At 57.0% G+C, this 459,874-nt stretch carries 414 protein-coding genes, 9 tRNA genes, 1 other RNA gene, 3 pseudogenes and 1 riboswitch (2 of these 428 cut by a window edge); of the genes and pseudogenes, 182 read left to right on the top strand and 245 right to left on the bottom strand.

The features are described 5' to 3' along the window. The 3 genes from V6L79_RS08755 to V6L79_RS08745 all read left to right on the top strand — a co-directional run. Positions 1-535, top strand: the 3' end of a protein-coding gene (locus tag V6L79_RS08755; RefSeq protein ID WP_261741208.1) for an AmpG family muropeptide MFS transporter. It extends 1,010 nt beyond the left edge of the window; the window shows 535 of its 1,545 coding nt (coding positions 1,011-1,545); its start codon lies beyond the left edge, outside the window; its stop codon occupies positions 533-535. Positions 536-638: 103 nt separating this feature from the next. Next, the gene (locus V6L79_RS08750) at positions 639-2,354 is read left to right on the top strand and encodes a proline--tRNA ligase (protein ID WP_321835928.1); all 1,716 of its coding nucleotides are present in this window, start codon (positions 639-641) and stop codon (positions 2,352-2,354) included. Positions 2,355-2,371: 17 nt separating this feature from the next. Continuing rightward, positions 2,372-3,325, top strand: a complete 954-nt coding sequence (locus tag V6L79_RS08745; RefSeq protein ID WP_261741206.1) for a hypothetical protein — start codon at positions 2,372-2,374, stop codon at positions 3,323-3,325. 67 nt (positions 3,326-3,392) lie between these two features. Here the strand turns inward: V6L79_RS08745 and dinB are convergent, their stop codons facing one another. Then, positions 3,393-4,454, bottom strand: a complete 1,062-nt coding sequence (gene dinB, locus V6L79_RS08740) for a DNA polymerase IV (RefSeq protein ID WP_261741205.1) — start codon at positions 4,452-4,454, stop codon at positions 3,393-3,395. A 289-nt stretch (positions 4,455-4,743) separates the two neighbouring features. Here dinB and V6L79_RS08735 point away from each other — a divergent pair. The 5 genes from V6L79_RS08735 to V6L79_RS08715 all read left to right on the top strand — a co-directional run bounded on the left by V6L79_RS08735 (position 4,744) and on the right by V6L79_RS08715 (position 9,667). Next, positions 4,744-4,820 (top strand) — tRNA-Met (locus V6L79_RS08735). 361 nt (positions 4,821-5,181) lie between these two features. After that, positions 5,182-5,258: transfer RNA gene (locus tag V6L79_RS08730), tRNA-Met, on the top strand. Positions 5,259-5,419: 161 nt separating this feature from the next. Then, positions 5,420-5,496: transfer RNA gene (locus V6L79_RS08725), tRNA-Met, on the top strand. A 248-nt stretch (positions 5,497-5,744) separates the two neighbouring features. Next, positions 5,745-8,387 (top strand): bifunctional lysylphosphatidylglycerol flippase/synthetase MprF, encoded by a 2,643-nt coding sequence (gene mprF, locus V6L79_RS08720; protein ID WP_261741204.1) that lies wholly within the window; start codon positions 5,745-5,747, stop codon positions 8,385-8,387. Further along, on the top strand, positions 8,387-9,667 hold the full coding sequence (locus V6L79_RS08715; RefSeq protein WP_261741203.1) for a virulence factor family protein: 1,281 nt from the start codon (positions 8,387-8,389) through the stop codon (positions 9,665-9,667). The genes mprF and V6L79_RS08715 overlap by 1 nt, the downstream gene beginning before the upstream one ends. A gap of 152 nt (positions 9,668-9,819) precedes the next feature. Here V6L79_RS08715 and V6L79_RS08710 read toward each other — a convergent pair whose 3' ends face one another. Then, the gene (locus V6L79_RS08710) at positions 9,820-11,721 is read right to left on the bottom strand and encodes a potassium transporter Kup (RefSeq protein WP_261741202.1); all 1,902 of its coding nucleotides are present in this window, start codon (positions 11,719-11,721) and stop codon (positions 9,820-9,822) included. A gap of 342 nt (positions 11,722-12,063) precedes the next feature. Here V6L79_RS08710 and rimO point away from each other — a divergent pair, with 342 nt between their 5' ends. From rimO to tsaA, 5 genes are all read left to right on the top strand, one after another. Further along, positions 12,064-13,401, top strand: a complete 1,338-nt coding sequence (gene rimO / locus V6L79_RS08705) for a 30S ribosomal protein S12 methylthiotransferase RimO (protein ID WP_261741201.1) — start codon at positions 12,064-12,066, stop codon at positions 13,399-13,401. Positions 13,402-13,506: 105 nt separating this feature from the next. Continuing rightward, on the top strand, positions 13,507-13,971 hold the full coding sequence (locus tag V6L79_RS08700; protein ID WP_261741200.1) for a GNAT family N-acetyltransferase: 465 nt from the start codon (positions 13,507-13,509) through the stop codon (positions 13,969-13,971). A 71-nt stretch (positions 13,972-14,042) separates the two neighbouring features. After that, entirely contained in the window at positions 14,043-14,753 is a 711-nt protein-coding gene (locus V6L79_RS08695; RefSeq protein WP_261741199.1) for an rRNA pseudouridine synthase, read from the top strand. Between the two features lie 76 nt (positions 14,754-14,829). Beyond that, the gene (locus tag V6L79_RS08690) at positions 14,830-15,291 is read left to right on the top strand and encodes a DUF1456 family protein (RefSeq protein WP_261741198.1); all 462 of its coding nucleotides are present in this window, start codon (positions 14,830-14,832) and stop codon (positions 15,289-15,291) included. 138 nt (positions 15,292-15,429) lie between these two features. After that, complete coding sequence (gene tsaA, locus V6L79_RS08685) at positions 15,430-16,125, top strand: tRNA (N6-threonylcarbamoyladenosine(37)-N6)-methyltransferase TrmO (RefSeq protein ID WP_261741197.1); 696 nt, start codon at positions 15,430-15,432, stop codon at positions 16,123-16,125. Positions 16,126-16,244: 119 nt separating this feature from the next. On the opposite strand, the gene fpr is transcribed toward tsaA, so the two are convergent. Continuing rightward, on the bottom strand, positions 16,245-17,024 hold the full coding sequence (fpr, locus tag V6L79_RS08680; RefSeq protein ID WP_003443014.1) for a ferredoxin-NADP reductase: 780 nt from the start codon (positions 17,022-17,024) through the stop codon (positions 16,245-16,247). Positions 17,025-17,141: 117 nt separating this feature from the next. Here fpr and V6L79_RS08675 point away from each other — a divergent pair, with 117 nt between their 5' ends. After that, positions 17,142-18,068, top strand: coding sequence for a LysR family transcriptional regulator (locus tag V6L79_RS08675; protein WP_095029105.1), 927 nt, complete (start codon positions 17,142-17,144; stop codon positions 18,066-18,068). On the opposite strand, the gene V6L79_RS08670 is transcribed toward V6L79_RS08675, so the two are convergent. From V6L79_RS08670 to V6L79_RS08660, 3 genes are all read right to left on the bottom strand, one after another. Next, positions 18,065-18,427 carry a diacylglycerol kinase gene (locus tag V6L79_RS08670; protein WP_261741196.1) on the bottom strand — a complete coding sequence of 121 codons (363 nt, stop codon included), beginning with the start codon at positions 18,425-18,427 and terminating at the stop codon, positions 18,065-18,067. The genes V6L79_RS08675 and V6L79_RS08670 overlap by 4 nt on opposite strands. A 75-nt stretch (positions 18,428-18,502) precedes the next feature. Further along, positions 18,503-19,153: a response regulator transcription factor ErdR gene (erdR, locus tag V6L79_RS08665; protein WP_261741195.1), complete on the bottom strand. Its 651-nt coding sequence runs from the start codon at positions 19,151-19,153 to the stop codon at positions 18,503-18,505. 303 nt (positions 19,154-19,456) lie between these two features. Further along, positions 19,457-20,212, bottom strand: a complete 756-nt coding sequence (locus V6L79_RS08660; RefSeq protein ID WP_321836605.1) for a tRNA-uridine aminocarboxypropyltransferase — start codon at positions 20,210-20,212, stop codon at positions 19,457-19,459. A 245-nt stretch (positions 20,213-20,457) separates the two neighbouring features. Here V6L79_RS08660 and V6L79_RS08655 point away from each other — a divergent pair, with 245 nt between their 5' ends. Together V6L79_RS08655 and V6L79_RS08650 are read left to right on the top strand one after the other, a co-directional pair. Beyond that, on the top strand, positions 20,458-20,868 hold the full coding sequence (locus V6L79_RS08655; protein ID WP_261741193.1) for a quorum-sensing-regulated virulence factor family protein: 411 nt from the start codon (positions 20,458-20,460) through the stop codon (positions 20,866-20,868). A gap of 231 nt (positions 20,869-21,099) precedes the next feature. Beyond that, a complete protein-coding gene (locus V6L79_RS08650) occupies positions 21,100-22,212 on the top strand; it encodes a TIGR00730 family Rossman fold protein (RefSeq protein ID WP_338580090.1) in 1,113 nt (370 codons plus the stop codon). Positions 22,213-22,350: 138 nt separating this feature from the next. Here the strand turns inward: V6L79_RS08650 and recX are convergent, their stop codons facing one another. From recX to V6L79_RS08625, 5 genes are all read right to left on the bottom strand, one after another. Beyond that, complete coding sequence (recX, locus tag V6L79_RS08645) at positions 22,351-22,818, bottom strand: recombination regulator RecX (RefSeq protein ID WP_261741191.1); 468 nt, start codon at positions 22,816-22,818, stop codon at positions 22,351-22,353. 8 nt (positions 22,819-22,826) lie between these two features. Further along, on the bottom strand, positions 22,827-23,933 hold the full coding sequence (recA, locus tag V6L79_RS08640; RefSeq protein ID WP_261741190.1) for a recombinase RecA: 1,107 nt from the start codon (positions 23,931-23,933) through the stop codon (positions 22,827-22,829). A gap of 83 nt (positions 23,934-24,016) precedes the next feature. Further along, positions 24,017-24,517, bottom strand: a complete 501-nt coding sequence (locus V6L79_RS08635; RefSeq protein WP_321835923.1) for a CinA family protein — start codon at positions 24,515-24,517, stop codon at positions 24,017-24,019. Positions 24,518-24,571: 54 nt separating this feature from the next. Continuing rightward, a complete protein-coding gene (locus V6L79_RS08630) occupies positions 24,572-24,916 on the bottom strand; it encodes a phage holin family protein (protein ID WP_261741188.1) in 345 nt (114 codons plus the stop codon). Positions 24,917-25,213: 297 nt separating this feature from the next. Next, positions 25,214-25,948, bottom strand: a complete 735-nt coding sequence (locus V6L79_RS08625; RefSeq protein WP_261741187.1) for an XRE family transcriptional regulator — start codon at positions 25,946-25,948, stop codon at positions 25,214-25,216. Between the two features lie 187 nt (positions 25,949-26,135). Between V6L79_RS08625 and mutS the strand changes: the two genes are divergently transcribed. Then, positions 26,136-28,715 (top strand): DNA mismatch repair protein MutS, encoded by a 2,580-nt coding sequence (gene mutS / locus V6L79_RS08620; protein WP_338580089.1) that lies wholly within the window; start codon positions 26,136-26,138, stop codon positions 28,713-28,715. Positions 28,716-28,844: 129 nt separating this feature from the next. After that, the gene (fdxA, locus tag V6L79_RS08615) at positions 28,845-29,168 is read left to right on the top strand and encodes a ferredoxin FdxA (RefSeq protein ID WP_003443045.1); all 324 of its coding nucleotides are present in this window, start codon (positions 28,845-28,847) and stop codon (positions 29,166-29,168) included. A gap of 219 nt (positions 29,169-29,387) precedes the next feature. On the opposite strand, the gene V6L79_RS08610 is transcribed toward fdxA, so the two are convergent. From V6L79_RS08610 to V6L79_RS08600, 3 genes are all read right to left on the bottom strand, one after another. Then, positions 29,388-30,017 carry a CoA transferase subunit B gene (locus tag V6L79_RS08610; RefSeq protein WP_338580088.1) on the bottom strand — a complete coding sequence of 210 codons (630 nt, stop codon included), beginning with the start codon at positions 30,015-30,017 and terminating at the stop codon, positions 29,388-29,390. Positions 30,018-30,019: 2 nt separating this feature from the next. Beyond that, positions 30,020-30,718 carry a CoA transferase subunit A gene (locus V6L79_RS08605; protein WP_261741184.1) on the bottom strand — a complete coding sequence of 233 codons (699 nt, stop codon included), beginning with the start codon at positions 30,716-30,718 and terminating at the stop codon, positions 30,020-30,022. A 392-nt stretch (positions 30,719-31,110) separates the two neighbouring features. After that, complete coding sequence (locus V6L79_RS08600) at positions 31,111-31,767, bottom strand: TetR family transcriptional regulator (RefSeq protein ID WP_338580087.1); 657 nt, start codon at positions 31,765-31,767, stop codon at positions 31,111-31,113. Positions 31,768-32,032: 265 nt separating this feature from the next. Between V6L79_RS08600 and V6L79_RS08595 the strand changes: the two genes are divergently transcribed. From V6L79_RS08595 to V6L79_RS08585, 3 genes are read left to right on the top strand one after another with little or no spacing between them, the layout of a single operon-like run. Further along, complete coding sequence (locus V6L79_RS08595; RefSeq protein ID WP_338580086.1) at positions 32,033-33,184, top strand: efflux RND transporter periplasmic adaptor subunit; 1,152 nt, start codon at positions 32,033-32,035, stop codon at positions 33,182-33,184. A 3-nt stretch (positions 33,185-33,187) separates the two neighbouring features. Continuing rightward, positions 33,188-36,343, top strand: coding sequence for an efflux RND transporter permease subunit (locus tag V6L79_RS08590; protein WP_261741181.1), 3,156 nt, complete (start codon positions 33,188-33,190; stop codon positions 36,341-36,343). Beyond that, positions 36,340-37,791 carry an AdeC/AdeK/OprM family multidrug efflux complex outer membrane factor gene (locus tag V6L79_RS08585; protein ID WP_261741180.1) on the top strand — a complete coding sequence of 484 codons (1,452 nt, stop codon included), beginning with the start codon at positions 36,340-36,342 and terminating at the stop codon, positions 37,789-37,791. Before V6L79_RS08590 ends, V6L79_RS08585 begins: the two co-directional genes overlap by 4 nt. Positions 37,792-37,972: 181 nt before the next feature. Here V6L79_RS08585 and pcaC read toward each other — a convergent pair whose 3' ends face one another. The 9 genes from pcaC to pcaR all read right to left on the bottom strand — a co-directional run bounded on the left by pcaC (position 37,973) and on the right by pcaR (position 47,477). Next, positions 37,973-38,365: a 4-carboxymuconolactone decarboxylase gene (gene pcaC, locus V6L79_RS08580; RefSeq protein WP_048358970.1), complete on the bottom strand. Its 393-nt coding sequence runs from the start codon at positions 38,363-38,365 to the stop codon at positions 37,973-37,975. A gap of 10 nt (positions 38,366-38,375) precedes the next feature. Beyond that, positions 38,376-39,176: a 3-oxoadipate enol-lactonase gene (gene pcaD / locus V6L79_RS08575; RefSeq protein ID WP_261741178.1), complete on the bottom strand. Its 801-nt coding sequence runs from the start codon at positions 39,174-39,176 to the stop codon at positions 38,376-38,378. Between the two features lie 11 nt (positions 39,177-39,187). Then, on the bottom strand, positions 39,188-40,540 hold the full coding sequence (locus V6L79_RS08570) for a 3-carboxy-cis,cis-muconate cycloisomerase (protein WP_321836601.1): 1,353 nt from the start codon (positions 40,538-40,540) through the stop codon (positions 39,188-39,190). Positions 40,541-40,588: 48 nt separating this feature from the next. Next, entirely contained in the window at positions 40,589-41,881 is a 1,293-nt protein-coding gene (locus tag V6L79_RS08565) for an MFS family transporter (RefSeq protein ID WP_261741176.1), read from the bottom strand. Between the two features lie 118 nt (positions 41,882-41,999). Next, a complete protein-coding gene (gene pcaF, locus V6L79_RS08560; protein WP_261741175.1) occupies positions 42,000-43,205 on the bottom strand; it encodes a 3-oxoadipyl-CoA thiolase in 1,206 nt (401 codons plus the stop codon). Continuing rightward, positions 43,202-43,984 (bottom strand): CoA-transferase subunit beta, encoded by a 783-nt coding sequence (locus V6L79_RS08555; protein WP_261742385.1) that lies wholly within the window; start codon positions 43,982-43,984, stop codon positions 43,202-43,204. The genes pcaF and V6L79_RS08555 overlap by 4 nt, the downstream gene beginning before the upstream one ends. Then, positions 43,981-44,838, bottom strand: coding sequence for a CoA transferase subunit A (locus V6L79_RS08550; protein WP_088379144.1), 858 nt, complete (start codon positions 44,836-44,838; stop codon positions 43,981-43,983). Before V6L79_RS08550 ends, V6L79_RS08555 begins: the two co-directional genes overlap by 4 nt. A gap of 152 nt (positions 44,839-44,990) precedes the next feature. Continuing rightward, positions 44,991-46,337: an MFS transporter gene (locus V6L79_RS08545; protein WP_321835916.1), complete on the bottom strand. Its 1,347-nt coding sequence runs from the start codon at positions 46,335-46,337 to the stop codon at positions 44,991-44,993. Between the two features lie 297 nt (positions 46,338-46,634). After that, on the bottom strand, positions 46,635-47,477 hold the full coding sequence (gene pcaR / locus V6L79_RS08540; RefSeq protein WP_261741173.1) for a pca regulon transcriptional regulator PcaR: 843 nt from the start codon (positions 47,475-47,477) through the stop codon (positions 46,635-46,637). A 689-nt stretch (positions 47,478-48,166) separates the two neighbouring features. On the opposite strand from pcaR, the gene V6L79_RS08535 reads away from it, so the two are divergent. Further along, on the top strand, positions 48,167-48,367 hold the full coding sequence (locus V6L79_RS08535) for a hypothetical protein (protein WP_261742384.1): 201 nt from the start codon (positions 48,167-48,169) through the stop codon (positions 48,365-48,367). Positions 48,368-48,711: 344 nt separating this feature from the next. After that, positions 48,712-50,184 (top strand): inorganic phosphate transporter, encoded by a 1,473-nt coding sequence (locus tag V6L79_RS08530; protein ID WP_261741172.1) that lies wholly within the window; start codon positions 48,712-48,714, stop codon positions 50,182-50,184. A gap of 263 nt (positions 50,185-50,447) precedes the next feature. Here V6L79_RS08530 and ccoM read toward each other — a convergent pair whose 3' ends face one another. The 3 genes from ccoM to V6L79_RS08515 all read right to left on the bottom strand — a co-directional run bounded on the left by ccoM (position 50,448) and on the right by V6L79_RS08515 (position 51,258). After that, positions 50,448-50,558 (bottom strand): cytochrome c oxidase subunit CcoM, encoded by a 111-nt coding sequence (gene ccoM / locus V6L79_RS08525; RefSeq protein WP_016779744.1) that lies wholly within the window; start codon positions 50,556-50,558, stop codon positions 50,448-50,450. Positions 50,559-50,706: 148 nt separating this feature from the next. After that, positions 50,707-50,868, bottom strand: coding sequence for a hypothetical protein (locus tag V6L79_RS08520; protein WP_261741171.1), 162 nt, complete (start codon positions 50,866-50,868; stop codon positions 50,707-50,709). A 78-nt stretch (positions 50,869-50,946) separates the two neighbouring features. Further along, positions 50,947-51,258: an aspartate-semialdehyde dehydrogenase gene (locus V6L79_RS08515; RefSeq protein ID WP_261741170.1), complete on the bottom strand. Its 312-nt coding sequence runs from the start codon at positions 51,256-51,258 to the stop codon at positions 50,947-50,949. A 171-nt stretch (positions 51,259-51,429) separates the two neighbouring features. Here V6L79_RS08515 and rapA point away from each other — a divergent pair, with 171 nt between their 5' ends. Then, positions 51,430-54,276: an RNA polymerase-associated protein RapA gene (rapA, locus tag V6L79_RS08510; RefSeq protein ID WP_338580085.1), complete on the top strand. Its 2,847-nt coding sequence runs from the start codon at positions 51,430-51,432 to the stop codon at positions 54,274-54,276. A 431-nt stretch (positions 54,277-54,707) separates the two neighbouring features. On the opposite strand, the gene V6L79_RS08505 is transcribed toward rapA, so the two are convergent. Next, the gene (locus tag V6L79_RS08505) at positions 54,708-55,013 is read right to left on the bottom strand and encodes a DUF2288 domain-containing protein (protein WP_261741168.1); all 306 of its coding nucleotides are present in this window, start codon (positions 55,011-55,013) and stop codon (positions 54,708-54,710) included. 359 nt (positions 55,014-55,372) lie between these two features. On the opposite strand from V6L79_RS08505, the gene V6L79_RS08500 reads away from it, so the two are divergent. The 5 genes from V6L79_RS08500 to V6L79_RS08480 all read left to right on the top strand — a co-directional run bounded on the left by V6L79_RS08500 (position 55,373) and on the right by V6L79_RS08480 (position 60,391). Continuing rightward, on the top strand, positions 55,373-56,500 hold the full coding sequence (locus V6L79_RS08500) for a branched-chain amino acid ABC transporter substrate-binding protein (protein WP_261742383.1): 1,128 nt from the start codon (positions 55,373-55,375) through the stop codon (positions 56,498-56,500). 248 nt (positions 56,501-56,748) lie between these two features. Continuing rightward, positions 56,749-57,672 (top strand): high-affinity branched-chain amino acid ABC transporter permease LivH, encoded by a 924-nt coding sequence (livH, locus tag V6L79_RS08495; RefSeq protein WP_261741167.1) that lies wholly within the window; start codon positions 56,749-56,751, stop codon positions 57,670-57,672. After that, positions 57,669-58,925, top strand: coding sequence for a high-affinity branched-chain amino acid ABC transporter permease LivM (locus V6L79_RS08490; protein ID WP_261741166.1), 1,257 nt, complete (start codon positions 57,669-57,671; stop codon positions 58,923-58,925). Before livH ends, V6L79_RS08490 begins: the two co-directional genes overlap by 4 nt. After that, a complete protein-coding gene (gene livG, locus V6L79_RS08485) occupies positions 58,922-59,689 on the top strand; it encodes a high-affinity branched-chain amino acid ABC transporter ATP-binding protein LivG (protein WP_261741165.1) in 768 nt (255 codons plus the stop codon). The genes V6L79_RS08490 and livG overlap by 4 nt, the downstream gene beginning before the upstream one ends. Next, positions 59,690-60,391, top strand: coding sequence for an ABC transporter ATP-binding protein (locus V6L79_RS08480; protein ID WP_261741164.1), 702 nt, complete (start codon positions 59,690-59,692; stop codon positions 60,389-60,391). Between the two features lie 65 nt (positions 60,392-60,456). On the opposite strand, the gene V6L79_RS08475 is transcribed toward V6L79_RS08480, so the two are convergent. Further along, complete coding sequence (locus tag V6L79_RS08475) at positions 60,457-61,365, bottom strand: LysR family transcriptional regulator (protein ID WP_261741163.1); 909 nt, start codon at positions 61,363-61,365, stop codon at positions 60,457-60,459. Between the two features lie 104 nt (positions 61,366-61,469). Here V6L79_RS08475 and V6L79_RS08470 point away from each other — a divergent pair, with 104 nt between their 5' ends. From V6L79_RS08470 to V6L79_RS08460, 3 genes are all read left to right on the top strand, one after another. Then, positions 61,470-62,069 (top strand): short chain dehydrogenase, encoded by a 600-nt coding sequence (locus tag V6L79_RS08470; RefSeq protein ID WP_261741162.1) that lies wholly within the window; start codon positions 61,470-61,472, stop codon positions 62,067-62,069. A gap of 152 nt (positions 62,070-62,221) precedes the next feature. Next, entirely contained in the window at positions 62,222-62,893 is a 672-nt protein-coding gene (locus tag V6L79_RS08465) for a hypothetical protein (protein ID WP_338580308.1), read from the top strand. Between the two features lie 90 nt (positions 62,894-62,983). Next, positions 62,984-64,594, top strand: coding sequence for an NAD(P)/FAD-dependent oxidoreductase (locus tag V6L79_RS08460; protein WP_261741161.1), 1,611 nt, complete (start codon positions 62,984-62,986; stop codon positions 64,592-64,594). 168 nt (positions 64,595-64,762) lie between these two features. On the opposite strand, the gene V6L79_RS08455 is transcribed toward V6L79_RS08460, so the two are convergent. Beyond that, positions 64,763-65,857 (bottom strand): PLP-dependent cysteine synthase family protein, encoded by a 1,095-nt coding sequence (locus V6L79_RS08455; protein WP_338580084.1) that lies wholly within the window; start codon positions 65,855-65,857, stop codon positions 64,763-64,765. A gap of 250 nt (positions 65,858-66,107) precedes the next feature. Between V6L79_RS08455 and nhaA the strand changes: the two genes are divergently transcribed. Both nhaA and V6L79_RS08445 read left to right on the top strand, forming a co-directional pair. Further along, positions 66,108-67,289, top strand: a complete 1,182-nt coding sequence (nhaA, locus tag V6L79_RS08450) for a Na+/H+ antiporter NhaA (RefSeq protein WP_261741159.1) — start codon at positions 66,108-66,110, stop codon at positions 67,287-67,289. Positions 67,290-67,385: 96 nt separating this feature from the next. Then, positions 67,386-67,985: a hypothetical protein gene (locus V6L79_RS08445; RefSeq protein WP_261741158.1), complete on the top strand. Its 600-nt coding sequence runs from the start codon at positions 67,386-67,388 to the stop codon at positions 67,983-67,985. A gap of 74 nt (positions 67,986-68,059) precedes the next feature. Here the strand turns inward: V6L79_RS08445 and V6L79_RS08440 are convergent, their stop codons facing one another. From V6L79_RS08440 to dinG, 6 genes are all read right to left on the bottom strand, one after another. After that, positions 68,060-68,524, bottom strand: a complete 465-nt coding sequence (locus V6L79_RS08440; RefSeq protein WP_095002981.1) for a glycine zipper 2TM domain-containing protein — start codon at positions 68,522-68,524, stop codon at positions 68,060-68,062. A gap of 192 nt (positions 68,525-68,716) precedes the next feature. Continuing rightward, a complete protein-coding gene (gene pdxH, locus V6L79_RS08435) occupies positions 68,717-69,364 on the bottom strand; it encodes a pyridoxamine 5'-phosphate oxidase (protein ID WP_338580083.1) in 648 nt (215 codons plus the stop codon). 23 nt (positions 69,365-69,387) lie between these two features. After that, positions 69,388-70,560, bottom strand: a complete 1,173-nt coding sequence (locus tag V6L79_RS08430; RefSeq protein ID WP_338580082.1) for an OmpA family protein — start codon at positions 70,558-70,560, stop codon at positions 69,388-69,390. A 109-nt stretch (positions 70,561-70,669) separates the two neighbouring features. Continuing rightward, positions 70,670-71,815, bottom strand: coding sequence for a serine hydrolase domain-containing protein (locus tag V6L79_RS08425; RefSeq protein ID WP_338580307.1), 1,146 nt, complete (start codon positions 71,813-71,815; stop codon positions 70,670-70,672). Positions 71,816-72,068: 253 nt separating this feature from the next. Beyond that, positions 72,069-74,420 (bottom strand): beta-galactosidase, encoded by a 2,352-nt coding sequence (locus tag V6L79_RS08420; protein ID WP_338580081.1) that lies wholly within the window; start codon positions 74,418-74,420, stop codon positions 72,069-72,071. 95 nt (positions 74,421-74,515) lie between these two features. Continuing rightward, positions 74,516-76,660: an ATP-dependent DNA helicase DinG gene (gene dinG / locus V6L79_RS08415; RefSeq protein ID WP_261741153.1), complete on the bottom strand. Its 2,145-nt coding sequence runs from the start codon at positions 76,658-76,660 to the stop codon at positions 74,516-74,518. 98 nt (positions 76,661-76,758) lie between these two features. Between dinG and V6L79_RS08410 the strand changes: the two genes are divergently transcribed. Further along, on the top strand, positions 76,759-77,223 hold the full coding sequence (locus V6L79_RS08410) for a CopD family protein (RefSeq protein WP_338580080.1): 465 nt from the start codon (positions 76,759-76,761) through the stop codon (positions 77,221-77,223). A 180-nt stretch (positions 77,224-77,403) separates the two neighbouring features. Here the strand turns inward: V6L79_RS08410 and V6L79_RS08405 are convergent, their stop codons facing one another. The 3 genes from V6L79_RS08405 to V6L79_RS08395 all read right to left on the bottom strand — a co-directional run bounded on the left by V6L79_RS08405 (position 77,404) and on the right by V6L79_RS08395 (position 79,262). Beyond that, complete coding sequence (locus V6L79_RS08405) at positions 77,404-78,162, bottom strand: collagen-like protein (protein ID WP_261741151.1); 759 nt, start codon at positions 78,160-78,162, stop codon at positions 77,404-77,406. After that, positions 78,155-78,433, bottom strand: a complete 279-nt coding sequence (locus tag V6L79_RS08400; RefSeq protein WP_261741150.1) for a DUF1145 domain-containing protein — start codon at positions 78,431-78,433, stop codon at positions 78,155-78,157. The genes V6L79_RS08405 and V6L79_RS08400 overlap by 8 nt, the downstream gene beginning before the upstream one ends. A gap of 139 nt (positions 78,434-78,572) precedes the next feature. Continuing rightward, positions 78,573-79,262, bottom strand: coding sequence for an OmpA family protein (locus V6L79_RS08395; protein ID WP_261741149.1), 690 nt, complete (start codon positions 79,260-79,262; stop codon positions 78,573-78,575). A gap of 148 nt (positions 79,263-79,410) precedes the next feature. Here V6L79_RS08395 and V6L79_RS08390 point away from each other — a divergent pair, with 148 nt between their 5' ends. The 7 genes from V6L79_RS08390 to V6L79_RS08360 all read left to right on the top strand — a co-directional run bounded on the left by V6L79_RS08390 (position 79,411) and on the right by V6L79_RS08360 (position 85,807). Continuing rightward, positions 79,411-79,908, top strand: a complete 498-nt coding sequence (locus V6L79_RS08390) for a DUF6231 family protein (RefSeq protein WP_338580079.1) — start codon at positions 79,411-79,413, stop codon at positions 79,906-79,908. 4 nt (positions 79,909-79,912) lie between these two features. Next, entirely contained in the window at positions 79,913-80,389 is a 477-nt protein-coding gene (locus tag V6L79_RS08385; protein ID WP_261741147.1) for a YchJ family protein, read from the top strand. A 34-nt stretch (positions 80,390-80,423) separates the two neighbouring features. Next, positions 80,424-80,909 (top strand): LEA type 2 family protein, encoded by a 486-nt coding sequence (locus V6L79_RS08380; RefSeq protein WP_261741146.1) that lies wholly within the window; start codon positions 80,424-80,426, stop codon positions 80,907-80,909. A gap of 7 nt (positions 80,910-80,916) precedes the next feature. Then, positions 80,917-81,126, top strand: a complete 210-nt coding sequence (locus tag V6L79_RS08375) for an SEC-C metal-binding domain-containing protein (RefSeq protein WP_019823514.1) — start codon at positions 80,917-80,919, stop codon at positions 81,124-81,126. 173 nt (positions 81,127-81,299) lie between these two features. Further along, positions 81,300-81,941, top strand: coding sequence for a glutathione S-transferase N-terminal domain-containing protein (locus V6L79_RS08370; RefSeq protein ID WP_261741145.1), 642 nt, complete (start codon positions 81,300-81,302; stop codon positions 81,939-81,941). A gap of 219 nt (positions 81,942-82,160) precedes the next feature. After that, positions 82,161-84,623, top strand: a complete 2,463-nt coding sequence (locus V6L79_RS08365; protein ID WP_338580078.1) for a penicillin acylase family protein — start codon at positions 82,161-82,163, stop codon at positions 84,621-84,623. 62 nt (positions 84,624-84,685) lie between these two features. Next, positions 84,686-85,807, top strand: coding sequence for a succinylglutamate desuccinylase/aspartoacylase family protein (locus tag V6L79_RS08360; protein WP_321836594.1), 1,122 nt, complete (start codon positions 84,686-84,688; stop codon positions 85,805-85,807). A gap of 12 nt (positions 85,808-85,819) precedes the next feature. On the opposite strand, the gene V6L79_RS08355 is transcribed toward V6L79_RS08360, so the two are convergent. Together V6L79_RS08355 and dcd are read right to left on the bottom strand one after the other, a co-directional pair. Beyond that, a complete protein-coding gene (locus V6L79_RS08355; protein ID WP_261741142.1) occupies positions 85,820-86,026 on the bottom strand; it encodes a hypothetical protein in 207 nt (68 codons plus the stop codon). A 93-nt stretch (positions 86,027-86,119) separates the two neighbouring features. Continuing rightward, positions 86,120-86,686: a dCTP deaminase gene (gene dcd, locus V6L79_RS08350; RefSeq protein ID WP_048359020.1), complete on the bottom strand. Its 567-nt coding sequence runs from the start codon at positions 86,684-86,686 to the stop codon at positions 86,120-86,122. Between the two features lie 352 nt (positions 86,687-87,038). Between dcd and V6L79_RS08345 the strand changes: the two genes are divergently transcribed. Further along, on the top strand, positions 87,039-87,248 hold the full coding sequence (locus tag V6L79_RS08345; RefSeq protein ID WP_002554837.1) for a cold-shock protein: 210 nt from the start codon (positions 87,039-87,041) through the stop codon (positions 87,246-87,248). A gap of 172 nt (positions 87,249-87,420) precedes the next feature. On the opposite strand, the gene apbC is transcribed toward V6L79_RS08345, so the two are convergent. Continuing rightward, positions 87,421-88,515 (bottom strand): iron-sulfur cluster carrier protein ApbC, encoded by a 1,095-nt coding sequence (gene apbC / locus V6L79_RS08340; protein ID WP_321836593.1) that lies wholly within the window; start codon positions 88,513-88,515, stop codon positions 87,421-87,423. A 181-nt stretch (positions 88,516-88,696) separates the two neighbouring features. Between apbC and metG the strand changes: the two genes are divergently transcribed. The 4 genes from metG (at position 88,697) to V6L79_RS08320 (ending at position 92,933) form a co-directional block, all read left to right on the top strand. Then, positions 88,697-90,748 carry a methionine--tRNA ligase gene (gene metG, locus V6L79_RS08335; protein WP_261741140.1) on the top strand — a complete coding sequence of 684 codons (2,052 nt, stop codon included), beginning with the start codon at positions 88,697-88,699 and terminating at the stop codon, positions 90,746-90,748. A 196-nt stretch (positions 90,749-90,944) separates the two neighbouring features. Next, complete coding sequence (rsxB, locus tag V6L79_RS08330; protein WP_338580077.1) at positions 90,945-91,937, top strand: electron transport complex subunit RsxB; 993 nt, start codon at positions 90,945-90,947, stop codon at positions 91,935-91,937. A gap of 68 nt (positions 91,938-92,005) precedes the next feature. Continuing rightward, positions 92,006-92,644 (top strand): endonuclease III, encoded by a 639-nt coding sequence (gene nth / locus V6L79_RS08325; RefSeq protein ID WP_261741138.1) that lies wholly within the window; start codon positions 92,006-92,008, stop codon positions 92,642-92,644. Between the two features lie 106 nt (positions 92,645-92,750). Further along, the gene (locus V6L79_RS08320) at positions 92,751-92,933 is read left to right on the top strand and encodes a PA3496 family putative envelope integrity protein (RefSeq protein WP_321835904.1); all 183 of its coding nucleotides are present in this window, start codon (positions 92,751-92,753) and stop codon (positions 92,931-92,933) included. Positions 92,934-93,021: 88 nt separating this feature from the next. Here the strand turns inward: V6L79_RS08320 and V6L79_RS08315 are convergent, their stop codons facing one another. Further along, positions 93,022-93,648 (bottom strand): response regulator transcription factor, encoded by a 627-nt coding sequence (locus V6L79_RS08315; protein WP_029611271.1) that lies wholly within the window; start codon positions 93,646-93,648, stop codon positions 93,022-93,024. A 979-nt stretch (positions 93,649-94,627) separates the two neighbouring features. Here V6L79_RS08315 and V6L79_RS08310 point away from each other — a divergent pair. Beyond that, the gene (locus V6L79_RS08310) at positions 94,628-95,428 is read left to right on the top strand and encodes a hypothetical protein (protein WP_321836592.1); all 801 of its coding nucleotides are present in this window, start codon (positions 94,628-94,630) and stop codon (positions 95,426-95,428) included. Positions 95,429-95,486: 58 nt separating this feature from the next. Here the strand turns inward: V6L79_RS08310 and V6L79_RS08305 are convergent, their stop codons facing one another. Both V6L79_RS08305 and V6L79_RS08300 read right to left on the bottom strand, forming a co-directional pair. After that, entirely contained in the window at positions 95,487-96,704 is a 1,218-nt protein-coding gene (locus tag V6L79_RS08305; RefSeq protein ID WP_133075884.1) for an argininosuccinate synthase, read from the bottom strand. Between the two features lie 127 nt (positions 96,705-96,831). After that, positions 96,832-97,737, bottom strand: coding sequence for an OmpA family protein (locus V6L79_RS08300; protein WP_338580076.1), 906 nt, complete (start codon positions 97,735-97,737; stop codon positions 96,832-96,834). Positions 97,738-97,892: 155 nt separating this feature from the next. Here V6L79_RS08300 and pyrC point away from each other — a divergent pair, with 155 nt between their 5' ends. After that, the gene (pyrC, locus tag V6L79_RS08295; protein WP_261741134.1) at positions 97,893-98,939 is read left to right on the top strand and encodes a dihydroorotase; all 1,047 of its coding nucleotides are present in this window, start codon (positions 97,893-97,895) and stop codon (positions 98,937-98,939) included. Beyond that, a complete protein-coding gene (gene rnt, locus V6L79_RS08290) occupies positions 98,936-99,610 on the top strand; it encodes a ribonuclease T (protein ID WP_019823542.1) in 675 nt (224 codons plus the stop codon). Before pyrC ends, rnt begins: the two co-directional genes overlap by 4 nt. A gap of 77 nt (positions 99,611-99,687) precedes the next feature. On the opposite strand, the gene V6L79_RS08285 is transcribed toward rnt, so the two are convergent. Beyond that, positions 99,688-100,290, bottom strand: a complete 603-nt coding sequence (locus V6L79_RS08285) for a peroxiredoxin (protein ID WP_003443181.1) — start codon at positions 100,288-100,290, stop codon at positions 99,688-99,690. Between the two features lie 280 nt (positions 100,291-100,570). Between V6L79_RS08285 and V6L79_RS08280 the strand changes: the two genes are divergently transcribed. Continuing rightward, positions 100,571-100,789 carry a bacterioferritin-associated ferredoxin gene (locus tag V6L79_RS08280; protein ID WP_019823547.1) on the top strand — a complete coding sequence of 73 codons (219 nt, stop codon included), beginning with the start codon at positions 100,571-100,573 and terminating at the stop codon, positions 100,787-100,789. 198 nt (positions 100,790-100,987) lie between these two features. Next, positions 100,988-101,458, top strand: a complete 471-nt coding sequence (bfr, locus tag V6L79_RS08275; RefSeq protein WP_016779692.1) for a bacterioferritin — start codon at positions 100,988-100,990, stop codon at positions 101,456-101,458. A 91-nt stretch (positions 101,459-101,549) separates the two neighbouring features. On the opposite strand, the gene grxD is transcribed toward bfr, so the two are convergent. Further along, complete coding sequence (gene grxD / locus V6L79_RS08270; protein ID WP_016779691.1) at positions 101,550-101,891, bottom strand: Grx4 family monothiol glutaredoxin; 342 nt, start codon at positions 101,889-101,891, stop codon at positions 101,550-101,552. 433 nt (positions 101,892-102,324) lie between these two features. On the opposite strand from grxD, the gene argF reads away from it, so the two are divergent. Next, on the top strand, positions 102,325-103,245 hold the full coding sequence (gene argF / locus V6L79_RS08265) for an ornithine carbamoyltransferase (protein WP_321835901.1): 921 nt from the start codon (positions 102,325-102,327) through the stop codon (positions 103,243-103,245). Beyond that, positions 103,242-104,351 carry an ABC transporter ATP-binding protein gene (locus V6L79_RS08260; RefSeq protein WP_338580075.1) on the top strand — a complete coding sequence of 370 codons (1,110 nt, stop codon included), beginning with the start codon at positions 103,242-103,244 and terminating at the stop codon, positions 104,349-104,351. The genes argF and V6L79_RS08260 overlap by 4 nt, the downstream gene beginning before the upstream one ends. A gap of 27 nt (positions 104,352-104,378) precedes the next feature. On the opposite strand, the gene ybaK is transcribed toward V6L79_RS08260, so the two are convergent. After that, positions 104,379-104,849 (bottom strand): Cys-tRNA(Pro) deacylase, encoded by a 471-nt coding sequence (ybaK, locus tag V6L79_RS08255; protein ID WP_261741131.1) that lies wholly within the window; start codon positions 104,847-104,849, stop codon positions 104,379-104,381. 369 nt (positions 104,850-105,218) lie between these two features. Here ybaK and V6L79_RS08250 point away from each other — a divergent pair, with 369 nt between their 5' ends. From V6L79_RS08250 to V6L79_RS08185, 14 genes are all read left to right on the top strand, one after another. Further along, positions 105,219-106,070, top strand: coding sequence for an MIP/aquaporin family protein (locus V6L79_RS08250; protein WP_261741130.1), 852 nt, complete (start codon positions 105,219-105,221; stop codon positions 106,068-106,070). Positions 106,071-106,159: 89 nt separating this feature from the next. Then, the gene (gene glpK, locus V6L79_RS08245) at positions 106,160-107,665 is read left to right on the top strand and encodes a glycerol kinase GlpK (RefSeq protein WP_261741129.1); all 1,506 of its coding nucleotides are present in this window, start codon (positions 106,160-106,162) and stop codon (positions 107,663-107,665) included. 136 nt (positions 107,666-107,801) lie between these two features. Next, positions 107,802-108,557 carry a DeoR family transcriptional regulator gene (locus V6L79_RS08240; RefSeq protein WP_261741128.1) on the top strand — a complete coding sequence of 252 codons (756 nt, stop codon included), beginning with the start codon at positions 107,802-107,804 and terminating at the stop codon, positions 108,555-108,557. Positions 108,558-108,833: 276 nt separating this feature from the next. Next, entirely contained in the window at positions 108,834-110,372 is a 1,539-nt protein-coding gene (gene glpD, locus V6L79_RS08235) for a glycerol-3-phosphate dehydrogenase (protein WP_338580074.1), read from the top strand. A 384-nt stretch (positions 110,373-110,756) separates the two neighbouring features. Beyond that, positions 110,757-111,686: a glutamate/aspartate ABC transporter substrate-binding protein gene (locus V6L79_RS08230; protein ID WP_261741126.1), complete on the top strand. Its 930-nt coding sequence runs from the start codon at positions 110,757-110,759 to the stop codon at positions 111,684-111,686. Positions 111,687-111,888: 202 nt separating this feature from the next. Beyond that, positions 111,889-112,635, top strand: coding sequence for an amino acid ABC transporter permease (locus V6L79_RS08225; protein WP_261741125.1), 747 nt, complete (start codon positions 111,889-111,891; stop codon positions 112,633-112,635). Continuing rightward, positions 112,635-113,309, top strand: a complete 675-nt coding sequence (locus V6L79_RS08220; protein WP_261741124.1) for an amino acid ABC transporter permease — start codon at positions 112,635-112,637, stop codon at positions 113,307-113,309. The genes V6L79_RS08225 and V6L79_RS08220 overlap by 1 nt, the downstream gene beginning before the upstream one ends. After that, a complete protein-coding gene (locus V6L79_RS08215) occupies positions 113,306-114,040 on the top strand; it encodes an amino acid ABC transporter ATP-binding protein (protein ID WP_016779681.1) in 735 nt (244 codons plus the stop codon). The genes V6L79_RS08220 and V6L79_RS08215 overlap by 4 nt, the downstream gene beginning before the upstream one ends. Before the next feature lie 160 nt (positions 114,041-114,200). After that, positions 114,201-116,105, top strand: a complete 1,905-nt coding sequence (locus V6L79_RS08210; RefSeq protein ID WP_261741123.1) for an ATP-binding protein — start codon at positions 114,201-114,203, stop codon at positions 116,103-116,105. Then, the gene (locus tag V6L79_RS08205) at positions 116,102-117,427 is read left to right on the top strand and encodes a sigma-54 dependent transcriptional regulator (RefSeq protein WP_321835898.1); all 1,326 of its coding nucleotides are present in this window, start codon (positions 116,102-116,104) and stop codon (positions 117,425-117,427) included. The genes V6L79_RS08210 and V6L79_RS08205 overlap by 4 nt, the downstream gene beginning before the upstream one ends. A gap of 8 nt (positions 117,428-117,435) precedes the next feature. Next, positions 117,436-117,762 carry a GlpM family protein gene (locus V6L79_RS08200; protein WP_261742380.1) on the top strand — a complete coding sequence of 109 codons (327 nt, stop codon included), beginning with the start codon at positions 117,436-117,438 and terminating at the stop codon, positions 117,760-117,762. 173 nt (positions 117,763-117,935) lie between these two features. After that, positions 117,936-118,856: an arginase gene (locus V6L79_RS08195; RefSeq protein ID WP_338580073.1), complete on the top strand. Its 921-nt coding sequence runs from the start codon at positions 117,936-117,938 to the stop codon at positions 118,854-118,856. Next, positions 118,853-119,227, top strand: coding sequence for an EamA family transporter (locus V6L79_RS08190; protein WP_338580072.1), 375 nt, complete (start codon positions 118,853-118,855; stop codon positions 119,225-119,227). The genes V6L79_RS08195 and V6L79_RS08190 overlap by 4 nt, the downstream gene beginning before the upstream one ends. Positions 119,228-119,238: 11 nt before the next feature. Beyond that, positions 119,239-119,658: a transporter gene (locus V6L79_RS08185; RefSeq protein WP_338580071.1), complete on the top strand. Its 420-nt coding sequence runs from the start codon at positions 119,239-119,241 to the stop codon at positions 119,656-119,658. 35 nt (positions 119,659-119,693) lie between these two features. Here the strand turns inward: V6L79_RS08185 and V6L79_RS08180 are convergent, their stop codons facing one another. Beyond that, positions 119,694-120,458, bottom strand: a complete 765-nt coding sequence (locus V6L79_RS08180) for a MipA/OmpV family protein (protein WP_338580070.1) — start codon at positions 120,456-120,458, stop codon at positions 119,694-119,696. 227 nt (positions 120,459-120,685) lie between these two features. Here V6L79_RS08180 and V6L79_RS08175 point away from each other — a divergent pair, with 227 nt between their 5' ends. Genes V6L79_RS08175 through V6L79_RS08150 form a run of 6 tightly spaced genes read left to right on the top strand, consistent with a single transcriptional unit; the run spans position 120,686 to position 127,919 of the window. Next, on the top strand, positions 120,686-121,381 hold the full coding sequence (locus V6L79_RS08175; protein WP_321836582.1) for an MtnX-like HAD-IB family phosphatase: 696 nt from the start codon (positions 120,686-120,688) through the stop codon (positions 121,379-121,381). Then, positions 121,374-122,768 (top strand): aminotransferase class III-fold pyridoxal phosphate-dependent enzyme, encoded by a 1,395-nt coding sequence (locus V6L79_RS08170; protein WP_321835896.1) that lies wholly within the window; start codon positions 121,374-121,376, stop codon positions 122,766-122,768. The genes V6L79_RS08175 and V6L79_RS08170 overlap by 8 nt, the downstream gene beginning before the upstream one ends. After that, positions 122,765-123,631 (top strand): carboxylesterase, encoded by an 867-nt coding sequence (locus V6L79_RS08165; protein ID WP_261741116.1) that lies wholly within the window; start codon positions 122,765-122,767, stop codon positions 123,629-123,631. The genes V6L79_RS08170 and V6L79_RS08165 overlap by 4 nt, the downstream gene beginning before the upstream one ends. Positions 123,632-123,646: 15 nt before the next feature. Next, positions 123,647-124,771 carry a GNAT family N-acetyltransferase gene (locus tag V6L79_RS08160; RefSeq protein WP_338580069.1) on the top strand — a complete coding sequence of 375 codons (1,125 nt, stop codon included), beginning with the start codon at positions 123,647-123,649 and terminating at the stop codon, positions 124,769-124,771. After that, complete coding sequence (locus V6L79_RS08155) at positions 124,771-126,531, top strand: ATP-binding protein (protein WP_338580068.1); 1,761 nt, start codon at positions 124,771-124,773, stop codon at positions 126,529-126,531. Before V6L79_RS08160 ends, V6L79_RS08155 begins: the two co-directional genes overlap by 1 nt. Further along, positions 126,528-127,919, top strand: coding sequence for a sigma-54 dependent transcriptional regulator (locus tag V6L79_RS08150; protein WP_261741113.1), 1,392 nt, complete (start codon positions 126,528-126,530; stop codon positions 127,917-127,919). The genes V6L79_RS08155 and V6L79_RS08150 overlap by 4 nt, the downstream gene beginning before the upstream one ends. A gap of 70 nt (positions 127,920-127,989) precedes the next feature. Here V6L79_RS08150 and V6L79_RS08145 read toward each other — a convergent pair whose 3' ends face one another. The 3 genes from V6L79_RS08145 to metE form a co-directional block, all read right to left on the bottom strand. Further along, positions 127,990-132,036 (bottom strand): neuraminidase-like domain-containing protein, encoded by a 4,047-nt coding sequence (locus V6L79_RS08145; RefSeq protein WP_338580067.1) that lies wholly within the window; start codon positions 132,034-132,036, stop codon positions 127,990-127,992. 16 nt (positions 132,037-132,052) lie between these two features. Further along, positions 132,053-134,908, bottom strand: a complete 2,856-nt coding sequence (locus V6L79_RS08140; RefSeq protein WP_338580066.1) for a Tc toxin subunit A — start codon at positions 134,906-134,908, stop codon at positions 132,053-132,055. A 330-nt stretch (positions 134,909-135,238) separates the two neighbouring features. Beyond that, positions 135,239-137,551: a 5-methyltetrahydropteroyltriglutamate--homocysteine S-methyltransferase gene (gene metE / locus V6L79_RS08135; RefSeq protein WP_338580065.1), complete on the bottom strand. Its 2,313-nt coding sequence runs from the start codon at positions 137,549-137,551 to the stop codon at positions 135,239-135,241. Positions 137,552-137,658: 107 nt separating this feature from the next. Here metE and metR point away from each other — a divergent pair, with 107 nt between their 5' ends. Continuing rightward, positions 137,659-138,576 (top strand): transcriptional regulator MetR, encoded by a 918-nt coding sequence (gene metR, locus V6L79_RS08130; RefSeq protein ID WP_016779668.1) that lies wholly within the window; start codon positions 137,659-137,661, stop codon positions 138,574-138,576. Positions 138,577-138,763: 187 nt separating this feature from the next. Here metR and V6L79_RS08125 read toward each other — a convergent pair whose 3' ends face one another. From V6L79_RS08125 to V6L79_RS08115, 3 genes are read right to left on the bottom strand one after another with little or no spacing between them, the layout of a single operon-like run. Next, the gene (locus V6L79_RS08125; RefSeq protein WP_338580064.1) at positions 138,764-139,276 is read right to left on the bottom strand and encodes a GNAT family protein; all 513 of its coding nucleotides are present in this window, start codon (positions 139,274-139,276) and stop codon (positions 138,764-138,766) included. A 12-nt stretch (positions 139,277-139,288) separates the two neighbouring features. Continuing rightward, entirely contained in the window at positions 139,289-139,927 is a 639-nt protein-coding gene (locus tag V6L79_RS08120) for a LysE family translocator (RefSeq protein WP_261741108.1), read from the bottom strand. Beyond that, the gene (locus V6L79_RS08115; protein ID WP_261741107.1) at positions 139,924-140,373 is read right to left on the bottom strand and encodes an NUDIX domain-containing protein; all 450 of its coding nucleotides are present in this window, start codon (positions 140,371-140,373) and stop codon (positions 139,924-139,926) included. The genes V6L79_RS08120 and V6L79_RS08115 overlap by 4 nt, the downstream gene beginning before the upstream one ends. A gap of 306 nt (positions 140,374-140,679) precedes the next feature. Here V6L79_RS08115 and V6L79_RS08110 point away from each other — a divergent pair, with 306 nt between their 5' ends. The 3 genes from V6L79_RS08110 (at position 140,680) to V6L79_RS08100 (ending at position 145,894) form a co-directional block, all read left to right on the top strand. Continuing rightward, positions 140,680-142,299, top strand: coding sequence for an FMN-binding glutamate synthase family protein (locus V6L79_RS08110; RefSeq protein ID WP_261741106.1), 1,620 nt, complete (start codon positions 140,680-140,682; stop codon positions 142,297-142,299). Between the two features lie 195 nt (positions 142,300-142,494). Further along, entirely contained in the window at positions 142,495-144,534 is a 2,040-nt protein-coding gene (locus V6L79_RS08105) for a dermonecrotic toxin domain-containing protein (protein ID WP_338580063.1), read from the top strand. A 259-nt stretch (positions 144,535-144,793) separates the two neighbouring features. Further along, positions 144,794-145,894: an OpgC domain-containing protein gene (locus V6L79_RS08100; protein ID WP_338580306.1), complete on the top strand. Its 1,101-nt coding sequence runs from the start codon at positions 144,794-144,796 to the stop codon at positions 145,892-145,894. A 139-nt stretch (positions 145,895-146,033) separates the two neighbouring features. Here V6L79_RS08100 and V6L79_RS08095 read toward each other — a convergent pair whose 3' ends face one another. Continuing rightward, positions 146,034-147,446 carry an amino acid permease gene (locus tag V6L79_RS08095; RefSeq protein ID WP_261741104.1) on the bottom strand — a complete coding sequence of 471 codons (1,413 nt, stop codon included), beginning with the start codon at positions 147,444-147,446 and terminating at the stop codon, positions 146,034-146,036. A 394-nt stretch (positions 147,447-147,840) separates the two neighbouring features. Between V6L79_RS08095 and V6L79_RS08090 the strand changes: the two genes are divergently transcribed. From V6L79_RS08090 to V6L79_RS08080, 3 genes are all read left to right on the top strand, one after another. Beyond that, positions 147,841-150,948 (top strand): transglycosylase domain-containing protein, encoded by a 3,108-nt coding sequence (locus tag V6L79_RS08090; RefSeq protein WP_405046616.1) that lies wholly within the window; start codon positions 147,841-147,843, stop codon positions 150,946-150,948. A gap of 219 nt (positions 150,949-151,167) precedes the next feature. Continuing rightward, positions 151,168-151,746: a PadR family transcriptional regulator gene (locus V6L79_RS08085; RefSeq protein WP_261741102.1), complete on the top strand. Its 579-nt coding sequence runs from the start codon at positions 151,168-151,170 to the stop codon at positions 151,744-151,746. Next, the gene (locus V6L79_RS08080; RefSeq protein ID WP_338580061.1) at positions 151,743-152,528 is read left to right on the top strand and encodes a siderophore-interacting protein; all 786 of its coding nucleotides are present in this window, start codon (positions 151,743-151,745) and stop codon (positions 152,526-152,528) included. The genes V6L79_RS08085 and V6L79_RS08080 overlap by 4 nt, the downstream gene beginning before the upstream one ends. Before the next feature lie 46 nt (positions 152,529-152,574). On the opposite strand, the gene V6L79_RS08075 is transcribed toward V6L79_RS08080, so the two are convergent. Both V6L79_RS08075 and V6L79_RS08070 read right to left on the bottom strand, forming a co-directional pair. Continuing rightward, a complete protein-coding gene (locus V6L79_RS08075) occupies positions 152,575-153,213 on the bottom strand; it encodes a Pr6Pr family membrane protein (protein ID WP_261741100.1) in 639 nt (212 codons plus the stop codon). Between the two features lie 7 nt (positions 153,214-153,220). Then, a complete protein-coding gene (locus tag V6L79_RS08070; protein ID WP_003443274.1) occupies positions 153,221-153,451 on the bottom strand; it encodes a VF530 family DNA-binding protein in 231 nt (76 codons plus the stop codon). A gap of 219 nt (positions 153,452-153,670) precedes the next feature. Between V6L79_RS08070 and V6L79_RS08065 the strand changes: the two genes are divergently transcribed. From V6L79_RS08065 to V6L79_RS08045, 5 genes are all read left to right on the top strand, one after another. After that, the gene (locus tag V6L79_RS08065; protein WP_338580060.1) at positions 153,671-155,707 is read left to right on the top strand and encodes a TonB-dependent receptor; all 2,037 of its coding nucleotides are present in this window, start codon (positions 153,671-153,673) and stop codon (positions 155,705-155,707) included. Positions 155,708-155,976: 269 nt separating this feature from the next. Next, complete coding sequence (locus V6L79_RS08060) at positions 155,977-157,359, top strand: carbohydrate porin (RefSeq protein ID WP_261742378.1); 1,383 nt, start codon at positions 155,977-155,979, stop codon at positions 157,357-157,359. Positions 157,360-157,488: 129 nt separating this feature from the next. After that, a complete protein-coding gene (locus V6L79_RS08055; RefSeq protein WP_338580059.1) occupies positions 157,489-159,906 on the top strand; it encodes a glucose/quinate/shikimate family membrane-bound PQQ-dependent dehydrogenase in 2,418 nt (805 codons plus the stop codon). A 312-nt stretch (positions 159,907-160,218) separates the two neighbouring features. Further along, positions 160,219-161,454, top strand: a complete 1,236-nt coding sequence (locus V6L79_RS08050) for an aminotransferase class I/II-fold pyridoxal phosphate-dependent enzyme (RefSeq protein ID WP_321835885.1) — start codon at positions 160,219-160,221, stop codon at positions 161,452-161,454. A 65-nt stretch (positions 161,455-161,519) separates the two neighbouring features. Next, positions 161,520-162,683: an MFS transporter gene (locus tag V6L79_RS08045; RefSeq protein ID WP_261741096.1), complete on the top strand. Its 1,164-nt coding sequence runs from the start codon at positions 161,520-161,522 to the stop codon at positions 162,681-162,683. A gap of 132 nt (positions 162,684-162,815) precedes the next feature. Here the strand turns inward: V6L79_RS08045 and V6L79_RS08040 are convergent, their stop codons facing one another. Beyond that, a complete protein-coding gene (locus V6L79_RS08040) occupies positions 162,816-165,158 on the bottom strand; it encodes an EAL domain-containing protein (RefSeq protein WP_338580058.1) in 2,343 nt (780 codons plus the stop codon). A gap of 499 nt (positions 165,159-165,657) precedes the next feature. Here V6L79_RS08040 and lon point away from each other — a divergent pair, with 499 nt between their 5' ends. The 6 genes from lon to cmoB all read left to right on the top strand — a co-directional run bounded on the left by lon (position 165,658) and on the right by cmoB (position 171,676). Beyond that, positions 165,658-168,081 (top strand): endopeptidase La, encoded by a 2,424-nt coding sequence (gene lon, locus V6L79_RS08035; RefSeq protein ID WP_261741094.1) that lies wholly within the window; start codon positions 165,658-165,660, stop codon positions 168,079-168,081. Between the two features lie 215 nt (positions 168,082-168,296). Then, positions 168,297-168,791, top strand: a complete 495-nt coding sequence (locus tag V6L79_RS08030; protein WP_338580057.1) for a hypothetical protein — start codon at positions 168,297-168,299, stop codon at positions 168,789-168,791. Between the two features lie 75 nt (positions 168,792-168,866). Beyond that, complete coding sequence (locus tag V6L79_RS08025; protein ID WP_321835881.1) at positions 168,867-169,259, top strand: protease inhibitor I42 family protein; 393 nt, start codon at positions 168,867-168,869, stop codon at positions 169,257-169,259. A 1-nt stretch (position 169,260) separates the two neighbouring features. Continuing rightward, positions 169,261-169,896, top strand: coding sequence for a lysoplasmalogenase (locus V6L79_RS08020; RefSeq protein WP_261741091.1), 636 nt, complete (start codon positions 169,261-169,263; stop codon positions 169,894-169,896). An 83-nt stretch (positions 169,897-169,979) separates the two neighbouring features. Beyond that, entirely contained in the window at positions 169,980-170,723 is a 744-nt protein-coding gene (gene cmoA / locus V6L79_RS08015) for a carboxy-S-adenosyl-L-methionine synthase CmoA (RefSeq protein ID WP_261741090.1), read from the top strand. Next, the gene (gene cmoB, locus V6L79_RS08010; RefSeq protein ID WP_261741089.1) at positions 170,720-171,676 is read left to right on the top strand and encodes a tRNA 5-methoxyuridine(34)/uridine 5-oxyacetic acid(34) synthase CmoB; all 957 of its coding nucleotides are present in this window, start codon (positions 170,720-170,722) and stop codon (positions 171,674-171,676) included. Before cmoA ends, cmoB begins: the two co-directional genes overlap by 4 nt. 114 nt (positions 171,677-171,790) lie before the next feature. Here the strand turns inward: cmoB and tadA are convergent, their stop codons facing one another. The 7 genes from tadA to treP form a co-directional block, all read right to left on the bottom strand. After that, entirely contained in the window at positions 171,791-172,282 is a 492-nt protein-coding gene (tadA, locus tag V6L79_RS08005) for a tRNA adenosine(34) deaminase TadA (RefSeq protein WP_261741088.1), read from the bottom strand. After that, positions 172,282-173,658, bottom strand: a complete 1,377-nt coding sequence (locus tag V6L79_RS08000; protein WP_321835880.1) for a multicopper oxidase family protein — start codon at positions 173,656-173,658, stop codon at positions 172,282-172,284. Before V6L79_RS08000 ends, tadA begins: the two co-directional genes overlap by 1 nt. A gap of 122 nt (positions 173,659-173,780) precedes the next feature. Then, positions 173,781-174,056, bottom strand: coding sequence for a PTS transporter subunit EIIB (locus V6L79_RS07995; protein ID WP_321836570.1), 276 nt, complete (start codon positions 174,054-174,056; stop codon positions 173,781-173,783). Positions 174,057-174,058: 2 nt separating this feature from the next. Then, positions 174,059-176,584 carry a phosphoenolpyruvate--protein phosphotransferase gene (gene ptsP / locus V6L79_RS07990; protein WP_321836569.1) on the bottom strand — a complete coding sequence of 842 codons (2,526 nt, stop codon included), beginning with the start codon at positions 176,582-176,584 and terminating at the stop codon, positions 174,059-174,061. Positions 176,585-176,643: 59 nt separating this feature from the next. After that, positions 176,644-177,867, bottom strand: a complete 1,224-nt coding sequence (locus tag V6L79_RS07985; protein WP_321835877.1) for a carbohydrate porin — start codon at positions 177,865-177,867, stop codon at positions 176,644-176,646. Positions 177,868-177,945: 78 nt separating this feature from the next. Beyond that, positions 177,946-179,589: an alpha,alpha-phosphotrehalase gene (treC, locus tag V6L79_RS07980; protein WP_338580056.1), complete on the bottom strand. Its 1,644-nt coding sequence runs from the start codon at positions 179,587-179,589 to the stop codon at positions 177,946-177,948. A 31-nt stretch (positions 179,590-179,620) separates the two neighbouring features. Further along, positions 179,621-181,063, bottom strand: a complete 1,443-nt coding sequence (gene treP / locus V6L79_RS07975) for a PTS system trehalose-specific EIIBC component (RefSeq protein WP_261741082.1) — start codon at positions 181,061-181,063, stop codon at positions 179,621-179,623. A 207-nt stretch (positions 181,064-181,270) separates the two neighbouring features. On the opposite strand from treP, the gene treR reads away from it, so the two are divergent. Next, a complete protein-coding gene (gene treR, locus V6L79_RS07970; protein WP_261741081.1) occupies positions 181,271-181,975 on the top strand; it encodes a trehalose operon repressor in 705 nt (234 codons plus the stop codon). Between the two features lie 68 nt (positions 181,976-182,043). Here treR and V6L79_RS07965 read toward each other — a convergent pair whose 3' ends face one another. The 5 genes from V6L79_RS07965 to V6L79_RS07945 form a co-directional block, all read right to left on the bottom strand. Further along, positions 182,044-182,700, bottom strand: coding sequence for a serine protease (locus tag V6L79_RS07965; protein ID WP_321835875.1), 657 nt, complete (start codon positions 182,698-182,700; stop codon positions 182,044-182,046). Positions 182,701-183,158: 458 nt separating this feature from the next. Beyond that, the gene (gene guaA, locus V6L79_RS07960) at positions 183,159-184,736 is read right to left on the bottom strand and encodes a glutamine-hydrolyzing GMP synthase (RefSeq protein WP_048359089.1); all 1,578 of its coding nucleotides are present in this window, start codon (positions 184,734-184,736) and stop codon (positions 183,159-183,161) included. A gap of 103 nt (positions 184,737-184,839) precedes the next feature. Beyond that, the gene (gene guaB, locus V6L79_RS07955) at positions 184,840-186,309 is read right to left on the bottom strand and encodes an IMP dehydrogenase (RefSeq protein WP_261741079.1); all 1,470 of its coding nucleotides are present in this window, start codon (positions 186,307-186,309) and stop codon (positions 184,840-184,842) included. Between the two features lie 216 nt (positions 186,310-186,525). Further along, a complete protein-coding gene (locus V6L79_RS07950) occupies positions 186,526-187,074 on the bottom strand; it encodes a sugar ABC transporter ATPase (RefSeq protein WP_261741078.1) in 549 nt (182 codons plus the stop codon). A 67-nt stretch (positions 187,075-187,141) separates the two neighbouring features. Continuing rightward, complete coding sequence (locus V6L79_RS07945) at positions 187,142-187,888, bottom strand: sulfite exporter TauE/SafE family protein (protein WP_261741077.1); 747 nt, start codon at positions 187,886-187,888, stop codon at positions 187,142-187,144. Between the two features lie 80 nt (positions 187,889-187,968). Here V6L79_RS07945 and xseA point away from each other — a divergent pair, with 80 nt between their 5' ends. Both xseA and V6L79_RS07935 read left to right on the top strand, forming a co-directional pair. After that, positions 187,969-189,348, top strand: a complete 1,380-nt coding sequence (gene xseA, locus V6L79_RS07940; protein ID WP_321835874.1) for an exodeoxyribonuclease VII large subunit — start codon at positions 187,969-187,971, stop codon at positions 189,346-189,348. A 3-nt stretch (positions 189,349-189,351) separates the two neighbouring features. Beyond that, the gene (locus tag V6L79_RS07935) at positions 189,352-190,176 is read left to right on the top strand and encodes a M23 family metallopeptidase (RefSeq protein WP_261741075.1); all 825 of its coding nucleotides are present in this window, start codon (positions 189,352-189,354) and stop codon (positions 190,174-190,176) included. On the opposite strand, the gene V6L79_RS07930 is transcribed toward V6L79_RS07935, so the two are convergent. From V6L79_RS07930 to V6L79_RS07905, 6 genes are all read right to left on the bottom strand, one after another. Continuing rightward, on the bottom strand, positions 190,173-190,694 hold the full coding sequence (locus V6L79_RS07930) for a hypothetical protein (protein ID WP_261741074.1): 522 nt from the start codon (positions 190,692-190,694) through the stop codon (positions 190,173-190,175). The genes V6L79_RS07935 and V6L79_RS07930 overlap by 4 nt on opposite strands. Continuing rightward, positions 190,694-191,512 carry a transcriptional regulator gene (locus tag V6L79_RS07925; protein WP_261741073.1) on the bottom strand — a complete coding sequence of 273 codons (819 nt, stop codon included), beginning with the start codon at positions 191,510-191,512 and terminating at the stop codon, positions 190,694-190,696. The genes V6L79_RS07930 and V6L79_RS07925 overlap by 1 nt, the downstream gene beginning before the upstream one ends. A 528-nt stretch (positions 191,513-192,040) precedes the next feature. Beyond that, positions 192,041-193,315, bottom strand: coding sequence for a hypothetical protein (locus V6L79_RS07920; RefSeq protein ID WP_338580055.1), 1,275 nt, complete (start codon positions 193,313-193,315; stop codon positions 192,041-192,043). Positions 193,316-193,394: 79 nt separating this feature from the next. Beyond that, complete coding sequence (locus tag V6L79_RS07915) at positions 193,395-195,902, bottom strand: TcfC E-set like domain-containing protein (RefSeq protein WP_405046614.1); 2,508 nt, start codon at positions 195,900-195,902, stop codon at positions 193,395-193,397. A gap of 147 nt (positions 195,903-196,049) precedes the next feature. After that, entirely contained in the window at positions 196,050-196,574 is a 525-nt protein-coding gene (locus tag V6L79_RS07910) for a fimbrial protein (protein WP_261741070.1), read from the bottom strand. 62 nt (positions 196,575-196,636) lie between these two features. Further along, positions 196,637-197,398 carry a hypothetical protein gene (locus V6L79_RS07905; protein WP_338580053.1) on the bottom strand — a complete coding sequence of 254 codons (762 nt, stop codon included), beginning with the start codon at positions 197,396-197,398 and terminating at the stop codon, positions 196,637-196,639. Positions 197,399-197,977: 579 nt separating this feature from the next. Between V6L79_RS07905 and leuA the strand changes: the two genes are divergently transcribed. Continuing rightward, positions 197,978-199,657 (top strand): 2-isopropylmalate synthase, encoded by a 1,680-nt coding sequence (gene leuA / locus V6L79_RS07900; RefSeq protein WP_261741068.1) that lies wholly within the window; start codon positions 197,978-197,980, stop codon positions 199,655-199,657. 234 nt (positions 199,658-199,891) lie between these two features. Here the strand turns inward: leuA and V6L79_RS07895 are convergent, their stop codons facing one another. The 21 genes from V6L79_RS07895 to trmJ form a co-directional block, all read right to left on the bottom strand. After that, entirely contained in the window at positions 199,892-200,683 is a 792-nt protein-coding gene (locus V6L79_RS07895) for an amidohydrolase (RefSeq protein ID WP_261741067.1), read from the bottom strand. Then, positions 200,671-201,819 (bottom strand): pyridoxal phosphate-dependent aminotransferase, encoded by a 1,149-nt coding sequence (locus tag V6L79_RS07890; RefSeq protein ID WP_338580052.1) that lies wholly within the window; start codon positions 201,817-201,819, stop codon positions 200,671-200,673. The genes V6L79_RS07895 and V6L79_RS07890 overlap by 13 nt, the downstream gene beginning before the upstream one ends. Positions 201,820-201,942: 123 nt before the next feature. Beyond that, positions 201,943-203,412 carry a ribosome biogenesis GTPase Der gene (gene der, locus V6L79_RS07885; RefSeq protein ID WP_261741065.1) on the bottom strand — a complete coding sequence of 490 codons (1,470 nt, stop codon included), beginning with the start codon at positions 203,410-203,412 and terminating at the stop codon, positions 201,943-201,945. Positions 203,413-203,548: 136 nt separating this feature from the next. Beyond that, positions 203,549-204,700 carry an outer membrane protein assembly factor BamB gene (gene bamB, locus V6L79_RS07880; protein ID WP_261741064.1) on the bottom strand — a complete coding sequence of 384 codons (1,152 nt, stop codon included), beginning with the start codon at positions 204,698-204,700 and terminating at the stop codon, positions 203,549-203,551. Continuing rightward, positions 204,693-205,334: a tetratricopeptide repeat protein gene (locus tag V6L79_RS07875; RefSeq protein WP_261741063.1), complete on the bottom strand. Its 642-nt coding sequence runs from the start codon at positions 205,332-205,334 to the stop codon at positions 204,693-204,695. Before V6L79_RS07875 ends, bamB begins: the two co-directional genes overlap by 8 nt. 40 nt (positions 205,335-205,374) lie before the next feature. Further along, positions 205,375-206,664 carry a histidine--tRNA ligase gene (hisS, locus tag V6L79_RS07870; protein WP_338580051.1) on the bottom strand — a complete coding sequence of 430 codons (1,290 nt, stop codon included), beginning with the start codon at positions 206,662-206,664 and terminating at the stop codon, positions 205,375-205,377. A 22-nt stretch (positions 206,665-206,686) separates the two neighbouring features. After that, complete coding sequence (gene ispG, locus V6L79_RS07865; protein ID WP_048359105.1) at positions 206,687-207,796, bottom strand: flavodoxin-dependent (E)-4-hydroxy-3-methylbut-2-enyl-diphosphate synthase; 1,110 nt, start codon at positions 207,794-207,796, stop codon at positions 206,687-206,689. A 3-nt stretch (positions 207,797-207,799) separates the two neighbouring features. Then, positions 207,800-208,777, bottom strand: coding sequence for a RodZ family helix-turn-helix domain-containing protein (locus tag V6L79_RS07860; RefSeq protein WP_338580050.1), 978 nt, complete (start codon positions 208,775-208,777; stop codon positions 207,800-207,802). Beyond that, on the bottom strand, positions 208,777-209,535 hold the full coding sequence (pilW, locus tag V6L79_RS07855) for a type IV pilus biogenesis/stability protein PilW (RefSeq protein ID WP_321835869.1): 759 nt from the start codon (positions 209,533-209,535) through the stop codon (positions 208,777-208,779). Before pilW ends, V6L79_RS07860 begins: the two co-directional genes overlap by 1 nt. A 12-nt stretch (positions 209,536-209,547) precedes the next feature. Next, the gene (rlmN, locus tag V6L79_RS07850) at positions 209,548-210,696 is read right to left on the bottom strand and encodes a 23S rRNA (adenine(2503)-C(2))-methyltransferase RlmN (protein ID WP_261741059.1); all 1,149 of its coding nucleotides are present in this window, start codon (positions 210,694-210,696) and stop codon (positions 209,548-209,550) included. Between the two features lie 28 nt (positions 210,697-210,724). Then, positions 210,725-211,150 (bottom strand): nucleoside-diphosphate kinase, encoded by a 426-nt coding sequence (ndk, locus tag V6L79_RS07845; RefSeq protein ID WP_003443361.1) that lies wholly within the window; start codon positions 211,148-211,150, stop codon positions 210,725-210,727. A gap of 94 nt (positions 211,151-211,244) precedes the next feature. Continuing rightward, complete coding sequence (gene iscX, locus V6L79_RS07840; protein WP_016779607.1) at positions 211,245-211,445, bottom strand: Fe-S cluster assembly protein IscX; 201 nt, start codon at positions 211,443-211,445, stop codon at positions 211,245-211,247. A gap of 59 nt (positions 211,446-211,504) precedes the next feature. Further along, positions 211,505-211,846 carry an ISC system 2Fe-2S type ferredoxin gene (gene fdx, locus V6L79_RS07835; RefSeq protein ID WP_003443365.1) on the bottom strand — a complete coding sequence of 114 codons (342 nt, stop codon included), beginning with the start codon at positions 211,844-211,846 and terminating at the stop codon, positions 211,505-211,507. A gap of 3 nt (positions 211,847-211,849) precedes the next feature. After that, positions 211,850-213,712, bottom strand: coding sequence for a Fe-S protein assembly chaperone HscA (gene hscA, locus V6L79_RS07830; RefSeq protein ID WP_261741058.1), 1,863 nt, complete (start codon positions 213,710-213,712; stop codon positions 211,850-211,852). Positions 213,713-213,762: 50 nt separating this feature from the next. After that, complete coding sequence (gene hscB / locus V6L79_RS07825; protein ID WP_261742377.1) at positions 213,763-214,284, bottom strand: co-chaperone HscB; 522 nt, start codon at positions 214,282-214,284, stop codon at positions 213,763-213,765. An 8-nt stretch (positions 214,285-214,292) separates the two neighbouring features. Continuing rightward, entirely contained in the window at positions 214,293-214,616 is a 324-nt protein-coding gene (gene iscA, locus V6L79_RS07820; protein ID WP_048359112.1) for an iron-sulfur cluster assembly protein IscA, read from the bottom strand. A 66-nt stretch (positions 214,617-214,682) separates the two neighbouring features. Next, entirely contained in the window at positions 214,683-215,069 is a 387-nt protein-coding gene (gene iscU, locus V6L79_RS07815; protein WP_261741057.1) for a Fe-S cluster assembly scaffold IscU, read from the bottom strand. A 95-nt stretch (positions 215,070-215,164) separates the two neighbouring features. After that, on the bottom strand, positions 215,165-216,379 hold the full coding sequence (locus tag V6L79_RS07810; RefSeq protein WP_261741056.1) for an IscS subfamily cysteine desulfurase: 1,215 nt from the start codon (positions 216,377-216,379) through the stop codon (positions 215,165-215,167). Between the two features lie 49 nt (positions 216,380-216,428). Then, entirely contained in the window at positions 216,429-216,920 is a 492-nt protein-coding gene (gene iscR / locus V6L79_RS07805; protein ID WP_261741055.1) for a Fe-S cluster assembly transcriptional regulator IscR, read from the bottom strand. A gap of 278 nt (positions 216,921-217,198) precedes the next feature. Next, a complete protein-coding gene (gene cysE, locus V6L79_RS07800; protein ID WP_261741054.1) occupies positions 217,199-217,975 on the bottom strand; it encodes a serine O-acetyltransferase in 777 nt (258 codons plus the stop codon). Positions 217,976-217,977: 2 nt separating this feature from the next. After that, entirely contained in the window at positions 217,978-218,748 is a 771-nt protein-coding gene (gene trmJ / locus V6L79_RS07795; protein WP_261741053.1) for a tRNA (cytosine(32)/uridine(32)-2'-O)-methyltransferase TrmJ, read from the bottom strand. A 144-nt stretch (positions 218,749-218,892) separates the two neighbouring features. Here trmJ and suhB point away from each other — a divergent pair, with 144 nt between their 5' ends. Then, positions 218,893-219,708 carry an inositol-phosphate phosphatase gene (suhB, locus tag V6L79_RS07790; protein WP_026013996.1) on the top strand — a complete coding sequence of 272 codons (816 nt, stop codon included), beginning with the start codon at positions 218,893-218,895 and terminating at the stop codon, positions 219,706-219,708. Between the two features lie 108 nt (positions 219,709-219,816). Here the strand turns inward: suhB and V6L79_RS07785 are convergent, their stop codons facing one another. The 6 genes from V6L79_RS07785 to queA form a co-directional block, all read right to left on the bottom strand. Then, positions 219,817-220,344, bottom strand: coding sequence for a glycine zipper 2TM domain-containing protein (locus V6L79_RS07785; RefSeq protein WP_261741052.1), 528 nt, complete (start codon positions 220,342-220,344; stop codon positions 219,817-219,819). Positions 220,345-220,465: 121 nt separating this feature from the next. Then, positions 220,466-221,380, bottom strand: a complete 915-nt coding sequence (gene secF / locus V6L79_RS07780; RefSeq protein WP_261741051.1) for a protein translocase subunit SecF — start codon at positions 221,378-221,380, stop codon at positions 220,466-220,468. Between the two features lie 9 nt (positions 221,381-221,389). Continuing rightward, a complete protein-coding gene (secD, locus tag V6L79_RS07775) occupies positions 221,390-223,258 on the bottom strand; it encodes a protein translocase subunit SecD (protein WP_261741050.1) in 1,869 nt (622 codons plus the stop codon). Positions 223,259-223,324: 66 nt separating this feature from the next. Next, positions 223,325-223,663 (bottom strand): preprotein translocase subunit YajC, encoded by a 339-nt coding sequence (yajC, locus tag V6L79_RS07770; protein ID WP_003443398.1) that lies wholly within the window; start codon positions 223,661-223,663, stop codon positions 223,325-223,327. A 42-nt stretch (positions 223,664-223,705) separates the two neighbouring features. Then, positions 223,706-224,821: a tRNA guanosine(34) transglycosylase Tgt gene (gene tgt / locus V6L79_RS07765; protein WP_261742376.1), complete on the bottom strand. Its 1,116-nt coding sequence runs from the start codon at positions 224,819-224,821 to the stop codon at positions 223,706-223,708. An 11-nt stretch (positions 224,822-224,832) separates the two neighbouring features. Next, positions 224,833-225,894: a tRNA preQ1(34) S-adenosylmethionine ribosyltransferase-isomerase QueA gene (gene queA / locus V6L79_RS07760; protein ID WP_261741049.1), complete on the bottom strand. Its 1,062-nt coding sequence runs from the start codon at positions 225,892-225,894 to the stop codon at positions 224,833-224,835. Positions 225,895-226,000: 106 nt separating this feature from the next. Between queA and V6L79_RS07755 the strand changes: the two genes are divergently transcribed. The 5 genes from V6L79_RS07755 (at position 226,001) to V6L79_RS07735 (ending at position 229,669) form a co-directional block, all read left to right on the top strand. Next, positions 226,001-226,085: transfer RNA gene (locus tag V6L79_RS07755), tRNA-Leu, on the top strand. A gap of 126 nt (positions 226,086-226,211) precedes the next feature. Continuing rightward, entirely contained in the window at positions 226,212-227,027 is an 816-nt protein-coding gene (locus V6L79_RS07750; RefSeq protein WP_338580049.1) for a TIR domain-containing protein, read from the top strand. Between the two features lie 1,124 nt (positions 227,028-228,151). Beyond that, positions 228,152-228,400 (top strand): hypothetical protein, encoded by a 249-nt coding sequence (locus V6L79_RS07745; protein WP_338580048.1) that lies wholly within the window; start codon positions 228,152-228,154, stop codon positions 228,398-228,400. Positions 228,401-228,413: 13 nt separating this feature from the next. After that, a complete protein-coding gene (locus V6L79_RS07740; protein WP_338580047.1) occupies positions 228,414-228,707 on the top strand; it encodes a hypothetical protein in 294 nt (97 codons plus the stop codon). A gap of 77 nt (positions 228,708-228,784) precedes the next feature. Next, positions 228,785-229,669 (top strand): DUF6236 family protein, encoded by an 885-nt coding sequence (locus V6L79_RS07735; RefSeq protein WP_338580046.1) that lies wholly within the window; start codon positions 228,785-228,787, stop codon positions 229,667-229,669. Between the two features lie 40 nt (positions 229,670-229,709). Here V6L79_RS07735 and V6L79_RS07730 read toward each other — a convergent pair whose 3' ends face one another. Genes V6L79_RS07730 through V6L79_RS07625 form a run of 22 tightly spaced genes read right to left on the bottom strand, consistent with a single transcriptional unit; the run spans position 229,710 to position 246,220 of the window. After that, positions 229,710-231,689 (bottom strand): hypothetical protein, encoded by a 1,980-nt coding sequence (locus V6L79_RS07730; protein WP_338580045.1) that lies wholly within the window; start codon positions 231,687-231,689, stop codon positions 229,710-229,712. Position 231,690: 1 nt separating this feature from the next. Continuing rightward, entirely contained in the window at positions 231,691-232,641 is a 951-nt protein-coding gene (locus V6L79_RS07725) for a hypothetical protein (RefSeq protein ID WP_338580044.1), read from the bottom strand. After that, positions 232,614-233,324, bottom strand: a complete 711-nt coding sequence (locus tag V6L79_RS07720; RefSeq protein WP_338580043.1) for a hypothetical protein — start codon at positions 233,322-233,324, stop codon at positions 232,614-232,616. The genes V6L79_RS07725 and V6L79_RS07720 overlap by 28 nt, the downstream gene beginning before the upstream one ends. Then, positions 233,321-233,863, bottom strand: coding sequence for a DNA-binding protein (locus V6L79_RS07715; protein WP_338580042.1), 543 nt, complete (start codon positions 233,861-233,863; stop codon positions 233,321-233,323). Before V6L79_RS07715 ends, V6L79_RS07720 begins: the two co-directional genes overlap by 4 nt. Further along, positions 233,860-234,780, bottom strand: coding sequence for a hypothetical protein (locus tag V6L79_RS07710; protein ID WP_338580041.1), 921 nt, complete (start codon positions 234,778-234,780; stop codon positions 233,860-233,862). The genes V6L79_RS07715 and V6L79_RS07710 overlap by 4 nt, the downstream gene beginning before the upstream one ends. Then, a complete protein-coding gene (locus V6L79_RS07705; RefSeq protein ID WP_338580040.1) occupies positions 234,777-235,487 on the bottom strand; it encodes a phage tail protein in 711 nt (236 codons plus the stop codon). Before V6L79_RS07705 ends, V6L79_RS07710 begins: the two co-directional genes overlap by 4 nt. Positions 235,488-235,494: 7 nt before the next feature. Further along, positions 235,495-237,105 (bottom strand): phage tail protein, encoded by a 1,611-nt coding sequence (locus tag V6L79_RS07700; RefSeq protein ID WP_338580039.1) that lies wholly within the window; start codon positions 237,103-237,105, stop codon positions 235,495-235,497. An 8-nt stretch (positions 237,106-237,113) separates the two neighbouring features. After that, entirely contained in the window at positions 237,114-237,704 is a 591-nt protein-coding gene (locus tag V6L79_RS07695; protein WP_338580038.1) for a phage tail protein, read from the bottom strand. Beyond that, positions 237,697-238,872 carry a baseplate J/gp47 family protein gene (locus tag V6L79_RS07690; RefSeq protein WP_338580037.1) on the bottom strand — a complete coding sequence of 392 codons (1,176 nt, stop codon included), beginning with the start codon at positions 238,870-238,872 and terminating at the stop codon, positions 237,697-237,699. The genes V6L79_RS07695 and V6L79_RS07690 overlap by 8 nt, the downstream gene beginning before the upstream one ends. Next, a complete protein-coding gene (locus V6L79_RS07685) occupies positions 238,869-239,186 on the bottom strand; it encodes a DUF2590 family protein (protein WP_338580036.1) in 318 nt (105 codons plus the stop codon). Before V6L79_RS07685 ends, V6L79_RS07690 begins: the two co-directional genes overlap by 4 nt. Further along, positions 239,183-241,165: a phage tail tape measure protein gene (locus V6L79_RS07680; RefSeq protein ID WP_338580035.1), complete on the bottom strand. Its 1,983-nt coding sequence runs from the start codon at positions 241,163-241,165 to the stop codon at positions 239,183-239,185. The genes V6L79_RS07685 and V6L79_RS07680 overlap by 4 nt, the downstream gene beginning before the upstream one ends. A 6-nt stretch (positions 241,166-241,171) precedes the next feature. Then, positions 241,172-241,315: a DUF6890 family protein gene (locus V6L79_RS07675; protein ID WP_405046644.1), complete on the bottom strand. Its 144-nt coding sequence runs from the start codon at positions 241,313-241,315 to the stop codon at positions 241,172-241,174. A gap of 20 nt (positions 241,316-241,335) precedes the next feature. Continuing rightward, positions 241,336-241,623 carry a putative phage tail assembly chaperone gene (locus V6L79_RS07670; RefSeq protein ID WP_338580034.1) on the bottom strand — a complete coding sequence of 96 codons (288 nt, stop codon included), beginning with the start codon at positions 241,621-241,623 and terminating at the stop codon, positions 241,336-241,338. Between the two features lie 32 nt (positions 241,624-241,655). Next, positions 241,656-242,123 carry a lysis protein gene (locus V6L79_RS07665; RefSeq protein WP_338580033.1) on the bottom strand — a complete coding sequence of 156 codons (468 nt, stop codon included), beginning with the start codon at positions 242,121-242,123 and terminating at the stop codon, positions 241,656-241,658. Continuing rightward, positions 242,120-242,647, bottom strand: coding sequence for a glycoside hydrolase family protein (locus V6L79_RS07660; RefSeq protein WP_338580032.1), 528 nt, complete (start codon positions 242,645-242,647; stop codon positions 242,120-242,122). The genes V6L79_RS07665 and V6L79_RS07660 overlap by 4 nt, the downstream gene beginning before the upstream one ends. Further along, positions 242,644-242,850 (bottom strand): hypothetical protein, encoded by a 207-nt coding sequence (locus tag V6L79_RS07655; protein WP_338580031.1) that lies wholly within the window; start codon positions 242,848-242,850, stop codon positions 242,644-242,646. The genes V6L79_RS07660 and V6L79_RS07655 overlap by 4 nt, the downstream gene beginning before the upstream one ends. After that, positions 242,847-243,059: a TraR/DksA family transcriptional regulator gene (locus V6L79_RS07650; RefSeq protein ID WP_338580030.1), complete on the bottom strand. Its 213-nt coding sequence runs from the start codon at positions 243,057-243,059 to the stop codon at positions 242,847-242,849. Before V6L79_RS07650 ends, V6L79_RS07655 begins: the two co-directional genes overlap by 4 nt. Further along, the gene (locus V6L79_RS07645) at positions 243,059-243,508 is read right to left on the bottom strand and encodes a phage protein (protein WP_086797596.1); all 450 of its coding nucleotides are present in this window, start codon (positions 243,506-243,508) and stop codon (positions 243,059-243,061) included. Before V6L79_RS07645 ends, V6L79_RS07650 begins: the two co-directional genes overlap by 1 nt. Before the next feature lie 7 nt (positions 243,509-243,515). Then, on the bottom strand, positions 243,516-244,631 hold the full coding sequence (locus V6L79_RS07640) for a DUF2586 domain-containing protein (protein ID WP_338580029.1): 1,116 nt from the start codon (positions 244,629-244,631) through the stop codon (positions 243,516-243,518). Between the two features lie 11 nt (positions 244,632-244,642). After that, complete coding sequence (locus tag V6L79_RS07635) at positions 244,643-245,323, bottom strand: virion morphogenesis protein (protein WP_338580028.1); 681 nt, start codon at positions 245,321-245,323, stop codon at positions 244,643-244,645. Continuing rightward, entirely contained in the window at positions 245,313-245,762 is a 450-nt protein-coding gene (locus V6L79_RS07630) for a phage tail protein (protein ID WP_338580027.1), read from the bottom strand. Before V6L79_RS07630 ends, V6L79_RS07635 begins: the two co-directional genes overlap by 11 nt. Continuing rightward, a complete protein-coding gene (locus V6L79_RS07625) occupies positions 245,759-246,220 on the bottom strand; it encodes a head completion/stabilization protein (protein ID WP_338580026.1) in 462 nt (153 codons plus the stop codon). The genes V6L79_RS07630 and V6L79_RS07625 overlap by 4 nt, the downstream gene beginning before the upstream one ends. Before the next feature lie 216 nt (positions 246,221-246,436). On the opposite strand from V6L79_RS07625, the gene V6L79_RS07620 reads away from it, so the two are divergent. Both V6L79_RS07620 and V6L79_RS07615 read left to right on the top strand, forming a co-directional pair. Then, on the top strand, positions 246,437-246,871 hold the full coding sequence (locus V6L79_RS07620) for a hypothetical protein (protein WP_338580025.1): 435 nt from the start codon (positions 246,437-246,439) through the stop codon (positions 246,869-246,871). Between the two features lie 28 nt (positions 246,872-246,899). After that, positions 246,900-247,079: a hypothetical protein gene (locus V6L79_RS07615; RefSeq protein ID WP_338580303.1), complete on the top strand. Its 180-nt coding sequence runs from the start codon at positions 246,900-246,902 to the stop codon at positions 247,077-247,079. Positions 247,080-247,414: 335 nt separating this feature from the next. Here the strand turns inward: V6L79_RS07615 and V6L79_RS07610 are convergent, their stop codons facing one another. After that, on the bottom strand, positions 247,415-248,413 hold the full coding sequence (locus V6L79_RS07610) for a site-specific integrase (RefSeq protein WP_338580024.1): 999 nt from the start codon (positions 248,411-248,413) through the stop codon (positions 247,415-247,417). Between the two features lie 327 nt (positions 248,414-248,740). On the opposite strand from V6L79_RS07610, the pseudogene V6L79_RS24735 reads away from it, so the two are divergent. The 6 genes and pseudogenes from V6L79_RS24735 to V6L79_RS07580 form a co-directional block, all read left to right on the top strand. After that, positions 248,741-249,199 (top strand): annotated as a pseudogene (locus V6L79_RS24735) (tyrosine-type recombinase/integrase); the annotation flags it as partial. Positions 249,200-249,202: 3 nt separating this feature from the next. Next, positions 249,203-251,155: pseudogene (locus V6L79_RS07600) on the top strand (DUF927 domain-containing protein); the annotation flags it as partial. A gap of 95 nt (positions 251,156-251,250) precedes the next feature. Next, complete coding sequence (locus V6L79_RS07595; RefSeq protein WP_338580023.1) at positions 251,251-252,093, top strand: chromosome segregation protein SMC; 843 nt, start codon at positions 251,251-251,253, stop codon at positions 252,091-252,093. Positions 252,094-252,157: 64 nt separating this feature from the next. Further along, on the top strand, positions 252,158-252,346 hold the full coding sequence (locus V6L79_RS07590; protein WP_338580022.1) for a hypothetical protein: 189 nt from the start codon (positions 252,158-252,160) through the stop codon (positions 252,344-252,346). Positions 252,347-252,765: 419 nt separating this feature from the next. Beyond that, positions 252,766-254,202 (top strand): AAA family ATPase, encoded by a 1,437-nt coding sequence (locus tag V6L79_RS07585; protein WP_338580021.1) that lies wholly within the window; start codon positions 252,766-252,768, stop codon positions 254,200-254,202. Then, entirely contained in the window at positions 254,202-255,125 is a 924-nt protein-coding gene (locus tag V6L79_RS07580; RefSeq protein WP_338580020.1) for a hypothetical protein, read from the top strand. The genes V6L79_RS07585 and V6L79_RS07580 overlap by 1 nt, the downstream gene beginning before the upstream one ends. A gap of 506 nt (positions 255,126-255,631) precedes the next feature. Here V6L79_RS07580 and V6L79_RS07575 read toward each other — a convergent pair. Together V6L79_RS07575 and V6L79_RS07570 are read right to left on the bottom strand one after the other, a co-directional pair. Then, positions 255,632-259,618, bottom strand: coding sequence for an ATP-binding protein (locus tag V6L79_RS07575; protein ID WP_338580019.1), 3,987 nt, complete (start codon positions 259,616-259,618; stop codon positions 255,632-255,634). 1,261 nt (positions 259,619-260,879) lie between these two features. Beyond that, positions 260,880-261,773 (bottom strand): hypothetical protein, encoded by an 894-nt coding sequence (locus V6L79_RS07570; protein ID WP_338580018.1) that lies wholly within the window; start codon positions 261,771-261,773, stop codon positions 260,880-260,882. A gap of 432 nt (positions 261,774-262,205) precedes the next feature. Between V6L79_RS07570 and V6L79_RS07565 the strand changes: the two genes are divergently transcribed. The 4 genes from V6L79_RS07565 (at position 262,206) to V6L79_RS07550 (ending at position 266,341) form a co-directional block, all read left to right on the top strand. Continuing rightward, positions 262,206-262,412: a hypothetical protein gene (locus tag V6L79_RS07565; RefSeq protein WP_405046613.1), complete on the top strand. Its 207-nt coding sequence runs from the start codon at positions 262,206-262,208 to the stop codon at positions 262,410-262,412. 149 nt (positions 262,413-262,561) lie between these two features. Beyond that, positions 262,562-263,101 carry an RNA polymerase sigma factor gene (locus V6L79_RS07560; protein ID WP_261741048.1) on the top strand — a complete coding sequence of 180 codons (540 nt, stop codon included), beginning with the start codon at positions 262,562-262,564 and terminating at the stop codon, positions 263,099-263,101. After that, positions 263,098-263,937: a FecR domain-containing protein gene (locus tag V6L79_RS07555; protein WP_338580017.1), complete on the top strand. Its 840-nt coding sequence runs from the start codon at positions 263,098-263,100 to the stop codon at positions 263,935-263,937. Before V6L79_RS07560 ends, V6L79_RS07555 begins: the two co-directional genes overlap by 4 nt. A 76-nt stretch (positions 263,938-264,013) precedes the next feature. Further along, entirely contained in the window at positions 264,014-266,341 is a 2,328-nt protein-coding gene (locus tag V6L79_RS07550) for a TonB-dependent siderophore receptor (protein ID WP_338580016.1), read from the top strand. Positions 266,342-266,684: 343 nt separating this feature from the next. Here V6L79_RS07550 and V6L79_RS07545 read toward each other — a convergent pair whose 3' ends face one another. Continuing rightward, positions 266,685-267,128, bottom strand: coding sequence for an SRPBCC family protein (locus tag V6L79_RS07545; protein ID WP_338580015.1), 444 nt, complete (start codon positions 267,126-267,128; stop codon positions 266,685-266,687). A gap of 183 nt (positions 267,129-267,311) precedes the next feature. Here V6L79_RS07545 and V6L79_RS07540 point away from each other — a divergent pair, with 183 nt between their 5' ends. Then, positions 267,312-267,641 carry a hypothetical protein gene (locus tag V6L79_RS07540; RefSeq protein ID WP_338580014.1) on the top strand — a complete coding sequence of 110 codons (330 nt, stop codon included), beginning with the start codon at positions 267,312-267,314 and terminating at the stop codon, positions 267,639-267,641. On the opposite strand, the gene V6L79_RS07535 is transcribed toward V6L79_RS07540, so the two are convergent. From V6L79_RS07535 to V6L79_RS07525, 3 genes are all read right to left on the bottom strand, one after another. Then, positions 267,642-268,031, bottom strand: coding sequence for a cytochrome c family protein (locus V6L79_RS07535; protein WP_321835864.1), 390 nt, complete (start codon positions 268,029-268,031; stop codon positions 267,642-267,644). It lies immediately after the preceding gene. An 87-nt stretch (positions 268,032-268,118) separates the two neighbouring features. Beyond that, positions 268,119-268,679, bottom strand: a complete 561-nt coding sequence (locus V6L79_RS07530; protein ID WP_321837373.1) for a DUF924 family protein — start codon at positions 268,677-268,679, stop codon at positions 268,119-268,121. 29 nt (positions 268,680-268,708) lie between these two features. Next, entirely contained in the window at positions 268,709-269,326 is a 618-nt protein-coding gene (locus tag V6L79_RS07525) for a LysE family translocator (RefSeq protein ID WP_321835863.1), read from the bottom strand. Positions 269,327-269,493: 167 nt separating this feature from the next. Between V6L79_RS07525 and V6L79_RS07520 the strand changes: the two genes are divergently transcribed. Then, the gene (locus V6L79_RS07520; RefSeq protein WP_261741040.1) at positions 269,494-269,946 is read left to right on the top strand and encodes an Lrp/AsnC family transcriptional regulator; all 453 of its coding nucleotides are present in this window, start codon (positions 269,494-269,496) and stop codon (positions 269,944-269,946) included. 213 nt (positions 269,947-270,159) lie between these two features. Here V6L79_RS07520 and uxuA read toward each other — a convergent pair whose 3' ends face one another. From uxuA to V6L79_RS07490, 6 genes are all read right to left on the bottom strand, one after another. Next, a complete protein-coding gene (gene uxuA / locus V6L79_RS07515) occupies positions 270,160-271,335 on the bottom strand; it encodes a mannonate dehydratase (RefSeq protein WP_338580013.1) in 1,176 nt (391 codons plus the stop codon). Positions 271,336-271,352: 17 nt separating this feature from the next. After that, positions 271,353-272,804, bottom strand: a complete 1,452-nt coding sequence (locus V6L79_RS07510) for a mannitol dehydrogenase family protein (RefSeq protein WP_338580012.1) — start codon at positions 272,802-272,804, stop codon at positions 271,353-271,355. A gap of 11 nt (positions 272,805-272,815) precedes the next feature. Then, on the bottom strand, positions 272,816-274,102 hold the full coding sequence (locus V6L79_RS07505) for an MFS transporter (RefSeq protein ID WP_261741037.1): 1,287 nt from the start codon (positions 274,100-274,102) through the stop codon (positions 272,816-272,818). Positions 274,103-274,307: 205 nt separating this feature from the next. After that, on the bottom strand, positions 274,308-275,342 hold the full coding sequence (locus tag V6L79_RS07500) for a Zn-dependent oxidoreductase (protein WP_338580011.1): 1,035 nt from the start codon (positions 275,340-275,342) through the stop codon (positions 274,308-274,310). A gap of 78 nt (positions 275,343-275,420) precedes the next feature. Next, on the bottom strand, positions 275,421-276,632 hold the full coding sequence (manD, locus tag V6L79_RS07495) for a D-mannonate dehydratase ManD (protein ID WP_321835860.1): 1,212 nt from the start codon (positions 276,630-276,632) through the stop codon (positions 275,421-275,423). A gap of 4 nt (positions 276,633-276,636) precedes the next feature. Continuing rightward, complete coding sequence (locus V6L79_RS07490) at positions 276,637-277,638, bottom strand: sugar kinase (RefSeq protein ID WP_261741034.1); 1,002 nt, start codon at positions 277,636-277,638, stop codon at positions 276,637-276,639. Positions 277,639-277,851: 213 nt separating this feature from the next. Here V6L79_RS07490 and kdgR point away from each other — a divergent pair, with 213 nt between their 5' ends. Then, complete coding sequence (kdgR, locus tag V6L79_RS07485) at positions 277,852-278,634, top strand: DNA-binding transcriptional regulator KdgR (protein WP_321835859.1); 783 nt, start codon at positions 277,852-277,854, stop codon at positions 278,632-278,634. Positions 278,635-279,276: 642 nt separating this feature from the next. On the opposite strand, the gene V6L79_RS07480 is transcribed toward kdgR, so the two are convergent. The 10 genes from V6L79_RS07480 to hmpA form a co-directional block, all read right to left on the bottom strand. Further along, entirely contained in the window at positions 279,277-280,482 is a 1,206-nt protein-coding gene (locus V6L79_RS07480) for an ABC transporter permease (RefSeq protein ID WP_338580010.1), read from the bottom strand. Continuing rightward, positions 280,479-281,168, bottom strand: coding sequence for an ABC transporter ATP-binding protein (locus V6L79_RS07475; RefSeq protein WP_321835854.1), 690 nt, complete (start codon positions 281,166-281,168; stop codon positions 280,479-280,481). The genes V6L79_RS07480 and V6L79_RS07475 overlap by 4 nt, the downstream gene beginning before the upstream one ends. Positions 281,169-281,363: 195 nt before the next feature. After that, positions 281,364-281,834, bottom strand: a complete 471-nt coding sequence (locus V6L79_RS07470; RefSeq protein ID WP_338580009.1) for a hypothetical protein — start codon at positions 281,832-281,834, stop codon at positions 281,364-281,366. 261 nt (positions 281,835-282,095) lie between these two features. Further along, positions 282,096-282,983, bottom strand: coding sequence for a heme o synthase (gene cyoE / locus V6L79_RS07465; protein WP_261741025.1), 888 nt, complete (start codon positions 282,981-282,983; stop codon positions 282,096-282,098). Positions 282,984-282,994: 11 nt separating this feature from the next. After that, entirely contained in the window at positions 282,995-283,321 is a 327-nt protein-coding gene (gene cyoD / locus V6L79_RS07460) for a cytochrome o ubiquinol oxidase subunit IV (RefSeq protein ID WP_261741024.1), read from the bottom strand. Further along, positions 283,321-283,944, bottom strand: a complete 624-nt coding sequence (locus tag V6L79_RS07455; RefSeq protein ID WP_037031938.1) for a cytochrome o ubiquinol oxidase subunit III — start codon at positions 283,942-283,944, stop codon at positions 283,321-283,323. The genes cyoD and V6L79_RS07455 overlap by 1 nt, the downstream gene beginning before the upstream one ends. A gap of 3 nt (positions 283,945-283,947) precedes the next feature. Continuing rightward, entirely contained in the window at positions 283,948-285,972 is a 2,025-nt protein-coding gene (gene cyoB / locus V6L79_RS07450) for a cytochrome o ubiquinol oxidase subunit I (RefSeq protein ID WP_261741023.1), read from the bottom strand. Between the two features lie 3 nt (positions 285,973-285,975). Further along, positions 285,976-286,914 (bottom strand): ubiquinol oxidase subunit II, encoded by a 939-nt coding sequence (cyoA, locus tag V6L79_RS07445; protein ID WP_261742375.1) that lies wholly within the window; start codon positions 286,912-286,914, stop codon positions 285,976-285,978. Between the two features lie 809 nt (positions 286,915-287,723). Next, positions 287,724-288,233 carry a disulfide bond formation protein B gene (locus V6L79_RS07440; protein ID WP_261741022.1) on the bottom strand — a complete coding sequence of 170 codons (510 nt, stop codon included), beginning with the start codon at positions 288,231-288,233 and terminating at the stop codon, positions 287,724-287,726. Between the two features lie 238 nt (positions 288,234-288,471). Continuing rightward, complete coding sequence (gene hmpA, locus V6L79_RS07435) at positions 288,472-289,644, bottom strand: NO-inducible flavohemoprotein (protein WP_261741021.1); 1,173 nt, start codon at positions 289,642-289,644, stop codon at positions 288,472-288,474. A gap of 154 nt (positions 289,645-289,798) precedes the next feature. On the opposite strand from hmpA, the gene norR reads away from it, so the two are divergent. The 3 genes from norR to V6L79_RS07420 all read left to right on the top strand — a co-directional run bounded on the left by norR (position 289,799) and on the right by V6L79_RS07420 (position 292,887). After that, positions 289,799-291,343: a nitric oxide reductase transcriptional regulator NorR gene (norR, locus tag V6L79_RS07430; protein ID WP_261741020.1), complete on the top strand. Its 1,545-nt coding sequence runs from the start codon at positions 289,799-289,801 to the stop codon at positions 291,341-291,343. Positions 291,344-291,508: 165 nt separating this feature from the next. Further along, complete coding sequence (locus V6L79_RS07425; RefSeq protein ID WP_261741019.1) at positions 291,509-292,408, top strand: chemotaxis protein; 900 nt, start codon at positions 291,509-291,511, stop codon at positions 292,406-292,408. Between the two features lie 5 nt (positions 292,409-292,413). After that, positions 292,414-292,887, top strand: a complete 474-nt coding sequence (locus tag V6L79_RS07420; RefSeq protein WP_261741018.1) for an N-acetyltransferase — start codon at positions 292,414-292,416, stop codon at positions 292,885-292,887. A 1-nt stretch (position 292,888) separates the two neighbouring features. On the opposite strand, the gene V6L79_RS07415 is transcribed toward V6L79_RS07420, so the two are convergent. Beyond that, complete coding sequence (locus V6L79_RS07415) at positions 292,889-293,134, bottom strand: hypothetical protein (RefSeq protein WP_261741017.1); 246 nt, start codon at positions 293,132-293,134, stop codon at positions 292,889-292,891. Between the two features lie 374 nt (positions 293,135-293,508). On the opposite strand from V6L79_RS07415, the gene V6L79_RS07410 reads away from it, so the two are divergent. The 7 genes from V6L79_RS07410 to V6L79_RS07380 all read left to right on the top strand — a co-directional run bounded on the left by V6L79_RS07410 (position 293,509) and on the right by V6L79_RS07380 (position 303,442). Next, positions 293,509-294,654: an efflux RND transporter periplasmic adaptor subunit gene (locus tag V6L79_RS07410; RefSeq protein WP_261741016.1), complete on the top strand. Its 1,146-nt coding sequence runs from the start codon at positions 293,509-293,511 to the stop codon at positions 294,652-294,654. Beyond that, positions 294,651-297,746: a multidrug efflux RND transporter permease subunit gene (locus tag V6L79_RS07405; protein ID WP_261741015.1), complete on the top strand. Its 3,096-nt coding sequence runs from the start codon at positions 294,651-294,653 to the stop codon at positions 297,744-297,746. The genes V6L79_RS07410 and V6L79_RS07405 overlap by 4 nt, the downstream gene beginning before the upstream one ends. 8 nt (positions 297,747-297,754) lie before the next feature. Further along, positions 297,755-298,432: a heavy metal response regulator transcription factor gene (locus V6L79_RS07400; RefSeq protein ID WP_261741014.1), complete on the top strand. Its 678-nt coding sequence runs from the start codon at positions 297,755-297,757 to the stop codon at positions 298,430-298,432. Positions 298,433-298,460: 28 nt separating this feature from the next. After that, complete coding sequence (locus V6L79_RS07395) at positions 298,461-299,804, top strand: heavy metal sensor histidine kinase (RefSeq protein ID WP_338580302.1); 1,344 nt, start codon at positions 298,461-298,463, stop codon at positions 299,802-299,804. A gap of 294 nt (positions 299,805-300,098) precedes the next feature. Continuing rightward, positions 300,099-300,323 carry a hypothetical protein gene (locus V6L79_RS07390; protein ID WP_338580008.1) on the top strand — a complete coding sequence of 75 codons (225 nt, stop codon included), beginning with the start codon at positions 300,099-300,101 and terminating at the stop codon, positions 300,321-300,323. A gap of 191 nt (positions 300,324-300,514) precedes the next feature. Continuing rightward, positions 300,515-301,834: an OprD family porin gene (locus V6L79_RS07385; protein WP_261741012.1), complete on the top strand. Its 1,320-nt coding sequence runs from the start codon at positions 300,515-300,517 to the stop codon at positions 301,832-301,834. Between the two features lie 132 nt (positions 301,835-301,966). Beyond that, positions 301,967-303,442: a GGDEF domain-containing protein gene (locus V6L79_RS07380; RefSeq protein ID WP_261741011.1), complete on the top strand. Its 1,476-nt coding sequence runs from the start codon at positions 301,967-301,969 to the stop codon at positions 303,440-303,442. Between the two features lie 50 nt (positions 303,443-303,492). On the opposite strand, the gene lpxC is transcribed toward V6L79_RS07380, so the two are convergent. The 18 genes from lpxC to rsmI all read right to left on the bottom strand — a co-directional run bounded on the left by lpxC (position 303,493) and on the right by rsmI (position 323,019). Further along, positions 303,493-304,404, bottom strand: coding sequence for a UDP-3-O-acyl-N-acetylglucosamine deacetylase (gene lpxC, locus V6L79_RS07375; RefSeq protein WP_019823785.1), 912 nt, complete (start codon positions 304,402-304,404; stop codon positions 303,493-303,495). Between the two features lie 112 nt (positions 304,405-304,516). Continuing rightward, positions 304,517-305,731 carry a cell division protein FtsZ gene (ftsZ, locus tag V6L79_RS07370; protein ID WP_261741010.1) on the bottom strand — a complete coding sequence of 405 codons (1,215 nt, stop codon included), beginning with the start codon at positions 305,729-305,731 and terminating at the stop codon, positions 304,517-304,519. 72 nt (positions 305,732-305,803) lie between these two features. Then, positions 305,804-307,063, bottom strand: a complete 1,260-nt coding sequence (gene ftsA, locus V6L79_RS07365) for a cell division protein FtsA (RefSeq protein ID WP_261741009.1) — start codon at positions 307,061-307,063, stop codon at positions 305,804-305,806. 15 nt (positions 307,064-307,078) lie between these two features. Further along, positions 307,079-307,945 (bottom strand): cell division protein FtsQ/DivIB, encoded by an 867-nt coding sequence (locus V6L79_RS07360; RefSeq protein WP_261741008.1) that lies wholly within the window; start codon positions 307,943-307,945, stop codon positions 307,079-307,081. 4 nt (positions 307,946-307,949) lie between these two features. Then, on the bottom strand, positions 307,950-308,906 hold the full coding sequence (locus V6L79_RS07355; protein ID WP_261741007.1) for a D-alanine--D-alanine ligase: 957 nt from the start codon (positions 308,904-308,906) through the stop codon (positions 307,950-307,952). Then, positions 308,903-310,366 carry a UDP-N-acetylmuramate--L-alanine ligase gene (gene murC / locus V6L79_RS07350; RefSeq protein WP_261741006.1) on the bottom strand — a complete coding sequence of 488 codons (1,464 nt, stop codon included), beginning with the start codon at positions 310,364-310,366 and terminating at the stop codon, positions 308,903-308,905. Before murC ends, V6L79_RS07355 begins: the two co-directional genes overlap by 4 nt. Then, positions 310,359-311,429, bottom strand: a complete 1,071-nt coding sequence (murG, locus tag V6L79_RS07345) for an undecaprenyldiphospho-muramoylpentapeptide beta-N-acetylglucosaminyltransferase (RefSeq protein WP_338580007.1) — start codon at positions 311,427-311,429, stop codon at positions 310,359-310,361. The genes murC and murG overlap by 8 nt, the downstream gene beginning before the upstream one ends. Beyond that, the gene (gene ftsW, locus V6L79_RS07340; RefSeq protein ID WP_016779528.1) at positions 311,419-312,633 is read right to left on the bottom strand and encodes a putative lipid II flippase FtsW; all 1,215 of its coding nucleotides are present in this window, start codon (positions 312,631-312,633) and stop codon (positions 311,419-311,421) included. Before ftsW ends, murG begins: the two co-directional genes overlap by 11 nt. Further along, positions 312,630-313,976, bottom strand: a complete 1,347-nt coding sequence (murD, locus tag V6L79_RS07335) for a UDP-N-acetylmuramoyl-L-alanine--D-glutamate ligase (RefSeq protein ID WP_338580006.1) — start codon at positions 313,974-313,976, stop codon at positions 312,630-312,632. Before murD ends, ftsW begins: the two co-directional genes overlap by 4 nt. 5 nt (positions 313,977-313,981) lie before the next feature. After that, positions 313,982-315,064, bottom strand: coding sequence for a phospho-N-acetylmuramoyl-pentapeptide-transferase (gene mraY, locus V6L79_RS07330; RefSeq protein ID WP_321835845.1), 1,083 nt, complete (start codon positions 315,062-315,064; stop codon positions 313,982-313,984). Then, positions 315,064-316,431 (bottom strand): UDP-N-acetylmuramoyl-tripeptide--D-alanyl-D-alanine ligase, encoded by a 1,368-nt coding sequence (gene murF, locus V6L79_RS07325; RefSeq protein ID WP_261741002.1) that lies wholly within the window; start codon positions 316,429-316,431, stop codon positions 315,064-315,066. The genes mraY and murF overlap by 1 nt, the downstream gene beginning before the upstream one ends. Next, positions 316,424-317,887: a UDP-N-acetylmuramoyl-L-alanyl-D-glutamate--2,6-diaminopimelate ligase gene (locus V6L79_RS07320; RefSeq protein ID WP_338580005.1), complete on the bottom strand. Its 1,464-nt coding sequence runs from the start codon at positions 317,885-317,887 to the stop codon at positions 316,424-316,426. Before V6L79_RS07320 ends, murF begins: the two co-directional genes overlap by 8 nt. Next, positions 317,887-319,629, bottom strand: a complete 1,743-nt coding sequence (locus tag V6L79_RS07315; RefSeq protein ID WP_395246656.1) for a peptidoglycan D,D-transpeptidase FtsI family protein — start codon at positions 319,627-319,629, stop codon at positions 317,887-317,889. The genes V6L79_RS07320 and V6L79_RS07315 overlap by 1 nt, the downstream gene beginning before the upstream one ends. After that, positions 319,626-319,919, bottom strand: a complete 294-nt coding sequence (ftsL, locus tag V6L79_RS07310; RefSeq protein WP_019823808.1) for a cell division protein FtsL — start codon at positions 319,917-319,919, stop codon at positions 319,626-319,628. The genes V6L79_RS07315 and ftsL overlap by 4 nt, the downstream gene beginning before the upstream one ends. Beyond that, positions 319,916-320,863: a 16S rRNA (cytosine(1402)-N(4))-methyltransferase RsmH gene (gene rsmH, locus V6L79_RS07305; protein WP_395246655.1), complete on the bottom strand. Its 948-nt coding sequence runs from the start codon at positions 320,861-320,863 to the stop codon at positions 319,916-319,918. The genes ftsL and rsmH overlap by 4 nt, the downstream gene beginning before the upstream one ends. After that, on the bottom strand, positions 320,860-321,315 hold the full coding sequence (gene mraZ, locus V6L79_RS07300) for a division/cell wall cluster transcriptional repressor MraZ (RefSeq protein WP_338580004.1): 456 nt from the start codon (positions 321,313-321,315) through the stop codon (positions 320,860-320,862). Before mraZ ends, rsmH begins: the two co-directional genes overlap by 4 nt. Before the next feature lie 355 nt (positions 321,316-321,670). Beyond that, an RNA gene (gene rnpB / locus V6L79_RS07295) (RNase P RNA component class A) lies at positions 321,671-322,024 on the bottom strand. Positions 322,025-322,164: 140 nt separating this feature from the next. Further along, positions 322,165-323,019 (bottom strand): 16S rRNA (cytidine(1402)-2'-O)-methyltransferase, encoded by an 855-nt coding sequence (gene rsmI, locus V6L79_RS07290; protein WP_338580300.1) that lies wholly within the window; start codon positions 323,017-323,019, stop codon positions 322,165-322,167. 235 nt (positions 323,020-323,254) lie between these two features. Here rsmI and V6L79_RS07285 point away from each other — a divergent pair, with 235 nt between their 5' ends. The 4 genes from V6L79_RS07285 to V6L79_RS07270 all read left to right on the top strand — a co-directional run bounded on the left by V6L79_RS07285 (position 323,255) and on the right by V6L79_RS07270 (position 326,702). Continuing rightward, positions 323,255-325,030, top strand: a complete 1,776-nt coding sequence (locus V6L79_RS07285) for a penicillin-binding protein activator (RefSeq protein ID WP_321835843.1) — start codon at positions 323,255-323,257, stop codon at positions 325,028-325,030. Continuing rightward, positions 325,030-325,395, top strand: coding sequence for a YraN family protein (locus tag V6L79_RS07280; RefSeq protein WP_338580003.1), 366 nt, complete (start codon positions 325,030-325,032; stop codon positions 325,393-325,395). Before V6L79_RS07285 ends, V6L79_RS07280 begins: the two co-directional genes overlap by 1 nt. Positions 325,396-325,530: 135 nt before the next feature. Then, positions 325,531-326,124 carry a phosphoheptose isomerase gene (locus tag V6L79_RS07275; RefSeq protein ID WP_016779517.1) on the top strand — a complete coding sequence of 198 codons (594 nt, stop codon included), beginning with the start codon at positions 325,531-325,533 and terminating at the stop codon, positions 326,122-326,124. Beyond that, positions 326,121-326,702, top strand: coding sequence for a BON domain-containing protein (locus V6L79_RS07270; protein WP_261740998.1), 582 nt, complete (start codon positions 326,121-326,123; stop codon positions 326,700-326,702). Before V6L79_RS07275 ends, V6L79_RS07270 begins: the two co-directional genes overlap by 4 nt. 54 nt (positions 326,703-326,756) lie before the next feature. On the opposite strand, the gene V6L79_RS07265 is transcribed toward V6L79_RS07270, so the two are convergent. The 7 genes from V6L79_RS07265 to rplM form a co-directional block, all read right to left on the bottom strand. After that, complete coding sequence (locus V6L79_RS07265; protein WP_261740997.1) at positions 326,757-327,164, bottom strand: ClpXP protease specificity-enhancing factor; 408 nt, start codon at positions 327,162-327,164, stop codon at positions 326,757-326,759. A 17-nt stretch (positions 327,165-327,181) separates the two neighbouring features. Next, the gene (locus V6L79_RS07260; RefSeq protein ID WP_261740996.1) at positions 327,182-327,799 is read right to left on the bottom strand and encodes a glutathione S-transferase N-terminal domain-containing protein; all 618 of its coding nucleotides are present in this window, start codon (positions 327,797-327,799) and stop codon (positions 327,182-327,184) included. A gap of 186 nt (positions 327,800-327,985) precedes the next feature. Further along, positions 327,986-328,765 carry a cytochrome c1 gene (locus V6L79_RS07255; RefSeq protein WP_261740995.1) on the bottom strand — a complete coding sequence of 260 codons (780 nt, stop codon included), beginning with the start codon at positions 328,763-328,765 and terminating at the stop codon, positions 327,986-327,988. Continuing rightward, a complete protein-coding gene (locus tag V6L79_RS07250) occupies positions 328,765-329,976 on the bottom strand; it encodes a cytochrome bc complex cytochrome b subunit (RefSeq protein ID WP_261740994.1) in 1,212 nt (403 codons plus the stop codon). Before V6L79_RS07250 ends, V6L79_RS07255 begins: the two co-directional genes overlap by 1 nt. Further along, positions 329,976-330,575: a ubiquinol-cytochrome c reductase iron-sulfur subunit gene (gene petA, locus V6L79_RS07245; protein WP_261740993.1), complete on the bottom strand. Its 600-nt coding sequence runs from the start codon at positions 330,573-330,575 to the stop codon at positions 329,976-329,978. The genes V6L79_RS07250 and petA overlap by 1 nt, the downstream gene beginning before the upstream one ends. Positions 330,576-330,828: 253 nt before the next feature. Then, a complete protein-coding gene (gene rpsI, locus V6L79_RS07240) occupies positions 330,829-331,221 on the bottom strand; it encodes a 30S ribosomal protein S9 (RefSeq protein ID WP_003216038.1) in 393 nt (130 codons plus the stop codon). Between the two features lie 14 nt (positions 331,222-331,235). Continuing rightward, positions 331,236-331,664 (bottom strand): 50S ribosomal protein L13, encoded by a 429-nt coding sequence (gene rplM / locus V6L79_RS07235; protein ID WP_048359182.1) that lies wholly within the window; start codon positions 331,662-331,664, stop codon positions 331,236-331,238. 246 nt (positions 331,665-331,910) lie between these two features. Between rplM and V6L79_RS07230 the strand changes: the two genes are divergently transcribed. The 3 genes from V6L79_RS07230 (at position 331,911) to V6L79_RS07220 (ending at position 335,274) form a co-directional block, all read left to right on the top strand. Then, the gene (locus V6L79_RS07230) at positions 331,911-332,951 is read left to right on the top strand and encodes an NADP(H)-dependent aldo-keto reductase (protein ID WP_261740992.1); all 1,041 of its coding nucleotides are present in this window, start codon (positions 331,911-331,913) and stop codon (positions 332,949-332,951) included. Between the two features lie 244 nt (positions 332,952-333,195). Further along, a complete protein-coding gene (locus V6L79_RS07225; protein WP_261742370.1) occupies positions 333,196-334,116 on the top strand; it encodes a GlxA family transcriptional regulator in 921 nt (306 codons plus the stop codon). A gap of 150 nt (positions 334,117-334,266) precedes the next feature. Next, positions 334,267-335,274, top strand: a complete 1,008-nt coding sequence (locus tag V6L79_RS07220; protein ID WP_338580002.1) for an asparaginase — start codon at positions 334,267-334,269, stop codon at positions 335,272-335,274. A 70-nt stretch (positions 335,275-335,344) separates the two neighbouring features. On the opposite strand, the gene zapE is transcribed toward V6L79_RS07220, so the two are convergent. The 3 genes from zapE to V6L79_RS07205 form a co-directional block, all read right to left on the bottom strand. Further along, on the bottom strand, positions 335,345-336,439 hold the full coding sequence (gene zapE / locus V6L79_RS07215) for a cell division protein ZapE (RefSeq protein WP_261740990.1): 1,095 nt from the start codon (positions 336,437-336,439) through the stop codon (positions 335,345-335,347). A 91-nt stretch (positions 336,440-336,530) separates the two neighbouring features. Then, positions 336,531-337,886 (bottom strand): tryptophan--tRNA ligase, encoded by a 1,356-nt coding sequence (locus V6L79_RS07210; protein WP_321835841.1) that lies wholly within the window; start codon positions 337,884-337,886, stop codon positions 336,531-336,533. Between the two features lie 24 nt (positions 337,887-337,910). Further along, complete coding sequence (locus V6L79_RS07205) at positions 337,911-338,546, bottom strand: alpha/beta hydrolase (protein WP_261740988.1); 636 nt, start codon at positions 338,544-338,546, stop codon at positions 337,911-337,913. A gap of 139 nt (positions 338,547-338,685) precedes the next feature. Between V6L79_RS07205 and V6L79_RS07200 the strand changes: the two genes are divergently transcribed. Next, positions 338,686-339,120: a YhcB family protein gene (locus tag V6L79_RS07200; RefSeq protein ID WP_261740987.1), complete on the top strand. Its 435-nt coding sequence runs from the start codon at positions 338,686-338,688 to the stop codon at positions 339,118-339,120. Positions 339,121-339,287: 167 nt separating this feature from the next. Here V6L79_RS07200 and V6L79_RS07195 read toward each other — a convergent pair whose 3' ends face one another. The 8 genes from V6L79_RS07195 to V6L79_RS07160 form a co-directional block, all read right to left on the bottom strand. Next, positions 339,288-340,010: an OmpA family protein gene (locus V6L79_RS07195; protein WP_338580001.1), complete on the bottom strand. Its 723-nt coding sequence runs from the start codon at positions 340,008-340,010 to the stop codon at positions 339,288-339,290. 189 nt (positions 340,011-340,199) lie between these two features. Continuing rightward, positions 340,200-341,108, bottom strand: coding sequence for a MurR/RpiR family transcriptional regulator (locus tag V6L79_RS07190; protein WP_261740985.1), 909 nt, complete (start codon positions 341,106-341,108; stop codon positions 340,200-340,202). Positions 341,109-341,268: 160 nt separating this feature from the next. Further along, positions 341,269-342,381 (bottom strand): succinylglutamate desuccinylase/aspartoacylase family protein, encoded by a 1,113-nt coding sequence (locus V6L79_RS07185; protein ID WP_321835840.1) that lies wholly within the window; start codon positions 342,379-342,381, stop codon positions 341,269-341,271. Between the two features lie 9 nt (positions 342,382-342,390). Beyond that, entirely contained in the window at positions 342,391-343,089 is a 699-nt protein-coding gene (locus V6L79_RS07180; protein WP_261740983.1) for an ABC transporter permease, read from the bottom strand. A gap of 13 nt (positions 343,090-343,102) precedes the next feature. Further along, entirely contained in the window at positions 343,103-343,792 is a 690-nt protein-coding gene (locus tag V6L79_RS07175) for an ABC transporter permease (protein WP_338580000.1), read from the bottom strand. Positions 343,793-343,882: 90 nt separating this feature from the next. Then, a complete protein-coding gene (locus tag V6L79_RS07170) occupies positions 343,883-344,662 on the bottom strand; it encodes an ABC transporter substrate-binding protein (RefSeq protein WP_261740981.1) in 780 nt (259 codons plus the stop codon). 261 nt (positions 344,663-344,923) lie between these two features. Beyond that, positions 344,924-346,681: a DUF1302 domain-containing protein gene (locus tag V6L79_RS07165; RefSeq protein WP_338579999.1), complete on the bottom strand. Its 1,758-nt coding sequence runs from the start codon at positions 346,679-346,681 to the stop codon at positions 344,924-344,926. Positions 346,682-346,870: 189 nt separating this feature from the next. After that, positions 346,871-347,500 (bottom strand): LysE family translocator, encoded by a 630-nt coding sequence (locus tag V6L79_RS07160; RefSeq protein WP_261740979.1) that lies wholly within the window; start codon positions 347,498-347,500, stop codon positions 346,871-346,873. Positions 347,501-347,580: 80 nt separating this feature from the next. Here V6L79_RS07160 and V6L79_RS07155 point away from each other — a divergent pair, with 80 nt between their 5' ends. From V6L79_RS07155 to V6L79_RS07145, 3 genes are all read left to right on the top strand, one after another. Then, positions 347,581-348,546 (top strand): 2-hydroxyacid dehydrogenase, encoded by a 966-nt coding sequence (locus V6L79_RS07155; RefSeq protein ID WP_338579998.1) that lies wholly within the window; start codon positions 347,581-347,583, stop codon positions 348,544-348,546. Positions 348,547-348,576: 30 nt separating this feature from the next. Then, positions 348,577-349,575: a class I SAM-dependent methyltransferase gene (locus tag V6L79_RS07150; RefSeq protein ID WP_261740977.1), complete on the top strand. Its 999-nt coding sequence runs from the start codon at positions 348,577-348,579 to the stop codon at positions 349,573-349,575. Positions 349,576-349,625: 50 nt separating this feature from the next. After that, a riboswitch (yybP-ykoY riboswitch) is annotated at positions 349,626-349,745 on the top strand. A 91-nt stretch (positions 349,746-349,836) separates the two neighbouring features. Beyond that, positions 349,837-350,421: a TMEM165/GDT1 family protein gene (locus tag V6L79_RS07145; protein ID WP_261742369.1), complete on the top strand. Its 585-nt coding sequence runs from the start codon at positions 349,837-349,839 to the stop codon at positions 350,419-350,421. A gap of 52 nt (positions 350,422-350,473) precedes the next feature. On the opposite strand, the gene V6L79_RS07140 is transcribed toward V6L79_RS07145, so the two are convergent. From V6L79_RS07140 to V6L79_RS07125, 4 genes are read right to left on the bottom strand one after another with little or no spacing between them, the layout of a single operon-like run. Further along, the gene (locus tag V6L79_RS07140; RefSeq protein WP_261740976.1) at positions 350,474-351,295 is read right to left on the bottom strand and encodes a M48 family metallopeptidase; all 822 of its coding nucleotides are present in this window, start codon (positions 351,293-351,295) and stop codon (positions 350,474-350,476) included. 34 nt (positions 351,296-351,329) lie between these two features. After that, the gene (locus tag V6L79_RS07135; RefSeq protein ID WP_261740975.1) at positions 351,330-351,956 is read right to left on the bottom strand and encodes an SOS response-associated peptidase; all 627 of its coding nucleotides are present in this window, start codon (positions 351,954-351,956) and stop codon (positions 351,330-351,332) included. Positions 351,957-352,006: 50 nt separating this feature from the next. Then, on the bottom strand, positions 352,007-352,267 hold the full coding sequence (locus V6L79_RS07130) for a putative signal transducing protein (RefSeq protein WP_261740974.1): 261 nt from the start codon (positions 352,265-352,267) through the stop codon (positions 352,007-352,009). 12 nt (positions 352,268-352,279) lie between these two features. Then, complete coding sequence (locus V6L79_RS07125; RefSeq protein WP_261740973.1) at positions 352,280-352,462, bottom strand: CPXCG motif-containing cysteine-rich protein; 183 nt, start codon at positions 352,460-352,462, stop codon at positions 352,280-352,282. A 103-nt stretch (positions 352,463-352,565) separates the two neighbouring features. On the opposite strand from V6L79_RS07125, the gene V6L79_RS07120 reads away from it, so the two are divergent. Together V6L79_RS07120 and V6L79_RS07115 are read left to right on the top strand one after the other, a co-directional pair. Beyond that, positions 352,566-353,732: a 1-acyl-sn-glycerol-3-phosphate acyltransferase gene (locus V6L79_RS07120; protein WP_261740972.1), complete on the top strand. Its 1,167-nt coding sequence runs from the start codon at positions 352,566-352,568 to the stop codon at positions 353,730-353,732. A gap of 229 nt (positions 353,733-353,961) precedes the next feature. Next, the gene (locus V6L79_RS07115; protein ID WP_048359204.1) at positions 353,962-354,168 is read left to right on the top strand and encodes a hypothetical protein; all 207 of its coding nucleotides are present in this window, start codon (positions 353,962-353,964) and stop codon (positions 354,166-354,168) included. Positions 354,169-354,228: 60 nt separating this feature from the next. Here V6L79_RS07115 and V6L79_RS07110 read toward each other — a convergent pair whose 3' ends face one another. Further along, positions 354,229-354,813, bottom strand: coding sequence for a YajG family lipoprotein (locus tag V6L79_RS07110; protein WP_261740971.1), 585 nt, complete (start codon positions 354,811-354,813; stop codon positions 354,229-354,231). Positions 354,814-354,968: 155 nt separating this feature from the next. Here V6L79_RS07110 and V6L79_RS07105 point away from each other — a divergent pair, with 155 nt between their 5' ends. Further along, positions 354,969-355,202, top strand: a complete 234-nt coding sequence (locus V6L79_RS07105; RefSeq protein ID WP_321835837.1) for a hypothetical protein — start codon at positions 354,969-354,971, stop codon at positions 355,200-355,202. Positions 355,203-355,895: 693 nt separating this feature from the next. Next, positions 355,896-357,404 carry a malate dehydrogenase (quinone) gene (gene mqo / locus V6L79_RS07100; RefSeq protein WP_261740969.1) on the top strand — a complete coding sequence of 503 codons (1,509 nt, stop codon included), beginning with the start codon at positions 355,896-355,898 and terminating at the stop codon, positions 357,402-357,404. 84 nt (positions 357,405-357,488) lie between these two features. On the opposite strand, the gene V6L79_RS07095 is transcribed toward mqo, so the two are convergent. From V6L79_RS07095 to V6L79_RS07070, 6 genes are all read right to left on the bottom strand, one after another. Continuing rightward, the gene (locus V6L79_RS07095; RefSeq protein ID WP_321837397.1) at positions 357,489-357,929 is read right to left on the bottom strand and encodes a hypothetical protein; all 441 of its coding nucleotides are present in this window, start codon (positions 357,927-357,929) and stop codon (positions 357,489-357,491) included. A 307-nt stretch (positions 357,930-358,236) separates the two neighbouring features. Further along, positions 358,237-358,524, bottom strand: a complete 288-nt coding sequence (locus V6L79_RS07090; RefSeq protein ID WP_321835835.1) for a PA4642 family protein — start codon at positions 358,522-358,524, stop codon at positions 358,237-358,239. Between the two features lie 51 nt (positions 358,525-358,575). Further along, complete coding sequence (locus tag V6L79_RS07085; RefSeq protein ID WP_338579997.1) at positions 358,576-359,070, bottom strand: hypothetical protein; 495 nt, start codon at positions 359,068-359,070, stop codon at positions 358,576-358,578. Positions 359,071-359,125: 55 nt separating this feature from the next. Further along, the gene (locus tag V6L79_RS07080; RefSeq protein ID WP_338579996.1) at positions 359,126-360,841 is read right to left on the bottom strand and encodes an ABC transporter ATP-binding protein/permease; all 1,716 of its coding nucleotides are present in this window, start codon (positions 360,839-360,841) and stop codon (positions 359,126-359,128) included. Positions 360,842-360,981: 140 nt separating this feature from the next. Continuing rightward, complete coding sequence (locus tag V6L79_RS07075) at positions 360,982-361,542, bottom strand: response regulator transcription factor (RefSeq protein WP_019823883.1); 561 nt, start codon at positions 361,540-361,542, stop codon at positions 360,982-360,984. Beyond that, the gene (locus tag V6L79_RS07070; protein ID WP_261740964.1) at positions 361,535-362,797 is read right to left on the bottom strand and encodes an ATP-binding protein; all 1,263 of its coding nucleotides are present in this window, start codon (positions 362,795-362,797) and stop codon (positions 361,535-361,537) included. Before V6L79_RS07070 ends, V6L79_RS07075 begins: the two co-directional genes overlap by 8 nt. A 247-nt stretch (positions 362,798-363,044) precedes the next feature. On the opposite strand from V6L79_RS07070, the gene V6L79_RS07065 reads away from it, so the two are divergent. From V6L79_RS07065 to V6L79_RS07025, 9 genes are all read left to right on the top strand, one after another. Beyond that, entirely contained in the window at positions 363,045-363,761 is a 717-nt protein-coding gene (locus V6L79_RS07065; protein WP_261740963.1) for an SIMPL domain-containing protein, read from the top strand. Positions 363,762-364,178: 417 nt separating this feature from the next. Beyond that, on the top strand, positions 364,179-365,804 hold the full coding sequence (locus tag V6L79_RS07060; protein WP_261740962.1) for an ABC transporter substrate-binding protein: 1,626 nt from the start codon (positions 364,179-364,181) through the stop codon (positions 365,802-365,804). Between the two features lie 300 nt (positions 365,805-366,104). Continuing rightward, the gene (locus tag V6L79_RS07055) at positions 366,105-367,703 is read left to right on the top strand and encodes an ABC transporter substrate-binding protein (RefSeq protein WP_321835834.1); all 1,599 of its coding nucleotides are present in this window, start codon (positions 366,105-366,107) and stop codon (positions 367,701-367,703) included. 279 nt (positions 367,704-367,982) lie between these two features. Then, positions 367,983-369,347 carry an OprD family porin gene (locus V6L79_RS07050; RefSeq protein WP_261740960.1) on the top strand — a complete coding sequence of 455 codons (1,365 nt, stop codon included), beginning with the start codon at positions 367,983-367,985 and terminating at the stop codon, positions 369,345-369,347. A gap of 87 nt (positions 369,348-369,434) precedes the next feature. Next, entirely contained in the window at positions 369,435-371,030 is a 1,596-nt protein-coding gene (locus tag V6L79_RS07045; RefSeq protein WP_338579995.1) for an ABC transporter substrate-binding protein, read from the top strand. A gap of 75 nt (positions 371,031-371,105) precedes the next feature. Continuing rightward, positions 371,106-372,116 carry an ABC transporter permease subunit gene (locus V6L79_RS07040; RefSeq protein WP_261740958.1) on the top strand — a complete coding sequence of 337 codons (1,011 nt, stop codon included), beginning with the start codon at positions 371,106-371,108 and terminating at the stop codon, positions 372,114-372,116. Between the two features lie 10 nt (positions 372,117-372,126). Beyond that, a complete protein-coding gene (locus V6L79_RS07035) occupies positions 372,127-373,038 on the top strand; it encodes an ABC transporter permease subunit (protein ID WP_261740957.1) in 912 nt (303 codons plus the stop codon). Positions 373,039-373,048: 10 nt separating this feature from the next. Then, a complete protein-coding gene (locus V6L79_RS07030; protein ID WP_261740956.1) occupies positions 373,049-374,017 on the top strand; it encodes an ABC transporter ATP-binding protein in 969 nt (322 codons plus the stop codon). Then, entirely contained in the window at positions 374,017-374,991 is a 975-nt protein-coding gene (locus V6L79_RS07025; RefSeq protein WP_338579994.1) for a peptide ABC transporter ATP-binding protein, read from the top strand. Before V6L79_RS07030 ends, V6L79_RS07025 begins: the two co-directional genes overlap by 1 nt. 203 nt (positions 374,992-375,194) lie before the next feature. Here the strand turns inward: V6L79_RS07025 and V6L79_RS07020 are convergent, their stop codons facing one another. From V6L79_RS07020 to V6L79_RS07005, 4 genes are all read right to left on the bottom strand, one after another. Beyond that, positions 375,195-375,488, bottom strand: coding sequence for a hypothetical protein (locus tag V6L79_RS07020; protein ID WP_261740954.1), 294 nt, complete (start codon positions 375,486-375,488; stop codon positions 375,195-375,197). Between the two features lie 379 nt (positions 375,489-375,867). Further along, a complete protein-coding gene (locus V6L79_RS07015; protein ID WP_261740953.1) occupies positions 375,868-376,131 on the bottom strand; it encodes a bacteriocin immunity protein in 264 nt (87 codons plus the stop codon). Further along, positions 376,121-378,370 (bottom strand): S-type pyocin domain-containing protein, encoded by a 2,250-nt coding sequence (locus tag V6L79_RS07010; protein WP_338579993.1) that lies wholly within the window; start codon positions 378,368-378,370, stop codon positions 376,121-376,123. Before V6L79_RS07010 ends, V6L79_RS07015 begins: the two co-directional genes overlap by 11 nt. A 318-nt stretch (positions 378,371-378,688) precedes the next feature. Next, on the bottom strand, positions 378,689-380,272 hold the full coding sequence (locus V6L79_RS07005; protein ID WP_261740951.1) for a peptide chain release factor 3: 1,584 nt from the start codon (positions 380,270-380,272) through the stop codon (positions 378,689-378,691). A 337-nt stretch (positions 380,273-380,609) separates the two neighbouring features. Here V6L79_RS07005 and V6L79_RS07000 point away from each other — a divergent pair, with 337 nt between their 5' ends. The 5 genes from V6L79_RS07000 (at position 380,610) to V6L79_RS06980 (ending at position 385,710) form a co-directional block, all read left to right on the top strand. Next, positions 380,610-381,326, top strand: a complete 717-nt coding sequence (locus V6L79_RS07000; RefSeq protein ID WP_048359225.1) for an ABC transporter permease — start codon at positions 380,610-380,612, stop codon at positions 381,324-381,326. Between the two features lie 25 nt (positions 381,327-381,351). Continuing rightward, positions 381,352-382,245: a glycine betaine ABC transporter substrate-binding protein gene (locus V6L79_RS06995; protein WP_261740950.1), complete on the top strand. Its 894-nt coding sequence runs from the start codon at positions 381,352-381,354 to the stop codon at positions 382,243-382,245. Between the two features lie 14 nt (positions 382,246-382,259). Continuing rightward, complete coding sequence (locus tag V6L79_RS06990) at positions 382,260-382,913, top strand: ABC transporter permease (protein WP_261740949.1); 654 nt, start codon at positions 382,260-382,262, stop codon at positions 382,911-382,913. Then, on the top strand, positions 382,910-384,067 hold the full coding sequence (locus tag V6L79_RS06985; RefSeq protein WP_261740948.1) for a betaine/proline/choline family ABC transporter ATP-binding protein: 1,158 nt from the start codon (positions 382,910-382,912) through the stop codon (positions 384,065-384,067). Before V6L79_RS06990 ends, V6L79_RS06985 begins: the two co-directional genes overlap by 4 nt. Before the next feature lie 479 nt (positions 384,068-384,546). Further along, positions 384,547-385,710 carry a type III PLP-dependent enzyme gene (locus tag V6L79_RS06980; protein ID WP_261740947.1) on the top strand — a complete coding sequence of 388 codons (1,164 nt, stop codon included), beginning with the start codon at positions 384,547-384,549 and terminating at the stop codon, positions 385,708-385,710. 46 nt (positions 385,711-385,756) lie between these two features. Here the strand turns inward: V6L79_RS06980 and V6L79_RS06975 are convergent, their stop codons facing one another. From V6L79_RS06975 to V6L79_RS06960, 4 genes are all read right to left on the bottom strand, one after another. After that, positions 385,757-386,770 carry an alpha-xenorhabdolysin family binary toxin subunit B gene (locus V6L79_RS06975; protein WP_321835828.1) on the bottom strand — a complete coding sequence of 338 codons (1,014 nt, stop codon included), beginning with the start codon at positions 386,768-386,770 and terminating at the stop codon, positions 385,757-385,759. Between the two features lie 17 nt (positions 386,771-386,787). After that, positions 386,788-388,017 (bottom strand): alpha-xenorhabdolysin family binary toxin subunit A, encoded by a 1,230-nt coding sequence (locus tag V6L79_RS06970; protein WP_321837404.1) that lies wholly within the window; start codon positions 388,015-388,017, stop codon positions 386,788-386,790. 193 nt (positions 388,018-388,210) lie between these two features. Then, on the bottom strand, positions 388,211-388,972 hold the full coding sequence (locus V6L79_RS06965; RefSeq protein ID WP_338579992.1) for a tetratricopeptide repeat protein: 762 nt from the start codon (positions 388,970-388,972) through the stop codon (positions 388,211-388,213). A gap of 2 nt (positions 388,973-388,974) precedes the next feature. Next, entirely contained in the window at positions 388,975-389,655 is a 681-nt protein-coding gene (locus tag V6L79_RS06960; protein WP_261740943.1) for a Fe2+-dependent dioxygenase, read from the bottom strand. Between the two features lie 217 nt (positions 389,656-389,872). On the opposite strand from V6L79_RS06960, the gene V6L79_RS06955 reads away from it, so the two are divergent. Together V6L79_RS06955 and V6L79_RS06950 are read left to right on the top strand one after the other, a co-directional pair. Continuing rightward, on the top strand, positions 389,873-392,176 hold the full coding sequence (locus V6L79_RS06955) for a TonB-dependent siderophore receptor (RefSeq protein ID WP_321835824.1): 2,304 nt from the start codon (positions 389,873-389,875) through the stop codon (positions 392,174-392,176). A gap of 241 nt (positions 392,177-392,417) precedes the next feature. Then, positions 392,418-394,952 carry a sulfite reductase flavoprotein subunit alpha gene (locus tag V6L79_RS06950; protein WP_338579991.1) on the top strand — a complete coding sequence of 845 codons (2,535 nt, stop codon included), beginning with the start codon at positions 392,418-392,420 and terminating at the stop codon, positions 394,950-394,952. A 145-nt stretch (positions 394,953-395,097) separates the two neighbouring features. Here the strand turns inward: V6L79_RS06950 and V6L79_RS06945 are convergent, their stop codons facing one another. The 3 genes from V6L79_RS06945 to ptsP (V6L79_RS06935) are packed head-to-tail and all read right to left on the bottom strand — an operon-like array spanning position 395,098 to position 400,648. Further along, entirely contained in the window at positions 395,098-396,834 is a 1,737-nt protein-coding gene (locus tag V6L79_RS06945) for a PTS fructose-like transporter subunit IIB (protein ID WP_338579990.1), read from the bottom strand. A gap of 11 nt (positions 396,835-396,845) precedes the next feature. Further along, on the bottom strand, positions 396,846-397,787 hold the full coding sequence (gene pfkB, locus V6L79_RS06940) for a 1-phosphofructokinase (protein WP_261740939.1): 942 nt from the start codon (positions 397,785-397,787) through the stop codon (positions 396,846-396,848). Continuing rightward, positions 397,787-400,648, bottom strand: a complete 2,862-nt coding sequence (ptsP, locus tag V6L79_RS06935; RefSeq protein ID WP_321837409.1) for a phosphoenolpyruvate--protein phosphotransferase — start codon at positions 400,646-400,648, stop codon at positions 397,787-397,789. The genes pfkB and ptsP (V6L79_RS06935) overlap by 1 nt, the downstream gene beginning before the upstream one ends. Positions 400,649-400,988: 340 nt before the next feature. On the opposite strand from ptsP (V6L79_RS06935), the gene cra reads away from it, so the two are divergent. Together cra and V6L79_RS06925 are read left to right on the top strand one after the other, a co-directional pair. Continuing rightward, the gene (cra, locus tag V6L79_RS06930; RefSeq protein ID WP_261740937.1) at positions 400,989-401,984 is read left to right on the top strand and encodes a catabolite repressor/activator; all 996 of its coding nucleotides are present in this window, start codon (positions 400,989-400,991) and stop codon (positions 401,982-401,984) included. A gap of 2 nt (positions 401,985-401,986) precedes the next feature. Then, positions 401,987-402,763, top strand: coding sequence for a TatD family hydrolase (locus V6L79_RS06925; protein ID WP_261740936.1), 777 nt, complete (start codon positions 401,987-401,989; stop codon positions 402,761-402,763). Positions 402,764-402,933: 170 nt separating this feature from the next. On the opposite strand, the gene ampE is transcribed toward V6L79_RS06925, so the two are convergent. From ampE to V6L79_RS06910, 3 genes are all read right to left on the bottom strand, one after another. Beyond that, the gene (gene ampE / locus V6L79_RS06920) at positions 402,934-403,770 is read right to left on the bottom strand and encodes a regulatory signaling modulator protein AmpE (protein ID WP_338579989.1); all 837 of its coding nucleotides are present in this window, start codon (positions 403,768-403,770) and stop codon (positions 402,934-402,936) included. Then, a complete protein-coding gene (gene ampD / locus V6L79_RS06915) occupies positions 403,767-404,330 on the bottom strand; it encodes a 1,6-anhydro-N-acetylmuramyl-L-alanine amidase AmpD (RefSeq protein ID WP_338579988.1) in 564 nt (187 codons plus the stop codon). Before ampD ends, ampE begins: the two co-directional genes overlap by 4 nt. Positions 404,331-404,413: 83 nt before the next feature. Beyond that, a complete protein-coding gene (locus V6L79_RS06910; protein WP_405046612.1) occupies positions 404,414-405,856 on the bottom strand; it encodes a DUF1631 family protein in 1,443 nt (480 codons plus the stop codon). Positions 405,857-406,257: 401 nt separating this feature from the next. On the opposite strand from V6L79_RS06910, the gene nadC reads away from it, so the two are divergent. After that, complete coding sequence (gene nadC, locus V6L79_RS06905) at positions 406,258-407,106, top strand: carboxylating nicotinate-nucleotide diphosphorylase (RefSeq protein ID WP_261740932.1); 849 nt, start codon at positions 406,258-406,260, stop codon at positions 407,104-407,106. Between the two features lie 117 nt (positions 407,107-407,223). Here nadC and V6L79_RS06900 read toward each other — a convergent pair whose 3' ends face one another. The 4 genes from V6L79_RS06900 to V6L79_RS06885 all read right to left on the bottom strand — a co-directional run bounded on the left by V6L79_RS06900 (position 407,224) and on the right by V6L79_RS06885 (position 409,859). Next, complete coding sequence (locus V6L79_RS06900; protein WP_261740931.1) at positions 407,224-407,721, bottom strand: methylated-DNA--[protein]-cysteine S-methyltransferase; 498 nt, start codon at positions 407,719-407,721, stop codon at positions 407,224-407,226. Between the two features lie 2 nt (positions 407,722-407,723). Beyond that, positions 407,724-409,214, bottom strand: a complete 1,491-nt coding sequence (locus V6L79_RS06895; protein ID WP_338579987.1) for an AlkA N-terminal domain-containing protein — start codon at positions 409,212-409,214, stop codon at positions 407,724-407,726. A gap of 115 nt (positions 409,215-409,329) precedes the next feature. Further along, a tRNA-Thr gene (locus V6L79_RS06890) sits at positions 409,330-409,405 on the bottom strand. Between the two features lie 46 nt (positions 409,406-409,451). Next, the gene (locus tag V6L79_RS06885; RefSeq protein ID WP_321837413.1) at positions 409,452-409,859 is read right to left on the bottom strand and encodes a prepilin-type N-terminal cleavage/methylation domain-containing protein; all 408 of its coding nucleotides are present in this window, start codon (positions 409,857-409,859) and stop codon (positions 409,452-409,454) included. Between the two features lie 213 nt (positions 409,860-410,072). Between V6L79_RS06885 and V6L79_RS06880 the strand changes: the two genes are divergently transcribed. From V6L79_RS06880 to yacG, 4 genes are read left to right on the top strand one after another with little or no spacing between them, the layout of a single operon-like run. Beyond that, positions 410,073-411,290, top strand: a complete 1,218-nt coding sequence (locus V6L79_RS06880) for a type II secretion system F family protein (RefSeq protein WP_261740928.1) — start codon at positions 410,073-410,075, stop codon at positions 411,288-411,290. Positions 411,291-411,292: 2 nt separating this feature from the next. Continuing rightward, positions 411,293-412,153, top strand: a complete 861-nt coding sequence (locus V6L79_RS06875; protein ID WP_315968150.1) for an A24 family peptidase — start codon at positions 411,293-411,295, stop codon at positions 412,151-412,153. A 1-nt stretch (position 412,154) separates the two neighbouring features. Continuing rightward, positions 412,155-412,778, top strand: a complete 624-nt coding sequence (gene coaE / locus V6L79_RS06870) for a dephospho-CoA kinase (RefSeq protein WP_261740927.1) — start codon at positions 412,155-412,157, stop codon at positions 412,776-412,778. Continuing rightward, positions 412,775-412,978, top strand: a complete 204-nt coding sequence (yacG, locus tag V6L79_RS06865; RefSeq protein ID WP_261740926.1) for a DNA gyrase inhibitor YacG — start codon at positions 412,775-412,777, stop codon at positions 412,976-412,978. The genes coaE and yacG overlap by 4 nt, the downstream gene beginning before the upstream one ends. Positions 412,979-413,076: 98 nt before the next feature. On the opposite strand, the gene V6L79_RS06860 is transcribed toward yacG, so the two are convergent. Further along, entirely contained in the window at positions 413,077-413,766 is a 690-nt protein-coding gene (locus tag V6L79_RS06860) for an energy-coupling factor ABC transporter permease (protein WP_261740925.1), read from the bottom strand. A gap of 109 nt (positions 413,767-413,875) precedes the next feature. On the opposite strand from V6L79_RS06860, the gene V6L79_RS06855 reads away from it, so the two are divergent. The 3 genes from V6L79_RS06855 (at position 413,876) to V6L79_RS06845 (ending at position 416,136) form a co-directional block, all read left to right on the top strand. Further along, complete coding sequence (locus V6L79_RS06855) at positions 413,876-414,505, top strand: DUF1780 domain-containing protein (RefSeq protein WP_261740924.1); 630 nt, start codon at positions 413,876-413,878, stop codon at positions 414,503-414,505. A 90-nt stretch (positions 414,506-414,595) separates the two neighbouring features. Further along, positions 414,596-414,769, top strand: a complete 174-nt coding sequence (locus tag V6L79_RS06850; RefSeq protein ID WP_338579986.1) for a DUF3094 family protein — start codon at positions 414,596-414,598, stop codon at positions 414,767-414,769. Between the two features lie 65 nt (positions 414,770-414,834). After that, positions 414,835-416,136 carry an NAD(P)/FAD-dependent oxidoreductase gene (locus V6L79_RS06845; protein ID WP_338579985.1) on the top strand — a complete coding sequence of 434 codons (1,302 nt, stop codon included), beginning with the start codon at positions 414,835-414,837 and terminating at the stop codon, positions 416,134-416,136. A gap of 113 nt (positions 416,137-416,249) precedes the next feature. Here V6L79_RS06845 and V6L79_RS06840 read toward each other — a convergent pair whose 3' ends face one another. Further along, on the bottom strand, positions 416,250-417,647 hold the full coding sequence (locus tag V6L79_RS06840) for a glutamate decarboxylase (protein ID WP_338579984.1): 1,398 nt from the start codon (positions 417,645-417,647) through the stop codon (positions 416,250-416,252). A 171-nt stretch (positions 417,648-417,818) separates the two neighbouring features. Between V6L79_RS06840 and glsA the strand changes: the two genes are divergently transcribed. Then, positions 417,819-418,763: a glutaminase A gene (gene glsA, locus V6L79_RS06835; RefSeq protein ID WP_261740920.1), complete on the top strand. Its 945-nt coding sequence runs from the start codon at positions 417,819-417,821 to the stop codon at positions 418,761-418,763. Positions 418,764-418,788: 25 nt separating this feature from the next. Continuing rightward, a complete protein-coding gene (locus V6L79_RS06830; RefSeq protein ID WP_261740919.1) occupies positions 418,789-420,363 on the top strand; it encodes an APC family permease in 1,575 nt (524 codons plus the stop codon). A 210-nt stretch (positions 420,364-420,573) separates the two neighbouring features. Here the strand turns inward: V6L79_RS06830 and V6L79_RS06825 are convergent. The 7 genes from V6L79_RS06825 to rluD form a co-directional block, all read right to left on the bottom strand. Beyond that, positions 420,574-420,650: transfer RNA gene (locus V6L79_RS06825), tRNA-Pro, on the bottom strand. Between the two features lie 95 nt (positions 420,651-420,745). After that, positions 420,746-420,821: transfer RNA gene (locus V6L79_RS06820), tRNA-Lys, on the bottom strand. 5 nt (positions 420,822-420,826) lie between these two features. After that, positions 420,827-420,903 (bottom strand) — tRNA-Pro (locus tag V6L79_RS06815). Between the two features lie 9 nt (positions 420,904-420,912). Beyond that, positions 420,913-420,988, bottom strand: a tRNA-Asn gene (locus V6L79_RS06810). Between the two features lie 308 nt (positions 420,989-421,296). Continuing rightward, positions 421,297-423,864: an ATP-dependent chaperone ClpB gene (clpB, locus tag V6L79_RS06805; RefSeq protein ID WP_261740918.1), complete on the bottom strand. Its 2,568-nt coding sequence runs from the start codon at positions 423,862-423,864 to the stop codon at positions 421,297-421,299. Positions 423,865-423,984: 120 nt separating this feature from the next. Continuing rightward, on the bottom strand, positions 423,985-424,719 hold the full coding sequence (gene pgeF / locus V6L79_RS06800) for a peptidoglycan editing factor PgeF (protein WP_261740917.1): 735 nt from the start codon (positions 424,717-424,719) through the stop codon (positions 423,985-423,987). After that, positions 424,716-425,678, bottom strand: coding sequence for a 23S rRNA pseudouridine(1911/1915/1917) synthase RluD (gene rluD, locus V6L79_RS06795; RefSeq protein ID WP_261740916.1), 963 nt, complete (start codon positions 425,676-425,678; stop codon positions 424,716-424,718). The genes pgeF and rluD overlap by 4 nt, the downstream gene beginning before the upstream one ends. Before the next feature lie 148 nt (positions 425,679-425,826). Between rluD and V6L79_RS06790 the strand changes: the two genes are divergently transcribed. Both V6L79_RS06790 and V6L79_RS06785 read left to right on the top strand, forming a co-directional pair. Continuing rightward, positions 425,827-426,840, top strand: coding sequence for an outer membrane protein assembly factor BamD (locus V6L79_RS06790; RefSeq protein ID WP_261740915.1), 1,014 nt, complete (start codon positions 425,827-425,829; stop codon positions 426,838-426,840). Positions 426,841-426,958: 118 nt separating this feature from the next. Next, positions 426,959-427,189, top strand: coding sequence for a PP0621 family protein (locus V6L79_RS06785; protein ID WP_261740914.1), 231 nt, complete (start codon positions 426,959-426,961; stop codon positions 427,187-427,189). A gap of 109 nt (positions 427,190-427,298) precedes the next feature. On the opposite strand, the gene thiO is transcribed toward V6L79_RS06785, so the two are convergent. The 5 genes and pseudogenes from thiO to pilV form a co-directional block, all read right to left on the bottom strand. After that, entirely contained in the window at positions 427,299-428,399 is a 1,101-nt protein-coding gene (gene thiO, locus V6L79_RS06780) for a glycine oxidase ThiO (RefSeq protein ID WP_338579983.1), read from the bottom strand. Positions 428,400-428,432: 33 nt separating this feature from the next. Then, positions 428,433-428,834, bottom strand: a complete 402-nt coding sequence (locus tag V6L79_RS06775) for a type IV pilin protein (protein WP_261740912.1) — start codon at positions 428,832-428,834, stop codon at positions 428,433-428,435. A 10-nt stretch (positions 428,835-428,844) separates the two neighbouring features. Beyond that, the gene (locus tag V6L79_RS06770; protein WP_338579982.1) at positions 428,845-429,387 is read right to left on the bottom strand and encodes a PilX N-terminal domain-containing pilus assembly protein; all 543 of its coding nucleotides are present in this window, start codon (positions 429,385-429,387) and stop codon (positions 428,845-428,847) included. 8 nt (positions 429,388-429,395) lie between these two features. Beyond that, positions 429,396-430,070 (bottom strand): prepilin-type N-terminal cleavage/methylation domain-containing protein, encoded by a 675-nt coding sequence (locus tag V6L79_RS06765; protein WP_338579981.1) that lies wholly within the window; start codon positions 430,068-430,070, stop codon positions 429,396-429,398. 35 nt (positions 430,071-430,105) lie between these two features. Then, positions 430,106-430,306 (bottom strand): annotated as a pseudogene (pilV, locus tag V6L79_RS06760) (type IV pilus modification protein PilV); the annotation flags it as partial. A gap of 243 nt (positions 430,307-430,549) precedes the next feature. Here pilV and V6L79_RS06755 point away from each other — a divergent pair. Then, positions 430,550-431,071 carry a GspH/FimT family pseudopilin gene (locus V6L79_RS06755; protein ID WP_338579980.1) on the top strand — a complete coding sequence of 174 codons (522 nt, stop codon included), beginning with the start codon at positions 430,550-430,552 and terminating at the stop codon, positions 431,069-431,071. On the opposite strand, the gene ispH is transcribed toward V6L79_RS06755, so the two are convergent. The 6 genes from ispH to murJ all read right to left on the bottom strand — a co-directional run bounded on the left by ispH (position 431,068) and on the right by murJ (position 438,457). Further along, positions 431,068-432,015 carry a 4-hydroxy-3-methylbut-2-enyl diphosphate reductase gene (ispH, locus tag V6L79_RS06750; protein WP_338579979.1) on the bottom strand — a complete coding sequence of 316 codons (948 nt, stop codon included), beginning with the start codon at positions 432,013-432,015 and terminating at the stop codon, positions 431,068-431,070. The two genes, V6L79_RS06755 and ispH, sit on opposite strands and share 4 nt — an antisense overlap. Positions 432,016-432,080: 65 nt before the next feature. Continuing rightward, positions 432,081-432,518 (bottom strand): FKBP-type peptidyl-prolyl cis-trans isomerase, encoded by a 438-nt coding sequence (gene fkpB, locus V6L79_RS06745; protein WP_261740907.1) that lies wholly within the window; start codon positions 432,516-432,518, stop codon positions 432,081-432,083. After that, positions 432,511-433,029 carry a signal peptidase II gene (gene lspA, locus V6L79_RS06740; RefSeq protein WP_261740906.1) on the bottom strand — a complete coding sequence of 173 codons (519 nt, stop codon included), beginning with the start codon at positions 433,027-433,029 and terminating at the stop codon, positions 432,511-432,513. The genes fkpB and lspA overlap by 8 nt, the downstream gene beginning before the upstream one ends. After that, the gene (gene ileS, locus V6L79_RS06735; protein ID WP_261740905.1) at positions 433,022-435,853 is read right to left on the bottom strand and encodes an isoleucine--tRNA ligase; all 2,832 of its coding nucleotides are present in this window, start codon (positions 435,851-435,853) and stop codon (positions 433,022-433,024) included. Before ileS ends, lspA begins: the two co-directional genes overlap by 8 nt. Continuing rightward, entirely contained in the window at positions 435,850-436,800 is a 951-nt protein-coding gene (ribF, locus tag V6L79_RS06730) for a bifunctional riboflavin kinase/FAD synthetase (protein ID WP_261740904.1), read from the bottom strand. Before ribF ends, ileS begins: the two co-directional genes overlap by 4 nt. Before the next feature lie 118 nt (positions 436,801-436,918). Next, on the bottom strand, positions 436,919-438,457 hold the full coding sequence (gene murJ, locus V6L79_RS06725) for a murein biosynthesis integral membrane protein MurJ (protein WP_261740903.1): 1,539 nt from the start codon (positions 438,455-438,457) through the stop codon (positions 436,919-436,921). 250 nt (positions 438,458-438,707) lie between these two features. On the opposite strand from murJ, the gene rpsT reads away from it, so the two are divergent. Continuing rightward, positions 438,708-438,986 carry a 30S ribosomal protein S20 gene (gene rpsT, locus V6L79_RS06720; protein WP_003443902.1) on the top strand — a complete coding sequence of 93 codons (279 nt, stop codon included), beginning with the start codon at positions 438,708-438,710 and terminating at the stop codon, positions 438,984-438,986. Positions 438,987-439,282: 296 nt separating this feature from the next. Here rpsT and V6L79_RS06715 read toward each other — a convergent pair whose 3' ends face one another. The 5 genes from V6L79_RS06715 to rplU form a co-directional block, all read right to left on the bottom strand. Next, on the bottom strand, positions 439,283-439,744 hold the full coding sequence (locus tag V6L79_RS06715; protein ID WP_261740902.1) for a CreA family protein: 462 nt from the start codon (positions 439,742-439,744) through the stop codon (positions 439,283-439,285). A gap of 14 nt (positions 439,745-439,758) precedes the next feature. Next, positions 439,759-440,877 carry a glutamate 5-kinase gene (gene proB / locus V6L79_RS06710; RefSeq protein WP_338580299.1) on the bottom strand — a complete coding sequence of 373 codons (1,119 nt, stop codon included), beginning with the start codon at positions 440,875-440,877 and terminating at the stop codon, positions 439,759-439,761. Positions 440,878-441,000: 123 nt separating this feature from the next. Further along, positions 441,001-442,227, bottom strand: coding sequence for an Obg family GTPase CgtA (gene cgtA, locus V6L79_RS06705; RefSeq protein WP_338579978.1), 1,227 nt, complete (start codon positions 442,225-442,227; stop codon positions 441,001-441,003). A gap of 197 nt (positions 442,228-442,424) precedes the next feature. Continuing rightward, the gene (gene rpmA / locus V6L79_RS06700) at positions 442,425-442,700 is read right to left on the bottom strand and encodes a 50S ribosomal protein L27 (RefSeq protein ID WP_003443913.1); all 276 of its coding nucleotides are present in this window, start codon (positions 442,698-442,700) and stop codon (positions 442,425-442,427) included. 34 nt (positions 442,701-442,734) lie between these two features. Continuing rightward, the gene (rplU, locus tag V6L79_RS06695; protein WP_003443915.1) at positions 442,735-443,049 is read right to left on the bottom strand and encodes a 50S ribosomal protein L21; all 315 of its coding nucleotides are present in this window, start codon (positions 443,047-443,049) and stop codon (positions 442,735-442,737) included. Positions 443,050-443,290: 241 nt separating this feature from the next. Between rplU and V6L79_RS06690 the strand changes: the two genes are divergently transcribed. The 3 genes from V6L79_RS06690 to V6L79_RS06680 all read left to right on the top strand — a co-directional run bounded on the left by V6L79_RS06690 (position 443,291) and on the right by V6L79_RS06680 (position 445,261). Next, positions 443,291-444,259, top strand: a complete 969-nt coding sequence (locus V6L79_RS06690) for a polyprenyl synthetase family protein (protein WP_338579977.1) — start codon at positions 443,291-443,293, stop codon at positions 444,257-444,259. A 192-nt stretch (positions 444,260-444,451) separates the two neighbouring features. Beyond that, positions 444,452-444,793 (top strand): zinc ribbon domain-containing protein YjdM, encoded by a 342-nt coding sequence (locus tag V6L79_RS06685; RefSeq protein WP_261740899.1) that lies wholly within the window; start codon positions 444,452-444,454, stop codon positions 444,791-444,793. Between the two features lie 195 nt (positions 444,794-444,988). Next, positions 444,989-445,261, top strand: coding sequence for a hypothetical protein (locus tag V6L79_RS06680; protein ID WP_338579976.1), 273 nt, complete (start codon positions 444,989-444,991; stop codon positions 445,259-445,261). 98 nt (positions 445,262-445,359) lie between these two features. Here the strand turns inward: V6L79_RS06680 and V6L79_RS06675 are convergent, their stop codons facing one another. Together V6L79_RS06675 and V6L79_RS06670 are read right to left on the bottom strand one after the other, a co-directional pair. Continuing rightward, entirely contained in the window at positions 445,360-445,977 is a 618-nt protein-coding gene (locus V6L79_RS06675) for an FKBP-type peptidyl-prolyl cis-trans isomerase (RefSeq protein WP_016779413.1), read from the bottom strand. Between the two features lie 143 nt (positions 445,978-446,120). After that, a complete protein-coding gene (locus V6L79_RS06670; RefSeq protein ID WP_048362450.1) occupies positions 446,121-446,609 on the bottom strand; it encodes a TIGR00645 family protein in 489 nt (162 codons plus the stop codon). Positions 446,610-446,751: 142 nt separating this feature from the next. Between V6L79_RS06670 and V6L79_RS06665 the strand changes: the two genes are divergently transcribed. After that, positions 446,752-448,584, top strand: coding sequence for a hypothetical protein (locus V6L79_RS06665; protein ID WP_321835807.1), 1,833 nt, complete (start codon positions 446,752-446,754; stop codon positions 448,582-448,584). A gap of 9 nt (positions 448,585-448,593) precedes the next feature. On the opposite strand, the gene V6L79_RS06660 is transcribed toward V6L79_RS06665, so the two are convergent. Together V6L79_RS06660 and V6L79_RS06655 are read right to left on the bottom strand one after the other, a co-directional pair. After that, complete coding sequence (locus V6L79_RS06660; protein WP_261740896.1) at positions 448,594-448,911, bottom strand: hypothetical protein; 318 nt, start codon at positions 448,909-448,911, stop codon at positions 448,594-448,596. Between the two features lie 313 nt (positions 448,912-449,224). Next, positions 449,225-451,663, bottom strand: coding sequence for a Lon protease family protein (locus V6L79_RS06655; protein ID WP_261740895.1), 2,439 nt, complete (start codon positions 451,661-451,663; stop codon positions 449,225-449,227). A gap of 273 nt (positions 451,664-451,936) precedes the next feature. On the opposite strand from V6L79_RS06655, the gene V6L79_RS06650 reads away from it, so the two are divergent. From V6L79_RS06650 to V6L79_RS06640, 3 genes are all read left to right on the top strand, one after another. Next, complete coding sequence (locus tag V6L79_RS06650) at positions 451,937-452,425, top strand: DUF3015 domain-containing protein (protein ID WP_029611228.1); 489 nt, start codon at positions 451,937-451,939, stop codon at positions 452,423-452,425. A 78-nt stretch (positions 452,426-452,503) separates the two neighbouring features. After that, complete coding sequence (locus tag V6L79_RS06645; RefSeq protein WP_338579975.1) at positions 452,504-454,357, top strand: DUF4105 domain-containing protein; 1,854 nt, start codon at positions 452,504-452,506, stop codon at positions 454,355-454,357. 15 nt (positions 454,358-454,372) lie between these two features. After that, on the top strand, positions 454,373-454,663 hold the full coding sequence (locus V6L79_RS06640) for a chorismate mutase (protein ID WP_338579974.1): 291 nt from the start codon (positions 454,373-454,375) through the stop codon (positions 454,661-454,663). 109 nt (positions 454,664-454,772) lie between these two features. Here V6L79_RS06640 and gdhA read toward each other — a convergent pair whose 3' ends face one another. Next, the gene (gene gdhA / locus V6L79_RS06635) at positions 454,773-456,110 is read right to left on the bottom strand and encodes an NADP-specific glutamate dehydrogenase (protein ID WP_261740892.1); all 1,338 of its coding nucleotides are present in this window, start codon (positions 456,108-456,110) and stop codon (positions 454,773-454,775) included. A 310-nt stretch (positions 456,111-456,420) separates the two neighbouring features. Then, positions 456,421-458,088, bottom strand: coding sequence for an energy-dependent translational throttle protein EttA (gene ettA, locus V6L79_RS06630; protein ID WP_133078604.1), 1,668 nt, complete (start codon positions 458,086-458,088; stop codon positions 456,421-456,423). A 268-nt stretch (positions 458,089-458,356) separates the two neighbouring features. On the opposite strand from ettA, the gene V6L79_RS06625 reads away from it, so the two are divergent. Then, positions 458,357-459,874, top strand: the start of a protein-coding gene (locus V6L79_RS06625; RefSeq protein WP_338579973.1) for an EAL domain-containing protein. It continues 2,328 nt past the right edge of the window; 1,518 of the gene's 3,846 nt are visible here — the first part of the coding sequence; it begins with the start codon at positions 458,357-458,359; its stop codon lies beyond the right edge, outside the window.

The raw sequence follows: 459,874 nt of genomic DNA, 5'->3' as shown, positions 1-459,874 counted from the left end.
GGCCAACGTGTTTTATATCGACCAAGGCTTCACCAAGGATCAGATTGCCGGTGTCAGCAAGATATTCGGTTTGATCATGACCCTCGTCGGCGCTGGCATGGGCGGCTTGCTGATCGTGCGCTTCGGCATTTTGCCGATCCTGCTGATTGGTGGCGCGACCTCGGCAGGCACCAACCTGCTCTTTATGCTGCTGGCCGACATGGGCCCTAACCTGGAAATGCTGGTTGTCACGATTTCACTCGACAACTTCAGCTCCGGCCTCGCCACCTCTGCGTTCGTGGCCTACCTGTCCAGCCTGACCAACCTCAAATTTTCCGCGACCCAATACGCCCTGCTCAGCTCAATCATGCTGCTGTTGCCACGTTTGATGGGCGGCTACTCGGGCGTCATGGTCGAGAAATTTGGCTATCACAAGTTCTTTATCATCACCGCGTTGATGGGCATCCCGACGTTGCTTCTGATCAGCCTGCACTGGTATCAGGAAAGTCGCCGGGCCCGCCAAAAACCCGTGGTCGACCTCGAAAAACACCCGTAAATACTAGGGGGAGCCCCACTCCCCCGCCTGCCCTGTACGCAAGCACATCTCGCCCGTACAATGGCCCGTTATTACTCGTCTTCAGCAACGGCAACGGCTAACCATGCGCACCAGTCAATATTTGCTCGCCACACAGAAAGAAACGCCTTCCGATGCGGTCGTTATCAGCCATCAGCTGATGCTGCGCGCCGGCATGATTCGCAAACTCGCTTCCGGCCTGTACACCTGGCTGCCCATGGGCCTGCGTATCATGCGCAAGGCTGAAGCCATTGTTCGCGAAGAAATGAACGCTGCAGGCGCTCTGGAAGTGCTGATGCCGAGCATCCAGCCGGCTGAGCTGTGGCAAGAGTCCGGTCGCTGGGAAGAATACGGCGCCGAACTGCTGCGCCTGAAAGATCGCCACGGTCGCGAGTTCTGCGTGGGTCCGACCCACGAAGAAGTCATCACCGACCTGTGCCGCAACGAGCTGAACAGCTACAAGCAGTTGCCGATCAATCTGTACCAGATCCAGACCAAATTCCGTGACGAAACACGCCCGCGCTTCGGTTTGATGCGCGGCCGCGAATTCATCATGAAGGACGCCTACTCGTTCCACGTTGACAACGCTTCGCTGCAGGTCACGTATGACCGCATGCACGAGGCCTACTGCAAGGTGTTCACCCGTCTGGGCCTGAACTTCCGTCCGGTTGAAGCGGACAACGGCTCCATCGGCGGCGCGGGCTCCCACGAGTTCCACGTTCTGGCAGAGTCCGGCGAAGACGACATCGTATTCAGCAATGGCTCCGACTACGCGGCCAACATCGAAAAAGCCGAAGCAGTTCCAGTCGAAACCTCGCGCCCTGCTGCTACCCAAGAGCTGCGCCTGGTCGACACGCCTGACGCCAAGACCATTGCTCAATTGGTAGAAGGCTACGACCTGCCAATCGAAAAAACCGTCAAGACCCTGATCGTTCACGCTGCCGAAGAAGGCAAGCTGATCGCGTTGGTGATCCGCGGCGATCACGAACTGAACGAAATCAAGGCTGGTAACCATCCGCTGGTAGCAAGCCCGCTGACCATGGCTTCTGACACAGAACTGCGTGACGCCATCGGCGCTGGCGCTGGTTCCTTGGGCCCGCTGAACCTGCCATTGCCGTGCATCATCGATCGTTCGGTCGAGCTGATGAGCGACTTTGGCGTGGGCGCCAACATCGATGACAAGCACTACTTCGGTGTGAACTGGGAACGGGACTTGCCAGTACCAACCGTTGCCGACCTGCGTAACGTGGTCGCCGGCGACCCGAGCCCGGACGGCAAGGGCACGCTGGAAATCAAACGCGGCATCGAAGTCGGTCACATCTTCCAGCTGGGCACAAAGTACAGCGAAGCGATGAAGTGCCAAGTGCTGGGCGAAAACGGCAAGCCGGTGACGCTGGCAATGGGTTGCTACGGTATCGGGGTTTCTCGCGTTGTTGCCGCAGCCATCGAGCAGAACAACGACGAGCGCGGCATTATCTGGAGCGATGCTCTGGCTCCGTTCCAGGTGGCACTGGTGCCACTGCGTTACGAAACCGAAGCTGTTCGCGAAGCCACTGACAACCTGTACGCCCAACTGACGGCCGCAGGCTTTGAAGTACTGCTGGACGATCGCGACAAGAAAACCAGCCCGGGCATCAAGTTCGCTGACATGGAACTGATCGGCATCCCGCATCGGATCGTCGTCAGTGATCGCGGTCTCGCCGAAGGCAACCTGGAATACAAGAGCCGCACCGAAGCAGAGCCACAAGCCCTGCCAGTTGCTGATGTACTTGCATTCCTTCAGGCGCGTATCCGTCGCTGAATCCAGATAGAGACGCCATGTTCAATCGAAACACCTTAACCCTCGGGGGCGCCGCCATGTGCGGCGCCCTGCTGTTGAGCGGCTGTGCCAATCACATGTCGCAACGCAGCGAACACGAGGAGCGCATCGAGCGCAAACTGCTCGCCCACAGCCTCCAGATAGATGTCGGCTCACCTTCAGTGCTTGAGCTGCCGCAACGCCGTGTGCGGATCAACGAACAAAAGACCTTTGAGGTCACAGAGTTCGATGTCACCCGGCATTACGACCGCTATACGCCTTACCAGCCGTGGCGCGAGATCTATGAAGTGCCGCTGGGCGCAGTGGCAATTGTCGCGGGGGTGGGTGCCAATGTGCTCAACGTCTTCATGTTCGGCCAACTGCCCGACAGCGTGACCAAAGACTGGATCAACTACGGCTTCGCAGGCATAAACCCGGCCATGAACGTTCAGTCCCATGGCCGCGCCGAGCAGAATCTGGCTGGCATTGACGATATTCAGCGCGATAAGCGTCTGGAGTATTCAAGCTTGCCGTGGGCCGAACGACCGGTTGTGGTCAAGGCCGGCAAACAGAGTCATGAGCTGACCACGGATCGCAACGGTGTGCTGCGCCTCAACCTGCTGGACAGCCCTTTTGCCGAGCAGGACCTCAATCACATCGGCAAACTGACGATCATGGTTGAAGACGCCCAGGACGAAACCCATTCGGACTCGACCCTGTCGATCAGCAGCAGTTTGCGTGGCAAGTTGCTCGAAGCGCACAACCTGATCTACGACGACCTGGAGGGTGACGACGTCAACCAATGGGTACATCGGGTCAAGCGCTTGTCGGAACTGGGGCTGGAAGAGGAAGCCAGTGAACTGGAACAGAGCCTGATCGAACTCACGCGTAACGACCCTGAGCTACAACGTGAATTCCTTCAGTCCCTGACCAAAAATGCCGGGCGACTGGTGGCGGATCCGGGCGTCAGTTGAAGAGCACCGAGGCAGCTGCCGCAGGAACAAGGCTGCTGCTACGAAATTCAGTGTTTACACTCATCTACTAGCGCTTGAACAACTCCAGTTGCTCATGCCCGCTGTTCAAATCCTGCAAGCGCACGCCAAGCCCGAGCAATCGAACGGGCTTGGCGCCGCGCGCAAATGCCTGACTCAACAGCCCCTGATAACTTTCAAGATCACGCCCGGCACCAGACTGCTCCAGGGTGGTTTGGGTGAAGTCGTGGAATTTCACTTTGACGAACGGTTTGCCTGGCCGGTAACTGCTGTCGATACGCGCAATGCGTCGGCTCAGTGTTTCAAGCAACTCCGGGAGCTTTTCCAGGCAGCTCGCCAAGTCTGGCAAGTCGGTATCGTAGGTGTTTTCCACGCTAACCGACTGACGCCGACTATCACTCTGCACCAGACGCTCATCTATTCCTCGGGCCAAACTCCACAACCGCTCACCAAAACTGCCGAATTCACGCACCAAGGCCAGTTTGTTCCAGTCACGCAGCTGTAAGCAGGTCTCGATTCCCAATCGCCCAAGCTTGTCAGCGGTCACCTTGCCCACACCGTGCAGTTTATTAACCGCCAATGCAGATACGAAATCTTCAACTTGATCCGGCGTAATGACGAATAGCCCGTTGGGCTTTCTCCAGTCACTGGCGATCTTGGCCAGAAACTTGTTTGGCGCCACACCGGCCGACACAGTTATATGCAACTGATTGGAGACCCGCCGCCGGATATCCTGAGCAATACGTGTGGCACTGCCGGCAAAGTGCGGGCTGTCAGATACATCAAGGTAGGCCTCGTCCAAGGACAGCGGCTCAATCAACTCGGTGTAATCGCGCAAGATGCCGTGAATTTCTTTGGACGCTTCTTTATAGGCGTCCATTCTGCCGTTGACGATGATCAGGTCCGGACACAGCTTGAGCGCATGCCGCGATGCCATCGCCGAGCGCACACCATAGGCCCGCGCCTCATAGTTACAGGTTGAGATCACACCGCGCCGATCAGCCGAGCCCCCGACGGCCATGGGCTTGTTCGCCAGGCTCGGGTCATCACGCATCTCAATAGCGGCATAGAAACAGTCACAGTCGACGTGGATGATTTTGCGCTGCGTCATGTAAGGCGGTGTTCTTCAAGGGAGTAGGCAATGCTCAGCGCAAGTATGTCACTGCGAACTGTATATAGCACCAGTAGTCTCGATTCTGAGCGACAGACGTGGGAATTTTCGATGATGAATTTGTTTTTTCAATCGAATTGGAAGCATCAATAGAGCTACAGCCCATACAGAACATGGCCTGCAGCCATTTTTATAGCTTAACTTTATAGCTAAGCAGTTGAAGCAGAACGACTTTTTCTAAATTAACGTTTGACAGCCCAGCGTATCGCTGTAGAATCCACCACACAGACGCGGGATGGAGCAGTCTGGTAGCTCGTCGGGCTCATAACCCGAAGGTCGTCGGTTCAAATCCGGCTCCCGCAACCAAACATCGAAAAAGGCTACTCGAAAGAGTGGCCTTTTTTGTGCGCGTGTGTTTTGTAGCCCAGTCCTACTTGTTGTAGCAGCTGCCGAAGGAACGAGGCTGCGTTCGGCGGCGTAGTCGTCGTAAAACCTGAGCACTCAATAAGCCTGACACCCCAGGGCGCCTGATTCACGACGGCTTCGCCGCCGAACGCAGCCTCGTTCCTTCGGCAGCTGCTACAGGCCCGACTAAGGCCTTGTCAGGGCTCCGCCCACAAAAGATTCTGCCCACATCCAAAATTCATGCCTGTTTTGATCTTATTTACGGTATTTGTAGATTAAAGGTTGACTCCCCCACCCAGCACTGTAGAGTGCGCTCCACAGACGCGGGATGGAGCAGTCTGGTAGCTCGTCGGGCTCATAACCCGAAGGTCGTCGGTTCAAATCCGGCTCCCGCAACCAAACATAAAAAGGCTGCTCGAAAGAGTGGCCTTTTTTGTGCCTGAGTGTTTTTGCCCTCTGCTGCACATTCAGGGGAAAAGGATTAAAGCCGGGTATTTCAACCGCTTACGACATTTAAGGTTGACACCCCGGCGATCCTCTGTAGAATGCGCCCACACAGACGCGGGATGGAGCAGTCTGGTAGCTCGTCGGGCTCATAACCCGAAGGTCGTCGGTTCAAATCCGGCTCCCGCAACCAAACATCGAAAAAGGCTACTCGAAAGAGTGGCCTTTTTTGTGCGTGCTCGAAAAGTACCCCCAAGTCATGCCTGTCATGCACGGGACATCTCCACCCGCTAAGCTGAACGACCACAATTACCTTTTTTTCACACCCCGAACCTGAACATCAGGCAAACAGCTGAAAATATTTAGAAATATTTTGACCAAAAGGATTGGTAACTTGAGCCTATGCCTCCATCCTATCGCGCACGATCCACGAGGTGATTGATGCCCGATAACTCGCCAGAACTTAAAGAAGCCGTTACAGCAGCCCACCCGATTGCCGCGACCCGTTTGCGCTGGCTGGATTTGCTGAGCAAGTATCGCCAACCCATTGGCCTCGCACTCACTCTTCTGCTGTTTGCGATAGCGCTGATTGCTTGTCGCCACCTGCTCAGCGAACTTGACCTGTACGCTCTGCACGACTCGATTCTGGAAGTCCCCAAGCCCGCCCTCCTCGGCGCCGTGGCTGCAACTGCAGTGGGCTTCCTGATTCTGCTCGGCTATGAGTGGTCCGCCAGCCGTTATGCAGGGGTCAAGCTGCCACCTAAAACCTTGGCCCTGGGTGGTTTCACGGCCTTTGCCATTGGCAATGCCATCGGTTTGTCGCTGCTCTCCGGCGGCTCAGTGCGCTATCGCCTGTATGCACGTCATGGCGTCGGCGCATCCGAAGTCGCCCATATGTCGCTGTTCGCCAGCCTGTCGCTGGGCTGTGCCCTACCGCCCCTGGCCGCACTGGCGACGCTGAGCAATTTGCCCGCTGCTTCTGCCGCCCTGCATATCCCTGCCTATATATTGGGGGCGATAGCTTTTGCGGTTCTGGCACTGTTTGCCTTGTTGGCGCTGGGTATTTATCGCCGACGCCTGCCCGAGCAACCTATCCCGGACAACCTGCTGGTCAAGGCCGGACGTCGTACATTGCGCCTGCCAAGCCCGCGCCTGACGTTCCTGCAACTGGTAATTACTGCGCTGGACGTTGCCGCCGCGGCCACCGTGCTGTACTTACTATTGCCCGAAGCACCGCCTTTCGGCGCATTTATGCTGGTGTACCTGCTGGCACTGGCTGCCGGCGTGCTCAGCCATGTGCCTGGCGGGGTCGGGGTTTTTGAAGCGATCTTGCTGGCAGCCTTTGCCGACAAGCTCGGCGCGGCCCCCCTGGCTGCCGCGCTGCTGCTGTATCGCATGATCTATGTGATCCTGCCGCTCCTGATCGCCTGCCTGATGTTGCTGATGAACGAAGCTCAGCGCCTGATTCACACCCGGCAAAGCCTGCGGGTTGCCTCAGGCCTGGCGGCTCCGGTGCTGGCGATTCTGGTGTTTATGTCCGGCGTGGTGTTGCTGTTTTCCGGCGCCACACCCGAGATCGACACACGCCTTGAACACATCGGCTTTCTGATCCCTCATCGCCTGATTGATGCCTCGCACTTTGGCGCCAGCCTGGTCGGCGTGCTTTGCTTGCTATTGGCACAAGGCCTGCGTCGACGCCTGTCAGCCGCCTGGATGCTGACCACGATCTTGCTGCTGGTCGGCGCAGTGCTTTCCCTGCTGAAAGGCTTTGACTGGGAGGAAGCCACGGTCCTGGTGCTGACCGCCAGCCTGCTGGGCTTGTTCCGCCGCTCGTTCTACCGCCCGAGCCGCCTGACCGAGCTGCCGTTTTCGCCGCTGTATCTGGTGGCCAGCGTTTGCGTACTAGGCGCTTCGATCTGGCTGCTGCTGTTCGCTTATCAGGACGTTCCTTACAGCCATCAACTGTGGTGGCAGTTTACCCTCGACTCTGATGCCCCACGGGGTCTGCGCTCGTTGCTGGGTGCAGCAGTGCTGCTGGTAGTCGTCTCGCTGACCTGGCTGTTGCGCACCGCACGTCCGGTGATCCACCTGCCCGATGCCGCCGAGCTGGAAAAAGCCGGAAAAATCATCCTCGCCTCCGACCAACCCGATGGCGGCCTGGCGCTGACCGGCGACAAGGCCCTGCTGTTCCACCCGGATGACAATGCCTTCCTGATGTACGCCCGTAGAGGGCGCAGCCTGGTGGCGCTATACGATCCGATCGGGCCGGCGCAACAGCGTGCCGAGTTGATCTGGCAGTTTCGCGACCTGTGCGACACCGTCCATGCCCGCCCCGTGTTCTATCAGGTACGCGCCGAGAACCTGCCGTTCTATATGGACATCGGCCTGACCGCGATCAAGCTCGGCGAAGAAGCCAGGGTCGACTTGCACCGCTTTGATCTCGAAGCCAAAGGCAAAGAGATGAAAGACCTGCGTTACACCTGGAACCGTGGCACCCGTGACGGCCTGTCACTGGAGATCCACGAGCCGGGTGAAGCTCCGATGGATGAGCTGAAGGTCATTTCGGATGCCTGGCTTACCGGCAAGAATGTGCGTGAAAAAGGCTTCTCGCTGGGACGCTTCAGCGAGGAATACATCAAGCACTTTCGCGTGGCGATTATTCGCTTTGAAGGCAAACCGGTGGCCTTCGCCAACCTGCTTGAGACTCACAGCCACGAGCTGTCGAGCCTCGACCTGATGCGCGCCCACCCCGATGCCCCAAAGCTGACCATGGAGTTCATGATGGTCGGCCTGATTCAGCATTATAAAAAGCATGGATACGCACGTTTCAGCCTGGGGATGGTACCTCTGTCCGGCTTGCAACCGCGTCGTGGCGCACCCTTGACCCAGCGTTTGGGGTCGATGTTGTTCCAGCGCGGCGAGCACCTGTACAACTTCCAGGGTTTGCGTCGCTTTAAAGACAAATTCCAGCCCGACTGGGAACCTCGTTATATGGCCGTGCCCGCCGGACTTGATCCGCTGGTCGCGCTGGCTGATACCGCCGCCCTGATTGCAGGCGGCTTGACTGGATTGGTGAAACGTTAATGAAACATCGTTCCTGGCGGTTTTTGTTGCTTGCCTTGATAGTTCTGGTCGCGCTTGCAGCAGGCGGCTATTGGTTCTGGAATCGCCCTGCGCCAGAACCTGTGATCGAACACCTGAACCAGGCTGATGGTTCGACACTGACCAAAGTCACTCCCGGTCAAAAGGCCCAGGCTCAGGTAGTGATCGCCACTCCCGCCGAAGAAGCGCTAAACGACAAGCAATTATTGGCCTTGAGCCGTGGTGGCAAAGCGCAATTGGTGCAAGTGATCCTGCCCAAGGACGATTGCACGCTGCAGCAGCAAGCGCTGCAAACCGCGCTGCAACAACTCAAGGGCCCGGCGACATTGGTCAGCGGTATCGGCCCTGGAGCTACCTTGGCCTGGCGCTGGCTGGCTGAGCAAACCAACGACAAGGCCAAGGCTGTGTCGGTAGGTTTCAAGCTTGAAGAACCCGGCTGCGCCCTGCCCGTCCCAAAAGCGGCTGCCCACGGTAGCTGGCTGGTCGCTTGGAACGATAACCCTGACGATCCTAGTGCTGCTTTCGTACGTGATCAGCCTAACGCTCAGACCAGCATCAGCGACTACGACATTCACTACCCGCAGGTACTGAGCAACGAGTTGCGCAAAATCCTGGTGGGCGATGAAAACGGCGGCCTGAGCATGCCGGTGGTTGAAGTCCCTGCTGGCCAGCAGAACAGCACCGTGACCCTGTTCCTGTCCGGTGACGGCGGCTGGCGTGACCTGGATCGCGACGTGGCCGGTGAAATGGCCAAGATCGGCTATCCGGTCGTCGGCATCGACATGCTGCGTTACTACTGGCAGCACAAGACCCCCGAACAAAGCGCCACCGACCTGACCGAGCTGATGCAGCACTACCGTCAGAAATGGGGCACCCAGCGTTTTGTACTGGTCGGCTACTCGTTTGGTGCAGACGTACTGCCTGCCACCTACAACCGCTTGCCGGAAGCCGAGCAAAAGCGGGTCGACGCGATCATGTTGCTGGCTTTTGCCCGCAGTGGCAGCTTTGAGATCCACGTCGATGGCTGGCTCGGCAAAGCTGGCGCAGAGGCTGATACCGGTGAAGAAATGTCCAAGCTGCCCGCCAGCAAAGTGGTGTGCATCTATGGCGCAGAAGAGGTCGATGAAAGTGGCTGTACCGCCAAGACAGCCGTCGGCGAAAGCCTGAAGCTGCCCGGCGGGCACCACTTCGATGAAAACTATCCGGCCCTGGCCCAGCGCCTGGTGGACCTGATCAAGAAGCATCAGGCCACTGCCGAGTAAGCAGTACCCTCACCCCACCCCTCTCCCGGAAGGCGAGGGGTGGGGGGATATTTCAGAATCCCTGCAGCCTGATGGTACTGAGTTGAATCCTGCATCAACTCGGTCAGTCCCCTCTCCCTCCGGGAGAGGGTTAGGGGCCTTTGCCAGCGACCCTACATTTCGACCTGAGTACCCAGCTCAATCACCCGATTGACCGGCAGCTTGAAGAACCGCAGGTTGCCGTTGGCGTTCTTGAGCATGAAGGCGAACAACCCTTCGCGCCAGCGCGCCATACCTACCAGCTTGGAGGCGATCACCGTTTCCCGACTGAGGAAATAAGTGGTGCGCATCGGACTGAAATCCAGATCATCCAGATGGCACAACTTCAACGCCTCAGGAACATCCGGCTCATCCATAAAGCCGAAGTGCAGGATCACCCGGAAGAACCCGTCACCATAGGCATCCACCTCAAAACGCCGCGAGGTGGGCACCCGGGGTGAGTCTTCGTTGACCACAGTGAGCAACACCACCTGCTCGTGCAACACCTGGTTATGCAGCAGGTTGTGCAACAGGGCATGGGGCACGGCGTCCGGACGAGCTGTCAGGAACACCGCAGTACCCTGTACGCGATGCGGCGGCTGTACTCGAATGCTGCTGATAAACAGCGGCAGCGGCAACGCGTTTTCATCAAGTCGGTCCACCAGCAGCTGCTTGCCGCGCCGCCAGGTGGTCATCAGGATAAACAGCACGATCCCCGCCAATACCGGGAATGCCCCGCCCTGAAAGATTTTCGGGACGTTGGCAATAAAGAACAGCCCGTCTACCAGCAGAAAGCCGATCAATACCGGCACAGCCAGAACAGGCGGCCATTTCCACAGCAGTAACATGACCGCCGACACCAGAATGCTGGTAATCAGCATGGTCCCGGTTACTGCTACCCCGTAGGCAGAAGCCAGGGCACCCGAGGACTCAAAGCCCAGCACCAGCAAAATAACCCCGACCATCAGCGACCAGTTCACCGCACCAATGTAAATCTGCCCCTGCTCGGCGCTGGAGGTGTGCTGGATATGCATACGCGGGATGTAACCGAGCTGGATCGCCTGATGGGTCAGGGAGAAAGCCCCTGAAATCACCGCTTGGGAAGCAATCACCGTCGCCAGCGTGGCCAGTCCCACCAAAGGAATCAGCGCCCAGGCGGGGGCCAGCAGGTAGAACGGGTTACGGGCCGCGTCCGGGTTTTCCAACAGCAAGGCGCCCTGACCGAAGTAGTTAAGCACCAGCGCTGGCAAGACCAAGATGAACCAGGCCCGGGCAATCGGCTTGCGCCCAAAGTGCCCCATGTCGGCATACAGCGCCTCAGCACCCGTCAACGCCAGCACTACGGCGCCCAAAATGGCCACGCCCATACCCGGATGAGAAACAAAGAAACGCACGCCCCACACCGGGTTCAACGCATTGAGCACTTCCGGGTGCTGCATGATGCCGTTGACTCCCAGCCCCCCCAGCACCACAAACCACACCACCATGACCGGCCCGAACAGCTTGCCGATACTGGCCGTACCATGGCGTTGAATCAAAAACAGCAGGACCAGCACAATCAAGGCCAACGGCACGACCCAACGTTCCAGCCCATCAAATGCCAGCTCAAGCCCTTCCACGGCCGACAGCACCGAGATCGCCGGGGTGATCATGCTGTCGCCATAAAACAGCGCAGCCCCGATCAATCCCAGAATCACCAGTACCGAACGCAGCCTGGGATAGGGCGAAGCGGCCCGGCGCGCCAACGCAGTCAGGGCCATGATTCCGCCCTCGCCTTCGTTGTCGGCGCGCAGAATAAACAGCACGTACTTGATCGAGACCACCCAGATCAACGACCACAGGATCAGTGCCAAAATACCGAACACACCATCATGGTTGACTTGCACCCCATACCCACCGGAAAACACCTCTTTAAGGGTGTACAGGGGGCTAGTACCGATATCGCCATACACCACACCGACCGCTGCAACCAGCATCCCTATCGGCTTGGCCTTTGAGTGACCGTCTTCTGCCGCCTGACTACTTGCCTGCCCCATCAACCACCCCTACGACCATGGACCGCGTTTCTTAATGGTTTGCGCTACATTTGATCAGCAGCATGCGCTGATTTTCTGACTCTGGCCCTCGAAATATGGGTGATTAAAAACCCTATTTTCGCGACGGCGCGCAGCATAGCGCAGCACTCGTCGTAAATCCCCGTATAACGCTGGTCAAGTGCGTTGACCATAGCTAAAATTGCGCACTTTTTTTGATCAGAGGCGCACAAGAGTCTGTTACCGCTTGGTTGATAACCTCAACAAAGCGCCAACAGACCCAAAGCGCCCGCTCGTCGTGCAGCCTTTACGGGCATGTAACGTCACTACATACCGAGGTTCGCCATGTCCACCGTTACCACGCCAGCCGCCCCAAAGGTCGGCTTCGTCTCCTTGGGTTGCCCAAAAGCTCTGGTCGACTCCGAGCGCATCCTTACGCAGCTGCGTATGGAAGGCTACGACGTCGTCTCCACCTACCAGGACGCTGACGTCGTGGTAGTCAACACCTGCGGCTTCATCGACAGCGCCAAAGCGGAATCGCTGGAAGTGATTGGTGAAGCTATCAAGGAAAACGGCAAGGTCATCGTGACTGGCTGCATGGGCGTGGAAGAAAGCGCCATCCGCAAGGTTCACCCGAGCGTGCTCGCCGTCACCGGCCCGCAGCAGTATGAGCAAGTGGTCAACGCCGTTCACGATGCCGTACCGCCTAACTTGAACCACAACCCGCTGATCGATCTGGTGCCACCACAAGGCGTCAAGCTGACACCGCGTCACTATGCGTACCTGAAGATATCCGAAGGCTGTAACCATAGCTGCAGCTTCTGCATCATCCCGTCGATGCGCGGCAAGCTGGTCAGCCGTCCGGTTGGCGACGTCCTCGACGAGGCTCAGCGCCTGGTCAAGGCTGGCGTGAAAGAGCTGCTGGTTATCTCTCAGGACACCAGCGCCTACGGCGTTGACGTGAAGTACCGCACCGGCTTCTGGAACGGCGCGCCGGTCAAGACCCGCATGACTGAACTGTGCGAAGCCCTGAGTTCGCTGGGCGTATGGGTGCGTCTGCATTACGTCTACCCGTACCCACACGTTGACGAGCTGATCCCGTTGATGGCGGCCGGCAAGATCCTGCCGTACCTGGACATCCCGTTCCAGCACGCCAGCCCGAAAGTGCTCAAGGCCATGAAACGCCCGGCGTTTGAAGACAAGACCCTGGCCCGAATCAAGAACTGGCGCGTTATCTGCCCGGACCTGATCATCCGTTCGACCTTTATCGTCGGCTTCCCGGGCGAAACTGAAGAAGACTTCCAGTACCTGCTCGACTGGCTGACCGAAGCACAGCTCGATCGCGTGGGTTGCTTCCAGTACTCACCAGTCGAAGGCGCACCCGCCAACCTGCTGGACGCGGCCATCGTGCCGGACGACGTCAAGCAGGATCGCTGGGACCGCTTCATGGCCCATCAACAGGCCATCAGCGCCGCACGCCTGCAGATGAAAATCGGCAAGGAAATCGAAGTCCTGATCGACGAAGTCGACGAGCAAGGCGCTGTTGGCCGCTGCTTCTTCGACGCTCCGGAAATCGACGGCAACGTGTTTATCGCCACCGAGCAAGACATCAAGCCGGGTGACAAGATCATGTGCCGCGTCACCGACGCCGACGAGTATGACTTGTGGGCTGAAGTGATCTAAACCGCGACAGCCTCGCAAAAAAGCCCTGCCGCCTTCGCGTCAGGGCTTTTTTTACGACTATTGTTAGCCCATCGCTTCCATCATCAGTGTCAGGAGACACACACGATGCAACAACACTGGGTCGTCCATACGCCACGCCTTGCGGACTTCGAAGAACTCACCAACGTTTGGGAAGCATCGGTACGCGCCACCCATGATTTTTTGCCCGACAGCTATATCCATCTGCTGCGCGCCCTGGTCAAAGACCAATACCTGGACGCCGTGATGCTGATTTGCTGCAAGGACCCGACCAGCAAACGCATCTGCGGCTTTGCCGGCATAGCGGCAGGCAAGGTTGAAATGCTGTTTATCCACCCTGATTACCGAGGACAAGGCATTGGCAAGGTCCTGCTCAGGTTCGCTATCGACGAACTGAACGCCGAACGGCTCGACGTCAATGAGCAGAACCCGCAAGCCATTGGTTTTTACCTCAAACAGGGTTTTGAGGTGATTGGACGCGGCGAAAAAGACGGCCTGGGGCAGCCTTATCCACTGCTGCACCTGCGGTATAAACGCCCAGCACGCGCATAAGGCAAATGTTGCCGGGCTTAACCGGCGCCAGGCGGGTACAATAGCCGCCCAATTCCTTTACGGCCCCTGTCATGTCTGAACCGATACGTCTCTCCAAACGCCTCATCGAACTCGTCGGCTGCTCCCGCCGTGAGGCCGAACTGTTCATTGAAGGTGGCTGGGTCACGGTAGATGGCGAAGTCATCGACGAGCCGCAATTCAAGGTCGACAACCAAAAAGTCGAGCTGGACCCTGAAGCCAAGGCCACCGCGCCCGAACCTGTGACCATTTTGCTGAACGCCCCGGCGGGCCTTGATGCCGATAGCGCCATGGCGTTGATCGGCCCGGATTCTCTGAGCGATGAGCACCGTTTCGGCAAACGCCCGCTCAAAGGGCACTTCCTGCGCCTGAGCATGGGCAACGAACTGCAGGCCAACGCCAGCGGTCTGCTGGTGTTCACCCAGGACTGGAAAATCGTGCGCAAGCTGACTGCCGATGCTAACAAGATCGAGCAGGAATACGTGGTTGAAGTCTCTGGCGAGATGGCACCCCACGGCTTGAACCGTCTCAATCACGGTATGACCTACAAGGGTCGCGAGCTGCCTGCGGTCAAAGCCAGCTGGCAGAGTGAAAACCGCCTACGCTTTGCGATGAAGAATCCGCAGCCGGGCGTTATTGCACTGTTCTGTCAGGCCGTCGGCCTTACCGTTATCTCGATCCGCCGTATTCGTATTGGCGGTGTGTCGATGGGCAAGCTGCCCGTTGGCCAATGGCGCTACATGAGCGCCAAAGAAAAGTTCTAAAAACAGAACTACCCCGCACATTTAGACACCGCAGCAATGCCTGCGGTGCTCACTGCTGAATATCAGGATTGCCCACATGATTCATAACGACGTACTGCGCAGCGTGCGCTACATGCTCGACATCAGCGACAACAAGGTTGTCGAAATCATCAAGCTTGGTGGCCTGGACGTGACCAAGGAAGACGTTCTGACCTACCTGAAAAAAGATGAAGAAGAAGGTTTTGTCCGTTGCCCGGACGAAGTGATGGCGCACTTCCTTGATGGCCTGGTGGTCTTCAAGCGTGGCAAGGACGAAAGCCGTGCGCCGATGCCTGTTGAACTGCCGGTGACCAACAACATCATCCTGAAAAAACTGCGTGTAGCCTTCGAACTCAAGGAAGACGACATGCACGCCATCCTCAAGGCAGCCGGTTTTCCGGTGTCCAAGCCTGAGCTAAGCGCCTTGTTCCGCAAATTCGGCCACACCAACTACCGCACCTGTGGCGACCAGTTGCTGCGCAACTTCCTGAAGGGTCTGACCCTGCGCGTTCGCGACTGAGTTACCGTTGCACTGACAAAGCCTTTGTAGCCGCTGCCGCAGGCTGCGACAAGATCTGAAAGATCTTCAAGGCCTTATAGACAGGTGCCGCTGCGCTGCCCATCGCAGCTTGCGGCAGCGGCTACAAGGTTTCCGTAAATGTCCTACACCGTCTCTCCCATCGGCTTTGTGCGCTCCTGTTTCAAGGAGAAATTCGCCATCCCGCGCCAGCCACAACTGGCCCCGGCTGCCCGTGGCGTGCTGGAACTGGTCGCGCCATTCGATCAGGGCGATGCGGTGCAAGGTCTGGAGCAGGTTAGCCATGTCTGGTTGCTGTTTGTGTTCCACCAGGCGCTGGAAGACAAACCCCGCCTCAAGGTGCGTCCACCGCGCCTGGGTGGCAACAAGTCCATGGGGGTGTTTGCCACCCGTGCGACCCATCGCCCGAATGGCATCGGCCAGTCCGTGGTCAAGCTGGACAAGGTTGAAGCCAATCGCCTGTGGATTTCCGGAATCGACCTACTCGACGGCACGCCGATTCTCGATATCAAGCCGTATGTGCCTTACGCAGACATCATCACCGAAGCCAGCAATGGCATGGCCAGTGCTGCACCGGTATTGATTCCTGTGCACTGGGCTGACACCGCCCTACAACAGGCACATACACAAGCCATGCGCCTCCAGGAGCCGCTGGTGGAGCTGATCGAGCAGTGCCTGGCGCAAGACCCGCGCCCAGCCTACCAAACGCCTACAGCCGAACGAGAGTACGGCGCACAGTTCTGGGATCTGGACGTGCGCTGGCATTACCCCGAGCCTGGCGTGATCCGTGTGCTGGAAGTGATTCCCAAGAAGTAACCTGAAACGCAATGTGGGAGCGAGCCTGCTCGCGATTGTGAAGTGCCAGTCACTGTAAAGGTGACTGACAGACCGTAATCGCGAGCAGGCTTGCTCCCACATTTTTTGATCCGCGTTTGTTACTTCTCGACGAAGGCACGCTCGATCAGGTAATCACCCGGCTCACGCATCCGCGGCGAAACTTTCAGACCGAAGCTGTTAAGCACTTCGCTGGTTTCGTCGAGCATGCTCGGGCTGCCGCACAACATGGCGCGGTCGTCCTGCGGGTTGATCGGTGGCAGACCGATGTCGCTGAACAGCTTGCCGCTGCGCATCAGGTCGGTCAGACGGCCTTCGTTTTCGAATGGCTCGCGGGTAACAGTTGGGTAGTAGATCAGCTTGTCACGCAGCGCTTCGCCGAAAAACTCGTTCTGCGGCAGGTGTTCGGTAATGAATTCACGGTAAGCGACTTCATTGACGTAACGCACGCCGTGGCACAGGATCACTTTTTCGAAACGCTCGTAGGTTTCCGGATCCTGGATCACGCTCATAAATGGCGCCAAGCCAGTACCGGTGCTGAGCAGGTACAGATGTTTGCCCGGCTTCAAGTCGTCCAGCACCAGCGTACCCGTAGGCTTTTTGCTGATGATGATCTCGTCGCCTTCTTTCAAGTGCTGCAACTGGGAGGTCAGCGGGCCGTCCGGCACCTTGATGCTGAAGAACTCCAGATGCTCTTCCCAGTTAGGGCTGGCGATCGAGTAGGCACGCATAAGCGGACGGCCATTGGGCTGTTGCAGGCCGATCATCACGAACTGACCGTTCTCGAAGCGCAAGCCCGGGTCACGGGTGCACTTGAAGCTGAACAGGGTGTCGTTCCAGTGATGAACACTGAGGACACGTTCGTGGTTCATGTTGCTCATGTACGGGGCTCCTAAATTCGCCTGCGCTGACTATGGGCGCGATTGCACAGCATTCTAATGGCGGCGACAATATCTGTTAACTGAATTATCAAGATAAGGGTTATCGGTTATATAGATATGCGATTTACTCTCAGACAACTCCAGGTGTTCGTTGCCGTCGCCCAACAAGAGAGCGTGTCTCGCGCTGCTGGCTTGTTGGCCCTTTCACAATCTGCTGCCAGTACTTCGATTACCGAACTGGAGCGCCAAACCAGCTGCCAACTGTTCGACCGTGCGGGCAAGCGTTTGAGCCTCAATGCACTGGGTCGCCAACTGCTGCCACAGGCCGTCGCCCTGCTCGATCAGGCCAAGGAAATCGAAGACCTGCTCAACGGCAAGTCCGGCTTTGGCTCATTGACCGTGGGTGCGACTCTGACCATCGGCAATTATCTGGCGACCCTTCTGATCGGCAGTTTTATGCAGGCGCACCCTGAAAGCCAGGTCAAGCTGGTGGTGCAAAATACAGCGCATATCGTGCAACAAGTCGCCCACTACGAAATTGATCTAGGTCTAATCGAAGGCGATTGCGCTCACCCGGACATCGAAGTGCAGAGCTGGGTCGAGGATGAACTGGTAGTGTTTTGCGCCCCGCAGCATCCGTTGGCCGCTCGGGGCCACGCGACACTGGAGGAGTTGACCCGCGAAGCGTGGATCTTGCGCGAGCAAGGCTCGGGCACCCGCCTGACGTTCGACCAGGCCATGCGCCATCACCAAACGGCACTCAATATTCGTCTGGAGCTGGAACACACCGAAGCGATCAAACGCGCCGTGGAGTCGGGCCTTGGTATTGGCTGCATCTCACGCCTGGCGTTGCGCGACGCCTTTCGACGCGGCAGCTTGGTAGCCGTGGAAACCCCCGAGCTGGATCTGGCCCGGCAGTTTTACTTTATCTGGCATAAAAAGAAGTATCAGACATCCGCCATGCGCGAATTTCTGGAACTGTGCCGCGCCTTCACCGCAGGGGTTCAGCGCAGCGACGAGATCGTATTGCCGACGATCGCTTAAAGCAGAATGACCGCCCACACCACGGCAATCATGGTCAGCACCACAAACTGGGCGGCGCTGCCCATGTCCTTGGCGTTTTTCGACAATGGGTGCAGGTCGAGGGAGATGCGGTCAACCACCGCCTCAATCGCCGAGTTCAACAATTCGACAATCAATGCCAACAGGCATACTGCAATCAGTAATGCGCGCTCTACTCGGCTGACATTCAGAAAAAAGCTCAGCGGGATCAAGATCACGTTTAGCAGCACCAACTGCCGAAAAGCGGCCTCGCCAGTAAAGGCTGCACGCAAACCGTCCAGCGAGTAACCGCCAGCATTCAAAATCCGTTTAAATCCGGTTTTACCCTTGAAAGGCGACATAGATAGGCAACTGCATAAAAAAAGAGAGGGGAACGCTAGTTCACGCTTCGTCAAAAAAGCGTGAAGACTGGCAGGTTAATGGCTCGAAATTGATTCAAGTTGCTGCAAGAGTAACGCGGCCTGGGTTCGTGTGCGAACCCCCAGTTTGCGGAAGATGGCCGTAACGTGAGCCTTGATGGTCGCCTCGGAAACACTCAGTTCGTACGCGATCTGCTTGTTCAACAGACCTTCGCAGACCATGGTCAACACCCGGAACTGCTGAGGCGTGAGGCTGGCCAGGCCTTCGCTTGCCGCCTTGGCCTCAGCCGAAACCTGAACCTCTTCAAAGGCCTGAGGCGGCCAGCTGACATCGCCATCGAGCACCGCACGAACGGCCTTTTGAATCTCGTCCAGCGAGCTGGATTTAGGGATAAACCCACTGGCGCCGAACTCGCGCGAACGCACCATGATCGACGCTTCTTCCTGGGCCGACACCATCACCACCGGAATTTGCGGGTACTGACCACGCAGCAACACCAGCCCGGAAAAACCGTAAGCACCCGGCATGTTCAAGTCGAGCAGTACCAGATCCCAATCAGCCTTGATCGCCAGCTGTTTTTCAAGCTCGGCGATACTGGCGACCTCAACCAGGCGAACATCAGAACCCAGCCCAAGGCTGACAGCCTGGTGCAGCGCACTGCGAAACAGCGGATGGTCGTCGGCAATCAGGATTTCGTATGTGGCCATTTTTTAAATGATCCTGTTTTTCAGGCGAGCCCTGATGAATTCCAGCACTCGCTAAGGCAACTCGAGCAATAGCTCAAAGACTGTGGGTCAAAGGGCGCGATTTACGCTAAACGTCGGCAAATATAAGTGTTTTAACAGCAGCAGCTGCCGAATCGGCGCCAAGCATGCCCAGCGAAACGGGGAGGGTCAAGTTGAAAACCTGACACCTGGGTCCACGCAGAAGCCATCACAACGCCATCGTCCAAAAACGAACAATGACGCTCGCTTACATCTGTCCGAAAATTGTAGCGCTACTTCTTTAGTCTATTGAGCCCGATTCCGGGGAAGGTCTTTTACAAAAACACCCAGTTCCTGATGTGCCACGCTGGCTTCATTCATCGGCAACTGATTTTTCGCGTCCAAATAATGCTGACTGAACACGTCGAAATAGGCATCCAGCGCACTTGAGGCCTCGGTATCGCCCGCAAGTTCGAGGCATAAACTCGCCACTTCCGCGGTACACAGGTGCTCACTGCGTGTGGAACGGCGCAAGCGGTAGCGCGAAAGTCTCTCCGGCAGCAGGCTCAAAATCGGCAAGGCATCGAAGTACGGACTTTTGCGGAAGATCTTGCGCGCTTCAGTCCAGGTTGCGTCGAGCAGGATAAACAGCGGCCGCTTGCTGCTGTCGATCTCCACGGTGTGGGTTACCCGTTCAGGCTCAACGTACTCGCCGGGAAATACCAGGTATGGCTGCCACTGCGGGTCGGACAACAACGCCAGCAGAGCATCGTCGGTTTCAGTTCTCGACCAGATAAAGGCAAAGTTGTCGCTTATTACGTCAGCAATCAACCAGCCTGTATTGCTGGGCTTGAATACTTCCTTTTTAGTCATGACCAAGCATACACCCGAGCGCGCACTGACCTTGGGTCGCCAGTTGCACAGGCAGTGGCTTTCAATCACACGGCAGGTATGACAACGCGGAGCTCGTGAGCCGCGCGCCAAATAGGGCTTGGTGCTCTCCTCTTCACGCTCGTCTCGCAAACGGGCTACAGCATTCGGGGAAAAGGTCGTCAGGGTCATGGATTTTTACTTAAAGGCGCCAACCGTCTATTCGCCAAGGTTGGCGCACGCACGGATTCACAAGAGAAAGGCGCCAAGTTTAACAGAGGTGCGAATCCATGACCTTTGGCATTTCCTGCCAGGTCATGCTGACCTATACTCCCGCGCCACTGAACGCACAGATATGTGGTCGGTCTAAACCTGCGTCACTGAACGCATAGATACGTGGCCGGTCCAACCTGCGTCACTGAAATCAGGAGAGTTTCATGCTGCGCCATATCATTCCGACCGTCGCTCTTATGCTTGCACTGCCTCTGGCCGCACAAGCCGCTTCTCTCAAGGATTTTGAGCTGAACAAAAACCTGCTCAAGGTTGCCGAGAAAAGCAACGAAGGCAAACCGCGGGCAATCAATGCGGACCTTTTGGATAAAGGCTTTACGGTAGACGGCACTGTTCTGATCAACAACCTGGAAGCCAGCCCGACATTGGCCGCCCAGATGCGCTCCAACCCCGAAGAAACTGTGCCGCAACTTGGTCGCAGCGTGTGCAGCAACGCAGGTTTCCGCACCCTGATGGCTCAAGGGGCGACGTTGCGCTACAGCTTCAAGGAATACAAGACCAACAACCCGGTCCTGATCCAGGATTTCCGAGCCGAGAACTGCCAGCGCAAAAAGTAACATCCCTTGCCACGCCGTACCCCGTACGGCGTATAAGCCCCACCATCGGGCTCAGCCCGCACGCCTCCCTACCCTGCTCCCTTTCGCTAAACTTCATGTATGTCAGGCAATTAGCTATTGCCAGCCAAGACATCGCAGGACCATCATCAAACCATCATGGTTGACACTCTGTGTCTCAGCGCCCGCCTGTAGTGCGGCGCTTTCAAGGATGTTGTGCAGAAGGAGAAGTACATGCCTGATCAATCCAATGACACCCTGACGCTGCACTTTCAGGAACAGGGCCTGGATCTTGCTCATGAAGTGGACGAGCAGTTGCAACGAGTCGCACCCAATAGCCCGAACCGGGCGCTTTACCGCGAGATGTTACTGACCGTATTGCGCATGGCCCACGACGACTTTGATCGCTGGAATGCCAAAATCACCCTGCAAGCCATCCGTGAACTCGAGAAAACCTTTCGGACACTGGAGCAGTTCAAGGGGCGACGCAAAGTTACGGTATTCGGCTCGGCAAGAACCCCGGTCGAACACCCACTGTATGCACTGGCCCGCGAAATGGGTGCCGTCCTGGCAAAATCAGACATGATGGTTATCACCGGCGGAGGTGCCGGCATCATGGCCGCAGCCCACGAGGGTGCAGGCCTGGATCACAGCCTGGGGTTCAACATCACCCTGCCATTTGAACAACGGGCCAACCCGACCATCAACGGCACTGCCAATGTGCTGGCATTCCATTTCTTCTTTACCCGCAAACTGTTTTTTACCAAAGAAGCAGATGCCCTGGTGATGTGCCCGGGAGGCTTTGGCACGCTGGATGAAGTGCTGGAGGTGCTGACCCTGATGCAAACAGGCAAAACGCCGTTGGTACCGGTGGTTTTACTGGACGTGCCTGGCGGGTCATTTTGGCAGGGTGCGCTGGACTTCATACATAACCAGCTGGAAGCCAACCAGTACATTCTTCCCAACGATTTGAAGCTGATGCGCCTGGTGTACAGCGCCGAAGAGGCCCTTGCTGAAATCAATCAGTTCTACAACAACTTCCACTCAAGCCGCTGGCTGAACAAAACCTTCGTGATCCGCATGAAACGGCCTGTCAGTGTTTTAGCCCTTAAGGAGATACAGCAGAATTTTGCCGATATCTGCCTCAGCAATGGTTTCCAGCAACAGGGGTACTGCGGTTTTGAGCATGATGACCCCAAGCTTAACCACCTTACCTGCCTGAGTTTTGCATTCAGCGGCCGCAATCAGGGACGGTTACGTGAGTTGGTCAACTTTATCAACCAGCCACAGAACTGGGCTGCAATAGATAATGTGACTACGCCAGTACAGCGTATATCGGTTGAATGAGAACCAATGTAGCCGCTGCCGCAGGCTGCGATAAGACCCGCAGGGCCTTTAAAGGAAGGGGCCGCTACGCAGCCCATCGCAGCCTCGTACCTCGACAGCGGCTACAGAAGGTTGCGTAAGAGCCGCCAGTTTGCGCTTTCAGTCATCAAACTCTCGGCCGCTCAACAAGCGGCCGATCATTTCAAGCGGATACCCCCGATAACTCAAGAAGCGCCCTTGGCGAGCACGTTCCTTTGCATCTGCAGGTAACTGACCGGAAAACTTGCGACGCCAGGTGTCTTCCAACTGCTCTTGCCAGTTGAAACCACATTCGCGCAATGCTTCTTCTATATCCCCACGCGCCAAGCCACGCTGGCCAAGCTCTTCGCGAATACGCAAAGGGCCATAACCGGAACCGGCACGGTAGTTGATATAGCTTTCGAGATAGCGCGACTCCGACAACAATCCCTCTTCCGTTAGACGGTCAAGGGCTGCGTCGATCATGTCGGGGCAAGCCCCACGCTGACGCAATTTGCGCGTCAGCTCGACTCGACCGTGCTCGCGTCGCGCGAGCAGGTCCATTGCAGTCCGTCGCACCGCGACGGGGGTATCCAGGACGGCGATCATGATGTCTATCAGTTATCGCTGTCGGTAGCGTTTTCCATTTCTTCGGCTTCAGCCAGTGCAGCAGCTTCCTTGGCAGCCTTGCTCAGTTTTGGCATAACTTTGATTTCTGCCATCTCAGCGTCGGTCTTTGGCCCCAGCAACTTCTCACGCAACTGCTTTTCCAGCGCGTCCTTGATGTCCGGATTGTCGTCCAGAAACTTGGCGGAGTTGGCCTTGCCCTGACCGATTTTGCTGCCGTTGTAGCTATACCAGGCGCCGGCTTTTTCGACGAAGCCATGCAACACGCCCAAGTCGATCATCTCACCATTCAGGTAGATGCCCTTGCCGTACAAGATCTGGAACTCAGCCTGACGGAACGGCGGTGCCACCTTGTTCTTGACCACTTTAACGCGGGTTTCGCTACCCACTACCACGTCGCCTTCTTTCACCGCGCCGGTGCGGCGAATATCCAGACGTACCGAGGCGTAGAACTTCAGTGCGTTACCACCGGTTGTAGTTTCCGGGCTACCAAACATCACGCCGATCTTCATACGGATCTGGTTGATAAAGATAACCAGGCAGTTGGCGTTCTTGATGTTACCGGTGATTTTACGCAGCGCTTGCGACATCAGACGGGCTTGCAAGCCAACGTGGGTGTCACCCATGTCGCCTTCGATTTCAGCTTTTGGGGTCAGTGCAGCTACGGAGTCGATGATGATCACGTCAACCGCGTTGGAACGCACCAGCATGTCGGTGATTTCCAGTGCCTGCTCGCCGGTGTCCGGCTGGGAAACCAGCAGGTCGTCGACGTTTACACCCAGTTTGGCTGCATATTCAGGGTCCAGGGCGTGCTCGGCATCGACGAAGGCGCAGGTTGCACCGACCTTTTGCGCTTGTGCAATCACGGACAGGGTAAGTGTGGTTTTACCCGAAGACTCTGGACCGTAGATTTCAACAATACGGCCTTTTGGCAGACCGCCAATGCCCAGTGCGATATCCAGACCCAGCGAACCGGTAGAGATCGCCGGAACAGCCTGACGCTCCTGGTCGCCCATCAGCATCACGGCACCCTTGCCGAATTGACGTTCGATCTGACCCAGGGCCGCAGCCAAGGCTTTCTTCTTGTTGTCGTCCATTAAAGTCCTCTCGTAATCAATAAGGCCCGACGGCCGATAACTGTATAAGTAGCCAGTATTATTCCACAGGGTTAGAGGATCGCCTACCCCTGATTTTTTATTTCTCGTACCGTTCGGCGTATTAAGCCTTCCAGGGCAGCAATCACCGTTTGCTGGCGGACCTCATCGCGGTTGCCCGGAAAGTGTCTGCGCTCGGTCGATACTTCGTCACCAGCCCCCCACGCCAGCCAGACGGTGCCAACCGGCTTCTCTGGTGAGCCGCCGCCCGGCCCGGCCACGCCACTCACCGCAACGGCAAATCGCGCCCCACTCTGCGCTTGAGCACCGTGCACCATGGCTTCAACCACCTCGCGGCTGACGGCCCCCACTTGAGTGAACAAAGACTCAGGAACATCCAGCTGCCTGGTTTTTTGCTGGTTGGAGTAGGTCACAAAGCCCGCCTCAAACCAGGCGGAGCTGCCGGCAATGCGGGTGATGGCCTCTGCAATGCCGCCTCCGGTGCAAGACTCGGCGGTCGTCACCTGGGCATTAAGAGCCTGTAACAGCAGCCCAAGTTCAGCCGCAAGTTGAGATATTTGATCCACGATCCTCTCCTGATGGGCGGTTCTGCGCCATAACCTACACCAAAAAAGCGCCTGCTACGGCTCGATCCGCGAGTCGCCAGGCGAACCGTCGACTCCAAGCCGCTTCGCAGCCCAACGCTGATACAGGCTGATGGCCGCATCTGCACCGGCCAACGCGGTCAGGCAACCCAATGCACCGGCCGACAGGATGGACATCCCGGCTGAGTAAAGCAGCATGAAGGTCGATACGCCGCACACCATGCAGGCTCCCGAACGCAGTGCAAGGCGCCGCATCAGTGGCCATCCGCTAGCGCCATCTTTGTCCGCCCGCCACATCTCACCAAAAATGCCGCCCACCAGGGCAAGAAGGATGACCAGTAAAACCGGCATTTCCAGCAAAGCCTGCGGTTCATTCATCATGTCATCACTCCTATGTCCTTATTGATAAGCGCCAATTTCCGGCCCGACTGTAACGTCACACCCCTGCCCGAGATCCATCGTTGGTCGTCATGCAACAAAGACTATGCATGTATGGATATACAGTCAATGCACCAGTGCATATATTTATTCAGGCGATTGCAGCAAGTCGGCCAAGGCCAGCAAATACAGTGAGAATTGTCTTCTTAATGGCTAAAAAAACTGCCATGGGAACGAGCCTGCTCGCGAAGACTTGTTCGCGAGCAGGTTCGCTCCCACAGTATTTTCAGAAACTAACGGCTAGCGGGCGTACATGCCCCACCAGAACACATGACCAAGGATGACCAACTGTTCATCCTCAAGATCGTTGTAGGCGTAGTCCTCATCCGGGAACTCATCACGATTGAAGCTGCGCAAGCGAATGCCGCCTGCCAGGCGATACAACTGTTTCACCCGCAACTGGCCATTGTGATTGACCGCATACAGATCACCATCGATGACCTCATCAAGCGTGCGCTTGCCGGCATTGACCCCAACCGTTGCACCATCGCGCAACACCGGCAGCATGCTGTCACCACGAACCGTCACGCACTTGGCCTGATCGAACTCCACGCCGTTGTGGCGCAAGCTGCGCTTGCCGAAACGCAGCTTGGCGCGCTCGCTCTCTTCAATGGCAAAGCGCCCGGAACCGGCCGCCAGTTCAACCTGACGCAAGAATGGAATGGATACTTCATCATCCGCCACCGGAGTGTCGTCATCCCACAGGCAAATGTCACGCAGCTCAGGGTGACGCAGCTCGGGTTCAGACACTGCAGGCGTGTGGATATCGCCCCGGCCACGCAAGCGATCCGTACTGATGTTGAAATACTCGGCGATCCTGGAGATTTGTCTGTCGGAAGGGTCGACAATTTTACCGCTCAAAATGCGCGAGAGTGTGGACTGCGGCACCCCTGTGCTCCGGTGCAGCGCCATGGCGCTGATCTGGTGGTGGGCAAGCAGTTCCTTGAGGACGGTTGAAACAGTTCGTTTGGACATGAGAGCAATAGTGCTGAGCGTGTTTATCGAAGGCAAATCCTATTTCTTCTATTTATAGCTGCGTGTCAGCGCACCCCGAGCACACCTGTAGGTGCAGGGGGCTGACATGTTAACCTTGCGTCCATTGCGAAAACCTCAGGCTACGGCCTGTCTTTCCCCACTTCTGAACGAATCCGCCTAAGTCCTGATGAGTAAAAATACCTCCGACCTGTCCAGCCACACGCCGATGATGCAGCAGTACTGGCGCTTGAAGAACCAGCACCCTGATCAGCTGATGTTTTATCGCATGGGCGATTTCTACGAAATCTTCTACGAAGACGCGAAGAAAGCCGCCAAGTTGCTGGATATCACACTCACGGCCCGTGGGCAGTCTGCAGGCCAGGCGATCCCGATGTGCGGGATTCCTTACCATGCCGCCGAGGGCTATCTGGCCAAGCTGGTAAAGCTCGGTGAGTCGGTGGTGATTTGCGAACAGGTCGGAGACCCGGCCACCAGCAAAGGCCCGGTGGATCGTCAGGTAGTACGCATTATCACTCCGGGTACGGTCAGTGACGAGGCGCTGATGGATGAGCGCCGCGACAACCTGATTGCTGCCGTGCTCGGCGATGAGCGCCTGTTTGGCCTCGCCGTGCTGGACATTACCAGCGGTAACTTCTCGGTACTGGAGATCAAGGGCTGGGAAAACCTGCTGGCTGAACTGGAGCGCATTAACCCGGTTGAATTGATGATCCCGGACGACTGGCCACAAGGTCTGCCCGCCGAAAAACGCCGTGGCGTACGTCGCCGCGCACCGTGGGATTTTGAGCGCGACTCGGCCCTGAAAAGCCTGTGCCAACAGTTCTCAACCCAAGACCTTAAAGGTTTTGGCTGCGAAAACCTGACCTTGGCCATTGGCGCCGCCGGTTGCCTGCTCAGTTACGCCAAGGAAACCCAGCGTACCGCCCTGCCCCATTTGCGCAGCCTGCGCCATGAGCGTCTGGATGACACCGTGGTCCTGGACGGCGCCAGCCGTCGCAACCTGGAGCTGGACACCAACCTGGCCGGTGGGCGCGACAACACGCTGCAGTCCGTGGTCGATCGTTGCCAGACTTCGATGGGCAGCCGCCTGCTGACCCGCTGGCTGAACCGCCCGTTGCGCGACTTGAGCGTACTGCTGGCACGCCAGTCGTCGATCACCTGCCTGCTGGACGGCTATCGCTTTGAAAAGCTGCAGCCACAGCTCAAGGAAATCGGCGATCTGGAGCGCATTCTGGCCCGTATCGGCCTGCGCAATGCCCGCCCCCGCGACCTGGCACGGCTGCGCGATGCCTTGAACGCATTACCGCAACTGCAAGACGCGATGATCGGCCTCGAAGCGCCGCACCTGCAGCAGTTGGCTACAACCACCAGCACTTATCCCGAGCTGGGAGCCCTGCTGGAAAAAGCGATCAACGATAATCCGCCTGCCGTGATCCGCGACGGTGGCGTGTTAAAGACCGGGTATGACGCCGAACTGGACGAGTTGCAGTCGCTGAGCGAAAACGCCGGTCAGTTCCTGATTGACCTGGAAGCCCGCGAAAAAGCCCGTACCGGCCTGGCCAACCTGAAGGTCGGTTACAACCGGGTACACGGCTACTTTATCGAGCTGCCAAGCAAGCAGGCCGAGCAGGCACCGGCCGATTACATCCGCCGCCAAACGCTCAAAGGCGCCGAGCGCTTTATCACCCCGGAGCTCAAAGCCTTCGAAGACAAGGCCCTGTCGGCCAAAAGCCGCGCCCTGGCCCGCGAGAAGATGCTCTACGAAGCATTGCTCGAAGAAATGATCAGCCATCTGGCGCCGCTGCAAGACACTGCCGCCGCACTGGCCGAGCTGGATGTACTGAGCAACCTGGCAGAGCGCGCACTGAACCTGGACCTGAACTGCCCGCGCTTTGTCGACGAGCCGTGCATGCGTATCAGCCAAGGCCGCCACCCGGTGGTCGAGCAAGTACTGACCACGCCATTTGTGGCCAACGATCTGGCGCTGGATGACGATACCCGCATGCTGGTGATTACCGGTCCTAACATGGGCGGTAAATCGACCTACATGCGCCAGACCGCATTGATCGTGCTGCTGGCCCATATCGGCAGTTTTGTTCCGGCAGCGAGCTGTGAGCTGTCGCTGGTTGACCGCATCTTTACCCGGATCGGCTCCAGCGATGACCTGGCGGGCGGCCGTTCGACCTTTATGGTCGAGATGAGTGAAACCGCGAACATTTTGCACAACGCCACCGAACGCAGCCTGGTCCTGATGGATGAAGTGGGCCGCGGCACCAGCACGTTCGACGGTTTGTCGCTGGCCTGGGCTGCGGCAGAACGTCTCGCCCAATTACGCGCCTATACTTTGTTTGCCACCCACTACTTCGAACTGACGGTACTGCCCGAAAACGAACCGCTGGTGGCCAACGTGCACTTGAGTGCGACCGAGCACAACGAACGCATCGTGTTCCTGCACCATGTATTACCGGGCCCGGCCAGTCAGAGTTATGGCTTGGCCGTGGCGCAATTGGCGGGCGTGCCGACCGAAGTCATCACCCGTGCCGGCGAGCACTTGAGCCGCCTGGAGACCACCAGCCTGCCCCATGAAGTGCCGCGTCCGACCACCGGTAAAAAGTCGGTACCACAGCAAAGTGACATGTTTGCCAGCCTGCCTCACCCGGTGCTGGATGATATTTCCAAGCTGGATCTGGACAACATGACGCCACGTAAAGCGCTTGATTTGCTCTACACATTAAAGACACGCCTTTAAAAGCTGCTAGAATCGCGCGCGGTTCGGGATGCTAGTGACCTTTTAGCCTGGTCATTAGATATCACTCCCGAACCCGGTGAACCCGACCTGGAAGGGTTTCGCTGCCGCCGCCTGAGGAGAGAATTAGAAATGACCTTCGTCGTCACCGACAACTGCATCAAGTGCAAGTACACCGACTGCGTAGAAGTCTGTCCGGTGGACTGCTTTTACGAAGGCCCGAACTTCCTGGTGATTCACCCGGATGAGTGCATTGACTGCGCGCTTTGTGAGCCTGAATGCCCTGCACAGGCGATCTTCTCTGAAGATGAAGTGCCTGCGGACATGCAAGAGTTTATTCAGTTGAATGTTGAGCTGGCTGAAATCTGGCCAAACATCACTGAGAAGAAAGACGCTCTGCCGGACGCGGAAGAGTTTGATGGTGTGAAAGGCAAGATCAAAGATCTGGAACGCTGATTCACGCTGCAGCAAAAAGCCCCTTTTGGGGCTTTTTGTGTTTCTGAGCCTGATAAAAAACCTGTAGCCGCTGTCGAGCTACGCGAGGCTGCGATCGGGGGCGCAGCGCCCGCAAATCCTGAGCCCCCAATATATCCGCCAAATCGAGGCTTCTGGTTTGCGACTGCTACGCACCCGATCGCAGCCTCGCGTAGCTCGGCAGCGGCTACAGGCGTGTATTCAGCCGTTAATTGCGCAGCCGGTTGCTTCTTGCAGTTGCTCGCGGCTAACCCCCGCGGCCAGCTCAACCAGTTGGAGCCCTTGCTCCGTCACATCGAGCACCGCCAGGTCGGTAATAATCCGGTCAACCACGCCCACGCCGGTCAGCGGCAGGTCACACTGTTTGAGCAGTTTATGGGTGCCACCCTTGGCCGTGTGCTCCATCAGCACTACCACGCGCTTGACCCCGGCCACCAGGTCCATCGCCCCGCCCATGCCCTTGACCATCTTGCCCGGAATCATCCAGTTGGCCAGATCGCCCTTCTCGGAGACTTGCATCGCGCCAAGAATCGACAGGTTGATATGCCCACCGCGAATCATCGCAAACGAGTCGGCGCTGTTGAAAAAACTGCTGCCCGGCAGGGTCGTAATAGTTTGTTTACCCGCGTTGATCAGATCGGCATCGACCTCATCTTCGGTCGGAAACGGGCCAATCCCGAGCAGGCCATTTTCACTTTGCAGCCACACATCCATGCCCTTGGGAATGTAGTTGGCCACCAGGGTCGGCAAACCGATGCCCAAATTGACGTAAAAACCGTCCTGCAGTTCTTGGGAGGCGCGCTGCGCCATTTCTTCACGAGTCCAGGCCATGGTCAGGCGCTCCGTACAGTGCGATGTTCGATACGTTTTTCCGGGCAGGCATTGAGCACCAGCCGCTGCACGTAAATCCCGGGCAAATGAACCTGATCGGGCTCGATCTCGCCAATCTCGACAATTTCTTCCACTTCCACCACGCACACCTTGGCCGCCATTGCGGCCAATGGATTGAAATTGCGTGCGGTTTTGTTGAACAGCAGGTTGCCGGACTTGTCGGCTTTCCAGGCCTTGACCAAGGCCACATCGGCCCGCAGTGAACGCTCCATGACGTACCACTCGCCATCAAACTCACGAGTTTCCTTGCCTTCAGCCACCAAAGTGCCGTAACCGGTCTTGGTGAAAAATGCCGGTATACCCGCCCCGCCCGCCCGCAGTTTTTCCGCGAGGGTGCCTTGAGGGGTGAACTCCAGTTCAAGTTCGCCAGCCAGGTACTGACGTTCGAACTCTTTGTTCTCGCCCACGTAGGAAGAAATCATTTTGCGGATCTGACGCGTCGTCAGCAGTTGCCCCAGGCCGAAACCATCAACCCCGGCGTTGTTACTGATGACCGTCAGCTCGCGCTTGCCAGTGTCACGCAGGGCAGCAATCAGCGCTTCCGGAATCCCGCACAATCCAAAGCCGCCGACAGCCAGGGTCATGCCGTCTTCGACCAGCCCCTGCAAAGCGGATTCAGCACTCGAGTAAATCTTGTTCACTTGTTATTCCTCGAATTGCCCACGACACACAACACCATCGTGGTCTGTTTGCTTTAGTCGAGAGAGGGCCAACACTTTGGCCGTCGCCCGCTCCCCGATTTTGGCTGCTCTGGCCTGCGGCCAAAGCGTTGCTCAAGTGTAGGGGAAGCCGACGTGAGAAGGGTTAAATGAGAGAAATAACCAAGAAAGATGCCGAAGTCATGTAGTACTTAAAACCCGTTGCCTATAGCTTGTTTATCGATGACTGTGGGGCATTTCACTGAGCCATCACAATTTAGCTACAAAATACTTAGCTCGCTAACTTTAAACCTGCAGGCTAGACGTATATAAATGCCGTTAGCCAGCAAATGCTCCAGAGGGCAAATCTTCACTCGCCTTATTGCCCGAGCCTACTAGACTCCCTCTCGGATATTGGCGCTAATTCGTAATGTTGGGCTTAAACGCAGCATATCCAGACCCGTTTCGACCCAGGACTCAGCGTTCTTGAAAAGCTCGAAGCTGTCAGGAACCAGCAGCCATTGCCCGAGAATTCCGTCGATATAGGCATGCAAGCAAATAGCAGCACGGCGAACATCCAGCGTTACAGGGAGTTGTTGACGGTGAATGGCATTGGTAAGGGCCAGTTCGATTCTGCTGTTGCAATCAACCATCGCAACCTGGCGCTGAGCCCGAAAATCACACATTTCGTCTGTGAATTCGCACTTATGAAACAAAATTTCATTGATACGCCGGGTTTTTGGATCAATGGCAACTTGGCGAAACAAATGAATCAGCAATTGGCGCATGCAGCCGAGCGGATCAATTTCGTTCTGGTTTTCACTGGCCTTGGCCATTTCATCCAGCGGTTCATGCAGGCTATCGAGCATGGCCTGCACCAGATCGGCCTTGTTGCTGAAGTGCCAGTAAATTGCACCGCGGGTGACACCCGCCAACGCGGCAATATCAGCCAACGTCGTGCGTGCAACACCCCGCTCGTAAAAGGCCTGCTCGGCCGCCTCGAGGATTTTGCTCCGGGTTTCAAGCGCTTCTTCTTTGGTACGACGCACCATGGCAATAAAAACCTCAATCAGGAGGGTCCGGGCAGTTGCGATCACTCGCCAGGACCAACATCGGGTGGCGCTTGTTATGCCTTATCCCGGTCTACTTCATACTTTAAAAATGGCTCTGCAGGACGTAGCGAGACACGTTCCCGCTATTTACAAACAGACACGAATGTAAGTATATTCCTTAGCAAGCTACTTATCCACCCGGAACAGCTTTCTTTACCCTTCCACTATTCTTGTGCGCTTTCGCGTGCCTGACCCGAGGATTTTCATGCAATTCAAGCCAGCTGTTACCGCTCTGGTTGCTGCCATCGCCCTAGCTTCGCTGCTCAGCGGATGCAAAAAGGAAGAGGCAGCACCTGCCCCGCAAATCCCTCAGGTCGGCGTCGTGACGCTAAAAACCCAGCCCTTTACCTTGACCACCGACCTGCCGGGTCGTACTGCGTCCTATCGTTCGGCTGAAGTTCGTCCTCAGGTAAACGGCATCATCCTCAAGCGCCTCTTTAAAGAAGGCAGCGACGTAAAAATCGGCCAGCAGCTGTATCAAATCGATCCAGCGATCTATGAAAGCGCCGTGCTCAGCGCTCGTGCCACTCTGCAATCGGCAAAATCCCTGGCTGATCGCTACAAGCAATTGGTTGCAGAGCAAGCCGTAAGCCGTCAGGAATACGACAACGCCGAAGCCGCACGCCTCGAAGCCGAAGCTGCCCTGAACACTGCCCAGGTCAACCTGCGCTACACCAAGGTGCTGGCGCCGCTGACCGGTCGTATCGGTCGCTCGCTGTTCACCGAAGGTGCACTGGTCACCAGTGGTCAGGTGAACGCATTGGCCGTGATCACCCAACTGGACCCGATCTACGTTGACGTGACCCAATCCTCGGTGGAAATGCTCGAACTGCGCCGCGATCTGGCCAGTGGCCGCTTGAAGAAGGCCGGTGATAACTCCGCCAAGGTCAAGTTGACCCTGCCGGACGGCAGTGAATACCCGCAAGAAGGTCGTCTTGAGTTCTCCGAAGTCTCAGTGGATGAAGCCACCGGCTCCGTCACCCTGCGCGCCGTGTTCCCGAACCCTGACGAAGTACTGCTCCCAGGCATGTTTGTCCACGCACAACTGGAAGCAGGTATCGACAGCAATGCGATCCTGGCACCTCAGATTGGCGTGACCCACAACCTCAAGGGCCAACCCACTGCCTTGATCGTTGGGCCGGACAACAAGGTTGAAATGCGTGTGCTGCAAGCTTCGCGCACAGTCGGTAGCGACTGGCTGGTCGAGAAAGGCCTGAACCCTGGCGACCGCCTGATTACTGACGGCCTGCAGTTCATCAAGCCTGGCATTGAAGTCAAGATCATGGACAAGCCACAAGGCGAAACCCCGGCACCTGCCCCGGCAACTGAAAAAGCTGCAGGCAGTAAAGGGGAGTAAACCATGTCGAAATTTTTTATCGACCGTCCGATTTTCGCCTGGGTAATTGCCCTTGTGATCATGCTGGTCGGGGCTCTATCGATCCTCAAATTGCCGATCAACCAGTACCCGAGCATCGCGCCACCGGCAATCTCGATCTCCGTGACCTACCCGGGCGCTTCGGCGCAAACCGTGCAGGACACCGTGGTCCAGGTAATCGAGCAACAGCTCAACGGTATTGACCACCTGCGTTATGTGTCGTCTGAAAGCAACTCTGACGGCAGCATGGCCATCACCGCTACGTTCGAGCAAGGTACTGACCCCGACACCGCTCAGGTGCAGGTACAGAACAAGCTAAACCTGGCGACCCCACTGCTGCCTCAAGAAGTTCAGCAGCAAGGTATCCGTGTTACCAAGGCAGTGAAAAACTTCCTGATGGTAATCGGCGTGGTGTCTGAAGACGGCAGCATGAACAAGGACGACTTGTCGAACTACATCGTCTCCAACATGCAGGACCCGATCTCCCGTACCGAAGGTGTAGGCGACTTCCAGGTGTTCGGTGCCCAGTACGCCATGCGTATCTGGCTCGATCCGGCCAAGCTGAACAAATACAACCTGACCCCGGTGGACGTGAAAGCGGCCATCAGCGCACAGAACGTACAGGTGTCCTCCGGACAACTGGGTGGCCTGCCTGCGGTCAAAGGTCAGGAGCTGAACGCTACCATCATCGGTAAAACCCGCCTGCAAACCGCCGAGCAGTTCAAAAAGATCCTGCTCAAGGTCAACAGCGACGGTTCTCAGGTTCGCCTGAGCGATGTGTCCGAGGTTGCTCTGGGTGGTGAGAACTACAGCATCAGCGCCCAGTTCAACGGCAAGCCGTCTTCGGGTCTGGCGATCAAGCTGGCTCCGGGCTCCAACGCCCTGGACACCGCAAAAGCACTGCACAAGACCATCGGTGACCTGGAACCTTTCTTCCCGCAAGGCATGAAAGTCGTTTACCCGTACGACACCACTCCTGTGGTCTCGGCCTCGATCAAGGGCGTAGTTGAAACCCTGGTTGAAGCCGTTGTACTGGTGTTCCTGGTGATGTTCCTGTTCCTGCAGAACTTCCGCGCCACCATCATCACCACGATGACTGTGCCGGTAGTATTGCTCGGCACATTCGGCATCCTGGCCGCGGCCGGTTTCAGCATTAACACCCTGACCATGTTCGGTATGGTATTGGCCATCGGCTTGCTGGTGGACGATGCGATTGTGGTGGTTGAAAACGTCGAGCGGGTGATGTCCGAAGAAGGCCTGCCGCCCAAGGAGGCGACCAAGAAATCCATGGAGCAGATCCAGGGTGCTCTGGTCGGTATCGCCTTGGTGCTGTCGGCGGTACTGCTGCCAATGGCCTTCTTCAGCGGCTCCACCGGTGTGATTTACAAACAGTTCTCGATCACCATTGTTTCGGCCATGGCGCTCTCGGTACTGGTTGCTCTGATCTTCACCCCGGCCTTGTGCGCCACCATGCTCAAGCCAATCCAGAAGGGTGATCACGGCGAGAACAAGCGCGGCTTCTTCGGCTGGTTCAACCGCACGTTCGACAGTGGCGTCAAGCGCTACGAGAAAGGTGTGGGCAGCATCCTGCGTCACAAGGCGCCGTACCTGCTGGCCTACGTACTGATCGTGGTCGGCATGGTGTTCCTGTTTACCCGTATCCCTACCTCCTTCCTTCCCGAAGAAGACCAGGGCGTACTGTTTGCACAGGTTCAGACCCCAGCAGGCACCACTGCAGAACGCACCCAGGATGTGATCGACAGGATGCGTGAGTACCTGTTGAAAGAAGAGTCGGGCGCGGTGTCTTCGGTGTTTACCGTAAACGGCTTTAACTTCGCCGGTCGCGGTCAAAGCTCCGGCCTTGCGTTCATCATGCTCAAGCCTTGGGGTGAGCGAGATGCGGACAACAGCGTGTTTGCACTGGCTGCCCGCGCTCAGGCGCACTTCTCCACCTTCCGCGATGCAATGGTGTTCGCCTTTGCCCCGCCGGCAGTAATGGAATTGGGTAACGCCACCGGTTTTGACGTTTACCTGCAAGACCGTTCCGGTATTGGTCACGAGAAGCTGATGGCGGCCCGTAACCAGTTCCTGGGCATGGCTGCGCAAAGCAAGATCCTGGCAGGCGTACGTCCAAACGGCTTGAACGATGAGCCGCAGTACCAGCTGGAAATTGACGACGAAGCAGCTCGCGCCCTGGGCGTTGACCTGAGCGACATCAACAACACGCTGTCGATCGGCCTAGGCGCCAGCTACGTCAACGACTTCATCGACCATGGCCGAGTGAAGAAGGTGTTCCTGCAAGGTACAGCCGACTCCCGGATGAACCCGGAAGATCTGAAGAAGTGGTTCGTGCGTAACAGTGAAGGAACCATGGTGCCGTTCTCGGCATTCGCCAAAGGCAAGTGGATCTACGGTCCGCCCAAGTTGTCACGCTATAACGGCGTAGAGGCCATGGAAATCCTGGGTGCTCCAGCTCCGGGTTACAGCAGTGGTCAGGCCATGGCTGAAGTAGAAGCCTTGGCCAAGAAGCTGCCAGCGGGCGTGGGTATTTCCTGGACCGGGCTGTCATTCGAAGAGCGTCTGTCTGGTTCGCAAGCACCTGCCCTGTACGCTATATCCTTGCTGATGGTATTCCTGTGCCTTGCAGCACTGTACGAAAGCTGGTCAATCCCGATTGCAGTCATGCTCGTGGTGCCGCTGGGGATTATCGGTGCACTGATGGCGACCAGCCTGCGAGGGTTGTCCAACGACGTGTACTTCCAGGTGGGCTTGCTCACGACCATCGGTCTGGCATCGAAAAACGCCATTCTGATCGTCGAGTTTGCCAAAGAGTTGCATGAACAAGGACGAACACTGAGCGAGGCCGCGATCGAGGCGTGCCGCATGCGTCTGCGTCCAATCATCATGACCTCGCTGGCGTTTGTACTGGGTGTGATCCCGCTGGCCATCTCCTCGGGCGCAGGCTCGGGCAGCCAGCACGCTATTGGTACGGGTGTTATCGGTGGCATGATCACCGCCACCGTACTGGCCGTGTTCTGGGTACCGCTGTTCTTTGTGGCCGTATCGTCCTTCGGCAGCAAAAAAGATTCCGAAAAGAAAGTGGACCTGACTAAAACTCCAAACCAAGAGGCTGGCCAATGAGCAAGTCGCTTCTCGCAGTAGCCATCGCAGCGTTTACGCTGGGCGGCTGCTCGCTGATCCCCGACTACCAGCGCCCTGAAGCGCCGGTAGCGGCGCAGTACCCGCAAGGCCCGGCCTACTCCCCTACCGAGGCGGCCAATCAGGCCGCTGCAGAACAAGGCTGGCGTCAGTTTTTCCATGACCCGGCGCTGCAGCAGCTGATTCAGACCGCTCTGGTCAACAACCGCGACCTGCGTGTCGCGGCGCTGAACATCGACGCCTATGCCGCGCAGTACCGCATCCAGAGGGCCGATCTGTTCCCGGCGGTTTCGGCCACTGGCAGCGGCAGCCGTCAACGCACCCCGGCAAGCATGTCGCAAACCGGCGAGTCGGGCATTACCAGTTCTTATTCGGCGACCCTTGGGGTCAGCGCGTACGAATTGGACCTGTTCGGCCGGGTTCGCAGCCTGAGCGATCAAGCGTTGCAGAACTACTTTGCAACCGAAGAAGCCCGACGCACGACTCAGATCAGTCTGGTGGCCAGCGTCGCCAATGCTTACCTGACCTGGCAGGCTGACAAAGAGCTGCTGAAACTGACTGAAGACACCCTCAAAGCATTCGACGAGAGCTACAAGCTCACCTTGCGCAGCAATGAAGTGGGTGTCGCCTCGGCACTGGACGTAAGCCAGTCGCGTACCTCGGTGGAAAACGCCAAGGTACAACTGGCCAGGTACACCCGTCAGGTAGCTCAGGACCAGAACAGTTTGGCGCTGCTGCTTGGTACCACCATCCCGGACAACCTGCCTGCAGCCAAACCACTGGCAGCTGACCTGTTGAACGAAGTACCGGCTGGCTTGCCATCAGACTTGCTGCAACGTCGTCCGGACATTCTCGAAGCCGAACACAAGTTGCTGGCCGCTAACGCCAACATCGGCGCGGCGCGGGCAGCGTTCTTCCCAAGCATCAGCCTTACGGCCAATGCCGGGACCTTGAGCCCTGACCTGTCGGGGCTGTTCAAGGGCGGTTCGGGCACCTGGCTGTTCTCGCCGCAAATCAACCTGCCGATCTTTAACGCAGGTGCCCTGCGCGCCAGCCTGGACTACTCGAAAATCCAGAAGGAAATCACCGTTTCTCAGTACGAGAAAACGATCCAGACCGCCTTCCAGGAAGTCTCTGATGGCCTGGCGGCGCGTCAGACCTACAACCAGCAGTTGCAGGCACAAACCGACTTCGTTAACGCCAACCAGGATTACTACCGGTTAGCCGAGCGTCGTTATCGGATTGGCATCGACAGTAACCTGACCTTCCTCGATGCCCAGCGCTCGTTGTTCAGCGCGCAGCAATCGTTGATCACCGATCGTCTTTCGCAGCTGACCAGCGAAGTCACGCTGTACAAGGCGTTGGGTGGCGGTTGGTACGAACAGACCGGGCAGAACCGCCCGGTTTCGGATCAGCCACCAAAGGCGTGATACGTACCGCATAAACAACAAACCCGCCTTTTGGCGGGTTTGTTGTTTGTGTGATGCCCGTTTTGTAGCCGCCGAGGAGCGCAGCGAGGCTGCGATGGGGTGCGTAGCAGCCCCGGCAACTGAAGGCCCTTCGGTCCTTATCGCAGCCTCGTTCCTCGGCAGCGGCTACAAGGAAGAGCGGTTACACCCGCGACTCAACCCCCAACTCATCCCACACCGACTCAGCCAAGTGGAAGGTCGCGTTAGCCGCCGGGATGCCGCAGTAGATGGCGCTCTGCATGATCACTTCTTTGATCTCGGCACGAGTCACGCCGTTGTTGGCCGCCGCACGCAGATGCAGTTTCAGCTCCTCATTGCGATTCATGCCGATCAGCATCGCAATAGTAATCAGGCTACGGGTATGCCGCGCCAGTCCAGGGCGGGTCCAGATATCACCCCAGGCGTGGCGGGTAATCATTTCCTGAAATTCGCTATTGAACTCGGTCAAGGCATTGAGGCTGCGATCGACATGGGCGTCGCCGAGCACCGCACGGCGTACTTGCATACCTTCGTCGTAACGTTGTTTCTCGTCCACAAACAGCTCCTTAAACCGCTTTACCGGCTAACAAAAAGTCCAACACGCGCTGGCTGAAGGCATCCCCGGCCTGCACGTTGGACAGGTGCGCGGCATAAAACTCGGCGTACTGCGCACCGCGTACATGTTCCTGGATGAAATGGCTGCCCGCAGGCGGAGTTACAGCGTCTTCCGTGCCTGCGATTACCAGCAGGGGCACGTCAATTGCGCCCAGTTGATCGCGAAAATCCGCATCGCGCACTGCCGCGCAGTTGGCGGCGTAGCCTTGGGGGGAAGTGGCGGCGAGCATGTCGGTAATGCGTTTGGCCTGCTCAGGGTTAGCTTGGGCAAAATCTGCGGTAAACCAGCGCGCAATCGATGCGTCACGCAGCCCGGCCATCGCCGCCGCACCGTCACGCAACACCATTTCGATTCGCGGGTTCCACATCAAAGGCTCGCCAATTTTGGCAGAGGTGTTGCACACAATCAGCTTGTGCAAACGCGAACCGGCATTGATGCCCAACCACTGGCCAATCAGCCCGCCCATCGACAGCCCGCAAAAATGTGCCTGTTCGATATGCAATGCATCCAGCAGCGCCAGCACATCGCCGCCCAGTTGCTCAATGCTGTACGGCCCTTCGGTTACCAGCGACTGGCCGTGGCCACGAGTATCGTAGCGCAACACCTGGAAATGCTCGGCGAACGCCGGAATCTGTGTGTCCCACATCCCCAGGTCAGTGCCCAACGAATTGGACAGCACCAGCACCGGCGCGCCTTGCGGGCCGTCCAAGCGGTAATTGAGTTCACCTTCAGCGAGTTGTACACGTCCCACGAGCTTCTCCTTTAGAGGACCAACGCAAAATGTTCAGCCCGCGCACGCTCGACCCACGTCGTCGCTTGGCCAAGGTAATAAGCCGGATCGAGCAAGCGATCCAGTTCGTCTGCACTCAGGTGCGCGGTGATTTGCAGTTCATCGCCCAGCACCGCACGTAAATGGCGCTGCTCGGCCACCGCACGTTTGCAACATTGCTCCAGCAGATGGTGCGCGGTTTCGCGCCCTACCCTCTGGGCCAGCACAATGCTCACGGCTTCGGCCAGTACTAGCCCGTGCGTCAGGTCGAGATTGCGCGCCATACGCTCGGGGTCCACTTCCAGCCCTTGGGCAATATTCAGCGCCTGCACCAGCGCCCCGGAGACCACACAGCAAATCTCGGGCAGGGTCTCCCATTCGGCGTGCCACAGGCCCAGGCTGCGCTCATGCTCCTGAGGCATGGCGCTGAACAGAATGCTCAGCAAGCCCGGAACCCGCGTCGCAGCGCTGATCAATACCGCCGAACCCACAGGGTTGCGCTTGTGCGGCATGGTCGACGAACCGCCCTTGCCCGGCGCCGACGGTTCAAATACTTCAGCGGCCTCGGTCTGCATCAGCAGGCTTATGTCCCGGCCAATCTTGCCCAGCCCACCGGCGATCAAGCCCAACACCGCGCCGAACTCCACCAGTCGGTCACGCTGGGTGTGCCACGGTTGCTCAGGCAGGTTCAGGCCCAGTTCGTCGGCCAGCGCCTGCGCCACCGGCATCGCCTGTTCACCCAGTGCCGCCAGGGTGCCCGAGGCTCCGCCGAATTGCAGGCACAGCAGACGCGGTTTCAGCTCATTGAGACGCTGGCGGCTACGGGTCACGGCGCCCAGCCAACTGGCGATTTTCATCCCCAACGTGACCGGGGTCGCCTGTTGCAGCCAGGTCCGTCCGGCCAAAGGGGTAGTGGCATAACGCTGAGCCTGGGCGGCGAGCACATCGGCCAACTGCGTCAGATCACGCTCGATCAATCCCAGGGCTGCGCGTAATTGCAGCACCAGCCCGCTGTCCATTACGTCCTGACTGGTAGCCCCCAAATGTACATAACGCTCGGCCTCGGGCGCGCTGCTGGCAATCTGTTTACCCAAGGCTTTCACCAGAGGAATTGCCGAATTGCCGGCACTGGCTATCGCCTGGCCCAAGGCTGAAAAATCGTAGAGTTCAGCTCGACATGCCGCTGTAATCGGCCCGAGTGCCGAGTGAGGAATCACCCCAACCCCAGCTTGCGCCCGGGCCAGAGCCGCTTCGACGTCGAGCATGGCCTGCACCCGGCCATGATCGCTGAACACCTCACCCATAGCCTTGGCCGTAAAGTACGCATCGAACAGCTGATTACTCATAAACCTTCCTTAGAAGGCGCGCGCCATAAAGGGGCGCGCGCAGGTACATCACAAATCGTGGTGCAGGTACTTGGGTTGTTTGGGCAACCGGAAGCTGAACAGGAAGGCGACTGCCATCATGGCAGTCACGTACCAGTAGAAGGTGTTTTCCATGCCCATCGACTTCAGGCCCAGTGCCACGTATTCCGCCGAACCACCAAAGATCGCGTTGGCTACCGCATACGCCAGGCCTACGCCCAACGCCCGAACCTGGGGTGGGAACATCTCGGCTTTAACCAACCCGCTGATCGAGGTGTAAAAGCTGACAATCGCCAGCGCCAAGGTAATCAGCACAAAGGCCAGAAACGGGCTGGTGATGGTTTTCAGGCTCAGCAGGATCGGCACGGTACACAGCGTACCCAGCGCGCCAAACCAGAGCATGTTGTTACGTCGACCGATCTTGTCCGCCAGCATGCCGAACAACGGCTGCATGCACATATAAAGAAACAGGGCGCCGGTCATGATGTAACTGGCGGTTTTGGCATGCATTCCGGCGGTGTTCACCAGATACTTCTGCATGTAGGTGGTAAAGGTGTAGAAAATCAGCGAGCCGCCGGCGGTGTAACCCAGCACGGTAATAAACGCCGCTTTATGGTCACGGAACAACGCCGCCACGCTACCTGCATCCTTGTCCTGGCGGGTTTCGGCGCTGGTGGTTTCTTTCAGGGTACGACGCAGCAGCAACGAGATCAGCGCCGCAATGGCACCGATCACAAACGGCACGCGCCAGCCCCAAGCCCGCAGTTCATCTTCTGACAGGAACTGCTGAAGAATAACCACTACCAATACCGCCAGCAGTTGCCCGCCGATCAGCGTCACATACTGGAACGAGGCAAAAAAACCGCGCTGCCCCTTGAGCGCAACTTCGCTCATGTAGGTTGCCGTGGTGCCGTACTCGCCCCCCACCGACAGGCCCTGAAACAGCCGCGCCATCAACAGCAAGGCCGGAGCCCAGGCGCCAATCGAGGCGTAGGTCGGCAGAAAGGCGATGACCAGCGAGCCGGCGCACATCATCAGCACCGAAATCATCATTGAATTCTTGCGCCCGTGTTTATCAGCGACCCGGCCAAACAGCCAGCCACCAATGGGGCGCATCAAAAAACCAGCCGCAAACACGCCGGCAGTGTTGAGCAACTGCACCGTGGGGTCATCGGAGGGGAAGAAAGCAGGCGCGAAATAGATCGCGCAGAAGGCGTAAACGTAAAAGTCGAACCATTCGACGAGGTTGCCGGAGGACGCACCGACAATCGCAAAGATCCTTTTTTTACGCTCCTCTCCTGTGTAGTGAGTTTCTGTTGTCATGTTTATTTACTCATCAGGTTTTTAGTTGCAATCGGACACACCTTGCAACACATAGCGCCGTAACCGCAATAAGCCGAACGACTGAGGTCACAGTCGCTCGGCTTTAACTGTAGCGCTATCAGACCCGTTCGATAGCCAATGCCAAACCTTGGCCGACACCGACACACATAGTTGCCAAGCCTTTCTTGCCGCCGGTTTTCTCCAACTGGTGCAAGGCGGTCATCACGATACGTGCACCACTCATGCCCAGCGGATGGCCCAGGGCAATCGCTCCGCCATTGGGGTTAACCTGCGGTGCGTCGTCAGCCAGGCCCAACTCGCGCAATACAGCCAAGCCTTGGCTGGCGAAAGCCTCGTTGAGTTCAATCACATCAAAATCGCTGACCGCCAAACCCAGGCGCTCCACCAGCTTGCGTACCGCAGGTACCGGGCCGATGCCCATCACCCGCGGCGCAACACCGGCGCTGGCCATTCCCAGCACCCGAGCTCGGGCGGTCAGACCATGGCGTTTAACCGCCTCGGCCGATGCCAAAATCAAGGCTGCCGCGCCATCGTTCACCCCCGAGGCATTGCCCGCGGTCACAGTCTTGTCCGGGCCGTTGACCGGTTTGAGTTTGCCCAGGGTTTCCAGGCTGGTGTCGGCACGCGGGTGCTCATCGTGTTCAACGATGGTCTCGCCTTTTTTGTGGGCAATACGTACCGGTACGATTTCTTCGGCAAAGTAACCAGCAGCCTGAGCGGCGGCGGTACGTTGCTGGCTACGCAGGGCGAAAGCGTCCTGATCGGCGCGGGAAATTTGGTAATCGTCGGCCACGTTATCCGCGGTTTGCGGCATCGGATCGATCCCGTACTGGGCCTTCATCAGCGGGTTGATGAAGCGCCAGCCGATGGTGGTGTCTTCCAGCTTCATGTTGCGCGAAAACGCCGCATCGGCCTTGCCCATCACAAACGGCGCTCGCGACATGGACTCGACGCCACCGGCAATCGCCAGCTCCATCTCGCCACTGGCAATTGCCCGGAAGGCGGTGCCGATTGCATCCATACCCGAGGCACACAGGCGGTTGAGGGTTACCCCAGGAATGGTTTCCGGCAGACCGGCCAACAGCGCCGCCATGCGGGCCACGTTGCGGTTGTCTTCACCGGCCTGGTTGGCGCAGCCGAAGAACACTTCGTCGACTTCGCTCCAGTTCACGTTTGGGTTGCGCTCGATCAGCGCCTTTATCGGCGCAGCAGCCAGATCGTCAGCACGAACGCTGGCCAGACCACCGCCAAAACGGCCAATGGGTGTACGAATCGCGTCACAGATAAAGACCTCACGCATCACGCTTCTCCCGGTGCCTGGCCGTGAGCCAGTGCAGTTCGAGCCTCAAGGTCACGCAAGGCGGTGAGCTCAACCTCGGTCGGTGCGGCCGTCTGTTGCACGTTATCGGCAAAGCGAATCGCCCAGCCGGTAGCGGCGACCACTTGCTCGCGAGTCACACCAGGGTGCAAGGCCGTTACCACGAATTCGTTGGTTTGCTCCTCGGGTTCCATGGTGCACAGATCAGTGATGATCCCGACCGGACCGGCACCTGGCAGGCCCAGGCGTTTACGCGAGTCGCCGCCTTCGCCGTGGCCGACAGAGGTGATGAAGTCCAGTTTGTCGACAAATGAACGGGCCGACTGCTTGAGAATGATCAGCACGCTTTTCGCCGACCCGGCGATCTCCGGTGCCCCACCGGCACCCGGCAGGCGCACTTTTGGCTGATGGTAGTCACCGACCACGGTGGTGTTGATATTGCCGAAGCGGTCAACCTGGGCCGCACCTAAAAAGCCCACATCGACCCGGCCGCCTTGCAGCCAGTAACGGAAGATTTCGCTGGTGGACACTACTGTGTCGGCAGTTTCGGCCAGCTCGCCGTCCCCAATCGACAGCGGCAAGACGTAGGGCTTGGCACCAATCGGACCGGATTCGTAAATCAGTACCACATCGGGTGAAGAGGTCAGACGCGCCAAATTGGCCGCTTTGGAAGGCAGGCCGATGCCGACAAAACACACCGAGCCGTTTTTCAAACGGCGAGCGGCGGCGACAGTCATCATTTCATTGGTGGAGTAAGCCATTATTTTGCCTCCGAAGCGCGGGCCAGCTTGGCCTGGAACTCGCTGAAATTCGCAGTGCCGTGGATGTATTCATTGATCCAGGCAGTAAAGGTCTCACGGTCGCGGGCAATTGGGTCCCACGCCTGATAGAAACGGTTATCACGCTCGGTGTATCCATGAGCGTAGGACGGATGCGCACCGCCCGGCACATGGCACACCGCGCTCAGGGCCCAGGTCGGCAGCACACAGGCGTTCATCGGCGCTTGCAGGTCATCGACGATTTCCTCAACCGTGACGATGCAACGCTTGGCCGCCAGTGCCGCCTCCTTCTGCACCCCCAGAATGCCCCACAGCAGCACGTTGCCTTTGCGGTCAGCCTTTTGTGCATGAATCACCGTCACGTCCGGGCGCACTGCTGGCACGGCGGCCAATACTTCGCCGGTGAATGGGCAAGTCACGGTCTTGATCAGCGGATTGACCTTGGGCAGGTCTGAACCGGCGTAGGCACGCAGTACCGCAAACGGCAGGCCCGAGGCGCCTGCGACGTAGGCATTGGCCAGGTCGGCGTGGCTGTGCTCTTCGATTTCCAGCGGCTGTGGCCACTGTTTCTCGACGGCATCGCGTAAACGGTGCAAGGAACCGACACCCGGATTACCGCCCCAGGAAAAGATCAACTTTCGCGCACAACCGGCACCGATCAACTGGTCATAGACCAAGTCAGGCGTCATCCGCACCAGGGTCAGGTCTTTCTTGCCCTGGCGGATGATTTCATGACCCGCAGCAGTCGGAATCAAGTGAGTGAAACCTTCGAGAGCAACGGTGTCACCGTCGCTAACAAATTGTTTCACCGCGTCGTGTAACGAAATGATGTCTGCCATCTGGGTAGCTCCCGTTTTTTTTGTAGGCCGCTGCAGTTGAAGAAGGTGCGCTAGCACCGGATGTTCAGCAGATTAAGCCGCGGCTTTCGGCCAAACAATCCGATAATCGACTATGTGTTCGTTAATCGAACACATAGTTAGCGTGATAACGATCAGGTTGCATCCGCATGGCTGACCATGCCCTTGATCAATACCGCAGCGGTTGCCAGGGCAGCCGGGATCACCAACGCGGTCAGTACTTGCTCGAAGTTCCAGCCCAGCCCCAGCAGAGTTGCCCCCATCCAGGCGCCTAGAATGGCGCCGAAGCGGCCAATACCGAGCATCCACGACACACCTGTGGCCCGACCCTGGGTCGGATAAAAACGCGCAGCCAGAGACGGCATCGCCGATTGCGCACCGTTGACACACATACCGGCCACCAGCACCAGCGTGGCGAGAAGGGTGATATTGCCCAGGCTCTGCCCTACCGCGTAGGCAAATACCCCAGCTAGCAGGTAGAAAATGCCGATAACTTTATGAGGGTTGAACCGGTCCATCGCCCAGCCCACCCCTACCGCACTCAGTACCCCGCCGAACTGGAACAGAGCGCCAATAAACGCTGCCTGCTCCATGCTCGCACCACTGTCGCGCATCAGCGTCGGCAGCCAGCTGGTCAACAGGTAAACAATCACCAGGCCCATAAAGTAGGTGAGCCAGAGCAACAGGGTGCCGGTGCTGTAGGTACCGGAGAAAATCACCGCGAATACGTTGCGGGCCTTGACGGTCTTTTGCTCCGGTACGCTGAAGCTTGCAGCTTGAGCCACAATTGCCGGGTTTATTGGGGCCAGTGCTTTTCGAATAAGCTCAATGCTGCGATTGCGCACCACTAGAAAACGCGCAGACTCAGGCAACCACGCCACCAAGACCAGGGTCAGAATCAGCGGCAAAATCCCGCCAATCAGCAGCAGGCTATGCCAGCCATACATCGGGATCAGCTTGGCCGAGATAAACCCGCCGCCTGCCATGCCGAGGTTGAAGCCGCAGAACATACTGGTCACCAGCAAGGACTTGTGCCGCTCAGGGGTGTACTCCGATAGCAAGGTGGTGGCATTGGGCATCCCGGCGCCCAGCCCCAGGCCGGTCAAAAATCGCAGAACCAGCAACTGGTCAACGTTACTGCTGTAGGCCGACGCCAGGCTGAACCCGCCAAACACCAACACCGCCACCACCAGCACCACTTTGCGACCAAAGCGGTCCGCCAAGGGCCCCGAACCCAGGGCACCAAACACCATGCCGATCAGCGCGGCGCTCATGACCGGGCCCAGGCTGGCGCGGTCAATACCCCAGTCCTGCGACAGAGCTGGGGCGATAAAGCCCATTGCCGCAGTGTCCAGGCCATCGAGAAAAACAATCAGAAAACACAGGATCACCACGCGCCATTGGTAACGCGACAGCGGTTGAGCGTTGATGAAGGACTGCACATCGAGGCAGCTGCCGACAGAAGACTGAGGTGAATTCATTATTTTTATACCGAGTAAAAACCAGGGCGAACGAAAACCGGCTAACGGCCAGGGTCACACTAAAAGCTATCGGGGATCAGCGGATCTTCGGGCGACTGCGCAGTGACTCGGTCAGTGACGGGCAGTTGGGGATGTTCATGGCGTATAGCCTCTTCATTATTATTTTGGCCAAGTCCTGAGCAACGCTTGAGCGGGCTTCGAACCGGGGCGCTGAAGCGACATTAATCAGCGCACTGCCAGCGCGCAATTCGATAAACGCTTAACTGTGCGTTTATCGAACGCTTAGTTCCCTCTGATTCAGCTAAACAACTGGGTGCTCAGCTCACGGCTGGCGTTGAGCATGATCGGTAAAAAGCGCTGTTCCAGCTCCGTACGTGTCACCCGCCCGGCGTGGGTGCTGACGTTCAGAGCCGCCAGCACTTGGCCCGACGCGTCATACACTGGTACGGCAATCGAGCGCAGCCCTTGCTCCAGTTCTTGATCAACGACACACCAGCCTTGTGCGCGTACCTGCTGCAAACACTCAAGCAACGCCTCTGGGGTATGCAAGGTGCGACTGGTTTTGGCCTGGAACTCGCCATGGGCCAGGTACTCGTTCAGCGTCACATCGTCCAGCGCCGCCAGCAGGATGCGGCCCATTGACGTGCAGTACGCAGGCAAGCGGCCACCTACCGACAAGTCCACCGAGATCAGGCGCTGGGTGGTGGCCGAGCGGGCGATATAGAGGATATCGTCGCCTTCGAGGGTGGCCATGTTGCACGCTTCGTGCAATTGCTCACTCATACGGTCCAGATACGGCTGGGCCGACACCGCCAGCGGCGACGAAGACAGATAGGCGTGGCCCAGGGTCAGCACTTTGGGCAACAAGGAGTAGGTCCGACCATCAGTGGTCGCGTAGCCAAGCTTGATCAGGGTGTACAAACACCGGCGCACCGCTGCCCGTGGAATTTCAGTGCGATGGCTGATCTGAGCGATGGTCAGATGCCGCTTGCGCTCCTGAAACGCCTGCACCACTGCCAAACCTCGGGCCAGTGACGACATAAAGTCAGGGTCACCGGTAAACGCCTGAATCCGCTTGGCCGGCGACGCCACAATCGGCGGTGCGATACTGGCAACGGCATTACGCAGTTGATCACTCATTCCCAACCCCCAGCTTCAGCTGCTTATAGTTATTACATGCCGGGCGATTATCGAACCGTCAGCCGATAATCGCAATCCACCCATCAACCTGGACGCAAGCTAAAGATTCACAGGCTGCCCCTTGGCGTGAGGTTTATTAAAATCAAGCGCCCCACACAATCAATCCGTTCAGTGATAGAAAACGTCTGCTTTATATGTAATCCGGTTAAGTCCAGCCCGGCGGTTAAATAACTTGATTCGGCAATTAGCCGGCGACCGTATTAATAGAGTGCGCCGAGCATCCTGCGCTGTAATTCATGACTATTCATAACTCGTCACGCACTTGGAAGTTGACGCGCCCGAAGTTATTCGGCGATAGTAGTGATTCTCCTCCGCCTTGGAGGAGTGCAAGTGATCGAGAGCACAAGGTCAAGCCTGTGCGACAGATTGGATCCAGCCAATTCGTTGAGTTCAATCGGCCCTCGCGGCTTAACCCAAGTGCATTGTGTGTTGTGGCCCAGTGGGGGTGAACACTTACAAACGGCGACGTTCATGTGTTAGTTGATGACGTGGCGGTGTGCATCGCGTGGCGTATTTAAATGTGACGTTGTAAATAGGCAATTGCCTTATCGCCTATCATTCGTCAAATGAATCAACCGCCCCTGCACGGTGATTCACCAGATTTAAACTTAACTCAATTAGGTAACACAGTGACGAAAGACGAACTGCGCGCAGAACTTGAGCGTCAGGAACAACGATTCAAGGATGTTTACGGCGGTGAAGTGACGACCTACGCCGCTCGCCCAGAGCCAGAGCGTAAACCTTGGCGCAAACGTGCCAGCCTGCTCGATCAGGCTTTCTCTCAAGAAATTCAGAAAATTGAAAAAGAGCTCAATGCCGAAGAGCCCTGACCTGAGAGCCTGAAAATAGCCTGCTGCCACCCTTGCTTGCTTGCCATTTGCACGAGCGGGTATGGCTATTTGCTGTGTCAGAGCTGAAACCAGTCCGGCTCAACCTCCGATTCGAGATATTTCATGTGCTCGAATCAGGGCCTCGACAAGGGGTAAAGTTTGCCCCCTGAAAACCCTCATAGCCTTTGCTATCAGTGGCTTGAGGGAATGTGCCTACGCGTTCTTTCAGAATACTCTGACGAGTTTTTTCATTTATAGATGTTACCAACGGGCAGCTAGTGCATTGATTAGCAGGGTTTTCTGGCATAATCCGCCCCCCTTTATGACCGTGTCAGAAAACCTTCATGATCGATCTATTAAGCGGATTGGACGCCTGGGTTCTTATCAGCCTCTTCTTCGCCCTAGCCTTTGTTCTCGCGTTTGAGTTCATCAACGGCTTTCATGACACCGCAAACGCGGTAGCGACTGTCATCTACACCAAAGCCATGCCGCCTCACCTGGCGGTGTTCTTTTCCGGTGTGTTCAACTTCCTCGGCGTTCTGCTGGGCGGGGTCGGCGTGGCTTATGCCATCGTCCACCTGCTGCCGGTAGAGCTTCTGGTGAATGTAAACACCGGACATGGCCTGGCCATGGTGTTTTCACTGCTTGCAGCAGCCATCACCTGGAACCTGGGAACCTGGTATTTCGGGATTCCGGCCTCAAGCTCGCACACTTTGATCGGTTCGATCCTGGGTGTCGGCCTGGCCAATGCCCTGATCAGCGGAATCCCGGTGAGCGAAGGGGTTAACTGGCAGAAGGCAATCGACATTGGTGCCTCGCTGGTGTTCTCGCCAATTGCGGGCTTCCTGATTGCCGGCCTGGTGTTGATCGCCCTGAAGTGGTGGCGTCCGGCGTCCAAGATGCACAAGACGCCAGAGCAGCGCCGCAAGCTGGACGACAAGAAGCATCCGCCGTTCTGGAACCGCCTGGTTCTGGTGATCTCGGCCATGGCAGTGAGCTTTGTTCACGGCTCCAACGATGGCCAGAAAGGCATCGGCCTGATCATGCTGGTCCTGATCGGCATCGTGCCAAGTGCCTTCGTACTGGATCTGAACAGCACCACGTATCAGATCGAGCGTACTCGTGACGCCACCCTGCACCTGAACCAGTTCTACCAGCGCAACAACGCTTCGCTGAGCGAGTTTCTGGCCTTGGGCAAAAGCATCAAAGGCGACTTGCCTGATCAGTTCAGCTGCAACCCGCAGCAAACCGAACCGACCATTGAAGCGCTGCTTGGCTCATTGAAAGGCGTGGCAGACTACCATTCGATCCCGGCTGAAAAGCGTATCGAGATCCGTCGCTACCTGCTCTGCCTGGATGACACTGCAAAGAAAGTCAGTAAACTGCCAGTACTTGATTCGCGCGAAAAAGCCGACCTCGACAAACTGCGCAAAGACCTGACCGCAACCACAGAGTACGCCCCGTTCTGGGTGATTCTGGCAGTAGCACTGGCCTTGGGCCTGGGCACCATGGTTGGCTGGAAGCGGGTGGTTAAAACCATCGGTGAGAAGATCGGCAAGCAAGGCATGACCTATGCCCAGGGCATGGCGGCACAGATCACCACTGCCTTCGCAATCGGTATGGCCAACATCTTCTCCCTGCCGGTATCGACTACGCACATCCTGTCGTCAGGCGTTGCTGGCACCATGGTCGCCAACAAGAGCGGCCTGCAAGGCGGCACGATCAAGACCATCCTGATGGCGTGGGTGCTGACCTTACCGGCCACCATCGCGCTGTCTGCGACGCTGTTCTGGCTGGCGTCCAAAGCGCTGGCCTGATTCTGCGCCGAACAAAAAAGGTACGTCCCTCACGGGACGTACCTTTTTTTTGTGCAGTAATAAGTTGTGGGAGCGAGCCTGCTCGCGAAGCCCCCAAGAACATCGCGATTTTCCAGTCAATACACGCTGATACTTACACCCTTCGCGAGCAGGCTCGCTCCCACAGAGGGGTTCAAGCTGTAGACAAAACACACAGGCAAAAAAATAGGCGACCGAAGTCGCCCAAAATGCCTTGCGTGCTCATTCCCTGAAAAGACTCGGCGCTATTTGCGCTTCTGGGAGTCTTTCCAGATAAAAATGCCCAGACCGGCGAAGAACAAAACCATGAGGCCGACAGTAAGTACTCCGGCGATAACCACATTATCGAGAAACATGACGGCCTCCTGCGTTTGTCTGATTGTGTCTGTTGAAGCTAGATTAACCAGACGCGCAGGCGCACAACTTGACCGGGATCAATAGAGATCCACGGCCAGCTCGAAGTTGATGGGAATAATTGACTCAGGTCAGCGGAATCGCAGCAGCTCAGCGCTTTTTCGGTTTTTTCTTTGGTTTCTTCGCTGCTTTTACCAAAGGCATTGCCTGCTCGAATGCCAGGCGAACTTCATTCAAGCGTTTTTCATTGAGGTCGTGTACCCGTTTGGCGCGCTCGGCGCCCAGATCAACCAGCTTGGTGTCTTGGCTCATAAAAAATCAGACCACTGTCAGTGTGTTTCAGTGCGCCAATAATGCGACGCGTATTCAGCGCTGACCAGAAAAAACCATCTAGACTTTTATATCGACCCACAACCCCTGACGCTGCATGCCATCAATCAGGGGCGCATCCGGCGCACCGTCATCAGTGCCCGCCTCTGCCACTGGGTTCTGCTCCAGGGATTCGCGACGGCGCTTGTCGTGTTGGCGCTGCTGTTCTTCGCGTAACAGCAGCGTGGCCTGATCGTCATCGCTGTGTTTCAGATCGATCGCACACTCACTGGAGCTGGCTTGCGTTGGCACCACGGGCGGGATCTCGGGTCGAGGACGGACAGGGCCGCAGGTAACGGTTACTGCGCCAAGCGGCAAAATTGACGGCAACATGGTTAATGTTCTCCTGTCGTCAGTCTGTCAGCGGCAGCCCGTCGAGGTCAGCCGTTCGTCGATTACTGCCCCGGCTGATTTTAAGCCCGGCAGCTTTTTATGAGAGTCCTTTGGACTGAGGCCTTTGATCCGTTAATATACTCGGCTTTTTCAAAGCGGGAGTCAGGCAGCATGGCGCAGCAGTATCAACCGGGGCAACGCTGGATTAGTGACAGCGAAGCAGAGCTAGGTTTGGGCACCGTTCTGGCACAGGACGGTCGCTTGTTGACCGTGCTCTATCCGGCCACTGGCGAAACCCGCCAATATTCGCTGCGCAACGCACCGCTTACGCGTGTACGGTTCTCACCGGGTGACACCATCATCCACTTCGAAGGCTGGAAGATGACCGTGCGCGAAGTCGATGACGCCGATGGCCTGCTGGTCTATCACGGCCTCAACGAACAAAACGAAACCGTCACCCTGCCAGAAACCCAGCTGTCGAACTTTATCCAGTTCCGTCTGGCCAGTGACCGTCTGTTCGCCGGGCAAATCGACCCGCTGTCCTGGTTCTCGCTGCGCTACCACACCCTGGAACACACCAGCCTCCAGCTGCAATCGCCGCTGTGGGGCCTGGGCGGCGTGCGTGCGCAACCGATTGCACACCAACTGCACATTGCCCGCGAAGTGGCAGACCGAATCGCACCGCGGGTTTTGCTGGCCGACGAAGTAGGCCTGGGTAAAACCATTGAAGCGGGTCTGGTGATTCATCGCCAACTGCTCAGCGGCCGCGCCAACCGTGTACTGATCGTAGTCCCGGAAAACCTGCAGCACCAATGGCTGGTCGAAATGCGTCGGCGCTTCAACCTCGAAGTGGCGCTGTTCGATGAAGAGCGCTTTATCGAGAGCGATGCCAGCAACCCCTTCGAAGACAGCCAACTGGCCTTGGTTGCCCTGGAATGGCTGGTTGACGACCCCAAGGCCCAGGCCGCGCTGTTCGACGCCGACTGGGACTTGCTGGTCGTCGACGAAGCACACCACCTGGTGTGGCATGAAGACAACGTCAGCCCTGAATACGGCCTGGTCGAGCAACTCGCTGGCGTGATCCCGGCCGTGTTGCTGCTCACCGCGACCCCGGAACAACTGGGTCAAGACAGCCACTTTGCACGCTTGCGCCTGCTCGACCCGAACCGCTTCCACGACCTGGCCGCTTTCCGCGCCGAGAGCGAAAACTATCGCCCGGTCGCTCAAGCCGTACAGGAGCTGCTGGATAAAGGCAGCCTGTCACCTGAAGCGCATAAAACCATCCACGGTTTCCTCGGTGCCGAAGGCGATGCCCTACTGGCTGCCGTCAATGATGGCGATGCCGAAGCCAGCGCCCGCTTGGTGCGCGAGTTGCTTGACCGCCACGGCACCGGCCGCGTGCTGTTCCGTAACACCCGTGCCGCAATCCAGGGCTTCCCGGAACGCAAACTGCACGCCTACCCGCTGCCGTGCCCGGCCGAATACCTTGAGTTACCGCTGGGTGAACATGCCGAGCTGTATCCAGAAGTCAGCTTCCAGTCACAGCCAGACGCCAGTGATGAAGAACGCTGGTGGCGCTTCGACCCTCGGGTTGAATGGCTGACCGACACCCTGAAAATGCTCAAGCGCACCAAGGTGCTGGTGATCTGTGCCCACGCCGAAACCGCGATGGATCTGGAAGACGCCCTGCGCGTGCGTTCCGGCATTCCTGCAACGGTCTTCCACGAAGGCATGAACATTCTTGAGCGCGACCGTGCTGCGGCCTACTTCGCAGATGAAGAATTCGGCGCCCAAGTGCTGATCTGTTCCGAAATCGGCAGTGAAGGCCGCAACTTCCAGTTTGCTCACCACCTGGTGCTGTTCGACCTGCCAGCCCACCCGGACTTGCTGGAGCAGCGTATTGGCCGTCTGGACCGGATCGGCCAGAAGCACATCATCGAAGTTCACGTGCCATACCTTGAGACCAGCCCGCAACAGCGCCTGTTCCAGTGGTATCACGAAGCGCTGAATGCCTTCCTCAACACCTGCCCGACCGGCAACGCCCTGCAACACCAGTTCGGCCCGCGCCTGCTGCCGTTGCTGGAAGCCGCAGACGATGAAGAATGGCAAGCGCTGATCGACGAAGCACGGGTTGAGCGCGAGCGTCTCGAACAGGAATTGCACACTGGCCGCGACCGCTTGCTGGAGCTTAACTCCGGTGGTTCGGGCGAAGGCGAAGCACTGGTTGAGGCGATCCTTGAGCAGGACGACCAGTTCACCCTGCCGATTTACATGGAAACCCTGTTCAACGCCTTTGGCATTGACAGCGAAGACCATTCCGAAAACGCGCTGATCCTCAAGCCCAGCGAAAAAATGCTCGACGCCAGTTTCCCGCTGGGCGACGACGAAGGTGTCACCATCACCTACGATCGCAACCAGGCCCTGTCACGCGAAGACATGCAGTTCATCACCTGGGAACACCCGATGGTGCAAGGCGGCATGGACCTAGTGTTGTCTGGCTCGATGGGCAACACCGCCGTCGCACTGATCAAGAACAAGGCCCTGAAGCCCGGCACTGTGCTGCTCGAGCTGATTTACGTCAGTGAAGTGGTTGCCCCGCGCTCACTGCAACTGGGTCGCTACCTGCCCCCGGCGGCCCTGCGCTGCCTGCTCGATGCCAACGGTAACGACCTGTCGTCGCGAGTAGCCTTCGACACATTGAACGAACAACTGGAAAGCGTACCCCGCGCCAGCGCCAACAAGTTCGTTCAGGCCCAGCGCGACCAGCTGACGCCGAAGATCAACGCCGGTGAAGCCAAGATCGCGCCACGTCACGCAGAACGCGTGGCCGAAGCGCAACGCCGCCTGGCTGCCGATACCGAAGAAGAGCTGGCACGCCTGACCGCCTTGCAGGCAGTCAACCCGAGCGTACGCGACAGCGAACTGGTGGCCTTGCGCAAACAACGCGAACAAAGCCTGGCCATGCTTGAAAAAGCCGCCCTGCGCCTTGAAGCCATTCGCGTGCTGGTCGCCGGTTAAAACAACACTTGTAGCCGCTGGCTCAGGCTGCGATAGCTGGCCCAATGCCTGGAAGGCTGGTGAAGATCCTGCAGATCTTTGCGCAGCCTTTACCAGCGGCAGAGATACTTCAAGCGTGGGAGCGAGCCTGCTCGCGAAGATCATTCGCGAGCAGGCTCGCTCCCACTGGGCTTGACCTGGAACAGAGTATCTACAAGCCCCCCCTCAATACCCGCAACTATCAACTCCCTTCCTTGACTCCCTATTGCGCCACTTTTGCACTCAGAGTGCCCATAGCGGGGCATCTGTATTGCAGGCACAAAAAAACGCCACCGTACCAACTGTGGCGTTTCTCCACGGCAAATTGCCACTACTCAGAGCCGGGTTACTGAGCTACACACTCCCGGCACTTCAATTCAGTGCAAAAAAATGCTCCCGTTTGGTGCGCGAGGTTATTTTTGCGCCCTTTCCTGGACCATAACCCAAGGCGAAACCACCACCGCCCATAGCTGCGGGTCACGTTCAAGAACGTCTAGCGCCTGCTCCTCAGTCATCTTGCCAAGCACCCCGGACGCCATCCAGGCCGAGACTTTCTCTGCATCATCCTGAGTCACTGCCTGCGCCGCTTCGATCAAGTCCAGCTCGGGTTTAACCCACAACAAATCACCTTTGGCGAAGAAGGGTTGCAGGGCTTTCCATTCAATAGTTGAGGTCTCGCCAAGCAGCTTGGCATAGAGGGTGCTAGGTTCTTGATTCATGGGATTCACCGGGAAAAATATCGGCGCAATGATAACGCCGCACACCCGGTAGAAAAACCCGGCTTTTCAGGTAAAAAAGCGAGAAAAGAGTAGAAGGCCAAGGACTGGTGCGTTGATTTAGCAACATTCTGATAACTATCAACAGCCTAATCCGCCGCCATTCTGTCTTTTTCTTACGTTTAAGCGACATTTCCTGTTTTTTCCCCCGCCAGTACGCTATTCAAGCGCTGAACCGGCGCTCTACACTGTACCGGTACAGTTGCAGGGGGGATTGACCGGGAATTTCGTTACAAGAAAACCCGGTCCGGCTGCCTTGGCTTCCAGGACTATAAAAATTACAACATAAGAGTGGAGCACCAATAAAGATGGCTACAAAGCAGATTACTAAACTGTTTGCCGCTATGGTTTTGGCCGGGTTCGCCAGCCATTCATTTGCCGCAGACACCATCAAGATCGGTATCGCGGGTCCGAAAACCGGGCCTCTGACTCAGTACGGCGACATGCAGTTTGCTGGCGCAAAAATGGCTATCGAACAAATCAACGCCAAGGGCGGCGTTGATGGCAAAAAGCTTGAAGCGGTTGACTACGATGACGCCTGCGACCCGAAACAAGCGGTTGCCGTTGCCAACAAAGTGGTCAATGACGGTATTAAATTTGTAGTCGGTCACCTGTGCTCCAGCTCCACTCAGCCTGCTTCGGACATTTACGAAGACGAAGGCATCATCATGATTACCCCGGCCGCTACCGGCCCGGAAATCACCGCTCGCGGTTACAAGATGATTTTCCGTACTATCGGTCTGGACAGCGCCCAAGGCCCTGCAGCCGGTAACTACATCGCGGATCACGTGAAGCCGAAAATCGTTGCGGTATTGCACGACAAACAGCAATACGGTGAAGGCATCGCTACCGCCGTTAAAAAGACCCTGGAAGACAAAGGCGTGAAAGTCGCAGTCTTTGAAGGCGTCAACGCTGGCGAAAAAGACTATTCCTCTGTTATTGCCAAGCTCAAGCAAGCCAACGTCGACTTCGTCTACTACGGCGGCTACCACCCAGAGCTGGGTCTGATCCTGCGCCAAGCCAAAGAAAAAGGCCTGAACGCCAAGTTCATGGGCCCTGAGGGCGTGGGCAACGAGTCCATCTCGCAAATCGCTCAAGGTGCTTCCGAAGGCCTGCTGGTGACTCTGCCAAAAGCATTTGATGCAGACCCGGCCAACAAGGCGCTGGTTGAGTCCTTTGCTGCCAAGAAACAAGACCCTACCGGTCCATTCGTGTTCCCGGCATACGCAGCAGTTGAAGTAATTGCTGGCGGTATCGAGCAAGCGAAAAGCGAAGACCCGGCCAAAGTTGCTGAAGCCATCCATAAAGGTACTTTCAAGACGCCTACCGGCAACCTGAAGTTTGACGCCAAAGGCGACGTGGAAGATTTCAAATTCGTAGTTTACGAATGGCACTTCGGTAAGCCTAAAACTGAAGTAAGCCCTCAGTAAGGGTTGATCCTGGCCTAACAACGAAGCCCACTGCGCCCGCGGTGGGTTTTGTTTTAAAGGCCGGCGGTTCATGGAAATGGGGCCGCGCTTTCGTGATCCGAAAGCCTGCCCACCTGAAAATCTTTAAAACCGTCACCAGCGGTTCGCTGGCAGAAGACCTGTGTTCAAAGTGGGTGAAAACCCATACAGCCCAGGCCGGAAAATGACTCCACCAGTGAAATGCGTCTCAGGTTTTTAGGAGCTTTGTAATGCCTGACATCTATCACTTCTTCCAAATGCTGGTTAACGGCCTCAACGTTGGCAGCACTTATGCCCTGATCGCCATCGGCTATACGATGGTTTACGGCATTATTGGAATGATCAACTTCGCCCACGGCGAGGTGTACATGATTGGTTCCTATATTGCGTTTATCGCCATCGCCGGCTTGACCATGATGGGTCTGGACAGCGTGCCACTTCTGCTGACTGCCGCGTTTCTCGCCAGCATTGTGGTTACCAGCGCCTACGGCTACAGCATCGAACGGGTTGCCTACCGTCCCTTGCGTGGCAGTAATCGGCTTATTCCGCTGATTTCTGCCATCGGCATGTCGATCTTCCTGCAAAACACCGTACTACTGGCACAAGACTCAAAAGACAAATCAATCCCCAACCTGATCCCTGGCGGCTTCACCTTTGGCCCTGGAGGCGCTAGCGAAGTTATCGTCTCCTACATGCAAATTGTGGTCTTCGTCGTCACCTTCCTCGCAATGCTCGGCCTGACCATCTTCATTTCTCGTTCACGTATGGGCCGCGCCTGCCGCGCCTGTGCCGAAGACATGAAAATGGCCAACTTGCTGGGTATCAACACCAACAACGTGATTGCGCTGACCTTCGTGATCGGTGCTGCCCTGGCAGCCGTTGCTGCGGTGCTGATCAGCGTGCAGTACGGCGTGATCAACCCCAACGCAGGTTTCCTGGTAGGCCTTAAAGCCTTTACCGCTGCGGTATTGGGTGGGATCGGCAGTATTCCTGGCGCGATGCTCGGTGGCCTGGTACTCGGTGTGGCTGAAGCCTTTGGTGCCGATATCTTCGGCGACCAATACAAAGACGTTGTGGCTTTTGGCTTGCTGGTGCTGGTGCTTCTGTTCCGTCCGACCGGCATTCTGGGGCGTCCGGAGATTGAAAAAGTATGACTAGGAATCTTAAGTCGGCGCTTTTCAGCGCCCTGTTGGTCTGGGCCGTCGCCTACCCGGTACTCGGTCTGAAACTGACTATCGTCGGGATCAACATTGAAGTTCACAACACCAGCACCTTCACCCTGAGCGTGATTGCGATCTGCTCCTTGCTGATGTTTGTGCGCGTGTTGTTCAACCAGCAACTGACCACAGCCTGGAAGAACTCACCCAGCCTGCCGAAAGTGCCTACCAAGGCCAGCTACTTCCTGACCCTGCCCAGCACTCAACGCTGGATCATCCTGGGCCTGGTGGTCATTGCATTGATCTGGCCGTTCTACGGTTCGCGCGGTGCAGTGGACATTGCCACGCTGATCCTGATCTACGTCATGCTCGGCCTGGGCCTGAACATCGTGGTCGGCCTGGCGGGTCTGCTCGACCTGGGTTATGTCGGGTTCTATGCCGTGGGTGCCTATACCTACGCGCTGCTCGCGCATTACTTCGGGCTGAGCTTCTGGATCTGCCTGCCATTGGCTGGATTGATGGCGGCAACCTTTGGCTTCCTGCTTGGCTTCCCGGTGCTGCGTTTACGCGGTGACTATCTGGCTATCGTGACCCTGGGGTTCGGTGAAATCATCCGTTTGTTCCTGCGTAACCTGACGGATATCACCGGTGGGCCAAACGGTATCAGCAACATCCCGAAACCAACGCTGTTCGGTCTGAGTTTCGACAGAACCGCCGCCGAAGGCATGCAAACGTTTCACGAGTACTTTGGCATCGCCTACAACTCGATCAACAAGGTCATTTTCCTGTACCTGATCGCGCTGGTGCTGGTGCTGTTGGTGTTGTTCGTGATCAACCGCCTGCTGCGCATGCCAATCGGTCGCGCCTGGGAAGCACTGCGTGAAGACGAAATCGCCTGTCGCGCCTTGGGTTTGAATCCGACAGTTATCAAGCTTTCAGCCTTCACCTTGGGTGCTACTTTTGCAGGTTTTGCTGGCAGCTTCTTTGCCGCACGCCAAGGCCTGGTAACACCGGAATCGTTCACCTTCCTTGAGTCGGCGATCATTCTGGCCATCGTGGTACTCGGCGGTATGGGCTCGCAACTGGGTGTCATCCTGGCAGCTGTGGTGATGATCCTGTTGCCGGAAATGATGCGTGAATTCAGCGAATACCGGATGCTGCTGTTCGGAGCCCTGATGGTGCTGATGATGATCTGGCGTCCGCAAGGTCTGCTGCCAATGCAACGTCCTCACCTGGAGCTGCGAAAATGAGCCGCGAGATACTGAAAGTCAGCGGCCTGAGCATGCGCTTTGGCGGCTTGTTGGCGGTGAACGGCGTGGCCCTGACCGTCAAGGAAAAACAGGTAGTGTCGATGATCGGCCCTAACGGCGCCGGCAAGACCACCGTGTTCAACTGCCTGACCGGTTTTTACAAACCGTCGGCGGGCACGATCCTGCTCGATGGCCAACCTATTCAAGGGTTGGCTGGCCATGAAATTGCGCGCAAAGGGGTCGTTCGTACCTTCCAGAACGTGCGATTGTTCAAGGACATGACGGCCGTTGAGAACCTGCTGATTGCCCAGCATCGTCACCTCAACACCAACTTCCTGTCAGGCCTGTTCAAAACCCCGTCGTTCCGTAAAAGCGAACGCGATGCCATGGATTACGCTGCGTATTGGCTGGACAAGGTCAACCTGACCGAGTTCGCCAACCGCCCGGCGGGCACCTTGGCCTATGGCCAACAACGACGCCTGGAAATCGCCCGTTGCATGATGACGCGTCCGCGCATCCTCATGCTCGACGAACCGGCAGCGGGCCTGAACCCCAAGGAAACCGAAGACCTCAAAGCGCTGATCAGCATTTTGCGCAATGAGCATAACGCCACCGTGCTGTTGATTGAGCACGACATGAAACTGGTCATGAGCATTTCCGACCATATCGTGGTGATCAACCAGGGCACACCTTTGGCTGACGGGACGCCGGAACAGATCCGTGACAACCCTGAAGTGATCAAAGCCTATTTGGGGGAAGCGTAAATGCTGCAATTTGAAAACGTTTCGACCTTTTACGGCAAGATCCAGGCCCTGCACAGTGTCAATGTCGAGGTACGCCAGGGCGAAATCGTCACCCTGATCGGCGCCAACGGCGCTGGCAAATCAACCCTGATGATGACGTTGTGCGGTTCGCCGCAAGCTCACAGCGGCAGCATTCGTTATATGGGCGAAGAGCTGGTGGGGTTGACCTCGGCGCAGATCATGCGCAAAAGCATCGCCGTTGTACCTGAAGGACGTAGGGTATTTGCTCGCTTGACCGTGGAAGAGAATCTCGCCATGGGCGGTTTCTTTACCGAGAAGCATGAGTACGAAGAGCAAATGGACAAGGTTCTGCACTTGTTCCCACGCTTGAAGGAACGCTTCATTCAACGCGGCGGCACTATGTCCGGGGGCGAACAGCAAATGCTCGCGATTGGCCGGGCGCTGATGAGCAAACCCAAGCTGCTGTTGCTTGATGAACCGTCACTGGGGTTGGCGCCAATCATTATCCAGCAGATTTTCGACATCATCGAACAACTGCGAGATGAAGGCGTAACCGTGTTTCTGGTGGAGCAAAACGCCAACCAGGCACTGAAAATTGCTGACCGAGCCTACGTGCTGGAAAACGGCCGTGTGGTCATGCAAGGCACTGGCGAGCAATTGCTCAACGATCCGAAAGTGCGCGACGCGTATCTGGGCGGCTAAACCTGCCTGCGATACAGGACGGCCCTTCGGGGCCGTTTTTTTTTGCCCTGAAGGCAGCGTTTTGGTTAAAGCTGGTTAATGGCCTCACCACTGCGCTGAAACCAACCCACGAGGTAATCCGCCAATACCTGGGTGCGTTTGGGTAAGCCGCCCTGATAAGGGTGAACCAGATACATGGGATTACTACGCGTTTGATAGTCACGCAACAACCCGCATAAACGCCCATCCGCCAATTCGGTACTGAGCATGTACGAGGGTAGCCGGGCGATGCCAGCACCGATCACGGCAGCCTTTTTCAGCAAGCTGTAGTGATTGCTGGCAAACGGTCCCGAAACCCGCACCCGGTGCAGTTCATGCTGACGGTGGTACTGCCATTCTTCGCGACCGCTGTAGTGACTGTTAAGCAGGCAACGGTGCTCGGCCAGTTGCTGAGGCGTGGTCGGTTCGCCGTATTGCTCAAGATACGCGGGGCTGGCGCAGGTAATTTCGTGCCAGTTAAGTACCAGCTTGGCCACCAGTCGCTCGTTGCTGGCAACCTGCGAGCGGATCGCCAGATCAAACCCCTCCCGCGCCATGTCGCGGTAACTGTTATTGAGTTCAAGCTCAATTTGCACCTGTGGGTACTCGCGGGAGAACTCCAGCAGCAGCGAATCAAAAAAGGTTTCGCCCAAAGACACAGGCACGGTCATACGCACCGGGCCAGCCATATCGTCCTTGAGTCGGGCCAATGCCTGACGCGCACGTTCCACTTGTACGACCAGTGCCTGGGCCTGAGGCAATAACGCTGCACCCGCAGCCGTCAGGCTCAAACGCCTTGTGGTGCGGTGCAGCAACACCACTGAGAACTGTGCCTCCAACTGACTGATGCGCTTGGACAGTTGTCCCTTGCTGCAACCCAATTGCTGAGCGGCCAAAGTAAAACTGCCCGCGTCGATCAATACCGCAAACGCCGCCAAGTCATCCATTTCGCTCATGGATTGTTTCCATATGAAAACCAAAGGTTGCCTATTAGTGCGCTTATCGCGCTAAAAAACCACCCCTAGACTGAGCGCTCACCTCATCCATAAAGGTACACACCATGAAAATCCTGTTGATTGGCGCTCACGGTACGATTGGTTCAGCTATTGATCGCGAACTGTCACCGCGCCACGAGATCGTGCGCATAGGCCGCAAAAGCGGCGATTTTCAGGTTGATATCAGCGACAGCGCATCGATTCGCCAACTGTTCGAACAAACCGGACGCTTCGATGCACTGATCTGCGCGGCTGGCAATGTCAGCTTTGTGCCACTCATGGAGATGAGCGAGAAAGATTTCGCCCTGGGCTTGCAGGACAAACTGATGGGCCAGGTCAACTTGCTGTTGATCGGTCGCGAGTTTGCCAACGATGGTGCATCGTTCACTTTCACCAGTGGCGTCATCAGCCGTGAGCCGATCCGCACAGGCAGTTCGGCGGCACTGGTCAACGCGGCACTCGACGGTTTCGTAAAAGCTGCCGCCATTGAGTTGCCACGCGGGCTGCGGGTTAACTCCGTAAGCCCTACAGTGCTGGAAGAAGCCATGGAACACTACGCGCCGTACTTTCGCGGCTTCAAGCCCGTAGCGGGCGCCGATGTGGCCCTGGCCTACGCCAAAAGCGTAGAAGGCCTGCACACCGGGCAAACCTATCCAGTCGGCTGACCCAAAACCCAACGTTTGGACTCCATGAACCCGTGTGGGAGTCATCGCACCGCCGCTCCCACATGGTCGAGAAACCCTCCCCATCCACCCTCCCCCCTTGTGATGCACGGCGAGCCTGAGTAACGTGGCGGCTCCAGTCAGGAGTCCCAATGATGCGTGCTGTTCGTCCCTTGGTTTTGTTTGCCCTGCTGCCCGTGTTTGCGGGCTGCCAACTGCTTAACAGCAAACCTGCTGAAACCAACGCTGGTCTGACCCGCTTGCAAGGTGAGCTGGTTTCTTCCAATGACCAGCTCGTGTTTCAACCGTGCGTCGGCCAACAGCGCTACGTCGTACGCGACAGCGCCAATACCACCCTGGTGCAAGACGCGTCTTACATGCCCAATTCTCCGGGCAAGTTGTTCGCCGATATTCGCGGCCGCTTTGTCGCCAGCCAGACACCCGGCACTGACGGTGAGGTCGAGCTGCAGCAGCTCTATCGCATGGAGCGCAGCAACAGCGCCTGCCAGGACCCGAACTTCAAGCAACTGACCGTTCACGCCAACGGCAATGGCCCAGCGTGGGAAATACAGGCCGGGGGCAAGGGTATGGTGCTTAAACGCGAAGGCCAGCCAGACTTGGCTCTGCCGTACGTTGAAGAACAGGTCGGTGATGGCCGTTTCTCCCTGTCCACTGAAGCCAACAACCAGCACATCGAGCTGTGGGTTGCCCCACAACGCTGCACCGACAGTAGCAACGGCAGCGTGCAGCATCTGGGTGCCGAGCTGCGGATCAACGGTCAGATCCAGCGCGGTTGCGGTTATTTCGGTGGCGCGCGTAACGACTAGCCGACAACTGTTGCCGCATATTGCCTCGAAGCAGCTTACAATTGGCGGTTCTGCCAGGGTTTACCTGGCCCCCCGATACTGGACACTGTCATGTTACGAATTACCGAACTCAAGCTGCCGATCGACCATCCCGAAGAAGACCTGCGCCCTGCCATCCTGCAGCGCCTGGGTATTGAAAGTGATGACCTGCTCGATTTCACCTTGTTCAAGCGCAGCTACGATGCGCGTAAAAAATCGTCCGAATTGTGCTTTATCTACACCATCGATCTGAGCGTGCGCGATGAAGCACCGCTGCTGATCAAGTTCGCGGACGACCGTAACGTCAATCCAGCGCCAGACGTCAGCTACAAAGTTGTCGGCCAGGCCCCCCAGGATTTGAGCGAACGCCCGATTGTGGTGGGCTTTGGCCCCTGCGGTATTTTCGCCGGGCTGCTGCTGGCACAAATGGGCTTCAAGCCGATCATTCTTGAACGCGGCACCGAAGTTCGCCAACGTACCAAGGACACTTGGGGCCTGTGGCGCAAAAACGTGCTCAACCCCGAGTCCAACGTGCAGTTTGGCGAAGGCGGCGCAGGCACGTTCTCGGACGGCAAGCTCTATAGCCAGATCAAAGACCCGAAACACCACGGCCGCAAAGTGCTGCACGAGTTTGTCAAAGCCGGCGCACCGGACGAGATTCTCTACGTCAGCAAACCGCATATCGGTACATTCCGTCTGACCGGTGTGGTCGAGAACATGCGCCAGCAAATCATTGCGCTGGGCGGCGAAGTACGCTTTCAACAGCGTGTGACTGACGTACTGATCGACGACGGTCAACTGACCGGTGTCGTCTTGGCTGACGGTGAGCAACTGAACTCGCGTCATGTCGTCCTGGCCCTGGGCCACAGCGCCCGTGACACATTCCGCATGCTCCACGGTCGTGGCGTGTACATGGAAGCCAAACCGTTCTCGGTGGGTTTCCGCATTGAACACCCGCAGTCGCTGATCGACAGCGCCCGTCTGGGCAAGTACGCCGGTCACCCGAAGCTGGGCGCTGCCGATTACAAACTGGTACACCACGCCAAAAACGGCCGCTCGGTTTACAGCTTCTGCATGTGCCCTGGTGGCACCGTGGTTGCCGCCACCAGCGAACCGGGTCGCGTTGTGACCAACGGCATGAGCCAGTACTCGCGTAACGAACGCAATGCCAACTCGGGCATCGTGGTCGGCATCACGCCAGAAGACTACCCGGGCGGGCCATTGGCCGGGATCGAACTGCAGGAACGCCTGGAGGCCCACGCCTACGTCCTGGGCGGCAGCAACTACGAGGCTCCGGCGCAACTGGTCGGCGACTTTATTGCCGGCAAGCCGTCCACGGCCCTGGGCACTGTCGAGCCGTCCTACAAGCCGGGTGTATCCCTGGGTGATTTGGCTCTGGCTCTGCCGGACTTCGCCATTGAAGCCATCCGCGAAGCCTTGCCGGCGTTCGAGAAGCAGATCAAAGGCTTCTCGATGCATGACGCGATCCTGACCGGAATCGAAACCCGCACCTCGTCGCCGCTGCGCATGACCCGTGACGCGTCAATGCAAAGCCTTAACGTCAAGGGCTTGTTCCCGGCAGGCGAAGGCGCAGGCTACGCAGGCGGGATTCTGTCGGCAGGTGTCGACGGGATCCGGATTGCCGAAGCTGTGGCTCGCGACATTCTGGGCATCGAAGCGTAAGGCCCAGTCGAGGCTTGCTCAATACTTGTAGCAGTTGCCTAAGGCTGCGTTCGATTGCGAAGCAATCGTAAAACCTGAACCCGGCGTATAACTGATAAGTCGGGGTCGCTGATTTTACGACGGCTTCGCCGCAGAACGCAGCCTGCGGCAGCTGCTACAAGAGCATCTTCAAATCCCCGCCCGCAACACTCCAGCAGGCAATGCCGCGCCCTGCTCCACACAGGCTTTGACCGCGCCGATCAAGCCATCCAGCTCATAACCCTGGGCCTTGAGCCACTGCGCATCGTAGTAGGTGGTGGCATAACGTTCGCCGCCATCACACAAAATCGCCACGATCGATCCGCTCTCGCCGCTCGCAACCATATGTTGCGCCGCGATCAGTGCGCCGATCAGATTGGTTCCGCTCGACCCTCCGACCCGCCGCCCCATGCGCTGCGCCAGATAATGCATGGCCGCCAGCGACAAGGCATCTGGCACCTTGACCATCGCATCGATCACTTTCGGCAAAAACGAAGCCTCAACCCTGGGCCGACCAATACCTTCGATACGTGAACCGCAGTCCAGACGCAAATTGGCATCACCGCTCAGGTAGTAGTCGAAGAACACCGAACGCTCGGCATCTGCGCACAGTACGCGAGTGTGGTGCTGGCGATAACGCACATAGCGCCCCAACGTCGCGGTAGTACCGCCCGTGCCCGGACTGGAAATCAACCAGCTCGGCTTTGGGTGACGCTCAAAGCGCAGTTGCTGAAAGATTGACTCGGCGATGTTGTTATTCGCCCGCCAGTCCGTGGCCCGTTCGGCATAGGTGAACTGGTCCATAAAATGGCCGCCGGTCTCCAGTGCGAGACGCTCGGACTCGGCGTGAATTTGCGTCGGATCTTCTACCAGATGGCTTTGGCCGCCATAAAAGGCAATTTGCTCAATCTTCGCGGGCGAGGTACTGGCAGGCATCACGGCAATAAAGGGCAAACCCAGCAGCCTGGCAAAATAGGCTTCAGACACTGCCGTTGAACCGCTGGAAGCTTCAATGACCGGGGAGCCGGCTTTTAGCCAGCCATTACACAGCGCATACAAAAACAGCGAGCGCGCCAGACGATGCTTGAGGCTGCCCGTGGGGTGACTCGATTCGTCCTTGAAGTACAACTCGATACCCGGCAACCCCGGCAGCGACACAGGAATCAGATGGGTGTCAGCGCAACGCTGAAAATCCGCTTCAATCGTACGAATGGCTTCGCGGGCCCACTGGCGATCTTGGTTCATTGAGGGTGGCTCGGTGGTAACAAGAAGGGAAAGCACAGCAGCGCGTGCAGTAAAGAACAACTAATCCTAAGGCATTTCCTACGGCCGCTACAGACACAAAACAGACTCAATTTGACACACAACTGCTAGGCTCTTTAGCGATGTGAGATCAAGCTCCCGCTTATAACAAAAAAGAATATAGTTTTTGTTTTAACAACTATCCCCACAGGTTAGGGTGTCGCACCCTTTACTTAATCGATGGAGAGCGACCTTGCCTCTGCGTAGCACTTTCACTCGTTTCTTTCAGTTGGAAGCTGCCAGCGGTCTGCTGTTGATTGCCGCGGCCGCTCTGGCTCTGATCATCAATAACTCACCGCTTTCCCACTACTACACGGCCTTTCTGGACGTACCGGTAGCGGTACAGATCGGCGCCCTGCAAATCGCCAAGCCTTCGCTGCTGTGGATCAACGATGGCCTGATGGCCTTGTTCTTTCTGCTGATCGGCCTGGAGGTCAAACGCGAGCTGCTCGATGGCCAGCTGTCCAAGCCCTCGCAAGTCGTGCTGCCCGGTGCAGCCGCGATTGGCGGGATGGTCGTACCGGCACTGATCTACTGGTACATCAACAAGGACTACCCGGACGCACTCGGTGGCTGGGCGATCCCCATGGCCACCGACATCGCCTTCGCCCTCGGCGTGCTGGCCTTGCTCGGCAAACGTGTGCCGGTATCGCTCAAGCTGTTTCTGATGACCCTGGCGATCATCGATGACCTGGGCGCAATCATCGTGATTGCGGTGTTCTATTCCAGCGAACTGTCCGGTGTGTCGTTGATGCTGGCAGCCGCGTGCCTGGTAGCTCTGATTGCGATGAATCGCATGGGGGTGATCAAGGTCGCGCCTTATATGATCATCGGTCTGATCCTCTGGGTTTGCGTACTCAAAAGCGGTGTGCATGCCACGCTGGCGGGTGTGACCCTGGCGTTCTGTATCCCGCTGCGGACCAAAAATTCCGAACCCTCTCCGTTACTGACCATCGAGCATGCGCTGCACCCGTGGGTGGCTTATGCGATCCTGCCGTTGTTTGCATTCGCCAATGCCGGGGTATCCTTGACGGGCGTCAGCATGCACAGCTTCGTCAGCCATGTGCCGATGGGCATTGCTGCGGGCTTGCTGATCGGTAAGACCGTAGGTGTCTTCGGCTTGACCTGGATCGCCATCAAGATCGGCATGGCAACACTGCCAGCAGGGGCCAACTGGGGCCAGGTACTTGGCGTGGCCATTCTGTGCGGCATCGGCTTTACCATGAGCCTGTTCGTTGGCTCGCTGGCGTTCGTAGCGGGCAGCAGCGACTATGTGGGCATGGACCGCATGGGTATCCTGACCGGCTCGATCCTGGCAGCGTTGATCGGCTATTCCGTGACGCTGTTCTTCAGCCGTAAACAACCGGTAGCGTGACCCTGCTTTAATGTGGGAGCGGGCTGGACCGCAATAAGGGCAACGCACATTACCTGCGTTGCCCTTGTTGCTTGTAAACCGCCAAAAGAGAAAATCGTGGCCGAAAAATTTCAGATCGTGCAATACGCGGGCATTACCGTGATGTTTCCGGCAGCGTTGGTCATTGCTGCCTGGCTATGGTCTGCCGCGTCGAAAAAAATCGCTCTTTTGTGGTTGGGCGTGCTGGTGTCTGCGTACCTGATCGTGGGCGTGAGCAAGATCCTGTTCAAGGGCTGGGGCATCGGCCTGCATGATCTGGGCATTGCAGTCTTCAGCGGCCACGCGATGAACGCCTGCCTGGTCTTCACCGTGATGCTCAACCTGTTGTGCCAACAGCTCGATCAACGCTTGCGCTGGCCTGTGCTCGGGGCGGGGTTGCTGGCGACCTGGTGGTTCGCCATCAATTACGTGGCCCATACCATCCACCCACTGCCAGAAGCCATAGCAGGTGCCCTGATCGGCTCGGTTGCCGCGTGTGTATTTTTGTTCAGCCTGAAAAAACACGACATCAGTAACATCCCGCGGCCCGCTTTGGTGATGGGGCTGGCAGTGGTGCTGGCGTTCAACTGCCTGCCTAAATACACGGCTGAACGTTTGCTGGACCGCATAGCCATATCGCTATCCGGGGCAGATCAGGCGTTCAAACATTCGTCCTGAGCCGTTTTAGAGACGTAAAAAAACCCCGGCCAGTTCGCACTGGCCGGGGTTTTGTTTTAGCGCTGTAACCCGATTTACTGGGTAACGCGGCTAGTACCGTCAACGGTCATGATGCGCACGCGCTCGCCGGTACGGAATACCTGGTTCGGCTCAACCTGTTGTACATAAGCGCGGGTGCTGCCGTCGTCTTCACGTACGGTGATTTCTACACCCTGGGTCTTGGTCAGACCCGATTCGGCTGCCGAACCCAACAGGCCACCGGCTACTGCGCCGATAACAGCTGTCACGATGCTGCCACGACCACCGCCGATGGCGCTGCCGCCAACACCACCCACGATGGCACCAGTCGCGGCGCCGATTGGGGTTTTGGTGCCTTCGATTTGTACAGGACGCAAGGCAACGATAGTACCCATACGAACGGTCTGTACACGTCGAGCTTCGTCACGCGAGTAGGTGTCGCCGGTCAAGCTGGAGGTGCAGCCGCCCAACAAGACAGTCATGGTTGAGAAGGCTGCAACTAACAGAACGGATTTACGCATAGGATCAACTCCAAAAGATCAGGGATTCATTAAACTCCGCAGCCAGTGACCTGTCACGTTTCAGCGCGGATAAAAAAGCTCTATTCAGGCCCTGTACAGTAAAAACAGAGCCTTCTTCCATTTCAAAACTTGCGCAAAGCGTAGCTTGTAACAGCCATTTTGCACTGCGCGCGTGCTGCGCAGCTTACGCTTTCAGGGCGCCAGCCGCTCACGCGTCCAGATACTGCCGTCACTTCGATAGTTAAGACGGTCGTGCAAACGGCTTGGACGGCCCTGCCAAAACTCGATCCGTTGCGGCAGTAGCCGGTAGCCACCCCAGTGTTCCGGGCAATGCGGTTGGGTGTCGCTGAAGCGCGCTTGCGTGGCCTCAAGCAACTCGACCAGCTCGTCCCGATCCGCTATCACCTGGCTTTGCGGCGAGGCCCAGGCCCCGATCCGGCTACCCAAGGGGCGCACTTGATAATATGCATCGGACTCTTGCGGCGTCACCTTGACCACTTGCCCCTCGATACGCACCTGGCGCTCCAGGGTTGGCCAGAAAAAGGTCATTGCCGCGAACGGACGCTCAGCCAACTGCTGGCCTTTGGCGCTGGTGTAATTGGTGAAAAAGGTAAAACCCTGTTCATCCAGACCTTTGAGCAAGAGCACCCGGCAATGCGGGCGCCCCTCACCATCTACTGTTGCCAGGGTCATGGCATTCGCTTCGACCGGCGGCTGCTCGGTGTTGACCGCGTCGTTGAACCACTGATGAAACAGCGCAAAAGGCTCTTCCGGGGCCTGAGCCTCGGTCAGCCCGTCGCGAGTGTAATCACGCCGCATATCGGCCAGTGCTTGAGTCATGACGCAATCCTTTCCTGAATCAATCAGTTCTTGGCCTGATCGTTGGCTGCCACTTTCTTGTCTGCAGCGGGTTTGGCCTTAGCGACTACTGACTTTTTGGCTGGAGCCGGCTTTGCCGCCTTTTTCGCCGGTGCAGATTTTTTCGCTACGACGCCTTTTTTAGCCGGTGCCGCTGCCTTCTTCTTGGCAACCGAAGGTGCCACTGCAGGCTGTACCGCGACCAGATCGGCTGGCGACAGGGCTGGTTGGCTGTACTTGCTGACCAGCGCGACCATGGTGGCTTGCGGGGTCATAAGGATTTCAACCCGGCGATTCAACGCACGGCCTTCATTGCTGTCGTTGGCTGCACGCGGCATCACGGAACCCATGCCGCGCAAGGTCAGACGGTTACTTTGCAAACCGCTCATGCGGAAGATCGCCGCGACCGACTTGGCACGATCCAGGCTCAGACGGGTATTGGAAGCCATGGCGCCTGCGGAGTCCGCATGGCCAAGTACCAGTACGGCAGTCTTGGGATCGCCTTCAACTACTTTAGCCACACGGGTGAACGGGCCAAGCATCGACGGCATCAGCAAATCCGGACGGGTAGCCTTGAACGAGCTGTCAGCCGCGGCCACGATCACCAGCAGGTTCTCGCGACGCTCCAATTGCAGGTTGGTGTCTTTGATGGCGATACGCAGGCGTGGCTCGTATTCATCCAACCAGGCTTGAGTGATTTTCGGATCCGGCATCGGGATCACGCCAACCGTTGCGCCTTTGGAGTCCTTGGCATCGCTACCAAACGGCCACCACCAGTTCTTGGTAGAGGTTGCAGCAACTGGGGCGACGTCCGCTACTTTGGCCTTTTCAACCGGGGCGTCTTTTTTCGAGGAGTCAGAACCAAAAGGCCACCAGCTAGAACCGCTGTCTTTGGCAATGGTTGCCGGTGCAGCCGCATTTTTTGCAACTGGCACTGGGGCAGCAGCGGTTTTGGCGACTGGCGCTGGAGCCGCGGCAGTCTTGGCAACTGGCGGGGTCACTTTAGTATCTGCTGGCTTGGCTGCAGCACTGACGCCTTTATCTGCTGGAGTCGACGCCTGGTCGGACGAACCCAACTGCCACCATTTGTGGCCGCCTTCGGCGTCATTCTGTGGAGTTTGTGCGCAACCGGTAATAGCCAGGCAAAGAGCCAGAGCGAGGGTCTTATTAGATGACATTGAATATCCACACAATGAATTAGGAATAAAGAGGCGCTAAGCCCACATAAAAAACGTATTGAAAACAGAAAAGCTACAGAGTTCCGACCTACGGCCTACAAATCTCCTGTTATAGGCACTGAGCCAAGACACTCACCAGCTTTTGCGCCCGTGGGTCCATCAAGACATAAGGCCCCAGAGTATTAGTCACAAAACCAAAGGCTACCTCTCGGTCCGGGTCGGCAAAGCCGATCGACCCACCCGCACCAGGATGGCCAAAAGCCTTTGGACCAAGGCCGAAGGTCGCGTTAGGCACGGTCGGCTGATCCAGCATGCAACCCAGTCCAAGACGGGTCTGGGTGCGCAGGGTTTTATCCTCGCCGAGGCTATGCTCACGGGTCAGTTGCTCAAGCATCTCGGCTTCGAGCAGGCTGCCATCGAGCAAACCACTATAGAAACCAGCCAGGCTACGGGCATTGCCATGCCCATTGGCGGCAGGCTGTTCCATCCGGCGCCACTCCGGCTTATTGGTGCTGGTCATGATCGAGGGCGGATTAGTGAACGCCCGAGTGCTCATGGATGTCGGCTCGTTCATCATCGCCTTCAACAGACGCTGCGCTGCCGCATCCCCCATAGTGCCCTTGCTCCGAGCAATATGGGCCACCCGGTAAAACTCCTCGTCCGCCAGCCCGACATGAAAGTCCAGCCCCAGCGGCCGGGCTGTGCGCGCTATGATCGACTGACCGGCACTGCGACCGTCGGCACGACGAATCAACTCGCCCACCAGCCAGCCATAAGTGATCGCGGCATAACCGTGACCTTCGCCAGGCGTCCACCAAGGAGCTTCAGCGGCCAGCGCATCAACCATGGTCTGCCATTCATATAACGCCGCAGGCGGCATTAACTCACGCAACGCCGGCAAGCCGGCCCGATGGCTCAGCAACTGGCGCAGCGTGATGGATTCTTTGCCCGCAGCCGCAAACTCAGGCCAGTAGCGAGCCACGGGAACATCGAGTTCCAGCTTGCCCTCTTCCACCAATTGCAGCGCGGTGACAGCGGTAAAGGTTTTGGTACAGGAAAACAGATTCGCAATAGTGTCTGTATGCCACGGTTGCTCACCGTCCTTGTCAGCCGTACCGGCCCACAAGTCGAGTACTGTTTCGCCACCGATCTGGATGCACAGTGCTGCGCCGCGCTCTTGCGGATCATTAAAAAGATCGGCAAACGCTTCGCGTACTGTTTCGAACTTAAGGTCGTGAAAACCCTGAATCTGCACCCGCACCTCCTGGATCAAGCATGGCTCTACAAGGCGTGCATTGTTCCAGCACCAGTAAGATTTTGAAACAGAGCAAACAGCTCAGAGCGCACAATTTTTGTGCGCTGATGAGTCGGCGCGCAAAGTATCAGCACCGGAGTGGATTTTTTGTGAAAAAGGTAAACCCTGCCGGGCACAAATCCCGCTTAAAGCGAGGCGTAGACCCCGCGCTGCAGATTTTTTGGTGCCCAAGCCATAACGCATGGTTGCAGGCTTAGTGACCTTTACCCGAGTGCCCCCCAGCATGTCCCGCGCCAGAGCTCCCGCCACTGCCATCGTCAGAGGCATGCACCGGGGCTTTTACTGTTTTTTCAGCTTGGGTCTGAGCTTTTGCTGCTTCCTGGCTCAACTGGTCAAGAGCTTGCAGGTTAGCCTTGCGCACGCTGTCAACAAAGCCGGTAAACGGCAAGTCGGTAATGCCGATCATGCCGAAGTGACCGTTCTCGCCATCCAGCAAGCGGCCGGTTACAGGCTGGTCCAGATACTGGAACCAGTGCACGCCGACAATAGATGGCTCAGCCACGGCCTGTTTGAGAAATTTACTGTAAGCCGGGCCACGGGCATCTTCGTTGGCCACCTCGGTCACCCCCCCCCAGAACGGGCCACGGTCGCGGGAACCGAAGTTGAACTCGGTAATCATCACCGGTTTGTCCAATTCGCGCAGTTTGGCGAAGTCGTAGCCGTCCTGCGGTTGCAGGGTATAGAAGTTGAAACTCAGGACATCGCAGTACTTGGCACAGGATTCCACGGCTTCTGGGGTGCTGACGGCGAAGCGCCCGCCCAGCAGCAAGTGATTCGGGGCATGCCATTTCAGAGAATCGGAAATGGTCTTGAAGTAGGTGTCGGCGAAAACTTTTTGGAAGTACTTATAGTCAGCTTCGATTTCCGGGTGCTCGGCATTAGGCAAAGGCGCCTCGAAGCCCGGATCTTCCATCAGTTCCCACGCCGGAATATCGACACCCCAGGCCTTGGACAGACCTTGCTGGTTGCGGTACTTGTCGCGTAACTGCTTGAGAAATGCACGCTTGGCCGGTGCGTCGGTGGTCATGCGCAGAGTGCCAAAGGCCAGCGCATAACGCGACTTAGGGTCATCTCCCGGGCCAGCCCAGGCCAGTTCGTTGTCGGCAAAGTAGCCAATCAACCAGGGATCATCCCGATGGTCACGCGCGGCAATGGCCACGGCACGCTCGGTGGCCATGGCAAAGCGCGGGTCAAACGGATCAGGCATGCCGCCCCACCAGTCAGTACCGGTGCTGATGCTGGTGTAGTCGCCAACAATCGACAACGGCAAGGTGTAAGGCACACGATCATTGAGACCCAGTTGCGGGTCGCTCCAGTTACCAATCGTGTTGAACCCCCAGGCTTGCAGGCGATCCAGGGTATGGGTTTGCCAGCGTTTGGCATCAAAGACTTGCGGCGCACACGGAATGGCAGGGTCACTGCCTGGTTCTGTCTTGGCTGTTACGCAAGGCTCGCCATAGATCCGTTGCAGGTTGGCGCCATAGAAGTTGTACCAGCGCCCAGCGTTAAAACCACGTCCCTGCGAGGCACCATTACCGTTGTTATTGTTCCCGGCACCGTAATAGCCGGCCAGTGCAGTACCGTCCTTTGGCAAGTCGGTGAACATCCATTCACGCCCTGCAACGTAGGTCTGGCTATCGCTGGCCGTTACTGAGTTCAGGCCCAACGAGTAAAACGGGTGGCCTTCAGGAGTGATCAGGTTCCAGCGGCCATTGCGTTTTTCGGTACGAAAGAAACCGGTCGCGTCAAATGCCGGGCCCTTGAGCCAGCCGCCAAACTTGTCCTGGTCAGCACGGCTGGCCAGCCAACCCTTGATTTGCTGCTGTTCCTTGGCTGCCGCGGCCTTGAGCTGGTCGTCATTGGCAATACGCTCAGGCCATTTGGCCCGGGTCGACTGGCCATAGCCGTCGACAATCGAGCCATACACGGCCTTGATCACGCCATCGCCGTCCTGCACCCCAAAGCGCTCCAGCAGAATACTTTGCGCGGCGGTCGGTTGCGGTATCGACAAGCTCACCGAGACCACTTGGCTCAGATCAATTTCACCCTGGCTGCTGGCCAGCAAAATGCGCTGACCATCAACTGTCATCGGCATCGGCGGACCAGCGCGCATGCCCTGGCTATGCGGCGTATTGGCCTTCAATGGCAACAACAGCGTCTGCGCCGGGCCTGCAGGCAGTTCGACGCGGCTGATCAGGGTTTTGCCGTTACTGCTTTGTACGGTCACGTCCAGAGTGAGCGCCCAGTTCATGGCGTTCTGGATGCGCAGGGTCATCATCCCCGACTGAGACCAGTCCCATACCCCGGTTTGCGGCGTTAAACGCAGGCTTGGCGCTGCAGCCGGGTTAAAGATCACACGACGCAGCACTTCGCCTTCGGCCGTTTGCTCCGCATTGTATTGCGGCAAACTCGCATCCACGGTTGCCACTTGCACTACATCGGCCGGGCGAACGAAATTGAACAGGGTTTGTTGACCAGCAGGCGCCGCCAGTAACGGGGTCGTAACCAGCAACGCAAAAACAGCAGACAGCGAACGGCGAATCATATGGATCTGGTTCTCCCAAACGGCCGAAAACGGACCTGTGAGGTGGTGAAAGTCAAAGCATAGACAGCAAAGTCGACGATAACGCCGACTCGCGCTTAAGAAATTTCGCGCCTGAATGGCGGCAGTGCATTAAGAATCGCTTTGCCGTAGCGCTGAGTGACCAGTCGCCGATCCAGCAAAGTGATGGTGCCGCGGTCCTGTTCGGTTCGCAGCAGACGCCCGCAAGCCTGTACCAGCTTGAGCGAAGCGTCGGGCACCGAAATCTCCATGAAGGGATTACCGCCCCGCGCTTCGATCCACTCGGCCAAGGCCGCTTCGACCGGATCATCCGGCACCGAAAACGGAATTTTGGCAATCACTACGTGTTCGCAGTAGGCGCCGGGCAAGTCCACACCCTCGGCGAAACTGGCCAGCCCGAACAGCACGCTGGAGTCTCCGCCATCGACCCGCGCCTTGTGTTTGTTGAGGGTCTCCTGCTTGGACAGGTTGCCCTGGATAAACACCTGTTTACGCCAGTCACGCTCCAGGCCGTCGAATACGTCCTGCATTTGCTTGCGCGATGAAAACAGCACCAGCGTGCCCCGCGAGCCTTCGACCAGACCAGGCAGCTCGCGAATGATCGCCGCCGTGTGGGCTGTGGCGTCGCGCGGGTCAGCCTTGAGGTCCGGCACTCGCAACACCCCTGCATCGGCGTGATGGAAAGGGCTTGGCACCACCGCCGTTACAGCGGTTTTTGGCAGACCCGCACGCATGCGGAATCGATCGAAAGTGCCCAGCGCAGTCAGGGTTGCCGATGTAACGAGCACCCCATAGGCCACGTTCCACAGGTTACGGCGCAGCATTTCAGCAGCCAGGATGGGGCTCGCGTTGACTTCGATATCAAACAGCGAACCGCTTTCAGCCAAGGTCAGCCACCGAGCCATTGGCGGGTTGTCTTCAGGGTCTTCGACGGTAAACGCGGTCCATAACTCCCAGTTGCCCTGGGCACGGGACAGCAGGCTGCCAAACAGCGGATACCACTCTTCGGCCTGGTTGCTGGTGATGCCGATGTTGACCTCACCGTCCATGCCGTCCTTGAGAATCTCGGTCAGCCGGGTGAACAGATCGGTCAGGCGCGAAAAGCCCTTTTTCAGTTCGATGCCCATTTCACGCATGTGATCGGGAATCAAGCCGCCGATAAAGCGATGGCGCGGGCGCTCACGGCCCTCAGGCTCTTCGCCTACTTTAAAGTCGGCAATTTGCTCACAGGCTGTGAACATGAACTGTTGCTGGGCCTTGATCTCTTTGGCCAGCTCCGGCACTTGCTCCAACAAACGCCCCAGATCGCCCGGCAACGGATGCTGGGCAAGCAGTTTGGTGAGGTTTTTGGCGGTTTGCTCAAGCCAGTCGGCCGTAGAGCGCAAACGGGTGTAATGGGCGAAATGGCCAATGGCCTTGTCAGGCAGGTGATGGCCTTCGTCGAACACGTAGACCGTGTCACGCGGGTCAGGCAACACCGCGCCGCCGCCCAGGGCGAGGTCCGCCAGCACCATGTCGTGGTTGGTGACGATCACGTCCACCTTGCTCATGCCTTCACGGGCCTTGTAGAAGGCACACTGGCCGAAGTTGGGGCAGTGACGGTTGGTGCATTGACTGTGATCGGTGGTCAGACGCGCCCAGTCCTGATCTTCAAGTGCCTGGGGCCAGCTGTCGCGGTCGCCGTCCCATTTGTTGCCGGCCAGTTTCTCGATCATGCTGGTAAACAGCTTCTGGCTGGCCTCATCGACTTCAATCTTGAAGCCTTCCTCTTCAAACAGCTGCGCCGTCGCGGTTTGCGCGTGGCCCTCTTGCAGCAGCATGTCGAGTTTGGACAGGCACATATAGCGCCCACGACCTTTGGCCAGCGCAAAGCTGAAATTCAGCCCGCTGTTACGCATCAGGTCGGGAAGGTCCTTGTAGACTATCTGTTCTTGCAGCGCGACGGTCGCCGTGGCAACTACCAGCCGCTTGCCTGCAGCCTTGGCCACAGGAATCGCTGCCAGGCAGTAAGCCACGGTTTTACCGGTACCGGTGCCCGCCTCAACGGCGACCACAGCCGGGTCGCCACTGCGGTGGTTTTCTTCGTCGGTGTCGATATCGCCCAGCACTTTCGCCACTTCAGCGATCATCAACCGCTGACCGTAACGTGGCTTGAGGCTCTTGGATTCGAGAAAACGCGAGTAAGCGCCCTGGATCTGGGTTTTGAGTTCGGTACTAATCATGATTCTTCGGGCGCAAGAAACGCTGGATAAATTTTCAGTGGTTCGAATGGCCGCTATCATACCCCGCTAATTCATCCCGCGCCGAACGGAGTACCCCCATGACTGCCTTTGCTCTCACCTACAGCCTGCATGTATTGGCCGCCTTGATCTGGGTGGGCGGCATGTTTTTCGCCTGGATGATCCTGCGCCCAGCGGCTATCACGGCCCTTGAAGGCCCTGCGCGGTTAAAGCTGTGGGTTGAAGTGTTTCAACGTTTTTTTGTCTGGGTATGGATCGCGGTGGTGATTTTGCCGATAAGCGGTGTGGGCCTGTTGCAGATGCGCTTTAACGGTTTTGAAACGGCCCCGCGCTATGTGCAAATCATGATGGGGTTGTACATCGTGATGGTGGCCTTGTTTATCCGCATTCAGTCACTGCAACTGCCTGAATTGCGCAAAGCCGTCGTAGCTCAGGCGTGGGCTGAAGGAGCTGCGGTGATGGGCCGGATTCGGCGCCTGGTGGGGTGCAACCTGATTGTGGGGCTGGTGTTGGTGACGATTGCCGCGGCACGGCCGGGGTTTTAAGAATAACAACTTGTAGCAGCTGCCGAAGGAACGAGGCTGCGTCCGGCTGCGAAGCAGTCGCAAAATCAGAAATTGCGCTATATCAGTTAAACCCGACTCTCAGGGTTTACGACCGCTTCGCGCTCGAACGCAGCCTCGTTCCTTCGGCAGCTGCTACACATTTTTTGCGTACGGCACGGGTTACAACCGCTGAATAGTCACCGCGCCGGCTGTACCGACGTCACCCGGTTGCCCGACCAGGCCTGCGCGACCCGATTTACCGCCATCGGTGCTGTAGACAATACAGCCTTTGGATTTTCCGCCTGCGCCCGGGCGCCCTGCCTCACCGGGTTTACCGCCCGCACCACCGTCTACCCGCACGCTAACCTGCTCGGCCGGGTAGTCGCGAGGCAGTTCGACTCGCACCTGTCCCCCAGCCGCACCCGGATGACCATTGCCACCGTTGTCGCCATCGGCTCCGGAACCCGCCGAACCCCAAGTACAACCCGGCTCATCACCGTTACCACCATCAAGTCCGACAAAACCCGGCGCCCCCGTACCGCCACGGGCATCGATGGACAGTTGCGGTGCTTGCAGCGACTCAATGCGCAAGCTCAGATCACGCGCTGGCCGAGCAGGTTTTTCGAAGGTCCCGGGAGCGCCACGGGCATTGATTTGGCTGCCTTCGCCCAATTGCGCGTGAGCCACGCGCAACTCGATTGCGCGCTCGGACGGCACCAGGGTGATACGTGCTTCACGGCCCAACTGCAGCTGGTCGATATTGACCTGGGTAACTCCGGCCGGAATCAGCAACGTGCCGTAGTCAGCTACATCCAGTTTTTCCAGGTGCAACACACTGGCATTAGCGGGCAGGCGCATCAGCGAGTTGGCTGCAACCAGTACTACATCAGCGTGGGCAAAAGGGCTGCACAAGGCGGCCAACAAACACAACTTACGCATGGCTGGCGTCTCGTTCGCAGGAGGTTGGAAGGATATGAGCATGGAAAAAACCAAACACAAGCATCAGCAGGCGATCACGCCAGGGATGCGGGCGACCCTGCAGGCGGCTTTTGAACAGCAGTACCTCAAGCACATGAACCAGCAGCAACAGGCTACCGACGAGGTTAATCAATAAATCGAACGGGTTGATCAAGGGCTTGAACAGATTGATCAGTACCAGCCCCCAAAACATCAGCGTCAATGCCTTCCCCAGCCCCCAAAGCACCTTCATATATCCGCCTTCGCATTTTTCTTTGGACGCACATTAACGGCTTGCAGGAGCACGACGCCAGATACCTTTACAAAAAGATTCGCCGCGGGTTTGACCTTACCGATCAAGCTTGCGGCGAACCTTGTCACCCAGTGCCTTTTTAACGAATGATCTGAATCTCGGTCCGTCTATTTTGGGCACGACCCTCCGGGGTGTGATTGCTGGCAACCGGGTTCGACTCGCCCGCACCGGCCACGGAGACAAACTGGCTGCGCGGGATGCCACTGTCGATCAAGTACTCGACCACCGAGTGGGCGCGCTCTTTGGACAGTTTCAGGTTATAGCTGTCGCTACCGACGCTGTCGGTATAACCCGTGACTTTAAGCTGAGCATTGGCAGCGTCTTTTTTCAGACGTGCGGCAATGACATTCAGTTTGTCCTTGTCGGCAGCGGTCAGTTTGGCGGAGTTAAATTCGAAATGAACGTCACGCACCACGATGGTTTCCTCCTTAACCACCACGGTTTCAACCACAACCACTGCCACTATCGGGCAGCCCGCGGCATCGACTGTCACCCCTTTAGGCGTGTCTGGGCACTTGTCGCGGCTGTCAGGGACGCCATCACCGTCCGCATCGCCGTCGCCGTGTACCCAGCAATACGCTGCGGCCATACCCGCACCAAACACGGCGCCACCCCCGGCCCAGGCGGAGCTTTTTATTGCGCCCAACGCCGCTCCTCCTACACCACCGACTGCGGCACAGGTAGGCCAGTCGGTTTTTTGTAAACCGGCACAGCCCGTCAACACACTGGTGAGAACAATCAAAGGTACTGCTGTCCTGATGATGCTCATATTAGGGTCTCTCCTGAGGGGTCGGCGTTTGGCCGATGCTTCGAAAGTAAAGACCCGGGTTGAAGGAAGCGCCAGCATCGTGACAGTACGGGTCTAGGCCGCGAGGCCCGCACAGGCTAGTCTTGAGCACTCTGATTGAGGATTTTCAATGACGCTCGATATTTCCACGCGTACGCCCCAACAAGCGCTGGCAGCACTGCTTGATCGCTATGCGCCACAGCGCCTGCTGGTCGTCGGCGCCAGCAACTTCCCGGCACTGGCCGCCTTTCAGGCCGCGCACCCCGAGGCACTGGTCGCCCAAGCAGCCCCCGGCGCCTTGCCACAGGACCTGGCGGCACAACGCTTTGACCTGGCACTGGTGATCGATTGCCTGGAACACCTGCCAAAGCGCGCAGGGCTGGAACTGCTGGGCGGAATTCGCAACCTGAATGCCAGTCGCATCGCCGTACTGGCAGACCTGGCAGCCTGCGATTGGAAAGAAACCGACTTTTTCTCTCTTGCCCTACAAAGCAATGAGCGTTTTCAGCGTGACGAACAAGTACTGACCCTATTTACTTACGACCTACGCGAGTACAAACAAGTACCAGACTGGCTCAATGCCAGGTTTTGGGCCAACCCGGAAAACTTCGGCAAGTATTGGTGGTAACCCAATGAGTACATCCATTTGCCCCTGTGGCAGCGGCAATTTGCTGGACGCCTGCTGTGGGCATTATCACGACGGGCACCCGGCCCCGAGCGCAGAAACGCTGATGCGCTCGCGTTACAGCGCCTATGTGTTGGGGCTGATTGATTATCTGGTCAGCACCACATTGCCTGTGCAGCAAGCCGGGCTGGATCTCCAGGCTATTGCCGACTGGAGCGCGCAGAGCACCTGGTTGGGGTTGACCGTTGAAAACAGCGAAGTGTTCGGCGGCCAGCCTGAACATGGGTTTGTGACCTTCACTGCGCGCTGGCACGACGCCAACGGCGAACACAGCCACCGCGAACGCTCGTCATTTGTGCAAAGTTCAGGGCGCTGGTTCTTCATCGACCCCACCGTACCGCTCAAAGTCGGGCGCAACGATGCCTGCCCATGCTCCAGTGGTCTTAAATTCAAAAAATGCTGTGCTGGCTTTTTCGGTCAATAGACTGATCAGGGGCACGCTCTCTCAGGAGTAAGGAATGGAATCTCGGGCTCGAATAACAAAAACAATTGCCCTGGCTATGATCCTGATGCTGTCGGGATGCAGTTCCTGGTTCGATTCAGGCAACAAAGACCCTGACGTGCACCTGGTGAAGGTTGAACTGGTTCAGGCCAAGCTACTGGAGCAACGCTTCAAGCTGCATTTCCGGGTAGACAACCCGAATGACTCGACCCTTACGGTGCGCGGCTTGAGCTACACCGTGTACTTGGGCACGATAAAACTGACTGAAGGTGAGCATGAAAAGTGGTTCAGCGTGGAGCCCAACAGCCACGCAGATTTCGTGATCCCTGTGCGTACCAATCTTTGGCCACATGTGCGCCCGCTGGTCAAATTGCTGGAATCACCTGACCGGCCCATCCCCTATCGATTCGAGGGCACGCTGGAAACCGGCCTGTTCTACGGTTACGACGTGCACCTGACGCGTAAAGGCGAGATAATCCCCGGCGATTTTATTCCAGAGTGATTGAGCAATGACCCAACAACCCCACGTTCATGGCCCCGACTGCAACCACGATCATGATCATGGTCACACCCATGACCACGACAACGGTCATGTACATGGCCCGCATTGCGGCCATGCACCTCAAGAGCCTGTGCGCAACGAGCTGAAAGACGTTGGCCGCAACGATCCATGCCCATGCGGCAGCAGCAAAAAATTCAAGAAGTGCCACGGCGCCTGATCCTTCCGGAAGCCCTGCACACGCCGCACCTGCCTTGAGCACGTGCGGCGTTTGTGTTTTTGCTTTATGAAAAATCCGCTTCAGAAGCCAGCACTTGCTTTCATCCAACGCGCTTTTGGGAGTAAAACTGACAGCCCATGTAGCTGCGTGAAAATCCCCTTCTGGAGCCCTTCATGATCGATCTTTATTACTGGACCACGCCCAACGGCCACAAAGTCTCATTGTTTCTTGAAGAAGCTGGCCTGCCCTACAAGGTTCACCCGATCAATATCGGCAAAAACGAACAGTTTGCTGCGGATTTTCTCAAGATTGCCCCGAACAATCGTATTCCGGCCATTGTCGATCAGGCACCGGCAGATGGCGGCGAACCGCTGTCGCTGTTTGAATCCGGCGCCATCCTGTTATACCTCGCGGAAAAAACCGGGCAGTTTTTGCCCCAGGATCTGCGCGGTCGGCAAATGGCACTGCAGTGGCTGTTCTGGCAGATGGGCGGCCTGGGGCCAATGGCCGGGCAAAATCATCACTTCAATCGCTTCGCGCCTGAAAAAATCCCTTATGCGATCAAACGCTACACCGATGAAACCGCCCGCCTGTATCGCGTTTTGAACAAACAGCTGGAAGGCCGGGAATTTGTCGCTGGAGCCGAGTACAGCATCGCTGATATGGCGATTTACCCGTGGATCGTGCCCCATGAATTCCAGGGCCAGAACCTGGATGACTTCCCGGCATTGAAGGTGTGGTTCCACCGCGTCAAGGCGCGCCCAGCAACAGAACGTGCCTACGCGCTGGTAGATAAAATCAACCCGCCCAAGTAACCAAATCAGGCTGTGTGTAGCCGCTGCCGCAGGCTGCGATGGGCCGCGGAGCGGCTCTGTGATGTGAAGGCCCTTAGGACCTTATCGCAGCATTGGGCAGCGGCTACAGTTTTCGCGCACGGCAAGGCACTTCAACACCCCAAGATAGCGCTTGCACGGTGTCATCGGCCTCACTAACGTAGCGGCTTTCGATGACACCACCCCCGCAGGAGCTTTGCCATGGCCTCGCCAGCCCTTACTCATTTTCTACCCCGGTTCGGCGTTGCCGCGGCAGTGGCCAGCCTGTTGGGCTTGACCGGTTGCCAGATAAACACTCATTCCGTTGAAAGCCTGGTGCCAACCTCTGGCATGCAACCGCTCAAAGGGCTGGCGCAAAATGTCTCGGTACGCCGCAACAGCCAGGGTATGCCGCTGATCGAAAGCAGCAGTTTTCATGACGCCCTGTTCACCTTGGGTTACGTACACGCCGGCGACCGTATCAGCCAGATGGTGCGCTTGCGCTTGCTGGCACAAGGCAGGCTGGCCGAGTTGAACGGTGCCGATGCATTGGAAAGCGACCGGTTGATGCGCAGCATCAATCTGAAAAAGAACGCTGACGAACTGTATAAAAGTTCGTCCCCGCGCCTTAAAAAGTTTTTCGAGGTCTACGCCCGTGGGGTCAACGCCTACCTGTTTCGCTACCGCGACAAGCTCCCGGCTGATCTCGCGCAAGCCAGCTATACAGTCGAATACTGGAAACCTGAAGACTCGGCGCTGATTTTCAGCCTGCTGAACTTCGGGATGTCGGTCAATCTGCAAGAAGAACTCAACTCGCTGGTACTGGCACAAAAAGCCGGTACTGAAAAACTGGCGTGGCTGACACCGACCTATCCCAACGAAGCCCTGCCCACCGGCGAAGCCGACAAGCTCAAAGGCCTGGCCCTGGGTAGCCAGCTGCAAGGTTTGAATGCAGTGGCCCAAGCCCTTGAACAGGTGACACAACTGAGCCTGCCCGGGGTTACAGCAGCGAGTGACTGGGCAATTGGCCCGCAGCGCAGCCGCAGTGGCAAAAGCCTGCTGGCCAACGATATCCACCAGCCCATCGGCGTACCTTCGGCATGGACTTACGTGCAAATTCGCGCGCCTAAATATCAGGCTGCGGGGGCAACCATCGCAGGCTTGCCGACCCTGTTTGCCGGTTTCAACGGCAAGGTGGCATGGGGCATGAGCATGGCCATGGGCGACAACCAGGACGTGTTCCTGGAAAAACTCAAACGCCAAGGCAACAGTCTGTACTACTTGGCTGACGGAAAATGGCTACCGGCAACGGTGCGCAACGAAACCTTCTTCGTCAAAGGCCAGCGCCCGATTCGCGAGGCCATTTACGAAACCCGCCACGGGCCGCTGCTCAATAGCGCCGTAGGCAGCCCCAATGCGCTGAACAGCAGCCTTGGCCTTGCCCTGCAAACACCGGACTTGAAGGGCGACAAGTCGCTTGATGCATTTTTCGACCTGTCCCGCGCCCAGGACAGCGAAAAAGCCTCGGACGCCAGTCGCGAAATCCGCGCTGTAGCGCTGAATTTAATGTACGCCGACGCCAATCACATTGGCTGGCAAGTGACCGGGCTCTACCCCAATCGCCGCGAAGGCCTTGGCCTGTTCCCGTCCCCGGGCTGGGACAGCCGCTACGACTGGGAGGGTTACGCCGACCCGATGCTGCACCCCTACGATCAGGACCCGGCCCAAGGCTGGCTGGGCACGGCCAACCAGCGCACGGCCGCCTATGGCTACGGCATGCAACTGTCCAACTCGTGGCTAGCGCCTGAACGCGGCGAGCGCCTTGCGCAGTTGGCAGGCAGCGGCAAGCAGGATGCACGCAGCATGATCGCGATGCAGTACGACCAAACCACCCTGTTTGCGGCCAAGCTGAAAACCATGCTGGCCGCACCCGGAATGGCGCAACCACTCAAACAGGCGATCGCGGCAATGCCCGCAGCCGAGCAGGCGAAAGCCCGCGAAGCTCTTGGCCGATTGATGGCTTTCGACGGAAAACTCAGCCCTACCTCGGCCGATGCAGCCTTGTACGAACTGTTTTTGCAGGAAAGTACCCGGCAAATCTTCCTTGATGAACTGGGCCCCGAGAGCAGCGCCAGCTGGAAGGCATTTGTCGCCAACAGCAATCTGTCGTACTCGGCTCTGGCAGACCACTTGCTCGGCCGCGAGGACAGCCCCTTCTGGGACGACATCCGCACCCCGCAAAAAGAAGACAAACCAGCCATTCTGGCCCGCAGCCTGGCTGGCGCCATCAGCACCGGCGACACGTTGCTGGGCAGCGACCACAGGGCGTGGCAGTGGGGCAAGTTACATCGCTACGTGTGGAGTAATGCCAATGGCCAGACGGTTTACGGCCCGGTCATGGCAGGCGGCGATCACACCACGCTGAACACCGCGGCTTACAACATCGCGGGCTCAAGCTTCGACGCTACGCTGATTCCGGCAATGCGCATGATCGTCGACTTCGGGCAAATCGAACCGATGATGGGGCAAAACAGCACCGGGCAATCCAGCAACCCGGCCAGCCCGCACTACACCGACGGCATAGACCCGTGGCTCAAAGGGCAGTACATCAGCTTCCCGATGCAGCCGCAGAACTTCGACAAAGCCTACGGCAAGACCCGCCTGACCCTGGTGCCCGGAAAGTAACTGACCTTTACTGCACAAATGGCTGGCAAGCGCTGTCCCACCCGGCTCACAAGGACGTCACCATGCAGCGACATCAAATTCACCCCTTGCTGGCGCCTGTCCCGGGTACTGAACGGCATATTCACAGCTTTCACTACGGACCTTCCCTGCCGCAGGGCAAGGTCTATATTCAGGCCTCGCTGCATGCTGATGAGCTGCCGGGCATGCTGGTGGCCTGGCACCTCAAGCAGCGCCTGGCCGAACTGGAAGCGGCGGGGCGACTGCGGAGTGAAATAGTGCTGGTACCGGTGGCCAATCCGGCGGGCCTGGACCAGGTGCTGATGGATATCCCGCTGGGCCGTTATGAGCTGCAAAGCGGGCAAAATTTCAATCGAAACTTCCTGGATCTCAGTGAGCAAATCGGTGATGAGCTTGAAGGAAAGTTAAACAACGATCCCGCGCACAATCTGCAGTTGATTCGTCGCCACTTACGCGAGGTGTTGGCCGCGCAAGTGCCAACAACACAGCTGCATTCGCAACGCCTGATATTGCAAACGCTGGCCTGCGACGCTGATGTGGTGCTCGATCTGCATTGCGACTATGAGGCTGTGGCTCATCTGTACACCACCCCCGAGGCCTGGCAGCAGGTCGAACCGCTGGCGCGCTACCTCGGAGCCCAAGCCAGCCTGCTGGCGACGGACTCCGGCGGTCTGTCGTTCGATGAGTGTTTCACCCTGCTGTGGTGGAAATTACAACAACGTTTCGAGCATTGTTTCGCCATTCCGCAAGGTGGTTTTTCCGTCACGTTGGAATTGCGTGGTCTGGGCGACGTCAGCCACAAGCATGCCGAGCACGACTGTCAGGCGCTGATTGACTACCTGATCGATTTTGGCGCGATTGACGGTGAGTCCAGCCCTTTGCCTGCCCTGCTCTACCCCGCGACGCCCCTGGCTGGCGTAGAGCCAGTAGCGACCCCTGTTGGCGGGTTACTGGTGTTCAGTGCCAAACCTGGGGACTACCTCAACGCTGGCCAACTGATTGCAGAGGTCATTGACCCGATCAGCGACCGACTGACCCCGGTGTACTGTACCAACGCTGGATTGCTCTACGCCCGCACGCTTCAGCGAATGGCCACCGCAGGCATGGTGATTGCCCACGTGGCGGGCCAAGAAGCTTATCGCAGTGGTTATCTGCTCTCTCCTTGAGGCAATACAGGTTCAGGCAATCGGGGCAGGTGGTGGCTCGTCAGGCAGTGTGGGCACGCCTGGCTCCGGTTCGATCGGTTGCGGGGTATCAGGGTCAGGCTGGCCGGGGATGCCACCTGCATGTAACTCGGGAAAGGCGAGCAGAGACCACGCCAGTAACCCTACCTGATTAGGCTCAAGGCTTGCCATTTGGGCGCGGATACTCGGATCAATCTTCATGAGGCACTCCTGAGCGATGATCCGGCTCGCTGGATGCGTAACCGGAAATACACTCAATAGAGTGCTTTATCGCTCAAGAATTCCTTCTGTTCGTCAGGTGCGTGGCAAAGTCACGCCGCGCTGGCCCTGATACTTGCCGCCACGGTCCTTGTACGACACTTCACACTCTTCATCCGATTCGAAGAACAGCATCTGCGCCACGCCTTCGTTGGCGTAAATCTTGGCTGGCAATGTCGTGGTGTTGGAGAACTCCAGCGTTACATGGCCTTCCCACTCGGGCTCAAGCGGCGTCACGTTAACGATGATGCCGCAACGTGCGTAGGTGCTTTTACCCAGGCAGATGGTCAGAACGTTACGTGGAATACGGAAGTACTCAACGGTGCGCGCCAGCGCGAAGGAGTTGGGCGGAATGATGCACACGTCGCTGATGACATCAACAAAGCTGCCCGCGTCGAAGTTCTTCGGATCAACGGTCGCCGAATTGATATTGGTGAACACTTTGAATTCATTTGCGCAACGAACGTCGTAGCCGTAACTCGATACGCCGTAGGAAATCAGGCGGTTTTCGCCTTCTTCACGCACCTGACGCTCGACGAAAGGTTCGATCATGCCGTGCTCTTGCGCCATGCGGCGAATCCACTTGTCCGGTTTGATGCTCATGGCGGGTGTCCTGAATAGCGAGGTAGAAAATTCTGTCGGGCATCTTACCGCCCCCTAGGGTCCGGTTCAAAAGTATGGGACAAAAATATCAAAAATAGCTGTAGATGCCGTGAATACAGGGCGCAGAGGCAACCGTCAGTCACGTTTTTAAACAATCCTTCGCAAAGACCCTTTGCACGTTCGTAAAAAAGCGTTAAGGTGGCGCCACTGTGTTGCTTGTGTCACTGAGAATCTCTACACGATATGTTGAATTTCGATCCAACCATCTCCAAGAATTTTTCCTGCTCTTTGCACTCAGTCTCGGCCAGGGCTTTTCCTGCGTCGCAGTTATCTTTGTTCAAGGAGTTACACCATGTCTAATCGCCAAACTGGTACCGTTAAGTGGTTCAACGATGAAAAAGGCTTCGGCTTCATCACTCCACAATCCGGTGACGACCTGTTTGTTCACTTCAAAGCAATCCAATCCGACGGCTTCAAAAGCCTGAAAGAAGGCCAACAGGTTTCTTTCATCGCTACCCGCGGTCAGAAAGGCATGCAAGCTGAGGAAGTTCAAGTTATCTAACTTGTTCTGATCCAGTAAAAAACCCCGCCCTTAAAAGCGGGGTTTTTTTATGCCCGTAATAACCTGCCCCCACCAATACCCGCTGTCATGGGTATGGCAATTCCAGTGGGAGCCGGGCTTGCCCGCGATAGCATCACCTCGATGCATCAGGCAAACCCGTATCAAGCAAGAATCAGTCGTCGCTGGTGGTAATGGTCGGCATGGCCTGCGAAGCAGCTTCATGCAAAACAATACGTGCGCCCACCTGACGGGCCAATTCCTGATAGATCAGTGCAATCGGGCTATTTGGGTCGGCAATCGCCGTTGGCTTGCCGTTATCGGCCTGCTCGCGGATTTCCATCGACAACGGCAGCGAGGCCAGTACCTCAACGCCATATTGAGTCGCCAGCTTCTCGCCACCGCCCTCGCCAAACAGATGCTCTGCATGACCACAGTTCGAGCAAATGTGTACCGCCATATTCTCCACTACGCCCAGCACCGGAATGTTCACCTTGCGGAACATCTCGACACCCTTGCGCGCGTCCAGCAAGGCCAAATCCTGCGGAGTGGTCACAATCACCGATCCCGTTACCGGGACTTTCTGCGCCAGGGTCAACTGGATATCACCGGTACCCGGCGGCATATCAATAACCAGGTAATCAAGGTCGTTCCAGGCCGTTTGCGTCACTAGCTGCAGCAGCGCACCCGACACCATCGGACCGCGCCAGACCATCGGCGTATTGTCGTCGGTCAGAAACGCCATCGACATGACTTCAACGCCATGGGCTTCAATGGGCACAAACCACTTTTGATCGCGAATCTTCGGCCGGGTGCCTTCAGCGATGCCAAACATCACGCCCTGGCTCGGACCATAGATATCTGCATCCAGAATCCCGACCCGCGCACCTTCACGAGCCAGCGCCAGTGCCAGGTTGGCTGCAGTAGTGGATTTACCCACCCCACCCTTGCCAGAAGCTACGGCAACGATGTTCTTCACATTGGCCAGACCCGGGATTTGCGCCTGGGCCTTGTGCGCAGCAATCACGCAATTGACTTCAACCTTGGCCGAGGTCACGCCATCCATATTCTCGATGGCCATTTGCAGAATTTGCGCCCACCCGCTTTTGAACAAGCCGGCGGCATAGCCCAACTCGAGCTGAACACTGACGCGTTCGCCCTGAATTTCAATATTGCGGATGCATCCGGCACTCACCGGATCCTGATTCAAATAAGGGTCGGTGTACTGGCGGAGGACGGCCTCCACCGCTGCGCGATTGACTGCGCTCATGGGCAACTCCCGTAAAGACTGAGTAAAACAGGCCGCTATCCTACCTGTAATAAACCGCAGGCAGCAGGCTTTTGAAATGATCAAAAACAGCACAAACGATCAGATACGCGACCACAGGGTGAAATATATTGCTCGGCGCTTTATAGTGGCCGACCACCGTCTCATCAAGTAGCCGAGCCCCATGTCCGAGCCACGCAAGATCCTCGTCACCAGCGCCCTGCCCTATGCCAATGGTTCAATTCACCTTGGCCATATGCTTGAGTACATCCAGACCGATATGTGGGTGCGCTTCCAGAAGCTGCGCGGCAATCAATGCACCTATGTCTGCGCAGACGACGCCCACGGCTCGGCCATCATGTTGCGCGCCGAGAAAGAAGGCATCACCCCCGAGCAACTGATCGCCAATGTCCAGGCTGAACACAGCGCCGACTTTGCCGAGTTCCTCGTCGATTTTGATAACTTTCATTCGACCCACGCCGAAGAAAACCGTGAGCTGTCGAGTGCGATTTACATAAAGCTGCGCGAAGCTGGGCATATCGCCACCCGTTCGATCACCCAGTACTTCGACCCGGAAAAGAAAATGTTCCTGGCCGATCGCTTCATCAAGGGCACCTGCCCTAAATGCGGCACTGAAGATCAGTACGGCGACAACTGCGAAAAATGCGGTGCCACCTACGCACCTACCGACCTGAAGAACCCGAAGTCGGCAATCTCAGGCGCCACTCCGGTGCTCAAGGATTCCGAACATTTCTTCTTCAAGTTGCCCGACTTCGACGCCATGCTCAAAAGCTGGACCCGCAGCGGCGCCCTGCAAGATGCAGTAGCCAACAAGATCGCCGAATGGCTGGATGCCGGCCTGCAACAGTGGGATATCTCCCGTGATGCGCCGTACTTCGGCTTCGAGATCCCGGACGCACCAGGCAAGTACTTCTACGTTTGGCTGGATGCACCTATCGGCTACATGGCCAGCTTCAAGAACCTCTGCGCACGCCGTCCTGAACTGGACTTCGACGCGTACTGGGCCAAGGACTCCACCGCCGAGCTGTACCACTTTATCGGCAAGGACATCGTCAACTTCCACGCCCTGTTCTGGCCAGCCATGCTCGAAGGTGCAGGCTATCGCAAGCCTACCGCCATCAACGTTCACGGCTACTTGACCGTCAACGGCCAGAAAATGTCCAAATCGCGCGGCACCTTTATCAAGGCCCGCACATATCTGGATCACCTGGCACCGGAATACCTGCGCTACTACTACGCCTCCAAGCTCGGTCGCGGCGTGGATGACCTGGACCTGAACCTGGAAGACTTCGTACAGAAGGTCAACTCGGATCTGGTCGGTAAAGTGGTCAACATCGCCAGCCGTTGCGCGGGCTTTATCCACAAGGGTAACGCCGGAGTAATGGTCGAGGGCAATGCCGCTCCCGAGCTGACCGAGGCATTCCTGGCCGCCGCGCCAAGCATTGCCGAGGCCTATGAGGCCCGCGACTTTGCGCGTGCCATGCGTGAAATCATGGGGCTGGCCGACCGCGCCAACGCCTGGATCGCTGACAAGGCGCCTTGGGCAATGGCCAAGGTCGAAGGCAAGCAAGCTGAAGTTCAGGCCGTCTGCGCTTTGGGCATCAACCTGTTCCGCCAACTGGTGATCTTCCTCAAACCGGTGCTGCCAGTACTCGCAACCGACGCTGAGGCATTCCTGAATGTCGAACCCTTGACCTGGAACGATCACAACGTGTTGTTGGTCAATCATCAGCTGAACGCCTTCAAGCCACTGATGACCCGTATCGACCCGGTCAAGGTTCAAGCCATGACCGACGCCTCGAAAGAAGACCTGGCTGCCAGCCAGACCGACACCGGCAGCGCCGCACCGCAAGGTAACGGCGAGCTGGTCAAGGAACCGCTGGCTGCAGAGATCGAGTTCGACACCTTCGCCGCAGTCGACTTGCGTGTTGCGCTGATCCTCAAGGCAGAAGCTGTTGAAGGTGCCGATAAGCTGCTGCGCTTGACGCTGGATATCGGCGACGAGCAACGCAACGTGTTTTCCGGGATCAAAAGCGCTTACCCGAACCCGGCTGAACTTGAAGGCCGCCTGACCATGATGATTGCCAACCTGAAGCCACGTAAAATGCGCTTCGGCATGTCTGAAGGCATGGTGATGGCTGCTGGCCCTGGTGGTGAAGAAATTTACCTGCTGAGCCCGGACAGCGGCGCCAAGCCAGGTCAACGCATCAAGTAACACCGTCCCTTTGCAACGTCTGGTGGCCAGCAGGTCGCCAGACGCTGGCCGCCCTTCCCGACATGCCGGATAATCAGCAGCATTTGCTGGACCCGACCGATCTTGCATGTGCGCTTGACCGCCACGCCTTTATTTATCTTTGCGCATGTTGAGCGTCGCCCCAGATGCGACCCGCCGTACCTGGACTGATCACACCATGAGCCTGATTCAACGAATTGACGCTTTATTACCGCAAACTCAATGCGGAAAATGCGGCCATCCAGGCTGCAAACCCTATGCGCAAGGCATCGCCCAAGGCGAAGCAATCAACAAGTGCCCGCCCGGTGGCGCTGAAACCATTGCAGCACTTGCCACCTTACTCAATATTCCCGTACTGGCACTGGATACCGAGCGCGGAACGGCCCCGCCACAAGTGGCCTATATCCGTGAAGCCGAATGCATCGGCTGCACCAAATGCATACAGGCTTGCCCGGTCGATGCCATTCTCGGCGCAGCCAAGCTCATGCACACTGTCATCGTCGATGAGTGCACCGGCTGCGACCTCTGCGTCGCCCCCTGCCCTGTCGACTGCATTGAGATGCGACCTCTACCTGCCAATGTAATCCCGATTGTCGGTGGGCTCGCTCACGAAGCAGAGCAGTACAACGCGCGCAACCACAAGCGTGACCATGCCCGGCGTCGCTACGAGCTGCGTGACGAGCGGCTGCGACGAGAAGAGCAGCATCGACTGGCTGAACGCCTCGCGCGCGCCCAACGAGCTCCGGCAGCCACTGACAGCGGCACTCGTCTTGAGAGCCAGACAGCAGAACAGCCCAACCTCAACGACGCTGCGCTTAAAAAGGCCAAAGTCACACTCGCCATGGCGCGTGCGCAATTAAACAAATCGCTCAAAGCGTTTGGCCATCCTCCAACCGCACAGCAACAATCTCAACTGGTGATCCTGCAAAAGCAGTTTGAATCAGCAGAGCAGGTTTTGGCTCAACTGGAATCTGGCCCTGAGGTTTCTATCGCTGCACCCGCGCCAAATAACACAGAGCTCAAACGCGCAAAAATTCAACTTGCCATGCGTCGCGCCGAGCTTAAAAAAGCCATTAACCAAGAGCAGCCCAACGCTCAATTAACGCTTTTGACTGAGGCTGTCACACAGGCAGAATTAATACTTAACGCGCTGGACCCCGCCAATATTTGAAGGGTCTTTGATCATCAGGCAAGCCAACCTTCGTTTAACGGACAGCTACTCAGGAAACGTTTTTACCCATGAATGCCGCAAAGCGCCTTGAAATATTTCGCCGGTTTCACGAAGACAACCCTGAGCCCAAAACAGAGCTGGCCTACTCATCTCCGTTTGAGCTGTTGATTGCGGTAATTTTGTCCGCTCAAGCCACTGACGTAAGCGTCAACAAGGCAATGGCCAAATTGTTTCCAGTCGCCAATACACCAGAAGCCATCTACGCTCTGGGAGTAGATGGGCTGTCGCAGTACATCAAGACCATTGGCTTGTATAACAGCAAGGCCAAAAACGTGATTGAAACCTGCCGTTTATTGATTGAACGTCATGGCAGTCAGGTTCCGCAGACGCGAGAAGAGCTTGAGGCGCTTCCTGGTGTAGGCCGCAAAACTGCAAATGTCGTTCTCAACACAGCCTTCAGACAGCTGACAATGGCTGTAGACACCCATATTTTCAGGGTCAGCAACCGAACCGCAATTGCGCCAGGCAAGAATGTGGTGGAAGTAGAAAAGAACCTGATGAAGCACGTACCCAAACCGTATCTGCTGGACGCCCATCACTGGCTCATCCTGCATGGGCGCTACGTCTGCCAGGCGCGCAAGCCTCGTTGTGGAAGCTGTCGCATAGAAGACCTGTGCGAATTCAAGGAAAAAACCTCTGATGATTGACCGATAGAGATTTTATGGACTGATCGATTGAGAAAATCTTTTTTACCCGCGCAGTGATTATCGCTATAAGGGGCGCCATTGACTGTCTTAGCCTGGAGTGAACTGAATGAGCACTGGCAAAGAAGAACTGGAAGTAGAAGAAGATTTTGCAATCGCCGATCCGGAAGAGATCGTGGAGCCTGTTGTCGAGGTGGCTAAAACCAATTTGGCTAAACGTCGTACTATTGACGCGCTTCTGGAAGAAAAACGGCTCAGAAAAGAGCTCGAAGATTATGGGTACGATCTCTAATCCCTTGCACAAAACCCTCAAAAGCCTCCTTTAGCGGAGGCTTTTATTCAGAGGCTGGTGGGGGGATCACACCCTCACCCCCCCTCCCTCATACCAGACCATTGCGCTGTGCAAGCTCGATCAAATCAACGAGTGAGCGAGCATTGAGCTTCAATAAAAGGCGCGTTTTGTAGGTACTTACCGTTTTATTACTCAGAAACATCCCATCTGCGATTTCCTTGTTACTTTTCCCCCTTGCTAACTGCTGTAGAACCATCATCTCGCGCCCTGAAAGCCGATTGACCATATCAGCCTCACTGGCATTCCCCAGACTTGATCGCACAGAGTGCAGCGCCTGATTAGGGAAGTAGCTATAGCCTGACAGCACAGCCTTGATTGCACTCAACAGTTCGGTTAAATCCTGCTGTTTGCACACATAACCTGCTGCACCGGCCTGCATGCAGCGCATGGAGAAGTGACCTGGCGCCTGTGAGGTTAGCACCAACACCTTAATAGGCACTGCAGGCGTAGACAACCGAGCTATAACTTCAAGCCCGTCAAGTTTAGGTATTCCTATATCCAAAATCACAATGTCAGGCGCGTACTCACGCGCAAGCTGTAAAGCATCCACTCCATTGTCCGTCTCTGCGATGACTTCATAGCCATGTCGTTCCATGAGCATACGCACAGCCAGACGAATTACAGGATGATCATCCACGATCAGCACTTTATTCATGGGCAATTCCAATTTATCGCTGTTCGAATTTTTAGAACCAGCACAATAGCCTAGTCATAACAACCTGGGCATAGTGTCCCCCCCAAGCATCAACAACCAAAGACACTTCCTACAGATATTGAAGAATCACCCTACAGAAATAGCCCATTAAAACTAAGCCTATATTTCACGCTAACGCAAATAGCCTCACATGCAAAAAACACTACCGCAAGACCACTTTAATATTTAAAACACAAGCCCCATGATCACTGGCGCACCTTCTCACAATTAGCAGAAAACCCTTAAAACAAACAAAAACCCAAAATAAATACTGACTCCCTACAAAACCCTCCTTGATATATAAATACCTCAGCACAACAATAACTTAATTACAGAGCATCCCCTCTGTTCGGAAATCACCACACAGGCCAATCAAAAATCAACAAAACCTCAGCCCCAAACCTCTCAACATCCAGCGAGACTTAAATCTACTATTTTTCCAGAGAAAAATATTACAATTTTGTACTTACAGAATAGGACTACAGATCAATCAGAAAACACCCCAAATTAAAACATATCAAAAAAAAGACTCACACCAAGTCAATTCAAAAAACAAGCGACCGAACAAGAACATAAAAAAATGATAAAAAAACCCACCAACAAACAACTTAAAACACCGCACCTCCAGCCACACTCGAGCCACTCATAAAAAACTTACAGCGCCCTACTCCCCAGCCTTAACCACTCCTATAGAACTCACCACAGATAACACCAAAACGCCTACACAATATTCAAGCAACCAACAAAACCAAAAGCCCCACCCATTAACATGACGAGTAACACTTACATCCCATTTGCGATTTCAAAAAAATGCGTCTAACTTCAAAGCAACCCTGCCATAAAAATCAAGATTCTTCGCCCTTCAGTCCACCGCGCAATCGCGCACTAGCTATCCTTCACTAGCCCAACACTTTTAAACTACATAACTATGGCCTTCCTCATGATTAAAAATAATTTAAAAATCAACAACCCACTCACAGTGATCGCCATTTTCTCGATGTTGACCGAGGCTTCCGCTGCCGTTTCATTGCCCTATATAGATATTGAGCATCAGAATATATACATCTGGTTCCTTGTTGTATTCCCAACGCTTCTAGTTACGCTATTTTTCCTGACCTTGAACTTCAACAACAAAACACTTTACACGCCTTCCGACTTATCCAAGGCTGACAGCCACCCCAAAACGACAACGTATACCCCTGCCGCCTATGCAGGACAAACGCTAACATTCAAGAGCACGAAAGTTCCGGCGCTGGCCTGTTCACGACATCATCACCCCGGCACGAGCTTTCACTCTTTCAGCCCACCTGCTTTTACTTTTCTTCCACAAGGCCACAGAACCTACGATTCCACACCAACAGCGTCCAACTGGACAAACAACACATCTGCAAATCGACCGCTACCTAAGTACGTGCTCATAGAGAGCTCCGCATTTAAAAATATTCATTTGTTAAACCTTAGCCATCCACCCCTGCAACGACTAAACAACACATCGAACATCCTGGAGGCACTCCATACGCATTGCAAAACGCCACACAAGCACAAAAACAACACGTCTAAAAATGACCTGCTTTTTTTATTAACAAACAGGCAGTCCGACATTCCGCCAGAGACGCTAAAGCGCTCTATTGCCCTCTCTAAAAACCTACTATTTACGTCTCAATCTACCGTCATCACCTACAACACTGACACGCATATACTCAACATCGTAAACCCGCCCTCTCTTTCGATAAACTACTGAATTCCAAGCAAAAAAAAGCCCCGACCAAATGGCCGGGGCTTTTTTAATTCGGGTCGTATCAGAACAACTTACGGCCTTTGTTTGCCGCAATTCGCATGCGCAAGGCATTCAACTTGATGAAGCCGGCTGCGTCGGCCTGATTGTAGGCTCCGCCATCTTCTTCAAACGTTGCAATGTTTGCATCAAACAACGACTCGTCAGACTTGCGACCTGTCACGATCACATTGCCTTTGTACAGTTTTAGGCGAACGACACCGTTAACGTGGGCCTGAGAAGCATCAATCATTTGCTGCAGCATGATGCGCTCTGGGCTCCACCAGTACCCGGTGTAGATCAGGCTGGCGTACTTAGGCATCAACTCATCTTTGAGGTGAGCCACTTCACGATCCAGAGTAATCGACTCAATGGCACGGTGAGCACGCAACATAATGGTGCCACCCGGGGTTTCGTAGCAACCACGGGACTTCATGCCGACGTAACGGTTCTCAACGATGTCGAGACGACCGATACCATTCTCTCCGCCGATACGGTTAAGCGTTGCCAATACGGTGGCGGGTGTCATTTCAACACCGTCAAGAGCAACGATATCGCCGTTGCGGTAAGTCAGTTCCAGATAAGTCGGCGTGTTAGGCGCGTCTTCTGGCGACTTGGTCCAACGCCACATGTCTTCTTCATGCTCGGTCCAGGTATCTTCCAGCACGCCGCCCTCGTAAGAGATATGCAGCAAGTTGGCGTCCATCGAGTAAGGAGACTTCTTCTTGCCATGACGCTCGATCGGGATATTGTGCTTTTCAGCGTAATCCATCAGCTTTTCACGGGAGAGCAAATCCCACTCACGCCAAGGAGCAATAACCTTCACCCCTGGCTTCAAGGCATAGGCGCCCAGTTCAAAACGAACCTGGTCATTCCCTTTACCCGTTGCGCCGTGCGAAATGGCATCTGCACCAGTTTCGTTGGCGATTTCAATCAGGCGTTTAGCAATCAGCGGACGAGCGATTGAGGTACCCAGCAGGTACTCGCCTTCGTAAACGGTGTTGGCACGGAACATCGGGAAAACGAAGTCTCGAACAAACTCTTCACGCAGGTCATCAATGTAGATTTCCTTAACGCCCATGGCTTGCGCCTTGGCACGTGCAGGTTCGACCTCTTCGCCCTGACCCAGGTCAGCGGTAAAGGTTACGACTTCACAGTTATAAGTATCCTGCAGCCACTTCAGGATCACCGAAGTGTCCAGGCCGCCCGAATAAGCCAAAACGACCTTGTTTACGTCCGCCATGCCATCACTCCACGGGTTGTTCGAAAAGCCGAACAGTCTACCGCCCATATCCATTAATTTACAGAGGCGCGACAGCTTAAGACGACAAAGCGACAGTTTATGTCAAAGGGGCGACGAGACCGCTACCTCAGGAAATCGCTGCAGGGTTGGTAACACCCTGTGCCGGAGCAGCTTTTTCTGGCATGGGAAGTCGCTCCAGACGGACACTGACCCGGCGGTTTTTGGCACGATTTACTCGGTTGCTATTAGGGACCAGCGGGTATTGCTCGCCATGGAAGCGAACCGTGATCTGCGACTCCTGCAGACCATGTTCCTTGAAGTAATCCATAACAGCCAGTGCCCGGCGTCGTGACAGCTCACGATTGGTCAGGCGATTACCCAAATTGTCCGAATAGCCGTCCAATGAGACGTGATTGACCGTTGGGTCTGCTCTCAAGTATTCCACCATGACTTGCAAGCTGATCCGGGCAGTGGCGTCCAGCTCGGTACCACCACCAGGAAACCCAATCCGGCTTTGCCTGACCTGTTCGAAATTTTTGGGTAAAAGCTTTGCGGTACAGGCCTCGTAATCCCCGTAAGCCTGGCGAAACCTTGCCGGCAACAGGCGCACTTCCGAGACGCTACCCTCTCGGGAGTAGTGCCTGAGCAACGGGCTACGCCCTTCAAGCAGCCCGCGAAACAAACTTGCAGCCTGAGCCTGGGAACTGTTGAACAGTATCTGCCCACGCCCTATGCGCACCGACCCCAGGTCAATATCCCCTCTGCCCGGTTGCCACGGTGCAGCGGCTGCCAACAGTTTTGCAGAACCCTCGCCGAGCATCGAGTTAGAGGCATTGAGGCGGAAAACGGCCTGTTCTCCTGCGCGACGTACAAACGCTCCTGAACCGAAATCGGTAATGGGCTGGATCAGGCGGCATTCGAATTTGTCACCTTCCACTTTCCACTCGATATTCTCCAGCCGCGTCTGGAAAGTCAGAGCCATGGCCGGCAGGCTGGCAAACATACTGAGCAGGATGAAATAACGCTGGCGCACGGGTGGCTCCAAAGGCTTGCACTGCAAAAAAACCGAGAACCGATATACGGCTTACGCATGAGATATCGGTTAGCAATCACAAAACTTGATAGCGAGTGCCTGATAGAGTCTTTTCCGGTAGCATTCACATCAGTTTGACCCGCCTGGAATCCCCAATGTCTGACCGCCTGACCCTGCTGCGTCCCGACGACTGGCATATACATCTTCGCGATGGTGCTGTGTTGCCTCACACTGTCGCGGATGTTGCGCGCACTTTTGGCCGCGCCATCATCATGCCCAACCTGGTACCTCCGGTGCGTAACGCTGCCGAAGCCGATGCCTACCGCCAGCGCATTTTGGCTGCTCGCCCGGCCGGTAGCCGTTTCGAGCCGCTGATGGTGCTGTACCTCACCGATCGAACACAGCCGGAAGATATTCGTACGGCCAAGGCCAGTGGATTCGTCCATGCCGCCAAGCTGTATCCGGCTGGGGCAACGACCAACTCCGACTCTGGCGTGACCAGCATCGACGCGATCTTCCCGGTTCTTGAAGTCATGGCTGAAGTTGGCATGCCTTTACTGATCCACGGTGAAGTCACGCGCGCTGGCGTGGACGTCTTTGACCGCGAAAAAATCTTCATCGACGAGCATATGCGCCGCGTTGTAGATCGCTTCCCGACGCTTAAAGTCGTGTTTGAGCACATCACCACTGCAGAAGCAGTGCAGTTCGTCAACGAGGCTTCAGCCAACGTTGGCGCAACCATTACTGCTCATCACCTGCTCTACAACCGCAATCACATGCTGGTTGGCGGTATTCGCCCGCACTTCTATTGCTTGCCGATCCTCAAGCGCAACACCCACCAGGAAGCCCTGCTGGATGCGGCCACCAGCGGCAGCGAGAAGTTCTTCCTGGGCACCGACTCGGCGCCACATGCCCAGCACGCCAAAGAAGCTGCGTGCGGTTGCGCCGGTTGCTACACCGCCTATGCGGCCATTGAGATGTACGCAGAAGCCTTTGAACAGCGTAATGCGCTGGACAAACTGGAAGCCTTTGCCAGCCTGAATGGCCCGCGCTTCTACGGATTGCCTGCCAGCACCGAACAAATCACCCTGGTTCGCCAGGAGTGGACCGCCCCTACCAGCCTGCCTTTCGGCGCGCTGACCGTAATCCCGCTGCGCGCCGGTGAAAAACTGCGCTGGCGCCTGCTGGAGGAACAGCTGTGAGTGACGACCATTATGATGACGAACACGAAGGCGGCCATGGCGGCGGATCACGCCACCCGATGGCCGAGCGTTTTCGCGGCTATCTACCGGTCGTAATCGATGTTGAAACCGGTGGTTTCAACAGCGCCACCGATGCCTTGCTGGAAATCGCCGCTGTAACGATCGGCATGGACGAAAGAGGCTTTGTGTTCCCGGAACACACCTATTTCCACCGTGTAGAGCCGTTTGAAGGCGCCAACATCGAAGCCGCTGCTCTGGAATTTACCGGGATCAAGCTCGATCATCCGCTGCGCATGGCCGTTAGTGAAGAAACAGCCCTGACCGATATCTTCCGTGGCGTACGCAAGGCTCTGAAAGCCAATGGCTGCAAACGCGCCATCCTGGTGGGCCATAACAGCAGCTTCGACCTGGGCTTCCTCAACGCCGCTGTCGCGCGTCTGGACATGAAACGCAATCCGTTTCACCCATTCTCGAGTTTTGACACCGCGACCCTCGCGGGTCTGGCCTATGGCCAAACGGTACTGGCCAAAGCCTGTCAGACCGCCGACATCGATTTTGATGGACGCGAAGCGCACTCGGCTCGTTATGACACCGAGAAAACCGCTGAACTGTTCTGTGGCATCGTCAACCGCTGGAAACAAATGGGCGGCTGGAAAGACTTCAACGACTGATCCTGTCGCTGAGGCTTACCACGCCCCATAAAAAAACCGGACACTGGGTCCGGTTTTTTTATGCCTCAAACTGACCCTTACAACTGGTCAGCATTCTCGGTCAGGTACGCTGCAACACCAGCAGTCGATGCGGTCATGCCTTTGTCGCCTTTCTTCCAGTTGGCAGGGCAAACTTCGCCGTGCTCTTCGTGGAATTGCAGAGCGTCAACCAGACGCAGCAGCTCGTCCATGTTACGACCCAGTGGCAGGTCGTTAACGATCTGGGAGCGTACAACGCCCTTGTCGTCGATCAGGAACGCGCCGCGCAGTGCAACGCCGCCTTCGGTTTCAACGTCATAGGCCTTGCAGATAGCGTGATTGATGTCGGCAGCCATGGTGTATTTCACCTGGCCGATGCCGCCATTGTTCACTGGGGTGTTGCGCCATGCGTTGTGAGTGAAATGGGAGTCGATGGACACAGCAACCACTTCAACGTTACGCGCCTGGAACTCAGGAATGCGGTGATCCAGAGCAATCAGCTCGGACGGGCAAACGAAAGTGAAGTCCAGCGGGTAGAAGAACACCAGGCCATATTTGCCTTTGATGGCAGTGGACAGCGAGAAGCTGTCAACGATTTCGCCATTGCCAAGTACGGCGGCGACGGTGAAGTCAGGGGCTTGTTTGCCTACGAGTACGCTCATTGGATATCTCCTGGTGTGCTGCGTGAAGAACAGAATCTGGTCATGACGGCCCTGTAACAGCAGTCTTTTGACCAGTTCCTGCGTAAAAATGACCGTCCATCATACACCGCCGCGTCTGGACGGGCCTCAACCCTTTTTCAACATCGAGCAGCAGCCCCTTCAAGACCGTTCGTCAGCACGACGCTGGCGGGCATCAATTGAGGCCCAAGGTACTTTGACAATCATTCTCGTTAACATTAAGATCCTGTCATTGAATCCCAACCAGTGATGGTTCTTATTTATGTACGTTTGCCTTTGCACTGGCGTGACCGATGGAAAAATTCGCGACGCAATCTACGACGGTTGCTGCAGCTACCGTGAAGTGCGCGAAGCAACAGGTGTCGCCAGCCAATGCGGTAAATGTGCCTGCCTGGCCAAGCAAGTGGTTCGAGAAACCCTGGCTTCGCTGCAAACCAGCCAGGCCGTAATGAGTTTCCCGGCAGAATTTTCAGCCGCTTAATTAATAGATTCCAAAGAACCGGACTTAGCGTTCGGTTTTTTTATGCCCGAAATTCAAGTGGTTAGCCTCAAGACGCGGAACACAAACATTCTTATTCCGATTAATTTTCATTTATTATTCAAATACTTAGGTTTGACAGTCAGCAACCTGCGGATCAAACTCTGCCTTATATACAGTTAAATAAGGCAGGCCCCAGCCATGAAAGGCGACATTTCAGTTATTCAGCACCTCAATAAAATTCTCGGCAACGAACTGGTCGCAATCAATCAATACTTCCTGCATGCACGCATGTATCAGGATTGGGGCCTGGAGAAGTTGGGTGCGCACGAGTACCACGAATCCATCGACGAGATGAAACATGCGGACAAGCTGATCAAGCGCATTCTGTTCCTTGAAGGCCTGCCAAACGTTCAGGACCTGGGCAAGCTGCACATCGGCGAGCACACCAAGGAAATGCTGGAGTGCGACCTGCGCATTGAGAAGACCGGCCACGCCGACCTCAAAGCAGCTATCGCCCATTGCGAAGTTGTCGGAGACTTTGGCAGCCGCGAAATGCTCGAAGATATTCTCGAGTCTGAAGAAGAACATATCGACTGGCTGGAAACTCAGTTGGGCCTGATCGATAAAGTTGGCATTGAGAATTACCTGCAATCGCAAATGGGTGAGTAACTAACACCCACTAAAAAGCCCCGCCCTGTTTATCACAGAGGCGGGGCTTTTTTATGCGCACTACATAACAACTGTAACGACGCGACTGAGATCAGGCTTCAGTCTTGTTTGCAGCCGCTTTCTCTACAGCTTCTTTAATCAAAGCTTGCAAGGAACCATCGGCGGCCATTTCAGCCATGATGTCGCTACCGCCAACCAACTCACCACCGACCCACAGCTGTGGGAAGGTTGGCCAGTTTGCGTATTTCGGCAGATTGGCGCGAATTTCCGGGTTCTGGAGAATGTCCACGTAAGCGAACTTCTCGCCACAGCCCATGACTGCTTGAGCAGCTTTAGCCGAAAAGCCGCACTGCGGGGCATTCGGGGAGCCTTTCATGTAGAGCAGAATGGTGTTGTTGGCAATCTGGTCTTTAATAGTTTCGATGATATCCATGGAGCACCTCGGCTGAACTTTCCGACTCAGTTGTCGGCACGGTGGCGCATTGTAACGGAAAGCCAAGCATCACGCTCGGCCTCCCCGACAGACAATCGTCGGCCCTGCCTATGCAAAAACCTGTAGTCGCTGCCGATAACGTAACGGTAACAAAACCCGCACAATTGCCAAGCAACGTCAGGGCAGTGTACAAATGAGCAGCTGAGGTGAGGCAAACCACTTGATCGTGGTTCCGGCCGCGTGCTCATGCAGCGCAAGACTCGCTCAAACCTCTATAAACGTGACCCTTATTGGCAAGACGCGACATTTCCTTATAAGATCGCGCCTTCCCCTATTTCGTCGCCCCGTGCGGCTTTCGCCGCAGGTCTCGCCCGTTTTTCCGAAAACCCCGGCTTTGAGCATCTGCGGTCGTTGCAAAAAAAGGTAGTTAATGATGAGCGCAAGGCACTTTCTCTCCCTGATGGATTGCACGCCCGAAGAGCTAGTCAGCGTGATTCGTCGCGGTATCGAGCTGAAGGACCTGCGTCAACGCGGCGTTCTCTTCGAACCCCTGAAAGGTCGCGTACTGGGCATGATTTTCGAGAAATCATCGACCCGCACCCGCCTGTCATTCGAAGCCGGCATGATCCAGCTGGGTGGCCAGGCAATTTTTCTGTCGCCACGCGACACCCAACTTGGCCGTGGCGAGCCGATTGGCGACTGCGCCATCGTAATGTCGCGCATGCTCGACGCCGTCATGATCCGTACCTTTGCCCACAGCACCCTGACCGAGTTCGCGGCCAATTCCCGCGTACCGGTAATCAACGGTCTGTCAGACGACTTGCACCCGTGCCAGTTGCTGGCCGACATGCAGACGTTCCAGGAACATCGTGGATCGATCAAGGGTAAAACCGTGGCCTGGATCGGCGACGGCAACAACATGTGCAACAGCTATATAGAAGCGGCCATCCAGTTCGACTTCCAGTTGCGGGTTGCCTGCCCGGAAGGCTATGAGCCCAACCCCGAATTCGTAGCGCAAGCCGGTGATCGCGTGACCATCGTACGCGACCCGCGTGATGCAGTAATGGGTGCCCACCTGGTAAGCACCGATGTGTGGACCTCAATGGGCCAGGAGGAAGAAACCGCCAAACGTCTGGAGCTGTTCGCCCCGTATCAGGTCAACTGCGCCCTGCTCGACCTTGCTGCCGACGACGTGCTTTTCATGCACTGCCTGCCGGCTCACCGCGGCGAAGAAATCAGCCTCGACCTGCTGGACGACCCGCGCTCCGTGGCATGGGATCAAGCCGAAAACCGTCTGCACGCGCAAAAAGCGCTGCTCGAATTCCTTGTCCAACCGGCGTACCAACCCGCATGAGTCAACCGTTATTGCTCAACCTAAGCGATCTGGCCTGTGGTTATCAGGGCCAGAGCGTTGTAAAAAATCTCAACCTGCACCTCAACGCCGGAGATATTGGCTGCTTGCTGGGCTCTTCGGGCTGCGGAAAAACCACCACTCTGCGGGCGATCGCCGGTTTTGAGCCGGTGCATCAGGGTGAGATCCGTTTGGCAGGTGAAGTTATCTCCAGTGCCGGCTTTACCCTGGCACCCGAGAAACGTCGTATCGGCATGGTGTTTCAGGACTACGCCCTCTTTCCGCACCTGAGCGTGGCCGACAACATTGCGTTCGGGATTCGCAAACACCCGAACAAAGACCGAGTGACCGAAGAGCTGCTTGAACTGGTCAATCTCAAAAACCTCGGTAAACGTTTCCCCCACGAACTTTCCGGTGGTCAGCAACAGCGTGTTGCCCTTGCCCGCGCATTGGCACCCGAGCCGCAATTACTGTTGCTGGATGAACCCTTTTCCAACCTTGATGGCGAGTTGCGACGCAAACTGAGCCATGAAGTGCGCGACATCCTGAAAGCTCGCGGTACCAGTGCGATTTTGGTGACACACGACCAGGAAGAAGCCTTCGCTGTCAGCGACCACGTAGGCGTCTTCAAGGAAGGTCGTCTTGAGCAGTGGGATACGCCCTACAACCTCTACCACGAGCCGCAGACACCGTTTGTAGCGAGCTTTATCGGTCAGGGATACTTCATTCGAGGGCAGTTGCTGAGCCCTGAGTCGGTACAGACCGAGCTGGGGGTTTTACGCGGTAATCGGGCTTATACCTGGCCAACCGGTGCCGCGGTTGATGTATTGCTGCGCCCGGACGATATCGTTTACGCGCCCGACAGCGATTTAAAAGCCCGGATTATCGGCAAGACATTCCTGGGTGCTTCCACCTTGTATCGCCTGCAACTGCCGACAGGCTGCCAGCTCGAGTCGATCTTTCCGAGCCACGCCGACCATTTACCCGGCGCCGAAGTGGGTATTCGCGTTGCGGCTGAACATCTGGTGATGTTTCAAACCAGCGGCAGCATTGCAGCACAAATCCCTCACTCTGAAACCGGCGTCAGGCGCTTCAGTACAGCTCACTAAAAACGCTCACATTACCTGTGGGAATGCTTAAGCCCGCCCTACCCCTGCAAACTTCGCCTGCGTGTGCTCTGCCAGCACCGCAGGCGCCAGTTCAACTTCCAGCCCGCGTCGTCCGGCGCTGACAAAAATAGTCGAAAACCCTTCAGCGCTTTTATCAATAAAGGTACGCAGGCGTTTCTTCTGCCCCAACGGACTGATCCCGCCCAACAAATACCCTGTGGAACGCTGAGCCGCCGCCGGGTCCGCCATCTCGACTTTCTTTACTCCCGCAGCATGTGCCAGTGCTTTTAAATCAAGACTTCCGACGACCGGTACAACGGCGACTAACAACTCACCCTTTTCACTGCTGGCCAACAACGTCTTGAACACTTGGGCAGGCTCCAGGCCAAGCTTCTCTGCGGCTTCCAACCCATAGGACGCAGCCTTTGGGTCGTGCTCGTAGCTGTGTACCCGATGTTCGGCGCGAACTTTTTTCAGCAGATCCAATGCAGGCGTCATAGCAGCTCCAGTCTTGAATAAGGAAGAGATAACCGATCGCCAATTTTAGGCTATTGGCCTGCAAAAAGGCGCTAGGCCGAGGGTTAGCGCTGTGTTTTTAGCTGAAACGCTACATCAAGGCCTACCAATTTGTAGTGTTTGATTACACAAAAACCAATACCAAAGAACTGGTCCCGAGTCAGAATGTGAATACCCGTTCACTTTCGACCTTTGACAGCAGCGTTTCTTGTCTATATTTTTTCGAATCTGAATATACTCGAACGACTTTGCCTGGCCGTGAAAATCAGACATGCGCAACTCCCGGCCCGGACCAAGACGCACTACCACCCTGATTGACGACGTCAAAAAACAACAATAACGAGGTTTCACATGTCGACTGCATCGCAGCACCCTACGCTTTCAGGCCAATGCATGGCCGAGTTTCTCGGTACCGCACTTTTAATTTTCTTTGGCACCGGTTGTGTCGCAGCCCTCAAGGTCGCGGGCGCCAGTTTTGGCTTATGGGAAATCAGCATCATCTGGGGCATTGGCGTCAGCATGGCGATTTACCTGACAGCAGGCGTTTCCGGCGCACACCTGAACCCGGCGGTCAGCATTGCGCTGTGCCTGTTCACCGACTTTGAAAAGCGCAAACTACCCTTCTACATCCTTGCGCAAGTCGCGGGGGCCTTCTGCGCCGCTGCGTTGGTTTACACGCTCTATAGCAACCTTTTCTTCGATTACGAACAAACCCATCAAATGGTCCGCGGTAGCCAGGCAAGCCTGGAGCTGGCCTCGGTATTCTCGACCTACCCGCATCCCGCGCTTACCACCCTGCAAGCCTTCCTCGTCGAAATGGTGATCACCGCTATCCTTATGGGCGTGATCATGGCCCTGACCGACGACAAGAACGGCTTGCCGCGTGGCGCATTGGCACCGCTGCTGATCGGCTTGCTGATTGCCGTCATTGGCAGTTCGATGGGACCGCTAACCGGCTTTGCGATGAACCCTGCTCGTGATTTCGGGCCTAAGCTGATGACTTTCTTTGCCGGCTGGGGTGAAATTTCGTTCACTGGCGGACGCGATATTCCTTATTTCCTGATTCCAATCTTTGCGCCGATTGTGGGTGCTTGCCTGGGTGCAGCCATTTATCGCGGGCTGATAGCCCGCCATTTGCCTGAGGCAACACCGGTGGCCGCAGACACCCAAGCCGCAACTCAAGTGAAAACCCAGGCTTCCTGATACCGACTTATGAAACGGGGCGCACGAGACCTACTGCCCATTACCTGTCTCGCGCCCGCAACCTCCCTCATTCTGCAAGGCAACTTCACATGACCGACATTCAGAATAAGAACTACATCATCGCGCTTGACCAAGGCACCACCAGTTCGCGAGCGATCATCTTTGATCGTGACGCCAACGTGGTGTGTACGGCGCAACGCGAGTTTCAACAGCACTACCCGCAACCGGGCTGGGTTGAACACGACCCGATGGAGATTTTCGCAACCCAAAGCGCCGTGATGGTCGAAGCCTTGGCTCAAGCCGGTCTGCACCATGACCAGGTTGCCGCTATCGGCATCACCAACCAGCGCGAAACCACCGTGGTATGGGACAAGGTCAGCGGTCGCCCGATCTACAACGCCATCGTCTGGCAGTGCCGCCGCAGCACCGAAATTTGCGAACAACTCAAACGCGACGGGCACGAGCAGTACATCAGCGACACCACAGGCCTGGTCACCGACCCGTACTTCTCCGGCACCAAGCTCAAGTGGATCCTCGACAACGTCGAAGGCAGCCGCGAACGTGCGCGCAATGGCGAGTTGCTGTTCGGCACCGTCGACAGCTGGCTGATCTGGAAATTTACCGGCGGCAAAACCCACGTTACCGATTACACCAACGCATCGCGCACCATGCTCTTCAACATCCACACCCTGGAGTGGGATACCAAGATGCTGGAGGTGCTGGATATCCCCCGCGAAATGTTGCCTGAAGTGAAGTCGTCTTCAGAGATCTACGGCCGCACCAAAAGCGGTATCGCTATTGCCGGTATTGCAGGCGACCAGCAAGCTGCGTTGTTTGGCCAAATGTGTGTCGAGCCGGGCCAGGCCAAAAACACCTACGGCACCGGCTGCTTCCTGCTGATGAACACCGGTTCCAAAGCCGTCAAATCGAGCCACGGCATGCTGACCACCATCGCCTGCGGCCCACGCGGCGAAGTTGCCTACGCCCTGGAAGGCGCCGTATTCAACGGCGGTTCCACCGTGCAATGGCTGCGCGACGAACTGAAGATCATCAACGACGCTCACGACACCGAATATTTCGCGGGCAAGGTCAAAGACAGTAACGGCGTGTATCTGGTACCCGCATTCACCGGCCTCGGCGCCCCTTACTGGGACCCGTATGCCCGTGGCGCATTGTTCGGCCTGACTCGAGGCGTACGCGTAGATCACATCATTCGTGCAGCACTGGAGTCGATTGCCTACCAGACACGCGACGTACTGGACGCCATGCAGCAGGATTCGGGCGAACGCCTCAAAGCCCTGCGCGTAGACGGTGGAGCCGTAGCCAACAACTTCCTGATGCAATTTCAGGCCGATATTCTCGGCACCCGGGTTGAGCGCCCGCAAATGCGCGAAACCACGGCGCTGGGTGCTGCGTACCTGGCCGGTTTGGCCTGCGGTTTCTGGGGCAGTTTGGACGAATTGCGCGGCAAGGCCGTGATCGAGCGCGAATTCGAACCCGCACTGGACGAAGCCAGCAAAGAGAAGCTTTATGCAGGCTGGAAAAAAGCCGTGAGCCGCACCCGCGACTGGGAACCCCACGAAGAAAGCAACTAAGGCCCAGGGTAATGACAGCTGCGGGCGCCACTGGCGCGCGCAGCTGCTTATGGGCTTGATGGCACCTGCAAGTAGCAGACGGCGCTTTCCTGCGGCATCATGGGCGAATTTTGCTTCGCCGCCCAAAGGAAACTCCATGAATCTGCCTCCACGCCAGCAGCAGATCCTCGAACTCGTTCGCGAGCGCGGCTATGTCAGCATCGAGGAAATGGCTCAGTTGTTCGTCGTTACACCGCAGACCATTCGCCGTGACATCAATCAGTTGGCGGAAGCCGATCTGTTGCGCCGCTACCACGGTGGGGCTGCCTATGATTCCAGTGTCGAAAACACGGCCTACGCCATGCGCGCCGACCAAATGCGCGATGAAAAACGCCGTATTGGCGAGGCCATCGCCGCCCAAATCCCTGATCACGCCTCGATTTTCATCAACATCGGTACCACCACCGAGTCGATTGCCCGGGCGCTGCTCAACCACAACCATCTGAAAATCATCACCAACAACCTGCACGTGGCCTCGATCCTGAGTGCCAAGGATGACTTTGAAGTGCTGATTGCCGGCGGCAACGTACGCCGCGATGGCGGTATCGTGGGTCAGGCCAGCGTCGACTTTATCAACCAGTTCAAGTTCGACTTCGCACTGGTGGGTATCAGCGGTATCGACTCAGACGGCAGCCTGCTGGACTTCGACTATCAGGAAGTCCGCGTATCCCAGGCTATTATCGCCAATGCTCGACAAGTGATTCTCGCAGCCGACTCCAGCAAATTCGGCCGCAATGCGATGGTGCGCCTCGGCCCGATCACCCTGATTGATTGCCTGGTCACTGACCAGCCGCCGGTGCCCGAGCTTGCGCAGTTGTTGGCCCAGAACAAGATTCGCCTGGAAGTGGTTTAAACCAGGGCTGGTCAGGTTTTTTGTGGGAGCGGACTTGCTCGCGATACAGGCAACGCGGTGCGCCTGTCACTACGAGGTGACTCCATCGCGAGCAAGCCCGCTCCCATAGAATCAACACTTCCACTCCGAAATGTTCGAAATTATTCCTTTTAGCCCCACCCGATGAGTTTTTTCAATCGAATGGTGCTGGATGTGCTCGCCCTTATCCGCTAATATTTTCGCAAATGAACATTAATGTTCGAATTCAAATATGCGTAAAGAACGCGAGGCCAACACATGCCCCTGACCACCTTGCCTGCCACTCCCCTCGCTGAGGTTTACGACGTTGCCGTTATTGGCGGCGGAATCAATGGCGTCGGGATTGCGGCAGACGCAGCCGGTCGCGGCCTGTCGGTGTTCCTTTGCGAAAAGGACGATCTGGCCAGCCATACCTCGTCCGCCAGCAGCAAGCTGATCCACGGCGGCCTGCGCTACCTTGAACACTATGAGTTCCGCTTGGTGCGCGAAGCCCTGGCTGAACGTGAAGTGCTGCTGGCGAAAGCCCCGCACATCGTCAAACCCATGCGTTTTGTATTGCCGCATCGCCCGCACCTGCGCCCGGCGTGGATGATCCGCGCCGGGCTGTTCCTGTATGACCACCTGGGCAAACGCGAAAAACTCGCTGGCTCAACCAGTCTCAAGTTCGGTGCTGACAGCCCATTAAAGGCAGAAATCACCAAGGGCTTTGAATATTCTGACTGCTGGGTAGATGACGCACGCTTGGTAGTACTCAACGCCATGGCCGCACGGGAAAAAGGCGCCCATGTTCACACCCAGACTCGTTGTGTAGGTGCGCGCCGTAACAAAGGGCTGTGGGAACTAAACCTGGAGCGCGCAGACGGCAGCCTGTTTTCGATTCGCAGCAAAGCACTGGTCAATGCCGCCGGCCCTTGGGTAGCCAAATTCATCAAGGACGACCTCAAGCTGGATTCGCCTTACGGCATCCGCCTGATTCAAGGCAGTCACCTGATCGTGCCGAAGCTGTATGACGCCCCTAACGCGTTCATTCTGCAAAACGAAGATCAGCGAATTGTGTTCACCATTCCGTACATGGACCAGTTCACCATCATCGGCACAACCGACCGTGAATACACCGGTGATCCGGCCAAGGTTAGCATCACCGAAGAAGAGACCGATTACTTGCTCAATGTGGTCAACGCCCACTTCAAGCAGCAAGTAAGCCGCGCCGATATCCTGCGCACGTACTCCGGTGTGCGTCCGTTGTGTAATGACGAGTCCGACAACCCTTCCGCAGTGACACGCGATTACACTCTTGCCCTGTCTGGCGCGCCAGGCGAGGCACCGCTGCTGTCGGTGTTTGGTGGCAAACTCACCACATACCGCAAGCTGGCCGAATCGGCCATGGCCCAGTTGACCCCGTACTTCCCCCGGATCAAGCCAAGCTGGACAGCCAGCGCGACGCTGCCCGGCGGCGAAGACATGACTACGCCAAAAGCCTTGAGCGCAGCCCTGGTCAGCCAGCACAGCTGGCTGGATGCCGCGATTGCCAAACGCTGGGCAATCACCTACGGCAGCCGCTCATGGCGCTTGCTGGACGGCGTGCAAGGCCTGAGTGACATGGGCGAGCACATTGGCAGCGGCCTCTATAGCCGTGAAGTTGACTACCTGTGCAGTCAGGAATGGGCACTGGAAACACAGGATATTCTGTGGCGCCGGACCAAACTGGGGCTGTTCACCACCGCTGAAGAGCAGGCCCATCTGGCGCAATACATGACCAACCTGGGCCTGAGGCACCGCAAAATAGAAGCAGCTTAAGCACCTTACCCGCCCCACAGGTTTCACATCACTTGTGGGGGCGGCGGGGCGAAGACTCGACTTGCTCGCGCCTACAACCTCGACTGTAAAAAACTTGAGCGCCCGAATCGCCAGCAGTTCGCCCCGCCTTTCATTCGGTTTTCCGAACACCCTAAGCCTGCCGGATTCGGCTTTCCGGGCACCGCTGTGTTTATGCCCCTTCGAAAACAAACTAAAAACCCTTATAAATCAGCATGTTAGACATAAACACAATGTCTGGCACGACTCATGCTCTACACTCTAGACCGAATGCTGAAACAGTGCGTCTCGCCTGTTAAGACATTTGAAGTACAAAAGAGCCCACGAACGGGTTTAATAAAAAAAACAATGTCGAGGAAAACAACGATGCGCATCGTTCCGCAACTTTTGGGCGCAGCAATTGCTGCAGCTCTGATTAGCACTCCAGTTTTTGCAGCCGAATTGACCGGCACACTGAAGAAAATCAAAGAATCCGGCACTATCACCCTCGGGCATCGTGACTCCTCCATTCCGTTTTCCTACATCGCGGACGCTACCGGCAAGCCGGTTGGCTACTCCCACGATGTTCAACTGGCCATTGTCGAAGGGCTGAAAAAGCAGCTCGACATGCCCGATCTCAAGGTCAAGTACAACCTGGTCACTTCCCAGACCCGTATCCCGCTGGTGCAAAACGGCACCGTTGACGTTGAGTGTGGTTCCACCACCAACAACGTTGAACGCCAGCAACAGGTCGACTTCTCGGTTGGCATCTTCGAAATCGGTACACGTCTGCTGTCCAAAAAGGACTCGCCTTACAAGGACTTTGCTGACCTGAAAGGCAAAAACGTCGTAACTACCGCGGGTACTACCTCCGAGCGCATCCTCAAGGCGATGAACGCCGACAAGCAGATGGGCATGAACGTGATCTCGGCAAAAGACCACGGCGAAGCTTTCAACATGCTTGAGTCGGGCCGCGCCGTAGCCTTCATGATGGACGACGCCCTGCTGGCCGGTGAAATGGCCAAGGCCAAGAAGCCAACTGACTGGGCCGTTACAGGTACGCCTCAGTCATACGAAATCTACGGTTGCATGGTGCGCAAAGGCGACCCGGATTTCAAAAAGGCCGTGGATGACGCAATCGTTGCCTACTACAAGTCTGGCAAGATCAACGACACCTACACCAAATGGTTCCAGTCGCCTATTCCACCTAAAGGCCTGAACCTGATGTTCCCTATGAGCAACGAGCTCAAGGCGCTGATTGCCAACCCGACCGACAAGGCTGCAGACGACAAGCCGGCAGAAGAAAAGAAATCCTGATTTCTGGCTGCTGACACTTCCGGGCGTGAGCCATCACGCCCGGAGTTGTCGACCACCTTTGTACTGAGCTTCTTATTGCATTAGAGAACACTCGGACCGCTGGTTATCGAGCGGGTTCTGCGTGCCCGACGACCCTGTCGGACAGGAACGGATTCCCTGAAGCAAGTGCTTGTTTATAGACCCATCTGAGGGGAGACCCTGCATGAATTACAACTGGGACTGGAGCGTGTTCTTCAAGTCCACCGGCGTAGGCAGCGAGACGTATCTCGACTGGTTTATTTCTGGTTTGGGCTGGACCATCGCTATCGCTGTTGTCGCCTGGATAGTCGCGTTGATCCTGGGTTCGCTGCTGGGCGTCATGCGCACGCTGCCCAACCGTTTTATCGCGGGTATCGCCACGGTTTACGTGGAAATCTTCCGTAACGTTCCGCTGCTGGTGCAGCTGTTTATCTGGTACTTCCTGGTACCCGATTTGCTGCCTCCGGATTTGCAGGAGTGGTACAAGCAAGACCTCAACCCGACCACCTCGGCTTACCTGAGCGTTGTCGTGTGTCTGGGCCTCTTTACCGCAGCACGGGTTTGCGAACAGGTACGCACCGGTATTGAAGCACTGCCGCGAGGCCAGGAAGCTGCCGCCCGCGCTATGGGTTTCAGCATGATGCAAATCTACTGGAACGTACTGCTGCCACAAGCCTATCGCATCATCATTCCACCGCTCACCTCCGAATTCCTCAACGTGTTCAAGAACTCGTCCGTGGCTTCGTTGATCGGTTTGATGGAGCTGCTGGCACAAACCAAACAGACCGCCGAGTTTTCCGCCAACCTGTTTGAAGCCTTCACCCTGGCCACTCTGATCTACTTCACCCTGAACATGAGCCTGATGTTGCTGATGCGTCTGATCGAGAAGAAAGTAGCGGTGCCCGGTCTGATGTCTTTGGGGGGTAAATAATGGACTTCTTCGATTTCAGCGGGATTGTTCCCGCCCTGCCAGGCCTGTGGAACGGCATGGTCATGACCTTGAAACTCATGATCCTGGGTGTTATCGGTGGTGTCGCGCTGGGCACTGTGCTGGCATTGATGCGTTTGTCGTCAAGCAAGTGGATGGCCAATCTGGCAGGCGCTTACGTCAACTACTTCCGTTCGATCCCGTTGCTGCTGGTGATTACCTGGTTCTACCTGGCCGTACCCTTCGTATTGCGCTGGATCACCGGTAAAGACACTCCGATCGGCGCTTTCGAGTCGTGCATGGTGGCCTTCGTCATGTTCGAAGCCGCCTATTTTTGCGAGATCGTCCGAGCGGGCGTGCAGGCCATCCCGAAAGGCCAGATGGGCGCAGCCAAAGCGCTGGGTATGAGTTATGGCCAGGCCATGCGCCTGATCATCCTGCCCCAGGCATTTCGTAAAATGACCCCATTGCTGCTGCAACAGAGCATCATCCTGTTCCAGGACACCTCATTGGTGTACACAGTTGGCCTGGTGGATTTCCTCAATGCCTCGCGTTCCAGTGGCGACATCATCGGCCGCTCCAATGAGTTCCTGATCTTCGCCGGTCTGGTGTATTTCATCATCAGCTTTTCCGCCTCGCTGCTGGTCAAGCGTCTGCAAAAAAGGTTTGCCGTATGATCTCGATCAAGAACATCAACAAGTGGTACGGGGACTTCCAGGTACTGACCGATTGCAGTACTGAAGTCAAAAAGGGTGAAGTGGTCGTAGTCTGTGGCCCGTCCGGCTCGGGCAAGTCGACCCTGATCAAGTGCGTCAACGCCCTTGAACCGTTCCAGAAAGGCGACATCGTGGTCGATGGCACGTCCATTGCCGACCCAAAGACCAACCTGCCGAAACTGCGTTCGCGCGTTGGCATGGTGTTCCAGCATTTCGAACTGTTCCCGCACATGACCATCACCGAAAACCTGACCATTGCACAGGTCAAGGTACTGGGTCGCAGCAAGGCCGAGGCCACCAAAAAAGGCCTTGAACTGCTGGAACGCGTCGGCCTGTCGGCACACGCCCACAAGCACCCCGGCCAACTTTCTGGTGGTCAGCAACAGCGAGTGGCAATTGCCCGCGCATTGGCCATGGACCCGATCGTCATGCTGTTTGACGAACCGACCTCGGCGCTTGACCCGGAAATGGTCAACGAAGTACTCGACGTCATGGTGCAACTGGCCAACGAAGGCATGACCATGATGTGCGTAACCCACGAAATGGGTTTTGCGCGCAAGGTGGCCAACCGAGTGATCTTTATGGACCAGGGCAAAATCGTCGAAGACTGTGAAAAAGAAGAGTTCTTCGGCGACGTTAGTGCCCGCTCCGAGCGTGCACAGCACTTCCTCGCCAAGATCCTGCAGCACTAAGTCCGGCGTAAGTAAAATACCTGTAGCCGCTGCCGCAGGCTGCGACAAGCTCCGAAGGGGCTTCGCTTTTTAAACAAAGCAGGGCTGCATCGCAGCCCATCGCAGCCTGCGGCAGCGGCTACAGTTTTCGCGTGCCTCTTATCGCGACAAGGCATCTGTGATGAAATGCGACCCCATTCTTTATCGCGGTGCTCCGCCCTCACTTGCCGTGAAACCTCGTCTGCTCCGTCACTTTCTGTTGCCGCTGCTGATCATCCTGCTGACGATTGGCCTGGGTTACGCCGGCTATCGCATCAGCGAACATTTCGGCATCCGCACCCTCAGCGAAACCGGCGAACGCCAGCTTGAACTCCACGCCCGCACCGTCGAAAGTGAGCTGGGCAAATACACTTACCTGCCCAGCCTGCTGGAACTGGAGTCCAGCGTTTCTCAATTGTTGGCCGACCCGAGCGCGCAAAACCGGGTCACCGTCAATCAGTACCTCGAAGGCCTGAACCGCCGCAGCCGCAGCCGGGCTATCTATGTACTCGATACCACCGGCCGTGTGATGGCCACCAGCAACTGGCGTGATACCGACAGCTACCTTGGGGAAGACCTGTCTTTTCGTGCTTACTTCCAGGACGCCGTGCGCGGTCAGCCGGGGCGCTTTTATGGCATCGGCAGCACCTCTGGCGAGCCGGGTTACTACCTGGCTCACGGCCTTGAAGAGCAAGGCAAAATCATTGGCGTAGCCGTGATCAAGGTCCGTCTCGAAGCCCTTGAAGAGCGCTGGCAACGCGCCCGCCTCGAAGCCTATGTAAGCGACGAGAATGGCATCATCATTCTGTCCAGCGATCCGAGCAGACGGCTCAAGTCAATTCGCCCACTCAGCGCCGACACCAAGGAGCGGCTGGCGCGCAGCCTTCAATACTACTGGTGGCCGCTCAACGAGCTGCAACCACTGGAGCGCGAGAGCCTGGCCGAAGGGGTCGAGAAAGTCACCTTTGCCAACAACAGCGAAGTCGTCACCGATCATCAGGAAGTCAGCTACCTGGCGCAAACCCGCAGGCTCAACGACACGCCTTGGGACATTACTCTGCTTACACCACTGCAAGACCTGCGCCGTGAAGCGGCGAATCAGGGAATGCTGGTAGCAGTGGCGTTTGCCCTGCTGGCCTTTTTGCTGATTGCCTGGAATGAGCGGCGCAAAGTAATCGCCACACGCCTGGCCGCACGTGAAGCCCTGCAAGAAGCCAACAACCAGCTGGAACGCAAGATCACTGAACGCACCACCCACCTGCGGGCCAGCAACGAACGGCTCAAAGGTCAGATTCGCGAGCGCCGTCAGGCCGAAGACACCTTGCGCCGAGCCCAGGATGAACTGGTACAGGCAGGTAAATTGGCGGCCATCGGACAGATGTCGACCAGCATTGCCCACGAGCTGAATCAGCCGTTAGCGGCCCTGCGCACACTGTCGGGCAACACCGTGCGCTTTCTTGAGCGCGGAGATCTCAAGGTCGCCGCAGACAACCTCGGCACTATCAACAATCTGGTCGACCGCATGGGGCGCATTACCGCCAACCTGCGCTCGTTCGCCCGCCGTGGCGATGATCATGGCCAGGCCAGCCTGGGCAAGGCCGTCGACGCAGCTCTGCAATTGCTCGCCAACCGTATGGAAGAGTCGGGGGTGCAACTGCATCGTGACCTCAATGATGAACTGCTGAAGATCGATCAAACCCGACTGGAACAAATTCTGGTTAACCTGATCGGCAACGCGCTGGACGCCATGCAGGGGCAGCCAACGCCGCCCCAGCTGTGGCTGACGGGCGAATTCAGTGACGACAAATACCGCTTGCGCGTACGTGATAACGGTCCCGGGATTGACCCCGAAGCCCGCAAACATCTCTTCGAACCGTTCTTCACCACCAAACCCGGCGAGCAGGGCCTGGGCCTGGGCCTGACCCTGTCAGCCAGTCTGGCCGCAGCCGCTGGCGGCAACCTCAGCGTTGAGTTCCCGGCCATTGGTGGTGTCGCATTTGTCCTTCTTTTACCGCTGGTGCAACCCGCTAAGGCCGAGCCGATATGAATAACGACCTGACCGTCCTGATTGTTGAAGACGACCCCCATGTCCTGCTCGGATGCCAACAGGCGCTGGCACTCGAAGACATTCGCAGCGAAGGCGTGAGTACTGCCGAACAGGCGCTGGCACTGGTGGGCGATAACTTCCCCGGCATAGTCATCAGCGACATTCGTCTGCCTGGGATTGATGGTCTCGAGCTGCTCAAGCGCCTCAAGGCCCGCGACCGCAGCCTGCCGGTGGTACTGATTACCGGTCATGGTGATATTTCCATGGCGGTGGGTGCCATGCGTGACGGCGCCTATGACTTTATGGAGAAACCCTTTTCCCCCGAACGCTTGGTGGACGTGGCCCGCCGTGCGCTGGAGCAACGCAGCCTGGCGCGAGAAGTGTGGTCGCTGCGGCGCCAATTGGCCGAACGCGACTCGCTCGAGGGCCGCATCATCGGGCGCTCACCAGCCATGCAGCAATTACGCGAACTGATCGCCAACGTCGCCGATACATCTGCCAACGTGTTGATTGAAGGCGAAACCGGTACTGGCAAGGAACTGGTCGCCCGCTGCCTGCACGACTTCAGCCGACGCCAGCCCCAACAGTTTGTCGCCCTCAACTGCGGCGGCTTGCCGGAAAACCTGTTTGAAAGCGAGATTTTCGGCCACGAAGCCAACGCCTTCACCGGCGCAGGCAAACGCCGCATCGGCAAAATCGAACACGCTCATGGCGGCACACTGTTTCTCGATGAAGTTGAAAGCATGCCGCTTAACCTGCAGATAAAACTGCTGCGGGTGTTGCAGGAGCGCACGCTGGAGCGCCTGGGTTCCAACCAGAGCATTGATGTCGATTGCCGAGTGATCGCGGCCACCAAATCCGACCTCGACCAACTGAGCAAAGCCAGCCAGTTTCGCAGTGACCTGTATTACCGGCTGAACGTAGTGACCCTCGAACTGCCGCCATTGCGCGAACGTCGCGAAGATATCCTGCAATTGTTCGAATACTTCCTGCAGCAATCGTCCCTGCGTTTCGACCGCACGGCCCCCGAGCTGGACAACCAGACCCTGTCGAGCCTGATGAGCCATGACTGGCCGGGCAACGTACGTGAGCTGCGCAACGTGGCCGAGCGTTTCGCCCTGGGCCTGCCTGCGTTTAAAAAGCCGGGGAGCAACGCGGCACAGGGGCTGGGGTTCTCCGAGGCGGTGGAAGCGTTCGAACGCAACCTGCTCAATGACGCTTTGCAACGCAGTGGCGGTAACCTGACCCAGGCCAGCCTGGAACTGGGGATGGCCAAGACCACCCTGTTCGACAAAGTCAAAAAATACGGGCTCGCGCACTGATGGATCTGATTCTGAAAGCAGCTTTGGGCGCCGCCGTAGTAATCGTTCTGGCGATGCTGGCCAAGACCAAAAACTACTACATTGCGGGTTTGGTTCCCTTGTTCCCGACCTTTGCCCTGATTGCGCATTACATCGTCGGCAAAGGCCGTTCAGTGGACGACCTGAAAACCACCATTGTCTTCGGCATGTGGTCGATCATTCCCTACTTCGTCTACCTTGCAACGCTGTATGTGCTGGTCGACCGCATGCGGCTTGAAGCGTCACTGGCGCTGGCAGCCGTGGCCTGGTTGATGGCCGCGACCGTACTGGTCAGCGTATGGGTGCGCTTGCACTGACGCGCTTTTATATGTGTGGGAGCGAGCCTGCTCGAGGTGTTCTTGAGATCTTCGCGAGCAGGCTCGCTCCCACAGGCAACCTGATTAAACGCCCCCTTGGCCCGCCCCTTGCATTTACCCCCTGAAGCCCGCCCTGCCTCAATCGGCGGCGATTTAATGGGGTAAATGACACGTTGAATATTCTCGATCTTGATCACAGCCTGACCGCCCAAGAGCCCATTGTGCAGCGCCTGGCCGATGGTCGCGCGACACGTTTTGACTTGCTGGAACTGGGCCCGCAATTGCGTCTGTGGTCCACCGAACGCAATTACCAACGCTTCACCCAGCGCCTGCAGCAGCGCCCAAAGCGCTCTACACAGCGGCCTGAAGTGTTCTTCGTCGGCTCCGGTGACTATCACCACCTGACACCAGCCTTGCTCAGCAACTTGCTCGAACCCATCACCCTGATCCACTTCGACAACCACCCCGACTGGGTACGCTTTGCCCCCCGCCGTCACTGCGGTTCGTGGATCAATCGCGCGTTGAAACTGCCGAACATCAAGCGCATCGTCACCCTCGGCCCATGCAGTGACGACCTGCAAAACCCGCAATTGAAGGGCGGCAACCTGGGAGCTCTGCGCCGTGGCGATTTGCAGTTATTTCCCTGGCAACACGCCCCCACCAAAGTCTGGGGCAGGATCGGCGATGGCGCCGGACACGAACAGCGCGAGAACCACCTGCACTGGCGCAATCTTGCCGATCAGGACTGGCCGAGCTTCCTCGACAATCTGATCCAGAGCCTGCCCACGGAAGCAATCTGGATCACCGTGGACAAAGACGTGCTTGCCAGTGAAGACGCCGCCACCAACTGGGACCAGGGCGGGATGCGCCTGACCCACTTGCTCCAGGCCATCCGCGCCCTCGCCACCAGCAAACGTGTGCTGGGCATCGACATCTGCGGCGAATTCGCCAAGGCGCCCCACCACAATCTACTTAAACGTTGGGAGGCCAAGTCCGACCAGCCTGCACCTGAGCGATGGAGCGAGAGTGATTTGCTGCGTAACTCGATCACCAATGCAGCGCTGCTCGAATTGTTTGAGGAGCTGTTTCCGTGACCTTGATCGTGATTGCCTTGGTGGCGTTCTCCATCGTGCTCGATGTGATTGGCCAACTGTGTTTCAAAATCGGCCTGGACCGGTTGCCTGAACTGGAGGGTGGCTTTCGCCTCAATGCGTTCTGGGGCCAGGTATTCAATGCACCGCTGCTGTGGGTCGGGATCGGCGCCTACGTGATCGAGTTTTTCGTCTGGCTCCAGGCCCTCTCGCGGGCACCGCTAAGCCTGCTGTTCCCGGCCGCGGCGCTGGCGTATTGCGGAGCGGTGTTCGCCGGTAAGGTGTTCCTTGGCGAACACGTCAGCCGTCGGCGCTGGATGGGCACCTTGGTGATTACCCTTGGCGTGATGCTCGTCTGCATCGCCGGGGCTTGAGGAGTTGAGCAATGGAAAATACTGACACGCTGAAACTGGCAGACCACGGCTGGCTGCATGGCCGCCTGGGTACGATTGTGCTGTGGGCATTGTTGATCGCCCTCGAAAGCTCAGGGCAAATAGCCACCAAAGTCGGCGGTGATCAATTGGGACAGATGGACTTCACTCTGCAATGGCTCCACGCAGTGATGCTCAACCCCGGGGTATGGATCGCGATTGCCTGTTATATCGGCGCGTTTTTCGTCTGGATGCTGATCCTGCGCCGCAGCAGCCTGTCGCTGGCATTTCCCTTGAGTTCACTGGTATTTGTCGGCGTTTTGCTGGGCTCATGGCTAGGCTTGGGCGAACACATCAGCACGCTGCACTGGATCGGCGTCGCGGTGATTATTGGTGGAATCGCCCTGCTGGCGGACGGCGAACCGGAGCACTGACAGTCGCATCGATACAGGTCGGGAGTTGGCAGGTTTCAGAACTTATAGCTGATAGCCGTCTGCACCGACCCCTGATTCATATCGCCCTGTTCCCTGACGATAGTGCTGTCCGCCGCCGAGCCCAGCAGACGAATCCAACTGGCGCTGGTCACCAGCGACCAGTGCTCAGCCAGTGGGAACTCAAAATTCTGGGTCAGGGTCACGTTCTGAAATCCGCCACTGGCCTTGTAGGCCGAGATACCTGACGCTTGCGCTTCGCTGTCACTCACACCAAAGAACGTCGACATCTGCCGACCATCCGCAAAATGTGCTGCCAACTGGCTGCTACCGATAATTCCCAGCCCCAGCGGATACCCCAGCTCACCGCCGACCTGCCCCAGCACGCCGCCCTGACCGCCCCCGCCACCCACTGCCTGCCCCAGCTGCGCATACACTCGCCAGAACTCGGCCGGGCTGTACTGCACAAAGCTGCCAAGCTGGGCCATATCGGACACATCGCGCAAGCCGCGCAACGAACCATTGGCGTTGCGCCCCGACAGATAATTGATAAACGGCCCCGCGCTCCAGCCATCGGCCTTGAATGCGCTCCAGGTCAGGCCGTCATCGGTATTGAGGCTGACATCCCCCCAGTCCAGATCAAAGTACGGCAAGGGCACCGTCTCATAGCGGCTGGCACTTGGATCGTACGGCTGATAGCCAATCCCCACGCCCACCTCTCCACTCGGGCCGTCTGCGGCGTTCACACCAGCAGCGCCCCCCAGAAAAGTGAAGAGTAAAAAAGCACAAGCGCAGGTTTTCATGGCAAGAGTTCCATTGAAGTTCATGCGCGCATCAATCTCTTTTTCAAGCAGCAGACGCAAGCACTGATGTTGTTTGTAGCAAGCTACAAAAATTGTAGCTACAAACCCTGAACACACCGCCAGATCGCCCATAAGCCCCGGCCCGCTGGGCTCACGCGAATTGGCATAGTCAATGCAATGTCCTGCAGCAAGCGCAAAAAGCGCGTCTCCTCAACAGGACAATGCAGATGATGCAATGGCATATCGTGTGTGATTTCGACGGGACCATTACCCGCACCGACGTCATCGACAACATTCTTCAACGCTTCGCCGACCCCAGCTGGGAAGCGATCGAAGATCAATGGTTGCAAGGTGAGATTGGTTCGCGTGAATGCCTGAGCCGCCAGCTGTCGCTGGTCAAAGCCTCGCCAGCCGAACTGCTGGCCTATTTCGACACGGTTGAGATTGACCCGGACTTTCCCGATTTCGTGGACCACGTCATCGGCCTCGGCGCCACTCTTGAAGTGGTCAGCGACGGCATCGAACAAGGCATCGCCCGTATCCTGGCCCGCAACTACGTGAGCCTGTTGCCAATTCTTGCCAACCGCCTGCGCCAGGTCGACCAGAACAGCTGGCGCATCGACTTCCCGTACTCCAGCGACGCCTGCCGTGCGGCCTCGGGCAACTGCAAATGTAAATCCACTCCCAGCGGCAAGCGCGTGCTGGTGATCGGTGATGGCCGCTCCGACATGTGCGTGGCCTCCAGCGCCGATTTTGTGTTCGCCAAAGACAGCCTGGCCGAACATTGCGAACGCAACGGCATCCCCTACGCCCGCTTCGACTCTTTCGCCGAACTGCCGGCCCTGCTCGCCAAATTGCCGAGCAACGCCGCTAACGCTCCCCACTACTCTCGTGAACAGCAGGAACTCTTCAATCATGTCTGATATCCGAATCGCTACGCCTGAAGACCAGATTCTTCTGGATAAAGAAGCCAAGTACTGCTCGTACGGCGACACCGTTCACTACATCGAACCACCGCGTATTTTCAGCCGTTGTGAGGGCTCCTACGTCTGGGACACTGAAGACCAGGCCTACCTCGACCTGCAAATGTGGTACTCGGCCGTCAACTTCGGTTACTCCAACCCACGCCTGAACAACGCGCTCAAGCAACAGATCGACACCCTGCCGCAGATCGCCAGCCAATACCTGCACAAAGGCAAGATCGAACTGTCGGAACGCATCGCGGTGGATGCCAAAAACAAGTTCGGCCTCGACGGTCGCGTGCACTTCAACGTAGGCGGTTCACAGTCCATCGAAGACTCGTTGAAAGTGGTGCGTAACGCCAGCAACGGCAAAAGCCTGATGTTTGCGTTCGAAGGTGGCTACCACGGCCGCACCCTTGGCGCCTCGTCGATCACCTCCAGCTTCCGCTACCGCCGCCGCTATGGCCACTTTGGCGAGCGCGCCAACTTCATTCCGTTTCCGTATCACTTCCGCGGCCCTAAAGGCATGACCAAGGAAGAGTACGGCAGCCACTGCGTGCAGCAATTTGCTCGTTTGTTCGAGACCGAATACAACGGCGTTTGGGACCCAAAAACCAATCAGTGCGAATACGCAGCGTTTTACGTCGAGCCGATCCAGGGCACCGGTGGTTATGTAATTCCACCGATGAACTTCTACAGCGAGCTCAAGCAAGTACTGGATCAACACGGCATCCTGATGGTGGTCGACGAAATCCAGATGGGCTTCTGGCGCACCGGCAAGCTGTGGTCGATTGAACACTTCGACGTCAAACCCGATGTAATCGTGTTCGGCAAGGCACTGACCAACGGCCTCAACCCGCTGGGTGGCATCTGGGCCCGTGAAGAGCTGATCAACCCGAAAGTCTTCCCACCGGGCTCGACTCACTCCACCTTCGCCTCCAACCCGCTGGGCACGGCGGTAGGTCTGGAGATGTTCAAGATGACCAGCGAAGTCGACTATGGCGCGATGGTCATGGCCAAGGGCAAGTACTTCCTGGACGGCCTGCAGGACCTGCAAAAACGTTACCCGATCATCGGCGACGTCGACGGCCTGGGCCTGGCACTGCGCTGCGAAATCTGCGGCCCGGACGGTTTCACTCCGGACAAGGCAACCCTGGACTTCATGGTTGAAGAAGGCATGAAGGGCGACATCGAAATCGACGGCAAGCGTCTGGGTCTGATTCTGGACGTGGGCGGCTACTACAAGAACGTGATCACCCTGGCCCCGTCGCTGGAAATCAGCTACGCCGAAATCGACCTGGGTATCGCCCTGCTCGACCGCCTGCTGGCCCGAGCCATGAAACGGTGAACGCGCCAGAGATCGATCTGGGCGAAGGCGACGCCGGTTTCGTTCTCGGCACAGGTGAGGTCGCGGTGTTGTTGATCCACGGCCTCACCGGCACCCCGACGGAGTTGCGTCGGGTGGCCCAGGGCCTGGCCAAGGATGGGACGTGCACGGTGTACGTGCCCACCCTGGCCGGGCACTGCGGTGACAACAGCGACCTGCAAGCCACTGGCTGGCTGGACTGGTACGAAGGTGTACGCAAAACCTTCGTCGGCATCCGCCAGCGCCACCAACAGATTTTCGTCGGCGGTTTATCGATGGGGGCGGTGATGTCGATGTACCTCGCCTCCGAACACCCGGACCAAATCGCCGGTTTGTTGATGTACTCCACCACCCTGCGTTACGACGGCTGGAGTATTAACAAGCTGGCCTTTTTGACCCCATTGCTGATGAAAATCCCCTTTGGCGTGCGCCTGTGCAGCTTTGAAGAAAAACCGCCTTACGGGATCAAAAACGAGCGTTTGCGCGCCATCGTCGAGCGTCAGATGAAAGCCGGCGAAAGCAGTAATGCCGGACTGTTGACGATGGAAGGCGTCACCGTGCGCGAATTGCACCGGATGAATGCCGTGGTGAAACAACGCATGCCGTCGATCACCACCAAGGCGCTGGTAGTGCATTCCATCGAAGACGACATCACCAGCCGCTGGAACGCCGATTATGTCGAGCGCCATCTGGGCGGGCAGGTGACCAAAGTGCTGCTCGACAACTGCTATCACATGATCACTGTCGACCTGCAATACCGCCGGGTGATCGAACTGAGTGACGCGTTCATCAAGAAAAACAGCATCGCTGCGCTGGCTCCTGTAGAGCATTTACAGCGGGCCTGAGCCAAAGGATGTCTCATGATTACTGCCCAAGCCTTTTCATCCATCCAAGCGATCGACCGCGCGGCCTGGAATGACTGTTTTCCGGGTGCCCTTGAGGATTGGGACTACATTGTGGCGGTTGAAGAGGCCAGCATAGAGGGCTTCGAATGGCGTTACCTGACGCTATTCCAAGACCAGACCCTGATCGCCGTGGCGACTGCATTTACGACCTGCTATCGCCTAGACACCACGGTTCAAGGGCTCAGTAAACGTTTCACCGAAACACTCAACCGGGTGCTGCCGGGGCTGGTGCCACTGCAGCTGTACGCCATCGGCTCGCCGGTGACCGAACAGTGCAGCGCGGGTATGGCCAGCCATATTCCGGGGGCGCTGCGCCCTGCCTTGCTCGCCCGACTGCTGGCACTGGCCCAGAAGGACGCCGCTCGGCTGGGCATCGGTCTGATCGCCGTCAAGGACGTACCTCGCCATGACGAAGACTGGGCACACAGTTGCAAGACTGCAGGTTTTCAGTCGATGCCCGGCCTGCCCAGCGCGATGCTGGCGGTGCCCTTTGGCTCGGTAGAGGGTTATCTGGGCTCACTGGGCAAGTCCACCCGTAAAGACATGCGCCGCAAGCTGCGCGCTCCAGGGCCACGGGTGGAATGGCGCAGCGCCATCGATGACGTTTTGCCCGAAGTCATGCGTTTGTACGAGGCCAGCCTGGAACGCAGTGATCTGCAACTGGAGCGCTTACCACCGACATATTTCACGGGTATTCTCCAACAGCTCGGCGATCGGGCATTGTGCGTACTGTATTGGGTCGACGAGCAACTGGTGGCGTTCAATCTGGTACTGATTGACGAAAACAGGCTGATCGACAAGTTTTTCGGCCACGACCTTGAGCTGACCCGCGACTACAATCTGTACTTCAGAAGCTGGCTGGTAAACGTCGACTACTGCATTCGACACAAGATCGCATTGTACGAATGCGGCCAGGCTGGCTACGCCAGCAAGATACGTCTGGGCTGTACCTTTCAGAGCAATATGCTGTTTTTCCGCCACCGTAACTGGCTGCTGAACAACGTACTCAAGATGGTCAAACTGTTCATCCGCCCTGACCGCCATGACCCTGCCCTGGCGGCTGCGATAAGCGAGTATTAATGCCCAGTACACCTGCCAAATCGAACCAGCCTCAACCCTTCAAAGTGTCGCGCTGGACAGTGCAGCGCAAGCTGGTGCTGGCCTTTTGGCTGGTCAGCGTGATTCCGACCATGATTGCCGCCGAACTGGCCGCGACTACCCTGTCGCAAATTTTCGATAGCAACGTGCGGGTCTGGTTGCAGGAGTCGACCAAGATCGTCAAGGACGAGATCAGCGAAATCCTTGCGGACAACGCCAGGGTCGCCAAGCTGTTTTTGCAATACACCCATCCGCCAACGTCCAATAAAGCAATCCGCCATGACCGACTGACTGCCGACATCGCCGATGCGATGGGCATCGATGTGGTGGCGTTGATTCGCGACAGCGACCATAAAGTGGTGTTCAGCACCGCCAGCGATAGCATCGTCAGCCAGATCAGCCTGGAGCCGAATGCGGTTTTGCAAACCATCAACGTAGGCGAAGTTCCCACCGGCACCGTAGTTTCGACTTTTCCTACCAGCCAGGACGGCGTCGACTACCAATTGCTGGTGGCCACCTACTTGGACAGCAGCTTTCTGACCAGCGTCGCTGAGGTGCACTCCCTCGATCTGCGCCTGTACTTGCACAACAACAGCGGGTTCGCCGAAATATTCTCCAGCCAGCGTTTTGAAGACCGCCAGCCCACTGTTTCCCGCGCCATTGAACAGACCTTGCGCGAAACAAAATTACCCAGCGAGCAATTCACCAGCCGTTACAGCGGCCTGTACTGGCCGATCCTCAACGACACCGGTGAGCTGCAAGGCGTGATCTACAGTGGCCTGCTGCGTCATACCAGCCTGGTGGGGTTGGTCAACCAGACCAACCTGTTCGCGCTGATTTTTCTGCTGGGTTCGCTGCTGTCGCTGACCGTAGGCTGGCTGGTGTCCGAGCGCCTTACCCGCCCGCTGCGCGGCCTGTCGGCGGGTGTACGGGCCGTGACCGCCGGGGATTACAACCAGCGCGTGGCCGTATCAGGTAACGATGAACTGGCCGAGCTCAGCAGCACCTTCAACCACATGGCGGCCCGCCTGGGCCAACTGCACCATCTCGAAGCCCAGCTGCGCCGTCGCGACCGACTGCATGCCCTGGGCGAAGTGGCGATGGGCCTGGCGCACGAAATTCGCAATCCGCTGGGCATTATCAAGACCGCGACCCAACTGCTGCACCGCCGCGCCGACCTGGGCGATACCGACAAGCGCCATCTGGAATACGTGGTCAGCGAAGTCACCCGGATCAACGACCTGATCACCGAGTTTCTCGACTTCGCCAAACCCAGCGCCCCCGTCCGCGCACAACAGGCTGCGCGGCCTTTGGTTGAAGAGATTCTGGGTTTCTGCAAACCGGAACTGGAAAGCCACAACATTGATGCCCGCATCGATGATCAGGCGCCAGGCGCAACCCTGTATGCCGATGCCGGGCAATTGAAACAGGCGTGCTTGAACCTGATCATCAACGCCATAGATGCCATGCCCACAGGGGGCTGCCTGACCGTGCGCATTGCCCGCGAAAACGAGTACACCGTGATTGGTATTGCCGACACTGGCGAAGGGATAGCATCCGACATGCTCGAACGTATTTTCACGCCCTTTGTGACGACCAAAGCCTCAGGCACCGGTTTGGGTCTGGCCAAGGTCTTTTCGATCATGGACAGCCACGATGGACGCATCGAATGCATCAGCGAAAAAGACGCCGGTGCCACTTTCAATCTGTACATTCCGGCCCACGGAGGGGATGAGACATGAGTCATAACGTGCTGGTGGTCGATGACGAACCCAAACTCTGCGACCTGCTCAGCTCGGCACTGAGTCAAAACCAAATACAGGTCTTCACTGCAGGCAACGGCCTGCAGGCGCTGGCGATTCTGGAACAGGAAGACATCGACCTGGTGATCAGCGACTGGCGCATGCCCGGTATGGACGGGCCGCAGTTACTGGCCGAGGTCAAACTGCACTACCCGCATCTGCCAGTAATCGTAATGACCGCCTACAGCACGGTGAAAAACGCCGTACAGTCCATGCGTAACGGCGCCTACGACTACATCGCCAAACCCTTTGATATCGACGAACTGGATATTACGGTCAGCAAGGCCCTGCAATTTCGCGACATCCTGCGCGACAACGCCCGCATGCGCGCCGAACTGGACGAGCACCAGCACATCGACAGCCTGATTGGCGACAGCCCCAGTTTTCGTCGGGTGCTGCAGGCCATCGACTCGGTTCGGGACAGCAACGCCACCATCCTGCTGACCGGCGAAAGCGGCACTGGCAAAGAGATGGTCGCCCGCGCCATTCATAAACACGGTAGCCGCGCAGACAAACCTTTTGTCGCGGTCAACTGTGCGGCCATTCCTGAAGGGCTGCTTGAAAGCGAGATGTTCGGCCACCGCAAAGGTGCGTTTACCGGTGCCGTGGCTGATCGCGTCGGACGCTTTATGCAGGCAGACAAAGGCACGTTGTTTCTCGATGAAGTGGGCGATATGCCCTTGGCGTTGCAAGCCAAGATCTTGCGGGCCTTGCAAGAGCGGGTGATTGAACCGGTAGGTGATCCGCGAGAGCGCAAGGTCGATGTGCGGGTGATTGCGGCCACCAACAAGAACTTGCTGGAGGCCGTGGCCAACAAAGAGTTTCGCGAAGACTTGTACTACCGCCTGAATGTGTTTCCGATCCCGCTGCCCGCCTTGCGCGAACGCGTGGAAGACATCACCCCGCTGGCACGGCACTTTGCCCATATTCTGGGTGCCACGGCAGGTAAACGGATAACCGGCTTCAGCCCCAGCGCCTTGCAGGCAATGGCCGAGTACGGCTGGCCGGGCAACATTCGCGAGCTGCAGAACTGCGTCGAACGAGCCACCATCGTGGCCAGCAGCAACACCATCCAGGACAGCGACCTGCCGCCCTACCTGTTCAGTGCCCAACCCGGCCAAAGCAACGCGCTGCTCACGCCAGGGCCGAGCGTACCGCCCGATCTGGAAGCAGCCCTCGCTGAAGTCGAAAAAACCTACATCCTTGCCGCACTACAACAAGCCCAAGGCGTGCAGGCTGCTGCTGCGCAGTTGATCGGTATTTCAGAGCGCAGCTTCTGGTATCGCCTGAAAAAACTCGATATCCATGTCGATAAAATCGTCAGGTAACGTCCAAAAAAGTAGCCGCTGGCACCGACTGCGCCAGCGGCTACAGATTTGTATCTTCACTGCTATGCGATTACCGGATCGTGTAACCGACATGCAAAATGATGTCGCTCAAACTCAGCAACATCGCCTGCTGGCCGCGTTGAGCATTTGGAAACACCAATGAGAATGAGCCTGTCTCGACCGATAAGCCTTCAAACGGCAGGTACTTGCCATCATTGAAGTCCAGCTGAAACTGCCCGCTGTCATCCAGCCCATGGGACAACGCCACGGCCTTGCAGCCATTGGCCAACGGCTGGCTACTGTCATAGCGCAACAAGGCCTGCACGTTCTCATACGGGCCCAACAAAGCCGGTAGCGTCACGCTAAAGGTCTTGATCAGGCGACTGCTGCCCAGGTTAAGGCTTGATGGGTAATCACCCAAAATGTTCAAGTCATCAAGCTTGAAGCTCAGGCTCAGGTTACTGTTGCTGTCGAGCGCCACCTGTACTTTCGATTGGGTAGTGTCGAGGTCCACGTTGACCAGACTGTCAGGCGCAAGCAGTTGCTTGATCCGGTTGATCAGCGTGGCGTCCAGAGTGCGCAGCGAAGCGGTTTTACGTACCTGCAGCGTACGCTGGTCCCAGCTCAGGTAAGCCGCTTCCATCTGTTGCAGGCTCAGCAACTGGCTCTCGCCGGCCAGCAGGCCCTGATACAGATCGCTCCAGTTACCGGGGCGCAGGTAATTGCGCTTGTCGCGGGTTTCCCAGTGCAGGCTGGCTTGGGTCTGCGCGCACAGCGAAGACACTGAGTCGTATAGTTGGTAATACAGCGTCGATAGTCGAGCAGCCTGCCAGTTGAACAGGGCCTTGCCGGTAAAACGGGTGCCCAGCATTTCCAGCACCACGTCGTTATTGGCCTGCTCCATTTCGGTCTGCTGGCGTTGTTTTTCGGCCATCGTGATCTGTTCCTTGAGGGCATCGATCTGGCTCGTGATCACTTCACCCTCACGCCGCGCCTGGTCACGCTGCAAGTCCCAGTCTTGACGCCGACGACGGTATTGCTCGGAAACATCCACCTTGGCGGCTTCGCCCTGCATGATCCCGGACGCCAGGCGCAGTACATCACTGCTGGCGTCAACAACGCTGCCCAGTTTGCCCCAGCCGGCGCCCCCCATCCCAAAGGCAAAAGCGACTCCGGCTCCCGCACCCGCCATTGCCATGGTCGGCAGGGCATTAAGGCCCCCGGCAACCAAGCGTAAGGCTCCTGCCGTGTAATCCAGGTAGTTAGCGTCGCTGCGCAAGTCCATCGCATGCTGCTCACGTTCGGAAATATTTTCCTCGAACAGCGCATCATAATGTTGCTGACGCGCCAGGATCGCTGCCTGACTACCTTCCAGCCCGCTCAAGGTATGTTGCAACGAAGCCTGATTGGCCATATGGGCTTCGCGCATCAGGGCCAGCAAGCCGCCCTGCTGGGTTTGTTGCAAGACGCTCAAGGCATCGGCGTCCCGCCGTTCCAGTACACCTTGCAGGTTGGCGCCAAACTGAACCACCTGCTGCACAGCATTGCGCGCCCGATCCAGCAGCACCATAAAGCGTTGCGGCCACAGTGCCGGGGCCGATCCGGCCTGGAGGCCACCGGCACCGTCACCGGCCTGACGAGCAAGCTGTAGCGAACGCGGGTCCGCCGCAGGTTCGAACAATGCCAACGACAGCGGCTGACCATCGATGGACAGGTGCCGACGCAGGTTATACAGACGCCCCTCGAAGCGATCCCAGTAAGCCAGCACCGCGGTATCGACCGGTGGCCGAAACGGCCCATTGGCTACCACGACCTGTCGCAGCGAAGCAGGTGCCAGCAGCGCCTGTCGCTCCTCGACCAGGGTTTCCAGCTCCAGCAGGCGCAGATTGTTGCTACTGCTGGCGGCCTCCAGCGTCGGCGCATCCCAGGCCAGGGCCAGCGGCAATACCGGGCGTGTACCGAGCAATTGCAAGGCCTGCATGTACCACATCTTGGCCTCGCTCAAGCTATCGCGAGTTTGCTGGCGATACAGCTGGTCACCCCGGGCAGCCAACAGCTCCAGCCCACGCAAAAAAACCGCCAGTTTGTAGTTCATCGGATCGGCCGTGGCGATCACGTCCGGATCGTCGGTATCGATCGGCGCCGCAGAGCCCCAAGTGACATCCTCTTGCAGCGGTCGTACATTCCAGTAGCGCGGCTGGGAGTTCTCTGTTTGCAATACACCTTTTGAGTCTCGATAACCCGCCGGATCAAAAATGCGCTTGAACCAGAGATCGGCCTCATCAAAACGCTGCTCGGCCAGCAGACGATTGGCAATCAGAAATGGGGCATGAAAGAACAACTCCCACGTATAGAGCCCAACTCCCCCTTCGAAACTGGTAATTCGAGAAATATTGCTACCGTTATATCCACTGGGATCGACCTTGGTCTGTTGCACATCCCACGACAGCAGTGCCTGCACGTCCTCCAGCATTTTTTGTTCCAGCAGCGGCCCAGCCAACGTGGTGAGCACGTACTCGCTGGCATTGCCAGGTTTGGTGTACAGCATTTGTGTACGGCCAGCGCTGTCGCGGGCGGTAGGTATCCACAGAGAGGAAGAAGAGCTGAAATTTTTTAATGTTAAGGGTTCTCCTGGACTACTCCTTTGCAGGGGGATTGGTCTCGTCACCGCCCCCTTTATAAAATCTACACGTGTTGAAGCGTCTTTTACAAAGTCATCAAATGAAAAAGGTGTATTAATCACATATATCTTTTTCGTCGTCCCAGACATATTAAAGCCAAATCGCTCCAATATCACTCCAGCCTGATACAACATAATGGATATAGCTCCACCGTGTCCGAATTTATCTTCTGCCTCGATGGAAATACTTAGTGAACTGCCATTCTTGATAAACCTTACATTTGTAAATCTGCAATATAAGTTACCGTCCACCTGTTCATAACTAAAAGTACTCGTCATCGAGTAGTCGAAAGGGGACGTTGGCGCTTGTGAAAGTAGCGGTTGTCGCACAGGTATATCGTGATAGTCGGGAAAAGTCTTATCCGCGTAAATAAACAAACAGCTCACCGCCGTTCCTGGTGCATCAATCAACTGTAGAATTTTACTGAAGCGATATAGACTAAGCCCCTCAGAAGTATAAAAAAACACCCCCAATACCGGCTCAATTTCTCCCTCGGCATCACGCAGTTCAGCCGCGAAAACGTCTCTAGGACTGTTACTGAGAGGCCAACTACGCAAGCTCCACTGCCCACTGGGCCTCAGTGTGGCAATCTGCAATTCCTGCAGCATATTCAATTCGGTGTCGCCTTGGGTACCGACTGCAGTAACACCACCGTTATATTGATGCACACACAACACATGCAAGCGATTGGCAAAGAACACAATCGACGGTGTGGTGCCTGGCATCGGCTGCAACGGCGCATCAATCTTCAGCCATTCACTCCAGGAGGCTGCATTGCGTACTTTAGCGTTTGTGCCAAAGTCGGTGTAATCCGTTCGGCGCCAGTAATACTCACCCGTTGTTCCGGGTATGCTGCCGCAGAAATACGCCGCTCCCTTCTCGCTGGCCGGTTCGACCTGATAACCACTGTCATAACGGATATCGAGCATGGTGCGCAGGCCGCTCACATATTGGGTAAAGGCCTGCTCGACACGCTCTTCGGTAATACGCCCTTGGTTGATGGCTGACTCCAGTTCCTTGAACAACTGAGTCTTGCTGTAACGCAGTTCGGGATCAATATAACTGGCAGGGTAGTACAACAGCCGCTGCAGACCGGCCCAGGTAGCATAGCGTTTGTTGTAAGCGTTCCAGCGACTGAAATAGCCGTTGTCGCGCGAAGCGTCTTGCATCGCGACCATGTTGGTATTTGGCTCCAACTGTTCACGACAGCGGTGCAGATACAGCTGGGTACTGGCCACGGCTTCAGCAATACGGCTGGTCTTGATCTGCCCGGACACCTTCGGATCAAGCAGCAGGTATTCGTACAGATCTTCCGCGGTGGTGATCTTCTCAGCCAACGTGCCAAGATTACGCGCGGGGATCACATACTTGAGGTAATACGGCACCATTGCATCACGCCGGGATTCGTTCAGACCGGCCATTAATTTCTCGTTCATCACATTTTCTCCCGGGTTAGCCGCGTGCGGCTGCGATAACTTTGGCGGCGATCAAAGTGAGCGTGGCCTGATCAACTGTGGCGGTTTCAGTCAGTTTGCCGACCCACTGCAAATCCGTAGGCGACAACCCAAGCCGTTGGCAGAACTGCGTTTTTTGCAGTAGCGGCAGCAATGCCACAAAGTTGCGTGGCACGGCGTCATTCATCAACACCAGGGTTTGCGTCAGGTCCCAGCCATGCAGGTCGCTGAGCTGTTGCGCGGCGACCTGCAACGTCAGTGCCGGATCCTGTGCAGCAGCCCGCTGGATAAAGCTTCGGGCCTCGGCCACTGTGCCCTTCAGCCGCCGCTGCCAACTGCGATAGCGTGACAACAGCAGCAGCACATCCAATGTCAATTGAGGGGCCGTCAGTGCGCCGGTCAGCGCTGAGGGCTTGCCCCCACCCGCAGGCATCAACACCTGCAGATCCTGCTCGCCAAGCTGGGCCCAATGGCAGACCTGGACGAACTGGCGTAACAAGTAGGCGTACTGGACGGCACGGGATACGTCGTCCAACGTGGTAATGCCCTGACAGACGCGTTCGATATCGGCCCAGAAGTTCAGCAGGCCATAACCCTCCAGTGTGGGAGCCATGTCCTTGGCCGCAGCGTCGGCCCAAGCCATTACGGCAGTGGCGATATTGGGTTTCAGGTTGAATTCGGCGCCGATATGGCGCGCCAATTGCGCCCGTAATACCTCGCCATCTGCCGCCTCTGCAGCGGTACGACCAGCCAGTGTGCTGTAGATGTTTTCAATAAAGGTTTGCAGTTCGGGTGTGCTCTGGGCCGGATAGCGGCGACTGGTCAGCGCGATAAGCTGCTCCGGATCCAGCTGTGCGGCGTGCATCCAGTCGACCAGATAACCAGTGCGTATCAGCACCCCCTGCGCGACCTGGTTGGGTTTGGGTTGAGCCAGGGCGCGGACAACTGCCTCGGGCGCGGCCAGCAAGTCCCATAAGTGCAAGGCCTGGGCCACGCTCAGGCCAAACAGCCGAGGTATCGCTACGAGCCGGTACAACGCAGAAATCTGCTCCAGCCCCAACTCCGGTAACACGCCATTGGCGCTTATGCCTGGCAGGTACTGCGCCAGCAAAGTGAGGGTTGCATTGTCTACCTTCAGGCCCTGACACAGGCTGGCCCTGGCACGCAGTGAAGTTTGACTGAGGGTTGTTTGCTGGAAGTCGATATTGCTTGAACCGATCAGTTCAGCCTCGCCAAACAAGGCGCTGTAGAACGAGGGCTTGCCACCAGCATGGAAGGTATTGAGCAGGTGCAGACAGGCGCCAAAACTGTCGACCGTCATGCCATAGCGCTGGCGTAACGGCATATAGACCGCCAGCGCCTGCAAGGCCTGGGTCAGGGGGTGAGCGCTGAGATCATCGCTGGCCTGGCAGATCAGCCAGTCCAGTTCCTCGAAAGACAGTTGTTTCACATGCTGTTGCAAGCGAAAGATGCGGTTCAGGCGCTCGAAGGCGCGGCCATTACGGTTATACAGACCACTGTTGGACGGACTGTTGGCTGGCTGAGGCACGGGCTGACCGAGGGCGGCACCGACATACCAATAGAGTGGTTTGGCCGGGTTTTGCGTACCGTCTGACCAGCCATTGAGATAGCGGGCGCCGTAGGTCTGGGTCGGAACGATATCCCGCGACGACAGGTTGTAAAAAGGCCCGCCTCCCAGCGCCAGGACGATGGTTTCCTCTGGCAATTGGAGTGCAGTTTGCAGGCTCGATGAATACTGCATTTGACCGAACGAGCTGTAACCAAAATATCGGGCGACCGAGGCATCGGTGGTGTTTCTGGCCTCAGTCATGATGCCTGCCAACTCCGGAGACATACCCAACGCATCGCGCGCATAGGCCGCTGGCATCTTGTTCGCCCAACTGCGCAGATCGGTTTCGCGCGTCAGTGCCTGACCTTCGTAATCCTTCAACACCGACCAGAGTTCGGCCGGGCTGCTTTTGCTGGCTGCCATGCCTTGCAGTATCTGTTCGCTGGCATGGTTGTAAGGCAGGTTCATCGGGTACAGGGCAGTACGCAGTACCTCGTCCACATCGCCTGTAATACCCGCCTCCAACACTTCCAGGGTCAGCGCCAGGGTGCTGACTTCTTCATTGAGGTTGGCATCGCTAAGCGTCAACTGGCCCAGGTCAGGCCGCCGCTGGTTCAGTTGCAGGCCGTTGCTGACCGGATGGAGCGGCTTGGCAGCCCGATACAGGTCAGTCAGATAGCTGGCCGGGGAAAACAATGAGCCTGCCGAGTCAGGATGGGAGAACCCACCGCTATTGGTTTGCACAAACCAACTGGCGTAATTGCCGCCACTACTGAGCGATCGCAACATCCAGGAGCGATCTTCGGGCGCCTCAAGCTTGAGTACCGCATGCAAGGCCGGCTCACCGCGTGCACAGAGCTGTGCATAACGCCGGGTCAGGCTGGCGGCACGGGCTTGGGCTTGTTCATAAAACGCCTCAGTCGGGCCGTTATCTACAAGCTTCGACAACTGTTTTACTTTCGTCAGGACCTCTGTACGGCCATCACGTACCACGTCGAACACGGAGCTAAAACCAAGACTCGTGAGCTGCTCGTGCAACACCACCAAGGATTCGCGGGCCGCGATATCGCTTTCAGACTCGAGGTCTGGCGCAGGTTCGTCGCCTTGCGCGGGCTTATCATCCAGCGGTGGTTCATCCCCAATGACAATGACCTCTGGTGCAGGCTCTTCATCCTGCGGTGGATCGGTAAACGATTGCCCGGTGATGGCGACCTGTTCTTTATTGGCCGCCTTGCCGACGCCTTTCCCGGTTTCAGATTTCCCTGAAGATTTTTTGCTCGCCATGACCATAACCTCAAGCGGATTGCGTATCCGCACTGGCAGGAACCATCCCCGGCTGTCGGCCAACGCATGGCCGGAAAACCGGTGTTTATGAGCCTGATAACTGACTCTATTGGGATTAATTACGCGCTTTGAGACGTGGCCTGCCTACTGTCAGAAGTAACAGAGCAAGCAGCCATTCATCAGAATGGTTGGCACGTGGTATTTGGTTTTCTGACGCCAGGCTATGGGGATCCTGGAGGGGGGGAAGTGTTGCCATTGAAGCGGTTAACGAAAGCGAAACCGGGGGCCGGACATCATTGCGATGCTCCGCCCCCCATGCTTTAAACGGGCTTAAGCCACCTCGGCGCGCAACTGCCGTGCGGCCGCAACCATGTTGATCAATGCGGCTTCAGTCTCGGCCCAGGCGCGGGTTTTAAGACCGCAATCGGGGTTGACCCACAAACGCTCGGCAGGAATACGTTTGGCGGCCTTGCTCAGCAACTTGACCATCTCGGCCGTGTCCGGCACCCGTGGCGAGTGGATGTCATACACACCTGGACCGATGTCGTTCGGATAGTCGAACGCTTCAAATGCATCCAGCAGCTCCATGTCCGAGCGCGAGGTTTCGATGGTGATCACGTCGGCGTCCATCTCGGCAATCGACTTGATCACATCGTTGAACTCGCTGTAGCACATGTGGGTGTGGATCTGGGTTTCATCACCCACGCCAGATGCACACAGACGGAACGCTTCTACTGCCCAGTCCAGATACTCCTGCCACTGTGCACGACGCAACGGCAAGCCTTCGCGGAAAGCCGCTTCGTCGATCTGCACGATCTTGATCCCGGCTTGTTCCAGGTCCACCACTTCATCGCGGATCGCCAGTGCCAATTGCTGCGCCTGAACCTTGCGCGATACATCTTCGCGCGGGAACGACCACATCAGCATCGTCACCGGGCCGGTCAGCATGCCCTTCATCACCTTGTCGGTCAGGCCCTGAGCGTATTTTATCCACTCCACGGTCATGGCTTGCGGACGGCTCAGGTCGCCGAAAATGATCGCCGGTTTCACACAACGCGAACCGTAACTCTGTACCCAGCCATATTGGGTGAATACATAGCCATCCAACTGCTCGGCGAAGTATTCCACCATGTCATTGCGCTCGGCTTCGCCGTGTACCAGTACGTCCAGGCCCAAACGTTCCTGGACTTGTACGGCATTACGGATCTCGCTGTGCATGGCGTCTGTGTATTCGCTGGCCGACAGTTTTCCTTGTTTGTACGACTGGCGTGCCAGGCGAATTGAAGTTGTCTGTGGGAACGAGCCAATAGTAGTTGTCGGAAACGCTGGCAGATTCAGTCGGGCGCGCTGCAACTCAATACGGGTGGCAAACGGTGACTGGCGCTGGCTGTCAGCCTCGGTAATCGCTTCGATACGAGCCTGCACTGCTGGCTTGTGAATTCGCGGCGAATTGGCCCGACTTTGTTGTACGGCGCGGCTTTGAGCCAGTGCTGCTTGTACCTTGGGGTCTTGCGCAATATTCAGCGCATCACGCAGCACGGCAATTTCGCCACACTTTTGCTTGGCAAAGGCCAGCCAGCTTTTGAGTTCGGCATCCAGTTTGGTTTCGCGGTCCAGATCCACCGGGCTATGCAGCAGCGAGCAAGAACCGGCAACCCACAGGTTGTCGCCAAAGCGTTCTTCGGCTTCCTGCAATTGCGCCAGGGCGTTTTCCAGATCGCAGCGCCATACGTTGCGCCCATTGACCAGGCCCAGCGACAGCACTTTGTAGGTCGGCAGACGATCCAGAATGGCATGCAACTGGTCGGGAGCACGCACCAGGTCGACGTGCAAACCATCTACCGGCAGCCCGACAGCCAGGCCGAGGTTGTCTTCCAGGCCGCTGAAGTAGGTGGCAACCAGCTTCTTCAGTGGCGAGTACTGAAGAATGTGATAAGCGCGCTCAAAGGCGTTTTTCCACTCCTGCGGCAAGTCGAGCGACAGGATCGGCTCGTCGATCTGAACCCATTCCACTCCCTGCTCAGCCAAGCGGGAAAGAATTTCAGCGTAAACCGGCAACAGGTTTTCCAGCAGCTCGAGCTTGTTGAATTCGTCGCCCTTGGCCTTGCCCAGCCACAGGTAGGTTAGCGGGCCGATGATGACAGGCTTGACCTTATGGCCCAGCGCCAGTGCTTCACCAGTTTCTTCAAATAACTGGTTCCAGCTCAGTTCAAAGCGCTGGTCCAGGCTGAATTCCGGCACCAGATAGTGATAGTTGGTATCGAACCATTTGGTCAGCTCCTGAGCGTACTGACCTTTACTGTGTTCGCCGCCGCAGCAGCTCTGGCTGGCGCCGCGCGCCATGCCGAACAAAGTGTCCAGGGTTGGACGGCGCTGCTCGTCCAGGGTGCTGGCAAAACGCTCAGGGATGACGCCGAAAGTCAGCGAGTGGGTCAGGACCTGGTCGTACCAGGCGAAGTCACCGACGGGCAGCAAATCGATGCCTGCATCTTTTTGCAGCTGCCAGTGTTTGGCTCGCAATTGGCGGCCAACGTTTTCCAGCGCGGCCTGATCGATATCGCCCTTCCAGTAGGCTTCAAGGGCTTTTTTCAGCTCGCGGTCTGCACCGATGCGGGGGAAACCAAGATTGTGGGCCAAGGCCATGACGACATTCCTTCGTGTAAGTAATGGCACAATTATCGACACTCACTGCAACATGAGACAAACTCAACGTTTTCGTGTTGATCATCAAATTTACTCATGGAGCCACTGTGCTGGAAATTCGTCACCTCAAAACCCTGCACGCGTTGCGCGAGTCAGACAGTCTGGTCGAAGCGGCTGAACGCCTGCACCTGACGCAGTCCGCTTTATCCCACCAGTTCAAAGAGCTCGAAGAGCGCATGGGCATGCCGCTGTTTGTGCGTAAAACCAAACCGGTACGTTTCACCAGCGGCGGCTTGCGCCTGCTGCAACTGGCCGACGCTATGCTGCCGCTGCTGCGCGGTGCTGAGCGTGATATCGCCCGTTTGGTCGGCGGTACGGCCGGGCGTTTGCACATGGCTATCGAATGCCACAGCTGCTTCCAGTGGCTGATGCCGACCATCGATCAGTTCCGTGATGCCTGGCCCGAAGTCGAGTTGGACCTGGCGTCCGGTTTTGCCTTCGCACCGTTACCGGCACTGGCCCGGGGTGATCTGGATTTGGTGGTAACGTCCGATCCGCAAGAAATTGCCGGCCTGACCTATGTGCCGCTATTTACCTACGAAGCCATGTTGGCTGTGGCCAATCAGCATCCATTGGCCAGCAAGCCGTTTATCGTGCCTGAGGATCTGAGTACCGAGATTCTGATCACCTACCCGGTGGAACGCGATCGACTCGATATCTTCACCCGTTTCCTGGAACCTGCCGACGTCGAACCGGCGCAGGTACGCACGTCAGAACTGACAGTAATGATGATGCAGCTCGTAGCCAGTGGCCGCGGTGTATGCGGGATGCCGCACTGGGCGTTGCATGAATACAGCTCACGCGGATATGTAAAAGCCAAGCGTCTGGGCGAGAAAGGATTGTTTGCGACGCTCTACGCCGCGATCCGGGCTGACATGCTGGATGCGCCGTATATGCGCGACTTTTTGCTGACCGCCAAAGACACATCGTTTTCGACGCTGGATGGGGTGAGTGCGGTTCGGTAGTAGAACCGTGCATATCTGCAAGAAAATCGTGTAGCAGTTGCCGAAGGCTACGTCCGATTGCAAAGCGATCGTAAACCCTGAATATGCGGTTTTTCTGTAAAAACGCATGACCTGATTTTACGACTGCTGCGCAGCCGAACGCAGCCTCGTTCCTTCGACAGCTGCTACGGGCCGTTCACCCTCTACTTCAGCTGTCCTCAATATTTACCAACCGGCGCATATGCACCCGGTCGTAATATTCCTCCCCCACCCGGATCGCGCAGTCTTCCAACCCCGATTGCTCAAACCCGCAGCGCTGGTACAACGCCAGCGCGGCCGGGCTGTTGGCACTGACGGTGAGTTGGATCAGTTTGATTTCAGGCTCTTGCCCGGCCAGTGACAGCACCGCTTGCACAAGGTGTTCGCACAACCCTTGCCCGCGAAAGGCTTGGGTGACGTACAAGCCAAACAGCGTGGCCTTGTGCCGGGCATCTTCCCAGGGTTCAAAAGCCAGGCCGACGATCCCCGCCAGTCGGCAATCGACAAAGGCGCCGAACAGAGCACTGAGTTCATCATCCAGCTGCGCCTCCCACCAGCTCAACGGCAATTTCTCACGCTGAGCTATGGTGGACACAAATGCCTCCGGGTGCAGCGCATAAGCCTCAAGCATCAACTGGCGATAGGCCTTGGCATGTGAGGGGTCAAGCAGTTCTATAGCCATTACAGGTCCAGGTCATACGGTTTTACGTTGCTCCAGCATCAACCTCACTGCCAGTGCAGCCAACACACAGCCCATCACATAACGCTGCACGGCCAACCACAACGGGTTGCGTACAAACCAGACGGCGATGCCGGAAGCAAACAGCGCGATCAGCAGGTTAACAGTGAAGCTGACGCTGATTTGGGTCAGGCCCAGCACAATACTCTGGGTAAACATCGAACCGTGTTCAGGGCTGATAAATTGCGGGAAAACCGACAGGTAGAACACTGCCACCTTGGGGTTCAGCACGCTGGTCATAAACCCCATCATTACCAGTTTTGATGATGAGTCGGGGGCCAGTTCCTGAGCTTCAAACGGTGACCGGGCACCCGGCCTGACCGCTTGCCAGGCCATCCATAACAAGTACAGAGCACCGGCCCACTTCAGCGCCTCATAGGCCATCGGCACCGCCAAAAACACCGCAGTCAGGCCCACGGCAGCGGCAAACATATGAACAAAAAAACCCGCCACCACCCCGAGCAAAGACGTGACCCCGGCTTTACGGCCCTGACAGATCGAACGGGAAATCAAATAAATCATGTTAGGTCCCGGCGTCAAGACCATCAGCAAGCAGGCAGCAGCGAAAATCAGCAAATCATGCGTTGGTATCATGGGGCATTCCTTGTCAGAAAAGCATTGCGATAAAACGGCAAAATCTGGTCCCGGGTCAAAGGCGCCAGCACCAGGCCGCCATCACCGTTGGGATCGATCCACTGTATTTCTTCAATTTCGGCTGCCGCTGATACGGTCTCGCTGATATGCAGCAGAAACAACTCGGCCTGCACTTCAAACCCCGGCTCGTTGGCCGCCACAGCTGAAAAGTTGCCCAGATAGGTCGCACTTGCCGGATCGATCACCAGCGCCAGTTCTTCTTCGAGCTCACGGGCCAATGCACTGATCGGCGGCTCCCCGGCTTCGATCTTGCCGCCGGGCTGCATAAAAGCCTGGGTGTCACGCTTGCGCACCAGCAGGGTGCGGCCATCGGGGCCAATCAGTACTGCGGCAGCAATACGAATGGTTTTAGGTGTTACGTCAGAGAAGTGTTCTGCAGAAGTCACTAAATTCAGCCAACCGGAAAGAAAGTTCGCACAGGATCACATGGCCCAACATGCCTGCAAATACACAGATGGCGCTTTTGCTCGCGCCGTCTGTATGAAGTGCCCGACTTTGGTCGGGATGGCACAACATTCAAAATCCCGTTCAATGAATAATCTGACGGGAAGATGGCATTTGCGTGATACATGACCAACACTCCCCCTGCAAACCTCCGACTCAAAGAGAGGGTTCTATTGTTCTTTTTCTGTTCTCGACCTCTTCAGGCACAACCGCCTGACGGAACAGACCAGCCTGAAACAGGAAACCGTATGAGCCTGTCACTGTTAAGCCGTTATGCGTTTTTTGCATTTTGCGTCATCTTCACCCTCGCAAGCCTGCCGTTTATGCACCATGAGTGGTTATGGCCCTTTACTGCAGTGACCCTGGGCTTGAGCCTGCTGGGGATTTTCGATCTGCTGCAAAGCCCCCACGCCGTACGCCGCAACTACCCGATCCTGGGCAATATTCGCTATCTGGTGGAAGCTATCCGCCCGGAAATTCGCCAATACCTGCTGGAGTCTGACAGCGACGCGCTGCCCTTCTCACGCGCTCAACGTTCGCTTGTGTACTCTCGAGCCAAGAATGAAAGCGCCGACAAACCCTTCGGCACCCTGGTTGACGTGTACCAGCCCGGCTTTGAATTTATCGGCCACTCCATGCGCCCTGCCCCACTGACTGACCCCAGCAGCTTTCGGGTCGTGGTGGGCGGCCCGCAATGCAGTCAGCCGTACTCGGCGTCGCTCTTCAATATTTCAGCCATGAGTTTTGGCTCACTAAGCGCCAACGCGATTCGCGCCCTGAACCAGGGGGCCAAACTCGGTAACTTTGCCCACGATACGGGCGAAGGCAGTATCAGCAGCTATCACCGTGAGAACGGTGGTGACTTGACGTGGGAACTGGGTAGCGGCTACTTCGGCTGCCGCACCACAGACGGGCGTTTCGACCCACAGCGTTTTGCTGCCCAAGCCCAAACGCCGCAAGTGCGAATGATCGAAATCAAGATGAGCCAGGGTGCCAAACCGGGCCATGGCGGTATCTTGCCCAAGCACAAGGTGACCGCGGAAATTGCCGAAACCCGTGGTGTACCAATGGGTGAGGACTGCATTTCCCCGTCGCGTCACAGCGCGTTTTCGACCCCGATAGAGCTGATGCAATTTATTGCGCAATTGCGTGAGTTGTCCGGCGGCAAGCCCGTAGGCTTCAAGTTTTGCCTGGGTCATCCGTGGGAGTTCATGGGGATCGCCAAGGCCATGCTCGAAACCGGCATCCTGCCGGACTTTATCGTCATCGACGGCAAGGAAGGCGGTACAGGTGCCGCCCCCGTGGAGTTCACCGACCACATTGGCGCTCCGTTGCGCGAAGGCTTGCTGTTTGTGCACAACACGCTGGTGGGTCTGAACCTGCGGGACAAGATCAAGCTGGGCGCCAGCGGCAAAATTGTCAGCGCCTTCGACATCGCCAGCGTGCTGGCCATTGGCGCCGATTGGGCAAACTCAGCCCGGGGCTTTATGTTCGCCATCGGCTGCATTCAGTCGCAGTCCTGCCATACCAATAAATGCCCTACCGGCGTGGCCACCCAGGACACTCTGCGCCAACGTGCTCTGGTGGTGCCGGACAAGGCTCAGCGGGTATTTCAGTTCCACCGTAATACCCTTAAAGCCCTGGCCGAGATGCTGGCGGCGGCAGGCCTGGAACACCCGGCGCAACTCAAGGCCAAGCACCTGGTGCGACGCATGTCCGCCACCGAAATCAAACTGTTCTCGCAGCTGCATGTGTTCCTCAAACCCGGTGAACTGCTGACTGGCGAAGTCAACGGCGAGTTCTATTCGCGCATGTGGCAAATGGCTCGGGCGGACAGTTTTGAAGCCAACGAAATAGCTGCGGCCTAAACCGCCTGCTGCACGCACGCCGGATGGGAGAACACCGTCCGGCTACTGTTTTATTAAACTAAAGGTATTACATGGTTATTTATCAGTATTGAATACTTGATTGTCCGACCCACCAGAACAACCACTATTTAGACTTTTTAGCGACCTTCTTACTTCATAGACTCAGAGGACACTTAACGATACGGATATTGACCCATGCCTGACGCAAACCCGCCGCTTGACGACGCTGACCTGCGCAAAGTCGGCATCCACCATGACTTTATAAAAACATCCGTTAAATACTTACCCCCTTACTTGATAGAACACTTAAACAACTCCCCCTTCAGCCTTCCTCAATGGTTTACCCACGCGACACCCCAGCAACGTCATGATTTAAAGCACACACAACAACTCAATGATCAGTCATTCAGCGCGGTCAGCACCTATCTGGAGCAGATCAGTACGGTCGAATCTTTTGCCGCGCCCTTACTGGAACACGCCTTAAAGGCTACTTTCGGGATTACCTGCGACGTCAAAAAAAATGTGATCACCATCACCACACTCAACCGGTTTACCCAAGAGGTTGAAAGCTCGACGACCCAGACCCTCCTGCAAGCAGCACTGCATAATTTCAACGCCGCACAGGCAGAGCCCGGCGGTATCCCACGCAGGTCAAACCTGTGGGACTACCAATCGCTGCGCCCCAGCGACCCTCCGGCCAAACGGCTAGAGATAGAACCGGTTGCCTTTGCCCGCCTGTGCCGGGACCTGGATATCGGCGGCCAATATCAGACCCACCTGAATACGCTTTTTAACCCGTCAGATGTGGCTATAAAAACAACCCTGGGCCAGGCCTTTGTCCAGCATGAGCGTCATGTATTGATGCTGCAGGCACAGAGTGCCCTGATGAAAGGGGATATTACTGAACGTACCCATGCAACGCTGATAAGTTACTGTCGCGGCCAACACAATCCGTTATTTAACGACCTGCCAATGACGTGTAACTCATTGGCCCTTGACGATATCCCGTTCACCTCAATGATTCTGGCGCATGGCTCGCCACTTGAGCAGGGGCAGCGCTGCATCGTGTATATACCTGGCGACCCTGTAAGTTGTCTCAAGGAATACCCTAGTGTCCGCGATGCGGCTGCCGATCTGGAAGAAAAACTGCAAGACAAAAACTACCGGAACTTCTTTATTCATCTGGCGCCTCAATATCAAAAACTGAAACTGACAAAACGCTTGAACAGACGCTTTGTCGATGCCAGCCGGGACCCTCTGGAAATGCAGTTCAACCCCGTTGCGAGCAACCTCTTTGAGTATTTATACGCGCAGAAAAAACAACAACTCCTGCGCGACGCTTACTTCCTTGCGGTACCCACCGCCGCTATCAACCGCGTGTCGCTGATTGACCGCATCGAGCACTACTTTGATACCGCACTGAATGTTCTGAATGTAGCGGCCCTGTTTGTGCCCGGCGTGGGGGAGCTGATGGCGGTGGTCTTTGCGGCTCAGGTCATGACCGATATTTATCACGGCATTGAAGCCTGGGAACAGGATGAAAAAGCCCTTGCCTGGGCCTATACCCGAAGCGTGTTGATCAACGCAGCCCTGGTAGCAGCGGCGGGCAAGCTGGCCAGCGAAGTGGTCAAACCGGTGCCCATTGAGATATCGCCCTTTGTTGAAGAGCTGGATGTCATCACCTTGGCCCAGGGCAAGACTCAACTGTGGAAGCCCGACCTGAAACCCTATGAGCACGAAATCAGTTTTGATTCATCGATAAAAGCCGACAAGCACGGATTGTATCGCCACGAGGAAAAGAACTACCTGAAACTCGAGGGTAAGCACTATCAAGTCGAAACCGCAGCCGATGGCAGCTACCGCTTGCAACACCCTACAACCCCGCAGGCCTATACACCGGTAATCCGTACTAACGGCCAAGGCGCCTGGGTGCATGAAGTTGAAGAGCTTGAACAGTGGAACGACCCCACATTTGTGCGCCGTCTTGATCCTTCAGTCCACGACTTGAGCGACCAGCAGGCACTCGACATGTTCCATGCCTCGAACACGGATGCAGGCCAACTGCGCCAGAGCTTTATCGACCAGCAGCCGCCTCCTGCGTTGCTGGAAGATTGCATCAAGCGCTTTGATGCCAATCAAACCCTGGACCGTTTTATCGCGCAGATGCGCACTGGCAATGTAGCGGCCGATCCACTTCTGCAACTACACGTACTGGTTGAGGCAGATACCCCTTGATCACAAAGCAATGCTTCTGTGGGAGCGAGCCTGTTCGCGAAGGTCGTTAACAATACCGCGTGGTTGCTGAATAACCGTGATGTTGTTGAAACCGTCGCGAGCAGGCTCACTCCCACAGCCGGGTTCACTCGAAACTTAAGTGAACAGCACGACCTTTGCATTTAAGTTTTATTAACGTCACCCTGCGCGCCGCCATCAGGTGGCGCGCAATCACCACTGCGCCATTTTTTATTCAATCTTGACCTGAGTACTTGCAGTGATACTTAACGGACGCGACCACCGCATCGACTTTTTTCGCGGGCTGGCGCTGATTTTTATCTTCTGGGATCACATCCCGCACAACCCGCTGGCCGAACTGACCGTACGCAATTTCGGGTTTAGTGACGCGGCGGAGATCTTTGTGTTTCTGGCCGGTTATGCCGCCGTACTGGCCTACGGCAAAATTGCTCAACGCGATGGATTTCTGGTCGCCAGCGTGAAAATCCTGCGCCGCGCCTGGGTGCTGTACGTGGTGCATATCTTTCTGCTGGCGGTGCTCATGGGCATCGTCTTTTATGCCAACAGCCACGTCGAAACCCGTGATCTGGTGCAGGAAATGGGCTTGCAGTACTTCCTGAGCAACCCACAACAGGCGCTGACCGACGAGTTGCTGCTGCGCTTCAAGCCCAACCTGATGGACCCGCTGCCGCTGTATATCGTGCTGCTGCTCGGTTTGCCGCTGGTGCTGCCGATGCTGCTGCGCAAGGCCGTGTACGTGGTTGGCGCATCACTGGCCCTGTACCTGCTGGCGCCGGTATGGAACTTCTCGGCACAGGAAGGTGGCGTGTGGTTTTTCAATCCCATGGCCTGGCAGTTCCTGTTTATTCTGGGCGGTGCGGCGGCGATCCAAGGGCAACGGGCCAAGGCTCCTGAAACCCGGCCATTATCGCGCCAGCCTTTGTTTCTGGCGGCAGCGGTGTACTTGTTGCTCACTGGTTTGCTGGCTTTGTCATGGAAATGGCCGCAGCTTCACGATGCTCTTATGCCGCTGTGGCTGGGCGAGCATTTGTATCCGATCAGCAAGACCAACCTGTCACCAGTCCGCCTGCTGCACTTTTTGGCCCTGGCTTACGTGGTAGCCAAAGTGGTGCCCCACAGTGACTGGCTTAACAACTGGTTTGCTCGCCAAACCTGTCGTATGGGTCGCTATTCACTGGAGGTGTTCTGCTTGGGCGTGATCCTGGCGCCGCTGGCTGACATGCTCAATGCGCTGGGCGGTGACACAATGGTGATGCAGCTATTCAGCGCGTTGATGGGCGTAGGCATCATGGCAGTCCTGGCAGCATGGCTGGACTGGAACAAGCGTCTGGGCAAAGCCTGACGCAAGAATGGAGGGTAGTTTTTAGCTTTTGTGGGAGCTGGTTTGCCTGCGATGCAGGCGCTGCGGTCTGTGAGGTAGACCGCAGTGATGCGATCGCGAGCAGGCTCGCTCCCACAAAGGCTGTGGGAGCGAGTATCCGTTAACGCGCTTCGGAAGCTGTCGCTTGAGTCGGCTGCAACTTGAACACATAAAACAGCACGGTCAGCAGGATCAGGAATGCCGGGCCTACAAACAAAGCGATTCGCGTCTCTTCGAAGTAGGCCATTAGCCCTACCACCATCAACAAGAATGCCAATGCCGCGTACGAGCTATACGGGAACAGCCACATGCGGTACTTCAGGGCGGCGGCTTCTTGCGGGCTCAGATTTTTGCGGAAGCGCAATTGCGCCAGCAAGATCATCAGCCAGGTCCAGATCGCGCCAAAGGTCGCAATGGCCGTCACCCAGACAAACACCTTTTCAGGTGCCATGTAGTTAAGCACGACACCCAACAGCAACACGGCAATCGACAGCAGCAACGCTTGACGCGGAACACCGTTCTTTGAGGTGGTGCCGAAGTTGGCCGGAGCCTGGCCGTTTTGCGCTAGGCTATAAAGCATGCGACCGGTGCTGAAAATCCCGCCATTGCACGACGACAAAGCTGCGGTAATCACCACGAAGTTGATGATCCCGGCCGCCGTCTTGATCCCCAAACGCTCGAAGGTCATTACAAACGGACTGCCCGAAGTACCTATTTCGTTCCACGGGTAGATCGACAGGATGACAAACAGGGCGCCTACGTAGAACAACAGAATGCGCCAGAACACCGAGCCAATCGCGCTAGGGATAGTCTTTTGCGGGTTCTTGGCTTCACCGGCGGTCAGGCCGATCATCTCGACACCGAGGTAGGCGAACATCACCATTTGCAGCGACATCAGCACGCCCTGGATGCCGTTGGGCATAAAGCCGCCGTGGGTCCAGAGGTTGGAAATACCCAGCGCAACACCATCATTGCCGAAGCCAAACGCGATGATGCCAATGCCACCGAGTACCATCGCAATGATGGTGACGATCTTGATCAACGCAAACCAGAACTCGAACTCACCAAACGCCTTGACCGCGATCAGGTTGATCGAACCCATGCTGATCAGCGCCGCCAGGGCCCAGATCCAGCGCGGTACATCGGGGAACCAGACACCCATGTACACCGCCACGGCGGTGATTTCGGCGACACAGGTCACCAGCCACAGGAACCAATAGTTCCAGCCGGTCAAAAAACCGGCCAACGGGCCAAGGTAGTCTTGGGCATAGCGGCTGAACGAGCCGGCAACCGGGTTGTGCACGGCCATTTCGCCGAGTGCGCGCATGATCACCAGAATGGCCAGGCCACCGATGATGTAGGACAGCATGATGGCCGGACCGGCCATTTCGATTGCTTTGGCCGAACCCAGAAACAGGCCGACACCAATGCAGGCGCCAAGCGCCATCAGACGAATATGGCGTTCGCCAAGTTCGCGTTTGAGTGGACCGCCTTGCACGGTTTCACCGTGGGGCTGGTGGTTGCCGACTGGCATAAAAGTACAACCTCGTATTGTTATTGGATATACATCAGCAGAGCGCTCGAGAAAGACGGGAGGATCACCTGTCTTGCCTCTTGATCAGCCACGACCTTGTAGGCCGACAGATCAAAAAGGAGATGCCCTACTAAGATCGGCGGCGAGTATTGCACAGCATTGGTGCACAGTCATGCCCCTACCCAAGACGTATTTACCTAGTTTGAAGGCTCTATTCCCACACTCAGGATTCAGGGGGATCTGTTGCTGTCGCCGGATGCGGCGTAGATCAAAGTCCTTCAATAATCCTTGCCCACAATATTGTCAGATATGACTCACAAATTTTTCGCCTGTATCTGTCAGCGTCTACGCTTCAATCAAGCGCAACCAATATGCGTACATGGACCTGTCGACTATGGGCGTACTGAGGCATCCAAACTCCAGTAACACGACGGCGCCATCAGGGGTAATGGACGATATTGCGCCCCCGCCGCCACCTCGGCGCAAGCGCTATGGATGGCTTCTGTTCGGGCTATTAGTACTGATCGGACTGGTCGTATTGGGGTTTGCAATTGCCCAAGAGGTGCGCAGCTCCAGGCTGCAGGCCCGCGAGTTCAGCCGCTTTGCCGCGTCGCTGAGCTATTCGATGCACCCGGGGCCTACCGACTCGATGCTGTATCCCGGCGAAGGGCCTTTCGACAAGCGTTTAGGCTATAGCTCACTGGGTTACTTTCTGCCGCGCCTGCAAAAACGTGACTACGTGATAACCCAGCAAACTCGCTTTTCGCCAGCGTTACTGAGTTATAGCGAGAAAGGATTTTTCGTACCCTACCCAGAGAAGATTCAGGCGGGACTCTCGATCACCGATTGCGCGGGCAGCGCGTTGTATCAGTACAACTACCCGCAGCAGCTGTATTCGAGCTTTGCCAGTATTCCGCCGCTGGTGGTACACAGCTTGCTGTTTATCGAGAACCGCGACCTGCTTGACCCTAAAGAACCGCTGGCGAACCCCGCTGTGGACTGGCCGCGTTTTGGCATGGCGGTTTACTCCCAGGCAGCCAAGTTACTGCATCTGCCGGGGCAATCCGCGGGTGGCAGTACTCTGGCCACTCAGCTGGAAAAGTATCGGCACTCACCGGATGGGCTGACGTTGTCGGGCAGCGAAAAATTGCGCCAGATGATCTCGGCCAGCGTGCGCGCCTACCAGGACGGCCCCCAAACACTCCCCGCACGACAACAGGTGGTGCGTGATTACCTCAACAGCGTACCGCTGTCGGCCGTGCCCGGTCACGGTGAAGTCCACGGCATGGCTGAAGGGTTACGGGTGTGGTACGGCGCAGACTTCAATCAGGTCAACCAGCAATTGAGCAGTACCGCCACTGACCCCAAAAGCCTGGCGCAACGCGGGCTGGCCTTGCGCGAAGTACTGTCGTTGATGATTGCCCAGCGCAGGCCCTCGCACTATCTGGCCAGAGGCCGCGACGAACTGGCGCAACTGACCGACAGCCATATTCGCCTGCTGGCACTAAACAACGTGATCACCCCCGCGCTGACTGACGCCGCACTGGCCAGTCACGTTACCTATCGCGATTGGACGCTGGCGCCAACGATGCAACCCAACGAAACCAACAAGGGCATCAGCGTTGCCCGCAGTCGGCTTTCAGTCCTGCTCAAGCGCCCGCTGTATGACCTTGATCGCCTTGACCTGTCGGCCACCAGTACCTTGCAGGGCGATTTGCAGCGCCAGGTCAGTGACTACCTGCGCCAACTGGCTGACCCTGCTTTCGCTGGAAAAATGGGCCTGCTGGGCCCCTACCTGTTGACCGCCACCAGTACCGCCCAAGTACGTTACAGCTTCACCCTGTTCGAGCTCACCCCGGACGGTGCACGCGCACGCGTACAAACCGACAGTACCGACCAGCCCTTCGACATCAATGAAGGCAGCAAGCTGGAACTGGGCTCCACCGCAAAATTGCGGGTACTGACCACCTATTTGCAAATCATTTCAGAGTTGCACGAGCGCTACGCCAGCCAGCCCAGTGTCACGTTGAAAAAAATCCAGATCACTGACCAGGATCCCCTGACCCGCTGGGCACTGAGTTACATGATCCAGAATCCTGGCTCAAACCTGGCGCCAATGCTCGATGCCGCGCTTGATCGCCAATACTCAGCCAACCCCGGCGAGGGTTTCTTCACCGGTGGCGGCATGCATCACTTCCATAACTTCCGCAATCAGGACAACAACCGCAGCCCGACGCTGCGCGACGCGATACGCGAATCGATCAACCTGCCATTTGTACGTCTGATGCGTGATGTGGTGCGTTACACCAGCTATCAATCGCCGACCAACAACGCCGAGCTGCTCAGGGACGATCTCAACCCGCTTCGCCAGGAATATCTGAGCCGGTTCGCCGATCGCGAAGGCACGACCTTCATGCTCAAGTTCTGGAAAAAATACAAAGGCAAAGAATCCAAGGCTCGCCTCGACACCTTTTTGGACAGCATGCACCCCACCGCCATCCGCATGTCTGCAGTACACCGCTACCTGTTCCCCAATGCTGACCAGGCCACGTTTGACCGCTTTGTGCGCTCACACCTGAGCAGCGACAAAATCCCTGACGAGCGCCTGGCCAAGCTGTATCAAAGTTACGGCCCAGGAGCCTATAACCTGCCCGACCAAGGCTATATCGCCAAAGTCCATCCGCTGGATCTGTGGTTACTGGGATATTTGCTCGATAACCCGCAGGCCACCTTCCAGCAAGCCGTGGCCGCGAGCGAGCATGAACGGCAGGAAGTTTACAGCTGGCTGTTTAAAAGCCGACACAAGAGCGCTCGCGACAGTCGTATCCGCACCATGCTGGAAATTGAAGCGTTCCTCGATATCCATCAGCGCTGGCAAAAAGTCGGCTACCCGTTTGACCATCTGGTGCCCTCCCTTGCCACCGCGTTGGGCAGCTCCGGGGATCGTCCGGCGGCACTCTCCGAGCTGATGGGAATCATACTGAACGATGGCGTACGTTTGCCGGTATTACGTATTGATACCCTGCATTTCGCCGCAAATACGCCCTACGAAACCCGCCTGACCAACGACCCTGACAAAGGTGAACGGGTAATGCCCAGCGAAGTCGCCACAGCCGTACGTGACGCCCTCTCGCAGGTGGTGGATGCCGGTACTGCACGCCGGGTCTCAGGCAGTTTCAAACTTGACGATGGTTCACCGCTGGCCATGGGCGGCAAAACCGGCACCGGCGACAACCGCATAGAGAGCATGGGCGCTGGCGGACGAATACTCAGTTCCAAGTCAATCAATCGCACAGCCACCTTCGTGTTTTATATTGGCGAGCATCACTTCGGCACCTTGACCGCCTTTGTCCCTGGGCGCTCGGCCGAGGCCTTCAAATTCACCTCAGCGTTACCGGTACAAGTGCTCAAGGGCATGGCCCCGATCCTTACGCCTTATCTGCAACCTGGCACCAATACCTTGTGTCATGCACCTGTGGCGGTACAAACCGCAAGCAATTAAAACCCTACCTGTAGCCGCTGCCGAAGGCTGCGATAAGGGCCGCAGGACCTTCGCTTCAGATTCAAAAGCAGAGGTCGCTGCGCAACCTTTCGCAGCCTGCGGCAGCGGCTACAGGGTTTCGCAACACAGTTGAGAATAATTACCGTTCGTCGTCCGAGTTTTTACATTTCTTAAGATATATCTTAAGTTGTATCTAACTTAAAAAGAGGACGAAGAGAAATGAGCGAACATCATCCCCATCATCGCGAACATGGCACGGGCCAGGACGGTTTTGAGAAGCGTACCGGTCGCGAACGTGGCGGCCGCGGCCCCCGAGTATTTGCCCCTGGTGATTTGAAATTATTGCTGCTGGCACTGATCGCCGAGCAGCCTTGCCACGGCTACGACCTGATCCGCCAGATCGAAGGTTTATTCGACGGCGCCTACAGCCCGAGCCCCGGCGTGATTTACCCCACCCTGACCTTTCTTGAAGAAAGCGAAATGATTCAAGGCGACGCGCAAGGCGGGAAAAAACGCTATTGCGTGACCGACCTTGGCCGCCAGTCCCTGGCCGACCAAGCTATTGCCCTGGACGGCGTGCGCATGCGCATCGATGTCAGCAAACGCTCCTTGCGCGGCCATGATCGCCCCGCAGAAATCCACGAGGCGGTGCACAACCTGCGCCATGCCCTGCAAATGCACCACGGTCGCTGGAGCCCCGAAGAGATCCTGCGGGTGCGCGATCTGCTCAACAACACCGCCAAAGCCATCGTCGATGGCCCTGTTACTGCCCAGCCTACGCAGGAGAACGCTGAATGAATGCCGCAAACCCACAGACCATTCACCGGGTCATGCATGAAATCAAACGTCGCAAACTTGAAGTGCTGCGAGTCGTCGACCTGACCCCGCGCATGCGCCGCATTACCCTAGGCGGGCCTGAGTTGGCAGGTTTTATCAGCTTGGGCAGCGATGACCACGTAAAACTGTTTTTCCCGCAAAACGCTGAAGAACAGACAGCCCTGGAAAATCTGCAATTGAGCGCAGGTCAAAAAGGCAACGCCATGCCGCCGATGCGCGACTACACCCCGCGTCGTTATGACTTGAACAGCTTTGAGCTGGATATCGACTTTGTACTGCACGGGGACGGCCCAGCCGCTACCTGGGCCGCTCAGGCCGCACCCGGTCAACTCCTGCATATCGGCGGGCCACGCGGTTCGATGGTGGTGCCGGACATCTTCGACAGTTACCTGCTGATCGGTGACGAAACCGCATTGCCAGCCATCGCCCGACGCCTGGAAGAACTGCCAGCCAATCGCCGTGCTTTAGTGGTGGTCGAGGTGGAGAACGCCCTTGAGGAACAACCACTGAACGGCGCTGCATCGGTTGAGGTGATCTGGGTACATCGCGACGCCCCTGAGCAGGACCTGCTCAACACGGTTGAGGGCCTGAGCATCCCGACTGGCGAGTTGTACGCTTGGGTCGCCACGGAAAGCGGCCTGTCGCGCAAAGTGCGCAGAGTCCTACTGGACACCCACGGTTTGAACGAAGAGTTCGTCAAAGCTGTTGGCTACTGGCGGTTGGATGGTAGTACAGAAGAGTAATTGCTCTCGACATCTTGTAGCCGCAGCCTCGTTCCTTCGGCAGCGGCTACGCGCGTGTTCCAGACCGACGATCCACCGCCATCACTACCAGCGCCACCGCAACAAACCCCGCCAAGATCCCGCTGGCATTGATAAACGTCTGCGCATAGCCAATCTTTTCGACATCTACAAACGGATATGGGTACACACCCAGCAGGTGCCCTCGCAGCAGGATGTAGGCGAAATACATCAGCGGATACACAACCCAAAGCCCGATATGACAGGCCCGCAATGAACCCTTGGGCACACAAAACCACCAGTACAACGCAAACAGCAGCGGCATCACATCGTGCAGTATTTCGTTCGCCAGCCACTGCAAACCTTCAGGCTGCCAGAGCTGGCGCAGCAGTAAGCTATACGCCGCACCCACCACAATAATGCTGACGGCAATACCGCTACCGACCCACGGCTGCAAGAAAAACGTTCTGCCCCTGGAGACCCTGGTGTCTGCCGCATAAGTCAGTACGGTGGCCGCCAGGGTGTTAGTCAGGATGGTAAAAAAGCTGAAGTAACTCACCAGCCCGCCCACCACACTTGCGCCGCTCGCCCAGCGAGCGAACAGCACCAGTTCAAGCTGAATCGCCAAACCGCTCCAGCCCAAGATCGCCATCGCGACGCAAAGCCTGTGCTTTGTCACTGCACTCATACGCAGATCAAAGCTCGCGTTTGGTGCGAGCGTATTTCACATACAGTTTTTCAACTTTTTCCCGCGCCCACGGCGTTTTACGCAGGAACGTCAGGCTCGACTTGATGCTCGGGTCGCTCTTGAAGCAGCGAATATCAATACGCTCGGCCAGACCTTCCCACTCGTAATGCGCCACCAGCGCAGTGAGGATCTGTTCCAGCGTCACGCCGTGCAATGGGTTGTTGTTGGGTTCAGTCATGCCGGGCCTTTAAAGCAAAAGAGAGAAAGCCGCGCACCTTAGCCGAGCACCTGCTCAGGGGGAAGTGCATTCGGTACGGAGCAAGTCTAGCCCTGACTCGAGGCACGAATGAAAGTTCCGCTAGGAGAGCATGAAAGTAATGTTATATTGTAACCATAGCTTTCGATTCAAAGAGCGCTCAGCGCCGCTTTCTTCTCCACCCTTGCCAAGGAACTTGCAATGTCCTCCCCTGCCTTCCCGCGTCACCTGCGACGTCTTCGTCTAACACCACTCACCACTGCACTGCTCCTCGCCTCCCCGGCCTACGCCCTTGAACTGCAACCGCAAGTGATTACCGGCAACCCACTGGGCAACAGCCAACTGGCCTCGCCAACCACCGTGCTGGAAGGCGACGACCTTACCCTGCTGCAGCAAGGCAGCTTGGGCGAAACCCTCAACAAGCAGCCGGGCGTGTCTTCTTCCTACTTCGGCCCAGGCGCCAGCCGACCGATCATTCGCGGACTGGATGGCGACCGTATCCGCATCCTGCGCAACGGTGTCGGAGCACTGGATGCCTCGTCGCTGTCATATGATCACGCCGTACCGCTGGACCCGGTCAACGTTGAACGCATCGAAATAGTGCGCGGCCCGGCAGCCCTGCTGTACGGCGGCAATGCCATTGGTGGCGTGGTCAACACCTTCGACAACCGCATCCCCACCGCCGCTATCGACGGCATTCACGGCGCGGGCGAACTGCGCTACGGCGGCGCTGACACAACCCGCAGCAGTGCCGGCAAACTGGAAGCCGGTGATGGCACCTTCGCCCTGCATCTGGATGCCAACGCCCGCGAGTTCAATGACCTGAAAATCCCTGGCTATGCCCGCAGCCGTCATGCCCCTGAAAGCGACGATGGCGACGAAAAGAAAGGCCGTTTGGGCAACAGTAATGGCCGTCAGGACGGGGGTGCCGTGGGCGGCTCCTACACTTGGGAGGATGGTTACGCAGGTCTGTCCTACAGCACTTACGACGCCAACTACGGATCACCGGCCGAGCAGGACGTACGCATCCGCATGAAGCAGGATCACTACGCCTTCGCCTCGGAAATCCGCAATCTGCAAGGCCCCTTCAGCTCACTGAAAATGGACGCCGGTTACACCGATTACGAACACCGTGAAATCGAGGGCGGCGAAGTCGGTACTACCTTCAAAAACAAAGGCTACGAAGCCCGCGTTGAAGCGCGCCATATACCCATTGGCCCGCTCGAAGGCATCGTCGGAGCACAGGTCAATCGCAATGAGTTTTCGGCCCTGGGCGAAGAGGCTTTCGTGCCGCAGACCGACACCAACAGCGGCGCGCTGTTTATTCTCGAAGAACTGCAAGCCACCGACCGACTCAAGCTCAGCCTCGGCGGGCGCCTGGAACACACCGTGGTCGACCCCGATGCCAAGGGCAACGAGCGCTTTGCGGCGGCCGACAGTTCCAAAAGCTTCACCTCGGGCAGCCTGTCTTCAGGCGCCGTGTTCACCCTCACCCCGATCTGGTCGCTGGCCGCTACCTTGGGCTACACCGAACGCGCACCAACGTTCTACGAGCTGTACGCCAATGGCGCCCACGTCGCCACCGGCACCTATGAAGTGGGCAACGCCAATCTGGCGAAAGAAAAAGCCGTCTCCAGCGATCTGGCACTGCGCTTTGACAATGGCACCCACAAAGGCAGTGTCGGCGTGTTCTACAGCCACTTCTCCAATTACATCGGCTTGCTGGGCACAGGTCGCACCCTGAATGACGAAGGTGAACCTGACGCAGATGGCATTCCCGAATACACCTATTCCGGGGTACGGGCACGCTTCACTGGCTTTGAAGCCAAGGATCACTGGAAGTTGGGTGAAAGCGCTTACGGTAAGTTCGCCCTTGAGCTGTCGGGGGACTACACCCGCGCCACCAACCTCGATACCGGCGAAGCATTGCCACGTATTGCCCCCTTGCGCCTGAGCAGTGGCCTGCTGTGGGAGCTGGACCGCTGGCAGGCAAGGGTCGATGTCGAACACGCCAGCAATCAGGGCCGCGTGCCGGCCAATGAATCCGGCACCGACGGCTACACCACCCTGGGCGCCAGCGCCGGTTATCACTTTGATGTCGGTAGCAGCCAATGGCTGGCATTCGTCAAAGGCGACAATTTGACCAACCAGACTGTGCGTTATGCCAGTTCTATTTTGCGTGACATAGCACCCGCGCCAGGACGCGGTATCGAAGTCGGCCTACGCACCACATTTTAAGCTGCACATCAGTAAATACGCGGCCTCCAATCAAGGGAGGCCGCGACAAAAACGCCCTGGGGCGAACGGTCGCAGCACACTGTTACCGAATCCGAAATGATGCATGTCACTTAAAGTGCTGTTTCTAAACGATTCATCCCTTTATCATTTCATCACCAAGGGCTAAAACGATTCACCCGGCCCTTGAATCTCTATGTGTGAGTCCTGCCTCCAAAGACAGCGCTACCCACAGCCACAGCCATACCTATAAAGACTCACTATTTCGACCTATGTCCACATTCCTGAACTTGCGCAAGCACAGCGCGCTATTGCCTATGGCCGGGCAAAAAGCCCTGACTCTGATCGGCGGCATTACCGCTTTTGGCCTGGCCACCTGCGTACAGGCAGCTCCTGCCTTCGACAGCGACTCCAAGTGGATGCTCGGTGATTGGGGCGGCACCCGTAGTGAACTGGAAAAAAAGGGTTACTCCTTTTCCCTCGACTACGTAGGCGAAGTAGGTTCGAACCTGCACGGCGGCTACGACCATGACCGTACAGCGCGCTATAGCGACCAGTTCGGTTTGGGCACGCACCTGGACTTGCAGAAGATCCTGGGCTGGGATGACGCCGAGTTTCAACTGACGATTACCCAGCGCAGCGGCAACAACATCAGTAATGACCGCATCAACGACCCACGCGTCGGCGGCTTCACCTCGGCCCAGGAAGTCTGGGGGCGCGGTCAAACCACGCGCCTGACCCAGATGTGGTACCAGCAGAAGTTCCTCGATCAGAAGCTCGACATCAAGGTCGGTCGTTTCGGCCAGGGCGAAGACTTCAACAGCTTCCCGTGTGACTTCCAGAACCTGGCATTCTGCGGCTCGCAGGTCGGCAACTGGGCCGGCAGCATTTGGTACAACTGGCCTGTCAGCCAATGGGCCCTGCGGGTCAAATATCATCTGACGCCCGAGTTGTACGCACAGGTCGGCGCCTATGAGCAGAACCCGTCGAACCTGGATCGCGGCAACGGTTTCAAACTCAGCGGTAGCGGCACCCAAGGCGCGGTGCTGCCGATTGAACTGGTGTGGACGCCAAAAATTAATGGCCTGCCAGGGGAATATCGTGCGGGGTACTACTACAGTAATGCCAAGGCAACAGATGTTTACAAAGATGCCAACGGCCAGCCCGCGGCCTTGACCGGCGAGGCGTATCGCAGCAGTTCGAGCAAACATGGGATGTGGCTGGGCGTGCAACAACAGCTCACTACCCGCGCCAGCGATCAGTCGAGGGGCTTGAGTGTGTTCGCCAATGCCACTATGCACGACAAGAAGACCAACGCCGTGGACAACTATGTTCAGGCGGGCGTCGTCTACAAAGGCGTGTTCGATGCCCGTCCCAAGGACGATATCGGCTTTGCCATGGCGCGGGTTCATGTCAACCCGGCTTATCGCAAGAACGCCCAGGCCAGCAACCAGGCCCGCACCCTCTACGACTTCGACAACCCTGACTACCTGCCACCCCAGGACACGGAATACAGCGCCGAACTGTACTACGGCGTGCACGTGACCAATTGGCTGACCGTTCGACCGAACTTGCAATACATCCGCCACCCCGGTGGCGTCAGCCAACTGGATGACGCGTTGATTGGCGGTCTGAAAATTCAAAGTTCGTTCTGACCAACGGGCTGCAACAGCAACCTTTAAGGTTGCGACCAAACACTTATTTAACTGATCCACTCCCGCGATGGTTCGTCCCTCAAGACCCACCCCCGCGGGAATACCTCAAACGCAACGGAGAACCACACTATGAGCACTGAAGGTGCTTTCAGTCGAAGCCGCCTGCTACCGAGCCTTCTCGGTATCCTGCTGCTGCTAATGGGCCTGGCCATGTTGGCCGGGGGTATCAAACTGGTCACGCTTGGCGGGTCGTGGTACTACCTGCTGGCCGGTATCGGTTTTGGCTTGTCGGGTGCACTGCTGATTGCAGGGCGCCGTGCGGCACTGGCTCTGTACGCTCTGGTGCTGTTCGCCAGCACCGTATGGGCACTGATGGAAGTGGGTCTGGACTGGTGGCAATTGGTGCCACGTCTGGCCGTATGGTTCGCTATCGGTATCGTTCTGCTGCTGCCATGGTTCCGTCGTCCGGTTCTGCGCGGTCAGTCGGCACCTATGGCTACCGGCGCGCTGAGCATTGCCGTGGTATTGGCCGGCCTAGCTGCTCTGGCCAGCCAGTTCACCAGCCCTGGAGAAATCAAGGGGCAACTGGACCGTGATGCCGTACCTGGCATGACCAATGCCGCACCGGCCATGCCGGATGGCGACTGGCAGTCCTACGGTCGTACCGCCTTTGGTGACCGCTACTCACCGCTCAAGGAAATCACTCCGCAAAATGCCCACAAGCTGGTTCCAGCCTGGACATTCCGCACCGGTGACATTCCTGGCGAAGGCGATCCCGGCGAAACAACGGCCGAGAACACCCCGCTGAAAGTCAACGGCATGCTGTACGTGTGTACTCCACACAGCCAGGTGATTGCTCTTGACACCGACACCGGCAAGGAAATCTGGCGCTACGACCCGAAGATCAGCACTCAGAACGCTGCCAACTTCAAAGGCTGGGCGCACATGACCTGCCGTGGTGTGACTTACCACGACGAAAACGCCTACGCCAAAGTCAGCACCGAACAAAGCGCTGCCGAGCCTGCTGCTGCCACATCCAGCAACTCGTGCCCGCGTCGCCTGTTCCTGCCGACTGCTGACACCCGTCTGATCGCCCTGAACGCCGACACCGGTAAAGTGTGTGAAGAGTTTGGTGACAATGGCGCAGTTGACCTGCGTCACAACATCGGCACCTTCGCACCAGGTGGCTACTACTCCACCTCGCCACCTGCCGTGACCAAAGATCTGGTGGTGATTGGCGGCCACGTGACCGACAACATCTCCACTGACGAGCCATCGGGCGTGATCCGTGCGTACGACGTACGTACCGGCAAGCTGGTTTGGAACTGGGATAGCGGCAACCCGGAAAAAACCACACCGATTGCTGAAGGCGAAACCTACACCCGTAACTCGCCAAACATGTGGTCGATGTTCGCCGTCGACGAAAACCTCGGCATGCTGTACCTGCCGATGGGCAACCAAACGCCTGACCAATATGGTGGCGACCGTACCGAAGACTCCGAGCGTTATGCCGCTGGCATCACTGCCCTGGACATCAACACCGGTAAAGTCCGCTGGTATCGTCCGCTGACTCACCATGACCTGTGGGACATGGACGTAGGTGGTCAACCAACACTGATGGACCTGAAAACCGCTGATGGCGTGAAACCGGCTCTGCTGGCTTCCACCAAGCAAGGCAGCATCTACGTGATGGACCGTCGCACCGGCGAAGCCATCGTGCCGATCAACGAGATCCCGGCTCCTGGCGGCGCAGTAGAAGGCGACCACACGGCGCCGACCCAGCCTCGTTCGGACCTGAACATGATCCCGCCGGTTCTGACCGAACGTGACATGTGGGGCGTGACCCCGTTTGACCAGATGCTGTGCCGGATTCACTTCAAATCCCTGCGTTACGATGGCATGTACACCCCGCCTTCGCTGCAAGGTTCGATCGTGTATCCAGGCAACTTCGGCGTATTTGACTGGGGCGGCATCTCGGTTGACCCGGTTCGCCAGATCGCATTCCTGAACCCGAGCTACATGGCTTTCACCTCCAAAATGGTTCCCCAGGCGGACGTAGCTGCCATGGGCCCACGCAAAGGCGAAACCTCCGGCGTTCAACCGAACAAAGGCGCACCTTACGGTGTGATTCTGGAGCCTCTGCTGTCACCACTGGGCCTGCCGTGCCAAGCACCGGCGTGGGGTTATGTTGCAGCAGTCGACCTGACCAACAACCAGGTGATCTGGAAGCACAAAAACGGCACCGTGCGTGACAGCTCGCCGGTTCCGATTCCATTGTCGATGGGCGTTCCAAGCCTGGGCGGGACCTTCACCACCGCAGGTGGCGTTGCCTTCCTCAGCGGTACCCTTGACCAGTACCTGCGTGCTTACGATGTAAACAACGGCAAAGTACTGTGGGAAGGTCGTCTGCCAGCTGGCGGCCAGACCACCCCAATGACCTACACCGGCAAGGACGGCACCCAATATGTGCTGGTCATGGCGGGTGGTCATGGCGGTTTGGGCACCAAAAAAGGTGACTATGTAATGGCGTTTAAACTGGCTGAGTAAGTTTTACAGCGAGTTATGAAAAAGGCGGCTATCGAGAGATAGTTGCCTTTTTTGTGGGTGTTGTCACGATTAAACAAGCTCACCAAAACGAGCATCATTCAATGGGCGCATAAAATGCATTACTAGAACGGCCATAAAAACAGCACCCCCAAGAAAAACCTCACTTAGCGCCTCTACTTATAGTAGTGCTGCACAATATAACCAGCAAATTCTTACAAAAAAAACTCTACCCTCCCACATACACATCGAACACTGAAAGCTAAGAATACGCCCTTGGAAAAGCCTTCGAACTCTTCAAGGAGCAAAACAAAGATGGCCGACAGCAAGGATCAAAAAAACAAATTCAGCAACTACAAAAAAATGATATCCACGGCAGATACCCACTGGAAAAATGCCGATCTAAATAAAATATCCAACCTTAACGTCATAATCGAGGGCACCAACCATTTCAGAGATCAGCACAACCGAACATTTCATCATTTCTGTACTACTTCTTACCTTGGACTCGATTACCATCCTGCACTGCTGAATGGTGCTATTGAAGCGCTAAAAAACACCGGATCATTACGCATCCCAAACTCTAAAAATCGCTGCAAACTTAATATCCTTGAACTCTACGAACAAGAACTATCAACTCTTTTTTCCGCTCACTGCCTCACAACACTTTCATGCAGCGCAGCAAGTGCAAGCATCCTCCCCTTGCTGGCCTCCGGGACGTTCACCCACAACTCAGCTCCTCTTATGTGTTTTGACAAAAACGCTCACTACTCAATGAATCATTTAAAAGCTGCTTGCGCCGATGAAACCGAGGTTATAACTTGCCCGCATAACGACATGAATTACCTAGAGGACCTGTGCAAAAAACACCAACGTGTCGCCTATATTGCCGATGGTGTATACAGCATGGGAGGCGTCGCAAACATTGAGGCCATTCAGTATTTGAAAGACCGATACAACATGTTTATTTACATAGATGACTCACACTCACTATCTGCAACAGGCAAGCAGGGCACCGGACACATCAGATCAAACCTTAAAGAGCTGGACAACAACTCAATAATTGTTGCATCTCTCGCAAAATCGTTTGGTGCTAGTGGAGGCGTCGTCATGTTCGGAAACTCCGAACACAAACAAAAAACGTTGCGCTACGGTGGTCCCAGCAACTGGTCACAAAGTCTTAACAGTGCAGCCATTGGTGCTGGTCGAGCGTCTATTTTGCTACATTACACTGATGAGTTAGACCAACTACAACATAAATTAAGAGCGAACACTGCACTCTTCGACAGCCTAGTAAAAACAAAGCAGCAGGGAAATTTTACAGCCATTCGACTTATCCATTGCGGACAGCCTGAAACAGCAACTCATGCAGTCTCCTACCTTGCTAATAATGGTTTTTTTACGGCCTCTGTATTTTTTCCAGTCGTGGCCAAAGACCAAGCTGCAATAAGAGTAACTCTACGCGCGGACATGACCCAAGAGCTGATAAAAAATTTTTGTCATCTCGTCCATAGGTACTGGCAGGACAATAACTTACCAACACTCACTTAACGACCTCCCTCTGCCCACTCACACTGTACAAATATTGCCCCCTCCCCCTTTCAAGAGTGATATGGATGCTGTGCTTACAGACGTCATTGTTAATCAGCTTATCTTCCCTGACCGTCTTCCTGGCGCAACTGGGCATGATGATGTACTTGCCAGCGCTGCCGTCTATAGCCCTCTCACTGAACACTACGCAAAACCTGGCTTCTTTATCACTGCCGACTTATCTGGTGGGCATGGCTATGCCTATGTTGCTATGGGGTAAATGGGGAGCTGCATGGGGGATAAAACCGGTCTTGATAGCGTCGTTATTAATATTCAGTTTGACTAACGCGCTGCTGGCCGCTTGTGTACAGATTGAGACCTTTCTCTCCCTTCGATTTTTGCAGGGACTTGCTGCAAGCGGCATGTCAGTTATGGCCAGATCGCTTGTGGCACAACACTTTAAGGGTAATCAAGTCGCCAAAGCACTTTCGTGGCTATCCATCGCGTTTGTTATCTCATTAGGGGTTGGGCAATACGCGGGGGCAATTTTAATGAGCACTTTTGGCTGGCCCGCTACCTTCTGGTGCTTGGCCATTGGTGCCACCCTTCAGGCCGGATGTGTTTATCGCTGGCTTTCAGGTGCTCGCCAGGCAAGTAGCACACCCGTTTGCTGGAGGCATTACCTGACAATATTTCGTCATGCGCCGTTCCTGCGCCCTACGCTGATTGGTGGACTGGGTTACGGAATCATTATTGGCTTCAACACGGCCGCCCCTTCGGTTTTCCAGACAACTTATGAGTGGTCGGTCAGTGAGTATGGCGCATTGGGATGGGCAATGAGTCTGGCTTATGTGTTGGGATCGCTTATCGTCAATCGCTACGTTTTGATCCGTGGGCAATCGCAACTGAGCGCCATCGCCACAAGTATCATGGTAGCTGGCAGTGTCGTGATGGTGCTTGGTGTCATTGCTAATACCACATTTGCCGCGCTGCTATGGGTGCCTTACTGTTTAATTGTGCTCGGCCAAGCCATCAGTTACCCCATCAGTTTGTCCACCGCCAGTGCTCACTCTCCAGTCAAGGGGCCTTATTCAATGGCGTTGTGCGGATTAATTCATCAACTGGTAGCTGCTTTCGTTGGAGTTACCGTCAGCCTGCTCAGTGTTCAAAATCCACTTTATCTGGCCACTCTCTGCCTACTAATGACGGTTTTGGTGCGCGTGTTGAACATCACCCAACCAAACTCATGAGCGCAATGCTGTTCAGTTAAGTCGGCGGTGCATCTGTGGACCTTCGCGAGCAGGCTCTCTCCCACAGTTGTGGGCACACGGATTTGAGTGAACGGGCTTTATCGTCGGGTAGCACTGAGCTTGCCCAACAGCTCAAACTATCGCACTTGAGTTCGATAACCAGACCTCAAACGCCGCTGCATCCAGCGGGCGGCTGATCAGGTAGCCCTGCGCCGTGTCGCAGTGCCAGCGCTGCAGCAGGTCAAGGGTATGTTGATACTCAACGCCCTCAGCCACTACCTTAAGCCCCAGGTTGTGGCTCATTTCGATGGTTGAACGTACGATCACCGCGTCTTCGCTGGTTTCGTCGAGGTCACGGATAAACGATTGATCGATCTTCAGCTCTTGCACTGGCAGTCGCTTGAGGTGAGCCAGCGACGAATAACCCGTGCCAAAGTCATCCACCGACAAACTGATACCGGCATCGCGCAGTTTCTCAAGCACGCTGAGCGAATGTTCCGGGTCGTGCATGGCCGTACTTTCGGTGATTTCGAAAATCAGCTGTTCGGCAGACAGCGCATAGCGCTTGAGCAGGCCTTCAACGGCTACCAACAGATCTTCGCCCTGCAAATCCGCCGCAGAGATGTTCAATGACAGTTGCAGATGCAAGCCCCTGTGATTCCACTCAGCCAACTGACGAATACCTTCCTCAATCACCCACCCTGTCAGTAACAACATGCTACCCGTACGCTCGGCCAGCGGGATAAATTCAGCCGGTGAGACCAGACCCAGTTCCGGGTGCTGCCAGCGCAGCAGCGCTTCAGCCTGGCGTACAAGGCCACTGCGAATATCCAGTTTGGGCTGGTAATGCAAAAACAACTGGCCTTCATCAGCGGCATTGCGCAAGTCCCTGATCAGCTGGATTTGCCGCTGATAAACCAGGTCGCGATCCTGCTGATATACCTGCAAGTAACCCGGCAAGGCTGCGGCATCGCGGCACGCAATTGCAGCACGACTGGTCAGCTCATCAACGCTTTGCCCGTTAAGCGGGTATGCGGCAATACCCATGCAGATTTCCAGCACCACCTCATGCCCATCAATACTCAGCGGACAGCTCAATAACGCATATAGCCGGTCAGCCATCGCAACACCTGCATCAACCTGGGTGCTTTCGAGCAATAGCAAAAACTCGTTGCCCGTGATGCATGCCGCCGTATCGTGTTCGCGCAGCGTTTCGCGCATCACGCGAGCGGATTCACGCATGATCAGCTCTACCCCCTCCGGGCCAGTGCTGTCCTTGATCACACGATAGTTTTCGATACTCAAATGGATCAACACCACACTGCGTCGTGCACTGATGGCGCTGCCCAGACGTTCCATGACCAAGGTACGATTGGGTAAGCCTGTGACTGAGTCGTGTAGGGTGTTATGCACCAGTTGCTGTTCCCGTGCAGCAATCCCGCTTTGCATGGCATTGATTGCGCTGGCCAGAAACCCAAGCTCATCCTTGCGTTTGAGCTCCACCGGAGTTTCGTAATGACCCCGCCCAATGCGCTGCGCAGCCTCGGCCAGCAGGCTGACTGGCCGTGAAACTGCACGCGCCAGCCATAATGCGCCGAGCAATGAAGCGAGCAGCGCCGCCCCCAGGATCAAGAGAAACTTGCGATCCAGCGAATTGAACGCCTGTATGGACTCATCCAGAGGGCTTTGTAAAACCGCCAGCACCTGCCCATTGCCCGGGTCTGCGGTATTGGCCAGTTGCAACAGTTGCCCAAGAAAGCGTTTACCGTGAATCTCGCTGAAATGGATCATTGAACTCGGCGTATGCTCGTCTACAAATTTGATGATACTGGCACTCATAAAGTCCGGCAGAGTCCCCTTCAGTGCTCCGCTCTCGCCTTGTTTAACCGTCAGGAACGACACCTGCAGGTTACTGAGTGAGCTCAACTCATGGGCGAACGCTTCACCCATCGGCATTCCCGACACCACTCGCACTACGGGCAACGGCGCCAGCACCGCACTTTGCACCATCATGTATGGCCTGCCAGCAAGTATGCCGATCACCATGGTTTGAGAAGTACGACGCGCCCGCTTCAAGGCCTCGGCATAAGGAAACACTTGCCCTGCCGGCAGGGCTTTGAGCGTGCTGGTGATAAGCCTGCCGTCGAGATCCAGCACAAACAGCTCGCTGCCCTTCAGGCTCGATTCGAACTCCACCAAGACACGCTCTATCAACGAAGGGCTGCCATTGATGGTCGCTTCACGAAACCCCGAGTCGTTGGTCAACCAATCAAGGCCGTACTGAATGCGGTTCCAGCGCAAATCCATAAACCGTTCAAACACCCGCGTGCCGGTTTTAAGCTGTTCTTGCGCCTGATCGCGGGACACCGAAATGGTCACGGCTTTAACGGCGAAGTACACCGCACCGATGACCAATAACAGGAGCAGCGCAAGAAACACGCTGATACGCGCCTGGAAACTGTTACGCAACTTCATGCTGCGCCCTCAATCCATTGAGTGAATGCCAATACCCACATAAGCGTTCCCTCGACTTCCTTGAAAAAGCCAGACCAGTGACCTTTCAGTCCATCTTTATTGTTATGGATCCAACTGCCGCATAAAGAAGATCACCCAATAAATACAGGCCGTCTACTGTCAAGTTGTTGGCGACAAAGGCCTAGCGCAGGGGGGTTGCTTATTTATTTCTTCAATCGGGAAATATGCAAAACCTTGTAGTCGCTGACGAGCCCCGCGAGGCTGCGTCCGGCTGCGCAGCAGTCGTCAACCATTCAATCCGTTAATTCAGAAACACTGCGTTTACCGGGTGTACGAGGACTGCGCCTCGGAAGCAGCCTCGCTACGCTCCTCAGCGACTACAGAATTTCTTCACCCAGCTACCGCTTGTGCCGCCAATTGATCATGAAACTCTGTTCACCATTGAAACCACTGGCACCGCGCCCCATCTAATACCCATACCCAATTGCGCAGGTGCCCTATGAGCGACCAGCAAGAATTTCCGGACGACACCGCTGAATACACCGAGGTAGAACACTCCGAACACCAACCGCACGCTGGAGGCACTGAACTGGCGTTGCCTGAGCAGAACCTGCCGGACAAGGTGTACATCATCCCGATCCACAATCGGCCATTCTTCCCGGCACAAGTCCTGCCGGTCATCGTCAATGAAGAGCCCTGGGCCGAAACCCTGGAATTGGTCAGCAAGTCGCCTCATCACTCGTTGGCGCTGTTTTTTGTCGACACACCTCCCGATGATCCTCGCCATTTCGACACCAAAAGCCTGCCGGAATACGGCACGTTGGTGAAGGTTCATCACGCCAGCCGCGAAAACGGCAAATTGCAATTCGTGGCCCAGGGCCTGACCCGCGTGCGCATCAGCACCTGGCTCAAACATCACCGCCCACCCTATCTGGTAGAGGTCGAATACCCGCAGCAACACAAGGATCCTTCCGACGAGGTGAAGGCGTACGGCATGGCGCTGATCAATGCGATCAAAGAGCTGCTGCCGCTCAATCCGCTGTACAGCGAAGAACTGAAAAACTACCTCAATCGCTTTAGCCCCAACGATCCATCGCCCCTGACTGACTTCGCAGCTGCGCTGACGTCAGCCACCGGCAACGAGCTGCAACAGGTGCTCGATTGCGTCCCGATCCTCAAGCGCATGGAAAAAGTGCTGCCCATGCTGCGCAAGGAAGTCGAAGTTGCGCGGCTGCAAAAAGAGATTTCGGCCGAGGTTAACCTCAAGATCGGCGAACATCAGCGCGAGTTTTTCCTCAAGGAACAACTCAAGGTGATCCAGCAGGAACTGGGCCTGACCAAGGACGATCGCAGCGCCGATATCGAGCAGTTCAAGCAACGCCTTGAAGGCAAAACGCTACCGCCCCAGGCGCAAAAGCGTATCGATGACGAGATCAACAAGTTGTCGATCCTGGAAACCGGATCGCCAGAGTACGCCGTCACCCGCAACTACCTGGACTGGGCGTCGTCAGTACCATGGGGCGTATTCGGTCAGGACAAGCTCGACCTCAAGCACGCGCGCAAAGTGCTTGATGCTCACCATGCCGGGCTGGACGACATCAAAAACCGAATCCTCGAATTCCTCGCCGTGGGCGCTTACAAAGGTTCGGTGAGCGGTTCGATTGTGCTGCTGGTAGGCCCGCCAGGTGTGGGTAAAACCAGTGTCGGCAAGTCGATTGCCGAGTCCCTGGGCCGTCCGTTTTACCGCTTCAGCGTCGGTGGCATGCGCGATGAGGCCGAGATCAAAGGCCATCGCCGTACCTACATTGGCGCTCAGCCGGGCAAGCTGGTGCAGGCGCTCAAGGATGTCGAAGTGATGAACCCGGTGATCATGCTCGACGAGATCGACAAGATGGGCCAAAGCTTCCAGGGTGATCCGGCATCTGCCTTGCTCGAGACCCTGGACCCGGAACAGAACGTCGACTTCCTCGATCACTACCTGGACCTGCGCCTGGACCTGTCCAAAGTGCTGTTTGTCTGTACTGCCAACACTCTGGACTCGATCCCGGGTCCCTTGCTCGACCGCATGGAGGTGATTCGCCTCTCGGGTTACATCACGGAAGAAAAGGTCGCGATCGCCAAGCGTCACCTGTGGCCAAAACAGCTGGAAAAAGCCGGGGTATCCAAAAATAGCCTGAGCATCAGCGACAGCGCCCTACGTGCGGTGATCGACGGTTATGCCCGCGAGGCCGGGGTGCGCCAGCTTGAGAAGCAGTTGGGCAAACTGGTGCGCAAGGCGGTGGTCAAGTTGCTCGACGATCCGCAAGCGGTGATCAAGATCGCGCCCAAGGATCTCGAAGCATCACTGGGCATGCCGGTGTTCCGTAACGAGCAGGTGATCAGCGGCACCGGGGTGATTACCGGCCTGGCCTGGACCAGCATGGGCGGCGCGACGTTGCCGATTGAGGCAACGCGCATTCATACCCTTAATCGCGGCTTCAAGCTGACCGGGCAACTGGGCGAGGTCATGAAAGAGTCTGCCGAAATCGCCTATAGCTATATCAGCTCCAACCTCAAGCAGTTTGGCGGGGATCCCAAGTTCTTCGATGAGGCCTTCGTACACTTGCACGTGCCTGAAGGCGCAACACCCAAGGACGGCCCGAGCGCAGGCGTGACCATGGCGAGTGCGCTGCTGTCACTGGCACGTAATCAACCGCCGAAAAAAGGCATTGCAATGACTGGCGAGCTGACTCTGACCGGGCATGTTTTGCCGATTGGTGGCGTGCGTGAAAAAGTAATTGCGGCGCGCAGGCAGAAAATTCACGAACTGATCCTGCCCGAGCCTAACCGGGGCCACTTCGAAGAACTGCCCGATTACTTGAAAGAAGGCATCACCGTGCACTTCGCCAAACGCTTTACCGATGTAGCCAAAGTGTTGTTTTAAAACAACCCTGTAGCCGCTGCTGCAGGCTGCGACAAGACCAAAGGGCCTTCGCCGTTGCGCGGCCCATCACAGCCAATGGCAGCGGCTACAGCCTTTATGTGTCATACCTGTTGTGCTTTAAACAGCTCTACTGTCATTTCTGACAGTAGACGCCTGAGTGTTTCCCGCCGCTAATAGAGTCTAATCCCACAAAAATAACGCAGGAGCCGACGACCATGCCACTTCATCATCCTGCGTTTGAAAACCCGGATGTCCTCAGGCAAAAAGAGTCAGGCCAGAAGGTGTTCAACCCCAGAACCCGGGGAGAACTCAAAGCCGAGCTGCTCGACCGCCCTGCGTTTGCCGCTCAGGAAATGACCTTTGCCAGCAGCCAGAAAAAAATTGTCATTACCGGCGAGTTCGATGACTTCGGTTCAACCGTTTATCGTGCTGTTTCCCTGACCCTAGACATCAACATCCAGTCCGGCACTTACCTGTTCAAAAAAGGCGAACACGGCCCCGTTCACTCGATGTCGTACATCGAATGCGTTGAAGTGGCCGGGCGTGAGTTCTATCACTTGAACCAGGCCGACATTGGCACCCTGCACCTGAGTGTGGTCGAGAGCTGCTACAGCGCCCGACTGTTCACAATGGAATGCCTGGACCACAACGGCAATAGCCTGGAGATGTGTGGCGATTTCACGATCAGCCCGCCGCATGCCTCTTTCTGATCCGCAGCCGACAAATGGCGCCGCGCCCATCATGGGTTATGCTGCGTCATTGTGTTTGTCTGACCGGAGCCTTCAATGCCCCTTGCACGTTTTATCCCTCTGCTCGGCCTCAGCCTGCTGACGGCCTGTGCGCAACAGCCTGCACACAACGTTACCGTCGAAGAACAAAGCGACTGCCCCAAGCTACTGCACGTTGGCCAGCACCTGATTGTGTCGCTGCCAAGCAACCCCACCACCGGTTACCGTTGGGCCATTCAGGACTCCGCTGGCGGCGTGCTGCGCAGCCTCGGCCCGGAGGTTTACAGCAGCAGCGACGATGGTCAGTTACTGGGCAGCGGCGGGCTCTCGACCTGGCGTTTCCAGGTGTTTGCCGCTGGCAGCGGGCGCCTGCGCTTGACCTCTCAACAACCCTGGGAACCCGAGGCAGAACCGGCCCAGGTATTCGACTGCCCAATCACGGTGAACTGATATGGCTTGGCTGATCCTCGCGGTAATGGGCGCTGGCACTTACCTGTACGGGCTCAGCCTGCATGCCACGTTGCTGTGTTTGCTGAGCAAACCGGTGCCGGTACTGGCATTGCTCGGCTGGCTGCAAGATGCTCGCCCCAGCCCCTATCGACGCTGGATCAGCCTCGGCCTGTTGTTTTCCCTGCTGGGCGACATTCTGCTGGCCTGGCCACAGGACCTGTTTGTTTGGGGGCTTGGCGCATTTTTGTTCGCCCACCTGGCTTACCTCAAGGCCTACCTCGTGGACTGCCGTCGCCCGGCCTTGCTTGCCTTGGCATTGGCGCTGCTGGCAGGTGTTAGCCTGTTCAGTGTGATGGCGGCCAAGGGCCTGGGCGATTTACTGATTCCGGTGGCGGTCTACGCTCTGGCCATCAGCGCCATGCTGTGGCGCGCCCTCGCCCGCCTGGGCACCCGCATCTCCAAGGGTTCAGCCTGGCTGGCAGCCGCCGGCGCGCTGGCATTCGTGGTCTCGGACAGCCTGATTGGCATTGATCGTTTTGTACTGCCCTTCGGCGCTGCACCCTATCTGATCATTCTCAGTTACTGGCTTGGCCAATGGGGCATTACTGCCTCGGTGTTTTCTCAGGGCAAGCGCTGAACGGTTTATCAGACAGACCGCGCATCCCGGCGCTAACTTGGCTAAAATGCCGCCCCTTTAAAATTTCCATCGCCGGAACCGCCGTGAGCAAAGAACCCGACCGTATTTTCGCCCAGCCCCTGGCCCAGGTGCCGGACTTCGCCTTCAACGAAGACGTGGTGCGGGTGTTCCCGGACATGATCAAGCGCTCGGTGCCCGGCTACCCCACCATTGTCGAAAACCTTGGTGTGCTCGCAGCCCAGTTTGCCCAGCCCGACAGCGTTCTGTACGACCTGGGCAGCTCGTTGGGTGCAGTCACCCAGGCACTGCGTAGACATGTGCGTACCGACGGCTGCAAGGTGATCGCGGTAGACAACTCGGCGGCGATGGTCGAGCGCTGCCGCGAATACCTCAATGGGCAAAACTCGATGTTCCAGGAGTTGTTGCCGGTTGAAGTGATCGAAGGCGATATCCTGGCACTGGCGTTTGAGCCCGCGTCGGTGGTGGCGTTGAACTTTACCCTGCAGTTTATTGCTCCAGAGGAGCGTCTGGCACTGCTGAGTCGTATCCGCCAATCGCTGCTGCCGGGCGGTGCTCTGATTCTCTCGGAGAAACTGCGCTTCAGTGATCCCGAAGAACACGCGCTGCTGACCGATCTGCACGTTGCCTTCAAGCGCGCCAACGGCTACAGCGATCTGGAAATCGCGCAAAAGCGCAGCGCCATCGAAAACGTCATGAAGCCCGACAGCCTCGAAGAACACCGCGAACGCCTGCTGGCGGCCGGGTTCTCGAAAGTCGTGCCGTGGTTCCAGTGTCTTAACTTTGCCTCGTTGATTGCCTTGCCATGATTGATTTGTCCCCTCTTGCCCGGCGTCTGGCCGGCACTCCACTGGCTGAATGGGCCAACACCCTGCAAGCCCAGCTCGACGTCAAAATGGACAAAGGCCACGGCGATCTGGAGCGCTGGCAAAGTGCGCTGGATGCGCTGCCTGACGTTATGCCGACCGAGATCGATCTGCTCAACGGCCTGACTCTGGACACCGACTGCGACGACGAAACCCGCGCGCAGATGCGTCAGGCGCTGATGGGCCTGTCACCCTGGCGCAAGGGCCCGTTCGACCTGTTTGGTGTACACGTCGATACCGAATGGCACTCGGACTGGAAATGGTCGCGGGTTGCGCCGCACATCAACCTCAAGCACAAGCGCATCCTCGATGTGGGTTGCGGCAATGGCTACTACATGTGGCGCATGCTCGGTGCCGGTGCCCACAGCGTGATCGGGGTTGACCCCAACTGGCTGTTCTTCTGTCAGTTCCAGGCGGTGCAGCGCTTTTTGCAGCAAGAGGCCGCGTGGCACCTGCCCTTCCCGTTTGAAGACCTGCCGCCAAACCTTGAAGGCTTTGACACGGTGTTTTCCATGGGCGTGTTCTACCATCGCCGTTCGCCCATCGAGCATTTGCTGGCATTGAAAGACTGCCTGGTCAAAGGCGGTGAACTGGTGCTGGAAACGCTGGTGATTGAAGGCGACGTGAATCAAGTGCTGGTGCCTGAAGACCGCTACGCGCAGATGCGCAACGTGTGGTTCCTGCCCTCGATCCCGGCGCTTGAGCGCTGGTTGCGCCGCGCTGGTTTCAGCGATGTGCGCTGTGTTGACGTGAGCGTCACGACGGTCGAAGAACAGCGCGCCACCGAATGGATGAAATTCCAGTCACTGAGCGACTACCTCGACCCCAATGATCACAGCAAAACCATTGAAGGCCTGCCCGCGCCGATGCGCGCAGTGATCATCGCCAGGAAATAACCACGACCTGTGGGAGCGGGCTTGCTCGCGATAGCATCACCGCGCGAATCCAGATTGACCGCGCCGTCTGCATCGCGAGCAAGCCCGCTCCCACAGGTTGGGTGGTTGATGCACCTAGGATTTGGCTCTTCGGGCCTTGAAAAACTCGCTGAGGATCGCCCCGCATTCTTCGGCCAGCACCCCACCTTCGAACAACACCCGGTGGTTGAGAAAACCCTGGGTGAAGAACTGCCCCTGGCTTTGCACTATCCCGGCCTTGGGCTCCAGCGCGCCGTAGACCACACGCGCCACACGCGAGTGCACGATCAGCCCCGCACACATGCTGCACGGCTCCAGCGTCACGTACAACGTGCTGCCGGGCAGCCGATAGTTGCTGGCCGCTGCGGCTGCCGCGCGGATGGCAACCATCTCGGCATGGGCGCTGGGGTCGCTGCCGCTGATCGGGCAATTGAAGCCACGACCGATAATTTCACCGCCCTGCACCAGCACCGCGCCCACCGGCACTTCACCCAGTGCCGCACCTTGAGCGGCCAGGGTCAGTGCTTCGCGCATAAAGTCTTGATCGCGGCTGCGGTCGATGATCTGGGGTTGACGCCCTTGTCGCATCAGGAAACCTCAATAGCGGCCATCAGGCCGGTTTCCATGTGGTCAATCACATGGCAGTGGAACATCCACACGCCGGGATTATCCGCCACCAGCGCCACGCGGGCACGCTCGTTTTTGCCCAACAGATAAGTGTCGGTGAAGTACGGAATGATCTTTTTGCGATTGGACGCCAACACCTTGAAGCTCATGCCGTGCAAGTGGATCGGGTGCTGGTACTGGGTCATGTTCTTCAACTCGAAGATATAACTCTGGCCCAGTTTGAGTTTGGCAATGGGCCGGTCGGCGCAGGTCTTGTCCTTGATGTCCCAGGCCACACCGTTGATCTGCCACAAGCTCGGCGGCTGGTCAGGGCCCAGGTCCTCGGAGACCGAGCCGACCCATTCAAAATTGAAGTTGAGCTTCTCGGCATTCGCCACGTCGGGCTCGGCAACCGGGTTGGCGGGTAACGCCGGCGGCCATTCGCCCGGTGCGTCGGTACTGGCAACCGAGAGTAAGGTGCCCAAACGTACCGGGCCGTCGCGCAACGACAACTCTTCGCCCGCAGCCGGAGCCTTGATTGCCAGGCAAATGCGCATGCCCGGGCCCAGCCAGTAATCCTTGCCCAAAGGCCTTGGCTCAATGGGGTTGCCGTCCAGCGCGTAGATTTTGGCCTCCACGCCAGGAATATTCAGGCGATAGGTCAGGGTGTTATCGAGGTTGAGAATGCGCACTCGGGTGATCTGCCCAGCAGGCAGCTCTATGGTCGGCACATGAGCCCCATTGATCGTCGACAGGCGCCCGGCCGTACCGCCACGGGCGGCTTCGCGAGTGATGCTGAACGGCACAAAACCGCCCTCTTCGTCCACGTGCCAGTTTTTGATACTCAGGGTGCGTTCGTGCTTGAACCCGGTGGGCTCGCGCTCTTCGACAATCAACGGCCCGACCAGACCACGGCCCAGCTCTTCGCTGCTGTTGACGTGCGGGTGATACCAATAGCTGCCAGCATCCGGCACGCGGAATTTGTAGTCAAAATACTCACCGGGCAGCACCGGCAGTTGCGAGACGTAGGGCACACCGTCCATTTCCAGCGGCAGACGAATACCGTGCCAATGAATGGTGGTCGCGACCGGCAGATGGTTGATAAAACGCACCCGCAGCCACTCGCCCTGACGCACACGCAGTTCGGTGCCGGGCGCTGAAGGGCCAAAGGCCCAGGCTTCGGTTGTGTGACCGGGCACCAGCTCGACGTCCAAAGGCGCTGCAATCAGCTCGTAATCGTGGCCAGCGTTCTCGGCGGCCACCTTGCCCAGCCAGTAACGCGAAGCGCCTCCTGCGCCAACACCCACCACTACCAGGCCGGCCAGACCACCGAGTATTTGTCGACGGGTAAAGGACATGGGTTCAACTACCTCTCGTATCCGGCGCGGGCGTTGAACCCGCAAAAGGCGAATACGATACACCTGCAATTGGGAAACAGTAAGGGCAATAGCTGCACGGTAGCCGCTACGGAGCCTGGGGGTTACAAGCCCACCACCAAATGCACCAACCCGCCCGGCAGGCTCAATACCCCCGGCACCCCTGCCAAGCGCAGGGCGTGCGGGTCCAGGCGGGTGATATCGTCAAGCTCTACACGAATACGGGTCAGGGCCACCCGCTGTTCGGATTTGACATTGCTGGCACCGCCCAGAGCCGCCAATATCGCTTCATCCAGGGTCGAAGCAGGCTTGGCGGGCGCATCCGCCACCAGATCCGGAGTCAGGGCTTTCCAAAACGCCTTGCGCACTTTATCGAACATATTCAGTACTCCAACACGGTCATGGGTTGCTGCAATGGCAACAAGGCGGCTCGCACCTGCTCAGCACTTTCCAGCCCCAGCACTTGCTGCGCCAGGGTCTGGCACGCTGCAAAATCCAGCTCCCGCACCCGGGCCTTGATCGCAGGAATCAGCGGCACGCTCACCGACAGTTCATCGACACCCAGCCCCAGCAACAGTGGCACCGCCAGCGTCTCGGAGGCCAGCGCACCACATACGCCGACCCATTTGCCGTGAGCATGGGCGGCCTTGACCGTGGTAGCGATCAAGCGCAGCACCGCCGGGTGAAAGCTGTCGGCCTGACTGGCCAAACGCGGATGGTCACGGTCCATCGCCAGGGTGTACTGGGTCAGGTCGTTGGTACCAATCGAGAAAAAATCGACTTCGGGGGCAAACAGATCCGCCATCAACGCTGCTGCCGGGACTTCGATCATGATCCCCAGTTTTGGCAGGGCCTTGATCCCCAGCGCCAGCGCCTGCTCTTCGAGCAACTGGCGGGCCATGCGCAACTCGGACAGCTGGGTGACCATCGGCAACATGATGTGCAGGCGGGTCAGGTCGGCGCTGGCGAGGATCGCACTGAATTGTTCGCGCAGCAGTTGCGGACGCTCCAGACACAGGCGAATCCCGCGCATGCCCAAAAATGGGTTGGCCTCGTGATCCATCGGCACGTAGGCCAGCGGTTTGTCGCCGCCCACATCCAGGGTGCGCACCACCAGATTGTGCTCAGTACCCACGGCACGGGCGATGGCGCTGTAAGTGGCCACCTGCTCGTCGTGGCTCGGAGCGCTGCTGCGGTCCAGATACAAGAACTCCGAACGCAACAAGCCCACCCCTTCTGCCCCCAGGGTCACGGCTTGCTCAGCCTCGGCCAGGGACGCGATATTGGCGCTGACTTCAATACGCTGGCCGTCACGGGTGCAGGCCGCCAGAGCCGCCTGCTGCAAGTCTTGCTGCTTACGCTGGTGCTGGCGCTCGCGCAGATTATCCAGCTGTTTGATGCGCTCGGGGGCCGGTTGCAGGTGTAACGTGCCCAGATCAGCATCGAGCACGACCGGCGTGCCATTAGCTAGCGCCAGCACCTGCGCGGATATCCCGCAAATCGCCGGCAAGCCCAACGCCCGGGCCAGAATCGCGACATGGCTGGTGGCGCCACCGCCAACGGTGGCAAAGCCCGCAACCTTACGGGTATCCAGCCCGGCGGTCTGTGACGGGGTCAATTGCTCGGCAATCAGGATCGCCTGGTCAGGCAACACCAGCGCACTGTCCTGCACGCCAAGCATCAATTTGAGCACCCGCTGGCCGACGTCCTCCAGATCCAGTGCGCGCTCGGCCAGCAAGCGGTTGCCCAGGCTTTTAAACAGCGCCGAGGTCGCCTGCGTTGCACTTTGCCAGGCAAAGGCTGCGCTCTTGCCCTGCTCGATCAGCGCAAAGGCGTGCTCCAGCAAGTCCGGGTCTTGCAGCAGTTCCTGATGCGCCTTGAAAATTTCAGCCTGGGCCTTGCCAGGGGCGTTATCGCACAGAACTTGCAGCGCCCCGGTGGCCTCTGCCAGGCCCTGATTTAAACGCTCGCACTCGCTGTGTGAGTCCGCCGCAAACTCGGCGAGTTGCAGCGCGCTTTCGCTCAGCTGAACCACATGACCGAAGGCCGAGCCTGGCGATGCACACACCCCGCGCAGCACGTCGGTTGCTGCCTGCTCAGGGGCTGCAATCGCCTGCGGCTCGACCGCCACGGCCGTGACCGTTTCGCCGCAGCCCGACGCCAACAGTTCGGACAGCACCGTAAGCGCCTGCTCGGCATCAACCCCCGCCGCGCTGAGATGAACACTGTCACCGTGTACCGTCTGCAAGGCCATGATCGCGACCAGCGACTTGGCATTGGCGCTGCCTTGCTGTTTGTGCAGGCGAATGGTCGCAGCAAAGCCTTTCGCTGCCTGGGCGAACACCGCCGCCGGGCGGGCGTGCAGGCCGTTGGCGTTGGGCAGGATTTGAGGCTCCGAGAACTGCGCGGCGCCAGTTTGATCCTCAGCTACAGCCTCAGTGGCGGCCAGTTGCAAACGCAGCAACGGCTGGCCACATTCAACCAGACCGCTACCCGGCTCCAGTGGCACAAGCGGTTCGCCGCTGACCACCAGCATCAACGTCAACAGGCTGCGGGCATGCAGGGCGATGTAGTCCGCGTCGAACTCGATCAGCGCCTGCCCGGCAGCCACCTGTTGGCCCTCCATGACCAGCGGCGTGAAACCTTTACCGCCCAGGTTCACCGTATCCAGGCCGATGTGCAGCAACACCTGCACGCCATTCTCGCCAGTGATGCTGATGGCGTGACCAGTGTGCTGCAGGTTGCTGATCACCCCGGCCAGCGGCGCGCACAGCACTTGCGAGGTCGGGTCGATGCACAGACCGTCGCCAATCAGGCGGCTGGCAAACACCGGGTCCGGTACGTTATCCAGCGCCATCAGCACACCGGACAGCGGCGCCAGCAATTGCAGTTGTTGGGATGTGACCATGACTTCACCTGCGGTTGATTCGGTTAAATGCCGATGGAGCGCGAGCCCCGACAGCTCGCTTACTTCCACCAGTACTCGACTTGCAAACCTGCGTTTGAACCATGCCGGGCCGAACCAAATGCGCCGCTATCGGATAGCGCAGACCCTGCATCGAATTCATTGGCCGCACGCTGTGCCGCAGCGTTCCAACTGGCATAGGTGTAATACAAACGCACTTCGGGGCGCGTCCAGAAACCCGGCCCCTTGGGCGACCAGGTGGGCGCAAAGGTAAACTTGCTCAGCTTGCGCGTACCGTCCGCAGCCTTGACCTGATCGTGCCCCAGTTCGGTGACCAACTTGAACTGCTCGCTGATCGCATAGGTCGGGCGCACGCCCAGGGACAGCCATTCCTGATTGCCGCCGTCAGGGCGAAAATCCTTCTGGTACACCGCCTCGATCTGCCCGCCGAAACGCGGCGTCATCTGCCAGTCAAAGAACTCGACGATCCGATAGCGCTTGCTGCTGTTATCCAGTCGGGTATCGCCGGTGTAACCCAAACCAGTGCCCGAGCCTTCGCCATACTGCACGGCAAACTTGTTTTTACCGCCCAAAAATTCGCTTTGCACGTGCTGCGCAGTGATCGCCCAGCCGCTGTGGGCATCGGTGCGTTCAGGCTTGTCGAGGTAACTCAGACCAAACTCCAGCTGACCACCGGGGTTGGTATCGAAACCGGCTACGTTGAAGTCATGACGGGTTACGTAATCTTCCTGATAGAGGCTGTCCTTGCGCGACAGGGCGTAGCTGTATTTCAACCCGCCGATCAGTACGTCTTCGATACCGGCACCGGTGGCGCTCTGGTTCCAGTAGTAGAAGTCGGAAATATGGATGTCGTTACGCTTGTAATAGCGCCGTCCGGCCCACAGCGAGCCGCCGTTGAGGCTGGGCAGGTTGGACCACTGCGCATACAACTGCGGCAGGCGGGCTGAGCCGTTATCGCCCTGAAAGGTCAGCGCGCGATCATATTGGTTGTACAACGAGGCCATGCCGTCGACGCTCAGCACCGAGCCATCGTCGAAGCTGTAAACGTCCTGGCGCAGCTCCAGCTCGGCGTATTGCTCGCACTCGTTGCCCAGCCGGTATTTGGACTCGGCACCGGGCAGTTTGAAACAGGATTGCTTGCCGCCATTGAGCGAGTTGCCCACGCCACTGCGCAAGTAACCGGCGAACTCCAGAGCGCTGGCTGAAAGCGGTGCCAGCAGGCACAGGCTGGCGATGCAGATGCTGTGGTTGAGTGAAGATTTCATTGAGCGACCTTTTTTATTTTTATGGGTAGAACCGGTGGTTGCTTCTGCGGGAGCGAGCCTGCTCGCTCCCGCAGAGGGTTATTTCAGATTCAGGACAAAAGACTCATACGGACGTAGCGAAATACGGTTGCTGCGCACCGGGCAATCGTCGTAATTACTGATCAGCAACCGTTGCTCCATGCCTTCGCCAATCACACCTTCGGGCAATTCGATGTCGCACGCCGAGCCATAGAAGTTGCTGAGCACCAGCAACGCTTCGCCCTCGCCCTGACGCAGATAGGCCCACACCTGCGAATGTTCAGGCAGCAACTGGCGATACTCGCCGTGTTGCAGCAGCGGCTCTTCGCGGCGCAAGGCAATCAGGTGACGGTAGTGATGCAGCACCGAAGTCGGGTCATTGCGTTGGTCTTCAACGTTGATAAAGGCCGCGTTCTCAGGGATCCCGATCCACGGCTCGGCGCTGCTGAAACCGGCATTTGCCTGGTGATCCCATTGCATCGGCGTACGGCTGTTGTCCCGCGATTTTTGCTTGATCGCAGCCATGCACTCGTCGTGCGACATGCCCGCTTCACGCTTGAGACGATAGATATTCAGGGTTTCAACATCGCGGTACTGCTCGATGTTTTCGAACCCCGGATTGGTCATGCCGATCTCTTCGCCCTGATACACATACGGCGTGCCTTGCAGAAAGTGCAAGGCAGTGGCGAGCATCTTGGCCGAGACCACACGATGCTCGCCGTCATCACCAAAGCGCGAGACCACCCGCGGCTGGTCGTGGTTACACCAGAACAAAGCGTTCCAGCCCCCGCCCGCCTGCATACCGACTTGCCAATCCGACAAAATTCGCTTGAGCTGCAAAAAGTCGAAATCAGCCCGCACCCACTTCTGCATGTTCGGATAATCGACTTTCAAGTGATGGAAGTTGAAGGTCATCGACAGCTCTTCACTGGCAGGTCGCGAGTAGCGAATGCAGTGTTCAAGACTGGTGGACGACATCTCACCGACACTGACCAGATCATGGCCGGCGAACACTTCGCGATGCATCTCTTGCAGGTACTCATGCACGTTGGGGCCATCGGTGTAAAAACGGCGCCCGTCGCTGCTGTCTTCCGGGAAATTGGCCGGCTTGGAGATCAGGTTGATCACATCCAGGCGAAAACCGCCCACGCCCTTGTCGCGCCAGAAGCACATCAGTTTGTAGACTTCGGCCCGCACCTTGGGGTTATCCCAGTTGAGGTCGGCCTGGGTGTGGTCAAACAGGTGCAAAAAGTACTGGCCGGTTTGCGCCTCGTATTCCCACGCCGAGCCACCGAACTTGGACTCCCAGTTATTCGGTTGATCGCGCCAGATGTAAAAGTCGCGGTACGGGTTGTCGAGACTGCTGCGCGCCTGCTGGAACCACTCGTGTTCAACGGACGTGTGGTTGACCACAATATCGAGCATCAGCTTGATGCCGCGAGCGTTGGCTTCGCGGATCAGCAATTCGCAGTCGGCCATGCTGCCGTAGCTTGGATCGATGGCGTAGTAGTCGCTGATGTCATAGCCGTTGTCGCGCTGGGGCGAGCGCAAAAACGGTGTCAGCCACAGGTAGTCGACACCCAGCCATTGCAGGTAATCAAGTTTGTCGACCACACCCAGCAAGTCACCGGTCGCGTTGCCCGCGTGGCTGTAAAAGCTTTTTGGGTAGATCTGATAGATCACCGAGCGCTGCCAGTCTTGCATGTGGGGGTTCCTTAAAACGGAGGATCGTCGATCAGGCGACGCGATAACCGGGGCGAATGATTTTCAGGCTCAGGGCGCAGGTCAGGACAAACGGCACGACAATGGCCACCAGCATCCCGATCACAAACATCGGGATGTATTGCGGAATGATCGAGATAAAGCCCGGCAAGCCACCGACCCCGATGGCCGAGGCCTGAACCTTGTTCAACGACAGGAAGATGCTGCCCAGCGCCGAGCCGATCAGCGCCGCATAGAACGGGAATTTGTAGCGCAGGTTGATCCCGAACATGGCCGGTTCAGTGATGCCGAAATACGCGGAGACGGCAGAGGTCGAAGCCATGCTGCGTTCGCGTACATTGCGGCTCATGTAGAACACGCCGAGGGCAGCACTGCCCTGGGCCAGGTTGGACATGACGATCATCGGCCAGATAAACGTGCCGCCATGGTTGGCGATCAGTTGCAGGTCAACGGCCAGGAACATGTGGTGCATCCCGGTGATCACCAGCGGTGCATACAGCAGGCCGAAAATCATCCCGCCGAGCACGGGCGCCAGGTCGAACAGCATGACGACGCCTTCAGTGATCAGAATCCCCAAGTGGCGGGTCACTGGACCAATGATTGCCAGCGCCAGCACGCCGGTGATGACGATGGTGGTAATCGGCACTACCAACAGTTGAATCGCATTAGGCACCCGTGCGCGCAGCCATTTTTCGATCACGCTCATGACATAGGCCGCCATCAGAATCGGCAGGATTTGCCCTTGGTAGCCCACCTTCTCGATCTGGAACAGGCCCAGAATATCGAAGTACGGCAGGCTCTGACCGTCCAGACCAGCCACGGCCTTGCCGTAGTTCCAGGCATTGAGCAAGTCGGGGTGAACCAGCATCAGGCCCAACACAATGCCGAGAATTTCACTGCCGCCAAAACGCTTGGCCGCCGACCAGCCCACCAGTGCGGGCAGGAATACGAAGGAGGTGTTGGCCATCAAGTTGATCAGGCTCCATATCCCGTCCAGTTGCGGATAGGCATCGAGCAAGGTTTTGTCGGCAATGAACATGCCTTTGGCGCCGAGCAGGTTGTTAACCCCCATCAGCAGGCCGGCAATGATCAGCGCGGGCAGGATGGGCATAAACACATCCGAGAACACCCGCACCAGACGCTGCATAGGGTTGGCCTTATCGGCGCCCTGTTGCTTGACGTCGGCGATGGTGGCAGCAGCCAGACCGGTCTGCTCGCGCAAGGCAGCGTAGACCTTTTCGACTTCGCCGGGGCCAATCACCACTTGATACAGGCCGCCGGTGAAGAAGGAGCCTTTGACCAGATCGATCTGGTTAAGGGTGGCACTGTCGACCCGGCTTGGGTCCTTGAGCGCCAGACGCAAACGCGTGACGCAATGGGCGGCCTGCTCAACGTTATCGGCGCCACCGAGGCTGTGCAGCAACTCGCTGGCGATCTTGGAATAGTCGTGGCTCATGCGTTGTCTTCCGCTTGGATTTTTATTATGGAGCGTCGTTTTGGCAGCACGCCGAAACGAAAAATACTCGTCTGTACCAGTTAAAGCAACAACTGGTACAGACGAGTTTATATATTTTTCCTTGCCGCCTTGGTCCCGGGGCTTGCGCTGCCTACCCCCTGCCCTTAAGGTTCGGGCCCTGAGCCCCAACGGCATAGAGCCCTCGCCATGACTAAATACAATCAGATCTATACCGATCTGCTTGCCAGCATCACCACCGAACGCCTGGCACGCGGCGCGCGCTTGCCCTCCGAAGCCGAGTTAATGGCCAGTTATCAGGCCAGCCGCGGCACCGTACGCAAGGCGATTGAACAATTGCAGGAACGCGGTTTTGCGCAAAAAATTCATGGCAAAGGCACCTTTGTCCTGTCATCGAGCCCGATCGAGTTTCAGTTGGGCGGTATCGTCAGCTTTCAGGAAACTTACCCACGTCTGGGCGATAACGTCAGCACTGACGTGGTCGAATTCAGCCAATTCCCGCTTGAAGGTGCGCTGTGCGAGAAGTTCGACGTCGAAGCAGGCAGCCTGATCACCCGGATCAAACGGGTGCGCCGCATTGATGGCAAACGAGTGATTCTGGACATTAACCATTTCGTCAGCGATCTGATCCCAGGGCTGGATCAGGACATTGCCCAGCACTCGATTTATGCCTACATCGAGAAAACCCTGAACCTGCAGATCAGCTACGCCCAACGCACCATCGAAGCGGTGCCGCGCAGCAAGGACGACCAACAGCACCTGGACCTCGACGGCCAGAGCCATGTGATCGTGGTGAGTAACCAGACGTTTTTGCAGGATGGGCGCCAGTTTGAATACACCGAGTCGCGGCATACATTGGACAAGTTTTACTTTTCGGATGTGGCGCGGCGCTGATATCAAAAACCCCCTGAGTCCAACACTCTGCCGAAGAGCGGGTGCAAGGGGTTTAACATGGCCGCGCGTTACTTCGTGGTGCACTTCGTGTCGGGCGGAAAGTCCAGATGTGCCACATGAATATCCCACTCGCGTTTAATGATCGTGTAAGGGATAAATATGCTGACCCTCAACGCCCCCTTCAAGCCCGGCTGAGTGATCTTTTCATTCATTGAAGTCGAGTAGAAACCGGTATTGATACCGATAACCTTACCGTCACTGCCAATGACCGGCCCACCCGACATGCCCACGACCAGCGGGGCATCATGAATGGCATAATGATCACCGCTCTCCTCTGCAGTATCTAGGAAGGGAGTTTCATAGACTTTGCCAACCCCGGTAGTGGTCACCAGGTAAGGGCTGGTTCCCACAGCCGTTATATTTTCTCCCGTACGTCGTGGGCGCCATGATGGGCAACGACCCTTGGCCTTTTTATGAATAAAGACGAGATCGCAGTTTGTGCTGCAAACGTGTTTCACGTCGGTAATGAAAGGGGTGTGGCGGACAGTGACGGCGTAGTCATCATTCCATTGCACGGCCGATGCCATATATAGAAGCGGCGCAGGGAAGCCCGAAAAAACTGTAAAGTATGAATCACTATGGGGGCCCGCCAAGTCGGGCTGTACGATTCCGTTGCATCCTGCAATGACAACTCCTATAAAAAAGTAGACCATGATCTTGATCATGATTTTTCACCAATTTAATAGGGCGAGCATGACTGTTTTGTTGTTGTCAGCTTTTTGTATTTGTCAAAGTGCAGTGCTCCAAAACAATTACGCTGATTGACCGTTAAATAACTTATGGCTCAGTTTTTAATCACCCGTATGAATCAATCGAACTAGGTTCAATTGCCTTTTTAGCAATTTGTATACATCAAATAATTGGCGCCGTAAAAACACCGAAATTAATTAAAGACGTGGGCATTTCCACGACTGCTGTGCAGCCTGACTGCGCGCTTCAGCGATAATACTTCAAGCGTGGGAGCGAGCCTGCTCGCGAAGAACATTCACGAGCAGGCTCGCTCCCACAAGGGGCTTGACCGGGAACAGAGTATCTACGGGATTTTCGGGCGACTTAAACAAAAAAGGCGGTCAACACAGGGTGTTGACCGCCTTTTTAAATCAAGCCGGTTGCCCGGCCAGACTTATTCCCACTCAATCGTTGCCGGCGGCTTGCTCGACACGTCATACGTTACGCGGGAGATGCCTTCGATTTCGTTGATGATCCGGCCGCTCACGGTTTCAAGCAGCTCGTAAGGCAGGTGCGCCCAACGTGCGGTCATGAAGTCGATGGTTTCTACGGCACGCAGGGCAACAACCCAAGCGTAACGACGGCCATCGCCTACAACGCCAACCGATTTGACCGGCTGGAACACCACGAATGCCTGGCTGACTTTGTGATACCAGTCGGCCTTACGCAGCTCTTCAATGAAGATGTGGTCAGCACGACGCAGGATGTCGGCGTATTCCTTCTTCACTTCACCCAGGATGCGCACACCCAGGCCCGGGCCCGGGAACGGGTGACGGTAGACCATGTCGTACGGCAGGCCCAGTTCCAGACCCAGACGACGGACTTCGTCCTTGAACAGCTCACGCAGTGGCTCAACCAGCTTGAGGTTCATCTCGTCCGGCAGGCCGCCCACGTTGTGGTGCGACTTGATGACGTGAGCCTTGCCGCTTTTGGCGCCAGCCGACTCGATAACGTCCGGGTAGATGGTGCCCTGGGCCAGGTACTTGATGTTGTCCAGCTTGCAGGATTCGGCATCGAACACGTCGATGAAGGTGCGACCGATAATCTTGCGCTTCTTCTCCGGATCGCTTTCGCCAGCCAGGTTGCCCAGGAACTGTTCGGCAGCGTTGGCGCGGATCACTTTGACACCCATGTTCTCGGCGAACATGGCCATCACTTGCTCACCTTCGTGCAGGCGCAGCAGGCCGTTGTCCACGAATACGCAGGTCAACTGATCGCCGATAGCCTTGTGCAGCAAAGCCGCAACTACCGAGGAGTCAACGCCGCCGGACAGACCCAGCAATACGTTGTCGGTGCCGACCTGAGCGCGGATGTTGGCAATTGCGTCTTCAGCGATTTTCGACGGCGTCCACAAGGCTTCACAGCCGCAGATATCGAGGATAAAGCGCGACAGAATGCGACCGCCCTGCTTGGTATGGGTCACTTCCGGGTGGAACTGCACGCCGTAGTAGCCGCGCTCGTCGCTGAACATGCCAGCGATCGGGCAGCTTGGAGTGCTGGCCAGAACGTGGAAGTCGGATGGCATTTTGGTGACTTTGTCACCGTGGCTCATCCACACGTCGAGACCAAACAGGCCGTCCGCGTCGATATGGTCTTCGATGCCGTCCAGCAGGCGGCTTTTGCCGACTACGTCTACACGGGCGTAACCGAACTCACGCAGCTCGGAACCTTCAACCTTGCCACCCAGCTGTTCAGCCATGGTCTGCATGCCGTAGCAGATACCGAAAACCGGTACGCCCAGGTCAAATACAGCTTGTGGCGCGCGCGGGCTGCCAGCTTCGTGCACGGATTCCGGGCCACCGGCGAGGATGATGCCTTTAGGGGCGAATTCGCGGATCGCTGCGTCATCCATATCGAACGGGTGCAGTTCGCAGTAAACGCCGATTTCGCGCACGCGGCGGGCGATCAGTTGGGTGTACTGGGAACCGAAGTCCAGAATCAGGATGCGGTGAGCGTGAATGTCGAGGGCCATGACAAAATCTCGATTAATTTCAGAAACGACACGGGGCTGAATCAAACAGCCCCGGTGATTAAATTCGTATCGCACCCGGGTTTTGGCCTGGGTGCGATCACTATCAACTTACGCGATAGTTTGGAGCTTCCTTGGTGATCTGCACGTCGTGGACGTGGGATTCAGCCATACCGGCGCCAGTGATACGCACGAACTCAGGCTTGGTACGCATTTGCTCGATGTCGGCACAGCCGGTGTAACCCATCGAAGAGCGCAGACCGCCCATCAGTTGGTGCACGATGGCGGTCAACGAGCCTTTGTACGCCACGCGACCTTCGATGCCTTCCGGCACCAGCTTCTCGGCACCCGCGGAGGAGTCCTGGAAGTAACGGTCGGAGGAACCCTGGGATTGCGACATCGCACCCAGCGAACCCATGCCGCGGTAGGCCTTGTACGAACGGCCCTGGTACAGCTCGATCTCGCCCGGTGCTTCTTCAGTACCGGCGAACATCGAACCCATCATCACGCAGGATGCACCGGCAACGATGGCCTTGGACAGGTCACCCGAAAAACGGATGCCGCCATCAGCGATCAACGGTACGCCAGTGCCTTCGAGGGCAGCGGCAACATTGGCAATCGCGCTGATTTGCGGAACGCCAACACCGGCAACGATACGGGTGGTGCAGATCGAGCCTGGGCCGATACCGACCTTGACTGCGTCAGCGCCGGCTTCAGCCAGGGCCAGGGCAGCAGCGCCAGTGGCGATGTTGCCGCCGATCACCTGAACTTCAGGGAAGTTCTGCTTGACCCAACGAACGCGGTCGATCACACCTTTGGAGTGACCGTGAGCGGTGTCGACAACCACCACGTCAACGCCTGCGGCCACGAGGGCAGCAACGCGATCAGCAGTATCTTTGCCAGTACCGACCGCAGCGCCTACGCGCAGACGACCCTGGTCGTCCTTACTGGCCAGCGGGTAAGCCTTGGCTTTTTCGATGTCGTTGACGGTCATCATGCCTTTGAGGACAAATTTGTCGTCGACGATCAGCACGCGCTCGATGCGGTGCTTGTGCAACAACTCGCGGGCTTCGTCCTTGTCGGCGCCTTCCTTGACCGTGACCAGACGCTCTTTAGGCGTCATCACATCACGGACGGTAGCTTCCAGACGGTTTTCAAAGCGCACGTCACGGGACGTCACGATGCCGACCAGGTCGCCATTGTGCAGTACAGGAACGCCGGAGATGTTGTGCTGGCGGGTCAGTTCAAGCAGTTCACGTACCGTGGCATCAGCCTCGATGGTGATCGGCTCTTTAACCACGCCTGCTTCGAAACGCTTGACCTTGCGAACTTCATGAGCTTGCTGCTCGATGGTCATGTTCTTGTGGATGATGCCGATACCGCCTTCCTGAGCCATGGCAATTGCCAGACGGGCTTCAGTTACGGTGTCCATTGCGGCGGAAACCAGAGGAATATTCAGTTCAATGCCACGGGTCAAACGAGTCTTTAGACTGACTTCGTTCGGGAGAACCTCGGAATAACCGGGGACGAGAAGGATGTCATCGAATGTGAGTGCTTCTTGGCTGATACGCAGCATCGCTGGGGCTCCCGAGCGGGAAAATGGAAGCGCGCCATTGTACTCAAAACACCTGCGTCTCTCAACGTAAACCTTTAGAGAGTTTTGCGCTAAGGGCCATGATTTATTGACCCGCAGGGCAGGAACCGCCCAGATACTTCAACCGTGGGAGCGAGCCTGCTCGCGAAGATCATTCGCGAGCAGGCTCGCTCCCACAGGAACAGAGCATCTACAGGTTTACAGCTCCACCTTCACCCACGCCACCGGCTGATCGAGCCAATCGGCGAACTCGTCAAGGAAGCTTTGCTTGAAACCCGCCTCGGCCCAGTTATTGAAAATAAAGCCCAGATTGGAAAACGCACAAGGCTGCAAAAACAGGAAACCATTGATGTCGTCTTCATGAGCGCACAGCGGGCAGATGAAGTTGTCGGTGCGGCCCGGCATCCAGTCTTCAAGGCTGTCGAACAGCGCCTCGCCCACTTCCTTGCGGCACTCGGCACAGCCAGCCTCTTCAAGAAAGCCCTTGGACGGGGTGTAGATACAGCGTTTGGTGATGATCTCGAGACCATTGACCGGCTGACCAAATGGCAACGCCTCGGGGTGCAATACCACCTCTCGGGCGCCCGCTGCGATGGCGTAAGCCATGCCGTTGCCAGTGCGCCCGCAAGTAGTCAGTTCTTGTTCAATGATGTTCTTGCGTACCAGCCAGCGCACGATGGCTCGGGCACGCGGCTCATGAACCGGCAAGGTGGAAATTTTAGGGACGATGATGCTCTGCGAATTCATGGGTACGGCACATGTTGGGAGATGAAAACCTGCTGTCTGTGGGAGCTTAAAGCCTCAACTTCTGAGGTCAAGCGCTCAGGTATCGCGCAATCAGCGCAATTCCACTGGCCAGTACCAACCACGTTACCAGCCGCACAAAAGCCTCACGGGACAATTTGCGGGTCAACCGTCGGCCAATCCACAACCCCAAAGCCATCGCCGGCAACAGACAGGCAGCGAGTAACAGCAACGCGCCATCGGCATACACCCCGGCAATCACAAACAAGCTCAAGCGCACCACAGTGCTGCAACTGATCAGAGCACTTTGCGTGGCGCGAGCCGCATCCTTCGGTAAGCGTGCATTCAAATACAGCGCATACAGAAACCCACCACTGCCGAACAGGGCGCCAAACAACCCGCCCGTGATGCCGGTGGGGATGGCCCAGCCGGCAGCGACCTGCGTCGGCTTGACCTTCACCGCCAGGCTGTACAAGGCATAAGCGGTGATAAAAATCCCCATCAACAGCAACAACAGGTCGGACTTGAGGTTAAGTAAAAACACCACACCGATGACACAACCTATGGCCATGCACGGTAATAAACGCAGCAACTCAGGCCGTGCAACATCGCGGCGCGAAGGCAACCAGTTGCCAAATGCTGCGACAAAATCCAGCAGCACCAGCAAAGGGATGATTTTCGACAAGGGCAGACACAGGATCAGCAGCGGACCTGCGACCAGTGCCGTACCAAACCCGGCCACGCCAAACACGATATACGCCAGCGCAATGGCCAGCTCCAGCAACACCCATTCACTACCGCTAAAAGGCAAATCCATTGCTCAGCTTCCCTGTTTTTAGTGCGCAGACTTCTATCAGACAGGTGCAGTGATAACAATCCGCCCTTATGATGAGGCCCATGATTAAAGACCCCTTTGCAAGACTCAACCTCGACCGAGAAGTCCTGACCGTCAGCCAGCTCAATGGCCGGGCGCGGGTGTTGCTCGAAGACGTGTTCAGCAACATCTGGGTTGAAGGCGAAATATCCAACCTCGCCCGCCCGGCCTCTGGCCATGTGTATTTCACCCTCAAGGACAGTGGCGCCCAGGTGCGTTGCGCACTGTTCCGCAATAGCGCTGCGCGGGTGCGCCAGGCCTTGAAAGACGGCCTGGCGGTCAAGGTTCGCGGCAAGGTGTCGTTGTTTGAAGGGCGTGGCGACTACCAACTGATCCTCGACACTGTAGAGCCCGCAGGCGATGGTGCGCTGCGCCTGGCGTTCGATGCGCTGAAAGAAAAACTCAGCGCCGAAGGCCTGTTCAGCCCCGAACGCAAAGTCGCCCTGCCCGCTCACCCGCAACGCATCGGAATTATCAGTTCGCCAACGGGCGCGGTGATTCGCGACATCATCAGCGTGTTTCGCCGCAGGGCCCCGCAAGTCGAACTGACCCTGATCCCCACCGCCGTACAAGGCCGAGAAGCGACGGCGCAGATTGTCCGCGCCTTGAAGCTGGCCGATGCACGCGGCTTCGACGCACTGATTCTGGCCCGCGGTGGCGGCTCGCTGGAAGACCTGTGGTGCTTTAACGAAGAAGCCGTGGCCCGCGCCATTGATGCCTGTGTGACGCCAATCGTCAGTGCTGTAGGTCACGAAACCGATGTCTCCATTGCCGACTTCGTGGCTGACGTACGGGCGCCAACGCCGTCTGCGGCCGCAGAGTTGCTGGCACCGGACTCCAGCGATCTGCAACGGCGTATCGACAGCCTGCACCGACGTCTGGTGATGCGCATTCGCGACCGCTTGATGCGCGACCGCCTGCGCCTCGACGGCCTGGCCCGTCGCTTGCGTCACCCCGGCGAACGCCTGCGCCAGCAAGCCCAACGCCTGGATGATCTGGACATGCGCATGCGCCGCGCTTTCGAACGCAGCCTCAATACCCGCCGCGAACGTCTGATCCGCCTCGAAACCCGCCTCGCGGCGCAGCATCCGGGCCGCCAGCTGAGCATGCTGCGCCAGCGCCTGGACAGCCTCGCCGAGCGCTTGCCCCGGGCCATGCGCGAAGGGCTGAAAGCACGGCGCCTACAACTGCAAAGTCAGATGCAAACCCTGCATGTGGTCAGCCCGCTGGCGACTCTTGGCCGCGGTTACAGCATCTTGTTGGATGAACGCGGCAACGCCATTCGCAGCGCCGGGCAGACCCATAACGGTCAGCGTTTGAAGGCCAAACTGGGCGAAGGCGAGCTGCAAGTCCGCGTTGAGGACAATCACCTCACGCCCGTCACCCTCTCTTTACTGGATTAACTGATGCCGCGTTTTCTCTCTGCCGTCTTGTTACTGTGCCTGACCCTCAATGCGCACGCTGCTGACAGCTACATCACTCGTTTATTGAACAAACCGGTACCTGGCGGCGTTGCCGTAATTGAGCTGGGCACCGGCGCGCAAGCGCCCAAGGCCACGTACGACGGCAAGCCTGTGCTGGTGATCAAAGAACAGGATACCTGGCGGGCGATTGTCGGCATTCCACTGACAGTCAAACCCGGGGCCCAGCAGATCAGCAGCGGCGGCCGTGAACTGGGCTTTACGGTGGGCAACAAGAAATACCCCGAACAACGCATCACGCTAAAAAACCAGCGCCAGGTCAATCCCAACCCGGCGGATATCAAACGCATCGACAACGAGCTGGCGATTCAGATCAAGGCTTACCGCACCTTCAGCCCCAACAACCCGAGCAACCTGCTGCTGGACAAACCGGTCAACGGACCGCTGTCGAGCAAATTCGGCGTACGCCGCTTCTTTAACGGCGAAGAGCGCAACCCCCATGCGGGCCTCGACTTTGCGGTGCCAGCGGGCACGCCGATCAAAACCCCGGCGGCGGGCAAAGTGATTCTGATCGGCAACTATTTTTTCAACGGCAACACCGTGTTTGTCGACCACGGCCAGGGCTTTATCAGCATGTTCTGCCATATGTCGAAAATCGACACCAAGGTCGGCCAGCAACTGGCCCGTGGTGATGTGGTGGGCAAGGTCGGTTCCACTGGCCGCGCCACCGGCCCGCACATGCACTGGAACGTCAGCCTGAACGACGCACGGGTTGATCCGGCGATCTTTATCGGTGCCTTCCAGCCTTAACGCAAACGCGGCATCAGCCACCCTTGTCTGCCCTGGCAGATTTGGCGTGGCATGCCGAGGCGGCCAAACGAATAAGTGCTGGGGCCCAGTTTCAACACTTGAACATAGACGTCCTCACCTGGCGGGCTCATAAATGCCAGATGCTGATCATCATCAAGCGTGTCACCCTGCTTGCGCGTTACTTTAGTGACCTTGTTTTTCAAATAAGGACCCGCTTGCACATACTTGAAATCAATAAAACGATTAAAGTTGTGCACTCGGGTTTGACCGTTTTTCAAGGTGCGTACTTTACGGCCACTGATCCTTGAAAAACCCAGGTTATTACCATAAAAAAACTGACTGTATGACCCCAGGGTTCGCTCCGCGGTTTGATCGGATGAGCTCACCAGCATTTCAAAGTCCAGATGGCACTCCCATACCACTCGCCCCGCAGAGTAGAACCACGTAGAGACCAGCCAAGGCAAAGCGATGAGTGCGATAAACATCATCCCCGGCACACTCGACTTTACGATGGCCATTATTCGGCCCCCTCCACAATAAAATAGGAAATACACCCTGAAACACTGACTTCTATCGGATCCCGGCATAGAAAGTACCCATAAACGTCATCCCTAAGCGCTCCATTCAAATACACATACCCATAACTCGCCAAGGTCGTGAATGCAGGCGGTTTTTCCTTCAACTTGAGCATATGGGCATTGATTCGTTCAGGGCTTACGTTTAAACCCGGTGCCGAAAACAAATGCAGGTTGTACGCCCCCGGCACCGGTAAGTAGGTTAATTCGATTGCCGGAGACAGCGGCGAACTCAACGTCAACGTATGCCAGCCAAACGCCACAAACGCGTTACACAACAGCAACCCGGCAAGAGATAGATACTTGCGTCTGCTGCTGAAATTTTTCTGTGCCGGCACACCAGGCTGATCACCCGGCATCACCGACAATGGCGTGATATTGCGCCCGCAGCCATGGGCATCACTCGACAGAGGTTGCGTACCGTCACCCAGTTTCTCAATCGATAAAGCATCGCTGACTTTGTAACCAATGCGCGGCACCGTGACCACGTAATCGCAATGCCCCACGGTGGATAAACAGCGGCGGATCTGGGCAATGGATTGGTTGACGCTGTTGGCAGACACCTGCTGCCCGTAACGCTCCCACCCCGCATGCAGCAACTCCTTTTTAGTAACTATGGCGCCCTGGGCCTCAAGTAATGTCGAGAAACAACGACTGGCTGCGGCTCCCAGCACCACGGCCTGAACAACGCCACCGACACCGGATACTTCATACAACTCATCATCAAATAACATTACGCCAGCTATCAAATAACGGGCCATAGTATTACAGCCTTATAAAATGAGTAGACGGACTGCCTGCGTCCGCCCGTTCAACTCCCGAGTTAAACAACACTCTACATCAATCATTTAGCGCTGCGATATCTCACTCACCCGTCTGATCCTTGATTAAGCATCAACTCCCGTTTGATCCCTACACACAATAAACCAACGCTTGCGACATCTCCGTCAATCGAGTGATTGGAATCAGGGTATAAGTAGGAAATTTCAATGATTCGACATTAAAACAAACAGGCCGCACCCTCAACAAACTGACCTGCTGTGCACAGGGCGTCGACCTGATTGTTATCCAGACACGTCACATAGGGGAAATGTGCGCAGAGTGAAGCGGCACGCTGACCGGGTCAAGTCGGGCAACAACCCGACACCGGTACTGTATTAACATAATTATTATGTGAAGGGTTCGCGGGGACCCGCGCACATGCTGCCGTCATCAGTAGTCTTATTAAATACAACGCTCAAGCACTGACTATCACTGTAATCAAACAATCACAATGTTTCTATCGTATGTCAGGTATTGACATCAAATATGATCGTCACCACCCCCGTGTAAGTACTGCCGGGGTTATCGACCATGAGCTCCGTCACCTCAGGCTTTATTTCATAATTCATGGTGGCTCCACGCGACACTTGGACCCCCTCAATATCGAAGCTCACCGCATGGTGTATACCCTGTGCCAGGGGCACTTTAATAGCCGTACGCTTACCGGGCGCTAATGTAATACCGGCTGGAAAACTCACCATAGTATCTACCACCGCCACCTGGGCATTTTTCGTGGCCGACTCTGCGTAAATAGCGCAGTCGGTGCCGACCGAGTATTGACAGTCCAGGTACATTTTAAAATTGCTGGAGGTGGACAGTTTAAAGTTCTGAAACGCACTCAACCCTGGTGCTTTGCGCCCCGAATTAAGCCAGCCCTGCCAGCCTTCCCTAGGTTGCAACACGGCCCGCTGAGAACCGGGCGGGAAGTCCACGCTTAATGCACTGTTCACGACAAATTTGAAATCAAGCACCAGTTGGCTATCGGAGGGCAGCATCAATTCACCGAGGTCATAATCCTGACCCGGCCCCACGCTATAGAGTGTGTTGGCAGCATAATCACCCGGCTCCATATCCAGCGGGTTAGGCATTACAAATTCAAACGCGGTTTGAACCCGCTCATAAATAAAAGGGCCGGGGATGTCGTACAGCGCTTTCTTGGTGCACGTGTCCTTGCTGCGATACTCCCAAAAAAACTCATGGATGGTACTGACCAAATACCACAGCCTCGACGAATAACACGGCGACACCTCATGCCACGTGCCTCCTTGCCAGAGCAACCCGTGTCCCAGGTAGGGCGCCGTCGGGCCTCCCGGGGACAGTTCTGCCGCAGGCCTGGTTAAAACGTAGCGCCCGCCTATCGCAGTTGCCCGAACTTTCAGCTCTGCCTGCGAGCCTGTTTTAGTGTTGACCAACATCACGCTGCGCCAACCTAGGGGGATCTTCATATAGGCCCCTTGCCGTTGATCGTTCGCGTTCGCTGCAGGATCAATACCCGTCGGCGATTCAAATATAACCGGCCAGAGCATGCCCCATGCCCCGCTACACGTTGAAGGCATCCCGCAATGACCTTCGGCGGGCGTTTGCAGGATAAATGTATTCTTCATTGGGTTGTTCGGATCCGGTGTATAGACCGCCTCAATGGTTTTTTCATAGGCTGACGTCGGTAACACGCAGCACATCAATATCAGTGCCACCCCGTAACGGGTGAAGACTTGAGCATTAACAAGTAACGAGAGCCGCATAATAATTACTCAGTTCAAAATGATAAATCACACGCTCCTTGTGCACCCTGTAGCACCTGCATGGCCGCGACATGGCCTCTCACGGCCCTTTCGCAACGCCCACCGAAGAGGGATGGCAGACAATATCGGCCACCAGCAGCACATTGTTTTCGCGCTTATGTTTGCCCGGCTCCAGGAGGACACTGCATGCTGGCTGCCCCCGGTGATTAATTTGCAGGCTGGGAGACGATTCGCTCATTTCCAGTACAAAGAACCCGTCGGCCTCAGTCACACCGCTGCTGGCATGATTAACAATATGTGCGCCCGCCATGGGACGGCCCTGTGGATCAACAAGGCGCCCAAGCACGGACAAGGTTTTGAGTACGCGCACTTTCTGATACATCACCCCGCCCTTATTGAGGTGGTAGCGCGCCTGCGCAGGTTGTATCGACGCGGCGTGAGCATCATTGCCGGTGAAGTCGAAGTGCACCGTGCCACTTTTATAAGCGCCCACCGGCACTACATTTCTGCCGGGTTTAAGCGCAGCGCCAAAACTACCGCCCAAGTCATCAGCGCTTAATACAAGGTTGTCGATGTCCGAATCCAGGTCGACGATCATTGCGCCGTCGCCCCCATAAAAACTACCGCTGGCAGCCACTGTTCCGCCACCCACCGCTACGGTACTGCTGAGGTTCAAACCACCGCTGACCTCGCCGTTATAGGATGAACGCTGAGCATAGGCGTCTCCATTGAGCATCAAGGTTTCAAATTGCGTGGCGCCGTTCAAACCTGCGCCGTAACTGTCGGCCGTGAGGCTGGTCGAGTAGCTTTTGAAAAAAGCACCGTCGAGAGTCTTGTTGTAACCCACTGAGCCATTGAGTTCGCGCTCGCCATCACGGGAGGTTCGGCTGCCGATACTGGCCGTGAGATTGCCACCCGGTTTGCCCAGCGCCAGGTTGATGCTCAGGTCGATCCCGCGATTACGCTGGCTCCCGGTGCTGATGCTCGAAGGGCGGTCAAACAGCGACAGTTGCCAATTCACATCACTGCCAAACAACGTGCTGCTGCGCAACCAGCTCAGATCCACCCCTGTGCCGTTGGTATTGCCGCTGCTGTGGTTAACCCTGCCCGTCAGGCTGCTGGTCAGGCTCAGGCGCTGGGAAAGCGCGAGCGAGGTGCTTTGAGTACGGCCGTTGTAGCCGTTTTTCGGGCGAATCGCGACGGTGTCCAGATAATCGAGGTCGTTTCGGGTATCAAGCCAGGAGCGCGAGTGAGAAAACATCACGCTGCCACCGTGGTATTGATAACGGGCCTGAATGTCCATTCCGGTACCGTAGCCCGCCGTTTGATACACATTGCTGTTGAGACTGATTCTGTCCGACAGGCTCCAATCGATGGAACTGCCGAATTGCATTTTTTGCGCCACACGCTGGGCGTCCATCCCAAGAATGACTCGCGGGTGCAGCAAGTAATTGACCAGGACGCCGTAGGTCAAGCCTTGATCATATTGAATGTCATCGCCCCAGTTGTTGAACAACTGGCGTCGTTTGCCACCGAACACGCTATAGCGCCAGGGTTGATCGGCATTGCGCCAATTGTTAGGTTTGTAGATCACCTCTTCGGTTGTAGAGGTCACTTGACCGTCCTCGATCAAGCGCACCTGGACCGGGTAAATACCGCCGGGCAAGCGCCGGGTGTCGAGTGTTTGCAAGCCACTGGCAACGGCCTGGCTGTAAATCAGAACACCGTCGCGATAGACCTCAACCAGGCCCTGGCGGCTGGGCGTGACATAGACGGGATAAGTGCTGGGGCTTGAGTCGTTGACGGCCAGGCTGTCGCTGGTGCCGTACATGAAACCGAGGGTGGTATCGGGGCTGGCGCCAAAATTGCGCGGGCGTCGATAAACCCCTAACGCATCCGGGGTGAAATACCCCAGACGGAAAAAATTGCCGGCAAATTCACGCTGGCCGTAGAGCTGGTTAAGTGAGTGATAGGTGGGAGAGTCGGGTTCACCGGTACGCGCCAGCTCAGCCGAAGCCACCTGTGTCCAGTTACCGATGCTGCTGCTGGCCTGAACGTTGTAACGCGCTGCCGTGCTGGCTGCGGAGCCACCACCTCGGGCAATGTTCAACTGATTGTGCAGAATCAGGCCAGCACTGCCGTCTTCAGGGAGGCTGTGATATTGCGCAGAAACACCTTCACGTTCGGCGTTATCGGTCAAAATCGAAAATAGAGAGTCTTGCAGGTTGTAATGCAAGGCCACCAGGCCATTTGCACAGTTGCTGGTACAGCTACCCAGCGCAGTCGGCATGGACAACTGAGCCAGCCATTCGGCACGCTCTGCCTCAGGTAATGCGCTTTCTTGTGTATCGGTAAAGCTCAACAGTCGAATTTTCTCATCACGACCGAGGATCACCAGGGCATCGCCAAGCAACTTGGCATTCACATCGATGCGCACGGCCAGAGGCACATCGAAGAAGTGCTCCTGAAAACCATCAGGCAAAGACTCTGCCTGACTTAACACACCTAATTTTGACGGTGAATTAACCTCAGCGTTAAGGCCAGTCGATAATATAATCGAACAGCAAACAGTCAGGGCACGACCCATTACAGAGTTCAATAGTTGGTATCCAGACAAACTGACATCGTTTATGTAAAACCCTCACAACTACACTTTCCAGGCAGCCGAAAACATCGATCGCTGTTCGACCACCCGGAAAGCAAGTTTTAGAACTCAGGTCATACTAAAGACGGTTTAAGGTGTGACCGGGGCAACGGCATCGAAGGTCATATTGACGATGGCACTGTATTCACCCGGAGCATAATCCCGGCCTATATCGGCTGCGGCAATGGTCAGGTCAACACGTTTACCGGCAGCGGCTTCAGTGGCGTTGATAAATTCCTGGCTTGTAGCAGTAAGCTCCTTGTTATTGATATGAACGTAGAGCGGAACCACATCAGTGCCACTCGACAGATAAGGTCCGCCGGCATCGGTCAGACGCGCGGCAATCGCACCTGAACTGTTTTTGACATCAAAAGCCTTGCGCAGAGTGCTCAACTGGCCATATCCCGTGCCCATATTGGGCGTCCACTCCATACGTTGCGGCACACTAATCCAGCCGGTTTCTGCGGGCACGACATAGAAGTTGTCCGATGGAATACTGGCGATCAATTGAATTTGTACATCGACTGGATCAGCAGCCGATACGTGAGTGGCGCCCAGAGTGGCAAGCAAAGCGAGGGCCAACGGACTAACAGTAGCCATAAAAGTACGGTGCATGTTTTACATCCTTTTTCAGGTTTATCGTCAGGGGTGATACATCATTTATGTGCAATTCAAATTCAAACGCGAGTAAATGAAACCGTGCGCTTGGCCGTCCCCTCTTGAAGGACAAAGCTATGGACCTTATTGTGCTCTTTGGTGAAGGTATAAGTTGTACCGGGCAATACGTAGTGCTGAATAATATTCGAGCATTCGTTGGCTTTATCGGCATGGCAACTTTTAACGAAGTCCAGCGCTATAACACTATTGCCTCCGTTATGAACGCTGTACGTATCCTTGTCATCTTTAAGCCGGGTATCGAACGTGACCTTGTCCGGTCTGACAAACAGCAGCGTGCCGAACCCGGTCAACAGGGTTACTTGCGCTGCCAAGTCTTTCTTGTAGGCCTGCTGATCATCCGGACTCTGGTCAAAACTGTCGGCACTGGACGGCAACACGGGAATAAAGCGAACCCGGTAATACCGCTCGTGGTCCCGACGACCCATAAACAACAGACGCGTCGATTGCATGCCATCGGCTGGAATAATCATCCGTGCCGGGCTCGCCAGCAATGTGTCCTGCTCAGCCAACGGCGCAGTTGAGAGCGCTTTTGGCGGCTGCTCGACAGGCTGGCCCTGAGCGTCATAGATGATTTCCTGCACCACTACCTTGACGAATGCAGTGCTGGTCCCGGAGTTATAAATACGTTTCAGGACGGCGCTTTTACCATCCTCCAAAAAGCCGAACATCGGCCCCGGATTGATGGCTGGCGAAGCGATTGCCGAGGCACTCAAGCCCCAAACGCAACCCATCAACAGAAAGAGATAGCTGTAAATACGCATCGTAATACCTGGCGGCTGATAACAGGTCCCTACAGAGCGTGTGACACTGCTGTGGAAGCGGAATCAAGTATTACGAGGATTGGACTGATGAAGTGAAAACCCTCATCAGTGATCATGCCTTAGCACCGTAAAACAAGGCTTTTCACAGGTTTTCACGATTGATGACGGAGCCTGTCACAGCTTTGAGGCACCAAAATTCCTGACCGTCAGCACGCACCCTCCCAGGGTTCAACCGGCACCGACTGTTATTACCTGCGGCAAACAGCACCCGATGTATGCCCGACACTTTTGCTGCGCAATAAATTATGCAACCTGAAGAAAATATCGCGATAAAAATCCAAATATTCGCCATATTCGAGCAGTTATCTCAATGTTATTTGCCTACTTGCCATCCTTCTCACCAATGGTTAGGGTTGAGGTCATGAACACATCTCATACCCTCATTCTGCTTCGCCAACATCGCAGCCTTTGCTTGGTCAGTGCACGACTGCAAAGCTAATTGCGGTGCCTCGCCTTCTGCTTTGTATTTTTCCGGCTGGCCGCATCTGATTAGTCGGCCCGCACATAAAGGATTGCCTGATGACCATGCTCAAAAACCCATCTTCCAAATACCGCGCCTTCCCGGTCATTGATTTGCCTGACCGTACCTGGCCTTCGAAAACCATCACCAGCGCGCCAATCTGGTGCAGCTCCGATTTGCGCGACGGCAACCAGTCGCTGATCGAGCCGATGGATGCGGTGAAGAAACTGCGTTTCTGGAAGACCCTGGTCAGCGTTGGCGTTAAAGAAATCGAGGCGTCGTTCCCGGCTGCGTCCCAGACCGACTTCGACTTCGTGCGCACTCTGATCGAAGACGGCCATATCCCTGATGACACCACCATCCAGGTGCTGACCCAGGGCCGTGAAGACTTGATCGCGCGCACCTTCGAGTCGTTGCGCGGGGCGAAAAAAGCCATCGTTCACTTGTACAACGCCACCTGCCCTGCCTTCCGCCGCATCGTGTTCAATCAGGACAAGGACGGCATCAAGGAAATCGCGGTCAGCGCCGCCAAGCTGTTCGTCAAATACGCCGCTCAGCAGCCTGAAACCCACTGGACCTTTGAGTACTCGCCAGAGACGTTCAGCGCCACCGAACTGGAGTTCGCCAAGGAAGTGTGTGACGCGGTGATCGAGGTGTGGAACCCGACGCCAGAGCACAAGATGATCCTCAACTTGCCTGCAACCGTTGAGTGCGCGACCCCGAACATCTACGCCGACCAGATCGAGTGGTTCGGTCGCCATATCAATCGCCGTGACAGCGTATTGATCAGCCTGCACACCCACAACGACCGTGGTACTGGTGTTGCTGCTACCGAACTGGGCCTGATGGCCGGTGCCGATCGCGTTGAAGGCTGCCTGTTCGGCAACGGTGAGCGCACCGGTAACGTCGATCTGGTGACTGTGGCCTTGAACATGTACACCCAGGGCCTGGACCCGCAACTGGACTTCTCGGACATCGACGGCGTGCGCAAAGTCGTCGAAGAGTGCAACCAGATCCCGGTTCACCCACGTCACCCGTATGTCGGCGACCTGGTCCACACCGCGTTCTCCGGCTCGCACCAGGACGCTATCCGCAAGGGCTTCACCCAGCAAAAACCGGATGCCTTGTGGGAAGTGCCGTACTTGCCAATCGACCCGGCTGATATTGGCCGCAGCTACGAAGCCGTGATTCGGGTTAATAGCCAATCGGGCAAAGGCGGGATTGCTTACCTCCTGGAGCAGGAATACGGCATCAACTTGCCGCGCCGGATGCAGATCGAGTTCAGCCAGGTGGTGCAGCGTGAAACCGACCGTCTGGGTCTGGAAATGACCGCTCAGCAGATTCACAACTTGCTGCGCACTGAGTATTTGCAGGCCAACACGCCGTACGCGCTGGTCAGCCACCGCTTGCAGGAAGAGAACGGCCACAGTGCTGTCGAGGTTGAAGTGTCGGCCAAGGGCGATGGCGAAACCAACCTGCGCTGGAGCGGCAAGGGCAACGGCGCGCTGGAAGCGCTGGTAGCCGGCCTGCCGGTTAATGCCGAAATAATGGACTACAACGAGCACGCGATTGGCGCTGGCACCAACGCCAAGGCCGCGGCCTACATTGAACTGCGAGTCGATGGCGGACGTGCAGTACATGGCGTGGGCATTGATGAAAACATCACCACAGCAAGCTTCAAGGCCCTGTTCAGCGCCCTGAACCGTTCGCTGAGTGAAGTTGAAGCGAAAGCTGCGTAAGCATCGCCAGAAACACAAAAGCCCCCAAGGCGAGAGCCTTGGGGGCTTTTTATTGGCCTGAATACACAACGCCTTTTAGCAGCTGCCGAAGGAGCGAGGCTGCGTTCGGGCGCGAAGCGGCCGTAAATCCTGAGTTCCCTGTTTACCTGGCACACCGCAGTGTCCGATCTTACGACGGCTTCGCCGCCGAACGCAGCCTCGTTCCTTCGGCAGCTGCTACGGAGCGTTCAACAGTCAGCGCAGCTCGAAATCATCTGCATCCAGGTACGCGGGGAAGCGCTCGCGATAAGCCCCCAGCTCGGCTGCATTCAGGCTCATGGTGAAAACACCATCCGCCTCCCCTGCACTGAGCAACGACTCGCCCTGGAAGTCGAAGATGTGACTGTCCCCCGTGTAAACCATCCCTTTACCGTCGGTGCCCACCCGATTCACTGCCGCGACATAACACAGGTTTTCAATGGCCCGTGCAGGCAATAAACGGTTCCAGTGCAATCGACGCGCACCTGGCCAACTGGCGGTGTACAGCAACACGTCGGTGTCATGCGGGTCGCAGCTCCACGCCGGAAAACGCAGGTCATAGCAAATCAGCGGGCGAATCCGCCAGCCTTTGACTTCGAACTGAACCTGACGCTCACCCGGGGTGAAGTGCTCATGCTCACCCGCCATTCGAAACAGGTGCCGTTTGTCGTAGTGCAGCACTTCGCCATCGGGGCGCGCCCACAGCAACCGATTGCGATGACTGCCATCCGCAGCCTGCACAATCACGCTGCCCGTCACCACGGCATTCAACCTTTTAGCCTGCTTGCGCAGCCAGTCAGTGCTCGGGCCGTTTTCAGGTTCAGCCAGAGTCTTGGACTCCATGCTAAACCCGGTGGTAAACATTTCCGGCAGCACCACCAGATCGGCGCCCCGAGCCTGCTCAAGCAGCTCGTCGAAATGCTCGAAGTTAGCCTGGCGGTCATGCCATGCCAGCGTGGTTTGCACCAGCGCCACAGCTAGATCGGGTAAACCACTTAGATCACGCATAGTTTTTCTGCTGCTTCACGCAGCGTCTCCTCGCGTTTTGCAAAACATAGTCGAACCAGCCGCTGCCCTGCGGGCGGGGTCTGGTAGAACACCGACACCGGAATAGTCGCCACGCCGTGTTCGCGGGTCAGCCATACAGCCATGTCGACATCGTTCAGGTCCGGACGAATTCGGGAGTAATCCACCAACTGGAAATAAGTCCCTGCCACCGGTTTGAAGGTAAAACGCGATGGGCTTAACAAATCACAAAACAGGTCTCGCTTGGCCTGGTAAAACCCGGGCAACTCTTCAACGTGCTCAGGGTGAGCGGCCATAAAGTCCGCCAACGCATACTGCAAAGGTGTCACACCACAGAAACTGACGTACTGGTGAACCTTGCGCAACTCGGCGGTCAGGGCAGGCGGTGCGACGACGTAACCGGTTTTCCAGCCTGTCACGTGGTAGGTCTTGCCGAATGAGCTGACAACGAAAGCTCGATGGTACAACTCAGGATGGGACAAAACACTGACGTGGGGCACGCCATCGAACACCAGATGCTCATACACCTCGTCGCTGACGAGGTAGATGTCGCGGTCGGCAATCAGCTTGGCCAACTGATCCAGCTCGGCACGATTGATCAGGGCTCCACTTGGATTGTGCGGACTATTGAGAATGATCATGCGCGTGCGCGGGCTCAGCGCATCTTCCAGTTTCTGCCAGTCAATCGAGAAGTCATCCAACCCCAGTTGCACATGCACGCAACGACCGCCAGCCAGTTCAACCGAGGGCTCGTAGCTGTCGTAGCACGGATCAAAGACGATCACTTCATCGCCGGCATTAATCACGGCCTGGATCGCGCAGAAAATAGCCTGGGTTGCGCCGGGGGTGATCGTCACCTCGGTGTCGGCATCCACCTGAACCCCGTAACTGCGGGCGATTTTTGCCGCCACCTGTTGACGCAATGCAGGCAGGCCGGTCATGGGCGAATATTGATTGTGGCCATTGGCAATATGCTGGCCGACTGCATCACGCAATGCCTGCGGGCCGTCAAAATCGGGGAACCCCTGAGACAGGTTGAGTGCACCGGTTTCTGTGGCGAGCTGCGACATGTGTGTGAAAATAGTTGTGCCGACGTTTGGCAACTTGCTGGTGATCATGGCCGTTCCCTGTTGAGTTCCCGGCACTGACTGCGGCACAGGACCCACCGAGAATAGCCCAAACATCAGACACGAAAAAGGGCCCTTTCGGACCCTTTCTCATTACGCTTTAAGCTTGCGCTATTAGCGTTTGTCTTTGCGGTTTTTCTCGGCTTTCTTGTGGTGCGACATCATGCGGCGCTTCTTGTTGACCTGACGGTCGGTAAGCGAGTTCTTGTTGCCTTCGTACGGGTTCTCGCCACCTTTGAACTCGATGCGGATCGGCGTACCGACCAGCTTCAAGACACGACGGTAGGTGTTTTCGAGATAACGGACATAAGACTTCGGAACCTTCTCAACCTGGTTACCGTGGATCACGATAATCGGCGGGTTAGCACCACCCAAGTGGGCATAACGCAGCTTGATTCGACGGCTATTGACCATCGGCGGCGCGTGCTCGCCAACCGCGTCTTCCAGAATCTGGGTCAAACGGTTGGTCGGCCAGCGGGTAACCGCGGACTTGAAGGAATTCTGCACCGATTGGTACAGGTTACCCACGCCAGTGCCGTGCAGGGCCGAGATAAAGTGAATGTCAGCGAAGTCGACGAAGAACAGGCGACGAGTCAGCTCGACCTTGACGAAATCACGTTCGCTCGGGGTCATGCCGTCCCACTTGTTGATCGCGATGACCAGAGCACGACCGGCCTCCAGTGCAAAGCCCAACAGGTTGAGGTCGTGGTCGACCACGCCTTCACGGGCGTCCATCACAAAGATCACCACGTTGGCGTCTTTGATCGCTTGCAGGGTTTTGACCACGGAGAATTTTTCAACTTCTTCGTGGATCTTGCCGCGCTTGCGCACACCGGCGGTGTCGATCAGCGTGTACTTCTCGTCGTTACGCTCGAACGGGATGTAGATGCTGTCGCGCGTGGTGCCTGGCTCGTCATAAACAATAACCCGGTCTTCACCGAGCATGCGGTTGACCAGGGTCGACTTGCCGACGTTAGGACGACCGATGATGGCGATCTTGATGCCGTCTTTTTCGCTTGGGCCGGGAATGCGCTTGGCTTCCTGACCTTCAAGAACGACTTCGGCTTCGCCTTCTTCTTCCTCTTCCGGATCTTTAGGGAAGTCGCTCAGGGCGATTTCCAGCATCTGGGTGATACCACGGCCATGAGCACCCGCGATCGGGATCGCATGGCCCATGCCCAACGGTGCAAATTCTGCACGCGCCAATTCCGGGTCGATGTTGTCGACCTTGTTGGCAACCACGTAGGAACGCTTGTTACGCTTGCGAAGGTGTTCGCCGATCATCTGGTCAGCGGCGGTGAAGCCTGCTTTTGCATCTACCAGGAACAGAACGACGTCAGCTTCTTCGATAGCCAGCAGCGACTGCTCGGCCATCTTTTCGTCCATACCATGCTCGTCACCGGAGATACCGCCGGTGTCGACCAGAATGTAGGAACGCCCTTGCCACTTGGCCTCACCGTATTGGCGATCACGGGTCAGACCGGACAAGTCGCCAACGATGGCGTCACGAGTCCTGGTCAGGCGGTTGAACAAGGTGGACTTGCCGACATTTGGTCGGCCCACCAGGGCGATTACGGGAACCATGCGGCTCTCCACTTCGTTATTTCAGAAAATACAAAAGCCGCTGCAAGGCAGCGGCCAGAGTTCGGAACAGCACAAATGTGCCGCAAACCTTGCCAGAGCAAGGCTGCCTGAGACTGAAGCCTCAAGCATAGACGCCTTAGCGAATGGTCAGGGCTTCCAGTTTGCCGCTGTTACCAAACACGTAAATCATGTCACCGACCACCAGCGGACGTGCCCGAAGGCCGTCACTGTCAACGCGGGTACGGCCCACGAAACGACCATCGACCTGGCTTAACAGGTGCAGATAGCCTTCCATGTCACCGACCGCCACGTAGCTGGAGAAGACTTCCGGTGCCGACAATTGACGGCGAGCCAGAGCATCATTGCTCCACAGTGAGGTGGTCGAACGCTCGTCAACGCCTTCTACGGTGCCCGACGCCAGGCTGATGTAGACGCTGCCAAAACCTTGGGCGACACCGGCATAGCTGGAAGCATCGCGTTGCCAAAGCACACGACCCGATTCCATTTCCAGTGCCGCCATGCGGCCCTGGTAGCTGGCGACGTACAGTGTACCGCCAGACATCAGCAGGCCACCGTCAATATCGACAATGCGTTCAAGCTCGGAGCGACCTTGCGGGATAGCAACACGTTGCTCCCACACAGGCACACCGTTGCGCGTATCAAGGGCAACCACTTTACCAGTCGACAGACCGGCAATTGCCAGGTGATTGGTCACCAGTGGTGCGCCAGTACCGCGCAAGGTCAGCACACCTGGCGTGCTGTCATACGTCCAGCGTTGATTACCGGTGTCAGCATCCAGACCGATCAGGCGATCGTCCTGAGTCTGTACCACAACGATATCGCCGTTGGTCGCAGGCGGTGCAAGCACCTCGCTGTTAACGCGAGAGCGCCATTTTTCTTCGCCAGTGCTGGCGTCCAGGGCAATCACGTCACCTTGCAAGGTGCCGAGCATGACCAGACCATAGCCCAGGCCTACAGCGCCGGAAACAGGCAGCTCGAGGTCTTTTTTCCACTCGACGTCGCCGTTCATGCGGTCCAGGGACATCACTACACCCGTTACGTCAGCGGCGTAGATGTTGTTACCTTCAACAGCCGGAACCAGCATGTTGTAGGTTTTGCCCTGGCCGTCACCGATCGAACGACTCCATTGCTTTTGCAGCACGACTTCTTCTTTGAAGTCGGTCAGCTCAGCCGGTGGCAGTTCTTTTTTGCTGTTGCTGCTGCAACCCGCGGCCAAAATGACCAGAGCCAGCAGTGCCGCATGTTTCCAACGCATCACGTCACGCATCCCCTTTGACCAGGTCATCGAGCTTGATTTGCAAACCGCCTACTGCTGCCTCATCCGACAATCCAGCCTTGGCTTTTTCGTAGGCTGCGCGTGCGTCGTCGGTGCGACCCTGCTGTACCAGCAAGTCGCCCTTGAGCTCTTCACGGCTGGCCAGGAATGCCTTGTCCGAATCACCTTCAAGCAACTTAAGGGCATCATCAACCTTGCCCTGCGCCGCCAGAACCTGAGCCAGACGCTGACGCGCCACTTCACCCAGGGTGGCATTGGCAGGTTTGTCGACAATGGCTTTCAGCTCAGTTGCCGCGTCATCCAGCTTGCCGTTGTCCACTGCGACCTTGGCCACAAACAGACCGCCAAATTGCGCGTAGGCCGAACCGGCGTACTCGTTTTTCAGCTTGTTGGCCAAGTCAGCCACACGGGCCACATCGGGCTGACCGTCAGGCGTGAGCGTGGTTTCAAGCAATTGTTGGTAGAGAATCGACGCACCCTGCGACTGATTACTCTGATATTTGTGCCAAGCCTGCCAGCCGAACACCACCACCAGCGCCAGCAAGCCGCCAGTGACCAGGGGTTTGCCGTTGCGCTGCCACCAGTCTTTCAACTCGCCCAGCTGATCATCTTCGTTACTCGACACCCCAACACTCCTTTTTCGCTAAATCGGCTGTTTTACAGCTTCAACCCTGCACGATGCAGATGGCCAAGTGCTCAGCAAGAGCATCCCAGGCAATCGTTTGTTGTTCGCCCTGGCCACGCAGGGGTTTGACACCTACCACTTGCTGGGCCAATTCGTCGTCACCCAGGATCAGCGCGTACAGCGCGCCGCTCTTGTCAGCCTTTTTGAACTGGCTTTTGAAGCTGCCTGCACCGGCATTGATCTGCAAGCGCAGGTTCGGGAGCTGATCGCGAACACGTTCGCTCAAAGCCAAGGCTGCCAGTTCGGCGGCCTCACCGAAAGCGCACAGGTAAACATCAACCTGACGCGCGATTTCTTCCGGGATTTGCTCAAGGGTTTCAAGCATCAGGATCAAACGCTCGATGCCCATGGCAAAGCCAACGCCCGAAGTGGGCTTGCCGCCCATTTGCTCGACCAGACCGTCATAACGACCGCCAGCACACACGGTGCCCTGAGCGCCCAGTTTGTCGGTGACCCATTCAAATACGGTTTTGCTGTAGTAATCCAGGCCACGAACCAGTTTTGGATTGATCGTGTATGGAATGCCAGCGGTATCGAGGCGCGCCTTGAGGCCCTCGAAATGCACGCGGGACTCTTCGTCGAGGTAATCCACCATCTTCGGTGCATCGACCAAAACCGCCTGGGTATCGGCATTTTTGGTGTCGAGGACACGCAAGGGGTTGGATTTCAAGCGACGCTGGCTGTCTTCGTCAAGCTCGCCCAGACGCGAGGACAAGTATTCGACCAGTGCCGCACGGTAGCGTGCACGCGCTTCGCTGGTGCCAAGGCTGTTGAGTTCGAGCTTGACCGCATCACGGATGCCCAGCTCGCCCCACAGGCGCCAGGTCAGCACGATCAGCTCGGCATCGATGTCCGGACCATCAAGGTTGAACACCTCGACCCCGATCTGGTGGAACTGGCGATAACGGCCTTTTTGCGGACGCTCGTGGCGGAACATCGGGCCGATGTACCACAATTTTTGCACCTGACCGCCGCCCGTGAGGCCGTGTTCAAGTACAGCACGCACGCACGCCGCAGTCCCTTCAGGGCGCAAGGTCAGCGAATCGCCGTTGCGGTCTTCGAAGGTGTACATCTCTTTTTCGACGATGTCGGTCACTTCACCGATCGAGCGTTTGAACAGCTCGGTGAATTCGACGATCGGCATACGGATTTGCTTGTAACCGTAGTTATCCAGCAAACGCGAAACCTTGCTTTCAAGGTAGCGCCATAGAGGCGTCTGCTCCGGCAGGGTGTCGTTCATGCCACGAATGGCTTGCAAAGACTTGCTCACAATAAATCCTTTATTCGTCTGGTTAGCCGCGCGCGATAACTGCTGCGTCAGCTTCGACCTTTTCGGCCGCCTTCTGCCGGATCAGCTTTTCGAGATGATCCACCAGGTTTTCATTCGTCAGCTTGTGCGACGGCTTACCGTCGATGTAAATCAGGTTAGGTGTACCACCGGTCAGCCCCACATGGGCTTCCTTGGCTTCGCCTGGGCCGTTGACCACACAACCGATCACCGCGACATCCAACGGCACCAGCAGGTCTTCAAGCCGCACTTCTAGTTCATTCATGGTTTTCACCACGTCGAAGTTCTGCCGCGAGCAACTTGGGCACGCGATAAAGTTGATGCCGCGCGAGCGCAGGTGCAGGGACTTGAGGATGTCGTAACCGACTTTTACTTCCTCTACCGGGTCTGCAGCCAAGGAAATGCGAATGGTATCGCCAATCCCGTCGGCGAGCAGCATACCTAGGCCCACGGCAGATTTCACTGTGCCTGAGCGCAAACCACCTGCTTCGGTAATACCCAAGTGCAGTGGCTGGACGATTTCCTTGGCCAGCAGACGGTAGGCTTCAACGGCCATAAACACGTCGGAAGCCTTTACGCTGACCTTGAAGTCCTTGAAGTTAAGGCGCTCGAGGTGTTCAACGTGACGCAGCGCCGACTCGACCAGAGCGGCAGGCGTTGGTTCGCCATATTTCTTTTGCAGGTCTTTTTCGAGCGAACCGGCGTTGACGCCAATGCGGATCGGGATCCCACGATCGCGGGCCGCATCAACCACCGCACGCACACGGTCTTCACGACCGATGTTGCCCGGATTGATTCGCAGGCAATCCACACCCAATTCCGCTACGCGCAGAGCGATCCGGTAATCGAAGTGGATGTCGGCAACCAATGGCACCTTGACCAGTTGCTTGATTCGGCCAAAAGCTTCAGCCGCGTCCATATCCGGTACGGAAATCCGCACGATATCGACACCTGCTGCTTCCAGACGATTGATTTGAGCAACGGTTGCAGCGACATCATTGGTGTCACTGTTGGTCATGCTCTGTACAGCGATAGGGGCGTCGCCACCTACGGGTACATTGCCGACCCAGATTTTGCGCGATTCGCGACGTTTGATTGGAGATTCGCCGTGCATGACTTATTGACCCAATTTCAGACGAGCAGTCTCGCCACTGGTGAAAGGAGCTATATCCACAGACTGACCGTTGTAGCTTACCTGCGCACCGCGGGCGTAACCCAGACGCAGAGTCAGTGGAGACTTGCCGCTCACTTCTAGATTTTCGCCTTTGCGTTTCAGGCCACCGAACAGCACTTTGCCCGTGGCGTCGGTTACCTGGGTCCAGCAGTCAGCGGTGTATTGCACATTGACCTTGCCTGCACCGGCGGCCGGCGCTGCAGCAGGCGTTGCCGGGGCAACAGCAGGTGCTACCGGTGCCGCAACAGCTGGCGCTGGCGCAGGTTGAGTCAGCGGGGGGGCGGCTGGCGTCAGAGGCGCCGCTGCCGGAGCGGATGGCAGTGCCAGCGCAGTTGTTGCAGATTGCTCAGGAGCACTTTCAGTTGCAACAGGCGCTTGCCCTTCAACTGCGGCCTCGGCCACAGCCTGATCTTCAGGCTCATCAATCGGGTGGATCCGGGTTGTACCGTCAGCCCCTTCAACTTCAACGTGTTCCGGAGCCAGGCCAACCAGGTCCTTGGCGCGCATGGACGTTTGATCCTGCCACCAGATAAAACCGCCACCGATCACGGCGATCAGCAACAACAGGCTGACGATGCGCAAAATGGTATGGGATACCCGCACCGGCTCTTCTATACGGCCCAGGCTGTGCACATTGCTGCCATTGGCATCTGTGCCGGTGTAAAGGTCAAATTCACGTACCAGGCTGGCCTGGTCCATGCCCAGCAATTTTGCATAAGCACGGATGTAGCCGCGAGCAAAGGTATGCCCCGGCAGCTTGTCGAACGCTCCGGTCTCAAGGTTGCTCAAGGAGCTGGCCGTGAGATTGAGTTTCAAGGCGACTTCAGCCAACGTCCATCCATTGTTTTCACGGGCCTGACGCAGAGTCTCACCGGGATTGACACGAGTCGCTGCTAGAACTTCGGGGTGCGCCGCTTTCATCATTGCTCCGACAGGTATTGCTGATATTCCGGCGTGCCGGGATAGAGTCGTTTTAGTTGCTGGCCAAAGTTGGCAGTTGGGGTGCGGTCGTCGAAAACACTCGCCAGTCGCGCACCGAGCAATAGACTACGTGCATTTTGCCCGCTAAGCAGGCTAAAACGATCGTAAAAGTCACGTGCAGATACATATTGTCTGTCTTGATATGACATCTCAGCCATTTCGAGCAGCGCGCGCGGTTGCCTCGGGTTCAGGCGCAGAGCTTTTTCGAGCTGCTGACGACCTGTCTCACGCTGCCCCAATTGAAGCGACGTCATACCCAGGTTCTCGTAGATTCGGGAACGCTCCGGGTAAAGGTTGTCTGCCGCCGCTTTTTGAAACTGGACCCGGGCTTCCTGATAGCGCTGCTGCGCAAACAGAAAGCTGCCGTAATTATTGAGGATGCGAGCATCGCCGGGGCGACCGTTCAACGCAGTACGGAATGCCTGCTCGGCCAGCTCAAACTCCATTTCGGACTGAAACACCAAGGCCAGTGCAGCGTTGGTGTCCGGGTCAGCCTTGTCGAGTTCAAGGGCTTTGCGCAATGGGATTTTGGCCTGTTCGGTCATCCCTTGCTGCAGATAACCCAACCCCAGCTGAACATAAGCCTCACGCGCTTCGCTACGTCCCTTGTCGCCGGTCATCGAGCTTGAATCGCCCGATGACACGCAGCCAGCCAACAAGCTGACCAAAACGACGGGGAGCGCGGCGCGCAAGATCATGGATGTCCTCTCTCAGGGTGCAGAGGCAGCGCTTTGCGCTGATTCGGCATCGGCGCTGAGCTCACGCGCCGCAATAAGGCGCGAACTGCGACGGGTGCGGTCATTGACCTGGCCGACCAGTTGCCCGCACGCCGCGTCGATATCTTCACCACGGGTGGTGCGAACGGTCACGTTATACCCGGCTTGCTGCAACAGCTCCTGGAAACGGCGAATGGCGTTGTTGCTTGGACGCTCATAGCCAGAATGCGGGAACGGGTTAAACGGGATCAGGTTGATCTTGCACGGAGTGTCCTTGAGCAACTCGATCATTTCGCGAGCGTGATCGACATGGTCGTTCACGTCCTTGAGCATGGTGTACTCAACGGTCAAAACACGCTTTTCGCCAAGGGTCGACATATAGCGACGGCAAGACTCGAGCAGCATCTGGAGCGGGTACTTCTTGTTGATCGGCACCAACTGACTGCGCAATTCGTCATTGGGTGCATGCAGCGACAACGCCAAAGAGACGTCGATGTGCTTGGCCAGCTCATCGATCATCGGCACCACGCCCGAGGTAGACAGGGTCACCCGGCGCTTGGAGATGCCATAGCCCAGGTCATCCATCATCAGATGCATGGCGGCAATAACGTTGTCGAAGTTCAGCAGCGGCTCACCCATACCCATCATCACCACGTTGGTGATGGCACGGTCGATGGTTGCCGGGACGCTACCAAAGGATTTGTTGGCAATCCACACCTGGCCAATAACTTCGGCGGCGGTGAGGTTGCTATTGAAGCCTTGCTTGCCGGTGGAGCAGAAACTGCAGTCCAGGGCACAGCCAGCCTGGGACGAAACGCACAAAGTGCCACGCTTGCCCGAGGGAATATAAACGGTCTCGACGCAGCTGCCGGACTCTACGCGGACCACCCACTTACGGGTGCCATCGGTAGAAATATCCTCGCTGACGACTTCAGGTCCACGAACCTCAGCAATAGCCTTGAGCTTGTCGCGCAAGGCCTTGCTGACGTTAGTCATGGCGTCGAAATCATCGACGCCAAAGTGGTGAATCCACTTCATGACCTGACCGGCACGGAAACGCTTCTCCCCGATTGAGTCGAAGAATTTCTCCATTTCCGGTTGAGTCAAACCCAACAGGTTGGTTTTGCCAGTCGTTGCAATCATGTCTTCACCCTCACTCACAAGCTAATACTTAGCGAGTGGTTACTTCAGTAGCTGCGAAAAAGTACGAGATTTCACGAGCAGCAGCTGCTTCAGAATCGGAACCGTGAACAGCGTTAGCGTCGATGGATTCAGCGAAGTCAGCACGGATAGTGCCAGCAGCTGCTTCTTTAGGGTTGGTAGCGCCCATCAGCTCACGGTTCAGAGCGATAGCGTTTTCGCCTTCCAGAACCTGAACAACAACTGGACCGGAGATCATGAAAGCAACCAGGTCGCCGAAGAAGCCACGAGCGCTGTGCTCAGCGTAGAAGCCTTCAGCTTCTGCTTTGGACAGTTGCTTCAGTTTGGAAGCTACAACCTTCAGGCCGGCTTTTTCAAAACGAGTGGTGATCTCGCCGATAACGTTTTTTGCAACAGCGTCAGGCTTGATGATGGAGAAAGTGCGTTGAACAGCCATGGTGTAACTCCAGAAACAGTGATTTAAGCGAAAAATTAAACCCGCGAATTATACGCGGGTTCTTGGGTATTTCATAATTACGTCGATTACAAGCTTAGTCGGCTTCTTCGATCCACAAACCCTGAATGGCTTCGAGAACCTTCTCTCCGCCGCGATCAGGGATATCGTCGAACTCAGGCAGCGCCATGACCAGATTGCGTAGCGTGACGAAATTCACCGAGAGCGGATCGACATCCGGGTGAGCTTCAGCCAGTTGTATGGCGATTTCCTGCACATCAACCCATTTAAGGCTCATGACAATTCCTTATAAGCAAATTCTGAGGCCACTCAAAACCTTGTAGCCGTTCAGCGTTATCAGTGCGGCGCTTCGGCAGCATGGTTGAGCGAGTACTTTGGAATCTCGACGGTAATGTCTTCAGTCCCAACGCGAGCCTGACAGCTCAGGCGCGAAGTCGCTTCCAGACCCCATGCCCGATCAAGATAGTCCTCTTCCAGCTCGTCAGCTTCGTTCAGCGAGTCAAAACCCTCGCGAATCACGCAGTGACACGTGGTGCAGGCGCAAACGCCACCGCAGGCACTTTCGATTTCGATGTGATTGTCGTGGGCCACTTCGAGAATGGTCTTGCCGGTCTCAGCCTCTACAACCATACCGTCCGGGCAATGCTCGGCGTGTGGCAGAAAAATGATCTGCGGCATCAGTTATTCCTCGATTTCATTCAGGTTGCGACCCGCAAGGGCGGCCTTGACGGTCAAGTCCATGCGACGGGCAGCAAAGGCATCAGTCACTTGCGACAGACGCTTGGTCTGCTGCTCGATGGCATAACCATCGGTGCCTTTCAACAATTCGGACAATTCCTGCATTTGCAGCTCAATGACCATGCGCTCTTCAGCGTCCAGCAAGCGTTCACCATCGACCTCAAGAGCCGCTTGCACGGCCTCGATCAGGCGCTGGGCATCCACCTGCTGCTCACGCAATACGCGGGCGACCTTGTCGTCACTGGCGTACTGGAACGAATCCTTGAGCATTTTGGCAATTTCGCCGTCGGTCAGACCGTAGGACGGCTTGACCTGGATATTGGCTTCAACGCCTGAACCCAGCTCGCGAGCCGACACACTCAGCAGGCCATCGGCATCCACCTGGAAGGTCACGCGAATTTTCGCGGCACCGGCCACCATCGGCGGGATACCGCGTAATTCAAAGCGTGCAAGGGAACGGCAATCACTGATCAGTTCGCGCTCACCTTGCAACACATGAATCATCATGGCCGTCTGGCCGTCTTTATAGGTAGTGAAGTCCTGAGCGCGAGCCACCGGGATCGTGGTGTTGCGCGGAATGACCTTTTCCATCAGCCCGCCCATGGTCTCAAGACCCAGCGACAACGGAATAACGTCAAGCAGCAGCAGTTCGCCACCATCACGCTTGTTGCCCGCCAAGGTATCGGCCTGGATCGCCGCGCCAATGGCGACCACTTGATCCGGGTCGATATCGGTCAGCGGCTGACGGCCGAACATCTGAGCTACAGCTTCGCGCACCCGAGGTACTCGGGTAGACCCACCAACCATCACCACTGCCTGGACTTCTTCCAGCTCAACGTTGGAATCGCGCACCGCACGACGGCAAGCCTTGAGGCTGCGCGCAATCATTGGCTCGATAAGGGCATCAAAGGCTTCACGGGTCAGCTCTGCATGCCAGTCGCCAAAGGCAACCGATACAGAAGACGAGTTCGTCAGAGCTTCTTTGGCCGCACAGGCAATTTGCAGCAGTTCGCGCTGAGTGCCCGGATCAAGATCAGCGGACAAGCCCGCCTGCTCGACAATCCAGCTGGCAATCGCATGGTCAAAGTCATCGCCACCCAACGCGGTATCGCCGCCGGTCGCCAGGACTTCAAACACACCACCGGTCAAACGCAGGATTGAGATATCGAACGTACCACCACCCAGGTCATAGATAGCGACCACGCCTTCGGCGTGCTGATCCAGACCATAGGCCACGGCAGCAGCCGTTGGCTCATTAAGCAGACGCAACACATTGAGCCCGGCAAGCCGAGCAGCATCCTTGGTAGCCTGACGCTGGGCATCATCGAAATAAGCCGGAACGGTAATCACCGCACCCACCAATTCGCCGCCCAAGGTCTTCTCGGCACGCTCGCGCAACACCTTCAGAATATCGGCCGACACCTCTACCGGGCTTTTAGGACCCTGCACGGTGTCAATAAACGGCATATGCGACTCACCGCCAACAAAGCGGTAAGGCAACTGCTCGCCCAATTGCTTGACGTCGGACAGACCACGACCCATCAAGCGCTTGACCGACAACACGGTATTGAAAGGATCACTGGAAGCCGCCAGACGAGCAGACTCACCCACCTCGATGCGATCGGCGTGATAACGCACCGCAGACGGCAAAATAACCTTGCCCTCAGCATCAGCCAGAGGCTCGGAAAGACCGCTGCGCAATGCAGCAACCAGCGAATTGGTAGTGCCCAAGTCAATCCCCACAGCCAGACGTCGCTGGTGCGGTTGAGGACTTTGGCCGGGTTCGGCGATCTGCAGTAGGGCCATCGTAATCAGGGCTTATCTGTAATCAGGCGTGCAACCAGGGCAGCACGGGGTTAATCGTCGAGGCGCTCTTCTAACTGGCGCACTTCGTAAGTGAGCTTGTCGAGGAACTGCATGCGCCGCATCAGGCGTTCGGCCTGTTCACGTTGCGCAGCATCATCCCAGCAAGCAGCGAAGCTGTCGTTCAATTGATCCTGAGCGACTTTAAGCCGACGCTTGAAGGCTGCAATACCTGCCATATCGGCGCTGTCCTGCAAATCTTCAAGTTCTTCGCGCCATTGCATCTGCTGCATCAGAAACTCGGGATCATGCACCGTCACTTCCAGCGGCATCTCACGCCCATTCATCGCAAGCAGGTAACGCGCGCGCTTGGGTGGGCTCTTGAGCGTCTGGTAGGCCTCATTGAGGTTGGCGGATTGCTCTAGCGCCAGCCGCTGCTCACGCTCGGAAGCATCAGCAAACCGGTCCGGATGAACACCACGCGCCAACTCACGGTAGCGCGTAGCCAACTGCTCGAGATCGAGCGAAAAGCCCGGCTGCAGTTCAAATAATGCGAAATGACAAGGAGTACCCACGAGTAGCCTCAGATATTGAAGCTTTCGCCGCAGCCACATTCACCGCGCACGTTGGGGTTGTTGAACTTGAAACCTTCGTTCAACCCTTCCTTAGCGAAATCGAGCTCGGTCCCGTCCAGATAGGTCAGGCTTTTAGGATCGATGATCACTTTTTCGCCATGACTTTCAAAGACTTGATCGTCGCTGCCAACCTCGTCAACAAACTCAAGCACATAGGCAAGACCGGAACAGCCCGTGGTGCGAACACCCAGACGAATCCCCTCACCTTTGCCGCGCCCATCAAGGGAACGACGAATATGCCGAGCCGCCGCTTCTGTCATGCTGATAGCCATCAGGACTCCTTACATATCGCCAGTATCTTCACCACGCTCATGCCGTTACCGGCACGGGGTCGAAGATCAGATCAAACCTTTCTTCTGCTTGTAATCGCGAACAGCCGCCTTGATGGCGTCTTCAGCGAGTACCGAGCAGTGAATTTTTACCGGTGGCAGAGCCAGTTCTTCGGCCAGCTGAGTGTTCTTGATGGTCTCTGCTTCATCCAGAGTCTTGCCTTTCATCCACTCGGTAGCCAGGGAGCTGGAAGCAATTGCCGAACCGCAACCATAGGTCTTGAACTTGGCATCTTCAATGATGCCCTGATCGTTGACCTTGATCTGCAAACGCATCACGTCGCCGCACGCCGGAGCGCCAACCATGCCGGTACCGACATCCGGGTCTTCCGCGTCCATCTTGCCGACGTTGCGCGGGTTCTCGTAGTGGTCAATGACCTTTTCGCTGTAAGCCATGGTACTAATCCTCACTCATCAGAGAGTCGCTCTCGAGACGCTGTAAAAGCTGCTGTTCGCTACGCTACAGCGTCTACTTACGGCGACTTAAATTGTTAGTGCGCCGCCCATTCGATTTTCGAGATGTCGATGCCGTCTTTGTACATGTCCCACAGCGGCGACAGAGCGCGCAACTTGGTGACAGCCTCGCAAACCTTCTGCGCGGCGTAATCGATTTCTTCTTCGGTAGTGAAGCGGCCGAACGTGAAACGAATCGAGCTGTGAGCCAATTCGTCATTGCGGCCCAGGGCACGCAACACGTAGGACGGTTCCAGAGAGGCCGAGGTGCAAGCCGAACCGGACGACACTGCCAAATCCTTGAGCGCCATGATCAGCGACTCGCCTTCAACGTAGTTGAAGCTCAGGTTCAGGTTGTGCGGAACGCGGGCAGTCATGCTGCCGTTAACGTACAGCTCTTCAAGATGTTCAACCTGCTTGAAGAAGCGATCGCTCAACGCTTTGATACGGATATTTTCCGCCGCCATCTCTTCTTTGGCAATCTGGAACGCTTCGCCCATACCCACGATCTGGTGGGTGGCCAAGGTGCCCGAACGCATGCCGCGCTCGTGACCGCCGCCGTGCATGGTGGCTTCGATACGCACGCGAGGCTTGCGGCTTACGTACAACGCGCCGATGCCTTTAGGGCCGTAGGTCTTGTGAGCCGAGAACGACATCATGTCGACCTTCAGCTTGGCCAGATCGATCTCAACCTTGCCAGTGGACTGTGCCGCATCAACATGGAACAACACGCCGCGCGAGCGAGTCAGCTCACCAATGGCAGCGATGTCGTTGATGGTGCCGATTTCGTTGTTCACATGCATGATCGAAACCAGAATGGTGTCGTCGCGCATGGCGGCCTCAACCATGGCTGGCGTTACCAGACCGTCGGTGCCCGGCTCGATGTAAGTCACTTCAAAGCCTTCGCGCTCCAGCTGACGCATGGTGTCGAGGACGGCCTTGTGTTCAATCTTGTCGGTGATCAGGTGCTTGCCCTTGGTGGCATAGAAATGCGCAGCACCCTTGATTGCCAGGTTGTTGGCCTCGGTAGCACCGGAGGTCCAGACAATTTCACGCGGGTCGGCATTAACCAGATCTGCAACCTGACGGCGACCATTCTCAACCGCTTCTTCAGCCTTCCAGCCAAACACGTGGGAACGCGAAGCCGGGTTACCGAAGTTCCCGTCAACCAACAGGCAATCGCTCATTTTTTGAGCAACACGCGGATCAACCGGGGTAGTGGCTGAGTAATCGAGGTAAATTGGCAATTTCATGGACTATCTCCTAAATCAGGCTGGCTGGCGCACCGTCGTTTTTATGCAATCAATCGACGGCGGACGCTTCGATCTTATCCAGGTGCGGCGCCTTGCCATTACAGCGGCGCAGATCCTGACGCTGGGCTACCTCTTGTACCTCACGGCGAGTGACAAGGTCAGCCAAGCTGATACCGCTGAGAAAATCGTGTATTTGCGAGCTGAGGTCGCACCACAAGTGGTGGGTCAGGCAAGTGTCGCCGGCATGGCAGTCGCCAAGGCCCTGGCAACGCGTTGCGTCGACCGACTCGTTCACGGCATCAATAACCTGAGCCACCTGGATGCCCTGCATGTCGCGCGACAGCTGATAGCCGCCACCCGGGCCACGCACACTGGAAACCAGGCTGCTGCGGCGCAATTTGGCAAACAGTTGCTCAAGGTAGGAAAGAGAGATGCCTTGGCGCTCGGAAATATCGGCCAGGGACACCGGCCCGTGCTGTGCGTGCAACGCCAAATCGAGCATTGCAGTTACGGCGTAACGGCCTTTTGTAGTCAGTCTCATGGACAGGTACCACGGAATTCGGAATGGAGACGAGTATGCTATTCCCGACTATTTAAGTCAACTATTAGACCTAGTACTTTAGTCGGGATTACCCGCAAAAGAGCGCGCGTATTGTAGCAGGGTCTGCGGCGTAATGGCACATGGAGCCACGCCAAACACTCGTCAAACCCTGTAGCCACTGCCGGAGGCTGCGACAAAGGCCACAGGACTTTCCTTCGACCTCAAAAGCACGACCGCTTCGCGCTCGATCGCAGCCTGCGGCAGCGGCTACAGCAGCTTCACACCGCCTTGCTTTCGTCCTTGTCCTTGACGCAGGCGAAGTCTTCTTCGCGCAGCTCAGGCAGATCTTTCGCACAGTAAGGGCTACCCAGATCCTTGAGCGCACCGCACATCCCATCAAGCTTGCCGTCGACCGCCTGCAAGTGATCCAGCAACTGACCAATGGCACGCGCCACCGGATCCGGCATGTCCTCACCGACGCCATAGGCATCAAAACCGATTTTCTCGGCCATCGCCTTGCGCTTGGCCTCGACCTCATCATCGCTTTTGACAATGATCCGCCCCGGAATGCCCACCACAGTCGCACCCGCCGGAACCGCCTTGGTCACCACCGCATTGGAACCAACCTTGGCCCCGGCACCCACCGTGAACGGCCCCAAGACCTTGGCGCCCGCCCCGACCACAACGCCATCTCCCAGCGTCGGGTGGCGCTTGCCCTTGTTCCAGCTTGTGCCGCCCAGCGTCACACCCTGATAGAGGGTTACGTCATCACCGATCTCGGCGGTCTCGCCGATCACAATACCCATACCGTGATCGATAAAGAATCGACGCCCCACCTTGGCCCCCGGATGAATTTCGATCCCGGTCAGCCAGCGTCCGAAGTTCGACACCAGACGTGCCAGCCACTTCCAGCCAGCCTGCCACAGCAGCCTCGACAAGCGGTGAATCCAGATCGCATGCATCCCCGGATAGCACGTCAACACCTCGAAAGCGTTGCGCGCTGCAGGATCACGATGAAACACACTTTGGATATCTTCACGCAGACGCTCGAACATCTTTAATCCTTGCGCTTGAGCAGCTCGCCACGGGCTGCTTTTTGGGTTTCGGTGAGAATGCCACGCAAAATGTTCATTTCTGCCCGACTAACGGAGCTACGCCCGTACAGTCGACGCAAGCGCGCCATCAGGTGACGCGGCTTTTCCGGATCAAGGAACTCAATAGCTACCAGCGTTTGCTCCAGATGCTCGTAAAAGCGCTCCAGCTCATCCATGGTTGCCAACTCGCCACTTTTAGTGGACGCCACCTCATCCTTCTCGACCTTGCTCGGCTGCCCCTGAGCCGCCAGCCAAGACATGCGGATTTCGTAGCTCAAGACTTGCACGGCCGCGCCCAGATTCAGCGAGCTGAACTCAGGATCCGACGGGATATGCACATGAAAGTGACAGCGCTGCAACTCGTCATTGGTCAGGCCGGAGTCTTCACGACCAAACACCAACGCAATTTCAGCACCTTGCGCCGCCTCCTCAACCACTTTTTGCCCGCACTCGCGAGGATCCAGCAGTGGCCAGGGGATACGACGATCTCGAGCACTGGTGCCCAGCACCAGATTACAACCAACCAGGGCATCTTCGAGGGTCGCAACGACTTGTGCATTCTCAAGAATGTCACCCGCCCCCGACGCCCGCGCATCAGCCTCATGGTGCGGAAACACTCTTGGCTCCACCAGCACCAGCCGCGTCAATCCCATGTTTTTCATGGCACGCGCAGCACCGCCGATGTTCCCGGGATGGCTGGTATTGACCAGAACGACACGAATATTAGGCAGCAAAGGAAGCGCTCACAGACCAGCAAAAGGGTGCAAATCTTACCTAAGCAAAACGCCATAAGCTACGAAAGCTAACGCAAACCTTCATCTACCAAAGTTTTCTGATAGAATATTCGGCTTTCTTTAACAACCTTAGGTGAAACGTCCATGCAGCCCATGCTGAATATCGCGCTGCGCGCCGCCCGCAGCGCCAGTGAATTGATTTTCCGCTCCATCGAGCGCCTGGATACCATCAAGGTTGACGAAAAAGACGCCAAGGATTACGTCTCTGAAGTCGATCGTGCTGCTGAACAGAAAATCATCGACGCCCTGCGCAAGGCCTACCCGACGCACGGCATCCTCGGTGAAGAAACCGGCATGCACCCAGGCAGCGGTGAAGGTGAAGACTACCTGTGGATCATCGACCCACTGGATGGCACCACCAACTTCCTGCGCGGCGTTCCACACTTCGCCGTCAGCATCGCTTGTAAATACCGTGGCCGCCTTGAGCACGCAGTGGTTCTCGACCCGGTTCGCCAGGAAGAGTTCACCGCCAGCCGTGGCCGTGGCGCCCAACTGAACGGTCGTCGTCTGCGCGTAAGCGGCCGCACCAGCCTCGAAGGCGCCCTGCTGGGCACTGGCTTCCCGTTCCGCGACAACCAGATGGACAACCTGGACAACTACCTGGGCATGTTCCGCAGCCTGGTTGGCCAGACTGCCGGTATCCGCCGCGCAGGCGCTGCCAGCCTGGACCTGGCTTACGTTGCTGCCGGGCGTTTTGATGCATTCTGGGAGTCGGGCCTGTCCGAGTGGGACATGGCTGCAGGCGCACTGCTGATCCAAGAAGCCGGCGGCCTGGTCAGTGACTTCACCGGTAGCCACGACTTCCTTGAAAAAGGTCACATCGTTGCCGGCAACACCAAGTGCTTCAAAGCTGTTCTGACCGCAATCCAGCCACACCTGCCGGCCTCGCTGAAACGCTAAGCGAAATTCGGACATAAAAAAAGCACCCTTCGGGGTGCTTTTTTTTGGCCAGTATTTACTCTCAACATCACCAGCAAGCCCACCCCCACAAAAAAGGCAGACTGCGGCTTAATTCAGAATCAGCTGACCCTGCTTGTCCACGGCAATTTCCTTGCCTGGCTCGTGATCCATCCGCACCTTGCCTTCCTTGCCATTAAGCGAATAACGCACGTCGTAGCCGACGACCTTGCTGCTGATGTCGTTGACCGTATTACAGCGCGTCTGGGTCGTAGTGTAGGTATCACGCTCCTGCATGCCTTCCTGCACCTTGTTCCCCGCATAACCACCGCCGACCGCACCGGCTACCGTGGCAATTTTCTTGCCGGTACCGCCACCAATCTGATTACCCAGCAAACCGCCCGCCACCGCACCGATCACGCTACCAACGATCTGATGCTGATCCTTGACCGGCGCCTGACGTGTCACAGCCACATCCTTGCACACCTCACGCGGTGTCTTGATCTGCTGGTTGACCGGCACCACAGCCAGAACCTGCGCAGCATCAGGAGCTTTTACCAAGCTGTAGGTCGCGAAAGCACCTCCGGCAGTCACACCGACAGCACCCAATACAGCACCCACCAGCAAAGACTTGTTCACGTGAACCTCCAGACCATCACAAGTGGGAACAGTCCCACGCTACTCCCAGCCTTGGAGCACAAAAAAAGGCGCGAGTTCAATACTCGCGCCTTTTTGGTACAACCTTGTCGATAACTACCCGTTACGGACGGTCATCAATCTCTTTTTCACTCGCCACAGGCGGGATCAGATCCTCGGCACTGAGGTTCAACCAGATCAGCACCACGTTGGCGATGTAGATCGACGAGTAAGTACCCGCCAATACACCCACAAACAGTGCAATCGAGAAGCCCCACAAGTTATCGCCACCGAAGATCAGCAGCGCAGCAATTGCCAGCAAGGTGGAGATCGAAGTCGCCATGGTGCGCAGCAGGGTTTGCGTAGTCGAGATGTTGATGTTCTCGACCAGAGTGGCCTTGCGCAGCACGCGGAAGTTCTCCCGCACCCGGTCAAACACCACAATGGTGTCGTTGAGCGAGTAACCGATGATTGCCAGCACCGCCGCCAACACCGTCAGGTCGAAGGTAATCTGGAACCAGGACAGGATGCCCATGGTCACGATCACGTCGTGAACCAGAGACACGATCGCGCCGACCGCGAACTTCCACTGAAAGCGGAAGGCCAGGTACAGCATGATGCCGCCCAGCGCCATCAGCATGCCAAGGCCGCCCTGGTCGCGCAGCTCTTCACCTACCTGCGGACCAACGAACTCGACGCGCTTGATGACTGCCGGGTTGGCCGTGTCTGCCTGACCCAGCGCAGCCGCTACCTTGTTACCCAGCAACGGGTCGTCACCAGGCATACGCACCAGCAAGTCAGTTGTCGCACCAAAGCTCTGCACCACAGCATCGTGGAAACCGGCCGAAGCCAGCTCGGTACGCACCTTGGTCAAATCAGCCGGCTTCTCGTAGGTCAGCTCGATGAGCGTACCGCCGGTGAAGTCCAGGCCGTAGTTCATGCCCTTGTGGAACATGCTGAACAAGGCCAGCACGGTAAGCAGTACAGTGGCGCCGAACGCAATGTTGCGAACGCCCATGAAGTTGATTGTACGTAACATGGCAGCCCCTTAAATCCACAACTTCTTGAAGTCCCGACCGCCATACACCAGGTTAACCAGTGCGCGGGTGACCATAATGGCCGTGAACATCGAGGTAAAGATCCCCAGAGACATGGTCACTGCAAAGCCTTTAACCGGCCCAGTACCCATGGCGAAGAGGATCCCGCCGACCAGCAGAGTTGTCAGGTTGGAGTCGACAATCGCTGTAAAGGCACGACTGAAGCCTTCGTTGATAGCCCGCTGCACTGTCATGCCATTGGCAATTTCTTCACGTATCCGCGAGAAGATCAGTACGTTGGCATCGACCGCCATACCCATCGTCAACACGATACCGGCAATACCCGGAAGCGTCAGGGTTGCACCCAGCACCGACATCAGAGCCAGCAGCAAGACCATGTTGCCCGCCAGCGCCACCGTCGCGATCACACCGAAGAAGCGGTAGATGGCGATGATGAAGATCGACACAAACAACATGCCCCACAGCGATGCATCAATACCCTTGGTAATGTTGTCAGCACCCAGGCTCGGACCAATAGTGCGCTCTTCAGCGAAGTACATTGGCGCCGCCAGACCACCGGCACGCAACAGCAGAGCCAGCTCCGAAGCTTCACCCTGGCCATTCAGACCGGTAATCCGGAACTGACTGCCCAGCGGCGACTGAATGGTCGCCAGGCTGATGATTTTTTTCTCTTCCTTGAACGACTGAACCGGTACGTCCTTCTCAACACCATCAACCACTTTCTTGACGTAAGTCGTCACCGGCTTCTGCTCGATGAAGATTACCGCCATGCTGCGGCCAACGTTGCTACGAGTGGAACGGCTCATCAGCTCGCCACCATGACCATCAAGCTTGATGTTCACCTGTGGCCGGCCGTGCTCGTCAAAACCTGCCTGGGCGTCGGTTACCTGGTCACCCGTGATGATCAGGCCACGCTCGATCTGAGCCGTAGGACGGTTGCCTTCACGGAACTCGAAGGTTTCGGAAGTGGCTTTGGAAGCGCCCGGCTCAGCAGCCAGACGGAACTCAAGGTTGGCCGTCTTGCCCAGGATACGCTTGGCTTCGGCGGTGTCTTGTACGCCTGGCAGCTCAACCACGATGCGGTTGGCACCCTGACGCTGAACCAAAGGCTCGGCAACACCCAACTCGTTGACCCGGTTACGGACGGTTGTCAGGTTTTGCTTGATGGAATATTCACGGATTTCCGCCAGCTTGGCCGGGGTCATCGCCAGACGTAGAACCGGCTGACCGTTCAGGTCTGCAGCGGTAATGTCGAAGTCATTGAAGCTCTTGCGGATCAGGCCACGCGCTTGCTCACGAGTTGCTTCATCAGTAAAGCCCAACTGAATGGCACCGTTGAGTTGCGGCAGGCTGCGATAACGCACTTTCTCTTTACGCAGCAGGCTTTTGACATCGCCTTCGTACACTTTCATACGTGCATCGACAGCTTTGTCCATGTCCACTTCCAGCAGGAAGTGCACACCACCCGACAAGTCCAGACCCAGTTTCATTGGGTGAGCACCCAGACTACGCAACCATTGAGGCGTGGTCTGTGCCAGGTTGAGCGCTACGACATAGTCGTCGCCCAGGGCCTTGCGTACGACATCCTTTGCCGGCAGCTGGTCGTCTTTCTTGACCAGACGCAGCAAACCACCTTTGCCATTCTGGGCCAGGGAAGCGCCCTTCACAGCAATGCCTGCATCCGTCAGCGCCTTGCTTGCGCGATCCAGATCAGCTTGAGTGACCTGCAGGGCCGTGCTCGCACCCGACACTTGGATAGCCGGATCATCAGGGTACAGATTGGGAGCGGAATAAATAAAACCGATCGCCAGCACTGCCAGGATCAGTATGTATTTCCACAGAGGGTATTTGTTCAGCATCAATCACGCCGCCCGCTTAAAACGCGGGGCGCCTTGCGCGCCCCGTCGATTGTTAAAAGTTGAAACTTAGATCGCTTTCAGCGTGCCTTTAGGCAACGTGGCTGCAACAGAGCCTTTCTGAATTTTCAACTCGACAGTGTCAGACACTTCGATAACAACAAAAGCATCGGAAACCTTGACGATTTTGCCGGCGATACCGCCAGTGGTCACGATCTCGTCGCCTTTTTGCAGGTTACCCAGCAGGGCTTTCTGCTCTTTAGCGCGCTTGGCCTGTGGACGCCAGATCATCAGATAGAAGATGACCAGGAAGCCGACCAGGAAAATCCATTCAAAACCACCACCCATAGGGCCAGCAGCGGCAGGTGCAGCAGCGTCCGCGAAAGCGGAAGAGATGAAAAAGCTCATGAAGCACTCCAGTTGCAATGTTGTTTCTTAAAGGTCCGAAACTCAGTCCAAAGGCGGCACAGGCAGCCCGCGCTTGGCATAGAAGGCGTCGACAAAGGTGGCCAATGTACCCTGTTGAATAGCCTCGCGCAAACCAGCCATGAGCACCTGATAGTGCCGCAAATTGTGGATGGTATTGAGCATGCTCCCCAGCATTTCGCCGCACTTGTCCAGATGATGCAGATAAGCGCGGGAGAAGTTCTGGCAGGTGTAGCAGTCGCAAGTCGGATCCAGCGACGAATCATCATGGCGATGGAACGCATTGCGGATCTTGATTACACCGGTGTCGATAAACAGATGCCCGTTGCGGGCATTGCGGGTTGGCATCACGCAATCGAACATGTCCACACCGCGGCGCACACCCTCAACGAGATCTTCTGGCTTGCCAACCCCCATAAGGTAACGAGGTTTGTCAGCCGGCATCATCGCAGGCAGATAGTCCAGCACCTTGATCATTTCATGCTTGGGCTCGCCTACCGACAAACCGCCGATGGCCAGGCCGTCAAAGCCGATCTTGTCCAGACCGTCCAGTGAACGCTTGCGCAATTCCTGGTGCATGCCGCCCTGAACGATACCGAACAACGCCGCGGTGTTGTCGCCATGGGCATTTTTAGAACGCTGAGCCCAGCGCAACGACAGCTCCATGGAGATACGCGCCACGTCTTCGTCAGCCGGGTACGGGGTACATTCGTCAAAAATCATCACCACGTCCGAGCCCAGGTCACGCTGGACCTGCATCGACTCTTCCGGGCCCATGAACACCTTGGCGCCATCGACCGGCGAGGCGAAAGTCACGCCTTCTTCCTTGATCTTGCGCATGGCGCCCAGGCTGAACACCTGGAAACCGCCCGAATCCGTCAGGATCGGACCTTGCCACTTCATGAAGTCGTGCAGGTCGCCGTGCTTCTTGATGACTTCAGTGCCAGGGCGCAGCCACAGGTGAAAGGTGTTACCCAAAATCATCTGCGCGCCGGTATCGACGATATCGCGCGGCAGCATGCCCTTGACCGTGCCGTAGGTACCGACCGGCATGAACGCCGGGGTTTCAACCACGCCACGGGGAAAGGTCAAACGACCGCGACGAGCCTTGCCATCGGTGGCAAGTAGCTCGAAAGACATACGACAGTTGCTCATGCTTGATCCTCTGGGGCCGGGGCAGGAGCCGTCGGCGCAGGATTGCGGGTGATGAACATTGCATCACCGTAACTAAAGAAGCGGTACCCATGCTCAACCGCAGCCTTGTAGGCCGCCATGGTTTCGGGATAACCGGCGAACGCCGAAACCAGCATCAGCAGCGTGGATTCCGGCAAATGGAAATTGGTCACCAAAGCATCGACCACATGAAACGGTCGACCCGGGAAAATAAAGATATCGGTATCGCCACTGAACGGCTTGAGCACGCCATCACGGGCAGCACTTTCCAGCGAACGCACGCTGGTGGTACCCACGGCAATCACTCGCCCGCCACGCGCCCGGCACGCAGCCACGGCGTCGACCACATCCTGGCCAACTTCAAGCCATTCGGTGTGCATATGGTGATCTTCAAGGCGCTCGACCCGCACCGGCTGGAACGTACCCGCCCCCACGTGCAAAGTCACAAATGCCGTATCGACGCCTTTGGCAGCGATGGCCTGCATCAGCGGCTCATCAAAATGCAGCCCCGCCGTCGGTGCCGCTACGGCACCCAGGCGTTGTGCGTAGACCGTCTGATAACGCTCGCGGTCTGAACCTTCGTCCGGGCGATCGATATAAGGCGGCAACGGCATATGCCCGACACGGTCCAGCAACGGCAGAACCTCTTCGGCAAAGCCCAGCTCGAACAACGCATCGTGGCGCGCCAACATCTCGGCTTCGCCACCACCGTCAATCAGGATCTTCGAGCCTGGTTTTGGCGACTTGCTGGAGCGCACATGCGCCAGCACCCGGTGACTGTCGAGCACCCGCTCAACCAGAATTTCCAGCTTGCCGCCCGAGGCTTTTTGGCCAAACAAGCGAGCCGGAATCACCCGGGTATTGTTAAACACCATCAAGTCGCCCGGGCGTAAATGCTCAAGCAAATCAGTGAATTGACGATGTGCCAGTACGCCGCTCTCCCCGTCCAGGGTCAGCAGGCGACTGTTGCGGCGCTCCGCCAAAGGATGGCGTGCGATGAGCGAATCAGGGAGTTCGAAAGTAAAGTCAGCAACGCGCATGATAGGTTTCGTCTAGCAGGGCCGGGGAGTTTAACGGACTTAGTAAAAATAGACCAATAAGTTGTTGACCGACCTAAATCTCATCTCTATACTTCGCCGCCATTGAGCCCTGATGGCGGAATTGGTAGACGCGGCGGATTCAAAATCCGTTTTCGAAAGAAGTGGGAGTTCGAGTCTCCCTCGGGGCACCATCACAATGAAGAAAGTCCTTGATTATCAAGGACTTTTTTTTCGTCTGGCGTAAATGTGGCGTAACACGATCGAGATTGCTCGTTTATCGATTGGGGTTACTGGTCCAAACGGAATGGAGCAAGACAGTGCCTAAATATGACGTTGCAATCTCGTTCGCCGGCGAAGATCGACCCGTAGCTCAGGAGCTCGCCGCTTCCCTCGTCTTGACCGGACTAAACGTGTTTTACGACGAATATGAACAAGCCGACCTGTGGGGTAAGGATCTCTACACCCACCTATCGAAGGTCTATAAGGATGAATCGAAGTATTGCTTGATGTTGATATCCGAGCATTACGCGAAAAAGCAATGGACGAACCATGAGCGACGGGCCGCCCAGGCCCGTGCCTTCGCTGAAAGTAGTGAATACATTCTTCCGCTGCGCCTGGACGATACAGAAATCGACGGCGTCCTCGGCACAACTGGATACCTCGACTTCCGTCGGTTTCCAGTTGAGAAAATTGTCGAATCCTTGGTGATCAAAGTCCGCGAATACAACAAGGCTCACGGCATCGTGTTCGAAATCGTGAGGGTTCAAGACGTCTTCACGAAACAAAAACTCCAGGGCAAAGACGGCGACGTAATAACCACATGCCCAGCCTGTCACTCCGAGCAAAATCTTAATGAAGCGAAGATATCGCAGGATGATGCCGAGACCATTTACACCTGCAAAAACGGATGTCAGCGGTTAGTAGTTGTGAGCCGCCGTAGCGAAGCTAAGTGGCCTGCCATGCCTGATAGGCCTGCATTGACAGAAGATAGGAATGGGCCAGGTTTAGGCTTCAGGGGCTACGGGTTTGGTGATTATTTTATCCGTAATGTTAGCGACATCATTCTTAAAACTGATGTTATGGCCAGTGGACTGCTCTTGCCTGCCAGCCCAGCAGCTCTTATGAAAAAGTGAGCGGAAACATGGCAGCCTGCGGATCGTGAAAGAGCGAGAGTTCTAGATAGGGCAGCGTGATAGGCGACCAGTGATAGGCCCGATTTCTCAAGCCCGCAGTGAGTGTCCGCGCATCTGCCCCCCTTACATACACGCTTGCAAACAGACGGTCGAGATCCGGCCCAACACCCCTCCTAGGGGGCAGTTCCGAAAATCTGTGGGGGTCGGAAAAAATAGTAATATTAGTAACATCCCCTCCGAAAATCAGCTACAACCCTTGTAGATCAAGGCCTCCAGAGCTTTTGAGGAAAGGCGATATTTAAGCGATAGGAAGGCGATATTATTACTTTTCTATAAAGCTATATTTCCATTCTTTAAAACCCAATGAATACGGGGGTTTGGCAGAAATATTACTTTTCATATCGCTTCATATTACCTTCCCTTGTAATACCGAGAGCCCAGCAAAATCGGGGCCTCCAGACCCATTCCCACCCCCGTATAGCTGATATCGCTCTTTTTGAAACGACCACCCTCCACTTAAGAATCAATCTCAATAAAACGACATTTTTTCATGGAGCCTTGGCAGGCTGCATAAAGGCGAACCAAGTTACAGATCGTGTTCAGCTCTGTGAAATCCATCAAATTCGCTACAGCCCCCGCCAGTCATGGCTTGCAGAGAATTCAGCCTCTCTTCGCACACCATCAATCTCCGCTCAAAAAAGATCGAGCACGTTTTTGAAAACCCTTCGAAACCCACGTTTTAAAAGTTTCCACCCAATGAAACCGGGGGTTCCAGCGCCACCCCGTCCGTGACCGCCCTGAGTGCCGCCGTGCAACCGCACTGCATTTCCCTTCACAACTTTGCACTCTGTGCAATGGCCGATCGCCTGCAGAGCCCCACGGCCCGCCTGGGCTGCAGGATCGTTTGCACTACATCCGGATTTGCACAAAAAAAGGACGCAAGGCCCGTCGGCGGGAGGGGGATAAGTGCTTTTTCTTCCGTATTTTTCTTCGACCCCACGATTTTCGTGCGCAGCACCTGGTGGGATTGGGCAGCGCTTCATCGGACGATTGTTGGAACACTGGCCCATTGATTTATACTGTATGCACATACAGCTATCTACTTTGAACTGAGGGTACCGACGATGATCCCGGAACATATCGAACCCCCTACCAGGAAGGTCGCCGCACTAGCGAAGTGGTACGATTTGCTGCGTGACGAAGCCGCGTTGCTTACCGCACCTGGTACTCACCACAAGGCGCTGCTCGATCAAGCCCATTCCCTGCATAAGGCTTATGTGATCGATGGTGACGATCTAAGTGATCTCCTGGAACAGGCCGACGGGGCACTGGCTTATGCCATCGAATCGCTGATTGATCACCTGGTCGAATAGGTAGGGCTGCCTCATGCATATGCTGGTGACCCCAATGCGACGTCTTGGCGTAGCGCTCGATCCCAAAGAACGGCGGCGCTATACGGCGATCAAGGGGAACGTGATGGTGAATGCTGGAGTCAGCACTGAGCTCGGTCGTAGCTCGAACATTGCCCGCGTAGAAGTGGGCATGCCTCTTGAGCCGGATCCCCTGCCCCAGCTACTGGACGCGACTCTTTCAGGAATGGCCGGGACTGGCTTTGTACTCAGCGGCATTGAATACATCGACGGTTGTGCTTATGCACAGTCTTGGTGGTGCCGACTTTAATAAAAGGCACGAACGTGAGGAATACGTCTCTGTGGTTCTGGTAGCCTGCGGCCACATCAACGCGTGAGATCAGTGCTATGGGACAGGCTAAGGAAAGAAAGAAGAACGACCCGTACTATGGAAAGCCAGTGCACAGGGGGCTTGTCATTTCGTCACCTGCGCGTGTGAACGGAGCTGACTACCTGCACATGATGAGCACGGGACTCCACCCGCAAGAGCTGCGCTTTGCGCTTATGTTCTGGGATAAGCTGGTTTGGCCAGATGGCGCTATTAGCTTCGAAGGAGGCCCAGACGAGCTCTTCCTTGAAGATTGCGGAATAATCGAACGGCCGAGATACAGCATAGATGGCGCGTCGGGTTCCGGGTTTTTAGCTGGCCAAATTATGGCGTACCAGGACATGGAGGCGCGCGAACCCGGAGCATGGGCACTTGCCCAGGGCGAGAATTCGCTTTTCGTTGAGGGGCCGAGACTCGTAGTCGGCAAAGGCGCCCAGATCGAACTTACGCGTGCAGTGCCAATCCCTACGGTCGACACACCGCTCCAAGAAATTTTGGAGTTTAAGCAACGTCGCAAAGATGAGCTGCTGAGTTTTCGACTTCACATTGAGAGCCTGGCGGAAAAGGTCTCGGCCTCGGATGAACCATCTGCAGAGCTCGAAAAACAAGTGAGCGAAGTGGAGAAGGCTTGCTCCGACTTGGTAGCTGTCGGAAAAGATTTTCAGTTTCCGATGCATGTCTCGACATTCAAAACCAGTCTGAATCTGAAGCCATCACTTGTCGGTGAAGTCGTAGGGGCTTGGCAAGGCGGTGCCACATACGGATTGGAGATTGCGACCCTAGCCGCTGGTTTTGCAGGGCTCAGGAGCGCCGTTCGTATAGAGACGGATCTGGGCCTGCGCTCAATCAAAGCGCCTGTTTCCCCGTACAAATATGCCTATCGGATAAGCGACGAGCTCATCTAATTGAAAAAACCCGCCTCATTAGGCGGGTTGCCGCCGCCTATCAGGTTAAGTCAATCGAAATGCCGATCCGGGCCTTTGTCCCAGTCGGAGCTGCCCCGGCCAACTTGTAACCCAGCACAACTTCTTTATCGGTCGTGGTGACTACTCGTAAAATAGCCTCATCCCAAACTGAAGAGTCCGGATCAGTAGCCATCCAGTTAGCGCGTACAACTTTGCGCGGAGGCGTATAAAGCAGACCGTGCGTAATAACTACGATGGTGTACGTCGTAATATCCATTGCCAACTGGTCGGTCTCCAGATTCGTCTTACAGCCACCGACGGTGTCGCCACGACTACGGATGTTAATACGGTCAGTCGCTCTAGGGGTCTGCCCTTTAACAGCTTTTTGTCCAACTGTAGTGGCAATACTCAGATCAACTTGGTTCTCACTACCGGAAACATAATCGAAAGCCGTGTTGCAGTTTCGGATTTTGCAATTGATTTCGTTATCAATGCCATCCAACTTCAGACCGGTACGTCCGGCAGCACTAAAGTTTATGATTGTCATCTCGACATTACAGTGGGAACCTTTTACTACTACCCCTTCGTTATCCGGGTTGTTGGTTTGAAGAATACCGCTAATATCAGCATTGTCTCCATTGACGATTAAAGCGGTCTTCCCAACTGAAGACTTCCAAACAAGAGCGTTCAGGTGACCGATGTAGCAGTTCCGTCCGTTAACAACTACTCCATCTTGCTGCCCACCAATGTTGTACGCTCGCATCTTATCGATTTGAAGCTCGTTTGCCTGCAGGACAGCATTGTCCCCATCGATCACAAGGGTGTCGATACGCGCAATGCTGCCAATATAAACACCGGTATCTAATGCGGGCTCCGCAGAGCGGCCGCCAGCATAGGAGTGCAGCAGGCCGATGCGGTCAAAGCTGCCACCGTACAGGTCCGACTCTTCTGAGTAGAAGTTCCAGCCGTCGTTAAAGCATACGATGACGCTATCCGCATTGGTGTTATGGGGACCTCGGCAATGCCAGCCGGCAAAGCCTCCATTAGAACGACAGATAATGTTGCCGAACTTGCCCTCTTCCTGCCCACGCCAACTGACACCAGAAGCACTTGTAGAGTCTTCGGTATAAAGCCCGCCGCCTGCACCGTCATAGACAAGCACAGTACCGGCAAGGATCATCGAAGGACCGTACAGCTTCACGGGAACGCCGGAAGTATTCCCGGAGGGGTTGTTTGTCGGGTGGTAGCGGTTACCGTTAACCCGAATGTCCTTAAGCCCCATCCAGGAGGGGACTCGGAGGTCATTGACGGTCAGGCCAGTACCGGTCAAAACATCAAAGTTCTCTGACTTGATAAAGTCCTGATTGGCGCCTGCCATCTGTTTCAGTTCGGTGGCGTTAACGCCCCGACCGTTGAGAACAATAGAACGATCCAAACAGATATACCGCGCTTGGTATACCCCGCCAGGGCCAAATGTAAGGTCACCACCGCCGAAGGTCCCCAACATAATGCGGGCGGCTTCAAAAGCAGGTGTCCAATCCCAGGTGCCGAAATCATCCGGTACCGGGCGGAAGGTTACCAAGTGAGAAAACTCCCACAAATCTATCTGAGTCTGAGACAGGGTCTTGGCGACAGTACCCTCAATCGCCAAAGCCAATGGCGTGCGCATACACCCTAACCCACCCGCCCCGTTTCTTGGGTCGGTCGAATCCCTCAACCTTTCCTCAAGCGCACGCGCCGCGCTCTGGGCCAGCTCTGTTGTCTCCGTCACATCATTAAACTGCATCCGAAGTCGATTATCTCGAGCCCCCTTTACCGCTCGCAGGTCATAAAGCCCGTTGGGCGCAGCAAGCTGGACCAAACCTTGTTGATCGGACATAAAGGGGTTGTCCAACGCCAAGCCGTTAGCGCCCTGCAGGACCTCTACCAGGCTCTCGGTGCCTCGCTCATACAAGTAACAGGTCGCCGCGCTGAGGATGTTCCCCGCGTCGTCCTGAACGAAGAAATTCTTAAGTTCCAAATTAGGCTCCGGTGATGGGCTGCAACTGCCCAAAAAGTTGTGTGCCGGTACCGGCGTGACCGGCGAAGCTCGCCGCGTTGGTTGGGACTGGGCTCGATGCGTGCTGGTGGCCGGCGATGTCGGTGTTCATCTGGATCACCAGGTCAATCACGTCACACAGCACCTGCAGCACGTTCACGCTCTCAGAGCCGATCCAGTTGGTGGGTGCCACGCTTTTGCGGGCGCCCATGATCCGTTCCAGCAGCTCGCCGCCGATCGTGCTGTTGAGCTTTTGCGCCACCACCAGGTTGAGGTCGCGACCGCTGGCCAGATGCAGGTCGTCCAGTGCGGCCAGGCTCGCGGATCCGCCCGACAGCAGCTTGAGCGCGCCGATCGCCTCGATCGCCTTGATGCCCCCGACTGACTCTGTCGAATGGTCGTCCACCTCCACTTTGCTGCTCTGGTGGTGTTCGACATTGGTCAGGCTCTCAACCTCCCGCTCGATCGACTTGTCACGGATCCGGCCGTCGGTCTGGCGTGACCAGTTGCCATCGGCATCCACACGTTGCTGAGCAGCTTCGCTGTGCTGCCACACCTGATCACCTTTGGGCACCTTCGGCAGGCTCAGACCGTGGGGCAGGATCGTCTGGACGTAGGGTTTGTTCGGCAAGCCATAGGCGAAGCACACGACAACCCGGGTGCCTTCCTCGGGAAAGCCTAGGAATCCCATCTCGTCGCCGCCCACAGCCATGGGCAGTGGCACACCGGCCATCAGGGGCAACTCAGGATCCGGCTCGTCATCCGGGCCCAGCAGTTCCAGGTCCACCGCAAAACGCGGTCGAAAGTCGTCGCAGATCCCGGCACTGGCCGGGGCATCTGCCACGCCGATAACCCGGGCAAAGCGTGGCAAGTGATAACCGCCGGTGAGTTCGGGGAATTGCCGCTCTACACTGCGGCGGATTGCGTCTTCCATCGGATCGCCATTTGGTTGCCGGTGAGCGTCACCTGGGTGATGCGCTCGCCTTGGTTGATGGATGCACCTGGTCGTAACCCGGGAAGGGCCGCGATCATCGCGCTCTGGTTGTTTTGGTAGTCGTTGAACAGCTCGACCGGCAGCTGCAGCGGTGAACGAGTACCAAAGAAGCTGTCGGCCCAGCGGCCCACAAACACTGCGCCGTCGCCCTGCTGCTGCCACATAAAGTCGGGAATACCGAAAACCCGGGGCAAACTGTCCATGGCCTGGTAGCCAGCGGCCAGGTTGTAAAAAAACGGGGCCTTGACCTTGGCGTAGGCCTTGTCCGGGACGCGAAAGCTGAGCCCGGTTTTCTGGCTGATCTCGGCCAGTACCGTGCCCAGATCCGCATGGCGCAGGTTGAGCGGCAACGGGTTGGCCAGAATCGCGGCCAGCTCGCGGCAGAACAGCACCTGCTCGATCGCGTTGGACGGGGTGCAGCGCTCGACGTAGCCAATAAAGTGGCGCTGCAGCGGGTTGTCGTTGTAGCCGATGTCGAGCGTGACCAGCCCCTTCACCGGCGCCGCGGCCTGAATGGTCAGCGTGGCCCTGCCCGGGGTGCGCAGTTCAAGGCGCACGTCATCGCTGACCAAGGGATAGACCACCCCGCCGATGGTCAGCACCTTGTGCAGCTTCATGCTCACAAGACACCGCCCAGGTATTTATCCAGTTGTTTCAGGGTGGCTTCGAAGCCGGTCAGTTCCTGGCCTGCCGTACCGTTTTCGCCTGCACCTGGTGCAGTCACGGACTGCCCCGGGGCACCTTGCTGGGTCACACCCTTACCGGCCCGTCGAGTCTCGACCCGCTCGGGGTTAGAGAGCTTTTCCGACAGCGTGAATTGAACAAGCCAGGCGCGAAGTGTGTCGTCTTCCCGGGCGCTGACTCCGTCGGAAAACTGCACCTGGCGCACGCCAAACGCGGACGCCGTGTCGTTTACGACCCGGTAGGTTTTGAGCTGGCCACCGTTGCCGGTCGCTTCAGCCAGGCGCATCAGGTTGCGCAAAAATGCGCTGTCGACAAACGGAATCTGCAGCGTGACCGCCAGGGTCTTGGGCTTGAACCCTTTATGGGCGGAGTCGGTGTTACTGGTCTGGCCCGATAGGTCGTCGCTTTCGATCCGCAGGTTGGCCGTGACCTTGAGGTTTTTACCGCGCACCTGTTCGCCATCGAGCAATAAGGTCATAGGCCCACCAATTCCCGAACAAAGCCCAACCCTTTCAGGGATCCGACCAGGAGCACTCCAGCGGATAGCCCCCATTCGTGACCGGGTGCATCGCCCTGCAGCAACTGGCGGCGCATCTCGGCGGCATTACCAGGGCCGATCAGTCGGGCGCGCATGGTGTCGTCTGCGGCGCCGCCGGCGAACATCGATTTGAGGTCGGCCAGTTTCTGGGCCTGCGCCTGCGCTTGGCTGGCTTTGCGGGTCGCCATTTTGGCCAGGTCAGCCATGGGCGAGCTGTCGGCGTAGCTCTCCAGTGCCGACAGCTGGCTGTTCAGGGCTTGGGTGGCAGCCTTGGTCACGGTGCAACGCTCAAGCGGCAAAGCGCCCCAGCGCGGTAATGTGCCGGCAGTGGGCAGCTCCCACTTTTCAGCATCCAGTGCGAACAGGTTTTTCGCTCGGCGTTCGGCGCGCTGCAGGTCAGGCATGGGCAACACGGCATTGAAGCGGGCCAAGGTCGCGGCGAACTTGTCGTACCGCGTACCCAGAAACATCACTACCAGGGCGTATTGCGATCCCGCCGGGCGGCTGTCGTCGCCGGTGTCTTCCAATTTTTCGCCCAGTTGCTGCAGCAAGTTAGGTGCTGACAGGTATCGCTGATAACCGCGACCCTGCCCTACTCCACTTTGGAACGGGGTCACCACCAGACAGGCCGGAACTTCGCCCAGGGCATCGCTTAACCCTGCGCGACCAGCGGCAACAGCGGCTTCTGCAGCGGCGCCGACTGGCCCAGGTGAAGTCGTGGCCAAGTCAGCCAGACCTTCAAGGCGTTGCCCTGTGGTGGCCAACTCATTGCTGGCCAAGCCCTTGGCGACATCGAGGTCGCTGAGCCACTGGGTAGACTGTTCCGGCCAGCGCAGGGTGATAGATGCCCAAGTCATACCGGCGCGGACTCCCACGACACTGCGTTGAGGGCGTCCAGATCGGTAGCTGCTCGCGCCGCTGCCAAGGCTTGCTTGAGGTCGTTGGCCTTGCGCAGGCGCTGCAGCTTGAACTCGGTAAACTCGTTGCCCACCTGCAGCAGTTGATCGCTAGAGTGATCGCGAAAGTCTGCCACCCCGGACTCATCACGGCAGATGTAGCCGCCGCCCAGGCCGCGCAGGATCAAGCCGTTCAGGTTCAGTTGGTCTTCTATCTGGGTGTCGTAGAAATACCGATCTCCTAACGCAGCCGACCAAAAACCGCCGGTAATCTCCTGCAGGCAGGCCTGATTGACCGCCGCCAGTTGCAGGGTGTAATGCAGCTCGAGCACGGTCGGAATGTCATCGATCCAATGGCCATTGCTCCAGATCTGACCCAGGCCTGGCACTTCCAGGGTGTAGCCATCAGGAAGCGCGCCGGCACGCTCGATCACAAGGGCAGCGCGAGTCGTGGTGTTGTAGACCGTCAGCCCTTGGTAAGAATCAACCAGCTGCCATTTTCGGCCATCCCAGCGCGCGGCCTTTTTTTCCGGTACCGCCGGCGGGGCCACTTCAACGCAGCCGCCCGGGATCAGCCAAACATCCGGTTCCAGCGGCGAACGATCGGCCACGGTTTTACCGGTGTAGATGCCCAGGTGATCAGTTTGATAAACGACTTTTGTATCCATGGCGGTCTCAGTACTTGATGCAGGCAAGGAAGGCGATGTTTTGCGGACGTGTTTCGCTACCACCGGTGGCGTTGACGGTGATTACGTGCGAGTGATCGCCCACGGCATTGATGGTGATGTTGTGCGCGTGCGCGCCTGCTTTAGTGGTGGCGGTGGCAACGGTCGGGGAATCGGTCCCGTTTAGTGGGTTTCGCGGTTCGTTCGTAGCGCTGAGGTCCGCGCCGTCCGGTGTGATATTTCCGTAATGGACGTTGTGGGTATGCTCGCCTTGAACGTCACTCGAAGCAGCGTGTGTATGGCCACCGGCACCTGCGGAGCTGGCACCGTGAGTATGGCTACGGGTTTCATCCGCCTGAAAACTGCCCAGCAACCGACCGACATCGATGCCCCGGCCGTCATCCAAGAATCGAGGAAAAAAGCCGCGCGGATCAGGCAGATTGAAGGTGCTGACACCATCACCTGCGCCATACTTGGTGCCGATCTTGGCGAACAACTTGGCATAAACCGTACGAGACACCGCCGCACCGTTGGCCCGAAACGACCCGGGCGGCGGCGTATCCATCGCAACCATGAAGATTTCCCCGACCGCTGAGTCAGCGATAATCTGGCGCAGGGCGTTGAGCGCCTTGGTAGTGGCCAGAATCTCACTGCTATCACTGCCTGGGTCATCGCTTTTGGCGTTGGGCAGCTCACTCAGGCCGACGTCTTCTTTTTTGGTACCCCGGGCGCGCAGGTGCTGGTAGTCGCCATTGCGCAATGCGAGCTGATTGATTAGGGCTCCAGCGATGGGTTCGCTTACGCGCAGATCGGTGATCCCTCCCGATACGGCCACGCTAGCCAACGCCACCACGTAGTGGGCTGTCCCATTGCTGTCGACGTAGTCCGCTTTGGCCTCACCAAAGACCACTTTCCAAGTGGCTACCGTGTCGCTACCTTCGCGGGCCAGTGCGACGTCAAGCCAAGCTTTGGCCGGCAGCGCAGGCAATTGAGCATGGACAGGTTCAGCCAGCGCGAGGCGGATCCCTTCAACATAGGCAATCCCCGCTTTGACCTGGTACAGACCAAAACTGCGTTCCATCTGCAGGCTGTCGGCCAGAAAACAGACACGGCCAAACACGTCCCGATTACTCAATCGCTCACGCAGATCGATCCCGTTCAAGCGAACCGTGAAGTCGTGCTGCCAGGTACTGGCGTCGACAGTGATGCCCGTCAGCGCTTGGGCACCGTTGAACTCCACCAGGAAGTTGCGGGTAACGTTGTTGCCGATCTGCAGCGGCGGAATATTCTTGCGCTTTTGTTGCACCGGCACGGTCGCGACGGCCAGCAATTCGCCGCCGGCGGCCTCCAGACCGATCCAGTTGAAGTCCCAATCGCCGACGTCTGAGCCCACCATAAGGCTGTAGATCACCTGGTTAGGGCTGACGTAGCCTTTGCGGTCGTAGACTTTGGTGAAGACGATTTGGGCCGCAGGCGGCTTGCCAGCTGCGCGATCGACTGGTGCGTTCGGATCCAGACCAGGCACAAGGGCCAGAACGAAGCGAGCAATCTCAAGCTTCTCTCCAGCACCTTGCTTTTGGGCAATAAGACTCTCGCCGGCAAGGGTAATGCTAGCTCCCATGGGGGCTCCTAAAGTGGGTTCAAAAAGGTGAGAATTGCGAGCTCGTTGATCACGACCAATCGGCTTGAACTGTCGTCCAGCGTGGCAATCAGGGTCTGCTGGTCGTCGTTGAAGTCAGCCACGCCGATATTCAATTTCACTGGGGTGATCGTGACGAAGTCGTAACGCCGGCAGGTGCGGCCGTATTGCTGCATCAGCACACGCAGCAGCACCGGGTTTTCGCTCAGTTGTGTGTCGGATAGATGAAGCAGCACCACGTCCCAATCGAGGTCCGGCAAGCGCTCTTGGATCTCCACATACCCGACGCCCAGGCGTTCGAAAATGCGAACCATGCCAGCGGTGCTGCCCGCGTCAACGGCATTGATAAAGGCGTACTTAACCCGCCGGCGGTACAGCTTTTCGGGCTCGCCGTGGAAGCGCTGAATATCGCGCTGCCAAGCCAGCAGATCGAGCACACTCAGGTGGCAGGTCTCGGCGTCCATCTGCAGCAGCGGCCAATTCAGCCAGCTTTCGACCTTGCCCCACCAGGCTTGCGCGGCGGCCTTGAGCTTGGCCAGCTCCGGCCCGTCCAGCCAAAAAGGCAAGCTCAGCTTAAGCATTTAGCTCCACCTCTACCCCAGATAGGCGCGGGATGGTCAGCTCTGAAAGGATGTCGACGTTGTCGAAGTCCAGCGACTCGATACCGGCGAATTGTTGGTGCAGCTCTTCGCCCAGCCGGCTGAAAGAGAAACGCGACTGAGGATGGGTCAAAGTCGGCTGGTAGTCGCTGGCCGTGCTCTCACGAAAAGCAGCACGGATAAACAGCTCGATGTCAGATTTCAGAGCTGGCCAGCGCTCGGCACCGACTTCGGCCTTTGGCCAGACGGTCACCCGCACGGTGTGCAGTGTGGCGGGCATCTCCAACACCAACAGATCATCACCGTGGCCATGGTTGCCCTGGTCGCGGATATAGCTGTTGATTTCAGCCAGAAAGGTGTCCGCCGGCGAGTCGGCTTCGAACAGCACAAAGGCGTTGGCACTGCCGGGGCCCCGGGGCGCGTTGTGCTCAAAATAGACGCCATCAGGTTGCACGCCCGGGAAGACCGAGATCATGGCGCGATAGACCGCGTCGGTGTGCCACTGGTTGACCGCCGAGAACTGGTTACGCACGCGCAGACGCAGCTCGTCGTTGGGCTCGGTGTCGGCGCCGGGCTGGGTCAACCAGCTGTCAGCATTCACCACCTGAACCACCCCCGGCACGGGCTCCGGGAGAATCGAAAAGTAACCTGGTGCAAGATTGAATCCGCTGCCCGCCTGCTTAGCCTGGGCCAATACCCGGATCTGAGATTCACCATCGGCAAAGCTGGCTGCTGCCACCGTAACCAGTTCGTAGACGTTGCCGTTGATCGCAATCGACTGCACACGGGTACCGGCGGGGATCTCCAGCAAACCGGCCAGCGCGCTCCTGGTGAACAGCAACAGCCCCTCGGCTTTGGTCGCAGGCTTACGGGTGACGTTGACCGCCCAGGCCAACATATCCAACCAGGCGCCGGTGGACGTCTTAACAAAGAAGTTCGGCAAAACGGTGCCGGCGATGAACTCGATCAGCCACATAACAGGTTTGGTCACCAGCGCGGTAATCACCCGCCAAAACGGCGACCAGGCACTGGTGTTGCTCAACTTGCTGCCCTGGGCGACGACTTCCAGCTCCCAGGCCGCACGCAGCTTCGCCTCGGTGGTCGGGATACCGGCGTCACTCAACGCCTTTTTGAAATCTACGTCACTCACAGCGCTACCTCGATAGATCCAAATTCAACGGTTTTGGCCGCTAACAAGTACCGTCCTTTTTCCTCTTCAATGATTCGGACTGTGCCCGGTACTAAGCGCACATCAGCCTCAACCAGCAGCTCCAGTTGCTGAATACAGTCGGATCGACGGAAGCGATCGCGCTCGGCCACCAGCGTCACCAACAAGCCGCTTTCGCGGATCATGTGACCGATGTCCTGGGCAATACTGGCCCGATCCTCAACCAGCAGGGGCTGGTTCGAAGGATCCAGGGTCAGGTCGTTGTTGGTGATCAGCAGATCGATGTAGAGACTCATCCGCCTACCCCCATCGCGACCATGTTTTCGAGCTCCAACGGGGTCATTGGCTTGCTGGTGTAGATGTTCACGTTCTCTACAGGACTGCCCTTGTTCTGGTTGTTGGTGTTCTGAATGCTGGTCAACAGCCCACCAGGGGGCACAGCCGAGGCGCGTGTTGGGGAAAGGCTTGGGATTGCCGCGTTGATGGTCTGCCGGACTTTCTGCGAGCGTTCGGCCTGCTCGCTGGCACTCATGGCGGCAGTGGTCCCCGGGATCTCCGGCATGGCGCCAAAGCTCGTTTCGATGTTCACGCCGGGAATCTTGTTCAGCATCTCGATCAGGCCATTGATGGCCTTTTGAAAGATCGCGACGATGCCGTCCCAGGCTGCCTTGGCCATACCTGACCAACCGCCCATGGAGCCGAACCAGTCCGACAGCGCGGAGAGCTGGTCACTGACCCACTTGAACGCGGACGTGTTCATCAGTGCGCTGGTCAAGTCATCCCAGTAATAGATCGCGGCGCCGACGATCGCGACCAGGGCGACAATGCCGGCGATGATCAGCCCCACCGGGTTGGCATAAATGGCGGCGTTTACCAGCCAAATCGCGCCCTGCCAGAGCAGCATGGCGACCTTTACCAAGCCCATCCACGCCACCATCAGGATCAAGCCGGCGACAAAAGCGGTGACCATCACGGCGTGGTACAAGAACATGGCAATGCTTTTCCAGCCGGTCCAGGTGAGCACCTTCCAGATCACGACCAGGGACAGCCACACCATCTTGCTCAGTCCAACCACAAACGTCAGGGCCGCCATTGCCGCCGTGAGCCCCAGGATCGTCAACACCACGATGCCAATCACACGGGTGATGTTGGGAAACAATTGGGTCCAGCGGGTCAGCGTGGCGGCGATACCGCTCAGGCGGTCCATTAAAGGCGCCAGGATTGGAATCAGCGCCTGACCGAACGCAATGCGCAGTGCTTCGACGGCAGCGGCAAACTGTTGCCACGGATCCACCATGGCCTTGGCCATGTTCGCGGCGTCCTCCAGGCCCCGGACTTTGCCCAGCTTATCCAGGCTGTTTTTGAACCGATCGGTATCTTTGGCCAGTGCGGTGATAACCCGCGCACCTTCGCCGCCGAAGGCCTCGGTCAGTTTGGTGCCGGCGGCGGCGCTGTTGAGGTCGCCAAACTTGCCCTCGAGCTTTGCCAAGATTTCGGCCATCGGCATCAGTTGGCCGTTCTGGTCGTTGAATTTCATCCCAAGCTTGTCGGACGCTGCGCCGATGTTCTCGAAAAACGATTTGTACAGACCACCGGCGTCGCCACCTTCCATGGTGCTGCTCAACGTACCGATCACCGCGAACTGTTCGGCCAGGTCAACGCCGGCCGTATTGGCGATCTGGCCGACTTCCTTGAAGGCATCCTTGAGCTGTGCGCCGTCCGTGCGAAATAACTGGGCCGCCAGTGCCGTCTGGCCGCCCATTTTTTCGACCCATTCGCTTTTGCCCATGGCATCCGCCTGGGTCTTGAACAGGTTGTACATGGTGCCAACGTAGGCCCCCATGGTCTCGGCGTCGGATTTGGTGGCCTTGGCCAACAGGTTGCTGGTGTTGGTGAAGGTGGCCAGCTGTGAGCCGGTCAGGCCCTTGATGGCGCCCTCGATGCTGTACGCCGACGCGACAAAGTCCCGGGCGTTTTCACCGTAGGCCACGGAGAACTCCAAAGCCTTCTGATTCAGCGCAGTCAGCGCGTCCTCGGCTACGCCCAGTGAACGAACTTCGCCCAGGGCGCGGTTCATCTCCAGCGCCGGCTCCAGGGATTGGCTAATCGCAACACCCGCGCCCACCATGCCCGCGAGCCCAATGCCCATGGTCTTGATGTTGTTTTGACCTTGCTCGGCCAAGTCCGAAAAGCTGGTTTTAACCTTGCCTAATGGCGCGGTGATCTTGTCGGTCAGACTCAAGATAAAGGCCAGGCGAGCGCTGCGATCTGCCATGTGTCGTTACCCGTTCAGTGCATGAGCGATGCCGTTGGCCACCGCGATTTCCATGCGTTTCCAGTGTTCGTCTTCCAGCCACTTGGCCGTGCCCATGTTCTCGATCGAGGGTTCAGCCCCGGGCATCCAGCGACTGGTCAGAGCCAACAGCTGGCTCAGTCCGTCCTCGCTCAGGCGCTCAGCGTGCTCGAGTGCTTTTTTACGATGATCTCAACGTCCGGGGCGTACTCCTCGAGCAGCGCACCCGCGAGTTGCATGGTCATCACCGGATTGAGCATCAGCGTGCGCAGATCAGCGCGCTGGTCAGCCTGCACGGTGTTGCTCAGCAGGTTGTGAGTCGGTGCCACCTTGTTGTTGGCGGTCATGCCGTTGAAGTACTTGGTCACGTCCTGCGGGGTAACAGCGAAGGTGAATTCTTTTTCGCCAACGGTCAGGGTGATTTCGCGTTTATCAGTCATCGTGTTGTTCCATTAAGATTTATGGGTAACGGTCAGCGCAGGCAGATCCTGCGAACGTGGTCTTGCAGACCCAGGATCATTTGCCGGCTGAGGGCGAGTTGATCTCTGAGGGTGAAATAATCCGATCGAGCGTCTGCTGTGAGTTCGGCGGTTCCTGCATCATCCACGCTGCCGGCGCCGGTCTGGTCGGGCTTTGGGCTACTGCAGGTGGCTTTAATGCGCAGCCGCTTACTGCCATCGTCAACAGCACGGCGCAGGTCATTGTTTTCAGAAAGTGCATGGTTCAGCTCCTGGGTACGGGTGCGATCGATTTCGTCGCGATCGGCCAGCATTTCGCCGCTGATACGAGCTGCTTCGCGCAGACCTGCCACCTCACCCTGGGCGCTGTCACGTTCGCGTTCAGCGGTACCGAGTTGGTCGCTCACCTGGTCAAATGCCACCCACACCAACAGCGCGGACAACAGGAGAAACAAGGCAAGGCGCAGTGGCGGAATAGTCATCGAGTGCACAGCTCCGCTTCTTCCACACGCCGAGCGTGCAGCCCGCGAACGAACTGTTTGCGGCCCTGGGCGTCGGTAACGAATGCCCACACTGGTGTTTTGCCATCCGGGGCCCAGGCGATCGCTTTGCAGCCATCCGCGATGCGCCCGGAATTGATCAGGCCCACCGCTCGACTGGCGCAGGTACTGGGCATGCCGAAGTTGTGGCCATGGCTGCTCAGAGCGTCAAAAGTGTTCTGGCCGATTTTTGGGTTGGTCAAGCAATCGGCCAGCGCGAGCTGTCCTTTCTCGACCACCAGCTGCTCCACCTCAGCACAGCGGGCCTCTGACCAGTAGTCACCGACAACCACCGGGTATGGACTGGTGTGGCGGGTGATGCCCTTGCACACCGTAGGCAGGCCACGGGCCAGCTTGTCGGGATACACGACGTTTTGACCGTCGCCTTCCCACTTCCCAAGGAAGCTAAACAATGAGGCGCTGGCCAGAACGATGGCGCCGGTGGCGATCTTGACGCGCAGGCTCATGGCTTGCTCTTCCAGTCGCGCAGCATCTGGCGGTACTTGGGTACCAACAACACGATCTGCAGCAACGTGAAGAGTGCGGTCAGCATGTAGGCGACTGTCGGCCAGTCGACCGCTCCTGTTGCGCCGGTAGCAGTCACGCCGATGGCCGGTGCCACCTTTGCAAATGCGATGGCGGTGTCCTGAGCGGCCTGATTCGTGCTCATCGGAGAGCTCCTTTCTCAAAAATGGTCTGGCATGGCACGCAACGCAGGATCCCGCCCAGTGCCTGGCGTGCTGCAGGGATTTCGCCGTCACAGTCCAGGCATTCGCTACGGCTTGGCCCGATCGGACGCGACTTGGCCAACTGGGCGGCAATCGCCTGGTCGCGTTGGCGTTGCTCCGTTGCCTGGGCGCGATCGAACGGGCAAGACATCAGCTCAAGCCCTCGATCTCTGCAGCGGCCAAGTACGGCACGCCGTTGATGCGGATAAAGTCCGGGCTGGTGACGTCAAACGGCACCTTGTGCTTGGATTTCTCGCCGCCTTTCTGGTCAACGCTGAGCAGGCTGGAGACCCGCAATTTGCAGGCGAAGGCCTCGACACGCAGTTCCTCGTCGCCGGCCTTGGCGAAAAACACCACGTCGAACGGTTCGAGTTCGCGGAAGCTGCCGGCAGAGCGTGCCGCTTCGATCAGCAGGTTGAAGTTGCTGGTGTCGAACTCCATTTCCCCGCTGGCCGAGACGTCGCCATCTACATGCCCGTTAGGCACGCCCCGGCTCTGGGCCACAGCGGTGTTGTCCGTGACGTCGAGGGTGCAGTTTTCAACGTGAACGAGCAGATCGCCCAGGTTCACGTCGAAGTTCTTGCCGCCAATACGTGACATAGGGGGATTACTCCGAATCGTCGGTGGAAAGGTCGAGGGCGATGTTGGCCGTCAGGTCTTTCGGGCAGTTGAGCGGTCGGATCTTGATGTACATCTCGACCTTGGTTTTGCTGAGCCACACCAGGACGATGTCGCCGTCCTTGGGTGCCTCGATCTCGCCTGGGAACACCTGGCCGGCGAACGTGGCAGACTTGGCCATCTGACGCAGTGGCTTCATAAACGCACTGATGGCAGCGGCCATGCTGTTGGGGGTGTTGTTGAGTCGGCGGTCACCGACACGGCGAATCAGCAGCGGGCGCACCTGGCGGGCGGCTTTATCAGCCAGGCGCAAGTACTCGACCACCTGGAAGTCACTCGCCGGCGCATCGAGCATGTTGCCGTCGCCCCAGAACACGCCCGGGTAATCCGGATAGGTCTGCGACACGGAGAAGCGCGCCTTATCCAGCTCGGCACGGATCGCCGATGGCAGCGGCACTGACTCGAGGTCGACAGGTACGGTACCCAGGCCTAACAGCGCGCCGGACGCCACACGCATGGGGCTATCGGCAATGCTCACGGCGGCATTCGCCAAGCGACCGGCCAGTACACCCAGGTCATTGCCGTGCAACTGAGGCACGACCAGGACACGCGGCGCGGCAAGGCCCGTGGTAATCGCCCGCTGCTCGACCAGGTATTGATCCCAGGTCTGCAGCGGGGTGATGCCGGCACTCGCCGCCATCACGAAAGCCCGACGACCGTAGATGTTATTCAGCTCGATCGCCGCGTCATGCATGGCCGACAGTTGTGCTGCAGCCGTGACCGGTTTGGTGATCACCACCGCCTCGACCGAAAACCCCTGCTGCTGTGCCATCTCCAGTGCGTCGGACCAATCACCATCTGCCCCGATCGGCGCCGCCAGGCAGGCCCAGCGATCGCCACCGTTCAATTTGGCGGCAGTGATCTGGGTTTTCAGGTCACTGGCCGGAATGCCCAGCGCGCTGTCCAGGTCGCTGTCGGTGTTCAAAGGGATCAGCGTGCCGACGCTCTTTGCGCCGGTGCCGATGAAAAGGAAATAGCGTTCGATCTCAGTCACGGCACCCTGGCCCAGATTGAGATTGTTAACGCTGACTTTGCCGAGTGCCATGCAGTGCCTCGCTAGCGGGGTGAATTAAGGATTTGTTGAAAGACCTGGTTAACCAGGTCGCTGGTTTCGTTGCCGCTGCTCACACCGAGGAACTGGCGTTTCGGCAAAGTGATGTCCCAGCTTTGCGCGCCCGACGACTCGGTTCGTTCATCGTTCAAAATGCGGATCAGCAGGCCGGCCTTGGCGTAGTTCACATGCTCTTGAATCCACGCTACCGAGGGCCGGGTCAGTGTTTTTTTGCCCTTCTGCCGGGTGCGGAAGCCCAGACGACGCAAGCGCTTGGCTTGTTTGTCCGTGCAGGCGATACCGGGCGGGACTTTGTTCCAACGGCGCATTTGTGCAGCGGTACGTCGCTCACTAGCTCCGTTGTGCTGCTGTGATGCGACCCAACGAGTCAGGGCGTTTTTCCAGCCCAGTTCCGCTTCGTCGGAGCTGACACGGGTGACCTGCAGCAGCTTGGCCAACCCGGCTTCCATCTTCTTTTTGCCCTTGGCCGAACCCTTGCGCTCAGCGAAGGGGGTGCCGTCCAGGTTCTGCTGCTCACGCACACGCTTGCGGCTCATCGATCGCACACGCTTGGTGACGTTGTTCAGCAGCCGGCGGCGCAGCTGGGGCGGCAGCTCAAGCAGGGCCAGTTGGGCGTCGACGCTGAGCAACCCCCTGACATCGAGGTCGAGCGGATTAGTGGCCATTGCTGCCCACCTCGCCGTGCTCGGCAATCCAAAGATCGAACGGGACAAACGCCCAGGTCTTGCCGAAGGCCTCGATCTCGCCGGCGGGATCCTCGGCCAGGTACTGCGGCTCGTTGAACTCCAGAGTGATGTCTACATCGGCCAGGTCGTTGTCGAGCATGGAGACGTCAAACTTCGGCGCAGGCAGTTCGTCGCGATCGCGGCTCGGGTCATTGGCTTCAAGCCAGCTCCCCACCAACGCCATCAGACGTCCCGGGTGATCGGCAAAACGCTCGAGGGCGATCGTCGCGCTGTAACGCATGTCGCCCATGTGCAAGCCGCCGACGTCGGGTTTCCAGAACAACTCCAGGGTCACTTGGTTGGTCCAGCTGTCGAGCTGTTCAGGCTCGACCAGGCGGCGCTCAATGAGGTAGGCCGTCAAAGCCTGTAGCTTGATCACAGCAGCACCGCCGTGATCCGGCCACGGCCCTGCAGCGAGCGAACGGCCTGCTGGCTGAACTCCAGGAACGTTTCGCCACGCTCAGGCATTTCCTTACCGGTGTTTTCCGCGCTTTCACGACGGGTTACGGTGGCGAACTGGGTCAGCAGGCTGGCCTTGGCGCGGCAATACACGGCGCGCTTGTACGTCGCTACGTGAAATGTGCGCTCCGGCAGCACCATAGGGTCAGCAGATTCAACGCTGGAGACACCTACCGCCTGCCATCTGGCTTTGAGTCTGGCCAGATCTTGATTGACCTCGATCATCGCCGTTGTCAAACCGTCGACCAGCGTTTCGACCAGGTATTCCCCTGGAAGGCGATAGGCCTCCTGGAACTGAGCCAGCGAGAAATTCGGCCAAAAGCCGTCGTTCTCAATCTGACGTTCCGCAAATTTAGTGGGGTTACCTGAAAAGCTCATCGCTGGCCGCTCGAATAGGGCGGGAAAACTGTTTGCAGTGGGTCGACGGCCATAAATGGCTGACGCACTTCAACAGTTCCCCGCTGGGGGGGGTACCACTATAAAACTACCTCTACTTCCTCCTTGGCTGCTGTGACCAGTTGGGAAGCGAAGAAAGCCGACTTCGACTCAAAGAGGGAAAACCTCGTGTACGTATTCGGAGGACCTGGTTCTCCAATGTATTCAGGCAGTGACAGCTACGTCGGCGGTGTGAAGATCAGCGACAGCCGGGATCTGGACGTTCATTGGCGCCGCCCGGACGAATACGGCTATCGCGCCCTGCGACATACAGCCAAGCCAGAGAAAGGCTCCAAAAAGGAAGCTCGAGCGGCGTGCAAGGCTGAACACGAACGCCTGACCGCCCTTTGGCAAGAGCACTGCCCTGGGCGCATAAGCAAGGACGATGTATGGAAAGCGCTCGGCGTTGACTGGGGCAGCGTGTGGTTGAGCGGTGGGGTGTTCTTCAAGCATGACGGCGCCATTTATCTCAATCTTGGTTTCCAGCTGCAGGAAGGCGGCGAACAGGTCGAAGGCGCCACCGAGATTGTGGCAAGCGAGTATGAAGCGGCAAGAAGAGTGAAGCTCGATAGTAAGGAGGTAGCGAGTGCTTAACCCCACCGTCACCCGTGAGCGTCCAGCGATGGCCAGCAAACGGCTCGATCTGCCTAGTATCTGCGACATATGCGGGAAGGCACGATCGACCCGAAAGCACCAAGCCTGTAGCCGTATTCGGCAGCAACGTAAGACAAAGGAATGGGCCAGTTTCATGGCAGAAAAAATGGTTGCGAGATTAGCAAAGGAGCGACGCTATGCCCGCTGACATGCCAATGGCATCGCCGGATCTGCTCAGTTCATTGCACGAACTAATTCGGCAATTGCAGCGTCCAGCGGTCGCTGCTGAGCACGAGCTGTGGACGTCACAGGACATTGCGGCGTACCTGAAACTATCGGCTTACACCGTTGAACGTAGAGTCGTGGTTCAGCCCGGATTTCCATCGAGCGTGCAGCCCTGCGCCACTGGAGCGAAAGCCGCGAAAAGATGGTTTGCGGGAGAGGTGATCACCTGGTTGCGGCAACATCGCGCCAGATTGCCCTTAGCGAGGCGGTCGAGACAAATAGCGTGACTGAAAAAGCCTGCGTACTCCGCAGGCTTTTTTATCCCAGCCGCTGCGCCAGTTCCGATGCCGTGGCGTTGTAGTAAATCATCAAGGACTTTAGATCCTTGTGGCCGGTAATACGTGCCAGGTCCAACACATCAACCTTGCGAGCAAGCCGAGTAATGGCTTCATGCCGCGTGTCGTGGAAAGTCAGACCATCAATCCTCAGCTCGTCGCGAATCCTTCGGAACATACTGTCGGCAGACGCTGACTCTAGTTTGAACAGTCGATCGCCAGCGCCCTTCCCTTTATAAAGCGGCTCCAACAATTCCCCCGCCCGTTTGCTCAGTGGAACATTCCGACTGGTGCCGTTCTTTGTCATGGGCAGATGAACGAAGCGTTCACGCAGATTCACCCACTTGGCGGTCATGCCTAATATCTCCCCCTGCCTCATGGCGGTTTCGATGGCGATGAGGAATGCATATGCCAATTCTTGAAGCAGCGTCACCGGCGGCTGCCCCTCAACAAAGCCAAGCCGATTCACCAGCGCATTGATTTCACTTGGAGCAACGCGACGGTCGCGGGGAGCCCCATTACTTGGGCGCTTGGCATCTCGCACGGGGTTGACCAGGCACGCCTTCCATTCTCGTCTGGCGAGTTCAAACACGGATGAGAGAAGGGTCATTTCACGCCGGACGGTCGCGGTCTTCACCTTCCTCAGTCGAGCATCACGCCATTGAGCGACCTGCTCGGACGTTATGCTATCCATCAGTTCGCCGACCCACTCAAGCTCCCTGTCGAATCTATCCAACCGCAACTCTTCCCAGCGCTGGCCAGCCTTGGTGGGCGACACATCCCGCTTGTACCTGCGCAAGGCTTCCGACAGAGTCATAGCCACACTTGTACGAGATTTACCGCTCTGCGCGATGATTTCAGCTTCACGAGCAGTTGCCCATGCAACAGCCGCAGCCTTGGTATCGAAGGTTTGGGAGTCACGCACACCCTGCTTCGCAACCTCAGCTCGCCAACCACCACTTCGTTTCCGGTACGAAGCCATCACACCCTCCTGGCGTAAAAATGGCGTAAAGGCTAACACGCAGTTGCACGAAACTGCCGTCCACTGTCTTAACCTGACACTGCCAATCCCCAGCATAGCCGGGCATCGCAGGTAATTGCCGCTTGTGGTACGTTACTGCCGCAATGAGGCCGTTGCCCCCTCGGGGCACCATATAGCAGTACCTGCAAGTCTCTACCAGGACTTGCAGCACAGAGAAACCGGCCCCCGAGCCGGTTTTTTTGTGCCTGTCGATCTACCTCTGTCCGTTGTATCCCTGTATCCCCCCACTTGTATCCCGAGAAAAATACCGAGCTCTGGGATACAAGGATGAGGCGCGCCGACATCAAGCGCCGCCCCCTGGCCGATACCACGCTGGCTGGGCTGTAGGCTGAGTCGAAAGAATATCGAGAGCTTGATGGAAGCGGCCTCTACTTTCGAGTGAAATCTGACGGCGGCAAATCCTGGCAACTGCGATACAAACGCCCGGCGGGTAATTGGGCCTGGATGGGGCTCGGGGGTTATCCAGAGGTCAGTGGGGCCGTGGCACGAGAGAAAGCTGCTGAACTACGCAAAGTAGTGAGTAGCGGTGCCGACCCTTTGGAGTAGAAACGTTCTGCTAAAGCTGTCATCGACATTGCCAAAGCCCGCACCTTTCGCGCAGCCGCTGACGCATGGCTCAAGGCCAAAGAAGAAAAAGGTCTGGCACCCTCCACCCTCAACAAGATCCGCACCTACCTCTACAAAGACATACTCCCGGCACTTGGCGACAAACCTCTCGACGACATCATCCTCAAAAATGATCTACCCGGTTTCGCCAAGGGCGGTACGTGGGAGCAAGGCGACGATGCAGCGGACGCACTCGCCAAAGGCTGGACATCGAGCCACATTGCCGAACTGGAGCGCACCGGCGCACTATTTGGTGTTGCCCCTGCTCCGGCCGAAGAGACCAAGGTAAAAGCACCGGCCAAACGCGCAGCTAAGCCCAAGACAGACACTCTACCCAGCGGCTTTCGCCTGACTCACGAAGGGGTGTTTTACTCAGGCGAAGATGGCGAGTCGCGCCCTGTGTGCTCACCACTAGAAATCCTCGCTCGCACCCGTGACACCAAAGGTCATAACTGGGGTTTGCTGGTCGAGTTTGACGATCCTGACGGCGCAAAAAAATGCTGGAACATTCCGGCGCGCACCATGACCGGCGACTTCGGAAAAGACGCTCTAGGTCCGCTTGTAGATATGGGCCTGCGCGTTGCTGGCACGCGCTCTAGCCGAAATGCGCGTAACGATCCGCAGAGCTACTTCCAAGGTTTCGACAGCTCACAGCGCGCACGCTTGGTCACACGACTGGGCTGGCATGACAGCGCCTTTCTACTGCCAGAGCAACAAGTCGGTTCCCACACTGAACACCTGCACTTCTATGAAGCAGGTGCCCAACTGCCGCCTATCAGCGAGGCTGGCACCCTGGAGCAATGGCAAGAGCAAATCGGTGCCTTGTGCGTTGGTAATCATCGCTTGGCATTTGTGGCCAGCGTGGCGTTTGCTGGACCACTGCTGCACATGCTTGGTCATGAATCAGGCGGCTTTCACCTGTACGGCGATAGCTCGGGCGGTAAAACCACGCATCTGCAAGTAGCCGCCTCGATCTACGGCGGTCCGCGCTTGGTGCGGTCATGGCGCTCGACCGATAACGCACTGGAGTCCATCGCTGCCGCGCACTCCGACGGCCTCCTCGTACTCGACGAAATCGGCATGTGCGACCCGCGCATCATTGGCGAAACCGTTTACATGCTCGGCAACGGCACCGGTAAAGCGCGCGCTAATGATCGTGGCCAAGCGGGCCGACAGGTTCAAGAGTGGCGTTTGCTGTTTCTCTCTACCGGCGAGAAAACCTTGGCGCAACACATGGCCGAAGCCAACAAAGAGCTCAAGGCAGGCATGGAAGTACGCATGCTCGCGGTGCCTGCAGACGCCAGTAAAGGGCTCGGCATGTTCGACGTGTTGAATGGTTTCGAGGACGCCGCCGCCCTTTCTGACGCACTCAAAGCCCGAGTATCCAAGTTCTATGGCACACCACTCACAGCCTTTCTATCAGCGTTGTGCGAGCCTGGAAAAATGCACGCCTGGGCAATCATCCTGCGCCGCACCCTTGAAGGGTTTATTGCCAAATCCCTGCCCGCCTCAGCGAGTGGTCAGGCCCATCGTGCAGCCCTTCGCTTTGGCCTTGCGGCTGCAGCTGGTGAGCTCGCTACCGCACTGGGCATCACCGGCTGGCCTGACGGCACCGCGACCACAGCAGCCCGTGTCTGCCTCAACGCATGGCTGAATGAACGCGGCGGCGCCGGTAACTATGAAGGCGATGCCATCGTTGCTCGGCTGCGCCAAGTTATCGAACGCTTCGGCGAAAGCCGCTTCACTCGCTGGGAGTCCGCCGCAGCCAAGATCGACGAGCACGGCCCGCGCACCATCGACCGGTTGGGCTTTCGCAAATCATTGGAGCATGGCCTGGGCGACGAGCTGCATACCACCAACACCTACTACGTGCTGCCCGAGGCGTGGCGCTCCGAAGTATTCAAAGGCATGAACATCAATGCCGTGAACAAGGAACTACTGCGTCGTGGAGTGCTCGAGCCGGGAAGCGACGGGAAGGCGTCGAGCCTCGTCCGGCTTCCCGGGCTAGGGCCGCAACGCTGCTACATCGTAAATACGGTTCCGAGGACGGATGAGAGCGAGGCCAGGGCTGCCTGACGGTTGCCCATTGATAGAGGTAGTGCCGGCTCATGCCCGGCCTCGCCAGCCATTCAGCAACAACCCCTTAATCGATTTGCACAGAGGCAAAACAAATGAACGAACTTCTAGAAATGAAAAATCGCCACGAAAAACTGACCATCCAACTACAAAATCTGCGGACTAAACTAGCCCATTTCGAAGCAGCACTGGAATGCCCGGAAGTCATCGCACAAGGCCGTGAACGCGAAGCGCGCGATCAATACAACGAACGAAAAAATGAGTTTGATTCACTGGACCTGCAAATCATCACCCTTTCTCGAAAGATTTTTCGTCGTGAAAATCTGGTTAATCACAAGAGCTTGATGGCTGGTTACATCGAGTCCATGACGACATGGAAATTAGATGAAGAGGAGCTCCAAGAAAAACGTCGCAGCATCAGCAATCGCCTAGAGCAGGTCCGCCAGCAGGCACATGACGATATGGCTAAAGCACGACAGGCTGAGACTGAGGCAGCAACAGCATATGCTCAGGCAGTCGCTTGGGGTGACGTCGATGGTGAAAAAGCAGCCAATAGTGACGCGGAAAAGGCGGCGAAGAAGCTTTGCACTACAACTGAGCATAACCGTCGCCAACAACTGATTATTACCGCGCTAGAGCAGGAACTCATCGCTATCGACAAACACATTAGTGAAGCCCAGAAAGAGTTCGAAGTCATCGAGAAAAAAGCTGCGCATCTTGCCTATACGGTACTCGAGGAAAAATGGAATGAAGCCGCAAAAAAACTACTGGATGTGGGCGGCAAGCTATGGGCAGCTCAGCGTCTTACTAACCAAGAATCGATTGCGCTTTTTAAGCTGAACATTCCGGAACAGGGAGAAAACGTCTGGAGCTGGACTTCGAGTGATCTCGCAGAGCGCTCGTATAAGCACAATTTGCAAGACGTGCTCGCTATTTAAAAACGACTCATCCCCTGAAACAGCTTTACTACCAGGCAGCTTCGGGCCCCCAAGAGGCTCAGGTATGAACACTCCAACCCTAAGTAAATCCGGCATATCCGAAGCTCTAAAAACGAGAAAAGCTCACTTGAATGGCCTAATTAACCTAATACAGCCAAAAACAGGAAAAACCACACAAATAGAGAGCCTCACAATTGCAGCAATCAATGCAGAGATGGACGTCATAGCGTTACACCTTAAAAAGCGAGATTAACGCCATAACGGAAGCCTAAAGGGCTTCCGTTTTAGTCAGCGTTCCAACCTAGCTCACTGTGAAACTGTGTTATCACCGCGCCCTCTTTGACGTCCCAAAAACTACCTTTCCGACAGAACAGATTGGGCGCGGACCAACGGTAATGCCTGAAAGGTCTTGGCGATTTAGAGGTTTTTTGCTCCGGAGACGACATTAAAGTTGAACGTCGAACGAACGCCTACACAGGTAACTGGCCAAAAGCAGGGAGGGAATAACCAAAGATGCATTTGTGTAGCAGTGATCCGGGTGCTAAATTCAGCGCTGCGATATCATAGCGCCACCACCCTCAGCGAGACTCTTAAGAACACATTGCTCATACAAAAAGATAATAATTTTAAAACAAGATTACAATTACACACTCCACTCATGAAGGAACATATATGTCGAGCATTCTTGCATTACGAATAGATGAGCGATTGCTTGAGCTGCTATCACCGAAACTGGAAACTTTCGGAAGATTATTTGATATAGACAGTGTAAATTTTTTATTAGGCAAGAATGGCTCAGGCAAAACCAAGCTCCTATTAGCAATTGCTAATGCAATTGCAGCTCCCGAAAAAGATGGCGCTGATATTTACTTCAGTGAATCTGAGCGGCATTCACCTCATGGCGAAAAAAAACCAAATTTTTGCGCAATCTATTATTCGGCTTTGCCTTATAGGCGGAAGCTTAACCAGCGTGCTGGGTTGATTGACGCATCCCCTCGCGCACGAAAGTCAAATGACGCCGCCCGCATTAGTGGACTGGGAGCAGTTGCCACCGCTCTAGGAGTTGATACAAGACTGACTGGGGTGTTCGGCTATTCTCGCAGCGTTTACCGAACAATAATCATCCCTGTTCTCAGGCGGGCACCTACAATCTTAGACTCCCACTTAAAATCCTTAATTAGGAGATACGACGAGGTCGCTAAAAAAACACTTAATCTCGATGATGACCTTAGAGAAATCGACTTAGAAAAAGAAAAAATCTTCAAGGCACTTGAAAAAAAACTAGAGGAACTTATTCTTATTAGAATGCCAGACTATGATCGGCTTCTATATTTAACAGCACTCGAATACATTGGTACCCGTTCAAGCAAAAAGGAAATTTCCAATGCGGCCGAAGCCTTTTTAGCACATCTTGGCCTAGTGAATTACAGACTTAGTCCAGATCACATATCTATTCTGGATGAGATCGTGGAGCAAACTAGAGAGGTATTGAGCTCCTACGGCAACCCAAATGACTGGTATGAAACTGAAAGTAGACAGTCCTTTCAAATTGACGGTATCGCTCAGCTAAATGCAATTCAGCGTTACGACACCCCTATTAGGATTGAGTGGTCCAATTTGAGCTCGGGGCTACAAGCGCTAGTCGAACAGTTCGCTCTGATTGGTGAGGCTGTAAACAACGCAGCAAAAAAGGGGCGTCTTTCATTAGTAATCTTGATAGATGAGGGGGACGCCTACCTGCACTTAGATTGGCAACGTAAATATTTTTCACTTTTAAATAAATATCTTGGTGATTTAAAGACCCAGCATAATCTTGATAGCTTACAGTTGATCCTAGCTACTCACTCACCACTTTTAGCAGCAGATATCCCTGGAGAGTTCGTTACCAACCTTGACTCCGAAGAAACAATGAAAACCTTTGCCGCACCTTTGGAGGAGGTAATCGCTGGATCTTTTGAGTCAAGTTCGCTTGGTGAGTTTGCTGCTAAAAAGATAAACGAGATTTACAGACGAGCTCAAAGTTCTAGCTTGACAGATACAGATCGTCGACTGATAAAAGCTGTCGGGGATGTAGCGATTCGATCCGCATTGATGCGAGAAAACAAATAATGATTATCAATATTTCTGATATTTGGCAGGATGTCGTTTTACAACACGCTGAGTTCCTAAACAAAGTCATCGATGCGGGGGTGGCGCTGCTGGGAGGCTCAGCTCTTGAACGCCAAGTTTATCAGTTCATTGAGGATAATAGAGAGATTATAGTTTCCGGATCACCGACAGATTTTCTTTCAAGCATTAGGAGCTACAACGATAACTTTAAGAGCCACTCACTTCGTTCAAAAGCTGGAAGCAAACTAAAAAAAATATTTAATTATTCGGACTTTTCAAAAAAATCCGACAAGCCTTGGACCGCCTACCAATTGTGCATCCAAGCCCGACACCAAACTTGCTCATACTGTCATCTTGTCGTAATTGATAGTTCTTTACCCAATGGAAATGGGAAAGGCTATCGCCCACCTATAGACCACTATTTTGCCAAGGCTGACTATCCATTTCTGGCACTTAGTTTGTCGAACTTTATTCCTTGCTGCGAAAAATGTAACGGCAGCCAAATGAAAGGTTCGGTGGACTTTGCTACGAAAGCACACCTAAATCCTTTGGTGGATAATGAGTCAATAGGTTTCGCACTTACTGTAGACACCCAACAGGACGCAGCTGAGGCTATTACGCTAAACCTCCCCAAGGACAGATATCGACTATCATTGTTCATAGTAGACAATGAGCCCGCCTCACTTGAGTCGCTTAAAACATTTCAGTTGATAACTCGTTACCAGCACTATGTAGGCACAGCATATCACTTAGCAAAGAAAATGCGCGGAGTATCGGCACGGCTCAACATGCACGATGAGGCCCTGGACTTTGAAACCTCAATTGACGACTATCTAGAGTTCGAGCCAGAAACCTATAAATCGGTACCTTATGGCAAAGCAAGAATTTGCATTGCAAAACAATTCGGCGCACTCACTGACTAATTCTCTCATCAGAATTACATAATAATAACAAATGAAGAGCACCACTCGCCTCGCTGAACCAGCAGTGGTGCCTTACATAACAAACCAAAAAAATTAATTGCAAACTTAAGAACACCATAACCGCTTATTAGTCAAAACTTACCCTACCAAAACCATCTAAACACGCCACAAGCCAACCAACAACTCAAGCAGGAAAACAACGAAAAATCTAGGCACCGCATTTCCACAAAGAAAAATTAACGCACTACCAAACTCTATCCCACTGATAAAAACCTCAACCAGAAACCCAAACATTGCAGCACAGACCTAGACAATTTCAAACCCCACTAAAGACTTACAGTTTCACATGCTATCCGAATAACATATATCCTGCGACACACCATCTAACCCAATTAAATTTAAGAATAACTTCTGTACAGACAGCTCTCTCTTCTAGGAATTATCCAAGAGTCGAGAGCCACACTCCAACTATAAAATCATTATATCAATTAGCCAGCATCAAACCCTTAAGAAACCCCTCGAAGGACTCCGCGAACGCGCCAAGCATCCATTAACTTCAGCAAGCTTGAGTCCCCTTCAAACGTGCAAGCTATGGCAACCGATTCCCCAAACGTACCTGCACTGTCAAAGTTTCGAACATCTCCACTAATAGGTATTCCAATACGTTTCAAATATGATTGCTTGTCACCCTCACGACAAGCTACCAACGCCACTAACTCACCACGTAGCGGCTCCAAGTCTTCCGAGCAAGAAACTGAGAGGGGCTCTAACAGCACCCAGTCGTTATGGCGTATTAATGGGTAGCCACTACGATCAATAATACGAGCAGCGAACAACGGACTTCTTAAAATTTCACTACTATCCAGGTTTCGCGCCTCTCCTGGGCCGACTTGCAAGACAGAATCGTATAGCACCCCTACGATTGGCATTAGGCGCACTTTATTCCTAGACAATGCCAATGCGGGGGCCACCCTATCACTAACGTTTTGGTCACAAGCAAGCATCAACCTGCTGGTATCAGTCTTATCTGAATGGTAACGGCGAGCGAAAGTCTTATCGCTGTTCAGTGCGATAACAGGATCACCGCATTTTGCAGTCCCTTCAATAGAAACGATTACTACTTGCCCCTGTCTCGCGAAAGAGCCTAAAGAATCACCATGGATCGCATAAAGTGCTACCGCCCCCAAAGACTCCAGAGAAAGTGTACCTAACGACTCGCCTCCTAAGTCTATATCTGTTTGAGCATTGGCATTGAAGTCACCAAGAATACGAAATTTCTGCTCGTGATTTGTTAATACAGCAGGGGCCTCTGGGGCTGTCGCAAAGAAAAACTGTTCATCCTCACGAGTCAACCGCCCCATGAATCTTGCATAAGCTGCAGCGCAGCTTCTCATCAGCCTATCAACATCTGTAAAACCCTCATCAATCACTCCTGCATCATGAGGAGTGATTTTTCGAAGGTCATGGTGCGCTTGGTTGATTGTTCTGTAAAAATGCGTTCCCGGCTTCAATGAGTTGCAACTCAGAAGCTTCTCGAAAGGTGGCTCTTGGAAAGGCAACTCGCCCGCATTTCGTGCGCTGGCAATATGAGCGATCAGATCTGCAAGAGTTGGCTTATAGAGAAGCATAGGGTCAGCGGCGAGTAAATCCCATAAGCGATTCTCGATATGTAGCCTAACTCGCTCTACGAATTCCTGACTCGCCGCAATGTCATTGGAATCCTCTGCCCATGCTTGTCGACGCTCGTTTACTTCTTCTACAGTGGGCGTCAGGGCAACTGTAAGTCTGGACAAAGACAAAGGGCTTATCTGCAACATTGTCCACGACGGAAACGTGGCTGAGCTTTTAGGCAGCTTATCTTTCACTGCCGCTATGAAACGATGATCGTTGGACGTGATAATAATCGCCATACCCGCTTTGACTAGAGCCGGGACTACTGCTGCAAGATTCTCAGTGTTAATAGGGTCAAAAAAGGTCTGAGGATCGTCCAGTTGCAGTACCTCTAACACTCCACTGCGCTCTCGAATACGCTCCCACAGACTGAAAACAAACGCCCACACACAAGCTCGCAGATGAGATGAGTTCATGATTTCATGTGCTTGTACGCGCACCTTACCTAGCCCTGCATATAGTCCCACCCCTTGAGAACGAGCAGGATCTAGACCAAGATATTTCGGACCACCGTTGTAATGAGGGCGATAAATTAGATCGAGCCAGGCGGTTGTACGAGTATCCAGCAACTGGATCAGACCGTTTACTTGACACTCAACCAACTCAGGTAAACGAGTCAACTGCTGTATTGCTTTTGCTGTTCGTTTAATGAGCTTGAGTCTATGACTAGCGAGCACCCAACGCTTACGGGCGTCCTCTATCACATCAATCTGCCGCGTTAAAGAAATCAACGGTTCAGAAGTAGTGATAGCTTGGTACAGCGCTGACAACTGATGCCTGATAGGAAGATTGATCAAATCGAGTGATTCGTCCAATTTCTCGCCTCGCGAAAACACCCCCACGCCGAGAAATCGCCCTAAAAGCTGTTGCATAACATCTTCAACAGCCATGCGTTGCACACTCAGAGTCACAACATGCTGAAGATTAGCGAATCGACTGGCCAACAGCCCCGAAGCAAGCTCTTGAGGCAAATTAATAGGGTCTTGTAACTGTTCAGTCGAAAGCGGATACACGCTGATTAGTTGATCCCAAAGCTTGCGCGCGTTCCTCAGGATCGGCTTAAGATCAGCTTCGAATGAACGGTCCTTGAGGGCTTCGTTTACATAAGCGCTTTTGTAAAGGTCTGAGACGTTGCCCCGACCTTTATATTCGGCAAAAATCTTCAAGCTCTCAGGAAGCGACTCCAGCAGTTCACTAGCCGCCTCCTTCTGCCAATCAGCAAGTGATTTTGTAGCATCATGATGTGCTTGGCGCCCTGCCTGAAGAGCGGCAGCAACATCGGAGTCTAAAAGAGCGTCAGAGGGGACCTGGGTGAGATCTGAACCACAAACAGGGCAGTCAGATATAGTTTCATCCGGATGTTGCCGGTGGTGCCACTGCGCAACCATAGTGTAAAGCTGCTGACGCGCTGCTTTTTCCTTATTTTGCTGGCGCTTAACCTGAGCTACTGCCCGCTCTGCCAATTCCTCAAGCTTAAGAAATAGTGCGTTACGATCTTCATCGCTGATTTCTTTGATCTGATGAATAGTACGAAGTGAAGGAAGCCCTTTCAGAGCAGCTCCGGTCAATTGCTCTCTTGCCGAAGCTAATTGGTCGAGTAAAGCTTTGGTACGCTCTGGCGTTGCCAAAGAGGCAGTTGTTCCAAGAATCGTCTCAACGTCCTTCAGACCACTTGCTTGATGCTGAACGAGCCTCTCTCGTACGATTGCGATTGAATTAATGCAACTATTCTCAGCCTCAACCTTATCAGGGGTCAATAAATCGGGTTCAGGGCCAAGCGTTTCTAACTGCGCACGCCAAGCATCAATAAACGCTGTTTTGCTGTCTATGAAATGAATACGAGCAGCATCTTTAGCATCAGTGACAGTGTCGGTATCGTCCTTTTCCAAGCGTCGGACGAGACGTGGCAAACGCATGCCCAAGTCCTGCAATGGTCGTAGACCTGTAAGCTGAGAGATGGCCTCTGCAAAACTAGTTTTCTCATCGAAGCGCATATTAGCAGCGATAGCAGGCATCAACGTCCCTGCTTCGATGGCCCACTGTGGGAGCCCTAAATCGTCTAAACCGCTAACGCTTACGGTAACCGTTCCTCTTGCGTTTCGCCTGAGTTCGCGCCTGACTGTCACGTTCTCGCCATCTTGGTTCTGTAGAGCCAGCTCTACCCATGTGTCACACGCTGGAAGGTCGCCTAAAAGAGAGAGATCTGATGCAGAAGGCAGTGGAACTATTACGGGCAGAGTGAAACTACTATTGCTACCGCTTTCTCCATTTTCTGAGATTACGTCGACATTGATTGGACTGTGTACTTCCGATGGTTTGTGTTGAGAACGATGTGCCTTACCGGTTAGACACCACATAATTGCACTCTGTAGTGAAGATTTACCGGCGCCGTTGAACCCCCAAATGCATGTCACATCGCGGTCCAGACTAAGAGTCAGAACCTCAGGTGCTTTCCCGGCCGCGTTGCAATGACGCTGAAGCCCAGCAAAACGATGAGCTCGTAACTCTTTGATACGCCAACAAGGACGCGCAGATCCGATATTCGCTGAATTGCTACGCGGTACGTGTGACTGCGGCTTATCTATTGCCTCAATCAGTTGATCAACCTCGCTAGCTGAAACTAATTTTCCCTGAGGCCAGAGATCCCTCCGTCGCGCATAAAATTGCAACGCAAGACGAGCGTCTTCAAGGTCTAGAGTAAATGAGCCGGCACCTAGAGGGAGATTGATCGATTTGCCTGCACACAGCACATCAACGATTTCATCTAACGTACAGTTTTCTAAATCCAGATTTTCGGCTTGATTCGGGGGTGAGGCTTGCATTAGGGCATCCTTGGCATCACAACAAGTAGAAGGCAAGCGCGATAGAAACGAAAAAGCTGGCTCGTCGCACGACGCACACTTAAACCAGACAAACAGGTATTGCTCGCAATCTTGAAGAGGTCGTATTTACAACATAAAGTTTGAGGAGGACTTCTACCAGCTTTCTAAAACCAAATGCTGATACTGCTGAGATTGGTATCTACAAATCTGTGGAGCCTGAAGCAGCACGTATATGCCAAGGAAAATCTAAATGATAGTGTGGGGTGACAACTACTTTCAGCCAGCAGTAAATTTAGGCCAAAAGGAGCAAGCTCAAGCATCAATCATATGTAACACCTCCCCCCTTGTAACACTAGTTCTCGACAGCATAAACCAACAAGGTTACGCTTAAAAAATATAATAAAATCAACAACTTATCAGATATCGTAACAAGTGTAACGTCCGTAACATTGATTTTTAGCCCCTAGCCCCACGAGCAACTGCCCCATCAGCGATGGGAACCTATTCCTCTCTCCGTGATGTCAAAAGTGGCGGGCTCTTGCGAAGCTTTTTTTAAGAACGCCAACGGAGTTTTAATCTGGATGGCACCGGTGGCGGGCTGCCTCAAGGCAATGCACGAAACGGACATTGCCGCCTTTACGAGCGCTGGCCGCCAAAATCCTTGGCGTTTGCTAGCTTAGGGTCCATATCATGCTTGCTCGGAACCCAAATCCTGCTGGGGCCCCTGAGGAACATCCATGCGTACGGGGCAGGAAACCCGCGCGATTGTGTTAGAGGAAAAGTGCACAGCTTAGTGAACAGGTGAACCGGGTGAACTGCTGGTTCACCAGTGCATTTGCACTATGACTCCGAAGACGCTGGGGACCCTGGGCATTTCGAGGAGACACGGGGCAGGAAACCCGCAGGAAATCGTTAGTGCCTGGGTTCCAAAGTTTGTTGACCACACTTGACCGGTTGACCCTGTTGACTCACCTAGGTGTTCACTATCAGCAACACATCCAGTGCCCTGCTGCGAGCCAAGACTCACCCCTCCTCTTTTCTTCAATACCTTTCAATTTCAACGATTGAAATTTCAATAAGCTGGGTGCCCTACTGCTAAAAAAATCCCGCGGGTTTCCGACCCCGTGTAGATCGAAAATCGTCAGGGTCCCCAGAGACTTTTTTGATTTTCAGTCCCATGAGACTCCCTGCCCAATCGCGGATGCGGTGAAGTCCAGCCCTACGCTCCTGCAACTACGGAAGAAATACAGACCATTGTTTACTACCCGAGCTTTTTCTTGCACGCCCGGAAAAAATTCTCGTACACAGGTACAAAGATCCTAGCCTCCTCGTTCAGTACACGTGCGTCCTCTAAGACATGTGCATTTCGAGGGCCTGATGCGCGATCACGATCAGAGTACACAGAAGCAAGATCTCCTCCGTAAACCGGTACCGTTTTTCCTACCAAATGGTTGGACAACCTACGCGCAGCCGCATGAAGAACACAGAGCTCTGCCTGGAGATCTGAATCAAGAAACTCCTTTTCGGGCTGATCCCACTCCTCATAAAATCGGTACAGCGGCTTGATGTCGCCTCTTGAAAAGGCATCACCAAAGTCATGTTCTCGAAGAAGACGCACGGCAGGCTCAAAGGGAAAAGCTGACTGAAAGTCTTGAAATAACCTTTGATCGTGGGTAGGCAGATTGCTTCCCGAACTGATCGGGCGGAGCTGAGGATAATGCTGGAATAGGCGTGCCTCGTTAAGCGTGAGATCGAGCCATATGTCATTCCAGAACAAAACCATCAACTCAAATTCGCCACGCGATTTGCGCGCAGCCGACATTTCACGGACTGCCCGCTGCACCGCCTGATCAGTGTCAGCAGTTGTTGCTATGTAGAGGGCAGTCAGGCGAGGCTGGAAGGACTCTGCCTTCTGTACCTCCTGCGCGATCATGTTTGAAGTGATTCCGGACCAGGTGTTCTTGCATTGAATCCCGACCAGCATGCCTTTTTGATCACTGCCGTAAATGTCTACGCCGTCTTGCCGCTGCCCTTGACGTCCATGGCGGGTGAAGTCCGGATTACTCCAGCGGTTCTTGGCGGCAGAGCAAACAATGTCCTCGAACTCATCCCACGAACGGGGGAGAGCAACACGAGAATCTGCAAAAGTCGGCATCCAATAATTTCCTTCCAGTAGCAAGAGCTCCAAAAGGTGAGTATAAAGCCTCCAGATCCTGTAGGAACTTTCCCAAGAAACGAACTCTGTGTCGAGCATTCATAAGCAACAGCCCGCACGATGTATCCCTACGTGTATCCCTAACCGTATAATCTGGCTGCAAGCCACAGAATATATGGAAGTCTCGAGTCTCCCTCGGGCACCATATAGCAGTACCTACAAGTCCCTACCAAGACTTGTAGCACAGAGAAACCGGCCCCTGAGCCGGTTTTTTTGTGCCTGTCGATCTACCCCTGTCTCCCCCTATCCGCTGTGTCCCTGCATCCCTATATCCCCAATTGTATCCCGAGAAAAATACCGAGCTCTGGGATACAAGGATGAAGCGCGCCGACCCTCTGGAACAGAAACGTTCTGCCAAAGCTGCCATCGACATTGCCAAAGCCCGCTCCTTTCGCGCAACTGCTGACGCATGACTCAAGGCCGGGGACGCTGACACGCCGTCGGCGGCTCGAGCGGGTCTGGCATTGCAGAGGCCGTGATCTGGTGGCGATTCAGCAATGGGGGCTGGAGTGGAACGACCTTGCGATCATGGAAGACCAGGCGGCGCTGACTGATGACCAGATCGCGCCCTACCAGTAAGCATTGGCGGCAAGTAATCGTCATTGGGGCGGCGGATGCTACTCGCCTCCTCCTGCAGTCCTTCGACCGAAGGCGATCATTGTCGAGGCTATGAATGGAAAGGTTTCTCATTTATATTTACAGCCGCTCTGCATCGCCTCAGGTCCATCATGTCGTTCGACCCAGCCAAGCCATCGCTGATCAGCACCCTGGTGCGTCACTACGACGACTTGGTCGACCATGTTCGTCGACGTTTCGGTGATCGGGGATTTGCCCGCGAAGTGGTGCATGACGTCTGCGTGCAATTGCTGGAAAAACGCGAACGAGAGGATGTGCGCACGCCATTGGCCTTGTTGCGCAAGATTTCCCACGACCAGGCGGTCAGCCGTTATCGCAGCGAACGCCGGCGCCAGGCCTTGATCGTCGCCCTGCCCGACCTGAGCGAGCCAGTGTGCGAAGCCCCCCTGCCACCGCGTCAATATGAGGCCGCCCGGGAATTCGAGCGCCTGGCCCAGGCCATCGCACAATTGCCGCCGCGCTGTCAGATGGTCTTCGTCATGCACAAAATTCATGAACTGTCGCAGGCCGAAGTGGCGGCGCAGATGGGCGTCTCCTTGAAGACCGTTGAAAAGCATCTGCGCCTAGGCCTGGCCGCCTGCCGCGCCTACCTTGATGACACTGATCTGCATGCCATGGAGCTTGCCCAGTGAGCCCCGCGCGCCCCCCAAAACCGCCACTGTCCCGTGAAGATGAAGCACTCGCGCGCCATCGCGAAGAGTTGCGCAATCGCTTCCCGTTGCCGACACCTACGCCGCGCAAACCGCGCAAAACTCTGGGTGCCGCGATGTTGCTGGTGATGCTCGGCGCGGGGCTGGCCTGGATCGATCCGGCCTATCACAGCGAGCAGTTCCATACGGCGGTCGGCGAACGCCGGGTATTGAATCTCGCCGATGGCAGTCGCATAACCCTGGACAGCGACTCCCGGGCCTCGGTCACCTGGCACCTGCGTTCCCGGCATGTGCAACTGGAGTCCGGTCAGGCGCTGTTCGATGTGTCGAAGACCAGAATCCGACCGTTCCGCGTGGACGCGGGCACCACCCAAATCAACGTCCTCGGCACACTGTTCAGCGTCAGCCACCTCACGGATGCCGTGCGCGTGACGCTGGTGCGTGGCGCTGTCAGCGTGGGCACCACCGCCGATGCCGGGCACACCGTGCAACTGGTGCCGGGGCAGCAAGTCGATGTGCGGCAAAACCAGCTACAACCACCGCTCGCCGTCGACACCGAGGCCGCCATTGCCTGGAAGGACAATCGGCTGATTTTCTACCGCACGCCACTGGCCGAGGCGCTGGGGCAAATCCAGCGCTACCGCAAACCGTCTATTGTGCTCGATGACCCGAGCTTGGCCAGCCTGCCGATCAGCGGCGTGTTCGATAACCGTAACGTCGAAGACTTGTTGAACCTGCTGCCGAGCATCCTGCCCTTGAGCCTCAACACCGAGGCCGATGGCACTACGCATGTGCGGCGCAAGGCGGCGAAAAAATAATTTCCGACAGAGGTAGGGTTTTTCCGCACCCGTGGCGGCTAGTAAGGCAGACCCCACTTTCCAAGGAACACCGTCCATGAAGTACCGCCGGCATTTGCCTTTGTCCGTCCTCGCCACCAGCCTGTTGTTCGCCCTGTCGGCGCAGGCCCAGGACAAGGTCGAACTCGACCTGCCGAGCACCAGCCTGGACAAGGCACTCAATGCCCTGGCGCAGCAATCGTCGGTGCAGATCATCTTTGCCAGCGACATTACTGCGGGCAAAACCACCAAAGCGGTCAAGGGCAGCTATACACCACAACAAGCCTTGTCGCGACTGCTCGACCACAGCGGCCTGCAATCCCGAGTGCGCGATGAGCACACGTTCATCATCGTCCCGGCACAGGAACCGGTGGCCGCCAAACCGCCCGAAGTCCAGTACATAGCGCCAATGGTGATCAAGGGCGACGTGCTCGGTGGCGCAACGGACCCGGAAGTCCTCACCTACCCCGGCAGCCGTTCGATGGTCAAAGAAGAAGACCTGAAAAAAGCCAGCGTGCGCGGCGTCGACGATGCGTTGCAACGGGTGCCCGGAGTGAAAATCTTCGACGAAACCGGCACCGGTGCCCTGCCGCAGATTTCCGTCAGAGGCCTGTATGAAAGCCGTAGCGGCCGGGTCCAGGCCTTGTCCGACGGCATTCCCCTGGCCCTCGCGCCTTACGGCCAGACCGGTTTGTCGCTGTTCCCGGTGACTCTCGCGACCGTCGACCGGATCGACATCGTGCGCGGTGGCGCCGCCGTGCAATACGGCCCGAACAACGTCGGCGGGGTGATCAACTTCATCAGCAAACCGATTCCCAAGGAATGGGAAACCACCTTGCAGGAACGCACCACGTTCAACGCCGGAGGCCGCCAATTGTGGGACACCTACATCGGCACCGGCGGCTACCTGACCGACAACTTCGGCCTGCAATTGGACCTCAACACCATCAATGGTGAAACCGCCCGCGAGCATTCCGACACCGATATCCAGAACTATCGCCTGCGGGGCCAATGGAACATCGACGATGACCGCGACCTGAGCTTCGGCGTGCAGCATTACAAGGCCGACATGGACCTGGCCGGCGCCCTCAGCGTCAAGGATTACAAGGACAACCCACGCCAATCGACCCGCCCATTGGACCGCTTCGAAGGCGATACCGACCGCGTCTGGGGCACCTACACCCAGCAATTGGGCGCGATGGGCCCGTTCGATTCAGTGGCATTCAGCTGGACCAACTTCGCTCACAACAGCTACCGCAACTTCGTGGTCGGCCTGCCCTTCACCCCGGACGGCGCGGCGGTGACCAAGCAGGACGGCCCGCGCGACTTTAAGGTCTGGGGCACTGAACCGCGCCTGAGCATGAGTATCGATGGTGACAGCTTCAGCCAGACCTGGTTGCTGGGAGCGCGTTACGTCAAGGAAGACATCGACTACAAGGTCAATCGCCAAAGCCTCGCCACAGGTACCACCACGCCGTTCCGCGACTGGACGTTCGAAGACGATGCCAAGGCCTTTTACCTCAGCAACGCCATCGGCCTGCTCGACAACCGGCTGACCATTACGCCGGGCGTGCGTTACGAAAACGCGCGCATGAACTACGACGACGGCATCACCGGGTTCCAGCATGAAAACAAATCAGAAGAATGGCTGCCCGGCCTGACCGTGGGCTTCCAGGCCAGCGATGACTGGTTCATCTACGCCAACGCGCAGAAATCCCTGCGGCCGCCGCAGGTCACGCAGATCGTCAAGGAAGGTGACGTCGGCGCAGAGTTGGCCTGGAACTACGAGACCGGCGTGCGTTATACGCCATGGCAAGGTCTGCGGGTGGACGCCGGTCTGTACCGTATCGATTTCAGCGACCAGATCGTCTATAACGCGACCACCGACCGCTTCGACAACCTTGGCAGCACCCGTCACCAGGGCATTGAGACCGAAGTGTTCTGGACCCCGGCCGCGCTGCCCGACCTCGACCTGCACGCCAGCTACGCCTACCTCGATGCCAAACAGCGCAACGGCGCCTTCAAGGACAACGAAGTCCCGTTCGCCTCAAAAAACCAGTTCAATGTCGACGGCCGTTATCGCTTCGCCGAGCACTGGACCTACAGCCTTGACGGCCTGTTCGTCAGCAGCGCCTACACCGACGCCGCCAATTCCGGTGACGAAGGCGCGACGGCTTCGGTGGGCAAACTCCCGGCCTATTGGGTATGGAATACCGCGATCGAGCGTGAGTTCAAACTCCAGGATGACAGCCTGCTGACCGCTTCAGCAGGCGTCAGCAACCTGTTCAACCGCGAGTATTACTTCCGCGGCATCGACACCAGCCCCTGGGGCCGTCAACCGGCACCTGAGCGGTCGTTGACGCTTGGGCTCAATTACCGGTTCTAATCCCATTAAGTTCAGAACCAAAAGATCGCACCCCCGTTTCACTCGACAGTTCCTGCAGGGGATACGCACTCCAAATGAACTACCCCCAAAAGTTGGACACCAATCCTGACTTTTGGGGGCACAAACTCTGACTTAGTTCCTTCCCTGCTATTCAAGATCAACGAAAATCAGCTCGCCCTAGAGGCCCCAATCATGGAATGTCCAAAGTGGCAGAGATGCGCGGATCGGCGGACGTAGCCGACAATGTTCGGGGCGTCCTGATCTCAAGGTGCTGCTCAATGCACCTTGAATACAAAAAAACCGTGCTGCCTGCGGGATACAACTGCACTTGCAGCAGAATGCATCAAGGGATCTCTGGCTCAACCAGTTGGGCCAGCAGTACCAGCGATTCCTGCCACCCCAGGTAGCACGCCTCTGGCGGAATGACCTCGGGGATCCCCTCTTGCACCACAGTCAACTCCACGCCACAGAACACCTCACGCAAAGACACGGTTGTCTGCATGACGCCCGGCAGGGCGGGATCGTCGAATTTGTCCGTATAGCGAATCAGCTCATGGGGTACCAGCTCAAGGTATTCCCCGCCGAACGAGTGAACCTGGCCGCTACCAAAATTGCTGAAAGACATTTTGAAAGTCCCACCTACCTTTGCGTCCAGATGGTGAACCTTGCCCGTAAACCCGTTCGGGGGCAGCCATTTGGCCAGGGCATCGGCATCCAGAAACGCACGATATATGCGCTCCGGCGTGGCTTTGATTATGCGGTGAAGCCGAATGGTATTAGAGGTCATGACTGCTCCAGAAATTATCGGAAACTACGGCCTTACAGCTTAGAAGACCCTACGCACGCCGTGCCCGGCGGTGACGAGTGACCTGATGGCGACAGCTTTAGGCGGATAGCAATCCCTGACTGTACAATCGCGCGGCATAGCACCCATTGCATGAAGTACAGAATTTAATAGAGGACCCGGACCATGGAATTGACGCTGGAGGCAGTCGCCCTTTTCTCTCTCAAGCTGGTGCATGAGACGGACGGCAGCAGCCCGATTTTGCGCGACGATCCGATGATGGACGACTATCAGCGCGACGTGTTTGCCTTTGAAGTGCGCAATGCCGATATCGATACCATCCAGCATAAAGTCGACCAGTGTCTGGATCTGGCGCTGAACGCTTTAGGCGGCGAACAGACACCCATGGGCCGCGAGCTGCAAAAGCTGTCCTGCGATGTCAGAAACGCGCAGACCCTGGAACAGATGCACCCTGCACTGCTGACGCTCAAGGATTACTTGAAGGCCGTTCAGTGATCACTGCCCCTGAAACGTCTCAATGTAAGCCAGCAGGTTGTCGATTTTCTCGGGATCACTGATCCCCCAGAAGATCATCCGCGTGCCACTCACCACTTTTTTCGGGGCCTCGATATAGGCCGCCAGTTTTTCCCGGGTCCACACCACGCCAGAGTTTTTCATGGCGTCGGAGTACTGGTAGCCAGCACTCGCACCGGCCAGCCGCCCGATCACGCCGTTGAGTTGCGGGCCAAAGCCATTGCGGGCGTTCTCCCCGATGCTGTGGCAGCCACCACAGGTTTTAGTGAACAGTTTGCCGCCCGCTTGCGCATCACCTGCCGCAGCCGCACCGGTGCTGAACAATCCACCCGTGAGGATCAGGGCCAAGGTCAGCAGGGCGAGGGGCTTCATGGGTGACTCCGAATCAGATGAGGGGGTTCAGGCGCCGATTATGCCTGCTTGCAGAGCCTTTCCCCAGCCGCAGCACCTGATGCCCACTCAACCCGCAAATCCACCCTCATTCAAAAACATGCGCTCCTGTTCGGTGGTCTCGCGTCCTAGAACATCGTTGCGATGTGGAAAGCGTCCAAATCTCTGGATGATTTCAGCGTGGTCTTCTGCCCATTTTGAGTCCTTCGGATCGAGGGCGTGATGCAGTTGCAGCGACAGCTGCTGGTCGTCACTGTTCTCCGAATGCTCAAACGGCAAATAACAAAACAGGCGCAAGGCTGCATCGACTTGCTTGTCCATACCACCAGCAATCATCTGGCGGGCGTAGAAGCGCGCCAGCGGGTCCGTAGCGAACATATGCGCGGTGCCGCGAAATGAATTTCGCGGGTACTGATCCAGCAGCAACAGCAACGCCAGTGCGCCCTCGGGCTGCTCCATCCAGTGCTCAAGTTCGCGTCTGGCGGCCTGGAAGTGAGCTGTGTAGAAGGTCTCGCGAAATAGATCGTCGAACGTCTCATCCTTGGCGAACCAGTGCCTTGGCCCCGCCTGCTTCCAGAAATCAATCACCGCCCGCGGCGTTGGGTGCAGATCGCTTTCAGTGGTTGCCACAGCTTCATCCTCGATAATCTGGGGGAACCTCAACTGTAGGCCTGCTCCGCCAGCAACACCACCGCGATCAGGACCATCACCGCGCCAGAAACCCGACTGACGTTTTTCGCCGCACTTGGCCGGGTCTGTAATACGGCCTGGGCACTAAAGCCGACCATCAGATACACCGCAGCACAACTGACCGCATGCAACGCACCCAGGGCAATGATTTGCGTCGGTATCGGCCAGGTCGACAGCGGGTCGGTAAATTGCGGTAAAAGGGCCAGAAACAGCAACAGAACCTTGGGGTTCAAGCCACTGACACACAACCCCTTCCACGCCCAGCGCAACCATGAATCAGATACCTGCCCCTGCCCGGACTGAGGCGTCGCGGGATCCCTGAGCATGCACACACCCAACCAGAGCAAATACACCGCTCCGGCAACCGTCAGCCCGGTAAGGATCATCGGATTGCGTGCCACCAGCCCGCCCACACCGGCGGCCACAATCAACGTGGCCAGCAAATGTCCAGAGAGCATGCCCGCCACCGCAGGCGTAACCAAGCGCCCGCGCATGCCCGCAGAGATCGCGTAAGCCCAATCTGCACCGGGTGTGATGATGAACAAAAACGACACCGCCCAAAAAGCGGCCAACACACTGAGAGTCACAAGAATTTACCTTCTACGCTGGAACCTCGATGGCTTTTGAAGGGCACGACCCTTCACCTCTGTCACCGATAAAAGCGCCAGCAGGCAAAAGAAGAATAAGGAAATGCTGGTAGGATTATCTTTCGTTTATCCCAACCAGACGCAATCACAAGGGAAGGTTCTTCCACGTGGATCGAATTGACAGAAAGATTCTTGCGCAGCTTCAAGCCGATGGCCGACTTTCGCTCACTGAACTGGCCGAACGCGTTGGCCTGAGCCTCTCGCCCTGTCATCGTCGCGTGCGTGCGCTGGAAGACTCTGGCGTGATCCTGGGCTACCGCGCCCTGCTGGCGCCGAGTGAGCTGGGGCTGAATTTTTCCGCGATGGTGTTCGTCACCTTGCGTGAAGTCACCCGCCAGGCGATTGCAGATTTTGAAGCAGCGGTGATCGAAACCTCGCAAATCGTCGACGCGCAAAGGCTGTTCGGTGACCCGGACTATCTGCTGCATGTTGTTGCAGCCGACCTTCCGGCCTTCCAGCAGCTCTACGATGAGCGCCTGACCTCACTGCCCAACGTTCAACGCCTCACCTCAACCCTCGTGATGAAGCGGGTTATTCAAGACAGAATGCTGCCGTTGTAAGGGCACATGGAAGTGGACAGCTGATTACCGCGGCTAAACGTGTAGGCGCTGACGAGTAGAACGAGGCTGCATTCGACTGCGTAGCCGTCGTAAATCCTGAGTACCGGATTTACGACGGCACACCGCCGTGTCTGAATTTAACGACGACTACGTCGCCGATCGTAGCCTCGCCGGAGCTCGACCGCGACTACAAAATCCAGCATGTTGCTGCGCTCACGCCAACTGCTGGCGCATTGCCAATTCAACCCCGCGGATCTCGGCCAGGCCCTTGAGGCGACCGATCAGTGAGTAACCAGGGTTGCTCTTGCGGTGCTGGTCATCCAACAACTGATGGCCGTGATCAGGACGCAACGGCAAACGTGGGCCGCCCTCGCGTTCACGTCGCAGGTCCTCGGCAACCAGCGCACCGATCACCCCGACCATATCCACATCGCCGCCCAGGTGGTGCGCCTCATGGAAGCTGCGCGGGTCTGCCTCGCGGCGGGTTGAGCGCAGGTGGGTGAAGTAAATGAATGGCGCAAATTGCTTGGCCATCGCCACCAGATTGTTGTCTTCACGCACGCCGTAGGAACCGGTGCAGAAGGTCAGACCGTTGGCCGGGCTGGGGGCTGCGTCCAGCAACCATTGCGCGTCGGCGGCGGTCGACAGAATACGCGGCAGGCCCAGCAGCGCCCGCGGTGGATCGTCCGGATGGATCGCCATGCGCACCCCTACTTCTTCTGCGACCGGGATGACCTCACGCAAGAAGTGCCCCAGATGCTCGCGTAACCTGGCTTCGTCGATATCGGCGTAGGTGCGCAACAAGGCGCGAAAATCGTCCAGACTGTAATGTTCTTCGGCACCAGGCAGACCGGCAATCAGGGTGTTGACCAGTTGCTCACTCTGCTCAGGTGTCAGGTTCTCAAAGTAAACCCTCGCCTGCTGGATATCGTCGGCGCTGTACTCGGCCTCTGCCCCCGGACGCTGCAGGATAAACAGATCGAAAGCGGCAAAAGCGGTCTGGTCAAAACGCAGCGCCCAACCACCGTCGTCCATTTCCCAGGCCAGGTCGGTACGGGTCCAGTCGAGCACTGGCATAAAGTTGTAGCAGACGATATCGATGCCGCAGCTCGCCAGGTTACGCACGCTTTGCTGGTAGTTGGCGATGTACTCGTCACGGCGGCCGCAACCACGCTTGATGTCTTCATGCACCGGGATGCTTTCCACAACCGACCAGGTCAGACCGGCGTTTTCAATCATCTGCTTGCGTGCCGCAATCGCTTCCACCGGCCACACCTGGCCATTGGGGATTTCGTGCAACGCGGTGACAATTCCGGTCGCTCCGGTCTGGCGCACATCCGCCAGCGAAATCGGGTCCTGGGGGCCAAACCAACGCCAAGTCTGTTCCATGTCTATCTCCCTTTTTGTTAGTTATGTGCCGCTAGAGTTTTTAAATGACTGGCCATACCGTTGCGCTCCAATGCGCGATAAGCGCCCTGAACCGCATCGCGAAAATCTGCGCGCGCCGACAGCACGACCGGGAATACCTGCTCCAGATCGAGGAACGCATCTACCCGCTGGGCACCGTCAAAACGCCCGGCCAGATCAGCGAAAGTTGCGCTCAGCGGATCGTCGACCACATGGGCATCTCTGCCGGGCAAGGGCTGTGTGCAGTAGCGAATCCAGGCCGCAATACCCAACGCAATGCAGTCCATGCCGTGCCCCGCATCGAGCAGTTCCTGCGCGCCTTGCAACCAGCGCTGCGGCAGTTTTTGCGAGCCATCCATGGCGATCTGACGCAGTCGATGTTGCAGGCTGTCGTTGGCAAAGCGCGCACACAGGTCGCGGCCATAACCGGACACGTCGATCTGCGGCGGCATATCCAGAGTCGGCGCGGCCTCCTGGGCCATATAGCGCTGGATAAACCGCAGCAGATGAGGATCGCTGATTGCCTCGAATACCGTCTCGTGCCCCGCAAGCAAGCCAATATAGGCCAGCAGTGAATGGCTGCCGTTAAGCATGCGCAGCTTCATGGTTTCAAAGGGCCGCACGTCAGTCACCATCTGCACGCCCTCCACCTCCCAGTCGGGACGGCCTTGGGGGAAGTGATCCTCGATCACCCACTGGCTGAAGCTTTCACACACCACTGCCGCGGGGTCCTGGCAACCAAGTTGCTCCAGACCGCTGAATGCCTGCGCGTCCATGGCCGGAACGATGCGGTCGACCATGCAACCGGGAAAAGCCACGTGCTGCTCGATCCACTGCGCCAGCTCGCTGCCTTTAACCGTCAGCCCCATGACTGCCTGGCGGGTGCGCTGGCCGTTGTCCGGCATGTTGTCGCAGCACAACACGGTAAATGCCGGGATACCTGCCACATGACGCCGACACAACGCCTCCAGCACAATCCCCGGAGCGGTGCGCGGCGTCTGGGGGTGGGCAAGGTCGTGGATAATCGCTGGATCCTGCAGGCGTAACTGGCCCGTGGCCGGGCTCAGGCAATAGCCCTTTTCGGTCACAGTCAGGGTGACGATCCGCGTGCGCGGGTCGGCCATGCGCTGCAACAACAGCTCCAGCTCATCACCGCCATCACCGGCATACAGCGCTTCACGCACCACTGTGATCTCACGCAACGTCACCTGTTCACGGTCACGATACTCGGCCACGGCATAGCGGCATTGTTGCGCGCGCAACTGCTCGACCAAAGCGCGATTGGAACGCAGGTTGGCACTGCACACCCCCCACTGGCTTTCACCGTGACGATTGAGGTTGCGCTGCAAATAGACCGCCTGGTGGGCGCGATGAAACGCCCCCAACCCCAGATGCACGATGCCGATTTCAGCCGCGGTTGGGGCTGAAGGAACGCGTTGAACGACAGACATCAACCTTCTCCTCAAGGGTGGCTCAGGGCCGAACGTGGCACGGTTGCTGGCGGCACGGACTCATCGATCACCGGCAGCGGTTTGACATAGCGCGCCACACACACGGCTCCGATGATGGTCAGCAGCCCCGCCAACAGGAAGGCACTGGTGAACGAGCCGCTGAACTGCACCAGAAAGCCGGTCAGGGTCGGGCCGATAATGCCCGAGGTATTGGCCAGCAAGTGCATGAAGCCACTGACACCACCGACGCGAGCGGCAGGCACCGTGTCCTGGATGATTGCCCAGTAGATCGCACCGGTGAGGTACAGAAAGAACACCGCCAGAGCCACCAGCGCGACCGCCGGATACAGGGTTTTGACGATCCCGGCAAAGCCGATGCACACCGCACACGCCAACAGACAGGTGACCAGCACCACTTTGCGCGAAAACATCATTCGCCCGGTTTTCTTGAACACAAAGTCGGAAATAAAGCCGCCCAGCGCCAGGCCAAGGAAGCCCAACACCCAGGGAATAACCGTGGCGATACTCATTTCTTTGACGTTCAGGCCGTGGGCCATGGTCAGGTAGCTGGGGAACCAGGTCAGGAAGAAGAACAGCGTGTAGTTGTACGAGAAGAACGCCAGCGAGGTGAACAACACTGTCGGTTGCTTGAGGTAGTAACGCAACGGATGAACCGGCTGAGCCGCCATCGCGCTCTGGCCTTCGCCCTGGGCAATTTCTTCGGCGACCTTACCGGTAGGCTTGTCCTTGACGAACTTGTACCAGACCGCAGCCCACACCAGGCCCACCAACATGATGATGACGAACGAGATTTTCCAACCGTAGCTGATAGCGATAAAGCCCACTACCGGCCCGGAAATTGCGCCACCCAATGGGGTGCCGGACATCGAGGTGCCCAGTGCCCGCGCCCTTTGTTTGGGGGTGTACCAGTTGTTGACCATCTTGCTCGTGGTCACGCTCAGTGGGCCTTCGCCCATGCCGAACAGGATGCGGATAAACACCAGCGACATGAAGCCGACGGTCAATACCGTCAGACCACTGAACAGCGACCACAGCACCATGGCCAACAGCAGCGTGGTTTTCGCGCCGTAGCGGTCGGCCGCCCAGCCGCCGATAAAGTTGAATGCCGCATAACCGACGAAGAAACTACTGAAAATCATGCCCATTTCACCCGTGGTCAGACCGTAGTCTTTCTGGATGAAGGGGGCTGCCACGGACAATGCCGAGCGATCCAGGTAGTTAATAACGCCTGCCAGGAACAGCATGATGATGACTAACGTACGACCTTGACCAAACATTGGAACCTCCCGCTTGTTGTTTTATTCGGTGAGGGTGCCCGCTGGGGCACGTGTATCTGTGTGCGGTACGCAAAACTCGTAGCAGCTGCCGAAGGCTGCGTCCGGCAGCGAAGCTGTCGTAAGGTCAGGCTCCTGGGTGTATCAGGCAAACCTGGAACTCTGGATTTACGATTGCTGCGCAACCGAACGTAGCCTGCGGCAACTGCTACGAAATCTCCTTGGCGCTCAGTTGCACCAGCACCTTGCGAGTCTGCTCGGGGTGGTTTTCGATCAACGCGATCGCCTCCGGCATTTCATCGAACTGGATGCGGTGGCTGATCATTTCCTGGACCTGCAACTTGCCACTGGCGATCAGCTCGATCACCCGCGCGAACTTGCGGTTGTTAAGGCGCGAACCGACCAACGTCAGTTCTTTCTTGATCATTTCCAGCTGCACCAGATCGGTTGGTGTGGTGCTGAAACCCAGTAAACCGATACGCCCGGCCGATGAGGCTATGCGCACCATTTGTGGCATCAGCGCCGGAATGCAGGCCGCATCGACAATCAGCGGCACGCCTTCGCCACCGGTCAGTTCGCGCATCGTCGCCTCAACGTCCACGTCCTTGCCGTTAAGGGTGCGGCTGGCGCCAAAGGCGCGGGCGGTTGCCAGGCGTTCGTCAATCACGTCGGTCACAGTAATGTCGGTCAGCCCCAACGCACGGGCCATTTGCACCAGGGTCAGGCCGATCACGCCAGCGCCGTAAATCAGCAGGCTGTCGCCGGGGTGCGGCTGCATGCGGTCAAGCACGTTCAGGGCGATGGAGTACGGTTCCACCAATGCGGCATGGCTGAGAGACATGCTCTGCGGCAGGCGATGGACATTGCTTGCTGGCACGCAGACCTGCTCACTGAAACCACCGTCGCGGTGTACGCCAATCACTTGCAGTTGGGTACAGACGTTGGGCCGATTGATGCGGCACGGGTAGCAGGTACCGCAGCTGATCACCGGATCGATGCACACGCGGTCGCCGACCTTGATCTGCTCCACGTCCGCGCCGACGTCGCTGACCACGCCAGAGAACTCATGACCGATTACCCGGGGGAAGCGCACAAAGGCGTTCTGCCCGTGAATGATATGCAGGTCCGAGCCGCAGATACCGGCATAGGCCACGTCAACCTTGACCTCATTGCGCGCCAGTTGCGGGGTATCAACCTGGGCCAGGCCGAACTCAAAGGGAGCTCTTACTTGAAACGCTTTCATCGGGTAACTCCTGCCAAGGCATGACGCCCAGTTTTTTATAGTTATTTAACAGTCGTGCTAAACGCTTTTAAGCCGTGCTTACCAGTGCCACAGCGTGCCGTCTTCGAGTCGATTGACCGGCAGGCTGGCGCGCTTGTAGGGGTATTTGGCGGCGAGTTCTTCATCGATATCCACGCCATGCCCCGGAGTTTCACCGGGAGTGAAATGACCGTCTTCAAAGCGATAGGCGTGAGGGAAAACCTCATCGGTCAGCGGGTCGTGAGGCATATGTTCCTGAATGCCAAAGTTGGGCACCCAGGTATCGAAATGCAGCGCCGCCCCCATGGTGACCGGCGACAGATCGGTGGCGCCATGGAACCCGGTGCGAACCTGATAAAGCGCAGCAAAGTCGGCGATCCGGCGCACATGGGTAATGCCCCCGGCGTGGACCAGCGTGGCGCGGATATAGTCGATCAACTGTTCCTGAATCAGCTCGCGGCAGTCATGAATCGAGTTGAATACTTCACCCACGGCCAATGGCGTGGTGGTGTGCTGGCGAATCAGGCGGAAGGCTTCCTGGTTCTCGGCCGGGGTGCAGTCTTCGAGCCAGAACAGATTGAACGGCTCCACGGCCTTGCCCAAACGCCCGGCTTCAATTGGCGTCAGCCGATGGTGGACGTCATGCAGGATGTGCAAGTCATCGCCAAAGCGTTCGCGTACGGCGGCAAACAGCTTGGGCACATAGTTGAGGTATTTGGCGGTGTCCCACACATGCTCGGCGGGCAGATCGCTGTCGGCCGGTTCATAACGTTCGCCACTGCGCTTGGCTACGCCATAGGTGGTGGCGATGCCCGGAATCCCGCATTGCACGCGAACCGCCTTGTAACCCAGTTCAACATGGCGGGCGACTTCGGCCAGGCAACCTTCGATGTCCTTGCCCGTGGCATGCCCGTACACCATCACCCGCTCGCGGCTCTTGCCGCCGAGCAACTGGTACAAGGGCATATTGGCGGCCTTGGCCTTGATGTCCCACAACGCGACGTCAACGGCAGCAATCGCGGTCATTGTCACCGGGCCACGACGCCAGTAGGCACCGCGGTACAGGTATTGCCAGATGTCCTCGATACGCTGGGCATCACGCCCGATCAGCGCTGGCAGCACGTGCTCTTCGAGGTAGGCAACGACCGCCATTTCCCGGCCATTCAAAGTGGCATCGCCGATACCGTAGACACCGGAGTCAGTGACAATTTTAAGGGTAATCAGGTTGCGACCCGGGCAGGTGACGATCACGCGCGCTTCAACGATTTTCATGGGCTCAGGCCTCGGCGACAGAAGAAAATACAGGCATGTACAGACTCGGCATGGCGGCTGCGGGGATCAGCGCACCGGGATGCTGCACCACCTCGGCGGCCAGCGTATGACCCCAGCGTGCAGCGTGCTGCGGCTCGCCGCCTTGCAAGCGACAAGCAAGGTAAGCCGCACTAAAGGAGTCGCCTGCCGCCGTGGTATCGACGATCTGACGCACCCGTTCTGCAGGCACCTCGAAACGACCTGCGGCACACTGGATCAAGCACGAATCCGGGCCACGCTTAAGGGCCACTTCACCTACTCCGAATTGTTCATAGGCGCTGAATAACGCCTCGTGATCGGCATAACCGAACAACGCGGCATCATCGTCCCAGGTGATCAGGGCCAGGTCGGTCAGGCGTAGCATGTCGCTGTAGGCCTGGCGCGCGGAAGCCGCATCGGGCCACAAATGGGGACGGTAGTTGTTGTCGAAGACAATGCGCGTGCCGCCCTCACGGGCCAGGCGCAGGGCCAACATCAGGCGTTCGCGGCCGCCGGGGGTGAGGATCGCCAGGCTGATGCCGCTCAGATACACATAGTCATAATCAGCCAGGGCGCGCAGTACTGCGTCCGCTTCAGGCCCGTCGAAAACCCGCCGGGCGGCGGCTTCGCCACGCCAGTAGGCAAAGCGACGCTCACCCTGGTCATCGGTCTGGATGAAATACAGCCCAGGCAGCGCATCCTTGATCACCCGCACATGCTGATCACCGACCCCTTCGTCGCGCCACAACTGGCGCATGGCGTCACTGAACGTGTCTGCGCCGATGGCGGTTACATAGTCGGCAACAATCCCGTTGCCTGCCCCAAGACGGGACAGATAGACCGCGGCGTTGAGCGTGTCGCCGCCGAACGTCTGGCTGAAAACCGCACCCGGCTGGCCGCGCATCTCAATCATGCACTCGCCCACCAGTGCCACCCGCAGGGGCTGGGTCAAATTGGCCTGTGGGCAATGCCCGAGGGTTACCGTCATCACTGCGCGCCTTGTTTTTATGGGTCGCTTTGCGTCAACGCAGGCACCGGATGGTGACCTTGCGTCGAGCTGTTTATTATTTTCGGAACGGCGTTTCATTTTTTGCTTGAGGCCGAGTTTAATCAAATTCCTTACACCGTCAAGAAAAATGAAACAGCGTTTCGTTCTCCTACGGTATATCCTTGTTTTTTTTAAAATTGCGTTGGAGCCTTCATGGACAACAGCACCACCCAGAACAACGAACTGGTCTCCGCGGTCGGCCGGACCATGGCTGTACTTGAAGCCCTGGCCGAGCATCCCGAAGAAAGTGGCGTGTCAGAAATCGCGCAAAAACTGGACATGTCAAAAAGCACGGTTTACCGCTTTTTGCAGTCACTGAAAGCCCGTGGCTATGTGGTTCAGGATGCCGAAGATCGCTACCGGCTCAGCGTGCGACTGTTCGAACTGGGCGCCCAGGCCCTGCCTCATCTGGATATCGTGCGTGAAGCAGAACCGGGCATGCGCCGCATCAATGAACTGACAGGCGAAACCGTGCACCTGGGCATCCTCGACGAAGGCAGCATCGTCTACGTGCACAAGATCGACTCCAAATACAATCTGCGCATGTACTCGCGCATCGGCCGCCGCGCCCCGCTGTACTGCACCGGGATCGGCAAGGTGCTGATGGCCTGGCTGGAAGAAGATGAGTTGCTCGCGCACTTGCGCGAAGAAAGCTTCGAACGCCGCACCGCCAATACCCTCACCACGGTCGAGTCGTACCTGCAAGAACTGGCGGTGGTTCGCGAGCAAGGCTATGGCGAAGACCATGAAGAGTTCGAAGACAACATGCGTTGCCTGGCAGCTCCCATCCGCGACCGTTTCGGTCACGTCATTGGCGGCATGAGCGTGTCCTTCCCATGCTTTCGCTTTCGCGAAGAACTGAAACAGGACTACGTCAAACAGCTGATGGAGGCTTCGCAGCAGGTGTCGAGCCAGCTGGGGTGGCATCCGGAGTAATCGCAGCCATCGTGATCGTGTAGTGGTGTTCACGATGGCCGCCCAAGCAAATACGAATAAAACGCATATGCGGTAACCACCTTGAATACGATAGACTTTCCGCTGCCAAAACATCGGCAACGGACCAGCCTCTCGTACAAGGATCGTCATGCTCAAACACACACTCCCCGTCGCTCTTGCCGCCTTGCTGCTCACAGGTTGCCAGTCCAACGCCAGTGCCCCCGACAAATCGCCCATACCCACTCCCGCCCAACAGAAGGAGCAGGCATTGCAACGTGGGGTGTATGAAAAGCTGGTCAGTAGGGTTCTTGCCCGAGAGGGCGACCTGGCCAATAGCCAAGGACGGGATGGCAGCTTCAACCTGATGATCACCCTCGATGACAAGAACCGCATCATCGGGTGCGACACTCAACCCAACAAGAAACTGGATGAGAGGTTCTACCCTTACAACCGCAAACTGGCCAGGAACCTGGTATCGATTTGCTGGACGGCTGTGTTCCCCGAACTGCCCTCGTCGCTGATCGACCCTAAAAGAAAGACTGCCAAGGTCGTAGCGCCAGTAGCGGTTTACCCACTGACCGGGCTGTCCGCCGAGGCACGCACACAGCGCGCAGCGGTGTTGCAGGACAAGGCGCAAAACGACTATCTGTTCAAGCAACTGCTCGCTCCCCTAAGCCGCGAAGCCGCGATTGCCGGTTTCAAGCCAAAGAAAACACCGACCAGTAAGGTGCTCGAAACGCCCAAAGGGATAGACAGCATCGCCAACTCAAATGCCCACCCCGATATCACGGCATACAGCCAGGCCAGCGCAATACCAACGCCCGCTCCCAACACCGCACCCAGCGTACTGAGCGCAAGCGCTTCGACCAGAAACAAATTGCGTATATCCTGGCGACGGGCGCCGATAGCCATCCGCAGACCAATTTCAATACGACGTTCAGAAACATTCATGTACATGACATTCATTACGGCAACGCCCCCCCCCACCAACGTAATAATCCCCAGCGCTATCAAAAGATAATGGAAGGTTTTGTTCTGACGGTTCATGGCGTCAATCATTTGTTGCGCCACTACTATTTCGACAGTGCGTGTTTTAAACGCAGCACTCAAACGCTCCATTACTTGTGGAACGACAAGCTCGATTTTTTGTGCAGGGCCAACTCGCATAATGACATCAGTAATAGCCGCACCACTGTCTACCCGAGCCAAACCTTGAAGCGGCATAAATAGTGAATGATTCGTCAAGACTGGACTGAGCATTGATTCCATAGCGGGTTGCAAAACGCCGATAACCTTGAACAAATAGTTATTGATCTTGAGCCACTCACCCACTTGAATACCGAGGCCGTTGCTACTCAAAGAAGTCGCAACGGTGTGACCGAGCACAACGACGTTATCGTCACGATCAAACTCATGTAGAAAACGCCCACGACTGATTGACAGCTTTAGTACTTCAATCAAAGCCGGCTCCGTCCCGACAATTCTCACATCAATATAAAGACGATTGAAACCGGCCTTGCCCGACACTTCCGAAACGGGAGCAACCATCAAATGCTGCAAATCCAACCCGCGGATATTCGCAGCATCCATCCCGAGAAATGAATCTTTAAATCTCTGTTCATCATTCAGCTTGGCAAACAGCGTATCAACCCCCATACCCTGGAATATTTTCGCAGCCTCCTGGCTTGTGTTATGGCCAACATTAATAACCGCCACAATAGAACCACTGCCGATTACAATGCCTAACAACGCCAATACCGAGCGCTTGCCCATCGTACGAAAACTGTCGATGGCATCTTCAACTACCTGAGTCACCGCAGGGGTTATCAACCGGGTTAAAAAACTCATGCCTTGAGTTCCACAACGACACCACCGCGCACTACCACCTGGCGCTGCATTAGCCGCGCAATACCCTGGTCGTGGGTCACAATCAATAACGTCACGTTCTTTTCTTTTTGTATCGACAGCAGCAGCTCCAGAATCTCACTGGCTGTCTGGTTATCCAGACTTCCTGTCGGTTCATCGGCCAATATCAAGGACGGCTCGCCTACCAGAGCACGCGCGATGGCCACTCTCTGCTTTTGCCCACCTGACAGGTCGGCGGGTTTATAACCGGCGCGCTGCGCCATACCCACCCTCTGCAACATGCACATTGCATGTTCAAGGGAGTGCGCTCGATCCATCCCGCGGTACCGAAGCGGCAATGCCACATTCTCGATAACTGTCAAACGGGGGATTAGATTGAAATTCTGAAAGACAAAGCCGATTTGCATTTTTCTAATGGCTGCCAACTCATCATTTCGAGCGTTTGCAACCGAGCGTCCCATAAACAGGTACTCACCCGCATCTGCAACATCCAGCAGACCTACAATATTCAACAGCGTACTTTTACCGGCCCCCGAAGGGCCGATAATGGCACAGGTTTCCCCCACCCCAACCTGAAAATCGACCTGACTGATAACCGGGTTCAACTTTCCAGCATGACGGTAACTTTTACTTACGCCTCTCATTGAAATGCAGTTTAAATCGTGCATAACAACCACATACCTTTGCGCAATAGAGACAGGGCATTAACTGCTGAAATACAACATTTAAACATCGTGACAAGCCATGCACTTAAACCGTACCCAGCACACTATACTGTGCACTCTTCCTTCCCGATGATGCACTGACAAGAAAGAGCACACAGCCCAACACTATAAACATCAGTGCAGGCAGGCACTACTTTCTTAGAAGTAGACCGAGCTAGTGTAGCAACGTGGATCAGTCCCTGACTTATCGAATACAAACTCGACGACTAGCTCGCCTTTTTTGCTGGCAACCACGAAGTTACTGCGTGTCAAAGCCACACTATGCCACTTGCCGTCCTGAATCATACTGTCCCTAGAGGGGGCCCTGTGCTCATTGCGAGCAAAGTTCGGCGCTGGGCTAGCGTAAAGATTCACATTAGCCTTGTTGCCGCCCTTCTGACCGTTAAGACGGGTGATTTTGTAGCTTGTAAGATGCACCCACCTACCCGCCTGAAAATGATTCCCCACCTTTCCTTCAGCAACACCGACAAAGTTGCCTGACTTGCAAGTCAGCGAGAAGGTTTTTTCCTGGCCTACGCCCACAGAAAGGGTTGTTGCAAAGCTGGCGGTTGCCGGCAAACATACGAGAGACATTACTACAGCGAGTTTCTTTAACGACAACTTGGACATGACGCGCTCCTGGTTAAATGTAGACAAAATTTCCTGGTGGAATTCAGCCTGAGCATTTGACCATTCGCACGCAGTTAGTAATGTAGGATTTTCCTTAACGCACTGAAGGGCAAGGGCCACATAAAAAACTCCAATAGAGAATATTATCCGCACATGTGAAATCTTCTTTCCAAGCCAGCGCTATCCAAATCCAGACTTGAATCGCAGCCATAAAAAAACCCCGCGCTTCTCTCGAAGGCGGGGTTTTTCAGTCTGGCTTTCTTAGTGTGCGTAAGTCAGCAGCAACTCGGCAGGCGCTTTGAAATCCAGAGACATCATGACGCTCAGGGCGGTGATGGTGAAGATCGAGAACACGAACAGCTTGCGTGCCCAGACCTTGTCGTCGACGGCCTTGTAGCCGGTCCACGCCATGTACAGCCAGTACATGCCCATCGCTGCTGCCACGGCCATGTAGCTCATGCCGGCGTAACCGCCGAGGGTGAGCATCAGGGTCGCGATCAGGAACGCGAGGATGTAGAGCAGGATGTGCTTCTTGGCAACCTTGATCCCGCGCTTCACTGGCAACACCGGAATCGATGCAGCCAGGTAATCGTTGAAGCGGAAGATCGCGATGGCGTAGGAATGCGGCATCTGCCACAGGCTGAACATCACCAGCAGGGTCAGTGCGGCCATGTCGAAGCTGTTGCTGACTGCGACGTAGCCGATAACCGGAGGCATCGCACCCGACAGACTGCCAATCAGCGTGCCGTGAACCGACTTGCGCTTGAAGTACAGGCTGTACAGACCAACGTAGATCACGAAGCCGATCGCAGCGAACAGAGCCGCCAGCGGGTTGGCCACGCGATACAGCAAGTAAAGGCCGGCGCCCCCCAGCAAGGTGGCGTAAATCAGCGCCACCTTGAGGGAGATCAGGCCTTGAACCAGTACGCGGTTCTTGGTGCGGTCCATCTTGATGTCGATATCGCGGTCAATGCAGTTGTTGAACACACAACCGGACGCGACTACCAAGGAGGTGCCGATTACCGCGGCCAGGAACAGGGCAAGATCGAAATGCCCCTTCGAGGCCAGGAAAAACCCACCTGCCACAGAAAGCACGTTACCGAAAATGATCCCCGGTTTGGTGATTTGGATAAAGTGCTTAAAGGACATCGGGTCTTACCTCACTTCGCCATCATTTCAGTGTGGATGCTGAACATGATCCACAGGGACAAGCCCACCAACAGCACAATAACCAGGGCTGCGAATATCAGCGCCGTGACGTTGTTGCGTTGTGCAGGCGAGCGGTCCAGGTGCAGGAAGTACACCAGGTGAACAACCACTTGCACCACGGCGAACAACAACACGATCGCCAGGGTGGTGAATTTGGGCAGCGATGGGTACATCACCAGCCCGAACGGAATAACGGTCAGGATCACCGACAGGATGAAGCCGATCGCGTAGGACTTCACGCTGCCGTGGTTGGCGCCGTCGGAATGTGCGTTAGCCATTACAAAGTCCCCATCAGGTAAACAACGGTGAATACGCAGATCCACACCACGTCCAGGAAGTGCCAGAACAGGCTCAGGCAGCTCAGACGGGTCTTGTTGGTCGAAGTCAGGCCGTTTTTCTGCACCTGATACATCATGATCGCCATCCAGATCAGACCGCTGGTCACGTGCAGACCGTGGGTACCGACCAAGGTGAAGAACCCGGACAGGAAGCCCGAACGGCTAGGGCCGTAGCCTTCGGAGATCAACAGGTGGAACTCGTTGATTTCCATGGCGATGAAGCCTGCACCTAGCAGGAACGTCATGCCCAGCCAGAACAGCACCTGCTGCTTTTTACCCTTGAACAACGCCAGCATGGCGAAGCCGTAGGTGATCGAACTGAACAGCAACAGGGCAGTTTCACCCAGTACGTATGGCAGTTCGAAGATGTCGTGGCCCGACGGGCCACCCGCTACGTTGTTAACCAGAACTGCATATACCGCGAAGATCGACGCGAACAAAATGCAGTCGGTCATCAGGTAGAGCCAGAAACCAAAAATGGTTGTCTCGCCCGCGTCGTGGTGTTCCTCGTGCTCATGGTCGTGACCATGAGCGTGTCCAGCAGTGGTCGCTAAGTTCGACATGGTTTAAGCCTGTTCCAACTTGGTTTCAACACGGGAAGCCGGGATTGCTTTTGCGGCTACCAGACGCTTGTGCTGCTCAGCCTCGATACGCTCGATGGTCTCAACCGGCACCATGTAGCCTTGGTCATCACGGGCAGCGTGGGCAACGAAGACCACGACAGTGCCAACCAGACCAACGATGGCCAGCCACCAGATATGCCAGATCATTGCGAAACCGAACACGGTCAGCAAAGCACCCATGTACACACCGGTAGCGGTGTTGTTAGGCATGTGAATCGGCGAGTACTTGGCCGGGGCCTGGTACGCAGTACCGTTTTCCTTGGCTTCGGTGAACGCGTCGATGGTGTCGACTTTTGGCACTACAGCGAAGTTGTAGAACGGAGGTGGCGACGAAGTCGACCATTCCAGGGTGTGGCCATTCCACGGATCGCCATGCTCGCAGGCGTTCTCTGGCAGCTTGCGGTCACGAATACTGACGTACAGCTGGATCAGTTGGCAGGCGATACCGATAGCGATCAGTGCCGCGCCGAACAGAGCAACGTACAGGTAAGGCACCCACTCAGGGTTGGTGCTGGCGTTCAGACGACGGGTCATGCCCATGAAGCCCAGCGCGTAGAGCGGCATGAAGGCAACGAAGAAGCCGACGCACCAGAACCAGAACGCTGCCTTGCCCCACTTCTCGTTCAGTTTGAAGCCGAACGCTTTAGGGAAGTAGAAGCTGAAGCCTGCGATGTAACCGAATACCGCGCCGCCGATGATCACGTTATGGAAGTGAGCAATTACGAACAGGCTGTTGTGCAGTACGAAGTCAGCACCCGGGATGGCCAGCAGTACGCCGGTCATGCCGCCAATGGCGAAAGTCACCATAAAGCCCAGGGTCCACAGAACCTGGCTGGTGAAGCGCAGACGGCCCTGGTAGATGGTGAACAGCCAGTTGAATAGCTTGACCCCCGTCGGGATCGAAATCAGCATCGTCGCCAGACCGAAGAAGGCGTTGACGCTTGCACCCGAACCCATGGTGAAGAAGTGGTGCAGCCAAACCATGAAGCCCAGCACCGAGATCGCGCCGGAGGCGTAGACCATCGAGTGGTGACCGAACAGACGCTTGCCGGTGAACGTGGAGATAACTTCGGAGAAGATACCGAACGCCGGCAGAATGAGGATGTATACCTCAGGGTGACCCCACGCCCAGAACAGGTTGACGTACATCATTGGATTGCCACCAAGTTCATTGGTGAAAATGTGGAAATCCATGTAACGGTCAAGTGTCAGCAGTGCCAGGGTAGCGGTCAGGATCGGGAACGAAGCCACGATCAGAACGTTTGCCCAGGTGCAGGTCCAGGTGAAGATCGGCATGTCCATCAGTTTCATGCCAGGAGCACGCATCTTCAGGACCGTCGCCAGGAAGTTAACCCCGGTTAACGTCGTACCTAGCCCCGATAGCTGGAGCGCCCAGATGTAGTAATCCATCCCCACGCCCGGGCTGTACTGCAGGCCCGACAGCGGCGGATAGGCAACCCAGCCGGTCTTGGCGAACTCGCCGACGCCCAGCGACAGGTTAACCAGCACAACGCCGGATACCAGCAGCCAGAAGCTCAGGGAGTTCAGGAACGGGTAAGCCACGTCACGGGCGCCGATCTGCAGCGGCACTGCAAGGTTCATCAGGCCGGTGAAGAATGGCATCGCCATGAAGATGATCATGATCACACCGTGAGCGGTGAAGATCTGGTCATAGTGTTCAGGTGGCAGGTAGCCAGGCGAACCCTCGGTGGCCATGGCCAACTGGGTACGCATCATGACGGCGTCGGCAAAGCCGCGCAGCAGCATGACCATGGCGACGATGATGTACATCACGCCGATTTTCTTGTGGTCGACTGACGTTAGCCATTCGGTCCACAGGTAAGTCCACTTCTTGAAGTAGGTGATTGCCGCAAACAGCGCCAGACCACCGAGCGCGATCATGGCAATGGTGACCATGACAATCGGCTCGTGGAACGGGACCGCTTCCCAACTTAATTTACCAAACATCGTTTACTCCTCTGCCCCGGCAGCTGAATGCGAACTCATGTCCACCACATCGGTCCCGGCAACTTCTTTCTTCTCGTGCTTCACCGGCTTGCCTGGCTTCATACCTTCGTACTTGTCGACGATTTTCTGAAACAGGTTCGGTGTGTACGCGGAGAACAGTTCAACGGGGTTGTTCTGGCTTGCTTTGGACAAAGCAGCGTATTCAGCTTCATCAAGCTGTTTAGGTGACGCTTTGACTTCACTTACCCAGGCATCAAAGTCAGCCTGAGATGTCGAGATCGCTTTGAATTTCATGCCAGTGAAACCAGCACCGCTGTAGTTGGCAGAGATGCCTTCCATTTCAGCGTTGCGGTTGGCAATCAGGTGCAGCTTGGTCTGCATACCGGCCATGGCGTAGATCTGACCGCCCAGGCCCGGAATGAAGAACGAGTTCATGACCGTGTCAGAGGTGATACGGAAATTGACCGGGGTGTTAGCCGGGAACACGATCTTGTTGACGGTGGCGATACCCTGTTCCGGGTAGATGAACAGCCACTTCCAATCCATTGCCACCACTTCGATGGTAATCGGCTTGACGTCAGATTCGAGCGGACGATACGGGTCCAGCGCGTGGGTCGACTTGTAGGTGATCACGCCCAGGGCGATGATGATCAGAATTGGCACAGTCCAGATCACAACTTCGATCTTGGTGGAGTGAGACCACTTTGGTGTATAGGTAGCGCTGGTGTTCGACGCGCGATATTTCCACGCGAAGACGAGGGTCATAATGATGACCGGCACCACGACCAGAAGCATCAGCAGTGTTGCAGTGATGATCAGATTCCGCTCTTCGATCCCGACCTGCCCCACCGGATCGAGCAATGTCATATTGCAACCTCCCAGCAGCAACGTGCCGAAAAGTGGCAATAAGCCAAGGAGTCTGGGGTACCTTTTTTTAGTCATCTCACGACCTCTAAAACAGCTTGCACAATGCAGTTGGTTTTTTTCGCCAACACTTCGCCCTGCCAAGGGTTGGCTCTTTTCCGGAATTGAATAAAAGCCTGCTCTATCACCATCAGGCGAACGGGCAAATTCCGGGTTAGCAGTGATTTCTTATTCGATACGTGGTCAATGGCCTTGTTACAGACCAATTCCATTTGGTGCGGAACTTAGAAGGGTTGCCAGTACCTGGGAGTCGCATGGGACGCCTGTCATGAACCGCCCAGTCGCCCTTCAACTTCCCGCTTGGGCTCAGGGATGAGCAGGCTGGACGTTCAGTGCGGGCGATTGTAGATAGGTAGCTCTCTATAAACCATGTCTCATCCAGAAATAATTCTTCTCGGCTGTGGTAACAATCCCTACCTATTATTACCCGCTGCGCTTGGACACACCTCTAATCCCGTGCTGTAGCACACCATTAGCCCTGCATTTCAATGCCCCTTTTTAGCGCATCAATGGCCACCCCCTACCCCGCTTGAACGCCCAAATAAAAAGGGCTACAGCCGATTTTCATTGAGTCTCGAATCGCGCTTTTCAAGCCCTGCATCCGTTTTAAAATGCCTTGCCGGAGTTACATAAAGTCATACGTTTGAAAGACCGCCTGTCAGACCAAAACAGGCCCTGCGGCATTTTCTCCGTGACAATATGTCGCAGTGCCGCACACCCTTTTTCGGCGTCGAATGACATCCCCTTTACATTTGCGCGCAGACAAAAAAACGCCCCGCTTCTCCAGAGGAGGAACGAGGCTGTTCAAGCAGGATTTAACCCTTGGCTCAGCTTGATTTGCTGCGGTTGCGGTAAATACCCAGCGGCACCAGCACGGCAGTCATCACAAACGCCGCCAGCGCCCACTGCGCCAGCGAAAGGCCCAGTACGGGCGGGTACGGGGTTGAACAAAACCCGTCGACCTGAAACCCCAAAGGGAAGATGGCAGCCAGCGGCAAGCCGTCGACAATCGGCTGCAACGCATCAAGACCGCAGCTCACCGCAGGGTTAGCCAGAATGTAGACATGGCGCCCTGCAGCGACGATTCCACCAATGGCGCTCAGTACCACCAGCACTTCAAGCACCGTAAGACTGCGCCTGGTGGGCATCGCCGCACCAATAAAGGCGAAAATCGCGATCAGCAGCAGGGCATAGCGTTGCAGGATACACAACGGGCAAGGCGCCTCGCCGAGCACGATCTGCATATAGAGCGCACCGCCAATCAGTGCCAGGCAGATCAGCCCAAGCAGGACCAGGAAACGCTTCTCCCGGCCCAATTGCATCATGTCTTCCGTCATCCTGCGTCCCTTTGCCTGATTGTCTGTAAACGCGCAGTTTACACCCAGACCTTCGGCTTGGATGTATCTGAACATTACAGGGAAAGTGTCGCAGGGGGATTAATGGGGGATTAAGGCCCAGCTTTTGTAGCCGCTGCCGCAGGCTGCGATGGGTTGCGCAGCGATCCTGCTTTGCAAGATCCTGCGGCCCTTATCGCAGCCTGTGGCAGCGGCTACAGCTTTTAACCTGTATTGGCGGTTATTTCAGCTCGGCAGCCGGGCCGAAGAACTCATAGCGGCTTTGCTTTTCAGGCACGCCCAGCGCTTTCAGATGACGCTTGACCGCTCCCATAAAGCCTTTTGGCCCCAGGAAGTAAGCATCCAGATCACGCTCCTGTGGCAACCACTGGGCCAGCACTTCTTCAGTCAGCAGTCCTACATGATCTACAGACTCGTCCTGCTCGTCGTAGCAGTAAAAACGCTGCAATTGCGGATGCTGTTCGGCCAAATCATCGACCCAAGTGCGGAACGCGTGTACATCGGCATTGCGCGCGCAGTGGATAAAGTGAATCGGACGCTGGGTGGCCAGTGCGGCTTCGAGCATGGTCAGGGTTGGTGTAATGCCTACACCACCACTGATCAGCACCAGCGGCTTTTGGCTGTCAGTCAGGGTGAACTCGCCCGCTGGCGGGAACAGCTCCAGCGTGTCACCCACGCTCAGGCGGTCATGCAGGAAGTTCGAGACCACCCCGCCGCTTTCGCGCTTGACGCTGATGCGGTAGCGACCGACCTGGGCCAGCGCCGACAATGAATAGTTACGACGCACCTCTTCGCCATCGATGATCAGCTTCAGGCCAATGTATTGGCCGGGGGTAAAATCGAGGATCGGCTGCTGGTCAGTCGGGCTGAAGTAAAACGAGGTGATCTCTGCGCTTTCCTGGATTTTGGCCGCCAGTTTGAACTCGCGCCCGCCACGCCAGCCGCCGGGTGCAGCAGCTTTTTCATCGTATATGGCAGCTTCGGCACCGATCAGGATATCGGCCAGCTGGTTATAGGCCGCGCCCCAGGCGCTCAGCACTTGCGGGGTGGCAATGTCGCTGCCCAGAACTTCCTCAATTGCCCGCAATAAGCAGCTGCCGACAATCGGGTAATGCTCCGGAAGGATTTGCAGTGCAACATGTTTGTTGATGATTTTGGCCACCAGATCGCCCAACTGATCGAGCTGGTCGATGTGCCGCGCATACATCAGTACACCGTTGGCCAGCGCCCGCGGCTGGTCGCCACTGGCCTGGTTGGCCTGATTGAACAGCGAGCGCACCTGCGGGTACTCCGACAGCATCATGCGATAGAAATGAGTGATCAGCCCCTCTCCGCCGCTCTCCAGCAGTGGCACGGTGGATTTAACGATGGCACGATCTTGAGCAGTAAGCATAAGGGTGACTCCTGAGCACGTAGGCTTTAGCAATTACCCTTTACTTATCAGTTTTCATGCCAACAATTAAATCCTTTAAAATCAACACCTTAATACATAGATAGTCATTTTGACTCACACTGATTTATAGTCATACAGACTACACGAGGTCAAAATGACTGCAAAACTGCTGCTTACCACTCTATTGCCGCTTGTGGCTGACCTGTCCCGCGACCTGCCCGAAAGCGAACGCTATCGACGCTTGCTGCAAGCCCTGCGTGCCCTGCTCCCATGCGACGCTGCGGCTCTGTTGCGGCTGGACGGCGAATGGCTGGTGCCACTGGCGGTCGATGGTTTAAGCCTCGATACATTGGGGCGGCGCTTCAAGGTCAGTGAGCACCCGCGCTTCGAAGCGCTGCTCGCCAGCCCCGGTCCAACACGCTTCCCCAGCAATTGCGAACTGCCCGACCCGTATGACGGGTTGGTCGACGGGCTGGCTGAGCACCTCGAAGTACACGACTGCATGGGCTGCCCGCTGTTTGTCGAGGAGCGCCCCTGGGGGCTGCTGACCCTCGACGCACTGGACCCAAAACGTTTTGAGCCGATCGAACTGGACGACCTGCAAGCCTTTGCCAGCTTGGCCGCTGCCACGGTCAATGTTGCCCAGCGCATCGAGCGCCTGGCGTTGCGGGTAGAGGATGAGCAGCGCAAAGCCGAACTCTATCGACAGGCCAATGGTTCACCCAACAAGGAGCTGATCGGCCAGAGCAAGGTCCACAAACACCTGCTTGAAGAAATTGCCCTGGTGGGCGGCAGTGATCTGACGGTCCTGATCACCGGCGAAACCGGTGTCGGCAAGGAGTTGGTAGCCCAGGCCATTCACGCGGCCTCGCCACGGGCGGATAAACCACTGATTAGCCTTAACTGCGCCGCCTTGCCCGACACGCTGGTTGAAAGCGAGCTGTTCGGCCATGTGCGCGGCGCCTTTACCGGGGCAATGAATGACCGGCGCGGAAAGTTTGAACTGGCCAATGGCGGCACCCTGTTTTTGGATGAAGTGGGGGAGCTGTCGCTAACCGTACAGGCCAAATTGCTGCGGGTACTGCAAAGCGGGCAGTTGCAGCGTTTGGGCTCGGATCAGGAGCATCAGGTCGACGTGCGGCTGATCGCGGCAACCAACCGCGACCTGGCCGAGGAAGTTCGCAGCGGTCGCTATCGCGCCGACTTTTATCATCGCTTGAGCGTTTACCCGCTCAAGGTGCCCGCCTTACGTGAACGCGGGCGCGATGTGCTGCTGTTGAGCGGTTTTTTTCTGGAACAAAACCGTTCGCGTATGGGCCTGGGCAGCCTGCGCTTGAGCCCTGATGCGCAAGCCGCGCTGGTGCAGTATTCATGGCCTGGCAATGTGCGCGAACTGGAGCACTTGATTGGTCGCAGCGCCCTGAAAGCCCTGGGTAATTGCAGCACACGGCCGCGTATTTTGACCCTTACGGCTGCGGATCTGGATTTGCCGACGACCAGCGCAAGCGCCGCGCTGATTGAACCCGAAAGCGTGCCGGATGCCGTCGGCGACTTGCGCCTGGCTACCGAGAACTACCAGCGCCAGCTGATTAGCGCCTGCCTTGAACGTCATCAGCACAACTGGGCCAGCGCGGCGCGAGAGCTGGGGCTGGACCGGGCAAACCTGGGCAGGATGGCCAAGCGCCTGGGCTTGAAATAACCAGACTCCTGTAGCCGCTGGCGAGGTACTAGGCTGCGATGTGGGTCGCAGGCCCACCGCTTGGGGCCAATGCGCTGCCCATCGCAGCCTAGTACCTCGTCAGCGGCTACAGGAAAATGTATTCATGTCGATAACCCTGTATCGCTCCCACAACAGAAGGTTTTTATGTCATCGAACAATGCCCGCGCAGATTCACTTTCGCTTCTGCTGTTCACTCTGCGCAGCGGCAAGTTGTTGGCGATCAACCTGCTCAAGGTCAGTGAGATCATTCCCTGCCCCCCCCTGACCAAAATGCCCGAGTCGCACCCCAATGTGAAAGGCATCGCGGTGTTACGCGGCACAGCGCTGTCGGTGATTGACCTGAGCCGCGCCATCGGTGAGCAACCGCTGCTCGACCCTGACGGCGGCTGCCTGATCGTGACTGATGTCAGCCGCTCAAAGCAGGGGTTGCATGTGCAGGCGGTGAGCAAAATCGTGCACTGCCTGAGCACCGACATTCGCCCGCCACCCTACGGCTCCGGTAAACGCTCGTACATAACCGGCGTCACTCAGGTCGACGGCGTGCTGGTGCAGGTATTGGACATCGAAAAAGTGATCCACGGTATCGCCCCGACAAGAGTGGAAAAAGCCAGCGAGAGCCTCAGCAAGGAAGAGTCAAAACTGCTGGCCAACGCGCGAATACTGGTGGTTGATGACAGTCAGGTGGCACTGCAACAGTCGGTAATTACCCTGCGCAACCTGGGCCTGCATTGCCACACAGCGCGCAGTGCCAAGGAGGCCATCGAACGCCTGCTGGAACTGCAAGGCACACCGGATCAAATCAACGTGCTGGTATCGGACATCGAAATGTCCGAGATGGACGGCTACGCCTTTACCCGTACCGTGCGCGAAACTCCGGACTTTGCCCACCTGTACGTGCTCCTGCACACCTCGTTGAACAGCTCGATGAACAGCGAAAAGGCACGCTTGGCAGGGGCCAATGCGGTGCTGACCAAGTTCTCTTCACCCGAGCTGACACAGTGCCTGATCCTGGCTGCGCGCACGGTTGCCGAGCAAGGTTATTGAGCGACATGAGCGAGTACTGCCTGCTGCTGCGCAAAGACCTGACAGGCCCGCCGGCAACAGCTCACTGGCCTGCAGATGTAAGCCTGGTGGCCCTCGACGAGAATCTGATGCAACCGGTGCATGCCTTGCTCAGCCAGGGCTACAGCGATGGCAGTGGCAATATTGATTCGTTCGAGAAGTGGCACCACAGCCTGCTGCACGACGCCGAATATGACCCGCAGTTATGCTTGATCGCAATGCGTTCAGGGGTAGTGGTGGGGGTTGCGCAAGGCTGGACCAGCGCTTATCTAAAAGATTTGGTGGTGCATGCCGGACATCAAGGGCAAGGCATTGGCCAGGCGCTGCTGGCGCGGATGTTTGCGGTCTACGCACAACGCGGTGAGCCCTGCGTTGACCTGAAGGTCATGGAGGACAACACCAAGGCCCGCCGTTTATACGAACGGGCCGGGATGGTTCAGGTGAAGCGCATCGAGCTCTGAATCAGCGCTTGCCCATGGTTTTACGTGTGCCGTGTGGCGGTGCGCCAGGGGTTGTGTCGTGGCCGCCGAGACCGCTTTTCTGGTAGTACGCCTTGCCTTGGGACTTGGCCTTGGCAAACTCGGAAGGTTTGAAAGGGAACGTGAACGCAGGAATTACCGGTTTTTTCGGGGCCTCCAGCTCGGTTGTATTTTCAACCAGGTCAGTGCCCACGGCATCAGGAGCCGTCGATTGGGTAGGGGTAGTCATGAAAGCTCCGAAATACGGTAAAAATTCAGGCCAAGTGGCGCAATGCCGCGCAGTATACCTGCGCGCCCCCTGTGCGTTGCACTCACTGGTCGTAAAAATCATCAAGATCTCGATGTTGCGCTGTCAATCAATGGCGTAGCAGCTCTGCGTTCGATTGCGAAGCGATCGTGGAACCTGAGCCCACGGTTTGGCTGATATACAGCGAGTTCAGGTTTTACGACGACTTCGTCGCCGAACGCAGCCTCGTTCCTTCGGCAGCTGCTACGAATTTCCAAACTGTCAGTAATGTCAGTTAACCGTCACTGTACTGACCGGGTCCACGCGCTATAACTCTTTAATAAGCCCCCAATCCACGTATACGGCGTCTATCCAGCATGCCCACCCCAACCAGAAAAATCTTGCTGGGCACGTTAGTGATTGCCCTGATCGGTGGCGGCATCTGGTGGCTCAATCGCCCCGCAGCCAATAAGTCCACAGGTAGCGCAGCGGTGCCGGTGCGAGTTGTCCAAGTGCTGCAGCAAGATGTGCCGAGCTATACCCACGGAATTGGCGCGGTGTTGTCGTTGCACAGTGTGATGATCCGCCCGCAAATCGACGGCATACTCACCGAGATACGGGTCAACGAAGGCCAGACGGTCAAGACTGGCGATCTACTGGCGACCCTGGATGACCGCTCGATCAAGGCCAGCCTCGATCTGGCCAAGGCCCAACTGGGACAGAATCAGGCGCAACTGCAAGTCGCATTGATCGACCTCAAACGCTACCAGTTATTAAGCGTGGACAACGGCGTGTCCAGGCAAACACTCGATCAGCAACAAGCCTTGGTCAATCAACTCAAGGCCTCGGCACAGGGCAATCAGGCGACGATTGCAGCGGCGCAGGTGCAGTTGTCGTATACGCAGATCCACTCGCCGGTCACCGGGCGCGTGGGCATTCGCACTGTAGATGCGGGTAATTTCCTGCGAGTCAGCGATACCCAGGGACTGTTTTCCGTTACCCAGATCGACCCCATCGCGGTGGAGTTCTCCCTCCCCCAACAACAATTGCCCATGCTGCACGACTTGCTCGCAGCCAAGGATCCGGCCCGGGTCAAAGCCTTTATCGGCAACGCTGACAGCAGCGGCACGCAACTGGGCGAAGGTCGTTTGAGCCTGATTGATAATCAGGTCTCGGCAACCACCGGCACGATCAAGGTCAAGGCCCAGTTCGACAACCCCAAACAAACGCTGTGGCCCGGCCAACTGGTCAATGTCGAGATCCAGACCGGACTGGTACAGAACGCGCTAGTGGTGCCGCCGCAGGTGGTGCAACGCGGGCTGGACAACTATTTCGTGTACCGGGTCAGCGGTGACACAGTAGAAACAGTCCCCGTGCAGCTTGTTTTCCAGGACACCGAGCTGAGCATCATCACTGGCGTCAGCCCCGGCGACACGCTGGTCAGCGATGGTCAATCGCGACTCAAGCCGGGCTCGCGGGTTGAAGTGCTAAGTGAGCCGACCGCCGTTCAGGTGCAGCCATGACCCAAAGCCGCTCGCTGTCGGCCTGGTGTGTCGATCACCCGGTCGCCACCGTATTGCTGACCTTCGCCCTGGTACTGGTGGGGCTGATTGCTTTTCCGCGACTGCCCATCGCGCCCTTGCCCGAGGCTGAATTCCCGACCATTCAGGTATCAGCCCAACTGCCCGGCGCCAGCCCGGACACCATGGCGTCATCGGTAGCCACGCCGCTGGAGGTGCAATTCAGCGCCATCCCCGGCATGACCCAAATGACCTCCAGCAGCGCACTGGGCTCGACCAGTCTGACCCTGCAATTCACCCTGAACAAAAGCATCGACACCGCCGCCCAGGAAGTGCAGGCCGCGATCAACACCGCGTCCGGCAAATTACCCAAGGACATGCCTACCCTGCCGACCTGGAAGAAGGTCAACCCGGCCGACAGCCCGGTGTTGATCCTGAGCATCAGTTCCTTGCAGATGCCCGGCACCGAACTCAGCGATTACGTCGAAACCCTGCTGGCCCGGCAGATCAGCCAGATCGACGGTGTAGGCCTGATCAACATCACCGGCCAGCAGCGCCCGGCAATCCGGGTCCAGGCCTCGGCCGACAAGCTGGCCGCCATCGGACTGACCCTGGCCGACATTCGCCTGGCAATCCAGCAAACCAGTCTCAACCTGGCCAAGGGCGCGCTGTACGGCCCATCGAGCATTTCCACACTGTCAACCAACGACCAGCTGTTTGACGCGGATGAATACGGCCAATTGATCGTCTCTTACAAGGACGGCGCCCCCGTGCAATTGCGCGATGTGGCGCGAGTGGTCAACGGGGCCGAGAATGATTATGTACAAGCCTGGTCCGGGCATCAGCCGGGACTGAACCTGGTGATTTCACGTCAGCCGGGGGCCAATATCGTTGAGACAGTGGACCGCATCCAGGCCGCCCTGCCCGGCTTGCAAGCCATGCTCCCGGCGTCAGTTGAAGTGACCGTACTCAGTGACCGGACCAAAACCATCCGCGCCTCCCTGCATGAAGTGGAAATCACCCTGCTGATTGCCGTACTGCTGGTGGTTGCAGTGATGGCGCTGTTTTTGCGTCAGTGGTCAGCCACCCTGATTGTGTCAGCGGTGCTCGGCGTGTCACTGATCGCCAGCTTTGCCTTGATGTATGTACTGGGGTTCAGCCTCAACAACCTGACACTGGTGGCGATTGTGGTGGCCGTGGGGTTTGTGGTCGACGATGCGATTGTGGTGGTGGAGAACATTCACCGTCACCTCGAAGCGGGCGAGAGCATGCGCGACGCCGCGATCAAAGGCTCCAGCGAGATCGGCTTTACCGTGGTATCCATCAGTTTCTCGCTGGTGGCGGCATTTATTCCGTTGCTGTTTATGGGGGGCGTGGTCGGACGACTGTTCAAGGAATTCGCCCTGACCGCGACCTCAACCATCATGATTTCAGTGGTCGTGTCGCTGACCCTCGCCCCGACGCTGGCCGCGCTGTTTATGCGTTCCCCGGTGCACAAGCCCGACGCCAAACCGGGCTTTGGCGAGCGCTTGCTGGCTTGGTACGAAAAGGGTTTGAAACGGGCCCTGGCGCACCAGCGGCTAATGCTGGGGATTTTCGGCGTGACGCTGGCCATGGCCATCGCCGGCTATGTACTGATCCCCAAAGGTTTCTTCCCGGTTCAAGACACCGGCTTTGTACTCGGCACCAGTGAAGCGGCGTCCGACATTTCATTTCCGGACATGATGCAAAAACATCTAGCCTTGGCCAACATCATCGGTAACGACCCGGCCGTGCAGGCGTTTTCACACTCAGTGGGCGTGACCGGCAGCAACCAGACCATCGCCAACGGCCGCTTCTGGATTGCCCTCAAGGACCGCGGGGAGCGCAATGTATCGGCCAGCGAGTTTATCGACCGCATTCGCCCGCAACTGGCCAAGGTGCCGGGGATTGTGCTGTATCTGCGCGCAGGTCAGGACATCAACCTCAGCTCGGGGCCAAGCCGCAGCCAATATCAATATGTACTCAAGAGCAACGATGGGCCGACGCTCACCACCTGGACCCAACGCCTGACTGAAAAACTGCGCGCCAACCCGGCCTTTCGCGACTTGTCCAACGACCTGCAACTGGGCGGCAGCATCACCCATATCAGCATCGATCGGAACGCCGCAGCTCGCTTCGGCCTCACCGCCACCGATGTCGATGAGGCGCTGTACGACGCTTTTGGTCAGCGTCAGGTCAATGAGTTCCAGACCGAGACCAACCAGTACAACGTGATCCTGGAAGTTGACGCGCAGCAGCGCGGCAAGGCCGAGAGCCTGAATTACTTCTACCTGCGCTCCCCGCTGACCGGGGAAATGGTGCCGCTGTCGGCCGTGGCCAAGGTCGATGCCCCCACCAGCGGGCCGCTTTCGATCAGCCATGACGGCATGTTCCCGGCCGCCAACCTGTCGTTCAACCTCGCCCCGGGCGTGGCCTTGGGCGATGCGGTGCTGATGCTCAACCAGGCAAAAAACCAAATCGGCATGCCGAGCACCATCAGCGGCAACTTCCAGGGTGCCGCCCAGGCATTCCAGAGTTCGCTGGCCAGCCAGCCCTGGTTGATTCTTGCGGCGCTGGTGGCGGTGTACATCATTTTGGGGGTGCTGTACGAAAGCTTCGTGCATCCGTTGACGATCATTTCGACCCTGCCTTCGGCCGGGCTCGGGGCGCTGCTGATGCTGTGGATCTGCGGCCAGGATTTTTCAATCATGGCGCTGATCGGGCTGGTATTGCTGATCGGTATCGTCAAGAAAAACGGCATCCTGATGATCGACTTTGCCCTGGATGCCCAGCGCAATCGCGGCCTGAGCCCCGAAGATGCGATCTATCAAGCCTGCATCACGCGGTTCCGGCCGATCATCATGACCACCCTCGCCGCCTTGCTCGGCGCCCTGCCGCTGATGCTCGGCTATGGCACCGGCGCCGAACTGCGCCAGCCGCTGGGGATTGCCGTGGTTGGCGGGTTGCTGGTGAGCCAGGCGCTGACGCTGTTTACCACGCCAGTCATATACTTGTGGCTTGAACGGTTATTCCATCGTTCCAAACCCGTCAGTGTGCTGACGACGAATCACTGAGGCGGGTTATGCGCGTTCTGATTATTGAAGATGAAGAAAAAACCGCCGATTACTTGCACCGCGGTTTGACCGAGCAAGGTTACACAGTGGATGTGGCCCGAGACGGCATCGAAGGCCTGCACCTGGCCATGGAGAGCGATTACGCAGTGATCGTGCTCGATGTGATGCTGCCGGGTCTCGACGGCTTTGGCGTGTTGCGTGCATTACGGGCGCGCAAGCAAACCCCGGTGATCATGCTTACCGCCCGCGAGCGGGTCGAAGATCGGGTCCGCGGTTTGCGCGAAGGCGCAGACGATTACCTGGGCAAGCCATTTTCGTTTCTGGAACTGGTTGCCCGCCTGCAAGCCTTGACCCGCCGCAGTGGTGGTGGTCACGAGCCGGTGCAGGTGACTGTCGATGACCTGTGGATAGATTTGATCAGCCGCAAGGCTACACGCGCGGGTACCCGTCTTGACCTGACCGCCAAGGAATTCTCGCTGCTCAGCGTGCTGGCGCGACGTCAGGGCCAAATCCTGTCCAAGACATCGATTGCCGAGATGGTCTGGGACATTAACTTTGACAGTGACGCCAACGTGGTCGAAGTCGCGATCAAGCGCTTGCGGGCCAAGCTCGACGGGCCGTTCGAACACAAGTTGCTGCATACCATCCGCGGCATGGGTTACGTGCTGGAGCGGCGCAGTGTTTAAGCGGCCCACTGCTCTGAACTCCATCGCCATGCGCTTGAGTGCGATGTTTGCCCTGGTGGCCCTGCTGGTCTTTGTATTGATCGGCGGAGCGCTCTACCAGCAGGTCGAGAAAAGTATCGGGCGCCTGCCCGAAGCAGAGCTGGATGCGCGTTACAGCGTGCTCGAATCATCAATCAATCGTTACGGCAATCTCGATCACTGGGCCAAGATGAGCGCCAAGCTCAAGCTGCTCAGCGAAGAGGACAAACGCATCCGCTTCTGGACTATCAGTTCTGACCCAACCTATGAATACGGCAACCCCGACGCGGCGGTGCGCGAATTTGCCCAAGGCCCGACCGGGGTAAGAGACTTGCGGCTGCCCGGCCAGGCCTACCCCTTCAAGGTGCTGATCAGCCAGATCCCGGCCAAGGAACAGCGCCCGGCGCTGCGCTTTTTGATTGGCATCGATACTCAGACCTTTCGCCAGACCCAGCACCACTTGCTGATCGCACTGATCAGCCTGGCAACGATTGGCGTACTGCTGGCCTCGCTGCTTGGCTATTGGGTGGCGCGGATCGGCCTAAAACCGTTGGACAAGCTGTCTGAAGAAGCGCAAAAACTGGCACCGCCGCGCCTGTCCGGGCGCTTGCACCTTGCGCCGCTGGCACCGGAACTGGATCAACTGGTCAGTGCCTTCAACGCCACCCTGGACCGGGTCGAGCAAGCCTATACCCGGCTGGAATCATTCAATGCCGACGTGGCCCATGAACTGCGTTCGCCCCTGACCAACCTGATTGGCCAGACCCAGGTTGCACTGACCCGGGGGCGGTCGGCCGAGCATTACTTTGAAGTATTGCAATCCAACCTCGAAGAACTGGAACGGCTGCGCAGCATCATCAATGACATGCTGTTCCTGGCCAGCGCCGATCAAGGCAGCAAGGCCAGCAAACTGACCCGCGCTTCCCTTGCGGACGAAGTGGCAACGACCCTGGATTATCTGGAATTCATCCTTGAAGATGCGCGGGTTGACGTTCGGGTCAGCGGCGATGCCCAGGTCAACATCGAAAAAGCCCACCTGCGCCGCGCGCTGATCAACTTGCTGAGCAACGCCGTGCAGCACACCGAGGCCGGACAGGTGATCGAGGTGTTGATCGAGCAAACCGCGGGCCGGGTCACGGTCAGCATCAGCAACCCTGGCCAGCCGATTGCCGCAGAGCACTTGGCGCGGTTATTCGAGCGTTTCTACCGGGTGGACGCCGCCCGTCACAACAGCGGCGGCAACCACGGGCTGGGGCTGGCCATCGTCAAGGCGATAGCGCAGATGCATGGCGGCGAAGTGTTTGTGCGCAGCGGTGGAGGGCGCAATACATTCGGGTTGTATCTACCTATCTGATGCGAAGCTCTGTAGCCGCTGCCTAGGAACGAAGGCTGCGATCGACTGCAGACAGCCGTAAAACCCAAGAACCCAATAGATTTGCGACTGCTGCGCAGCCGATCGCAGCCTCGCTGGCGCTCCTCAGCGGCTACATCACAACTCAAGATTATCCTGATCGCTCTAGCTCGCACCTCCAGGCATTTGTTACCTAAAACGCAAAGGTCCTTGTACTCACCTGCTCTTTTTCGCCCCGCCCAATAGCTATATTTTGATCGTACCAAACAGAACTTGCACCGCAAGAAGGTCTTTGAAATGTCCAGCAGTATGGGTATGGCTAGCGTTTTCGTTTTGTCGTCTTTGTTGTTGTCGCCCCTGGCCATGGCGGAAGAATCGCCTGCATTCGTCGCACAAAATGCGGCACGCGCAGCTACTTTTGAACAGCACCAGACAGAGCTGACAGCACACCAGCAAAACGCCGCAAAGCCTCAACAAACACAGGCTGAAACCAGTATTTCAGATGAAGCAAAAGACAGCTGATTAGACGCCTGCAGACTTCCCGACCCAGTCAGTCGCACGCCACATATGTGACTGACTGTTTCAAAAGCCGCTATCATAGCGGCTTTTTTTTGTTCTAAAAAATGTGCACCGCTGCGCTGACTGTTTTCAAACAGGAACAGATTTTTTAAACAGAATAAAAACTGCCGCCACTTTCAAGGAGCAACATTCTGGTGAAGTACTCACTTAAACTCAGTCCGTTATTCATTGCCCTGGCCGCAACGATTCCCACTTTCGCTCACGCTGAGGACGCAACATCCAAAGACGGTTTTGTTGAAGGTTCCAGCCTCAAAATCAACACCCGCAATTACTACATGAACCACGATATCCGCAGCCCCCGCGCCGATGACAGCAAGGAATGGGGCCAGGGGTTTATCGGCAAGTTTCAGTCCGGGTTCACTCAGGGTACGGTCGGCTTCGGTCTGGATGCCTACGCCATGCTCGGGCTCAAGCTCGACGGCGGTGGCGGCACCGATGGCAGCAGTATCTTGCCGGTCAGTGATGGTAACGGTAAAGCGCCAACCAGCTTCTCGTCCGCTGGTGCGGCGCTAAAAATGCGGGCGTTCGACACCGAGCTCAAGGCTGGCGATCTATTCCTGACCAACCCGGTGATTGCCGGTGGCGAAAGCCGCATGCTGCCGCAGACCTTTCGCGGCGTCAGCCTGACCAATCACAGCTTCGAGGGCTGGATGCTCGAAGGTGGCCAGGTCAGCTTTGACAAACCGTACAACCAGAGCGGCATGCGCCGCCTGACCACTACCTACGGCGACCTCGCCGATCAGAGCAGCAAGCACATCACCTGGGCCGGAGCCTCCTGGAGCGGCGTGCCAGAGATCACCAGCAACCTGTACGCAGCCCAGTTGCAGGACATCTGGAACCAGTACTACTACGACCTGGATTACACCTATGCGCTGACCGAGAGCATCAGCCTCAATCCCGGCCTGCATTTCTACCACACCCAGGACACCGGCAAGGCGCTGCTGGGCGATATCGATAACAACACCTTCAGCCTGCATTTTGCGGTAGCCGTGGACGGGCACAAGGTGACGGCCGTTTACCAGCGGGTCAACGGCAACACGCCTTTTGACTATATCTATCAGGGCGACAGTGTTTACCTCGACAACTCGCAGCAGTATTCGGATTTCAACGGTCCGAACGAGCGCTCCTGGAAACTGCAATACGAGTATGACTTTGCCGGGCTCGGCATCGCCGGCCTGACGGCCAGTGCTTCGTACTCGCGCGGTGAACTGGATCTGACCAAGGCCGACCCCAACAGCATCGGCTACAGCAACTGGTACAACCCCGAAGGCAAGAATGCCCATCACTGGGAACGTGACCTGGGGCTGAAATACGTGATCCAGGAAGGCAAGGCCAAGGACCTGTCGGTGGGCCTGCGCTGGGCGACCAACCGCGGCAACAGCGCTTACCAGAGCGTGGACAACGATGTTGATGAGTACCGGGTGATCGTCGACTATCCTATTGATGTGTTCTAATCTGTGACCATAAGGCCAGCTTCAAAGCTGGCCTTATCTCTACAGGCCGACACCTTATGGCTGGGCACGATTTGTATCTGTGAGGGTAAGGCCATTCAATTTTCCCAGCGTTCACACGTCATCACTCGGCGCATGCTGATCGGGGCCAGCGCCCTCTCGGTGCTTGCAATCCTCAGTATTGTTGGCTATTTGCTGGTCAGGGAGTACCGCAACACCGAAGAAGACGCCGCACGCTCAGCGCTGAATATCGTGCAGCTGATCAGCCGGGATATTCAAAATACGCTGTCGATTTATGACTCCTCCCTCAGCAACCTGATCGACTTGCTGCAAAGCCAGGCACTCTCCTCGCTCGCACCGCAGATTCAACAGTCGCTGCTTTTCGACAAAGCCACCGAGGCACCGTCCAATGCCGGCTTTTTTGTCCTGGATGCTGAAGGAAAACTGATAGCCAGCTCCAAGCCGGCCGGGCCCTTGTTAAACAATGCCAGTCAACAGCTCTGGTTCAAGACCCATATCAAGGAGCAGAAGGACGGGCTTTTCATTAGCACCCCCATGCTCGTCAGTGAAAGCCCCAACGAGTGGAACCTGATCCTGAGCCGTCGAATTACCGCCCCGGACGGCAAGTTTGGTGGAGTTGCCGTGGCTCAGATGAAAATCAGCTACTTCCAGGGCCTGTTTCGCGGCCTGGACCTTGGACCTACCGGCAACATCAGCTTGATCAGCACCGACGGCATCCTGCTCATCCGGTATCCGGAGACAGACAAGTTCTATACCGGTCAGGACGTGGGCCAGGCTCCAATTTTTTTGCGCTTCATCAATGAGCGCTATGGCAGCTTTACCGCCATGTCAAAGGTCTTCCAGCTGGAACGCCTTTACAACTTCGCTCAAGTTGGCGATCTACCGTTGGTGGTTGTGGTTGCATTGTCGACCGAACATATCTTCAGCAATTGGCGACACACCGCCTCCCTGATCGGCAGCGCAACCCTGCTGCTGTGCTTAGGCTTGTTATGGCTCACCTGGCTGCTGACTCGCGAACTGCGCCTGCGCCAGCACGCCGAACACGAACTCGCCGCCCTGGCTTCTACCGATCCGCTGACCGGGTTGGCCAATCGGCGCATGCTGGATAAAACCCTGGATCTGGAATGGCGCCGCGCCCAGCGCGCGGGCACGCCACTGTCACTGATCATGATTGATATCGACCATTTCAAGGCTTTCAATGACAGTTACGGCCATCAGGCCGGGGATGAAGCCCTGCGCCAGGTAGCGCAAGCCATAAAGGTTAATGTACGCCGCCCCGCCGATCTGGCAGCGCGCTATGGAGGGGAAGAATTCGCGGTGGTGCTGGTAGATACCGACGCGGCAGGCACTCGCCTGCTGGCCGAAAAGATTCGTTTGGCGGTCGAGCAGATGGAACCCGCCCACCAGGCGAACACGCTCACTGTCAGCCTGGGCGCGTGCACCCGCTACGCCAAGCCCGGTGATGATCAGCAGGAGCTGCTCAACACTGCCGACAAAGCCCTCTACCAAGCCAAGAAGCGTGGGCGAAATCGCGTGATGGATATCAACGAAACCGGGCTCAACGCACCGAAACCAACAAATCCTCTATAAAAAAAGGCCACCCGAGGGTGGCCTTCAAAAACTAGAGAAGGAAGTTTTACTTAAACTGCCGCGACCGGACGCATGTACGAGATCGGTGCTGTGCTGGCATCTTCAAAGGTCACGACTTCCCACGCATCGGTCTGCTCAAGCAGCTTACGAATCAGCTGGTTGTTCAGTGCATGGCCAGACTTGAAGCCCTTGAACTCACCAATCAGGCTATTGCCCAACAGGTAGAGGTCGCCAATAGCGTCGAGGATCTTGTGCTTCACGAATTCGTCTTCATAGCGAAGGCCGTCTTCGTTCAGTACACCATCCGCGTCGACCACGATGGCGTTTTCAACGCTACCGCCGAGTGCGAGGTTGTGCTTGCGCAGGTACTCGATATCACTCATGAAACCAAAGGTACGCGCGCGGCTGACTTCTTTTACAAACGAAGTGCTCGAGAAATCCACGGTTGCGCTTTGGGTGCGATTACGGAAAACCGGGTGATCGAAATCGATCTCGAAGCTCACCTTGAACCCTTCGAAAGGGACGAAAGTGGCGCGCTTGTCGCCATCTTCCACTGTCACTTCACGCAGGATACGGATGAACTTCTTCGGCGCGTCCTGTTCTTCCAGGCCGGCAGATTGAATCAGAAACACGAAAGGTCCAGCGCTACCGTCCATAATCGGGACTTCAGACGCGGAGAGTTCGACGTAGGCGTTATCGATCCCCAGGCCAGCCATGGCCGAGAGCAGGTGCTCTACCGTGTCTACTTTTACATCGCCGTTGACCAACGTGGTCGACATCGTTGTCTCGCCGACGTTTTCCGCGCGCGCAGGGATCTGCACAACAGGGTCAAGGTCTGCACGACAAAACACGATGCCGGTATCCACAGGCGCTGGCTTGAGGGTCAGGTAGACCTTCTCACCAGAGTGCAGGCCGACACCTGTGGCACGGATAATATTTTTCAGGGTGCGTTGTTTAATCATGGCATTGGCCGCTTCAGCGCAAATTGCGAACTGGTATCAACAAAGGCTGGCGATAATAGCAGACCGAGCCTTTGCTGAACACCAATCACCTTAATCGCCCTGATTGATTTCATTAATCAGCCTGTCGACGCAGGAAAGCCGGGATATCCAGGTAATCCAGATCGTCTTGAGGATTGAGCTTGGCAGCGGTTGTCGCGCCTTGCTGGGCCTGGTTACGCATCACAGTCGGGCGGTCCAGGTCACGGTAGTTGACCATCGGTTGCTCCTGACGCTCGGTACGGGCTTCCTGGCGAACCGGGGCGCTGTGTGCCGAAGAGGCTGCGTACGAAGTTTGAACACCGTTGTCGACAACCTTGACCGGCTTCTCGATTTTTGCGCCCAGACCAGTGGCAACCACGGTTACATGCAGTTCGTCGCGCATGTCCGGATCGATAACCGTACCGACTTTGACCATCGCGTGCTCGGAAGCAAAGGCCTCGATGATGCTACCCACGTCGGAGTACTCACCCAGAGACAGGTCAGGACCGGCAGTGATGTTCACCAGGATGCCGCGAGCGCCTTCCAGGTTCACGTCTTCAAGCAACGGGTTGCGGATAGCCGCTTCGGTCGCTTCACGCGCACGGTTCGGACCAGTGGCGCAGCCAGTGCCCATCATCGCCATGCCCATTTCGCTCATCACGGTACGCACGTCAGCAAAGTCGACGTTGATCATGCCCGGACGCTTGATGATATCGGAGATACCGCGAACGGCACCGGCCAGAACGTCATCGGCCTTGGCGAAAGCCGACAGCAGGCTTGCGTCTTTACCCAGGATGGTCAGCAGTTTTTCGTTTGGAATCGTGATCAACGAATCGACGCTTTCGGACAGCAGACGAATACCTTCGTCAGCGATCTGCATGCGCTTGCGACCTTCGAACGGGAACGGACGAGTCACCACCGCAACGGTGAGAATCCCCATTTCCTTGGCCACTTCGGCAATGATCGGCGCAGCACCAGTACCGGTACCACCGCCCATGCCCGTGGTGATGAACACCATGTTGGTGCCCTGCAACACCTCGGCAATGCGCTCACGGTCTTCCAGAGCGGCCTGACGACCAACCTCAGGATTTGCGCCGGCACCCAGGCCCTTGGTCACGCTGGTGCCCAATTGCAGGATGGTACGTGCGCCAATGCTTTTCAGCGCTTGCGCGTCGGTGTTGGCGCAGATGAATTCCACGCCTTCAATGTTGCTCTTAACCATATGGTTAACAGCATTGCCACCGCCACCACCAACACCGATAACCTTAATTACCGGGCTCTGCGGGATGTTATCTACGAGTTCAAACATGGTCCCTCTCCTTTCAGTTCTCTAGTTTTTTTCGCCTACTTCTACTGCTTTGAATCTTTTGGAGCCCAAGCTTTAAAAGTTGCCCTGAACCCAGCGCTTAAGGCGCTCAAACACAGGGGCTTTTTGTTCGTCACTGCTGTAGTTGTCGCGGTTGCTGATACCCGATATGGAGATACCGTCTGACTGCTTTTGCAGTCCGTACAGCAACAAGCCCACAGCGGTGGAGTAAATCGGATTGCGCACAACGTCGGTCAAGCCTCTGAAGCTGTGCGGCACGCCCAGACGGACCGGCATGTGGAAGATCTCTTCGGCAAGTTCCACCGCGCCTTCCATCTTTGAAGTACCACCGGTCAACACAATGCCCGCCGGGATCAAGTCTTCGTAGCCGCTGCGACGCAGCTCAGCCTGAATCAGGGTGAACAGTTCGTCATAACGCGGCTCGACCACTTCGGCCAAGGCCTGACGGGACAACTCACGCGGTGGGCGATCGCCCACGCTTGGCACCTTGATCGTTTCGCCCGCGCCAGCCAGTTTGGCCAGTGCACAGGCGTAACGAATCTTGATTTCTTCGGCGTACTGGGTCGGTGTACGCAACGCCATTGCGATGTCGTTGGTCACCTGGTCACCGGCTATCGGGATCACTGCCGTGTGGCGGATAGCGCCTTCGGTGAAGATCGCGATATCGGTAGTACCGCCGCCGATGTCGACCAGGCAAACGCCCAGCTCTTTTTCGTCGTCGGTCAGTACCGAGTAAGCCGATGCCAGTTGCTCAAGGATGATGTCATCTACCTCAAGACCACAGCGGCGTACGCATTTCTCGATGTTCTGGGCCGCATTCACCGCACACGTCACTACGTGTACCTTGGCTTCCAGACGTACGCCCGACATGCCCAGTGGCTCACGAACGCCTTCCTGGTTATCGATTACGTAGTCCTGCGCCAGGGTATGCAGCACGCGCTGGTCAGCCGGGATCGCAACGGCCTGGGCGGCGTCGAGGACGCGTTCAAGGTCGGCGGTGCTGACTTCACGGTCGCGGATCGCAACGATGCCGTGGGAGTTCAGGCTGCGTATGTGATTACCGGCAACGCCGACAAACGCCGAGTGAATCCGGCAACCGGCCATCAGCTGCGCTTCTTCGATAGCGCGCTGGATCGATTGCACGGTGGACTCGATGTTCACCACCACGCCCTTCTTCAGGCCACGGGACGGATGCGTGCCAATACCGACGATTTCGATCGTGCCGTCATCTGCGACCTCGCCCACCAGCGCCACCACCTTGGAGGTGCCGATATCGAGACCGACGATCATTTTTCCGCTTTGCACGTTTGCCATGGGTCCTGCCTCTTCTTAATTCTTCGCGACAGCGGGTTGGGCTATCGTCGGTGCCACAGGTTCCCGCCAGCCGACGGCCAATCCGTTGGCATAACGCAAATCGATGCGCGCTATGTTTGTAATCTGTTCTTTCAGCGTTTTTTCATAGATGGCTATGAAGCGACGCATTTTTTCTACCAGATGATCGCGCCCCAACAGCAACTCGATTCCGGGCCCTGCACTGCCAGCTCCGGTGGTCAGGAACCAGCTACCGCGCTCACGCAACTCCAGCCGGACTATGGAAAAGCCCATCGGACGCAGCATCTGGCTCAGCACCTGATACTGCTGCATTACTTGCTGCTGGGCCCGTTGAGGGCCAAACAGCTGCGGCAAATGTTCGTAATTGGCCAGCTCACGCGGAGTGAACGCTTGCCCCTGGTTGTTGAGCAGTGCTTCATCACCCCAGCGGGCGACCGGCAGTTGCTCTTCAAGGCGAATCACCACCTGGTCCGGCCATACTCGGCGTACCTCGGCGTGGGCGATCCAGGGCATTTGCTCAAGCTCGGTGCGCATGCCTGCCAGGTCGACCGTGAAGAAGCTCGCCGCCACATACGGGGCGATGCGCTGCTGCACGGCTTGCTGGCTGATGTAAGTCAAATCACCCTGCACGTTGATATTGGTGATCGGGCGGTCCGCATACGGCATCAGGCGCTGTGCACCTTCGTAAGTGCCATAACCCAACGCCACCAGCAGCACCGGCCAGAACAAGGCTTTCAAAAAGCCGAAATTGGCTTTTGGCAAACGCACCGACATCGGCTCTTTCGCCACCATCCGGCTGGCGCCACGCGGCACCGGCTTGCGGCCGGGAGCGGGTGGTTGATGACGAAGCGATGCACCTTGCATGGACTTAACCCCGCGCCTCTAAGCTTGCTGCCAGAATCGACAACACCAACTGTTGGAAATCCAGACCCGCAGCCTTGGCCGCCATCGGCACCAGGCTGTGATCGGTCATGCCCGGAGCGGTGTTGACTTCCAGCAGCCAGAATTGGCCCGCTGTGTCCTGCATCACGTCCAGACGGCCCCAACCGGCAATACCGATCGCCTCACAGGCTTTCGCCGTGAGGTCCATGAGCTCTTGTTCCTTGGCACTGTCGAGGCCGCACGGGATCCGATACTGGGTATCGTTGGCCACGTACTTGGCGTCGTAGTCATAAAAGGTATGCGGAGTGCCCAGGGCAATTGGAGGCAACACCTGGTCACGCAGGGTGGCGATGGTGAACTCGGGACCGGTGATCCATTGCTCAACCAACACTTGCGAGTCGTACTTGCTGGCATCGGCCCACGCGACGATCAACTCGTCAACGTTACTCACTTTGGCCATACCGATACTTGAACCTTCATGTGCCGGTTTGACGATCAAAGGGAAGCTCAGTTCCTTCGCTGCACAAATACAGTCCGCTTCACTGCTCAACACTGCGTGACGCGGGGTCGGAATGCCCAGGCTGTGCCACACCTGTTTGGTGCGCAGCTTGTCCATGGCCAAGGCCGACGCGAGGATTCCGCTACCGGTGTAAGGAATGCCCAGGCATTCCAGCAGGCCTTGCATGCTGCCGTCTTCACCGCCACGGCCGTGAAGAATGATGAACGCGCGGTCGATTTTTTCGCTGGTGATGCGGGTGATGAAGTCATCCCCCACATCGATCCCGAAAGCATCCACACCGGCGCTTTGCAGTGCACCGAGTACGGCATTGCCGGACTTCAGCGAGACTTCACGCTCAGCGCTTTTGCCGCCGAACAGCACAGCCACGCGACCGAAGTCGGCAGGGGCAATGGTCGAGAACAGATTGGCGTAAGCAGCAGTCATTTCAACTTTCCTTTACTGGTAGCGGCAACAACAGCACCGCTGAACAGCGGGCTCTTTATAAGTTGCGGTGCCAGACGGCCGATATCGCCCGCCCCTTGGCACAACAGAATGTCGCCAGCACGCAGCAACGGCTTGACGATCGGCGCCAGCTCAACGCCGCGCTCGATGTAGATCGGGTCCAACTGACCGCGCTGGCGGATGCTGTGGCACAGCTGGCGGCTGTCAGCGCCCGGAATCGGCTCTTCACCAGCCGGGTAGACTTCCATCAGCAACAGCACATTGGCGTCGGCCAGTACCTGGACGAAATCGTCGTACAGGTCACGGGTACGACTGAAGCGGTGCGGCTGGTAAACCATCACCAGACGGCGCTCCGGCCAACCACCGCGTACGGCCTTGATCACCGCCGCAACTTCGGTCGGGTGGTGACCGTAGTCATCGACCAGCATCACGCTGCCGCCTTCAACTGGCAGCTCGCCATAAACCTGGAAGCGTCGACCCACACCCTCAAAGCCCGACAGGCCCTGAACGATGGCCTCATCGCTGATGCCCTCATCCGAAGCAATGCAGATGGTGGCCAAGGCATTGAGCACGTTGTGGTTGCCCGGCATGTTTACCGACACATCCAGTGGCTCGCGATCAGGGCGCAACACGGTGAAGAAGGTTTGCATGCCTTGCTGGCGAACATTGATTGCGCGCACGTCAGCGTTTTCGCTAAAGCCGTAAGTTACGGTCGGACGCTTGACCAGCGGCAGGATTTCGCGCACGACCGGATCGTCCAGGCACAGCACAGCCAAGCCGTAGAACGGCAGGTTGTGCAGAAACTCGACGAAGGTTTTCTTCAGCTTGTTGAAGTCGCCTTCGTACGTCGCCATATGGTCGGCGTCGATATTGGTGACCACTGCAACCATTGGCTGCAGGTGCAGGAAGCTGGCATCGCTTTCGTCAGCTTCGGCAATCAGGTAACGGCTAGTGCCCAGCTGTGCATTAGTACCTGCTGCATTCAGGCGACCACCGATCACGAACGTCGGGTCCAGGCCACCGGCCGCAAACACCGAGGCCAACAAGCTGGTGGTGGTGGTTTTGCCATGGGTGCCTGCTACGGCGATACCGTGGCGATAGCGCATCAGCTCAGCCAGCATCTCGGCCCGTGGCACCACTGGAATACGACGCTCCAGCGCATGTGCTACTTCGGGGTTGGAGGTATTAACAGCGCTCGACACCACCAGTACATCAGCATTGGCAGCGTTTTCGGCACGGTGGCCGATAAAGATGTGCGCGCCGAATGATTCGAGACGTTCGGTCACAGACGATGCGTTCAAGTCCGAACCCGACACTTCATAGCCCAGGTTCAGCAACACTTCGGCGATACCGCACATGCCCACGCCGCCGATACCGACGAAGTGGATGCGACGGATACGGCGCATCTCGGGTTGTGGCATAGCTTTTTGATTCTCAACCATTGGCCACCTCCAGGCAGATATCTACAACGTTGCGGGTCGCATCAGGTTTGGCCAGGCGGCGAGCATTGGCCGCCATGCTGTTGAGTCGTTCCGGTTGCATCAAAACCTCTGTCAGGCGTGCAGCCAGCTCGGCTGCGCCAGTTGTCGCTTGCGGCATCAGGAAAGCAGCGCCTTCGCGAGCCAAAAAGTCGGCATTGCAGCTCTGATGGTCGTCAATCGCGTGGGGCAATGGCACCAGCAGCGAAGGCAGACCGGCCGCAGCCAGTTCACTGACGGTCAGCGCGCCTGCGCGACAAACCACCAGGTCGGCCCAGCCATAGGCTTGGGCCATGTCTTTGATAAAAGGCTGTACTTGAGCCTCGACACCGACCGCCGTATAGCGCTCGGCAGTAATCTGGTCGTGCTGTTTGCCTGCCTGATGAAACACATCAGGGCGTACGTCGGCCGGTACTTTGGCCAACGCTTCAGGCAGCAATTTGTTCAACGGCTCGGCCCCCAGGCTTCCCCCCAACACCAGCAAGCGCGCCTTGCGCCCTTCGAGTGCGGCGCGCGGCGCCAGGGTGAACAGTTCAGGCCGCACCGGGTTGCCGGTACTGAGCAATTTGTCCGAGGCGGCGAAGGTTCCAGGGAATGCTTCACAGACACGAGTGGTCATTGGCACCAGCAAACGGTTAGCCGTACCGGCTACCGCGTTTTGCTCGTGAATGATCACCGGCACACCACAGGTTTTCGCCGCCAGACCGCCAGGCCCAGTCACGTAACCACCGAAACCAAGCACGCAGACCGGCTTGAGTTGGCGAATGATTTTGCGCGCCTGGAACAATGCCTTGAGCAACACAAACGGTGCCTTGAGCAGCGATAGCTTGCTCTTGCCACGCAGACCGGCAACGTTGATCAGGTGCAGCTCGAAGCCCGCAGGTTCGACCAGTTCGTTCTCGATGCCACGCGGCGTGCCGAGCCAGTGAACCGTGTAGCCACGGGCCTGGAACTCGCGCGCACAGGCCAGTGCCGGGAACACATGGCCACCGGTGCCGCCCGCCATGATCAGCACATTAGCGCCCATGGGTCGGCTCCTCTGCGAAGTCGCTTTCTTTGAAATCGGTCTCTTCGCTGCCCAGGTGGGTTCGACTCTCCCACTCGATGCGCAGCAACAGGCCCATACACACACAGCAAATCACCAGCGAGCTGCCACCGTAGCTAAGGAACGGCAGGGTCAGCCCTTTGGTTGGCAGCAGGCCGACGTTTACCCCGATATTGATCAGGAACTGGCCGATCCACAGGAACGACAGGCCGTACGCCATATAAGCCGAGAAATACTGTTTGGCGCGCTCGGCCCACATGCCGATGTACATGCCGCGCACACACACGAACACGAACAGGGCCACGGTCAGTAGCGAGCCGACAACGCCCAGCTCTTCAGCCAGTACCGAGAACACGAAGTCGGTGTGGGCTTCAGGCAGGTAGAACTGCTTCTGTACGCTGTTGCCAAGGCCTACGCCGAACCACTCGCCGCGCCCGAATGCGATCAGGGCCTGGGTCAGCTGGTAGCCGGAACCGAACTGGTCGGACCATGGGTCGGTAAAGGTGATCAGACGCGCCATCCGGTAAGGCTGTGCCTGTACCAGAACAAACACCGCCCCCACCGCCAGCGCCACCATCAGGGCGAAGCGAAACAGCCCCACACCACCGAGGAACAACATGGCCGCCGCAGCGCCCATCATTACCACGGTGGCACCGAAGTCCGGTTCCATCAGCAGCAGACCTGCCATTGGCAGCAGCACGATAAATGGCTTGAAGAAGCCCATCCAGCTTTCGCGTACTTCCTTCTGCTGGCGCACCAGATAGCCCGCCAGGTAGATCACCACAAAAACCTTGGCGATCTCCGAGGGCTGCACGTTGAAGAAACTGAAACCGATCCAGCGCATCGAGCCGTTTACCTCACGACCAATGCCTGGGATCAATACTGCCACCAGCAAACCGAATGCACCGATCAGCAACATGAAGCCCATACGCTGCCAGGTCGCAATCGGCACCATCATCGTCATGATGCACGCGCCCAGACCGAGCACGATGTAAAACAGGTGGCGGATCATGTGGTACAGGGTATTGCCCGACTGCAAGGCGGCGACTTCGGACGATGCCGACGTAATCATCACCAATCCCAGACCCAGCAAGGCAAGGCAACCGGCCAGCAACGGGAAGTCGAGGTCGATGCCACGGCCGGTGACCAGCGGCGAAGGATAAGGCTTGAGGATGCCGAAGATCATGCCAGCACCTCCACAGCACGGGCGAATAACTGGCCGCGCTCTTCATAGTTCTTGAACATGTCAAAACTGGCGCAAGCGGGCGACAGCAATACCGCATCACCCGGCAAGGCCAACGAGCGGCTTTGTGCAATGGCTTCGTCCAACGAACCGACACGCACTTGCGGCACGGCATCGCCCAAGGCATCGGCGATCAAGCCTGCGTCACGACCCATCAGCACCACGGCGCGGCAATACTTGGCCACAGAATCACGCAGGCCGCTGAAGTCGGCGCCTTTGCCGTCACCACCAGCGATCAGGATCAGTTTGCCGTCCATGTCCATGCCCAAGCCATTGATGGCAGCCAGTGCTGCACCGACGTTGGTAGCCTTGGAGTCGTTGTAGTAACTCACGCCATCCAGCTCGCGTACCCACTGGCAGCGGTGCTCAAGGCCGGTGAAGTTACGCAGGCTGGCCAGCATGGCGTCGAACGGCAAGCCAACGGCATGCCCCAGCGCCAGTGCCGCAAGGGCATTGGCCTGATTGTGGGCACCGCGAACTTTGAGCTCGCGTACCGGCATCAGGTTTTGAAATTCGAAGGCGAGGTATTTTTCGCCGTTTTCTTCGCGCAGGCCAAAGGCCTTGAAGTCCGGAGCGCTCAAGCCGAAGGTCCAGCACGGCTGGCCCTCGCTCATCAGCGGACGGGTCAAGGCATCCTGACGATTGACCACCACTTGCCTGGCACCACGGAAAATCCGGTGTTTGGCCAGATGGTACGCCGGCAGGCCGCTATAGCGGTCCATGTGGTCTTCGCTGACGTTGAGTACGGTGGCGACTTTGGCACCCAGGTGATTGGTGGTTTCCAGCTGGAAGCTCGACAGTTCCATCACGTACAGTTCAACGTCATCGCTGAGCAGGTCCAGCGCTGGCGTACCGAGGTTGCCACCGACCGCCACACGCTTGCCCGCAGCCACAGCCATTTCACCGACCAGTGTGGTAACGGTGCTTTTGGCGTTGGAACCACTGATTGCAACGATCGGTGCCTTCGCGTTACGCGCGAACAGATCGATATCACCCGACAACTTCACGCCGCGGGCCGCTGCTGCTTGCAGGGCCGGCGTCGCCAGGGCCAGGCCGGGGCTCACGTAAAGTTCGTCGGCACGGCACAGGAATTCGACATCCAGCTCGCCACAACGCACTTCCACTTGCGGGTAGTCACGGCGCAGCGTGGCCAGCTCCGGTGGATTTTCCCGCGTGTCCGCCACGGCGAACGACACGCCCCGCTGCGCGAGAAAGCGCACCAGGGACATGCCGCTCTTGCCGAGGCCGACAACGATGCGGAAGTGGTCAGAAGCGATCAGAGACACAGGTTCTACCTCAGCTTCAGCGTGGCAAGGCCGACCAATACGAGGATCACGGTGATAATCCAGAAACGGACGATCACTCGTGGCTCGGGCCAACCTTTAAGTTCAAAGTGGTGATGAATCGGCGCCATGCGGAACACCCGCTTGCCGGTCAACTTGAAAGACGCTACCTGGATCACCACGGACAGGGTTTCCATCACGAACACACCGCCCATGATGAACAGCACGACTTCCTGACGCACGATCACCGCGATAGTGCCCAGGGCAGCGCCCAGCGCCAGTGCGCCGACATCACCCATGAAGACTTGTGCCGGGTAAGTGTTGAACCACAAGAACCCGAGACCGGCGCCTATCAATGCGCCACAGAACACAATCAACTCACCTGCGCCCGGCACATACGGGATCAGCAGGTAGTCGGCGAATTTCACGTTACCCGACAGGTAGCAGAAGATCCCCAGCGCGCCGCCGACCATTACAGTAGGCATGATCGCCAGGCCATCGAGGCCGTCAGTCAGGTTGACCGCGTTGCTCGAACCGACGATCACGAAGTAGGTCAGTACCACAAAGCCGATACCCAACGGGATGCTGGCATCTTTGAGGATTGGCAGGATCAGCGTGGTTTCGACCGCGCTTGGCGCCGTCATGTACAAGAAGATCGCTGCACCCAGACCGAACACCGACTGCCAGAAGTACTTCCAGCGACTCGGAAGACCACGGGAGTTTTTCTCGATTACCTTGCGGTAGTCGTCAACCCAGCCGATGGCGCCGAACAGCAGGGTCACGATCATCACGACCCACACATAACGGTTGCTCAAGTCAGCCCACAACAGCGTGCTGATAGTGATCGCCGACAGAATCAGTGCACCACCCATGGTCGGGGTGCCGGATTTGGACAAATGCGATTGCGGGCCGTCATTACGTACCGATTGGCCGATCTGACGGTTTTGCAGGGTGCGGATCATCCACGGCCCCAGGCACAGCGACAAGGTTAACGCGGTCAGTACCCCGAGAATCCCGCGCAGGGACAGGTACTGGAAGACCCCGAAGCCTTTGTAGAACTGTTGCAGATACTCCGCTAGCAGCAGCAGCATTAATGTTTCTCCCCGCTGGAACCGCACAAAGCCGCAACGACGTTTTCCATCGCTGCGCTGCGCGAGCCCTTGATCAAAATAGTGGTGTTTGTTTCGTGCTCAGCGCGAAGCGCCTTGATCAGGTCAGCCTGATTGGCGAAGTGACGAGCCTGGTGTCCAAATGCTGTGACGGCATGAGCCATCATGGGTCCCACCGCATAGAGCGCTGAAACTTTGTCGGCGGCATAAGCGCCTACTTCACGATGTCCTTGCTCCGCCCACTCACCCAGTTCGCCAATATCTCCGAGCACCAGGACGGTGCGGCCGGAAAAGGCGGCGAGTATATCAACGGCAGCACACATTGAGGTGGGGTTTGCGTTGTAAGTGTCATCAATAATTCGCAGACCTGTACCAGTCATTTGCGCGACCGCACGGCCCTTGACCGGCAACACAGCTTCAAGACCGGTTTTGATGCCAAACAACGAGACACCCAAGGCATGTGCGGCGGCAGCCGCAGCCAATGCATTAGCCACATTATGGTTGCCCAGCAGGTTCAGTTGAACCGGTTCGGCACCCAGCGGGCTGTGCAATGTGAAACCCGGGCAACCCCGTGCATCGCGGGTCAGATCGCTGGCATAAAAGTCAGCCTGAGGGTTAGCCAATGCGAAGCTGAGCACCTTGCGCCCGGCAGCCCGGTTGTTCCAGATGGCGAATGCCTTGTCATCCAGATTCAGAACCGCGATGCCATCAGCATCCAGCCCTTCAATAATCTCGCCCTTGGCCTCGACGATTTTTTCCGGCCCGCCGAACTCGCCCACATGAGCGGTGCCAGCATTATTGAGCACGGCAACATGCGGCTTGGTCATGGCGACGGTATAAGCGATCTCGCCAACGCGCGAAGCACCCAACTCGATTACCGCAGCCGTGTGCTCCGATGTCAGTTCGAGCAGCGTCAGCGGCACGCCCAGATCGTTGTTCAAATTGCCTTTGGTCGCCAGCACCGGGCCACGGGTACGCAGAATGCAGGCAAGCATTTCCTTGACGGTGGTCTTGCCACTGGAACCGGTAATGGCCGCAACCGGCTTGTCATAACCGGCACGATTGAGCGCACCCAATCGGCCCAGGGCTTCGCGGGTATCCTTGACCACCAGTTGTGGAAGCGTCGACTCGGGCACTTCGCGCTCGACCAAGGCCGCAACAGCGCCCTTGGCTGCAACTTCATTCAGGTAATCGTGGCCATCAAAGCGCGGACCGGTCAGTGCAATAAACAACTGCCCCTTGGTGATCGCCCGGCTGTCGATACTGACGCCATTGAAGCGGCAGTCCGCCTCAACCACACGCCCCTGCAGGGCAACGGCAACTTCACTCAACAACAGAGGCTTAAGCATGAGCCGCCTCCCAGCTATTGAGCGCTTTTTCGGCTTCGACCAGATCAGAGAAGTCGTGGCGTTCGCCGTTGATTTCCTGATAGTCCTCGTGACCTTTACCTGCCAGCACGATCACGTCTTCGACGCTGGCACCGGCAATGATTTGAGCGATGGCATCACCGCGACCTGCCACAAACGTGACGTTCTGCGGCGCAACAAAGCCAACACGGATGTCATCAAAAATTTGCGCCGGGGCTTCTGAACGTGGGTTGTCGTCAGTGACCAAAACCCCGTCAACCAAACGCTCAACCACTTGCGCCATCAACGGACGCTTGCCGCGATCACGGTCGCCGCCACAGCCGAACAGGCACAGCAGCTTGCCTTTGGCATGAGGGCGCAGCGCCAGCAATACTTTTTCCAGCGCGTCCGGGGTGTGGGCATAGTCGACCACCACCAGCGGTTTGCTGCCGCCGCCCAGACGCTGCATGCGGCCGACCGGACCTTCCAGCCTTGGCAGCACGGCGAGAATTTCGTCCAGTGCGTAATCCAACCCCAACAAGGCGCCAACAGCGGCCAGCACGTTGCTCAGGTTGAAGCGTCCGAGCAAGGCGCTACGCAGAAGGTGCTCACCTTGGGCAGTCACCACCGTGGCGCGCACGCCGTCGTCATCGAAAGTCGCATCGCGGCAATACAACGTAGCGCTGCTGTCTTCAAGGCTGTAGCTGATCAAGCGCGAGTCGTGCTTTTCAGAGGCCAGTTGGCGACCGAACTGGTCGTCCAGATTCAGCACCCGGCAACGCAAATCCGGCCAGGCAAACAGCTTGGCTTTGGCGGCGGCGTAAGCCTCCATCGTGCCGTGGTAATCCAGGTGGTCGCGGGACAGGTTGGTCAGCACCGCGACGTCGAACGCCAATGCACTGACCCGGCCCTGATCCAGACCATGGGAGGAAACCTCCATGGCAACCGCCTTGGCCCCGGCCTTTTTCAGATCGGCCAACATGGCCTGAACAGCAATTGGGTCCGGCGTGGTATGGCGACCGCTTTGCAGCGCACCATAAAAGCCAGTGCCCAATGTGCCGACGATGCCGCAGTGCTGACCCAGCAGGTCAAGCGCTTGCGCCACCAGCTGAGTGACGCTGGTCTTGCCGTTGGTGCCGGTCACGCCAACCAGATTGAGGTGACGGCTTGGCTCGCCATAAAAACGCCCGGCAATATCCGACAACTGGGCCGCCAGGCCTTTTACCGGAATCAGCGGAACTGCCGAGATAGGCAGTACATCAGCACCGTCCACTTCATAGGCCACCGCAGCAGCGCCGCGCTTCAAAGCATCAGCTATATGTTCACGGCCATCGAGCTTGCCGCCGGGCACCGCAAGGAACAAATCACCTGCGCGCACGTTGCGACTGTCGAGGGTCAACTCACGAATAAGCAGATCGTGACCGGCGTGAGGGAAAATCTTGTTCAGACTCAGGGACATTAGCCGCGCCCTCCTTTGGCTGCTGCAGCGGTTGCCGCTGCTTGTTGCTCCGCTGCCGTTGGCAGGTTATCCGGGGACACGTTCATCAGACGCAGAGTGCCGGACATGACTTTACTGAATACCGGAGCGGAGACCAGACCACCGAAGTAGCCCGCCTTGCTCGGCTCATCGATAACCACAACGATTGCGTAACGCGGGTCGCTCATCGGGCCGAAGCCAGCGAACAGCGAACGGTAAGAGTTCACCGCGTAGCCTTTGACGCCACCGGACGATGTTTTACGCGCCGTACCTGACTTGCCGCCGACGTGATACGCCGGAACCTTGGCACGCCATACACCACGCGGGTTTTCGATAACTTCCTGGAGCATGCCCTGAACTGTCTTCGCTACTTTTTCAGGCATGACCTGTACGGACTGTGGCGGCTTGTCGGTTTTAAGCAGCGTTAACGGGGCAAGCTTGCCGTTGTTGGCCAATGCCGAGAAAGCGTGAACCAACTGGATCGCGGTGACGGACACGCCGTAGCCGTAAGACAGGGTCGCGGTTTCTGCCTTGCGCCACTCGCGGTAGTTGGGCAGGTTGCCGACACGTTCACCCGGGAAGCCCAGGCCGGTGTCTTGTCCCAGGCCCATCTTGGCCATTTGGCGGAAGATCGCTTCGCCACCAATATCGAAGGCTACCTTGCTCATGCCCACGTTACTGGAGTTGATCAGAATACCGGTCAGGTCGAGGACCGGACCTTCGGTACGAGATACGTCACGAATGGTGTATTTGCCCAACTGCAACGTGCCCGGATAAACCTCAACCTTGTCGGTCGGCTTCCAGCGCCCGGTTTCCAGTGCAGCACTCATCGAAATCGGTTTTACCGTGGAGCCCGGCTCAAACACGTCGATCATGGCGCGGTTACGCATCATCGCCGGTTGCAGGTTGCGACGGTTGTTGGGGTTGTAGGTGGGCTGGTTGACCATGGCCAGAATTTCGCCGGTCTTCACGTCCATGATCACCAGGCTGCCAGCCTTGGCACCGTTCTCGACCAGCGCGTTGCGCAGTTCGCGGTTGGCCAGGTATTGCAGGCGCAGGTCAATCGATAACGCCAAGGTCTTCCCTGCCTTGGCGTTTTTGGTCACTTGCACGTCTTTGATCAGACGCCCGCGTCGGTCCTTGATCACTTGCCGCTTGCCCGGAACCCCGGCCAGCCACTCGTCATAGGCCAGTTCGACGCCTTCACGACCTTTGTCATCAATATCGGTAAAGCCGACCATGTGCGCCGTCACTTCACCCGCAGGGTAAAAGCGGCGGAACTCTTCAATGCCATAAACGCCCGGCACTTTGAGGTCGAGCACGACTTGGCCCTGTTCAGGAGTCAGGCCCCGGACCAGGTAGATAAATTCTTTGTTGGCTTGCTGCTCCAGCCGCGCTGTCAGCACTTTAGGGTCTTGTCCAAGCGCGTGCGCCAAGGCTGGCCAACGGTCCTTGGCTACCTGCATTTCCTTGGCATTGGCCCACAGGGTGGTCACCGGCGTACTCACGGCCAGCGGTTCGCCATTGCGGTCGGTGATCAGGCCACGGTGCGCAGGAATCGGGATATGACGCAAGCTGCGTGCATCGCCCTGGCCCTTGAGGAAGTCGTGGTCGATCACTTGCAGATAAACGATTTGGCACGCGATAGCGCTTACCAGCAGTGCCAGCAATCCCAGCACCACACGAAAACGCCACGGATAGAGTGCGCCCTCGAGTTTGATCATGGCGCCACCATTCGAACTTCTGCTGCGCCCGGAATGCGCATTTTCAGTTGTTCGCTGGCCAGTGTTTCGATACGGCTATGGGCCGTCCAGGTGCTCTGCTCGAGAATCAAACGGCCCCACTCTGCTTGCGCCTTGTCACGCACGCTCAACTCCCCGTACAGGGTGTTGAGCAGTTGGCGGTTCCAGTGGGCGCTGTAAGAAACGCCCACAGCCGAAACCAGCACGCCAATAAATAGCAGCAGCATGAAAAAACTTCCGCCGGGAAGTGGTTTGGCGAAGAGCTTGTTCAACGAAGCTTCTCCGCGACGCGCATTACAGCGCTGCGCGAGCGCGGATTGGCTTTGAGTTCTGCGTCAGAGGCAGTCTGGGCCTTGCCATGAATTTTGATTTTCGGCACAAACGCGACGTGCTGAACCGGCAAGCCACGCGGCAGGTTGTCAGGTTCGCCCTTGACCAACTTGCGCATGAACAATTTGACGATGCGATCTTCAAGGGAGTGGAAGCTGATCACGACCAGACGGCCGCCGATTGCCAGAGACTCCAATGCAGCCTCAAGGCCTGCTTCAAGGTCGCCCAGCTCGTTGTTTACGTGAATGCGCAAACCCTGGAAGGTGCGGGTTGCCGGGTGCTTGCCTTTTTCCCAGGCCGGATTGGCCACTTTCAGGACTTCAGCAAGGTCACCAGTGCGCTCAAAGGGCTTGATATCGCGACGCTCTACAACAGCACGCGCCATGCGCCCGGAAAAGCGCTCTTCGCCATATTCCTTGAATACGCGGGCAATTTCTTCCTGGGATGCACTGTTGACGAACTCGGCAGCGCTGATCCCGCGATCCGGGTCCATGCGCATATCCAGCGGGCCGTCATTCATAAAACTGAAGCCGCGTTCAGGATCGTCAAGCTGCGGCGAAGACACGCCCAGATCGAGCAGGATACCGTCTACTTTGCCGGCCAGACCGCGATCGGCAATTTCGGATCCCATTTCAGCAAAGCTGCGCTGCACAATAACAAAGCGGCCGTCTTCGGCCGCTAGCGCTTGCCCGGTGGCAATTGCCTGTGGATCTTTATCAAACCCGAGCAGTTGCCCCTCGGGACCAAGCTTCTGGAGAATCAGGCGGCTATGTCCGCCGCGACCGAAGGTGCCATCCAGATAGCATCCATCAGGACGTACGGCGAGAGCCTCTACGGCTTCGTCGAGCAGTACGGTGATGTGGTTGAAGCCGCTATCTATAGTCACAGAATTAAATCACGCAGTTCGTCAGGCATGGCGCCCGGTTGTTGAATGGCTGCAAGGTCAGCGGCAGAAACAGCTTCCCAGGCATCCTCGTCCCACAGTTGAAACTTGTTTAACTGCCCCACCAACATCGCGCGCTTATCCAACTTGGCATATTCACGCAGACGCGGCGGCACCAGAAAACGACCACTGCCATCGAGCTCAAGATCGACGGCATTACCAATCAACAGACGTTGCAAACGGCGGTTTTCTTCACGCAACGAAGGCAACGCCCGCAGCTTGGTTTCAATCAGTTCCCACTCATCAAGTGGATACACACATAAGCAGGTATCGACCGCATCTATGGTCACGATCAGTTGTCCGGAACTACGCGAAATCAACTCGTCGCGGTACCGGCTCGGCATTGCGAGACGGCCCTTGGCATCGAGACTGATTGCGTTGGCTCCGCGAAACATTGATCGCTTCTCCAAATATTAGCGTTTTACGTCTAAAAAACCCACTTTATGCCACTTTCCACCACTTATGCACACTATAGGAATGCGCCCACCACACCGTCAAGGAGCGGCCCACAGGAAAACCCTTACATTACTGAGATTTAGGAGGGGAAATAGACGTGGAGCAGTAAGCGGGAGGGTTTTTTGACGAGCTATGCGCAACAAATTCAATGCTCTAGTCTTCAAACTTAAAGTAGTTTGTTAAGAGTAAGAACTTTTTGGCATTACGTCGGGAATGTTCTTGTAAAAGATTGCGAGGGGATTAAGCGATTGCGGGTGTAGCAATCTGCCTGCATGGCAAGCAGAAGAGAAAAAGGTGGAGAGTCGATCTGTAAGCCGGGTTCTGTCGTGAACAGTCATTCGTCTACGATGGCCATCACTGGACATCTTTAGCAACCTACCCGGTTCCAGCGCGGGCCACGCCTTGGAACCCTATTTGGTCTTGCTCCAAGTGGGGTTTACCTAGCCACGAACTGTTGCCAGTCGTGCGGTGCGCTCTTACCGCACCTTTTCACCCTTACCGGTGCCGAAGCACTTAGGCGGTTATTTTCTGTGGCACTTTCCGTAGGCTCACGCCTCCCAGGCATTACCTGGCACTTCGCCCTATGGAGCCCGGACTTTCCTCCCCCCTCTAATTTTCATAGAAGGCAGCGACTGTCCAATCGACTCTCCGGCGCGAAGGTTAACTGTACAGAGCGTATAGAACAAGCGTTAAAAGCCGCAAGACTGCTTCATTTACCCGACTCGCAGCCTTTAACAGCAGGTTCAAACACACAAAGACATCAAAATGCCATCACTTACTACTAGTCATTACTCAACTTTTTGCTTTTCCAACGCAACTTGATACAGCACATTTTTGCGCTCACCCGTTATTTCAGCCGCAAGTGCCGCCGCACGCTTGAGTGGCATCTCTTTAAGCAACAGATCGAGAATACGCATGGCTTCACTGCTGACCACTTCGTCCGTTTCAGGTGCAGTCCAGCCTGCAACCAGCACAACACACTCACCGCGCTGCTGATTACTGTCGCCTTCAACAAATGCGCGCAACTCGGACAGCGGCAACCCCTTGAGTGTTTCGAAGGTTTTGGTCAGCTCACGCGCCAGCAACGCCGGACGGCCAGGGCCAAATACCAGCTCAAGATCTTGCAGACATTCAAGAATACGGTGCGGTGCCTCATAAAAAATCAGCGTGCGCGGTTCTTCTTTCAGTAATTCCAGGCGCGAGCGACGCCCAACAGCCTTGGCAGGCAAGAACCCTTCAAAGATAAAGCGATCAGAAGGCAATCCCGCCGCAGACAGGGCGGCAATCAAGGCGCAGGCACCCGGCACAGGCACAACCCTGACCCCGGCAGCGCGCGCCTGACGCACGAGGTGATAACCCGGATCGGAGATCAACGGCGTACCGGCATCGGAGATCAGTGCAACATCTTCACCCGCCAGCAAACGCTGAATGAAGCGGCTACCCTCATCACGCTCGTTGTGCTCGTGACAGGCACCCAGCGGCGTGGAAATGCCGAAATGTTGCAGCAAGCGCAAGGAGTGGCGCGTGTCTTCGGCCGCAATCAGCGACACGTCACGCAGCACCTTGAGGGCACGCGCACTGATGTCGTCCAGGTTACCGATGGGCGTGGCCACCACATAAAGTGAGCCAAGAACGGAATTCAAATCACCTGGAGCAGTCAAAACGCACACCTCATAAGAGTTAAAGGCGCCATTGTAGCGCGTAGAGCCCTCATGAACGCACCCACCCTGCAGGCTACAAAGCGCCAACCGGGTAAACTTTCACCGTTACAACGTACAGAACTCATCTAAATTCAGGCTTTATTGCCGGTAACATCGCGCCCCGGCCAACGCTTGGGTACACTTCTCCACTCATTTGATCGAGTATCAGGAACACTACATGATCGCTTGCCTGCGGCTGTTCACTGCCCTCTGCCTTGCTGCCCTGTTGGCGGCTTGCGCCAGCTCGCCCTCGTCCAGCCTTGGCGAACTTCCACGGACCCCGGACGCCAGCCTTGAGCAACTGCTCCAGCAGGCATCCGAGAGCACAAATCCGGAAAAGGCCGCGCTGCTGCGCTTGTCAGCTGCCGACCTTGCTCTGCGCCAGCAGAACAATGCCCGCGCCACACAGATTTTGGCCCTGGTTCCGCTGGATCAGCTCAAACCCGCCCAGCAAGTATTTGCCAGCACGCTGACAGCTGAGCTGGCAATGAGCCGCAACGACCCCAAGGCCGCGCTGACTGCACTGAGCCACCCGAGCATGTCGGTTCTCGGCGAGCTGCCAGCCGACTTGCAAGTACGCACGCACACCGTTCACGCCCGCGCCCTTGAGGCCGACGGCCAGACGCTGGCGGCCGCACGCGAACGCGCAGCGATGAGCTCAAGCCTGACCGGCGATGCCGCCAACAGTAACAATGAAGCCATTTGGGCACTGGTTGCCGCCTTGCCGGTCGATCAACTGCGCACGCAGAGCAACGATGTACTGGGTGGATGGATGTCCCTGGCATTGGCCGTCAAGAGCGCTGGTACCCTGCAGGATCAGCAAAACGCCATCGATCAATGGCGCGCACAGAACCCCGCTCATCCGGCTGCCATCCAACTGCCAACACCGCTGATCAAACTCAAGGAGCTGGCCAGCCAGCCGCTGACCAAAATTGCCTTGCTGCTGCCACAAGAGGGCCAACTGGCCTCAGTCAGCAAAGCACTGCGTGATGGTTTTATGGCTGCCCACTACCAGGCTCAACAGGCCGGACAAAACCCGCCGAGCATTCAGTTCTATGACAGCTCGCGCCTGACATCGCTGGATGAGTTCTATCGCAAGGCGCAAGCCGATGGCGTGCAACTGGTGGTGGGACCGCTGGAAAAACCACTGGTCAAACAGCTCAGCACCCGCCAACAGCTGCCAATCACCACCCTGGCTCTGAACTACAGCGAGGGCGCACAAGCCCCCGCACAACTGTTCCAGTTCGGTCTGGCGGCTGAAGATGAAGCCCGCGAAGTGGCTCGCCGCGCCCGGGCCGACGGCCTGACCCGTGCTGGCGCCATGGTGCCCGTCGGCGAGTGGGGCAATCGCGTACTCAAGGCGTTCCGCCAGGAATGGGAAGCCCATGGCGGCACCATCGTCGGCGTTGAGCATATCGACAAGCCCGTAGCACTGGCCCAGCAGGTTGCTGACCTGGTGCAACTGCGTAAAACCGGTGGCAGTGCTGCCGAACCTTCGCGTCGCCACGACATGGAATTTATCTTCCTGGCCGCTACCCCTCAGCAGGCCCAGCAGATCAAACCGACCCTGAACTACCAGTACGCAGGCGACATCCCGGTTTACGCGACCTCCCATGTATTCAGTGCCAGCGGCGACCAAAATCAGTACAACGACATGAACGGTATCCGTTTTTGTGAAACACCTTGGCTGCTCGACCCTGCAAACCCGTTGCGCCAGCAAGTAACAGCGCAATGGCCACAAGCCGGCGGCAGCCTGGGGCGCCTGTATGCAATGGGCATCGACGCCTATCGCCTGACATCGAGCCTGGGCCAGTTGAAAGCCCTGCCCGATAGCCGGATTGACGGCTTGTCAGGCAGCCTGAGCATGAGCCCGGCGCAACGTGTAGAGCGTCAACTGCCGTGGGCCGAGTTCACCAATGGCCAGCCTCAACGCCTACCTGATACTCCTAACTGATGCCCGAGCGCTCAAGCCAGCAAACTGGCAAGGATGCCGAACGCCTGGCGTTGCGGCATCTTGAGCAACAGGGTTTGCGCCTGTTGGCGCAGAACTGGTCATGCAAGCGTGGCGAGCTGGATCTGGTCATGCTTGACGGCGATACAGTAGTATTCGTCGAAGTTCGTTACCGACAACACGCGCAATGGGGTGGCGCACTGGCCAGCATTGACGCTCGCAAGCGACAAAAGCTGATACTTGCCGCTCAGTATTTTTTACAGCGCCAGGCGCGCTGGGCCAATCACCCATGCCGATTTGACGTGGTGACCATGGACAGCGCAACACCCCAATTGAACTGGCTACGGAATGCCTTTGACAGCCAATAACGCTGCCAGGCCGATTCCAGCACCCTTTTTTAAACGATTTTGCTTTGCTTTGCTGGCTGCACATTTTTGTGCCGGGAAGTCACTCAGGAACACCTGGATCACGCCCGACCAGCCGCCCTACTTAAGGTCACATAGATGGACATGCAATCCCGGATTCGCCAGCTTTTTCAGGCCAGCATCGACACCAAGCAGCAGGCCATGGAAGTGCTCGCCCCCCATATCGAGCAAGCCAGCCAGGTGATGGTTAACGCCCTGCTCAATGAGGGCAAAATGCTTTCGTGCGGCAATGGCGGATCAGCAGGTGACGCCCAGCACTTTTCATCCGAACTGCTCAACCGCTTTGAACGCGAGCGCCCAAGCCTGCCCGCCATTGCGCTGACCACAGATACTTCGACGATCACATCGATCGCCAACGATTACAGCTTCAACGAGATCTTCTCCAAACAGATTCGCGCACTAGGCCAACCCGGCGACGTGCTGCTGGCTATTTCCACCAGCGGCAACTCGGCAAACATCATCCAGGCCATTCAAGCCGCGCATGATCGTGAAATGATCGTCGTTGCCATGACTGGCCGCGATGGCGGCGGCATGGCCTCACTGCTGCTGCCCGAGGACGTCGAAATTCGCGTCCCGTCCAATGTCACTGCACGTATTCAAGAAGTCCACCTGCTGGCGATCCACTGCTTGTGCGATCTGATCGACAGCCAACTGTTCGGGAGTGAAGAATGACTTTTAATCGCCTTAGCCTTGTCGCGCTGACGTTATGCCTCGGCCTGACTGCCGGCTGCAGCTCGGTACTGACAGCCACCCGCGACAAGCCCATTGAAGATGACCGCGGCACGCGCACTTTCGGCAGCAAGATCGACGACTCCCTGATCGAAACCAAGGTCGCCGTGAACGTGGCCAAGGCCAGCCCGGATCTGGACACCGGTTCGCATATCGTTGTCACCAGCTACAACGGCATCGTACTGCTCGCAGGCCAAACCCCGCGCGCCGACCTCAAGGCCCAGGCCGAGCAGGCTGCTGCCGCCGTTCAGCGGGTCAAAAAGGTCAATAACGAGCTGCAAGTCATGGCCCCGTCGTCGATCCTTGCGCGTAACAACGACGCCTGGCTGACCACCAAGATCAAGACTCAGATGCTGACCGATAACGCAATTCCCGGCTCACGGATCAAGATCGTCACCGAAAACGGTATCGTCTACATGCTTGGCCTGGTAACCAAGCAAGAAGCTGCCCGCGCCACCAGCCTGGTGCAGGGTGTTTCCGGGGTGCAGAAAATCGTCAAACTGTTCGAGTACATCGACTGACAGCACCCAACTGCCAGACACAAAAAAGGCGACCTTCTCAGGTCGCCTTTTTTATTACTTGACCACTTTCAAGCTTGGCCGGCCCGTAGGGCGCGGCGGCTCGGGTTGCGGCCCATCGTCATCCGGCTCAACCTCGTCATCACCCCCTAGAGGCTCTTCCAGGTCAAACACCATGCCTTGGCCGTTCTCTCGGGCGTAAACGCCCAGGATCGCAGGGATAGGCACGTACAACGTGTGTGGCACACCACCAAAACGCCCTTCAAAGCTCACTGCTTCGTTGTCCATGTGCAGTTGACGCACGGCGGTTGGCGAAACATTCAGGACAATCTGCCCGTCACTGGCAAAACCCGCAGGCACTTGTACCTTCGGGTAGTCAGAGTTAACCAGCATGTGCGGAGTGCAGTCGTTATCAACGATCCACTCATACAGCGCACGCACCAGATAAGGTCGACTTGAATTCATCGAGGGCTCCTAAAGCCTTAGCGCATGTCGCGTTCGACTTCAGACAAACTCGCCTGGAAAGTCTCACGCGCAAACTGGCGCTCCATATAATCGAGCAACGGCTTGGCTGGCCGCGGCAATTCAATGCCCAGAATGGGCAAACGCCAGAGTATCGGCAATAGGCAGCAGTCGACCAGACTTAGCTCGGTACTGAGGAAAAAAGGTTTATCTGAAAATAACGCAGACACACCTGTCAGGCTCTCACGCAGCTCTTTGCGCGCTTGAACACGGGCAGGCTCTTTGGTGCGCGAATCCAGAATCAAATCCACCAGCCCACACCAGTCGCGCTGAATGCGATGGATCAGCAGACGGCTATTGGCCCTCGCCACCGGATAAACCGGTAATAACGGCGGATGCGGGTAACGCTCATCCAGATATTCCATCACCACAGTCGACTCCCACAACGCCAGGTCACGATCGACCAGGGTTGGCAGGCTGCCGTAAGGGTTCACTTCGATCAGCTTCGGCGGCTGACGGCCCGCCTCCACACTGATGATCTCGGCGCTGACACCTTTCTCTGCGAGCACAATGCGTACTCGGTGGGAATAGTGGTCGGCGGGGTCGGAGTAACAGGCCAACCGATTGGTCACGCCCATGGCGGTCCTCCTCGCTTGTTGAAATTATCGGGAGCGGAAAAACGAACGCGCCCAAGGGAAGCCTCCGATAACCGCAGAACCTGGGCAAACGAGGTCGTTGGACCCCGCTTGCCACTTGTCCTGCACTGTTACCTTTTCAGAGACACCCTCGGGCGCGCACGATTAACAGCAATGCGTGTAACTATATCAGTGCACATCTTTCCAGTATTCGCGCTTGAGCAGATAAGCGAATACAAAGAAGAAGGCCAGGTAGAGCAGCACGTAAGTACCGATGCGCTGATGCTCCAGCTTCACCGGGTTGGCCGAGTAGGCCAGGAAGGTCACAAGGTTCTTGATCTTCTCATCGAACTGCTCTTCAGTCAGCGCGCCGGTTTTTGGCAGCACTGTCAGCTGGTCGCACGCTTCATGTGTCAAAGGTGTGCCGGTGAGCGGATCATACTGCTTCTTGCCGTCTTCGACGATCTGTACTTGCTTGCAGCCTACAACCTGACGACCTTGCAGCGGTGCCAGAACGTTCGGCATACCTACGTTCGGGAAGACCTTGTTGTTCACACCCCAAGGGCGGGACGGGTCTTCATAGAAGGAACGCAGGTAGCTGTACAGCCAGTCAGTACCACGTACACGAGCTACCAGCGTCAGGTCTGGCGGTGCAGCACCGAACCAGGCCTTGGCGTCAGCAGGCTGCATACCGATGTTCATGTGGTCGCCAATCTTGGCACCGGTGAACACCAGGTTATCGAGCATGACTTCATGGGGAATACCCAGGTCGTCTGCTACACGCTCGTAGCGCTGGAACTTGGCGCTGTGACAGCCCATGCAGTAGTTGGCGAACGTACGCGCGCCGTCCTGCATGGCAGCCTTGTCAGAAACATCGATGTCGACCTTGTCGAGGTGCACACCCTGTTCAGCCGCGAAGGAGAACACAGGCATCACCGCAAGCATCAATACAGCAAATAGCTTTTTCATCAGCCAGTCACCCTTTCCGGAACCGGTTTGGTCTTCTCAAGCCTGGTGTAGAACGGCATCAGAATGAAGTAAGCGAAGTACAGGAACGTACACACTTGCGACAGCAGCGTACGGCCCGGGGTTGGCGCCAGTACACCCAGCACGCCCAGAATCACGAACGAGATGCAGAACACCCACAGCCACACCTTGCTCATCCAGCCTTTGTAGCGCATGGATTTAACAGGGCTGCGGTCAAGCCAAGGCAGCACGAACAGAACGGCAATCGCGGCCCCCATGGCAATGACGCCAAGCAGCTTGTCCGGGATGGCTCGCAAGATCGCGTAGAACGGTGTGAAGTACCAGACAGGCGCAATGTGTTCCGGCGTTTTAAAGGCGTTAGCCTGTTCAAAGTTCGGTTTTTCCAGGAAGTAACCACCCATTTCCGGGAAGAAGAACACAATCGAGCAGAAGATAAACAGGAACACCACCACGCCGACGATATCTTTCACGGTGTAGTACGGGTGGAAGGGAATGCCATCCAGCGGTACGCCGTTTTCGTCTTTATGCTTTTTAATGTCCACGCCGTCCGGGTTGTTGGACCCGACTTCGTGCAAGGCCAGAACGTGCAGCACTACCAGACCCAGAATCACGATAGGCAAGGCCACCACGTGCAAGGCAAAGAAGCGGTTCAGGGTAATACCGGAAATCAGGTAGTCACCACGAATCCACTGGGTCAGGTCGTTACCGATAACCGGAATCGCACCGAACAGCGAGATGATCACCTGGGCGCCCCAGTAGGACATTTGACCCCAAGGCAGCAGGTAGCCCATGAAGGCTTCAGCCATGAGCGCCAGATAAATCATCATGCCGAACAGCCAGACCAGCTCACGCGGCTTCTGGTACGAGCCGTAGAGCAAGCCACGGAACATGTGCAGATACACGACAATAAAGAACGCCGACGCACCCGTTGAGTGCAGATAGCGCAAAATGGAGCCGTATTCAACGTCACGCATGATGTATTCGACAGAAGCAAAAGCTTCTTCTGCCGACGGCGTGTAGCTCATGGTCAGCCACACACCGGTAACGATCTGGTTAACCAGAACGAGCAATGCGAGGGAGCCAAAAAAGTAGAAGAAGTTGAAGTTCTTCGGCGCGTAATACTTGCTGAGATGGTCTTCCCACATCTTGGTAGCGGGGAAGCGGGCATCTACCCAATCCATGAACTTGCTCATTACGCGCTCTCCCCTTCAAGGCCAACGACAATGATGCTGTCACTGCCATCTACATAGTAGTAAGGAGGCACTGGCAGGTTCAGCGGCGCAGGTTGCGACTTGTAGACGCGGCCGGCCAGGTCATAGTGCGAACCATGACAAGGGCAGAAATAACCCCCGACCCAATCCTTGCCCAGGTCGACAGGTGCGACCTCCGGACGGAAAGTAGGCGAGCAACCCAGGTGAGTACAAATACCGATCAACACCAAAACTTCTGGCTTGATAGACCGCCACTCGTTTTTTGAGTTTTCAGGTTGATCAGAACTCAAGGACTCAGGATCAGCTAGCTGCCCTTCAATCTTTTTCAGATTCGCCAGGATTTCCTCGGTGCGGCGGACAATGAATACAGGCTGACCACGCCACTCAGCAATCATCTGCTGCCCTGGCTCGATCTTTGCAATATTCACTTTTACCGGTGCGCCCGCGGCTTTTGCCTTGGCACTGGGAAACCACGACCCCACGAACGGGACCGCCGCCCCCACCGCTCCTGCAGCACCCACCACGGATGTGGCTGCTACGAGGAAGCGACGCCGGCCGACATTTACGCCGTCATTGCTCATTCAGTCCTCTCCCATCAGCTTTGTGGCCTGTTAAATCAGGCATCTACTAAATTTGCATCTGAACTTATAAAAATTTTGCAGAATGGTAATGAAAAGCCCCTAGTCTTACAAGGTAATTACCGCTCTGGGGCGGCTACAAGCCTTGTAGTATAGGCGTTTGCTGGATGTGGCAAGTTGTCACACCAAGAAATCATCACCCATAAAAAAAGCCCAGCTCCGAAGGAGACTGGGCTTTTTTGAACGAAGCTGCGAATTAACGCTTCGAGTACTGCGGACGCTTACGCGCTTTACGCAGACCGACTTTCTTACGTTCAACTTCACGAGCATCGCGAGTAACGAAGCCAGCTTTGCGCAGAGCGCCACGCAGGGTTTCGTCATACTGCATCAGTGCACGAGTGATACCGTGGCGGATTGCGCCAGCTTGACCACTTACACCACCACCGATCACGGTGACGTAGATGTCGAATTTCTCGACAGTCTCAGTCAGTTCCAACGGCTGACGAACTACCATGCGGGCAGTTTCGCGACCGAAGAAATTCTCCAGAGTGCGGTTGTTGATCGAGATGTTACCGGTACCTGGACGCAGGAAAACGCGTGCAGTTGCGGTTTTACGACGGCCAGTGCCGTAGTTTTGAGTCGCCGACATAATGAACTATTCCGTTAAAACTTCAGTTCTTGGGGCTGCTGAGCAGTATGAGGGTGTACAGCGCCCGCATAGACTTTCAGCTTACGGTACATGTCGCGACCCAGCGGGTTTTTAGGCAGCATGCCTTTAACCGCGGTCTCGATCACGCGTTCAGGAGCTTTGGCGATCAGCTTTTCGAAGTTGATCGACTTAATCCCGCCCGGGAAACCGGAGTGAGAGTAGTACATTTTGTCAGTGGTTTTAGCACCAGTGACACGAATCTGCTCGGCATTGATAACAACGATGTAGTCACCGGTGTCAACGTGCGGAGTGTATTCAGGCTTGTGCTTGCCACGCAGACGGCTCGCGATTTCGGTGGCCAGACGACCCAGTGTCTGGCCAGCAGCGTCGACGACAAACCAGTCGCGCGTAACTGTTTCCGGTTTAGCAGTAAAAGTTTTCATTCTTTATAGCCTCAGGGGCCGCCCTGTAAATTAGACGGCGGATCTTACTGAATAGTGCGTACTTTGACAAGTCAAAGGCAGCCGGATACAGACGCTATCGGGGGCTCGGGTCAGCGCGTCCGTTCAACGGCAAGATTCTTCGGCGGGCGGCGCATCACTTCCACCGCAGAAAGAGGACGGCAATTATCCAGATTGCGCAAAAAATTACAACCTGCTTTTATGTTTGTTTACCCGAAGGAGCACCCGATGGACTATCGCAAGCTGGGCCGAACCGATCTGGACGTAAGCGCAATCGCCCTCGGGACCATGACCTGGGGCGAGCAGAACACCCAGGCTGAAGCCTTCGAGCAGATCGAATACGCAAAAAACGCCAACATCAATTTTATCGATACCGCCGAGATGTACCCGGTCCCGCCCAAGGCCGAAACCTATGCCACTACCGAGCGTTATATCGGTAACTGGTTCAAGGAACGCGGCGATCGTGCCGATTGGGTACTGGCCAGCAAGATCGCTGGTCCCGGCAATGGTATCGACTACATCCGTGACGGCAGCCTCAAGCACAACCGCACCCATATCGTGCAAGCCCTGGACGCTAGCCTCAAACGCCTGCAAACCGACTGGATCGACCTTTACCAGCTGCATTGGCCCGAGCGCAGCACCAACTTTTTCGGCCAGCTTGGCTACAAGCACAACGCCGACGAAGACTTCACCCCTCTGGAAGACACCCTCGAAGCGCTGGACGAACAGGTCAAGGCCGGCAAAATCCGCCACATAGGCCTGTCAAATGAAACGCCGTGGGCCACCATGAAGTTTTTGCAGCTGGCCGAAAGCCGTGGCTGGCCACGCGCCGTTTCGATCCAGAACCCCTATAACCTGCTCAACCGCAGCTTTGAAGTCGGCCTGGCGGAAATTGCCATTCGCGAACAATGCGGCCTGCTCGCCTATTCGCCCCTAGCGTTCGGCATGCTCTCAGGCAAATACAGTGGCGGCGCACAACCGCCAAAGGGCCGCCTGAGCCTCTACAGCCGCTTCTCGCGCTATTCAAACCCGCAAGCCGTGGCTGCCAGCGAGCGTTATGTCGCATTAGCCCGCGAACATGGCCTGGACCCGGCGCAAATGGCCTTGGCCTATGTCACGCAACAACCGTTCGTCACCAGCAACATTATTGGCGCGACGACGATGGCGCAGCTCAAAAGCAATATCGACAGTTTCAGTCTGAAATTGTCCGATGAAGTGCTCGCCGGCATCGAAGCGATCCACAAGGAACAGCCAAACCCGGCGCCTTAAACAAACCGCCTTACTCCCTGCTGGGGCGGGCCTGAGTCGCGAGCCAGCCCGCTCCCACAGAAGCAAAAGCACAAGCAACCGCCCTTACCCCTAGACACACAGGAAAAAAAATAAGACGATCCAGCCGTAAGTTGACCAATTTAACCTATAAGAATAATCAAAAATGTCTATGTCTACTCAACTCTCCACGCCCCTGCGGCGTGTCAGTATTTTGGCCATCGATCGGGTATTCGCCTCGACCCTGATGCATGCCAAGGACTTCTTTCATCTCGCCAGCCTGCGTCACGGCAAGCAACTGGGCCGAGGGCTCACCCCCACCTTCGAAACACGCCTGGTCAGCCCTGACGGCAAACCCGCGATCAGCTTCAGCGACGTTGTACTCCCCGTCGATGGCGGCCTGGAGGACACCGATATCATCATCCTCCCGGCCTTCGGAGAGGATTTCGGCACTATCTGCCAGCGTTATCCGCAAGTTCTGCCGTGGCTGCGCGAACAGCATGCTCGTGGCGCCGTCTTGTGCGCAGAGGCCACCGGCGTATTCTGGCTCGCCGAAGCCGGGTTGCTCGACGGCAAAGAAGCCACCACCTACTGGCGCTTTTTCGACACGTTCGCCAAGCGCTATCCGCTGGTGCAACTCAACCAGGACAAACACATTACCGACGCAGACAATCTCTACTGCGCCGGCGGTCCGACCTCAGCCTGCGACCTCTACATTTATCTGATCGAGCGTTTCTGCGGCGCCAACATCGCCCAGGCCGTGGCCCGCGACATTCTTTACGAAGTGCAGCGCAACTACACCCCTGGACGCATTGGCTTTGGCGGCCAAAAGCTGCACCAGGACGTGATCATTCTGCAAATCCAGCATTGGCTCGAAGACCACTTCGCCGACAAATTCCGCTTCGAAGACGTCGCTCGCGAACACGGCATGAGCATCCGTAATTTCATGCGCCGCTTTCAGATGGCCACGGGTGACAAACCCTTGCACTACCTGCAACGCCTGCGCATAGAAACCGCCAAGGGCCTTCTCTCGGCCTCGCGCAAAAGCATCAAGACCATCAGTTACGATGTGGGCTATGACGACGCAAGCTTCTTTGCACGGCTGTTTCGCCAACACACCGAGCTGTCACCGAACCAATATCGTCAACAGTTCCTGCAAGCGGCGTAAATCAGGTCTGTTTAATTTACAGCGTTGACCTACACGCCAAACGGAACAATCTGATTCCTCCGCCCTACCGAAAAGCCTCTGATGAAAACGCCCTCCACAGAGGGCAATAACAAAAAGAGGTTTGACCGGCTCCCGGCGGAGGTATCCATCATGCCGCAGAAACTCAACCACACCACCCTGCCTATTCTCGCCATCGGCGCCCTGGGTGGCACCGTGAGCATGCGCGCCACACAACCTGGAACCAAGGCCGGCGAAGCCCTGTTCAGCGGTATGGTGCAGCTGCACGAGGGGCTGGATGTACGCATCGAAACTCTGTGCCTGGTGCCGAGTGCATCTCTGTGTTTCAACTTGCTGCTTGAGGTGCTGATCTGGGCCCAGGACCAAGTGAAACTGGGCGCGCAAGGTATCGTGATAACACAAGGCACTGACACACTGGAAGAAAGCGCATTTTTCCTGGATCTGCTCTGGAACGCCGATGTGCCGCTGGTGTTGACCGGAGCCATGCGCTCCAGCGATCAGCCGAGCCCGGACGGCCCTGCCAACCTGCTGGACGCCTCCAGGGTTGCGCTCGACACTCACAGTCGCAAGCGCGGGGTGTTAGTGGTGATGAACGCCCAGATTCATCAGGCGCAACATGTACGCAAATGTTCATCAATGGCACTGGAGGCTTTTAGTTCGCCGCTTTTCGGGCCCGCAGGGGTGATGATCGAACACCGTGCCTGCTATCTGCGCAAAGCGTGTGCACGAACAGTGCTGCCCATACCCCGCTCAATTCATCACAAGGTCGCACTGCTGCAGGCATCGCTGTCAACCGATACGGTGCTACTGGAACACGTGCTTGCCCTGGGGTATGACGCGCTGGTCGTTAGCGCTTTCGGGGCCGGAAACGTAAGTGTCGAATGGGCAGACCTGATCGACCAGATCACCACGGAGATTCCGGTTCTGGTGGGCACCCGAACCGGTTCAGGCTCGACTGCCGAGGCGTCTTGCGGGTTTATCGGCAGCGAGTTGGACCTGACCGACCGCGGAGCGGTGATGTGCGGGCTTTTGTGCCCATACAAGGCGCGCATCCTGATCTGGCTACTGATAGGTTCAGGGCTTGGCCGAGAAGTCGGCAAACACCTGCAGCGACTGGGGTTCAAGGCAGCCGAAACCTGAAAGCAAGCGGGAGCGAGCCTGCTCGCGAAGATCACAAGAACTTCGCAAGCAGGCTCACTCCCACGGGCTATTAAGGTTTATGCGCCCGGGTCAGGTATTCGTGGGACTGCATTTCCAGCAAACGGCTGAGGGTGCGCTGGAACTCGAAGTTCAGGCGCCCGCCGGTATATAGATCCTTGAGCTCGACTTGTGCCGAGATGATCAGCTTGACGTTACGGTCATAGAACTCGTCGACCATATTGATAAAGCGTCGGGCGATGTCGTCGGTTTTGACGTCCATCTGCTCAACACCGCTGAGGATCACGGCGTTGAAGATTTTGCCAAGCTCGATGTAGTCATTCTGGCTGCGCGGGCCATCGCACAGCTCACGGAAGTCGAACCAGGCCACGTCATCGCAGGTGCGAAGAGCGCGAATGGTGCGGTTTTCGATGATCAGATCGTCGTTTTCAATTGCCCGGGTCGAATTGTGCGTCAGCGCCTTGAAGCTTTCGCGCAGGCTCTTCTCGGAGGCTTCATCCAGCGGGAAGTGGAACAACTCTGCCTGCTCGAGGTGACGCAGACGGTAGTCAACACCGCTGTCGACGTTAACGATTTCAGTGTTCTGCTTGATCAGTGCAATGGCCGGCAAGAAGCGCGCACGCTGCAAGCCGTCTTTATACAGACCGTCTGGCACGATGTTGGACGTCGCAACCAGCGTTACGCCGTTTTTGAACAGCTCTTCCATCAAGGTGCCGAGAATCATGGCATCGGTAATATCCGACACAAAGAATTCGTCAAAGCAAATCACTCGCGCTTCATCGGAGAAACGCTTGGCAATGATGGTCAGCGGGTTCTTTTCGCCATTGAGGGTGCGCATTTCTTCGTGCACGCGCTTCATGAAGCGGTGGAAGTGAGTGCGCACTTTGTCCTTGAACGGCAAGGCATCAAAGAACGTATCAACCAGATAGGTTTTACCCCGGCCCACACCGCCCCAGAAATAAATGCCTTTAACCGGCGCTCGGTCTTTTTTGCCGAACAGCTTGCCGAAGACGCCAGGCTTGCTCTGGGAGGCAGCGACGAGATCGTCGTACAGACGCTGCAGATGGCGCACAGCGTTTTCCTGGGCGGCATCGTGGAAGAAGTCCGGGCGTTTCAGATCAACTTGATATCGTTCTAGAGGCGTCATAATTCGTTAGCAAGGCAACAAAAACGGGCCGACACTGTAGCGACGGCCCTTAAGAATGGCAATCAAACCTGAGACGAAACGTCGCACTTTCTCAGTCTTGCGCGGGCACCAGGGCCAGTCGCAGTGCTTCGATTGCCGCATCGCGTGCCGCCACATCGGCAAATGCCGGGCTGTCGGCCACACCGGTGTCGCCCAGCCAGACGCTGAAGCTCAGCTCATCACTGCGCACATCCAGAGGCTCACCGGCTTGCAACTGCTTGGTCACCTGACCGGCTGCTTTGCCATCGGCAAAACTGCGCGACAGCAGCAGTTGTTCGCCATCAGCGGCCAGCAGGCGGAAGCGGAAACTGCCGTCTTCGTCGCGGAAGCTGACAAAACGCGGGCCCTTGGCAGCTTTCTTTTTGCTGGCGGTAGTGGTTTGAGCCACGCTGACAAACGAACGCAGGCCAACCGCCTCACGCAGTTGCGCCAAGAACGGAATGGCGGTTTTACGTGCCTTTTGCGCGCCAGCCAAAAGAATGTCTTCCATGTCGGCAGGTCGCGACATCAAGTCGTGGTAACGCTCGCGGGATTCGCCCAGTTCGGCATCCAGCAACTTGAACAGGCGCTCTTTGGCCTCGCCCCAGCCCAGTCCCTGCAACAGCTCGCTGCGCAACTCTGCCGACTGCTCAGGCGTCGAGAACGCCTGGTACAAGGTGAACAGGTGCGAGTTGTCCGGATCTTTCGGCTCGCCGGGCGCACGGGAGTCGGTGACGATGCGCGAAATCGCGCTTTTCATGTCCTTGGCGCTACTGAACAACGGAATGGTGTTGTCGTAACTTTTGGACATTTTGCGGCCATCAAGGCCTGGCAATGTGGCCACGCTCTCTTCAATGAGCGCTTCAGGCATGGCGAAAAACTCTTTGCCATTGCCGAACAGGTGGTTAAAGCGCTGGCCAATGTCACGGGCCATTTCAACGTGCTGGATCTGGTCACGACCGACCGGCACCTTGTTTGCGTTGAACATCAAAATGTCGGCTGCCATCAGTACCGGGTAGCTGTACAGCCCCATGGTGATACCCGCATCCGGGTCTTCGCCGTTTTCCAGGTTCTTGTCGACCGACGCCTTGTAGGCGTGCGCACGGTTGAGCAAGCCCTTGGCCGCCACGCAGGTCAGCAACCAGGTCAGCTCCGGGATTTCCGGGATATCCGACTGGCGATAGAACGTCACACGCTCAACATCGAGACCGGCTGCCAGCCAGGTCGCTGCGATTTCCTGACGCGAGCGCTGAATGCGCAGCGGGTCATCGCATTTGATCAAGGCGTGATAGTCGGCCAGAAAGTAGAACGAGTCAGCATTGGGGTCGCGGCTGGCTACGATTGCCGGGCGAATGGCCCCGGCGTAGTTGCCCAGGTGCGGCGTACCGGTGGTGGTGATACCGGTGAGGATACGAGTACGAGTGGTCATGGGTAATCGCTTATCAGGCTGCAATCAATTCGAAAGGCGCGGCGCTACCAACTCTTTGAGCTCGGGCAGCTTGCCGTGAAAAAAGTGTCCGCATTCTGCCACTTTCAGCAGCTCATGGGGGCGCGTCAGGTCTTTTGACCAGTTATAGACCAGTTGCGGGTCGATCACTTCGTCAGTTTCGGGCTGGATCACGGTCAACGGGCAGTCGTGGGGCAATGCGTCTTCGTCTCGCAAACGCATTACCGCAGGCGCCACCATAATCAAGCGCGACAGGTTCTCACCCGCGGCTTCCAGTCGGCCACCGAGGCTGGCGGCGACAAAACCGCCAAACGAAAAACCGAGCAGGGTGATCGGCAATTCAGGGTGTTTGGCCCGCAGCCATTGCGCCGCAGCTAGTGCGTCGTCGACTTCGCCAGTGCCCATATCGTGAGTGCCCGCGCTGGTGCCGACTCCACGGTAATTAAATCGCAAGGTAATCAGGCCAGCATCGCGAGCAGTGCGCTGCAGGGTCGAAACCACTTTATTCATCATCGTTCCGCCCTGCACCGGATTAGGGTGGCACAGCAGCGCAAGGCCCTGTGGCTCAGCAGAATCAAGGTACAAGGCTTCCAGTTGGCCGACCGGGCCATCAATTACTACGGGGGTTTCGCGGGTAAGCAAGAAGGAACTCCGTGACCTCAAATTGGGTCGACTCGTCTAGCTGATAGATCCTGTCTGACATATTTGCGAGTGCATCGCGGTATACAGCGCAGGTCCGAGCCGTTAACGTAAAGCAAAGCCGTTTATAGAGGAAGGACTCGTGGAACACTCGCTCTTGATTTGGTTGTTGCCGACTCTAGCCCTGGTTGCCGGTGTCGCCATTGGTTTTCTGGTCGCTCGTCTGCTGCCAAATGCCGTGCCTAACCGCACGCAGCGTCAGCTGGACGACATCCAGGAACGTTTTGACAGTTATCAAAGTGAAGTGGTTACCCACTTCAATACCACCGCAAATCTGGTGAAAAAGCTCACTCAGAGCTATCAGGACGTGCAAGAGCATCTCGCCGAGGGCGCCAACCGTTTGGCCCTGGACGAGCAGACTCGCCAACGCCTGCTGGCGGCGCTGCACTCCGATGTGCCACAACCACATCGCGAGCGCATCACCCCGCCGCACAGCAACGAGCCGCCATTGGACTACGCACCAAAGAGCCCGAACGGCCCCGGCATGCTCGATGAGCATTACGGTCTGAAGAAGTAATTCTTCCGCTCAGCCGCTCAATAAAAAGCCCCGCGATCTGCAAGGATCGCGGGGCTTTTTATTGAGCGACCGCTACGCGCTCGATCGCAGCCTTCGGCAGCGGCTACAGGGTTACAGAATCTGCCGCTGACGAGGAACGAAGGCTGCGATCAATCGCAGAATGAACCTTACGGGTACTGCTGAACCTGACCCGGCTGCTGCTGGTACTGCATGCCAGGGATCGGCGCCAGGGTGACTTGAACGCGACGGTTCTGTGCACGGCCGTCAGGCGTTGCGTTGCTGGCAATCGGGTCAGCAGGGCCGGCACCACGTACCGACAGGTACTGACCACTAACGCCCTGAGACGTCAGATAAGTCGCCACGCTTTGCGCACGCTGTTGCGAAAGCTGCATGTTGTAGTTGTAGTTACCGGTGCTGTCGGTGTAGCCGACGATCTGAATCTGGTTCTGGTTGTTGAACTGCTTCAACGAGTTCGCCAGGTTGTTCAGCGGCTGGAAGAAACTTGGGGCGATATTGGCCGAGTTGGTGGCGAACGTAATGTTGCCCGGCATCACCAGGGTGATGTTGTCCCCTTGACGCTGAACCTCTACCCCGGTGTTGGCCATGCTTGCACGCAGTGCCGCTTCTTGCTTGTCAGCGTAATAGCCATAACCGGCAGCACCCAGGCCCGCGACAGCAGCGCCGATCAACGCGCCCTTGCCACGGTTATTGTGGTCGATGGCGGCACCGGCTACAGCACCGGCCAATGCCCCCAGACCGCCGTATTTGGCGGTATTGCTCATGCCCGTAGAAGCCTGACCCTGGTTATTGTCATACGGGTTAGGCGTAGCGCAGCCAGCCAGCAAGGCCACCGCACTTGCAGCAACAATCAAACGACGCGAGATGAACATGGTGACGCTCCTGATCAAACTATCTGGGGGCAAAAGTCATAGGCATTAGACCTTTGTTCGCGTTGGATCACGACCAACGGTAAAAATTCCTTTGGCCGTTTACATTCGCACTAAATAAACCATAGCCGCCCGATCGCTCCCCCACAAACGCGTACACCCAGACACCACCAAGATTGGTCATGCACCTGGCTACTTTTTGGAAGCCTTGCTGCTGACGGGAACATGCAGATAGGACATAACGCTCTCCGTCAGTTCGGTTGCCAGTTTGACCGCCTCTTTGTTTCGCGCCATCACTCCCGCAACCAGCCCTTCAATCAAGGCGAGCACCGCGATGCTGGAACTGGTCATCACCGGATGGTCGGCAGGCGCAAACAGGACGTGCTCGGCGATATTGGCCAGCGGCGAAGCCGGTGAGTCGGTGATCGCCAGCACACAGGCGCCCCGCTCCCTGGCAAAACGTGAAAGCTGCATGGTATCGATGGAGTAGCGCGGCAGGGAGATGGCCAGCAGTACGTCCTGATCGGTAATCGCCGCCAGACGGTACGCGGCGTTTTCATTACCGCCTTCCATGCTGATGGCCGTGGCATCGGCACAGAACGGCATCAGGGTCGAGGCCGCAAGGCCTGCAAAATAGACGCTATTGCCAAAGCCCAGGATGTAGATCTTGCGCGCCTTGATCAGGCGCGTGACAAAAGCTTCAAACGTGTCCGGATGGTTGTTCGCCGCCGCTGTAGCGAGATTGCTGCTGGCGCTTTGGATTTGCTCATGCAGGCCAAACGCGCCGTCGGGGCGATGGGCCAGTTCGTTGCGCAGTTTGTCGACCGGCGACACCACTTGCTGCAACGTTGCCACCAACTCGGCCTTCATGCCGGTGTAGCCGCCAAGATCCATAGCCTTGGCCAACCGGTTAACTGCCGCTGGGGAGGTAGCCGTTTCGTGGGCCAGTTCCTCAATCGTCAGCGTCGCGGCCCGCAGCGGATGGCGCAGAATAAAATCCGCGACCTTGCGCAATGACGGCTGCAAATCAAGCACGATCTCGGCCAGCTTGCGCATAACTGGCGCGGCATAAATGGTGGTGTTTTTGGATGGGCTTGGCATATCCGGCTCAACATTACCTGTGGATAAAAGACGGGGCTGAGCCCAATCAATTGTGAGAGCGGGCTTGCGTGGACTGACGCGAGTGTATCCCAAGCCTGCCCCGGGCCGCAGAGCACAATCCGGGGCTGGAAGTTTTGTCCATGCTGCTCACTCAGCGGCCTCAGTCGCTGAGCAAGCGACCTTGGCGAAGAAGGGTGCTGCCAGCAACTTTGGCCAGCCACAAACCGGGCTGGGCAAAGCGCAGGCGCTCGCGGGCATAGAGAATGCCATCCGTGTTGGCGCGCACCAGGCTGTGGCGGTCGGTGACCGGGTCGATCACTTCAAACAACGGGTCGCCTACCTTGACCCGAGCCCCCAACGGCTGGATAAAACTCACCACCCCAGGATGCGGCGCATAGGCGTACTGCGCTCCCGCAAACGGGGTCGCCTCGCAACAATTGGCCGGTGCGGGCGCCCAATCGCCATTGATCAGCCCCTGATCCGCGAGATAACCCAAAATGGCCTCGGCGCTCGCGGTACAGGGCTCGGCCTCGGTATCTGCCATGCCCCGCAGTTCAATAGTGGTCGCCACGCAGGCCAACGGAATATCGGCTTGGGGAAAGCGCTGCGCCAGACGCAACCAGGGGATCGCACAGGCTTCATCAAACGCGCTGCCACCCGCATCTTCAGCCAGCAATGCGACACGGGCGTGCAGGCGCGCAGCCAGCGACTGCAAGCGCGGCCAGTTATGCGGCATGGCGTACAGCAGCATGATCGACTCGAAGTCACAATGCAGGTCGAGCACTACATCGGCGTCACACGCATGACGCATTAACAGGCAGCGCAAGGCGTCCAGCTCCGATATCGGTGCAGGCAACTCATCCAGCACAGCGAGCATGGTGCTACGGATCAGCGCGATGTTTGCATCAGCATCGGAGCCTAAATGCCCCTCCAGACGCGCAACCACGGCGTCGGCCAACACCGGAAAGTCACGATTGAAATTCTTGCCACTGGAAAACTCGAAACGCCCCTGATGGGTGGCCTGGAACATCTGGCCAATACCGATGGGGTTGGCCATCGGCACCAGCTCGATCACCCCGTTCAGACGGCCCTGTTCTTCCAGTTCAAGCAGGCGGCGCTTGAGCTCCACGGCAACCCGCATTCCGGGCAATTCGTCTGCATGCAAAGCAGCCTGGATATAGGCCTTGCGCGGCCCTTGGCCAAAGCGAAACAACGACAAATGACGTTCTGTGCCCGAAGCTGTCCACGGCAAAAGGTACTTGATATGTTCCATAAATATTCCTTAGTGCTTGCGCGGTGCCAGATACGCCAACCAGCGGCGCTCGGCCAGCTTGAACAGACGGACCAGAATGAAAGTCAGGACCAGATAAAAAATCGCCGCCGTGATAAATGCCTCAAACGGCAGGTAGTACCGTGCACTGACCGTACGTGCCGCCCCGGTGATGTCGACCAGAGTGACAATCGACGCCAGGCTGGTGGTTTGCAGCATCATCAGCACTTCGTTGCTGTACTGCGGCAACACCCGGCGCAGGGCCGACGGCAAGAGAATCCGACGGAACAAAGTCGCGCGCGACATGCCCATGGCTTTACCGGCTTCGATCTCGCCATGGGGAGTGGATTTCAGGCTGCCCGCCAACAGCTCCGCGCTGTAGGCACTGGTATTGATCGCAAAGGCCAGGCACGCGCAAAAGGTGGCGCTGGAAAGGTATGGCCAGAGCACGCTTTGGCGTACCACCTCAAACTGCGCCAGGCCGAAATAGATCAAAAACAACTGCACCAGCATCGGCGTACCGCGAATCACGTAGGTGTAAAGCCAGGCCGGGAAGTTGATCAGGGGCGAGCGCGAAACCCGCATCAAGGCCAACGGAATCGCCAGCATCAGCCCGAAAAACAAGGAAATAAGCAGCACTTTCAGAGTCACCAGCGCACCACTGAAATACAGCGGCAGGTTTTCCCAGATCAGGTTGTAGTCAAGAATCATGAGGTGCTCCCAATCACAATTCGGCGGCTTTTATGCCAACCGAAAAGTGTTTTTCCAGATAGCGCAGTACCAGCAAAGACACGCTGGTCAGCATCAGATAAAGCACCGCCACCGCGAGAAAAAACGTAAACGGCTCATGGGTCGCGTCAGCTGCGTTCTTGGCCTTGAACATCATGTCCTGCAGGCCGATGACCGAAATCAGCGCAGTGGATTTGGTCAGCACCAGCCAGTTATTGGTAAACCCCGGCAGGGCGAGACGGATCATCTGCGGCACCAAAATTCGCCAGAACACCTGGGAGCGGCTCATGCCATACGCCATGCCCGCCTCGGCCTGACCCGCAGGGATGGCCATAAAGGCACCACGGAAGGTTTCCGACAGATAGGCACCAAAAATGAAGCCCATGGTGCAGACACCGGCAATGAAGGGATTGATATCGATATAGCCGGTGTAATCCAGTGCCAGGGCGATGCGGTTTATCAGGTCCTGGCCGCCGTAAAAGATCAGCAGGATCAGTACCAGATCGGGAATCCCGCGAATCACCGTGGTATAGCCCTCTCCCAGCCGCGCCAGCCATTTGACCGGTGACAGGCGAGAGGCCGCGCCAACCAGACCTAGGGCAACCGCCAGGGCCATGGATGTAAGGGCAAGGTTCACGGTCAGCCAGGCACCATCGAGAATGCTCGATCCGTAGCCGTGGAGCATGATGAAGTTCCTCAAGCGTGCGCCAAATCGAGCGCGAGACAAACCCGAACCGCCCCCGGAGCGGAGGCGGTGTAAGGGTTGCGGGTTTACTTAGCGTTGGCCGTAGATGTCGTACGTGAAGTACTTGGCCATGACTTGGTCGTACTTGCCATTGGCGCGGATCGCGTCAATCGCCGCACTCAAACGTGCGGCGTTGGCGGTATCGCCTTTGCGCACTGCAATACCGGCGCCGCGCCCGAAGTATTTGGGGTCGTTGATGTCCGGCCCCACCAGCGCGTAATCCTTGCCTGCCGGGGTTTTGATAAAGCTCTCATCGGTGTAGACGATGTCCGCGAGAGTGGCATCCAGACGGCCCGAGGCCAGATCAAGGAAGGCTTCATTCTGCGTGGAGTAACGCACTACCACGACGCCTGCCGGTTCCAGTTGCTCAGTGGCAAAACGGTCGTAAGTCGAAGAGCGCTGCACGCCAAGGCGTTTACCCTTGAGATCAACCTTGGGATCGGTGAGCACATTGCCCGCCTTCATCGCGAACTTGCCTGGGGTGTGATAGTACTTTTTGCTGAAGTCCACAGACTTGAGGCGATCTTCGGTAATCGACATCGAAGACAGCACCGCATCGACCTTGCGCACTTTCAACGAAGGGATCATGCCGTCGAATTCCTGGACGACCCAGGTGCACTTGGCCTTCATCTCTTCGCACAAGGCATTGCCTATGTCGTAGTCAAAACCGCTGATCTCGCCCGCTGGCGTTCTAAAGGAGAACGGCGGGTAGGCCGCCTCGATCCCGATACGCAGAGGAGCTTCTTCGGCGTGGGCCAAAAAGCTCACAGCGCAAAGTGCCAGTGCACCTAGAAGTTCTGTCTTGTTCAAATTATTGACTCCTGAAGGGGCGCCATCCGGGCTGGCTCGGTGGTTAAGACCGATGATTGTGTACGCCTATGATTGACACGTATTATTTCAGAAATCAACACAGTGAAAATAAATATATCAAAGACAGCCCGCACTCTTCCAACCTGTAGCCGCTGACGAGGTACGAGGCTTCGACAAGGTCCGCAGGACCTTCAAGCTGTCGGAGCCGCTTCGCAGCCTCGTACCTCGGCAGCGGCTAAAATTCTGCGCGCAGTTTGCAGGCTAAAATTTCACCCCCACCGTCAGTGCCACAAAATCGCGGTCACTGAGGGTGTTGTAGCGCCCGCCAAAGAAGTTGGTGTACGACAGGCTGCTGGTGTAGGTGCTCTGGTATTCGCCGTCCAGGCCCAGGGTGATGGCTTTGCGGCCTTCTTCGAAATTGGCATTGGGGCCCGGGGAATAACCACTGATGTCATGGGACCAACCCAGGTTGGGCTTGAGGTTCACACCGGGCAACACGCTGTTGTACTCCCACACGGCCCGACCCCGGTAACCCCAGGAAGTAGCCGTAGTGAAGCCGTCGTTGCCGTCGGAGCCGAATACCGGGTCGCGGCCATAACGCAGATCTGAAGGGCTATCCAGTCCGCCCACGTAAGTCACGCCCACTTCGCCGGTCACGGTCAGACGATCGGCCCCCATCGCGTTGTCAAAAACATGGGTGAGCGAGGTCTGGAACTGGGTAACTTCCTTGCGTCGATAGCCCTGAATGTCCGCGCCGGGAGTCACCGTCAGGGGCGATGCCTGGGCAAGACCGGGCAGCAGCGTGACATTGGCGTACAGCAAGTCGTTGCTGTTGAGCTGCACCGGAGCATTAGGACGGTAGCTCAGCTCGCCTTTCCAGGCCGTACCTGTGGATAAGGTCGTGGCAAAACTCAAGCCGTACAGGCGGATGTCTTCGGGGTACTCGACGTAGTAGCTGGAGTTGCCGGCGACGATCATCGGCGCCAACCCGCCCGAGCCTGCCGCCGCGCTATAGGCCGACTGCGGCGCAGCACCCGCACTGAGAATCGGGTCACGGCTGTGGTAATTCATGAAGTAGGCACCAAACTCGGTGTCCAGCGGCTCAAACACATAGTGCATGGCCACGCCAAACTGGCCGCTGTTGCGCGCATTGCGATCAGCGCCACGACGCACCAGCACGCCCTCCTCATTCACCTCGACACCCGCGCCGGTGAGCGCAGCGAGGTCCGCCACATCGAGTGCCGAGCGCTTGCTCATCACCCGGTAATTGCCGCTGCAACCGTCAGCCATCACGTCGGACCGGGAGAAAAACGTCCCGCAGTTGTCCGCCTCCGACTGCTCCCAATCCAGTTGATAAAAAGCATCGGCCAACAGGTTGTCGGTCAAGTTTTGCGAGATATAGAACAGGTTGACCGGCACCAGGCCGTCTTTGTACTCAGTGCCCGGCCGCCGATAGGCAGATGCATCGGTGGGGTTGATCGCATTGATCCCGCCACCGATAAACGCACTTTCGCCCCAACTGACTACTTGTTTGCCCAGGCGCACCGCACCGGGCTGATCGGCAATCGCGTAGTTGTGATAGACGAACGCATCCAGCAGTTGTGAGCCGGAAGATTGGGCACTGGCTTTGCGCCCACTATCGCTGATGGCCTTGAAGGGGCGACTGTCGTCTTGCAGCTCGAAGTCGTACCAGTATTTGCCGCGCACATACAGGCCGCTATCGCCGTACTTCAGCTCCAACGCGTGCATGCCGGTGAAAATTTTCGAGAAGGTTTCGCCGCGTTTGAAGTTGAGGCGACCATCGTCCGAGATTTCGGATTGCCCCTTGCCCCCGTTGTTCGCGCCAATCAGCTTGCTGTCGGCCTTGGCCGTGGACCAACTGGCACCGATGGACAACTCGGAATCGATCTGGCCCTCGACCGGGCCGACATTGAAGCTCACGCCCCAGGTGGGCGTCGAAGCGAGGCTGACTGCCAGCGCCAGTTTGGCTCGGCGCCAGAACCGGTTGACTGAGGACATCGATACTTCTCCGTGGGCACACTGCGATAAGCCCGCAAGGATGAAGCAAATCCAGATTTTGACAAGAACACCGCATCGCACAAACCTGTAGCCGCTGCCGAAGGCTGCGACAAGGGCCGCAGGACCTTCATATGGCGAGCGCTTCGCGCTCGATCGCAGCCTGCGGCAGCGGCTACAGGAGTCCGCTTCTTAGTGCATCTCGGTAAATGCCAACTTCACACCCAGCGCCACCAGGACCGCGCCCATGGTGCGATCAAACCAATGGCCCATGCGGGCAAAGCCTGTGCGTACGCGCTGATGGCTGAACAGCATGGCAACCATGCAAAACCACAGCCCGGTGGCGACCGCCAGGTACACACCGTAACCAGCCTGAATCGACAGCGGTGTATGCGGGTTGATGACCACGGTAAACAGCGACAGGAAAAACAGCGTCGCCTTGGGGTTCAAGCCATTGGTCACAAAACCCGAAGTGAACGCCCCGCGAGCCGTGCGCTCGCCCACCGGCAACGCGGCGGCCACTGCTGCCGGATCAGCCGGTTTGGCCCGCAGCGCCTTGAAGCCGATGTACAGCAGGTAAGCCGCTGCCAGCCATTTCAAAGCGTTAAACAGCACAATCGACTGCGACACAATGATCCCGATACCCAACAGCGAATAACCGACATGCACGAAAATCGCCGTGCCTACACCAAACGCGGTAAAGATCCCGGCGCGACGACCGTGGGTTACGCTCTCGCGCACCACCACGGCAAAATCGGGCCCGGGGCTGGCCACAGCCAGAAGGTGAATCAGGGCAACGGTCAAAAATTCTGTCCAGTACATGCACGGCTCCATTACAAATTGTTTCTTCTGTTAGGCTCGCCACATTACGCCTTCATTTCACAGCACAAAAGGTACAGTTGATGACTAACACTCAGCGCGCCGTATTCCTTGATTACACATCACTGGATCTGGGCGATCTCGACCTGGGCCCGCTGCGTCGAAACTTCGGCGACTTGCAGTTGTGGTCGGATACCACGCCCGCGAATGTGATCGAACGCCTGCAAGGTGCCAGTGTAGCCATCAGCAATAAAATTCTGCTCAACGCCCATACCCTCGCCGCCTGCCCGGATCTGAAACTGATTCTGGTGGCGGCTACCGGCACCAACAACGTAGATCTGGAAGCCGCTCGCGCCCAAGGGATCACCGTCGCCAACTGCCAGGGTTACGGCACGCCATCCGTGGCGCAACACACCCTGGGCCTGTTGCTGGCGCTGGCCACACGCCTGATCGACTATCAAAAAGCCGTCACTGAAGGTCAGTGGCAGCAAGCAAAACAGTTCTGTCTGCTGGACTTCCCGATTGTCGAGCTGGAGGGCAAAACCCTGGGCCTGTTCGGGCATGGCGAACTGGGCAGTGCAGTGGCGAAGCTAGCCGAAGCCTTCGGCATGCGCGTGCTGATCGGCCATATTCCAGGGCGTCCGGCGCGGGCTGACCGCATGCCATTGGACGAACTGCTGCCCCAGGTCGATGCCCTGACCTTTCACTGCCCGCTCAACGAACACACACGCAATTTCATCGGTGCTCGCGAGCTCGCGCTACTCAAGCCCGGAGCCTTTGTGGTCAACACTGCACGCGGTGGCATGATCGACGAGCAGGCTCTGGCCGACGCCTTGCGCAGCGGTCACCTGGGCGGCGCGGCGACCGACGTGCTGAGCGTCGAACCGCCCCGTGACGGCAACCCGCTGCTGGCAGCCGACATCCCGCGCCTGATCATTACCCCGCACAGCGCCTGGGGTAGCCGCGAGGCTCGTCAGCGGATCGTCGGCCAACTGGCGCAAAACGCCGAAGCGTTCTTCAACGGTACAGCGCTGCGAGTCGTCAGTTGATAGACTGCGCCCCTTTTTGAGGAGCAGATTATGGATCCGCGCAGTGAAGTACTGCTTCGTCAGCCTGAATACTTTCAAGGTTCGGTGCTGTTGGTCGGCTTGCCGGCTGACGAACTACTGAGTGAATTGCCCGATGCCCACGGCTGGTGCTGGCATGCCGGTGATCAGGCCGTGCTCGACGCTCGTTTTGAAGGACGCGTGCAGTTCGGTGTCGAAATTCCGCAACGGGCGTTTGACACCGCTGTGGTGTTTCTGCCCAAGTCCAAGGAGCTGAGTGACTACGTGCTCAAGGCGGTGGCCTCACGCCTGCCCGGCGCCGATGTATTTTTGGTCGGGGAAAAAAAGGGCGGCATTGAAGGCGCGTCCAAGCAACTGGTTCCGTTCGGCAAACCACGCAAGCTCGACAGCGCGCGCCATTGCCAACTGTGGCAAGTGACGGTGGATAACGCCCCGCAAGTGCCGGTACTGGAAGACCTCGCGCAACATTACGAACTGCCGCTGGCCGAAGGCCCGCTTAAAATCGTAAGCCTGCCAGGTGTATTCAGCCACGGTCGCCTGGATCGCGGCAGCGCCTTGCTGCTTGAACATCTGGACAAACTGCCCAGCGGCCACGTCCTGGACTTCGGCTGCGGCGCGGGCGTACTCGGTGCTGCGGTCAAGCGGCGTTACCCGCACAACACTGTGACCTTGCTCGATGTGGATGCCTTCGCCACTGCCAGTAGCCGTCTGACCCTTGCGGCCAACGGTCTGGAAGGCGAAGTGATTACCGGCAACGGTATCGACGCAGCACCTATGGGCCTGAACTCGATCCTGAGTAACCCGCCGTTCCATGTCGGGGTGCATACCGATTACAAGGCAACCGAGAACTTGCTGCAAAAAGCAGTGAAACATCTGAAATCTGGTGGCGAACTACGAATTGTGGCCAACAGCTTCTTGCGCTATCAACCGTTGATCGAAGAGCATTTTGGTGCCTGTGCGGTCAAGGCTGAAGGTCAGGGTTTTCGGATTTACAGTGCCAAGCGTCGTTGAGGTGATTGGCAAATAAGAGCTTGCCGGATCGGATTTGCCTAGGCAGAATCCGCTCCGTCCTAGGGGAGTAGTCTCCCTTGAGCTCCACGCTCATTCGGCATACGTCAACATACTTGGTCAACAGACCATGGCGTATGCGACCCAGGTGTCCGCACAGACGGACCGGGGTTTGACAAGACCTATGACACGAACACCTTACCCGGGGCGGGAAGGCTGTACGTGTCATAGCCGTGTCGACCCGCCCCTGGAAACCACCTGATGATGCTCGATTCCTTACTCGTTCCTACCGCAATCGTTGCCTTGGCCGAAATCGGCGACAAGACGCAGCTGCTCGCTCTCATTCTCGCCGCACGCTTTCGCAAACCCTGGCCGATTATCGCCGGTATCGTGGTCGCAACCCTGGCCAACCATGCCGCAGCCGGTGCCGTGGGCGCCTGGTTCAGTACCTTCTTCAGCGATGCAATGCTGCACTGGATCCTCGCCGCGAGCTTTACCGCTACCGCGTTGTGGACCCTGGTGCCCGACAAGATGGACGACGACGAAGCCAGCACTGCCCGCAAGTACGGGCCGTTCGTCACCACTCTGATCACGTTTTTCATTGCCGAAATCGGCGACAAGACCCAGGTTGCGACCGTGATGCTCGCCGCGCAATACCCGGACTTGTGGCTGGTCATTATCGGCACCACCCTGGGCATGCTGATTGCCAACGTGCCGGTGGTATTGGCGGGTAACTTTGCGGCCGACAAATTGCCGCTGACCTTGATCCGCCGTCTTGCAGCCACCGCATTCGTGGTACTGGCCGTCGTGGCGGTGTACAAGGCGATGGCGATCAGCGGCTGGGTTTAAAAGCGCCCTCACCCTAACCCTCCGGGAGAGAGTTGGGGTGAGGCCCTGGCCGTTACTGGGTTTTCGGTGCCTGCTGATACAGCGGCATCACCTTCGGGATTGCCGCTTGCAGGGCTGCAATCCGGCTGCTGGAAGCCGGGTGAGTGCTCATGAATTCAGGCGGCGCGTTCTGTGATTGCTGGGCCATTTTCTGCCACAGGGTGATCGCCGCATTCGGGTTGTAACCCGCACGGGCAGCAAGCTCCAGGCCGATCAGGTCCGCTTCGTTTTCATTGCTGCGGCTGTTGGGCAAGGTCAGGCTGTAGTTCACCACGGTATCGGCCAGCCCCATGCTGTCCTGCCCCAAACCCAGCAAGGCACCAGCTCCCTGCTTGGCGATCTCGATGCCATAGGCCTTGGACATGGACTCACGCCCGTGCTCACGCAAGGCGTGGGCGATTTCATGGCCCATGATCGCGGCGATTTCGTCGTCGCTGAGCTTCAGCTGATCAATGATCCCGCTGTAAAAGATGATCTTGCCGCCTGGGCCGCAGTTGGCGTTGAGCTCGTCACTCTTGATCAGATTGACTTCCCAATTCCATTGCGCGGCATCCGGGCGAAAGGCCGGGGCCTGGGCAATCAGTCGGTTGGCGATCGCCTGCAAGCGCTTGGCGTTAGCACTGGTTTTGTCCAGCGCGCCCTTGGTGCTCGCTTCGCTGACAGTCTGCTGATACGACTGCGCATACATTTGGTCAACCTGCTGGCTCGACAGCATGCTGAACATGTACTGCTTGCGCTCAACACCGACCGCGCCGCCATTGGTGGTATTCACCGCCTGGCAACCACCCAGCAACAACCCGGCGCCCACTGCGCACACTACCGCTAACTTACCCATCAAAGATCTCCATAAAGATGGTGCGCATCGTATCTCAACCCGGCGTCAGGCACTCGGGCGCATTGAGCTTGGGATCGTTGACCAGATTGGCCAACGGCCGTTCGCGCAATGGCGTCTGCGGGCTGGCAAGCAGCGCCTGCAAAACATGCAAGGGGGTTTCGGGGTCAAGCCAGGCCTGCTGGCCCGCTTCGTCCAGAATCAATGGCCGGCGCTGACTGGCGGCGGCCTGGGTGATCACCGCAGTACTCAGCCACACATGCCCTTCGACGGGATAAGCCTCCCAGATACCGGCAAAAAACAGCGAAGAACCCTCGCCCGGCGTCAGCCAATAGGGACGTTTGCGGGTAGTGCCGCGCCATTCGTAAAAACCGTTGGCCGGGATCAGGCAACGCCGTTGGCGCAAGGCATCGCGAAACATCGGTTGTTCGGCCACGGTTTCGGCCCGGGCATGGGCGGGGGTTCGCGACAGGTCGGTCAGCCAGGCCGGGGTCAAGCCCCAGCGCGCCCGTGCCAGCTCACGTTGGCCAGGTTCTGCACCGGCACGCAGGATCAATACCGAGTCATTGGGCGAGATATTCCACTGGGCCTGCTGATCTGCCGGAAAACCGGGCAAGGCTGCAAACGCAGGATTCCAACGAAACAGGGCAAAACGTCCACACATGGGGCTGCACAACTCTTATCTATATAGCAGTGAAAAAACCGTCTACGGCTTCAGCAGACCAGTACATCAGGGAAGCTCTCAGGCTCATCGCCCGCCACCGGTGACGCGGCATTGTACGCATCGATCAACTCGCGCGCGTATTGCGCCTGATCATCAGCCACGGCCAGCCCCAACAAACCCAACGCTGGCAGCTCACCGGTGCCGCCAATCAAATCTCGCCCCTGAAGACATGCGCCAATACCTTCACTGGCGAGCATGCCCAGCAACAGCTCGGCTTCCATCAGGTTTTGCGGTTCATAGATGCGCTGCATGGCAATCACCTGCTACTCGTTCTCGCTGTGTACATCGAGCATCCACTCCTGACCATCGGTCTGAAGATGGAAAACAATCGGTCGGCAACACACAGGACAATCCTCTATGTAGCTTTGATCACCACCCGAGAGGTCGAGCACAGCTTCTGCCGGCTCGCCGCAATAGGGGCACTCATAGCGTTCAGTTTCAAGCATCGCGGTCTCCATAGTGACTTGTGCGTATAATCGCCTGTCTATTAGCAGGGCCATTTTTTGCCCTGCCCTGCGTACCAACCCTAGCCGTTTCCAACAAGAGAGCATGATGGGCCAATTCGATACCATCCGACCTTACGACGACGCCGAAGTCCCAGCAGTGCTGGCCCGACTGCTCAGCGACAAGGCGTTTCTAGATATCCTGACCCACTTTCGCTTTCCGCGCCTGGCAGGCGCGTTTGGCTGGCTGTTAAAACCTCTTATAGCTCATCGCCTGCGTAAAGAGTTCGCGAGTGTAAATTCGGTCGCATCCCTGCAGGACAAGGTCGAGGTTTACGTCGACCGCACCATTGAGCATGCCACTGACGGCGTGACCTACACCGGCGTTGAACAGTTGAAATCCGGCAGCGCCTATCTGTTTTTGGCCAACCACCGCGATATCGTGATGGACCCGGCTTTCGTCAACTATGCGGTGTATCACGCGGGCCTGCCGACGCCACGCATCGCCATTGGCGACAACCTGCTGCAAAAACCCTTTGTCAGCGATCTGATGCGCCTGAACAAGAGCTTTATCGTGCACCGCTCGATTACCGGACGGCGTGAGAAGCTCGCGGCCTATCAACTGCTGTCGGCGTATATCAATCACTCGATCCGCAACGACTGCCAATCGATCTGGATCGCCCAGGCCGAAGGTCGGGCCAAGGACGGTGATGACCGCACCGATTCGGCGATCCTGAAAATGTTTCACATGAGCCGTAAAGACGAGCCGTTCGCCGAAGTCATTCAGTCATTGAACCTGACCCCGGTATCGATCAGCTACGAATACGACCCCTGCGACCAGGCCAAGGCTCGCGAGCTGTACATCCGCGCCACCACGGGCACCTACAGCAAGATACCGGGCGAAGACGACACCAGCATCGCCAACGGCATCACCGGCTACAAAGGCCGCGTACACGTGAACTTTGCTGCGCCCATCACCACACCTTTCGAGGACAGCAAGTTGCTGGCCGCCGAAATGGATCGCCATATCCTCAGCGGCTACCGCCTGTTCCCGGCGCATTACCTCGCGTATGCACAGTGGAGCGATGCCGATCCCGAGCTGCAAGTGCCCAAGGCCACCGAGGTATTCGGTGCCGAAGAACTGGCCAAGGCCAAGCAGGAATGGCAACGCCGTCTGGACGCCTGCCCGGTCGAGCACCGCCCGTACCTGGTGCTGCAATATGCGATGCCGGTGCGTAACCAGTATCGGATCAAGGCCGGGTTGGCGCTGTAACCTCACGCGTAGCAGCTGCCGCAGGCTGCGTCCGGCGGCGCAGCCGTCGCAGAATCAGAAACCGCGATCTTTCAGACAACTCGCGGTTTCAGGTTTACGATCGCTTCGCAATCGGACGTAGCCTTCGGCAACTGCTACAAGAGCATCACCTCTGTTAATTTCTGCTGTAACCGTATCGTCATGTAGAGAGGTCACTCTGTGGCCCCTCGACACCGACACGGAGCTTGTCATGCTGCACGCAGAGAACCAGGATCGCCTTTACCTGATCGCCCCCAGCGACGAACAGCAGGCACTGATCGAAGGCCTGGCCTTTAACGTTCAGGACCACCACTGGCTGGTTTACTGCGCTTTGAGCGGCCACACCCATGCCGACTTGCCCGAGCTGGACTTGCTCACCGGCGTCAGCCGCCTGGAGCTGTATGCCGAAGCGGCCTGAAGCGTCCAAACAAAAAAAAGCCCGAACTCAGTAAGTTCGGGCTTTTTTGTTTGTCCGCGATTACTCGCCGAGCAAACGACCCACCGATGGGTCCTGGAACACACGGGTCAGCGCATCACTCAGTACATCGCTCACCAACTTGGTGTTGGTTTCCTGATTCGGCGCCATGCCGAAGCGTTGATCCAGCGACGCTCCATAACGACCGCTGTAAGTACGGCCACCGTTCTTCACATCAGAACGAAAGGTCGCACCGATTGTGGCTTCGGTCACGTACATGGTGTCTTTGGGCGATTGATATTTCAGCTCGGCCAGAGTCACGGTCAGGGTTGGCGCGTTCATCGCATTGGATGTCGGCGTGTAGCCCAGCAACCGCACAGCCGCTTCAGCCTGGGCTTGCAGTTTAGGGATCACATCAGCACTGCTGACGCTGATCGCGCTGGTCTCGGGGTACATGCCACCACGGGTGCCCAGGGTTGGCGAAGGACGACCGTCCACGACCCGCACCACGACCGGCTGGCCACGACCCACTGGCGCAAGCTGGGTGGTCAGTTTGGGTTGCGGGCTAAGTTGTTGCGGGCTGTGGGCGCAGCCGACCAGAGTCAAACTGGTCACAGTAATCAAACCGAACAACAGGCGTTGCAACATGCTCATCTCTCCAGGACTGGGTAAAACAGACCGTCAGTATAGGGTGCTGTGCGCCTGCGAACTAGCCGCTTGCTGTCACCACTCTGTCATCGCCGATACATCGTGATGTCACTTCGACAAGGCATAGTCTGAGCACTGACCAAAGAGGTGCTGCCATGAACATGCTCTTATCGTTGTTCGGCTTGAATCGTCCTCATCGCTGCTTCGTGCGCCTTGACTCCACGGGGCGCTGCCAGGCTTTCAAACAATGCAAACAACCGCCGGTCGGCGACAGCTGGGTCGAGATCGAAGAAATCCGCCTCAACTGGTTGCACCAGGTACTACCCGCCAACGCCCGTATTGCCTCGTCCGCAACCCGCTCAGCGGCACTGCCCTTGCTGGGACTTTGATCGGCGCACCAAGAAAAGTCATTTAACAGGATCAATTGCCCGCGTTTCTTCGCTACAATCTCCCCCCGATTATAAGGACGTCTCCTGATCGGGCCTCGCAGCATCGCTAATGCGCTTGTATTAGCTCCCCCGCACCGCCCACAGAGAGCCGCCCACACAGATCATGTGAAGCTGGCGCGCTTGAATTTCACTGCGTAACCCCACTTTCAACATGGTCTGCCAGAGCTGCCATAACGCTCGGTCACTGGTTCGGTACCAGGCTTGCGGCAGCCCTTTTTTGAGGTTCACGTCTTCAAGAGAGCGTGAAAAAAAACGGGTTTCACAACTTCACAAGAGTGTGGCGAGCAAATGAAAAGTTTTGCGTCTGAACATGCACCATTAGCGTCTGATATTGCCCCACCAAGCAGGATCGAAGTCGGCTCCACAGCACGAGACTGAAAGCCTGTCCGCTTACGGATTTGGTTGCACAAACGGACGCTCTAGACCTTAAGTCGAATTGCCTCCAAGGTACTGAAATGCGTTCATATGTACCTCGAAGGCCCGGTCTGGGCGTGCGCTAAAGTTGCAAGAAATTGCGAAGAATCGGACATGGCGATCCTGGCCATGCGTGATCCGAGGCTAATCAGAACCACGCCTCGGAACACCTGGCAGCTATGCCGTCAATTTGGTGCCGTAGATTTTGGAGACGCGTTAATGGCGCATAACGAAGCAGTCGACGTAGTACTGGTTGGAGCGGGCATCATGAGTGCCACCCTCGCCGTACTGCTCAAAGAGCTCGACCCCGGCATTACGCTGGAAGTTGTTGAGCAGATGGACTCAGGTGCTGCGGAGAGTTCCAACCCGTGGAACAACGCGGGCACCGGTCATGCTGGCCTTTGCGAATTGAACTACACGCCGCAGGCGGCTGATGGTTCGATCGACATCAAAAAGGCTGTGCATATCAATGCCCAGTTCGAAGTGTCGAAGCAGTTTTGGGCCTATCTGGCGCAAAAGGGCACCTTCGGTTCGTGCAAGTCCTTCATCAGCCCAGTGCCTCACCTGAGCTACGTTGAAGGCGAAAAAGGTGTGTCCTTCCTGAAAAAACGTTTTGAAGTGCTGAGCAAGCACCATGCGTTTACAGATATGGAATACACCGAAGACAAAGCCAAAATGACCGAGTGGATGCCTTTGATGATGCCGGGCCGCCCTGCGGACCAGCACATCTCGGCCACCCGTGTGCTGAACGGTACTGACGTCAACTTCGGCGCCCTGACCCAGCAGTTGCTCAAGCATCTGGCCAGCGCACCGGACACCCAGATCAAGTACAGCAAAAAGGTCACCGGCCTCAAGCGCAATGGCAGCGGCTGGACGGTGAGCATCAAGGACACCAACAGCGGCAACACTCGCCAGGTTGATGCAAAATTCGTATTCCTGGGCGCAGGTGGTGCGGCATTGCCGCTGCTGCAAGCGTCGGGCATCGAAGAAAGCAAAGGCTATGGCGGCTTCCCGGTCAGCGGCCAATGGCTGCGTTGCGATAACCCGGAAGTGGTCAAGCTGCACCAGGCCAAGGTTTACAGCCAGGCTGCTGTAGGTTCGCCACCGATGTCGGTACCGCACCTGGACACCCGTGTGGTTGATGGCAAAAAGTCGTTGCTGTTCGGACCTTATGCCGGTTTCACCACAAAGTTCCTCAAGCACGGTTCGTTCCTTGACCTGCCGATGTCGATCCGTCTGGGCAACATCGGGCCAATGCTCGCCGTGGCTCGCGACAACATGGATCTGACCAAGTACCTGGTCAGCGAAGTGCGCCAATCGATGGAACAGCGCCTGGACTCCCTGCGTCGCTTCTACCCGCAGGCCAAGGCCGAAGACTGGCGTCTTGAGATTGCCGGGCAACGGGTTCAGATCATCAAGAAAGATCCGAAGAAAGGCGGCGTGTTGCAGTTCGGTACCGAACTGGTTGCTGCCAAGGACGGTTCGCTGGCAGCTCTGCTGGGTGCCTCGCCGGGCGCTTCGGTAACCGTTTCGATCATGCTGGATCTGATCGAGCGTTGCTTCGCAGACAAAGCACGTGGCGAATGGGCGACCAAGCTCAAGGAAATCTTCCCGGCACGGGAAAAAGTCCTCGAGACCGACGCCGAGCTGTACCACACAATCAGCACCCGCAACTCCGAGTTGCTGGAACTGGTTGAGCCGCAGAACGCCAATACCAGCATCGCGTAACAGCGTCACCTCAAAATGACGCACAACAAAAAGCCCCTGCGCTGTTAAGCGCAGGGGCTTTTTTGTAACCGATACGCAAGCGTTTCAGCCCATCGTGAACAGCACTCGCGAGCCGCCATTGCGCGAAAACTCATCATCGTCCGATACCGCAATCAGTTCTGCGGCACAGCCGACGGTGACTGCCCCGACCGACCTGGCCTGAGCCCAGCGATTGAGATTGCTGGCGTCCGGTGTGAGATGACCAAAGCCGAAGTAACAGACCTGTTCGCCCTGACGATAAGTGAAGGTTTCAGACCCTCTGGACGCTGGCAAGTAATACAACAGCTCCTGACTGGTGGACGGCTCGACAACAAAATCGTGCCCAGCATTTTCAGGGCTCTCCAGCCATGAAAAGTCGTTGCCCGGCGAAATGGCCTTGGCTGTCGCGTTAAATATCTCGACCTCCAGTACCTCATCGGCGGCCAGAGCGGCAGAGCCCACAGCCATCAATCCAAGTCCAAAAATAAAACTGCACAGACGCTTCATTGCTTGATTCCATTCCAATTGAAGTTTTGCCCATCGTCCTGATGAGCACCTGACATGCCTGTTTGAGTATTGATCGCCCACACAAGAACACCCCGTAGCAAATAGCTCAGGGTTGGTCGGAGTTTTCTGGAATAGAAGCACGAAGCCTGTAGCCGCTGCCGAGCTCCACGAGGCTGCGTTCGGCTGCACAGCAGCCGTAAAACCATGCAATCGGGTAATTCAGATACATCGCGATTAGCGGGTTTACGAGGACTGCGTCCTCGAACGCAGCCTCGTTCCTTCGCCAGCGGCTACAGGAGTAGGGATCTTAGCCGCGGGCTTTTTCGATGAGTTCGATGTACTCATCCGCGTTGCGCTGATCCTTGATGAGGTCCACAAACGTCTGGCCGTGCTCGTCTTTGCCATCCAGGTCGTAACCGGCTTCGTTGAAGAAGGTCAGGAAACGCCCAAAGTCATCGATACGCAGGCCACGATAGGCTTTGATCAATTTGTGCAGCGACGGCGAGATGGCGTCCACAGGCTCGAAGTCCAGGAACAACTTGATCTGCTCGTCGCCGATCTCATCACCAATCAACTGCTTCTTGTCTTTACGCATGTCCGGCTCCAGCCTGCTGATACTTCACGGGGCCAGCAGTTTACCCAAGGCTCAACGTGCGCGCACGCTACCGGTGTGCAAGTCGGCCCAAATATGCCCATTGGCATAGGTCAAAAACTGGCAATAGACCGTGTCGTTGCGCAGTAAATCAATTACCACACGGTATTGGGACAGCGGATAGGAAAGGCTCAGGGTTCGCGTCTTGCTGTCAAAAACAGGCTTTTTCAGGCTCTTGCTTTCACCATCAAACGAAATCAGCACCTGGCGCACCGTAGCGCCCTGACTCATCGGTTTGCCCTTCAGGCGCAGCAACAAAGGCGAAGTCACCGGAATCGGCTGCTGATTGGATTGACGCTGGCTACCCACCACCACCGAATACGAAGTCACCATCATCAATTGCTGTTGCTCGGGGACCTCGCTGCGCAATTGCAAATCATCGGAAGGCAAGAACTGCCCATGCAACAGCGGTGTAACAGCAGGTGCCGCCGCCAGAGGCAGGCTGACCAGCAACAGACTTAACGCAGCGCTGCGAAATAGAAAGCTCATGACAGGTTCCAAAAAGCGGGAAGCAGCACTCTAGCATGCTGCTTGCGCGCCTCCCCTACTGCGCCACCAACTGCCCCTCAACAATCCGCACATGCCTTGGATGAAAGCGCGCAAGACTGCTGCGATGCCCCACGCTGACAATGCTCAAATTCGGCAACTGCTCTACCAGAGCCTGGTACAACATGGCCTCATCCTCCTCGTCCATGGCCGATGTCGATTCATCCATATAAAGCCACTGTGGGCGATACAGCAGCGCACGGGCAAAAGCCAAGCGTTGTTGCTCGCCTCCGGACAACAGACGCTGCCAGTGATTGACCTCGTCGAGCTGGGGAACCAGATGCTCCAGACGGCAAGTGCGTAGCACTTCTTGATACAGCTCGGTCGGATAGGTATCGCCGGTCTGTGGATAACTCAACGCGTCACGCAAGGTGCCGATGGGCAAGTAAGGTTTTTGCGGCAAAAACAGCGCGCGCTCCCGAGGTAATCGAATCGCTCCGCCCCCTCGTGGCCAAAGCCCGCCCATTGCTCTGAGCAATGTACTTTTGCCGCTGCCGGAGCGACCGCTAAGCATCAGCCGCTCACCTTCCTCGACCTGCAAATTGGCGTTATGCAGCAGAGGGCGACCATCTGCCAGGTCCAGGCTCAGGTCTTCGATCTTCAACTCCAGGCCCTGGCTCTGCACATCAATCGCTGGCAAGCGTTGCTCGTTATCGGTCATCGCCTGACGAAAGCTCAGCAACCGATCACTGGTCGCGCGCCACGCCGCCAGGGTGACGTAGGCATCGATAAACCAGCTGAAGTTCTCTTGTACATTGCTGAAAGCCGAGTTGATTTGCATCAGTTCGCCCAGCTCGATCTTGCCCGCAAAGTAGCGCGGCGCGGCAACGATAAACGGAAAAATAATAGCGATTTGCGAGTAACCGGCGGTGAAGAAAGTCAGGCGCTTTTGCACCTTCATTTGCGTCCAGAAGTTCCTCCAGACTTTATCGAAGCGTGAACTCAGCCGCTCATGTTCATTCGGCTCGCCGTTATACAGCGCAATGCTCTCGGCATTTTCACGGACCCGGACCATCGAGAAACGCAGGTCGGCTTCGAAACGTTGTTGTTGGTTGCTCAGGCCAATCAAGCGCCGGCCGATCAAATGCGCCAGCCAGCTGCCGACTGCGGCATACAGCAACGCGCACCAGAACATATAGCCGGGAATGGTGATGCCAAAGACCTCGATACTGCCCGAGACGCCCCACAAAATAACCGAAAACGACACCAGACTAACCAGCGTACGGATCAGGCCCAGGCCCAGAGCCAGGGTATTGTCGGTGAACGAGTTAAGGTCTTCACTGATGCGTTGGTCAGGGTTGTCGGTGTAACCGCCCTGCTCCAGCTGGTAATAGTTTTTGTGCGCGAGCCAGCGCGCAAAGTGCTGCTCGGTCAGCCATCGACGCCAGCGAATGGTCAACATCTGAGTCAAATAAAGCCGGTACACCGCGCCAACAATGCCTGCCGCAGCAATGATCCCGAAGTAGCCGATCAAGCTCCAGAATGCGGCTCCGTCCTTCTTTTCCAGGGCGTTGTAGAAGTCCTTGTACCAGTGGTTGATCCACACCGATATGCCGACGCTGACCAGCGACAAGGCAATTACTGCAATCAGCAGCAACCACGCCTTGACCCGCTCCTCACTGCGCCAGTAGGGAGTAATGAGGCCCCAGACCCTAGGTATGAAATCCCCACGCACAGCATCATTCACAACAGAAGGCTCAGCGTTCTGATTCATCGTTCAGGCTCGTTCGGAGTAAAGAGCAACCTGCAAGCCGGTCAGGACAACCGGCTCACGACGCTAAGACACGTCTTGATACAGATTAGGGGCTGTAGCCGTTTGCATGCAAGACGCAATGAAAAGGCTACAGCTCCCGTTCAGCGTCGAACCGGGCGCTTCTGCAGCTTGCGCTGCAAAGTGCGGCGGTGCATGCCCAGTGCGCGGGCAGTGGCCGAAATATTGCCTTCATGCTCACCCAGCACGCGCTGGATATGCTCCCATTGCAAGCGGTCAACCGACATCGGGTTATCCGGCACCAGGGTTTCGAGATCGGCATGCTGCGACAGCAAGGCCGCGAGCACGTCATCCGCATCCGCAGGCTTGCACAGGTAGTTGCAGGCCCCGCGCTTGATCGCCTCAACGGCGGTGGCGATGCTCGAGTAACCGGTGAGGATCACTACCCGCATCTCGGGATCAAGCTCAAGCAGCTTGGGCAAAAGGACCAGGCCTGAATCGCCGTCCATTTTAAGATCCAGCGCCGCATAATCGGGCAGGTCCTGCTGGGCCAGAATCAGCCCTTCTTCGGCGGAGCCCGCCGTGCTGACGCGAAAACCGCGACGGCTCATGGCGCGGGCCATTACGCGGGTAAACGTGGCGTCGTCATCTACCAACAACAAATGCGGCAGCTCTTCGCCTTCGACCTGAATTTCTTCACTCATTTTCATTTCCTCGGGCGACACGTGGCAGGCGCAGCTCAGTGAGCGTTCCGCCATCCTCATGACTGTAGAGTTTTACCGAGCCGCCAGCGCGGGTCACGCTGGCCTTGCTCAAGAATAGGCCCAGACCGAAGCCTTTGCCCTTGGTGGTAAAAAAGGGTTTGCCGATTTGCTCGGCGATGGCCAACGGTACACCTGGGCCGTGGTCACGAATACTGATGGTCAGATCAACTGCATCCCAATCGAGGCAGACTTCCAGCCCTTCAGGGCAGGCATCGGCTGCATTGTTGAGCAGGTTTAGCAGTGCCTGGGTCAAATCCGGTGGTGGCGCCAGACGCGGGACCGGGTCGTGGCCCAGGCACTGAAGGCGGTATGTGGCTTCGGGGCGCATCAAGTGCCAGCGGTTCAGGGCCTCGTCCAACCACTGCGTAACATCCTGGACTTCAATCGCCAAACGGCGGTTGGCCTCAGCGGCGCGCACCAGTTGCTGCAAGGTCTCCTTGCACAACTTGACCTGATCCTGAAGCACGCTCAGATCTTCCTGCAACTCGGGGTCCGGGTGATCGCGGCGCATTTCCTTAAGCAGCACGCTCATGGTCGACAGCGGCGTGCCCAACTCGTGGGCCGCACCGGCGGCCTGGGTGGCCACCGCCAGCAATTGCTGGTCACGCAGCCCCTCTTCACGACGCAGGGCGCGCAGCTCTTCCTGGCGGCGCAGCTCTTCGCCCATCTTGGCGGCGAAAAACGTGATGACCGCAGCAGACAGGGCAAAACTCAGCCACATTCCATAAATTTGCAGCTTTTCGCGGAAGAACGGCACCGTGTCTATCGGGAAAGACTGCGACAACAACAGGGTGTAGAGCGCCAGCGCAATACCGGTTAACACCAAGGAATAGCGCCATGGCAGTGTCACGGCGGCGATGGTCAGCGGCACCAGGTAATACGAGACGAATGGGTTGGCCGAGCCACCGGAGAAATACAACAAGGCGCTGTGGATAAACAGGTCACAGGCCAGTTGCAGGGCGTATTCCAGCTCTGTTACCGGCCAGGTGGTACGCAACCTGATCGCGGTAAACGCGCACAGCAGCATGGAAAACCCGAGGGTAATACTCAGCTGAAACCAGGGCAGCGGCAGCAAATTGAACAGGTAGGCAAAGCCTACTGAACCCGCTTGCGCGGCCAGTACCAACATGCGGATAAACGTAAGACGCCAGAGGTTCTGACGAGTCGCGGACAATAACTGAACGGGGGCGAGCATGAGCTCTCCTGATGAGCGCTCCAGGCGGATCACCGGGAGTATAACCAAGCGAGCGACCCGACAGGCAAACGTGCGGCAAAGAGCCACAGTGTTTTTTATCAAAACCTGCACTACCTGTAGCCGATGAAGAGCGTAGCGAGGCTGCGAAGCAGTCGGCAGGTCAAATGTAGTGAAAATGTAACTGGGCGAACTGATGGCCACTTACTACAGTCTTATGGGTCTTGCTGTCCTCTTTCAAGGAGCCTCCATGTCCAACTTTCAACGCACCGCTGCCCTGCTGACCCTGAGTATCGGCGCGCTTGCCAGCTTGCCGGCCCTGGCCGACGACATTCATTACAACCAGATCTCATTGCGTGCCGAGGCCAGCCAGGAAGTCCCCCGCGACCTGATGATCGTGACGCTGTACACCGAGGCGCAAAACACCGATGCGGCCAAGCTGGCGGCTGAAATCACCACGTCGATGAACAAGGCCATTGGCCAGGCCAAGTCCGTCAAGGAAGTGACCTTGCGCCAGGGCAATCGCAACAGCTATCCGATTTACGACAACAAGACCCAGAAGATCACTGGCTGGCGTGAACGCGCCGAACTGCGCCTGGAAAGTACCGACTTTGCAGCGCTGTCCAAGCTCACCGGCGATCTGATGCAAACCCTGAAAATGGGCAGCATGCAATTCACCGTAGCCAATGCCACCCGCAAAACCAGCGAAGACGCATTGCTCAAGGATGCGGTCAACGCGTTCAAGGCCCGCGCGCAACTGGCAACCGATGCGCTGGGCGGCAAGGGTTACAAAATCATCAACCTGAACCTCAACACCAACGGTTACCCGCAGCCCTACATGCGCAGCGCGATGATGATGAAAGCCGCAGCCCCAGCGATGGACTCGGCGCCGACCCCGGAAGTCGAAGCCGGTACCAGCGAAGTAAGCATGAGCGCCGATGGTGCGATTGAAGTCCAGATGCAATAAACACCGATCCATCCTGAAAACCCCTGAAACAGACATGTTTCAGGGGTTTTTTTATGCCGCACGAAAAACTCCTACAGACCGTCCTAGTATTAAAAGGCGATGGACTACATGCGCTGCTGGCGTTGACCTACATATTTCCAGCGCAAGAGTCTAGATAAGTAACAGCGTTGTTCCAAAACAGTGCACTTCGGTGTCCTGATGCTCAAGAACGTGTAAGAAAATGAGTCTAAAACCCGTGCGCAAACGATCAAATGCGTCATAAATTATACAAACGCGACATTCTTGTACGATCGTTCCACATTTTCAGGCTTCACCGGCTTTCGCATATTGCAATGGGTATGGGCTGTGCATAAGTATCGCCGGGTCGACTCACAAGGTCGCCCTCAAACCAAAAATGACAAAAATCATGAGGCCACCATGTTCAAATACGCGGTCATTCCGTTTTTAGTAGGTGCCAGCCTGTTGGCAAGTGCACCTTTCGCCCACGCTGCGACCAATCTGGTGTTTTGCTCTGAAGGCAGCCCGGCTGGTTTTGACCCGGGTCAGTACACCACCGGTACTGACTTTGATGCATCGGCCGAAACCATCTACAACCGATTGAGCCAATTCCAGCGCGGCGGCACCGCGGTTGAACCAGGCCTTGCAACCAGCTGGGATGTCTCCCCGGACAACCTGACATGGACCTTCCACCTGCGTGATGGCGTCAAGTTCCATACCACCCCGTACTTCAAGCCAACCCGCGATTTTAACGCCGACGACGTGCTCTTCACGTTCAACCGCATGCTCGACAAAGACATGCCGTTCCGTAAGGCCTACCCCACCGAATTCCCTTATTTCACCGACATGGGCATGGATAAAAACATCGCCAAGGTGGAAAAAGTCGACGACAAGACCGTCAAATTCACGCTGAACACCGTGGATGCCGCGTTTATCCAGAACCTGGCCATGAGTTTTGCCTCCATCCAGTCCGCCGAGTACGCCGACAAGCTGCTCAAGGAAGGCAAGCCTGCCGATATCAACCAGAAGCCGATCGGCACTGGCCCGTTTGTGTTCAAGAGCTACCAGAAAGACTCGAACATCCGTTACACCGGCAACAAGGACTACTGGAAGCCTGAAGACGTCAAAATCGACAATCTGATTTTCGCCATCACTACCGACCCTTCGGTACGGATCCAGAAGCTTAAAAAGAATGAGTGCCAGGTCACCCTGTTCCCGCGCCCGGCAGACCTCAAGGCCCTTGGTGAAGACAAGAACCTGAAGATGCCTCACCAGGCAGGTTTCAACCTCGGTTACATCGCCTACAACGTGATGGACAAGATCAAGGGCAGCAACGAGCCAAACCCGATGGCTCAGCTCAAGGTTCGCCAGGCCTTGGACATGTCAGTAAACAAGCAGCAGATCATCGACTCGGTGTATCAGGGTGCAGGCCAACTGGCCGTTGGCTCCATGCCTCCTACCCAGTGGTCGTATGACACCAGCATCAAGGACGCACCTTTCGACCCGGAAAAAGCCAAGGCTCTGCTCAAGGAAGCCGGCATCAAGGACGGCACCGAAATCGTCCTGTGGGCCATGCCGGTTCAACGTCCGTACAACCCGAATGCCAAGCTGATGGCCGAAATGCTGCAGTCGGACTGGAGCAAAATCGGCATCAAAGCCAAGATCATGAGCTATGAATGGGGCGAGTACATCAAACGCTCCAAAGGCGGCGAAAACGGCGCGATGCTGATTGGCTGGAGCGGCGACAACGGTGACCCGGACAACTGGCTCGGCACCCTGTTCGGCTGCGACTCGCTGCAAGGCAACAACTTCTCCAAGTGGTGTGACCCCGAGTTCGACAAGCTGGTGAAAGCCGCCAAGGCCACCACCGATGTTGCCGAGCGCACAAAACTGTACCAACAGGCGCAGCAACGACTCAAAAGCCAGGTCCCGATGACACCTATCGCACACTCGACGGTGTATCAACCGATGCGCACGAACGTACAGGACTTCAAGATCAGCCCATTCGGCTTGAACTCCTTCTACGGGGTCAGCGTCAGCAAATAACAGGACCGGTGAATGCGGCTACAACGCCGCATTCACTTCTCTACCAGGACGGTGGAATTCACCTACAGCCTTTAGCCACTTCTGACTACATCAGAGGCTATAGGACGCCAAGACAATTCCTACAAGTTTGTCAGGCCTGACGCATTTACTGCTGAGTTTTGACGCCCTAACGTCGACACACAGCCAGTCTATTGCGCCGGGTGCGGCACCGTAGCTGATGATATCGACGCCCTGAACCGCAGGCCTTTGATCAAGGCTCGCGCTCAGGACTCAAAAACAAGAAAAAGGATAGGGAACGCCATGCGCAACCCTCTGGTTTTATCTGTGTTACTCAGCGCCGGCGTACTTGCCGGCAGCCCGCTCGCAAACGCCGCCAATAGCCTGGTGTTTTGCTCGGAAGGCAGCCCCGCCGGTTTTGATACCGCGCAGTACACCACCGCCACCGATAACGACGCGGCCGAACCGATTTACAACCGCCTCGCCGAATTTGAAAAAGGCGGCACCGCAGCCGGCCCCGCTCTGGCTACTCGTTGGGACATTTCCGAAGATGGCCTGACTTACACCTTTCACCTGCGCGACGGGGTCAAGTTTCACACCACCAAATGGTTCACCCCGACCCGTGACTTCAACGCCGATGACGTGCTCTTCACGTTCAACCGTATGCTCAACGCCGACCATCCATTTCGTAAGGCTTACCCGACCGAGTTCCCGTACTTCACCGGGATGAGCCTGGACAAGAACATCGCCAGCGTTGAAAAAACCGACCCCATGACCGTGGTCATGAAACTCAACTCGGTAGACGCCGCTTTTATCCAAAACCTGGCCATGAGCTTTGCTGCGATTTTGTCAGCCGAATATGCCGATCAACTGCTCAAGAGCGGCAAACCCAGCGACATCAACCAGAAGCCGGTCGGCACCGGCCCGTACGTGTTTCAGCGGTATCAGAAAGACTCCAACATCCGCTACGCCGCCAACAAGGAATACTGGGATCCAAGCCAGGTCAAACTCGATAACCTGATTTTCTCGATCAGTGTCGACGCTTCGGCACGCATGCAGAAACTGCGTAAAAACGAGTGCCAGGTCTCGCTGAACCCGCGCCCGGCAGACGTCGCCGGTCTCAAGGCCGACCCCAAGCTGCAAGTCATCGAAAAGCCCGGCTTCAACCTCGGCTACATCGCCTACAACGTGCAGCACAAGCCGCTCGACCAACTGCAAGTACGTCAGGCGCTGGACATGGCCGTCAACAAGGACCAGATCCTCAAGGCGGTATACCAGGGCGCGGGCCAGAAAGCGGTCAACGCCATGCCGCCAACACAATGGTCCTACGACGAGACCATCACGGATGCGGCCTACAATCCCGAAAAAGCCAAAGAGCTGCTCAAGGCGGCTGGCGTCAAGGAAGGCACTGAAATCACCCTGTGGGCCATGCCCGTGCAGCGCCCTTACAACCCGAACGCCAAGCTCATGGCCGAAATGCTGCAATCGGACTGGGCCAAGGTCGGGCTCAAGGTCAAGATCGTCAGCTATGAATGGGGCGAATACATCAAGCGCACCAAAAATGGCGAGCATGACATCAGCCTGATCGGCTGGACCGGCGACAACGGTGACCCGGACAACTGGCTCGGCACCCTCTACAGCTGTGACGCGATTGGCGGCAATAACTACTCCATGTGGTGCGACAAGGAGTACGACACGCTGGTCAAGAACGCCAAGATCGTCACCGACCGCGACCAACGTACGGTGCTCTACAAACAGGCCCAGCAGTTGCTCAAGCAACAGGTGCCTATCACCCCCATTGCGCACTCCACGGTCAACCAGCCGCTAAGTGCCAAGGTCGAAGGTTTCAAGGTCAGCCCCTTTGGGCGTAACGCCTTCTCTGGCGTCAGCCTCAAGGACTAAAGCACAAGCCAGTGCCGGTGTGGGAGCGAGCCTGCTCGCGAAGGACGTTAGCGATAACCCGATCGAGACGGTGTTGGGATATTCGCGAGCAGGCTCGCTCCCACAGTTGACGACACACAACACCCAGCCTGCATCAGCAGGCCACCTTTCCAGGTGGCCCGCTAAAACTTCGCCAATCGCACGTGACGCAAACGTTTGTAATGCTTTAAATCGTTTCACAACAGCTGAGTCAACACAAAAAGACCGGCAATAAAAAAAGAAACCAGAGGAGCCTCAACCATGAAAATCACCAGCAGTGCGTTGTTAGCCTTATCCATCAGCAGCCTCACCGCGATGGCCTACGCCGATGAATTTGTACCTACCGAATTGAAAGGCACCAGTGCCCAAAGCGAAACCAAGGGTTTCCTTGAAGACCAGACCCTGAGCGGCACTACCCGTAACTGGTACGCCAACGAACTCAAGCGCCGTGATGATCGCTTCAGCTACAACAACCACGGTACCCGCGAGTCAACCCCGCGCCGGATCAACTGGGTACAGGGCACCATCCTCGATTACAAATCGGGCTTCACTGAGGGCACCGTCGGCTTCAGTACCCAGGTAGCGGCCTACAACGCCATTGCCCTGGACCGCGACGCCAAGGATATTGCCGGTCCGAACAACCGTACCCTGACCCACAGCGATGGCGATGCCGTCGGCCAGTGGAGCAAGTTGGGCCTGGCCAACCTCAGCGCCCGCATCTCCAACACCACGCTGACCGTAGGCCGACAGAACTTCAGCAGCCCGACCATCGACGTGATCGGTAACCGCGCATTGCCTTCAAGCTTTCAAGGGGTGGGCTTGCACAGCGAAGAGTTCAACAACCTGTCCTTCGACGCGGGCTCCTTTGATCGCGTGTCCCCGCGTACCGAACAAAGCCTGAGCAAGTTTCGCAGTGAATACGGCGCAGCCGGGGTCGAGACTGATCGCGCCAGCGTTGCTGGCCTTAACTACCAGCCGCTGAAAAACCTGAAAACCACGCTGTACGCAACAAACGTGGAAGACTTCTGGAACCAGTACTACTTCGGCGCGGTACACGATATCGGCGACAACGCCGTGCTGGGTCTGAACACCAACTTCAACTACTACAAGACCCTCGATACCGGCAAGAAAGAGCTGGGCAATATCAACAACGACGCCTACAGCCTGGCATTCGCCTTGACCCATCAGGCCCACACCGTGAGCCTGGCATTCCAGCAAATCGTCGGCGACGAGTACTTCGACTACCTGCACGAAACCAACGGTATCTACCTGGCCAACTCCCTGCTCTCGGACTTCAACGGCCCGAACGAGAAGTCGCTGCAACTGGCCTACAGCATCAACATGGCGCAGTACGGTATTCCGGGCCTGAAGTTCAACGCCTACCACGCGCGCGGCTGGGATATCGACGGCACCAAGTACAAGGGCACCGCCTACGACGTCAGGAACATGGACGGTGAAACCCACAACGAGTACAGCGTTGGCACATCTTATGCTGTGCAAAGTGGCCCGCTGAAAGCCACCGCCATTCGCGCCACCTACACCACGCACCGCGCCAGCAAAAACCAGGCTGACGGCAACATCAATGAGTTCCGCCTGGTGACCACCATTCCATTCAGCATTCTGTAAACACACCTTTACATGCCCAGCGCCTGCGGCCGATTAGCCCCATCGGCCGCAGGCACATGCTGGTTCAACTGATTGGAGAGGATTGCCATGAGAAGACTTCCACTACGCACCGCCCTCGCCGTGGCACTGCTGGGTACAGCGTTCTGTGCTAACGCGAAAAACCTGGTGGTCTGCACCGAAGCCAGCCCTGAAGGATTCGATATCGTCCAATTCACCACCGCCGTGACAGCCGATGCCTCGGCTGAAACCATACTCAACCGCCTGGTCGACTTCGCACCCGGTACGACCGACGTCGAACCAGCACTGGCCGAACGCTGGGACATCAGCCCGGATGGGCTTGAGTACACTTTCCACCTGCGCCCCGGCGTGAAATTTCACACCACCGATTATTTCAAACCGACCCGAACCGTGAACGCCGACGATGTGGTCTGGAGTTTTCAGCGCCAGCTGGACCCGAATCACCCGTGGCACAAACTGTCGTTGGTCGGTTACCCCTACTTTGAAAGTATGGGTTTCAAAAACCTGCTCAAAAGCGTCGAAAAAGTTGACGACCTGACCGTAAAAATCACCCTCAACCACGCCGAATCACCATTCTTGCGTGATATCGCGATGCCGTTTAACTCCATCTACTCCGCCGAATATGCCGACCAGCTGCTCAAGTCCGGCAAAACCGCTGACTTGAACAACAAGCCTATCGGCACCGGCCCGTTTATCTTCGTGCGCTACAACAAGGATGCCCAGGTACGCTTCAAGGCCAATCCGGATTACTTCCGTGGCAAGCCCCCCAGCGACAACCTGATTTTTGCCGTGACCACCGACAGCAACGTGCGCCTGCAAAAACTCAAGGCCAACGAATGCCAGATCGCGCTGTACCCCAAGCCCGATGACGTCAAAAACATCCGCAAAGACCCCAACCTCAAGGTCGATGAACTGGCAGCCCTGATGACCAGCTACATCGCCATGAACACCAGTCACAAATACCTGAGCGATGTGCGGGTGCGCAAAGCCATCGACATGGCCTTCGACAAACAAACCTACCTCAACACCGTGCACGGTGAAGGCAACGCGCTGATTGCGATCAACCCGTACCCGCCCACCATGCTTGGCTATAACACCAATATCCAAAGCCCGCCCCGAGACCTGTACAAGGCCCGGGCGCTGCTCAAGGAAGCCGGTGTACCAGAAGGCACGGTACTGACCTTCTTCACCCGTAACGGCGGCGGCCCGACCAACCCCAACCCGATGCTGGGTGCCCAGCTGCTTCAGTCCGATCTGCAGAAAATCGGACTCAAAGTGGATATTCGCGTCATGGAATGGGGCGAAATGCTCAAACGCGCCAAAAGTGGCGAGCACGATATGGTCTCGACCGGATGGGGCGGCGATAACGGCGACCCGGATAACTTCCTGACCCCACTGCTCAGCTGCGAGGCAGCCAAGAACGGCGAAAACTATTCACGCTGGTGCAATAAGGATTTCGAAGCCCTGATTACCAAGGCTCGCGGCATCACTGAACCCTCTGAACGGGCTGCACTCTATCAACAAGCACAAGTAATTTTTAATCAGGACCAACCATGGATCAACGTAACCCATCCTATGCTGTTTACTGCGATGCGCAGAAATGTTGAGGGCTATACCCTTAGCCCCCTGACCAACAATAACTTCGCCACAACCCAGGTGAAGTAGAACAATAAAAAACCCGCCAGGGTTTACCTGAACCCTGGCGGACCTGCCTAACCGGCTGATAAGGAACACCATAAGATGTTTAGTTTTATTGCCCGCCGAGTGGGGTTGTTGATACCCACCTTCTTCGGCATCACCCTTCTGACCTTTGCCTTGATTCGCATGATCCCGGGTGACCCGGTCGAAGTCATGATGGGCGAACGACGGGTCGACCCTGAAATGCACGCCCAGGCAATGGAGCGCCTGGGTCTGAACAAACCGCTGCATGAGCAGTACATTGACTACGTCACCAAGCTCGCTCACGGCGATTTGGGCGAGTCATTGCGCACCCGTGAAAGCGTATGGACCGAATTTTCCGCACTGTTCCCCGCCACTCTCGAACTGGCCACTGCTGCGCTGTTGTTAGCCGGTGTGCTCGGGCTACTGGCAGGGGTCATTGCAGCACTCAAGCGAGGCTCATTGTTTGACCACGGGGTGATGGGTATCTCCCTGGCGGGTTACTCGATGCCGATCTTCTGGTGGGGCCTGATCCTGATCATGTTCTTCTCCGTGGGTCTGGGCTGGACCCCGGTTTCCGGGCGTATCGACCTCTTGTACGACATCGAACCAAGAACCGGTTTCATGCTCATCGACACCCTGCTCAGCGACCAGCCCGAAGCCTTCTGGGATGCTCTGCACCACCTGATTCTGCCTGCCATCGTGCTGGGCACCATTCCACTGGCCGTGATTGCACGGATGACCCGCTCATCGATGCTCGAAGTACTGCGCGAGGACTACATCCGTACCGCCCGCGCCAAAGGCCTGTCGCCTGCCCGCGTAGTTTTCGTGCACGGCCTGCGCAACGCCCTGATCCCGGTACTGACCGTGGTCGGCCTGCAAGTCGGCACCCTGCTGGCCGGTGCCGTACTGACCGAGACCATCTTCTCGTGGCCCGGTATCGGCAAATGGCTGATCGAAGCCATCGGCGCCCGGGACTATCCCGTGGTGCAAAACGGCATCCTGTTAATTGCCTGCCTGGTGATTCTGGTCAACTTCGTAGTGGACATCCTCTACGGCTTTGCCAATCCACGCATCCGTCACCAGCGCTGAGATCCTGACCATGAGCACCTCTCCAAGCACCACCGAAGTGGATCAAAGCCTGCTTTATCCATCGCCTTACAAAGAGTTCTGGCAGGCTTTCTCCCAAAACAAAGGCGCCGTCGCGGGCCTGATTTTCATGACCCTGATCGTGTTCTGCGCGATTTTTGCCCCGTGGGTTGCCCCCCACAGCCCGAGCGAGCAATACCGCGACTTTCTGCTGACCCCGCCGGTCTGGCTGGAAGGCGGCCAGTGGCAGTTTTTGCTCGGCACCGACGAACTGGGCCGTGACCTGCTGTCACGCCTGATTGAAGGGTCACGGCTGTCGCTGCTGATCGGTTTGTCATCCGTGGTGATTTCCCTGATCCCGGGCGTCATCCTCGGCCTGTTTGCCGGGTTTTTTCCGCGCCTGCTCGGCCCTGGCATCATGCGTTTGATGGACATCATGCTGGCCCTGCCGTCCCTGCTGCTGGCCGTGGCGATTGTCGCCATCCTCGGCCCTGGCCTGATCAACACCGTGATCGCCATTGCCGTGGTTTCGTTGCCGTCTTATGTACGCCTGACCCGCGCCGCCGTAATGGGCGAACTGAACCGCGACTACGTGACGGCTGCCCGTCTGGCGGGCGCCAGCTTGCCGCGCCTGATGTTCATCACCGTGCTGCCCAACTGCATGGCACCGTTGATCGTTCAGGCCACGTTGAGCTTCTCCTCGGCGATTCTCGACGCTGCTGCCCTGGGCTTCCTGGGCCTTGGCGTACAACCGCCAACCCCGGAGTGGGGCACCATGCTGGCCTCGGCCCGCGACTACATCGAACGTGCCTGGTGGGTCGTGAGCCTGCCCGGCTTGACCATTTTGCTCAGCGTGCTGGCAATCAACCTGATGGGCGACGGTCTGCGCGATGCGCTGGACCCGAAACTCAAGAACGCCGCCTGAGGAGATTCCCATGTCACTGTTAGAAATCAAGAATCTCAACGTCCGTTTTGGCGACGCCAAGGCAGTCCCAGTGGTCGACGGTCTGAGCCTGTCTGTGGATAAAGGCGAAGTTCTGGCCATTGTTGGCGAGTCGGGTTCCGGCAAATCGGTAACCATGATGGCCCTGATGGGTCTGATCGAGCACCCTGGCATCGTCACCGCCGACGCGCTGAACTTCGACGGCAAGAACATGCTGACCCTCAGCGCGCGTCAACGTCGCCAGATCGTTGGCAAAGACATGGCCATGGTCTTCCAGGACCCGATGACCGCACTGAACCCCAGCTACACCGTGGGCTTCCAGATCGAAGAAGTGCTGCGTCTGCACTTGAAAATGTCCGGCAAAGCGGCGCGCAAACGGGCCATTGAGCTGCTGGAAAAAGTCGAAATCCCGGGCGCTGCCAGCCGCATGCAAGCCTACCCGCACCAGTTGTCGGGTGGCATGAGCCAGCGTGTGGCGATTGCCATGGCGATTGCCGGCGAACCGAAGTTGCTGATCGCCGACGAACCGACCACCGCGCTGGACGTGACCATTCAGGCGCAGATCATGGACCTGCTGCTCAGCTTGCAACGCGAGCAAAACATGGGCCTGGTGCTGATCACCCATGACCTTGCCGTGGTGGCTGAAACCGCCCAGCGGGTGTGCGTGATGTATGCAGGCCAGGCGGTCGAAGTCGGCAACGTGCCGGGGTTGTTTGATGTGCCAGGGCACCCGTACAGCGAAGCCCTGCTGGCCGCGATCCCGGAACACAGCATGGGCGCCGCCCGCCTGTCCACATTGCCTGGCATCGTGCCGGGGCGTTACGACCGGCCTCAAGGCTGCCTGTTATCGCCGCGCTGCCCATATGTCCAGGAACAATGCCGCCAACAACGTCCTGCACTGGAGCAAAAAGCTCACAGCCAGGTGCGCTGCTTCTTCCCCTTGAATCAGGAGGTGGCGTAATGACTGTTGTTCTTACTGCCCGCGACCTTACCCGTCACTACGAAGTATCCCGCGGCATGTTCAAAGGCCATGCACTGGTACGCGCACTCAATGGTGTGTCGTTTGAACTTGAAGCCGGCAAAACCCTGGCCGTGGTGGGCGAATCCGGCTGTGGCAAATCCACCCTGGCCCGCGCCCTGACCCTGATCGAAGAGCCGTCCTCAGGCTCGTTGAAAATCGCTGGGCAAGAAGTCACAGGCGCCAACAAGGCTGAGCGCAAACAACTGCGCAAAGACGTGCAGATGGTGTTCCAGAGCCCCTATGCCTCGCTCAACCCACGGCAGAAAATCGGTGATCAGCTTGCAGAACCTTTATTGATCAACACCAAGCTGAACGCCAGCGAACGTCGCGAAAAAGTTCAGGCCATGATGAAACAGGTAGGCCTGCGCCCCGAGCATTACCAGCGCTACCCACACATGTTTTCGGGCGGTCAGCGTCAGCGAATCGCCCTGGCCCGGGCCATGATGCTGCAACCCAAAGTGCTGGTGGCTGACGAGCCGACTTCCGCACTCGACGTGTCGATTCAGGCGCAGGTGCTCAACCTGTTTATGGATTTGCAGCAAGAGTTCAATACCGCCTACGTCTTTATCTCGCACAACCTGGCGGTGGTGCGGCATGTGGCCGATACGGTACTGGTGATGTACCTGGGCCGTCCGGTAGAAATGGGGCCAAAGGAAGAGATCTACACCCGGCCGCTGCACCCATATACCCAAGCATTGCTTTCAGCCACCCCGACCATCCACCCGGACCCGAACGAGCCGAAAATCAAGATCGTTGGCGAGTTGCCCAACCCGCTTAACCCGCCATCAGGTTGCGCCTTCCACAAGCGCTGCCCGTATGCGACCGAGCTGTGCAGCACTGATGAACCGGCCTTGCGCGTGCTCGACAACCGCCAGGTGGCTTGCCATCACGCGGAACAGTTTTTACAGGTTTAAACACTGACACCAGGAGGAGGCACACTCCCCCGTAGCAGCTGTCGAAGGAACGAGGCTGCGTCCGACTGCGCAGCAGTCGTAAAACCATTCAACGTGATGCTCCAGAAGCACCGCGTCTACCGGGTTTACGAGGGCTGCGCCTCGGACGCAGCCTCGCGGAGCTCGACAGCTGCTACGGGACTTATTGTCCCGCTAACTACTCACTACGTCTGACCATCGCCCTCGTCGCCATCATCGCCGTTGTCACCGCTGCCACCGCCATCGGCGCCACCGTCACCATCGGTCTGGTCATCATCCCCCGAACTGCCGCCCTGCCCCTGATCACCCGGCTCCGAGTCCGACTTGTAAATCGCATGAATCGTCGGCCCCGGCACACCTGTGGCTGAAAATCCTGCCCCGGAACTGCTCAGCGGGTTACTCGCCCAAGCCGCTGAAGCACTCACCGTCAACAACACCAGCACCTTGAGCAACAACACAATGCGTTGAAAAAGCTTCATGGGATTTCCATCCTGTGTATGGGAAATACCCTTTAAACCTAGTTCGCCACCTTCAGTTTTTCCAGAAACACGCCGGTTGCGATATACCCATTCGGACTAACTCAGTTGCTCTGGTTGATACTTTGTTGCGGATCAAGCGGGTATACGCAAATCCTTGTAACCGTTGACGAGCCGCGCGAGGCTATGTTCGACTGCGTAGCAGTCGTAAAACCATTCGGCCTTGGTGTTTCAGGGACATCGTGCTTATCGGGTTTACGACGATTGCATCGTCGGACGTAGCCTCGCGCAGCTCGTCAACGGCTACAGGCGCTTTGCTCACACTGTAGCAACAAATAACTCAGCTACTGTGAGCGCAGCGGCTGAGTTAAATAGCATTTGATTAGCCTGCTTTAAAACCAGGCTTGCCGTTGGCGGCTCGCCACTCACTAACTCTTTTAGTGATTGCTTCGGGCGTGCATTCCACATCCGACGAAGCATAATAGATGAGGTCTGTTCCCTCAGGATGCTCTGTCACATCTTCAAAATGTTTTAACAGAACATCAAGACGCTCATCTGTGCCAGCGATATTTTCTCTAAATACCTCCTTCATAAATTCCAAAAATTCTGCTTCCGTATATTCTGAAAAACCACTTTTAAATCCCATTATTCTTCCCCTTATGAATATCCATATGACGTTTAGGAGTCAGAACCATCATATTTTCAATATTATAAACGTCCCCGCCTTTGGCGATTTCTTGGACATGATGAATTTCAAATGTAGATCTTTTACCCACTGCATCATCTCGCCTAGCCTTAGGCGCCTTACCCATGTTCATTCGGGCCCGGTTCGAGACTATGAATTGCTCTGACAACTCCGAGTCTTTTGCTATTTCTACCCAAAACGCCTCCCGAAATGCCCTGAAATTTCTAAACTCCTTGCCCCGCAACTGGTCTGCAATCTGCGACGGAACAGCAGCCCCCTCACCTTGCGCCGCAGCCCCCAGCCAGATACCCGTCACCGGCTGCCCCATCCCCGTTGCTACCCCTGCATCCTCGCGGGGATCCCGGAACATTACATAAATTGGAGGCAGGCCAGAACCCGCCGGAAACACTGTAATGAAGTCATCAAAGCCAGCTTCAGCAAGCCCCGGGAAAGTATCAATCCTTCCCACAACAGGCGTAACTGTCGCCCCAGTGTAGACCGGAGTCTCAGGCTGTTCAGCAGGCGAAGTGGTCGAGCTATACCCTGGATCAACGATGGGTGTCCAGGTCAAAGTCCTTGGTGGTACATCCTCTGTCGTAACGCTGTAAATATTCTGCTGAGCGTTAAAAGTTGCGGCTATTACCCTGACTTGCGACGGCACAGTGACGCCATCGGCTTTGGCGACAAACACTTCTGACTGGCCATCGGCTGCTGCTTTCGAACTGATACGCACCGGCAGATCAACAGTTCCATTGGCGGCAGCAATAGCTGATAGATCGCCCTTGAGCTCAGGCGCCAGATCCGAGAGCGGCGTACTAAATGCATAGCGCTCAGGCAACTCGCCATTTGCCAGTTTGGGCGAATATACCAAGGCAGACACACCAACCAAAAGCCCCGAAGCTGTGCCTGCCGCCAGACTGCTCAACGCTGCAATTGCCGAGCGGATAGCAGCTTGCAGAGTCACTGTCGCCGCATCAATAACCGCGGCGATGCCCGCTGAAGTTATAAACAATGGGCCAGCTGATGCAGACCCCGGCGCACGGAACGTGTTGGCTATCCGGATAGCTGCTTGCGCTGCACCCGCCCGCTCGGCAAGACCACCAAAGGCATTGGCGGTCGCTGTCAGATACCTGGCCGATTCAGTCTTTAGCAAGGCATCGTGATAACTCAGCCATTTGCGCCCTAACTGAGTATGGGTTTGCAAATAAACCAGCTCGTTAAGCGCTGCCAATTCAGGCTTGCTCAAGGGTGCTTTGATGCTCGGGTTGTTCGCAGGGTAGGTGATGGTAATTCCGCCCCTTTCAAGTGGCGGAGGCGCGTAAATCGGCTGAGTTTCTGCGGTTTTTGACGCGGCCAGACGCTCAAGCGTCGTCTTGTAATGGGCCAATGCTTCAGAGGCAGTATTGCCTTCCATCACCCCCGCTGCAGTGATGAGTTCTGTATAGAGGAACTCCGGTAGTTGTTGAGCGTGAATATCTCGCTCCTGGATGATGATGGCTAACCGTTGATCCTGCGCAGTGTCATTATCAGCAACCTGTACCTGTTCAATTTGCATGGCCAGTTCTGCAAGCTTACCCGCAAAAACACCAATGGAGAGCGAAAGCGCCTTAAGTTCTAACGCAGATTTATAAACAGTGTCATACAGCCGATACAAATTTATCAACGTATCAGGAGAGAGGGCATTGGAATTCAAAAGTTCGCGCATTTTCTGACGCGGCAGTACTTCCATCAAAAAGTAAGGACTCTGACCATAAAGACCATAAATATCAGGCACTATAGTGTTGTATTGAGTTATTTTTGATTCAATAAGATCCAGCGTCACGTGTTGTTCTATTGCAGCAGATTCTGCGGGTGTCATGGCCTGCGAACCTTTGGCGGCCTGTTTTCTTTCCTCCAGTTCACGCTCGGTATCGGGGACGAGCGAGTTGAATCGCGTATTGAATTCTTGATCAAGATATCCTTGGCTATGAATTTGCTCATTCATAAACTCAGCCATAATGTTTGGTTTTGCAAGATCATGAATATTGCTCGGCCCGCCTTCTCCTCTGCGCGGACCTTCATTCAAACCCCACGCATTAAATCCGCCGCCAAATTCGATTTTGGGCTGCCATTTCCCCACAACAGAGGTTGCCCCCAACTCGTATGAACCGGGGCCTAGTTTTTTGTGAGGGCCCAAGTATTTATCGACATCATTTGACATATAACTTCTCCTTTAGTCTTTAACGCTTACACCACCCTCAACAACCAACATAGATAATATTAGTACCCACTTTGACAGACGATAGAGCCAACATAGCAATTTCAGAAACATACTACACAAGCAAAAATAACCATCTTCAAATACGGAAAGAAACATCTCTTATTAATGTAAAACACCTCCTACGCACTGTTAACTTCCCCGCAGGGGGCGGAAGGCCCTGCGGTCCTTATCACAGCCTTCAGCAGCGCCTACAAAATCGCGCCCATAAAAAAAGCGAAGCCCAAAGGCTTCGCTTTTTTCTACCCAGCGTCTGAGCGCTTAGTGGTGCTCACGCGTAGCGCGGAATTTCACATCCGGCCAGCGCTCTTCCATCAACGCCAGGTTGACGCGAGTCGGAGCCAGGTAGGTCAAGTGACCACCGCCATCAATGGCCAGGTTTTCCACAGCCTTGACCTTGAACTCCTCGAGCTTTTTCTTATCGTCGCAATCAATCCAGCGCGCCGAGTACACGGTGATCGGCTCGTAGGAGCATTCCACTTTGTATTCGCCTTTCAAACGGCTCGCGACCACATCGAACTGCAGCACACCGACGGCGCCCAGGATGATGTCGTTACTGCGCTCCGGGAAGAACACCTGGGTGGCGCCCTCTTCCGCCAGTTGCTGCAAGCCCTGACGCAGTTGCTTGGATTTCAGCGGGTCACGCAGTCGTACGCGGCGGAACAGTTCCGGGGCGAAGTGCGGGATACCGGTGAAGCTCAGGCTCTCGCCTTCGGTAAAGGTGTCACCGATCTGGATGGTGCCGTGGTTGTGCAAACCGATGATGTCACCCGCGAAGGCCTCTTCGAGCTGTTCACGCTCGGAGGAGAAGAACGTCAGCGCATCGCCGATACGTACGTCTTTGCCGGTACGCGCATGGCGCATTTTCATGCCCTTCTCGTATTTGCCCGAGCAAATACGCATAAAGGCGATACGGTCGCGGTGTTTAGGGTCCATGTTCGCCTGGATCTTGAACACGAAACCGCTGAATTTCTCTTCGGTCGGCTCGACCGTGCGCTCGTTGGCAACACGAGGCAACGGCTCCGGTGCCCAGTTCACGACAGCGTCGAGCACGTGATCGACACCAAAGTTGCCCAATGCAGTACCGAAGAACACCGGCGTCAGTTGGCCATCGAGGAATTCCTGCTGGTTGAATTCATGGCAAGCGCCCTGAACCAGTTCCAACTGATCGACGAAACGCTGGTACTCGTCACCCAAATGGGCGCGGGCTTCATCGGAGTCGAGCTTTTCGATGATTTTGGTTTCGGTACGTTCATGACCATGACCGGCGGTGTAGACGATGATGTAGTCGTCTGCCAGGTGGTAAACACCCTTGAAGTCACGGTAGCAACCAATCGGCCAAGTGATCGGTGCAGCCTTGATTTTCAGGACTGCTTCGATCTCGTCCAGCAACTCGATCGGGTCGCGAATATCGCGGTCGAGTTTGTTGATAAAGCTGACGATAGGCGTGTCACGCAGACGGCAAACGTCCATCAGGGCGATGGTACGTGGCTCAACACCTTTACCGCCGTCGAGCACCATCAGCGCCGAGTCGACCGCAGTCAATGTGCGGTAGGTGTCTTCCGAGAAGTCTTCGTGGCCCGGGGTGTCGAGCAGGTTGATCATGTGGTCGCGATACGGGAACTGCATGACCGACGTGGTAATCGAAATACCCCGTTGTTTCTCCATTTCCATCCAGTCGGAGGTGGCATGGCGGTCGGACTTTCGCGATTTCACCGTACCGGCGATAGCAATCGCCTTACCCATCAGCAGGAGCTTTTCGGTGATGGTGGTCTTACCCGCATCGGGGTGGGAAATAATGGCGAAAGTGCGGCGTTTCGCGACTTCGGCGGCCTGGTTGGTCATGGGAAATCGCCTGACGATTGATTCAAAAAAGGGCGCGGATTATAGCCCAAATCAGGTGCCCACGGCCACCGTTGCCACCCTTGCTCGTCGGACAAGGGTGGCAATGTGCCGTAAAAAATGTGAACCTTTTAGACAGTGGAGGCGTCCACTCTCCTGATACGACAAACCGTCAGGAGCTGAAATATCAGCAAGTTAGCCTGACGAGGCTGCGCTAATGACAGGTGATGAGAGCGATTTTCGCCACCACCCGTTGCTCTTCGCGAACTCATTGTCGGCAGCCAGGAATGGCCTTGCCACACGACGATGTGTACGCCGACTGAAAAAAAGGAGTCCGTCTGTGGCTAATCGCTATGGAAAAGGGCTTATAGGATGTGCGGTAGTTATCGCGCTTCTGGCCCTGTTGGTCCACTGGATCGGCATCAGCACTATCGAACACTATCAAGATGATTTGTTGTTCTATCTGCAAGCCCACCTGTACCTGGTACTCGCTTCAATGCTCGCGGCCCTCCTTGTAGGGATACCAGCCGGCATTTTCCTCAGCCGACCTAATATGGCCGGACGTGCGGAACGCTTCATGCAAGTCTTCAACATCGGTAACACCGTACCCCCGCTGGCGGTACTGGCCATTGCCCTGGGTTTCCTGGGAATCGGTAGCGGCCCTGCCATCTTCGCCCTGTTTCTCGCCTCGTTGCTGCCTATCGTGCGCAACACTTATGAAGGTCTGAAAAACGTCCAGGGTTCACTCAAGGAAGCCGCCGTCGGCATCGGCATGACCCCGCGCCAGGTGCTGTGGCGAGTCGAGTTGCCCAACGCCGTGCCCATCATCATGGGCGGTGTGCGAGTGGCACTGGCGATCAACGTCGGGACGGCACCGCTGGCGTTCCTGATCGGCGCCAACAGCCTGGGCAGCCTGATTTTCCCCGGCATCGCCCTTAACAATCAGCCGCAATTGATCCTCGGCGCTGCGTGTACCGCGCTGCTGGCATTGCTGCTCGACGGCCTGGTGATTCTCATCAGCCGCCGATGGTTGGAACGCGGTCTGCGACCTGTTTAAGGTCTGGCTGAGCAAAGGAATACCCATGAAAAAAATTAGCTTTTTACTAGGCTGCATCCTGCTGTGCGCAGGAATTGTCCAAGCCGCAGAAAAACCCCTGATTCGCATTGGGGCGCGGGTGTTCACCGAGCAAACACTGCTCGCGGAAATCACTTCGCAATACCTTAACAGCAAGGGTTACAACGCCAAGGTGACCGGCGGGCTCGGCAGCAGCCTGGCACGTTCGGCCCATCAATCCGGGCAACTGGACATGGTGTGGGAATACACCGGCGTATCGTTGGTGGCCTACAACCACATCACCGACAAGCTCGACAGTCAGCAATCCTACGACCGGGTCAAAGAGGTCGATGCAAAAAAAGGACTGATCTGGCTACACCCGTCCAAGTTCAGCAATACCTACGCGCTGGCCTTGCCACAGAAAGTGGCCGAGGCGTTTCCCGACATCAACAGCATCAGCGATCTGAACAAGGCACTGCGTGACCCGCAAAACAAAAGAGCGCTGGTGGCCCTGGACACTGAGTTTGCCAACCGTTCCGATGGTTTGCTGGGCATGGTCGAGCTCTACGACATGGACCTGACCCGCCGCAATATCCGACAGATGGACGCAGGTCTGGTCTACACCGCGCTGAAAAACGGTCAGGTGTTTGCCGGGCTGGTCTACACCACGGACGGTCGCTTGAGCGCCTTCAACCTCAAGCTGCTCAACGACGACTTGCATTACTTCCCGGACTACACCGCCGCACCGGTAGTGAGCAAAACCTACCTGGACGCCCACCCGGACCTCGAAGGCCTGCTCAAGCCGCTGGCGGATCTGTTTGACGACGAAACCATGCGTCAGCTCAACGCCCGGGTCGACGTTGACCACGAAAGCCCGTCCAAAGTCGCCGCAGACTTCCTGCGCCAGCATCCACTGAACTGAATCGAGGAGAAGACATGGAATTTTTAAACGCCTTTTCCCATATGGACTGGTCGCTAGTCTTACATCTGACCTTGCAACACATCAGCCTGGTAGGCATTGCCGTGGTGCTCGCGATCCTTATCGGTGTACCGCTGGGTGTGCTAATGACGCGTTTCCCGACACTGGCCGGCCCCCTGCAAGCCAGTGCCACCGTGCTGCTGACCATTCCGTCAATCGCCCTGTTCGGTCTGCTGCTGCCGTTTTACTCCAAATTCGGTCAGGGCCTGGGCCCGATGCCAGCCATCACGGCGGTGTTCCTTTATTCACTGCTGCCCATCATGCGTAACACCTTTCTCGCCCTTACCGGCGTTGAGCCGGGTATTCGCGAAGCCGCACGCGGCATCGGCATGACCTTCGGCCAGCGCCTGCGCATGGTTGAACTGCCGATCGCGGTGCCCGTGATTCTGGCCGGTGTGCGCACCGCCGTGGTGATGAACATCGGTGTAATGACCATCGCCGCCACCATCGGTGCTGGCGGTCTGGGTGTACTTATTCTTGCTGCAATCAGCCGTAGCGACATGTCGATGCTGATCGTCGGCGCCGTGTTGGTCAGTGTTCTGGCCATCATCGCTGACCTGCTTTTGCAATGGCTGCAACGCTCGCTGACTCCAAAAGGACTGCTCAAATGATCGAACTTCAAAACCTCAGCAAAACTTTCCAAAGCAACGGCAAAGACGTAAAGGCCGTGGACTCGGTAAGCCTGACCGTCAACGAAGGCGAAATCTGCGTATTCCTCGGGCCTTCGGGCTGCGGCAAAAGCACCACGCTGAAAATGATTAACCGCCTGATCAAGCCCACCTCCGGCAAAATCCTGATCAATGGCGAAGACACTACCGACCTCGACCCGGTAACCCTGCGGCGCAATATCGGTTATGTAATCCAGCAAATTGGTCTGTTCCCCAACATGACCATCGAGGAGAACATCACCGTCGTCCCGCGCCTGCTTGGCTGGGACAAGCAAAAGTGCCATGACCGTGCTCGTGAACTGATGAGCATGATCAAGCTCGAACCCAAGCAGTACCTCAATCGCTACCCGCGTGAACTGTCGGGCGGCCAGCAACAGCGGATCGGGGTGATTCGCGCCCTCGCCGCCGATGCACCGTTGCTATTAATGGACGAACCGTTTGGCGCGGTCGACCCGATCAACCGCGAGATGATCCAGAACGAATTTTTCGAGATGCAGCGGGCGCTGAACAAGACCGTAATCATGGTCAGTCACGACATCGACGAAGCAATCAAGTTGGGTGACAAGATTGCGATCTTCCGTGGCGGCAAGCTGCTGCAGATGGATCACCCCGACACCCTGCTCGCCCACCCAGCCGACGATTTTGTCAGCAACTTCGTGGGCCAGGACAGCACGCTCAAGCGCCTGCTGCTGGTCAAGGCTGAAGACGCAGCGGACAACGCGCCGTCAGTCAGCCCTGAAACCCCGGTGGGTGAAGCGCTGGAACTGATGGACGAACTCGACCGTCGTTACGTTGTGGTCACCTGCGCCGACAACAAGGCCCTGGGCTATGTGCGTCGTCGCGACCTGCACCGCCAGACCGGTACGTGCGGCCAGTACCTGCGCGAATTCACCGCCACAGCCGCCTCCGAGGAGCATTTGCGCATCCTGCTGTCGCGCATGTATGAGTTCAACCGTTCGTGGTTGCCGGTGATGGACGCCGAGCGTGTGTTCCAGGGTGAAGTGACCCAGGAATCGATTGCCGCCTACCTGAGCTCGGGCCGCTCGCGCGGGGCCAAGACCAGTATCGTGTCGCCAGCAGATATCGCGCTGGCGTAACGGCCAACAAGCTTGGGGCAGCCCAATGCTGTTCACTTAAGCAAGTGGTATGACTGTGGGAGCGAGCCAGCCCGCGAAGGTCGTTAACGATAGCGCGTACGCTATTGAAACCTTCGCGAGCAGGCTCGTTCCCACAGTCGTGTTCACCTTCCACGCCCCCGCAAAAGCCCTCCGTTCGAACTCCTCAGTGTCATGACTGTCGGTTACTTATATAGCTGTCAGTGCCCCCACGACGAACGCGTACAAAAACGCGACATTTTTTGTTGATCTCAGCGCACTCACGCCCTAAAGTTCGCGCCGAACATTCATGCTGGAAACGATCCATCCGGCTCAAGTACTGACGACGAGACAGCAAGGTCCATTTACCTTATTTGCTTTCGGCGGACATGCCTTGGGAAGTAGGCGAACCAAAGTGGGGATACGGAGGATGTTCAGCTGCACCCATTTATTTTTTACGTTTGCCACAGGAGTCCCCACGCATGTCGATTCAGATCGAAGACTATTACGCGCGCGATACCTTCAACAAAATGAAGGCTTTCGCTGACACCCAGGAAACTCCGTTCGTGGTGATCGACACCGCCATGATCAGCAAGGCTTACGATGACCTGCGTGCAGGCTTCGAATTCGCCAAGGTGTACTACGCCGTCAAAGCCAACCCGGCCGTCGAAATCATCGACTTGCTGCGCGACAAGGGTTCGAACTTCGACATCGCGTCGATCTACGAACTGGACAAAGTGATGGCCCAAGGCGTTGGCCCGGATCGCATCAGCTACGGCAACACCATCAAGAAATCCAAAGACATCCGTTATTTCTACGAGAAAGGCGTGCGCCTGTTCTCCACCGACTCCGAAGCCGACCTGCGCAACATTGCCAAGGCTGCACCGGGTTCGAAAATCTACGTGCGTATTCTGACCGAAGGCTCGACCACTGCTGACTGGCCTTTGTCGCGCAAATTCGGCTGCCAGACCGACATGGCCATGGACCTGCTGATCCTGGCTCGCGACCTGGGCCTGGTGCCTTACGGCATTTCGTTCCACGTGGGCTCCCAGCAACGCGACATCAGCGTTTGGGATGCCGCGATCGCCAAGGTCAAAGTGATCTTTGAACGTTTGAAAGAAGAAGACGGCATCGTCCTCAAGCTGATCAACATGGGCGGCGGCTTCCCGGCCAACTACATTACCCGTACCAACAGCCTGGAAACTTACGCCGAAGAAATCATCCGTTTCCTCAAGGAAGACTTCGGCGACGACCTGCCAGAAATCATCCTGGAACCAGGCCGCTCGCTGATCGCCAACGCCGGTATTTTGGTCAGCGAAGTAGTACTGGTTGCGCGTAAGTCGCGCACCGCCGTTGAGCGTTGGGTATACACCGACGTGGGCAAATTCTCTGGCCTGATCGAAACCATGGACGAAGCCATCAAGTTCCCGATCTGGACTGAAAAGAAAGGTGAAATGGAAGAAGTCGTAATCGCCGGTCCAACCTGCGACAGCGCCGACATCATGTACGAAAACTACAAGTACGGCCTGCCACTGAACCTGGCCATCGGTGACCGCCTGTACTGGTTGTCGACCGGTGCCTACACCACCAGTTACAGCGCTGTTGAGTTCAATGGCTTCCCGCCGTTGAAGTCGTTCTACCTGTAAAACTGCAACGCCCTCCGGACAAGTGTTCGGGGGGCGTTATTCGTTGCTAGCGACTGATGCGCCGCAAGAAGCGCTGAAACCCGGACAGCTCTGCCGATGCTTGCAGCATCGAATGTTCATTCACTTCAGTCGTCGCACGAACCCTGGCCAAAAACACACTCAGCCCTTGGGCAACCAACCTCAGGTTTTCAACCCAGTAGGCCCGCGCCTCAACCAGTTCTGTGTGGCGGCGAATTTTTTCTGCCCGCTCCTTGAATGACCGCGCATCCGTCCTGTTCTTGTTTTGCAACACTCTCAGGTCATATAACTTTTCAGTTATTTTATTGCGTGCCACAGTCAGCGAAAACAACCGATAACCACCGTCAAAAAAGCCCAGATACTGCACCACGCGTGCAATGGCCGCTGTGACAACATCCGCCTCCACTTTGCCCACCTGGGTTGTGGTGACAAGCGTCTGTATTTGCTCGGCCGTGGGCAGCAAGTCCCGTACATGCTCCAACCATGTACGGGACTGCAACACGGCGACAGCAGCATCTAAAACCTGTTTATCTGCCCGCAACCGATCTTCTTCCACTTGCAACGTTAAAGCCTGTTGTTCCAGTTCTTCGAGCCTGACCGCGTCATAAGCCAACAAAGGATCGGAGTAGTGTTCCAGGTTTAGCCCACCCCCCTCCTCGACACGCAATACTATTTGCTCCTTGGCCGCGGTGACTGCACTTGCGATACGGCCTACCCGCTGCGCAAAAGCATCATTCAGAACTTTAAGCGCAGCGCTTTGCACTTCCACAGTCAATTCGGTGTGTGCCTGAATCGCAACCCACTGTTCGAGCAGTTCATCGAGCCCCGCATTTTCCACTTTCACATCAAGACTGCGTACGTGCTCGACAATTACACGTGCACTGTGACTCAAGCATCTGGCCGCCAGACTCAAGCGTTCCTGCAATGAGGGGATAAAATCATATTCGCGATTAACCGCCACCGCATTGAACTTTTTAAGCCCTGCAAAAACACCCGGCATATCAGGATTTTCGTAAACCATTAGTCCAATTTCCCTATTCATGATTTCAGTCCCTTTATTCAAAAGCGCTCATTGATAATTTCATTAAACGCATTGGATATCTGCACGCTGTAGTCTTTAACACGCGTCCAGGGATTTAACAGTTGGGCGAAATCAAGTTTGAATTTATGGAGTCGGGCGAGGTTATCCACACCCTCCAGCTGCTCGGCGGCTTCATCCAGATAAATGGCAATATAGCCCCACACTTGCGCCAACTGCTTGGCTCCCTGCTCGGCCACGAGCATACGACTGCGCAAATCAACAAAACGCTGCTGAGTGGCATCCAGCATAATGGCCAGTCGCTCTTGTTCCTGACTGCCTTTCCTTGCGATATCCCGCGCAGCAATCAGTTTGTTTTTTCGGGCACGAGTAGCTTCGGCTTTTACGCCAAATATCCCGCCCGTGATCGCCAAAACGATAGGCCCCATAAGTATCCCTGAATGCCCATACAACACCTGAGATTTGTAGTCCTTGATGACCTGCTCAATTTCACTGTCCAGTTCCTTGATACGCGCGATCAACGCTACCCGCTCTTGGGAGAGCCCGGCCTGCGCATAGGCCTTAAGCTTGGTGTTAACCTCGTGAATCAACTCGTCCGACAGCACTCGCTCAAACTCGGCCGCCAATGCGCCTACGGCGTAGGCCTTTTTAATATACGAGTCGGTATCTTTTTTAATCTGCAGTACGTAATCCCTGACAATCCCGACTGCCCTAAGCTCTGTTGTACTTAGAATGATTTCTTTCAACTCGGCCTCTTCCTCCTCGGTCAACTCATTCAACGTACCGGTGAGAAATCGCTCGAACTCGACTCTATTGATGATCTCAATAATGCCGTTACCCGTTGTAATAAAACTGTCAGAGAACCGGTTAAGTTGCCGACTCAGCTCTTTTGTATCACGCTCCAGTGGCGACCATGTAGCGGCGTGCTGTACAACTTGTTGATGAAACGCCTGAATGCTTGCAGGTTCCAGGCCCGGCACACTTTCCGTGTTACCCCCAACCCACTCCACGATCTTGTTGTAGTCAACCGGCAATGCCCGTGACTCGCGAACATAAGCACGAACACTGTGTATATCACTGCGCCGAATGATAAAGCCCAATTCATCTTTTGAAACAGCTGCATCACTCTTGCCGGCCAGCACCTGAATATACTGTGACGGTAAAAGTACAGCGGCCTCCAACGAAGTCATTTTTTCCAGCGATCTGGCTTCGCCAATATTCTCACTGAATGCGAAATCACTACCTTGCATATTAATTCCCTTTAAATAATTATCCTGCCCAAACAGAATTAATCTTTAAAGGACTTCAATCAACTGCAACATTGCTCTGCAACATGTAAGACAATGACAAAAGCAAAAATGAATAGTTACCGAAGTAAATACTCACTCGCTCGGACTCACTTGAAAGCCGCGTACGAGTACTACTCGCACGGCGTAATCAGGATCAGAAGTTGTTGCTCTGCAACGCATTAATCCTCGCTTGCCAAGCATCGCTGAGGGCTTGGACACGAGGCTCACGAGCCTCGAGCAGGGCTGCCCGGCTCACCCGTAAAAAATTCAGATTGCCGCCTGCAAGTGCACGCTCAAACCAGATTAACGCCTCATCGATATTGCCGGACTCGGCCAACACCGAGGCATGGCTGAACTGGCCACGAAAATCACCGCCAAGGGCTGAGCGCTCGTACCAAAAACACGCCGCAGGCTTATCGCCCGGGCAATGCACGCCCGCTTCGAGGTAACGCCCCACCAGGTTCATCGACTTGGCATGGCCCGCCTGCGCCGCCACCCAGTACAACTTGAACGCCGCGTCCTGGTCTTGTGCCACACCGCGACCAGTGGCCAGCAGGTTGGCGTAATTGTAGAGCGCCCAATCCAGCCCGCCCTCTGCTGCCTGCCGATACTCCAGGCTCGCCAGAGTGCAGTCCACCGGCCCGCCCCAGCCATGCTCCCAGCAGCGGCCGAGCATGTTGCGGGCCATCAAGTGCCCACCATTGGCCGCAATCTGAAACCAGCGTTTGGCGAGTACGGGATCACGTGCAATACCCTGGCCGTCGAGCAGAATCTGCCCGAGCAAGGCCTGGCCATCGACGATGCCTTGCTTGGCCGCCAGTAAAATGGCCTGGGCCGCTTTCGCCGGGTTCTCAGCCAGCATGGCGCTCAGTTGGTCGCCATCCAGCACTTCTTCGCGGAGCAATTGAAAGCTCATGGCTACACCTCAGCCCAGCGACGCAATAGATTGTGATACGTGCCGGTGAGCTGGATCAGCGATGGATGATCGGGTACATCGCGGGTCAGTTGCTGAATCGCGCCATCCATCTCAAACAGCAAGGTGCGCTGGCTATCTTCGCGCACCAGGCTTTGGGTCCAGAAAAACGATGCGAAGCGTGCCCCACGGGTGACGGCATTAACCTTGTGCAAACTGGTGCCGGGGTACAGCACCATATCGCCAGCAGGCAACTTGACCTGCTGCACACCGTAGGTGTCCTGAATCACCAGCTCGCCGCCGTCATAGTCCTCGGGATCGCTGAAAAACAGGGTTGCCGAAAGATCGGTACGCACCCGCTCGGGGCTGCCTTTGGGTTGGCGCACGGCGTTATCAATATGAAAGTCGAAACTGCCGCCACCGGTGTAGCAGTTCACCAACGGCGGGAACACTTTGTGCGGTAACGCTGCTGACATGAACTGCGGGTTTTTCCACAGCCTGTCGATCATCGCTACGCCAATTTCCTTGGCTAACGGGTGGTCTTCGGGCAATTGCAGATTGTGCTTGGCCTTGGCCGATTGAAAACCTGCGGTGATCTTGCCGTCAGCCCACTCTGTCTGCTCCAGCGCCTCACGAATGCGCTGCACCTCATCACGGGAAAACAAGCCGGGGATATGCAGCAACATGACGCCATACCTGATAGCAAAGGGATGGCAATGGTATTGATTCTTATTGAATGTGTAAAACCCTGTTAAGGGTCCATAGACGAACGAGTGTGAAAAAACCGTAAAGGGAATTTGTAAAGATTGTAAATTTAGCGCAAATAGTAATATCTCTCAATTGATAGCTAGAATTGTTTGCACTATATTTCGCGGCTCAAATTCTGGGGGAAGGGATCTTAAAATGTCGCGCCAACAATTAAAAATACCCGTCAGCTCACCGCGTTTGCTGGCTTCAGCCATCGGTGTCGCTATCACCGCGACGTCTGCAGCCCATATGGCTCAGGCTGCTGAAAGCACTGACAGCAAGGTACAGGGCAACAGTATTTCCCTTGGCGCGACCACTGTTACCGGTGAGGCTCAAGATCAAAAGTCGTATCAGGTCGAGAAAGCCAGCTCCCAGAAGTACACCGCACCTCTGGTCGACACCCCGCGCTCCGTCACCGTGATCCCTCAGCAGGTGCTGCAAGACACCGCAGCCACCTCGTTACAAGACGCATTGCGCACTGTTCCGGGTATCACCTTCGGCGCAGGCGAAGGCGGTAACCCACAGGGCGACCGTCCGTTTATTCGTGGTTTTGACGCTCAGGCCGATATGTACCTGGACGGCGTGCGTGACGCTGGCGGCCAGACCCGTGAAATTTTTGACATCGAGTCGATCGAAGTCAGCAAAGGCCCGAACTCCTCCTTTGGTGGTCGTGGCTCGGCAGGAGGCAGCCTGAACATGGTGAGCAAGGCCCCTAAACTGGGTGACTTCACCAACGGTGGTTTCACCTACGGCTCCGACCAGACCCGTCGCTACACCGTGGATGTAAACCGTCAGTTCCTGGACACCGCTGCGTTCCGCCTGAACCTGATGAGCCACGAGCAGAATGTCTCGGGCCGTGATGCGGTCAACTACGACCGCTGGGGCGTTGCGCCATCGCTGACCTTCGGCCTGGGCACTGAAAACCGCCTGAACGTCAGCTACTACCACCTGGAAAGCAACGATCTGCCGGACTCGGGCATTCCGTATGGCTACAGCAACAGCTCAAAAACAGCTGTTCATGGTCACGACAAGCCAACCGATGGCGGTGACAGCAGCAACTTTTACGGTTTGAAAGACCGTGACTTCCGCAAAACCCGCGTCGACATCAGCACCATCTCGTTCGAGCATGACTTCAGCGACGCGATGACCCTGAAGAACACTTTCCGTCACGGCAACACCGGCCAGGACTACATCCTGACCCAGCCAGACGATAGCCAGCACAACGTTAACCAGTACGGCACCGTGTGGCGTCGAGCCAACACCCGTGTTTCGACTACCGAAACCACCACCAACCAGACCGATCTGTTTGGTAACTTTCAGGTCATGGGCTTCAAGAACACCTATTCCACAGGTGTCGAGTTCACCCGTGAAGAAACCCGGGCCAGCGGCTATACCGTCTCCCCGAACAGCAACCCTAACTGCACACCGGACAAAGTCGGCAACAGCGGTGGCCAGTGCACCTCGCTGTCCAACCCTAATCCGAATGACGTTTGGACCGGTACTGAAGCGCGCAACTACTACGGCACCAACACCGTTGGCGTGACCAAGGCGGCTTACGTGTTCGACACGATCGAACTTGATCCAAAATGGCTGTTGAACGCCGGTCTGCGTTATGACGCGTTCAGCACCACAGCCAACACCAACGCTGCAACCGGCCGCACCAAAGCCTCCAACGACAGCAACTTCTTCAACTGGCAGACCGGTCTGGTCTGGAAGCCGCTGGATAACGGTAGCGTTTACGTTTCCTACGCGACATCAGCTTCCCCACCAGGTGGCATTGTGGGTGAAGGCGCTGAAGGCAACGGTCTGATTGCCCAGGGCAGCAACATTACCAGCGACCTGAAGCCGGAAGAAACCGTTAACTACGAGCTGGGCACCAAGTGGGATGTGCTCCACGATCGCCTGTCGCTGACGGCTGCGATATTCCGTACCGAGAAGAAAAACACCCGCGTCCTGACTGACTCGTTCACCTACCAAAACGCCGGTGAGTCCCGCGTTGACGGTCTGGAATTGTCGGCCAGCGGCAAGATCACTGAAAAATGGCAAGTGTTTGCAGGCTACAGCTACCTGAAGAGCGAGCTGGTTGATCCAGGCCAAAAAGGCAACCGTAACGGCAGTATCAATACCACTGCCGTGTCGGACAAAGGCAACGAAATGCCAAACACCCCGAAAAACAGCTTCAGCCTGTGGACAACTTATGAAGTGATGCCAAAGCTGACCATCGGCGGCGGTGCGTTCTATGTTGACGAAGTGTACGGCGACACCGCCAACACCGTTTACGTCCCGGCCTATACCCGCTACGACGCAATGGCCAGCTACAAGCTGACCAAAAACATCGATCTACAACTGAACGTACAGAACCTGACCGACAAGACCTACTACGACAAAGCCTATGCTGCGCACTTCGCCAGCCAGGCAGCAGGCCGTACAGCCTTGTTGACCACCAGCTTCCACTTCTAATTTGAAGTTGAGCTGAACAGAGCCCCGTCCATTCAATGGCCGGGGCTTTTGTGTGTAGCCGCTGACGAGGTACGAAGTTGCGATGCGGGCCGCAGGACCGCCGACGGGGGCCGCTGCGCAACCCATCGCAGCCTCGTACCTCGTCAGCGGCTACATGTTCCGGGCGCTACACAAATGTATAAATGACGTACACGGCAAACTGCGCCGTGAAGCATTCAATTGAGCAAGCAAGGCGGTCGTTGTGTTTAAGAAAACACTTTTTCAGCTGCACTGGTTTTTCGGGATTACCGCAGGGCTGGTTCTGGCCCTGATGGGGATAACCGGCGCCACGGTGTCGTTTCAGGACGAGTTGCTGAACTTGCTCAACCCTTCGGTGCTCAAGGTCGAGAAACTCGACAGCGGCGTGCTGCCTCCCGCCGAACTGGTACGCAGGGTCGAAGCCACCGAGGGCAAACAGGTTTCCATGCTGTGGGTGGGTGTGGACAGCGGCACTGCCGCGCGCATCTTCTTCACCCCACCACCGGGTGAGCGCCGTGGCCAACTGCGTTATGTCGACCCGTATACCGGCACCTACCAAGGCGATGCCAGCGGCCAGGGCTTCTTCGACCTGATGCTGCAACTGCACCGCTTTCTGGCCATGGGCCAAACCGGTCGCCAGATCACTGGCGCCTGTACCTTGATGCTGATTTTCTTCTGCCTCTCGGGCCTGTACTTGCGCTGGCCGCGCAAAGCGTTGAACTGGCGCACCTGGCTGACCCTGGACTGGGCGAAAAAAGGCCGCAGCTTCAATTGGGACCTGCACGCCGTAGCCGGGACCTGGTGCATGATCTTTTACCTGCTGGCTGCCCTGACCGGTCTGTCGTGGTCCTACGAGTGGTACAACAAGGGCCTGCAAAAGCTGTTTTCGGACACCCCCAACAGCGAGCAACGCAAAGGTGGCCGCGGCCAGCCAGGGCCTGCAGGGCCAGCTCCGGTTGCTGACTATGACGCGATCTGGGCCAGTATCCAGAAAGCTGCCGGGCCAGAGCTGAGTCTGTACAACGTGCGTATGCCGCCTGTGGCCGGGCAACCGGCCACGGTGTTTTACCTGCTCAACAGTTCACCCCACGAACGTGCGTTCAACATGATCAGCCTCGACCCGGCCACAGGTCGGGTGAAAAAGCATGATCGCTACGAAGACAAAAGTTACAAGGCGCAACTACTCGGTAGCATTTACGCGCTCCACGTGGGCAGCTATTGGGGGCTGACCGGTCGCATTCTGGTGACCATCGCCAGCCTGACCATGCCGTTGTTCTTTATTACCGGCTGGTTACTGTACCTGGACCGGCGCCGTAAAAAGCGTCAGATCAAACAGGCACGCCAGGGTTTTGCCGCCGCAAGCAACGATGCGCCGTCATGGCTGATCGGCTTTGCCAGCCAGAGCGGGTTTGCCGAACAACTGGCCTGGCAGACTGCCGGGCAATTGCAGGCAGCCGGGTTGCCGGTGCGGGTTCAGCCTTTGGCCACACTCAGTGAAGACGACTTGCAACAGGCCAGTAACGCACTGTTTGTGGTCAGCACTTTTGGCGATGGCGAAGCACCCGACAGCGCACGCGGCTTTGAACGCAAAGTCCTCGGCCAGCCCTTGGCGTTGAACGCACTCAACTATTCGGTGCTGGCACTGGGCGATCGCCAATACCCGAACTTTTGTGGTTTTGCGACACGGGTTCAGCAATGGCTGAGCGAACGCGGTGCGCAGTCATTGTTTAGCCCGGTGCAAGTGGACAGTGGCGATCCTCAGGCGCTGCATCACTGGCAGCAACAGCTCAGCCAACTCACTGGCGCAGCGCCACCAGCCAACTGGCAGGCGCCGAGCTACAACAACTGGCCCCTTGCTCAGCGCCTCCTGCTCAACCCCGACAGCTGCGGCTCGGGGGTTTACCTGCTGGGGCTCAGCGCGCCCGACGCAAGCTACTCGTGGCAGCCGGGTGATCTAGTGGAAGTCATGCCCCGGCACTCGAGCTGGGCGGTTGAGCATTTCCTTGAAGGCCTGGGCCTATCGGCTGACACCCAAGTGCAACTCGATGGCCTGCAGGAAACCCTGGCCCAGGCGCTGGCAGGCCGCCAACTGCCGGAAAATCGCGGCCATCTGGTGGGCATGCACGCCCAGGCCCTGGTAGATGCGCTTATCCCGCTGAACATGCGCGAATATTCGATTGCCTCGATCCCGCAAGATGGCTTGCTGCAATTGATCGTGCGGCAGGAACGCCATGATGATGGCAGTCTGGGGATCGGTTCGGGCTGGCTCACTGAACATGCCGCCGTCGGTTCGGCTATCAGCCTGCGCGTGCGGCGCAATAGCGGCTTCCATCTACCGGCCGAACCCTGCCCACTGATTCTGCTGGGTAATGGCACAGGGCTGGCGGGGCTGCGCAGCTTGCTCAAGGGCCGAATTGCTCAGGGTCAGCAGCGCAACTGGTTGTTCTTTGGCGAGCGTAACGCCGAGCACGACTTCTATTGCCGCGATGAGTTGCAAGGCTGGTTGGCCAGTGGTGATCTGGCACGGCTGGATCTGGCATTTTCGCGGGACCAGGCGCAGAAGATTTATGTACAGGATCGCTTGCTGGAAGCCGCTGATGAAGTGCGCCAGTGGCTGGCTGATGGCGCCGCTATCTATATTTGCGGCAGTTTGCAGGGGATGGCGGCGGGCGTGGATCAGGCGCTGATCGATATGCTGGGGGCTGAAGCGGTGGAGTTACTGATCGAGCAAGGGCGCTATCGGCGGGATGTGTATTAACGATACCGATCCATTGTGGGACAACACTGCGGTGTATGTGTTACATCGCAGTGATGCCATCCCGAGCAAGCCCGACTCCCACAAGTTTGCGTCGATATAAAACTAATGAGGGAGCGGGCTTGCCCGCGAAGCAGACGGCGCGGTCTTAAGCCTTCACCGCCTCCAGCGCTATCTCAACCGGCTCTGGCCGTTTGATCACCGCATAGACCACCGCCGTCAACAAACTACCCGCCACAATTGCCAGCAAGTACAGCAGCGCATGGTTGATCGCATTCGGGATCAGCAATACAAACAAACCACCGTGCGGGGCCATCAGTTTGCAGCCGAAGTACATCGACAGTGCGCCCGTCAACGCACCGCCCAAAATACTCGCTGGGATCACCCGCAGCGGGTCTTTTGCGGCAAACGGGATCGCACCTTCAGAGATAAAGCACAGCCCCAGCACCAACGCCGCTTTACCGGCCTCGCGTTCGGTCTGAGCAAATTTGCGCCGGGCCAGGAAGGTCGCAATGCCCAAGCCGATCGGCGGCACCATGCCCGCAGCCATCGTAGCGGCCATCGGTGCATAACTTTGCGATGCCAGCAGCCCAACCGAGAACGCATAAGCGGCTTTGTTGATCGGCCCGCCAAGGTCGACACACATCATGCCGCCCAGCAACACACCCAGCAGGATGGCGTTGGTGGTGCCCATACTGTCGAGGAAATGAGTCAGGCCTTCAAGCATCCCGGCGACCGGCTTGCCCACCACGTAAATCATCACCAGACCGGTAAACAGGCTGGCAAACAAAGGGATGATCAAAATCGGTTTCAACGCTTCCAGGCTTTGCGGCAGACGCGCATAGCGATTGATCGCCTTGGCGCAGTAGCCCGCAAGAAACCCGGCAATGATCCCGCCGATAAACCCGGCCCCCAAAGTACTCGCCAACAGACCACCGATCATCCCTGGCGCCAGGCCCGGACGGTCGGCAATCGAGTAGGCGATGTAACCCGCAAGCAACGGCACCATCAGCTTGAACGCCGCATCACCACCGATCTGCATCAGGGCTGCTGCCAACGTACCGGGCTCTTTATATGCAGAGATGCCAAACACGAAGGACAACGCGATCAGTAGGCCGCCCGCCACCACCATCGGCAACATGAACGACACACCGGTCAGCAAATGTTTGTAGACCCCGGTTTTTTCCTGCTTGGCGGGTGCCCCACCGGCCGACGCAGCAGTTTCCTGCCGCCCTTCGCTCAGCGCCTTGTTCAGTGTGGCTTCGGCTTGCTTGAGGGCGATGCCGGTACCGCAGCGGTAAATTTTCTTGCCGGCAAAGCGCTCGGTGGGCACTTCAATATCCGCTGCCAGCAGCACCACATCGGCGTCGCTGATGACCTGGGCACTCAACGGGTTGCGTGCACCGACCGAACCCTGGGTTTCGACTTGCAGCTCGTAGCCCAAACGCTTGGCCGCTTGTTGCAAGGCTTCGGCCGCCATAAAGGTGTGCGCCACGCCGGTCGGGCAGGCAGTCACGGCAACGATTTTAGGCGCCTGCTTTATGCTCTCGACCTGAGCCGAAGGTGCAGGGGCAACATAGACTTCAGCTTCTTTGACCCCACGCTGCAATACCGCTTCTACATCTTGCAGGGCTTGGGCCGGGGTGCTCTGAAACACCCGCTTGCCAATAAAACGCTGCATATCCAGCGGCGTGCTGCTGACCAGCAGCACCCACTCGGCTTCGTCGATGATGGCCGCCGACAACTGGCGCTCCGGGTGCTTGGGGTCGTACACCTCAACGCTGGTGCTCCAGCCCTGACGCTGCGCAGCAGCATCGAGCAAACGGGCGCACAGCACGCTGGTTACCATGCCGTTGGGGCAGCCCGTCACAATGGCTAATTTCATGTGTATCCCTCTTATTCTTCTGTCAGGGGGCGAACGCTAACGCCGCTTTCGAGCGTCGCCAGGTGCGCCGCATCGCTGATACCAAAACCGATTTGAGTGACCGCCATGGCCGCAATGGCGGTGGCGGTGCGCAAGGTCTGTTCGGGGCTGTGGCCACTGAGCAAGCCGTGAACCATCCCCGCCAGCAGCGAGTCACCGGCACCCACGGTACTGGCGACGCTGACCCTGGGCGGCAACGCCTGCAAGGCCGGTGCGCGGCTGAACCAGTTCACGCCATCGGCCCCATGGGAAATCACCACATGCTCAACGCCTTGCGCCTGCAGTCGGCCAGCCGCGGCGATCTGGGCTTCCAGGCTGCTGATATCGCAACCCAAAGCATCGCTGAGTTCTTCGGCATTGGGTTTGATCAACCACGGGCCGGCCGCCAGACCGTGTTTCAAGGCCTGGCCACTGGTGTCCAGAATCACTTTTAAACCGAGCGCCTTCAAACGTAGCAGCAGGTCGTGCAGCCACTCTGGGCTGACCCCTTGCGGCAAGCTGCCAGCCACGATCACCGCGTCATGGCCGGGGGCAATTCGCTCAAGGGTCTCGAGTAATTCTTGTTGTGCCTGCGGGCTGACCAGCGGCCCAAGCCCGTTAAGGTCGGTGACGCGGCCATCGTCTTCGGCGACTTTTATATTGCTGCGGGTTTCACCGGGCACTCGGATAAATGCATCGACAAAGCCACGGCGCTTGAACAATGCGTCAAATGCATGCTGATTGTCTTCGCCCAGAAAACCGCTCACGGTCAGCGTGTGGCCCAGGTCAGCCAGCACTTGCGCGACATTCAGCCCCTTGCCTGCGGCATGGGTCAGCATCATCGGGCTGCGATTGACTTCGCCCGGCTGCAGGTGCCCAAGGCGCACAGTCAAATCCAGTGCAGGGTTGAGGGTGATGGTCAGAACGCGGGCCATTAGAGCGCCTCCACCAATGCACGGACTTCATCCGGGCTGCCAACACTCAAGGCTTGCGCGGCCAGGGTTTTGAGGCGATCCATATTCAACTCGCGAACCCGCGCCTTGACTTCAGGAATGCTGCGCGCCGACACGCTCAGCTCATCCACACCCAAGCCGACCAGTATTGGCACTGCCAGTGGGTCGGCCGCCAATTCGCCGCACACGCCAACCCATTTGCCATGGGCATGCGCCGCGCGCACGGTGATGTCGATCAGTTGCAGCACCGCCGGGTGCAAACCGTCGGCCTGGGCCGACAAGGTCGGGTGACCACGGTCGATGGCCAGAGTGTATTGGGTCAGGTCGTTGGTGCCGACGCTGAAAAAGTCCACTTCTTTGGCCAAAACCGGCGCCAGCAAAGCGGCGGACGGAACTTCGATCATGATCCCCAGTTGTAAATCGGCCACCGGGATTTCCAGGCGCAGACGCTCGGTCATGTCACGCGCGGCACGCCATTCGGCCACGCTGCCGACCATCGGGAACATGATGCGCAGCGGGCGGTTGTCTGCCGAGCGCAACAAAGCGCGCAATTGGCTTTCCATGATTTGCGGACGTTGCAACGTAAGACGGATGCCACGAACGCCCAGAAACGGGTTTTCTTCTTTCTCGATTGGCCAGTACGGCAGCGGCTTGTCGCCGCCCACGTCCAGGGTGCGAACCACCAGAGGCCGCCCATCCAAACCGTCGAGTACGCGACGGTATTCGGCTTCCTGCGTGGCTTCGTCCGGGACCTGGGAGTGGGCCATGAAAATCAGCTCGGTGCGCAGCAGACCAATGCCTTCGGCGCCCTGCTCGACTGCACTGGCGACGCCTTTGCTTTCGCCGATATTGGCGAAGACTTCAACCGCGTGGCCATCCTGGGTCACCGCCAGTTCATGACGCTGAGCGGACGCGGCCAGCAAACGCTGTTCGCGGCTGTCGCGCTCCTGCGTGGCGCGCTGTAGCGCTTCGGCATCCGGTGAAACGTGCAAACGGCCGCGCTGGCCATCAATCAAAAGTTCAGTGCCCGGCGCCAGCAGCAGCACCGCTTCGCCCGCACCAACCAAGGCCGGAATACCCAGCGCACGAGCAACGATGGCACTGTGGGCGGTAGCACCGCCACGGGCGGTCAAGATCCCCGCAACCCGAGCCGGGTCGAGGCGCGCCACGTCCGACGGGCCGACTTCATCCATCACCAGCACATAAGGCTGGTCAGGTTCGGCCGGGGTTTCAACGCCACACAGTTGGGCCAATACACGGCGACCAATATCACGCAGGTCGGCTGCACGCTCGGCCAGCAGCGCATCCTGCAAGGACTCTTGCTGGCGGGCGGCGGCTTCGATTACCGACATCCAGGCAGCTTCGGCGCTTTCGCCCTGCTTGAGACGCGACTCGACTTCATCGGTCAGTTCCGGGTCGTCGAGCATTTCCTGGTGAGTGATAAAAATTTCGCGAATGGCCTTGGACTGGCTGCGCGAAATCAGGCCTTCGATGTCCTGACGCACTTCGCCCAAGGCTTTTTGCAGACGCTCGCGCTCAACCAGGGACGACTCGCCACGCAGGGGGTAATCGAAGGTTTGCAGCACTTGAATATGGGCCGGACCAATCGCAATACCGGGCGAGGCGGCAATGGCCTGAACCACGCTCCCGGCAGCCGGGGCGGTGATCAGCGTGGCAATTTCGGCCACGCACGGCGCCGCTTCGACCAGGGTCGGCAGCGGCTCGACTTCTTCCCCCAAACCCGCCTCAACCGCAGCCAGCAACGCGGGCAATGCATCGTTGGCGATACTCGGTTCAGCAACAAACTCCAGCACCTGACCACGACGGGCACCAAGGCTCAGCAACTTGCTCAGGCTCTTGGCCGAGACGGCCGAGTCCTGGCCATCGACGATTCTGACGCGGATATCACCCTCAAAACTCTTCGCCAGTTGCGCGAGGACTTTTGCCGGGCGCGCATGCAAACCGTGGGCGTTGGCCAGGGTAATGCGCGCACTCGGCCAGTCAGCCGGCAACTCACCGCCCAGCACTTCGAGCACCGCGCGGCGGCTGGTGGCCCGGCCCAATTCATGACCGCGACCGGCAATCAGCAGCGCACACAAGCGCTCAAGCAAGGCCTGATGCGCTTCGCCCAGGCTGGCCAGGCAGAACAGGCCGCTCAGCGGCTGGCCCAGGTAGCGCATCGGTTTGTCCGGCGTTACAAACGCCAGCCCCGGACGCTTGACCGTTTGTTCGCTGTGCAGCCACCACAGGCCATCGCCCAGCGGCAGCGCATCAACTTGTTGCAGCACGGCGGCAAAGCCATTGCTCACGCAATCAGCCTGGCGCAATAGACGAGCGCCACGCCATACCAGCTCTTCGAAATCATCGGCGGACACGCCCAGGCCAATCATCTGCGCATCCAGCGCCAGCTCTTGCGGTGCGCCCTGGAGCAATTTGAGCAAGGCTTCGGCAGAACTGGCACGGCGCAGAGCTTCGCCCAGATCGGTTTCGCCCAAGGCACGGGTCAGCAGTTGCAGCAAACGCAGGTGCTCGTCGGACTTGGCCGCAATGCCAATCGCCAGATACACCATCTGGCCATCACCCCAATCCACACCCTCAGGGAACTGCAGCAGACGCACGCCCGTGGTGAATACCAGCTCGCGGGTTTCAGGTGTGCCATGGGGGATGGCGATACCCTGGCCCAAAAAGGTCGACCCCTGAGCCTCACGCGCTTGCAAGCCACTCAGATAACCTTCGGCCACCAAGCCATCGGCAACCAGTTTATCGGCCAGCAATTGCAGCGCCGCAGACTTGTCCACAGCCGTTTGGCCCATGGAAATCTGCTCTATGGTGAGCTCGAGCATGCGTTCTCCTTTTCCGGTACTCAATGGCACTCGGTATTGTTTTGAATTAAGTCAGCTTGGGTCGCTCATTCCGGGCAGCGTCTGCGGATGTGTGGCAAGTACATCACTACCGAAATAAGTGCCTTTAAATACGCCTGCTGAAACGTTTAATCAAGAATGTCCGGCACGTTACTGCATAATTGCTCGCGCTTGAAGTCCAACTTGTCGCATTGATTGGCGTCAGCCAGCGAATATTGCAAAAAAATACAGTACACCGATGGCAGACGATGGTCGGCTGCCTTTATGGGTTAGGATTGGCCAGAATGTCGACATGTACTACAAAAAATAAGGAATTATCGGCGTGAAGCTCAGTGATATCGCTCAATTGGCAGGTGTTTCCGTAACGACTGCCAGCTATGTCATCAATGGAAAAGCCGAGCAGCAGCGCATCAGCAGCAGCACGGTGGAGCGCGTGCGTGCGGTGGTCGAGGAGCACGGTTTCACCCCCAACCCGCAAGCAGCCGGGCTGCGCAGCCGGCACACGCGCACGCTGGGGTTTATCCTCCCGGACCTCGAAAACCCGAGTTATGCGCGCCTGGCCAAGCAACTCGAACAAGGCGCTCGCGCTCGTGGCTATCAGCTACTGATCGCCAGCTCCGACGATGCGCCGGACAGTGAGCGCCAGTTGCTCAAGTTGTTTCGTGCCCGTCGTTGCGATGCCCTGTTCGTCGCCAGTTGCCTGCCCGATGACGATGACAGCTACCGCCAGTTGCAGGATCTGGGCATGCCGATCATTGCCATTGACCGGACCATGGAGCCAGAACGCTTTTGCTCGGTGATCAGCGATGACTGCGAAGCCAGCCTGCAGTTGACCCGCAGCCTGTTGCATCCTTTGCCACGCCAAATTGTATTGATCGGCGCGCGCCCTGAGCTGAGCGTCAGCCAGGCCCGAGAGGCAGGCTTCAGGCAAGCCGTGGAAGGATTCAAGGGTGAAGTCCTGATCGAGCACGGCACGGCGTTCAGCCGCGAATGCGGGCGCCGGATCATCGATGATCTGCTGGCACGCCAAGGGCACTTTCCCGAAGCGCTGATCACGACTTCATACGTGCTTTTGCAAGGTATGTTCGACGCACTGCTGGAGCACCCAAGCCAACGTCCGCCCTTGCGTCTGGCCACTTTTGGCGACACCCAACTGCTGGACTTCCTGCCGCTGCCGGTCAATGCCATGGGCCAGCAACATAAGCTGATTGCCGAAAAAGCCCTGAACCTGGCACTTGCAGCCATTGAAGAGCAAAGCTACGTGCCTGGTATCCATGCGATTGCCCGAACCTTCAAACAACGGATTCATCAGGCCTGAGCATGGGACTGATCGACAGCCATACCCACCTCGACTTCCCGGACTTTGACGCTGACCGCACGCAGTTACTGGCGCGCAGTCGGGCGTCGGGGGTTGAGCAGATGGTGGTGTTGGGGGTCTATCAGCACAATTGGCAGCGTTTGTGGGATTTGGTGCAAACCGACAGTCAGCTATATGCCGCCTTTGGCTTGCACCCGGTGTACCTCAACGAACATCGCCCTGAGCATGTACTTGAACTGGGGCAGTGGCTGAGCCGCCTGGCGGGGCACCCGCAGCTATGTGCCGTGGGCGAAATCGGCCTCGACTACTTCCTGCCCGAACTCGACCGCGAGGGTCAGCAACAGCTGTTCGAAGCCCAATTGCAGCTGGCCGCCGACTTTCAGCTGCCCGCCCTACTCCACGTCCGACGTAGCCATGCGCAAGTGATTGCAACGTTAAAACGCTTCAGGCTACAGCGCGGCGGGATTATTCATGCATTTGCTGGAAGCCGCGAAGAAGCCCGCGAATACCTGAAGCTGGGATTCAAGCTGGGTCTGGGTGGCGCGGCTACCTGGCCGCAAGCCTTGCGCCTGCGTAAAGTGATCGTCGATTTGCCGCTGGACGCCATCGTGCTGGAAACCGACTCGCCCGACATGGCCCCTGCCATGTACCCCAACCAGCGCAATAGCCCGGAGCACCTGCCAGATATCTGCCAGGCGCTGGCCGAAGTGATGGGCATCAGCCCCGAGCGTTTGGCCGAAACCAGTACGGCCAATGCGCGGGAGTTGTTTGGCTGGTAACCGGCCCTGCTTTTGTAGCCGCTGAGGAGCGTAGCGAGGCTGTGTTGGTGTGGTACGGCACTCCGGTGAGAACGCGTTATCTGAATTTACGATCGCTTCGCAATCGAACGCAGCCTCGTTCCTTCGGCAGCGGCTACGAGGATTTGCGCACACCAACGCTCACACAGGCGTTACAACAACAACGCCCACACCGCAAAACACGCATACCACAGCACTGCCGCGCGCAGCAGCAAAGCCCACAAGGTGTCGAGGCTGCTGATACCCTCAGGGCCGGCTTGCGGTGCCGGGATTTCAGCGGCTGCACAACCGGCCTTGTTAATCAGTTGCGCGGCACTGATGTCCCAGCTCAGCAACTCATGCAGCATCACCCGGCTGACCGCCGCGAAGTTGCCCACCAGCGCAAAACTCGCCGCCAACAACCGCACCGGCAACCAGTCAAAAGCATGGCGCACTTGCTCGGCACGCTCTACCAGCGCCGGGTTCTGGCTGTGCTCTGCTGCCAGGGCCAGCAATCGGTAGCTCAAGACCACCACCGGGCCCAGCAGGAAATACCAGAAAATCACTGCAAAAAAACTCTGGTAGGCCTGCCACAACAGATGCCCTTGCACCTTTTCCAGCAACTGCTCACCGCTGTCCGCACTGACGCGAAGGTCACGCTCGGCAACATGGGCCGCGGCCTGTAAATCACCGCGCCGCCAGGCATCACGGAAGGGCCCAAGCCCCCCCAACAAATCGCCGCGACCCAGGCTGTAAATCACCACCAGCAGGTGTATCGGCAGCGCCAGCAGGCCATAAGCCACCGGTTGCAGCACCACTAACAGCAAGCCCAATACCAATGCGGGCAACACAATCAGAATGAACAGTACCCACCACGGTTGCTTGCCAAACCTGGGGCTGGCTTCAAGCTTGTGCAGTTCGCGCAGCCAGCCACCATCACGCTGCAAACGCTGTCGCAAAGCCGAGAACTTCTCGACCAGAATCGCCAGCAGTAACACCACAAAACTCATTGTTGCTCTCCTGTGTGCTGCAACGCGCCGCGAAAGCGCATCCAGTCAAAAGCCGGCCCGGGGTCTGTCTTGCGCCCCGGTGCCACGTCGCTATGACCACATATCCTGTTCGATGTGATGGCGGGGTAAGCCGCCTGCAGTTGCCAGGTCAACGCTGTCAGCGCCTGATACTGCGCGTCCGTGAACGGCTGTTCATCGGTGCCCTCAAGCTCAATACCCAGCGAAAAGTCATTACAGGTCTCACGCCCCTCGAAGCTCGAAATGCCCGCATGCCATGCACGATCGAGACATGAGACAAACTGGGTAACCCTACCGTCACGCTCTATCAGAAAATGTGCACTTACCCTGAGGTCGATGATGCCTTCAAAGTAAGGATGCTCTGTGACGTCCAGTTGGTTTTGGAAGAACTCCTGAACCTTGCCGGTGCCAAATTGCCCCGGCGGCAAGCTGATGTTGTGGATAACCAGCAGGGAGATTTCGTCGCTCGGGCGCGCATTGAAGTTGGGTGACGGGCAATGGCACACGCCTTGGCACCAGCCACTTGCGGGGTCCAGCTGCATACAGGCTCCTTCAACAGGCAAAACCAAAGGCCCAGTATGCCGCGATGAGCACGCCGATGGGGAGCAATCTGTGTTGTCTGCGATTAGTCCGCGCCAGACTGCCGCAAACTGTCTATCACCGACTCCAGGGCCCGATCGAACAACAACCGGTCGTCGAGCAGCAGAATAGCCCCGCTACGCAGCTGGACGATTAAATCAGTGCGGTTTTTTTCCAGCACCTTGGCCCCCATGCGATTGACAAAAACATGAATGCCGCCCGGTTCCAGAATCGTGATCAGTTTGCAACGCAGCCGCGTAGTTTCATCGGCCTGCAGTTCGATCCACGTTCCGATGCGCAATTGGCTGACCAGCAGCAAGCCCAGATGGCCCTGCTCATCGAGAGCAGGTAAAGGCCATGACTGCACCGGGCTGGCCTGGAACGGAGGTCGACGACGCGCATGTTCGGCGTCACGGGTGCGTTGCTCCAGCAGCTCAATGCGCCCACGCTCGCCGCGGGTAAACATCGAAAAATCATGCAGCATGGACTCAAGCAGCGCCGGGTTATTACCTGCATATCGGGCCAATTGCAGCACCACGTGCTCAACCTTGCGGTACAGCATGTCGCTGCAGTCCTCAGCGTTGGCGCCCCACCCAATGGCCGCGCTGGCAATCACATTGAGTAATCGGCGAGCCGGGTGGCTGTCGCAGCTGAAAAAATTCTGATCGCGCCGCGCAATCTGGAGCATCGGTTCGCGTAACAACGCCAGCAGCTTTTTCAGCGGTTGCGAGAGATTGCGGTCATCGCTGATGTAGTCGAACAACAACCCGACCAATTTGCCTGCATCCTCGCCGGTATTGGTTGATTGCTGTTCAAGGGCGCTGACTTTGGTGGCGCAGCACGTTGCTTCCTCGGCAAGGTCAGGCAGCACCCCCGTGGCAATCAAAAGTTGGTTAGCGTCGGCATACAGCTGTCCGGTCTGGCTGAGCAGGTACTTCTCGAACAGTCGGAGCATGATCAGCTTGACCTTCAAGTCCATACCCTGATCACGTTCCGATTGCAGAAAGTACTCGCACAGCATCGCGGGCCCCAACGGGTTGTTTTGGTCATCGAGCGGCTCGCAGCTCAGGGTATTGAGGCGAGCACTCAACTGGCACAACGCCAATTGGTTGCGGGCCAAAACCCGCGCCACCATCGCATTCGTCACCTGAGCCCGTTCAAGATCATTGGCCATCAGTGAGAACGCGCTCTGTGCCGGAGCTACAGCCTGCAAGGCAGGCTCTGCGACTTCAGGCTGGGCCAGTCGGATAAACGCTTCAAACAGCCGTTCAAGAAAACCGCGCTCAATGTTTTTACGTTTGAGCCTGACATCGCGCATGGCTTCAAAAAACAGGCTCTGCTCAGTGTCGTTTTGAGCCTTGTCAGCCATTTCAAACAGGGTTTCATCGGCATTTTCGAACAGCACTTGCAGCTCGTTCCTGAGCTGCTGTGCAGCCTTGTCATGCACCTGCAACAGGATCACAGGCAGGCGGGCAAGCGGCGAGTGCATCGCCCGCTCCGTAGTGGTCCTGTGCGCAGGTCCCACTTTCCCGTCATTTTGCATCCTGTCCTCCCTGAGTGGTTTATTCGCTTGCAGGTGAGCGTGCGTGGCCAGAGCCATTTTTGACGCACACAAGCAGAACCGGCGGATGCCTTGCGCACTCGTCGGCGTATCGAAATTAAGGGCAACAGCTACACGTCAAAGCTATGGCGCCAATCGCAAGGCGGATTATCTTGTAAAAGACGACGCTTGTGCCAGCACACTCTTCACTTCATTGAGCGAGGGTGCCAAATAGTTCTCAAAGTGCCGCACCAGCCTGTTGCAGGCATTTGCCCACGGCGCGGTGGCACACCTTGGGTTCAACCGTGGCATGGCCCTATAATCGGCGCACTTTGTTTGTGGAGCTCGTTATGCCGAATTTACGCCTGGCCGACCTCACTGCCGAAATCGAAGCCAACGTGCGCCGCGCGTTAGCTGAAGACATTGGCAGCGGCGATATCACTGCACGGCTGATCCCGGCCGAACGTCTGGCCAAAGCCACGATTATTACCCGTGAAGCAGCTGTCATCAGCGGTACAGCGTGGGTCGACACTGTGTTTCGCCAGCTTGATCCACGAGTGGCCGTACACTGGCAGGTCGCCGATGGCGAGCGCGTGAGCCCCAACCAAGTGTTGTTTCACCTTGAAGGTCCGGCTCGCTCTCTGCTCAGCGGCGAACGTAGCGCGCTGAACTTTCTGCAGCTGTTGTCAGGCGTTGCCACACACGCCCAGTACCTGGCCGATCAAGTGGCCGATACCCAGGTCAAGTTGCTGGATACCCGCAAAACCTTGCCGGGCCTGCGTCTGGCACAGAAATACGCCGTGACCTGCGGCGGTTGCCACAATCACCGGATCGGTCTGTACGACGCATTTTTGATCAAGGAAAACCACATCGCAGCGTGTGGCGGTATTGCCGAGGCCATCAGCGCCGCACACAAGATTGCTCCGGGCAAGCCGGTAGAAATCGAAGTCGAAAGCCTGGCTGAACTCAAGCAAGCACTGGACGCAGGCGCCGACATCATCATGCTCGACGAACTGAGCATGGATGACATGCGCGAAGCGGTGCGCCTGAACGCGGGTAAAGCCAAGCTGGAGGCTAGCGGCGGCATCAACGAGACCACCTTGCGCCCGATCGCCGAAACCGGCGTGGACTACATCTCGATTGGGGCCATGACCAAAGATGTCAAAGCAGTGGACTTGTCGATGCGCTTGAGCATCTAAACAGCCCTACTCCTTGTGCAGCGGGCTTGCTCGCGACGGTATCGATGCGGTTTGACAGTTACACCGCAGCAATCCAATCGCGAGCAAGCCCGCTCCCACAGGTTTAGTGCAACGTGCTCAAGACAGCGTAAAGCCTTGGCACTTCATTTCATGCTCAAGCAACCATTGCTTGGCCGCCAGGCCGCCGCCGAAACCGGTCAGCGTACCGTTGCTGCCAATCACCCGATGGCACGGGATGATGATCGGGATCGGGTTACGCCCATTCGCCGCCCCCACCGCCCGCGATGCCTTGGGCCGCAGAATTTGCTGTGAAATCTGCCCGTAGCTGGTGGTCACCGCGTAGGGGATGGTTGTCAGCGCTTGCCATACCGACTGCTGAAACTCTGTGCCCAGTGGCTTGAGCGGCAAGTCGAAGGTCAGACGCTTACCGGCAAAGTACTCCTCCAGTTGACGACGCACTTCTGCGAGTTTTTGCGCCGAATGCACCCAGCCGTCCAGCGGCGTATGCGGCCTACGATCCAACTCGAATCGCACTTCGCGTAGCCCTTCATCATCGGCGACCAAAAACAGCGGCCCAATCGGCGATGGCATTTGTTCGTAATAAATCTGCGTCATGTTCATACCTTACGCGCAGCCGCCGCATCGGTGGCTGCACGCCATAAATACATCACTGAATAGGCCCGCCATGGGCGCCAGCTTTCGGCCAGTGCTTGCAGCGCTTTGGTGCTGAGCGGTGCACCGTGGGGGTTGGCTTCGCGGCGCAGGATCAAGTCAGCTGCGGGGAATGCATCGGGGTGCTTGAGTACGCGCATGGCAATGTAATGCGCGGTCCATTCGCCAATGCCGGGCAGCTGCACCCAACGGCTGATAAAGCGCTCTAAAGGTTGTTCAACAGCGAAATCGACGCGACCTTCAATAAGTGCGCGGGCAATCCCCTGGATCGTATTGATCCGTGCCTGGGTAATGCCCATTTGCCCAAGATCGGCCTCTGCCAGTTGCTCGGGGCCTGGGAACAAGCGATCCAGCACCGAACCTGCACCCGCTTCAATGGCAATCCCATAGCGCTGCACAATACGACTGGCCAAGGTGCGTGCCGCAGCCACGCTGACTTGCTGCCCCAACACAGCTCGTACCGCCACCTCAAACCCGTCCCAACCACCGGGCAAGCGCAGGCCCGGATAGCGTTCGATGGCCGGTGCCAGCAACGGGCTGGCACTTAAGGTGTGGGCAATTGCGAGCGGGTCGGCATCGAGGTCAAACATCCGCCGAATCCGCGTGACCACGCCCAACATCTGGCTGGGTGGTACGTTCAACAGTTCCAGCTGCAACGCATGCTGCCCGCCCGGCCAGGCACTCACCCGCAGCCAGCAGGGCGCATCACGATGTCCGAAAACCCGCTGATAACTGCCTGCGTCGACCTGTTCGATACCGGGCAATGCCCGGGTCTGTAAAAAACCCAGCAAGGCATTGAAATCAAATGGCGGGCGATAGCCCAGGCGCAACACCAATGCTTTATTCACACGCGCCTTTGGGCTGCGTCTGAATGCCCGAGGCTCGGCATGATTGGCTTCGGAAAATGCCGCATTGAACCGGCGCAAACTGCCAAAGCCAGACGCCATGGCCACTTCGGTGATCGACAGGTCGGTTTCGGTCAGCAGTTGCTTGGCAAACAGCAGGCGCTGAGTGGCGTGCACCGCCATCGGCGGCGCCCCTAGGTGCTGAACGAACAAGCGCCGCAATTGCCGGGTACCGATATTCATGCGCTCGGCCAGCCCTTCCAGCGAGTGATCCGCCAAATAGCCTTCATTAATAAGTTTCAGCGCCCGCGATACCAGATGTTCGCCCTGCAACCAGAGTTGATTGCCCGGCGCCAGCTCCGGGCGACAGCGCAAACACGGGCGAAAGCCTTGAGCCTGAGCTGCCGCCGCACTGGGGTAATACACCACGTTTTCGGCTTTGGGCGCTCGCGCCGGGCACACGGGCCGGCAGTAAATGCGAGTACTGAGCACAGCGGTAAAAAACACCCCGTCAAAACGCGCATCGCGGCTCAGACGAGCGATTTCGCAGGCGGCGGTACTGGGCGTGGTGAGGCTGTTATCTGTACTCATGGGCCGCAGAATAGCACCGCGCTTTTACCGATTCTCGCCATTTTCGGACGTCAATGTGCCTGCTTTCGCGTCAATACAAAAAAGCCACCCGAGCTATACCGGATGGCTTTTACAGTGGTGCCGGAGACAGGAATCGAACCTGCGACCTTCGCGTTACGAGTGCGCTGCTCTACCGACTGAGCTACACCGGCGGTGCCGATAAAACTAGCACCGCTGGAAAAGCCCGACAATCGATGGCTATTTACAGGCACCACTGGCCAGACATGTACCGTTTTGAGTCCAGGTCAGTGTGCTGCCTGAACTGCTCAACGTCGGCACCAGCACACTGACCCAACCGCCTGCAGCCTGGGTACCAGCCATGGTAATCACGCCATCTATCACGGTCATGCCTGCTGCCAGATTATCAGTGGCTTCAGCCGGGGCCGGGATACCGTGGGTGCCTGCATCGCAGACCATCAAGTCATTAGTCTCGCTGAAGCACAGGGCAACGGCCGTCTTGTAGGTGTTGCTGATTGAGTTCACCTCGGCAAAACGGGTCTTCATGACGTGGTCGTTGTAAGCCGGAAATGCGAACGAAGCGATCAGGCCGATGATCGCCACCACAATCATCAGTTCGATCAGGGTGAAGCCTTTTTGTTGTTTCACATGGAGTCTCCGAATAGGGGGCACGACGAGGTGCCCGAGCAGTGCTGTGCAGCCAAAAAAGTGCGCACAGGCTATCAAGGTTAGTGGGCCGATGCTCCACAACTGCATCACTGACACCTTTGGACACTCACGAGCGGGCGGGTCAGGGCTGGGAACCTCTAGTCTTTAAGACTTGAAGCACAGCCGGGCGCGCAGCGTTCCAGGGATCGAAGCATGGCAACACAGGCCGTTAAAACCAGGCTTTATCGATGGCAGGGCACTGATCTCAAGGGGGCTCGAATCAGTGGTCAAATCACCGCAGACAGTCACGTAATGATCCGGGTCCAACTGCGCCGCCAAGGTATTACCGTTAGTAAAATCCGCTGCCATGCAAACCATCAGTGTCCAGGCGCGAAATCCATCAGTGCTGTGGATATCACCCTGTTCACCCGTCAGTTGGCCACCCTGATCAACGCCGGTATCCCGCTACTGCAAGCCCTGGAGGTTATCGCCAACGGTTTCGAGCAGCGCGCAATGCGCCAACTGGTGACCGAACTCAAACAGGACATCGGTGCAGGCACCAGCCTGGCGGCTGCGCTGCGCAAAAAACCGGCACATTTTGACCTGCTGTTTTGCAGTCTCGTTGAAGCAGGGGAGCTGGCTGGGGCTCTGGATGTGTTGCTGCTGCGGGTGGCCACCTACAAGGAAAAAACCGAAGCCCTGAAAAAGAAAATCAGAAAGGCCATGACCTACCCCATCGCCGTATTGCTGGTGGCATTAGCGGTGAGCAGCATTCTGTTGATCGAAGTGGTGCCGCAATTTCAGGGCATGTTTTCCTCATTCGACGCACAACTCCCCGTGTTCACGTTGTGGGTAATCGGCCTGTCAGAGGTACTGCAAACACACGGCCTGTGGCTGCTGGGATTTTTTTGCGTCACGCTTGCCTGCCTGCGCCATCGCTATAAACACTCCGTCCTTCTGCGCCAGCGCGCTGATCGATGGCTTCTGAGGTTGCCCGTCATCGGCAACCTGTTGCACTTGTCTGCAATAGCCCGCTTCGCCCGCACGCTGTCGACCACCATTGCGGCTGGAGTGCCGCTGCTTGAGGCGTTGAACTCTGTGGCCAGTGCTACTGGCAATAGCCTGTACAAAGAAGCGGTGCTACGGCTCAAACAGCAGGTGGCGACGGGCAGCCAGATCCATGTGGCCATGGGTGCTACCGGGGTGTTCCCTGGCATGGCGATTCAAATGACAGCAATTGGCGAAGAATCCGGCACACTGGACGATATGCTTGACCACGTAGCCACCTATTATGAAAGCGAGGTCGACACTCTGGTGGATAGCCTCACAACCTTGATGGAGCCGGCAATCATGGTGGTACTTGGGATCATGGTGGGCGGACTGGTAATCGCCATGTATTTACCGATTTTCAAACTGGGCCAAGTGATCTGAGCATGATTGATTTCTTCAATTTTCATCCTGATGCATTCATTGCCTGTGCCCTGCTATTGGGCTTGTTGGCGGGCAGCTTTATCAATGTCCTGGCGTGGCGTTTGCCGAAAATGCTCGAACAGGACTGGCAGTCCCAGGCCCGCGAGTTGCTGGACCTACCCGAGCCCGCCAAGCGCCCTGTGTATAACTTGAGACACCCTCGCTCCCACTGCCCCGCGTGCACGCATCCATTGCGCCTGCGGGACAACATTCCAGTGCTGAGCTATCTGTTTTTACGGGGCAAGTGCGCGCACTGCCAAACCGCTATCAGCCTGCGCTACCCCTTCACCGAACTGGCCTGCGCCGTATTGTCGGCCGTTGTAGCCTGGCATTTCGGCTTTGGTGCGCAAGCGGGCTGGATGCTCCTGCTGACCTGGGGGCTTCTGGCCATTTGCCTGATTGATGCCAAACATCAAATCGTGCCCGACATGCTGGTGTTTCCCCTGCTCTGGCTGGGGTTGTTGCTCAACAGTTTCGATCTTTTCACCAGCCTGCCCCAAGCCGTATGGGGCGCGGCATTAGGCTATGCAAGCCTGTGGTCGGTGTTCTGGCTATTCAAACTGATCACCGGCAAGGAAGGCATGGGCTATGGCGACTTCAAGTTACTGGCCATGCTCGGAGCTTGGGGCGGGGTTGCAGTTCTGCCATTGACCATCCTGTTTTCTTCGCTGCTGGGTGCGCTGGTGGGGTTGGGCCTTTTGGCTTTGCGCCGCGCCAAAACGTCCACCGCCATTCCCTTTGCGCCGTATCTGGCAATTGCCGGCTGGATTGCATTGCTCTGGGGTGGTCAAATAACCGGCTTCTATTGGCCGATTTCGGTTTGACATGATGACTCCACCTTCAAAACCCTGGATTCTCGGGCTGACCGGCGGTATCGGCAGTGGCAAAAGTGCCGCAGCCGAGCACTTTGCCGCGCTGGGCGTACACGTGGTGGACGCCGATCATGCTGCACGCTGGGTCGTCGAACCTGGACGCCCGGCGCTGGCCACAATTGCCGAGCACTTTGGCGATGAGGTACTGCAAGCCGACGGGCAGCTCAATCGCGGCGTATTGCGTAACCTGATCTTTGCCGATCCCGAGCAACGCCGATGGCTCGAAGCGCTGCTGCACCCACTGATTCGTGAAGAAATTGCGAACAACCTGGCGCAGGCACAATCGCCTTACGCCATTTTGGTCTCGCCGCTGTTGATCGAATCTGGCCAATACACGACAACCCAGCGTGTATTGGTGATCGATGCCCCGCAAGCCCTGCAAATTCAACGCACGTTGCTGCGCGACAACACCAGCGAGCAGCAGGTACAGGCCATTCTCAAGGCACAGGCCAGCCGCGAAGATCGCCTTCGCCACGCTGACGATGTGCTGGTCAATGACAACGATCTAAAGGCGCTGCAGACTGAAGTCGAGCGCTTGCATCACTTTTATTTAACTTTGTGTGGAGGCCGACCATGACCAAACCGATGACCGTAGACTGCCCGACTTGTGGCACCGCCGTGCAATGGGATACCACCAACGCTTTCCGGCCGTTTTGCTCGGACCGCTGCAAGCTGATTGACCTGGGTGCCTGGGCATCCGAAGAGCACAAGATTCCGGTAAGCCCTGATGCTGAAGATGATTTGTTTTCCGAGGATTTGACCGAGCGCTTCCATTAACAACCAAATCCTGTAGCCGCTGCCGCAGGCTGCGACAAGGCCCGCAGGGCCTTCAAAAAACGGCTTGCTTCGCAACCCTTTGCAGCCTGCGGCAGTGGCTACCGGTTTTCTCCATCATCGTTCCACGGCGCTGCCAGGTAGCGGGTGCGGTTGAAGGTTTCAAGCCATTCAGGGCAGAACACCACCAGTGCCGTGACCAGCATCCCGTTGATAAACGCCTCAGGAAAGATGATCAGCCACAGGTAGCCAATAAAGTCCTCCAGCCACTCCGGCATCGCAAACAACCCATCCAGCCACAACACACCAAGCACTGCCAATACGCACAGCAATGCCGCCAGAGCCGCAGCAAAAAAGCCCGAGCAAAAGATATACACAAAGGGATTACGCGGCTGTGCTCGCTCGACCATGCGCGCACACCCTTCGGTCACCGCAACCGGCAACAGAATCAGCAATACGCCATTGACGCCCATCGCGACCAGGTCTTGACGCCCCAGTAACACCAACCCGATTTGCGCCAGCAGCGCACCGACAATCGCCAGCGGCCAGTCGAGCAGCAGCGTGACCACCGTCAGACCAATAAAGTGATACGACACGCCGCCCTCAAAGTCGCGGCGTACCAGCCATAGCAAAAATAGCGAAAACACCGTGCCAAACAGCAGGTGCTGGCGCCGCGTATCGGCAAACAGCTCAACCCACGGCGCTCGCCAGATCGCCCACAACACTACGGGGGCATACAGCAACCAGCCGATTGCCAATGTCTGTGTGGATAACACCTCTGCAGCAATCATGTGTTCAGCCCAATCTTGTTAAACCACACCGCTCAACCCTCCATGTTTGATGCGCCTGAGTCTACACCCGGACTTTCAGTAACACCTGTTTCAAGGCTAAGCTGCATCCATGGACGACTCTGATTATTTACGCCTGCTCACCATCCAGGCCGAGCAAGCCAACGCCTTTCTATCCAATGCCCGCAAATGGGAGCGTGAGCGTTGGGTCTGCCAGCGCCTGCTGCAAGGCTTGAACATTCCCTATCACAACGAAGACTTTCTGCAGGCAAGCCAGGAGCCGCCCGACGTATTGTTCGGCGAGGCGCGCTTTGAAGTGTTCTTTGTGCTCGATGAGGGGCGGCGCCTGAACGATGAATGGCGTGAAGAACTCCAGCGCCGCCGCAGCGCCTATTCCCTGAGCCAGCTGGTGCGGCGCGAGGCCCGACCCAAGCGGATCCCGGCGAGCAAACTGTTGCAGCGCCTGGGTCCCACCCTGCACAAAAAAGCCAGGAACTACCAAGAGCGGGATATCGACTTGGGGCAATTGGACATCATTGCGTTTTCCAGTCTCAAACGCGAAGTGCTGGACCTTAACAGCCACTTCCCGCCCCCGACCGAGTACTTGCGCCAAGGCTGGCGTTCGCTGTCACTGGTAGGACCCACCTTTGCCCGCGTGCTGTTCGCACAACCGGATGCGCCGGACTTTCTGCGCAACAACCTGGGGCGCAGCATTATTTTTGATGTAGGCATCAGCCTGTAAGTTCGTGTTCAGCCCCAACGGGCTATGCTTGTTTCCATCTCGCTGTAGCTTTTACACATCCCGCAACGTCTATTTGACGAGGCCAAAAATATGCCCAGCCGCCTGAACCCGGATGATCTGAAGCATGTCGAAGAGTACCTGCAACTGCCACAAAATCAGGTTGAGCGCCGACCATTCCGGCCCTGGCTGCTCCTTGCGGTGGTAGTGATCGTGGTAATCGGCATGGGCCTTTTGAGCCGCCTCCTGAGTTACCTGGTGCTATGAGCTGCGTTGCGCTCGCCCGGGTACGCTCTGGCACAGAATTTTTTTAAGCCTTGTGAGTGATACCCATGACCCATCGTATTGTTATCGTCGGCGGCGGTGCCGGCGGCCTGGAGTTGGCGACCCGCCTGGGCAAGACTCTAGGCAAGCACGGCAAAGCCAGCGTCACGCTGGTCGATGCCAACCTGACCCACATCTGGAAACCGCTGTTGCATGAAGTGGCCGCAGGTTCCCTGAACTCATCGGAAGACGAACTCAACTACGTCGCCCAGGCCAAGTGGAATCACTTTCAATTCCAGCTGGGGCGCATGAGCGGACTGGATCGTGAACTGAAAAAGATCTCATTGTCGGCAACCCTCGATGAAAATGGCCAGGAGCTGGTGCCTGCTCGTGAGCTGAGTTACGACACACTGGTGATTGCTGTGGGCAGTACCACCAATGACTTCGGCACCAAGGGCGCAGCCGAGCATTGCCTGTTCCTGGATACCCGCAAGCAGGCCGAACGTTTCCATCAGCAATTGCTTAATCACTACCTGCGCGCTCATGCCGGGCAAAGCGATGAGGTCGAGCAGATCAGCGTCGCCATTGTCGGTGCGGGCGCGACCGGGGTTGAGCTGGCGGCCGAACTGCACAATGCCGCGCACGAGCTGGCGGCTTACGGACTGGACCGCATCAAGCCGGAAAACATGCATATCACCCTGATCGAGGCTGGCCCACGGGTGTTACCCGCGCTGCCGGATCGGATCGGCGGGCCTGTGCATAAAACCCTGGAAAAACTCGGCGTCACGGTGCTGACCAATTCTGCCGTCAGCGAAGTAACAGCTGATAGCTTGATTACCAAAGATGGTCAGGTAATTGCTGCAAGCCTGAAAGTTTGGGCGGCAGGGATTCGGGCGCCGGGCTTTCTTCAGGAAATCGCCGGGCTGGAAACCAACCGCATCAACCAACTGGTGGTCCGCCCTACCCTGCAAACCACGCGCGATGAGAATATTTTTGCCTTTGGCGATTGCGCAGCCTGCCCACAACCGGGCACCGACAAGCTGGTTCCGCCTCGCGCCCAGGCCGCCCACCAGCAAGCTTCGCTGCTGGCCAAGTCGCTGAAACTGCGGATTGAGGGGCAAGTGCAACTTCCAGACTACAAGTACCGCGATTATGGCTCGCTGATTTCACTGTCGAGTTTTTCGGCTGTGGGTAACTTGATGGGCAGCCTGATGGGCACCGTGATGTTGGAAGGCTGGTTGGCGCGGATGTTTTACATTTCGCTGTATCGCATGCACCAAATGGCGCTGTACGGCACCTTCCGCACATTGATGCTAATGCTGGGCAGCAGAATCGGACGCGGCACCGAGCCGCGCCTGAAACTGCACTAAGGAGCACCAAAACCTGTGGGAACGGGCTTGCTCGCGATAGCAGCAACGCAATTTGACATCAGATTTGCGTTGCCTGCATCGCGATGCAAGCTCGCCCCAACAGGAGGCAGGCGTCAACGCCCGGCGTGGTTACCCGACTCGGCTTCACGGCCTTTAAAGCCGTGGGGCTGATGTTCGTCAAAGAATTTGATCGCCCGTACAAAGTCTTCCAACAACAACTTGGCCATGTCGATCGACAGGCCCTGCTTCACCAGAATCCGCTGTACCACCACTTTTTCTACATTCGCTGGCAAGCTGTACGCTGGCACCAGCCAACCACGTGTGCGCAGCCGATCTGCCAGATCATAGAGCGAGTAACCGGTTTTTACGCCGGGCTTCAGACGCCAGGTCAGCGCTGGAATCCCCAACTGCGGGTCACCGTTATAGAGCATCTCGAACGGCCCGACCTTGACCAGTTCAGCCGCCAAAAACTGTGCTGTTTCGTAGCACGCCGAATGGATCCGCTCATACCCCTCACGGCCCAGGCGCAAGAAGTTGTAGTACTGCGCGATGATTTGTCCGGCCGGACGTGAAAAGTTCAGGGCGAAAGTCGGCATGTCGCCCCCCAGATAATTCACATGGAAAACCAACCCTTCAGGCAACTCATTCTCGTCGCGCCAAACCACCCAGCCCGCGCCCAGCGGGGCAAGGCCGAACTTATGCCCGGAGGTGCTGATGGACTTGACCCGCGGCACTCGGAAATCCCACAGAATATCGGGGGCACAAAACGGTGCCAGCATCGCACCACTTGCGCCGTCGACATGCAGATCAACGTTCAGGCCGGTGCCTTTTTGCAGATCATCCAGGGCATCAGACAACGGTTTTACGGTTTCATACAGCCCGGTAAAAGTCTGGCCAAAGGTCGGCACCACCACGATGGTATTTTCATCGACCCGTTCCAGCATGTCCTCGGGGGTCATGAACCAATGACCTTCAGACATCGGCACTTCACGAATTTCCACGTCCCAGTAACGGGCAAATTTGTGCCAGCACACCTGCACCGGGCCGCACACCATATTCGGCGTAGTCGTCGGTTTGCCAGCCGCCTTGCGCACGGCGCGCCAGCGCCACAAAGCTGCCAAACCACCGAGCATGCAGGCTTCACTGGAACCAACGGTCGATGTACCGATGGTGGTGGCCGCCGCCGGGGAATGCCATAAGTCCGCCAGCATATGGATACAGCGGTTTTCCAGCTCCGCTGACTGCGGGTACTCGTCCTTGTCGATCATGTTCTTGTCGATCGACAGGTCCATCAGCTTGTGAACTTCGTCCTCTTCCCACGTCTGGCAGAAGGTCGCGAGGTTCTGCCGGGAGTTGCCATCCAGATACAACTCATCGTGAACCAGTTGATAAACCTCACCCGGCGCTTGCTCAGCCTCCGGAAACAGTTTGATCGCAGCGGCATGAGCCAGCGCAGAAGAACCAAACACGGGATCAACGTCCTTGTTGCGCTTGATACGGTGCAGTGCCATGTGAACTCTCCTTGAGTATTGGTCAACCTTTGAGCCTGCCCTTGCAACTCTGGCTCAGCTTTGACCCTGCCAGCATAGACAAGCATTTCGAGTCTGCTGTCCGATTTCCGGGCATTGTGAGTTTTCCGATCTATAGTCTCGATTATTGAAAGTACTCATGGAGCGAGCACGATGAAGCACAAACCTTCAACCGTCGACAGCGCGGTGAAAAAGGCGTTGGACGAAGCACTGCTGCGGTTTTCCAGCAATCAGCACGGCAAAAATGCCAGCTATATTCCCTACTTGGCCTCCGTGCCATCCCACCTTTTCGGCATCAGCATCATGTTCTGTGATGGCACCCATGCCGAGGTAGGGGACACCGATTACGCCTTCGCCATAGAGTCTATTTCCAAGGTATTTACCCTCGCCCGAGTGCTCGATGAGGTCGGGCCACAGGTCTTGCGGAGCAAGATCGGCTGCGACCCAACCGGTGAACCGTTCAACTCGGTGATCGCCCTGGAGCTGCACAAGGGCCGACCGCTCAACCCCTTCGTAAACGCAGGCGCGATGGCCACGGTCAGCCTGCTTGAGGCCGACTCTGCGCAGGCTCGCTGGGACCAGATACAAGCGACTTACAACGCTTTTGCCGGGCGTGAACTGATGCTCAACGACGAGGTTTACCAATCCGAAGCCAGCAGCAATCAGCACAATCGCGGGATTGCCTGGCTACTGCAAAGTTACGGCTACATGCATGCCGACCCCATGCAAGTGTGCGATGTCTACACCCGCCAATGCTCGATGTCGATTACCTGTCATGACCTGGTCACCATGGGCGCGACCCTGGCCAACGGCGGCGTCAACCCGGTCACTGACAAGCAAGTTGTGGCAGCCAAAAACGTGGCACCAATCCTTTCCGAGATGACCTTGAATGGTCTCTATGACACCACTGGCGACTGGTATTACAAAGTCGGCCTGCCGGGTAAAAGCGGGGTCGGTGGCGGGATTCTGGCTGTGGTTCCTGGCGTCTGCGCCATCGCCGCTTTCGCCCCGCCGCTGGATGTGGCAGGCAATAGCGTTCGCGGTCAGTTGGCCGCCGAATATCTCAGCCGCACGCTCAACCTGAGCCTGCTGCACTAATCACGCGAAATGCAGGGAGGCATTTATGACTACCGCCAACAAAACTAAAACTTACATGTCGTGGCTTACCATCTGCTTCATGATGGTTGCAGCCGTTGCCAGTATTCGTTCACTGCCGAGCATGGCCGTGTATGGCCTGGGTTCGGTATTTCTGTATGTCATTCCGGCACTGCTGTTTTTTATCCCGGTCTCGCTGGTGGCCTCTGAGCTGGGGACCGGCTGGAACGGCGGGATTTATGGCTGGGTCAGACAAGCCTATGGTGATCGACCGGGTTTTTTCATCATGTGGTTCATGTGGGTGCAAGTGGTGGTCTGGTACCCGATTGTGCTCGGGTTTGGTGCCAGTACCATGGCGTATCTGATCAACCCGGAACTGGCCAAAAGTGGTGTATTCACGGCTGCTGTCATTATCGTTCTGTATTGGTTATCGACGTTTGTCGCCCTCAATGGCCTGACAACGCTGTCGAAACTGACGTCATGGTTCATGCTGCTGGGCACCGCATTGCCTGCCGCGCTGCTGGTACTGCTCGGCGTGGCGTGGCTAGTGCTGGGGCATAAATCCGCAACACCGTTAACCTGGAGCGCGCTGATTCCGACCATTTTCGATACACACTCCACGGTCAGAACCGGTTCGCACAACCTGCACCCGGACTTATGGCGGGAATTTACCGGCGCCATCACCGGCCTGGTACTGATTGTGAGTAACTTCCTGGCGTTTGCAGGTATCGAAATGAACGCCATTCATGCCCGTGAATTGCGCAACCCGCAAAAAGAAATGCCGCGGGCGATTCTTTTGGCCTTCTTTATGATCCTGCTGGTGTTTATCCCGCCGACCGTGGCGATTTCGCTGGTGGTTCCCGCTGACTCAACCAGCCTCACCGCTGGCGTTATTCAGGCTTATGCCGCCTTCTTTGCAGGCTTCAATATGCCGTGGGCAACGCCGATCATGGCCATTCTGCTGATTATCGGCGCCTTGGGCGGGGTTTTGGCCTGGACTGCCGGGCCATCTACAGGCCTGCTGTTTGTCGGCAAGGCCGGGATGCTTCCACCCGTGATGCAAGAAGTGAACAGCAAAGGGGTGCAAAAAAATATTCTGTACTTGCAGGCCGTGATCGTCACGCTGCTGTCGACGATCTATATCTTTCTCGACAACGTATCGGATGCCTTCTGGATGATCAGTGCGATGGCGGCGCTGATGTACCTGATCATTTACGTATTTATGTTTATGGCTGCCATGAAGCTGCGCAAGACACAGCCCAATGTAAAACGTGGCTATGTGCTCAAGGGGCTGCATGGCTGGTGCTATCTGGGCTTGATGTCGACGTGCGTGGCGCTGATTTTCGGCTTTATTCCGCCAAATAATTTCAGCAGCATGCCGTTTTTTGAGTATGCCGGGATTTTGTTGCTGGGATTGGTCGTCGCAGGGACGCCGCCGTTTATCTTCTATGCGCTGCGCAAGCCTTCGTGGCAGATGGTGCCCAAGGCCGAGTCAGATCAATATTCTGCAGCATTGCAGGATCTGCAAGATGCGGATACCAAGGCCGCAAGTACCAGCCCCAGCCTGGTTACAGCTCCGCCAGCGGCCCCAAGCGTAAGCTGAGGCCCTTTGTAGTCGCGGCTGCGAGGCCTCACTGCGGTTCGTCAGATGAACCGCGTTATGCACATCGCAGCCTGCTTACCTTGCCAGCGACTACAGGCCTGGTTTTCTGCAGGCATAAAAAAAGCGTCCCGAAGGACGCTTTTTTTATGGTGTCTGATGCGGTTGGCATCAGTACCTTATTTTCTACACCCATTACTGCTGGGCAGAAAATGGTCGGGGTAAGGGGATTCGAACTCCTGACATCCTGCTCCCAAAGCAGGCGCGCTACCGGACTGCGCTATACCCCGGTAAAAAAAAGGCACCTTCAAGAGGCGCCTTCTGCGATCAGTGCTTTTGGCCTCTGATCTTAAGATCTAACTCCAGGGTTAACTGGAGCCAAAAATGGTGGGTCGTGTGGGATTCGAACCTACGACCAATTGGTTAAAAGCCAACTGCTCTACCAACTGAGCTAACGACCCAAAAATGGTCGGGGTAAGGGGATTCGAACTCCTGACATCCTGCTCCCAAAGCAGGCGCGCTACCGGACTGCGCTATACCCCGGCTTGAAAATGGCTCCACGACCTGGACTCGAACCAGGGACCCAATGATTAACAGTCATTTGCTCTACCAACTGAGCTATCGCGGAACTACATATTTCAATCTACAACGTTGTTGCTTTACTGCTTTGCAACACTCTTCGAGTTCTTCGCATCGCTGCGTTGGCGTCTCTGAGGTCGGCTATTCTACAAGCTTTAAAACCCTTGTCAACCCTTATTTTTCGTTAGAAGACAATTACTTAGCTCTTCTAGCGGGCTTCTCGGTTTGGGCCAAGTTGCCGTTGCGGGTGACTTACTGCGGGGCGCACTTTACTCGCGTTTTCCTTATAGATCAACACCCTAAATAAAAAAAAGGCCTCGCAATGCGAGGCCTTCCTTAAAGCACCACTTTCAAGCCTTATGCAAAGACGATTTCGTCGTCCTTCACGGTGGCTACCACGGTAGTGCCTGGCAAGAACTGACCGGACAGAATCAGCTGTGCCAACGGGTTTTCGATCCAGCGCTGGATCGCACGTTTCAGAGGGCGTGCGCCATAAACCGGGTCGTAACCTACCGCTATCAGTTTATCCAGAGCCTCCTGACTCAGCTCAAGGCTCAGGTCACGCTCAGTCAGACGGCTGCGCAGACGACCCAACTGGATCTCGGCGATGCCGGCAATCTGATCACGGGCCAGAGGCTCGAAGATCACCACTTCGTCGATCCGGTTCACAAACTCCGGACGGAAGTGGGTGCTTACCGCATCCATCACCGCTGCACGCTGTGCTTCACGATCACCAACCAGCTCCTGGATCTGTGCAGAGCCCAGGTTGGACGTCATCACGATCACCGTATTGCGGAAGTCCACCGTGCGACCATGACTGTCAGTCAGGCGACCGTCTTCAAGCACTTGCAGCAACACGTTGAACACGTCCGGGTGAGCCTTCTCGACTTCGTCCAGCAGGATCACCGAGTAAGGCTTGCGCCGTACTGCTTCGGTCAAGTAACCGCCTTCTTCGTAACCTACATAGCCCGGTGGCGCACCAATCAATCGAGCCACGGAATGTTTCTCCATGAACTCGGACATATCGATCCGCACCATCGCCTCTTCAGTATCAAAGAGGAACTCGGCCAGCGCCTTGCACAGCTCGGTTTTACCCACACCGGTCGGGCCAAGGAACATGAACGAGCCGCTTGGGCGGTTCGGGTCACTCAGGCCTGCACGTGAACGGCGTACCGCGTTGGACACAGCCACAACCGCCTCGTCCTGACCAATCACGCGCTGATGCAGCAAGCTTTCCATCTTCATCAGCTTGTCGCGCTCGCCTTCGAGCATCTTGGAGACCGGGATACCCGTCCACTTCGATACCACTTCAGCGATTTCCTCTTCGGTCACCTTGCTGCGCAGCAACTGGTTTTCAGTTTTGCTGCTGTGCTCATCGACCATTTGCAGGCTGCGCTCCAGGTCGGGAATGATCCCGTACTGCAACTCAGCCATGCGGTTGAGGTTACCGCTGCGGCGTGCCACTTCAAGCTCCTGGCGCGCTTGCTCGATCTTCTGCTGGATCTGCGCAGAACCCTGCACTTCGGCTTTTTCCGAGGTCCAGATTTCTTCCAGGTCAGAATACTCGCGCTCAAGACGCTGGATTTCTTCCTGCAGTTTCTCAAGGCGCTTTTTCGCTGCCTCGTCTTCTTCTTTCTTGAGTGCCTGCGCTTCAACCTTGAGTTGAATCAAGCGGCGCTCCAGACGGTCCAGTACCTCAGGCTTGGAGTCGATCTCCATGCGGATACGGCTGGCCGCCTCGTCGATCAGGTCAATCGCCTTGTCGGGCAACTGACGATCCGTGATATAGCGATGGCTGAGCTTGGCCGCGGCAATGATTGCACCGTCGGTAATAGCCACCTTGTGGTGAACCTCATAACGCTCTTTGAGGCCACGCAGGATCGCGATGGTGTCTTCTTCGCTCGGCTCTTCTACCAGTACTTTCTGGAAACGACGCTCAAGCGCTGCGTCCTTCTCGATGTATTGGCGGTACTCGTTGAGCGTTGTGGCACCTACACAGTGCAACTCACCTCGCGCCAGCGCAGGCTTGAGCATGTTGCCCGCGTCCATTGCGCCCTCGCCCTTGCCGGCACCGACCATTACGTGCAGTTCGTCGATAAACAGGATGATTTGCCCTTCCTGTTTCGACAGCTCGTTGAGCAATGCTTTAAGACGCTCTTCGAACTCACCACGGAACTTGGCACCAGCAATCAACGCACCAATGTCCAACGACAGCAGGCGTTTGCCTTTGAGGCCGTCAGGCACTTCGCCGTTGATGATCCGTTGGGCCAGACCTTCGGCAATCGCGGTTTTACCCACGCCAGGTTCACCGATCAGTACCGGGTTGTTTTTGGTACGACGCTGCAAGACCTGAATGGTGCGGCGAATTTCATCGTCACGACCAATGACCGGGTCGAGCTTGCCTTCTTCGGCGCGCTTGGTCAGGTCGATGGTGTATTTATCCAGCGCCTGACGCGACTCTTCGACGTTCGGGTCGTTGACCGCTTCGCCACCGCGCAAGTTGTTGATGGCGTTTTCCAGGGCTTTCTTGGTGACGCCTTGGCCCAGCAACAGTTTGCCCAGCTTGCTGTTGTCGTCCATGGCCGCCAGCAACACCATTTCGCTGGTGATGTACTGATCGCCTTTTTGCTGCGCCAGCCGGTCTGCCTGGTTCAACAGACGCGCCAGATCCTGCGACATATTCACGTCGCCAGTAGGATTCTGGATTTTTGGCAGCTGATCGAGCTCTTTAGCCAGTTCTTTGCGCAGGCTGTTTACATCAAAACCGACTTGCATCAGCAGCGGCTTGATCGAACCGCCCTGCTGTTCCAGCAATGCTTGCATCAAGTGAGCAGGCTCAATGGCCGGATGGTCAAGGCCTACGGCCAAAGACTGAGCATCGGACAACGCCAATTGCAGCTTGCTGGTTAATCTATCTATACGCATTCGTCACCTTCCTTATGAGCAGGCCGGAGGGATGGAAACTCCTGAATGAAGAAACCTGCCAGATACCTTAGTAGATGCGGGCAATTACGGGAGTTTCAAGCGCTTGAAAAATGACGCAAGTCAGCTGGACGGTCTTTCGATCCAAACCAGTGATGCAAAACGGCCAGTACGAGGACTGCGCCGGTAGGAATAAAAGCGAGGGTCGGTCACGGTGCAAAAACCGCCACCGTATACGGCGTTGATGCCGAAACGGGCCAAGCGCAAACGCGCCAGCTCATAGATGTCGGCCATGTAGCGCCCGGCATTGGCGCTGGGCACAAAGGCTCCAGCCGCTTCAGGCATGTCCGTGACAAAGACTTCCCGAACCTCGGTGCCAACCTCGAACGCTTTGGGGCCGATGGCCGGTCCCAGCCACACAAGAATCTCTTGCGGTTCAACATTGAGGCTTTGCGCTGCGGCTTCAAGCACCCCCGCTGCAAGCCCGCGCCAACCGGCATGGGCTGCTGCAACGCGAGTGCCTGCACGATCGCAAAACAGCGCAGGCAAGCAGTCTGCCGTCATTGCCGTGCAGGCAATACCGGGAGTGGCCGTCCAGCTGGCGTCGGCTTCAACAATCAGTTCAGGGTTGGCAGGTGCGACTACAACCCCGTGAACCTGGCTGAGCCAAGCGGGCTGTACGTCAAAAATATGGGTAAGGCGCTGGCGGTTATGCGCAACAGCGACAGGGTCGTCGCCCACATGGTCGCCCAGATTGAAGCTGTCGAACGGCGCCAGACTGACGCCGCCCGCACGAGTGGTCACACAGGCCCTGATGCCTGCCGGCGCAGGCCAGTCAGGAATCAGGAAGGTGTTCACCCGATGAATGCCTCGCGGTCTTGCTTGAGCAACGTCAGCAACCAGACAAAATCGTCCGGCAGTGGCGATTCCCAGCTCATGCGCTTACCGGTCGTCGGATGATCCAGCTCCAGGAAACGAGCATGGAGCGCCTGACGCGGGAAAGTTTTCAGCGATTCGACCATCGTCACACTGGCAGACGGCGGAATGCGGAAGCGACCACCGTAGGCAGGGTCTCCGACCAACGGGAAGTTGATATGAGACATATGCACACGAATCTGGTGCGTACGACCGGTTTCCAGCTTGACCCGTACATGGGTGTGGGAACGGAAACGCTCAAGCACACGGTAATGACTTACCGCCTGCTTGCCGCCTTCCATTACCGCCATGCGCTGGCGCTGCTGGCCGTGACGACCGATGGGCGCGTCGATCTTGCCCCCGGCGGTGACAACACCGATAACAATGCACTCATAGATCCGGCTGACACTGCGGCTCTGCAACTGTGTAACCAGTTGCGTCTGCGCCTGGATGGTCTTGGCGACCACCATCAGACCAGTGGTGTCCTTGTCCAGGCGATGCACGATCCCAGCACGCGGCACATTGATAATGTCCGGTATGTGGTGCAGCAAGGCGTTGAGCAAAGTGCCACTGGCATGCCCCGCAGCCGGGTGCACCACCAGGCCCGCGGGCTTGTTGATGACCAGGATGTCATCGTCTTCATAGACGATATCCAGGGGGATGTCTTCAGCGATCCACTCACCCTGGGCTTCCTGCTCTGCAGTCAGCTCCAGGATGCAACCACCGTGCACAATGTCACGGGGGCGTATGACGGCTCCGTCCACAGTAAGGCGGCCATCTTTGATCCAGGCGGAAAGGCGCGAGCGCGAGTGCTCAGCGAATAATTGTGCGGCGACTTGATCGAGGCGTTGGCCACCCAGTTCGGACGGCACCTCTTCGCGAAGTTGAATTTTCTCGGACATGCTCATCAGGACCGCGCCAAGCCTTTGGTTTCGGCTGCGCGCTTGTGGTTAAATACGGCGTCTTTTGCCCCGAGGCTTTTCACGGGGCGCTCATCATAACAGGACGGACCCGCCCAAGACAGCGGCCGTCATAGGGACGCAAGCCGCCATGCAAGTGAGACACCTGCTGCTGATCGCCATCCTCGCACTGACTGCCGCTTGCTCGTCGACAAAAGAAGTAGTTGACGAAAACCTCAGCGAAGTCGAGCTGTACCAGCAGGCACAGGCCGACCTGGACAACCACAGCTATACCAGTGCTACCGCCAAACTCAAGGCTCTGGAGTCACGCTACCCGTTCGGTCGCTACGCCGACCAAGCCCAGCTTGAACTGATTTACGCCTACTACAAAAACTCCGAACCCGAAGCGGCCAAGTCGGCTGCAGAACGGTTTATCCGCCTGCATCCACAGCATCCCAACGTTGATTACGCCTATTACCTTAAAGGCCTGACCTCGTTTGACCAGGACGTGGGCCTGCTGGCGCGCTTCCTGCCGCTGGACATGACCAAGCGCGATCCTGGCGCTGCACGTGACTCTTACAACGAGTTCGCCCAGCTCACCAGCCGCTACCCCAACAGCCGTTACGCACCAGACGCCAAGCAGCGCATGATTTACCTGCGCAACCTGCTGGCAGCGTATGAAATCCACGTAGCCGATTACTACCTGACTCGTCAGGCCTATGTAGCTGCTGCCAACCGTGGTCGCTATGTGGTCGAAAACTTCCAGGAAACCCCTTCGGTCGGTGACGGCCTGGCGGTAATGGTTGAGTCTTACCAGCGCATGCACCTCGACCAGTTGGCCAACACCAGCCTTGAAGTGCTCAAAACCAACTATCCGGACCACCCAAGCCTGGTTGACGGTCAGTTTGTTCCGCAGACTTCCGAATCGGACAACCGCTCGTGGCTGAGCAAGGCCACCTTGGGCCTGATCGAGTCCACTACGCCGCTGCCACCGGGTGAAACCCGTGCCAACATGGACATCCAGAAGCAGTATCAGGACGCCAAGGATGCAATCCCGGCTGAACTGAAGCCAAAGGATGCTGACGGCAATGTGATACCAGAACCTGAAGCGGAAGGTAAAAGCCGCTCATGGTTCAGCTACATGACCCTTGGCCTGTTCGACTGATTGTTCAGCGCCAAAAAAAAGAGCCCTTCGGGGCTCTTTTTTTATGTTTGATTTGGCGCTGTGCGCCTGCCAAGTCCTTGGCTAAACTGGCGCATCTTTTCTCGAATAGCGAATAACCATGCTTCGTTTACTGATCTGGGCTGCTCTGATTGCTGCGGGCGTGTGGCTCTGGCGCAAATACAAAGCCGTTGCGGCCGATACCAAAAAACCGGTCGAACCGGGCGTCCTACCGATGGTGCGCTGCGCCCACTGCGGCGTGCACCTGCCCCGCGACCGGGCACTGAGCCAGCAACAAGAGTGGTATTGCACCCAGCAGCATCTGGAGCAAGGGCCAAAGCCACGGGGCTAGTTCCCCTGTAGCCGCTGCCGCAGGCTGCGATAAAGGCCGCAGGACCTTCAATACTTCAGAGTCGCTGCGCAATTCATCGCAGCCTGCGGCAGCGGCTACAGCGCAAGCCTTAAATTCGCCCCTCTGGCGCATAAGGCGCCGGATCGATGATCGGCTCACGGCCCAGTAGCAAATCAGCAAACAACTGGCAGGATGCCGGCGCCAGCACCAGCCCGTTGCGATAATGCCCACAGTTGAGCCACAACCCGCAAAAGCCCGGCACCCGACCAATATACGGAATGCCTTCCGGCGACCCCGGGCGCAAGCCAGCCCAATGCCCCACCACTTCTGCATCAGCCAATGCTGGGATCAACTCGACCGCGGAGGCCTTCAGGCTCTCAAGGGCTGTTTGAGTCGGGGTTTTGTCAAAACCTTCGTGCTCCAGCGTGCTGCCGATCAGGATATGACCGTCGCGACGTGGGATGGCGTAACGCCCTTTAGCCAGCACCATGCACGACAAGAAGTCGGACGCGCACTTGTACAAAATCATCTGGCCTTTGACCGGTTCCACGGGTAGCTCAATACCCAAGCCACTCAACAGCTCCCCGCTCCATGCACCCGCCGACAGCACCACTTCGTCGCCGCGAATCTCACCTTGAGTGGTATTCACACCGGCAATTTTTTCGCCTTCATGAATAAACCCCAGGACCTCGCACTGCTCATGAATCGTGACATTGGGCATGGCCTGCAGCGCAGCCTTGAGCGACTTAACCAGCCGCGGATTGCGCACATTGGCTACATCGGCCATATAAATGGCGCGCGAATAACCGCCACCCAACACCGGCACAGCATCGCCAACCGCCGAGATATCGGCCGTTGCAAGTGGCCTGCCCTCACGCCGGGCCCACTCCAGTGCCTGCGCCTCATCGTCCAGATCCAGCCAATACAGGCCGGTGGTATGCACTTCTGGATCGACCCCCGTAGAGGCGAACAAACGCTCGGCCAATAGTGGGTAAAAATCCTGTGACCAGTGGGCCAGTGCCGTAACCGCACAGTTATAGCGCCACGGATAAAGCGGCGAAACAATCCCTCCGCCCGCCCATGAAGACTCCTGCCCTACACCACTACGGTCCAGCAGAACCACCTGCTCAACATCAGCGGCCAGATTAAACGCAGTCAGCAGGCCGATAACCCCACCCCCGACAATCACTACCCGTTGCTGCCTAGCCATCTATTAATCCAGCCCGTGATTCAAAATTAATCGTTAGCGCCCCCAGCACTGATGCAGTGTCAGGCCCGGGGCGGCCTGGGTAATCGTTGCCAAACCGGTATGAGCCAGCATAAAGCTCCCGCATGGATCACCCGCCATTGCCGAACCCGCTTTAGGCGTCGCCGTCAGCAAGAAGGCGTGATCTGCGAGATCGATCGTAATGTCGTAGTACTGATTACCTGAACTGAGGTCTTGCACGCCGCTATATATCGCGTTTTTTGTATAAAAGCGCTCGAGACTTTGGGCTTGCGTCGTTAACAGGACAACGATTTGAGAGCGATACGCCCGCTTCACATAATCGCCATACAGCGGATAAACGAATGCACCAAGGATACCGATGATCACCACAGCGATCATCAGTTCGATCAAGGTAAAACCTGCTCCACGTCTATACATTGCGTATTCCCTATTGCAGCTGCCGCCACATAACCCGGCGAAAACGCTGGGGGGCATCCTCTTCAGGACCGTCATACACGTCCTGATAACGTGCATAAATACTCTCCAGTACCGTACGCGACTGCCCGCGCAAGCCAATGCCGGTAACTCGATATAAATGGGTCGTGGTGGTCACCGGGAAATGCCCTGGAGTAACACTCGGCCCAAGGTTCTGCATGCCATACAACCCATCCGTAACGCCCACCCAAAGCACCCCGGATACCGGATCAAGCGCTGGCACTACCTGAGAGTGGGCCTCTGCAGGCGGGTTACAGCTGGCTGGCGAAGTGCACGGCACTAATCCGACCCATCCGTCCAGAAGCCAGGATTCACCACTGTTTAGCGCCGCTTCCGCAGCCTGGAATGAGTGATGGGCACGCTGAATGGCTGCAGCCATTTTTTCCTGCTGTGTTGCGCTGACCATGGAAGCCAGGCCCGTCAGGCTGAGCAGCAACATAAATACCAGGCTGACCAGCAGCACCATCCCACGCTGAGTACTTAACGAAAAAGACATGGGCGGCCCTAAACCCGTCTATTACGCAAAGCGACAACCAACTGATATGCCTGATCCTTGACCCGCCCCCCAGGGTCTCGCAAGGTCAGGCCGATACGTACGCTACGGATACTGGAAACATTGGCCGGACGGTCCTCATAGCGCATCACCGACTGCGCACCTGCTACGCCAAAACTCACATCAAACGCAGCCACATTATCGAGCAGCACTGTTTTATTGGGCCCGGTTTTCAACTGCCCACTCTCGAAGCGGTAAAACAACTCACGCAGGGGGAAAGCCACTTCACCAAGGGCCAAAGATAATCGCGCGCCAGGGTAGGCTTTTGCGAATGTTGTGCAGTCAGACACCACCGTCCAGTCAGGCCTACCCGCCTGACGCCCCATGTCCGCAGTGATCATGCGAAACGATTTGCCATGCCCGGAAACAGGCGTTTTAAACACCTCCGGTGCATCAATGATGCGATCAATCGGAAGGCAGCCGAACATGCCCACCATGCGAATTTCACGCGCCATTTTGCTCAGCACATAGCGCGCATCCTCTTGCAGCATTGCCGATGAGCGCTGGCTCAAGTAGGTGGCGCGACTGCTTAAAAAAACTTGTGCCAGCCCCAACACCACCAGCGAACCCAACGTCAAAGCCACCATCAGCTCGATCAGGCCAAACCCCGAATTCGGTCTGTTCATGATGCTTTTGCCGTTGCATGGCGGTTCAGGGTCGGATTCACGGCGGCCCGCACCTGATCCCGCGTGCTGTAGGCAATAAAACTGGCCTGGGTACTTGTTAGCGCGCTGGTGGTGTATTTCAGGGCATTGAGCTGCATACCGGCAGAACCCAACAGGCTGATAAACAGAATCAACAGCGCAATCAGCACTTCGATCAGGGTCATTCCAACTTGTCGGCTTTTATTTAATCGAGGCATGTGAACCCTCCATGTCTATGACGACAACGACACATCCTGTGTCGCCCAGCCAAAAGCCTAGCGCCAGTTACAGCCCCCACTGGTAGGACGATGCCAAGCAAGACAACACGATTATTCACCTGACTTCGTGAGCCGTAGCCGGTCAATAACGCCACAAACATGATGAAACTATTACCGGGGATCCGCAGATTCCGCTTCAGCTATACCGATAACACATGCCAGAAAATATCCAGGGAGGACACTGTGCACCAACGTGGCATGAGCCTGATCCAGTTACTGCTGGCACTGACGATCGTGGCGATCGCTGCCCGATTTTCCAGCCCGGTCTATAGCGCGCTCACTGAAAATCAACGGCACCAGGTCGCTGCCGAACAACTGGCCAGCAGCCTGCGCAGCGCACGTACCGAAGCACTGCTACGTCATCAATATGTAGTGGTTTATGCGCTAGAGGGGGACTGGAGCCGAGGTTGGCGGACTATTTTGGACCTCAATGGCCAGAGCCATCTGGACAAGAGCAACCCGGTACTGAGCGAAACCCAAGTCAGTGGACGCATACCCATTGCGGGCAATACGCCAGTTAAAAACCATGTGCGTTTCAACCCGTTGGGCGAACCTCTGCTAAGTGGGGGCGCCTTCCAGGCAGGGACGCTGCACGTTTGTCAGGCCAGGACTGCACAGAGCCACTTTCAGGTGGTACTGGCAAAAAGCGGGCGTATCAGCCTGCGCAGCGATCAGGCTGCACAGGCGTTATGTGCAAAAGCTTAGGTGATTGCGCGAACACGCAGTTCCTTGGGCATGGAGAACGTAATGTTCTCTTCGCGGCCGGCCAGCTCATCGGCACCGGTTGCGCCCCAGGCATGCAACTGTTGGATCACGCCACGTACCAGAACTTCAGGGGCCGAAGCACCTGCCGTAATACCAATGTTCTGCACACCGTCGAACCAGCTTTTTTGCAGGTCTTCGGCTCCATCGATCAGATAGGCCGGCGTCTTCATACGTTCAGCCAGCTCACGCAGGCGGTTGGAGTTGGAGCTGTTCGGGCTGCCCACCACCAACACGACATCGCACTCATCGGCCAACTGCTTGACCGCATCCTGACGGTTTTGCGTCGCGTAGCAGATGTCGTCCTTGCGCGGCCCGCCAATGGCTGGAAAGCGCGCGCGCAGGGCGTCAATGACACGACTGGTATCGTCCATCGACAAGGTGGTCTGGGTAACAAACGCCAGTTTTTCCGGGTTGGCGACCTGCAGGTTGGCGACGTCTTTTTCGTCTTCAACCAGGTAAATCGCACCGCCATTACCGGCGTCGTACTGACCCATGGTGCCTTCAACTTCAGGGTGACCGGCATGGCCGATCAGGATGCACTCACGACCGTCACGGCTATAGCGCGCAACTTCGATATGCACTTTGGTCACCAGCGGGCAGGTAGCGTCAAATACTTTAAGACCACGCCCTGAAGCTTCTGTACGTACGGCCTGGGAAACGCCGTGAGCACTGAAAATCACAATGACATCGTCCGGAACCTGATCCAGCTCTTCAACGAAGATCGCGCCACGGGAGCGCAGGTCTTCGACGACAAATTTGTTGTGCACCACTTCGTGGCGAACATAGATAGGCGGACCGAAGACTTCCAGAGCACGATTGACGATTTCAATCGCACGGTCCACCCCAGCGCAGAAGCCACGGGGGTTGGCGAGTTTGATATGCATACTAGGCCTCGTGGGGCGCGCAGAAAAATAATGCCTATCAGGCCCGGCCGCAGCCGGGCACTGAGTTACAGCGCTTTAACGTCTTTGATTTCAACCTCGAAGGTCAGGGTTTTGCCTGCCAACGGATGATTGAAATCGATAGTTACTTGTTCATCGTCAAAGACTTTGACCACACCCGGAAGCTCGGTATTGGCCGCGTCGTTGAATATCACCAGCAAACCCTGCGACAACTCCATGTCCTTGAACTGCGAACGCGCAATTATCTGCACATTTTGCGGGTTAGGCTGGCCAAAGGCGTTCTCTGGAGGAACTTCCAGCGTGCGCTTGTCACCCGCCTTGAAACCGAACAATGCAGCTTCAAAACCTGGAAGCAGGCTGCCATCACCAACCTTGAAGGTGGCCGGGGATTTGTCGAAGGTGCTGTCGACGGTGTCGCCATTCTCCAGGCGCAAAGCGAAATGCAGAGTGACTTGTGTGTTTTGGCCAATGCGTTGCTCAGTCATGAGCGGGCTCTCCGGACTTTTTACTTTTGAACATATCCAACGCCAGCATCACGGCACCTACACAAATCGCACTGTCGGCGAAGTTGAAAGCAGGGAAGTACCAGCGATTTTGCCAATGCACCAGAATGAAATCGACTACATGGCCGTAGGCAATGCGGTCATACAGATTACCCAACGCGCCACCCAGAATCAGTGCCAGCGCGATGGCCAACCAAGTGTCATTGCGCCCAAGGCGCTTGAGCCAAACCACCAGCACAGTACTGACCACTACAGCAATCAATGCAAACAACCAGCGCTGCCAGCCAGCACTGTCAGCCAGAAAGCTGAAGGCCGCGCCAGTGTTGTAGGCCAGGGTCCAGCTGAAGAGATCAGGGATCACCACAATTTGCTGGTACATCTGCAGCGAGTTGTCGAAATAGACCTTGGTGGTCAGGTCAATGACCAGGACCAGCAAGGTCAACCAGAGCCAGCCCAGGCGCCCGAAGCGCCCGGTAGTGCTGGTATTAGGCATAGTGACGTACCTCGCCGGCGCCGCTGATGTTGTCCACGCAACGGCCGCAGATTTCCGGATGCTCCGGGTTCACGCCGACATCTTCGCGGCAATGCCAGCAGCGCGCGCACTTGGCGTGAGCCGACTTGACCACTTTGAGCTTGAGGCCCGCTACTTCGGTAACAACCGCATCCACAGGCGCCAGCGAGAACGGTGCAACGCTGGCAGTGGAGGTGATCAGCACGAAACGCAGTTCGTTGCTCAGCTTGGACAGGTCCGCGGCCAGTTGATCTTCGGCGAACAAGGTGACTTCAGCCTGCAAGTTGCCGCCAATGGCTTTGGCTGCGCGCAGGTTTTCCATCTCTTTGTTGACCGCAACCTTGACCGCCATGATCCGCTCCCAATAGGCGCGATCCATTTCGGTGCCTTCCGGCATTTCAGTCAGGCCTTCATACCAGGTGTTGAGCATGACCGATTCGTTGCGCTCGCCTGGCAGGTATTGCCACAACTCGTCAGCGGTGAACGACAGGATCGGAGCGATCCAGCGCACCAGCGCTTCGGAGATGTGGAACAGTGCGGTCTGGCACGAACGACGGGCCTTGCTGTCAGCGCCGGTGGTGTACTGACGGTCCTTGATGATATCCAGGTAGAAACCACCCAGCTCCTGCACGCAGAAGTTATGCACCTTGGAGTACACGTTCCAGAAACGGTATTCGCCGTAATGCAGCTCAAGCTCGCGTTGCAGCAACAGAGCGCGATCCACAGCCCAACGGTCCAGGGCCAGCATTTCTTCGGCTGGCAGGATGTCGGTAGCCGGGTTGAAGCCGGTCAGGTTCGACAGCAGGAAGCGCGCGGTGTTACGGATACGCCGGTAGGCGTCCGCACTGCGTTGCAGGATCTGGTCGGAAACCGCGATTTCACCCGAATAGTCGGTCGAAGCAACCCACAGACGCATGATGTCAGCGCCCAAGGTGTCGTTGACCTTCTGCGGTGCAATCACGTTGCCCAAAGATTTGGACATTTTGCGGCCCGCCTCGTCCACGGTGAAACCGTGGGTCAGCAGTTCACGGTACGGCGCGTGGTTGTCGATGGCACAACCGGTCAGCAACGACGAGTGGAACCAGCCACGGTGCTGGTCGGAACCTTCGAGGTACAGATCGGCACGCGGGCCGGTCTCGTGACCCATCGGGTGCGAACCGCGCAGAACGTGCCAATGCGTAGTGCCCGAATCGAACCAGACGTCCAGGGTGTCAGTGATCTTGTCGTACAACGGCGCTTCGTCGCCCAGCAGCTCGGCGGCGTCCATTTTGAACCAGGCTTCAATGCCTTCGACTTCAACGCGCTTGGCCACTTCTTCCATCATTTCGACGGTGCGTGGGTGCAGCTCGCCGCTTTCCTTGTTCAGGAAGAACGGAATCGGTACGCCCCAGTTGCGTTGACGCGAGATGCACCAGTCAGGGCGATTGGCGATCATTGAGTGCAGGCGGGCCTGACCCCATGCCGGAACAAACTGAGTGTCTTCGATAGCCTTGATCGCACGGGTGCGCAGGGTATCGCCGGCAGTCGGCTCTTTGTCCATGCCGATAAACCACTGCGCGGTAGCGCGGTAGATCAGCGGAGTCTTGTGGCGCCAGCAGTGCATATAGCTGTGGCTGATGGTTTCGGTAAACATCAGCGAGCCGACTTCGATCAGCTTGTCGATGATGTTCTGGTTGGCCTTCCAGATGAACTGGCCACCGAAGTACTCCAGCGACGGCACATACACGCCATTGCTTTGCACCGGGTTGATAATGTCGTCGTTGACCATGCCATAGGCTTTACAGGTCACGAAGTCGTCTACGCCGTAAGCCGGGGCGGAGTGAACCACGCCAGTGCCAGCGCCCAGTTCAACGTACTCGGCCAGATAAACTGGCGACAGACGGTCGTAGAACGGGTGACGGAAGTTGATCAGCTCCAGCGCAGCACCGGTTGTGGTGGCGATGACCGAACCTTGCAGGTTGTAGCGAGCAAGGCTGGATTCAACCAGTTCTTCAGCCAATACCAGCAGTTTGTCGCCTACGTCGACCAGCGCGTAGGTGAACTCCGGATGCACGTTAAGCGCCTGGTTGGCCGGAATGGTCCACGGGGTGGTGGTCCAGATCACGATCGAGGTTGGCTTGCTCAGAGCTGCCAGGCCAAAGGCCTCAGCCAGCTTGGCTTCATCCGCAATCGGGAACGCGACGTCGATGGCGGCCGATTTTTTGTCCTGATATTCAACTTCTGCTTCAGCCAGGGCCGAACCGCAGTCGAAACACCAGTTCACAGGCTTCAAGCCTTTAAATACGAAACCGCCTTTGACGATTTCGGCCAAAGCACGGATTTCACCGGCTTCGTTTTTGAAGTCCATGGTTTTGTACGGGTTGGCGAAGTCACCCAGCACACCCAGGCGGATGAACTCGGACTTCTGGCCTTCGATCTGCTCAGTGGCATAGGCACGGCACAGCTCGCGGGTTTTATCCGCGCTCAGGTTTTTACCGTGGGTCACTTCGACCTTATGCTCAATTGGCAGACCGTGGCAGTCCCAGCCCGGCACGTACGGCGCGTCAAAACCCGAAAGGGTCTTGGAGCGGATGATCATGTCCTTGAGAATCTTGTTCAGCGCATGACCGATGTGAATCGTGCCGTTGGCGTACGGAGGACCGTCGTGAAGTACGAACTTCGGACGATCCTTGCCAATCTCGCGCAACTTCCCGTACAGGCCAATGCTGTCCCAGCGCTGCAAAATTTGCGGTTCGCGCTGTGGCAGGCCGGCCTTCATTGGGAAGGCGGTGTCCGGGAGGTTTAGCGTGGCTTTGTAGTCGGTCATTTCAGGCTCTTTTTAAGCGGTTGACCCAGCCAATAGGCTCGGGCGGCGGCGACGTCCGCATTGATCGCCGTCTTGAGCGCCTCCAGGGAGGCGAAACGCTGCTCATCACGCAGCTTGTGGTGGAATGCCACAGTCAAACGCCGGCCATACAGATCACCGGCGAAATCCAATAGATGTACTTCAAGATGGGCGCTGCCATCCCCTGCTACGGTTGGCCTGACGCCAATGTTGGCGACGCCGGGCCAGGTTTTACCATCAATCTCGACGCTGGCCAGGTAAACCCCGGTCAACGGAACACGACGACGCTTGAGCTGGATATTGGCTGTCGGCGTACCTAATTGGCGCGCCAGTTTTTGCCCGTGCAATACCCTGCCAGCAATTTGAAAAGGACGCCCCAGCAAACGTTCTGCGAGGGGGAAATCTGCGACGGCCAAGGCATCGCGCACCTTGGTGCTGCTGATGCGTACGCCATCAAGTTCGACCGTTTGCGCGGCCTCGACGGTAAAGCCCTGCATCAGGCCTGCTTGCTGTAAAAAGTCGAAGTCGCCCACGCGGTCGCAGCCAAAACGAAAGTCGTCACCGACTTCCAGATGTTGCACACCCAGGCCGTCCACCAGAATGGTGTCGACAAACTCGGCAGCGCTGAGCTTGCACAAGCGTTGATTGAACGCCAGGCACAGCACCCGATCAACCCCGGCGTCCGCCAGCAGCTGCAGCTTGTCGCGCAGCCGGGCCAAACGCGCCGGGGCTGTTTCGGGGGCAAAGAACTCGCGCGGCTGCGGTTCGAAAATCACCACGCAGCTGGGCACGCCCAACTCCAGTGCACGCTCACGCAGCCGGCCCAGGATAGCCTGGTGACCACGGTGTACACCGTCAAAGTTGCCAATAGTGGCGACGCAGCCCCGATGCTGGGGCCGCAGATTGTGAAGGCCTAGAACCAGCTGCATAACGCGCTTCTTGCTCATAAAGTGGTCGATTATAACCACACCCAGCCCGGTACGACAGGCAACAGCGCAAGGCAAATCAGGTCAATTCGACAAAATCGACGTCTGACCTTCAATTACCTTACATAAGTGACTTGCGGGCGAAATCCTTCAAACGCAAGCCCAACAGCAACAACATGCCGAAATACGCCAGCACGCCTGCAACAACCAACCCGCCCAGACGAGTAAAGCGCTCCAGCATATTGCCATGATCCCAGGCAGGCATCAGATGCATCAAACCCAGCAACACAGCGGACATCACGGCCACCGCCAACACCAGCTTGAACAGGTACTTGGTCCAGCCTGGCTGCGCGACAAACAGCTTTTGCTTGCGCATCTGCCAAAACAGCAGCCCGGCATTGATGCAGGCACCCACGCTGATTGCCAGTGCCAGACCGGCATGCTGCAACGGCACAATAAATACCAGGTTGAGTAACTGCGTAACGATCAGCGTGAACACGGCAATTTTCACCGGGGTCCGTATGTTCTGCTGCGCGTAAAACCCGGGCGCCAGTACTTTAATCAAAATAATACCGAGCAGGCCAACCGAATATGCGATTAACGCGCGCTGGGTCATGGCCGCATCCAACGCCGAAAACTGACCATACTGAAACAACGACACAGTCAGCGGCTCAGCCAGAATCGCCAGCGCCAACGAGCATGGCAGCACCAGTACAAAGCACAGACGCAAGCCCCAATCGAGGATCCGCGAATACTCCTGGCGGTCTTTATTGGCGTAGGTTTTTGACAGTGTCGGCAACAGAATCGTGCCCAACGCCACACCCAACACACCTGAAGGCAACTCCATCAGACGGTCTGCGTAGTACATCCAGGACACCGACCCGGCAACCAGGAATGAGGCAAAAATAGTGTTGATAATCAGAGAAATTTGACTGACTGAAACGCCCAGAATAGCTGGCAGCATTTGCTTCATGACCCGCCATACCCCGGTGTCACGCAGATTCAGCCGTGGCAGGACCAACATGCCGATTTTCTTTAGATGCGGCAGCTGAAACAGCAATTGGGCCAAACCGCCGGCCAACACCGCCCACCCGAGCGCCATCACCGGCGGATCAAAGTACGGGGTCAGGAACAATGCGAAAATAATCATGCTGACGTTAAGCAGCGTCGGAACAAAGGCCGGCACTGCAAAGCGGTTCCAGGTATTGAGGATTGCCCCTGCCAACGATGACAGCGAGATCAGCAATATATAAGGGAACGTTACCCGCAACATGTCAGAAGTCAGCTCGAACTTCTCTGGCGTGGTGGCAAACCCCGGCGCCGTCGCCCAGATCACCCAAGGCGCGGCAATCATTCCCAAAATGGTCACGATTGCCAGTACCAACGTCAACAGACCGGCGACGTAAGCCACAAATGTTCGCGTCGCTTCCTCACCTTGCTGGTTTTTGTATTCCGCCAGAATCGGCACAAAGGCCTGTGAAAAAGCCCCCTCGGCGAAAATCCTGCGCAGCAGATTAGGCAGTTTAAAGGCAATAAAGAACGCATCCGTGGCCATCCCGGCACCAAAAGTGCGCGCAATAATGGTGTCTCGGATAAAGCCCAGAACCCTTGAAATCATTGTGATAGAGCTGACGGCTGCTAACGATTTGAGCAAATTCATTGAAAGAGTTTTTGCCTATAGAGAAAGAGCAGGCGTACAAAGCGCCCACTTATGCGATACTGCGCGCCGCAACAGCACAGAGCCAAGCTCGCGAGTTTACAGGTCAAGCGCCGGAAATAAATATCCCGTCTGCCTCGATCCACCACTCAGCGGATCGCATCAAACGCCCTTGACAAGAGTTCTCGTCATCGGCATGATTCGCGGCCTATTTTGTTTGTTATTTCCCAAAAGTCTTTCGAGGAGCTCGACGGTGGCCAACACACCTTCCGCCAAAAAACGTGCAAAACAGGCTGAGAAGCGTCGCAGCCACAACGCCAGCCTGCGTTCCATGGTTCGTACCTACATCAAGAATGTAGTTAAAGCCATTGACGCAAAAGACGCTGCTAAAGCGCAAGCTGCTTATGTTCTGGCTGTACCTGTTATCGACCGTATGGCCGATAAAGGCATCATCCACAAGAACAAAGCTGCTCGCCATAAGAGCCGCCTGAATGGCCACGTCAAGGCGTTGAACCTTGCGACTGCCGCTTAAGCGATAAGCTTTTTAAAAAACCGACCTCAGGGTCGGTTTTTTATTGCCTGCGATTTGACACCCTCCCCGAACACAATGCACATCCTGTAGCCGCTGAGGAGCGGAGCGAGGCTGCGCTCGAGGGTGAAGCGATCGCAAATCCGATAGCCCTCGCAACACCCGCGCCCCATGGTTTTGCGACGGTTTCGCCGCCGAACGCAGCCTCGCTCCACTCCTCAGCGGCTACAAAAGCGACAACGCAGCAAAATATCGGCAAAAAAAAGCTGCGATAACCGCAGCTTTTTTATTAAGACCCGTTACTCGTGCGGCCACGGCAAAATCGGGATCGCCGTTACCGCATTCTGCGGGCTACCTTCGATCAGACGGTCGCTATACACCAGATACACCAACGTATTGCGCTTCTTGTCGAGGAATCGTACGACCTGCATGGTCTTGAATACCAAGGACGTGCGCTCCTTGAACACCTCGTCGCCATCCTTCAGGTCACCCTTGAAGCTGATCGGACCGGTCTGACGGCACGCAATCGACGCCTCAGCACGATCCTCAGCCAAGCCCAGACCACCTTTCATGCCGCCCGTTTTGGCACGAGACAGGTAGCAAGTCACGCCATCTACCTTGGGATCATCAAACGCTTCGACCACAATGCGATCATTCGGCCCGACAAACTTGAATACCGTCGACACCGAGCCAATCTCTTCAGCCGATGCCAGCAACGGCACCGCCAATATCAACCCCAACAAACCGCCAATCAAGCGCATAGAACACCTCAAAATCAAACCAGAATCAGGTTATCGCGGTGAACCAGCTCAGGCTCCGCCATATATCCCAACAAACCGACAATCGCATCCGACGACTGCCCAATAATTTTTTGCGCTTCGCCAGCGCTGTAGTTAGCCAGGCCACGGGCAATTTCTCGACCGTCCGATGCCACGCACACCACCATCTCGCCGCGCCGGAAACCACCCTGAACCGCCTTGACCCCCACTGGCAGCAGGCTTTTGTTGCTCTGGGACAACGCAGCGACAGCACCATCATCCAGTACCAGCGTGCCTCGGGTTTGCAGATGCCCGGCCAGCCACTGCTTGCGCGCCGCCAGCAGGCCACGCTCAGGCGACAGCAATGTTCCCAGACGCTCGCCAGCCTTAAGACGATCCAGCACACGCTCCAGACGCCCGCCCACGATAATCGTGTGCGCCCCGGAGCGAGCCGCCAGACGCGCTGCACGCAGTTTTGTCTGCATACCACCACGCCCCAGAGCCCCACCGGTACCACCCGCCACCGCATCCAGCGCAGGATCATCGGCACGCGCTTCGTAGATCATTTTTGCATCAGGGTTAGTGCGCGGATCGGCATCAAACATGCCGTCGCGATCGGTCAAAATCACCAACAGGTCCGCCTCAACCAGATTGGCCACCAGCGCCGCCAGCGTATCGTTATCACCGAAGCGGATTTCGTCCGTAACCACCGTGTCATTTTCATTAATGACCGGGATCACACCCAATTCCACCAGCGCACGCAGAGTGCTGCGAGCATTGAGATAACGCTTGCGATCAGACAGATCGTCATGGGTCAGCAGGATTTGCGCCGTGTGCCGGGAGTGCTCGGCAAAACTCGACTCCCAGGCCTGTACCAAGCCCATCTGGCCAATGGCCGCAGCCGCTTGCAGCTCGTGCATGGCACTCGGTCGCACCGTCCAGCCCAGGCGACTCATCCCGGCCGCAACCGCACCCGAAGACACCAGCACCAGCTCAACGCCCGCCTCGTGCAAGGCCACCATCTGCTCGACCCAAACGCCCATCGCGGCGCGATCCAGACCCTTGCCATCCGCTGTCAGCAACGCGCTGCCGATCTTAACAACCCAGCGCTGTGCACCCGTCACCTTGCTCCGCATCATCATCCAACCTATGCCTGAGAGCAGCGCGACCGAGCGCCACCCATGGAATTATTTTTGATTACCAAATCGTAGATGCTAAAACGCCGCTCATGGAGCGGCGCTGTAGTTTACTGCAACGAATCAGTCGCGGACGTAAATGATTTCCGGACCATCTTCATCATCAACATCGTCCTCATCCCAGTCATCGTCACCGATGTCGTGGACGCTCTTCACGCCGCTGCGACGCAGGGCACGCTTGTCATCCAGTGCTTGCAGCTGCGCACGCGCTTCATCTTCGATGCGCTGATCCAGCTCAGCCAATTCTTCCTTGTAAGCAGGATCATTAGCCAGACGGTCTGCACGATCTTCCAGATAACGCATGATGTCGTGGCACAGTTTTTCGGTACCGATCTTGGCAATAGCCGAGATCACGTAAACCGGGCCAGTCCACTCAAGACGCTCAACAACTTCTTTAACTCGCGCGTCATGCTCGTCTTGCGGCAACGAATCGCACTTGTTCAAGACCAACCAGCGATCACGCTCAGCCAGCGACGGGCTGAACTTGGTCAGCTCATTAACGATGACTTCAGCGGTGTCAGCAGCACTTTCACTGCCTTCAACCGGCGCCATGTCGACGAGGTGCAGCAACAGACGGGTACGCGCCAAATGCTTGAGGAAACGAATCCCCAGGCCCGCGCCATCGGAAGCACCTTCGATCAAGCCAGGAATATCGGCAATCACAAAGCTCTTCCAGCGATCCACGCTGACTACACCCAGGTTTGGCACCAGAGTAGTGAACGGATAATCCGCCACTTTTGGCTTGGCTGCAGACACCGAGCGGATAAAGGTACTTTTACCGGCATTCGGCAAGCCCAACAGACCCACGTCAGCCAACACTTTCAATTCCAGTTTCAGGTCGCGCTGCTCACCCGGTTTGCCCGGAGTAGTCTGGCGCGGAGCCCGGTTGGTACTGGATTTGAAACGGGTGTTACCCAGACCGTGCCAACCGCCATGCACCACCAGCAAACGCTGGCCGGCCTTGGTCAGGTCGCCGATAATTTCCTGAGTGCCCGCATCGATCACCGTAGTGCCGACCGGAACACGCAGCTCCAGATCTTCACCTTTGCGACCCGTGCAATCCGCACTGCCGCCGTTCGAGCCGCGCTGGGCATCAAAGTGGCGGGTATAACGGTAGTCAACCAGAGTGTTGAGGTTTTCGTCGGCGATCATGTAGATCGAGCCGCCGTCACCACCATCACCACCGTTTGGCCCACCATTTTCGATGAACTTCTCACGACGAAAACTCATGCAACCGTTACCACCGTCGCCTGCTTTTACTTTGATCGATACTTCATCAACAAACTTCATAACAAAACACGCCTCTCGTCATCAGGACGAGCCGATAAAAACCAAGACATAAGACTCTTGCAAAAATGAGCGCAGCGACCTCAATCAACGACCGTAAAATCCAGCGCCAGCAGCCCATACAAACAGTTTTGCAAGAGACTCACCCCACAAACGAAAAAGCCCCGTCGCAAGACAGGGCTCTTCCAGCTACCAAGCTATTACGCCGCGACGACTGCAGTCTTCGGAACGATGCTTACATAGCGACGACCGAAGGCGCCTTTAACCTGGAACTTGATCACGCCTTCCACTTTCGCGAACAGGGTGTGATCTTTGCCCATACCAACGCCGTAGCCAGCGTGGAATTGGGTGCCGCGCTGACGCACGATGATGTTGCCCGGAATGATAGCCTGGCCGCCATACATCTTCACGCCAAGGCGTTTGGCTTCTGAGTCGCGACCGTTACGGGTACTACCACCAGCTTTTTTGTGTGCCATGAGTCAATTCTCCTAGTGAGGAATTAGGCTGAAATTAAGCCTGAATACCGGTGATTTTGATCTCGGTGTACCACTGGCGGTGGCCCATACGCTTCATGTGGTGCTTACGACGACGGAACTTGATGATGCGGATTTTATCGTGACGACCTTGGGAGATCACTTCAGCAACAACAGTGGCGCCAGGAACAACTGGAGCGCCGATGTTTACGTCGTCGCCATTGGCGACCAACAGAACGCGATCAAAAGTTACGGATTCGCCGGTAGCGATTTCCAGTTTTTCGATCTTCAGGTATTCACCTGGAGCTACTTTGTATTGCTTGCCACCAGTAACGATTACTGCGTACGACATGGTATTTCTCCGATAATCCTGCTCACCCAGCTCTTTATAGGTAAAGGTATTGGCTGGCATGGCTGCATGGGGCTGGAACGGCCCAAGTGCAATTGCGTAAGGCAGGTGCTGCCCAGGAAGTTCAGGGTGCGCGATTGTACGCAAGCCATGCCAGGGTTGCAAGGGGCCGTCCATCGCGCCTTGACAGGCCCAGCCCCCCGACCTAGCATGCCGCGCAACCCTTCTGGAGCACCTGTCGCTGATGCAACCCCAAGCTTTCTACCGCGCGGTGGCGGACGATTTTAGCGCCGTCGATGGCATCATCAAGAAGCAGCTGACTTCACGCGTGCCGCTGGTCTCAAAAATCGGCGACTACATTACTTCGGCTGGAGGCAAACGCCTTCGTCCTTTATTAGTGCTGTTGTGTGGCAAGGCCCTTGGCCGCGAAGGCGACGATATGCGTCTGCTGGCAGCGACCATCGAGTTCCTGCACACCGCGACCCTGCTGCACGACGACGTTGTCGACATGTCGGGCATGCGCCGTGGCCGCAAAACGGCCAATGCTACGTGGGGCAACGCACCCAGCGTGCTGGTCGGCGACTTCCTGTACTCGCGCTCCTTCGAAATGATGGTTGAGCTGGGCTCGATGCCAGTGATGAAAATCCTGTCGCAAGCTACCCGCATCATTGCCGAAGGCGAAGTATTGCAGCTGTCTAAAGTGCGCGACGCCAGCACCACCGAAGAAACCTATATGGAAGTCATTCGCGGTAAAACCGCGATGCTTTTCGAGGCTTCGACCCACAGCGCTGCGGCACTGGCCGGTGCCACACCAGAACAAAGCGAAGCGCTGCGTACCTTTGGTGATCACCTGGGCGTGGCTTTCCAGTTGGTGGACGACCTGCTCGACTACCGCGGTGACGCCGAAACCCTGGGCAAGAACGTCGGTGACGACCTGGCTGAAGGCAAGCCGACCCTGCCGCTGATCTACACCATGCGTGAAGGCACACCCGAGCAGGCTGCCCTGGTACGCAAAGCCATCCAGAAAGGTGGCATTGAGGACCTTGAAAGCATTCGTGCTGCCGTTGAGGCCTCTGGTGCGCTGGAGTACACCGCACAATTGGCTCGCGACTACGTTGCCCGTGCCATTATTTGCCTTGAAGCCCTGCCGCCAAGCGAATACCGCGACGCGCTGGTGGAACTGAGTGAATTTGCGGTAGCGCGTACGCACTGATCCCGTGACGCTGTAGCCGCTGCCGCAGGCTGCGACAAGGGCCGCAGGACCTTCGCTTGAGCATTCAAGAAGGGTCGCTGCGCAGCCTGCTGCAGCGGCTACGTGTTCGGTAAAGCTCCACGTTTACCCGCCCGCCAACAAAACCCTATATAATGCGTGCCTTTTAGCCATCCTGACTCTTAAGGAGCTTTAGTGAGCACGTTGCCACCCTGCCCAAAATGCAATTCCGAATACACCTACGAAGACGGCGCTCAGCTGATCTGCCCGGAATGCGCCCATGAGTGGTCCGCCAACGGCGAGGCTGAAGAAGCCAGCGATGAAAAAGTCTACAAAGACTCCGCGGGCACTATTCTGGTCGACGGTGACACTATTACCGTAATCAAGGACCTGAAAATCAAGGGCACGTCCCTGGTGGTCAAAGTCGGCACCAAGGTCAAAAATATTCGTCTGTGCGATGGCGACCACGATATCGACTGCAAGATCGACGGTATTGGTCCAATGAAACTCAAGTCCGAGTTCGTACGCAAAGTCTGATTCTGTTGCTTACCTTCCTGCGTTTCGCGCAGGAAGGTGCGACCTCCCCCGCTCCACCCCTTCGCAATATCAAAAAGCCAGCCGCTTTGATCGGCAGCAGTTTTTATCCAGAAAAAATACAAATCCGCCAATAGGCACTTGCTATTAATTGAATAAGAATTATTCTCATTGGTATTCATCAAGGAGATGACACACATGACTTATTTGATTGATGCCTGGCTGGACCGTCCACATCCCTACATGCGAATCCTGCATCGGGAAACCGGGGAAGTCTGTGCCGTACTGGAAGAAGAAGCGCTAAACGAACTACAGGATCAGGGCGACCTGGATTTCAACGGTCTCAACTCAAGCGAGCCGGTGGTGCTCAAGGAGTTGGTGCGTAACTTGTTTCTGTTCTGCTATGCCCGGGCATTGCGCCCAATCGGCACGACCGACACTCACGAGCATCACGCCAAAATAGAAATATGACGTGCGCCAAAAGCAAACGGGCTTGCTCGCGATACAGACGACACACAGTCATCCCGATCGCCAGCAAGCCCGCTCTACAACGTTAAAGCGCCGAGTTCTTACAGAACGTCCAGCAGTTCCACGTCGAATACCAGCACGCTGTGCGGAGCAATGCTGCCAACGCCTTGCGCGCCGTAAGCCAGTTCGCTCGGCACGTAGATACGCCATTTGCTGCCGGCGTTCATCAGTTGCAGGGCTTCAGTCCAGCCTGCGATCACGCCGCCAACCGGAAACTCAGCTGGCTGACCACGATCGTAGGAGCTGTCAAACACAGTGCCGTCGATCAGGGTGCCGTGGTAGTGAACACGCACGGTGTCTTCACGGGATGGCTTAGCGCCTTCGCCCGCAGTCACAACTTCAAATTGCAAGCCGGAAGCCAGAGTGGTGATGCCGTCTTTCTTGGCGTTTTCAGCCAGGAAAGCCTTGCCTTCGCCTGCAGCAGCTTCTGCCTTGGCAGCGGCTTCAGCTTGCATGATCTCGCGGATCACCTTGAAGCTGGCCGACATTTCTTCCTGACCTACACGGCTTTCCTTGCCCGCGTAAGCGTCAGTCAGGCCAGCCAGGATTGCATCCAGGCTGATGCCCGGTGGCGGGTTGTCGCGCAGTTGGTCACCCAGCTGACGGCCAATACCGTAGCTAACGCGGGTTTCGTCGGTCGACAGATTTACTTCGGACATAACACTGCTCCGCTGTGGGGGTGCCCAGAAAAAGCCGTATTAACCGCTGCTCCCGGACACCCTGAACCAAAAAAGGGCCAGCAGACTACCACAGCCCCCAAAGCCTTCGCAGCCCGGGTTTGTGCACGCCTGCACGGCCGACCTCAGTGTTTGGTCAATTTATCCAGATAGCCCATCGCAAACGCCGATATCACAAAGGTCATATGAATAATCACGTACCACATCAGGTACTGAGGCTCGATATTGCGTGCATCCATAAACACCCGCAGCAGGTGGATCGAGGAAATCGCCACAATCGAAGCCGCTACTTTCATCTTCAGCGACGTGGAGTCCATCGTCCCCAACCAGCTAAGCTTCTCTTTGTGTTCGTCGATATCCAGTTGCGAGACGAAGTTTTCGTAACCGGAGATCATCACCATCACCAGCAAACCGCCCACCAGCGCCATGTCGATCAGCGACAGGATGACCAGGATCAAATCCGACTCACTTAGCGCGAACACGTTAGGGATTACGTGAAACACTTCCTGAAAGAACTTCAACGCCAAAGCCAGCAAGCCCAGCGAGAGCCCAAAATAGATCGGCGCCAGGATCCAGCGCGAGGCGTACATTGCGTTTTCTATAAAGCGTTCCATTGAATCTCACAGGAAATAAAAAAATGGGCGCGAGTATATCAGTGGGAAAACGGCATAGTTAAAGGCTTCGAAACAGCCTGTAAAAACAATTTCTGCTAGTGTCCACCTTCTCAGCTTTGTTTACGGACAGGAAAACCGAACCATGGATCTGCGATTCCCCTTGGCTTGTTTTGGGCTTTCGATGGCATTGCTCGCCACCGGCGGCTGCTCCCCTGACGATAAACATCAGCAGGCCAGCCTGGAAGAGCGCAGCGCAGCATTTGAAAAAAGCCTCGATGCCATCAAGGACCAACAGCTCAAAGACGCTGTAGCAGACCTGGGCGGCTCCCTGCTGTTGCTGGAACGTGCACGCCTCAAGCTGCAAGACAAACCTGTTGAGACCGAGTACGCCACAGACGACCTCGCGCTGCTCAAGCATTACCCAAGCAGCCAGGCGCTTAGCGATACCTATATCAACGGCCTGTTTGTACTGCGCAAAAACTCCAGCTCCGATTACCTGACGGATCTGGAGCCAGTCTTCCCGTTCCCGCTCAACAGCGCCTCCGAGTTCCCGTTCCCCCACGCACTTGAATGGCAGTCCGTGACCCTGAGCAACAAGCAGGAGATACCCTTTCAACCAGAATGGTCCGAAACCGATCCAGGCATCCAGCTAAGCCCCTCCAGCGCCAACCTGAGCAACCCGGACGACCTGACTGTCACCTACCCCTACATAGACGGGATTGAAGTCGATAACACGCAGCAGCCTCAACCCCTGATGCTGCACGGCAAAGTCGAAGTCATTGCGCCAGGCAAAGTGGTCAACTTCAACCTGAGCAGCAAGGACGTGGGTAAAACCCGCACCGACGGTACGATCAGCGTGACCCTGCTGGCACTGGGCAAAAACTTTGCCGAGGTGGACATCGTCAACAGCGCCGCGCTGGCCGAGCAAGTACGCGACACCCCGCTCAACCCGCTGATCATCCAGGCCCGCGACCACTCCGGGCAGTTCCTGTCGCGCGCAGGTTCGATCAACGAGAACGCCGAACAACTGGCCTTTTATCAGCAGCAATTGGCCGAAATGCTCAAGCAAACAGCCTGGAGTGACGCATTCGAGCAGCAACTGGATACCGAACAAAAGGCCTTTGACCAAAAACACCCCCACCATTACAGCAAGGTGTACTTCAACGGTGTGGTCGAAAATGTCGACATCAACGTGCTCGACTTCTCCACCGCCAATGTCACCCGCAAAGCTCTCGACCTGCCAGTGCGCAAGCTCGACAAAACCGTCGTGGGCAAAGCTATCCAGCCGCTCCCGCTCAACGTTGTGGTCTATGACGATCAGGCCGCCAGCTACCTGAAAGACGCCACCCTTGACCCCGAGCAATTGGAAAAAAGCGTCGTGATCAGCCAGTCAGTGGACGACGCCAGCGCCGCGACCATTGAGTTCAGCCACCCGGCCACCTTCAATGATGAAATGCTCGGCGCGCTCCCCGACACGTCTGACGCACCTGTAACGTTCTTCGCCGAGGACGACAATGGCAACCGTGGCGAGCCACTTGAGCTGCCTGCCGAAGCCTTTGATGTTGACCCGCACACCGGTGTCATCACCTACGACCTGAACCTGTTTCCCGAAACACCGGCGTACGCGATTGGCTCTATCCCCCTGTTTGTCGCCGACATAGACAAACAAGCCCTGGACATCGCTCACCTGCCCAAAGGCCTTGAGCTCAAAGACAACGCACTGATCGTTGATCAAAAATTATTCCCGGCCGAAGCCTGGCGCTTTTACGCCAAGGACGACACGGGTAACTATCTGAAGGAAGTGGTCGCTGTAAGCCATTTGACCGAGCCCAACGGCTCGCCAATCTTCGACGTGCATTACTTTTATGGCCAGCCGACCCAACTGGAAAGCTATGCCCGCATTGCGCTGAACCCTGTCGAGTACGGATTCGAGGTCAAGCTCGATAAAGCCCCGGAAGCCAGCACCCCACAATAGAACCGCTGGTTAGCGGGAGGCGTGACAACGCCCGCCATTGATCTGACGCAGCTGGGCCTGTACATGCAGGCACCAGATCTGCGGATCGTCCGCGAGCCGATAGCCATGCAACGTCAGGCTTTCAACAATTGACTCAAGAATGGTTTCGGCCACGAACGGGCCGGGGAATGGGCCTTGCGCCTTGATGGTGGAAGGTTGCTCACCTGCCAGTCCGGCAGCAAAGAGCAGCGTCCACATCCCGTTATTGCCTGCCAGCGGTCGAACGCTGCATTCAATACGGGTCACCAAGCCCAAGCATTGGCGAGTGAGGCAAAGGTTGCGCGACATGGCGGCGACCCTCGGTAGATCCTGTCTTCAGCCGCACACTACGGGCTGCATCGTTCCAGTGACGACAGTGGAGTCCTTGACCTCAGAATAGAAGAAATACCGCATAAGAAAAGTCGCCAATGACCAACGGCCTGGCTGTCCCAGTTCAATGCAGCCTCGCAAACAGCTTGTGTAGCAGTTGCCGAAGGCTACGTCCGATTGCGAAGCGATCGTAAATGCTGAGATTGCGATTTAATTGATAAACCGCAACCTCCGACTTCACGACGGCTTCACCGCCGAACGCAGCCTTCGGCAGCTGCTACAGAGTGACGGGTTAAGCCGGTTTCTTCGCCGCCAATGCTTCAGCCAGCAACTCCTTTTCGGCTTCCTTGAGGTCGTCGTCGTTGATCATTTCCGCAATTACCCGCAACCGCTCTACCACGCGAGCGTTGACGCTGCCTTCAGGGAACTGGCCCTCTTCATCCGGCTCACCGGCAGGCTCACCCACCAACAGGCTCAAGGCCTCATCGGCCTGGCGCACCGCGTACACGTGGAACTTGCCATCACGTACCGCCTGCAGCACCTTTTCATCGAGCATCAAGGTCGCTACGTTGGCCTGCGGAATAATCGCCCCCTGCTCGCCTGTCAGCCCCCGCGCTTCGCAGAGTCGGAAGAAGCCTTCGATCTTCTCGTTGACCCCGCCCACCGCTTGCACTTCACCAAACTGGTTGATGGAGCCGGTAATTGCAAAACACTGCTTAAGCGGCGTTTTCGACAACGCTGAAATCAACGTACAGGCCTCGCCCAGCGACGCACTGTCGCCATCGACGTAACCGTAGGACTGCTCCAGCGCGATACTGGCCGAAATTGCCAGCGGGAATTCCTGGGCATAACGGCTGCCCAAATACCCGGTCAGAATCATTACACCCTTGGAGTGAATCGGCTGCCCGAGGTTAACCTCGCGCTCGATATCGACAATGCCACTGCCACCCGGATACACCGTGGCGGAAATCCGCGCCGGCACACCAAAGGCGGAGTCACCGACTTCCAGTACGGTCAGGCCGTTGCACTTGCCGACGGCCGCGCCATCGGTATCGATCAGAATAATCCCGGCCAGCATGTCATCCAGGATCCGTGCCGAGACACGCCCCGTGCGGGTGGCCTTGGCCTTGAGCGCACGCTCGATGTGCCCGGCGTCGGTCATTTCATCGCCCGCCAGGTGACGAATGAAATCCGCCTCGCTGACCAGCTGGAACAAATCGCCAATACGCGCCGACAACCGCTCCTGATGCTCGGCCAAACGCGCGCTGTACGTCGCCAGACGCGCCACTGCATCAGCGGTCAGCGGTGCCATGCCTTCTTCCGAAGTGCGGGTGGTCAGCAACTGAGCGAACTGCTCAAGGCTCTCATCGACCATGGGGATGTCTTCGTCGAAGTCCACCAGCACCCGGAACATCTCCTGGAAGTCCGGGTCGAGGTCCTGCAGCGTGTAATACAGCTGGCGGGCACCAATGATAATGACCTTGACCTGCAAGGGAATGACTTGCGGGTTGAGAGTGACGGTCGCCAGGCGGCCCATCTCGCCCAGCGGCGATTCCATTTTCAACTTGCGCGATTGCAGGGCGCGTTTGAGGGCATCCCAGACAAAGGGTTCGCTGAGCATTTTCTCGGCTTCGAGAATCAAAAAACCACCGTTGGCACGGTGCAAAGCACCGGGGCGCAGCTGCCGGTAGGTGGTGTACAACGCACCCTGGTCGGTGCTGTATTCGATACGGCCAAACAGGTTGTCGTAAGTCGGGTGCGGCTCAAATACCACCGGCGCACCGCCGCTCAGCGGCTGGCCCACCACCAGGCTCGGCAGGTACTGCTCTTCGAGCAGCTTGCGGGCCTGGGCGTCGGTCTTGCTGTCGTCGACCAATTGCTCGACCACGGTTTTCAGCAGGTAAACCTGCATCGCCTGCAAATAGCCGCAGACAGCGCCATTTTCGGCGTACTTCTGCGACAGCGGCGACAGTAATGGTTGCAGGGCCAGGGTGATGGTTTCTTCGTTCAATTGGCGCAGTTGATTGTTCGACTCACGCTTCCACTGCGGCAGGCTGGCCAGCTCTTCGTTCAGCCGCTCTTCCAGCCCGGAAATATCCTCGTGAAAGCGTTCGCGCTCGGCCTCAGGCAATTGCGAAAACTCAGCCTCATCCAGCGCCTTGCCATCACTCATCGGGGTGAATGCCACGTTGCTGCTGTCACGATACAGCGCTACGCCTTTTTCCAGCGCCAGACGCTCAATCACATCCAGCGCACGGTCGTAGCGCTGATTGAAGCCACGGTCGATCGCGCTTTTGCGCTGCTGATACGTCGGGTGCTCAAACACTGCCGGGAAAGTTGCCAGCAGGTTGTCGATCAAGTGATTGATATCGGCAATAAAGGCGCCAGCGGTACTCGACGGCAATTCCAGGGCACGCGGCTCACGCGGCTCATCAAAATTATTGACGTACACCCAGTCACTCGGCGACTTCAGGCGCTTGCCTTCCGCCTTGAGGTAGCGTTTGACGAACGAAAAGCGACCCGTTCCCGGTTCGCCCATCACAAATACGTTGTAACCCGGGCGCGGCATGGCCACGCCAAACTGCAAGGCTTCGACCGCTCGCTCCTGGCCGAGAATTCCGCGAAAGGGTTCTAAATCATTGGTGTTAGAGAAGCTGAACTGTTCAGCAGAGAAAGGACGGGTTAGCGCGTCAGGCGCTAGACGCAAGCTGGTGGCAACAGAATCAGGCATCGGGCTTCCTTACATCGGGGCGGGGCAGATGGCAGCATTCTGGCGCTGGCTGTGCACCACTGGCAAGGAACACAACACGGGAAATCTCACCTCCCAGTGTTTACGGGCCGAAAATGTGCTCCAGAACAGATTGTTTTACAAAAAAACACGGAACCTGCTGATCGTGCCTAGACTCCAAGCTGTTACGCGGCTGGAAGGCATAACCGGCTCGTACTGGCGCTTCAGGGCCAGAAACCCTTGTCCATTGGTTGCACGCACATAGAGAACAAAGCTATGAAACGGATTCTTCTCGGTACTCTCTTTACTGTTGTTTCCCTCAATGCCATGGCCCAGGCTCCGGGCGGCCCGAACTGCGGTTGGGGCAACATGCTGTTTGAAGGTCAGCGCGGTACTCCCGCTCACTTCCTGGCATCAACCACCAACGGCACGTCCGGTAACGCCACCTTCGGCATGACCTCCGGCACCAACGGCTGCACCACCAAGGACGCCCTGACTTACGGCGGCAAATCGTGGATTGCCATGAATGGCATGATGAACGAACTGTCCGAAGACATGGCTAAAGGCAATGGCGAAGCACTGACCACCTACGCGGTGGTACTGGGCGTCGCCCCTGAAGACCGCGAGCATTTCGCCGCTGTCACCCATGAGCACTTCCAGCAAATCTTCAGCAAGGCCGACGTAACGGCTGAAGACGTGCACAGCAACACCTTGGCTATTCTCAAAGGCGATGCTCGCCTGGCTAAATACGCCACTGCTGCGTAGTAAATGAGACCTGCCCGCTCCTCTCGGAGCGGGTATTCTCCTGCTTCACTTCTATTCGTCTGACAACAGTTGCCGACCATGCTCAAACGCCTTGCCTATCTGGCGCTCTGTGCCTGCGCCCCGCTGTATGCCGCACCCCCTATCGACGATCAACGTGTGCAACAGTTGGCCAACGACCCGTTCTGGATTTCGCTGGGGCACTACGAAGCCGGCAAGCTCAGCGGCTGGCGTAGCTATGTCAGCGACGATAAATTCTTTCTCGCCCCCGACGGCGCTCATCACCCGGACGCCGAACTGCGTGCCACCGTCGAGGCGTTGTATGCACCCGTAAGCCTGGGCGACAAGCACCCGCAGTGCGTGTACCCGGCCCGTACTCGCTGGCTCAAGGCTCAACTGAACCTGACAGACCTGCCCAAGGCCGAGTGCGCAGAGTTCACGCAATGGTTCAAGGACGTGGCGCCGCACAGCACGGTGATGATCTTTCCGGCGGCCTACCTCAACAGCCCGTCCTCGATGTTCGGCCATACCCTGTTGCGTATCGACCAAGCCGATGTGCAGAACAACAAGACCGCCCTGCTGAGCTACGCGATCAACTTCGGTGCCTATATCGAAGGTTCCGACAACAGCATTCTGTATGCCTGGAAGGGCTTGGCCGGTGGTTATCCCGGCCTGTTTGCGCTGGTGCCCTACCAGGAAAAACTCTCGGAATACCGTAGCCTCGAAAACCGCGACCTGTGGGAATACCGACTTAATCTCACACCTGAAGAAACCCAGCGCATGGTCGAACATGTGTGGGAGCTCAAACAGATCCAGTTCGATTATTTCTTCTTCGACGAAAACTGCTCGTACCGTTTGCTCGAACTGCTGCAAGTGGCGCGCCCCGGCTTGCAGCTGACCAGCCAATTCCCGCTGACCGCGATCCCCACCGATACGGTGAAAGCAGTCAAGGAAGCCGGGTTGGTCGAAAGCATCGAATACCGCCCGTCCCGTGAACGTGAGCTGCTCGACCGAGCCAAAGCCCTCGATCCAGAAGAACAGCAATGGGTCTTGCAGGTCAGTGCCGATCAGGCTCAATTGCAGAACCCGGCCTTCAAGGCGTTGCCCAAAGAGCGCCAGGCGCTGATCATCGACGCGGCTTATCGTATTGAGCGCTACAGGGCCAATGGCCTTGAGCGCGACACCGCGCGCTCACAACGCAGCTTTGAACTACTACGGGCGATCAACCAGAACCCTGCGCCTGAACTGCAGGTCGAAAAACCCGAGTTACCTGAAAACGGCCACGAATCGCGAACCTGGCAACTGGGCGCCGGTAGCCGTGACGACAAGGCCTTTGCCGAATACGGCCTGCGCATGGCCTACCACGACCTGAACGACAACGCCCCAGGCTTTCCGCTGGGTGCACAGATTGAAATTCTGCAACTCAAACTGCGCCAGTACGAAGGCAATAACTGGCAAGTTCAGCAATTGGACTTGGCCAACATCCGCTCCCTGACCCCACGCAACGAATTGCTGCAACCCTGGTCCTGGCAAGTGGGCGGGGGGCTGGAACGGGTACTCGGCAAACATGGCGACGAAAATCTGGTCAGCCACATCAACGGTGGCGCGGGCGGCACCTGGCAATTGGGTGAAAACATGCTGGGCTTTGCCCTCGGCACTCTGCGCGTGGAGCACAACAACGACTTTGCCGCTTTCGTGTCTCCGGCTGCGGGTTTTAACACCGGGCTTCTTTGGCGTAATCCGGTGGGAAACCTGAGCCTGGAAGCGAAAGGCGACTACTTCACTAATGGTGAAATCCGTCGAAGCCTGAGCCTGAATCAACAATGGGAAGTTTCGCGCAACCTCGGCCTGCGACTCACTGCCCAACGAGAGTTCAGCAAGCTGACCTCCCCCATCAACGAGGTGATGCTGGAGTTGAAGTGGTATCACTACTAAAGGAGTTTTCAATACATGGCAGTTAACTGTGATTCCCTTGAGCAAGTGCGCGAGAAAATCGACGGGCTGGATCGACAGATTGTCGGCTTGATCGCCGAACGCGGCGCCTACGTGTTACAGGCGGCTCGTTTCAAGAAAGACAGCGATGCGGTCAGGGCCCCGCAGCGGGTTGAACAGGTGATTACCAAGGTTCGGGCATTGGCCTCAGAACTGGGCGCCAACCCGAACGTCACCGAAGACGTTTACCGCACCATGATCGCGGCCTTTATCGAGCAGGAACTGGCGGAGCATAAGGCGCTTTCATAACAAAACCTGTGGCCGCTGCCGCAGGCTGCGATAAGGCCCGAAGGGCCTTTAAAGAAGGGCCGCTACGCAGCCCATCGCAGCCTGCGGCAGCGGCTACAGGATTAACGGCTTAAACCACGCCCTGCGCCAGCATCGCATCGGCGACTTTAACGAAGCCCGCAATGTTCGCGCCTTTTACATAGTTGATCCGGCCGTTTTCTTCGCCGTAATGCACGCACGCGTGGTGGATCGACTGCATGATGTTGTGCAACTTGCTGTCCACCTCACCCGCCGTCCACAGCAGACGCATGGCGTTTTGCGACATTTCCAGACCGCTCACCGCCACGCCTCCGGCGTTGGATGCCTTGCCCGGTGCAAACAGGATACCGGCCTCGATAAACAGGTCGACGGCCTCAAGGGTGGTCGGCATGTTCGCACCTTCAGCCACGCACACGCAGCCGTTGCTCAGCAACGTACGCGCCGCTGCAGCGTCCAGCTCGTTCTGGGTAGCACACGGCAGTGCAATATCACACGCCAGGTTCCACGGATGCTGGTCAGCCAGAAACTCCAGGCCAAACTCCCCGGCCATTTCGCTGATACGGCCGCGCTTGACGTTTTTCAGCTCCATCAGCGCTTCCCACTGCTCCTCGCTCAAACCGGCCTCGCAGTACAGCGTGCCTTCAGAGTCCGACAGCGAGATCACTTTGCCGCCCAGGTCCATGACCTTACGCGCCGCATATTGCGCCACGTTGCCCGAGCCAGAAATGGCCACGCGCTTGCCATCAATGCGCTGACCGCTGCGCTTGAGCATTTCCTGGGCGAAATACACGCAACCAAAACCGGTAGCTTCAGGGCGGATCAGGCTGCCGCCGTAGCTCATGCCCTTGCCGGTCAGCACGGAAGTGAACTGGTTGCTCAGGCGCTTGTACTGGCCAAACATAAAGCCGATTTCACGGGCACCAACACCGATGTCGCCTGCTGGCACATCAACGTCCGAACCAATGTGGCGATACAGCTCACTCATGAAGGCCTGGCAGAAACGCATGACTTCGGCGTCGCTCTTGCCCTTGGGGTTGAAGTCCGAACCGCCTTTACCGCCGCCCATAGGCAACGAGGTCAGGGAGTTCTTGAAGGTTTGCTCGAAGGCCAGGAACTTCAGAACACCCAGATTCACCGACGGATGGAAACGCAGACCACCCTTGTACGGGCCAATGGCGCTGTTCATCTGGATACGGAAGCCACGGTTAACCCGTACTTTTCCTTCGTCATCGACCCACGACACGCGGAACACGATCGCACGCTCGGGTTCGCAAATGCGCTCAAGAATGCCTGAAGTCAGATAATGCGGATTGGCTTCAAGAAACGGCCACAGACTGCGCAGGACTTCTTCCACTGCCTGGTGGAATTCAGGTTGGTCCGGGTCACGTTTTTTCAGGCGGGCAAGGAACTGGTCGACGGATTCGATCATGGTTAATTCTCGGCAAATTTATTGTCGTTAAACGGAGATTGACCAGAACTTTATCAATTCATGTGGCACCGCGACAGCGCAAAATGTCGCAGTTCTGAATTTAAATGGTGCATTTATATAAATTACGCCGATTTCAACGGCTTTTGCGCACCAAAAAATAGCTTCTTGTACCCAGTTTCGCACCAACTATTACCCGAGAATTTACCGTAGCAGCTGCCGAGGAACGAAGGCTGCTACGAAATCGGGGGCATCCGAAAATCCACAAAAAACGGCGCCCGAAGGCGCCGTTCTGTACTGCAAAAAAACAGCCTTATTGGGCCAGTTTCTTGTGACGCACACGGTGCGGCTGGGTGGCCGCTTCGCCGAGGCGCTTTTTACGATCGGCTTCGTACTCGGTGTAGTTACCTTCAAAGAAGATCGCTTGCGAGTCGTCTTCGTACGCCAGGATGTGAGTCGCGACGCGGTCAAGGAACCACCGATCGTGAGAGATCACAATGGCAGCACCTGGGAAGTCCAGCAGTGCTTCTTCGAGCGAACGCAGGGTCTCGACGTCAAGGTCGTTGGACGGTTCGTCGAGCAGCAGCACGTTGGCGCCCTCTTTCAAGGTCAAGGCCAGGTGCAAGCGACCACGCTCACCACCGGACAAGTCCTTGACGAACTTCTGCTGATCGCCACCTTTGAAGTTGAAACGACCTACATAGGTACGCGACGGGATTTCGTAGTTGCCGATGCGGATCACATCGGAACCGTCAGAAATCGCCTGGAACACAGTCTTGCTGCCATCCAGGTCGTCACGGCTCTGGTCCACACACGCCAGTTGTACCGTTTCACCGACTTCAATGCTGCCCGAATCCGGTTGTTCCTTGCCCATCAACATGCGGAACAGGGTCGACTTACCGGCACCGTTACCGCCGATCACGCCAACAATGGCGCCTTTAGGCATGGCGAACGACAGGTTGTCGATCAACACGCGATCGCCGTAACCCTTGGATACGTTCTTGAACTCGATAACCTTGTCACCCAGGCGCGGACCGGCCGGGATGTAGATTTCGTTGGTTTCGCTGCGCTTCTGGAATTCCTGCGATTGCAGTTCTTCGAAGCGTTGCAGACGCGCCTTGGACTTGGACTGACGCGCCTTGGCGCCTTTACGGACCCATTCCAGCTCGTCTTTCATAGCCTTTTCATGGGCCGACTGCTGCTTGGATTCGGCAGCCAAACGATCGGACTTGGCTTCAAGCCAACCCGAATAGTTGCCCTCGTAAGGAATACCGGCACCACGGTCAAGCTCAAGAATCCAGCCCGCCACGTTATCCAGGAAGTAACGGTCGTGCGTAATCGCAACCACGGTACCCGGGAAGTCGTGCAGGAAGTGCTCCAGCCAGGCTACCGAGTCGGCATCCAAGTGGTTGGTTGGCTCGTCGAGCAGCAGCATGTCCGGGGCCGACAGCAGCAGGCGGCACAAGGCCACACGGCGCTTCTCGCCACCCGACAGGTGCTCGACCTTGGCATCCCATGCCGGCAGGCGCAGCGCATCGGCAGCGACTTCCAGTTGGCGCTCAAGGTTGTGGCCGTCGCTCGCTTGCAGGATCGACTCAAGCTTGGCCTGTTCAGCGGCCAGCTTGTCAAAGTCAGCATCCGGGTCTGCGTATTCGGCGTAAACCTGATCCAGACGCGCTTGAGCGTCCTTGATCACGCTAACGGCTTCTTCAACCACTTCGCGTACGGTTTTGCTCGGATCCAGCTGCGGCTCTTGCGGCAGGTAGCCGATGTTTAGGTCTGGCATCGGACGGGCTTCGCCGTCGAACTCGGTGTCGACACCCGCCATGATTTTCAACAGGGTGGATTTACCCGAACCGTTCAGGCCGAGTACGCCGATTTTGGCGCCAGGGAAAAACGACAGGGAGATGTTTTTCAGGATTTCCCGCTTCGGCGGAACAACTTTGCTCAGCCGATGCATGGTGAAAACGTATTGAGCCATGGAGAACCTAGGGTCAGTGACGGGTGAATAAGGTGCGAGCAGTGCCCGGATCAGGCCATAGCAGTCAGTCAGGGACTGATCGAGATCAATGCCTGCTCGCAGAAAAAGCATAAATGTAGACCCCCGAATCTACCTGAATGCGCTGAGCAGGGCAAACCAGCACAGACCAGAGGACTGGCACTTTGCCACAACCCAAGGCATGCTAGGCGCCCTCTGGGCGTCTTTAAGGGGGCCTCGCGCCATAGCCGCCAAATCGCAGGATCACAACTTGCCCAATGTCACCGAGCCAATTCTCGCCAAAGCGTCCAGCCAATTGTTTGGTACACCTGTGCGCGGGACGTTAAAAAGCGCGTTGGCGGCTCTGGTTCTATTGCTGCTGGCGATGCTGCTCTGGTTAGTGATCGAGCAGTTCCGCGAAACAATCCAGCAAGAGCGCCAAACCAGCATCAATTACAGCGCCGACCTGGCCGATAGCATCAGCCTGAACATGGCCCTGCGAGCCGAGACCGCCCTCAACCTGCTTGCGACAGAGCAACCACCGAAAAACCTGCGCCAGCAACAAGCGCTGGTCCAACAACTGAGCCAATCCCTGCCAGCCCTTCAAAGCCTGGCCTTGCTGAGCCCTGCTGGCGAAGTGCTGCTAGATAGTACCGGCACCAGCCCGGACGCCGCGTTCCTGGCTGATTGGGTCAAACACAACCCCTCACGCAGCCGTACCGATGGCTATTACTTCAGCAACAACGCTGACGCCAGCCTGATCTATTTGTTACTGCACCAGCCCAACGCCGCCATGGATGGCTACTGGCTGCTGCGCATAAGCCCGAACCTGCTGCAAAACCTGGTGCATCAGAGCGCCAGCAGCATTCGCCCGCAATGGCTGCTCGAAAACAGCCAGACCCACAAAGTGCTCAGCCGTGCGCAAAAGCCGGTTACGCCAGCCACGGCCCTGAGCCAGCGCGATGAAAGCGACACCATACTTCTGACCCCCATAAGTCACAGCGACTGGCAATTGCGAGGGCTGTTCAATGAGCGCGCTGCAGTTGAACAGTTGCTGCCCGGGTTGATCGGCAAATGCCTTCTCGGTCTGCTGCTGTCGTTACTGCCAATAGCAGCACTGCTGAGTTTGCGCCGCCGCCAGCGCCGGTTGCATGAGGGCCGTCGTCGGTATCAGGATATTTTTGAAGGCACCGGCGTGGCCCTGTGCGTTCTCGACCTGTCGAGCCTGCGCGGATTTCTTGAACGAGAAAAACTACATGACAGCGACAACCTCAAGCGGTGGCTGGACAACAACCCGCAACATAGACGCCAACTTTTTGAGCAGTTGCGCATTACTGAAGTCAATCAGATGGCCATGCAGCTGCTGGAGGTCGACTCAGGCAACGGCGCCTGGCTAAAGCTGATCAGCAGCTCGACCATCGGTTACACAATTGTCGAGGCGGTGCTCAATCAACAGCAGCAACTTGAGCTGGAAATCAAGCTGACCCATGCCAATGCCCAGGATCAGCATTTATGGCTGGTGTTACGCCTGCCGGTGGACCGCGAGGATTATCACTCGGTCATCCTGAGCATCAGCGACATCACCAGCCGTAAGCTGATCGAATTGTCCCTGCAAGAACGCGAGAGCTTTTGGTCCGATGTCGTACGCACCGTGCCCGACCATCTCTATGTGCAGAATGTGATCAGCCAGCGAATCATTTTCAGCAACCATCACCTTGGGCAAACCCTGGGTTATAGCGCCATCGAACTGCAAGAAATGGGCGCTTATTTTTGGGAGCTACTGCTGCAC

It is taken from the genome of Pseudomonas sp. ML2-2023-6, assembly GCF_037055265.1.
Taxonomy (GTDB): Bacteria; Pseudomonadota; Gammaproteobacteria; order Pseudomonadales; family Pseudomonadaceae; genus Aquipseudomonas; species Aquipseudomonas kulmbachensis.
This window is presented reverse-complemented; position numbering and strand designations above follow the sequence as displayed.

What these genes read in the sequence shown, in the direction of transcription:
- V6L79_RS07650 (WP_338580030.1), bottom strand. Translation starts at nt 243,059, where the DNA reads ATGTCTTGCCCGTTCGATCGCGCCCAGGCAACGGAGCAACGCCAACGC.
- der (WP_261741065.1), bottom strand. Translation starts at nt 203,412, where the DNA reads ATGGTTCCCGTAATCGCCCTGGTGGGCCGACCAAATGTCGGCAAGTCC.
- V6L79_RS08095 (WP_261741104.1), bottom strand. Translation starts at nt 147,446, where the DNA reads ATGCCAGTCGGCAACCACCAGCCCCACGGTGAAACCGTGCAAGGCGGT.
- V6L79_RS07120 (WP_261740972.1), top strand. Translation starts at nt 352,566, where the DNA reads ATGATGGGCCAATTCGATACCATCCGACCTTACGACGACGCCGAAGTC.
- V6L79_RS07455 (WP_037031938.1), bottom strand. Translation starts at nt 283,944, where the DNA reads ATGTCGAACTTAGCGACCACTGCTGGACACGCTCATGGTCACGACCAT.
- V6L79_RS07275 (WP_016779517.1), top strand. Translation starts at nt 325,531, where the DNA reads ATGGACATGCAATCCCGGATTCGCCAGCTTTTTCAGGCCAGCATCGAC.
- petA (WP_261740993.1), bottom strand. Translation starts at nt 330,575, where the DNA reads ATGAGCAATGACGGCGTAAATGTCGGCCGGCGTCGCTTCCTCGTAGCA.
- V6L79_RS06640 (WP_338579974.1), top strand. Translation starts at nt 454,373, where the DNA reads ATGGCAGTTAACTGTGATTCCCTTGAGCAAGTGCGCGAGAAAATCGAC.
- V6L79_RS07400 (WP_261741014.1), top strand. Translation starts at nt 297,755, where the DNA reads ATGCGCGTTCTGATTATTGAAGATGAAGAAAAAACCGCCGATTACTTG.
- V6L79_RS07115 (WP_048359204.1), top strand. Translation starts at nt 353,962, where the DNA reads ATGCTGCACGCAGAGAACCAGGATCGCCTTTACCTGATCGCCCCCAGC.
- V6L79_RS07055 (WP_321835834.1), top strand. Translation starts at nt 366,105, where the DNA reads ATGCGCAACCCTCTGGTTTTATCTGTGTTACTCAGCGCCGGCGTACTT.
- V6L79_RS08715 (WP_261741203.1), top strand. Translation starts at nt 8,387, where the DNA reads ATGAAACATCGTTCCTGGCGGTTTTTGTTGCTTGCCTTGATAGTTCTG.
- V6L79_RS08080 (WP_338580061.1), top strand. Translation starts at nt 151,743, where the DNA reads ATGAATGCCGCAAACCCACAGACCATTCACCGGGTCATGCATGAAATC.
- V6L79_RS07040 (WP_261740958.1), top strand. Translation starts at nt 371,106, where the DNA reads ATGTTTAGTTTTATTGCCCGCCGAGTGGGGTTGTTGATACCCACCTTC.
- V6L79_RS07510 (WP_338580012.1), bottom strand. Translation starts at nt 272,804, where the DNA reads ATGTCTGTCGTTCAACGCGTTCCTTCAGCCCCAACCGCGGCTGAAATC.
- V6L79_RS07030 (WP_261740956.1), top strand. Translation starts at nt 373,049, where the DNA reads ATGTCACTGTTAGAAATCAAGAATCTCAACGTCCGTTTTGGCGACGCC.
- rpsI (WP_003216038.1), bottom strand. Translation starts at nt 331,221, where the DNA reads ATGTCGGCGACTCAAAACTACGGCACTGGCCGTCGTAAAACCGCAACT.
- cyoB (WP_261741023.1), bottom strand. Translation starts at nt 285,972, where the DNA reads ATGTTTGGTAAATTAAGTTGGGAAGCGGTCCCGTTCCACGAGCCGATT.
- ptsP (WP_321837409.1), bottom strand. Translation starts at nt 400,648, where the DNA reads ATGCTCGAGCTCACCATAGAGCAGATTTCCATGGGCCAAACGGCTGTG.
- V6L79_RS08280 (WP_019823547.1), top strand. Translation starts at nt 100,571, where the DNA reads ATGTACGTTTGCCTTTGCACTGGCGTGACCGATGGAAAAATTCGCGAC.
- V6L79_RS06845 (WP_338579985.1), top strand. Translation starts at nt 414,835, where the DNA reads ATGACCCATCGTATTGTTATCGTCGGCGGCGGTGCCGGCGGCCTGGAG.
- V6L79_RS07725 (WP_338580044.1), bottom strand. Translation starts at nt 232,641, where the DNA reads ATGGAAGACGCAATCCGCCGCAGTGTAGAGCGGCAATTCCCCGAACTC.
- V6L79_RS07090 (WP_321835835.1), bottom strand. Translation starts at nt 358,524, where the DNA reads ATGCGTAAAGACAAGAAGCAGTTGATTGGTGATGAGATCGGCGACGAG.
- V6L79_RS06765 (WP_338579981.1), bottom strand. Translation starts at nt 430,070, where the DNA reads ATGAACAGACCGAATTCGGGGTTTGGCCTGATCGAGCTGATGGTGGCT.
- V6L79_RS08480 (WP_261741164.1), top strand. Translation starts at nt 59,690, where the DNA reads ATGCTGCAATTTGAAAACGTTTCGACCTTTTACGGCAAGATCCAGGCC.
- V6L79_RS08470 (WP_261741162.1), top strand. Translation starts at nt 61,470, where the DNA reads ATGAAAATCCTGTTGATTGGCGCTCACGGTACGATTGGTTCAGCTATT.
- V6L79_RS08515 (WP_261741170.1), bottom strand. Translation starts at nt 51,258, where the DNA reads ATGTTGCCGTCAATTTTGCCGCTTGGCGCAGTAACCGTTACCTGCGGC.
- V6L79_RS08110 (WP_261741106.1), top strand. Translation starts at nt 140,680, where the DNA reads ATGAGCCTGTCACTGTTAAGCCGTTATGCGTTTTTTGCATTTTGCGTC.
- apbC (WP_321836593.1), bottom strand. Translation starts at nt 88,515, where the DNA reads ATGAGCGCAGTCAATCGCGCAGCGGTGGAGGCCGTCCTCCGCCAGTAC.
- grxD (WP_016779691.1), bottom strand. Translation starts at nt 101,891, where the DNA reads ATGGATATCATCGAAACTATTAAAGACCAGATTGCCAACAACACCATT.
- V6L79_RS07130 (WP_261740974.1), bottom strand. Translation starts at nt 352,267, where the DNA reads ATGCAGCGCATCTATGAACCGCAAAACCTGATGGAAGCCGAGCTGTTG.
- V6L79_RS08440 (WP_095002981.1), bottom strand. Translation starts at nt 68,524, where the DNA reads ATGCGTAAATCCGTTCTGTTAGTTGCAGCCTTCTCAACCATGACTGTC.
- V6L79_RS08370 (WP_261741145.1), top strand. Translation starts at nt 81,300, where the DNA reads ATGATCGATCTTTATTACTGGACCACGCCCAACGGCCACAAAGTCTCA.
- xseA (WP_321835874.1), top strand. Translation starts at nt 187,969, where the DNA reads ATGATTAAAGACCCCTTTGCAAGACTCAACCTCGACCGAGAAGTCCTG.
- V6L79_RS08025 (WP_321835881.1), top strand. Translation starts at nt 168,867, where the DNA reads ATGCCCCTTGCACGTTTTATCCCTCTGCTCGGCCTCAGCCTGCTGACG.
- V6L79_RS06880 (WP_261740928.1), top strand. Translation starts at nt 410,073, where the DNA reads ATGGCAACACAGGCCGTTAAAACCAGGCTTTATCGATGGCAGGGCACT.
- V6L79_RS07065 (WP_261740963.1), top strand. Translation starts at nt 363,045, where the DNA reads ATGTCCAACTTTCAACGCACCGCTGCCCTGCTGACCCTGAGTATCGGC.
- V6L79_RS06675 (WP_016779413.1), bottom strand. Translation starts at nt 445,977, where the DNA reads ATGTCCGAAGTAAATCTGTCGACCGACGAAACCCGCGTTAGCTACGGT.
- treC (WP_338580056.1), bottom strand. Translation starts at nt 179,589, where the DNA reads ATGCAAGACTGGCAGCGCTCGGTGATCTATCAGATCTACCCAAAAAGC.
- V6L79_RS08220 (WP_261741124.1), top strand. Translation starts at nt 112,635, where the DNA reads ATGGACTTCTTCGATTTCAGCGGGATTGTTCCCGCCCTGCCAGGCCTG.
- V6L79_RS07915 (WP_405046614.1), bottom strand. Translation starts at nt 195,902, where the DNA reads ATGGGTCGTGCCCTGACTGTTTGCTGTTCGATTATATTATCGACTGGC.
- V6L79_RS08460 (WP_261741161.1), top strand. Translation starts at nt 62,984, where the DNA reads ATGTTACGAATTACCGAACTCAAGCTGCCGATCGACCATCCCGAAGAA.
- V6L79_RS08090 (WP_405046616.1), top strand. Translation starts at nt 147,841, where the DNA reads ATGGGCGTACTGAGGCATCCAAACTCCAGTAACACGACGGCGCCATCA.
- rsxB (WP_338580077.1), top strand. Translation starts at nt 90,945, where the DNA reads ATGAGCCTGATTCAACGAATTGACGCTTTATTACCGCAAACTCAATGC.
- queA (WP_261741049.1), bottom strand. Translation starts at nt 225,894, where the DNA reads ATGCGCGTTGCTGACTTTACTTTCGAACTCCCTGATTCGCTCATCGCA.
- V6L79_RS06895 (WP_338579987.1), bottom strand. Translation starts at nt 409,214, where the DNA reads ATGAGTACAGATAACAGCCTCACCACGCCCAGTACCGCCGCCTGCGAA.
- V6L79_RS08550 (WP_088379144.1), bottom strand. Translation starts at nt 44,838, where the DNA reads ATGGCAGACATCATTTCGTTACACGACGCGGTGAAACAATTTGTTAGC.
- V6L79_RS07735 (WP_338580046.1), top strand. Translation starts at nt 228,785, where the DNA reads ATGGGACAGGCTAAGGAAAGAAAGAAGAACGACCCGTACTATGGAAAG.
- V6L79_RS07575 (WP_338580019.1), bottom strand. Translation starts at nt 259,618, where the DNA reads ATGCAAGCCTCACCCCCGAATCAAGCCGAAAATCTGGATTTAGAAAAC.
- clpB (WP_261740918.1), bottom strand. Translation starts at nt 423,864, where the DNA reads ATGCGTATAGATAGATTAACCAGCAAGCTGCAATTGGCGTTGTCCGAT.
- V6L79_RS07985 (WP_321835877.1), bottom strand. Translation starts at nt 177,867, where the DNA reads ATGAAATCTTCACTCAACCACAGCATCTGCATCGCCAGCCTGTGCCTG.
- hscA (WP_261741058.1), bottom strand. Translation starts at nt 213,712, where the DNA reads ATGGCCCTACTGCAGATCGCCGAACCCGGCCAAAGTCCTCAACCGCAC.
- V6L79_RS08490 (WP_261741166.1), top strand. Translation starts at nt 57,669, where the DNA reads ATGACTAGGAATCTTAAGTCGGCGCTTTTCAGCGCCCTGTTGGTCTGG.
- dinB (WP_261741205.1), bottom strand. Translation starts at nt 4,454, where the DNA reads ATGACGCAGCGCAAAATCATCCACGTCGACTGTGACTGTTTCTATGCC.
- ampD (WP_338579988.1), bottom strand. Translation starts at nt 404,330, where the DNA reads ATGCAGCTGGACCCCGCAAGTGGCTGGTGCCAAGGCGTGTGCCATTGC.
- V6L79_RS07740 (WP_338580047.1), top strand. Translation starts at nt 228,414, where the DNA reads ATGCATATGCTGGTGACCCCAATGCGACGTCTTGGCGTAGCGCTCGAT.
- V6L79_RS08075 (WP_261741100.1), bottom strand. Translation starts at nt 153,213, where the DNA reads ATGAGTGCAGTGACAAAGCACAGGCTTTGCGTCGCGATGGCGATCTTG.
- ftsA (WP_261741009.1), bottom strand. Translation starts at nt 307,063, where the DNA reads ATGGCAAACGTGCAAAGCGGAAAAATGATCGTCGGTCTCGATATCGGC.
- V6L79_RS07150 (WP_261740977.1), top strand. Translation starts at nt 348,577, where the DNA reads ATGGATCCGCGCAGTGAAGTACTGCTTCGTCAGCCTGAATACTTTCAA.
- cysE (WP_261741054.1), bottom strand. Translation starts at nt 217,975, where the DNA reads ATGTTCGAGCGTCTGCGTGAAGATATCCAAAGTGTGTTTCATCGTGAT.
- murJ (WP_261740903.1), bottom strand. Translation starts at nt 438,457, where the DNA reads ATGAATTTGCTCAAATCGTTAGCAGCCGTCAGCTCTATCACAATGATT.
- V6L79_RS07020 (WP_261740954.1), bottom strand. Translation starts at nt 375,488, where the DNA reads ATGAAGCTTTTTCAACGCATTGTGTTGTTGCTCAAGGTGCTGGTGTTG.
- V6L79_RS08230 (WP_261741126.1), top strand. Translation starts at nt 110,757, where the DNA reads ATGCGCATCGTTCCGCAACTTTTGGGCGCAGCAATTGCTGCAGCTCTG.
- V6L79_RS07045 (WP_338579995.1), top strand. Translation starts at nt 369,435, where the DNA reads ATGAGAAGACTTCCACTACGCACCGCCCTCGCCGTGGCACTGCTGGGT.
- fdxA (WP_003443045.1), top strand. Translation starts at nt 28,845, where the DNA reads ATGACCTTCGTCGTCACCGACAACTGCATCAAGTGCAAGTACACCGAC.
- V6L79_RS07410 (WP_261741016.1), top strand. Translation starts at nt 293,509, where the DNA reads ATGCCCACCCCAACCAGAAAAATCTTGCTGGGCACGTTAGTGATTGCC.
- V6L79_RS08600 (WP_338580087.1), bottom strand. Translation starts at nt 31,767, where the DNA reads ATGGTGCGTCGTACCAAAGAAGAAGCGCTTGAAACCCGGAGCAAAATC.
- V6L79_RS07005 (WP_261740951.1), bottom strand. Translation starts at nt 380,272, where the DNA reads ATGACCAACCAGGCCGCCGAAGTCGCGAAACGCCGCACTTTCGCCATT.
- V6L79_RS07015 (WP_261740953.1), bottom strand. Translation starts at nt 376,131, where the DNA reads ATGGGATTTAAAAGTGGTTTTTCAGAATATACGGAAGCAGAATTTTTG.
- metE (WP_338580065.1), bottom strand. Translation starts at nt 137,551, where the DNA reads ATGGCCTTGGCCCACAATCTTGGTTTCCCCCGCATCGGTGCAGACCGC.
- V6L79_RS07140 (WP_261740976.1), bottom strand. Translation starts at nt 351,295, where the DNA reads ATGGGTAAGTTAGCGGTAGTGTGCGCAGTGGGCGCCGGGTTGTTGCTG.
- V6L79_RS07175 (WP_338580000.1), bottom strand. Translation starts at nt 343,792, where the DNA reads ATGCTCCACGGCTACGGATCGAGCATTCTCGATGGTGCCTGGCTGACC.
- V6L79_RS08670 (WP_261741196.1), bottom strand. Translation starts at nt 18,427, where the DNA reads ATGTCGCCTTTCAAGGGTAAAACCGGATTTAAACGGATTTTGAATGCT.
- V6L79_RS08045 (WP_261741096.1), top strand. Translation starts at nt 161,520, where the DNA reads ATGCTGTGCTTACAGACGTCATTGTTAATCAGCTTATCTTCCCTGACC.
- V6L79_RS06660 (WP_261740896.1), bottom strand. Translation starts at nt 448,911, where the DNA reads ATGTCGCGCAACCTTTGCCTCACTCGCCAATGCTTGGGCTTGGTGACC.
- V6L79_RS08000 (WP_321835880.1), bottom strand. Translation starts at nt 173,658, where the DNA reads ATGTCCTTTACCCGTCGACAAATACTCGGTGGTCTGGCCGGCCTGGTA.
- V6L79_RS07075 (WP_019823883.1), bottom strand. Translation starts at nt 361,542, where the DNA reads ATGAGTGAAGAAATTCAGGTCGAAGGCGAAGAGCTGCCGCATTTGTTG.
- rplU (WP_003443915.1), bottom strand. Translation starts at nt 443,049, where the DNA reads ATGTCGTACGCAGTAATCGTTACTGGTGGCAAGCAATACAAAGTAGCT.
- guaB (WP_261741079.1), bottom strand. Translation starts at nt 186,309, where the DNA reads ATGCTGCGTATCAGCCAAGAAGCACTCACATTCGATGACATCCTTCTC.
- V6L79_RS07920 (WP_338580055.1), bottom strand. Translation starts at nt 193,315, where the DNA reads ATGCGGCTCTCGTTACTTGTTAATGCTCAAGTCTTCACCCGTTACGGG.
- V6L79_RS07070 (WP_261740964.1), bottom strand. Translation starts at nt 362,797, where the DNA reads ATGCTCGCCCCCGTTCAGTTATTGTCCGCGACTCGTCAGAACCTCTGG.
- V6L79_RS07590 (WP_338580022.1), top strand. Translation starts at nt 252,158, where the DNA reads ATGAACACTCCAACCCTAAGTAAATCCGGCATATCCGAAGCTCTAAAA.
- hmpA (WP_261741021.1), bottom strand. Translation starts at nt 289,644, where the DNA reads ATGCTTACTGCTCAAGATCGTGCCATCGTTAAATCCACCGTGCCACTG.
- V6L79_RS08170 (WP_321835896.1), top strand. Translation starts at nt 121,374, where the DNA reads ATGTCTGATATCCGAATCGCTACGCCTGAAGACCAGATTCTTCTGGAT.
- V6L79_RS06715 (WP_261740902.1), bottom strand. Translation starts at nt 439,744, where the DNA reads ATGCGCTTGATTGGCGGTTTGTTGGGGTTGATATTGGCGGTGCCGTTG.
- V6L79_RS07210 (WP_321835841.1), bottom strand. Translation starts at nt 337,886, where the DNA reads ATGACCACTCGTACTCGTATCCTCACCGGTATCACCACCACCGGTACG.
- V6L79_RS07135 (WP_261740975.1), bottom strand. Translation starts at nt 351,956, where the DNA reads ATGTGTGGACGTTTTGCCCTGTTTCGTTGGAATCCTGCGTTTGCAGCC.
- V6L79_RS07480 (WP_338580010.1), bottom strand. Translation starts at nt 280,482, where the DNA reads ATGAGTTTTTTAACCCGGTTGATAACCCCTGCGGTGACTCAGGTAGTT.
- guaA (WP_048359089.1), bottom strand. Translation starts at nt 184,736, where the DNA reads ATGGCCCTCGACATTCACGCTCACCGCATCCTGATTCTGGACTTCGGT.
- V6L79_RS08205 (WP_321835898.1), top strand. Translation starts at nt 116,102, where the DNA reads ATGAATAACGACCTGACCGTCCTGATTGTTGAAGACGACCCCCATGTC.
- V6L79_RS08675 (WP_095029105.1), top strand. Translation starts at nt 17,142, where the DNA reads ATGCGATTTACTCTCAGACAACTCCAGGTGTTCGTTGCCGTCGCCCAA.
- V6L79_RS07615 (WP_338580303.1), top strand. Translation starts at nt 246,900, where the DNA reads ATGGCCAGCAAACGGCTCGATCTGCCTAGTATCTGCGACATATGCGGG.
- V6L79_RS07025 (WP_338579994.1), top strand. Translation starts at nt 374,017, where the DNA reads ATGACTGTTGTTCTTACTGCCCGCGACCTTACCCGTCACTACGAAGTA.
- dcd (WP_048359020.1), bottom strand. Translation starts at nt 86,686, where the DNA reads ATGAGCATCAAACCGGACAAGTGGATTCGCCGCATGGCGCAAGAGCAC.
- V6L79_RS08390 (WP_338580079.1), top strand. Translation starts at nt 79,411, where the DNA reads ATGACGCTCGATATTTCCACGCGTACGCCCCAACAAGCGCTGGCAGCA.
- V6L79_RS07160 (WP_261740979.1), bottom strand. Translation starts at nt 347,500, where the DNA reads ATGTACTGGACAGAATTTTTGACCGTTGCCCTGATTCACCTTCTGGCT.
- V6L79_RS07390 (WP_338580008.1), top strand. Translation starts at nt 300,099, where the DNA reads ATGTCCAGCAGTATGGGTATGGCTAGCGTTTTCGTTTTGTCGTCTTTG.
- V6L79_RS08085 (WP_261741102.1), top strand. Translation starts at nt 151,168, where the DNA reads ATGAGCGAACATCATCCCCATCATCGCGAACATGGCACGGGCCAGGAC.
- V6L79_RS07640 (WP_338580029.1), bottom strand. Translation starts at nt 244,631, where the DNA reads ATGGCACTCGGCAAAGTCAGCGTTAACAATCTCAATCTGGGCCAGGGT.
- mqo (WP_261740969.1), top strand. Translation starts at nt 355,896, where the DNA reads ATGGCGCATAACGAAGCAGTCGACGTAGTACTGGTTGGAGCGGGCATC.
- V6L79_RS08695 (WP_261741199.1), top strand. Translation starts at nt 14,043, where the DNA reads ATGTCTGAACCGATACGTCTCTCCAAACGCCTCATCGAACTCGTCGGC.
- V6L79_RS07165 (WP_338579999.1), bottom strand. Translation starts at nt 346,681, where the DNA reads ATGTCCTCAGTCAACCGGTTCTGGCGCCGAGCCAAACTGGCGCTGGCA.
- V6L79_RS08375 (WP_019823514.1), top strand. Translation starts at nt 80,917, where the DNA reads ATGACCCAACAACCCCACGTTCATGGCCCCGACTGCAACCACGATCAT.
- fpr (WP_003443014.1), bottom strand. Translation starts at nt 17,024, where the DNA reads ATGAGCAACATGAACCACGAACGTGTCCTCAGTGTTCATCACTGGAAC.
- V6L79_RS08030 (WP_338580057.1), top strand. Translation starts at nt 168,297, where the DNA reads ATGCCACTTCATCATCCTGCGTTTGAAAACCCGGATGTCCTCAGGCAA.
- V6L79_RS07695 (WP_338580038.1), bottom strand. Translation starts at nt 237,704, where the DNA reads ATGCTTAAGCTGAGCTTGCCTTTTTGGCTGGACGGGCCGGAGCTGGCC.
- secD (WP_261741050.1), bottom strand. Translation starts at nt 223,258, where the DNA reads ATGCTGAACAAATACCCTCTGTGGAAATACATACTGATCCTGGCAGTG.
- V6L79_RS07195 (WP_338580001.1), bottom strand. Translation starts at nt 340,010, where the DNA reads ATGTTCATCTCGCGTCGTTTGATTGTTGCTGCAAGTGCGGTGGCCTTG.
- V6L79_RS08105 (WP_338580063.1), top strand. Translation starts at nt 142,495, where the DNA reads ATGCCTGACGCAAACCCGCCGCTTGACGACGCTGACCTGCGCAAAGTC.
- V6L79_RS08240 (WP_261741128.1), top strand. Translation starts at nt 107,802, where the DNA reads ATGAATCTGCCTCCACGCCAGCAGCAGATCCTCGAACTCGTTCGCGAG.
- V6L79_RS07680 (WP_338580035.1), bottom strand. Translation starts at nt 241,165, where the DNA reads ATGGCAGATCGCAGCGCTCGCCTGGCCTTTATCTTGAGTCTGACCGAC.
- thiO (WP_338579983.1), bottom strand. Translation starts at nt 428,399, where the DNA reads ATGGCTAGGCAGCAACGGGTAGTGATTGTCGGGGGTGGGGTTATCGGC.
- V6L79_RS06970 (WP_321837404.1), bottom strand. Translation starts at nt 388,017, where the DNA reads ATGCAAGGTAGTGATTTCGCATTCAGTGAGAATATTGGCGAAGCCAGA.
- V6L79_RS07645 (WP_086797596.1), bottom strand. Translation starts at nt 243,508, where the DNA reads ATGTCACGTATTGGCGGCAAGAACTTCGACGTGAACCTGGGCGATCTG.
- mutS (WP_338580089.1), top strand. Translation starts at nt 26,136, where the DNA reads ATGAGTAAAAATACCTCCGACCTGTCCAGCCACACGCCGATGATGCAG.
- V6L79_RS08585 (WP_261741180.1), top strand. Translation starts at nt 36,340, where the DNA reads ATGAGCAAGTCGCTTCTCGCAGTAGCCATCGCAGCGTTTACGCTGGGC.
- ileS (WP_261740905.1), bottom strand. Translation starts at nt 435,853, where the DNA reads ATGACCGACTACAAAGCCACGCTAAACCTCCCGGACACCGCCTTCCCA.
- V6L79_RS07660 (WP_338580032.1), bottom strand. Translation starts at nt 242,647, where the DNA reads ATGAGCCTGCGCGTCAAGATCGCCACCGGCGCCATCGTTCTGGCCAGC.
- lpxC (WP_019823785.1), bottom strand. Translation starts at nt 304,404, where the DNA reads ATGATTAAACAACGCACCCTGAAAAATATTATCCGTGCCACAGGTGTC.
- V6L79_RS08610 (WP_338580088.1), bottom strand. Translation starts at nt 30,017, where the DNA reads ATGGCCTGGACTCGTGAAGAAATGGCGCAGCGCGCCTCCCAAGAACTG.
- V6L79_RS08305 (WP_133075884.1), bottom strand. Translation starts at nt 96,704, where the DNA reads ATGGCGGACGTAAACAAGGTCGTTTTGGCTTATTCGGGCGGCCTGGAC.
- V6L79_RS07860 (WP_338580050.1), bottom strand. Translation starts at nt 208,777, where the DNA reads ATGAAAGCGGCGCACCCCGAAGTTCTAGCAGCGACTCGTGTCAATCCC.
- V6L79_RS06775 (WP_261740912.1), bottom strand. Translation starts at nt 428,834, where the DNA reads ATGTATAGACGTGGAGCAGGTTTTACCTTGATCGAACTGATGATCGCT.
- V6L79_RS07910 (WP_261741070.1), bottom strand. Translation starts at nt 196,574, where the DNA reads ATGCACCGTACTTTTATGGCTACTGTTAGTCCGTTGGCCCTCGCTTTG.
- V6L79_RS07905 (WP_338580053.1), bottom strand. Translation starts at nt 197,398, where the DNA reads ATGCGTATTTACAGCTATCTCTTTCTGTTGATGGGTTGCGTTTGGGGC.
- mraY (WP_321835845.1), bottom strand. Translation starts at nt 315,064, where the DNA reads ATGCTGCTGCTGCTAGCGGAGTATCTGCAACAGTTCTACAAAGGCTTC.
- ptsP (WP_321836569.1), bottom strand. Translation starts at nt 176,584, where the DNA reads ATGGTCACATCCCAACAACTGCAATTGCTGGCGCCGCTGTCCGGTGTG.
- murC (WP_261741006.1), bottom strand. Translation starts at nt 310,366, where the DNA reads ATGGTTGAGAATCAAAAAGCTATGCCACAACCCGAGATGCGCCGTATC.
- V6L79_RS06985 (WP_261740948.1), top strand. Translation starts at nt 382,910, where the DNA reads ATGATCGAACTTCAAAACCTCAGCAAAACTTTCCAAAGCAACGGCAAA.
- V6L79_RS06990 (WP_261740949.1), top strand. Translation starts at nt 382,260, where the DNA reads ATGGAATTTTTAAACGCCTTTTCCCATATGGACTGGTCGCTAGTCTTA.
- V6L79_RS07890 (WP_338580052.1), bottom strand. Translation starts at nt 201,819, where the DNA reads ATGATCACCAGCAAGTTGCCAAACGTCGGCACAACTATTTTCACACAC.
- V6L79_RS07895 (WP_261741067.1), bottom strand. Translation starts at nt 200,683, where the DNA reads ATGCGTGATCTAAGTGGTTTACCCGATCTAGCTGTGGCGCTGGTGCAA.
- V6L79_RS08260 (WP_338580075.1), top strand. Translation starts at nt 103,242, where the DNA reads ATGAGTCAACCGTTATTGCTCAACCTAAGCGATCTGGCCTGTGGTTAT.
- glpD (WP_338580074.1), top strand. Translation starts at nt 108,834, where the DNA reads ATGCCCCTGACCACCTTGCCTGCCACTCCCCTCGCTGAGGTTTACGAC.
- V6L79_RS06910 (WP_405046612.1), bottom strand. Translation starts at nt 405,856, where the DNA reads ATGCACTCGCCGCTTGCCCGCCTGCCTGTGATCCTGTTGCAGGTGCAT.
- V6L79_RS07280 (WP_338580003.1), top strand. Translation starts at nt 325,030, where the DNA reads ATGCCCGAGCGCTCAAGCCAGCAAACTGGCAAGGATGCCGAACGCCTG.
- V6L79_RS06860 (WP_261740925.1), bottom strand. Translation starts at nt 413,766, where the DNA reads ATGATTGCTGCAGAGGTGTTATCCACACAGACATTGGCAATCGGCTGG.
- gdhA (WP_261740892.1), bottom strand. Translation starts at nt 456,110, where the DNA reads ATGATCGAATCCGTCGACCAGTTCCTTGCCCGCCTGAAAAAACGTGAC.
- V6L79_RS08660 (WP_321836605.1), bottom strand. Translation starts at nt 20,212, where the DNA reads ATGACCCTGACGACCTTTTCCCCGAATGCTGTAGCCCGTTTGCGAGAC.
- V6L79_RS07810 (WP_261741056.1), bottom strand. Translation starts at nt 216,379, where the DNA reads ATGAAATTGCCAATTTACCTCGATTACTCAGCCACTACCCCGGTTGAT.
- V6L79_RS08385 (WP_261741147.1), top strand. Translation starts at nt 79,913, where the DNA reads ATGAGTACATCCATTTGCCCCTGTGGCAGCGGCAATTTGCTGGACGCC.
- V6L79_RS06995 (WP_261740950.1), top strand. Translation starts at nt 381,352, where the DNA reads ATGAAAAAAATTAGCTTTTTACTAGGCTGCATCCTGCTGTGCGCAGGA.
- V6L79_RS08360 (WP_321836594.1), top strand. Translation starts at nt 84,686, where the DNA reads ATGCAGCGACATCAAATTCACCCCTTGCTGGCGCCTGTCCCGGGTACT.
- V6L79_RS07035 (WP_261740957.1), top strand. Translation starts at nt 372,127, where the DNA reads ATGAGCACCTCTCCAAGCACCACCGAAGTGGATCAAAGCCTGCTTTAT.
- argF (WP_321835901.1), top strand. Translation starts at nt 102,325, where the DNA reads ATGAGCGCAAGGCACTTTCTCTCCCTGATGGATTGCACGCCCGAAGAG.
- V6L79_RS07995 (WP_321836570.1), bottom strand. Translation starts at nt 174,056, where the DNA reads ATGTTCGATAAAGTGCGCAAGGCGTTTTGGAAAGCCCTGACTCCGGAT.
- V6L79_RS08700 (WP_261741200.1), top strand. Translation starts at nt 13,507, where the DNA reads ATGCAACAACACTGGGTCGTCCATACGCCACGCCTTGCGGACTTCGAA.
- V6L79_RS07285 (WP_321835843.1), top strand. Translation starts at nt 323,255, where the DNA reads ATGATCGCTTGCCTGCGGCTGTTCACTGCCCTCTGCCTTGCTGCCCTG.
- V6L79_RS07225 (WP_261742370.1), top strand. Translation starts at nt 333,196, where the DNA reads ATGCATGCCAAGGACTTCTTTCATCTCGCCAGCCTGCGTCACGGCAAG.
- V6L79_RS08210 (WP_261741123.1), top strand. Translation starts at nt 114,201, where the DNA reads ATGAAATGCGACCCCATTCTTTATCGCGGTGCTCCGCCCTCACTTGCC.
- V6L79_RS07320 (WP_338580005.1), bottom strand. Translation starts at nt 317,887, where the DNA reads ATGTCCCTGAGTCTGAACAAGATTTTCCCTCACGCCGGTCACGATCTG.
- kdgR (WP_321835859.1), top strand. Translation starts at nt 277,852, where the DNA reads ATGGACAACAGCACCACCCAGAACAACGAACTGGTCTCCGCGGTCGGC.
- V6L79_RS07425 (WP_261741019.1), top strand. Translation starts at nt 291,509, where the DNA reads ATGTCATCGAACAATGCCCGCGCAGATTCACTTTCGCTTCTGCTGTTC.
- V6L79_RS07355 (WP_261741007.1), bottom strand. Translation starts at nt 308,906, where the DNA reads ATGACTGCTGCTTACGCCAATCTGTTCTCGACCATTGCCCCTGCCGAC.
- V6L79_RS08505 (WP_261741168.1), bottom strand. Translation starts at nt 55,013, where the DNA reads ATGAATCAAGAACCTAGCACCCTCTATGCCAAGCTGCTTGGCGAGACC.
- V6L79_RS07415 (WP_261741017.1), bottom strand. Translation starts at nt 293,134, where the DNA reads ATGACTACCCCTACCCAATCGACGGCTCCTGATGCCGTGGGCACTGAC.
- V6L79_RS08070 (WP_003443274.1), bottom strand. Translation starts at nt 153,451, where the DNA reads ATGACTGAACCCAACAACAACCCATTGCACGGCGTGACGCTGGAACAG.
- V6L79_RS07580 (WP_338580020.1), top strand. Translation starts at nt 254,202, where the DNA reads ATGATTATCAATATTTCTGATATTTGGCAGGATGTCGTTTTACAACAC.
- V6L79_RS07935 (WP_261741075.1), top strand. Translation starts at nt 189,352, where the DNA reads ATGCCGCGTTTTCTCTCTGCCGTCTTGTTACTGTGCCTGACCCTCAAT.
- V6L79_RS07715 (WP_338580042.1), bottom strand. Translation starts at nt 233,863, where the DNA reads ATGACCTTATTGCTCGATGGCGAACAGGTGCGCGGTAAAAACCTCAAG.
- V6L79_RS06645 (WP_338579975.1), top strand. Translation starts at nt 452,504, where the DNA reads ATGCTCAAACGCCTTGCCTATCTGGCGCTCTGTGCCTGCGCCCCGCTG.
- metG (WP_261741140.1), top strand. Translation starts at nt 88,697, where the DNA reads ATGTCCGAGCCACGCAAGATCCTCGTCACCAGCGCCCTGCCCTATGCC.
- V6L79_RS08520 (WP_261741171.1), bottom strand. Translation starts at nt 50,868, where the DNA reads ATGAGCCAAGACACCAAGCTGGTTGATCTGGGCGCCGAGCGCGCCAAA.
- V6L79_RS08065 (WP_338580060.1), top strand. Translation starts at nt 153,671, where the DNA reads ATGTCCTCCCCTGCCTTCCCGCGTCACCTGCGACGTCTTCGTCTAACA.
- V6L79_RS08150 (WP_261741113.1), top strand. Translation starts at nt 126,528, where the DNA reads ATGAGTCATAACGTGCTGGTGGTCGATGACGAACCCAAACTCTGCGAC.
- iscA (WP_048359112.1), bottom strand. Translation starts at nt 214,616, where the DNA reads ATGGCTATCAGCATGACAGAAGCGGCGGCTCGGCATATTCGTCGTTCC.
- treR (WP_261741081.1), top strand. Translation starts at nt 181,271, where the DNA reads ATGACTAAATACAATCAGATCTATACCGATCTGCTTGCCAGCATCACC.
- V6L79_RS06840 (WP_338579984.1), bottom strand. Translation starts at nt 417,647, where the DNA reads ATGGCACTGCACCGTATCAAGCGCAACAAGGACGTTGATCCCGTGTTT.
- proB (WP_338580299.1), bottom strand. Translation starts at nt 440,877, where the DNA reads ATGCGGAGCAAGGTGACGGGTGCACAGCGCTGGGTTGTTAAGATCGGC.
- V6L79_RS08745 (WP_261741206.1), top strand. Translation starts at nt 2,372, where the DNA reads ATGTTCAATCGAAACACCTTAACCCTCGGGGGCGCCGCCATGTGCGGC.
- rluD (WP_261740916.1), bottom strand. Translation starts at nt 425,678, where the DNA reads ATGTCCGAGAAAATTCAACTTCGCGAAGAGGTGCCGTCCGAACTGGGT.
- V6L79_RS06830 (WP_261740919.1), top strand. Translation starts at nt 418,789, where the DNA reads ATGACTACCGCCAACAAAACTAAAACTTACATGTCGTGGCTTACCATC.
- yajC (WP_003443398.1), bottom strand. Translation starts at nt 223,663, where the DNA reads ATGAGCTTTTTCATCTCTTCCGCTTTCGCGGACGCTGCTGCACCTGCC.
- glpK (WP_261741129.1), top strand. Translation starts at nt 106,160, where the DNA reads ATGACCGACATTCAGAATAAGAACTACATCATCGCGCTTGACCAAGGC.
- V6L79_RS07050 (WP_261740960.1), top strand. Translation starts at nt 367,983, where the DNA reads ATGAAAATCACCAGCAGTGCGTTGTTAGCCTTATCCATCAGCAGCCTC.
- V6L79_RS07965 (WP_321835875.1), bottom strand. Translation starts at nt 182,700, where the DNA reads ATGATCAAGATCATGGTCTACTTTTTTATAGGAGTTGTCATTGCAGGA.
- suhB (WP_026013996.1), top strand. Translation starts at nt 218,893, where the DNA reads ATGCAGCCCATGCTGAATATCGCGCTGCGCGCCGCCCGCAGCGCCAGT.
- V6L79_RS08315 (WP_029611271.1), bottom strand. Translation starts at nt 93,648, where the DNA reads ATGAATAAAGTGCTGATCGTGGATGATCATCCTGTAATTCGTCTGGCT.
- V6L79_RS06900 (WP_261740931.1), bottom strand. Translation starts at nt 407,721, where the DNA reads ATGACGCAGATTTATTACGAACAAATGCCATCGCCGATTGGGCCGCTG.
- V6L79_RS08320 (WP_321835904.1), top strand. Translation starts at nt 92,751, where the DNA reads ATGAGCACTGGCAAAGAAGAACTGGAAGTAGAAGAAGATTTTGCAATC.
- V6L79_RS08145 (WP_338580067.1), bottom strand. Translation starts at nt 132,036, where the DNA reads ATGAACGAGAAATTAATGGCCGGTCTGAACGAATCCCGGCGTGATGCA.
- V6L79_RS08750 (WP_321835928.1), top strand. Translation starts at nt 639, where the DNA reads ATGCGCACCAGTCAATATTTGCTCGCCACACAGAAAGAAACGCCTTCC.
- V6L79_RS07540 (WP_338580014.1), top strand. Translation starts at nt 267,312, where the DNA reads ATGGAATTGACGCTGGAGGCAGTCGCCCTTTTCTCTCTCAAGCTGGTG.
- mprF (WP_261741204.1), top strand. Translation starts at nt 5,745, where the DNA reads ATGCCCGATAACTCGCCAGAACTTAAAGAAGCCGTTACAGCAGCCCAC.
- V6L79_RS07490 (WP_261741034.1), bottom strand. Translation starts at nt 277,638, where the DNA reads ATGACGGTAACCCTCGGGCATTGCCCACAGGCCAATTTGACCCAGCCC.
- V6L79_RS08475 (WP_261741163.1), bottom strand. Translation starts at nt 61,365, where the DNA reads ATGAGCGAAATGGATGACTTGGCGGCGTTTGCGGTATTGATCGACGCG.
- treP (WP_261741082.1), bottom strand. Translation starts at nt 181,063, where the DNA reads ATGAGCCACGACTATTCCAAGATCGCCAGCGAGTTGCTGCACAGCCTC.
- zapE (WP_261740990.1), bottom strand. Translation starts at nt 336,439, where the DNA reads ATGACGCCTCTAGAACGATATCAAGTTGATCTGAAACGCCCGGACTTC.
- V6L79_RS06655 (WP_261740895.1), bottom strand. Translation starts at nt 451,663, where the DNA reads ATGCCTGATTCTGTTGCCACCAGCTTGCGTCTAGCGCCTGACGCGCTA.
- V6L79_RS07535 (WP_321835864.1), bottom strand. Translation starts at nt 268,031, where the DNA reads ATGAAGCCCCTCGCCCTGCTGACCTTGGCCCTGATCCTCACGGGTGGA.
- V6L79_RS08430 (WP_338580082.1), bottom strand. Translation starts at nt 70,560, where the DNA reads ATGTCATCTAATAAGACCCTCGCTCTGGCTCTTTGCCTGGCTATTACC.
- yacG (WP_261740926.1), top strand. Translation starts at nt 412,775, where the DNA reads ATGACCAAACCGATGACCGTAGACTGCCCGACTTGTGGCACCGCCGTG.
- V6L79_RS08250 (WP_261741130.1), top strand. Translation starts at nt 105,219, where the DNA reads ATGTCGACTGCATCGCAGCACCCTACGCTTTCAGGCCAATGCATGGCC.
- murF (WP_261741002.1), bottom strand. Translation starts at nt 316,431, where the DNA reads ATGCTTAAGCCTCTGTTGTTGAGTGAAGTTGCCGTTGCCCTGCAGGGG.
- V6L79_RS08590 (WP_261741181.1), top strand. Translation starts at nt 33,188, where the DNA reads ATGTCGAAATTTTTTATCGACCGTCCGATTTTCGCCTGGGTAATTGCC.
- V6L79_RS08140 (WP_338580066.1), bottom strand. Translation starts at nt 134,908, where the DNA reads ATGGCGAGCAAAAAATCTTCAGGGAAATCTGAAACCGGGAAAGGCGTC.
- V6L79_RS07155 (WP_338579998.1), top strand. Translation starts at nt 347,581, where the DNA reads ATGACTAACACTCAGCGCGCCGTATTCCTTGATTACACATCACTGGAT.
- pilW (WP_321835869.1), bottom strand. Translation starts at nt 209,535, where the DNA reads ATGATCTTGCGCGCCGCGCTCCCCGTCGTTTTGGTCAGCTTGTTGGCT.
- V6L79_RS08565 (WP_261741176.1), bottom strand. Translation starts at nt 41,881, where the DNA reads ATGACAACAGAAACTCACTACACAGGAGAGGAGCGTAAAAAAAGGATC.
- V6L79_RS07930 (WP_261741074.1), bottom strand. Translation starts at nt 190,694, where the DNA reads ATGGCCATCGTAAAGTCGAGTGTGCCGGGGATGATGTTTATCGCACTC.
- recX (WP_261741191.1), bottom strand. Translation starts at nt 22,818, where the DNA reads ATGATCGCCGTCCTGGATACCCCCGTCGCGGTGCGACGGACTGCAATG.
- fkpB (WP_261740907.1), bottom strand. Translation starts at nt 432,518, where the DNA reads ATGACTGAGCAACGCATTGGCCAAAACACACAAGTCACTCTGCATTTC.
- bfr (WP_016779692.1), top strand. Translation starts at nt 100,988, where the DNA reads ATGAAAGGCGACATTTCAGTTATTCAGCACCTCAATAAAATTCTCGGC.
- V6L79_RS08570 (WP_321836601.1), bottom strand. Translation starts at nt 40,540, where the DNA reads ATGAGTAATCAGCTGTTCGATGCGTACTTTACGGCCAAGGCTATGGGT.
- rlmN (WP_261741059.1), bottom strand. Translation starts at nt 210,696, where the DNA reads ATGATTGCAACGACTGGCAAAACCAACCTGTTGGGTTTGACTCAACCG.
- V6L79_RS08175 (WP_321836582.1), top strand. Translation starts at nt 120,686, where the DNA reads ATGATGCAATGGCATATCGTGTGTGATTTCGACGGGACCATTACCCGC.
- V6L79_RS07545 (WP_338580015.1), bottom strand. Translation starts at nt 267,128, where the DNA reads ATGACCTCTAATACCATTCGGCTTCACCGCATAATCAAAGCCACGCCG.
- V6L79_RS07685 (WP_338580036.1), bottom strand. Translation starts at nt 239,186, where the DNA reads ATGAGTCTCTACATCGATCTGCTGATCACCAACAACGACCTGACCCTG.
- V6L79_RS06670 (WP_048362450.1), bottom strand. Translation starts at nt 446,609, where the DNA reads ATGGAACGCTTTATAGAAAACGCAATGTACGCCTCGCGCTGGATCCTG.
- ftsW (WP_016779528.1), bottom strand. Translation starts at nt 312,633, where the DNA reads ATGATCTTCGGCATCCTCAAGCCTTATCCTTCGCCGCTGGTCACCGGC.
- ettA (WP_133078604.1), bottom strand. Translation starts at nt 458,088, where the DNA reads ATGGCTCAATACGTTTTCACCATGCATCGGCTGAGCAAAGTTGTTCCG.
- V6L79_RS07745 (WP_338580048.1), top strand. Translation starts at nt 228,152, where the DNA reads ATGATCCCGGAACATATCGAACCCCCTACCAGGAAGGTCGCCGCACTA.
- V6L79_RS07475 (WP_321835854.1), bottom strand. Translation starts at nt 281,168, where the DNA reads ATGCACGATTTAAACTGCATTTCAATGAGAGGCGTAAGTAAAAGTTAC.
- V6L79_RS07185 (WP_321835840.1), bottom strand. Translation starts at nt 342,381, where the DNA reads ATGGAACATATCAAGTACCTTTTGCCGTGGACAGCTTCGGGCACAGAA.
- V6L79_RS08120 (WP_261741108.1), bottom strand. Translation starts at nt 139,927, where the DNA reads ATGATACCAACGCATGATTTGCTGATTTTCGCTGCTGCCTGCTTGCTG.
- V6L79_RS07665 (WP_338580033.1), bottom strand. Translation starts at nt 242,123, where the DNA reads ATGACTATTCCGCCACTGCGCCTTGCCTTGTTTCTCCTGTTGTCCGCG.
- rimO (WP_261741201.1), top strand. Translation starts at nt 12,064, where the DNA reads ATGTCCACCGTTACCACGCCAGCCGCCCCAAAGGTCGGCTTCGTCTCC.
- nadC (WP_261740932.1), top strand. Translation starts at nt 406,258, where the DNA reads ATGCCGAATTTACGCCTGGCCGACCTCACTGCCGAAATCGAAGCCAAC.
- V6L79_RS07635 (WP_338580028.1), bottom strand. Translation starts at nt 245,323, where the DNA reads ATGGCCACTAATCCGCTCGACCTCGATGTCAGGGGGTTGCTCAGCGTC.
- V6L79_RS06960 (WP_261740943.1), bottom strand. Translation starts at nt 389,655, where the DNA reads ATGTTGCTGCATATCCCCGGCTTGTTTTCCCGTGATGAGGTGCAGCGC.
- V6L79_RS07950 (WP_261741078.1), bottom strand. Translation starts at nt 187,074, where the DNA reads ATGAATTCGCAGAGCATCATCGTCCCTAAAATTTCCACCTTGCCGGTT.
- V6L79_RS07440 (WP_261741022.1), bottom strand. Translation starts at nt 288,233, where the DNA reads ATGACGGAAGACATGATGCAATTGGGCCGGGAGAAGCGTTTCCTGGTC.
- V6L79_RS07945 (WP_261741077.1), bottom strand. Translation starts at nt 187,888, where the DNA reads ATGGATTTGCCTTTTAGCGGTAGTGAATGGGTGTTGCTGGAGCTGGCC.
- cyoD (WP_261741024.1), bottom strand. Translation starts at nt 283,321, where the DNA reads ATGGCTAACGCACATTCCGACGGCGCCAACCACGGCAGCGTGAAGTCC.
- V6L79_RS07105 (WP_321835837.1), top strand. Translation starts at nt 354,969, where the DNA reads ATGAACATGCTCTTATCGTTGTTCGGCTTGAATCGTCCTCATCGCTGC.
- V6L79_RS07190 (WP_261740985.1), bottom strand. Translation starts at nt 341,108, where the DNA reads ATGCCAAGCCCATCCAAAAACACCACCATTTATGCCGCGCCAGTTATG.
- dinG (WP_261741153.1), bottom strand. Translation starts at nt 76,660, where the DNA reads ATGATTAGTACCGAACTCAAAACCCAGATCCAGGGCGCTTACTCGCGT.
- pdxH (WP_338580083.1), bottom strand. Translation starts at nt 69,364, where the DNA reads ATGACTCAAGCACTGGCCGATATGCGGCGTGATTACACTCGCGACGGG.
- glsA (WP_261740920.1), top strand. Translation starts at nt 417,819, where the DNA reads ATGAAGCACAAACCTTCAACCGTCGACAGCGCGGTGAAAAAGGCGTTG.
- erdR (WP_261741195.1), bottom strand. Translation starts at nt 19,153, where the DNA reads ATGGCCACATACGAAATCCTGATTGCCGACGACCATCCGCTGTTTCGC.
- V6L79_RS06770 (WP_338579982.1), bottom strand. Translation starts at nt 429,387, where the DNA reads ATGTCTTTTTCGTTAAGTACTCAGCGTGGGATGGTGCTGCTGGTCAGC.
- V6L79_RS08125 (WP_338580064.1), bottom strand. Translation starts at nt 139,276, where the DNA reads ATGGCTATAGAACTGCTTGACCCCTCACATGCCAAGGCCTATCGCCAG.
- lon (WP_261741094.1), top strand. Translation starts at nt 165,658, where the DNA reads ATGAGCGACCAGCAAGAATTTCCGGACGACACCGCTGAATACACCGAG.
- rplM (WP_048359182.1), bottom strand. Translation starts at nt 331,664, where the DNA reads ATGAAAACTTTTACTGCTAAACCGGAAACAGTTACGCGCGACTGGTTT.
- V6L79_RS07095 (WP_321837397.1), bottom strand. Translation starts at nt 357,929, where the DNA reads ATGAAGCGTCTGTGCAGTTTTATTTTTGGACTTGGATTGATGGCTGTG.
- V6L79_RS06925 (WP_261740936.1), top strand. Translation starts at nt 401,987, where the DNA reads ATGGGACTGATCGACAGCCATACCCACCTCGACTTCCCGGACTTTGAC.
- V6L79_RS06980 (WP_261740947.1), top strand. Translation starts at nt 384,547, where the DNA reads ATGTCGATTCAGATCGAAGACTATTACGCGCGCGATACCTTCAACAAA.
- pfkB (WP_261740939.1), bottom strand. Translation starts at nt 397,787, where the DNA reads ATGGCCCGCGTTCTGACCATCACCCTCAACCCTGCACTGGATTTGACT.
- murG (WP_338580007.1), bottom strand. Translation starts at nt 311,429, where the DNA reads ATGGGCGCTAATGTGCTGATCATGGCGGGCGGCACCGGTGGCCATGTG.
- V6L79_RS08055 (WP_338580059.1), top strand. Translation starts at nt 157,489, where the DNA reads ATGAGCACTGAAGGTGCTTTCAGTCGAAGCCGCCTGCTACCGAGCCTT.
- V6L79_RS06790 (WP_261740915.1), top strand. Translation starts at nt 425,827, where the DNA reads ATGCAAGTGAGACACCTGCTGCTGATCGCCATCCTCGCACTGACTGCC.
- V6L79_RS08650 (WP_338580090.1), top strand. Translation starts at nt 21,100, where the DNA reads ATGCCTGATCAATCCAATGACACCCTGACGCTGCACTTTCAGGAACAG.
- livH (WP_261741167.1), top strand. Translation starts at nt 56,749, where the DNA reads ATGCCTGACATCTATCACTTCTTCCAAATGCTGGTTAACGGCCTCAAC.
- iscR (WP_261741055.1), bottom strand. Translation starts at nt 216,920, where the DNA reads ATGAGACTGACTACAAAAGGCCGTTACGCCGTAACTGCAATGCTCGAT.
- V6L79_RS07405 (WP_261741015.1), top strand. Translation starts at nt 294,651, where the DNA reads ATGACCCAAAGCCGCTCGCTGTCGGCCTGGTGTGTCGATCACCCGGTC.
- V6L79_RS08365 (WP_338580078.1), top strand. Translation starts at nt 82,161, where the DNA reads ATGGCCTCGCCAGCCCTTACTCATTTTCTACCCCGGTTCGGCGTTGCC.
- V6L79_RS08040 (WP_338580058.1), bottom strand. Translation starts at nt 165,158, where the DNA reads ATGAAGTTGCGTAACAGTTTCCAGGCGCGTATCAGCGTGTTTCTTGCG.
- V6L79_RS07255 (WP_261740995.1), bottom strand. Translation starts at nt 328,765, where the DNA reads ATGAAAAAGCTATTTGCTGTATTGATGCTTGCGGTGATGCCTGTGTTC.
- V6L79_RS06665 (WP_321835807.1), top strand. Translation starts at nt 446,752, where the DNA reads ATGGATCTGCGATTCCCCTTGGCTTGTTTTGGGCTTTCGATGGCATTG.
- V6L79_RS07500 (WP_338580011.1), bottom strand. Translation starts at nt 275,342, where the DNA reads ATGAAAGCGTTTCAAGTAAGAGCTCCCTTTGAGTTCGGCCTGGCCCAG.
- lspA (WP_261740906.1), bottom strand. Translation starts at nt 433,029, where the DNA reads ATGCCTAATACCAGCACTACCGGGCGCTTCGGGCGCCTGGGCTGGCTC.
- V6L79_RS07550 (WP_338580016.1), top strand. Translation starts at nt 264,014, where the DNA reads ATGAAGTACCGCCGGCATTTGCCTTTGTCCGTCCTCGCCACCAGCCTG.
- manD (WP_321835860.1), bottom strand. Translation starts at nt 276,632, where the DNA reads ATGAAAATCGTTGAAGCGCGCGTGATCGTCACCTGCCCGGGTCGCAAC.
- V6L79_RS07625 (WP_338580026.1), bottom strand. Translation starts at nt 246,220, where the DNA reads ATGAGCTTTTCAGGTAACCCCACTAAATTTGCGGAACGTCAGATTGAG.
- V6L79_RS07110 (WP_261740971.1), bottom strand. Translation starts at nt 354,813, where the DNA reads ATGTTGCAACGCCTGTTGTTCGGTTTGATTACTGTGACCAGTTTGACT.
- V6L79_RS08185 (WP_338580071.1), top strand. Translation starts at nt 119,239, where the DNA reads ATGGAAAATACTGACACGCTGAAACTGGCAGACCACGGCTGGCTGCAT.
- V6L79_RS07270 (WP_261740998.1), top strand. Translation starts at nt 326,121, where the DNA reads ATGACTTTTAATCGCCTTAGCCTTGTCGCGCTGACGTTATGCCTCGGC.
- ybaK (WP_261741131.1), bottom strand. Translation starts at nt 104,849, where the DNA reads ATGACGCCTGCATTGGATCTGCTGAAAAAAGTTCGCGCCGAACATCGG.
- cyoA (WP_261742375.1), bottom strand. Translation starts at nt 286,914, where the DNA reads ATGACTAAAAAAAGGTACCCCAGACTCCTTGGCTTATTGCCACTTTTC.
- ribF (WP_261740904.1), bottom strand. Translation starts at nt 436,800, where the DNA reads ATGCAGCTGGTTCTAGGCCTTCACAATCTGCGGCCCCAGCATCGGGGC.
- V6L79_RS08355 (WP_261741142.1), bottom strand. Translation starts at nt 86,026, where the DNA reads ATGAAGATTGATCCGAGTATCCGCGCCCAAATGGCAAGCCTTGAGCCT.
- ispH (WP_338579979.1), bottom strand. Translation starts at nt 432,015, where the DNA reads ATGCATATCAAACTCGCCAACCCCCGTGGCTTCTGCGCTGGGGTGGAC.
- V6L79_RS08405 (WP_261741151.1), bottom strand. Translation starts at nt 78,162, where the DNA reads ATGCGTAAGTTGTGTTTGTTGGCCGCCTTGTGCAGCCCTTTTGCCCAC.
- V6L79_RS08180 (WP_338580070.1), bottom strand. Translation starts at nt 120,458, where the DNA reads ATGAAAACCTGCGCTTGTGCTTTTTTACTCTTCACTTTTCTGGGGGGC.
- V6L79_RS08545 (WP_321835916.1), bottom strand. Translation starts at nt 46,337, where the DNA reads ATGAATTCACCTCAGTCTTCTGTCGGCAGCTGCCTCGATGTGCAGTCC.
- V6L79_RS07570 (WP_338580018.1), bottom strand. Translation starts at nt 261,773, where the DNA reads ATGCCGACTTTTGCAGATTCTCGTGTTGCTCTCCCCCGTTCGTGGGAT.
- V6L79_RS08285 (WP_003443181.1), bottom strand. Translation starts at nt 100,290, where the DNA reads ATGAGCGTACTCGTAGGCAAACAAGCCCCTGACTTCACCGTCGCCGCC.
- V6L79_RS07080 (WP_338579996.1), bottom strand. Translation starts at nt 360,841, where the DNA reads ATGAATCAGAACGCTGAGCCTTCTGTTGTGAATGATGCTGTGCGTGGG.
- V6L79_RS08455 (WP_338580084.1), bottom strand. Translation starts at nt 65,857, where the DNA reads ATGAACCAAGATCGCCAGTGGGCCCGCGAAGCCATTCGTACGATTGAA.
- V6L79_RS08400 (WP_261741150.1), bottom strand. Translation starts at nt 78,433, where the DNA reads ATGAAGGTGCTTTGGGGGCTGGGGAAGGCATTGACGCTGATGTTTTGG.
- V6L79_RS08655 (WP_261741193.1), top strand. Translation starts at nt 20,458, where the DNA reads ATGCTGCGCCATATCATTCCGACCGTCGCTCTTATGCTTGCACTGCCT.
- nth (WP_261741138.1), top strand. Translation starts at nt 92,006, where the DNA reads ATGAATGCCGCAAAGCGCCTTGAAATATTTCGCCGGTTTCACGAAGAC.
- V6L79_RS07470 (WP_338580009.1), bottom strand. Translation starts at nt 281,834, where the DNA reads ATGTCCAAGTTGTCGTTAAAGAAACTCGCTGTAGTAATGTCTCTCGTA.
- V6L79_RS07585 (WP_338580021.1), top strand. Translation starts at nt 252,766, where the DNA reads ATGTCGAGCATTCTTGCATTACGAATAGATGAGCGATTGCTTGAGCTG.
- V6L79_RS07620 (WP_338580025.1), top strand. Translation starts at nt 246,437, where the DNA reads ATGTATTCAGGCAGTGACAGCTACGTCGGCGGTGTGAAGATCAGCGAC.
- V6L79_RS06945 (WP_338579990.1), bottom strand. Translation starts at nt 396,834, where the DNA reads ATGAAATTAGCCATTGTGACGGGCTGCCCCAACGGCATGGTAACCAGC.
- V6L79_RS07505 (WP_261741037.1), bottom strand. Translation starts at nt 274,102, where the DNA reads ATGTTTGGTCAAGGTCGTACGTTAGTCATCATCATGCTGTTCCTGGCA.
- V6L79_RS08530 (WP_261741172.1), top strand. Translation starts at nt 48,712, where the DNA reads ATGATCGATCTATTAAGCGGATTGGACGCCTGGGTTCTTATCAGCCTC.
- V6L79_RS07250 (WP_261740994.1), bottom strand. Translation starts at nt 329,976, where the DNA reads ATGAGCAAGTTCATGGATTGGGTAGATGCCCGCTTCCCCGCTACCAAG.
- V6L79_RS07220 (WP_338580002.1), top strand. Translation starts at nt 334,267, where the DNA reads ATGCCGCAGAAACTCAACCACACCACCCTGCCTATTCTCGCCATCGGC.
- V6L79_RS08155 (WP_338580068.1), top strand. Translation starts at nt 124,771, where the DNA reads ATGCCCAGTACACCTGCCAAATCGAACCAGCCTCAACCCTTCAAAGTG.
- V6L79_RS07230 (WP_261740992.1), top strand. Translation starts at nt 331,911, where the DNA reads ATGGACTATCGCAAGCTGGGCCGAACCGATCTGGACGTAAGCGCAATC.
- V6L79_RS06850 (WP_338579986.1), top strand. Translation starts at nt 414,596, where the DNA reads ATGCCCAGCCGCCTGAACCCGGATGATCTGAAGCATGTCGAAGAGTAC.
- rapA (WP_338580085.1), top strand. Translation starts at nt 51,430, where the DNA reads ATGGCGCAGCAGTATCAACCGGGGCAACGCTGGATTAGTGACAGCGAA.
- cgtA (WP_338579978.1), bottom strand. Translation starts at nt 442,227, where the DNA reads ATGAAGTTTGTTGATGAAGTATCGATCAAAGTAAAAGCAGGCGACGGT.
- V6L79_RS07610 (WP_338580024.1), bottom strand. Translation starts at nt 248,413, where the DNA reads ATGGCTTCGTACCGGAAACGAAGTGGTGGTTGGCGAGCTGAGGTTGCG.
- V6L79_RS07060 (WP_261740962.1), top strand. Translation starts at nt 364,179, where the DNA reads ATGTTCAAATACGCGGTCATTCCGTTTTTAGTAGGTGCCAGCCTGTTG.
- V6L79_RS06855 (WP_261740924.1), top strand. Translation starts at nt 413,876, where the DNA reads ATGGACGACTCTGATTATTTACGCCTGCTCACCATCCAGGCCGAGCAA.
- V6L79_RS07315 (WP_395246656.1), bottom strand. Translation starts at nt 319,629, where the DNA reads ATGATCAAACTCGAGGGCGCACTCTATCCGTGGCGTTTTCGTGTGGTG.
- V6L79_RS06680 (WP_338579976.1), top strand. Translation starts at nt 444,989, where the DNA reads ATGACTTATTTGATTGATGCCTGGCTGGACCGTCCACATCCCTACATG.
- V6L79_RS08020 (WP_261741091.1), top strand. Translation starts at nt 169,261, where the DNA reads ATGGCTTGGCTGATCCTCGCGGTAATGGGCGCTGGCACTTACCTGTAC.
- secF (WP_261741051.1), bottom strand. Translation starts at nt 221,380, where the DNA reads ATGTTACGTACAATCAACTTCATGGGCGTTCGCAACATTGCGTTCGGC.
- tsaA (WP_261741197.1), top strand. Translation starts at nt 15,430, where the DNA reads ATGTCCTACACCGTCTCTCCCATCGGCTTTGTGCGCTCCTGTTTCAAG.
- V6L79_RS07710 (WP_338580041.1), bottom strand. Translation starts at nt 234,780, where the DNA reads ATGACTTGGGCATCTATCACCCTGCGCTGGCCGGAACAGTCTACCCAG.
- V6L79_RS07655 (WP_338580031.1), bottom strand. Translation starts at nt 242,850, where the DNA reads ATGAGCACGAATCAGGCCGCTCAGGACACCGCCATCGCATTTGCAAAG.
- V6L79_RS07010 (WP_338579993.1), bottom strand. Translation starts at nt 378,370, where the DNA reads ATGTCAAATGATGTCGATAAATACTTGGGCCCTCACAAAAAACTAGGC.
- pyrC (WP_261741134.1), top strand. Translation starts at nt 97,893, where the DNA reads ATGTCTGACCGCCTGACCCTGCTGCGTCCCGACGACTGGCATATACAT.
- ftsZ (WP_261741010.1), bottom strand. Translation starts at nt 305,731, where the DNA reads ATGTTTGAACTCGTAGATAACATCCCGCAGAGCCCGGTAATTAAGGTT.
- V6L79_RS08690 (WP_261741198.1), top strand. Translation starts at nt 14,830, where the DNA reads ATGATTCATAACGACGTACTGCGCAGCGTGCGCTACATGCTCGACATC.
- V6L79_RS08625 (WP_261741187.1), bottom strand. Translation starts at nt 25,948, where the DNA reads ATGTCCAAACGAACTGTTTCAACCGTCCTCAAGGAACTGCTTGCCCAC.
- V6L79_RS07360 (WP_261741008.1), bottom strand. Translation starts at nt 307,945, where the DNA reads ATGCAAGGTGCATCGCTTCGTCATCAACCACCCGCTCCCGGCCGCAAG.
- V6L79_RS07705 (WP_338580040.1), bottom strand. Translation starts at nt 235,487, where the DNA reads ATGGATACAAAAGTCGTTTATCAAACTGATCACCTGGGCATCTACACC.
- recA (WP_261741190.1), bottom strand. Translation starts at nt 23,933, where the DNA reads ATGGACGACAACAAGAAGAAAGCCTTGGCTGCGGCCCTGGGTCAGATC.
- V6L79_RS06650 (WP_029611228.1), top strand. Translation starts at nt 451,937, where the DNA reads ATGAAACGGATTCTTCTCGGTACTCTCTTTACTGTTGTTTCCCTCAAT.
- cmoB (WP_261741089.1), top strand. Translation starts at nt 170,720, where the DNA reads ATGATTGATTTGTCCCCTCTTGCCCGGCGTCTGGCCGGCACTCCACTG.
- V6L79_RS07595 (WP_338580023.1), top strand. Translation starts at nt 251,251, where the DNA reads ATGAACGAACTTCTAGAAATGAAAAATCGCCACGAAAAACTGACCATC.
- V6L79_RS08630 (WP_261741188.1), bottom strand. Translation starts at nt 24,916, where the DNA reads ATGATGAATGAACCGCAGGCTTTGCTGGAAATGCCGGTTTTACTGGTC.
- V6L79_RS08710 (WP_261741202.1), bottom strand. Translation starts at nt 11,721, where the DNA reads ATGGGGCAGGCAAGTAGTCAGGCGGCAGAAGACGGTCACTCAAAGGCC.
- V6L79_RS07560 (WP_261741048.1), top strand. Translation starts at nt 262,562, where the DNA reads ATGTCGTTCGACCCAGCCAAGCCATCGCTGATCAGCACCCTGGTGCGT.
- V6L79_RS07085 (WP_338579997.1), bottom strand. Translation starts at nt 359,070, where the DNA reads ATGAGCTTTCTATTTCGCAGCGCTGCGTTAAGTCTGTTGCTGGTCAGC.
- livG (WP_261741165.1), top strand. Translation starts at nt 58,922, where the DNA reads ATGAGCCGCGAGATACTGAAAGTCAGCGGCCTGAGCATGCGCTTTGGC.
- V6L79_RS08380 (WP_261741146.1), top strand. Translation starts at nt 80,424, where the DNA reads ATGGAATCTCGGGCTCGAATAACAAAAACAATTGCCCTGGCTATGATC.
- V6L79_RS07265 (WP_261740997.1), bottom strand. Translation starts at nt 327,164, where the DNA reads ATGAATTCAAGTCGACCTTATCTGGTGCGTGCGCTGTATGAGTGGATC.
- pcaR (WP_261741173.1), bottom strand. Translation starts at nt 47,477, where the DNA reads ATGAGTGATCAACTGCGTAATGCCGTTGCCAGTATCGCACCGCCGATT.
- iscU (WP_261741057.1), bottom strand. Translation starts at nt 215,069, where the DNA reads ATGGCTTACAGCGAAAAGGTCATTGACCACTACGAGAACCCGCGCAAC.
- V6L79_RS08395 (WP_261741149.1), bottom strand. Translation starts at nt 79,262, where the DNA reads ATGAGCATCATCAGGACAGCAGTACCTTTGATTGTTCTCACCAGTGTG.
- ccoM (WP_016779744.1), bottom strand. Translation starts at nt 50,558, where the DNA reads ATGTTTCTCGATAATGTGGTTATCGCCGGAGTACTTACTGTCGGCCTC.
- V6L79_RS07670 (WP_338580034.1), bottom strand. Translation starts at nt 241,623, where the DNA reads ATGACTGATAAACGCGAAATCACCCTGACCGTTGGCGAAAAAGAATTC.
- ndk (WP_003443361.1), bottom strand. Translation starts at nt 211,150, where the DNA reads ATGGCTGTTCAACGCACTTTCTCCATCATCAAGCCTGACGCTGTTGCA.
- ampE (WP_338579989.1), bottom strand. Translation starts at nt 403,770, where the DNA reads ATGAGTTTTGTGGTGTTACTGCTGGCGATTCTGGTCGAGAAGTTCTCG.
- V6L79_RS08595 (WP_338580086.1), top strand. Translation starts at nt 32,033, where the DNA reads ATGCAATTCAAGCCAGCTGTTACCGCTCTGGTTGCTGCCATCGCCCTA.
- V6L79_RS08465 (WP_338580308.1), top strand. Translation starts at nt 62,222, where the DNA reads ATGCGTGCTGTTCGTCCCTTGGTTTTGTTTGCCCTGCTGCCCGTGTTT.
- rpmA (WP_003443913.1), bottom strand. Translation starts at nt 442,700, where the DNA reads ATGGCACACAAAAAAGCTGGTGGTAGTACCCGTAACGGTCGCGACTCA.
- V6L79_RS08050 (WP_321835885.1), top strand. Translation starts at nt 160,219, where the DNA reads ATGGCCGACAGCAAGGATCAAAAAAACAAATTCAGCAACTACAAAAAA.
- V6L79_RS06975 (WP_321835828.1), bottom strand. Translation starts at nt 386,770, where the DNA reads ATGAATAGGGAAATTGGACTAATGGTTTACGAAAATCCTGATATGCCG.
- V6L79_RS06875 (WP_315968150.1), top strand. Translation starts at nt 411,293, where the DNA reads ATGATTGATTTCTTCAATTTTCATCCTGATGCATTCATTGCCTGTGCC.
- V6L79_RS06955 (WP_321835824.1), top strand. Translation starts at nt 389,873, where the DNA reads ATGTCGCGCCAACAATTAAAAATACCCGTCAGCTCACCGCGTTTGCTG.
- V6L79_RS07395 (WP_338580302.1), top strand. Translation starts at nt 298,461, where the DNA reads ATGCGCTTGAGTGCGATGTTTGCCCTGGTGGCCCTGCTGGTCTTTGTA.
- iscX (WP_016779607.1), bottom strand. Translation starts at nt 211,445, where the DNA reads ATGAGCCTTAAATGGGTTGATGTGCAGGAAATCGCCATACAACTGGCT.
- V6L79_RS07420 (WP_261741018.1), top strand. Translation starts at nt 292,414, where the DNA reads ATGAGCGAGTACTGCCTGCTGCTGCGCAAAGACCTGACAGGCCCGCCG.
- V6L79_RS07700 (WP_338580039.1), bottom strand. Translation starts at nt 237,105, where the DNA reads ATGGGAGCTAGCATTACCCTTGCCGGCGAGAGTCTTATTGCCCAAAAG.
- V6L79_RS08310 (WP_321836592.1), top strand. Translation starts at nt 94,628, where the DNA reads ATGATTAAAAATAATTTAAAAATCAACAACCCACTCACAGTGATCGCC.
- V6L79_RS08225 (WP_261741125.1), top strand. Translation starts at nt 111,889, where the DNA reads ATGAATTACAACTGGGACTGGAGCGTGTTCTTCAAGTCCACCGGCGTA.
- bamB (WP_261741064.1), bottom strand. Translation starts at nt 204,700, where the DNA reads ATGCGTGACGTGATGCGTTGGAAACATGCGGCACTGCTGGCTCTGGTC.
- V6L79_RS07260 (WP_261740996.1), bottom strand. Translation starts at nt 327,799, where the DNA reads ATGGGCGTGACCAATCGGTTGGCCTGTTACTCCGACCCCGCCGACCAC.
- V6L79_RS08215 (WP_016779681.1), top strand. Translation starts at nt 113,306, where the DNA reads ATGATCTCGATCAAGAACATCAACAAGTGGTACGGGGACTTCCAGGTA.
- norR (WP_261741020.1), top strand. Translation starts at nt 289,799, where the DNA reads ATGACTGCAAAACTGCTGCTTACCACTCTATTGCCGCTTGTGGCTGAC.
- V6L79_RS07125 (WP_261740973.1), bottom strand. Translation starts at nt 352,462, where the DNA reads ATGCTTGAAACTGAACGCTATGAGTGCCCCTATTGCGGCGAGCCGGCA.
- V6L79_RS08420 (WP_338580081.1), bottom strand. Translation starts at nt 74,420, where the DNA reads ATGATTCGCCGTTCGCTGTCTGCTGTTTTTGCGTTGCTGGTTACGACC.
- coaE (WP_261740927.1), top strand. Translation starts at nt 412,155, where the DNA reads ATGATGACTCCACCTTCAAAACCCTGGATTCTCGGGCTGACCGGCGGT.
- V6L79_RS07145 (WP_261742369.1), top strand. Translation starts at nt 349,837, where the DNA reads ATGCTCGATTCCTTACTCGTTCCTACCGCAATCGTTGCCTTGGCCGAA.
- V6L79_RS06965 (WP_338579992.1), bottom strand. Translation starts at nt 388,972, where the DNA reads ATGAGCTTTCAATTGCTCCGCGAAGAAGTGCTGGATGGCGACCAACTG.
- leuA (WP_261741068.1), top strand. Translation starts at nt 197,978, where the DNA reads ATGACCATGCTCAAAAACCCATCTTCCAAATACCGCGCCTTCCCGGTC.
- fdx (WP_003443365.1), bottom strand. Translation starts at nt 211,846, where the DNA reads ATGCCGCAGATCATTTTTCTGCCACACGCCGAGCATTGCCCGGACGGT.
- V6L79_RS08060 (WP_261742378.1), top strand. Translation starts at nt 155,977, where the DNA reads ATGTCCACATTCCTGAACTTGCGCAAGCACAGCGCGCTATTGCCTATG.
- tgt (WP_261742376.1), bottom strand. Translation starts at nt 224,821, where the DNA reads ATGTCTTTCGAGCTACTTGCCACCGATGGCAAGGCTCGTCGCGGTCGT.
- V6L79_RS08160 (WP_338580069.1), top strand. Translation starts at nt 123,647, where the DNA reads ATGATTACTGCCCAAGCCTTTTCATCCATCCAAGCGATCGACCGCGCG.
- V6L79_RS07380 (WP_261741011.1), top strand. Translation starts at nt 301,967, where the DNA reads ATGCTGATCGGGGCCAGCGCCCTCTCGGTGCTTGCAATCCTCAGTATT.
- V6L79_RS07925 (WP_261741073.1), bottom strand. Translation starts at nt 191,512, where the DNA reads ATGGCCCGTTATTTGATAGCTGGCGTAATGTTATTTGATGATGAGTTG.
- V6L79_RS08345 (WP_002554837.1), top strand. Translation starts at nt 87,039, where the DNA reads ATGTCTAATCGCCAAACTGGTACCGTTAAGTGGTTCAACGATGAAAAA.
- V6L79_RS07180 (WP_261740983.1), bottom strand. Translation starts at nt 343,089, where the DNA reads ATGATTCTTGACTACAACCTGATCTGGGAAAACCTGCCGCTGTATTTC.
- cyoE (WP_261741025.1), bottom strand. Translation starts at nt 282,983, where the DNA reads ATGTCCTTTAAGCACTTTATCCAAATCACCAAACCGGGGATCATTTTC.
- mraZ (WP_338580004.1), bottom strand. Translation starts at nt 321,315, where the DNA reads ATGTTTCGCGGAGCCAACGCAATCAGTCTCGATGCCAAGGGCCGTCTC.
- tadA (WP_261741088.1), bottom strand. Translation starts at nt 172,282, where the DNA reads ATGCGACAAGGGCGTCAACCCCAGATCATCGACCGCAGCCGCGATCAA.
- V6L79_RS06785 (WP_261740914.1), top strand. Translation starts at nt 426,959, where the DNA reads ATGCTTCGTTTACTGATCTGGGCTGCTCTGATTGCTGCGGGCGTGTGG.
- V6L79_RS06690 (WP_338579977.1), top strand. Translation starts at nt 443,291, where the DNA reads ATGCAACCCCAAGCTTTCTACCGCGCGGTGGCGGACGATTTTAGCGCC.
- ispG (WP_048359105.1), bottom strand. Translation starts at nt 207,796, where the DNA reads ATGCACGGCGAATCTCCAATCAAACGTCGCGAATCGCGCAAAATCTGG.
- uxuA (WP_338580013.1), bottom strand. Translation starts at nt 271,335, where the DNA reads ATGGAACAGACTTGGCGTTGGTTTGGCCCCCAGGACCCGATTTCGCTG.
- V6L79_RS08410 (WP_338580080.1), top strand. Translation starts at nt 76,759, where the DNA reads ATGACTGCCTTTGCTCTCACCTACAGCCTGCATGTATTGGCCGCCTTG.